The sequence below is a fragment of the Nonomuraea sp. NPDC003560 genome (genome assembly GCF_042878785.1).
Classification (GTDB): Bacteria; Actinomycetota; Actinomycetes; order Streptosporangiales; family Streptosporangiaceae; genus Nonomuraea.
In genome coordinates this window covers 569,832-1,021,267 of sequence record NZ_JBIAOF010000002.1, presented here as the reverse complement: position 1 = coordinate 1,021,267, position 451,436 = coordinate 569,832, and the positions used below count along the sequence as shown (strand labels likewise).

Below are 451,436 nucleotides of genomic sequence, written 5' to 3'. Positions count from 1 at the left end.
TGGTACAGACCGCCGCCCCCGGACGCTATTGCGTGCACGACCTGGCCCGGCTCTTCGCCCGGGAGCTCGCCGCGGAGCACGACCCGCCGGAGGAGCGGCGGCGTGCCGTCCTGCGCGCGCTGCACGACGGGCTGGCCGTCGCCAGAGACGCGAGCAGGCAGGTGATCCCCGTCGCCGTGTGGCGGACGACGCTGGGTCCGGCGACGACGCCCGGCGCGGGGCCGGGCTTCCGCGACCGGCAGGAGGTGTACGCGTGGGTCGACGCGGAGGCCGCGCAGCTTCCGGCGGTGCTGGGCAGCGCGGCGGCGCTGGGCGCCGACGACCTGGTCACCGCGCTGTCGGCGGCGCTGTTCTTCCCGCTGTACGAACGAGGGCGGTGGCGGGAGCTGTGGGAGGTCAGCGAGACGGGCGCCGCCGCGGCCGACCGCCTTGGCGAGCCCCACCACCGGGCGGTGACCCACGGCGACCTCGGATACGTGCTGGCCGACCTCGGCCGGCTGGACGACGCGCTGGTCCACCTGAAGGTGTCACTCGCACAACACCGGCAGACCGGCAACCGCCGGGGAGAGGCCGCCCAGCTCGACCGTCTGGGGGTCGTCCACAGCAGGCTGGGCCGGTTCGCGGAGGCCGTCGGCCACTTCCGCCTCTCGATCGACCTGGAGAGCGGCCAGGGCAACCGGTACGGCGAGGCGATCACCCTCACCAACCTCGGGCTCACCTACCTGCGCGGCGGCGACCCGGAGGCGGCCGTCACGGCCTTGTGCGACGCCCTGTCCGGCACCCGGGAGATCGAGGACCTGGTGGGCACGGCCATCGCGCTCGGCTACCTCGCCGAGGCACATCGGCGCATGGGCCGCCACCAGGAGTCCGAGCGTTACTTCCGGATGGCGCTGGACGCCGACCGCGCGGCCGACGACCTCGGCAGTTGCACGGAGGCGCGCCACTGGTGGGGCCTGGGCCTGGTCCATCGTGCGCTCGGGGCGGAGGATCGCGCCCGGGAGTGCCGGCGCAACGCCGTGACGATCCTGCACGACCTCCGGCTCATCAGCGCCGGCGAACGGTCCCGCATCGAGGCCGGCGACGACCCGGGCACGCCGGACGTCATCCTCAGGAACCTGTGAGCACGACGGCCGTACTCCTTCCCGTACCGAGAGCCGCATTATGCCCCCGGGCCGCCGTCGTCCCAGGTCACCGCGCCTGTGGGGTGCGGGAATCCGCGTACCGGCGATCACCACAAAATCGCAAGATCCGCCGTTCACGATGGAGTGGTCCATCGAGGAACGGCACGCCCGGGCCTCGCTGACGACCAGTTGGTGAAGGAGAGCGGAACCATGATCGCGACGATCACGAGAATCAGCGACCGCCTGCTGGAGCGGGTCGCGCCCAAGGCCGACGCGTCGGCGACCGCGGCCGGCTGCACGTGGCGGTACATGTGCTGCACCATGGGCGGCCAGGTCGTCTACGGCAAGAGGCTGTACGACCTCGTCCACGGCACGAACTGCGGCGCGTGCACGGTCATCTCCAGCTACTGCTAGCCGTTGAGCGCTTGTCCGCCCGGCCGGGGCGGGCAAGCGCGCTTTGAGCTCCGTATCGAGGAAATCTGGTGGAGTTTGTCGCTTTGGGCGGCCAGTGTCTGATCGGTGTCGTCTTCGCGATGTCGGCACTGAGCAAGATCCGCGGCCGCACGGCCTACGCCGAGTTCGTACGGGCGACCGGAGCCCTGCTCACCGCCCTGCTGGGACACGGCACGGGCCCGCGGACCGCCCGCTGGGCGGCGGCCTTGGTCGTCGTGGCCGAGTCGGCCGTCCCGGTGCTGATCGCCGCGCAGGTCCTTCATCCGCTCGCGTCCGTTGTGGGGTCGGCCGCCGCCGCCGTCCTGCTCGGCCTGTTCAGCGTGGCGATCGTCCGCGCCCTGCGTCGCGGCGTGCGCACGTCCTGCCGGTGCTTCGGGACGTCGCAGGCCCCTCTGGGACGACGCCATCCGGCCCGCAACCTCGGCCTCCTGGCGGTGGCCCTGACCTGCGGAGTCGTCCTCCCGCAGGCATGGTCACAGGCATGGTCGCAGCCGGCCGGCACGGCGGTCGCGGGCGGCGCGGGACTGGTGCTGGCCGTGCTCGTCAGCCGGTTGGACGACCTGGTCGAACTGTTCGTGTCCCCGGCGGCGAACGCCGGACCGGCGCCGAAAGGAGAACGTCATGTCGATGCTCGTCACCGGGATGATCCTGGTGGGGGCGCTGTGCCTCTTCGACCTGGTGCTGACGCTGGGAGTGGTCAGACGGCTGCGGGAGCACACCGATCAGCTGCGGAGCCTCCTGTCCCACGGTGACCGTCCGCCGGGGAGGCTCCGCGGGAGCGTCGGCGACTTCCTGGCCACCACCGTCGACGGTGAGCCGGTCTCCCGCGACCTGCTGACGGGTGAGACCCTGGTCGCCTTCTTCAGCCCCGGCTGCACGACGTGCCGGGAGACGCTGCCGGAGTTCGTCGAGTTCGCCCGCGGCCTGCCGGGCGGGCGGCGGCAGGTCCTCGCCGTCCTGGCCGGTGACCAGGAGGACAGCGACGAGATGGTCCGCACGCTCACACCGGTGGCCCGCGTGACCGTGGAGGAGTTCGACGGCGAGCTCAGCCGGGCCTTCGCGGTTGACGGGTTCCCCGCGCACTACGTCGTCGACAGCACCGGCGCGCTGCTCGCCACCGCGCCCGACGTCGCCCTGCTGCGGGTCATGAGGGCTGCGTGAGCCGGGAGCCCAGGACATCCCCTGGCGCGTTCGCGGCCACCGCGGCGCGGGTCGTGGCGCTGACGTTCCGTTCGGCGCCCCTGCACGGCCTGGCGTACCTGGTGTGCACGGCGGCGGTCGCGGTGATCCCGATCGCGGTGGCCTGGCTGACGAAGGCCGTCCTGGACCGGTTGACGTCCGCGCCGGGCTCGCCGTCCGGGCTGGTGGGGCCCGCGGCCGGGCTCGCGGCGGCGGGGATCGCGCTCGGGGTCGTGCCGCGCGTCGCCCAGTACCTGCGGGCCGAGATGGACCGCAGGGCCGCCCTCCGCGGGCACGACGAGCTGTTCGCCGCGGTCGAGCAGGTGGCGGGGATCGCCAGGTTCGAGGATCCGCACTTCCAGGACCGGCTCCGGCTGGCCCAGCAGAGCGCGTCCGCGCCGGCCAGGACCGCCGACGCGGTGTTCGAGGTGGTACGCGGGGCGCTCACCCTGGCCGGGTTCCTCGGCTCGCTGACCGTGATCAGCACGGGGTTCACGGTCGTCGTGCTGGCCGCCGCCGTCCCCACGGTGATCCTGGAGCTGCAGCTGTCCCGGCGGCGCGCCGCGATGATGTGGCGGATCGGCCCGGCGGAACGGCGGCAGATGTTGTACGGCGACCTGCTCGCCAGCGCGGCGGCGGCCAAGGAGATCCGGCTGTTCGGCCTCGGCCCCTATCTCCGCGGTCGGCTGGTCGCCGAGCGGCGCGCCGCCGACGAGGCCCGGCGGCGGACGGACCGGCGGGAGGTCGTCGTCCAGGGGGCGCTGGCGGCGCTGTCGGCGGTCATCGCCGGTGGCGGGCTGGTGTGGGTCGTCGTGGCCGCCGGGCGGGGGCAGGTGACGGTGGGCGACGTGTCGATGTTCGTGGCCGTGGTCGCCGGTCTGCAGGGGGCGCTCGGCGGGCTGATCACGTCGATGGCCGGGGCGCACCACCAAGTGCTCCTGTTCGGCCACTACGTCGCGGTGGTCGACGCCGGGCCGGACCTGCCCCCGCCGGACGACCCGGCGCCGCTGCCCGCGCTTCGCCGCGGCATCGAACTGCGCGACGTCTGGTTCCGCTACAGCGACGACCATCCGTGGGCGCTGCGCGGCGTCACCCTCTTCCTGCCCCACGGCGCCTCGACGGCGCTGGTCGGCCATAACGGCGCGGGCAAGAGCACGCTGGTCAAGCTGCTGTGCCGGTTCTACGACCCCACCCGGGGGGCGATCCTCTGGGACGGGGTGGACCTGCGCGACGTGCCCGTGGAGGAGTTGCGGTGCCGGGTCGGCGCGGTGCTCCAGGACTTCATGACCTACGACTTCAGCGCGGCCGACAACATCGCCATGGGCGACCTGACGGCGCTCGGCGACCTGGAACGCATCCGCGGCGCGGCCGTCCGGGCCGGGATCGACGGCACCCTGTCCCGCCTGCCCCACGGCTACGGGACGCTGCTGACCCGCCTGTTCTTCGCCGACGACGAGGCCGACGACCCCGGGAACGGGGTGATGTTGTCCGGCGGCCAGTGGCAGCGGGTGGCCCTCGCGCGGGCCTTCCTCCGCGAGGACCGGGACCTGATGATCCTCGACGAGCCGAACGCGGGCCTGGACCCCGAGGCCGAGCACGAGGTGCACGAGCGGCTGCGGAGGATGCGCGACGGCCGCAGCAGCCTGCTCATCTCCCACCGCCTCAACACGATCCGGGACGCCGACCTCATCGTCGTCCTGTCCGGCGGGCTGGTCGTCGAACAGGGGCGGCACGCCGACCTGCTCGCCGCCCGGGGCACGTACGCCCGGCTGTTCAGCGTTCAGGCGGCCGGTTACGCCGAGGAGCCCGTGGAGCCGGTGACGCGATGAGTGGAGGGGAACGCCGTTGAGACCCGTCCTGGCACTGCTGGCGGCGGCGGGGTGCGTCCTCGGGGCGTCGGCCGCGGTCGCCGTCCGGCTGCGCCGTCGCTACCTCGTCATCACGGTGGCGGGCGTGAGCATGGAGCCGGCGTTCCGCGACGGCGACCGGGTGCTGGTCCGGCGGGCGTCCCTGGACGCGGTCCGGCGCGGCCAGGTGGTGCTGCTCGTCGGCAGCCTCACGGAGATGTGGCCGGAGATGGCGGCCGAGGCCGCGCTCGCCACCGACCCCCGTGCGCCGTCGGGCCGACCGGTGAACGGCCGGAAGCCGGCCGGAAGGCCCGTCGCGGCGCGCGAACCCGCGGACGAGCCGTTCCGGGTGGTCAAGCGCGTGACCGCCGTGCCTGGTGACCCGGTTCCCCGCGAGATCGCCTCCTTGCCGCACGCTCCCGGCCGGGTCGTGCCCGACGGATGCCTGGTCGTGCTCGGCGACAACGCGGCGGCCTCGCGCGACTCGCGGCACTTCGGCTACGTGCCGGCGGAATGGCTGCTCGGCGTGGTGGTACGGCGCATCGCCCCGGCGCCCGAGTCCAGGCAGGAGGACGGCGGACGCGGGCCACGGGCCGGCACGCCTCGGCCGCCGGCCGGTTCCTGAGCATCCGGCCCTGCTCGAACAACGAGCGGCCGTGCTCGCGGCGGTCGCCCGGCAGGCTCCAGTCGTTCAGCGTCCGCTCGACCCGTACGCTCAGCCGGTCGCCCGCTCCTGCCGCGCTCCCCACCAGCACCACGTTCTCCTGCCACTCCATGACCGGGCCGTGCCCGCGGGTGAGGCACCGGTGGACAGCCGCCGGCGCTGAGAAGGATCTTGGGTGCAGAGAGCTGAAGCTCGTTGATGAGTTCGGTGGTGGCGGGCGCGGGCCAGATGGAGCTTGAGCAGGGTGACGTAGCCGCGGTCGTCCAGCAGGACGGTGCGCACGCTGCCGCCCTCGCCGTGGATGCGGACGTGTCCGTCGTCCATGCGCAGGTCGAGATCCTCATCGAGCAACAACGCCAAGTCGTCAAGATGGCGGGCGATCGTGTGCTCTCCCTCCCAGCACGAGCCACCGGTACCGCGCTGGTCGTAGCGGCGGACCAGGCACAGGTCGTCGATGACGCCGGCGACCGGGGCGAGACAGTCGGGGACTCCGGGCCCCGCCGTGGACCATGACCACGGGAAACCTCTGCGAAATCGCCGGCTTGCAAGCGGCGAGTTGATTCCACCACAGCCTGGGCCAGGTAGCTCGATATTCGAACGGCACATCATTCAGTCGCTCGGTGGGTGGTGACGGGCGCGGCCGGGAATCACTTGATCTCCCGGCGCCCTGGCAAGCGGACGGGAATCCCATGGATCCGGACGGCGCGCTCCCCGCTCGATCCGGACAAGGTCGCAAACTGCTTCGATCGGTTCAGAGCCGAGAGCGAGAGCGAAGGCCGGTCGGAGGCGGCCCGGCGCCTCGAACGGAGGGGAAATGCAGGGGGGGCGGGAGCCGGCCATGAGCGCGTCGGTGTGCGTCCGGAATCTGAATTGATGGTCATAGGGGTGACCGCCCGGCGCGTGCGATAAGCCGGGCCGGGGTCAATCGGGCCATGCTCAGGTGGCCCGGAAACGTCCGGCGGTGGTCCTGGTGCGGCGGTTCCGCTTGTCTGCAATCTTACGGGGCGACTTTGTCCGGGCTTTTTCGTATGCATGAAAACGGAGAGGGCCGTGGCATGAATGTCACAGAACAACGTTGGCATGTCCTGATGGCATACCGGCCGCGACTGCTGGCCTTGGCGTTACGCATGGGGGCGGGGGCGGACGCGGAGGACGTCGTCCAGGACGCGTTGCTGCGTACCGCCACCTTCGCCGGCCTGGAGGAGGAACGGGCGTGGCCCTTCCTCGCCATCGTCACGGCGCGACTCGTGGTCGACCACCACCGCCGGACGGCTCGCGAACTGGTGTTACGCCGCCACGCGGCACTCATGCCACGCCCCCACGGCTTCGAGGACGCCGTGGCCGACGGGGACGAGGCCAGGCGCGCGGCACCCTTGATCGCACGGCTCGACCCCGAGATCCGCCATGTGCTCCGCCTGCGAATGGAAGGCGCCACCTGGGGACAGATCGGTGTCGCGCGCGGCGAATCGGCCGCCGCCGTCGAGATGCGGTATCGCCGTGCGACAGCTCCCGTGCGGCGGGCCATGAACCGCCCGGCCGGAAATCGGCGATGAATTCCGTCGAGCTCGCCGGCCAGGAACGTACTACCGGTGAAGGGTTCGTTCGTTCAGGCCGATATGCGATTCTTGGGAATCGCGGAAAAGGACAGCCATGAGAAGCTCGCGAAGGCGTGTTCCGCCCGTACGGCATGCGTTTGTCGTGCTGCTGGCGGCGGCGCTCGCCTGCTTGATGTTCGCGCCCGCGGCGGGAGCGGAGAGCAGGACGTCCCAGAAGGTCTCGTCGTCTCTTACGGATCCCGACACCGAACTGGCCACCACGGAGAACGGCGAGGAACCGCTGGACTCCGTCTCCAGCGAGGATTATCTCGCGAAGCTCGCCCAGAACGACGTCATCGTCTCGGCGGAGGAACGGACCCAGATCATGGCGAGTTCCTGCTGGATGTACACCGGCTACCGGGGCGGCAAGAACCGCGTCGGCCAATGGCTCTGGAAGTATTTCCAGAGAATGGACTACTGCCGCGACGGCTCCCGGATCACCAGTGCCCACTTCTACACCAGGTGGGCCGAGGTCTACATGGTGGGCTGGTCGTTCAAGGGTCACGAGTCGCTCGTGAGCAACGGCGGCCGGGGAGCGACCCAATGGCGCAAGCGGACCCAGGGCGTCTTCTGCCTGGTCCCGTACGTCTCCTGCATACAGGAATCGCACCCCTGGGTGGACATGACCGTCTACGGTAACGGCGCGAGGTCCTTCAGCGCCGGCGGCTGACACACGAGAGCGTCGGTCCGGGAACCCCCGGGCCGGGGCTCTGTGCCGTCGGCGGCGAACGGAAGCGTCATGATCTCCTGCGGAAACGAGACGGCGAACCCCGGCCCACGCCACGAACGCCCGCCGCGAGGACTCGGCGGAGGAGAGCCCGCACCGCCGGGCGATGGCCGCGCCCGGCTCACGAGTGCCGGTGAGCAACCGGGCGGCCGCTTCGAGCCGCGTCTCGCGCACCGGCCGCGAGGGAGTCCGGCCGACGCACTCGACGAACAACCTGCTCAGATGCCGCTCGCTCACCCCGGTGAGCGCGGCCGGACGGGCGACACCGAGGGTTGGCGGCGGCGGTCTCATGCCCCTGGCCGCCCGACACGATCAGGGTGTCGATGGGGCCGCGGGCGCTGGCAGGGGCCGTCGCGGAGTACGCCGCGTACCGTGTCGAGCCGTACACCCGGGTCGAACTCCGTCAGCCACCAGGTCGCGCCGGCGGCGGCGTACGGCAGCGGGTCGACGCCGGCGGGCAGGCTGACGGCGATGTCGTACGAGCCCATGTCGCCGTGTCGCAGCTCGGTGAGGGCGCCGGCGACCTCGGCGAGCTGGTCGGGGTGCTCAAGGTTGATCGGAAAGAAGCCGTCGAGCCGGGCGGCCCGGCGGATCGGCTTGACGTTGCCGGGGAATCCGGCGGCCCATACCGGCACTCCTGGCCGCTGAACCGGCTGCGGCAGGAACGTGATGTCGTCGACGGTGTAGTGCTCGCCGCGGTGGCGCACCGGCTCTCCGGACCACGCGGCGGTCAGGATGGCCAAGGACTCGTCGAGCATCCGCCCCCGCTGCCGGTCGTCGAGCTGCTCGCCGGTCCTGGACAGCTCGCCGCCGAACCGATCGCTGCCGAGTCCGACGCCAAGGGTGAGGCGGCCGTCGCTCAGCCGGTCCAGTGTCGCGGTCTCCCGCGCCACCTTGGCCGGCCGCCGGCGGGCCAGCGTCGCCACCATCGGACCGAGCCGCAGCCGCTCGGTGGCGGTCGCGATCGCCGCCAGCGTGGTCCACGAGTCGGCGACCTGCTGGACCGGCTCCCGCCAGGACAGGTGATCCCACACGAAGCAGCCGTCCCACCCGGCCTCCTCCGCGTCGGCGGCCAGGTTCGCCACCGCCCGCGGGTCGGCGAGCTCGTCGAAGAGCGGCAGCCAGAGTGCCGATCGCAGCCGGCTCACGGGCGCTCTCCGCCGGAGACCGAAAGGATCTCTGCGATCGCGACGTCCCAGAGCTCCGGCGGTGGCATCTGGTGCCCCATGCCCTTGAGCGGGACCAGCCGAGCTCCCGGGATCTCCCGTGCCAGCGCCTCGCCGTGCCCGTACGGGAGCAGCGGGTCCGCGGTGCCGTGCAACACCAGCGTGGGCGCCGCGATCTCACCGAGGCGGCCGCGGACGGGCTCGCCGCCGTCGAGCTGCCAGTGGTTCTGCGCCGAGGCAGGGGACGGGCTGCGGTCCCAGACGCGGCCGGCGATGCTGCGCATCCGCTCCTCGTCGACGGGAATGGCGCCCGCGAAGGTGCGCTCGCCGTCGGTGTAGTACGCGATGACGGCCTCGCGGTCGGACCAGTCGGGCGTCTGGTCGCCGCCCTCGGCGAACCGCTTCGCCAGTTCGGCGCTCATCGGCGGCAGGTCATGGCGGTCGGAGCCGCCGGGGCCGCCCGGGCTGGTGGCGATGAGCGTCAGGGAGGCGACCCGGCCGGGGTGGCGCACGGCCAGGTGCTGGGCGATTCCGCCGCCCATGGAGACGCCGACGATGTGGGCGGCCGCGATGCCGAGTTCGTCGAGCAGGCCGACGGCGTCGTCGAGCAGGGCGTCGTTTCCGTACGGCGGCGCGCCGGGCGGGAAGGTCGTGGAGCGGCCGGTGTCCCGGGTGTCGTACCGGATGACGTGCCGGCCGCCGGCGGCGAGGCGCTCGCAGAACTCGTCGTCCCACCAGTCCATCGACGCCTCGGCGCCGCCGATGAGCAGCAGGGCGGGCGCGGCCGGGTCGCCGAACGTCTGGACGCAGAGCTTTATGCCGTTGACGTCGAGAAGCTGCTCGGGGTGAACTTGGTTGGCGTTCATGTCCGGCACGCTAAGCCTGGCTACCTCATCGCGAAAAGCTATGATTTTCGATCGAGTCGATCGCCTACAGCGATATACCGTGTTCCATCTGGCCGGCCAGTTCGGCGGCGGCCGCGACGGCGAGGTCGATGGCCCGGGCCGCCAGCGGCGACCGGGTGCGCCCGGCCGGCCGGCACAGGTACCACGTGCAGGTGGGCGGCGGTTCCAGCCGATGGATGCGGAGCCGGTCGTCGGACCAGACGTCCGACCCCAGGAGGGCAAGCCAGGGCAACACCGCCGAGCCCAGGCCCACCCGCACCATCGACACGACGGTTTCGTGGCCGGCCGTGCGGAACACGATCCGCGGCCGGGCGCCCGCGCCGGCGAGCTCCCGTTCCAGCCATCTCTGGTGGACGGTGGGCGGCCAGGCGACCATGGGGGTGTCGTCGAGCAGCTCGACCGGCACCGGACCGTCGGGGAACGCGCCCGCGGCGGCCACCAGGAGGTGAGGCTCGTCCAGCAGCTCGACGTGTTCGACGTCGCCGTCGATGCGGTCGTAGTGGAACAACAGGTCGAGATCTCCGATGTTCGGGTTCTCCGGTGCCACTTCCGACAGCCTGACGTCGCAGCCGGGGTGCTCGCTCAGCAACCCGCGCACCACTGCCGGCAGGATCAGCCGGGTCGCGCCCTGGAAGGTGCCGATGTCGATCCGGCCGTGCCCCGCCTTGAAGCGATCGACGGCGTCGGTCAGCGCCTCCGACCTCGCGAGCAGATCACGCCCGTGGGCCAGGACCAGCTCGCCGAGAGGAGTGGCGCGCACCGGCCTGGGACCTCCCGGCCGGTCGAAGACGGCCCCGCCGACGGCCTTCTCCAGCGCGGCGATCTGCTGGCTCACCGACGACTGGGTGTAGCCGAGGCGAACCGCCGCCCGGCCGAACGTCCCCTCCTCGGCGATGGCGGCCATCGTCCTCAGGTGGCGCAGCTCCACGTCAACCATGACATCAGAATATCGTTGAGAGCGATTGATGCAGCAGGAACCGATCGCTTTTATTGATAAGTGCGGGTTCCTGGGATCATCGGCATGACAACCCGTCCTGGCCTTCGGGGGCGCTGCTGCCTGTGCTCCTGCGCGACCGGCTGGGCCGCAGCCCTGCATGGCCCCGCCGTCGGCTACCTCCGCACCACCCGGCCCCCTGCGCGCTCAGCTCTCTGAGAACAGCATGACCAGCTCCTCCCTCATGACGTCGTCCAGGGTGGCAGCCGAAGGCCCGGGCCAGTTCGCCGACGTGGTTGCGGGCACGTGTCTCACGTTGCCGGAGCACGGCGCCGACGTCTGCGAGAGGCGGCGCGGTGACAGAAACCGCGCTTTCGGGCGGTTGCGCAGCCTGCCGCTCACGCTGGACCGGCTCGAAAGCCGGGAGCGTGCGGTCCGTGGACGTGACCCCAGAAGGCAGGTAACCACATGGTGTGGCCGCATCCGGCTGTGGCTTGACCCAGGAGTTGGCGCGATAATCCCCTCAGGGCCAGGATTCTCGGGGAAGAGGGACCACGCAAGCCGGCCACAGCTCGGCGAACACTGATCGCTCCGGAGCACGGACGCAATGGGTGCTCGCGACTGAGTCGGCGCGGGTACTGCCGCCATCGGCACAGATGTGATGGAGGACTCCATGCCGAACGCATCGTTTCCCGTTGCCGGGCTGATCGGCGAGCGCTGGCAGGAACTGCTGGCGGAGAATGGCCCTCTTGGCGCTCCCGTCAGCGTCGAAATGGATCTCAACGACGGTCAGCGCGGACGACGGCAGAGTTTCGCGCACGGCGTGATCGCATGGATGCCCGATCAGGAGATGGTGCTTACTGTCTTCCGTCTCGGCGGTGAGATGGTCTTCGACTGGTCGGTGACACGCGAGTCGCAGCTGCACTACGACTACTTCCGCATCGACGTCCTGTACAGGCGGGATGGATCGCAGCCCTTCACCGGTGCAGGTCATGCAAACCTGGAACTGAGTGGGTTCAAACTTCCGGAGCTGCCTGGCGTGCGGCGCGGAACGTACTTTGTGCGACTCCACGATTTCGGTGAATACGCGTTCAAGGTGAAGGGTGTCGATGCCCCGGGCCTGTTCGGTGGCGAGTCCAGTGTTCAGGGGTGGACCCCGCTGATTCGTTTCACGATCGATCCGGCCGCTGTTCCAGCTGAGGCTGCGGTTCCCGATGATCCGCTCATCGCTGAGCGTTGGCATGTTTTCGGCGCTGGCGATGGGGTGTTCGGGGCGCCGGTCGGATCCTCGGTCGCAGCAGACGGCGGTGGCCGCAGCCAAACCTTCGAGCGAGGCGTAATCGCCACCTTCCCGCAGTACGGGCCCAGAGCTACGCTCGCCGGCTATCGAGACGCCCGCGCGGTGCACGTCTATTGGGGTTACACCGATGTCGCCGCACCTCTTGGGACATTCGACAACACTGTTGAAGCATTCAACCTGGATGTCGGCCAAGGCGCGGAACACTCCCAGACCATCAATTCGAACGAGATCGAGTGGCTGAAATGGGCGCAGAACGGATACAGCTCCGGCTATGCTCGTTTCTATCCCGTGCGCAACGCAGGCGTTCCGTGGGACACGGAGTCATCGAGGAATTACCTGATCAAGGTCACAGATTTCGCCGGGCAGCAATTCGCTGCGAAACTGAAGTTCTGGCATCAGCCGATCAGTCCGCATCTGGACCGGCCCGCTCTCGATGGCAGCCCCGAGCACGCAGCGGCGAGCCACCGAGACCGAATCAACGCGGTCGCCGAACACTACATCCGCACCCAACCCTTCGATCTACGCAATATGCCCAGCGACGGCGAGGATGTGACGTTCCAACTGATCGCGCACCTGCACATGATGCGGCAGCAGAGTGACTATCGCAGCGAGGGGCAGCCGCGAAGCTCCGTTCAAGTGGCCGTGGCGCTACGTCAGATGAATCCCAAGTCTCCCATGGGCACCGACGGCGAATACGACATGACCATCAAAGGTTTGATGACCATCATGCTGCGTTACCGCCAACAGCTGACCGAGCCACTCATTACCTGGATGATGTCCAAATTGGTTCCACTGGAGCTGCATGGCGGTCACGACGAGGACATCGAAAGTTACACAGCCGTGCCCGTCATCGGTGTCGGGCCGGAAACTGAGAACCATGTACTCATGATCGAGTCGTCACGATTCCTTGCCAATCAGATCTACTTCGAACTCACTCAGGACGACCAGTACGACAATCTGAAAAATGGGCTCGCCGACTGGCTGATGAACATGCTGCAGGTCTGGGCCAAATACGATCTGCTAGAGTTCAATTCACGCCCCTACAACCGGCCGACGGTGCACTCGCTGCTCAACCTCTACGAGTTCTCCACCGACCCACCGCTGCGCACCGCCGCGCGCCATGTACTGGACTACCTGGCCGTCAAATTCGCAGTCTCCAGTTGCCGGCACAGACATGCCGGCCCCTTCCGTCGCCGCCGTGAACACGTCAACGCGGCCACGGGCGAACTCAATAGCCTGATGTGGAAAGACGGTCACCCGTTGACCGGTTTCTCGTTGGCGTACTTCGGGCCGATCGCCCCCGATGGCACTCCGTCGATGTGGTTCGACGACAACTGGCTGCCCGAGGCACTGTTATTCGCGGCCGGCAGCTATCGCCCGCCCGCGGCCGCATACATTCTGTCGCTCACCGAGCAAGCGGCCTATCAACACACCTTCTACCACGGCACCCGTCCCATCCCGCCGCACGGCGAGCAACCCGACGGGGGTGTCGAAATCTACTACAAATCACCATCTTTCCTGCTTACGGCCGGAGGAACGTTCCTCAACAGCGGAAGTGGCAGCGACAACGTGGTCATGTCGAGAACGGGAACCAACGGATGCGCCGTACCTCAGGCCACGACCCTCCTGCCGCGGCACGCCGATCCGTTCTTCGCCGACCTCATCCGATTCGATCCCTATACCGAACGCGGCGTCAACACCTGCGTGCACCTCGGCTTCGCGTGCGGCGGAAATCTCAGATTGCCAGGGTTTCCCGCGGGCCAGCGCGGCTGGTTCTTCATCGACCATGGCGATCTGGGCTACTACGTCGCCGCGTATCGAACCCCGCCCGGCGGGGCCCAGCTGGTGGAGCCGCTGGACAGCCTCGGCTTCATCTATGTCCTCGAACTGCGGACCCCGGGTGATCCGGATGCTCCCGCCCCGATGACATTCGCCGAATTCAAAGAGCAGACCCTGGACCGCAATCAGCTTCCTGACCCGCTCGACTACGCCACCGACTACCTGTTCAACGCGGCGGACGGTCACAGCTTCCTATTCCGGACGTGGGCCGAAGGGGAGAAGTACCGTCCGCGCATCCTCAGGATGGACGGTCAGCTCCTCCCCGAATCCTTCGGCACCACACACCTGGTGGAAGGCCCTTACCTCAACGCGCCCAACGGCCACGACGGCTATCTGGAAATCCGTCACCCGCAGTGCAACACGCCCCTCGTCCTAGATTTCCGCAACCACCTCGTACCCCACCGCGCCGACAACTCAGCCGCGTGCCCCCAATGGCACCACGCCGTCATTGACGCCACCTATCAGCGCGCAAAAGCCTTCTTCGGCGCGGGCAAATACCTCGACGCTCGCGCCGCCACCCTGCAAGGCCTCGACGAATTCCGGCGGGCACGGTTGGACAATCCCGGCCTGGGCGACGATCAGCTCCGCGACCTCGCCGGTCAATGGCACAGCACCGCCCGAAGCGCCCACCCGGACAACGTGCCCGTCCAGCTCGCGGCAGCGCACAACGCATGGGACATCTACCAGTTCCTCGCGTCCGAAGAAGAAGACGAACTCGTGATCCTCGCGTCCCAGATCGTCGATCTGATGGGCTACCTCGCTTTCGGCTCTCCCATCAGCGCCGACGCGTCTGACGCCGCAGGCCTGGCCCGCGACCTCTACGCCCGGTCTCCCGGAGACCACTCGGTGGACATCGCCGGAGTATGGACCAACGAAGCGCAAGTCCACCACCTGACCTCCTTCGTCGTCGCGGCCTGGCCCGGCGACGCAGTCGAGCAACTCCATCAGCGCGAAGCCGCCGCCGAAGCGCTCTCGATCTTGGACCCGATCGTACGGTCCCTGCCGTCCTCCGAGGTTTCGGAGGAGGACCTGGGACGCATCGCGGGCATGTTGAACATGCTGATCGGGTTCGCAAGCTTCGGCTCGGCCGACTCGGCGCCCAGCGACCACGCCGGTGAGCTGGTGCACATCGTCTATGCGAACCTGCACGACCGCGACCACCGGGTCGACCTCGCGCGGGCCTACACGGCCCTCGCCATGCGCCATCACGAGACCGGCTACTGGTTCGGCCACTGGGCCGGCAACCCGGATCTCGGCAACGCCGAACTTGCGAAGCAGCGCGAGGTAGCACAACGCGCGGCAGCGATCGCCGAGCCCATGGCCGAAGCACTTCCCGACCCAGATCTTGGGTCCGACGACCTACTCGGGCTTGCCGGACTCCTGCGGAAACTCATCGGACTCCTCACCCATGGGTCATCGAACATAGAGCCGGGAGTCAGAGCTGCCGAGCTCGCCCGCCGGGCCTACAAATACCTGGAAGGCGACCACCGGATCGATGTTGCCCAGGTTTGGACGGACCTCGCGATGCGCCATCACGAGACCTCCTTTGTCGCGGGCTGTCCCGACCCCGAAGCCGAGCGTCATCACCAGCGTGAAGCCGCCGCCGAAGCGACCCGACTCCTGCTGGCCATCGGCGATCAGCTACAGACCTACCCCCAGCTCGACCGCCGGGACGCCGCCGACATGCTGGACAAGCTGACCGGTCTGCTCGTCTTCGGCGCGCCCCCGCCCCCCGATCCCGAAACGATCTCGATGCAGAACCTCGCCGAATCAGCCGGGCAGCTTCGCGACCGCATCCGCTCCACCTTGTGATGCCAGCCGATATCTTGGGTTGCTCTCAGCAGTGCGCCAAGCACTTCAAGTAGCGTGAGCGGCTACTTGGCGCACAGTATCTGAGGGTCCGTACGGCATGTTGGAACGGGTCAGGTGCGTACTCCGTGCCGCTGGGCAAGGCCATGTCGTACGGGGTCGCCTGCGAGGTGTTCTTCCGCCTGGCCAGGCGAATCGGCCGCCTCGGTGAGCGCCGCCACGGGACGCCCGGACACCCTGCTCGTCGGTGATCGCGACGTCGGGGTTCGCCTCCCGCCCCGGGACCTCCCGGGCGCGGGCGGTGCGCGCCTTCTCCTGGGTGGAGTCAGCCAGCAGATGACTGTAGGCCGACCAGTACGGCGAGACCACCGGCGCCTGCCAGCGGCGGGCGCTGACGCGGAGCCGTCGACGCCGGCCACGATCGGTTCGCGCATCACCCTCCGCCCCCGCTGGCCCTCGACCGCCACCTTCCCGAAACCGACATCGAGCCACAAGTAGCCACAAATCACTCAGCACGATCGTGGTCGGCCCCTTGCCCAACCCTGACCCTCGCCGGGGTGTGGCGGCTAGGACCAGGGGTGCATGTAGAGGAACGTGGGTGCTCACAGCTGGTTCGACGCGTTCCGCGCCCTGGCGGACCGTCGCGGCCGTCCCGGGGTTCGGCTGCTCGACGCCCTCACCGAGGCCGCCGTGGCCGGACACGCATCCGCCGAGACCTGGGCCCCTGAAACGGCCAGGCGGTTCGGGCTGCCCGCGGCCTCGGCGTTCGGGCCGGCCACCTTCTACGCCGACCTGGCCGCCCCGCACGGCCGGCGCCACGTACGGGTCTGCACCGCGGCGGCCTGCTTCGCCGCTCGGGCGGGCCGGCACGTCCGCGAGGTCGGAGAGGTTCTGGGTGTCGGCGTCGATCAGGTCTCCGCGGATGGGGAGGTCTCCCTGCAGGGTGTCCGATGCCTCGGCTACTGCTACGCCGGCCCCGCCTGTCTCGACGGCGACACACCGTGCACGGGCCCGGCGCTCGCCGCCCAGCTCTCCGGCCGCGCGCTCCCCCACGCCCCGCCGATCCCCGCCACCGACGTCACGGGCGCTCCCGTCGTGCTGGCGGGCGTCGTCCAGGGGCAGGACGCCTGGCAGGTGTGGCCGGACGTGCTGCGGGCCGGCGCACCGGAACGGGTCCTGCGCGAGGTGGCGGCCTCCGGGCTGCGCGGGCGCGGCGGAGCGGGGTTCCCCGTCGCCGCCAAATGGGCCGCCGCCGGACGTTCGCCCGGCACGGTGGTGGTCGCCAACGGCGACGAGGGCGATCCCGGCTCCTACGCCGACCGGCTGCTGATGGAGGCGGATCCGGAGCGGGTGCTGGAGGGGCTGGCGCTGGCCTGCTTCGCCTGCGGAAGCAGCCGTGGCGTGGTGCTGGTCCGATCGGAGTACCCACACGCGCTGGCCACCATGCGGATGGCGGTCGAGCGAGCCCGTGCCGACGGACATCTGGGACGGCGCGTCCACGGCACCGACGTCGATCTCGACATCGAGGTGGCCGAGGGCTCGGGCTCCTACGTGACCGGTGAGGAGACCGCCCTCATCTCAGGGCTCGAAGGCGGCCGCGGCTGCGCCCGGCCGCGCCCGCCGTACCCGACACAGCACGGCCTCTGGGACGCCCCCACCGTCGTGAACAACGTCGAGACGCTGGCCGCGATCCCCTGGATCGTCGAGCACAGCGGGAACGCCTACGCCGCGCGCGGCACGCCGTCGGAGACCGGCACCAAGCTGGTCTGCCTGTCCGAACGGTTCGCCCGGCCCGGCTGCTACGAGGTCGAGATCGGCACACCGGTGCGCAGGATCGTCGACGAGCTCGGCGGCGGCCTGCGCGAAGGCGCGGAACTGGCCGTCGTCCAGGTCGGCGGCCCTCTCGGCGGTTTCCTCGCCGCCGACCAGCTCGACGTGCCGCTGTCGGAGACGGATCTGGCCGCGCGCGGGGCGGCGCTCGGACACGCCGGGCTGGTCGCCTTCGACCAGCGGATCGACCCCGCGGACGTGCTGCGCCACGTGTGGGAGTTCGCCGCCGCCGAGAGCTGCGGCGCCTGCTCGCCCTGCCGCGTCGGGTCCCGCCGCGGCCTGGAGATCGTCCGGGCCGAGCAGCCGGGCGAGGAATACGAGCGGCTGCTCCGCGTCATGGGTGAGGCCAGTCTGTGCGCCTTCGGGCGGCGCGTCCCGGCGGCCGTGCGCAGCCTCGTCCGCGCCTTCGGCGACCGGCTGGCGGGGTGGGACGGGTGAGGGTGCGCGTCGGCGGGACGACCGCGCACGTGGCCGAGGGCGCCTCGGTTCTCGACGCCGTGCGCGCGGCCGGGATCGGTCTCCCCACGCTGTGCCACGACGACCGCCTGACGCCGGCCGGCTCCTGCCGCGCCTGCCTGGTGAGAGCCGGCGGCAAGGTGGTCGCCGCGTGCGTGACACCGGCCGCTGAGGACGCTCCGATCGAGGTCGACGCGGATGACCTGCGCGTCCTGCGCCGCGAGGCCGTGGAGGTCATCGTCTCGGTCCTGCCGCCGCACGCCCTGGACGGCGAGCACGGCGGCAGCGAGCTGGCCAGGGTCTGCCACGACCTCGGCATCGCGCCGGACACGGCCCGGGGAACCGGCGGCCGGGGCCGCGACGACAGCCATCCGTACGTCCGCCTCGACCGGGACCTGTGCATCGCCTGCGGCCGGTGCGTGCGCATGTGCGCCGAGGTCCAGGGCACCTTCGCCCTCACCCTGGCCGGACGGGGCGCCGACACGGTGGTCGCGCCCGGCACGGGCGGACCGTGGGCGGAGTCCGACTGCGTCGCCTGCGGCGGCTGCGTCGACACCTGCCCCACCGGCGCGCTCACCGAGCCCGGCCTGCCCGGCGGCGGCCGCGCGCCGGAGCTGCCACGTACCCGCACCACCTGCGGATACTGCGGCGTCGGCTGCTCCCTGGACGTGCTCACCAGCGGCGATTCGGTGACCGCCGTGCTGCCCGCCCGCGACGGCCCCGTCAACCGGGGCCACGCCTGCGTCAAGGGCCGCTTCGCCCACGGGTTCCTCCGCTCGCCCGACCGGCTCACCCGGCCGCTGCTGCGCCGCGACGGCCGCCTGGAACCGGTGAGCTGGGAAGAAGCCCTCCAGCACGTGGCCCGAGGGCTTCGCGCGGCGGTCGCGGCGGGCGGCCCCGGCGCGGTGGCGGCGATCTCCTCGGCCAGGGCCACCAACGAGGAGAACTACCTGCTGCAGAAGTTCATGCGGACGGTGATCGGCACCAACAACGTCGACAACTGCTCACGGCTGTGCCACGCCCCGTCGGCGGCCGGCCTGACGGCGGCGTTCGGCCTGCCGGGCGGGACCGACCCCTTCGAGGACGTGGAGAGCGCCGACTGCCTGCTGCTCGTGGGCGCGAACCCCGTCGAGGCGCACCCCGTGGTCGGCGCGCGACTCCTCCAGCGTGTGCTGCGCGGGACGCGGCTCGTCGTCGCCGACCCGCGCGCGGTGGGCCTGGCCCGCCATGCCGACGTCCACCTGCGCCCCCGTCCCGGCGCCAACGTCGCCCTCTTCCACGCGATCGCCCACGTGATGCTGGCCGAGGGCCTGATCGACGACGAGTTCCTGCGCGAGCGGTCGGCCGGCCTGCCCGAGCTCACCGCGCTGCTCGCCGACTACTCCCCCGACCGTACGGCCGCCGTCACCGGCGTGCCCGCCTCCGACGTCGTCGCCGCCGCGCGGCTGTTCGGCCTGGCGGAGAGACCGGCGATCGTCTACGGGCTGGGCGTCACCGAGCACCTGCACGGCACGGACGGCGTACGCGCCCTGTCCAACCTCGCCATCCTTCGCGGAGCGGTCGGCACCGGACGCGGGTTCGGCGTGAACCCGCTGCGCGGCCAGAACAACGTCCAGGGCGCGTCCGACATGGGCGCGCTGCCGGACCTCCTGCCCGGGTACGCCAAGGTGGCCGACGCCGACGCCCGCCTCCGCGCGGAACGCGTGTGGGGCGTGCCCGTCCCGCCCCGTCCCGGCCTGCGGATCCCGGAGATGTTCGCCGCCGCCCGCTCCGGAGAACTGCGCGCCCTGTGGATCCTCGGCGAGGACGTGTGCGCCACCGATCCCGACAGCAACCAGGTAATCCAGGCCCTGGAGAGGTGCCCGCTGGTGATCTGCGACGAGTTGTTCCTGTCCGAGACCGCACGCAGGGCCGACGTCGTGTTCCCCGCCGCGTCCTGGCTGGAGAAGGACGGTACGTTCGTCAACTTCGACCGCCGCTTCCAGCGGGTGCGGGCCGCGCTCGCCCCGCCGGGAGCCGCGCGGCCCGACTTCCAGATCATCCACGCGGTCGCCGCGGCGCTCGGCGCCGACCTCGGATGCGCCACGCCCGCCCAGGCCCTGGCCGAGTGCGGCCGGCTGGCCCCCGTCTTCGCGGGTCTGTCGCACGAACGGCTCGACCGGGACGGGGCCGTCCCCTGGCCGTGCCGTCATCCCGACCGGCCCGGCGAGTCCTCGCTCCACCGGGAACGGTTCGCCACCCCGGACGGGCTGGCGCACCTCGGCGCCGTGCCGTACCTGCCGCCCGGCGAGGAGCCCGACGATCGGTTCCCGCTGGTTCTGGTCACAGGGCGGCGCTGGGCGCACTACAACTCCGGCGGCATGACCCGGCGTACGGACAACCTCCTGCTCGACCCCACCGACCGGCTCGACGTCCATCCCGCCGACGCGGCCCGCCACCGCCTGGGCGACGGCGACCGCGTCACGGTGCGCAGCCGCTACGGAGAGGCGCGCCTGACCGTCCAGGTCAGCGATGACGTGACACCCGGCCAGGTGTTCTGCGCCTTCCATTTCCCCGCCAGCGGAGTCAATGCCCTCACCTCGGATCGCGGCGACGCCGCGACGTCATGCCCCGAGTACAAGGTCACGGCGGTGCGACTGGAGCCCGTTGGCGGAAAAGCCACGACAAGCGAGACAGACCAGGAGTTTCCCGGCCGGTGAGGCTCATCCGGCAGGAGCGGCGGGAAGGCTCATCCGGCAGGACCCTTCCTCGTCCGGGCGGCGGCAGTGCACGCTGACCAGGCCGACCGGCCCATCCTGGTCGGCTACGACGACTCGCCCGAGAGCCGTGACGCGCTGCGCTGGGCGGTCGAGGAGGCACGGCTGCGGAGGGTGTCCGTGCTGGTCTGCCACGCCCTGCACTGGCCTTACGCGCCGAGGCCGGTCGCGGAGGAGGTCCTCACGCAGATCGAGCAGGTCGCCCTCGCCGTCGTCGACGAGGGCGTGCGCCGCGCCAAGGAGCCGGCCCCGGAGGTGGACGTCCAGCCGGTCCTGGGGAAGGGCACGCCCGCCGCGGTGCTGCTGGAGGTCGCGAGCGGGGCGGTGTTCACCGAGTTCGTGACCGAACGCCCCAACGCGTCCTGGTCGACTCGACGAAGGACGCCACGCTCCTCGTCCTCGGCAACCGGGGGAACGGATCTCCCGCCTGCCTGCTGCTCGGCCCGGTCCCCCAGACCGCGCTGCTCGAATCCTGGTGCCCGGTCGCGGTGACTCCCGCCGAGGTCCTGAACCCGCGGCTGCCGCCCGGATGGTCGGCAGACCGGGCTGAGACAGGTGAAGGGGCTGGGGGAGACGAAAGAGATGGTTGGACGGATCGTGGCGGGCGTGGACGGCTCCCCGCCCTCGATGGCAGCGGTCGAATGGGGCACGGCTGACGCCCGCAGACGCTCGCTGGAGCTGCGCCTGGTGCACGTGTGCGAGCAGTGGCCCGTGGCCAGATCGCGGAGGTGATGGAGATTCCCCTCATCGCAGGTGTCGACGCGTTCGCGCATGGCCGCTCCCTCGCATCGGCGGTGAACATGCGTGCGTGCAGACGCGTTACTCGCACTGGGCCGTTCGGTCACATACCTGGCCCTGGAGGAACCCGGCCGGGTCTCACGCCGAGGTGTCCATGCTCACCTTGCACCTGCTGCAGTCCTCATTGGTGTTCATCGATACCCAGCTCCTTCAGGCCGTTCTGCGAGATCCGCAGTGGGCCGGCAAACCCACCGAGGAAGATCGGCGTGCGCTCAGCCCGCTGTTCTGGGCTCACGTGAACCCCTACGGCCGGTTCCGGCTGGACATGGAAACCCGGCTCGACCTCACCGCGGTGTGAGCGGCCCTCTGGCGGATCAGCGCACTGGCGCTGGCGCCATCTTCTGCTTCCTCGGCCGCCACGCCTCCACCCGGGTGTGTGGGCCCGATTGTCGCCGAACCTCGCGCGGTGCTTGGATGGGGATCATGGCCCTCGACGAGCTGCGCGACCTCCTCATCCGCCATGCTCGACCTGATCTCGCCACTCCCATCGAGGATGTGCTGATCTTCAAGGCCGAACGCCCCCAGCCTCCGGCACCGACGACCTACGGCAAGGTGCTGGCGCTCGTCGCCCAGGGCACGAAACGGTTCGCGCTGGGCGACCGCCTGTACGAGTACCACGAGGGGCAGTACCTCGTCGCCTCGATCGACCTGCCGGTGACCGCCCATTTCGCCAGGGCCGACGCCGGACGACCCGGGCTCGGGGTCGGGCTGACCCTGCATCCGGCGGCCATCGCGGAGGTGTTGCTGCAGGCGGGCCCGGACGATCTGTCGGAGCTCGGCGACGATGCGCCGGCCGGGCTGGCGGTCAGCACCGCCTCCGCCGAGCTGCTCGACGCGGTCGTCCGGCTGCTGCGTCTGCTCGACCGGCCCGGCGACATCACCGTCCTCGCGCCGCTCGTCAAACGGGAGATCCTGTGGCGGCTGATCACGGGCGAGCAGGGCGCGATCGTGCGCCAGTTCGGGCTTCCCGACAGCAGCCTCAGCCACGTCGCCCGCGCGGTGCAGTGGATCCGCGACCACTACGCGCAGCCCTTCGGCGTCGAGGACGTGGCCAGACTGGCGGGGATGAGCGTCTCGGCCTTCCACCGCAACTTCCACGCCGCCACCGCGATGAGCCCGATCCAGTTCCAGAAGCAGATCCGCCTCCAGCAGGCACGGCTCCAGCTCGCCGCGGCGCCGGGTGACGTCGCCGCCGTCAGCCGGCGCGTCGGCTACACCAGCCCGTCCCAGTTCAGCCGCGAGTACCGTCGCCAGTTCGGCGCGCCGCCGAGCCAGGACGCCAGGCGCCTCACTCCAGCACGCGATCGAGACGGATCGGCAGGGATCTCTGCCTGACGCCGGTGGCGTGCCAGACGGCGTTCGCGATCGCGGCGGCCGTGCCGACGTTGCCGATCTCGCCGACGCCCTTGACGCCCATGGGGATGCCGGGCTCGTGGTCGGGTACGAAGTCGGCTTGGATGTCGGGCACGTCGGCGTGCGCGGCGATGTGGTAGCCGGCGAAGTCCGCGTTGACGTGCCGGCCGGAGACGGGATCGCGCAGGCCCTCTTCGTGCAACGCCATGGAGAGCCCGCCGATCATTCCGCCGACGACCTGGCTGCGGGCCATGAGCGGGTTGACCACCCGCCCTACCGCGAACATCCCGAGCAGCCGCCGCACCCGCACCTCGCCCGTCATCGGATCGACGGTCACGTCGGTGAACACGGCGCTGAAGGCGTGCCGTTCCAGGGACGGCAACCCGCCGAGCGAGCTCGTGGTGTCGGCCGTGACCGTCCCGCGGCGGCCCTGGCCGCGTAGCTTCGCCGCGGCCTCGATGATCGCCCAGCCCCAGGACGTGGTCCCCCGGGAACCGCCCGCGCCCCACGCGGGACCGAGGCCGCTGTCGGAGATCCGGAGCCGGATCCGGTCCGTGCCGACCGCCAGCGCGTCGGCGGCGATCGCGGTCAGCGCGGTGCGCGCGCCGGTGCCGAGGTCGGTGGCGCCGACGGCGACCGTGAAGGTCCCGTCCGCCTCGGCGGTGATCGTGGCCGAGGAGGGGAAGGCCCCGGCGCTGAAGGACGTCGCGGCCAGCCCCGTGCCGACCAGCAGAGGCCCCTCCCGCCGCGTCCGCGGCCGGTGATCGCGGGTGTCCCAGCCGAACCTGCGGGCGCCTTCGCGCAGGCACGCGACCAGATTGCGGCTGCTGAACGGAAGGCCGGACACGGGACCGGCCACCGGCTCGTTGCGCAGCCGCAGTTCCAGCGGATCCATGCCCAGCCGCTCGGCCAGCTCGTCCATGGCGGATTCGAGGGCGAACGACCCGGGCGCGGCGCCCGGTCCCCGCATCGAGTACGGCGGCAGGATGTCGAGCGGCACCGCGCTGAGCCGGGTTCGGATCGCGCGCACCGCGTAGAGCGTCTTGGTGAGCTCGGTGCAGCCCTCCAGGTACTCCACCAGCGGCGAGATCTCGAACGCCGCCTCGTGGTGGATCGCCCGCAGCCGGCCGTCCGCGTCGGCGCCGATCCGGATCAGCTGGTCGGTCGCGGGCCGCATCGCCGTCGCCAGGAACACCTGGGCACGGGTGAGCGTGACCCGCACCGGCCGGCCGAACAGCCGCGCGGCCATCGCGGCCAGGATCAACTGCGGGCCGCAGAGCCCCTTGGAGCCGAAGCCGCCGCCGACGTGCTCGGTGCGGACGCGTACCAGTTCCGGGCTCAAGGAGAACAGCGTGGCCAGGGTGCGGGCCACGGAGAAAGGTCCCTGGTTGGAGTCGATCGCCTCCAGGTGCTCTCCCTCCCACCACGCGGTCGCCGAGTGCGGCTCCATGGCGCTGCAGTGTTCCTCGGGGGTGCGGTAGCGCTCCTCGACCACCACCTGCGACGCGGCGAGCTCCGCCGCCACGTCGCCGACGTCCACGGGCTCGTCGAAGATCGTCACCGCAGGACGGCTCCCCGGGTGGTCGGCGGTGAAGGCCGTGTCGTGCGGCTCCTCGTCGTAGATCACCGGCAGCGCCTCGGCCGCCGCCTGGGCCTGTTCGAGTGTCTCGGCCACGACGAGCGCGACGGGCCGACCGGCGAAGGGGATCAGCTCGTCCTGCAACAGCTGCAGCTGGCCGTCCGGGCCGAAGAAGCCGCCCGCCGCCGGGTCCAGCCGAGGCGCGTTCCGGTGGTCGATCACACCCAGCACGCCGGGCATGCTCTGGACGGTGGAGACGCCGACGTCCCTGACGCGGCCCCGGGACACGGTGGCCAGGACGACCACGCCGAAGGCCAGGCCCGGCACCGGCACGTCGGCGGCATAAAGGGCGGCGCCGGTGACCTTGGCCCGGCCCTCGATCCGCGGCCGCGCCGCCCCGACCGCGTTCGTCATGGCAGGAGCTCCTCAAGGACGGTCTCGATGAGATTGCCGGCCAGCCGCACCTTGTAGCCGTTGCCGGGCAGCGGTTCGGCGGCGGCCAGTTCGGCGTCCGCGGCGGCACGGAACGCCTCGGGCGTGAGGGGAGCGTCCGACAGGAAGGCCTCGGCGGTGCGGGCGCGCCAGGGCCGCGAGGCGACCCCGCCGAGAGCGATGCGCACCGAGCCCTCGTCCGGGTCGAGCGCCGCCGCGACGGAGACGGTGGCGAAGGCGTAGGACGCGCGCTCGCGGACCTTCCGGTAGCGCGAGCGCGGGGACACCGCGCTCCCGGGCAGGGCCACCGCGGTGATCAACGCGCCCGGCGGCAGCGCCGTCTCGCGGTCCGGCGTGTCCCCGACCGGCGGGTAGAAGCCCGCCAGTGGGAGCTCCCCGGGGCCGTCGAGCGTCTCGTAACGCACGACCGCGTCGAACGCCAGCATCGCGACCGCCATGTCGGAGGGATGGGTGGCCACGCAGCTCGGCGTCCAGCCGAGGACGGCGTGGTTGTGGTGCTCCCCGGCGATCGCGGGACAGCCGGTGCCGGGGACGCGCTTGTTGCACACCTGCGCGGCGAAGTAGGCGCACCGGGTCCGCTGGAGCAGGTTGCCGCCCACCGTGGCCATGTTGCGGAGCTGGCCGGACGCGCCGGCCAGCACCGCCTGGCTCAGCGCCGGGTAGCGCCGCCGTACCTCGGGGTGGGCGGCGAGGTCGCTGTTGGTCGTCGTGGCGCCGACGACCAGCCCGCCGTCCGGCGCCTCGGCGACGCCGGCGAGCGGCAGCCGCCGTATGTCGACCAGCCTCGTGGGAGCCTCCACCCCGGCCTTCATCAGATCGACGAGATTGGTGCCGCCGCCCAGGAACCGGGCGCCGCCGCCGGCTGCGATCAACGCTTGACGGACGTCCGCCGCGCGTTCGTAGGCGAACTCCCTCATCCCGCGATCTCCTTCCGGGCAGCCGTCTCCAGCACGGCCCGGACGATGGACGGGTAGGCGCCGCAGCGGCACAGGTTGCCGCTCATTCGCTCCCGTACCTCCGCCGCGTCCAGCACCGGCGCCGGGCCGCCCGGGGACACGTCGGCGGTGACCGCGCTGGGCCAGCCCGCCGCGTGTTCGGCCAGCATCCCGGCCGCCGAGCAGAGCTGCCCGGACGTGCAGTATCCGCACTGGAAGCCGTCGAGCCCGATGAACGCCCGCTGCAGCGGCAGCAGCTCGCCGTCACCGGCCAGCCCTTCGACGGTCGTGACCTCGGCGTCCTCGGCGGCCACCGCCAGCATCAGGCAGGAGACCACCCGCCGGCCGTCGAGGAGCACGGTGCACGCGCCGCACTGGCCGTGGTCGCAGCCCTTCTTGGGGCCGGTGTGGCCGACGTCCTCGCGCAACGCGTCCAGCAGCGTCGTGCGGTTGTCGACGTCCAGCCGGTGCGGCACGCCGTTGACCTGGAGCGAGATCACGCTGCGGTGATGGTTCGTCATCGTCCTCCCTCTCTCAGGGCTACGTAATCAGTCCCGCGCCGGGCGGACGATCCCCGAAGCTCGCGCGTCCTTGCCCATTCCTGCTCACGAGGCGGGCGGCTCTCGGCGGCGATCAGCGCGGCCAGGACGGCCACCACGACGGCCGGCCCGACCAGCGGCGGCAGGACCGCGGCGACCGGCGCGGCGGCAAGGACGGCGCAGGCCGCGGCCGGCCGCCGGCGGCCGAGCGTGCGATGCGTCCGGAGCCTGAACAGCAGATGTCCCACGAGGTAGAGCGCGACACCGCCATGGAGCGCGAGCGCGGAGAACACACCCAAGGGCGCACCCTCGCCGGCGTGCGCGACCACGCCCTCGACACCCAGAGCGGTGAGCAGAATCCCGGCGATCATGGGGAAGTGCCCGTAGGTGTAGGCCTCGACGGCCAGCATGACCTGCTCCTCGCCGCGTACGCCGCGCAGCCTGCGCTCGGCCGCGCCCGCCACCACGTCGAAGTAGAGCCACCACAGGCACACCGCGACGGCGATGCCGAGGACGGCCGCCAGCAGCAGCCCCGCGCTGATGGGCCGTCCTGCGGCGCCGACGCCGACAGCGACGACCGACTCGCCGATGGCCAGGATCAGGAACAACCCGTGCCGCTCGGTCAGGTGCGCCGGGCTGCGCAGCCGCCAGTGACCGTTCCTGGCCGTGAGGTAGATGCCCGCCCAGTCCACCACCAGGGCGACCGCGAACAGCAGCACCTGCGTCCAGCTCCCCAGCGCCGTCCCGGACACCAGGAGCGCCGCGCTCGCCGTCATGGGCAGCCAGGTGATGGCGATCTGACGGCGCAGCCCGGTGTCACCGTCCGCGGCCACGGCGAAGACCACGAGATGCACCCACCGGACCACCAGATAGGCGCCCACCAGCACGAAGGCGCCCGGCCCGTCGGCCCACGCCTCCGGGATGGTGAGGCCGACCACGAACATCGCCGCCATCGCGACGACCATCCCGCCCCGCAGCAGACCGCCGTCCGCCCGGGAATGGTTGCCCAGCCAGGTGTAGCCGGACCAGGTGCCCCACAGCAGTGCCAGCATCAGCAGCCCCCGGAACACGCCGTCGGCGTCGCGCTCGCGTGCCATGGAGCCGGTGAGCTGCGTGATCGCGAAGACGTAGACGAGGTCGAAGAACAGTTCGAAGGGCGTCGCCCGGTGGTCCTCGCCGACCGGCGAAGTCTTCTGCCGCATCTAATCGAGGGCCAGGGCCCAGACACGGGGCCGGCGGCAGAAGTAGACGAACGCGGGCGGCACGTTGGCCCACACCGTCCGGCTGACCACGACCTCCTCGAACAGCCCGTCCAGGGATCGCCGTAACCGTCGCGCCGGCGGCGTCCACCGCGTGTGCGCGTACGCGAACGTGGTGAATGCGCCGTGCGGGGCGAGGGCGCCGGTGAGGGCGTCGAGCAGGTCGTGCTGGCGGTTCGCGGTGAACGCCGCCCAGGGCAGTCCGCTCACGATGACGTCCGCGCGGTGGTGGCCGCGCGCCGCGAGCACCTCTCCCAGGTCCCGGGCGTCGGCCACGGCGACGTCGATCCGCGGGTACCGGGTGGCGAGACGCCGCGCGAACCGCTCGTTGACCTCGACGGCCAGGTGACGGCCACGGCCGCCGAGCCGGCGCTGGATCGCCGCGGTGAACGCGCCCGTGCCCGGACCGACCTCGACGACCAGCGGGTCACCGTCACGTGTGACAGGCGAGGTGATCAGGTCGGCCAGCGGCTCGCCGCTCGGCGCGACCGCGCCGACGGTGAAGGGGGCGCGCGCGAACTCGTGCAGGAACGCGGCGCGGTCGTGGGCGCTCACCGGACGGCTCCGGGCGACGTGCCCAGCACCCGGGCGAGCCAGTCGTTCCTGGTACGCCGGGCCGCGACCGAGATCCGGGCCTCGGGACACAGGGCGTCGAAGCCGTGAAAGCCGCCCGCCCAGACGTGCAGCTCCGCCTGGCCGCCGGCGGCCCAGATCCGGGTGGCGAACGCGACGTCCTCGTCACGGAACACCTCGGCCGTCCCGGCGTCGACGTAGGTGGTCGGCAGGCCGGACAGGTCCTCGGCGATCGCGGGCGACAGGTAGCCGGACACCTCGCCGCCGCCGATGAGCGACCGCCAGCCGAACGCGTTCATCTCGCGGGTCCAGACCCCGGGCGCACCGGAGTACTGGCGGCTGGAGGTGGTGTCGTTGCGGTGATCGAGCATGGGACAGATGAGCACCTGCGCGGCGATCGGCGGCCCGCCCCGGTCACGGGCCATCAGGGTGAGCCCGGCGGCCAGGCCACCGCCGGCGCTGACCCCCGCCACGACGATCCGGCTCGGGTCGATGCCCAGCTCACCGGCGTGTTCGGCGACCCAGAGCAGGCCCTGGTAACAGTCCTCGACCGGGATCGTGCCGGTGGCCTCCGGCGCCAGCCGGTAGTCCACGGAGACGACGGCGGCACCGAACAGGTCGAGCCAGTCCAGGGGGATCTCGATCTGCGAGAAGCGGTCTCCCATGACCATGCCGCCGCCGTGGACCCAGTAGACGCACGGGGTCGGCGCGTGACCGGTCCTGGCCGGGGTGAAGATCGACATGGGGACGGGAGCGATGATCTCGCGGTGGCCGGCGGCGCGGCCCTGGAGGATGGCGTCGACCGGCGTGGACGGCAGTCCGCGCAGCTCGGCGAGCACCTCCGGACCGAGCTCGGCCATGGGAGGCAGGCCGGCGAGGAACGCGCGCAGTTCGGGGTCGAGGCCGGGACGGGCCATCGTGGTCTCCTCGTTCACAGGGCGGCCTTGCCGCCGACGGGAATCTCGTCGGCGTACCGCGGCTGCCCGGCCAGCAGCGGCTGGAGGGCGGCGGCGAACGTCTGGGCCTGCTCGGTCGCGAAGAACCGGGCGTGGGCCTCCGGGCTGACCCAGCCCTCGGTGACGTAAACGGTGTCCGGATCGCCGGCCGAGCGGCCGACCAGGAAGACACGGCAGTCGTCGTTCGGCAGGGACGGCGCGTCGAGCAGGGCGGCGACCAGGTCGTCGCCCCGGCCCGGCTGCGCGGTCATGGCGGCGTGGAAGCCGTGGCCGATGGTCATGGGATCACTCCTCACGGGTGGATCTGTCGCAGCCCACTGTCGGCGCCGCCCGGCCGGCGCCACATCAGTCATCCGACTCCCGCCTTGAACGCCCATGGCGGCCGATGACCTAACCGCTGATGCGGTTAGGTCATTTGACAGATGCGCGGCCCGGGCGTGTGCCCGACCATCGACACGTGACGAGTCCTTCGGAGCCGCCGGCCGTCCTGCGCATGCGGGAGGTCCGGGACCGGGCGCTGTTCGACCCGGACGACGGTGCGGTCACGCCGTCGAACCGGGCCGAGCTCAAAGCGGTCGCACACCTGCTGAACGTGCTGCTGGCCAGCCTGGTCGTGTCCTCGTTGCAGTACGAGCAGCACGCCCTGCTCGTCCGCGGGCCGTCGCATCGAGCGGTCGCGGAGTTCCTGCACGGCTGCGCCGACCGTGACCGCGCCGGCGCGCGGCTGCTCGCGACCCGCATCGCTCAGCTCGGGTTCGCCGCCGACCACGACCCACGGCACCTGCCGGCGCGGTCGCGCATCACCTTCCAGGCGTTCCAGGACGGCGATCTCACCGGCATCGTGACGCAGGACCTCGTGGGGGCGCGGATCCTCGTCCAGTCGTTGCAGGAGGCGGTGCGCTGGGTCGGGGCCGACGACCCCACCACCCGGCGCCTGCTGGAGCGGCTGCTGGAGGAGAAGGAGGCACAGGCCGACGAGCTCAGCGCGGGGCTTCGGGATCCGGTGCGAGAGCATCCCTGAGCCCGGCGCGGGAGGCGACGCCGAGCTTGGGGAAGATGCGGTACAGGTGCGCGCCCACCGTCCGGTGCGAGAGGTACAGCCGCTCGGCGATCTGTTTGTTGGTCAGGCCGCTCGCCGCCAGCTCGGCGATCTGCAACTCCTGCGCGGTCAGGGCGGCCGGGCCGCCTGCCGAGGTCTCGGCCGGTCGGTGTCCGGCGGCGTGCAGCTCGTTCCGTGCACGCTCGACCCAGGGCCCGGCGGCCATCGCGGCGAAGCCGTCGCGGGCGATGAGCAGCTGCCGGCGCGCCTGCGACGCCGACCTGTCACGACGCAGCCTCTCGCCGAGGACGAGCCGGACGCGGGAGGCGTCCCACAGCCACCGTTTCGCCACGTGGCCCGACAACAGCGACTCCAGCCGCGCCCTCGTCCCCTCGTCGTCGGACACGAGGAACTCCGCGGCCGCCTGGACCAGCGTCATCCGGGTCGACAACGCGGCCACGTCGGCGGCCCGCATCGCCTCGACGTGCGCCCTGGCCTCGACCATCCGCCCGGTCCGCACCGCCGCCTCGACGAGGTCGAGCATGACCCACGTGCAGTGAGGCACGTACGCGGCGAGCGCGCCGGGCGGGCTCATCGCGGCCGCGTGGTGGAAAGCCGCGCCGAAGTCCCCCTGTCCCAGCGCCGCCAGGGCACGCGGATGCTGGGCGAACAGCGCCGCGGCCGCCACACCGCGTGGGAGCGCCCAATGGGTGATCTCGTCGGCGAGCGCGTACGCCTCCTCGAAGCGTCCCCGTCCGGCGGCGAGGATCGCCCTGTTGTACAGGAAGTACCACGCGAAGAAGGAGAAACCGCTGGTCTCGCAGACCTGCTGACCCTCACTGGCCAGTTCCTCGGCCTCGTCCCATCGGCCGACGAGAAAGTCGTCCAGGCACAGGTGCATGAGGGCGCCGAGGTGCCGTCGGGGCGCGCCTCCGTCCCGTCCCTGCTGGACCAGCCGCCACGAGGACTCGCGGCAGTCACCCAGCCTGTCCAGATAGACCGAGGCCGTGCCGACCCGCACGATCCGCGTGGGGTCGGTCTCGTCCGCCAGAGTGTCGAGGATGCGCCGGCTGCTCGCCAGCGCCGAGGCCCCCGTGCGGACCGGGTCCGGGAAGGTCCTGCTCGCCAGCGACAACACGTCGGGCGGTCGCGGCTCCAACCGTTCCAACACCCGGTAGAACGGCTCCCAGTATTCCGGAGCGCTGCCGTACCAGGACAACAGCATCAACGTGTGCATGGCCTCGACGAGCGCGGGATCCTCCGCCCGGTAGCCGTGCCCGGCGGTCTCGATGGCGCCGAGCAGGAGCCGGTGGGCGGTGGCGACGTCGCCGTCCCCGTTGAGCATCAGGAACGCGGCCGCGTTGGCCGCGTGAAGCGAGCCGGTGGAATCCGGAGCCGCCCGCCGCGCGTCGGTCAGGAGCGTCTTCGCGTCGTCGACGGCCCCGCTCGCCTCGGCGCCGATGTACGCGGCCTCGGACAGCCGACGCCCCCGATCGGCGCTCGTCACGCTCAACTCGGCCGCCCGGACCAGCGCGGCGACCGCGGCCAACGCGTCACCGCGCAGCATGATGCGATGCGCCGAGCCCTCCAGCAGCGCCGCCACCGTCTCGTCCGGGCCGACGGCGGCCGCGGCCAGATGCCACGCACGACGTTCCTGGTCACCCGGCAGGGCGCCGGCGAGGGCGACATGCGCGGTCCGGCGCTCTTCGTGCGTGGACCCCGCCACGATCGCCGACCTGATCAGCGGGTGCCGGAACGCGATCCGCGCCGTGGCGTCGTCCACGCGTACCAGCTGCGCCCGCTCGGCGGGGGCGAGGTCGGCCAGCCCGGCCTCATCCGCCGAGGCAGCCCTGAGCACCCGGACGTCGCCGGTGCCCTCGAACGTGGCCAGCAACAGCATTCTCCGGGTCGACGCCGGCAGGTCGGCGATCCGCGCGGCGAACATCGCCTGGAGCCGGTCGCTGAGCGGGACCACCTCCGAGTGCGCCACCGCGGGACGCGTCGCGCCCAGCAACGTCGAAGGCAGTTCCGTCAAGGCCAGCGGATTGCCCTGGGCCAGGTCGAGCAGCCGATTCCTGATCCGTACCGGCATGTCCGGGAAGTGGACGTCGACCAGTTGCCCGGCCGCCGCTCGATCCAGGGGCTGGACGGCCATCTCGGTCAACCCGCGCGGCGCCGCGGAGCTCACTGCGCCCGTTCTTGCGGAGAACAGCAGCGCGGCCCCGACCCCCTGCAGCCGGCGGGCGACGAATCCCAGCACGACGGCGCTGGCCCGGTCGATCCATTGGACGTCGTCCACCAGAAGGGCGAGCGGTGTCTCAGCGGCGACCCTCTTGACGAGCAGGAGCGCGGCGTTGCAGACCAGGAGCGCGTCTGTGGGCGCGCCGATGCCGAACCCCAACGCCACCGACAATGCCTCTCGAAGCTGCGGCGGCAGGTGCTGGATGTCGGCCTCGACCGGCAGGAGCAGCTGATTGAGGCAGGAGTAACTGACGTCGGCTTCGAACTCCGACCCGGACGCTCGCAGCACGCGCATCCCCGCCGTGACCGCCAGCTCGGCCGCAGCGGCCATGAGAGCGGACTTGCCGATGCCGGGGTCACCCCACATCAGCCGCGCGTCGCCATGCCGCCGAGCCGCGTCGAGAAAGCTGGACAGCTGTTCGAGCTCGGCACGGCGGCCGAATAATGCATCACTGGCCACGGGTACCTCACTGCGTCGGTCAGTGCCTCACCACTTCCGGATACAGGCTGCTGCGAGCTTAGCCGTCACGCGATCACCCTCAGGCGCTGCTTCCGCCTCTCCTCTGAGAAGAGCGGGATTGAGCAAGAGATCGCTACTATCGAGCAAGTCCGCCGCGCCTCACCCCCATGGGCAGTCAGCGGTCCGGCAGGTCCAGCAGGTCGAGGAACGCGCTCGCCGCCGGGGTACGGTCAACGCCGCTCCAGATGAGGTACTCGACGCGCATGGGGGCGTCAGTGATCTCGATGGTGGCCAGACCGGTCAGGTGGGGGACGTAGGCCGAGGGCAGCAGCGCGACAGCCAGCCCCTTCCGCACGAGCCGGGCCATCATGAAGTCCGCGGTGGTGACCTCGAACGCGACCTCACGGCTCAGACCCGCGGCGGCGAACGCCTCGTCCGACTGCGCCCGCGCGGCCGAGCGCGGAGGCAGGTCGATGAAGGTCTCGGCAGAGAGCCGGGCGAGGTCGACGGCCGGTTCGCCCACCAGCGGGTGGTCGGGGGCGACGACGGCGACCAACCGGTCCCGGGCGAGTTCACGGGCGTTGACGCCCACCGGTCGCGCGCTGGTGGGCAACCCGAGGAAGGCGACCTCGATCCTGCCCTGTCTGACCTGCTCGGTGAGTTCTTCGCTGCCGCCGACCCGGATGTTCAGCTGGACCTGGGGATATCTGTCGCGGAACCGGCTCAGTGCGTCCGGGATGTCGACGGCGGCCACGGTGGGGATGACGCCGAGAGCGAGCCTGCCGCGCACCTCGCCGGTCACCGCGGCGACGTCGGCGGCCGCCCGCTCCGCGGCGTTGAGACTCTCGCGGGCCGCCGCCACGAACGCCTTCCCGGCCGGGGTGATGCGCACGTGGCGGCTGGTGCGCTCGAACAGCCGCGCGCCCAGTTCCCGTTCGAGACTGGCGATCTGGCGGCTCAGCGCCGACTGGACGACCAGGCACTGCTCCGCCGCCCGGGTGAAGCTGTTCGTCTCGGCGACGGCGAGGACGTAACGCATCTGCTGGAGTTCCATGGATCAATGATGGTTCGGCATCGCTGAGGTGACAACAATGCGTTGGACTCATCGCCGGCGCGCCGCAAGACTCGAGTCGTGGCAAGGCCACCATCGGGACTTCGGAGGTGTACGGATCGTCATGGCCGATGCGCGAGAGAAAGTGACCGCGATCGACGTTTGGGTCGATCCGCGCTGTCCGTGGGCGTGGATCACGTCGCGGTGGCTGCTGGAGGTCGAGCGGGTCCGGCCCGTGCGGACACGGTTCCACATCATGAGCCTCTCGGTGCTCAACGAGAACCGGGAGGTGCCGGAGAAGTACCGGCAGGCGCAGATCGAGGGCTGGGGTCCGGTGCGGGTGTGCGTCGCCGCGGCGCAACAGCACGGGGAAGCGGTGCTGCGCCCGCTGTACGAGGCGATGGGAGCGCGGATTCATCTCGAGGGCGCCGGGCTGGGCCGGGACATGATGCTCGCCGCGCTGCGTGCCGTCGCCCTGCCGGACACGCTCGTCGACGCGGCGGAGGACACCCGCTACGACACGGCGTTGCGGGCCGGCCACCACGCGGGGATGGCTCCGGTCGGCGGCGAGGTGGGCACCCCCGTCATCCACGTTCCCGGTCCCGCCGGCGACCGGATCGCCTTCTTCGGTCCCGTCATCACCCCTGCGCCGCGCGGCGAGGCCGCGGGCGCGCTCTGGGACGGGGTCGTCACCGTCGCCGCGACGGACGGGTTCTTCGAGCTGAAGCGCGGCCGCGACCGCGAACCCAGCTTCTCCTGACCTCGCACTCTTCCCCGCTCGTGCGGGGACGTTCGTAAGGACACGTATGACCATTGTCAGTACTGAATCGCGCTCACAGATGCGGGCATGGCTGGGCGTCGCGGCCATCACCGCGAGCCTGTTCGTCTTCGTCACCACCGAGCTGATGCCCGTCGGGCTGCTCACCCCGGTCAGCGCGGGACTGTCCGTCTCCGTCAGCCTCGCGGGCATGATGGTGACGCTGTACGGCATCTCCGCGGGCGTGGGGGTGCCGTTCCTGGTCGCGTGGAGCCGTACGGTGAACCGCCGCGCTCTCCTCGCCATGCTGCTGGTGATCATGGCACTCGGCAACCTCGTCACGGCCGTGTCGCCGGACTTCCCGATCGTCCTGGCCGCCCGGCTCGTCACCGGGTTCGCACACGGCGTGTTCTGGGCGATCGGCGTCGCCATGGCGATGCGGCTCGTTCCCGGCGAAAAGGCCAGCAAGGCCGCCGCGGTCGTGCTCTCCGGCATGTCGATCGCCACCGTCGTGGGCATGCCGCTGGGCACGCTCATCGAGAGCCTCACCGACTGGCGCACCACGTTCCTCATCTGGAGCGGCCTGAGCCTGGCCGTGCTCCTCGCCGTCGTGCTCACGCTTCCGTCGCTGCCGTCCCAGAGCGCCATCCCGGTGCGCGAGGTGTTCGCGCTGCCGATCCGGAACGGGCGGCTGCGGGTCGTGATGATCACCGTCGCGCTGTACGTGCTCGGGCACTTCGGGGCTTACACGTTCATCCGCCCCTTCATGGAGCAGCGTGCCGGGGCGTCGGCGGCGTGGGTGACCGGGCTGCTGATCGTCTTCGGGGTCGGCGGCGCGGTCGGCAACTTCGTCGCCGGCCACACGGTCAACAAGAACATGCGCGCGACGTTCGTCGTCGCCTGCACCGGGCTCGTCACCTCGCTGCTGCTACTCGTGGTGATCGGCGACAGCCCGGCGGGGCTGGCGGTCGCCGTGGTGATATGGGGGTTGTCCTTCGGCGCCGCCAACCTCTGCCAGGTCAACATGATGCTCGCCGCGGCCCCGGACACCTTCGAGGCCGCCATGTCCCTCAACACCATGGGCTACAACATCTCGATCGCGCTCGGCGCGCTCCTGGGCGGACTGTTCGCGGACGGCTTCGGGACCACGGGCGCGGTCTGGTTCGGCGTCGCGCTGACGGCGACCGCACTACTGACCGCCTTCAGCTCGCACCGCGACGCCGCGGACGCCTGAGAGGGGCACACGTGAACACCAGCACGCACAACGGGGCCATCCGCGTGACGGCACTGGACCACATCGTCCTGAACGTCGAGGACGTCGACCGCTCGCTGCGGTTCTACAGCGACATCCTGGGCCTCGAGGCCGAACGGGTCGACAAGTGGCGCCGCGGCCAGGTCTCCTTCCCCTCGGTCCGTGTCGACGCGGCCACGATCATCGACCTCGTCGAACGCCCGCGCGGGGAGTCCAACGTGGACCACATCTGTCTGGTCGTGGCGCCGCTCGACTGGCCGGCGGTCATCGACGCCGGAGTGCTCGACGTGGTCCAGGGCCCGGTTGTCCGCTCGGGCGCCCGCGGCGACGGCCAGTCGATCTACGTCCGCGACCCCGACGGCAACACCGTCGAACTCCGCTGGTACCCCCAGGACCTCGACCAGCCCCCGCTCGACGGCGAGCTCGTGCGTGACCCGGCGGCCCGCGAGCGGGCCGCGGCCGACTTCGGCCACGTCGTGCACACCGTCCCCGAGGCGGTGCTCCGTCCCGGCTCGGTCGCGGACGTCGCCGCCGTCGTGCGGTGGGCGGCCGGCGCCGGCAGGCAGGTCGCCGCCCAGGGCGCGCGGCACTCGGTGTACGGCCGGTCCCAGGTCGAGCGCGGCGTTGTCGTCGACATGTCCGGACACAACACGATCCACCAGGTCGGCGCGGACCGGATCGTCGTCGACGCGGGCGCGACCTGGCGCGACGTCCTCACGGCCGCGCTCCGCGACGGCCGCACCCCACCGGTCCTCCCCGAGTACCTCGACCTGACGATCGGCGGCACCGTCACCGTCGGCGGCGTCGGCGGCGCCAGCTGGCGGCACGGCGTCGTGAGCGACTCCGTGCTCGCGCTCGAGGTCGTCACCGGCGACGGACACGTCCGCACCTGCTCACCCGGTGAGCACCCGGACCTGTTCGACGCCGTGCGCGCCGGACTCGGCCAGGTGGGCGTCATCACGCGGGCGACCCTGCGGCTGACGGCGGCGCCCGAGTCCGTCCGCAGGTACCAGCTCCTCTACTCCGACCTCGACGCGATGCTCACCGATCAGCGCCTGCTCCTCGACGAGGGCAGATGGGACTACCTCCAGGGCCGCGCCGTCCCCGGCCGGGAAGGCGGCTGGACCTACCTCGCCGACGGGGCGGCGCTGTTCTCCGGCGAGGCGCCCGACGACGACGCCATGCTCGCGGGACTCGCCGACGACCGCGCGAAGGCGACCATCGGCACACACGACTACCGCACCTACACCGACCGGTTCACGCCCCTGGAGAACGCCCTGCGTGACGCCGGGCGCTGGGATTCCCCGCACCCATGGCTGTTCACCTTCATCGGGGCGTCCCGCGCGGGTGCGGTCCTGGCGGAGACGCTCGCCGGGCTCACCGTCGGCGATCTCGGCGACCACGGCGTCGTCTCGGTCCTGCCGCTGCGGACGAGCGCCGTACGCAGCCCGCTGTTCCGGCTCCCCGCGGAGCCGGTGGCGTTCGCGATGAATCTCATGCGATATCCGACACCGGGCTCCGCCGACATGGCCGCCGCCATGGTGGCCGACAACCGCGCCGTGTATGAGCGGGTCGTCGCGGCGGGCGGCACGCTCAACCCGGCCAGCGCCCTGCCCATGTCCGCCCGCGACTGGCAGGCCCACTTCGGTCCGGTATGGGACCGGCTCGCCGCCGCCAAGCGGGCGTATGACCCCGGCCGTGTCCTCACCCCCGGCTACGAGGTCTTCCCGAGGCAGGACGGGTGAGGAGTTTTGTCCAGGAAGCGGCACACCGGGTGCTGGCAGAGACCGTTCGTGCGGAAAGATCCGTGGTCACTCGTGTGGTCGCCGCCGGCGTAACCTCCAAAGGCTTCCGGCAGCCGCGGCGTAGCGTGTGGTGGCTTGAGGGGTGTAGCTGAGCATCCCGGCAACAACCGGGGCCGGGGCTTGGAGTACGAGTTGACGCAGGGCGGCTCCCCAGGCGGCGCCGCCGGGGAAGCCGAGTTGCCGGAGTTGCCCTACGGCCATTCCGACCTGGACGAGCCGGATGCCGGTGAGCTGCTGGTCCGGAGTGCCGTAGGCGGAGGTGCAAGTGCCGCCGTCCCAGCCGCACTGGCCGCCGAGCAGTGGGCGGCCGTGCCGCTACCGTCCGATGCTCCGCGGCCGTCGCGTCGTCCGACGCTGACCGCATGTCGGATCACCCTGGTCGAACCCACGATCTGGAAGTCAGCACTCGACGTCGAAATCGAGCTCGTCGTAGCGGAACTCCGCGACCTGCTCCCGGGTCCCCGAGATGAGGGTGATGCAGCCGTCCCCGAAGACCGCGCTCTCCGGGATGGAGGCGAACAGCACCTTCCCGCGCGCTTCCACCGGGTTGTGCCAGGCGCGGGAGTAGCCGCCGAGCTGGATGTCGAATCTCCATCGGAGGTCAGGAATCTCCCCTATGTCATCGATGAACTCAGCCACCAGGCGGGCCCGCTCGGCGTCCCCCTTGACGTAGTCGGCCGCTTCCGCAACGTCGGACCAGCGAAGACCGGCAGACCAGGTGATGCCAGGAACCGCGTAGAGCGGGAACGACTCGTGAGCCTTCGCCTGCGAGTGGCGTTCGACGGTCTCGGTGCCTGGCGGCAGGTGGATGACGACGCCTTCGTCGAGGTCGGTGATCTCGGCGAGGATGACCAGGTGGCCGTCGGCGGGAAAGCCGATGTCGAGGACGCCGGTGGGCAGGGCGGCGCAGTCGATGGTCACCACGTGCGGCACGTATGAGGGCAGTTCCAGGTCCTTGGGCAGATGGGGAAGCCCGACGGCACGAGCGGCCGGACGGGCGTTCTTCTTCAGCTCTTCCGGCAGTTCGTCATGGGGGCAGAGGTAGACACAGGGGCGCAGGAGGCGAATGAACGCCTCGGTCACCGGTTCGGGTAGGTCAAGGGCCCGTCCGGCGTCGAGGACGGCTTCACGCACGCTCACCTTCATGGAGGTCACAGTGCCATGCGCCACTGACACCCTGCGCACCGGCCAGGTGCGGGTCACCTGATCCGTCATGCCGGCCGGCCGCTGATGCCCTTGATCGCGATGTCCAGCAGCCGGTCGGCCTGACGGTCGTCCTCGTGATGCTCGGTGGCCAGTGAGATGGCGTTGACGAGCGCGAGCAGGTCCTCGGCGCGGATCCCTGGGCGTACGGCGCCTGCCTGTTGTGCTCGTCGCAGGAGTTCGCGCGCCGCTTCTGTGATCATCGCCTGGCAGCCCTCGTTCTGCTCCAGCAGGTCGGCATCCCGGCTGCCGTGCAGCAGCGAGGCGGCCAGACCGCGACTGGCGCTCGCGTAGGCGTTGAGGTCGCCCAGCCAGGTCAGGAGCGCGGGGCCCGGCTCGCTCTGCTCGGCGCGTTGTGCCGCCATGGCGCACAACTCCTCGACGCGGTCATGGAAGACGGCTTCGAGCAGGGCGCGACGGGAGGGGAAGAGGCGGTGCAGCGTCGCCGATCCTGTCCCGGCTTGACGGGCGATCTCGTTCAGGGCGGCGCCGGCGCCGTCACGTGCGAAGACGTCCCGGGCCGCGCTGACGATGCGGTCGTAGTTGCGCTGGGCGTCCGCACGCAGGGGCTGCCGCCGGGTGGTGTGGGGCATGGCCTCCTCCAGGTTTTGACAAGTGGGCTGGCGCTCCGGTTAGAGTAGCCGAACCATAAGTGGGCCGCCAGCCCACTTATGCTCGAAGCGACTGGGAGAGATCATGCGCGCCGTCCAATACACCCGTTTCGGCCCTCCCGAGGTGCTGCGCGTCGACGACGTGCCCACACCTCGGCCCGGGCCAGGAGAAGTGCTCGTCGAGGTCCGTGCCGCGAGCGTGGACGCCGGCGAACTCGCCTTCCGCGCAGGCCGGCTGCGCGGCATCGCCCGCGCCCGATTCCCCCGCGGCCTGGGAGGGGACTTCACCGGCCGCGTCGCGGCCCTGGGGCCCGGTGTACCCGCCTGGAGCGTGGGAGAGGAGGTGTGGGGGCTGATGCCGCACTTCGCCTTCGGCGCCATCGCCGACTACGTGGCCGTCCCCGAACAGCGGCTCGCCCGAGCCCCCGAGAACCTGAGCCTGCTCGACGCCGCCGCCCTGCCCTCGTCCGGCACCACCGCCCTCACCGCCCTGACCGACAAGGCCGGCCTCACCAGCGGTGAACGGCTTTTGGTCCGCGGCGCCACAGGCGGCGTCGGCAGCATCGCCGTACAACTGGGCAAGGCGCTCGGCGCCCACGTCACCGCGCTCGCCGGCGCCCGCAATCTCGGCTGGGTCACCGAACTCGGCGCCGACGCGGCCCTGGACTACCGCACGACCCGGCCTCAGGACCTCGGTCATTACGATGTGATCCTCGATGTCGTAGGCACCGATCTCGGCGCCTACCAGGCCCGGCTCGCCCGGCGTGGCCGCATGGTCGCGCTCGCCTTCGACCAGGACCGCATCCTGGCCTCCATGGTCACCACGGGACTGCGAGCCGCCCTCTCGCCCCGGCGCATGAAACTCTTCAGCAACAACCCCTCCCCCGCGCGGATCACCGAGCTCACCGCCTCCGCCGAGGCGGGTAGCATCCGCCCTGTGATCGACACGGCCTACCCGATCGGCGACGTCGCAGAGGCTCACCGACGACTCGAAGCCGGCGGAGTCCGCGGGAAGCTCATCATCGACATGCAACGCTGACCTGACGAGCGAGAGCGCTCTGTTGGCTTCGAGGGCCGTGATCGACTTCTGGCGGGTGCCGTTCCAGGATGCCAAGCGGGGCGGGGATGCGACGTCCCGGAGCAGGTGGATCCGGCTGCACTACGGCTGTTACTGCCCCCACCAGGAGGCCTCGGGTAAGGGATCGATTCAGACGAACGTGCGTCGTCCTTGGAGTCCACGGTGCGGAGAATGCAAGACGGAAATCGCGGTTGATGCGGAGGTTCCCTCGGTCCGGCTCTTGGTCTGAGTCCCCGATCGGACGGTATGCGGGCATGATGACCGCGACCCGGTGAGGACATGTCCAGATCCGCGTGTCATGCGATGACGACGTCCGGCACCGATGAGTCCATGGCGATCCCTCCTCGATACGGTCGTGCCGTGACTGGGCGGAAAGGCCGATGGGTGAAGGCTGACCAGGACGGCGGCATCGAGGACGCGACCCTGCTCATCTTGGAGTGGCTCGCCGAGCAGGGCATCAATGCGATGCTCAGGGTTGATGCCGAGAGGCTGGCGGCGGGTCGGCATTCCTGGACTTTCGCGGCGAGCGGCGGCCCGCTGGAGGCGGGCATGCGGGCCGACGGCGCCAGCGCCGCGCTGTGTCTGTCGACGGCAGTCGCCCGGCTGCGCGAGCTCGGCGTGGTCGTGCCGTTTTGATCACGATCACGTGTGCGTCCCTGGGTGCGGGCATGCCGAGGTGGATCGGGGCGACTCTGGCGAGTCGACGGGTCTGGTCTCGCTTCTGACGCAGGAAGGTGAGGGTGAGGTCGATGCCTTCGATCTCGCCGAGGCGGGGCAGCATCTTCGGGTTGATGTTGATCACGGGACATCGCAGGCAGGCTTCTCTGAACTAGAAGTGCCGGGTGCTGGTTCCGCTCTCGGGCAAGGCGGACGGCCATTCACGATGTTGAATATCCGGGTGGTGGACTGGACGCGGTTGGAGGACGTCTTCGGGGCGGCCAATCAGATACCCGTGCTCCTGGCTCGAGTCGAGCAGGGGTCCGACGATGTCGCCTGGCAGGAACTCGGTGATCGCCTCCTCGACGCCGCTCACAGGAACGGCCGCACCTCGATCTTCCGATCGCAGACCTTCGACGCCTCCGCGGCGAGCTTGAGCGCCACATCCAGATCGGGGGCCTCCCACACCCAGACGCCGGCGAGATACTCCTTCGACTCCACGAAAGGCCCATCGCTGACCACCGCCTGCTCGCCCCGGTTGTCGATGACCGTAGCCGCGTCGGTGTCCGCGAGCCCGCCCGAGAAGACCCAGTAGCCCTCGGCGATCAGCCGTTCGTTGAACGCGCTGATGGCGGGCTGCCTGTCCGTGCTGCCCGGATCGCTCTTGTCATCGATCACGGAAACCAGGTACCGCATTTGAAGGTCAACTCCTGTGGTGTCAAGACAGCGTGGTCCGATGGCCAGGGACTTCAGGCCGTCGCATACTGCGGGCGCCCGGCCGGCCGGTAGACCTGGATCGACACACCCTTGGAGTCGACCCGCGATTCGACCAGGTCGAGCGCAAGATCCGGGCCCGCGTCGGGGAACAACCGCGCGCCCTGGCCGACAACCACCGGGATCACGATCAGAGTCATCTCGTCGACCAGGTCGTTCTCCAGCAGCCACTGAATCAGGATGCCACTGCCGTGCACCTGCAGCTCACCCCCGGGCTTGGCCTTCAGCTCACTGACAGCCGCCGCGAGGTCACCGCGGAGAACGGTCGTGTCCTGCCAACGCGGGGTGGTGAGCATGGTCGAGGCAACGTACTTGGCGGCCTCGTTCAAGGCCACGCCGATGGGATGTGCACGCATCTGGTCGATTGCCCCCCAAGAGCCGGCGAACAGCTCATAAGTGCGCCGGCCGAACAGGAACGCCTCGGCGCGCTGAAATGCCTGCGTGATGAACGTCCTGGTCTCGTCGTCACCCTTCCCCCGGGCCCATCCGCCGCGCTCGAATCCGTTCCCGCGGTCATCCGACGCGGCGCCGTTTCCCTGCATCACTCCGTCGATGGTGACCTGAGTCATGGTCGTCAGCTTCATGTCGCGGTTCCTTCGCCGTGGCGCCGCCCCCTGCGGGCGGCCTCACCCCTGCTACGAACGCCACCGCCCCGATCCGACACACCGACGCGGACACCAGCGGCGAACGCATTGGATGCGGAGAATTTCAACGATGGCGCGGGGGGCGACGCTGGGACCGAATCAGACGCTGGAACTGCGCCATGGCGTTGACCTGGCAGGATCCGCTTCGGTAGAGCAAGCCGTCGCTGTGACGCCAGGACGCTCGAAGCGTGGAGCGGGGCGCATGCGATGGCCGGATATGGCCACGGCAATACGTTGACCTAGCGCTAGCTTCCGATCATCGTCAAGGGTGCTTCGGCGGGCGAGGAGGGGTGGTCATGGCGGCTGGGGATGCGATGGTCAAGGTCTACGGCGACCGCGCTTACAAGTACGTGGCGATGGTTCGCCATCAGGGCACCACTGTGGCGTTGGCGATGGACGCGGCGCGGCGGATCGTCTACAACGTCCTGAACCTGGCCAAGCAGGATCCGGCCAAGGGAGAGCTGGACGCGGCCTACTGGGCCGACAACCCGGCCGAACTGCCGTTCCCGCGCGAGATCACCGAGGTCGGCCACGCGATCGCGGGCGCCACGATGATGCCCACGGTCAAGCGCGGCGGCCGCATCGAGGCGGGGAAGGACGAGCAGCTCGAACCCGAGGAGATCGACTCGTTCCTCTCCACGACCGCGCGGCTGTCGGCCGCTGCACCGTTCCAGGTGCTCTCGGACGGCAGCTACGTGATCGTCCTACGCCAGTCGATCGGCGACGGCCACGGCGACTCGGTGTTCAAGCTGACCGGCGGCGGCTGCTCGGCCGACGCGGCCAGGAAGGACTACGTGCTCAGCGGCGGCAAGCAGGTGCCGCTGGTGCGTGACACGCTGCTGGTCGACCGGTTCCTGCTGGTCGACGGCAAGCTCAAGCCGGTGCTCGAAGTGCGCTACCGGCGCAGCCGCCACGCCACCAAGCCTGACTCGGCCAAGGACACCCTGGGCACCGAGGACATGGAAGGGCGGCCGTTCTACGAGCCGACCAGGGAGTTGTCCTTCATCAGGAACCTGAAGGAGGGCCGGTTCACCGCGGTGCACGTGCCGACCGCGACGAACGAGATGTGGCGCTGGCAGGTGTTCGCGCACAACGACGCCACGGGACGCGTCGACTGCTTCAACGTCGAGCGCGGCGCCGACGGCTGGTTCAACACCCAGGGCACCCGCTTCTACACCAGCCCCGACGCCAAGTACCGCGACGCGGTCTTCGAGCGCAGCCCTGGAACGTGCCCGTTCACCAACCGCGAGCTGGTGCCGGTCACGGGCGCGACAGGTCACGCCGAGACCGCGCTGCTCTTCGACGGCAAGACCGGCCGCGTCGACCTGGGCAGCCCGGCCGCCCTGGCGTTCGGCGCCGGGCCGTACACGATCGAGGCGTGGATCAAGCCGGCCGCCCACGACGGGCTCGTCCTGGGCAAGGGCGTGGCCTGCCAGTTCGGGACGCGCCAAGACGGCACGCTCTTCCTCGCGCACGACGCCGTGCCCTTCTCCGTGGCCACCACCGACACCGTCACGCTGAACGAGTACTCCCACGTGGCCGCGGTCTTCGACGGCGCCGACGCGACCGTGTACATCAACGGGCGGCCGAGCGCCACCGTTCGCCTGCCGTACCGGGCCGGGAAGGCCACGCAGGTCCTGATCGGCGCGACGGACGTCAACGGCCAGCCGAGCAAGTTCTTCAACGGCGAGATCGACGAGGTCCGCATCTGGGACCGCGCGCGCCCGGTGGCGGAGCTGAAGCGCGATCTCGACCACCGCCTCATCGGCAACGAGCCCGGCCTGGTCGCCTACTACCGCCTCGACGAGGGCCTCGGCACCGTCGTTCACGACCAGAGCGACAACGGCCTGCACGGCACGGCGCACTCCTCGGTGTGGGTGGCCTCGCAGGCGCCCGTGGGCGACCACCCGGGCGTGCGCCGCGACAGCTTCACCGTCAAGGGCAGGAACGTCGCCTCCGGGCTGGCCTCCGTCGTCTACCACCAGCAGCAGTCCACCACCACCGGGTACGGCACCGCCCCCAAGCCGGTCAAGATGCACACCCGTGTGCTCCTGGCCTTCGCCACCAAGGCGACCGGCGACAAGGAGGCCCAGGTGGCCACCCTGGACTTCGGCGTGGGCCGCGACGGACGGCTGACCCAGGTGAACGACGTCCTCGACCTGCCGGTGCTGCAGCGGCCCCCCGCCAGCCAGGACCTGGACGCGATCAGCGTGCTGGAGCAGCGGGTCGCCTCGCTGGAGGCCGAGATCCTGAGCCTGCCCAGGGACATCGACGCGCTCAGGGCGGACGCCGCGAACGTGCCCGCGTTCACGGCCGACCGCGACCGCCTCGCCCGCGACGTCGTGTCCATCCAGACGACCATCGACGGGCTGAAGGACAAGCTGACGTCCTGGCGGTATCGGCTGCGGTTCAACAGCAGCAGGGAGACCTGGCAGGAGCTCTACATCACGGTCCGGGGCGACAGCCTCGACAACGAGGCCCCGCTGAGCAAGGTGGTCGACGGCAGCTCGCGTTCCGGCCTGTGGGTGTTCGAGGAGACGGGCGAGACCCACAACGGCCGGACCGTCTACTTCATCAAGAACGTGCTGTCCGGCAAGGACATGAACGTGCAGGGCGACAGCACCACGGACGGAGCGTCCGTCATCCAGTACCAGCGGCTCTTCAAATCGAGTTGTCAGTTCTACTTGGTGCCGGATGGTGACTGGGTCAGGATCCTTGCCCGCCACACCAACTTTGCGATCAGCTCCGCACTCGGCAGGGTCAGCCAGATGCAGGGCGCCACGATCATGGAATTCGGCCAGATCAAGATGATCCGATCCGGCATGGTCGACGGCTGGGAAGAGCGGCTCAAAGACGCCCAGCACGCGCTGCAGAAGGCTCAGGCCGCCCTGGACGCGGCGCTCAGGGCGCAGACCAGGATCGACGAGCTGACCCGTCGGCTGGCGGCCAAGCAGGCCGAGCTGACCAAGGTCAGCGCCCAACTCGCCGCGATGACCGGCGCCACCAAGGGCGACCCCGACCTGACCGTGAACCTGCCGCTGCTCGACCTCGACCGCACCGGCCTGAGCTGCTCCGGCGCCCTGCTGGGCTTCGCCCGCTGCGCCGACGCGCCCACCCTGCTGGACAGCGCCAACGGCAATGTCGTGCTGTACTACCGAGGCGCCAACGACCAGTTCTTCGCCGCCTACCTGGACACCCAGGTCAAGCCGTCGGTTCAGGAACTGGTCAGCGGCGGCAGCGCGGTCCTGTTCACGGCCAAGGACGCGGCCATCGACCTCGGCTCGTTCACGATCACGGTGACCGACGGCGACGCCCCGAGCCGCTGCGACCTGACCATCACCGCCGGTAATGAGAGCGAGGTCTGGAAGTCGCTGCCGCGCGACACCGCGCGCATGGCGGCCGTCCTCGCCGGAAACGCGGCCGAGCCGGTCAAACTCGGCTTGATCACAACAACGGCCCGCGACACGATGACGCTGGCCGAGCCGCTGGCGGTCGACGTGCCGGAGCGGGCCCACCTCATGATCGGCACCGGGACCGGGTTCCGCGCGGCCTCCCCGCACGCCGTGGGCGAGAAGACTCTCACCCTGACCTCGGCCGGCGGGGCGATCAGGTTCCCCGCGCAGGTCTTCCTCATCGCCTACGACTACGACCAGGCCACCAGCTCCCGGCAGGGCGCGACGCTGTCGTCGGGCTCACGCCTGCTCACCCTCACACCCGGGAGCATCACCAGCATGCCGAACGGCAAGGCCAGGAAGCTGGTCACCGGGCACGGCAGCCGCTGGCGGGGCGAGATGCCCGGCCGCACCTACTCCTTCGACGGCCGCCAGCAGCACCTGCGCCTGCCCGCCACCCAGCTCGACCGCGTCACGACGACCGGCGACCTGACCATGGAGGCCTGGGTTCACGCCTCGCCCATGTCCGGCACAGCCAGGATCCTGAACGCCAACGCCGGCGGCTCGCAGTACATGCTGGCCCTCTCGGAAGCGCCCCGGATGACCGCGCGGGTGTTCAAGGGCGCCTCCGAGGACGCCTACGAGCTGAGCGACAACATCGACCTGGCCGGACGGGACTTCACCATCGAGATGTGGGTCCGGCGCACCACCGCCCGTGCGGTCGTCGAACCGCTGCTGGTGCACGGCGAGATGGGCGGAGCGCAGAACCGGACCCTGCACCTGCAGATCACCTCCGACAACTCCTTCGGCTTCTGCCTGTACGGCGATGACCTGCACAGCCCCGCGAGCGCCCCGGATCTGAACTGGCACCACTGGGCCGCCGTGTACGAGCACGCCACCCGCTCCCAGATCATCTACCGCGACGGCGTCGAGGTCGCCCGCCGCGTCTCCAACGCTCCGTACTCCGGCAAGGGCCCGATGCGCCTGGGCGTCAGGAACTTCAACACCGAGCACCTGAGCGGCGAGATCGACGAGGTGCGCCTCTTCGGCCGGGTCAGGACCGAGGCCGAGATCACCATCGAACGCAACCAGCGGCTGTCCGGCCGAGAGCCCGGCCTGCTGGGTTACTGGACCTTCCCCGGCCCGTCGGCCGTGCAGTCCCCGATCAAGGGCCACCAGGTGCTGGCCGGGGTCGGCAACCGGACCCTCCGCAGCCGCGACGTCTTCCCCTGCGGTGAGTGGGCGCACCTCGCGGCCGGTTTCGAGCAGTCGTGGGGCATCCGGTTCTCCGGCGGCGCGTACCTGGAGGTCGACAAGGACGAGGCGCTCGACCTGCCGGAGGACCTGACCATCGAGGCGTTCCTCAAGGTCGACCGGCTGGGGCAGCGCATGGGCCTGATCTCCAAGGGCGAGACGGAGATGGGGATCGGCGTGCCGTACCAGCTCTGTGTCCAGGGGGACGGCAAGCTGCAGTTCTCCTTCGTGGAGCCCGACGGCAAGGTTGTGCGCTTCACGTCCAACCGGGCGATCGGCGCGAACGCCTTCCATCGGGTCGCCGTGGTCCGCCAGGGACGCCAGGTCGCGGTCTCCTCCGTGACCCAGACAGCCGACGCCCAGCCCTGGACGGACATCCGCTTCTACATCGACGGCCAGGGCGCCGGCGCCGAGAGGTACACCGGCCCCGGCGCGCAGGGCAACTCCGGGGGCCTGACGATCGGGCTGGCCCGCGACGCGGGCAAGGTCTCCGCGCTGTCCGGCTCGCTGGGCGAGGTCAGGCTGTGGCGGGTGGCCCGCAAGGACGCCCAGATCGGCCAGGCCGTCACCGGCCACGACAAGGGCCTGGTGGCTCGCTGGGGATTCGAGGAGAACACCGGCAACGTCACCTTCGACGACGGCAACACCTACCCGGCTCGCCTGCGCCGCGCCGCCTGGACCGTCGACCCGGACCAGAACGCCAGCCGGCTCCGTGTGTACCGCAACGGCGAGCTCATCACCTGTGACCCGGGCACCGGTGCCGGCGACTACGGCGACCAGCAGCTCACCCTGGCCGCCCGGCTGTCCGGCGGGACGGTGAGCGAGCCGTTCGGCGGCAAGCTGGAGGAGGTGCGCATCTGGCGTACCGTGCGCACCCCCGAGCAGATCCTGGACAGCCTCTTCACCCGGCTCCATGGCGACAAGCAGGACCTCATCGCCTACTGGCCCTTCGACCGCGACTCCACCACCGACGCCTCCAAGCAGATCCGTGACGAGGGCCTGCGCGGCAACTCCCTGGACTTCCCCGCGTCCCGTCCCACGCTGATGCTGTCCAACGCGCCCATCTCCACCGACAGCTCCCAGGTGCGCTCGGCGCTGGCCGCCATCCGCACCCCGTTCCACGACACGATCACCTCGTCCCCGGCCGTGGGCGAGTACGCCGACGCGCAGCGCACGGCCAAGGGCGTGTCGTTCGGCGTGCTCAAGCGCTGCTACGGCTACCTGCGTGACGGGCGCTGGTACCTCGTCACCGGGTACAAGGTCGGCAGCCTGGTCTCGGAGTGGGTGGGCCAGGTTCAGTTCGACCCGCAGCTCATCGGCTACATCGAGAGCGCGCCCCCGGTGCCGTCGGAGAACCTGACCGGCGCCGACTCGTGGGCCGGCGCCTCCAGCGTCGAGTTCAACGAGGCCAACCAGGTCGTCTACAGCCTGTCGTCCAACCGCACCAGCAGCGTCGACTTCGCCTTCAACCTGGCCTTCAGCATCAACAACGCCGAGAACCTCCTGGCGATCACCGCACCCGGAGGCATGGGAACCGCCACCCCGCTCGCGAAGGTCACCCACACCGGGAACTTCAAATTCGGCCTGGAGTTCTCCAACGCCTGGTCGAGCGAGGCGAAGGTGTCGCAGGGCGTCAACACCACGCGCGCGGCCAAGCTGCGGCTCACCGGCCATCTGGAGGACGCCACCAAGGTGCTCAACTCCGCCATCGGCCGCCGCTACGTGCCGGCCAACGTGGGATATGCGCTGGTGCAGTCGGAGACGGCCGACGTCTTCGCGCTGCGCCTGGCCCACACGGGCGCGCTGGTCGCCTACCGGATGCTGGCCAATCCCGACATCCCCAAGGACTGGAACATCATCTCGTTCCCGGTCAACCCTCGCTACACCAAGCAGGGCACCTTGGACGGCGCGGTCGGCTTCGACGACCGCGGCAAGGTCTGCGATCCCGACTATCCGACCGCCATCGACTACGGGCAGTACAGCTTCTTCAAGCCCCGGGAGGCATACGCGCTCAAGCGCAGGATCATCCGCGAGCAGGAGCGGTTGCGCGCCTACTACGAGGGCGTCTCCACCGAGACCCACCACGCCGACCCCACGGGCAAGCAGGCCCGTAAGGTCCTGCGCGCCATGGGCATCAGCGAGCCGCCCGCCCCGCCCGCGCGGGACGCCAGCCCCAACCCCATTCCCGCGGGCTTCTCCCACCGCGACCTGGTCAACACCTACGTCTGGACCGCCCAGGGCGGCTTCTTCGCCGAGACCACCCAGGCCACGGACGCGGTCACGGAGACCCATACCGGCTCCTACTCGTTCAAGGCCACGCTGAGCGCCGCCTACGAGGTGGGCTTCGAGATCAAGGGGAAAGGCGCGTCATTCGGCTTGGAGGCGTCCTTCGCCGGCGGCACCTCGGTGACGCGGGCCAGGAGCAAGGACGCCAGCCGAGGCTTCGGCCTGACCGTCGAGTGCGCGCCCTCGGGCGACCTGCAGCGCTACGACAACGGCAAACCAGTCTTCAACGCTCAGGGCAAGCCCGTACTCGTGCCCGGAAAGGTGGACGCCTACCGCTTCCTCACCTTCTACCTCGGTGAGAGCAGCGCCAACTTCGACGACTTCTACAACAAGGTCGTCGACCCGATGTGGCTGACGAACAGCAGCGAGGCCAACGCCGCCGCGCTGCGGCAGGCTCGCCAGTCGGTCGCCAAGCCGCCCTGCTGGCGGGTCATGCACCGGGTGACCTACATCAGCCGGGTGCTCCCGCCCGTGCCGCCGCCCGGCGCGCCGCCGCTGGAGAAGGCGATCAGGGCGGAGAACATCGACAGCAACTACGAACTGATCCAGCGCCTGGATCCGTACGTCCGCACCTCCGCGACCCGCGCGTCGGACCTGGCGGTCGCGACCCGGGCGGCGCTCGCCGCGCGCCTGCCCGAACTGCTGCCGCACGCCGACGACGTCATCGCCTATCTGGCCCAGTACTACGGACTGGACCTCTGATTCCACCACCTGCCGCCCCTCCTGGTCCGGGGGGCGGCAGGTGCCACATCTCCCATGGTTTCCGGCGTACTCCGGCCGGACCCGCATCACGTGAGATGTGACCTGTGGCGGGCACGTCCGCCGAGCAGGTACACGGCCGGCAGAACCACGATCATGGCGACGTTTCGCGGCTTGGTGACGGCGGATCCGATCTTGCTCATGGCCTCCCGGGCCATGAGAGCGCCACCAAAGCGCCATCGAAGCCCATGACCTGTATCGGGCGGGCAATTGGGGGTACGGCGCGCTTCGACCGAGAAGATGACGGGGGCCGGCATGCCCGAGATCGTGGACGAGAGCTTGGCCATCCGGCTGGTCGAGTGAGGTGCGGACACCGTGTTCGGACTGCCGGGCGACGGCATCAACGGCCTGATGGAGGGCTTTCGTCAGCAGCGCGAGAAACTCCGGTTCGTCCTGGTGCACCAAAGGAGGGCAGCGGCGTTCATGGCGTATGTCTTGCCTTCTTGTGGCCAGGGAGGGTCCGCGTGATCATTTCCCTGTTTTTCGCAGCCGCCGAACAATGAGTACGGCCAGAGCGACTCCTGCGCCCGCGACGACCAGCAGATCCGGCACCGATACGGCTGCCGCCGCCTGCTGGAGGCCGGCCTCCCATGCCTCGGGGATCGGCATCGTCAGGGTCCGGGTGCCGTCGAAGGCCAGGAAGAGCACGCCGAGGACGATGAAGACAAGCCCGGAGGCCACGGTCGTGGTGTGCAGGCGCAACCCGCCGAGCCGCAGGCCACGGCCGCGCAGCCAGCGCCGGCGGCCGAGGTCGAAGCGCTGCCACACGAGGGCCAGAGCCAGCAGGGGCGCGGCCATGCCCGCCGCGTACAGAGCCAGCAGCACGGCGCCGCGCAGCGTGCTGCCGGACGCGGCGGCGATGGTGAGCACCGCACCGAGCACCGGCCCGGCGCAGAACCCGGCCAACCCCGAGACGGCGCCCAGCGCCAGCACGGCACCAGGCGAGTCCCCGCGGACATGGCCGCGCAGCCGTTCCAGCGGACCGATCGCCCAGCCCTGCCCCGTCAGCTGCAGCACACCGAGCAGGATCAGCATCACTCCCGCTGCCGTGATCAACACGTCTTGGTGGCCGTAGAAGAACCCGGTGACCAGTGCGGAGCCCATCCCCAGCGGGACCAGCACCGCGCACAGGCCCAGGTAGAACAGAAGCGTGCGGCCGACCAGGGCGGCATTCCCAGGGAAGGCATAGGCAAAGAAGGCGGGCAGCAGCAACGCACTGCACGGGCCGAGGAGGGCGAACAGCCCACCCAGGAAGGCAGCGGCGTACCCGACCTCACTCATGGCGGGCCTTCTCGATCTGCTTGACGAACTCCGACAGCGGCTGGGCTCCGAAGAAGAACGTGCCGTTGATCAGGAACCCCGGGGTGCCGGGCATGCCGAGCTGGGCGCCGAAGGCGAAATCCTGCTCCACCGCCTCGCGCAGGGCCGGATCACGGCGGTCGGCGTCGAAGGCGGCCATGTCGAGGCCGATCCTGGCCGCCAGCGAGCGCAGCTTCTCCTCGCCGAGGCCACCGGACTGGTCAGCGTAGACCGCGTCGTGGAAGGCCCAGAACTTACCTTGCCGAGCCGCCGCGCGTCCGGCGATCGCGGCCCGCATGGACTGGCGGCCCTGGGCGGGGAAGTCGCGCCAGAACAGCCGTACGACACCCGTGTCGATGTAGCGGCGGCGCAGCTCGGGCTCGATCTCGCGGGCGAATCTTCCGCAGTTCACGCACTTGAAGTCGCCGAACTCGACGATCGTGACGGGCGCCGACGCCACACCGCGGGCCAGGGAGTCATCGATCGGCGGAACCGTCGGCCCCTCCCAGGTCGGCGTCGGTTGCGCGGCCTCCTCCGACGGCTCGACGGTGTGCGTCGCGCCCGCGTCCGGCGACTCGGCGATGGTCGGTGCCGACTCAGTGACGGCTACGGGGCCGCCGACGCCGGAACCGGAGTCCGGAGGCCGATCCAGTGCGGCGACCGCCAGCACACCCAGCACCACCGCTGCCGCCGCCGTCATGGCCAGCACCCGGCCACGCGGACCGAGACGGGTCCGCTCGACAGGCTCTTCTCTCACGTGCCCCGTCCTTCCTGATGTCAGGGACAGGATCTCGCAGTCCCGGCACGGGCAAGGACACAGGTATCAGCAGCGGCACAATGCCGGCGGTTTCCTGGGACCGTCGCCCGGCAGGCAGAATGCGGACGCCAAGCAAGAACCGAAAGGGGGAAAGGTCATGAACCGCCCTGCGGCGCTACGCGACCACCGGTCTGGTGGGGGTGCCGGACGCCTGGCGCATGACGTCGGCGAGTTTGACGTCCTTGCCGGCGAGGATGGGCGTCACGTAGCCGGAGACGAAGGGCACCCGGGTGAGGCCGAGCATGATGCGCCGGACGCGTAAACCCATCGGCGAGGAGGGCAGGAACCAGCGTGCCATCGACCGGGCGTTACGTTGTTCCCCCTCGACCACGGGCCGCCGCAGGCGCTCGAAGTCGGCGGTGGCCCGCTCGATGGCCGGTACGCGCACCAGCCTGTCGGCGCGCAGGAAGGCGCCGGCGGTGCCGAGCGACGCGCCCTGTCCGGCGATCAGCGACACGGCATCGCCGGCATCTCCCAGCAGGACGACGTGGCCGGCGCTCCACTCGGGCATCTCGATCTGCGGAGAAGGCCGTCTGCCGGTCGACCGAGTCGGTGAGGCAGAACGCGCGCCTTGTGGCAGCATGCACGTCCGGCGCGTCGAGGGTGAACGCCGCCGTGTACAGGCCAGGCTCCGTAAGCCGGACGCGGCGCGATCCCCGGGCAGGTGCCGCTCAGCCGTCCGCCGCGGGCGGGCAGAGGCCTGCCTGGCGGTAGACGGCCGTGAGGTAGCGCAGCATCTCGGTGGCGTCCGGCGGGTCTGGCTGCAGCACGCGGTAGGTCACCGCGCCGGCCATCATGTCGATGAGCACGTCCAGGTCGGCGTCGGCGGCTACCATCCCGTCCTGCTGGGCGCGGCGGAGCATCGCGGCGGCCAGTTCGCGACGGGGAAGGACGTAGTGCTTCCAGTAGATCTCCATCAGCGCTGGATGGCTCACCGCTGATCCCATGATGCGGGCGACCAGCGCGCGGAAGCCGGGGCTGGCGGCCATCTCGGCCGCCGCGGGCAGAACGCGTTCGACGATGGCCTGCGGCGGCAGGGCGTAGACGTCGGCCGCGGAAGGGGTCACCTCACTGCTCACCCACTGCTCGATGGCCTGGGCGAGCAGTTCTTCCTTGCTGCTCCAGCGGCGGTAGACGGTCAGTTTCCCCACCCCGGCGCGCTTGGCGACCTGTTCGATGCTGGTGCCCTCGACGCCGCGCTCGACGAACAGCTCCAGCGCGGCGGACAAGATGGAGGCGTCGGTCTCGGGGTCACGCGGGCGGCCTCGTCCTCGGGTGGCGGTCATCCCAGCGCTCCGTCCAGCCAGCGGGCGAGGTCGGCGGGGCTGCCCTTGCAGGCCAGGTGCCCGTCCGGGCGGACGAGCAGGGTCGGCCCGCCGGCCCGGAGCCGGACGACTCGGTCGCCGAGCCGCCGCCGCGCCACCTCGAAGTGGTCCTCGGTGTTATCGCCCAGCACGGCCCACCTCCCGCGCAGCTCGGCGTGCAGGCGGGTACGGCTGCCGTCGAGGCGCTCGCACGTCAGGTCGCCGACGCGGTCGCCGGGGCGCGGCCTGCCGCCCCGCCCGCCCAGTGGGCCACGCCGATAGCTCACCCACAGCTGCGAGGTCGTGTACGTGGTCCACCGCTGCATCCACGGCCGGCTGAACACCCGCATCAGCACCTGGTCCCGCAAGAACCGGCCGAACGGGCTGCCGGCGATGTTGACCTTGGTGGCCGCGGTGCTGCCGCGCAACACCGCGGTCGCCAGCGGGCGGCGTTCGGCCTGGTAGGTGTCGAGCAGCCGCTGCCCGGCCAGACCGCGGGTGACCAGGGCGAGCTTCCAGGCGAGGTTCTCGGCGTCGCCCAGCCCGGTCAGCATGCCCTGCCCGCCGACTCCTCCTGGCTGGGCTTGCCGTCGCGGAAGGTGGCGTCGTAGGCGAGCAGCCGCCACTGATCGCCCGGCATCGGCATGGCGCCCAGCACACCGTCGGGGTGCGCCCAGCCGCTGGTGCCCGATCGGTCGAGTGGTGGATCGCCGTCGAGGCGGCCGTCGACGAGCAGGAACCGTTCGCTGATCTTGACGCCTGGGAAGCCGATGCCGGCCAGCTTGCGCACAGTGCTGCCGGTGCCGTCGCAGCCCACCAGCCAGCGCGCGCGGACGGTACGGCCGTCGCCGAGCGTCGCGGTGACTCCGTCGGCGTCCTGTTCCGCCTGGACCAGTGCCGATCCCCACTCCGGCCGGCCGCCCAGCACCGCCAGCCGCTCGCGCAGCCTCGCCTCGACGCGAGCCTGGGAGATCACCATTGGGGGTGCGGCAGTGCCCAGGCCAGGGTCGCCGAACCGGATCCTCATCATGGGGCGGTTGCCCGCGTAGGTGGTGATCGTCATGGCCCGCACTGACTCCTGTGGCAGGTCGCCCAAGGCGTCCAGGCGGTCGAGTACCTCGGAACCGCGGGCGTGTACGAAGTTCGCCCGCGAGGTGGTGGCCGGCCGGGCGGCCTTGTCGACCACTCGTACGGTCAGGCCGTGTTGCAGCAGCGCACAAGCCAGCGCCAAGCCCACGGGACCGGCTCCGACCACCAGCACATCGGTGTCCATCACCCCACCTTTTATTTACGAGTCGGTGTCGTAAAATAAATAGTGCTCTCGACGGGACGTCCTGTCCAGAGCAGCCGTTGATCGATGGAAGAGTCGGCCGTCCGCCTCGGCCAGGAGGGGCCGTCACCGTTGCTGTCACGGGCATGGCGGATGGCCCATGCGTGCAGGGCCAGCCCCGCGCCCACCACAATCATCGTCGGCCAGAGCAGCGTGGCCGAACCCCCGCAGGCCAGCCAGGCGATGACGAAGACGACGAAGACGGCTGCCCGGACAGCGATGTCGCGATACACGCTGGTCTCCTCTTCTGTTCCAGCTGGTGCGATGCCGATCCTTGGTCAGGCGACGGTGACTCTGAGCCCGGGCCTTGTGGGCGGCCTTTTTGTCGGCTGCCTCACGTGTCGCCGTGTTCGTGCGTACGAGAGCGGCCGAGTTCGTGAAGAGCCCGGCTGATGGTGGGGAGCCTGTCCAGGTCGTCGGGATCGTCGGGGAGCACGTGGGAGCCTCCCGTGATGATCAGGCGACCGCCCAAAGTGCGAGCCCGATCGGCAGCCGAACGCATGATCCCGCAGCCGGCCTGGTCACAGCACGTGAGCGCCTCGACATCCAGAACGATCTTGGGAGGGGAATGCGTGACCAGAGCACTGTTGACGTACATCCGCACGATGTCCACGGACGCGCCTGACAGGGGGCCGGCCAGCTGGATCAGCAGGACGGCGCCCTGGTTGCGGACTCTGATGGAGAAGTCCCCGGCCTCGGGACGAGCAAAGTCGGTGTTGGGCATGGGGGCTCTCTCCTGGGTGACGAGGCAGACGGACGAGACCGCGGCCCCGTCACATCAGGTAGCGCAGCCACAGATACGGCGCCACCAGGACGACGGTGACAACGGTGACGATCAGGCCGTACTTGGTGAACTGCCAGAAGCTGATCGGGGTGCCGTTGCGGGCGGCGATGCCGAGCACGACGACGTTGGCGGCGGCGCCGACGGCGGTGGCGTTGCCGCCGAGGTCGGCGCCGAAGGCCAGCGCCCACCACAGCACCTGCCCGGGCCCGTTGCCGCCTTCGGCCTGCACCAGTTGTTCCACGATCGGGCTCATCGTGGCGACGTAGGGGATGTTGTCCATGATGGCCGACACCACCGCCGAACCGCCCAGCAGCCCCATCGTGGTCAGCTCGGGACGGCCGGCGGTGGCCGCGACCGCGGCCTGCGACAGCTGTCCGATGACGCCGGTCTCGACCAGGGCGCCGACCATGACGAACAGCCCGGCGAAGAACACCAGCGTGGGCCATTCCACCTCGGCGATGGCCTGCTCGGTGCGTACCTTGGTGGCGGCCACCAGCACGCCGGCGCCCAGCAGCGCGACCACCGACGGCTCGTAGTGCAGCACCGGGTGCAGCACGAACGCGGCCATCACCAGGGCCAGCACGGCCAGCGACTGCCACAGCAGCCGCCGGTCGGCGATCGCCTCCCGCTCGTCCAGCGCCATGACCTGTCCGGCGCGCTCGGGGTCGTAGCGGAGCGACCGGCCGAACAGCAGCCAGCACAGGGCGACGAACACCACCATGAGAATGACGATCATCGGCGCCATGTGGACGAGGAAGTCGTTGAAGGTCAGGCCGCCGCGGCTGGCGATGATGATGTTGGGCGGATCGCCGACCAGCGTGGCGGCGCCGCCGATGTTGGACGCCATCGCCTCGGCGATCAGGAACGGCACCGGGCTGACCGCCAGCCGCTCGCACACCAGGAACGTCACGGGCGCGATCAGCAGCACCGTGGTGACGTTGTCCAGCAGCGCCGAGGCGACCGCGGTGATCAGCACCAGCAGCACCATCAGCCGGAACGGCCGGCCACGGGCGCGTTTGGCGGCCCAGATCGCCAGGTACTCGAAGACGCCGGTCTCCTTGAGCACTCCGACGATGACCATCATGCCGAGCAGCAGGAAGATGACGTTCCAGTCGATGCCGGTGTGCTCGGAGAAGAACGCGGCCTTCGCATTGGTGGCGTGGATCAGGAGCATGATCCCGGCGCCGCCCAGCGCCGCCGCGACCCGGTGGACCTTCTCGGTGGCGATCAGCGCGTAGGCGGCCAGGAACGCCGCCACGCTCACCCAGGCGAGCACGCTCACGCGGGCAGCACCCGGTCCAGCAGCGCCTGCAGCGTCACCGCGCCCAGCAACCGCCCGGCGTCCACCACCGCCACCAGCGGGCTGCGGGTGCGTGCCATCAAGGAGGCGAGCTCCAGGACGGTGGCGTCGGGATCCGTGACCGGCAGCTCGCGCGGACGCTCCGGCAGCGCTTCACGCACGGTGCGGCCGTCCAGTCCGCGCAGGAACGCGTCGGCATGGGCCTCGTCGACCACCCGGGCCAACGCAGGATCCTCCATGCAGTAGCCGGGCACCGCCAGGCGCAGCACCTGGGTGCCGGGGAGGATCGTGAACGGCGTGCCGTCGTCCTCGACGACGATGAGGCCGGGCAGATCCTGGTCGGCGAGCAGCCGGGCCGCGTCGATCACCGGGCTGTCGAGCTCGACCGTGGGGAAGTCGGCAAGTAGGTCTCGGGCGCGCACCAGCACATCCTTTGCGACAACGGGACAAGGACCTGCCGACCAGACTTCCCGGCGCACCTGCACACAAGGTATCAGGACCTGCCCGATCACAGCCGGCGCGCACAGGACAGGCAGCCGCCGGTCGATCAGCGGCAGCGTCTTCCAGACGCTTTGTGGCGCCGGCGCCTCCCCTCACCTGCGGTCAGGACCCCGGATCGGGAAGCCGTCGCACAGGACGGTGTCATGTCCGGTCCCGGTGGTCTGCTGCGCGATGCCGCCGTCAAGAACTCGTATGTGCGCACCGCCAATGCGCGCTGTTAAGGTAATCGCCGGTGCGCCGGGAAGTCTGGTCGGCAACGTTCTTGACGACGATCCGACCGGAGACCCTCGCAGCCATGATCCTTTCCTCCCGGCGTGCTTGATGGGCGCCCTGCTGACCGCGTTCGCGGGCCTGCTGCTGCTGGCGGTGCTGCTGTCCAGCCTGGCCCACCGCACCGTCCTGTCCACGGCGGCGCTGTTCCTGGTGGCCGGGTTCGTGCTCGGCGACGGCATGCGGGTGGGCTGGGCCGAGCTGCGCAGCGCGTGGCGGCTGCCGGGGCGGGCGCTCGGCTGGGGCCTGCCGCTCACCCTGGTCATCACCGCCGCCGGCGCGCACTACCTGCTCGGGCTGGGCTGGGTCGAGTCGCTGCTGATCGGCGCGATCCTGGCGCCCACCGACCCGGTGTTCGCCGCCGCCCTGGTCGGCAACGAGAAGGTGCCGCCGCGGCTGCGGCAGCTGCTGAACGTCGAGTCCGGCGTCAACGACGGGCTCGCGCTGCCGTTCGTCATCCTGTTCCTGGCGATCGCCGCCGGCTCAGCCGACCTGCACCTCGGCGAGCTGGGGCTGGAGCTCGGCCTGGGCGTGCTCATCGGCGTGGCGATCCCGTGGGCGGCGATCAGGCTGGAGCAGACCCGCTGGTTCGCCGCCTCCACCGCCTACGAGCCGCTCAACGCCCTGGCCATCGGCCTGCTCGTGCTGGCCGTGGGCAAGGCCACGCACGGCAACCTGTTCCTGGCCGCGTTCTCGGCCGGGATCACCGTGGCGACCTTCGGGCAGCGGCAGCGGGAGTCGTTCGAGCACTTCGGGGAGCTGATCGCGGAGATCTTCAAGCTGGCGGCGCTGCTGGTGTTCGGAGCGCTCATCACGCCGTCGTTGCTGGGCTCGGTGGGCTGGCAGGGGTGGCTGTTCGCGATCCTGGCGCTGGTGGTGGCGCGGCCGGTGGCGATCTGGCTGTCGTTCCTGCGTTCCGGGCTGACGGTGCGCGAGCAGGCGGCGGTGGCGTGGTTCGGCCCGAAGGGGTTCGCCTCGGTGGTGTACGGGCTGCTCGTGCTCGCCTCCGGGATCGCCGCCGCGCAGCAGGTGTTCCAGATCGTCGCCGTCACCATCGTGGCCTCGATCCTGCTCCACTCCTCCACCGACATCGTGGTGGCCCGCGGCTTCGACGACGAGCACGACGTCCCGGCCTGGTTCGGCCGCCTCCGCAAGCGCGACCGGACCCCGTGAGACGGTCGTACGGACTCCTGGGCCGCTTCCAGCACCCGGCCCAGGTGATCGTCACCGGGTCCGCCGCCGTGGCCCTGATCGGCACCGCCCTGCTCGCCTCGCCGGTCGCCACCGAGTCGGGCGAGTCGGCGGGCTGGCTGACGGCCCTGTTCACCGCGACGTCCGCGGTGTGCGTCACCGGTCTGGTGGTCGTGGACACCGCCACCCACTGGTCGGTGTTCGGCGAGTGGGTGATCGCCGGGCTGATCCAGGTCGGCGGGCTGGGCATCATGACCCTGGCCACGCTGTTCACCGTCCTGGTGACCGGACGCCTCGGCCTTCGCGCCAGGATGTTCGCCCAGGCCGAGACCAAGACCCTGCACATGACCGACGTCCGGCACGTGGTCCGCAAGGTGGTGCTCTTCAGCCTGGTCTGCGAGGCCGTCGCGGCGCTGGTCCTGACCGGCCGGTTCCTGCTCGGCTACGGCGAGCCGTTCGGCCGTGCCCTCTACCTGGGCGTCTTCCACGCGATCTCGGCGTTCAACAACGCCGGGTTCGCTCTGTGGCCCGACAGCCTGATGCGCTACGTCACCGACCCGTGGATCTGCCTGACCATCGCGACCGCGGTGATCGTGGGCGGGCTCGGCTTCCCGGTGGCGTTCGAGCTGCTGCGCAGCTGGCGCAGGCCCGGCCGCTGGTCGGTGCTGACCAGGATCACCGTCGGCGTCACCGTGGTCCTGCTGGCCGGCGGCACGCTGGTGTTCCTGGCCACCGAATGGCGCAACCCGAGGACGCTCGGCGCGCTCGACGACTCGGGCAAACTGCTGGCCGGGTTCTTCACCGCGGTCATGCCGCGGACAGCGGGCTTCAACAGTCTCGACCTCGCCGCGATGTACCCCACCAGCTGGCTGGCCACCGACCTGCTGATGTTCATCGGCGGCGGCAGCGCCGGCACCGCGGGCGGCATCAAGGTCACCACCTTCGGCCTGCTGGCCTTCGTCATCTGGGCGGAGATGCGCGGCGAGCGCGAGGTCCACGTCGGCCATCGCCGCCTCACGGAGGCGGCCCAGCGTCAGGCCGTCTCGATCAGCCTCGTCAGCATCGCGCTGGTCGCGGTGTCGACGTACGTGCTGCTCGCGTTGACGCCGCACAGCCTGGACCGGGTGTTGTTCGAGGTCGTCTCGGCCTTCGGCACCGCTGGCCTGTCGACCGGCATCACCGCGGACGTCACCCCGGCCGGGCAGGTGCTGCTGACGCTGCTCATGTTCATCGGCAGGACCGGACCGCTCACCCTCGGTTCCGCCCTGGCGCTGAAGGACCGCGTCCGCAACTACCAGCTGCCCGAGGAGAGGGTCATCGTTGGCTGACAAGAACCGCGATCCGGTCGTGGTGATCGGTCTGGGACGGTTCGGCAGCTCGCTGGCCCTCGAACTGACCTGGCGCGGCACCGAGGTGCTGGCCATCGACAATCACCCCAAACACGTCCAGAGCCTGGCAGGGGAAATCACCCACATCGCCACCGCGGACACGACTGACATGGCGGTCCTGCGCCAGCTCGGGGTGCCCGACTTCTACCGTGCCGTCGTCGCGATCGGCGGGGACATCGAAGCGAGCATCCTGACCGCGTCCCTGCTCGGGGAGCTGGAGATCGAGCACATCTGGGCCAAGGCGGTCAGCAGGCAGCACGGACGGATCCTGGACCGGATCGGCGTCCACCACGTGGTGTTCCCCGAGCACGACATGGGCGAGCGGGTCGCCCACCTGGTCAGCGGCCGGATGCTCGACTTCATGCAGGTGGACGAGAATTTCGCGCTGGTCAAGACGCACCCGCCGAAGGACTACGTCGGCTGTCCAGCGTTTGCGGCCCTTGCCGGTCGGGTCCAGGCCCATGATCGCCATGTAGACGCATTTGAGCGCTGCCCGCTCGTTCGGGAAGTGGCCGCGAGCCTTGACCGCCCGCCGGATGCGCGCGTTCACGGACTCGATGGCATCGGTCGAGCAGATCACCCGACGGATCTCGGTGTCGAAGTGGAGAAAGGGCACGAACTCGGCCCAGGCGTCCTCCCCCATCGACGGTGACCGCCAGCGCCACGGAGATGGGCCGGTTGGCGACCTGCCCCTCGCGACCTTGACGTGGATGGCGTCGATGAAGACCACCGGATAGACGGCATCGAGCGGCCGGTTCTGCCATTGCGTCATGCCGTGCAGCACCTTGTCGGTGATCGTGGAGATGGTCTGCTTCGACACTTCGGCCCCGTAGACCTCGGCCACCTGCCCGCGCCTGGGGCCGAAGGCGCCGACGTAGCGGCCCCCGGCGCCGGGGCGGGTGGAGCAGGCCGGACAGGTGGCGTAGTCGTAGGCGACGGTGACGGTGATGGTCTGCGCGGCGGTGGTGGCGGGAGGGTGAGAACGTGCAGGCGAAGGTGCCGGCACACTGCGGGTTCGGCCCGGACCGGCCGTCCTCGTGCTGCTGTTGGAACACGACATGGCCTCCGACTGCCTGGTTCCTGGTTGTCGTCGGCCTCGGCTGAGTCATCGTTCGGTGCCACTGGGCAGATCGGCACCATCTCCACCGTCCACGCCTATTCAAGCTGTTTTTTGAGCTTGCGCCACCCGCCGGCTCGGTTGTTGGCGATGATCTGGCGGAACATGGCAGTGAGAGCAGGAGCGTTGATGGTTTCTCCTTCACGGAATGCCACCGTGCGGGCGGTCTTGTTGTGGTGGCCGGCCGTGATGATGCCTTCGGGGTCGGGGACGATGGCGCCGTCGTACAGAAAGACGTTGACGTGGTCCTTGGCGGCGAGCAGTGCGCACACGTTGCCCTGGAGCACGAAGTAGGGCCGGACCGTTCGCTTGATGGTCTCGCCTATCTCGGGGTCCGCGGCGTGGATCAGGTCCCGAACCTGCCGGCAGATGTCCTGCTGCCATCCGGGCAGGGCGTCGATGTAGTCGTCCACACGAGGGTCTGTCTCATAGGGGCGTACGTCGTTCACAGCCAGGCACCCACGATCGCCGAGGTAACGAGAATTTTCATCAGCCAGTCGCCGGCGTGCAGCGCTGCGGTGACGGCGGGCGTCCTCTCCCACATCATGGACCCGGTGAGCAGCACTGCCGGGAATCCGACCCACAGCACCAGGCCGAGCGCCATCACCGGGCCTGCCCCGGTGATTCCGGCGTACTCGGCCAAGCCCGCGATCACGGCGGCGATCACGACGCCGCGCGCCAGCTCCAGGAGGATCTTCAGTGGTGGCGGCCGGTCGCCTCGGTCCGGGGCACGCTCACCCAGCAGGCGTTTCTCGGTCGGGGTGAGCAGGGCGTAGTAGGTCGAGCTGAGTACGAACACCGCGATTGATGCGGCAATGACGGAGATCACGTTACCCATGGACCGCCTCCAGGTAAACTACACGGTACCGTTTATGCGTGGTAAAACTAAACCGGGTAGTGTTCTCTGTCAAGGAGGAGTCCGTTGACCGCTTCGGCACGGGCCGAGGTCCGATCGGCGCGCAAGCGCCAGGAGATTCTCACGGCCGCGCGGTCGGTGTTCACCGCCCACGGCTACGTCGGTACGAGCATGGATGCGGTGGCCGCCGCGGCAGGAGCCTCGAAGCGGACGGTGTACCAGTACTTCGCCGACAAGGAGGATCTGTTCGCCGGCGTCGTCCTGGACACCGTTGATCGCGGTTATGAGCACTTCAAGCCCGCAATCCGCGCGCTCGCGGAGACGGACGACATCGAGACCGCCTTGCGGGACCATGCACGGATGACCCTGGCCGGGTTGATGAACCGGGAGGTCCTGCAGATGCGACGGTTGGTCATCGCCGAAGCGGAACGCTTCCCGACCATTGGACGCGAGTACTTCGAGCGGAGCTGGGGGCGCACGCTCAAACTTCTCGCGGAGACCTTCGCAAGGCTGACCGAACGCGGCCTGCTGAACACCCCCGACCCAGAGCGCGCCGCCTACTTGTTCACCTGGCTGACCTCCTCGATTCCCACCAACCGGGTCGCCTTCCTAGGCGACGCGGCCGCCGGATCCCCCGAGGAACTGACCGAACTCGCCGACGAGGGCACCCGCGTTTTTCTCGCCGCCTTCACTCCTCGGTAACCCGGCGAGCAGATCGCCTGTGCACGACCACCAGCAAGAACGAATGCCGGAGGCGCCCGTCGTACGCCTATGAGCGGGTGCTGCTGTGGTGGGCGCTGGCCTTCGGCGCCGATCTCGGCGGCAACGCCACCGCCGTCGGCGCCGCCGCCAACGTCGTCGTGCTCGGCATCGCCGCCCGCAACGGCACCCCGATCAGCTTCTGGCAGTTCACCAAGTACGGCCTGATCGTCACCGTTGTCACCGTCGCCCTGGTGGCGCCGTATCTGTGGCTGCGCTACCTGATGTGACGGAGCCGCTTTGATGAGGTCTCGGCCGGAGTCAGCCGCTTTGATGGTGCCAGCGTTGCAGCAGGGCGGGGAGTTCGCCGAGTAGAAATTCGTAAAAGGCGTGCATTTGCGTCAGGCGCTGCCGAGCGGGATCGCCCTCCTCGGTGGCGGCGATCCCGGCGGTCGCGGCTTTGAGCATGGCCTGGATGACGGTGTTCTGGCTGGTGAACAGGGTGGCCCAGGCGTCGTCACGGAGTCGGTAGTGCTCACGGCGGCTGCCGGGGGCGGGCAGGCGTTCGATCAGTCCGACGGCCAGCAGGGATTTGATGGCGCCGGAGACCGATCCCGCACTGGCCTCAAGTCGTTCGGCGATCTCGCCGGCGGTGACACTGTCCTGATCGGTGAACAGGAAGACCGCGAGCGTGCGAGCGGGCATGCGCTGAAGCCCGCCCTCGATCAAGGTCAGGGCCAGTCGTTCCGCCGCCTGCCACTGTTCAGACCTGTCGTTCAAGGCGCCTCCTTCTCAAGAGGCAGGCTATCGAACGCGCTAACCCTTCAGTAATTTCTGAAACTTCGATACAGTCATCACATCGGCCTCTCCGCGAGAGGACACGATGGTGTGCCGGGAAGCCTGGTCGGCGAGCAGCATTGCCGACCCCAGGAGACGACCCGATGCCTTCCCCGCCACCCCGGCCATTGTGCGCGACGCCATCGACCGGCCGACGGCACGGCCGTCATGCCGGCGTCGGCGGGCCGCTCGCGACCGGCACGAACCTGCGCGCCTCGGAGCACGCGATCTTCCACGACCATCAGCACCCGTCAGCCCTCTGGCTGCCCCTCACTTCAGGAGCATCGTGAAACTACTGGTTCTCGGCGGCACCCACCACGTGGGCCGCGCCGTCGTGGAGGCCGCGCTGGAGCGGGGCGATAAGGCGAGCACGCTCAACCGCGGACTCAGCCGCGCCCCCGCACGCGGCGTGCGGCCGCTGCTCGCCGACCGCACCGACACCGAGTCCGTACGGCAGGCACTGGGCGACACCGAGTGGGACGCGGTCATCGACACCTGGGCCTGGGCGCCCAAGGTGGTGCGCGACAGCGCCCGCCTGCTGTCCGGCCGCGCCGGACACTACGGATACGTCTCCAGCCGCGGCGTACACCGCTGGCCCTGGCCGGCGGACGCCGACGAGCAGGCGCCGCTGGTCGACGGCGACCCCGCCAGTACGGACGACGCCGACTACGCCGCGGCCAAGCGCGGCGGCGAACTCGCCGTCCTGGAATCCTTCGGCGAGCGGGCACTGCTGGCCAGGGCAGGGATGATCCTCGGCCCGTACGAGGACGTCGGCCGCATCCCGTGGTGGCTGCGCCGCCTGGAGAAGGGCGGCAGGGTCCTGGCCCCCGCTCCCGCCCAGACGCCCTTGCAGTATCTCGACGTCCGGGACCTGGCCACCTGGATGCTGCGTTCGGCCGAACGCGGCCTGAACGGGGCCTTCACCGTGACCGGCCCGCCGGGCGCGACCACCCTCGGCGACCTGCTCACCACGGCGCTGGACGTCACCGGCTTCGACACCGAACTGGTGTGGACACCGCCCGAGCTGCTCCTGCGGCACGGCCTGCCGCTCGGCATGGAGTTCGGACTACGGCTGCCCGACGGCAGCGTGCCGAGCGGCATGCACGACGCCGACGTCAGCGCCGCACTGGCCGAAGGGCTCACCACCCGCCCGCTGCGCGAAACCCTCGCCGACACCTGGGCCTGGCTCCAGGCCGAAGGCGACCCCGTACCCCGCGCCGACGCACCCTCCCCCGACACCTGGCTGGACGCCGCCGCCGAACAGCGGCTGCTCGACCAGCTCTCCCACTGAAGGAAGCACCCATCATGCGCGCCGTCATCATCGGAGCCGGCATCGCCGGCCTGGCCACCGCCCTGCGCCTGCGCCAGATCGGCTGGGACACCCTCATCGTCGAACGCGCCCCGGCCCGCCGCGGCGGCGGCTACGCGGTCACCTTCGGCGGCATCGGCTACGACGCCGCCGAACACATGGACATCGTGTCCGACCTGCGAGCCAAGGCCTTCGACACCACCGAGCTCGTCTACCACAAGAGCGACGGCTCCCGCCGCTTCGCACTCGATCGCGCCACCATCGCCGCCACCACCGGGCCACGCTCGATCACCATCCTGCGCGGCGACCTCGAAGCCGTCCTGTACGACAAGGTCCGCGACCACACCGAGATCCGCTTCGGCACCACCCTCACCCACGTCGACCAGGACGACCATGGCGTCCGCGTCACCCTGAGCGACAGCTCGGTCGAGGAGGCCGACCTGCTGATCGGCGCCGACGGCCTGCACTCGGCCACCCGCGCTCTGCTGTTCGGCCCGGAGGAGGACTTCCTGCTCGACCTGGAGCACAAGGTCGCCGTCTTCATGCTGGACCGGCTGCCCGCCACCATCGCGCCCGGCGCGACCGGCACCTTGTCCTCCAACGGTCGTACCGCGGCGGTCATCAGCGTCGGCGACGGCCGCAACGTCGCCTTCTTCGGCTACCGCACCGACCACGCCCGCCCTGGCGAGGACGTCACCACCCAGCTGGGACGCGTCTACGGCGACCTCGGCTGGGTCATCCCCGAAGCCCTCGCCGGCCTCCAGCGGGCCGACTCGGTCTACTTCGACACCATCAGCCAGGTCGTCGCCCCGTCCTGGAGCAAGGGTCGGGTGGTGCTGCTCGGCGATGCCGCCTGGTGCGTCACCCTGTTCGCCGGGTACGGCTCCTCGCTGGCCGTCGGCGGCGCCGACCGGCTCGGCACCGAACTGGCCGCCCACCCCGGCGACATCCCCGCCGCGTTGGCCGCGTGGGAGGCCGCGATCCGTCCCGAGGCCGAGCGCAAGCAGAAGCTCGGCCGCCGGGTCAAGGGCGTCTACGCCCCGGCCAACCCCCTGGTGCTGTGGCTGAGCCTGCTTCCGCTGCGGCTGGCGTCCCTGCCACCGGTGCGCCGGTACATGACCCGCCGCTTCATCAAGGGCTGAAGCCGTGTGAGATCTGGCCGGGCGGGCGGCCAGGTGTTACATTCCAGGCGTCTGTATGAACGTGCCCCAAGAAGGGGCGCGAACGTCGGTGAGCCGGGAAGCCTGGTCGGCCCGCGATCGTCCGATCGCGGAGCTAGGAGGCTTGCTCCCCATGCGCCCGACCACGACCCTGCTCGGCTGCGGAATCGCCGCCGGCGTACTCGTCCCCGTGCTGCTCCTGATCGACGGCGCCACCCGGCCCGGATACAGCCTCTGGCACAACGGCGCCAGCCAGCTCGGCACCGGCGAACGCGGCTGGCTGCAAACGGCCAACTTCGTGATCGGTGGGCTCCTGCTGCTCGCCTTCGCCGCCGGGATACGCCGTGTTCTTCCTCCCGGACGGGCCGCCGTCCGGGCGCCGTTCCTCCTGGTGGCCGGTGGTCTGGCGATGGTCGTGGCGGGGATCGTGCCCACTGATCCGGCCCTCGGCTATCCGCCGGGCCGACCCGAGGTGGTCACGACCGCGGGCCGCGTCCACGGGCTGGCCGGCCTGGTGCTGTTCGCCGCGCTGGCGGCCCTGCCGCTCGTGCCGGCACGGGGCCCGCACGCCGGGAGCCGAGGGTGGATGATCTACTCGCGATGGTCCGGGGCTCTTGTCATCGCCTTCGCCGTCGCCGCGGGAGTCGCCTTCCGCCTGGATGTTCAGGGCGTGGTCCGGCCGGCGCCCGCCGGGCTGCTCGAACACGCCGCCCTGCTGGTCGGCTTCGCCTGGATCACCGTCGCCGCCGCCCGCCTGCGCCGCCGGAACGCCGTCAGTGAGGTATGAGGTGGGGTCGTGCTGCGTCCTGCCTGCCATCACCCGGCGATGAAGGAGCACCATGCGCAACGCAGGGGTCCCGGTCATCGAGGTGGCCGGCCTGACCAAACGCTACACCGGCGTCGTGGCCGTCGACGACGTCAGCCTGAGTGTGCGCAGAGGCGAGATCTACGCGCTGCTGGGCCTCAACGGCGCAGGCAAGACGACCCTGATCCGCATGCTGCTCGGCATGATCGCGCCCACCGCCGGAACCGTGCGCGTCCTGGGCGCCGACGTGTCCGCCGGCGACCGCTCCGCGTGGGCGCGGGTGGGCTACCTGGTGGAGGCTGCCGCCGCCTACCCCGAGCTCACCGTACGCGAGAACCTGACCGTGGTACGCCGCCTCCGCCGCCTGCCCGGCAGCGCCGACGACATCATCGAACGCCTCGCGCTCACCCCCTACGCCGACCGCCGCGCCCGCACCCTCTCCCTCGGCAACCTCCAGCGCCTGGCCCTGGCCAGAGCCCTCATCCACGCCCCCGACCTGCTCATCCTCGACGAGCCCGGCAACGCCCTCGACCCCGCCGGCGTCGCCGAGATCCGCGCCCTGCTCGCCGACCTGGCCCAGCAGCACGGCACCACCGTGCTGCTGTCCAGCCACCTGCTGGCCGAGGTCGCCCGCCTGGCCACCCGCATCGGCATCCTGCACCACGGCCACCTGCTCGGCGAACACGACGCCGACCAATTGGACCGTCACCGCCGCCGCCACCTGCGCCTGGCCACCCGCGACGACCAAGCCGCCCGAGCACTGCTCCGCGCCCACGGCTACCGTCCCGAACCCGCCACGCCGACCGGTCTGCTGCTCGCCGACCCGCGCGCCCTGGCCGAACCGGAGCAAGTCGCCACCGTCCTCGTGCACGGCGGGGTACCGCCCACCGAGCTCCACCTGGAGGAAGAGGACCTCGAAGGGTTCTTCCTGCGTACGGTCGCGCCAGAGGAAGGGAGTGGACATGCGTGAGGCACTGTGGGCCGAACTGCTCAAGGTACGCCGCAGCCGCCTGCCCTGGATCACCGCGCTGGCCTTCACCATCGCCGCGCTGGTGTGCGGGATGTTCATGTTCATCCTGGCCGACCCCGCCCGCGCGCGGGCGTTCGGCCTGCTCGGCGGCAAGGCCCAACTGTCGGGCGCCACCGCCGACTGGCCCGGCCACCTCGCCCTGCTCGCCCAGGCCGTAGCGGTCGGCGGCCTGGGCATTTACGGGCTGATCGCCATCTGGCTGTTCGGCCGGGAGTTCAGCGACCGCACCGCCACCGACCTGCTCGCCCTTCCCACCTCCCGAACCGCCGTCGTGGCCGCCAAGTTCACCGTCGCCGCCATGTGGGCACTGCTGCTGGCCCTGTTACTCGCCGGGCTCGGGCTGCTGATCGGCGCGGTGCTCGCCCTGCCCGGCTGGTCGGTGCCGGTCGTGGCCGCCGGAGTCGCACACCTCGTGGCCGCGGCGGGTCTGGCCGCGCTGACCACCACGCCGCTGGCCCTGGCCGCCAGCGCCGGCCGCGGCTACCTCGCCGCCGTCGGTGTCCTGTTCGGCATCATCTTCGCCGCCCAGATCATCGCCGCACTCGGCTACGGCGCCGTCTTCCCCTGGTCGGTGCCCGGCCTGTACGCCGGCATCGCCGGCGCGGGCCAAGACCCGCCCGGCCCGGCCGGGCTGCTGCTGGTCGCGGCCACCGGGACGATCGGCGCCATCGCCACCGCCGCGTGGTGGAACCGCGCGGACCATACGCGCTGAGCTCGCAAGTGATTTCTCGCGTGAAAGACGACCCGCATTCCCGTCTGACTGGGCCCCACTTCGTGATCTTCGTCGGTCCCAGTTCGCGTGGAAAGTGGCCCCACTTAGCGATCGTGGACGCCCGCCAACCTCACGGCCTCCGCTGCCGACTCCGCCAGCTCTCGCACCGCGCGGCTGTGCAGGCCAGGCCCCAGTTCCCTCGCCATCGACAAGTCGCCGGCCAGGATGGCGGCATGCCGGAGCAGGCCTCCGTCCCGCTCTGGCCCGGCAGCCGGATGGTTCGCGCCGTCCACGCCTCACCGGTCAATGACACCTCGGTGGGCGTGATCCAACTTCTGCCTCGGCCATCGAACTGAGTGCCTGGCACTGCGGCGCTACTGAGGCTCGCCCGGTTCAGCGGCGGGGTCTCCTATGAATCGGTCCAGCGGACCGGATGACCAGATGGATGCGTGGTGAGCCAGGTGCCGTCCCCGAGAGGGCGGATGTCGTAGGGATGCTCCCCGCGCGCGTCGAGCTCGGCTTGGACTTGGCCAGAGCGCGCATCGACGCGGTAGTGGTGGATCCACTCCTGCTCGTCCTGGGTTTCGCCAGCGATGGTGACGATGACGGTGTCTGGGCTCAGGTAGCCGCCGCACCATTCCACATAGGCCTCGTCCGGGTCGTGTCCGAAGGCGTCGACCGAGAGGGTGAACGCCACCCCGCCTTCGTGGTAGGCGTGGACGGCGATGTCAGCCTGGTTGTGGTCAACGGTCATGAACTGGCGGCCATCGGGCGACAGGTCGATGAGGCATCGATCGTCCCAGGGGTAGCAGAAGAGATCGATCCCGGCCTCGGTCAGTGAGGCGCGGTAGATGACCGAACCGTCCTGTCCTTCTCCCACGTTGAGGAGGACTTGACCGCTCGTCCCGTGCAGCAGTTGCACTCCGCCGTGCCCGACGGTCTGCAGATCAGCCTGCGCGATGACCGCTCCGGACCAGGCGTCCAGGGCTACCCACTGGTCGGGTCGGTCACGGCCGGCCATGGCGTCAGGGCGGTAGACCCACACCACGCGTCCATCGAACGACAGCACACAGCCAGGCTCGTGTCGGTATCGCTGGACTGACTCTGGTTCAAGCCCAGACCGCCAGACCTCGGCTCCGTCCGGCGTCACGCACACGACCGCGTCCAGAGTTGTGTAGTAGACACGCTGAAAGTCAGCGGCAATTGCGTGGTCGATGACGTGGTCCCCGGGAGACGGTGGACAAATCATGGCGGGTGACAGCACGCCGCTGGCCTTGGCAGCCAGGTCGTAGACGCAGATGCGTCCGTCCACGAGCCGCGTGATGATCTGGCGGGGGTGCCGTGATTCAGCCATGCCCGGAGGTTAGCGCCCCCGAAGCACTTTCGAGGCAGCTGCCTCCTTGGCTGCCCCACCTGCTGCCAGGCATCCCGGAATCGACCACATCCGATCGGCCCAGTCGCCGCATCATCGCAACGTCCTCTTCCAGCGGAGAACACAGCTTCTGACCGAGATGCGCCCTCGGTTGGGAGGGGATCAGGATGCTTCTCCGTCCAGTCGGCTGAGGAGGCCGTCGAAGATCTGTTCGTGGGCGATGGAGCGGTGTCCGGCCTGGGCCTGCACCGCGCCCAGCACCGCCTCGACCTCGCCCGTGCCAAGAACGCGGGGCAGAGCGCGCGGCGTGCGCAGCGGCGGTGCCCCGCGATTACCGCTCCGCCTGCGGTTGGCCAGCCCCACCGGCACCGGATTGCGTTGAAGTTCTCCGTGCCCGCTCCGCCGGCCGGACGGAGCATCGCCTCGGCCCGGCTGGAGATGCTCTACCAGAAGACCGATCAGCAGGCTGCCGTCACCGAGGTGCGCTCGGTCGCCGACAACTCCTGGACCGAGTCCATGACCTACCCCGCGCGGCCCGCGCCCGGTCCCGTCGTCGCCACCGCGACCCTGCCCGCGCCCGGCGCCGCATCAGCTTCGACGTCTCCGCTACGGTCCGCGCGGCCGGTACGTACTCCTTCGCCATGACCAACTTCAGCGCCGAGTCGGCGACCGTCGTGCACTCGCGCGGGGCCGGCGACCTGGGCCCCCGGCTGATCGTAAGCTACGCCCAGCCGACCCTGTGCGGGGCGTCCTTCGCCGCCGAGACCGGCGAGACCCATCAGCAGGCGCTGGCTCGTGAGGACTCCCTGTTCGGCGGGCTGAAGGCGGTACGCGTCTTCTACGGCGGCCTGCCCGACCCCTGGCCCGGCAAGCTGAACGCCGGCAAGCGGCCCATGGTCATCTCGTTCAAAGCGGCCCCCACCGTGGCCGAGCTCGGCAGCCACATCGCCGCCGGCGACGACGGCACCCGTCGCGGCGCCTGGCTCGACCAGATGACCGCCTACCTCAACGGGCACGGCACCCTGTGGGCGCTCTACTTCGACCTCGACTGGTCAACCGGCGACTACCGCCTGCGCGACCCGGCGAGCCGCGCCGCTTGGACCGCCTTCTGCGCCTGATCTCCCGTACCGGCGCCACCACCGCACTCCCGCCACGGCCTGGCGGGGGCGCGGCACGTCCGATCCCGCGGAATCAGCGCTTGGGGGCCGGCGGCAGCCGGAGGAGGGCCTTGTCGGAGTCGAGCTCGGCGGTCGTCTCCGACGCGGGCGGCGCCTTGATCGAGACCTTGGCGCCCCAGCCGGAGTAGGTGGTCTCCATGGTGACCGGGCCCAGACCCGCCTTGGGACTGGAGAGCCGGGTGCTCATCGTGCGCCGCTGCAAGAGCGGGAACGATGAAGTCATTCCGGCGCCCGGCGGGCTCTGAGCTCCTGGGCACCGGCGGTGGTCCATGAAAGAACACCTGTGGGGCTGTGGCCTGGCCCTCCTGCGCGCTCGGGGAGGGCGCCGGCGGTATGAGCACATCGATGTCGGGTGAGTGCACTCGCAGACCAACGTGGCAGAGCCCGGCGATCCGCAGGAGCCAGGGATCGAACCCAGCTTTCTCGAACTGCGGTAACGCTCGTGTGGTCTGCTCGTGGAAACCCCACCGTCGCGCCTCCTTGCCGGGGCCTGGGAAGCCCACCCGCTGACGTTAAGAGATCCCCACCGCGCTCACAATGATCACAACCTGTCAGGTTGGACCGAAACAATCAGAGTGGAGCTCACATTCTCATTGAGGACCATCCATTACATCCCTGCTCCGCTCGGCAGCCAATCCGCAGCCATCGCGCGCTCTTGCCTACCTCGAACGCGAAACCGCACATCCGCGCCTAAGCGCCCCAACCACGGCCCGCCACAAGGGGCAGATTACGCAAGACCCGCCCCTTCCGTCCCGTCAGCCCCCAAGAGGGACTGCGGTAAATGTCTTCGTGCCATGGCCTCATCCGGCCACGTGCCCGACAGCTGTGACGACCTTGCGCTCCGTCGGCGGCCCAGGGCGAGCGGGGGCTGCAGTCAGGAGCGCTCGCCGGTGCCCGTTTGGCTGGCGCCGTGGTGCCACAGGCTGGAGCCGGTCCAAGCCGTCGGTGTTGAAGTTGTGGATCACGTCCCGGACCCGGTCAGCGCTGGCGAAGGACAGCTCAGCGATCTTCGCCGCAGGCCTGGTCGTGCACGGTCGGCGTTGCTGGCGCTCGGCTCGTCCACGGCCCTCCGCAAACTGATCGACAGGAAGCACAATCGCCAGTGGGACGTCCGCTGCATGCTCGCCGACGAACGGTGGCGGCGTCCCCGCCGTGCCCAGAACCCGTACTGGAGTCGCCCGCATCCGGCGTAGCCGGCCAGCATCAGTTCAGGTACAGCGGCCGGCGGGATCGTCACACTGGTGGACGCCGACTCTGCGCTCCTGAGGGCTGATCGACCGCGCGAGCAGACGTACGAACGCGACGGCCGTGAGCGCGGCCACCGTGACCGCCATGGCGGCCCCGCCCAGCACGCCGATGGCGACGATCAGCCACGCCGGCTGCCCCTCCTGCCACAAGGGTGTGGTCACCAGCGTGAACACGCCCAGCGCGGCCAGCCACGACCCAGCGGTCGCGACCACCCACCAGAACGCCGCGCGCACGTGACGGCGCAGCACCCGCCACTGCAGCAGCCCCATGGCGGCAAGCAAGGTCAGCCCCAGCAGGGCGAGAAAGGCGGGCGGCCAGCCCAGCACACGGTCATCGAGGACGGGCAGCGCGCCCACGCACCAGGCGATGGCGGCTCCTCCCATGGTCGCGCGCACCCAATCGCGGGTGGCGATCGCGGGCAGAGCTGTCCGCAGGACGTACGCCTGCGCCAGGCCGAGGACGGCGCCCTCCACGGTCCCGGCCATGACGACCGCGGCCGCGCGCAGGAGCGGCTCGATGCCCAGCGCGCTCCACGCGGGGCCGGCGACCAAGGCGCCCACGAGCGCGGGCATGGAGAAGCCGACGATCTCCCCCAAGGTGACCGTACGCATCCAGAGCCACCCCACTTGCGCGGGAACGCCGGCCGGAGCCGGAGCCGCCGTCGTCAGGCGGACCGTCACGACGACCGGTGCCGGCATCGCCGTGCCGGCGCCCGAGCCGCCCGTCACCGGACCCGCGGGAGCCCGGCCGACCTCGGCATGCCCCTCGCGGGGTACGCCGTCCAGGATGATCCGCACGGGCGCGCCGCCCCCGAGGTTGCGCCACCACAGCCGCGACGGCCTGCTCGTCACCGTGAGCGTGTCGCCATGCCGTTCGTACTGGACGGGCAGCCGGATGGCCGCCCCGCTCCTGCGGCCCGTGACCGTCAGCAGCATGACCCGCCTCGACAGCAGGTCGTGCAACGGCGTGCGGAGCAGCCATCCGACGATGGGGTTCACCAGTCGGGTCTGGAAACCGTCCAGCAGCTTCCACGCCGAGATCATGACCGGCGACGCCGTCCCCACAGGAGGTAGGCGAGAGGGCCGACCGGCTGAACGAAGATCACCGGCCACCACAGCCCCTTGCGCCCCCGTACGTCCGCCCGTGGCCGGAACCAGAGATCCACCGCCGCGGCCGTCGTGGCCGCGAACTCCGCGGACGCCAGCACCAGCAGCCAGCTCCGCTGCTTCTGCGACATCTCGTCCCATCGCATCGACGGGCTCCTCTCTCTCAGGCTTTCGGCATCAGGATGAGGGCGTACGCGCCCGGCTACCCGAGCACGAAGTCGCGATTCCGCGGGACTTTCGCCCCTGTCACCTCTGGCGATGGCGGAGTGGGCTGAAGGTGCCGGCTCCGCCGATGAGGAGGCCGTCATGGAATGGAGCCTGGCGATCAGTCGTCGTGGTCGGCGGCCACCTCGACGACGCCCTCGACGGAGCGGACCGCTTCCGCCAGCGCGAGGATCTGCGACGTCCAGCGCACTCGGCCGCTGATCCGCACCACGCCTCCGTCCGCCTCGACGGAGAACGAGCCGGCGTCCTTGAGCCCCGCCCTGACGTCCGCCTCCATTCGGCGGCGGAGCGGGTGAGACCCGCAGCACGTCATGCAGATGGACGGCGCCGACGACGCCCCCTCACCGGATCGATCACGAGCAGTCGCTCGATGCGCTTGTCGTGCATCAGCCGGGCCGCGTCACGCACGGCGGTGCCGGGAGTGACGGTGACCGCGGGTGAGGTCATCAGCTGAGCCGCCCTGACCGCGACCGCCTTGTCGTGCTCCCGCCGGTGCCGCGCCGGCGGGAGCACGACGAGGAGCCGGGCCGCCGGGCCTTCGTACAGGTCGGTCTCCACCCGCACGCCCGAGCTGGTGGAGCGGGCGCACTCGGCGCCGTGCCAGAGCACGTGGTCGGCGGCCTTGCGCAGGTGGGCCTTGGCTTCCTCCTCCGCCTCACCGTACGGCCACTGCCACGCGTGAACGAGGGGCAAGGGCAGTCCCCTCAGCTCGGCCTCGTCGAGCGCCCAGTCCAGGGCCTGCATCGAGAAGTCAGAGCCGCCGTAGCCGAGCACGATGTGATCCATGGCGGTGATCCCTCCAGGTGTCCGTAGGATCCAGCCTCGGCGTCTGGAGGGCGCTCTCCCAGAGCGCCCCTCTTTGACGGGTCCCTGGTCCTCCGCTGCCGGCTTCTTCCCCCGTGACCGGTGTCCATCGGCACGAGAACCGGGTCTTTCGCCCGCAGTCGTGCCGGCGGATCGATGGTGCGCTGAGAGGGTGAGCACATATCCCGTACGGGTGGAGGCCCGGCTCGAGGAGCCGCTGAACCGGGGCCTGTGGGTCGTCAAGTGGTTCCTGGCGATCCCCCACTACATCGCGCTCGGCTTCCTGTGGATCGCCTTCGGCGTCCTCACTGTCATCGCGTTCTTCGCGATCCTGTTCACCGGCCGCTATCCGCGCTCGCTGTTCGACTTCAACCTCGGCGTCCTGCGCTGGACCTGGCGGGTGGCGTACTACACCTACGGCGCGCTAGGCACCGACCGGTACCCGCCCTTCACGCTCGGACCGGCGCCGGACTACCCGGCCACGCTGGAGATCGACTATCCCGAACGCCTCTCGCGGGGGCTGGTGCTGGTGAAATGGTGGTTGCTGGCGATCCCGCACTACCTGATCGTGGGTCTGTTCACCAGCGGCAGCCTCATCTCCTGGGCCGGCGGCCTGCCCGACGGCGGCGGCGTGCTCTACACGCTCGACTGGGGCGGTCTCATCGGGCTGCTCGTCCTCGTCGCCGCCCTGTGCCTGCTGTTCACCGGTCGCTACCCACTCGGTCTGTACGACTTCGTGCTCGGGATGAACCGCTGGGCGCTCAGGGTGGCCGCGTACGCGACGCTCATGACCGACGCCTACCCGCCGTTCCGGCTGGAGCAGGGCGGCCACGAGCTGCCGCGCATGGAGCCGCCGCCCCTGTCGCGTCACGCGCCCGTGCGGCACGGCGCCGGGTCGGTCGTGGCGATCCTCGCGGGCGCGCTGCTCGCGTTCGGCGCCGTCGGTACGGCGGCCACCGGCTCGCTGTCGGCGGTGCTCGCCCACGCGCGTGCCTCGGACGGCTTCATCAGCACGAACAGCGAGCGGATCGCCACCCCGGCGTACGCGCTCGCCACCGAGCCGGTCGCGATCAGCGGCCAGGGCGTGGAGTACCTGCGCGCCTTCACCGGCCAGGTACGCATCGAGGCGGCAGCCAAGGGCAGCCCGCTGTTCGTCGGCGTCGGCCCCCGGGCCGACGTGGAGAGGTACCTGATCGCCACGGGTTATGACCGCGTCACCCGCCTGACCTTCGGATCTGGCCCTGACGACACGGCCTACACACGGCATCCGGGCGGGCAGCCGGCAGCGCCTCCAGCCGCGCAGCCGTTCTGGGCGGCGACGGGATCGGGCAGCCTCACCTGGACGCCCGAGGCGGGCGACTGGACCGTAGTGATCATGAACGCGGACGCGAGCCCGGTGATCTCGGCCGACCTGCGGCTGTCGGCCACGCTCCCCGGACTGAACGGGCTGACCGCCTGGCTGTTCGTCTCGACCGGGATCCTGCTGCCGATCGGCGTCGGCCTCGTCCTGCTCGGCGTCCGCCTGACCCGCAGCCCGGCTCCCCGGAGCAGGCGCGACCAACCGGCGCCCCGCACCTGAGTCCGTCAGGACTGGCGGCAACCGGGATGTCAGTGCGTCACGGACGGTCCGACGAGGGAGGCCGGCGCCCTGCCACCGACCTGTCTCATGCGGACTGCTGACACCCACAGGGGCCATGGCGATGATGAGGACATGGCCGCCGCACGCCGCGAGGGGCGGGCTCGCCGCCCGCCCCTGGAAACCCGTCCGGCGCGCCTGCGCCTCGAGCACCGGCGCACGTCGGACAGGTTCGCGGTTGCCGTCGTCAGGCGTTGCCGCGCGCCGGCCGGGGCGTTCAGTGAGCAGCGCGGCAGCCGTCGGGGCACGCCCGGCTCGGCGGCGGCGCGCCGGATGATCGGCCAGGCGTGCGGAAGGCCGGCGACCGTACGCAGCCGGGCCCGCCAGGCGTCGGGGACGATCAGGCGGAGGGAAGGGGCCGGTTCGGGGAACGTGCTCGGCGCGCCAGTAAGCGTCGATGTGCTGCGTCGTCGTCATGATGACGAAGATTTCCGGGTCTGTCCTCGCCTCCGAGGGACCTTGGTCCCGTTCCCAGGGGCCGGAGGGTCCTGCGCTCAGAGAGGGACCCGCCAGCTCAGCCGGGTGCCTCCGCCCTCCGGGCTCTCCAGCTGGCACGTGCCGCCGAGACCGGCCGCGCGTTCCTCGATGTTGCGCACGCCGCTGCGCCGGGTGGGCGCGTCCAGGCCGACGCCGTTGTCGGACACCACCAGGGTGAGCCCGCCGGAGGCCGCCTCGATGGCGACCTCGGCGCGGGTGGCGCGCGAGTGGCGGACCACGTTCGACAGCGCCTCCCGCAACACGGCGAGCAGATGCTCGGCGACAGGCTCGGACACCAGGGTGTCGATCTGCCCTTCCATCCGCAGGCCGGGCATGAAGCCCAGATGGCCGCCCGCTCCCTCCACCAGGTCGACGATCCGCCCGCGCAGGCTCGGCGCGGCCTCCTCAAGAGGGCCCTGCAGGGCGAAGATGGACGAGCGGATCTGCCGGATCGTGCCGTCCAGCTCGTCGATCGCATGTTGCAGCCGCTTGGCCGCCTCCGGGCGCTCCACCAGCCGGACCGTGCTCATCAACGTCATCGCGGTCGCGAACAGCCGCTGGATCACCACGTCGTGCAGGTCCTTGGCGATGCGGTCGCGGTCCTCCAGCAGGCCGAGCCGCTCGGCGTCACGGCGGGCCTCGGCCAGTTCCAGCGCGATCGCGGCCTGCCCCGCGAACGCCTGCAGCATCTGCTGGTCGGCCCTGCTGAACGGCAGCCGCCCGCTCCGCTTGGCCAGCACCAGCACCCCGCGCACATCCGGCGTGGTGCCCAGCGGAACCATCAGCCCGGGTCCGTAGCCCAGGCGCCGCAGCGGCGAGTCCTGGTATGGAGCGCTCTGCATGTCCGCTTCGGACATCGGCTCTCCCTGCGTGAACACCTCGCCGGCGAGCGTGGTGGAGATGCCGAAGACGGCCCCTTCGAGCTCCTCTGAGCCGTCGCCGTCCGCGGCCTCCGCGATCAGTGACTCCTTCGACGGATCAGGCAGCAGCACCTGGACGAGGCCGGCGTCGGTCATCTGGCGAGCGCGGGCGGCCACCACCTGCAGTACCTGGCGCGGGTCCGCTCCGGACAGCAGGCTCGTGGTCACCTCCGACGAGGCGTGCAGCCACGTCTCGCGCCGCCGCGACTCCTCGTACAAGCGGGCGTTCTCGACCGCTACGCCGGCCGCGGTGGCGAGCGCGATGACGATGGCCTCGTCCTCCTCGTCGAAGTCGCCGCCGCCGCGTTTCTCGGTGAGGTAGAGGTTGCCGAACACCTCCTCGCGCACGCGCACCGGGACGCCGAGGAAGGTGCCCATCGGCGGATGACCGGGCGGGAAACCGTAGGACTCGGGGTGGTCGGAGATGCGGCCGAGGCGCAGCGGACGGGCGTCCTTGATCAGCAGGCCGAGCAGCCCCAGCCCGTGCGGCCAGTGCTCGATCCGGGCGATCTCCTCCTCGCTCAACCCGACGGGGATGAACTGCAGGAGCGTCTGCTCCTCGCCGACCACGCCCAGCGCGCCATAACTGGCGTCCACCAGCCTGGTCGCGGTCTCCACGATCCGCCGCAGCACCGTCTCCAGGTCGAGGTCGCTGCCGACCGACACCACGGCCTCCAGCAGCGCGTGCACCCGATCCCGGGTGGCCAGCACCGCGCTCAGCCGCACCTGCAACTCGGCCAGCAGCTCATCAAGTCGCATCTGCGGCATCAATGGACGGTGCTCGCTCTCCATGGCGATCAGTCTCGCATCCGGGGTGGACGGTGCAAACCCTGCCTTACCAGACACCTCCCAAGGTCCACCTGGCCAGGGGCCTTCCGCCCCTACGCCTCCACCGTGGCAGGCGGTGACATGGAAGGGAGAGCTGACAGGAGGAACATGATGCGGATCACCGTGAGAGAGGTCATGACCCGGCAGGTGACGGCGGTCCAGGCCGATGCCCCCTTCAAGGACGTCGCCGAAGTGCTCGTGACGAGCGGGATCAGCGCCGTGCCCGTCTTGGGCGAGGACGATCGCGTCATCGGCGTGGTCTCCGAAGGCGACCTCATGCGCAAGGAGGAGTTCCGGGAGCAGTACTGGGGCGAGAGCTACCGCCCGCCGCTCCGCGCGCGGCTGCGCCGGCGCCTCACCGGTGCGGGCGAGGAGGGCGCGCGGAAGGCCGCCGGGCACACCGCCGCCGACCTGATGACGAGTCCCGCCGTGACCGTCCCCGCGTCCGCCTCCACGGTCAGGGCCGCCCGGATCATGGACGAGAGCGGCGTCAAACGGCTGGTCGTCACCGATGCCGAAGGCAGGCTGGAGGGCATCGTCAGCAGGCGGGACCTGCTCAGGATGTACCTGCGCGACGACGACGAGATCAGACGCCGCGTCATCGAGGGGCTCGAGCCGCGATCCAGGTGGGACGACCGCGACGGGATCATCGTCGAGGTCCATGACGGCATCGTCACGCTTTCCGGCCACCTGGACAGGCGCAGTGAGGCGGCGGCTGCCGTCCACGCCGCCGAGCGGACCGACGGGATCGTCGGGGTGCGGGAGTCTCTCGGCTGGAAGGAGGACGACATCCTGGAACTGCCCCTAACCTGGGACCGCCCGTGAACCTGGGCCCACGGCGGCGGCGAGGACCAGTTCGAACCCGCTGACGATCTCCGGCCTGATGCGGATCACCTGATCCATCTGTCCCGCCGCCCAGGGCTGGAGGGCCTCCTGGAAACGGGCCTTCTCCTCGGCGTCCTCGACCAGGCGGGCGACGCCGGTGACGACCACGCTCCAGCCGGTGCGTTCCTTGGCGTCCAGTTCGTCGGCTTCGTAGGCCACCACGGCTTCGTGTGCGGCCAGTTCCGCGCTCAGGATGGTCCCCGTGCTGGACCGGATGACGATCTGGCCGTCGGCCACCACATGGTTAACGGGCCGGATGGCCGGGAGAGCGTGCCGGGTGAACACGACGCGGCCGAGCGGCACACCGGCCAGCCGCCGAAGAGCCTCGTCAGCAGTCAGCTCCCTGAGAAGCCGATCGTCCATGGCGCCTGCCGTGTCGTACATCACCATCACAGCCTGACCGGCGGGACGGCGTCGGGACCAGGGACTGAAGCCCCTTCTCACGATGCACCTCCCGAGGCGCCTCCGAGGGGGAGCATCGCGGCCGCGGGCCTGTCCTGGCGCGGCGACGCGCAAGACCGGCTCATGATCCGCACCTGGCGCGGCGCCAGCCCGTTGACCAGGGAGGCGAGCAGTGCCCTCAGCGCCGCGTCCTCGACGAGCCGCTCGGCCGACGCCTGCCGGTCCTCCACCATCTCGCCCAGCGCCCACAGCCGCCGTCCCTCGCCTGCCGTCACGTCGAGACTGACGCACCTTCGCGGCAGCCGGCGCAGCGCGATGGCCTTGGGCGGCTCCTGTCCCGCCTACTCCGCCAGCTCCTGGTCGGCGGCCGCCGGCATCTGTGGGTGGCGTCCGCCTCCGCGCGTGCGGTCCTCGCGAGCTGGTCCTGGACGCCGATCGGCAGGCGGATCGTCTGCGCGTGCTCCAACCCTCGCTGGACTGCCTTGCGGATCCACCACGTGGGGACTGTGGAGAAACGGTTGCGCCTGGCGTGGTCGAAGCGCTCGACGGCCTCGATCAGCCCCAGGTTCCCGTCCTGGATCACGTCGGCGAGCAAGAGCCCCCTGTGCGGCACCCTGCTCGATCAGGTGAGCGACGTACGTTCCGGCCTCCGTCCGTCTGGCGAGTTCCCCTTCCTCGCCGGCGGTCAGCAGGTCGACGTCGCGGATCCGCGACAGATGGTCGCTCAGCTGGTCGTGTGGGGCCGCCTCGACGTTCACCGGACGCTCCTGACCACGGCCAGAGGGCACGATGCCCGGTGGAGCAGTTCATGGGTGACCGAGCCGAGGACCATCCCGGCGAGCGCGCGGTGTCCGTGTGAGCCGACCACCAGCAGGGCAGCACGGTCCGACGCCTGGCGCAGCACCTCGACGGGATGGCCGTGCACCGACTCCTCGACGAGAGCGACGTCCGGATACCGCTCGGCGAAGGGTCCCACCGGTCCGGACGTCTCCGCCGGGTCGAACAGACCGGCATGCGGAGCGGTCCTGGCGTGCACGACGCGCAACCGCGCTCCTCGTAGCCGCGCCTCTTTGACGGCGAACTCCAGCACCCCGTACGAAGCGGGCGAGCCGTCAACGCCGGCCACGATCTCCTCCTCCGGCGGCGGCATGCGTTGCTCGCGGACCACCACGACGTCGCAGGAAGCGTGCCCGGCCACGCCGTAGGCGACCGACCCCAGGAGCATCCCGCGGAAGCCGCCGACGCCGTGGTTGCCGACCACCAGCAGGTCGGCCGAGTCCGCGGCGGCGATGAGGGCGGTGCGGGGATCGTCGGGCAGGAACGCGGTGTCCACGGTGATCTTCGGCTGTTCCCGTCGTGCCCGTTCCTCGGCCGCCTCCAGCACGCTCCTGCCGCCCTCGCGCAGCCACGCGCCGACCTCGGCGTACGGGCCGCCCTCGCTCTCGTACGCCCACCGGGGCATGGCGTGCGCCACCAGCAGCGGCAGATCACGCAAGGCCGACTCGCGCGCGGCCCAGGTGACCGCTTCCAGCCCGGCCCGTGAGCCGTCCACTCCGACGAGAATCATGGTTCCTCCCTGTGTCTCCACCAAGGACATGCCGGGACCGGTTTCCGGCTCCACGGTCGAAGGGCCTCTGCGGACAGGGCCTTCGGCCCACTTTGGGATTCGCCGGGTCCGGCTAGCGTTGGGGACATGATTCGTGTGTTCCTGCTTGACGACCATGAGGTCGTGCGGCGCGGAGTGGCCGCCCTCCTCGACTCCGAGGACGACATCGAGGTCGTCGGCGAGGCGGGAACAGGCGAGTCCGACCCGCAGACCACCGCCGCCATGATGCGACGCCTGCGCGACCAGAACGTCAAGAAGGACCCGCTGGCCGCCCTGACCGAGCAGGAACGCCACATCCTCGACCTGATCGGCGAGGGCCTGACCAACCGGCAGATCGGCGAGCGGCACGACTGACGCCGTCCGCTACAGCAGCGGCGGGACGACGACGAGGTCGTCGTGGTCAACGGCCAGGTCGCAGGTCACGTCGATCACGCCTTCGACGGCGCGTACCGCCTCTGCCATCGCGATCGCCTGCGACCTGCGCCGCACGCGGCCGCTGAGCCTCACGACCCCCTGCTCGATCTCGACGACGACCGGTTCGGCGTCCGGAAGTACGGCTCTGATGTCGGCCTCTACCTCCGCCGTCGGCCGGGAGAAGACGCGCAGCACGTCACGCTGGTGCAGGGTCCCGATGATGCGCCCGGTCGCCGGGTCGATCACGGGCAGCTGCTTGATCCGCCTTTCGTGCATCAGCCGGGCCGCGTCACGTACGGGCATGGCCGGCGTGACGGTGATCGCCGGGGAGGTCATCAGCTGTGCCGCCCTGACCGCGGCGGCCTTGTGGTGCTCGTCGCGGCGGTGGCGGGACTCGAACATCGACGTGCTGTGCCGCACCGGGTCGATCTCCTTGAGCAGCAGGTCGTCCTCGGAGACGACGCCCACCGGGCGACGGTCGGCGTCGATCACGGTTACCGCGCCGACCGCGAACCTCTTCATCGCGTTCACGACGTCGGTGAACGACGCGGCCTCCAGCACGGCGATGGCCACACGGCCCATGACGTCCTTGACTTCGATCGACATGGCGTACCTCCTTCTCCCCCTTCACCTTGCTCCTCGGGAGGCCGGTTTCCGCAGTGTCGAACGTCCCCGGAAGCAGGGCCCAAGGCCATGTCCCGCCCTGGGCCCGGATGGTCGAAAACCCGCACGTCATGGGACCTTCGTCCCTGGCCGGTGAGCCCGGCACCGGCGAGCGTGGAAGGAGGGAACCGAAGAGGAGGCACGATGAAGGCACTCATCTATCACGGGCCGGGCCGGCGCTCATGGGGCGAGGCCCCCGATCCCCAGCCGGTCGAGCCGACGGACGCGGTCGTACGCGTGGACGCGGTCACCATCTGCGGCACCGACCTGCACATCCTGAAGGGCGACGTGCCCGCCGTCCAGCCGGGAACCATCCTCGGCCACGAGGCCGTCGGCACCGTGACGGCCACCGGCCCCTCGGTCACCGCAGTCAAGCCGGGAGACCGCGTCCTGGTCTCGTGCATCTCGGCCTGTGGCCGCTGCCGCTACTGCCGCACGGGCGCGTTCGGCCAGTGCCTGGGTGGGGGCGGCTGGATCCTCGGCCACCGCGTCAACGGCACCCAGGCCGAGTACGTCCGCGTCCCCTTCGCCGACACCTCCACGCACCTGCTGCCCGAAGGCGTCTCCGACGAGGCGGCGCTCATGCTGGCCGACATCCTGCCCACCGCGTACGAGGTGGGCGTGCTCAACGGGCGCGTGCGGCCGGGCGACACGGTCGTGGTCGTCGGCGCCGGGCCGATCGGGCTGGCCACGATCACCACCGCGCAGCTGTTCACGCCCGGCCACATCGTCGCGGTCGACCCCGCCCCGGCCCGGCTGGAGGCCGCCAAGCGGCTCGGCGCGGACGTGATCGTCGGCGCCGGCGACGACCCGGCCACCGCCGTCGGCGAGCTGACCGGCGGGCTCGGCGCCGACGTCACGATCGAGGCCGTCGGCATCCCGGAGACCTTCGAGCTGTGCACCAGGCTGGTACGTCCGGGCGGCCACGTCGCCAATGTCGGCGTGCACGGCCGGTCGGCCACTCTGCACCTGGAAGACCTGTGGATCCGCAACCTCACCATCACGACCGGTCTGGTCGACACCTACTCCACGCCGGCCCTGCTGGGCATGATCGCCGCCGGGCGGCTGGACCCCACCGGGTTCATCACCCACCGTTTCGCGTTGGACGACATGGCCGCCGCGTACGACGCCTTCGGCGACCCGAAGTCGACCGGGGCGCTCAAGGTGGTCCTGTCCAGAAGCTGACCGGAATGGTTGAGGGGAGCCGACGCGGGTGCCGGCTCCCCTCAACCATTTCCCAGGGTCAGTTCTCCGTACGGACCACCGCCACGGGGCAGCGGGCGTGGTGGAGGACGCCACGGCTGACCGAGCCGAGCAGCGCCGAGCCGAGGCCGCCGCGCCCGTGCGAACCCACCACCAGCAGGCCGGCCTGGCCGGAAGCGGTGGTGAGCGCGTCGACCGGGTGCGCGGACGGGGCCTCCTGCACCACGCTCACCTGCGGGTAGTCCGAGGCGAAGACGCGTACCCGGTCGCCGATGAGCCGGTGTTGCGCCTCGCGGATCTCGTCCAGGTCGTAGCTGATCTCGGGGGCGAACGCGTGCACCGGAAGCTGCCAGGCGTGCACCACGCGAAGCGCGGCTCCGCGCAGCCGGGCCTGCTCGAAGGCGTAGGCGAGGGCCGGCTCGCACTCGGGCGAGTCGTCCACGCCCACCACGACCTCCCCTCGCACGCGACGGTGCTCGCCGCGGACCACGACGACGGGGCAGCGGGCGTGGCCGGCCACGTTCGTGCTGACCGACCCCAGCAGCGCGCCGGCGAAGCCACCGCGGCCGCGGCAGCCGAGCACGATCTCGGTGGCTTCCTTGTCCTGATCCAGCAGGACGGCGGCGGGCAGCCCTTCGACGTCCTTCGTCGTCACCTCTCATGGGACCTCGTCTACCCTGTTCCTCCCAGAGCCGGAGGTCAGCCGGGCGAGGGCCGAAGGGCCCTGCTCGCTAGCGGAACAGCGCGTCCTCGACCCTGAAGCGGATGAACTCCCCGTCGGCCCACCTTCCGGTCCCGGGCCACCATCCGCCCCGCATCCGGGCCGGGACGGTGAACCCGTCGAAGGTGGCCTCGTGCCCGCACTCCACCCCGAACAGGTGACTGCGGAACGGGCCTTTGTCCGGGTTGCCCCACCGTTCGACGGTGACGGCGGTGAGCGCGCCGGTCGGAGCGACGGTCAGCGTCACCTCGAAGTCCTCGCCGCCGACCGGCACGACGGCGATCGCCCGATCGTCGTCGAGGGGCTTCCACCGCAGGCGCGGGTCGAGCGCCGCGGCGGGCGCCATGACGAACTCGCACGCCAGCCGTCCCGCCGCGCTCCTGGTGATGTCCGGGCCGGTGCCCGACATGACGGGGACGGTCCCCAGCAGCCGCCAGCGCATCTCCCCCACTCCCGCGCGATAGCGGTCGAAGCCGCTCACCGGCAGCGGCCCCATCCAGGCTCTGGCCGTCCAGACGAACCCTTCCATCGGCACCAGCGCCTGCGAGGCCTCGAAACGCCGCCAGTCGCCGAGCCTGATGTCGCCGCGCATACGCAGCACCACCGCCCTGAGCAGCGGCGTGCCGGGCTCGATGGCGTGCAGGACCCAGCGCCGGGCCGGCTCGGGCAGCGGCTCCGCCTCGGCGGGGTCGAACGGGCGAGGGGCGGGCGTCTCGGCCTGCAGCAGGTCCCAGTCGTGGCGGGCCTGCTCGGTCAGGTGCGGCGGCGCGAGGACGACGGTCATGACGACACGCCTCCCGTCCGTACGACGGCCACCGGGCAGCGGGCGTGGTGCAGGATGCCGTGACTCACCGAGCCGAGCACGGCGGAGGCGAACCCGCCGAGCCCGCGCGAGCCGACCACCACAAGGTCGGCGTGGCGGGAAGCACGGGCGAGCAGCGCGACCGGATGCCCGGCCACCACCTCTTCGGCCACCTCGACGTCCGGGTACTTGTTGCGCCAGGGCGCCAGTCGCTGACCGATCTCCTGGACGGAGACGCCCCAGGGAATCGGCCCGTAGCCGACCGGCTGGGGCGCCGGGGTGGGCGTCCGCACGCCGTACACCACCCGCAGCCGCGCGCCTTCCGCACGGGCCTGCTCCAGCGCGTACGCGACAGCCGCCTCGGCGTCCGCCGACCCGTCGAACCCCGCCACGATCTCGCCGAACCTCTCCGGTGCCGCCTCCCGGACGACGACGAGAGGGCAGGGGACATGGCCCGCCAACGTCAGCCCGACCGAGCCCAGCAGCAGGCCGGTGAACCCGCCGAGACCCCGGTTTCCCAGCACCAGCGCGTCGGCGTGCTGCGCTTCATGCCGCAGCCGCTCGGCCACGGCGCCCGTGCTCAGCGCGGTGATCACGTGCAGTCCTGGTCGCCGTTCCCGCGCCTGTCGCGCCGCCGCGTTCAGCAGCTCGCCGTCTCGTTCGGTCAGCGTGTGGTGATCACTGGCGGCGGTGAGCGGGTGCTCGGCCGCCCATGGTTCGCGGACGTGGACGACGCGCAGGTCCAGCCCGCGCCGTGCGGCGTCATCGGCCGCCCAGTCCACCGCGGCGTACGCGGATGCCGAGCCGTCGACCCCAACGACGATCATCTTGACCCCCTTCATGGTTTCCTGTACCGCCAGCACACTCCGCTCAAGCGGCCGGTCATAGAGGAGAAGGTCCACCCGGTACGCCTGCCTTTGGTCCCCGCCGTCCCGTGACGTTCGCCGGTGTGCGGAACGCGCGCGGACGCCCACCATGTTGTCTGTACCGGCAAGGCGAAGGAGAGGTGAGTCACCATGATCGGCGCACGGATGCTCATGGAGTCGCCGGCAATCGATGCCGAGCTGCTGGCGCTGAAGAAGCGGGTCGACGAGCTGGAGAACCAGGTGCGCACCCTGACGGCAGCCGGCCTCGCGCTCGCCCGGGGGCTGGAGAACCTTCAGCGCGCCACGACGAGACCGGCGTCCACCGGCTGAGCGACGCCGAGACCCGCCGGGGGCACTACGACCACGGCACACCAGAACCAGCGCAGGCACGACAGCAGCACCGCGCCGAGCACCAGAATCACGCTCGCGACGCCGCGCACGCTGCCGAGGACGAGGACGTCGGCCTGCTGCAGGAACACGACGTGGACGGCGGTGATCACGCCCATGACCGCCGTCGCCACCGCGTCTTTCCATGTCAACCTCATCGCCCGTTCCTCCCTTCTGCTCTCAGGCTCACGCCGGGCTTGACAGGAGCGCAGTGCCGAAAGACCTGCCAGGTGTGACTTTCGCCCCTGACCTCGTCCGGCCCGGATGCTGGACGTTGGAGGAAAGGAGGTTTCCATGAACAACGACATGCTGCCCCATATGGGAAGCGGCATCGCCTGGATGGGCGGAGGCGTGGTGCTGCTCCTCTGGATCGCCCTGCTCGCCTCGGCGTGCTGGCTCGTCATCCGGGCCGCCTCCCCCACGCGGCTGATCCCCGTCCGCGTGGACCGGGCCCGCGACCTGCTCGCCGAACGTTACGCGCGCGGCGAGATCTCGACGGAGGAGTACCTGACCCGACTGACGCACCTGACGTCCCGCTGACGACCTTTTACGGTGCTGACCTGCGCCAACAGTAGTTCTGAGAGACACGCACCGGCAGGGCGGAGTGGTCGCGCTGGTGGTCGCCTCACGTCGTCCTGAATTGGTTCACTCGTTGACTCTGATCGAGCCGTCTCCGCTGCGGACCGCGCAGGAGCATCCTGTGGTGGCGGAGCTCTGCCAGATCCGAGGCAGGCAGCCTGCCCTCCCAGCAGGTAGGCATCAACGTCGAGGTCGGCGAGGAGGAGCAGGGTGATCTCCCGGGCGGTGATCCCGTGGTCGGCCACGCTCTCCCCGTTCACCCGGAGCACGGACAAGGGCGTGTGAACGCACTTGTCCATGAGCCTGATCAGAGGCTGGTGACGCCGTGGGCCTGGAACTGGGCGTGGACTCGGTCCATGAGGGCCTGGTCGGGTGGTTCGACGTCGGCGAGAGGGCAGCGCAGGCCGAGCCGCTCGTACTTGGCCAGGCCCATGCGGTGGAAGGGCAGCACGTCGACCCGTTCGACGTTGCCGAGCCCGGCCACGAAGCGGGCCAGCCCGTCCACGTTCTCGGGTGCGTCCGTCAGTCCGGGTACGAGGACGAACCGTATCCAGGTGGGACGGCCGAGCTCGGCGAGCCGGTGGGCGAAGCGCAGCGTGGGCTCGACCGGCCCGCCCGTGACCCGGCGGTAGGCGGCCGGGTCGTAGGACTTGATGTCGAGCAGGACGAGGTCGGTGTCGGCGAGCATGGCGTCGGTGGCGCGGACCCCGAGCAGGCCGGAAGTGTCCAGGGCGGTGTGCAGGCCGCTGTCGTGGCAGCGGCGCAGCAGGTCGGCGGTGAAGCGGGGCTGCAGCAGCGGCTCGCCGCCGCTGATGGTCACCCCGCCGCCGGAGACGGCGAGGAAGCGCCGGTACTTGCCGATCTCGTCCATGATCTCGTCGGTGGTCACCTGGTGACCGTCGCGCATCCGCCAGGTCTCCGGATTGTGGCAGTACTGGCAGCGCAGCGGGCAGCCGGCGGTGAACACGACGAAGCGGGTGCCGGGCCCGTCCACCCCCGTGGACAGGTCCCAGGAGCTGACCGAACCGTTCACAACGAGCCGTGGAAGGTGCGGTTGACGACGTCGCGCTGCTGCTCGGGGGTGAGGCGGACGAAGTTGACCGCGTAGCCGGAGACCCGGATGGTGAGCTGCGGGTACCGGCCGGGGTGTTCCATCGCGTCCAGCAGGACGGCCCGGGTCAGGACGTTGACGTTCATGTGGAAGCCGCCGGCGTCGACGTAGCCGTCCAGCACGCCCACCAGGTTGTCCACCCGCTCGGCAGGGGTTCGTCCGAGGCCGTCGGGGGTGGTGGTGCTGGTCAGGGAGATGCCGTCCAGGGCCTGGTCGTACGGCAGCTTGGCGACCGACAGCGCGGAGGCGACCAGGCCGTGGCGGTCGCGGCCGTTCATCGGGTTGGCGCCCGGCGCGAACGGCTCGCCCGCACGGCGGCCGTCGGGGGTGTTGCCGGTGTGCTTGCCGTACACGACGTTGGAGGTGATCGTGAGCACCGACTGGGTGTGCTCGGCGTCCCGGTAGGTGCGATGCTTCCGGATCTTCGCCATGAAGGAGCGCACCAGGTCGACGGCGATGGCGTCGGCGCGGTCGTCGTTGTTGCCGTAGGCCGGGAACTCGCCCTCGACCTCGTAGTCGATCGCGAGCCCGGTCTCGTCGCGGACGACCTTGACCCGCGCGTGCCTGATGGCCGACAGGCTGTCGGCGGCGACCGACAGGCCGGCGATGCCGCAGGCCAGCGTGCGCTTGACGGGGTAGTCGTGCAGGGCCATCTCGATGCGCTCGTAGGCGTACTTGTCGTGCATGTAGTGGATGATGTTGAGCGCGTTGACGTACGTGCGGGCCAGCCAGTCCAGCATCCGGTCGTAGGCGGCCATGACCTGTTCGTGATCCAGGTACTCGCCGGTCAGCGGCGGGTGGGCGGGGCCGACCTGATCGCCGGTGATCTCGTCGCGGCCGCCGTTGATCGCGTACAGGAGGGTCTTGGCCAGGTTGACGCGGGCGCCGAAGAACTGCATCTGCTTTCCGACCGGCGCGGCGGAGACGCAGCAGGCGATGGCGGTGTCGTCGCCGTGCCGGGGGCGCATCAGGTCGTCGCTCTCGTACTGGATCGAGCTGGTCTCGATCGACAGGGCCGCGCAGAAGCGCTTGAACGGCATCGGCAGCCGCGGCGACCAGAAGACGGTGAGGTTCGGCTCGGGAGCCGGGCCGAGATTGCGCAGCGTCTGCAGGTAGCGGAAGCTGGTGCGGGTCACCAGCGGGCGGCCGTCCGCGCCGATGCCGCCGATCGACTCGGTGACCCAGGTGGGATCGCCGGAGAACAGCTGGTCGTACTCCGGCGTGCGCAGGAAGCGGACGATGCGCAGCTTGATGACGAAGTCGTCGACGAGCTCCTGCGCCCGCTCCTCGGTGATACGGCCTTCGGCGAGGTCGCGCTCGATGTAGACGTCGAGGAAGGTGGAGGTGCGACCGAGCGACATGGCCGCGCCGTTCTGCTCCTTGATCGCGGCGAGGTAGGCGAAGTACAGCCACTGGACGGCCTGGTGCGCGGTGGCGGCCGGGAGGGAGATGTCGTGGCCGTAGGAGGCGGCCATCGTCTTGAGCTCGTCCAGGGCGCGGAGCTGCTCGGCCAGCTCCTCCCGGTCGCGGATCACGGCGTCGGTGGCGTCGGCGTCGTCCAGGGAGCGCAGCTCGGCGTGCTTGGCCTCGATCAGCCGGTCCACTCCGTACAGGGCGACGCGGCGGTAGTCGCCGATGATGCGGCCGCGGCCGTAGGAGTCGGGCAGGCCGGTGATGACGCCGGCCTTGCGGGCGCGCCTGATCTCCGGGGTGTAGGCGTCGAACACGCCGTCGTTGTGGGTCCTGCGGTACTTGGTGAAGATCTCCTTGACGGCCGGGTCGAGCTTGTGGCCGTAGGCGGCCAGGCCGTTCTCGACCATGCGCAGCCCGCCCGCGGGCATGATCGCCCGCTTGAGCGGCGCGTCGGTCTGCAGGCCGACGATCAGTTCGAGGTCCCGGTCGATGTAGCCGGGCCGGTGCGCGGTGATCGAGGAGGGGGTCGAGGCGTCCACGTCGAGGATCCCGCGCTCGCGCTCCTCGGGGAACAGCTTCGACACCGCCGCCCACACAGCCCGCGTCCGTTCCGTGGGCCCGGCCAGGAAGCTGGCGTCACCCCCGTACGGCGTGTAGTTGGCCTGGATGAAGGCGCGCACGTCGGGCGCCGAACGCCACCCCTCTCCCTCGAACCCACGCCACGCATCCATGGTTCCCCCTTCGCGTCGATGTCCCTTCTCACTGTCTTCGGAGGGAACGACGGCCGCCGCGGTCCAAGGCCACCGATGGACGGGACCAAGGTCCCGGACGCCGTGGCTCATGCGGCGAGCAGCGGGCGGAGCAGGCGTTTGGCGCCCTCGTTGGCCGCGACGTACAGGACGGTCAGGGCGGCGAGCGCGCCGAGCACCGGCCACGTCAGCGGCACCAGCCCCAGCGGGCCGCCGACCGGCGTGTACGGCAGCGCCACCGTCAGCACGGCCACCGCCACGCTCGTCAGCAGCAACGGCCTGGACGGGCGGCTGCGGTAGAACGGCCGCGCGGTCCTGAGCACGAGCATGACCGCCAGCTCGGTCGCCGTGGACTCGATGAACCAGCCGGTGCGGAAGACGTCCGCGCCGGCGTCCAGGCCCAGCCGGAGAACCAGGAACGTGGCGATGTCGAACACCGAGCTGAGCAGCCCGAACACGATCATGAACGTGCGGATCCCACTCAGGTTCCACGACCGGGGGCGTCGAAGCTGCTCGGGATCGACCTGGTCGGTGGCGATCGTGGTGCCCGGGATGTCGGACAGGAAGTTGAGCAGCAGGATCTGGCGCGGCAGCAGCGGCAGGAACGGCAGGAACGCCGAGGCGGCGGCCATGCTGAGCATGTTGCCGAAGTTCGCGCTGATGGTGACCCGAACGTACTTGAGGGTGTTGGCGAACGTGCGCCGGCCCAGGCGCACCCCGTCGGCGATGACCTTCAGGTCCTTGTCCAGCAGCACGATCGCGGCCGACTGCTTGGCCACGTCCACGGCCGTGTCGACGGAGATGCCGACGTCGGCGGCGTGCAGGGCGGGGGCGTCGTTGATGCCGTCGCCGAGGAAGCCCACGGTGGCGCCGGAGGCGCGCAACGCGCGGACGATCCGCTCCTTGTGCAGCGGCTCGACCTCGGCGAACACCTCGACACCCGTGACGCGGGCGGCCAGCGCGTGCTCGTCCAGCCGGTCGAGGTCGGCGCCGGTCAGCACCTCGCCGCCGAGGCCGACCTCGCGGGCGACGCGTTCGGCGGCCAGCCGGTTGTCGCCGGTGATCAGGCGTACGGAGATGCCCAGGCCGGCCAGGTCGCGTACGGCTTCGGCGGTGCCCTCCTTGGCCGGGTCGTGGAAGGCGAGCACTCCCACGAGCGTCATCCCGCTCTCGTCGGCGACGGTGGCGGTGGAGCGGCCGGGGAGGGCGGCGATGGCCAGGCCGAGCGCGCGGAAGCCATCGCGGCTCAACTCGGCGAAGCGTCCCATGACCGCCTCGCGCACCGCCTCCAGCGGCACGGTGCCCTCGTCCGTACGGGCGGTCGTGCAGACGGCGAGCACTGACTCCAGGGCGCCCTTCGTGATCAGCGTCGGGACGCCGGCCTCGTCCACGAGCACGGACAGGCGCTTGCGCTGGAAGTCGTAGGGCACCTCGTCGAGCCGCGCCGCCGCGTCGAGCGGCGGCGCCCCCGCGAGGACGGCCTCGTCCAGAGGGTTGGCGAAGCCGTGCTGGAGCCCGGCGTTGAGGCGGGCCAGCCGCAGCACCTCCCCGCTCGGCTCGCCGCCGACTCCGGTCGCCTGGTCCAGCCGCACCGCGCCGGCGGTGAGCGTGCCCGTCTTGTCGGTGCACAGCACGGTCATCGCGCCGAAGTCCTCGATCGCGTCCAGCCGCTTGACGATGACGCGCTCGGCGGCCATCTTGCGGGCGCCGGCCGACAGGCTGACGGCCACGATCGCGGGCAGCAGCTGCGGGGTCAGGCCGACGGCCAGGGCGAGGGAGAACAGCAGCGCGTCCACGACGGGACGGTCCAGGACCACGTTCACCACGAAGATGGCGGTGACCAGCACGACCATCGCCCGTACCAGGAGCAGGCCGAAGCGGGTCATGCCGCGCTCGAAGCCGGTGGTGACGTCCCGTCCGGCCAGCTCGGCGGTCACCTCGGCGAACTTGGTCGCGTGACCGGTGCGCAGGACGGTCGCGGTGGCGGTACCGCTGGCGACGTGGGTGGCGGCGTACAGCTCGGCCGCGACGCCCTTCTCGGCGGGGAACGACTCGCCGGTCAGCGCCGACTCGTCCACCAGCAGGCTCTGGGCCCGTTCGACGGCGCAGTCGGCCGGGACGATGTCTCCTGCCCGCAGCACCAGCACGTCGCCGAGCACCACGTCCTCGGCGGGCACGGACACTTCGCGGCCGTCCCTGATCACCTCGGTCTCCACGCGGACACGGGCCAGCAGGGCGTCGACGGCGCTTCCGGCTGAGTGTTCCTGCCAGAACCCGAGCGCGCCGCTCGCGACGATGATCACCAGGATGATGAACCCGTCGGTCAGGTCGCCGAGCACCATCGACAGGATCGTGGCGGCGATCAGGATGAGCACGATGGGGCTGGTGAACTGAGCCAGCAGCAACCGTAACCCGCGGTGTCCGCGCGGCCCGGCCACCTGGTTCGGCCCGTGCAGCCGGAGCAGCCGCTGCGCTTCCAGGCTCGTCAGCCCGGGCTCTGCCGGTCTGTCCATGAGGACCTCCTCCTTCCAGGAGCTCCCCCAGCACAGCAGGGCCGCCCGCCCCGTTCAGGAGTCTTACGACATGGATGCGACAGACCTTCGTCCTTGTCGTGCATGTCCGCCGGGCGCACGGCAAAACGCCCACCCCCCGGGTGCTGAGGGGGTGGGCGTGTCCTGGTGCGCACTACTTCAGCCAGCCGTTGCGCCGCACGACGGGCAGGTTGCCGAGGCCGAGAGTGGTGCCGGCGCCGGCCAGGGCCAGGCCGATCAGGACGATCGCGTAGACGATGTGCTCATCCATGAAGGGGTTGTTGGCCAAGGGCAGTTCAGCCGCCCACATCAGGACCAGCATCAGCGTGCCGGTGACCGCGGCGACCCGGGTGCCGATCCCGAGGACCAGCGCCAGGCCGATGCCCAGCAGACCGGCCATGAACAGCCAGTCCACCCACGCCTGACCGGCCAGCGAGGCGAACAGCCCGCCGAGCGCGTTCTCGCCGGTGCCCTTGAGGAAGCCGGTCGTCGGGCTGCCCCCGGCGATCCACGCCTTGTTCGCCGGGGTCGCGAAGCCCCAGCCGAACGTCTTGTCCAGGAACGCCCACAGGAAGATCCAGCCGATCGCGATCCGGGCGACGGCCCAGACGTACTCGACCGGGCGGCGTCCGGCGGTGGTGGCGCCCGTGTGCGTGACGGGCCTGTCGATCGTGGTGGCCATGACGGCCCCCCTTCGATGGGGATTCGTGGTCCTCTTACGTGCTTCCATCACACCGTTTCCGGTGACCCGCCCGCAGTGCCGCACGGCCCTCGTGCGGAGGACCTTGGTCCTGCGTCCGCGCGCCTCGAATCGTGGGGCCGCGACCATGACCGGGATCGCCTCGACGGGCTGTCCTCGGGAGCAGGACGTGACCGTGCGCTGTGCCCGGGGCGGGAGTTGATCGCGGGCGTGGCTCACGCCATCCGCCGGGCCATCTCTACCAGGCGGTTGGCGTAGCCCCACTCGTTGTCGTACCAGCCGAATACCTTGACCAAATCGCCGCTCGCCTGGGTGAGCGGGGAGTCGAACACGCAGGAGGACGCGTCGCCGATGATGTCGCGGGAGACGAGCGGGGCGGTGCTGTAGCGCAGGACGCCGTGCAGCTCGTCCTCAGCCGCGGCGGCGAAGGCGTCGTTCACCTCCTGCGCGGTGACCGGCCGGGAGAGCTGCGCGGACAGGTCGGTGATCGAGCCGTCCTCGACCGGCACCCGGATGGCGACGCCGTCCAGGCGGCCGTCGAGCTCCGGCAGCACCTGGCCGACCATGCGGGCGGCGCCGGTGGTCGTGGGGACGATGTTGACGGCCGCGGAGCGCGCCCGGCGCGGGTCCTTGTGCGGGGCGTCGAGGAGCACCTGGTCGCCGGTGTAGGCGTGGATGGTGGTCATGAACCCCCGGACCAGGCCGAAGCGGTCGTTCAGCACCTTGACCATGGGGGCGACGCAGTTGGTGGTGCACGAGGCGAGCGAGACGATCTCGTGCCTGGCCGGGTCGTAGGCGGCGTCGTTGACGCCGGGCACGATGGTGGCGTCCAGCCCCTTGCCGGGCGCCGACAGCAGGACCCGGCGCGCGCCGGCCTTCAAATGGCCCTCCAGGGCGTCCCTGGTACGGAACCGGCCGGTGGCGTCGATGACCAGCTCGACGTCGTGGGCGCGCCAGTCGATCTCGGCGGGGTCGCGCCGCCCGCTGACGGCGATCGTCCTGCCGTCGACCTCCAGCGACTCCGGGGACGCGCTGACGGGCAGGCCGAGCGGGCCGTAGGTGGAGTCGTAGGCGAGCAGGTGGGCCAGCGTGGCCGCGTCGGTGATGTCGTTGACGGCGACGATGTCGAGGTCGGTGCGCAGTGCGCGGCGCAGGACGGCTCTGCCGATCCTGCCGAAGCCGTTGATTCCGATTCTCATGCCTTCATCGTCCGGCGGCATGGGGCCGGCCATCAGGGGCGACGGTCCTCACGGGGTGGGACCTTCGGCACCCGTGCGCGAAAGCGGACGGAAGGCTTCGTGGTTCCTCCCGTCCGCTCACGACCGGCTTCAGTGCTCGACGGTGATCCGCCGGCCCTCCGCCTTCTTCTCCTCGGCCAGCCCGACGCTGATTTCGAGGACCCCGTTCGCATAGGTGGCCTTGACGTCGTCGGTCTTGGCCGTGGCGGGCAGGGTCACCGTCCGCGCGAGCGCTCCGTAGGCGAACTCGGAGCGATGCGGCTCGGTGGTCCTGCGGGTCTTCTCCGCCCGGATGTGCAGGACACGGTCGTCGACGACGATCTCGACGTCCTTGTCGGGGTCGACCCCGGGCAGTTCGGCGCGCAGGACGTACCGCCCCTCGGCGATGTAGTCCTCGACCCGGAGGATCTGTCCGAACGGCCGGAACCCGAACATGGGCTGCTCCAGCCATTCCATCAGCTCCGGGAACGGGAGTCTGACGTCTCTCCGCTCTGGCAGGCTCATCGCGTCCTCCTTCTGTGAGTCCCGATCCCACCTCTCCAGCACACGCCCGGCACGTTCGCGCCAGGAGAGGCGGACGTCCTTTCGCGACATGACCTTCGGCCCTGCTTGCGGTCCCCTCCATCCGGACAAGCTGAGAGACAGGACCGCGAACGGGAGATCCGCCATGCCTGAGGGATACGACGTGCTGCTGCGCGACGGCGGCATAGCCCACGTGCGCCCGTTGCTTCCCACCGACCGCGACGCCCTGCACGAGCTGGTGGACCGCTCCTCGGAACGCTCGGCCTACCTGCGCTTCTTCACCGGGGGCCGCAACACCGCCCACGCCTACATGGACCGGGTGACGAGCGACGCCTACCAGGGCCACGCGTTGGTGGCCGCCATCCACGACCGGCTGGTCGGGGTCGCCGAGTACATCCCCATCGACGGGCACCGCGCCGACCTGGGAATCCTCATCGACGACGCCGCGCACGGGCACGGCCTGGGCACCCTGCTGCTGGAGCACGTCGCCCTGGACGCCGCCGAGCACGGCGTCCACGAGCTGATGGCCGACGTGCTGACCGAGAACCGGCCGATGCTCCGGATGCTGCACGACCTCGGGCTAGAGGTCACCCAGCGCACCGAAGGCGGCACCCTGCATCTCGGCATCGCCGCCGAGCCAACCCCTGGGCTGCGGGCCGGCATCGAGTCCCGCGACCATGAGGCCGGATGCGCCTCGCTCACGCGGGTGCTCACCCCTCGCTCGGTGGCGGTGATCGGCGCGAGCCGGAACGAGCGCGCCGTCGGCCACAAGGTGCTGCGCAACCTCATCGACGGCGGCTTTCCCGGCGCAATCCATCCGGTCAACCCCAACGCCGCCGAGGTGGCCGGACTCGCCTGCCACGACAGGGTCCCGGAGGGCGTGGATCTGGCGGTTGTGGCGGTGCCCGCCGCGCGGGTGCTGGAGGTGGCGCGCGACTGCGCGAAGGCGGGCGTCGCCGGGCTGGTGGTGCTGACGTCGGGGTTCGCCGAGGCCGGGCAGCCCGGTGCGGAGTCGGAGCTGCTGCGCATCTGCCGTTCTTCCGGGATGCGGCTCATCGGCCCGAACTGCCTGGGCATCGTCAACACTGCGGCCCACCTGAACGCCAGCTTCCTGCCGCACAATCCCGTCCAGGGCCGCGTGGCGCTCATGTCGCAGTCCGGCGCCGTCGCGGCGGCGCTGCTGGAGCGGCTGGACGTGTCCATGTTCGTCTCGGTCGGCAACAAGGCCGACGTCAGCGGCAACGACCTCCTCCAATGCTGGGCGGACGACCCGCACACCGACGTGATCGCCTTGTACCTGGAGTCGTTCGGCAACCCGCGCAGGTTCGTGCGGATCGCCCGGCGCGTGGGCGCCCGGAAGCCGGTGCTGCTGGTCAAGAGCGGGCGCGGCGAGGCCGGAGGCCGGGCCGTGCGCTCACACACCGCCGCCGCGGCCACCCCCGACGTGGCCGTGGACGCCCTGGTCCGCGCCGCCGGAGTGATCCGGCTCGACAGCGTGCCCGAACTGATCGACGCCGCCCGGCTCCTGGCCTTCCAGCCACTGCCCCGGGGGCGCCGGGTGGCCATCGTGGGCAACTCCGGCGGGCCGCAGGCGATGGCCGCCGACTCCTGCGAGCGCCAGGGCCTGGCCGTCCCCGAACTCCGGGCCGGGCTGCTGGACGCGCGGGCCGCGGCCGCGCTGGGCAACCCCGTCGACCTGACCGCCGACGCCACCGCCGCCGAGATCGGCTCCGCCGTACGGGCGGTGGCCGCCGTGCCGGACGTCGACGCCGTCCTGGTCGTCTACACCCCGCCATTCGGATCCGGCCTGGAGGAGACTCGCCGGGCCATCGCCGAGGCGGCCAAGGAGGCGGGCAAGACCGTCCTGGCCTGTGTCGTCGGCCACGACGGGCTGATCGACGGCCGCGTCCCCTGCTACGCCTTCCCGGAGCAGGCCGTCCAGGCCCTCGGCCATGCCGTGAGGTACGCCGAGTGGCGCCGGACGCCCGAGCCTGTGGCGATCCCCGTGGCGGCCGACAGGGAGGGGGCACGGCGGATCGTCCAGGCCGAGCTGGAGGCGCGGCCGGAGGGCGGGTGGCTCTCCCCCGATGCGACCGCCCGGCTGCTGGACTGCTACGGCGTCGCACGGGCCGAGTCGGTCGAGGTGCGCGACGGCGAGTCCGCCGCCCGGGCCGCCGCCCGCGTCGGGCTGCCGACGGCCCTCAAGGCCGTCGGCCCGGTGCACAAGAGCGACGTCGGCGGCGTCCGGCTCAGCCTGCGTACCGAAGACGCGGTCCGCCGCGCATATCAAGAAATGTCGGAGCGCATCGGTCCGGAGATGACGGGCGCGATCGTCCAGCCCATGCTCTCCGGCGGGATCGAGATGATCGTCGGCGGTGTCAACTACCCGGTCTTCGGGCCCCTCGTCATGGTCGGCCTGGGCGGCGTGGCGGCCGACCTGCTGGCCGACCGCGCCTTCCGCGTCCCGCCGGTCACCGACCCCGCCGGCATGCTCGCCGAGCTGCGCTGCGCACCCCTCCTGCACGGCTACCGCGGCTCGCCGGCCATGGACGTCAAGGCCCTCGAAGGCCAGCTCGTCAGGATCGGCCGGCTGCTCGACGACCTGCCCCAGATCGCCGAACTCGACCTCAACCCCGTCATCGTCACCCCCGACGGCGCGACCACCGTGGACGCCCGCATCCGCGTCGCTCCCGCCCAGGCCCCGCCCTCACCGCTGCTACGCCGCCTGCGCTGACCCACGGCCGAGCCCGCTCGGGACTTCCGCCCCTACCCGCCCGGCTTGACCCGAGTTGTGCTGAGGACAGAAACGAAGCCCCCGGAAGGAGCCGACCCCATGAAGATGACCGTCGCGGACGTGATGACCGGAAAGGTCGTGTCCGTCACCCCCGCCACCCCGTTCAAGGACATCGCCGAAGCGCTCATCACCGGCGGCATCAGCGCCGTCCCCGTCGTCGACGACGAGCAGCACGTGGTCGGCATGGTGTCCGAGGCCGACCTGCTGCGCAAGGAGGAGTTCCGCGAGCAGTTCTACCGCGAGGGCTACCGTCCCCCGCTGCGCGCCCGGCTGCGCCACCCCAAGGGACGCCAGAAGGCCGACGGCGACACCGCCGCCGAACTGATGACGAGCCCGGCGATCAGCGTCTCCCCCGAGGCGTCCGCGGTCTCGGCCGCCCGCCTCATGGACGCCCATGACGTCAAGCGCCTCGCCGTGGTCGACCGCGACGGCCGCCTCCAGGGCATCGTCAGCCGCCGCGACCTGGTCAAGCTGTTCCTGCGTCCCGACGAGGAGATCGCCGCCGAGGTGCGCGACGAGATCCTCGACCAGAAGCTGTGGGTGGACACCGCCGGCGTGCGGGTAGAGGTGCGTCAGGGAGTCGTGACGCTGTCCGGCTGGATGGACCGCCGCACCGAGGCCGGCATCGCCGTCCGCATGACCAGCCGGGTCAACGGCGTGGTCGACGTCGTCGACAAGCTGACCTGGAAGACCGACGACTCCAAGTGGGAGGCCGGATAGCGACGCTCGTCCGCGAGGTCATGAGCAGCCCGGCGGTCACCGTCCGCCCGGCCGCCACGTCCCGCTCCCCCGCCGCGTCATGGACGTCATGACCCGCGACGTCGTCACCGTCACCGAGACCACCGACGTCACCGTCGCCATCGACCTCATGGTCGGCAAGCGGGTCAAGAGCCCGCCCGTTGTGAACGGCTCGCGGATCGCCGGCATGGTCAGCCGCCGCGACCTGATGGCCATGCTCGCCCGTACGGACGAGGACCTGCGCCAGGAGGTCGAGGCGGCGCTGCGCGAGCAGTACCCGAACGGCCCGAGCCTGGACGTCGCCGTCCACGACGGCGTGCCCTCGGCGGCCCGGCACCGCGCTGTCGGCGGCGGGCTGATCGCCCCTACTGGAGCAGGACCTTGGCCTCTGCTCGCACGCCCCCGCCGCCGGAATGCTGGGAGAAGCCGAAGATGGGGAGCAGCGAGATGACAGTCACCCGCGAAGAGGTCAAGGTCCACGGCAGCGAGCTCGCCGACAAGGTCAAGACCCTGATTCACGAAGGCAACGTCCAAAGGATCATCGTCAAGGACTCGCACGGGCACACGGTGATGGAAGTCCCCCTCGCGGTCGGCGTGGTGGCGTTCATCGCCGCCCCCGTCGTCACGGCCGTGGCCGCCATGGCCGCTGCCGCCGCCGAGTGGTCCATCCAGGTCGAACGCCACCCGCAGGACGAGCAGTACGTACCACCACAGGTCTGACCGCACCTCTTCCCCGCCATCAGCCGTACGTGCCGGTGGCGGGGAAGCCATGTCGGGACCATCGGCCCCCGGTCACCGCCTTTCGCCCCTGCCCTCGGCCCACCGGACCTGGTGCCATCGAGACATGGACGCCTGCCACGCATTCCGCCGCCTGCTCCGACCGATGCTTCTCCTGCAAGCCGCCGGAGCGGCCGCCTATCTGCTGCTCGTCCGCCCCGGGCTGCTGCGCTGGGGCGCCACCGAGGGCGAAGCGGCCCGTCCGCTGCCCGGCGACGACATCGTCCCGCGACCGCACATCGGCGCCACCCGCGCCATCAGCGTCAACGCCCCTCCCGAGGCCGTGTGGCCATGGCTCGTGCAGATGGGCGGCCATCCCCGGGCGGGCTGGTACGCCTACGACCACATCACCAACGACGGCCGTCCCAGCGCGGATCGCATCGTCCCGGAGTTGCAGCGACTGGAGGTGGGCGACCTGCTGCGCACTCCTCCGTCGGGCATCGGCTACACGGTGGAACGTATCGTCCCCGGACGTGAGATCGTGCTCGCCGTCCGGGCCTTCCACGTGACCGTGAGCTGGGCGATCGTGCTGCTCGGCACGGAGGAGCACAGCCGCCTGCTGTTCCGGCTCCGCATCCGCTGCCGCCCCGGCCTCCGCGGGCTGGTCTACCTGCTGCTGTCGGAGTCGGCGGACTTCCTGGTGACGCGCAGGCAGCTGATCACCATCAAGGCCCTGGCCGAAGCGCACAAGCACTGAGGATCCCGGCGGTTCACAGCCCGTGCACCACGGCGACGGGACATGCCGCACCATGCACCACCGTCTGGCTCACCGAGCCGAGCAGCAGCCCGCGCGCCTCCCCCAGGCCGGCGAGCCCCCACCCCCGGCAGGGTCGCCCGCCGCGCCGCCCCCAGCAGGGCCGGGCGCATCGGCTCGTCGACGAACTCCACGTCTCCTTGACCCGGCGCTGCGCCGGTCTGCGTGCCAAGTCGAGCGGCCCCAGTTCACCGGTCCACTCGTGATGAGGCCGTTCCCACGCGCGACACACGGTCAGCGGCAGCCCCGGGCCGCAACCTCGGCCGCGCCCCGGATGAGGTGCCGCACCGCCGACGGCGACTTCTCGGAGCCCACCACCACTCCGAGCCCGCGATTCATGACGAACTCCGTTCCGACTGCCTGACTTCATCGTCGTCCAGACGGCGCGGGCCATCCAGAGGCGTCACTCACGGGGCTTCGTCCTGAGGCGGACCCTGCCTTGACGCCGCCGGCGCGAATGCCCGTTGTGAGACGTTCGGCGGGACTTCTGGCCCTGCCGCCTCGCGGGGGCGGAGGACAGCGTGGGTTCCAAGGAGGTGCGTCATGACCACTGCACTCACCACCGACCTCGCCGTCAGGCGGCTGCTCGTGGCGGCCGGAGAGGCGCCTTCGGTGCTCAACACCCAGCCGTGGCGCTTCACCGTACGCCATGGGGACGTCATAGACCTGCTCGCCGACTGGGACCGCTGGTTGCGGGTCAGCGACCCCCGCGGCCGCTCCCTGCACGTCAGCTGCGGCGCCGCGCTCTTCAACCTCCGTATCGCGGCCCGGGCCACCGGTCGCAGCCCAGTCGTACGCCTGCTGCCTGAACCCCAGCGCGCACCGGACCTGCTGGCCCGCGTCACGATCGGCGCGCATGCCCCGGCGACGTCGGACGAACGCCACCTGTACGGCCTCATCCCCATCCGGCGCACCAACAGAACCCCGTTCAGCGACCGGCTCATCCCGGCGCCGGTGCTGAGCGAGATGCGCGTCGCGGCGACCCTGGAGGGCGCCAGGCTGTCCTTCCTGGACGAGCGCTCCTCCGCCGACCTGCTCGACTACGCGGCCCTGGCACAGGACGAGCTGGCCCGCGACGAGGAGTACCTGGCCGAGCTGGCCGCCTGGACGGGCGGCCACGGCGTGCCCTCGTACGTGCAGGGACCGGTCGCGACCGGCGACGTGGACCCCGTCCGCGACTACGGCCGCCGGATCGGCAGCGCGCGCTTCGAGCCCCGTCCGCAGCTCGCGGTCCTCACCACCGCCGGCGACGAGCCGCTGGACTGGCTGCGCGCAGGGCAAGCACTTCAGCGGGTGCTCCTGGTGGCGACCGGGCACTGGGTCTCGGCCTCGTACCTCAACCAGCCCCTCGACCTGCGTGACATGCGGCGACGGCGAGACCCGCACCACCGGCGCGGCCACCCCCAGATGATCATGCGCCTGGGATACGGCGAGATGGTGCCCCGCGCTCCCCGCCGCCCCGTGACCGAGCTCCTGCCGGACGGCTCCTGTGAGGCGGGACCTCCCCCAACCCTTAGGGCGGACACGCGATGCTCCGCTCCCGAGCATGCCGTGGCGACGCCGGGCAAGCGAAGGACCGCCGCGTCGGCCGCTCCGCGGGCGTGCTCCTCCCAGGAGGCGAGCAGCGTCGTGGCGCCGCGCAGGTAAGGATCGGCATCGTCAGCACGGTCATCGCGCGACCTTGCCGGGCTCCCAGTGCTCGGGTACCAGGACGACCTGGAAGCCGTCGGGGTCCTGAAACGTTGTCGCGTGCGCGGCCCAGTACGGGTTCGCGGGTGTAACGGGATCGGCGGCAAGGCGGCTCGCGGCGGCCCGCACTGCCTTCTCCTCGCCCAGGTAGAGCACGAGCAGCGATTGCGGATGCGGCGAGGGAGCCCCATGACCGCCACCGGTGGTCAGCTCAAGGTGGGTGCCGGTTCCCGGTACCTCGAGCAACACCCCGTCACAGCCGTCGTGATCGCGGAAGCGGCCGATCTCGGTCAGCCCGAGACCGTCGCGGTAGAACGCGGCGAGCTCGTCCAGGCGCTCGGTGTGTCGCGTCACGCGAAGCCCCGTCGCCGCAGCCGTTCCCGCGCGGGCCGAGCCTTGCAGGTCAAGGGAGAGCCAGACCTGGTCCCGCAGTGGAATGCCGTCCACCTCCATCGCGGGATAGCCGGCCTGTGGGGTGAAGACATCCCGTTCCACGCGCAACAGCCGAAACCCGAGCCGCTGATAGAAGCCCAGCACGCGCGTATCGGCAGCCGCGGTCGCGACCAGAAGCGTCGGCCGATGCTCCTGCCGGCAGACCGCCACCGCGCGCTCCACGAGCATCCGACCGACCCCAGCGCCTTGACGATCCTCGCGAACCGCAAGGCTCTTGACCTCCGCCTCCCCAGCTCGCTCACCCGCGATGAGCTGCAGGTGGCCGATGACGGTCACGCCGTCTCGGGCCACCAGCACCCGCCCCAGCTCGCGGTACCGGCTCACCGCCGCGGGTGAGTCGTCCGCAAGCTCGAACAGGCCGGCCAGCGCCTCACGCGGACCCTCGAACCAGTCGACCGCCACCATCGCACCCACCAGACCACGCGCCTCGAAGCACCTGCTGCCAATGCCCTTCGACCATAAGGTCCGGACCCGGCTCAGCTCCACGGCATTTCGCCTCGTCCCCACGATGCCAAGCACGGGCAGCTCGCCACCGTCGCTTCAGCAGCGTCCACGCCGCGATCAGCTCTTCCGGCACCCGCTCCGAAGCGCGCGAACGTGGTTGCGTCGCTTGCCGCCGCCGCAGGATGGAGAGGTGTCGCAGGAAGGCTGAGACGCCCTCCTGCCGGACTTGGGGTACGGCCGGAGCACGCCAGAAACACACCGCGTGCTTGCGACGTCCGGGTTCGGCGCCTGCCTCGGCGTGCCGCCGGATCATGCTCGGCGGTGCGGCCGGCGAGTAGGCGGGGTAGCAGGCGGGCTGTGGCTGTGGCCCGGTGCACGTACTCGATGGCGCCGCCCTTGGAGCGCACGCGGGCGCACCGGAACTCCAGATCGAGGTCCTCGACGTCGAGCGGCAAGATCTCCTCCGCCCGGGCCGCGGTCTCATACAGCAGTCGCCACAGCACCCGCTCGCGCAGCGGATGGCGGTCATCGGTGAAGAGCTTCTCCAACCGCACGGCCGGGATGGCGCGGTCACCGCGCTGAGGTGTCTTGCGGCACAGCAGGCGGCGGGCCGGGTTGGTGGCCAGCAGGTCCTGGCGCTGGGCCCAGGTGGTGCAGGAGATCAGCGCGGACAGGTGCCGGTTCCAGGTGGCCGCCGCGGTGGTGTCCCAGGTGGCCATCACCGCGGCGTAGTCGTCGCAGTCGAGCTCGGCGACCGGATGCCGGGGCCGGCCACGGTGGCCAGCCGGGTCAGGGTGCGGGCGTAGCTGCGGCGGGTGGTGGCCGTGGGCAGGGAGTCGAGGAAGCGGTCGACGGCTCCGGCGACGGTGGCACGCTCGTCCAGGTCGCCGGCAGAGGCATCCGCGCCGTGCGCGCCGGGGAAGGCCAGGACCGGCATGACCACCTCCGCACGGCTTGATGTGACAGATGACGCTACCGAGTCGGTCTGGCTGGAGGCAGTGGCGAGCGTCCGGGTGCTGCGACCAGGGGGCGGTTCGGCGTCAGCGACATCGTCACCGCGCAGGTGCTTACGGCTGTCCGGCGGTTCCTCAACCTCGTGGTCCGCGAATTGGGCGACCGCGCGTACGGGAAGCGATTGATCAGATACGCGTCGTTATCTACGCTGTCATCATGTCACTGCCCACCGAGCCGATCGGCAGCATCCCCCGCCCGCCTGCCCTGCTGGCCATCGCAGCCTCCGAACCGGCCGAGGGAGCGTCCGCGCTGGCCGAGGCGCAGGAACAGGCCGTCCGCGACACCGTCCACCGTCTCCAAGAGCTGGGTTCGCCGGTGGTCACCGACGGCGAGCAGGCCAAGCCCAGCTTCGCCACCTACCCGATCGCCGGGCTCGACGGGCTCGTCCCGGACGGCGTGGTGATCCCCTTCGCCGACGGGCACCAGCGGCAGTTGCCCCGGCTGACGGCCGGACCGTTCCGCTACCAGGTCCACGCCGAGCGCTACCTGCGCGCCGCCCAGCGCCACGCGAGCGTGCCGGTCAAGCAGGCCGTCATCGCGCCGTCGGCGCTGAGCCTGCTCTACCCGGGCGAGGGCATCGACGGCTACCCGCGCGAGGCGTTCCTGGCCGACCTGGCCGACCAGGCCGAGGCCGACATCCGCGGCTGCCTGGAGGCCGGGGCGCACGTGGTGCAACTCGACTTCACCGAAGGCCGGCTCTCGCTCAAGCTCGACCCCAGCGGCGGAGTGCTGGACGACTTCGTCGCGTTCAACAACAGCGTGCTGGAGCGCTTCACCGACGCAGAACGCGCGCGCATCGGGGTGCACACCTGCCCCGGCGGCGACCAGGACTCCACCCACAGCCTCGACGTCGACTATGCGGCCCTGCTGCCCCAGCTGTTCCGGCTCAAGGCGGGCAACTTCTACCTCCAACTGGCCAGCGAGGCCGACCCGGACAAGGTCCTGGCGGTCGCCGCCGAACACCTGCCAGCCGACGCGCGGATCTTCGTTGGCGTGATCGACCCGGTGGACCCGCGTGTCGAGACCGCCGAGGAGGTCCGCGACCGCGTCCTGACCGCCGCCCGCCACCTGCCCGCCGACCGGCTGGGCACCTGTGACGACTGCGGGTTCGCGCCGTTCGCCGACGACACCTCCACCTCACGGGAGACGGCGTTCGCCAAGATCCGGGCCCGGCTGGAGGGCACAGAGCTGGCCTCGGCCGTGCTCGGCATCTGATCGTTCCGCCTGCCCGTCCGTGAGAACGTTGCCCAAGGACGAGCAGGTCACCCGCAAGAAGTTAGGCGGGGTGCGGCGCACGGACCGCAGGCCCACCAGGACCCTCGTGTCGCATGGCCGTGGCGCCAAATCAGGAGAGAAACCTGGGCCACCTCTTAGCCGGCACCGCCAGCGTCGGCCCGGAGATTGTGGCGGGAGCCGCAGTGCGTGGACAACCTGGCGTCCTTTGGGCTGGGTGGTGGTGTCCGCGACCAGGATCACTGAGCGGGTCACTCCGCTTGTTACCGGACGCATGTGGATCGCGCTGGACAGGCTCTCCCAGCAGCCTTCGGGCTTGGTGCCGTTCGCGGCCAGGTCAGACAGGATGAGCCGCCGTCGGCCAGGGGTGCCGATGGTCAACGCCTCGGTGAAGTCCCGGCGACCACCTGCGACAACGTATTGGAACCTCTCGCCGTGTTCGCGTACGACCTCGCTCATGGTCGCTGTCACGTTCTCGATTCCGGTCGCGCCCGAGCCAAGGACCAGGCGCACCTGGTTGATGTGATCTCCGAGCAGATCATTCACCTGCGAGATGGTGATCGGCCATCGGGCGCCGTCGATCAGCGTCCGTCGGGTCTGTCGGGCGATGACCTCAGGTGGGACCGATTCCGTCTTCGCGCGAACCAGTTCGGTTTCGACCTCCTCGCTCGTGCCGATCATGCTCAGCGCGTTGGGCGAACGCAGGCGCCATCCGACTCCGTCGGTATCGGGCCGCAGCACCCCAAGACCGACGAGCTCTGACAGGTAGGAGCGAAATGCCTCGGCGTAGAGCTTGGCGAATCCCTCCGGCCACCATGCCTGACATTCTTCGACGAGTTGAGTGTCGGACATGAGGGCGTCGAGCTCGTTCTCGTACGCGTAATGCGCGAGCACGTTGGCGATGACGTTGTAACGTGGGTCGAGGATGAGCGTCCCGCGGAATGCGCCGATGATGTCATGGCGCAGCTCTGTATCGGACTCCACAGCCTCCACAACCTCTTCGTGATCGAACAGGGCGGGCCGCCAAGGTCCTTCGTGCGCCTTTCGTGCATGGCTTCGATCAGCCGGCTGCCGAACATCTGCAGGAGGTAGGGCTGATAGGTGCAGTGGTTCAGGACGCGATGCACGAGTTCCGGCGCCTCGAACGAGAACCCTAGAGCGCCGAGCGGGCGTGTGATTAGGTCGAAGGCGTGCTTCGGGCGCAGCGGACCGACGACTATCGCCTTGCCGATGTGGCTGAAGGGCCCGTACTCGCGAGTTTGGCGAAACGCTGCACGGAATGCAGTCCGGCGAAGACCATTCTCGCCCGCCCGTCCGACTCCAGTACGAGTTCTTTGAGCCTCTTGGTCTCGCGAAAATTGGCCACGTTGGAGTAATCCGATTCAAAGAATTCGTCGCACTCGTCCAGCAGTATGAGAAGCCTGCGGCGGGAGTCCCTTCGCAGCCAATCCAGGATCCCGTCGTGAACGTCCTTCCAAGGATCCCGGTGCTGCTTCTTGGAGGCGGGCGGCCGGACTACTCCAGCGGTCTTGAGTGTCTGGCTCAACCGGTCCCAGCGCTCACACTCGCCGAGATCTCCGAACGCCAGGCGTTCAGCCGCGTCGTTTGGGACAAGGACCGCGCAGCGGTCTTCAGAGTTGCCGCCGCACACCTCGGTAATGGTTTCGACCAGGCCATGCCGCTGGGGCGGCCGTCGGCGCGGGGCAGCGGCGGGCCGCTGCAGCTCCCGGGTCGGGGGCCTACAGGTCGCGGGCTTTGCCCGTCGAGGATCTGACCACCAGGCGCGGCGCGAAAACGTGATCCACGTGTGGGGCGTGATACCCCTGCAGCGACTGCCACATCGCCGTCGCCACCGCAGCCGCCATCGCCTCCACCGGTTGCTGTACGGTCGTCAGCGCCGGGTCGCCGTGCACGGCCAGGTAGGAGTCGTCGTATCCGACGACTGACACCTCGCCCGGAACTGCCAGCCCGGCCTCGCGGACGGCCGCGACCGCACCCAGCGCCATCAGGTCGCTTCCTGCGATCAGCGCCGTCGCGCCGACTGCCAGCAGCCGCCGGGCGGCTGCGTGACCGCCGGTCAGCGAGTAGTCCGACTCGACATGCAGCATGTCGTCCACTGAGCCGAACGAGCGTCGCATTTCCCGGCGCCAGCCTGTCAGCCGGTTCTGCGAGGGCCGCAGATAGCCCTGACCGCCAGCCAGCCCGATCCGCTCATGGCCGAGTTCGCGCAGGTGTGCCACCGCCATCGCCGCGCCCGCCGCCTCGTCGGTGGTGACCGTGGAGACCGGGAGGTCGGGCACCTGGCCGCCTACCAGCACCATGGGGATGCGCTGTTGGTGGAGCTGCCAGTAGAAGCTATGGTCGGCGGCCGGGTTGGCGTGTCGTCCCGAGATGAGGACCAGGCCTTGGATGCCCCGCCGTACCAGGGCGGAGATGTAGTCGAGCTCGGTAGGGCCCTTGGCGGTGGAGCTGCCGATCAGCGCGGTGACGCCGTGGCTGCCGAGCTTGGCCTCGATGGCGCCTGCCAGCAGCGGGAAGACCGGATTGTCCAACTCGGGGACGATGATGCCGACGAACGGCTCAGCTGCGGGTGCGATCAGGCCGTGTTCCCGCATGCCCCGCAGGACCTTGGCCCGCAGTTCCTCCGAGACGCCGGGCCGGCCGTTGAGCACCCTGCTGACCGTCGCGGCGCTCACTCCCACGCGGGTGGCGATCGTCCGCACGGATGGTCGAGGCATGGGGGACCCTTCGAGAATCCGGTGAAACATGTTTCGAAGTGTTGCGGCGCTGTTTCCACGGCTCCTAAGCTCGCGACACATCTGACCTGGTGAACAGCGCATTTTGGAGCATTAACAGCATGGGGCATCGAAGAACACTCTGCAACACCCGGGCGCACCACGACGGGTCGCCGCTGTACGTCAGTGATTCGTCGCCGTCACTCGGTGATCACGTTCAGGTGTTCCTGCGTACCTCGCTCGATCTGGACGTGCGGCAAGTCCACGTGCGTACCACGCCGGACGGCGAGCCCCGGTTCGCCGAGGCGACGGCCGACCGGGTCACCGGTTCCGAGATCTGGTGGCGCGCCACGGTCAAGATGGTGAACCCGGAGTGCGGCTACCGTTTCCTGCTGCAGACCGCGACCGGCCCGCTGTGGCTGACCGCTGCTGGGCTGTCGCCGCTGGACGTGCCGGACACCACCGACTTCGTGCTGACCGCCTACCCGCCCCCGCCCGCATGGGCCGCCGACTCGGTGATCTACCAGATCTTCCCCGACCGTTTCGCCCGCTCAGGCAGAGACCATGGGCCCGACCCCGCGTGGGTACGGCGGGCTGACTGGGACGACCCGATCCCCTGGGGCAGAGACGGCGCGTTGCAGCAGGTCTACGGCGGAGACCTGTGGGGCGTGACCGACCGCCTCGACCACATCGCCGACCTGGGTGCGAACCTGCTGTATCTGACGCCGTTCTTCCCCGCCCGTTCCAACCACCGCTACGACGCGACCACCTTCGACAGAGTGGATCCACTACTCGGCGGCGACGAGGCGCTGCGCGCGCTGACCGATGCGGCCCACCTCCGCGGCATGCGCGTCATCGGCGACATCACGCTCAACCACTCGGGCGACGGCCACGAGTGGTTCGCCGAGGGCAGTCCTGTACGCGAGGACTTCTACTACGTGGACGGGCCCGACTACGCCACCTTCGCCGGCGTCAGGACGCTGCCCAAGTTCGATCATCGTTCCGCCACACTGCGCCGCCGCCTCTACGACGGCCCAGGCTCGGTGATCGCCCGTTATCTGCACGAGTTCGGCCTCGACGGCTGGCGGGTGGACGTCGCCCAGTCGGCGGGCCGCCACGGCGGGGTCGAGCTGAACGACCAGGTCGCCAGGCTGACGCGAGCCACAGTGGGCGACGCGCTGCTGCTGGCAGAGCACCAGTTCGACGCCTCCAGCGCACTGCGCGGCACCGGCTGGCACGGCACGATGTCCTACGCCGGTTTCGCCCGGCCCGTCTGGTCATGGCTGGCACGGGAACGCTCCACTGAGTTCTGGGGCGTGCCCGGTCCGATCCCGCAGTACGGCGGCGCGGACGTGGCGGAGGTGATGCGCCGCTACGCCGCGCTCGTCCCGTGGCGGGCCTATACCCACAACCTGACGCTGCTCGACTCGCACGACACGGCCAGGTTCCGGTCGATCGCCGGGCGCGAGCACCAGCATCTGGGCGCCGCGTTGCTGCTCACGCTACCGGGCCTGCCGATGATCTTCGCTGGTGACGAGGTCGGGGTCGAGGGGGTGCATCTGGAGGACGGCCGCCGTCCCTTCCCCTGGGACACCGCCCGCTGGGACCACGGAACCCACCGGCTCTACCGCGACCTGGTGGGGCTGCGCCGCTCGCACGAGGCCCTGCGCACCGGCGGCCTGCGCTGGCTGCACGCCGACGCCGACACCCTCGTCTACGAGCGGGCCACGCCGGGACAGACACTGCTCATCCAGGTCAGCAGGGCCGCGCACGAACCGTTCCGCGCCCCCGCGGCAGGAGCCTGCCTCACCGGCGGCCCCGACCTGCGCCCGGGAGCGCCCATGCCCGCCGACGGGCCCGCCTTCCACGTCTGGGAGCTCGAAGCATGATCGACATTCTGCGCGGCATCCACTCCGCCGCACTCGGGAACGCGCGTGACGTCTTCGTCTACCTGCCGCCCGGCTACGACCCCGCGGACGGCCCCTACCCGGTGGTGTACCTGCACGACGGACAGCACCTGTTCGCGGCGGCCGGGCTGGAGCCGAGCTGGCGCCTGGACGAGACGCTCGACGCCCTGATCACCACCGGGACACTGCCGCCGCTGGTCGCGGTCGGGGTGTCCAACGCGGGCGAGGCTCGCGGCGCGGAGTACTCCCACATCGCGCCCTACCCCCGCGACCCGTACGGCAGGCTCGCCGGGCAGTCCTACGAGGACTTCCTGATCGACGAGTTGATGCCGCTGATCCGCTCGCGGTACGCGGTGACCGGCGCGGCCGAGCGGACGGCGGTCATGGGCTCGTCGATGGGCGGCCTGGTCAGCTACCACCTGGCCTTCCGGCGGCCCGAGGTGTTCGGGCTGGCGGCGATCATGTCGCCGTTCCTGGTGTTCGTCGACCCGCAGACGCTGGAGGAGACGCCCGTCTACCGGCGTTTCACCGAACGGGGGCCGCGCCGGGTGTGGCTGGACATCGGCGGGATGGAGGGCCTCATCACCGTCCACCACGCCCGGGAACTGGCCGAGCAGCTCATCGGGCTCGGCTACCGCCCGGACGCCGAGCTGCGCTACCGGCACGACCCGGCGGCCCCGCACCACGAGAGCGCGTGGGCGATCCGGGCGGCCGACGCGCTGCTGCACCTGTTCGGGACGGAGGGCCCGCCGGTCGAGCTGTCCGTCCCCTCCCCCGCCCCTGACGCCGAGGTGGCCGCGGTCGGCCAGGCCGTGGACGTCGCGCCGCTCGCGCTGCGGGCCGACGGCTGCACGTACTCCGCGCTCGGCGCCGGCCTCTCCTGGGACCCCGAGCCCCTGCTCAAGCCGGCGGGCACAGCCCTGCTCACCCCCACCGCACCCGGCCTCGCGCGGGTGCGGGCCACAACGGGCGGCCTGACCGTCGAACGCGAGCTGTCCGTCGTGGACGGCGAGCCCACCGCGACGCTCGACGTCACGGTCATCACCCCCGCCGGCACCCCAGAAGCCGACACCGTCTACTTCTCCGGCCTGGTCACCACCCCGATCGCGCCCGGCGTGCACCACGGCGTCTGGCGGCTGCCCCGGGGGCTCGGGCTCAACGGCTCGGTCGGCAGGGGCTGGCGATGCGATGGGCTGAACTCCGACGGCCTGCCCGTCAGCGAACCGCTCAGGCACGACCGCGACCGCCGCTTGGTCGTCCACGTCCACGGCTGGAGCGACCCCGGCGCCCAGCACGACCCGCACCAAGGCACCGACGGCTCATGAGGAGCACCCACATGCGCACGACCATCCTGGCCGTGACCGGCCTGGCCCTGCTGGCCGCCGGTTGCGCCACCGCCACCCCAGCCACCCCCGCCCCCGCCGCGAAGGCGGCGGCCGTCCTCACCGTCTGGGCCGACGACAGCCGCGCCAAACCGCTGCAGGACCTGGCCGCGGCCTTCCAGAAGGCCAGAGGCGTCCGGGTCAAGATCGTGCAGAAGAGCATGGGCGGCCTCCGCGACGACTTCATCTCCCAGACCCCCACCGGCCAGGGCCCGGATCTGATCGCCGGGCCGCACGACTGGCTCGGCAAGCTCGTCCAGAACGGCGTCGTCGCCCCCATCGACCTCGGCGCCACCGCCGCGGCCTTCCCGAAACTCGCGCTCGACGCGATGCGCTACGAAGGGCAGACGTACGGTCTGCCGTACGCGATCGAGAGCGTGGCGCTGCTGCGGAACACCAAGCTCGCGCCGAAACGGCCGCAGACGTTCGGCGAGCTGGTCGCCGCCGGTCAGAAGCTGGTCCGCGACGGCAAGGCGGACTTCCCCGTCGGGCTGCCCGTCGACCCCAAGGCGGGCTCGCCCTACCACCTCTACCCGCTGCAGACCTCCTTCGGCTCCAGCGTGTTCGACGGCGGCGAGCTGGGGATCGACGACAAGGGCGGGCTGGCGTTCGCCGCCTACCTGCGCGGGCTGGCCGAAGCCAAGGTGATCTCCACTTCGCTGAGCGGCGAGATCGCCACCGACGCCTTCCGCGAGGGTCGCACCCCGTACCTGGTCACCGGGCCGTGGGACGCGCCCGCGCTGGCCAGGTCCGGCCTGGCCTTCTCCGTCGAACCGGTGCCCCCGGCGGGCGATCAGCCCGCCCGGCCGTTCGTCGGCGTGCAGGGCTTCTACGTCAGCGCCAAGTCGGCCAACCCGATCCTGGCCAACGACTTCCTGCTGAACTTCCTGGCCACCCCCGACGCGCAACGCGAGCTGTACGCGGCGGGTGGCCGGCCGCCGGCCCTGACCTCCCTACGCGAGGAGCTGCGCGGCGACCTGGTGCTGACCGGATTCGCCGAGGCGGCGCTGGCCGGCAGCCCCGCGCCCAACGTCCCGGCCATGGACGCGGTCTGGGGCGACTGGGGTCTGTCGCAACTGGCGATCATCACCGGGGACGGCGATCCGGCGAAGCTGACCAGGGACGCCGCCGACCGCATCCGAGCGAAGATCGCGAACTGACCGATGAACAGGTATGTGAAGCCGCTGGTGCTGGGCGTGGTGGACGCGTTCGCGGTCTACGGGCTGGTGGCGCTCGCCGGTCAGCGCTCGTGGTGGGCGTTCGCCGCGATGCTGGCGGGCACGCTCGCGATCAACGTCATCTACCTCGGCAAACGGCGCGTCCCCGCGAAGTACCTCGCGCCGGGCGTGGTCCTGCTGCTCCTCTACCAGGTGTACGTCGTCCTCTACACCGGCTATGCGGCCTTCACCAACTACGGCGACGGCCACAACGGCACCAAACAGGACGCGGTGGCCGCGATCCTGGCGGCCAGCGAGGTCAGGGTGCCGGGGTCGCCCGTCCAGCCGGTCCGGATCGTCGAGCGGGACGGCGAGCTGGGGTTCCTGGTGAGCGGCAGGGTCGGTTCCGCCACGCGGCCGCTGATCCCGGGGGCGGCCCCGGACGGGTGGCGGCCGCTGACGTACGCCGAGGTCGTGGCACGGCAGGCGGAGATCACCGCGCTGCGCGTGCCGGTGCCGGGCCAGGGCAGCCTGCGCACCTCCGACGCCGTGACAGTGGCGACCTACCGTTCGACGCTTCGCTACGACGAACGCGCGGGCACCGTCACCGACCCCGCCGGCACCGGCACTGTCTATCGTGACGACGGCCGCGGCCGGTTCGTGGCGCCCGACGGGAGGGCGCTCAGTCCCGGCTGGAAGGTGTTCGTCGGACTGGAGAACTTCCGCACAGTCCTCACCGATCCCGGTATCAGAGGCCCGTTCCTCGGCGTGCTCGGCTGGACCTTCGCCTTCGCCGGGCTGTCGGTCGGGCTGATGTTCGCCCTCGGGCTGGGCCTCGCGCTGGTGCTGGACCGGCCGGGACTGCGCGGGCACCGGGCCTACCGCTCCCTGATCGTGTTCCCCTATGCCTTCCCCGCCTTCATGGCGGCCATCCTCTGGCAGGGGCTGCTCAACCCCGACCACGGTTTCGTCAACGCCGTCCTGCTCGGCGGCGGGCACGTGCCGTGGCTCACCGACCCCTGGCTGGCCAAGCTCAGCGTGCTCGCCGTCAACGTCTGGATCGGCTTCCCCTATATGTTCCTCATCTGCACCGGCGCGCTGAAGGCCATCCCGCCGGCGCTCACCGAGGCCGCGCAGCTCGACGGCGCGAACCCCTGGCGGGTGCTGCGCCACGTCAAGCTGCCGATGCTGCTGGCCGCGACCGCGCCCGTGCTCGTGGCCACCTTCGCCTTCACCTTCAACAACTTCAACGTGATCTACATGCTCACCGGCGGCGGCCCCAGGGACGCGTCCTCACCGGTCGACATCGGCTCCACCGATCTGCTCATCTCGCTGGTCTACAAGCTCGCCTTCGGCGGGAGCGCCAGGAACTACGGCCTGGCCTGCGCGGTGTCCATCCTCATCTTCGCCGTCATCGCGGCGATCTCGCTCGCCGGGTTCCGCAGGGCGCGCCGGCTGGAGGAGAGCTGACATGGGCCGCTGGTTCCTCAGGTACGGGTGGCGCCACGCCGTCGGCGTGGCGGCGGTCGCCGTGGCGCTGTTCCCGCTGCTGTTCGTCCTCGCCGCCTCGACCAACCCGAGCGGCACACTGACCGGCTCGAACGACCTGTTCACCGAGCCGACCCCGGCGCACTACCTGGCGCTCTTCACCGACCCGCTGCACCCGTTCCCGAGCTGGTTCGCCAACTCCATGATCATCGGCTTGACGACGGCCGCTGGGTCGGTCTTCCTCGGCGCGTGCGCCGCCTACGCCTTTTCCAGGTTCACCTTCACCGGACGCAGGGCCGGGCTGCTCGTGCTGGTCTTCGTCCAGCTCTTCCCGCAGCTCCTGGCCTACGTCGCGATCTTCCTGCTGCTGTCGGCGCTCAAGGACGTCTTTCCCGCCATCGGCCTCGGCAGCAGGCTCGGCCTGGTCATGGTGTACCTGGGCGGGGCGCTGGGCGTGAACACGTACCTGATGAAGGGCTTCTTCGACACCGTCCCCAGGGAGCTGGACGAATCCGCCCAGATCGACGGCGCCTCGCACGCGCAGGTGTTCTTCCGCGTGCTGCTGCCGCTGGTCGCCCCGATCCTGGTGGTCGTCGGACTCTTCTCCTTCGTGGCGACGCTGAACGACTTCGTCATCGCCGGGCTGGTCCTGACCGACCCCGACCAGCAGACGCTCGCCGTCGGCCTCTACCAACTCGTCTCCGACAAACTCGGCCAGAACTGGGGGCTGTTCGCCGCCGGCGCACTGGTCGGAGCGCTGCCTGTGCTCGTGCTGTTCCAGTTCTTGCAGCGCTTCATTGTCGGTGGCCTGACCAGCGGCGCGGTCAAGGGCTGAGGCCCGTGCAGGCACCCATCATCAAGTCAACGTGATCGATCTGGCGAAGTCGAACGCGGCGATGCTGCGCAGCCCGTCCGATGGCACGTAGGGCTGCGATCCCTCCAAGGTGATGAGTGATAAACCTCGTGCCGCGCCGGGTCGGGCACCAGCCCCCTTCTCCTGCTTCACGCCCGCCCGCGACATCGCCAGTATGCGCAGGTTGCCCTGATAACCGATGCTGCCGGCGACCGCCCACACCGCGGCTTGCGCCCTGTCGGCCTTGGCCGGCGCGAGCAGCCGATACGACCAGCCCGCGATGAGGGCATCGCGCCCCACGTTCGCCACGGCGGGGATCCGGTTCCGGTAGACCTGTTGTGAAGGGACTGCACAGATCTAGGAGCGCCTGAGAAGGCTCGTCAGGGCTTGTTGTGCGGTCACCCCGGCCGCTGGTCAGCCTTCTGGGTGCCCGTCGTAAACTCGGATCTTGTATTCGGTCGTCTCCAGGGCGAGAGTGAGCTCGCGGATCTGCCGCACGATGCGCTCGCGCTGGTCGAGCATGATGCGCCGCCGTTCCGGGACGGTGCTCGGGCCCTGCTCGACGAGGGCGATGTAGCGCTTGAGATCCTGCATGGTCATTCCCGACAGCCGCATCCGGGTGAGGAAGATGAGGCGGCGCAGGTCGAACGCCGAGTATTCGCGGTAACCGGAGGCGTTGCGTGCCGGCCGCAGGAGTCCCTCCTGCTCGTAGTAGCGGAGGGTGTGGGGAGACAGGCCGATCAGGCGGGCGGCCTCGGCGACACTCTTGGGCGCCGCCGAGGTCTCGATCGTGGTGTCGTCAAGGAGTCTGTGCAGCGCATCGATGACCGACGAGGACGGTTCGTCGTCGGCGGCGAGGATGCGCTCGATCAGGTCTTCGGTGGCCATGTTCGACAGGGTACGGAGCTCAGAACGCGCGTAGCGCCGGCGGCATGCCGGGAAAGTCGGCCGTCTGGCTCACATGCGCCCACTTCTCGACGTCGCTGAGCGCGTTGCTGTAGCTGCGGGTGAGATTGCGCACGGCCTCGGCGCCGAGCGGAAGCCTGAGCGGCGCATCGGGCGTGTCGAGCATGTCGCGGATGGCCGAGGCGGCGCGTGCCGGGTCGCCCTCCTGGATGCCGTCGGCCTCGACCATGTTCGCGCGGACGGCGCCGAGCACCTCGTCATAGATCGGGCGCTGGTCCACGATGTTGAGTACCTCGGCAGCGTTGAAGGCGGTGCGGAAGCGGCTGGGCTCGGCGATGAGGACGCGGACGCCGAACGGCGCGACCTCGCCCGCCAGTGCCTCCGACCAGCCTTCGAGCGCGAACTTGCCGGCCGAGTAACTGCCGACGGCAGGGAAGGACATCCGCCCGCCCTGACTGCTCATCTGCACGATCGCACCGGAACGACGCGCACGCATGTGCGGCAGCACCGCGCGCACGTAGGCGGCCGGGCCATAGAGGTGCTGCTCCAGCATGTCGCGCAACTGCGCGTCCGTGACCTCCTCCGCGGCGCCCACCTGCCCGGCTCCGGCGTTGTTGACGAGTACGTCGACGTGCCCGAATGCGTCGAGCGCGCGCCGTACGACCGCCGCGGCCGCGTCCGTGTCGCGCACGTCGTGCTCGACCGGCAGGAGCCGGTCGCCGTACTGAGCCCGCAGCGCGTCGAACCGGCCGGTCCGCCGCGCCGTGCCGAGTACGTGCTCGCCCGCGGCCAGCGCCGCCTCGGCCAACGCCAGGCCGAGTCCGGAGCTCGCACCGGTGATGATCCAGGTCTTGGTCCCTTTTGTCGTAGTCATGACGGCGAAGATAGACATTCGAGCGCGCTCGAAGGCAAGCAGACCATCCGGCGGCGCAACGGTGATCGTCAGTTCCAGAGGGTCGGGCCGGAGGCGCAGAAAGGCGAAGGGGCACTCGCAGCGGTCTACGCGGCGGCCCCTGGATGGGGCGTGATGGTCGCCTGGCCCGCACCGCACGCTGTCGCGGACACGCCTGAGCCAAGGCCGGCGCAGCCGGAGGGAAACGCGGTCGAACGCGTGTGGTCGCAGGCAGTGTTCACCATGCCCGCGCGCTCCAGGCCGCTGGCGGCGATCAGCGCCACGGAGGTGCTGGTCCGGGGCGAGCGAGGAACGCTCGAGGTCTACGACACGGCCTCCAAGCGTTCACGAACCGTCGCCTCCCTCAGCCAGGCGCAGCAGCCGGCCGTCGACTGTGAGCGGGCGGTGGCTGGCCGACGGGCAGGTCCGGGCTGCTCCCTTGCGGGCCGGCGGGGAGGCGAGGAAGGTGGGGCCGATCCCTGGCGAGAACGTCGATCACATGGCGCTCGTCGGCCAGGACATCGTCTGGTCAGCACCGCTGGACGGGGTCTGGCGGATGAGTATCGCCAGCGGAGTCCCCGAACGGGTGCTCAGGCCGAAGGGACTGCAGCTCGTGGAGTGGCCGTGGGCGACAGACGAGCCTCTGGACGTGCGCACAAATCCGACTAGAGTCGTCAATCTGCAGACGGGAGACACCACTCAGGAAACGACACCGTTGTCCAGAGCAGCGACGGCAGCGACGACGACGTCCATCAATGGCTGCGCGACTCCCCCTGTCGGGATCGGTTCTTCACCGGTTCCGGTGACATCTACGACGCCCGCACACGGACGGCCGTGCCCCTCGAGGGCGCCCAACTGTCGTCGGGTGGCCGGCAGTGGTCGTCAGGTAGCGGTGTCAAGTTCTGGACGCAGGACAGCGGCGTCCGCGTGGTGAACCTGACAGCCGTTTCTCAGTCGTAGAAGGCATCGACAACAATCAGATCATTGACCACTCGCGGGCCGAGCCCGGTTCGCCGCTTCCAGTCGCGGTACCAGGACGCCCAACCGTCGCGCTTCTGCCAGGATGTGTCGTCATGCGTGGGCTCGCGTCCGGACCCGGCGGTTCAGGATCGATGCTCCCGCGCAGAGGATGCCGATCAGGAACGGATGCACAGCGCCGCGTTCAACGAGTCCGATGATGCCGACGATGGTGTCGCCGGCGGAGAAGATGGCGGCGAGATAGAGCAGCATCGCAAGCAGGCCGATCATGCCAACCGTGATCAGCGCTCTCCCGAGTACCGGCGAGAGTCCGACCCGCCTGCGCATGCTTCCGAGCACGATGGCCAGCAAGTTGCCACCGATGAAGCCCGCGAAGGCTCCCAAGCTGTGGAATTCGCCCGTGCCGTCTTCGAGTGCCTCGCCGGAGCCGGGAAACAGAGCGAGCAGGATCCCGCCGACGGCCAGCAGGGTCGCGGGCACCAGCGCGGCCCAGCGGTGTCGCCACGGCAAACCGCGCAGCAACGCGGTACCGGCGAGGATCGTGATTCCGAACAGGAAGAAGCCGGTGTTCATCACCCACGCGAGCGGTGAGTACATGTACTGCCCGAACAGTGTCGAGGGTCCGCGGACTCCCAGGTCGCTGACGAAGTGATGGGTGTAGCTGGAGGGCGGATCGGTCCAAGCCGCGGCGGCGATGACCTCCGAACCCGCACCTGCCCCGCTGTCGCGCAACAGGAGCTACGCCACGCTGTGGAGCGGGCAGTTTCTCTCCGAGCTGGGCAACGAGATCAACTTCATCGCGATCCCCCTGCTGATCCTGGCCATGTCCGGCTCCGCCCTGGAAGCCGGGCTGGCCTCCTCGGTGGTGGCGGCCGGCCACATGATCGCCAACCTTCCCGCCGGGGTGATCGCCGACCGCTGGGACCGCAGGCGCACCCTGCTGATCTGTCAGACCGGACGGGCGCCGGCCATGGCCTCCGTCGCCGCCGCCGTGTGGCTGGACGCCTGCTCCTTCCCGCACATCCTGCTGGTGGCACTGCTCGACGGCCTGCTCGGGGCCGCGTTCGAGCCCGCCGAGCAGGCCGCGCTGCCGCAGGTGGTGCCCACCTCGCAGCTCTCGCGGGCGGTGGCGGTCAACACCGCGCGGCCGTTCATCGCGACCTTGGTGGGACCGGCGCTGGCCGGCTTCCTGTTCGCCCTGCAGCGGGCGATCCCGTTCGTGGTGGACGCCGTCATGCTCGCGTTCTCCTCCGTAGCGCTGCTCTTCCTGCGGCTGCCCGCGCGTCCGGATCCCACCGGGGAGGATCGGGGGCCGGGCGGTGACCTCGTGGCCGGGGTGCGATGGGTGCTGGGCCGACGGGTCATCAGGACGACGTTGCTGTGGATGCTGCTGTCCAACCTGGTCTTCACCGCTCTGATCATCATCGTGCTGGCGACGTCCCACGAGGACCAGGTGGGCGCCGGAGTGATCGGACTGAGCATGGCCTGCATGGGGGCGGGCGGGCTGCTCGGCGCCGCGCTGGCCGACCGGCTGCACGCCGCGCTGCCCGCGCCGGTCGTGATCGTGGGCTTCTCCTGGGTCACTGCCGCGCTGACGGCGCTGATGGCGGTCGTGCCGAGCGGCCTGCCGCTCGGGCTGCTGCTCGGCTGCGCCGCCTTCTTCGTCCCCCTTGCCAACACCACGATCCTGACCTACCAGATCACCGTCACCCCGGACGAGCTGCGCGGCCAGCTGACGGGCATCACGGGGCTATGCGGCGGCGGCGCGGCGGCGCTCGGGCCGCTGCTCGGCGGAGCGCTGGTCACGGCGGGGACCGGCGGCATCCTGGCCTGCGCCGCCGCGCTCGCCCTCGTGGCGACCGCGACCACGCTCAGCCCGACCCTCCGCCGCTTCCCCACCGCCCGCCACTAATGGCACCACCGGGTCGGCCTCGCTGGCAGAGTCGGTGCCTGGTAGCCGCTGGTGAGTGAGCACTCTCCACCACTGGACTTCGAGTCCTAGGGTCAGATCGTGCCCTCACCAGTGGTCAGGGGCCTTTGATCGCTGATGGGATCCTTGCGCGGCCGCCGCGAGCAAATCGCGGCCAAGACCTTGGCGACGTCGGCGGCCGCGGCCGGGCGGGGCAGGGCCTTCGGGACCCGAAGCGTGGACGGTCCCGCAGGCCCGCAACCTGCTCATGGACCTCGGCGACCGCATCGGTTTCTTCCGCTTCATCATCCGCGACCGAGGTACCAAGTTCACCAAGGTGTTCGACGCGGTTTTCGCTGGCGCGGGCGTGACAGTTGTGAAGATCCCGCCGCGCACGCCGCGGGCGAACTGCCATGCCGAGCGGTGGGTGCGCACTGTACGGGCCGAGTGTACCGACCGCATGCTGATCTACGGCGAACGGCACGTGCAGTCGGTTCTGACGGAGTATGCCGCTCACTACAACGGCCATCGGCCGCACCAGCTCCGCTCGCAGCGACCGCCCGATCACGAGGAGCGGACGACCGTACCCCTGAAGGCCGGATCGAACGCCGGAAGGTGCTCGACGGGCTGATCAACGAGTACCACCGAGCCGCATAGCCGCTTGATCCTGCCGCGCGCATCACGCGCCCACGCGTTCGCCGAGCGATGGGTCCGCACCGCACGCACGGAGTGCGCCAACAGGCTGCTGATCTTGGGTGAACGGCACCTCCGCACCATGCTGGACGAATATGCCGATCATTACAATCGGGACAGGCCCACCCATTATCTCGGCCTTCGAGCTCCCACCGATGATGACTCCGACGGGGTCGAGCAGGAGCTCCATCCCGGCGCGGACCACTGTCTTGCCATTCGAACTCGATCCGGTAGCCGTGGGGCTAGGGAGTGCTCGGCTCCGGCTGGCTCAGGTGCGTGGTGGCATGGTCGATGCCCGCTCAAACCACGGTCAGGGCGACGCCGCGACGACGCCGGGTCGAAGCCAGCCGGTACGCGGCCAGGAGCGACGCCCATGCCATGATGAGCGCGATGGCGAGGGCGAAGGCGACGTTGGCCACCCTGAAGCCCTGCGCCGCGAAGATCGAGATCCAGGCCGCCACGAAGATCGCGCCGGTCATCCTGCTGAAGGCGGCCCAGCGGCGACGGCCGGCCGCCGCGAACCGCCGTCCGAACGCGAAACACGCGGCGATCAGCGCGAGAAAGGCGATCCCGGAGACGAGGAGGTGCAGCATCGCCTGCGTGCTCATGCTTGTGGGCGGGCCGACGGGCGTCCCGGGCGGAAAGCCGTCGGCAGGGTCGGCGGAGAAGCAGGCAGCGGCGATCATCCCGGCGCCGAAGACGCCGACCAGTCGCGGCCCCCAAGTGCCGCCCCAGCCCGCCGGGCCACGAGCCTGGTGGAGGCCGACCGCTTCGGCCACGAACAGCAGGCCGCTGACCGCGAAGTTGGCGATCTGCATCCATCCTTGGTCGCCGTTGCTCAGCATGCTGGCCGGGTACCGGCTGATGTCGAATCCGTCCCTGGTGAGCATCTGCAGCAGGACCACGATGATGTAGAGCGGGCCGGCGACGGTGCCGCACGTCAGCAGCGTCCTCGTCGTCCTGCTGACCGCTGTGAAAGCGGGGTTGTCGGTCATCCGGCCTGCTCCTCTCTTGAGAACGGAACGACTCACCGCGCGGCGGGTCACCTGTCGCCGTCCCTGCCGGCCTCGGGGGCGAAGTGCTGCGCGGCGAAGGCGACGGCCGCGGCGAGGTCGTCGTCGCCGGTGCCCCAAGCGGCCTGGACCGCGGGTCCCCAGACGTGGCAACTGGCGTTGACGAACTCCTTCGCCTCGGCCGTGCGGCCCCATGTCGCGGGGTCGAACGTGACGCCGCGCAGGAACAGGTCGAGACCGAGCAGCTCGAGCTCCCAGCCGACTCCCATGCCGATCGTGGTACCGGGCCCGTACGTACGTGCCATCTCATCGACGATCTCGGCGGGCGCGGCGTGCTCCAACTCCAGGACGGTCCCACCGCCGTCACCGCTGGGCGCGAGGCGCACTTCGACCTCAGTGGGCACGCCCTCCCCCAATACCCAGGCCACTTTGATCAGATGGGGCTTCTCACAGCGCAGGATCTCCCCGCCGGCGTTGTCCTTGAGCTGGAACGTACCGCCGAGCCGCAGGTCGCCGTCGATCGGGGTGAGCCATCGGCTGATCCGGTCGGGGTCGGTGCAGGCGCTCCACACGGCCTCGATCGTGGCGTCGTACGTGCGCCGCAGCAGCAGTGAGCGTCCCGCGCCGACGGCGACCGGCTGGTTGCCGATCTCCCGTTGGGTGGCGCTTGTCTGGTTGACGATGTCGATCATTCGTCCTTCTTCTCGTCGTTCGAGTTTGGTCGTCCCTCATCGGACGGAGTCTCCTCAAGCGGGTGGCGGCGCTCGCGCCGGGCGCGCGCGACTTCCGCGGCCAGCGCGTCCAGGTGCCGGCTCCAGAACCTGCGAAAGCGCTCCAACTGGATGCCGACTTCCCCGACTGGTTGGAGTCGACGCCGCACGGGCACCGAAGGTGCCGACAGCGCCGCCGAGCACGTCGAGTGCGTGCAGGAGTCATAATTTCAGCCGCTACTTATATAAGTCAAACCTGATACAAGTGAGATCGGTCAGGGATGCCTGCCGGACATCTCATCCATGCAGTTCAAGCGGCATGCGGCTCTTTGTAGAGGACACCGTCGAGCCCGTCTGTCGGCGTATGTTCAGGCTGGTGGTTCGCTTTGGGTCAGGACGGTGGCCGCGGTGCTGGTTGCAGAAGTGTTCGTGCTCGCGTAGGCGTTCCTTGCCGACATGCCGTCCCCGCACGTCATCCAGATCGCCCTGCTGATCACGACGTGCGCCGGCCTGGCTCAACGAAGATCAGTTAGCAACCGCAACGCCATGAACAGCGATCACGCCCGCCAGGACGGAAACGCCGAACCGCAGGTCAACCTCAACGGCCGAGCTTCGGACACCCCCAGGGTGGAGTCCCCTTCAAGCCTGCGTCCGGTGAACGTTCTTCGATCCCTGAGACTTCGGCGCACGACAGGTCGACGGCGAGACCGGACGTGGCGATGCCGATCTCACCGTCGTATTCGGCCCCTGCGGCGGCTCGCGCGGCCGAGGTGTCCGTGCCTGGCTGGAGGTGCGTCAGCAGCAGGTGCCGGACATGGGCTTCCAGCGCCTGCCGGCCTGCCTGACGGGCGCTGGTCAGGTGACCTCGGGAACCCTCCGGGACGTGGTTCACATAGGTGGCCTCGGCCAGTAGCAGGTCAGCGCCACGCGCCAGTTCCACCCTGTCGGGGCTCGGGCCGCTGTCGCCGGTGTACGCGAGCACCCGTCCGCCCGCTGTCAGCCGTATGCCGGCATTGGGTACCGAGTGCGGCAGCAGGCGAGTCTGTGCGCGAAACGGGCCGATGTCGAATCTGCTGCCGTCGGTGAACTCGCGCAGGACGTAGGCGTCGGTCAGCACTCCCGGGCGGTCAAGCGCGAGCACCGCGTCCAGGGCGCCGGGCAGCGAGTACACCGGCAATGGCGCCGACGGGTCATCACGCATAGTGCGCGCCCGTAGCAGCGGGTTCAGGTCGGCGCAGTGGTCGGGATGTCCGTGGCTGATGAACACCGCATCGATCTGATCGGCGTCGACCCGTTCCAGCAGCCGCGGCACCGTCCCAGATCCGAGGTCGACGAGCAGCCTGAACCCGTCGTGCTCCACGAGGTAACCACTGCAGGCCTGGCCCGCCGCCGGCCACGCACCGCATCCGCCAAGGATCGTCAGCAGCATCGGTGAACCTTAACGGATGTCGCTCGTCCTGAGCGGCCGGCGAGCCACCTCTTCCCAAGAGCTGTTGGGAAAACGTAATATCCCAAGGTGCCTTTGGAAAATCCGGATGACCTTGTTCCTCTCCGCGCCCTGGCCAACCCGCTGCGTATCCGCATCGTGTCGCTGCTCACCGGCGCGTCGATGTCGGCCACCGAGGTCGCCGACGAACTCGGCATCGCGCACGCCTCGGCCAGCTACCACCTGCGCCAGCTGGCCAAAGCGGGCTTCCTCCAGCAGACGGACGAGCGTCCGCGGGCAGGCAAGGGCCGCCCGCAGCTGCGCTACCGGTACGACCCGTCCAGCGGCGAGCGCCTCGACCGGTCCGAGGGGCTGCAACTCCTCCATCAGGCGATGAGCACCGACCTGGCCAGGCGCCTGGCTGAGACCGATCGCCGGCGCACGTCCATGGACGCCGAGGTGTGGCTGGCCAGGCCCGTCTGGGAGGAGATCGTCGGCCTGATCGACCAGGCCGTGGCGCTCCTGCACGACAAGGCCGGACCGCCGCACGACGGCGTCAAGGTCAGCATGACCGCGCTTCTGCTCGAATTACGTGACGAACGGTGATCGGCCGCCTGCTCGGCTGCGCGACCGGCGCATTCCTGTCGATCGGACTGCTCGTCCCGGCGGTTCCGCGATACCTCACCGGCCCACTGGGCCAGCAGGCGGGCATGGTGGGCGTCTCGCTGGCCGTCACCGCCGCGGCCGGCGTGCTCGCCCGCCCGCTGGCCGGATGGCTGGCCGACAGGGCCGGACGCCGCACGGCCCTGTGTGCGGGCGCGCTGCTGCTGTCCGGCACGTCCCTCGCGCTGCTCGCCGTCGGACAGTTACCGCTCTTCTTCGTCCTGCGCGGCGTCGCCGGCGTCGGTGAGGCGCTCGCCTACGTCGGCCTCGCCACTCTGGCCAGCGACCACCGGCGGCCCGGCGCGGCGATCAACCACTTCTCCGCCGTCGTCAACACCGGCCTGCTCGCGGGGCCTGTCATCGCCGAGACGCTGTACGCCGCGTCCGGGTTCGCCGCCGTCTGGATCACGGCCGCGGCCGTGGCGCTGGGGTCGGCTGTGCTCGGCCGCACCCTGCCGAAGACCATGAGCCCCGACACGGAGAGGACCAGGCCGGATCCGGGAACCGGGCGGGCCCGGCTGTACCACACGTCCGCTCTACGACCCGGCTTCGGCTACCTGGCCTCCGTGTGGGGCTACACCGCCATCAGCGCCTTCCTGCCGCTGCACCTCGCCGCGCTCGGCGGCGGCTCCGGCGGCCTCCATTTCCTGGTCTACGGCGGTGTCCTCGTCGCCGTCCGGCTGGCCGGACATCGCCTGCTCGCCATGGCGGCCCCGGCGCGCCTGGCCGTCGCCTCCCTCCTGCTGACCGGGACGGGATCGATCCTGCTTGCCGCCTGGCCCTCGCCGGTCGGGACATGGTGCGCGATCGCGCTGATCGGCGCCGGGCAGGGCCTCGGGCTGCCCGCCTTCCTGCGGATGGCGGTGCACGGCCTGCCCGCCGGCGAGCGCGGATCCGCCGTCGCCACCACGACGGCCTTCTTCGACGTCGGATTCCTCAGCGCTGCCCTGTCCCTTGGCGTCCTCGCCGACCGGTTCGGCCTGGCCGGCGGCTTCGCCCTCGTGGGCGCCGTGTCCGCCGCCGGAGCGCTGCTGTTCCTGCCGATACGCCACAACGAACACGAAGGAGCCCCCCTTGACCATTCCCCCCGCTGACCTGTCGGACTATGCCGACGTCGTGTTCGACGTGGCCGTGCCCCTGCTGGCGGACGACCGGGTGCTGATCAACGCCGAGATCGAGCACGCCCCGCTCGCCCGCGCCCTGGCCGAGGCCGCCTACGCCCGAGGCGCCCGCTACGCCGACATCTGGTACTTCGACCCGCACGCCAAACGCTCCCGACTCCGGCACGCCGACACCGCGAGCCTGGCCGAGGTGCCCTCGTGGCTCGACGCCCGCAACGACGAGCTGGGACGCAACGGCGGCATCATCGTCAACGTCCGCGGCGCCGCCGCCCCCGACCTCCTGGCCGGGCTGGATCCGATCCGCGTCGGGCTGGACCGCATGCCGTCGCTGACCTCACGGCAGCGGCTCCAGCTCGACAACCTGGTCCGCTGGACGATCGTCCCCTACGCGACCCCCGAGTGGGCCCGTGCCGTCTTCGGCGAACCCGACCAGGCCAGGCTGTGGCGGCACCTGCGCCGCATCCTCCGTCTCGACGAACCCGACCCGCGCGAGGCGTGGCGGCAGCGCATCGCCGAACTGCTCGATCGCGCTCGACGGCTCACCGACATGCGCCTGGACGCCGTGCGGTTCGAGGGCCCCGGCACAGACCTGACCATCGGCCTGCTCCCGGACGCCCACTGGACCGCCGCCCGCCTGGAGGACGTCAACGGCCGCCCGTTCCAGGCCAACCTGCCGACCGAGGAGGTGTTCACCACCCCTGACTACCGCCGCGTCGCCGGTACGGTCCGCGCCACCCGGCCGCTGTCCCTCGACGGCACCCTCATCCGCGACCTGGAGCTGACCTTCGCCGATGGCGTCGTGACCGATGTCAGGGCGAGCGCCGGAGCCGAGGTCGTTCGCGCGCACCAGGCCACCGACGCGGGCGCCGCCCGGCTGGGCGAGCTCGCTCTGGTCGACCGTTCCTCGCGGGTGGGCGAAAGCGGCATCACCTACCTGGAAACCCTTCTGGACGAGAACGCCGCCTGCCACCTGGCCTGGGGCGCAGGGCTGCCTCCGGGCGTGCCCGCCCACCTGCGTACGGACGACCCCGCACGGCTGGACGCGGCGGGCGTGAACACCTCGCGCGTGCACGTCGACTTCATGGTCGGCGGCCCGGACGTCACGGTCACCGGGCTGGGGCCCGGCGGGAAGGTGGTGCTCCTGCGCGACGACACCTGGGAGTTCTGACGCCCTGCCACAGTCAGAAGGGTCAACTCAAGGGCTGTTGGGTGGCCGGAGGAGGTCTCCCCCGGCTCCCGCAGACCCGGACGTGAACCTCTCGGCTTGTCCGGCTCCTGTCATCCGGCGCGCCGTCCTCGCTGCTGGACTTCCCATCTCCAGTCAGCCAGTGGCCCCAGTTGCGATCTCTGATCTTGGCTAGGGTCCGGTGGGACCGGGCGAGCGCCCGGCGCAGATGCTTGTTGTCCCGCCCCGAACACGGGATGACCGCCAGTGCCTTTGAGCGCGGAGGACCGGGACTCGATCTGCCGCGGTCTCGAGGCTGGAGTCTCACTACGTTCGATCGCCGTGGCGATCGGCCGCCCGGTATCCACAGTGAGCCGGGAGGCCGCTCGCAACGACGGCCGACTGAAGTGCCGTGCGGTCCCCGAGCAACGTGCTCAATGACAGGGAGTCAACACATCCTCAACGAATTCGCCACATGATCCGCCCGACTGTTGCACCGCAACGTCAGGCAAGGTGCTCATCCATTTCGTGAGAGGAAGCGATCGTCACGCAGATTCGTATGATCACGGTAGCGCTCACCGCAGCTGTGGCGGTCTCGTTGGCGCCGGGCGTGGCGGGCATCTCGGCGGCCTCCGCTCAGGCAAGCCCTGCCGGGCCTGCCAGCACATGAGCCGACCGCCCGGCAAGGTGGCAGGCCGAGCAGGGCATCAGCGGGAGGACGCTCGCCACGGGCTCGGGCGTCGTGCAGCTGCTCCAGGTGGGTGGCGAGGTCCACGGTCTGGCGCGGCTCAAGAACGCCGACCTCACCGCCCCCAGATGACCAGCATGGGTGTCAGCGACATCGTCTCCGCCGCACGGTTCGGCCTGCCAATATGGATCTTGTCATCCGGTACATGGGCGTCCTGACCGATCAGAACCCGGCGCGTTGATCGACGACAGGACCTCGATGTCAGCGGGCCCTTCGGACGCGGGCGCTCCGGCATGGGGTGCGCCACCTGTGGGCGCCGAGAAGTGCCTCACCTGCTCTGACCTGGCATGTGTCCCTCGGACAGCGGCGGCGGTCGTCACCGCGTCGAGCCCCGCGCTGACGAGCACGGCGTCGCGCGTCGCCAGTTGTCCTGTCCGGTGAGGTCGGGTACGCGGCCGGCGGGTGGCAGGCCGTTCAGGGTGGGGCCGTGGGGGCTCAGGCAGACGGGCGGAGCAGGTCGAGGAGGTGTTCGCGGAGCTCGCGCGGCCCGAGATCGGTCAGGACGAGCACGCCGTCCTCGCCGTCCGCCTCAGGTTCGGCCAGCACCACGCGGCCCCGTGGCGCGTAGATCGTCCAGCGTGTCTCCTCGACTTCGTCGGCCGGCCCGAGGCGGTGGTGGCTGATCTGGGTGATCGCCAGGGCCTCGGCGAAGATGTCCTGGCCCACGCCGCGCGCGATGTCGGTGAGCGCGACCCGCCGCAGCCCGTTCCCCTGCCGCTGCCCGGCTCCCGCGTGCGGGTCGCAGAACTCGGCGAACCGTTCGGCCAGCCGCTCGATCGGCCCGATGGCCAGGCCGTGCAGGCCGCTCTCGTTGACGTTCTCCTCCACGGCCACGGGCCCGGGGCCGACGTAGAACACGCGGGCCTGCCTGCTGTCGGCGAGGATCCGCTCGGCCATCACGACGTGCCGGGGCGTACGGCGGGCGGCGAGCAGGTCCTGCAGGTCGTCGGAGAGCAGCAGCGCGACGTCGTCGTCGCCCTCGCCGGTCGGCTCCGGGCGGGCGATGCCGCGCGCGATCAGGCTGCGCAGGGCCACCATGCAAGCGGTGTCCCTGGCTGCCGGGTCCTGGGAGTCGTACCAGGGGCGGGGGGCGAGCTGGTCGGCGTCGGGGCCGTCGAGCACGGTGAGCTCTTCGTCGGTGAGAGCGATGACGGGCACGTACGCTGTCCGTGCGCGTTCGAGCAGGGATTCCATGTCACCTCGCAGGATGGGTCAGGGACCAGGTGAGCTTCCGCCAGCCGTCGACGGCCTTGTCGGTCGTGTGCTTCTTCAGCCAGTTGCCGACGCCCCTGGCCTGCTTGTTCTCCTTGCCCTTCTCGACCCCCCACTTGCCGAACGTCCAGCCCGCCGAGATGGTCCCGAGGGCGAGGCCGGTGATGACGATCGCCTCCGTCGCGCCGGTGAACGAGCCGATGAAGCCGCCGAACAGGACCAGCAGGCCGCCCGCGAGTCCCGAGCCGCCGGCGACGTAGGTGCCGGTCCGGACCCAGCCCGAGTCCTGGTTGTTGATGAGGTCGTCGACCCCGGCGATGATGCCCAGGACTGCGGAGCCCTTGGCCAGCCCCTTGGCCACCTTGGCGTACCTGCCCGCGGCCAGGCCCTCGCCCAGGTCGGCCGCGAGCTGGGGCCGCGCCTCGGCCATGATGCGCTCGGCCGTCTCCACCCGCTGGTTCGCGGCCGCGATCTTTCCGGCCAGCTCGCGGGCCCTGGCCCCCAGCTCGCCGCGCGGTGTGCCGCCCTCCCTCCAGAGCTGGTTGATCAGCGCCTTCTCGAGCTCGGCCCTGGAGAGCTTGCGCTTGGCCATCTTGCCGAGCACGCCCTGCTTCAGGTAATGGAACACGGTGGCGGCCTTGGTGCCCCCGTCCAAGAGCCCGAGGAAGGCGAGCACGGGGTCCGTGGCGCCCTTGAAAGCCGCGTAACCCTTGTACTGCGCCGAGTGCAGGAAACGGTCCAGCAGGCCCTTCGGGTCGGGGTCCGCCTTCTTCTCCAGTTTCAGCTGGGCCAGCGCATAGAGGGGTGCGGTGGCCTTGTCGCCGTCCCGCAGAAGGTCGCCCTTGTTCCCTTCTGCCATTTGCGGCCAAAAGGTAAATAACCGGCCTCTCAGGTACGATTGCCGCTCTGCCGATAAGCCGGGCTTGGCGAGCTCCCTCTCGTCGTCCTCGTATCCCCGGATGATCCAGTCGCGCATTTCCTTCTGCGCCTTCTCCAGGGCCGCGGCGTACCTCTTCACCCCCTGGCTGACCGCTTTGAGGGCGTTTCCTTCGACTTCCAGCGCGGTGAAGGTGCCCCCGGCGGTGACGGCGAACATGGCGGCATGGATGCCGGTCCAGCCGTTGAGCGCGGTGACCGCGTGGGCCTCGACCTGTTTGGAGGCCCGGATCAGGTCCTCGCCGGCGCGGCCGAGCCGGGCGGCCTCGCGGCGGAGCGCGCCCGGGTCGCCTTTCGGCACCTTGAAAGGGGCGGTCACCTCATTCGCCTCCCGTCGTTCTGCGCAGATTCGCCGACATGGCCCGCAGCGCCTGGCCGAGGTAATTCACGTCCGCCGTCAGGTGCCCGGCCGTGCGCCGGAAACCGGCGGTGGCGTCATTGGCGGCCGGGGGGACGCTGTTCTCCGAAGCTGCCGCGACTCCGCGCAAAGCACTTGTCACCTCGGTCATCATTCCCGTGAGGCAGGAGTGAACGCTGGCCATCCCTTGGGCACCCGCGTCCATGTTGTCCGGTTTTCCGCCTAGAAAACCCATGCGCAGCGACCTTTCCGAATGATCATTCTCACCCCGGAGCGTCATGATAGCTGAATGATCATGACAAATCCTGAGAAAGGTGGTCGCTATGCTGCCTGCGTGGCGAAAGCGAACAATGGGCGGTGTTCCTGATGCGCCTCTCCCTCAGCGTGCTGACCGGCCGGGGGCTGCGTGACGTCGTGATCAGCGGCGACGAGAGCGCCACCGTGGGCCACCTCGTCCACGCCTTCCAGAAGCACCTCCAGGTTCCGGCGCAGGGCCTCTGGGCGGACGGCGTGCCGCTGCACCCGGACGCGCCCGTGGCCGCGGCGCTGCGGGACGGCGACGTCGTGGCCTTCAGCGCCACGGCGGCCACCGCCACCAGGAAGGGCGATCAGCCCGCCGGTGTGGCCGAGGTGCGGGTCAGCGGCGGCCCGTCCGCGGGCGGCGTGCACCGCCTGGGCTACGGGACGGCCACCGTCGGATCAGGCCGGTGGTGCACGATCACGGTCGACGACCCCGCCGCACCCGACTGCGTCGCCGACCTACGGGTGGAGGCGGGCGGCGTCATGGTGGCGCCCATGGCCGACGGCGTCACACTGGACGGCGAGCGGCTCTACGAGCCGGTCCCGTGGCCGGCCGGCGGGGTGCTCAAGGCCGGCACGACCCTCCTCACGCTGGCCGTGCCCACTCCCCCGGACGCGCACGTGAGCGTCATGCCGGAGGGCAATCTGGCCTACAACCGCCCGCCGCGCCTCAACAAGCCGGCCGTCGTGCACACCGTCGAGGTGCCCGGCCATCCGGCACGCCAGGACTACCACCGCCTCCAACTGCTGGCGAGCGTGATCTTCGGGGTGGGCGGCGTCGTCATGGCCGTCGCCCTGTCCACCCCCTGGTTCCTGCTCATGGCGCTTCTGACGCCGATCACCATGGTCGCGCAGTGGTGGAGCGACCGGCGGTACGGGCGCAGACAGTACCGCCAGGCCATGAAGGAGTACCAGGCCCGCATGACGGCCTTCGAGCAACGCCTGGAGGAGCTGCGCAGGGCCGACCAGCGGGATCGCCGGGCCGAGTTCCCCGACCCCGCCGAGGTGTTCCTGAACGCCGTCGGCCCACGGCAGCGCCTCTGGGAGCGCCGCCTGCACGACCCGGACACCCTGCATCTGCGGGTCGGGCTGGCCGACCTGCCGTCCAAGATCGAGCTTGTCCCGGAGCAGGGCGTCATGTCCGCGATGAAGGAGCAGCCGCCGGTTCCGGTGTCGCACGCGGTGCCCGTGGTGCTGCCGCTCCCCCAGGCCGGGGTCATCGGCCTCACCGGGTGGCCGGCCGCCTCCCGATCGCTGGCCCGCTGGCTGGTCGCGCAGGCGGCGGCCCTGCACAGCCCGCGCGACCTGGCGGTCGTCGTGCTCAGCGCCGACCCGCAGGGCGCGGCGAACTGGGACTGGGTCCGGTGGCTGCCGCACTGCGTGCCCCGGGAGGGCGAGGAGTGCGTGGCCCTGGTCGGCAACGACCCCGACTCGGCCGCACGGCGCATCGGCGAGCTGATCGGTAAGATCAACGCGCGCAGGGAACTCCACCGGTCGCCCGACGCCGGTGCGCTCTTCTCCTTCGGGCAAGGACCGTCCGGCGGGTACGCCAGCGCGCAGCCGTACAACGTGCTGGTGGTGCTGGACGGCGCCCGCGCGCTGCGCGGGCTGCCCGGAGTTCCGCAGATCCTGCAGCTCGGGCCGACGGTGGGGATCTACGCCCTCTGCGTGGACGACGACCAGCGGCTGCTGCCCGAGGAGTGCACGGTCGTGGCCGTCTGCGAACACGAGCGCCCCGGCCTGGTACGGCTGCGCGGCGGCGCCCAGCACGACGTGCCGCCCGAGGCCGTCGGCGACCAGGTCAGCGTGGAGTGGTGCGACCGGCTGGCCCGGGCGATCGCACCCCTGCGGGACATCGGCCGCGAGGACGCCGACTCGGTCATCCCGTCCTCGGCCCGGCTGCTGGACCTGCTCGGCCTGCCCAACCCCCGCCCCGAGCAGATCCACACCCTGTGGGAAAGGGGCCGGACGACGCGGGTGCCGATCGGCGTGGGCGCGGAGGGGGTCCACAGCGTGGACCTGCGCCTCGACGGCCCCCACGGGCTGATCGCCGGAACGACGGGCGCCGGCAAGTCGGAGCTGCTGCAGTCGCTGATCGCCTCGCTCGCGGTGCACAACCGGCCCGACGAGATGAACTTCGTGCTCATCGACTACAAGGGCGGCAGCGCGTTCAAGGACTGCGCCAAGCTGCCGCACACCGTCGGCATGGTCTCCGACCTGGACGGCCACCTCACCGAGCGGGCGCTGGAGTCTCTGGCCGCCGAGCTCAGGCGGCGCGAGCACCTGCTGCTCAGGGGGGACGCCAAGGACATCGAGGACTACAACGACTATCGCGACGCGGGCCGGCCGCTGGAGCCGATGCCCCGGCTCCTCCTGGTCATCGACGAGTTCGCGGCGATGGTGACCGAGCTGCCGGACTTCATCCTCGGCCTGGTGGACATCGCCCGCCGTGGCCGGTCGCTCGGCGTCCATCTGATCCTGGCCACGCAGCGCCCCGGCGGCGTGGTCACGCCCGACATCGCGGCCAACACCAACCTGCGGATCGCGCTGCGCGTGACGAGCAACGAGGAGTCCATGGACGTCATCGACTCCCGCAACGCCGCCGCGATCTCGAAGACCACTCCGGGACGGTGTTTCATCAGGTCAGGAGCCTCCTCGCTGCACGCGGTGCAGTCGGCCCGGATCGGCGGGAGGCGTCCGGGCCAGGGGCGGGCGGCGGCGCGGGAGGTGCGCGTCCATCCGGTCGCCTGGCAGGACCTCGGCGTCACGCTGCCCGCGGCCCCGGCGGGCGGCGACGAGGACGACGCCACCATGCTGACCGACCTCTCCGTGCTGGTGGAGGCGGTGGGCGCGGCGGCCGCGCAGCTCGGGCTCGAACGTACGCGCAGCCCGTGGCTGCCTCCGCTGCCCGAGCTCGTCACCATGTCCGAGCTGCCGCCCTCCGACGGGCGGGCGCTGCGGCTGCCGTTCGCCCTGGCCGACCTGCCGTCCCAGCAGTCGCGGCGGACCGAGTACTACGACCTCGCCGCGGCCGGGCACCTGCTCGTGGTGGGCGGCGGGCGTACCGGGCGCTCGACCGTGCTGCGCGCGATCGCCGCGTCGGCCGGCCTCCTGTGCGGCCCGGCCGACGTGCACCTGTACGGCGTGGACTGCGGCAACAACGCCCTGCTGCCCCTGGCCGGGATGCCGCACTGCGGCGCGGTCGTCGGCCGGGACTCACCCGACCGGCTGGGACGGCTGACCAAACGCCTCATGGAGACGATCGTCGAGCGCCAGCAGGCGCTGTCCGCGCAGGGCTTCGCCGACGTCACCGAACAGCGGGCCGCGGTGCGGCCGGAGGAGCGGCTGCCCTACGTCCTCGTGCTCTTCGACCGCTGGGAGGGCTTCCACGCGGCCTTCGAGTCCGTCGACCACGGCGTGCTGATCGACCAGTGGATGCAGATCTTCCAGGAGGGACCGGGCGCCGGGGTGAAGGTGGTGCTGACAGGGGACCGCAGCACACTCGTCGGGCGGATCGCCACGCTCTTCGACGACCGGCTGGTGCTCAGGCTCACCGATCCCACCGACTACACCTACGTCGGGATGAAGACCAGGGACGTTCCCGAGCACATGCCCGCCGGTCGCGCCTTCCGCGCGACGTCCGAGCTGCGGGAGGTGCAGGTCGCGCTCCTCGACCGCGATCCGGCCGGCACGGCGCAGGTCGCGGCCCTGCACCAGGTGGCGCGTACTGCGAAGGGCCGGCACGGGAGCCTGCCGCCGGGGCGGCGGCCGTTCCGCGTGGACGCGCTGCCGTCCGGCATCACGCTGGCCGAGACGCTCGCGCTGGCCGGTCAGGAGCCGCCGCCGGACGCGGTCGTGGTCGGGGTGGGCGGCGACACGCTGGGCGCGCGGTTCCTCCGTACCGGCGAGGACGGCCCGGCACTGGTGGTGGCCGGGACGCCGAAGTCGGGCCGGAGCACGGCTCTATGCACGATGTTGACGTGCCTGCTGGACAGGGGCTGGCAGGCGGTGCTCGTCACCCCGCGGCTCAGCCCCCTGCGCGAGTTGGGCGGCCGTCCGGGCGTCCGGGCCTGCTTCGGCGGTGACGCCGACGCCGAGCGCGTACGTGAGGCCGTCTCCGGACCGGGCCGCTGCGCGCTGCTGATCGACGACCTGGAGCTGCTGGGGAACTCCGGCCCGCTCGCGGACTGGATCACCGATCACGTCGGCGAGTCGCGGGACAGCGGGAACCTCGTGATCGGCGCCGGGAATGTCGACGACCTGGACAGCATGTACTCGGGCCCCGTCGTGGCCATGAAGCGGACCCGGTCGGGACTCCTGCTGCGGCCCAACCAGCCAGGCCAGGGCGACCTGTTCGGCGTCCAGCTCCCGCGCAGCGTCGCCACCGGGATCGGGCCGCCCGGCCGGGCCCTGCTGTTCAGGGGCGGCACGTGGGAACGCGTGCAGGTGGCCGTGCCCTGAGGAGCGAGGAGCGAGGAGCGGCGGGACGGCCGCCGCTCCTTCGTCCGGCGGACGTGCCGGTCAGCCGCCCCCGCCCATGGTGGCGATGAGCGCCGCCTTCTGCTTCTGGATGCCCTGCTGCGCTTCCTGCAGGTCGCGCTGGAGATTGTCGAACGTCTTCTTGTACGTCTCCCACGCCGCCTTGAACTTCTCCGCGTTGCCGCCGGACCAGACGTCGGGGATCTGCTGGACCTGGGCGTCGAGCGCCGCCTTCATCGACTGCGCCGCCTCGCCCTGCTGAACGAATGTCTTGCCCATCGTCTCAAGTGCCTCGGGGGTCGCGCCAAGCCTGGGGGGCATTTCTTGTCCCTTCCGAACCATTCGTGGTGATCGCAGCGCATAACAATAGAGGCACCCGGATCGCATTTGACGGAGATTGTCAACATTAGCCACGTCCGCCTCATTTGTTGCTAGCTTTGGGCCTCCGGAGGTTTGGCGATGATCCAGGCACTACGCGGCAACGACCCTGTCGCGATCGGCGGGTACCGGCTCGAAGGACGGCTGGGCGAGCGCGTCTTCTGCGGGCGGCGGGCGGATGGCCTCGCCGTGGCGATCCACGCGTTCCTGCCGCCCGGCGGGTACGACCTGCTGGCCCAGTTGCCGCCCTTCTGTACCGCCCGCGTGATCGAGGTGGGCAGCGTGGGCGAATGGGCGTACGTGGCCGGCGAGTTCGTGCCCGGGCCGTCCCTCGCCGAGCTGGTGTCGGTCGAAGGACCGCGTGGCGGCCACGAGCTCGACCAGGTCGCGATCAGGACGCTCACCGCGCTCGGCGCGCTGCACGGCGCCGGGATCGTCCACGGTGACCTGCACCCCGGCAACGTGATCCAGGGCCCGGAAGGCGCCACCGTGACCGGGTTCGGCCTCTCGCGCGGCGGCGCCCCGGCCTACACGGCCCCTGAGCAGGTCGCCGCGGACGAGTTCACCCCGGCGGGCGACATGTTCGCCTGGGCCTGCACCATCGTCCACGTCGCGACGGGACGCCCGCCGTTCGGCGACGGCGAGCCCGCCGCCGTCTTCGATCGGATCCTACGCGGCCAGCCGGACCTGGGGACGATGTCGGGGGCGTTACGCGATGTCGTTGCCGCCTGCCTGGCCAAGGACCCGGCTGCCCGCCCGCCCGCGCAGTACGCGCAGCAGCTGCTGATCAGCGGCACCCCGTCCGCTCCCGCTCTGGCCGCCCGTAAGCAACCACAGGTGCGGCCGCCCGCGCCCAGGAAGAAGCGCGACCTGCGGGTGCCCGTCATCTCCGGGATCGCGGTGGTGACGGTGATCGGCGTGGTCGCCGGATGGCTGCTGCTGGGCGGCCGGGACGAGCCGCCCAAGACCACGCTGCTCGCGAACAACGCGCGCCCGGCCGCCACGCCGACCCCCACACCGACCCCCACGCCCACGCCCGCTCCGGCGAGGAAGAAGCGCAAGCGGCCCACCCCGAACCCCACGGTGACGGTACAGGTCCCGGTCTATCCACAGCCGGTCCCGACCCCGACAAGGAAGAAGCGCAGGCCCGCGCCGACGCCCACGGTGACCAAGACCGTCACTCCCACCCCTACGCGTCCCGCGGAATCGCCAAAGCCCCAGGAACCGACCGTACGGCCCACCCCCGCTCCCACTCCCACGCTTGCCCAACGCGCCTCGACCGTAAGGAACCAGGCGACCGGGTTGTGCCTGGCCGTCCCCCACGGCGAAGCCGTCGCGGGCAAGGCGGTGATCCAGTGGACCTGCACGGGCGGCCCCGAGCAGCAGTGGATCCGCAAGGGCGGTCAGCTCGTCAACAATGCGTCCGGGATGTGCCTGGGCAAGGGCGAGGGCAAGCCGGGCAAGCCTGCCGTCCAGAACCCGTGCAACGGCGGCTCCGTCCAGTACTGGAGCCATCAGGGCGGCCGGCTGGTCAACGCCGCGACAGGTTTGTGCCTGGTCATCTCGCACAGCGAGGCGACACCCGGCAAGAGGGCGACCCTGTGGGGCTGCAACAGCAGCTACCGTGACCAGCAGTGGCTCATCCAATAGAAGCCGTTCGTCACGGCGGCTGATCCGTTCTCGCTCTTCCTGCTCGACGGCCCGAGATCCACTGGCCGCCATCCGTGACGCTCTTGCGCGGTGGGGCTCGGCCTGCCGGGCGGGGACGATGAGTCCGCGTTCCGGCACGACTACGGCAGTCGATCGTCTGCTCGAACCACTTCCCGAGGTCTTCCCCGACCATCCTCAGCTTTATCAGCATTGACTTATATAAGTGGAGGATGAAACTATCGGGCTGCGCACGCGTTCGACGTGCTCGGCGGCGTCGTAGGCGCCTCAGGGAGGTCGGCATCTGGCTGTGCGGGTCGACATGCCCGAGGCCGGACGCCTGACGGTGCCGTCCGCTCGCGAATCGACGGGATGGTTTGGCCGATCTGCAGGTGTGCCACTCAGGTGATCCATGGCCTGGCGGGCTGACTTGTCAGACATAGAAGATTGTGTCGGTATGCACCTTTTGCGAGCGACCGTTCTTGTGCTCACAGCGACGCTGACCTGCGCATGCGGGCCGAAGGATCAGCCGGTGCGCGACATCCCGCCGGCCGCGGCCTCCAGCACCAGCCCCTCGGTGCCGCCCTCCGCCCCGGCTACGGCGGAGGCGGGCTACGTGAGCGAGGGCATGGCCGGTTTCTACATCGCCACCCCCTTCAAGATCGAGGTGCGGGCCATCGAGCGGCACGCCAAGCTGACCGTGCTACGCATGGACATCATGACCACGGCGACCACCGACACCGCCGGCGACTTCGGCTACGGCACCATGCCGACCTCCTTCGCCAGGTTCAGGTTGTTCGACCCGATCGGCAGGAAGGTCTACTTCACCCTGCGGGAGAACGACCACAACGGCGACGCCTTCGGCACCAGGCACCGCATCGCCACTGCCGACTATCCCGACGACTTCGTGCCAGGCGTGCGCTACCCGGTGGAGGTCTACTTCCCGCCGCTTGCCGCCGCCGCCAGGACGATGTCGATCGTGCCCGACATGCCGATGGGCCCGATGACCGGCATCCCGGTCACCGACGGCGGCGCCGAGCCGACCGCCCGCGAGCGCAGTTCCTCCGAACTGCCGAAGACCGGCGACACGTTCCAGTGGCCCGTCGTCGTACCGGACGGCGAGATCTGGTCAGCCGTCTCCGACGTGAACGAACTCGTGGAGACACCGGTGAAGACCACTACCCAGGCGGGCGACACGGAGACGATCGGCCTGCGCACCGACGTCCTGTTCGCCTTCGACAAGGCACGGCTGAGCACGAAAGCGGCGGCCGTACTCGACGACGTAGTCGAAGAGACCAGGCGACGGGCCGACCCCGCCAAACCGCCCATCACGATCACCGGCCACACCGACGACAAGGGCTCCGACGACTACAACCAGAACCTGTCGGTCGAACGAGCCGAGGCGGTGCAGAAGTATCTCGCCGCCAGGCTCGGCAACGACTACCAGTACCGACCGGAAGGCAAGGGCGAGAGCGAGCCGATCGCCAAGAACCAGAAGCAGGACGGCAGCGACAATCCGGCAGGACGGGCCAGGAACCGCCGCGTAGAGATCTCCTACTCCATCAGGCAACAGGGCCCGGACGTGGCCACCACCACAAGCCCCTCCCCCGACCGAGTACGCGGCTCCACGGGAGCGGCGGCCCCCTTCCGCGCCGACCCAGGAGCGCGGGTGGCCGGTTTCACCTGGTCGTTCCGCAGCCAAGCGGACAAACTCAACGTGGACGTGCTGCCGCTCTATCGTGACGGCGCCTACGTGGTGGCCTCCTTCGACATCACCAAGACCACCGATGGCATGTTCATCCCGTTACCCGCTCCTTTCTCCGGGTGGGATCACGAGTTCTCCGCCGGCTCCGATTTCGGCGCCTTCATCCTCGTCGATCCCGTCACCAAGGCGCGTTACCACCCGCTCAAGATGTCCACGGAGTTCGTCGAGAACTACGTGCCCGTCCTGGACGCAGGCGAGACCAGCAGGGCCTACGTCTACTATCCCGCCCCGCCGGACGATCGCACGAGCATCACGCTGGAGGTGGCCAACGGAGGCGTCTACCCGGCGGTCCCCATCGGACGCTGACCGGCCGGGAGGCCGGGACAGGACCGCGAGCGGGACTCCGACCAGCCGTCGCGCTCCCGGTCAGGGCGGCGCGCCGGTCGTGGATGGACGCCCATGACCTGCTCGCCCCGCTGTCACCGATCAACGCGCCAACCTCGATCGTGTACGGCGACCAGCATCCGGTCCATCCGCTCGGCCACGGCGAAGCCCTGGCTGCCGCGATTCCCCGAGCGATACTGCACGCTGCATCGACGGCGTCCCATCGCACGCCGTCAAAGGAACGCCGTTCGAAGCGGCCGACCAGCATGCGGCCGACCTGGACCCAGCCATCTGCGTCAACGCGATCGGTACGCAGCACGGCCGTTCCTGGCACCTGTTCCCGCGCTTCGGCATGGCGCATGCCGTCCTGCCCACGGTCGAGCCCGGCGCGGAACCGGCCCAGTTGTCGTTCCACCCGTGCCGCGTCCCGGCCGACCTGCTCACCCGCACCCCACAGGTGCTGCCGCGCCTGGTCAGCGTCGGGGAGTTCCGGCCTCCCGGCAAAGGGGTGCTGCTCCTGGGCGAAGTGGCGGTCGACGTGCGGAACGGCCGCCTCTACCTGGCCGAGGTAGGCCCTGAGGCGGTCGAGCTCAGCCATCTGAGCCGGCTGGTCAGACGGCGATGGAATGCGAGCCGTATGGCACATCCGAACTCCAGACCAATGGCCCCAACCTCCCATCGCTTTCTTGGTTGGTGCACCGGCGCCGGACCGAGCTGGCGGACCGGGCGGGCCGCCAGCTCACCGCCCCTGGCCCTCCTGCAGGACGAGACCTTGTTCGGCGATCTCCGCCCACCAGCCCGCCTTCACCGAACCCTACGGCCGGGCACTCGACAGCCTGCACAGATTCGGGGCCCGTGCCACCGTCGCGCAGCGGGCAGCGGGCAGCGGGCAGCGGGCAGCGGGCAGCGGGCAGCCAAGCTGTAACACCGCACACTCACGCCATCCAGGACAACACACCACAACACGCCGATCCGCCTCCGGACCCCTGAGCATCTCCCCCACGCTGAGCACATGCGTGAACACCGCCGTCACCCCCGCCTCTCCGCTCGAACCACCAGGCGACTCGCCACGCGCCGCCGGACTGGTCGGCCTCTGCGTCGCAGACTCACCTCCATCCAGCTCTGGATGGGCGTCGCGGGGATCATCGGGAGTCTCATGTCGGTGCCCGCGTTCATCGTCTCCATGAACGCGCTGCGCGTCAGCGAGCAGCAGCGATCGGAGGTTCAGCAGGCGAGACTGGCTTCTGAGCGGGCTGGCCGGCGCGATTTCGCCCTGCGCGTCACCGTGGAACCGGGCGAAGTAGACATCGCCACCCCGCTCATGACCGGCGGCACGATCACGGTCAAGAACGGGAACGCCCTGCCGACCACGATCCAGGTCCATATCGTGCTGTCCCACGACGAGAAGGCGCAACATCCGGTGCAGTACGCCACCTTCGACGCTCCCGCGTGCAGCCAGGTCGACTACCACATGCAGCGCGACGAGGAGCGCGTACGGGCCTTCACCAGGGCCGACGGCTGGACCACGCTCGTCGTCATCGTCAACCCGCTCGACCCGGACTCCCGCTTCTGGTCGGCCGGGCTCGGGGCGGAACCGGTCACGACGGATGAGGTGACGAGGTTGAGCGCGGCGGACTCCCTCTCCATCAGCGACTTCATCCCCACGAGCCGCTACCTCCCCACCTGCGTATGAACCCCACCGGACATGACGGCTGAGCGCATGGGCGACGTCCGGCCTGTCATCCAGCCGCTCACGCCCTGGATGCCGGAACCGCCGCTGGGCTGCGGCAGAAGCGGTTCGATCACCGCCCACAACTCGTCGCTGACCTCCCACGGCTTCAGCTCGGCCACCCGCGCCCCTCTCTCGGCTACAGCGAGAGAGCAAAGCACAACAGAGATCATTCTGTTAGGCGTTCTAAGGACCACTTCGAGGTTGGGATCGCGGGGCGGGGTGGTGTCAGTCAAAGGATGTAGTCCGATTTCCTCAACTGGCAGGAAGCCGCGCGAAGAGGGCCTGAATAGGCTGTTTCGAAGACACCGCCCGCCCAACCCTCTCGAAAGGATCGTTTATGGCCTCCGTCCGTAAAACGCTACTCACTGGCTCGATCACCTTCGTGGTGGGACTGGCGCTTTGGCTGTTCGGACCGGATGGGGAGATCTTCATCTTCACACCGTCCAAGGTCGGCTTGGTCCTCATGGTCATCGGAGGCCTGGAGACCCTGTATGGCGTCTACAAGAGCGTGCGTGGCAAGTACGTGGAGCGCACCTGGTACTAATCCGCAGGCACCGAGTTCGAGCCCCTGCTTCCTGCCACTAATTCCGCCCGACCTGCGGCTTATCTGAGCGGTGAGAATGGCCGGGGCCATGCTCGTCACACGATCTTCCGCTATCGGAAGCAGATCCGGCCGTACTCCTACAAGGAGCTGCGGCGATGGATGAGATCTTCGCCCGGTAGTCACTCAGTTAGTCACTCACCAATGCGTAAGGGTGCCACCCATTCGAGTGACACCCTTACCGACCAGCTAAAACCTGGTCGGGACGACAGGATTTGAACCTGCGACCCCTTGACCCCCAGTCAAGTGCGCTACCAAGCTGCGCTACGTCCCGGTTGTGTCGGCCGCCCCCTGCGGGGCGGGACGTCATAACCTTAGCGCACATCGGAGGTAGGCGCGTACACGGAAAGCGGGAGCGGAGGGCGTGGTGGGGCGGAGGCCTAGCGTTGATCGGGCGGAGCTGGCGCGGCTGGTGGCCGGCGGGATGAGCGTGCAGGAGCTGGCCGCTCATTTCGGGGTGTCCGAGTCGGGGGTGCTCCAGGCCAAGCGGGCCGCCGGGCTGGCCAAGCCGATGCTCGACCACAGTGCCGCCGTACCGTGGAAGCTGGCGCGCGTGCACGCGCAGTCCGGGCCGGCCACCAATCTGCGGAACCTGTCGGCGGCGGCGCAGGGGAAGCCGCCGGCGGCGGAGCGGTTGAACACGGCGCTGCGGTGGGCGCAGCGGCTCGTGGACGCGGAGCTGGACGTCCGGTACGACGCGGCTGAGGGGTTCAGTGAGGTTCCGGCGTCACCTGCGGGCTCGCACGTCGCGACGGTGCTGGAGGCCGCCAGGAGAGGGCTTGCAGCTCACTGAGCACGCGAGTTTCGACGGCCTTGATCGTGGGCAGTCGCAGGTCTCATTACAGAGACCGGAGGCGAACATCAATGACCACCTTGATCTGGGTGGCCGTCGTCGTGGTCGCGGTGGTGGCGCTCGCCGCAGTGGGCTATGTCGTGCTACAGCAGCAACGCCGCAGCCGTCTCCGCGAACGTTTCGGCCCTGAGTACGAGCGTACGGTGGCCGAGAGTGACAACCGGCGTGAGGCCGAGCGGGAGCTCATCGCCCGCGAGCAGCGCCATTCCGAGCTCGACATCCGGCCGCTGCCGGAGGAGACGCGCGACGCGTACGCCAACCGGTGGACCGAGGTCCAGGAGCGTTTCGTCGACGCCCCCGGGTTCGCGGTGACCGAGGCGGATCAGCTCGTCACCTCGGTGATGGCGGACCGCGGCTACCCCACGGACGACTTCGAGCAGCGGCTGTCCGATCTGTCGGTCGGGCACGCGGCCACTCTCGACCACTACAGGACGGCCCACGAGATCAGCGGGCGGGCGGCCAGGAAGGAAGCCTCGACCGAGGAGCTCCGGCAGGCCATGGTTCATTACCGCGCGTTGTTCGAGGAACTGCTGCACGAGACCACGCGAGGGCGGTGAACGTAGATGAGCAGCAGCAGGAGAAGTGAGGACGAGCTCAAGGTCCCGTCGCAGCGGTCGGACGAGGCCGGCAGGGACGGCGAGCACCGGGACCTCACCGACGGGTCCGGCGACCGTTACGACGACACCACCGGGCGGCACGACGGCGGCTACCCGAACGACGCCGGTCACACTTCGGCGAGCCACGGGTACGCCCCCGCGGTCCCCGACCGGGATCATGACGACGAGCCGTCCTACAAGGACCCCTACGCGAGCACCGGCGACGCCGGCGACCTGCCGACCGAGCCGCACCGCGAGACCCCTCTGGGACACGGTGCCGATCACCGCTCCCCCGACCCCGACCCCGCTCACGCCGGCGTCCCCGCCGACGAGACGCCCGGGCACGAGACCTCCCGGGACGTGCTGTCCGGCCCCGGGGCACGCCACGACGACCGGTCCGACGACGTGCTCGTGCACAGCGACCGGTCCGATGATGTGCTGGTCCAAAGTGACCGGTCCGATGATGTGCTGGTGCACGGCGACCCGTCCGAGGACAGGTCGGTGCGCGGCGACCGGCCCCACGACGAACTGGCCCATGACGGGCGAGCCCAGGACGACGACGTCCTGGTGCACGGCGAGCGGGACGACGACGATCTGGCGCGTGACAACCTGACCCCAGCTGGGGCGGCCCGCGACGGGCTGGCGGCCCACAGCGGTCTCACCGACCACCGTCGCACCGACGGTGAGTTCGGCGAGGGCGGGCGGCCGGTCGAGGGGGCTCCCCTAGAAGGGGCGCCCGTCCAGGGAGCGCCCGTCGAGGGCGCTCCGGTCGATGACGTCCCCTCGCACGCGGCTCCTCTGGAGGTCGCCCTGTTCGACCAGGACCCCGCCGAGGTGCAGGCCCGCTGGCGGGACGTCCAGGCGTCCTTCGTGGACGACCCCGCCGAGGCGATCCAGCGCGCGGACGGCCTGGTCGGCGAGGTGGTGGAGTCGCTGACCAACTCCCTCACCAGCCGCACCGGCGCTCTGCGCGAACGCTGGAAGGACGTCGACTCCCCCGACACCGAGGACCTGCGTCAGGCGTTCCGCGACTACCGCAACGTCCTGGAGCGGCTGCTCGCGCTGTCCACGCACAATCTGTCCGCTGAAACGAGGAGGTGATCGGCATGCTCGCAGTCGTCGCAGCGATCATCTTCGGGTTGGGCTTCCTGCTCGACCTCGTGGGTGTGAAGATCGGCGGGATCTCCGGCATGACGTTCGTCCTGCTGGGGCTGACCTTGCTGGCCCTGCATCAGGCAGGCGTCGGCACGGCGAGCATCCGCGGCGGGACCGGCCACTGGCGCGGCCGCAGCCGCCGCTGAGCAGGCTACCGACCAGCCGCCGACCCAGGCGCTGAGCAGCCGCTGAGCAGCCGCTGAACGCCGGTCAGGGTGGGAGGCCGACTGGCCTCCCACCCGAACCACCTCAAACACCACAAAGAACTAAATAGCGCTAAATATCCAGACAAATCGCTATACACCCGGGCCAGCACGACGTGAAGAAGAGTCGACCTCAAGATCGGCGAAGATCGACGAAGACAGGCCCAGCGCATCCGGGCCAGGCGCCGAAGCCGGCTTCCCCGAGGATCACCCCTTACCGGGAAACCTCATGATCACGGTGCTCCCCCCGCTCCCCACCCGCAACGTGAAATCAGAGGACAGCAGCCGCGCCACCCACAACCCCATCCCCCCCACCGCCCCCGGCAGCGGCCCCGGCTTCCAGAAGCCCTCGTCGTGCACCTCGACCACCAGGTCCCCGCTGATCACCCAGGTCCGCATGGCCGCCCGGTCGGCCCCGTGCGTGACCGCGTTGGTCGCCACCTCGTTGACCGCGATGACGAAGTCGCCGACCGCCTCCTCGGGCATCCCCACGGCACGGGCCTCGTCCTCGGCGAACTGCCGGACCTCCGGCAGATCCGGCAGGCGGAAGCGCAGCTCCTTCACGGGCACGCCGGGTGGCGGGCTCGTGTAGCCCGACTGAGGCTCGACGTCCTCGTTCACCCGGCGACTCGCCTTTCTCTCACCAGCCGGCCAGCGGCTAACCGACCAGCAGCTCACTGCGGAGCTGGTCGAGTACCTTACGGAGAATCCGTGAGACGTGCATCTGCGAGATGCCGAACTCGGCGGCGATCTCGGCCTGCGTCATGTTGCCGAAGAAGCGCAGCAGCAGGATGTGCTTCTCGCGGCTGGGCAGCGCGTCGATGAGCGGCTTGACGGCCTCGCGGTCGACCATGGTGCTCAGCGTGTCGTCGTCCTCGGGGATGACGTCGCCGAGCGAGGCCGCGTCGTCGTCGGTGCCGAGCGGCGCGTCGAGCGACAGCGTGCTGTACGCGGCCGAGGCGTCGAGGGTGAGCAGGACGTCCTCCTCCGAGATGTTCATCTTCGCGGCCAGCTCGGCCACGGTCGGGGACCTGCCGAGGTCCTGGCTGAGGTCGGCGACGAGCCGGTTGAGCTCGGACCGTCGCTCCTGGTAGAGACGCGGGACCCGGATGGCCCAGGTGCGGTCGCGGAAGTGCCGCTTGACCTCACCGGTCATCGTGACGACCGCGTAGCCCCTGAAGGCGTGGCCGAGGGTCGGGTCGAAGCCGTTGACGGCCTTCATCAGGCCGACGTACGCGGCCTGGAGGAGGTCCTCCAGAGGTTCGCCCCGGTATCGGTAACGCCTGGCGATCTCCATGGCCAGCGGCCGGTGCATCTCCACGATGCGCTCGCGCAGCCGCTCCCTGTGGCTGTCGGGTGTGTCTTCCCTGACCATCTCAGCCAGGAGTTCTTCCGCGGTCATCTCCTCGAGGACGTACTCCTGCACAGCCATCGCTGCTCCTCATATGGGTCGCAGGGCGGCCTCCGCCAGCAGAAAAGCCCAGGCAGAGGCACGCCTCGCTCTACTCTCGAGACGGAAGCCCTCTGCTGGACTTCGGTCCCAGTCTCCCCCCTGCCGCGGGAAGTATTCCTCGGTCGCGTGGTGACAGTAGGGTTGCTTCGTGACAATGCCCGAAAACGGCGAGGGGCCCGTGGCCGCCCTGAGCCTGACGTCATCGCCCGTCGGCGAGATCACCGTCGTCAAGGTCGACGGTGTGCTCGACGCCACGACGCGTGAGCAGTTCGCCGACTACCTGTCGCTGGCCGGAGCCGACCTGATACTCGATCTGGCCGGGGTGACGTTCATGGATTCGCGGGCACTCGGGCTGATCGTCCATCACTGGCAGACGAGTCTGGCCTCACGTGCGAAGTTCGCGCTGGTCGGCGTGGAGTACTCCAAGTCGAAGGTGATGTGGATCACCGGGCTGGCCCAGCGTCTGCCGCTGTACGACACGCTCGACGACGCCCTGGCCGCCATCGGCTGAGGCCCTATGAGCGACGCGTCGACTTGCGCTGGTGCTCCTCCACCAGCAGCCTGGCCAGATCGGCCACCTTGACCTGATGGTGCTGCGAGATCCTGCGCAGCTCCTCGAAGGCGGCCTCGGCCGTGCATCCGCTGGTCTGCATGATGATGCCCTTGGCCTGGTCGATGACCGACCGGCCGGCCAGGGCCTCCTGGAGCTGGGCGGCGTCGGTGCGCACCTCCTCGAACTCCCACATGTTCGCCATGGCCACCCCGACCTGCTCGGTCAGCATGTCGGCCAGCGAGTGGGCGGCCTGCGGGGAGAAGGCACCCGGCCGCACGGAGTAGAGTCCGACGATGAGCTGCGCCGGCGCCACCTCGATGGGCACGATCAGTACCGAACGCACCCCCCAGCGGGTCGCCAGTGCGTTGTAGCGGGGCCAGCGGCTGTCGCTCAGCACGTCGCTCACGCTCGCGCGGGCGCCGCTCTGGCGGGCCTCCAGAGAGGGTCCCTCACCGAGTTCGCGTTCGCCCTCGACCAGCATGATCAGCTCGCTGTGCGAGCCGGAGACCAGCACCCGCTGGTCGCGCCAGTGTTCGGCCGAGCCGCCCGAGCACCCGGGCACACCGGCCGCCAGCGCCGTGGTCAGGCCGCGCAACACGCTCTCCGTGGAGGTGTCCTCACCCAGTCGCCCCAGCGCCGCCAGGTCTCGGGCGAGCCCGGGAGTGATCATCGCGGTCGATTCCATAGCAAGAAGCCCCTACCCCTTATGGCTACCGTTATCCCCGGTGGCGTAGCGTCAAAGGATGACCATGCCGGACCTCGAACACGCTCTGGACGCGCTGGCGGGACGCGTGTCGTCCTTGCGTGAGGCGAGGACCGCCTACCCTACCGACCTCGCGCCCACGCTCGACGCGGCCCTGGCCGAACTGGACACCGCCGCCGAGTTGCTCGCCGAGGCGCGCGAGGCGCTGCGCAAGGCGCCCAAGCGCGCCGCGAGCAAGAAGGACGGCACCCAGCGGGAGCTGAAGCTGCTGCGCCAGGTGTTCCGGGCCTTCCCGGTGCCGGTGATCGTGCTCGACGGCGGCGGGGTGGTCCGGCGGATCAACCCGGAGACCTCGCGGGTGCTCGGCAGCCCCGACGGCTACCTGGTGGGGCGGTCGTTCCCGCTGCTGGTGGACGTCTCCAGGCGGGCGGCGTTCCGCTCGCACCTGAACTCGGTGCTGCAGACCGGGCAGCCGTCGGCGTTCGAGACGCGGCTGGCGCACCAGGGGCGGACGCACACCGTGCAGCTCGCGCTGACGCGGGTGACGATGCCGGGCGAGCCGCAGCAGATGGTGGCGGCCGTGGCGCTGCCCACCGAGGTGCAGCTCCCCGAGCCCGGGGGGCGGCGGCCCGAGCAGTCCGACGGGGCGCTGCTGCTGGCCGCGTCCAAACGGCAGGACCTGCTGGCCAGGGTCGGCGGGCTGCTGCTGGACGAGGAGGCGCTGCTGCGCCCGGTGGCGCTGCCGCGCACGACGCGCCTGCTGGCGGCCGAGTGGGCCGACTGGGTGATCGCCGACCTGGTGCGCGACGGGCTGCCGCGGCGTTCGGTGGTGGTGGCGCCGAAGAACCATCCGCTGGGCGACCTGGTGCGGCTGGTGGAGTCGGCCGACCCGGCCGGCAGCCAGGTGGTGATGCAGGTGCTGGAGCGCGGCTCGGGCGTGGTGCACGAGATGGTCGACGACGAGTCGCTGCTCGGCTTCACCGCCGACGGGCCGCTGCTGACCGCGATGGGCGCCGGCTCGCTGCTGTCGGTGCCGATCGGGCAGTCCGACGGCGTGCTGACGCTGGTGCGCACGCACGACCGGCCGCCGTTCTCGCTGGCCGACCTGGGCGTGCTGCAGGACGTCGGGATGCAGCTCGGCCTGGCCGTGCGCGCCCAGTCGAGCTTCCAGAGCCGTTCGCGGGCCGCCGACGCGCTGTCGGCCAGCGTGGCCCCGCGCAACCTGCCCGACGTGCCCGGCTACGAGGCGTCGGCGGTCTACCATCCGGGTGCGTCGGTGGGCGCGGAGTTCTACGACGTGTTCCCGGTCGCGGGCGGCTGGGGGTTCGCCCTGGGCGGCGCGGCGGGCAAGGGCGAGGAGGCGGCCTCGGTCAGCGCCATGGTGCGCGGCGGGCTGCGGGTGCTCAGCACCTGGGAGTCCCATCCCGACCTGGTGATGCGCAAGGTCAACGAGGCTCTGGTGGCGCAGGGCACGGGCATGTTCGTCATGGCCGTGGTGGGCTTCGTCAAGGGCCGGACGATCCAGCTCTCCTCGGCCGGTCACCATCCGGCGGCGCTGCTGCAGCCCGACGGCAACGTGCGCTTCGCGGCGGGCGGCGGCGTGCCGATGGGCATCTCCCCCGAGGCCGAGACGGGCGTGCAGGAGCTGACCGTCTCCGTCGGGGAGACGCTGGTGCTCTACTCCGAGGGCCTGATCTCCTCCAGGAACGACGCCGGCGAGCCGTACGGCGAGGAGCGGCTGGCCGACGTGCTGGGCCGTTGCGCGGGCCAGTCACCGGCCACCGTGGTCAAGGCCGTGGAGGCCGACCGGCACGCCTTCTCGGGCGGCCAGGTGTGGGACGAGATCGTCGTCCTGGCCCTCAAGGGTGTCTGATCTGCGGGGGTTTGCTATCCGGCTAAACATGGGTATTGTCTTTCCGTAGAACAACGTGCCTAAGACGCAGGCACACCTTGAAGGCTTTTCCACGCTGAGGTGTGCCATGAATATTGCGATCGTCGCGTCCGCCAAGGGAAACCAGCGCCACCGTATCCTCTCCGTAGCGCGCGAGCTGGGCCGCGAACACCACGTCACCATCTACTCCCGCCGTGACGACGCCGAGGGCAAGCCCAAGACGCGGGTGGCCCCGGGGGTCACTCTGGAGCAGATCGACGTGGGCCCGGCCAAGGACCTCACGCCCGAGGACGTCGTGCCGTACCTGAACGACGTGGGCGAGCACCTCATGAAGCGCTGGAACCAGGAGCGCCCGGACGTGATCCACGCCCACTCGTGGACCGGGGGGCTCGCCGCCGTGGCGGGCGCCAAGGGGTTGGACGTCCCGGTCATGCAGACCTTCCACACCGTGGACGCCGCGCACCAGAAGCTGGAGCGGGCGCTCGGACGCCGGGCCAAGGCGGTCATCGCCGGCTCGGGCGACGAGGAGTCGGCGTTGATCAGGCTGGGCGTGCCGCGCGGGAACATCGCGATCGTGCCGCACGGCGTGGACACCGAGCGTTTCCAGCGGCGCGGGGCGATCGCCACCAAGGGCGCCCGCAAGCGGCTGCTGCACGTCGGCCCGCTGTCCCCCGAGCGCGGGGCGTACACGGCGGTGCGGGCGTTGCAGGGGCTGACGGACGTCGAGCTGGTCATCGCCGGCGGCCCCGAGCCCGAGGAACTGGACGACGACAGGGACGCGCGCCGGCTGCGCGCCCTGGCCGAGCAGCTCGGCGTCGCCGACCGGGTGACGCTGCTGGGGCAGGTCAAGCGGGCCTCGGTGCCGAAGCTCATGCGCAGCGCGGACGCCGTGGTGTCGGTGCCGCGCGAGGCCGCGACGGGCGTCGTCGCGCTGGAGGCCATGGCCTGCGGCGTGCCGGTGATCGCCTCGGCCGTGGGCGCCCACCTCGACTCCGTGATCGACGGCGTGACCGGCCTGCTGGTCCCGCCGGACCGGCCGGCGCGCACCGCGCGGCTGGCCCGCGAGATCCTGTGCGACCCGACGCTGCGCACCGCGCTCGGGTACGCCGGCGCCGACCGGGCGCGCTCGCGCTACTCCTGGGAGCGCGTGAGCCAGGAACTGGTCCGCGTCTACGAGTCGGCCTGCGCCTGACGGAGACCGTGACGGAGACCACGCGGGAGGCGGGCGGCGGAAGCCGTCCGCCTTCCGCCGTTCCCAGGCGTGACCGCCGGCGCCCAACCTGTCCGGAAGGGGCCCTTGTTACCAGAGTGAGATCTTTGCTTCGATGGTCCGCATGGCTACTCGCGGTTCGAAGCGGGCGGCGGTGGCGGCGCTGATCACGGCCCTCGCCCTGCCCCAGAGCGCACAGGCGGAGACGTCGAGGTGGGGCGCGCCCGTCCTCGTCGAGAACTTCGACGGCTCCTCGGTCGACACGGGCAAATGGATGGTCTACCACTCGCCGGACGCGGCCCGTAATCCCCGTACGGGCCGGGCCGCCACGGTCGCAGGCGGGATGCTGCGCCTCAAGGGCGGCCGGTACGGCGGCAAGGACCTGTCCGGCGGCGTGGCCACCCGGCTCACCCAGCGCTACGGCAGGTGGGAGGTGCGGTTCAGGGCCGAGGCGGGCAACGGCTACACGCCGGTCGCGCTGCTGTGGCCCACCGCCCAGAGCGAGGGCGACGGTTACGCCGAGGTCGACTTCGCCGAGATCGTGGACCCGCGCCGGCAGGGCGGCGGCATCTTCGTGCACGGCGGGCGCGGACGGGCGCAACGGCAGCTGCGCGCCGACTTCACCCGCTGGCACACCGCCGCCGTGGACTGGCTGCCCGGCCGGCTGACGTTCTGGCTGGACGGCAGGAAGGTGTGGGACTACCGCGGCCCGTACGTGCCCGACGGCGACCGCATGGGCCTGGCGCTGCAGAACGACGTGGTGTGCGAGCCGCGCTGCCGCGACTCCTCCACCCCCGCGACGGTGTCGATGTACGTGGACTGGGTGAAGGTCTACCGGCCGTCCTGAGGCAGCAGCCTGGCCGCCTTCAGCCCGAGGTGCACGGTCAGCCGGTCGTCGCCGTCGGACAGGTCCCGGTGCAGGAGGCGTTCGGCCTTGCCCAGGCGGTAGTAGAGGGTCTGGCGGTGGACGCCCAGCTCGGCGGCCGTCTTCTGGGCGTGGCCGCCGAGATCGAGGTAGACCTCCAGCGTCTGGGCCAGCTCGGCGTCGAGGGCGGCGGTCTCGGCGGCCAGCTCGCGCAGGTCGGCGCGGCCGAGGCGGGCCAGCAGGCGGTGCACGCCCAGGTCCTGCCAGCGGGCGATGGGGGCGTGCCGGGGGAAGTGCTCGGCGATGCGCAGCGCCTGGCGGGCCTCGCGCCAGCTCTGCCACGCCTCGGCCGGGTCGTTCCTGGGGGCGCCGATGCCGGCGGCGGTGCCGTACGCGCTCTGCAGGGTCTGGGCGACCTCTCCGGCCAGGTGGGCGGGGGCCAGCAGGGCGACGGGCGAGCCGGTGCGGGCCAGCACGCCGCGCGGGAGCGTCCAGAGGGCGGCCACGCGCTCGCTGGACTCGCGCACGGCGACCGCGGTGACCGGGCCGGGGACCTCGATGGAGGCCGCGGCGCGTTCCTCGGGGTCGGCGGAGAGCAGGGCGAGCAGGCCGCGGCCGAGGTCCTGGCGGCTCCTGGCCTCCTGGGCGAGCGCCGCGGCGGCCCTGGCGACCAGCGGCGCGACGCGGCGCAGCGCCTCGTCGGCGAGGCTGCCGGAGTCCAGCAGCCACAGGTAGCCGTAGGTGACCTCGCCGTGGCGCAGCGGCCAGCAGACCCGGGCCAGCACCTTGAGCTCGGCGTCGGCCGGGATCCGGACCGGGCCGCCGGCCCTGGCGATGCCGTAGCGTTCGAAGTAGTCGCGCACCTCGCCGGTGGCGCGCCGGCGCAGGATCGACTCCTGGCGGACCGTGTCGATGTCGCCGTGCTGGGCGCCGTACGCGAGCAGCCGGAACGAGCGGTCCTCCAGCGTCACGGACGCCCCGAGCGTGGCGGCGATCTCGTCGACGATTTCCTGAAGGTCGGACGTGTTGTGCATTTGTATGACAGCCTGCCACATCGATCGTTACGCGCGTTCATGGCCCCCTCTGACCTGGGCTTTCTAGACTTGAGGCATGTTGGGTCAACTGCTCCTTGCCGCCTCCGGGAGCGGCGTCGTGCGCCGTTCCGTGTCAGGCTTTCCGCTCACCCGCAAGGTGGTGGACCGGTTCGTCGCGGGCGAGAGCGTCCAGGAGGCCCGGAACGCCATCGAACGGCTGCGTGACGCCAACCTGGCCGTGACCGTCGACCACCTCGGCGAGGAGACGCGCGACGCGCGCGCCGCCGAGACCGTGGCGCAGGCGTACGTGACGCTGCTGGAGGCGCTGAAGCCGCTCCAGCTCGGCGCCCGGGGCGAGGTGTCGGTCAAGTTGTCGGCGGTCGGGCAGCGGCTCGACGACGGCATGGCCCTGGAGCACGCCCGCGAGATCTGCGCCGCCGCCGCGGCTAACGGCTCGACGGTGACGCTCGACATGGAGGACCACACCACCGTCGACTCGACGCTGGGCATCCTGCGCAAGCTGCGCGAGGACTACCCGTCCACCGGCGTGGCGATCCAGGCCTACCTGTTCCGCAGCGAGGACGACTGCCGCGACCTGGCCCACGAGGGCTCGCGCGTCCGGCTGGTCAAGGGCGCCTACCGCGAGCCCGCCTCGGTCGCGCACCAGGACAAGCAGGCCGTGGACAAGGCGTACGTGCGATGCCTGCGCATCCTCATGGCGGGGAAGGGTTACCCCATGGTGGCCACGCACGACGACCGGCTGATCTCCATCACCGAGCTGCTCGCCGACCGCTTCGGCCGCACGCTCGGCGACCACGAGTTCCAGATGCTCTACGGGATCCGGACCGACCGGCAGGAGGCCCTGGCCGGGGCCGGCCACACGGTCCGCGTGTACGTCCCCTACGGCGACGACTGGTACGGCTACTTCATGCGCCGGCTGGCCGAGCGCCCCGCCAACGTCGCCTTCTTCCTTCGTGCCCTTGGGGGTAAGTAAATGGATGCCATCAGCAACGTCCCCGTCCCCGTGAACGAGCCCGTGCTCGGCTACGCGCCGGGCAGCGCCGAGCGTTCGGCACTGGAGGACCGCATCAAGGAGCTGGCCGGCTCCCCCGTCGACCTGACCATGACCATCGACGGCGAGCAGCGGCTCGGCGGCGGCGCGCCCATCGACGTGGTGCAGCCGCACAACCATGCCTCCGTCCTGGGCCGTACCAACGACGCTACGGCTCAGGACGTGCAGGACGCCATCGACAGCGCCCTGCGGGCGGCGCCCGCCTGGCGGGCGCTGTCCTTCGACGAGCGGGCCGCGGTCTTCCTCAAGGCCGCCGACCTGCTTGCCGGTCCGTGGCGCCAGACGCTGAACGCGGCCACCGTGCTGGGCCAGTCGAAGTCGGCGCAGCAGGCGGAGATCGACGCGGCCTGCGAGCTGATCGACTTCCTGCGCTTCAACGTGACCTACGCCCGTCAGCTCTACTCCGACCAGCCGATCTCGTCGCCCGGCGTGTGGAACCGGATGGAGTACCGGCCCCTTGAGGGGTTCGTGCTGGCGATCACGCCGTTCAACTTCACCGCCATCGCCGGAAATTTGCCGACTTCTGCCGCTTTGATGGGGAATGTCGTCGTCTGGAAGCCGTCGCCGACGCAGCAGCTCGCCGCGCACCACACGATGCGCCTGCTGGAGGCGGCCGGGCTGCCGCCGGGCGTGATCAACATGGTCACCGGCAACGGGCAGGCCGTCTCCGAGGTCGCGATGACGCACCCGGCCCTGGCCGGCGTGCACTTCACCGGCTCGACCCCCACCTTCCAGCACCTGTGGGGCACGATCGGCGCCAACATCGCCTCCTACCACGGCTACCCGCGCCTGGTGGGCGAGACCGGCGGCAAGGACTTCGTGCTGGCCCACCCGTCGGCCGACCCGGCGGTGCTCTCGACCGCGCTGGTCAGGGGCGCCTTCGAGTACCAGGGCCAGAAGTGCTCGGCGGCCTCGCGGGCGTACGTGCCGCGTTCGGTGTGGAACCGCATGCGTGACGACTTCGTGGGCGTGGCCGAGTCGCTGACCGTGGGCGACGTGGCGGCCGACCTGTCGACGTTCATGGGCGCGGTCATCGACGAGCGGGCCTTCGCCAAGCACAAGGACGCCATCGACCGGGCGCGGGCCGCCTCGAACATCGACGTGCTCACCGGCTCCTACGACTCCGGCGTCGGCTACTTCGTCAAGCCGACCATCCTGGAGTGCGCCGACCCGACGGACGAGATCTTCGTCAAGGAGTACTTCGGGCCGATCCTCGGCGTGCACGTCTACGAGGACCGCGACTTCGACACGGTGCTCGACCAGATGGAGGGCATCGCCCCGTACGCGCTGACCGGCTCGATCATCGCCCAGGACCGGTACGCCATCGCCGCGGCCTCGGAGCGGCTGCGCTTCGCGGCGGGCAACTTCTACGTCAACGACAAGCCGACGGGCGCGGTCGTGGGCCAGCAGCCGTTCGGCGGCGCGCGCGCCTCGGGCACCAACGACAAGGCCGGCTCGATCTTCAACCTGATCCGCTGGGTGAACGCCCGCACGATCAAGGAGACCTTCGTCCCGCCGACCGACCACCGCTACCCCCACATGGGCTGACGCCCCCAAGAGCCACGGCCGGCACCCCTGCAGGGGTGCCGGCCGTCTCCAATTCCGTCAGAAACCGCCCTCTACGATCGTCAGGAGACTTCCCGCGCCACTGGCGAAGCCCGGAACGCCTGCCCTGCCCAGCGCGGCGAGGACGTCATGGATGGTCATGGGCGGACGGCGTTTCCCTGCCGCCATCCGGGCCAGCACGTCCAGCACCTCACGCGAACTGCGGCTGAGCAGCGAGCACAGGTACGCATCGGGAGTGCTGACGCGCACCCCGTGGCGGCCGAGGAACGACGCCGGGAAGTCCGTGACGTTCCAGGTGACCAGAGTCCGGGCGTGACCCGCTATCGCGGCAGCCATGTGATGGCGGTCGTCGAGGTCGGGGCCCTCCATCTGATCGATCAGATGCTTGTAGTCGTCCTCGGAGACCCGGCTGTCGGCGAAGAACTCACGGATCACCTCCCCGATGCGCGCCGCCGCATGGGCGGAGCGGTGCTGCTCGCGCACGATGACACGTTTCCATTCCGAGAGCAGGTGATCGCTCCAGACCCACGTGTGCACGGCGTCCTCGGTCAGCGCGAGCATGAGGTCCATCAGCGAGAACGGGAACAGCACGCTGGTGTCGACGAAGACCCGCGCCATCAGCCAATATCCCTCGGGAGATCAGTAGGGTAGTTCCGCCTCCTCGGCGACCTCCATGATCCTGCGACGGGCTTCGGCGCGACGCTCCCGGCGATCCTGGAACTCCAGGACATCTTCCAGGCGAACGACACGATGACGGCTGCCTGGAAGAGGTTGCGCGGGGATCTCGCCTTCGTCCAGCAGTCGCACGACGAAGGGACGCGACAGCCCGAGCAGCTCCGCGACCTCGCTGGGACTCAACAGGGCTTCGGCGGGCAGGGCCCAGACGGCGTGTCCCTTGCCGAGGTCGTGCGCCGCGGCGACCAGGAGCCTGACCAACGAGCGCGGCAGCACGAGGTCGGTGCCGTCCGGCCCGCGCAGCACCAGCGACGCGTTCCCTGCGGCAGCCGTCGCCTCCAGATGTTCGAGCAGCTTGCGGTCACCGCTGTCGGCTTCGACGCGCGTCGCGCCGGCCAGGACGCCGCTGCGGGGCATGACCACCTCCGACCCTCGATATCTGCAATAAGTGTAACCCGCCTGCGCCAGGAGGCGGGAGCCGGTGGCGTAATGTGCAAGGTTTGTGTCATTGACGCCAATGCAGGGCCGCGACCAGCATGAAGGCATGCAGCGACGGATCGTGATCGTCGTCTTCCCGGGCTTCCAGTTGCTGGACATGGCCGGGCCGGCGGACGTGTTCGCGACCGCCGACCTGATCGCCCGGGGGCGGGGTTACCGGGTCGAGGTGGCCGGCGTGGCGGGGGGCGCGGTGAGCGCGTCGAACGGGGTCACCGTCATGGCGGGGGCGCTCGGCGAGGTGTCGGGGCCGATCGACACGCTCATGGTGGCCGGCGGGCTGTCGGTGCCCCGGCAGCTGGAGGACCGCGCGCTGGTCGGGGCGGTCGCCGCCCTGGCCGCGCGGGCGGGACGGGTGGCCTCGGTCTGCAACGGGGCCTTCCTGCTGGCCGAGGCCGGGCTGCTCGGCCGCCGCCGGGCCACCACCCACTGGCTGTCCGCCGACGACCTGCGCCACCGCTACGCCGACGTCGAGGTGGACCCCGATCCGCTCTACATCGAGGACGGCAACGTGTGGACCTCGGCGGGCGTGCTGTCCGGCGTGGACCTCGCGCTCGCGCTGGTGGCCAGGGACCACGGCCACGAGCTGGCCCGCGACGTCGCCCGCGGGCTCGTCGTCTACCTGCACCGGCCGGGCGGGCAGAGCCAGTTCAGCGCGCCGATGCGGGCCATGACGCCGCGCAGCCTCCCCCTGCGGGAGCTGCAGGGCTACATCGACGCCAACCCGGCCGCCGACCTGAGCGTGCCCGCGCTCGCCCGGCGCGTCGGGATGAGCGAACGGCACTTCTCCCGCGTCTTCACCGAGCAGACCGGCCTGCCACCCGGCCGGTACGTCGAACGCAGCCGCGCCGACGCCGCCAGGCGCCTCCTGGAGGTCACCGGGCACCCCCTGGAGACCGTGGCCAGGGAGGCGGGCCTGGGCACGCCGGAGACCCTCTACCGCGTCTTCCGCCGCCACTGGCGGGTGTCGCCGGGCGAGCACCGCCGCAGATTCCAGTCGAAGGAGAAATGACACCATGCACGTGGCAATCCCGCTTTATCCCCGTTTCACCGCTCTCGACGCGGTCGGCCCCTACACGGTGCTGGCGTTCGCGCCCGGCGTCACGGTGACGTTCGTCGCCGGGGAGGTGGGGCCGGTGACCGACGACCAGGGCACCCTGTCGATCGCCGCCACCGCCTCCTACGCCGACCTGCCGCGTCCCGACGTGGTGCTCGTGCCCGGCGGGCCCGGCACGATGGAGGCGATGTCGGACGAGGCGCTGCTCGGCTGGCTGCGCGAGGCCCACGAGCACACGCGGTGGACGACGTCGGTGTGCAGCGGCTCGTACGTGCTGGGCGCGGCGGGACTGCTCATGGGCGTGCGCGCGACCACCCACTGGGCGGTGCTGGACGGCCTGACGGGCGTCGGCGCCGAGCCGGTGGGCGAGCGCGTCGTCACCGAGGGCAAGATCGTGACGGCCGCCGGGGTGTCGGCCGGGATCGACATGGCCCTGACCCTGCTGGCCCAGGCCGACGGCGTCGAGACGGCCCAGGCGGTGCAGCTCGCGATCGAGTACGACCCGCGGCCGCCATTCGACGCGGGCTCGCCCGCCAAGGCGCCCGAGGGCACCGTCGAGCGGGCCATGGCCCTGATCTCCTGATCGTCCGGCCACGGCGCCCCCGTCCCTCCCGGGACGGGGGCGCCGTGCGTCGCAGGGGTCAGGACCGGTCCTGCGCGGGCGGGTCGCCCGTGGCCCCGAGCGGCAGGACGTCGAAGTGCACGACGACGTGGGCGCCGCCGGCGGGGGCGTCTCTGCCGTCCGACAGGCGGCGGAAGCGGTCCAGCACCTCCAGCACCCGGTCGCGCAGGTCGGCCGTCTCCTCCGGGGTGAGCCGCAGCGAGCGGCGGGCGAACACACTGGCCTGCATCCATTCCTCGGGAGCCTGCGCCGAGCCCTCGCGCCAGCGGGTCAGCTCCGCGCCGCGCTGCCGGACCATGTCGTCCAGCAGGAACTCCAGGGCGTCGGCCTCCTCCGGGTGGTCCCGGGCCGGTCCGAAGCTGAAGCCCCCGGGCGTGATCCGCCAGTACTTCTCCTTGCCCCGGCCCAGCTCGGGCGCGATCTCGATCATGCCGTGGCGGGCCAGCTCGCGCAGGTGGTAGCTGGTGGCCCCGGTGTTCTGCCCGAGCAGGCCGGCCAGGCCGGTGGCGGTGGCCGGGCCGTGCTCGTCGAGCAGCTCGTAGATGCGCAGCCGCAGCGGATGCGCGAACGACTTCAGCGCCTTCGCGTCGAGGGTGCGGGCGGAAAAGCCCTTGCCGTCTGTCACTGTGCAAGCCTATCTTTGCAAAGGAATCTATGCACACTTTTCTTTACACACTATCGGAGTGACTCGTGAACCGTCTCGGGCGGGCCTTCTGGTTCCTGTGGTCGTCCACCGCGCTGTCGAACCTGGCCGACGGTGTCCTGCGGGTGGGCGCGCCGCTGCTGGCCGTGTCCATGACCCGCTCCCCCACGCTGGTGTCGCTGGCCGGGGCCGCCGCGACCGCGCCCTGGCTGCTGCTGGCGCTGCACGCGGGGGCGGTGGCCGACCGGGTCGACCGCCGCCGGATCATGACGCTGGCCAACGCCGCGCGTACGGCGGTGCTGGCGGTGGCGGCGCTGCTGGCGACGGCGGGCCTGCTGAACCTGTGGACGCTGCTCGCGGTGATCTTCGCGGCCGGGGTCAGCGAGGTCTTCGCCGACACCTCGGCACAGTCCGTCCTGCCCATGACCGTCGCCAAGGACGACCTCACCAGGGCCAACGCCCGGATCGTCGGCGTCCAGACCGTCGGCAACGACTTCGTCGGCGCGCCGGTGGCCGGGCTGCTCGCCGGCCTGCTGCCCGCCGCCCTCTTCGGCGCCCCCGCCCTCCTCTACGCCGCCGCCGCCCTGCTGCTGACCGGCATGGCCGGCTCCTTCCGGGCCGCTCCGGCCGCGTCCGGGCCGCGCCGCCCGCTGCGTGCCGACATCGCCGAGGCGCTGCGCTACCTGTGGACCCACCGGCTGCTGCGCAGGCTGGCGATCTCCGCGGGCATGCTGAACCTGGCCAACGCCGGATACTTCGCCGTCTTCGTCCTGTGGGCCGTCGGCGACGGGTCGCGCATCGGCCTCGACCCGAGCGGCTACGGCCTCATGATGACCGCGTTCGCGGCCGGCGCGGTGCTCGGCTCGCCGCTGACCGGGCCGGTCACACGGCTGATCGGCGAGGCCGGCACGCTGGTCGGGGCGTGGCTGATCAGCAGTCTGCTGCTGCTCGTCCCCATGCTCGTGCCGTCGCCGTGGGCGCTGTACCCGGTCGCGGTGGTGTGGGGCGTGACGGGGGCGGCGGCCAACGTGCTGGTCGTCTCGATCCGCCAGCGGCTGATCCCCGGCGAGATGCTGGGACGGGTGAACTCCGCCTACCGGCTGGTCGGCATGGGCGGCATGCCGGTGGGCGCGGCGCTCGGCGGCTTGGCGGGCGATCTGTTCGGGCTGTCCGCCGTCCTGGCCGGGGCCGCGGGGCTGTGCCTGGTGGCGGTGGGGCTCGTGTGGCGCGCCCTGCCTGGGCGAATTTCTGCGGCGCTGACCAGCGAACCTACACTTCCCGACATATCCAGATCACGTTAGGCACCCTATGCCGTGTGCGGAGATGACATGATTATCCCCGAGCTTGAGGGGATGGTATGCGGGAGATCGGCGGACGGTACCTCCTGAACGAGGAGGCCGGTCGTGGGGGTATGGGAGTCGTCTGGCGGGCGTTCGATCGGCTCCTCCACCGAGAGGTGGCGTTGAAGGAGCTGACTCTGGCCGGTGAGGCCGAGATGGTTCGCCGCCGGGTGCTGCGTGAGGCCCGGATGGCGGCCGGCCTGACGCACCCCAACATCGTCACGGTCCACGACCTGATGGAAGTGGGCGGCAAGCTCTGGATCGTGATGGAGTACCTGCACGGGCTCTCACTCCACCAGTTGCTCTCCCAGGTGGGCACGTTGCCCGCGCAGTCGGTGGTGGCGATCGGCCAGCACCTGCTCGCCGCGCTGCGCACCGCCCACAAGGCCGGCGTGCTCCATCGCGACGTCAAGCCCGCGAACGTGATGCTGACCGGCGACCGCGTGGTGCTGACCGACTTCGGCATCGCCACGGCCGAGGGCGACATCCGCATGACGACCTCGCGGCGGCTGCGCGGCACGCCCGCGTTCATGGCCCCGGAGCGGCTGCACGGCGGGCCGGCCAGCAAGGAGGCCGACATGTGGTCCTTCGGCGCGACGCTCTACAGCGCCGTCGAGGGCCAGCCGCCCTACCCCGGGCAGGACGCGGCCACGGTGCTCGGCATGGCGCGCAGCGGCCCGTACCCGCCGCCGCGGCGGGCCGGGGTGATGCGCCCGCTCATCGAGGGGCTGCTCCACCACGACCCGGTGCGCCGCTACACGCCGGAGCAGACGGCGGGCCTGCTGGCGGGCATGCGCGCCAGCGCCTACCAGGCCGCCATCTGACCGGTTCAGGCGGGCTCAGGCGGGCTCAGTCCCGCTGGGCGCGGGCCTCGGCCTCGGCGGCGTCCATGGCGGCCGCCTCCTCGGGGGTGGGCGCGGTGCCGCCCAGGTGCGCGGGCTGCCACCACACGCCCGGCGGCACCTCGGGATAGGTGCGCTGCGCCCGGTCGACCAGCTCCGACAGGCGCGTGTGCAGGTCGACGGTGTGCTGGTTGACGTCCTCCCCGCGCTTGGGGTGGAACGGCTCGCCCACCAGGATGGTGATCGGCACGTGCCGCTGGGTGAGCTGCTTGGGACGGCCCTTCGTCCACAACCGCTGGCTGCCCCACAGGGCGACCGGGATGACCGGCACGTTGGTGGCCTGGGCCATGCGGATCGCGCCGTTCTTGATCTCCTTGACGGTGAAGGAGCGGCTGATCGTGGCCTCGGCGAAGACGCCCACCACCTCGCCGGCCTTGAGCTTGCGCAGCGCGGTGGCGTACGAGCCCGCCCCGGCCCCGCGGTCGACCGGGATGTGGTGCATGCCGCGCATCAGCGGCCCGGAGACGCGGTGGTCGAAGACGTCCTGCTTGGCCATGAAGCGCACCAGCCGCTTGGACGGCACCGCGGCGAACCCCGCGAAGATGAAGTCGAGATAGCTGATGTGATTGCTCACCAGCACCGCTCCCCCGGTCCGCGGCACGTGCTCCGTGCCCTCCATGTGGAAGCGGTAGTCGAGCACGCGAAAGAGGGTCCGCGCGGCGGCGATCACCGGCGGGTACACAATCTCAGCCATGAGCAGAAGGTAGCCTACTCACGCCGGTCGGCAGGCCACCCGGGAGACCTGGTCCCGCCCGGAAAAGATCGGCTCGGGTCACGAGATCGTAGGACATCCCCCCTGTTCACGCGGCGGCGCTTGCCCTCCCGTGCGAACGGGCAGATGTTTTGACCATGAAGAAGCTCATCAACACCGCCGACTCCGTGGTGGAGGACGCGCTGAACGGCATGGCCGCGGCCCATCCCGAGCTGAGGGTCCGGGACCGCGTGGTCTACCGGGCCGCGGGGCCGCGCCCCGGCAAGGTGGGGCTGGTGTCGGGCGGCGGCTCGGGCCACGAGCCCCTGCACGCCGGGTTCGTCGGCCACGGCATGCTGGACGCCGCCTGCCCCGGCGAGATCTTCACCTCGCCCGTGCCCGACCAGATCATCGAGGCCACCAAGGCCGTCGACGGCGGCGCCGGGGTGCTGCACATCGTCAAGAACTACACCGGCGACGTGCTCAACTTCGAGATGGCCGCCGAACTGGCCGAGGACAACGACGTGGCCTCCGTGCTGGTCGACGACGACGTGGCCGTCCAGAACTCGCTCTACACGGCCGGGCGGCGCGGCACGGGCGCGACGCTGTTCGTGGAGAAGATCGCGGGCGCGCTGGCCGAGGAGGGCGCGCCGCTGACCGAGGTGGCCAGGGTGGCCACCGAGGTGAACGAGCGCAGCCGGTCCTTCGGCATCGCGCTGACCTCGTGCACGACGCCGTCGGCGGGCAAGCCGACGTTCGACCTGCCCGAGACGGACGTGGAGCTGGGCATCGGCATCCACGGCGAGCCCGGCCGCACGCGGGTGCCGATGGCCTCGGCCCGCGAGCTGGCCGCCGTCGCCATGGAGGCCCTGCACAGCGACCTGCCGCTCCGCGGCGACCTGCTGGTCATGGTCAACGGCATGGGCGGCACCCCGCTCATGGAGTTGTACGTGCTGTTCGCCGAGGTCGCGGCGTTCGTGAAGGGCAAGGACGCGCGGGTGGCCCGCTCGCTCGTCGGCAACTACGTGACGAGCCTGGACATGCAGGGCTTCTCGGTCACCGTGTGCCGGGTCGACGACCCGCTCATCCGGCTCTGGGACGCGCCCGTCGAGACGCCGGCGCTGCGCTGGGGGCGTTGATGGACACCCGCTTCTTCGCGGACTGGCTCGACGAGGCGGCCCGCCTGGTCCGCCGCGACCGCGAACGGCTGACGGACCTCGACGCGGCCATCGGCGACGCCGACCACGGCGCGAACCTCGACCGCGGCTTCACCGAGGTCGCCAAGGCGCTGGCCGACCGGCCGCCGGGCTCCCCCGGGCAGGTGCTGGCCGACGCCGGCACGGCCCTCATCCGCCGCGTCGGCGGCGCCTCCGGCCCGCTGTACGGGTCGATGTTCCGGCAGATGGGCCGGACGCTGGAGTCCCCGGTGACGCTGGCCCGCTTCGAGGCGGCGTTCGAGGAGGGGGTGGTCGCGCTGGAACGGCTGGGCAAGGCGGCCGTGGGCGACAAGACCATGGTGGACGCGCTGGTCCCGGCCTCCCGGTCGCTGGCCCTGGCCGTACGGGACGGCATCGGGGCGCTGGAGGCGTTCGAACGGGCGGCGGACGCGGCGGCCGAGGGCGCGCGGGAGACGATCCCCCTCCAGGCCCGCAAGGGCCGGGCCAGCTACCTGGGCGAACGCAGCGTGGGCCACGAGGACCCGGGAGCCGCCTCGGCGGCCCTGATCATGCGCGCCCTGGCCACAGTGGCCCGGAACCGCGCAGAGGGCCAGGACCAGGCAGCGGACCAGGACCAGGCCGAGAGCCGGCCCCCCGGAGAGGGCCGGAGCCCGGCAGAGGGCCAGGGGCGGGCGGAGGGCTGATGGTCGGGGTGGTGCTGGTCTCGCACAGTGCCGGGCTGGCGGCCGAGACGGCGGCGCTGGCCCTGGGGATCGCCGCGGAGCCCGTGCCGGTGGCGGCGGCCGGCGGCACCGCGGACGGCGGCCTCGGCACCAGCTTCGACCTCGTCGAGCAGGCGGTGCGCAGCGTGGACCGGGGCGACGGCGTGCTGATCATCCCCGACCTCGGCAGCTCGGTGCTGACCGCCCGGCTGCTGGAGGAGGACGGGCGGGTGGTGATCGCGGACGTGCCGTTCGTGGAAGGGGCGGTGGCGGCGTGCGTGGCGGCGTGCACGGGCGGGTCGCTCGCGGAGGTGCTGGCCGCCGCCGAAGAGGCCCGCACCTATCGCAAACTCTGACCGCCCCGAACCCCGGCCCCGGACCCGGCCCATGGCCCCGCTCAGTGGCCTTTGAAGGCCTCCTCCAGCCACCAGGAGCCGTGTTCGCCGGTGATCCTGGCGTGCACCAGCAGCGGGCGGTCCCTGGGCCCCTTGAGCCATTCGGCCACGCCCGCCAGCCCGGCGGCGTCCGTGACGGTCACCGCCGCGAACCCGTGGCCCCGGGCGATCGCGGCCAGGTCGGCGGGCGGGAAGCGGACCGTGCCGAGCGGATGCCCGTGCGGCCCGAAGTGGTGCACCTCCGCCCCGTACGCCTCGTCGTCGTAGACCACGACCACCATGGGCAGCCCCAGCCGGACGACGGTCTCCAGCTCGGCGATGCCCATGAACGCGCCGCCGTCGCCCAGGGCGGCCACCGGGAGCCGGTCCGGACGGGCCAGGGCGGCCCCGATCGCGGTCGCCAGGCCGAGCCCGACCGACTGGAACGCCTGGGTGAAGCAGAACCCGCCCGCGTCCGGCACGTCCAGGAACATCGAGGGATATCCCATGAAGTTGCCCGAGTCGACGGACACGACGCGCTCGCTCGGGAGCAGGTCGTCCAGGGCGATGGTGAGCGTTCTCGGGTCGATGCGGCCCGCGCCGCTCTCGTCCCGGTACGGCACCGCGCGCCAGCGCCCCTCGTCCCTGATCCGCCGGGCCAGCTCGGCCGACCGGTAGCCCGGCGCGGCGCCGCCCGGCCCGGTGAGGGCCGCCGCCACGGCGCGGACGTCCCCGACCACGCCGAGGTCGGCCCGGACGTGCGCGCCGACGGCCGCCGGGTCGAGGTCGACCTGGGCCACCTTCGCCTCCGGCGGGATCAGCGTGCCGTGGCGGGTCGTCCACATGTTCAGGGCGCAGCCCCAGCCGACGATCAGGTCCGCGCCGCGGATCAGCTCGGCGGCCAGCGGGGTGGCGAAGCCGCCGCTCACGTCGAGGTCCCAGGGGCTGCCGCGGAACAGGCCCTTGGCGACGGCGGAGGTGACCAGCAGGGCGCCGGTGCGGTCGGCCAGCGCCTCCAGCTCGCGGCGGGCGTGCCGGGCGCCGCGACCCGCGACGAACACCGGCCGCCGCGCCCCGGCCAGCAGCCGCCCCAGCTCGGCGGTCGCGTCGTCCGCGGCCTCCCGGTCGAGCCCGGCCGTGCCGGTCAGGGCAGGTGCGGGCGCGCGGGAGCGGGAGGGGGTGGACTGCACGTCGAGCGGCAGGTTCAGCAGGACCGTGCGGCGTTCCCGCGAGGCCACGCGGAAGGCTTCGAGCGCCTGCTCCTCGGCCCGCGCGGCGTCCGTGAGACGCATGGGGACCGCGCCCACCGCCGCGGCCAGGGCGTCCTGGTCGATGTGGAAGTTGGAGCGGGCGTCCGTCGCCTCACCGGCCAGGACGATCATCGGCGTACGGCTCTTGGCCGCCTCGGCGATCCCCGTCATCGCGTTGGTCAGCCCCGGCCCCTGGTGGACCGTGACGACGCCGACCTCGCCGCTCATCCGGGCGTAGGCGTCGGCCATGGTCGCCGCCCCGCCCTCGTGCCGCGCGGCGACGAACCGCACGCCGTGCTCGACCAGCGCGTTCGTGACGTGGAAGTTGCCGCTGCCGACCACCCCGAACGCCGTGCGGACGCCGCCGGCGGCCAGCGCCCGGCCGACCGCCGCGGCCGCCGTCTCCGGGACGGTCAACGTTCCACCAGGGCCAGGACGCGGACGGGGCTGCCGGAGCCGCCCACGATGGGCAGCGGCGGGGCGACCACGGCGGCCCCCGTCACCGGCAGGCGGTCGAGGTTGCGGAGCTGGGTCAGGCCGTACTTGCCCGCGCCGAGCAGGAAGGAGTGGCAGGGGAAGGGCGGGGCGAAGGAGTGGGCGGCCCCGGCGTCGGTGCCGACGGTCTCCACGCCGAGCCCGAGGATCGGGGTCTCGGCGGCCAGCCAGGACGCGCACTCGACCGAGATGCCCGGCGAGTGCGGGCCGGTCTCGTCGGCGTTGAGGAAGGCGGCCTGGTCGGCGGAGCGGGCGTCCCAGCCGGTGCGGTAGAGCAGCCAGCCGCCGTCGGGCAGCGGGCCGTTGGCGCGTTCCCATTCCTTGACGTGGTCGATCTGCAGCAGGAAGTCGGGGTCCTTGGCCGCCTCGGCGGCGAAGTCGAGCACGACCGCGGGCGCGATCAGACTGCGTACGGGCACCTGGGAGACGTCCTGGCCGTCGCGGGCGGTGACCCAGTGGACGGGGGCGTCGAAGTGGGTGCCGGAGTGCTCGCCGGTGTGGATGTCGTTCCAGTACCAGGCGGGGCCGCGGTCGTCGTAACGGCTGATCTCCTCCAGCCGGAACGGGATGGTGTTGCCGAACGGCTCGGGCAACTGGAGGATCGGCGTCTCGGAGGACAGGGGCGCGGTGAGGTCGATCACCTCGATCGCACCGCCGCGCACGCTGTCCAGGAAGCTCTGCAACACCGACATGTCATCCTCCTTGTTGGGCTGAGCGCATCCTCCTCCAGCGGGACTCACCCGCGCAACGACACGGCAGGGCGGTCTTCACAGGTCGTCCCAGGCGGGTTGGGCGGCGGTGCCGCCGGCCGCGCGGGTGGACAACGATCCGCAGGCCACGGCCACGTCGAGGCACTCGCGCGGGCTCATCCCGCGCAGCCTGGCGGCGAGGTAGCCCGCGTCGAAGCTGTCGCCCGCGCCGACGGTGTCCACGGGCTCGACGGGCCTGGCCGGGGCCCGCGTCACCAGGCCGGACTCCCAGGCCAGCGCGCCGTCCGCGCCGTCCTTGACGACGACGGCCGGTCCGAGGGCGCCCAGCCGCGCCGCGACGGCCTCCAGCGGCCCGTCACGGACGCCGGACAGGCGGGCCGCGATCGCCCTGGCCTCGCCGGCGTTGGGCAGGAACACGTCGGTGGCGGCGAGCACGTCCGCCAGGCCGTCCCAGCGGCCGGCCGGGTCGTCGTTGGTGTCCAGCGAGGTCGTGGCGCCCGCCGCGCGCAGCTCCGCCAGCAGCGCGGGCAGCCCGTCCGCCAGTCCCGGCTGCAGGAAGTACGACGACACGTGCACGTGCCGGGCCAGGCCGCGCGGCACGTCCGCGGCGGTCAGGTGCGGCAGGCAGCCCGGCGAGGTGAGGATGGCCCGGTCCGTCCCGTCGGCGAGCACGACGGTCATGGCCGTGGGCCGGGGGTCGGTGACGCAGTGGGAGACGTCCACCCCGCGCTCGGCCAGCGCGCCGAGCACGAAACGCCCCGCCGCGTCGTCGCCCACGCGGCCGGCGAAGGCGGTGCGCAGGCCGAGCCTGGCGGCCCCGCACGCGGTTATCGCGCCGGACCCGCCGAGGACCAGGTCGCCGCCCGCGACGAGCTGTTCGCGCTGGCCGTACGCCAGGTCGCGTGGCGCGCCGGTCAGCACGATGTCGGGGTTGGCGTCGCCGACGACCAGGAGGTCGAACCCACCGGCGGCCGTCACGCCTTGGTCCACTGTGCGCATCCGGCGGTCTGGAACGCCTTGTCGCCCGGCTCGATGGTGACGCTCGCCGGGCCGGTCGGCGCGCCCGCGTTGATCACCGAGCCGAGGTCGGGGGACGTGCTGTTCAGCCGGGCCCAGAAGCAGTTCGTGGAACCGGCGACGGGACCGGTCGTGCGATAGGTCCCGGGCTGCATGTCCACGCCCACGACGAACGTGCGCATCCCGGCCATCGGCCCGGTCTGCGCGGGTCCGGTCTGCGCCGGTCCGGGTTGCGTGGGACCGGTCTGCGCCGGTCCGGGCTGCGTGGGACCGGTTTGAGCGGGACCGGTCTGGGCGGGACCGGTCTGGGCGGGACCGGTCTGGGCGGGACCGGTCTGGGCGGGACCGGTCTGGGCGGGACCGGTCTGGGCGGGACCGGTCTGGAGGGGGTCCGTCTGGAGGGGGCCGGTCCGCGGGGCGTCCGTCGGGGCGGGCTGGGTGGCGGGGACGGAGGCCGAGGGCGGCCCGGTGCCCTCGACCGTCACCGTGACCCTGGGGGCCGGCGAGGCCGACGAGCCCTCCGCGCCGTACCCCACGAAGATGCCCAGGATGAAGGCCACCACGGCGGCCAGCCCGGACACGAGCAGGATGATCGGCGGACTGCTCGTCGCCCGAGGGGGCTCAGGGGGGCCGTACGTCACGGACCCAAGGGTGCCATCTCCATCGACGCCCCTGTCAACGCCCCGGTCAGCGGTGGAGGTAGTCGACGAGCGACGCCTTCTCCGTCTCCAGCTCCTCGATCGCGCTCTTGACCACGTCGCCGATGCTGACGATGCCCACCAGGCGGCCGTTCTCGACCACGGGCATGTGACGGAACCGGTGGGTGGTCATCGTGCGGCGCAGCTCGTCGACGTTGTCGCCGGGCCCGGCCGTGCGGACCTCGGTCGTCATGATCGAGGAGACCGGCGCGTCGAGGATCTCGGGGCCCCGGTCGTGCAGCCGCCGCACCACGTCGCGCTCGGAGACGATCCCCTGGATCGTCGTGCCGTCGGTGGAGACGACGACCGCGCCGATGTTGTGGTCGGCGAGCTTGCCGAGCAGTTCCCGTACCGTCGCCGCCGGCGCCACCGTGGTGACAGCGCTTCCCTTGTTGCGCAGGATCGTCCCGATGAGCATGTGCACCACCTCTGCTCCCGTTGTCCCCGGCCGAGGGCCGGCTTATGCCCGGTCCTCACAGGCAAACAACCGAGTGGGGACCCCGTCAAGCGGTCACGTAGGCTGACTTGCCGCATCTCCGACGACGTGGAAGGCATCGATGACCGAGCAGCTCAACACCGGAAGCCACGACCTGCCCATCACCCCGGAGCTGGCCGCGTTCATGCGCACCGGCTGGGCCGACACCCGGCGCACCGGCGTGACCGCGCTGCCGATCGCTCCCTGGGCGGCCCGGCGCAGGGCGGCGCTGGCCGCGCGTTTCCCCGGTGAGCGGCTGGTCGTCCCGTCGGGCACGCTCAAGGTGCGCAGCAACGACAGCGACTACCGGTTCCGTCCGCACAGCGCGTACTCCTACCTGACGGGCGCGGGCGAGCCCGGCGATGTGCTGGTCATCGAGCCGTCCGGGCAGGCCGTGCTGTACGTGCGGCCGCGCTCGCCGCGCGAGGAGGGCGAGGAGTTCTACCGCGACCGGCGCTACGGCGAGTTCTGGGTGGGCCGCAGGCCCGACCTGGCCGAGGCGTCGGAGCTGTACCAGATCGAGTGCGCGCACATCCGCGACCTGCGCTCCGAGGGCCCGGCCCGTGTGCTGCGCGGCGTCGACGCCTCCGTCGACGTGCTGGTGCCGGCGGGCGGCCGCGACGCCGAGCTGGAGGTGTTCCTGTCGGAGATGCGGCTGGTCAAGGACGAGTGGGAGGTCGGCGAGCTGCAGTCGGCCGTGGACGCCACCGTGCGCGGCTTCGAGGACGTCGTGCGCGCCCTGCCCGCGGCCCTCGGCCACCCGCGCGGCGAGCGTTACCTGGAGGGCGTCTTCGGGCTGCGCTCGCGCCTGGAGGGGAACGCGGTCGGCTACGACAGCATCGTGGCCTCCGGCGCCCACGCCTGCGTGCTCCACTGGATCCGCAACGACGGCGCGCTGGCCGAGGGCGACCTGCTCCTGCTGGACGCCGGCGTCGAGACCGACACCCTCTACACCGCCGACGTCACCCGGACGTTCCCGCTGTCGGGCCGGTTCACCGCGGCGCAGCGGCAGGCGTACGAGCTGGTGCTGGCCGCCCAGGACGCCGGCATCGCGGCGCTGAAGCCCGGCGCGAGCTTCCGCGACTTCCACCTGGCGGCCATGCGCGTCATCTGCGAGGGCCTGCACGACTGGGGCCTGCTGAAGGACTCCCCCGACGCCCTCATGGAGTCGGGCCTGTACCGCCGGTACACGCTGTGCAGCAGCGGCCACATGCTCGGCCTCGACGTGCACGACTGCGCCAGGTCGCGGGCCGAGGTCTACCTCGACGGCGTGCTGGAGGAGGGCAACGTCCTGACGGTCGAGCCGGGCCTGTACTTCCAGCCCGACGACCTGACGCTGCCCGCCGAGCTGCGCGGCATGGGCATCCGCATCGAGGACGACCTGGTGGTCACCGCCGAGGGCGCCACCCTGATGTCGAAGGCCCTCCCCCGCCACCCCGACGAGATCGAGTCCTGGATGAACGTCGTCCGCTCGTGACGGCCCGGTCACTTTTCGTGGCCGACTGACAAGGTTCGCCTGGGCTGGCATCGTGGGCTGGAGTGCGGCGGGACGGCGGCGGGGGCGGCGGTGGGCGGGTGGTTCACACGGGGGCGGGTGCTCGGCGCGCTGGCGGCGATGCTGGCGGCGGCCGTCGCGGCCACGGCCGTGCCGCAGTGGATCGACGCCTCCCGGGCCCGGGACGCGTTGGCCCGCCTGGAGCGCGAACGTGCCCTGCGCCTGGAGGTCTCCGGCGCCGCGAGCGCCTTCGGCCAGGCCCTGCTCAGCTACGACTACAAGGACCTCCAGAGCGCCCGGTCGACCCTGTCCGCCCAGGCCACGGGCGACTTCCAGGCCACCTACGACGCGGCGTTCGGCGGCGCGATGTCCCAGGTGATCGTCAAGCTCAGGGCCGTCTCCCGGGCCAAGGTCCGCGAGGTCTACCTGGCCGACGCCGGCGAGGCCAGCGCGCACGCCATCGTCGTCGTGGACCAGCAGGTGAACACCGCGCAGGCGATTCGCTCGGTGCAGGATTCGCACCTTAAGATCACGCTTGTGAAGCAGAAGGGCGCCTGGAAGGTCCAGGACGTGACCGTGCTCGGCGCGGCCTCGGAGGACCAGCACAAGCTCGACGACCCCGCGGCGAAGAAGAAGGACTGACGATCGTCCCCCTGGCGATGGGCGGCCGCCCCGAAGAGGTGCGCGCCCCCGAGACGTGGCTGACCGAGGCCGAGCGCGAACGCGCCGACCGGTTCGTCTTCCCCGCCGACCGCGCCTGTTTCGTCGCGGCCCACCTGCTCGTCCGCCTGTGCGCCGCGGCCGTGCTGGATCTGCCGCCGGACGGGCTGACCCTGCTGCAGCACTGCGAGGTGCACGGTCCCGGCCACGGCAGGCCGTACCTGCGCGAGGCCCCCGATCTGGGCGTGAGCTTCAGCCACACCCGCGGCTACGTGTGCGCCGCGGCCGGCCCCGGCCGGGTCGGCGTGGACGCCGAGCACGTGCCGGCGGGCCCGCTGAACGAGGGCCTGGCCGACCACGCGCTCACCCCCGCCGAACGCGCCCTGGTGACCGGCAACGACGACCTGATCCGCCACTGGACCCGCAAGGAGGCCCTGGTCAAACGCGGCGAGCTCACCCTGGACGAGCTGCGCACGACCGGCGTCGACCCGCTGCCGGTCGGCCACCTGCTGGAATGGCGGGCCGCGCCGGACATCAGGGTCGCCGTCGTCACCGACACGCCGGCCGAGCGGATTCCCGTCCCGTCGCTCTGAGGGCCCGGTCAGCGGCGGCGGGTCGGGGTGGGGTCGAGGAAGACCAGGGTGACGCCGGAGAAGCGGTCGCGCAGCCGCCGGTCGATCTCGTCGCAGGCGATCTCCACGCCCGCCGCGCTCGCCTCGTCCCGGAAGTCGATCTTGGCGGCGATCATGATGGAGCCCGGCCCGATCATCATCGTCAGCAGCTCGACCACGTCGTCCACCTCGGGCTGGGCCAGCAGCACCGCGCGGATGCCGACCTCGATCTGCCTGGGGGCGGCCTGGCCGATCAGCAGCGACAGGTTCGACTGGATCAGGATGAGCGCGACCACCAGCAGGAGCAGGCCGATGGCGACCGAGGCCGCGCCGTCCCACAGGGCCGAGCCGGACAACTGCGAGCCGAGCAGCCCGAGCGCCGCGATCACCAGGCCCACCAGCGCGGCGGCGTCCTCGAACAGCACGGCCTTGAGCGCGGTGTCGGACGTGATCCGCACCAGCCGCGCCGGATGCACCTTGTACCGCCCGGCCTCGGCGCGCAACTGCGAGTACGCCTTCGTGAACGAGATGCCCTCGATCACGAACGAGACGGCCAGCACGACGTAGGACGGCGTGAGGTTGCCCAGCTGCTCGCCGTGGCTGATCTCGTGCAGCCCGTGGGTGACGGAGAACCCCGCACCGCCGACCAGCGTCGCGACCGCCGCCATCATCGCCCAGAAGAACCCCGCCTTGCCGTAGCCGAACGGGTGGCGCTCGTCGGGCGGCTTGCCCGCCCGACGTACGGAGACCAGCAGCAGCAGCTCGGTCATCGTGTCGGCGGCCGAGTGGGCCGCCTCGGACAACATCGCGGCCGAGCCGCCGATCAGCCCCGCGACAAGCTTGGCCAGGGCGATGGTCAGGTTCGCGGCGCCCGCGACCAGCACGGTCGCCAGGCTCTCCCCCGACTTCTCCTCCATCAGATCACTGTACGGCGGCCCTGCGCGGCGGCCCCCCGCAGGTAGCCGCGTCGTCGCGGGCGTGCGATAGATTGGGGATCATGAGCGCGCCCCGCTGGCTTTCCCCCGCCGAACAGCGTGCCTGGCGTACGCATCTCGCGCTGCACAAGCTGCTCATGCACCGCCTCGACCGCGAGCTGCAGGAGCACCAGCTCTCGCTGAACGACTACGAGATCCTGGTCAACCTCTCCGAGAGCCCCGAGCGGCGCATGCGGATGAGCGACCTGGCCGACGCCACGATCCAGTCGCGCAGCAGGCTGTCGCACCAGATCTCCCGCATGGAGGCCAAAGGACTGGTCACCAGGGAAGACTGCCGCGACGACCGGCGCGGCACGTTCGCCGTCCTGACCGACGAGGGCTGGGCGACGATCCAGCGGGTGGCGCCCGACCACGTCGCGAGCGTGCGCGAGCATTTCGTCGACCGGCTCACCGACGACCAGCTGGAGGCGCTGGAGCAGGCGTTCGGCCCCATCGTCGACCACCTGAAGAAGCTGCGCTGAGGCCCAACCGATATCGGTGACGGCTCACCGGCGTTCCCGGGCGCTCGCTACGATCCGCTCATGCTCCGAAAGCTGCTGATCGTTGTCGTGCTCGCGCTGATGCCCGCCTGCTCCGCGGGGGGCGGGGGTGACGAGCTCCCCGCCGGGCCCGAGGTGATGAAGAAGTCCGCGGAGGCCATGAAGGCCGTCAGGTCGGCCGGTTTCTCGATCGCCACGGAGGGCAAGCCCAACGTGCCGCTCAAGAAGGCCGACGGCAGGCTCACCTCGGCGGGCGACGCCGACGGCACGATCACGCTGGACGTGCTGGGCACCCTGCAGGAGATCACCTTCGCCCTGATCGGCGACACCGTGCACTTCAAGGGGCCGACCGGCGGCTTCCAGACGATGACCAGGCAGCAGCTCGCCCAGTTCTACGACCCGTCGGTGATCCTCGACCCGGGCAAGGGCATCGCGCAGCTGCTCGCCTCGGCGACCGACCCCAAGGTGGAGGCGGTCGAGGACGGCTCGTACCGGGTGGCCACGACGTTCTCCGGGCAGGTCGTCGGGCAGATCGTCCCGGGCGTCACGCAGGGCGTCAACGGCAAGGTCTGGATCGACAAGGCCAGCAGCAGGCTCACCAAGGCGAGCCTGCCGCTGCAGAACGGCACGGTGACGGTGACGTTCAGCGACTACGACGCGCCGGTCACGATCACGCCGCCCCCGTCCGGATGAGCCGGATGAGCCGGAACGTCCCGGCCGACCGCGCCCGGCGGGTCGCGCTCGGCGCGGGCGGCGCGGTGGTGCTGCTGGCCGCGCTCGACGCCTACGTGGTCGTGACGGTCCTGATGGACATCGCCCACGATGTCGGCGTGCCGCAGAACCATCTGGAGCGGGTCACACCGGTCGTCACCGGGTTCCTGCTCGGCTACGTCGCCGCGATGCCGCTGCTCGGCCAGCTCTCCGACCGTTACGGCCGGCGGCCGCTGATCCACGCCTGCCTGGCGGCGTTCGCGCTCGGCTCGGTGCTGACCGCGCTGGCGGCCGGTGAGGCGATGGTGGTGTCGGGCCGTACGGTGCAGGGCGTGGCGGGCGGGGCGCTGCTGCCGATCACGATGGCGCTGATCGGCGACCTGTGGGAGGAGCGCGACCGGCCGCTCGCGCTGGGCGCGGTGGGCGCGGCGCAGGAGCTGGGCAGCGCCCTCGGCCCCCTGTACGGCGGCGTGCTGGCGCTGGTCCCGCCGGTCGCCGTGGCGGGCGTGGAGCTGGGCGGCTGGCACGCCATCTTCTGGGTCAACGTGCCCCTCGCCGCCTTGGCCGCCGTGGCCGTGCAGCGTACGGTCCCGGCCCGGCCGCCCTCCGGCACGGCCCGCGTCGACGTCGTCGGCGGCGCCCTGCTGGCGCTGGCGCTGGCCCTCCTGGTCGTCGGCCTGTACAACCCCGACCCGGCCACGACCGTGCTGCCGCCGTGGGGTCCGCCGGTGATCGCGGCCGGGGCGGTGGCGGGCGGCGTCTTCGTCTGGTGGGAGATCCGCTCCCCCGTCCGGCTGCTCGACCTGTCGGCCGCCCGCAAGTCGCCGCTGCTGGCGACGCTGGGCGTGAGCTTCCTGGCGGGCGCGGCCCTGCTGGTGACGATGGTGTTCGTGCAGTTCGCCGCCCAGACGCTGCTGGACAAGGACGCCCTGGGCGCGGCGCTGGTCCTGGCCCGGTTCCTCGGCGCGCTGGCCGTGGGCGCGCTGCTCGGCGGCGTGCTGGCCCGGCGGGCCGGCGAACGCGCGGTGGCGGTGCCCGGCCTGCTGATCGCCGCGGCCGGATACTGGCTGATGAGCCGCTGGCCGCTCGACCTGGCCGGCGCGGGCCTGGCCGTGGACGCCGACCTGGTCGTGGCGGGGCTCGGCCTCGGCCTGGTGATCGCGCCGGTCTCGTCGGCGGTCCTGCGGGTGAGCCCGGCCGTCCAGCACGGCGTCGCCTCGGCGGCGGTCGTGGTGGCCAGGATGATGGGCATGCTCGTCGGTGTGGCGGGCGTGTCGGCGTGGGGGTTCCACCGGTTCCAGTCGCTGACCGCCCACCTGGACACGCCGCTGCCGTTCGGCGTGGACGCGCAGACCTACCAGCGGCGGCTGGCCGACTACCTGGCCCAGGTCGATGCCGCCCTGCACGTCGAGTACACCGAGATGTTCCTGCTCACGGCGTTCGTCTGCCTGCTGGGGGCGGCGGTGGCGCTGCTCATGCCGCGCCGCGCCCTGCCGGAGGCGGCGCCCGCCCTCGCGGACGCCGCCCCCGACCCCGAAGACTGACCGCGGATCAGGGGGCGCCGCCGGTCAGGGCGACAGGCGGTGCAGGTCGCGGGGGAAGGCGGTGGTCTGGCGGATGTTGGCGGCGCCGGTCAGCCGGGCCGTCCAGCGTTCCAGGCCGAGGGCGAACCCGCCGTGCGGCGGCATCCCGTACCGGAACGCCTGGAGGTAGCCCTCGTACGGCTCCACGTCCCCGTCCAGGGCCTGGACGTAGTCGTCGAACCGGTGCAGGCGCTGGCCGCCGGTCACCAGCTCCAGGCCCCTGAACAGCAGGTCGAAGCCGTTGGAGTAGCCCGGTCTGGCCGGGTCGGGATGGGTGTAGAACGGCCGCTTGGACATCGGGTAGCCGGTGACGAACAGGAACTCCGACCCGTGCTCGCGCAGCGCCCAGTCCGACAACCAGCGTTCCTGGGCCGGTGACAGGTCGGGCTCGTCCTCGCCGGTCAGTCGCTGGGCCTCGGTGAAGTGCACGGCCGGGATCTCGGCGGGCACGGCGGGCAGCACGGCCCCGGCCGCCTCGACGGCGGACCCGGCCCGGCGGCGCACCGACTCCACCATGCCGGCGACGACCTCCCGCAGCACGGCCATCACGTCCCGATGGTCGGCCACGAAGCCCAGCTCGGCGTCGAGGCTGGTGTACTGGGCCAGGTGGCGGACGGTGTCGTGCGGCTCGGCGCGGAAGACCGGCCCGACCTCGTAGACCCGCTCGAACACCCCGACCATCGTCTGCTTGTAGAACTGCGGCGACTGCGCGAGGTAGGCGCGGCGGCCGAAGTAGTCGATGCCGAAGACGTTCGCGCCGGACTCGGTGGCCGAGGCCACGATCTTGGGCGTGTGGATCTCGGTGAAGCCGAGGCCGTCCAGCGTCTCGCGGAACCCGGCCACGCTCGCCGCCGAGATCTCCAGCGGCGCCCGCAGCAGCGGATGCCGCAGCGCGACGGGCGCGTGGTCGAGGACCGTCGGCAGCGTCGCGGCCACGACCGGCCGGTAGAGGTCGAACGGCGGCGCCTGGGCGGGCTCGGCCAGGACCTCGATCTCCGGGCCGGTCAGCTCGACCCCGCCCGGCGCCTGCCCGGCCGGGGTCACGGTGCCGGTGACCCGGACGACGCTCTCCTCCGGCGGCAGCTCCCCGTCCGCGCTGACCACCTGGGCCAGCCCGGCACGGTCGCGTACGACCAGGAAGGAGACGGATTTCAGGTGCCGGCGGCGATGGACCCAGCCGGCGATCGTCACTCGTCGGCCGGCGTGCTCAGCGAGCGACGCCGACAGGACACGAGAGATCATTACAGCTCCTCTGCAGGAAATGCATGACCCCTTGGGAGTGCGGGGGAGAAGGGAGCTCCCGGTGCCACCGCACTTTCGCCGCCCGCGAGGGGCGGCCTCCACGACCCGATGACGGGGGTCAGGCCGGCGGGGCATTTCCTCCCCGCACTCGGGAGTGTCTTCACCAGCGGACACGGGACCGCCTTCACAGCTGCCGGCGGCTCTCTGGGCCCGTGCGGCCCGCTGGCTACTCGTCTCCGTCCACGTGTTGCCGTAGATGATACGGCAACGCCGTTACTTGTCCTTCTTGGGGCGCTTCTCGCGGATCTTCATCGTGACGTCGATCGGCGACCCGGCGAACCCGAACTCCTCGCGGATGCGCCGCTCGATGAAGCGCCGGTAGGTGTCCTCCAGCCAGCCGGAGGTGAACAGCACGAACTTGGGCGGCTCGACGGACGCCTGCGTGGCGAACAGGATCTTCGGCTGCTTGCCACCCCGGACGGGCGGCGGCGTCGCGTGCACCAGCTCGGTGAGGAACGCGTTGAGCCGCGCCGTCGGCACCCGGGTGGACCAGGAGTCGAGCGCCTTCTCCAGCGCCGGCACCAGCCGGTCCATGTGGCGGCCGGTCTTGGCGGAGATGTTCACCCGCAGCGCCCACGGGGTGCGCACGAGCTGCCGGTCGATCTCCTTCTCCAGGTAGTAGCGGCGGTCTTCGTCGACGAGGTCCCACTTGTTGAAGGCCACCACCATGGCCCGCCCCGACTCGATCACCAGGCCGATGATCCGCAGGTCCTGCTCGGTGAGCGGCTCGCTGGCGTCGATCAGCACGATCGCCACCTCCGAGCGCTCCAGGGCGGCGCGGGTGCGCATGGCCGCGTAGAAGTCGGCGCCCTGCAGCTCGCGGTCGCGCCGCCGGATGCCGGCGGTGTCGACGAAGCGCCAGGTGCGCCCGCCCAGCTCGATCAGCTCGTCGACCGGGTCGCGGGTGGTGCCCGCCATCGGGTCGACCAGCACCCGCTCCTCGCCCGCCAGCTTGTTGAGCAGCGAGGACTTGCCCACGTTGGGCTTGCCGAGCAGCGCCACGCGGGCCGGGCCGCGCTCGCCGCCGAAGGTCAGCTGCGGCGTCTCGGGCAGCGCGTCGAGCACCACGTCGAGCAGGTCGCCGCTGGAGCGGCCGTGCAGCGCGGAGACCGGGTAGGGCTCGCCCAGGCCGAGCGCCCACAGCGCGGCGGCCTCCAGCTCCAGCTGCTGGTTGTCGACCTTGTTGGCGGCCAGGAGCACCGGCTTGCCCGACTGGCGCAGCACCGCGCCCACGATCTCGTCGGCGTCGGTGGCGCCCACGGTGGCGTCGACCACGAACACGATTACGTCGGCCAGCTCGACGGCGACCTGGGCCTGCTCGGCGATGCGCAGGTTCATGCCGGTGGCGTCAGGGTCCCAGCCGCCGGTGTCGACGACGGTGAAGCGGCGGCCGCGCCAGTTGGCGTCGTAGGTGACGCGGTCGCGGGTGACGCCCGGCACGTCCTCCACGACCGCCTCGCGGCGGCCGATGATGCGGTTGACCAGCGTGGACTTGCCCACGTTGGGGCGGCCCACGATGGCCACGACCGGCAGCGGCGTGGTGTCGCCGTGCTCGGTGACTTCCAGCTCGTCGAGGTCAGCCTCGACCCAGTCCCCCGTTGACATGCTTGTTCATCCTTAGGTGAGTACCGCACCTGGAGGTCAGGTGCGCTCCTTGACCAGCCTCAGCACCTCCGCGATGACCTCTTCGAGGTTCAGCGCGGTGGTGTCGAGCTCGACGGCGCCATCCGCCATCGAGAGTGGGTCCGTCTTACGTGTCGAGTCCAGGGTGTCACGCCGCTCCATGGCGGCCTGCTGCGCCTCCACCGTGGAGCCGGCCACTTCGGCGCTCCTGCGGCGGGCGCGGGCCTCGGCGCTGGCCGTCAGGTAGACCTTGACGGGCGCGTCGGGGCAGACGACCTTGCCGATGTCGCGGCCCTCGACCACGATGTCACCGGCGGCGGCGATCTCCCGCTGCAGCGCGACCAGCCGCCTGCGCACCTCGGGGACGGCGGCCACGGCGGAGACCGAGCCGGTCACCTCGGCCTCCCGGATGGGCCCGCCCACGTCGACGCCGTCGACCAGGATCGTCGGCCCCTCGGGGTCGGTGCCGGAGACGATGGACGGCTCGCCGCAACGGGCCGCGACCGCCTCGGGATCGGCCAGGTCGACGCCCTGCCGGAGCATCCACCACGTCATCGCCCGGTACATGGCCCCGGTGTCGAGGTAACGCAGGCCCAGCGCACGGGCGACCCCGCGCGACACGCTCGACTTGCCCGACCCCGAAGGACCGTCCATGGCGACGACCAGACCGGACACGGCCTCTCCCTCTTCACGTGTGTTTCCCCAACCTGAAGAGGCTACCGCCTCCGGTCAGTCCGCGATCCAGCTCCCGTGGAAGCCGAGCGGGACCCTGGCGGGCAGGTGCACGACCGCGACCGGCTCGCCGGTGAAGTCCTGGGCCGAGAGGATCACCAGGTCGGCCGCTCCCCTGGCCGGGTCGTTGACGTAGGTGAGCAGGTAGCCGTCGTCCTCGGCGGCGCCGGAGGGCACGAAGACCGGCTCCCCCACGTACGCGCCGCGGCCGAACCGCCGCGCCTCCTGCGTGCCGCGTTCCAGGTCGTGCTTGATGAGCGTGTTGTCGAACGCCTCGTCCGGCAGGTCCTCCAGCTCGGCGGCCGGGTAGATCACGTCGTGCAGGTCGGCGGCGGCCGAGGTGTAGCCGTAGCGGTACGGGCTGCCGGTGCGGCGCTCGTCGATGCGGGGGAACTCCTGGGGGCGGTCGTCCAGGCGGGTGGTGGTGACCCGGCCCGCGCCGGGGTCGATGCGCCACCGGTCGAGCGTGGGCGCGCCGCCCAGGTCGAGCCGGGCGTCCACGAACCGCTTGGGGTAGCGGACGACGTCCACCACGACCTGGTCGCCGTCGTCGTAGGCGTTCAGGGTGTGGAAGACCCAGCAGGGGTCGATCTCCACCCACTGCACGTCGCCGGTCTCGCGGGAGAGCAGGCCGAGCCGGGCGGGCCGGGCGTCGTCCCACGCGTACGGGAGCGGCGCGCCGCGCTCGGCGTGGGCCATGCTGAGCGTGACCGGCAGGTCGTAGATCACGACGTACCGGCGGGTCAGCGCGAAGTCGTGCAGCATCGGGCGGTCGGCGACCGGGATGTCCCTGACCTGGGCCACCACGCCCTTGGGGTCGATCACGATGTGCTGGTGGTGATCCCAGCCGGCGAAGTAGGCCATCGCGTGCAGCTCGCCGGTCACCGGGTCGAGGTGGGTGTGGGCGGCGTACCCGCCGGGCAGGCCGCCGACGAAGTCGCACGCGCCGACCGTGTCGAGCTCGTAGCTCAGCTCGTACGGCAGCCCGCCCGCCTCGACGGTCGCGAACGTGCGCCCGGCGATGCCGATGACGTGCGTGTTGGCCGCGAAGTCCATGCCCGCGTGCACCGGGCCCGGCGCCGGCGGCTCGCCCAGCCGGCGGGCCACCTCGGCGTTGCGCACCCACCGGTTGCGGTACCACTCGGCCCGCCCGCCGCGCAGCCGCACGCCGTGGACCATGCCCTGCCCCATGAACAGGTGGGTGGCGGCCGGGTCGTCGAGGCTGAGCGGGTTGGGGCCGTTGCGCAGGTAGCGGCCGTCGAGCTCGGCGGGGATGCGGCCGGTGACCTCCAGGTCGAAGGCCGTGATCTCCTCCGTCGCGGGTGCGAAGCCGTTGCGGAAGGGTGTGCTGGTCATCGTGCGCTTCCTCTCAGGTCAGGAACGGCGTGAGCACGGAGGTGTAGAGCAGCCGGTAGCGCCGCTCCGCCTCGGCGCTGTCGAAGAATCCGGAGATCTCCAGGCTCACCGCGCCGTGGATCGCCATCCACAGCACGTCGGCTATCTCGCCGGCGGCGGCCCCGCGCAGCCGTCCGGCCTCCAGGCAGGCGGCCACGGCCTCGACCAGGATGTCGAAGGTCCGCCGGCCGGCCGCGACCGCGTCGGGGGCGGGCTGGAAGCCGTGCATCGCGTTCTGGAACATGACCCGGTAGTAGTCGGGCTCGTCCAGCGCGTACTCGCGGTAGGCCGCCAGGCCCGCGTGCAACGCCGGGAGCGGGTCCTCCTCGGCGGGGACGGCCAGCAGGCGCGCCTCCAGCCGGGCGAAGCCCTCCAGCCACAGCGCCTCGCTGAGGCCGTCCTTGCCGCCGAAGAGGGTGTAGATCACCTTCGTGGAGCAGCCGACCTCGCCGGAGATGCGCCGGACGGTGAGCGCCGCCGGGCCCTCGGCGACGAGCAGGTGCTTGGCGGCGTCGAGGATGGCCGTCCTGACCACGCTCTGGCCTTCCTGCTGGGCTTGCCGGTACGCGGTGACCGCCATGTGAGTAACACCGTTTCTTCTCGGTAACGCTGTTACCGACCTTTGTACGCCTCCCGCGTCCCGCCGTCAATGCCGCCGACGAGGAGTAAGGGCGTCCGCCCAGGTAAGGAGGTCCGGCGTGACGGAGACGAACCGAGCGCGGGTCACGGTCGTGGTGGCCACCAGGGACCGGGTCAGAACGCTGGCCCGGACGATCCCCCGCCACCCGAGGCCGGTGATCCTCGTCGACAACGGCTCCTCCGACGGGACCGCCGGCTTCGTCCGCAAGCACTTCCCCGACGTCCAGGTGGTCGAGGCGGGGGCCAACCTGGGCGCGCCGGGCCGCAACGTCGGCGTGCGCCTGGCCGAGACGCCCTACGTCGCCTTCGCCGACGACGACTCCTGGTGGGCGCCCGGCGCCCTGGAGCTGGCCGCCGACGTGCTGGACGCCCACCCTCGCCTGGCCGTGCTGGGCGCGCGCGTGCTGGTCGGGCCGCAGGAGCGGCTGGACGCGGTGTCGGAGGCGATGCGCGACTCCCCGCTCGGCGTCGAGGACGACCTGCCGGGGCCGAGCGTGCTGGGCTTCCTGGCCTGCGGGGCCGTCGTGCGCAGGGAGGCGTTCCTGGAGGCGGGCGGCTTCGACGACGTGATCTTCTTCTTCGGCGAGGAGGAACGGCTGGCCGTGGACCTGGCCGCGCGCGGCTGGGGGCTGGCCTACGTGGACGACGTCGTCGCCCACCACCACCCCTCCCCCGCCCGCGACCCGCGCGGCAGGCAGGCGCTGGCGGCGCGCAACGCCGTGCTGACCGCCGTGCTGCGCCGTCCCTGGCCGGTGGTGGCGCGCCGGTCCCTGGAGGCGCTGCTGGGCGGGCCGGCGGGCCGGGAGGGGCTGCGCACCGCCGTACGGCGGCTGCCCAGGGCCCTGGCCGCCCGGCGCGGCCTGCCGGTCGCCGTGGAGCGCGCCCGCCGAAGACTGGAACGCACGGCCGGCTGACGCCGTGGGCGGGGCTCGGCGCCCGCCCGTCGCGTCGTGCTCAGTGTCCCCGGTCAGGGGACGTCAGGGGACCTGCCAGCCGCGTTCGCGCAGGGCGTCGGCGAGCGGGGAGGCCGCGTCCGGCTGGACCCACAGCTCGGCGATGCCCAGGGGCAGTCCGGGCGCGTGCTCCAGCCGCACGTCCTCGACGTTGACGCCGACCTCGTCGCACACCTGGAACAGCCGCGCCAGCTGGCCGGGACGGTCACCGATGACCACCTGGACGACCACGTACGCGGGAGCCGGGCCGCCGTGCTTACCCGGGATGCGCCCGTGCCCGGCGACGCCGCGCTTGAGGAGCTGGGTGAGGTCGCCGCTCGCGGTGCCGTCGCCCTCGGCCAGGGAGCGCAGCGCGGTCGCGGCCTCGGCCAGGTCGCGGGAGACCGCCTCCAGCACCTCGGCGACCGGGGTCGCGTTGCCCGACAGGATGCCGAGCCAGAGCCCGGGGTCGCCGCCCGCGATCCTGGTCACGTCGCGCACCCCCTGCCCGGCCAGGCCGAGCGCGACCTCGGTGGCGTCGGCCAGGCGGGCCGCCACGGCCGAGGCGGCGACGTGCGGGGCGTGCGAGACGACGGCCACCGCGCGGTCGTGCTCCTCCGCGCCCACCTCGACGGGGTTGGCGCCGCACAGCTCGACCAGCTTGAGCACCGCCGCCCTGGCGTCGTCGGCGGCCTCGCCGGTCGGGCAGAGCGCCCACGGCCGGCCGAGGAACAGGTCGGCCCTGGCCGCGCCCGGACCGGACTTCTCCCGCCCGGCCAGCGGGTGGGAGGCGACGTAGGTCGTCAGGTCGCAGCCGAGCCGCGCGGCCATGCGGATGGGCTCGGCCTTGACGCTGGCGACGTCGGTGTAGAACCGGGCCACGCCGCGGCTCTGCAGCTTCAGCAGCTCGTCGGCCACGTGCGCCGGGGGCACCGCGATGACCGCCAGGTCGACCTGCCCGGCGGGCAGCCGCTCCGGCTCCCACTCCTCGCCCGCGCCCAGTTCCCTGGCCAGCCGCACGGCGGCCGCGTCACGGTCGGCGAGCAGCACGCGCACGTCGTGCTTGCGCAGCGCCAGGGCCGCCGAGGTGCCGATGAGACCGGTGCCGACGACGAGCACGGTACGGAGTTCCGAGGCCATATCGATGTCCTGATTTATCGGGCTAGTGAGAGTGTTGCCTGCCGTGTCCGTCAGGCACGTGCCGCACGACGATCCGGCTCACGCCGGTCGCCTACTGGGCGATGTCCTGCCGCAGCGCCACCGCGCCCCGCAGATACACATGCTGCATCTCTGCCCGCGGACGGTCGGTCTCCACATGCGCCATCAGGCGCACCACGCGCGGCAGCGCCCCCGGCACGCCGATCTCGGTGCAGCAGATCAGCGGCACGTCGTGGAAACCCAGCTTGCGCGCCGCGAGGGCGGGGAACTCGGAGGTCAGGTCGGGAGTGGCGGTGAACAGCACGCTGATCACGTCGTCGGTGGTCAGGCTGTTGCGCTCCATGATCGCCTGGACCAGCTCGGTCGTCCCCTGGATGATCGAGTCGCGGTCGTCGGCATCCACCTGGATCGCCCCGCGGATCGCCCGCACCATGCGCCCTGTTCCCCTTCCATAGCGGGAGAGCCCGTGCGGAGAATGCGCACGGGCCCCTGCGTTCCGGCCAGATTACAGCTTCACGGCCGCGTAAAGCTCGCCGACCTCCTTCAGGCTCAGCGCGCGGACCGTGCCGGCCTTGGTGCGGCCCAGCTTCACCGGACCGAACTCGATCCGGGCCAGGTCGATCACCCGGTGACCGGCCTCCTCCAGCATGCGCCGCACGACGTGCTTGCGGCCCTCGTGCAGCACCACCTCGACCAGCGCCTGCTGGCCGTGCTCCTGGACGATGGCGAAGCTGTCGGCCTTGGCGATGCCGTCCTCCAGCTCGATGCCCTGCTTGAGCCTGCGGCCCAGGTCGCGCGGGATCGGCCCCGGCACCTTGGCCCAGTACTTCTTCTGCACCCCGTAGCTCGGGTGCGTCAGCCGGTTGGCCAGCTCGCCGTCGTTGGTGAGCAGCAGCAGGCCCTCGGTCTCGGTGTCGAGCCGGCCGACGTGGAACAGGCGGGGAGCCAGCTCCTCGACGTAGTCGGCCAGGCACGGGCGGCCCTGCGGGTCGTCCATGGTGGACACGACGCCGATCGGCTTGTTGAGTGCGTAGTAGACGAGGTCGGGGGCGGTCGGGATGCGCTTGCCGTCGACGTGGATGACCTGGGCGGCGGGGTCGACCTTGGCGCCGAAGCGGCGCACGACCTGGCCGTTGACCGTGACGCGGCCGTCGCCGATCATCTCCTCGCAGGCGCGCCTGCTGGCCACGCCCGCCTGGGCGAGCACCTTCTGCAGGCGAACGCCGTTGGGCACCTCGGTGGTGTCGCGCTCGTCGGTGTAGTCGTCGTCGTAGAAGGCACGGTCGCGCAGCGGCTGGCGGGCGGCCTTGACGCGCCTGGCCTGGGGGCTCTCAGCGCCGGCCGTACGACGTCCGCCGCCGAGCGTCTGCACGTCGTCGCGCCTCGGGGTGCGCGGCTGCTGCCCGCGGGGGTTGTCCTCGCGCCTGCCGAAACGGGCGCGGGTGTTGCCGGCGGAGGCGGACCTGGGAGCGTCGTCCCTGCGCCCGCCGCGGTCGGCACGGAAGCCGCCGCGCTCCTGACGCTCGCCGTCGCCGCCACGTACGGGACGCCCGTCGCCACGGGAGCCGGCGTAACCGCCACGCTCCCCGCGCCGCTCGCCCGCGTAACCGCCGCGGCCCGCGGAGGATCCGCCACGACCGCCGGAGAACCCGCCGCGACCGCCGGAGAACCCGCCACCGTCGCCCGAGAAGCCACCGCGCTCGCCGGAGCCGCCACGGTCGCCGGAGTATCCGCCGCGGTCGCTCGAATACCCGCCACGCTCGCCACCGGCGTAGCCGCCGCGCTCACCGCGCCGGTCGCCGCCGTAGCCGCCGCGCCGGTCGTCGCCGAACCTGCCCCGGTCGCCGGACCGGGAAGCCCCGCCGAAGCCCTCACCACGCGGCCGGTCCCCGCCCTCACGACGCGGACGCTCGAAGCCGCCCTCACGGCGCGGACGCTCGAAACGGTCGCCGCCGCGCGGGCCGCGGTCACCGCGGTCGTCACGGGGACGGTCGTCGCGGAAGCGGTCGCCGCGGTCACCACCGGCGGGCCGGTCGGCGCGCTGGTAGCGGTCGCCGCGGTCGTCACGCGCCGGACGGTCGGCGCGGTCGCCGCGCGAGTAGCCGTCACGGTCGCCACCGGAACGCCCGAAGCGGTCACCGCCTGAAGCGGGACGACCGGCACGGTCACCGCCGAAGCCGGGACGACCCGAACGGTCACCACTGAAACCGGAGCGGTCGCCGCCGGAGGTGGGACGGCCGGAGCGGTCGCCGCCGCGGAAGCCGGAGTCCTGGCGGGGTCGGTCGTCGCGGTCGCCGAAGCGGGCGCGGGCGCCGCCGCGGTCGGCGCGAAGGGAGTCGCGGCGGGGGTCGTCCCCGCCGAAGCCGCCGCCGGAGCCGTCGCGGCGGTTGTCGTCGGAGCGGAAGGCGGGACGCCCGCCGCGGCCGGAGCCGCCGGTACGTCCACGACCGCGTCCATCACCGGACGGGGTGCTGCGCCTGTTGATCACTTTGTTGTCTCCTCGAGGTTCTCCACGTCGTCGGGGAGGAAGGGGGCGAGCTCGGGAAGCTCGCTCAGGTCCCGCAGTCCCAGACGTTCTAGGAAGTATGAGCTTGTCCGGTAGAGCACTGCCTGGCTCTCCGGGTCGGTGCCGGCCTCCTCGACCAGCCCCCTGGCGACGAGCGTCCGCATGACGCCGTCGCTGTTGACGCCGCGTACGGCGGCGACACGGGCGCGGCTCACCGGTTGCCGGTAGGCCACGACCGCGAGGGTCTCCAGCGCGGCCTGGGTCAGCCGCGTCTGCTGGCCGTCGCGGACGAACCGCTCGACCAGCGCCGCGCAGTCGGCCCGCGTGTAGAAACGCCAGCCACCCGCGACTTCCCGCAGATCAAAACCCCGCCCGGCGGCCGTATATTCCGCCGCCAGCCCCCTGAGTGCCGCCGCGACCTCGTGAGTGGGGCGCTCCAGCACCTGGGCCAGCGTGATCTCGGCGACGGGCTCGTCGACGACCATCAGGATGGCCTCCAGAGCCGCCTCAAGAGCGGGCCCTTCCGCCTGAACCTCCCCCTCCGGGGTGTCCTGCTGGTCTTCCTCCCGGTCGGCGGCGGTGTCCGCGGGCCGCTCGGGGCCCGCGGAAGGCGACTCGGTGAAGGACGACTGGGGCGACGGCGACTCAGGGGCCGGCGACTCAGAGGACGGCGACTCGGGCGACGGCGAGGGCTTCGGCGGCGCGACCGGCAATTCGGGGCCGGCGGGCAGGGCGGACGCCTCCTCCGGGGAGGACGGCTGGACGAGAGAGCCCGGGAGCGTCATCCAGGCGGGCAGCGGCGACCCCGAGTCGGGGGCCTTGCGGGGGCCCGGCAGGGGGTTGGGGTTGTCAGTCATTCGATGGTTTCTCCGCGGGTTCCTCGTAGTCGTCCCCCACCGCGACGTCGCCGTCGTCGGCGCCCGTCCAGGTCACGTGGAGCTCTCCCAGCGCCTCGACCTGCTCGAACGTCACCGCGGACTCCCGGAACAACTCCAGCACGGCCAGGAAGCGGGCGATGACCTGGAAGGTGCCCTCGCAGTCGGCCGTCAGCGCGCGGAAGGTGGCCCGGCGCAGCCTGCGCAGGTGCATGACCAGGATGGCCGCCTGCTCCTTGACGCTGGCCAGCGGCTGGTAGATGTGGCCGACGCTGACGGTGGGCGGCAGTTTCGGGGTGAACGCCTTGGCCGCGATGCGGGCGAGCTGCTCGGGCCCGATGCCGAGGATGAGCTCGGGCAGCAGGTTGGCGAACTGCGGCTCCAGCGACACCGTGCGGGGGAAACGCAGGCTCTCCTCGGCCATCCGCCCCGCGAAGACCTTCGCGACCTCCTTGTACGCCTTGTACTGCAGCAGCCGGGCGAACAGCAGGTCTCTGGCCTCCAGGAGGGCGAGGTCCTCTTCGTCCTCCACCTCGCCGGACGGCAGCAGCCGGGCCGCCTTCAGGTCGAGCAGCGTGGCCGCGACCAGCAGGAAGTGGCTGGTCTGGTCGAGGTCCCACTCCGGGCCCTTGGACCGGATGTAGGCGATGAACTCGTCGGTGACCTTGGAGAGCGAGACCTCGGTGATGTCGAGCTTGTGCTTGGCGATCAGGCCGAGGAGCAGGTCGAAGGGGCCTTCGAAGACGTCCAGGTGTACCTGGAAGCCTTGGGGGGCCTCGGTCTGCTCTGCGGTCACCTGGCCATTGTCGCAGGAGCCGGCCAGCGCGAGAGCACCTCGCGGGCCAGTTCGCGGTAGGCGTTGGCGCCGAGGGACGACGGGTCGAAGGTGGTGATCGGCTCGCCGGCGACGGTGGCGTCGGGGAAGCGGACCGTACGGTTGATCACCGTGTGGAACACCTTGTCGCCGAACGCCTCCACCACGCGGGCCAGCACCTCGCGGCCGTGCAGGGTACGGGCGTCGTACATGGTGGCGAGCAGGCCCTCGATCTCGAGGTCTTCGTTGAGCCGCTCCTGGACCTTGGAGATGGTGTCCATGAGCAGCGCCACGCCGCGCAGGGCGAAGAACTCGCACTCCAGCGGCACCATGACGCCGTGGGCGCAGGTCAGCGCGTTGATGGTGAGCAGGCCGAGCGACGGCTGGCAGTCGATGAGGCAGACGTCGTAGTGCGGCAGCAGCGGCTTGATGACCCGGCCGAGCACCTGCTCGCGGGCGACCTCGGTGACGAGCTGCACTTCGGCGGCCGACAGGTCGATGTTGCTGGGCAGCAGGTCGAGGCCCTCGACGCCGGTCTCCAGCAGGACGTCCTCGGCGGTGACGCCGCGGTCCATCAGCAGGTTGTAGACGGTCAGGTCGAGCTGGAGCGGGTTGATGCCCAGGCCGACCGAGAGCGCGCCCTGCGGGTCGAAGTCGACCAGCAGCACCTTCAGCCCGCACTCGACCAGCGCCGCGCCCAGGTTGATGGTGGTGGTCGTCTTGCCGACGCCGCCCTTCTGGTTGACCATCGCGACCACTCGCGCCGGACCGTGCACTTGCGGCGGGACCGGTTCAGGGAACACCGGTCGCGGGCGCTGGGTGGGGCCCAGGTTGACGCCGTTGGAAGGCGCGTTGGTCTTGGTGTCACCCCAGGGGTTGTCGGGGGTCCCCGGGGTCGAACCCTTGGTCGTCACAGTCACCAGCTCGAACCTCCCTGACGATCCCGAACCGGACCGTCCGGACGGACACTATGGCGTCACCACTAAACGCGGCAAGGCGGCACGCCGGGGCACCGCGCACGCGCAAAAGACTATAGATCACTGCCGGGCGCGCGGGTGCGCCGCGGCGTAGACCTCGCGGAGTTTGTCGACCGTCACCAGGGTGTAGACCTGCGTGGTGGTGACGGAGGCGTGACCGAGCAGCTCCTGGACCACCCGGACGTCCGCGCCGCCGTCGAGCAGGTGGGTGGCGAAGGAGTGGCGCAGGACGTGCGGGCTGATGCCGGCCAGGCCGGCGCGTTCGGCCGCGGCCTGGAGCACTTCCCAGGCTCCCTGCCTGGTCAGCCGGCCGCCGCGGGCGTTGAGGAAGACCCCGGGGGTGCCGCGGCCGTGGGCCAGCAGGCCGGGCCTGGCCCGGACGAGGTAGGCGTCGAGCGCCGAGCGGGCGTAGCGGCCGAGCGGGACGACGCGGGTGCGGCCGCCCTTGCCGCGCAGTCGCACCTGGTCGGGTTCGAGGTCGTCCACGGCCAGGCCGACGGCCTCGGAGATGCGGGCGCCGGTGCCGTACAGGACCTCCAGCAGGGCGCGGTTGCGCAGGGTGAGCGGGGCGCCGTCGGGGCCGGAGGCGGCGATGAGGCGTTCGACCTCGTCGACGGCGATCGCCTTGGGCAGCCTGCGGAGCTGGCGCGGCGGGCGTACCTCGTGGGCGGGGTCGTGGGCCGTGACGCCTTCGCGCAGAGCGAACCGGTGAAGCCCCCGTACGGCCGAGACGGCCCGCGCGGCCGAGCTGGCCACGAGGGCGGGATGTTCCCGGTCGCCCTCGCGCAACGCGGCGAGGAAGGCCTGGACGTCGGCCTCCCCCACCTCGTCGAGCTTCAGCCGCCCGCGCGCCTGCAGATGTTCGAAGTATCGCCGCAGGTCACGGCGGTAGGACGCGAGCGTGTTGGCAGCCAGGCCCCGCTCCACCGCCAGATGGGCGAGGTAGCTGGAGAGCACCGCCTCCACGACATGGTCCTTCCGTCACGCCTCCGGGGCGTCGGCGGGGCGCAACAGGGCGAATCCCTCAACCGAAGCCGCATATGCGGCGAGGATACCGGCCACGGCCGGGGAATTGTGGATCATTCCCATGAGCGCCTTCTCGACCGCGTCGGACAGCGGCACCCATTCGACCGGCATGCCGATCTCCTCGTGCCGGTGGACGAAGGTGTTCTCCTCGTCGGGGATCCTGCTCAGGCCGCGGGCGAGGAAGACCCTGATCCGCTCGTCGGTCATGCCGGGAGAGGAGCGCAGGTCGACCAGGGTGTGCCAGGTGTCGGCGCGGTAACCGGACTCCTCGGCGAGCTCGCGGGCCGCGGTGTCGGCGAGCGGTTCGCCCGCCACGTCGCGGATGCCGGCCGGCAGCTCCCACATGAGCTGCCGGGTGGGGTGGCGGTACTGCCTGATCATCAGGACGCGGTCGTGGTCGTCGAGCGCGAGCACGGCGACCGAGCCGGGGTGGACGACGTAGTCGCGGTCGGCGACCTCGTCCTGGGGCATCCTGACCGTGTCGGTGACGACCTTGATCACGTACCCCTGGAAGTGCTCCTTGGACGCGACGACGTCCCACGCCTCGGGCGTGTCCTGAACCTTCACTTGCCGACCTTGGTGGTCACGCGGCTGTCGGCGTAGGTCAGGGCGGCGCCGATGAGGCCCTTGAACATCGGGTTGGCCCGGGTGGGACGGGAGCGGAACTCGGGGTGCGCCTGCGTGCCGATGAAGAACGGGTGCACGTCGACGGGCAGCTCGGTGTACTCCACCAGGCGGCCGTCGGGCGACAGGCCGGAGAAGACCAGGCCGACGTTCTCCAGGCGCTCGCGGTAGGCGTTGTTGACCTCGTACCTGTGACGGTGGCGCTCGTCGGCCTTGGCCTTGCCGCCGTAGAGCTGCCTGGCCAGGGTGCCCTCGCCCAGCTTGGCGGTGTAGCTGCCGAGCCGCATGGTGCCGCCCATGTCCCGCTCGCCGGCGACGACGTCCTCCTGGTCGGCCATGGTGGAGATGACCGCGTGCTTGGTGTCGGGGTCGAACTCGGCGGAGTTGGCGTCCTCGATGCCGGCCATGTTGCGGGCCGCCTCGATGACCATGCCCTGCATGCCGAGGCAGATGCCGAGCAGCGGGATGCGTCCCTCGCGGGCGTGCCGGATGGCGCCGATCTTGCCCTCGATGCCGCGCACGCCGAACCCGCCGGGGATCAGCACGCCGTCGACGCCGTCGAGCTCGCGCTCGGCGCCCTCGGGGGTCTCGCAGTCGTCGCTCTTGACCCAGCGGATGTTGACCCGCGCGTCGTTGGCGAAACCGCCGGCGCGCAGCGCCTCGGTGACCGACAGGTACGCGTCGGGCAGGTCGATGTACTTGCCGACCAGCGCGATCGTGACCTCCTTGGCCGGGCGGTGCACGCGGCGCAGGAGCTGCTCCCACTCCTTCCAGTCGACGTCGCGGAAGGGCAGGCCGAGGCGGCGCACGACGTAGGCGTCGAGGCCCTCGGCGTGCAGCACCTTGGGGATGTCGTAGATGGAGGCGGCGTCGACGGCCGAGACGACGGCGTCCTCGTCGACGTCGCACATGAGGCTGATCTTGCGCTTGATCGCCGTCTGGACCGGACGGTCGGAGCGCAGCACGATCGCGTCGGGCTGGATGCCGATGCTGCGCAGCGCGGCCACGCTGTGCTGGGTCGGCTTGGTCTTCAGCTCGCCGGACGGGCCGATGTAGGGCAGCAGCGACACGTGCAGGAAGAAGACGTTGTCGCGGCCGACCTCGTGCCTGATCTGGCGGACGGCCTCCAGGAACGGCAGCGACTCGATGTCGCCGACCGTGCCGCCGACCTCGGTGATCACGACGTCGACGTCGGGGCCGGCCATGCCCCGGATGCGGTCCTTGATCTCGTTGGTGATGTGCGGGATGACCTGGACGGTGTCGCCCAGGTATTCGCCGCGCCGCTCCTTGGCGATGACGTTGGAGTAGACCTGGCCGGTGGTGACGTTGGCCGAGCCGTGCAGGTCGGTGTCGAGGAACCGCTCGTAGTGGCCGACGTCGAGGTCGGTCTCGGAGCCGTCGTCGGTGACGAAGACCTCGCCGTGCTGGAACGGGTTCATCGTGCCGGGGTCGACGTTGAGGTAAGGGTCGAGCTTCTGCATGGTGACCCGGAGACCGCGCCCCTTGAGCAGCCGGCCGAGGCTGGAGGCCGTGAGCCCCTTGCCGAGACTGGAGGCGACACCGCCGGTGACGAACAGATGCTTGGTTTGCGATGCGCTGCGCAAAGGGGCTCCCGTGGCTCGAATGGTGGCCGAAGTGTCCACGGGCTCTCAGGATATCAAACAACGCCCCTCACATGCCCGAACGGCATGACCTAGCGGTAACTTTGGGCCCTATGTCACTAGTACGCCGGGCCATGGGCGCACTGATTCACCGTGCGTACGCGGCGATCCGCCACGCCGGGGCGATCTCCCCGGACTCCACGGCGGGTTACCGTTTCCGCCGGATCGGCGAGGGAGTCAGCATCGCCTTCCCGCCGGGGGCGATCTTCGGCGAGCGGTGGATCGAGATCGGCGAGCACACGCTGATCGGCGAGCGCGTGTCGATCTCCTGCGGCATGTGGCCGGGCGTCGAGCTCGGCCCGGACTCGATCCTGCGGATCGGCGGCTCGTGCTCGATCGGCAGGGGCTCGCACATCGTGGCCCACCAGTCGATCGACATCGGCGACCACGTCTTCACCGGCCCGTACGTCTACATCACCGACCAGAACCACGTCTACGACGACCCCGAGACGCCGATCGGGCGGCAGTGGCCGCGCAACAGCCCGGTCTCGATCGGCGCCGGGTCCTGGCTCGGCACGGGCGCGATCATCCTGCCGGGCACGGTCCTCGGGCGGCAGTGCGTGGTGGCGGGGGGCGCGGTGGTGCGCGGCGAGTTTCCCGACCACAGCGTGGTCGCCGGGGTGCCCGCCAAGCGCGTCCGCGGGTACACGCCGGAGCTCGGCTGGCACGCCCCCGGCGCCGCCGAGGCGGCCGCCGCGATCGCCCTGGCGCTCGACGGGCAGGCCGGGCCGTCCTGAGGTCCGGGACGCGCGGACCCGGGAAACGGGGATGGACCGAACAAGCTTCTGGAGGTTAGCGTCGGTGCATGCGGACCGCCATCTGTGAGCGCCTGGGCGTCGAGTTCCCGCTGTTCGCCTTCAGCCACTGCCGCGACGTGGTGGCCGCGGTCACGAACGCGGGCGGGTTCGGGGTGCTGGGGGCCGTCGCGTACTCGCCGGAGCGGCTGGACGCCGAGCTGACCTGGATCGACGAGCGGGTGGGCGGGCGGCCGTACGGGGTGGACGTGCTCGTCCCCGGCCGGATCGACGCCTCGGCGCTCGACCTGCGGGCCCACCTGCTGGACTTCGTGCCCGACCGCCACCGCGACTTCGTCGCCCACCTGCTGGCCAAGTACGGCGTGAACGCGCCGCCGCAGCCCCTGAGCGCGGTGGCCGACGAGTTCGGCCGGCGGGTGACGGCGCCGGGGGCGACCGCGCTGGTCGACGTGGCGCTCAAGCACCCGATCGGGCTCATCGCCAGCGCGCTCGGACCGCCGCCGCCGGAGATGGTGGTGGGCGCCAGGAAGGCGGGCGTGCCGGTGGCCGCGCTGGTCGGAACGGTGGAGCACGCCCGCAGGCAGGTGGCGGCCGGGGCGGACATCGTCGTGGCCCAGGGCACCGAGGCGGGCGGCCACACCGGCGAGATCTCCACGATGGTGCTCGTGCCGCAGGTCGTGGACGCGGTCGCGCCGGTCCCGGTGCTGGCCGCGGGCGGCATCGCCTCGGGACGCCAGATGGCCGCGGCCATGGCGCTCGGGGCCGAGGGCGTCTGGTGCGGCTCGGTGTGGCTGACCACCGAGGAGGCGGAGACGTCGCCCGCGCTGCGGCGCAAGCTGCTGGCCGCCTCGTCGCTGGACACCGTCCGGTCCCGGTCGCGCACGGGCAAGCCGGCGCGGCAGCTCAGGTCGGCCTGGACCGAGGAGTGGGACTCCGGGCAGGAGAGCCCGGGGCCGCTGGGCATGCCCCTGCAACTGCTGCTGGCCGAGGGGGCGATGGCCCGCATCGGCGCGGCGGCCGACCGCGGCGACCCCGGGGCCGTGGAGCTCGTCACCTACTACGTGGGCCAGGTGGTGGGCCAGCTCGATCGCGTGCGTCCGGCCCGTGACGTGGTGTACGACATGATCAGCGAGTTCACCGACGCCGTGACCCGCCTCTCGTCGTCCTGAGTGGTTCCTCCCGTATGGCCCGATAGCATGCGCGTGTGGTCGGGACACCGCCTGAGCTGGAGCGTGGCACCGGGGTTCCCGCGCACACGCAGATCGAGCAGTGGCTGCTGGCGGCGATCTCCTCCAGCGAGATGGCCCCGGGCGACCGGCTGCCCGGCGAGCGGGAGCTGGCCGCCCGCCTCGGCGTGAGCAGGATGACCCTGCGCCAGGCCCTGGCCACCCTCGAACGCGACGGCGTGCTGATCAGGCTCCCCGGCAGGTCGGGCGGCGCGTTCGTGGCCGAGCCGCGCATCGAGTGCGACCTGACGGGCCTGGCCGGGTTCACCGAGCAGATGCGCCGCGCCCACCTGCGGGCCGAGGCGCGGATCCTGACGGCCGCCACCGTGCCCGCACCCGCGGCCGTGGCCGCCGCGCTCGGCGTCGGGCCGGGCGAGCCGGTGCACGAGGTGGCCCGGGTGCGGTCGGCGGGCCGGTCGCCGGTGGCGCTCGAACGGTCCTTCTTCCCCGCGCTGCCCGGCTTCCTGGACGAGGACCTCGGCGGCTCGCTCTACGCCCTGCTGGCCGGCCGCTACGGGCTGGAGCCGCGGACCGCGGTCGAGCATCTGGACCCGGTGATCGCCGGTCCTGAGGAGGCGGCCGAGCTGGGCATCGCGGCGGGCGCGCCGCTCATGCTGATCGAGCGCACGGCCTACGCCGCCGACGGCGCCCCCGTCGAGTACGCCCGCGACCTGTTCCGCCCCGACCGGGTGCGCCTGTCGGTGCGCAGCGGCGTCACCGCGCCCGCGACCCCGCCGGATCGTACAGCGGCTCCCTGACCACGACGCCCGGCACCCACTCCCCCTCGACCTCGACCTGGACCTCGGCCCCCGGCCCGACCGGCAGGTACGCGTAGGCGATCGACCGCTCGACCGTGTACCCGTAGCCGCCGGAGGTGACCCGGGCCACGACCTGGCCGTCCACCCGGACGGGCTCGTTGCCCAGGGCGACCGCCCGCGGGTCGGCCAGGGTGAGGCAGCGCAGGCGGCGGGCCGGGTGGGGGTCGAGGGCGTCGCGGCCGAGGAAGTCCTTGCCGGGCTTGACGCAGAACCCGAGCCCGGCCTCGTACGGCGTCGTCTCGGGCCCGATGTCGGCGCCCCACACCCGGTAACCCTTCTCCAGCCGCAGGCTGTCGATGGCCCGGTAGCCGCCCGCGACCAGCCCGTACGGCTCGCCCGCCCGCCACAGCGTCTCCCACAGCGCGAGCCCGTACTCGCTGGAGCAGTACAGCTCCCAGCCGTGCTCCCCCACGAACGTCACCCGCAGCGCCAGCGCGGGCACGTCGCCCACGGTGAGCTCCCGGGCCGACATGAACGGCAGGTCCGGCGGGTCCGGGGTCAGCCCGGCCAGGATGTCGCGGGCCTTGGGGCCCCACAGGGCGAAACAGGCGTACTGGCCGGTGACGTCGGCGATCCTGGCCGTCGAGCCGGTGAGCGCGGCCTGCCGGCGCAGCCAGGCGAGGTCGCGGGAGCCCGACGCGGTGCCGGTGACGATGAGGAACTCCTGCTCGCCGCGCCGGGTGACGGTGAAGTCGCACTCGATGCCGCCGCGCCGGTTCAGCGCCTGCGTGTAGGTGACGGCGCCCACCTGGCGGGCCACGTGGTTGTCGCACACCCATTCCAGCAGGGCGGCGGCGTCCGGACCGGTGACCTCGATCTTGGCGAAGGAGCTCTCGTCGAACAGCCCGGCCGTGGTGCGGGTGGCGCGGTGCTCGGCACCGACGGCGGGCGACCACAGGCGTCCGGCCCAGCCGCGGGGGCGTTCGTCCGTGCCGTCGGGGGCGGCGGAGTAGTGGTTGACCCGCTCCCAGCCCGCCTTCTCGCCGAAGACGGCCCCGTGGGCGGCGTGCCAGGAGTAGGCGGGCGAGACCCGCAGCGGGCGTCCGGCCGCGCGCTCGTGGCCCGGGTAGCGGATGTCGTAGTACGTCTCGTAGTTCTCGACCGAGCGTTTGACGGTGTACGACGGCGACCGGTACTGGCGGCCGAAGCGGCGCACGTCCATGTGGTGGACGTCCATGCCTGGCTCGCCGTCGACGATCCAGTCGGCCATGATCCTGCCGATGCCGCCCGCGCCGGCAATGCCGTGGGCGCAGAACCCGGCCGCCACGAAGAACCCGCCCACCTCGGTCTCCCCCAGGCAGAACTCGTTGTCCGGGGTGAACGCCTCCGGCCCGTTGATCAGCTTGCGGATGCCGACGTCGGCCATCGCGGGCACCCGGATCCGGGAGTTGGCGGAGATCTCCTCCAGGCGCGGCCAGTCCTCGGGCAGCAGCCTGCCGTTGAAGTCGGCCGGCACGGCGTCGTAGGAGGTCGCGGAGGCCGTCCAGGGGGCGCAGGTGCGCTCGTAGCCGCCCATGACCATGCCGCGCACCTCCTGCCGGTAGTAGACGAGCAGGTCGGGGTCGCGCAGCGTGGGCAGGACGGGGTGGTCGTGGCAGGCGTCGGTGACGACGTACTGGTGGGACATCGGCACGATCGGGATGCGCACCCCGGCCATGCGGCCGATCTCGGCGGCGAACATGCCGCCGCAGTTGACCACGATCTCGCAGGCGATGTCGCCCTGGTCGGTGCGGACGCCGGTGACGCGCCCGCGCTCGACGTCGATGCCCAGCACCCGCGTACGGGTGCGCAGGCGGGCGCCGCCCTCGCGGGCGCGGGCGGCGAGGGCGTAGCACAGCATCGAGGGGTCGATCTGGCCGTCGGTCGGCAGGTACGCCGCTCCCACCACCCCCGACGGGTCCATCAGCGGGAACAGCTCGACCGCCGCGGCGACCGAGATCTCCTCCAGCGGCAGCCCGAACGTCCTGGCCCAGCCGATCTGGCGGCGGATCTCGGCCATCCGCTCGGGGGTGGAGGCCAGCTTGAGTCCGCCGCACTCGGTCCAGCCGGCGTCGAGGGTGCGGTAGAGCTCGACGGAGTACTGGTTCATCCGGGTCAGGGTGGGGTCGGAGCGCAGCTGGCCGACCAGGCCGGCCGAGTGGAAGGTGGAGCCGCTGGTGAGCTCGTCCCGCTCCAGCAGGACGACGTCGCGTTCGCCGCGCCGGGTGAGGTGGTAGGCGACGGACGCGCCGCCCACCCCGCCGCCGATGATCACGATGCGGGCCGAGTCGCTCATGGTCGCGAGGCTAACCCGCGTACCCTAAAAGGTCTAGACCGTTTAGGACGGCGGAGCTAGCATCGATCATGGCGATCGCCCGGGTCCTCGACCGCATCCCGCTGCTGTCCGGCCTGCCGCGCTCCGTCGAGGAGCTGCCCGGCGGGATGACCAACCGCAACTACAAGGTCACCACCCCGGACGGGGTCTACGTCGTGCGCGTGGCCGCCAGCGACGGCTCCCTGCTGGGCATCGACAAGGACGCCGAGCACGCCGACTCGCTCGCCGCCGCGCGGACCGGGGTCGGGGCGCCCGTGCACGGCTACCTGCCGGAGGCGGGCGTGCTGGTGATCGGGTTCCTGCCGGGCCGGACGTTCACCGAGGCCGACCTGTGGGAGCCGGCAAATCTGGCGCGGGTGGCGGAGGTGTGCCGGCGGCTGCACGCGGGGCCGCGCTTCGTGCGCGATTTCGACATGTTCGAGGTGCAGCGGGAGTATCTGCGGATCGTCCAGAAGCGAGGGTTCCGACTTCCTGCGAAATATCTGGATTTCATGCCCGTCGCCGCAGAAATCAGGAAATGTCTGGCGGTACGCGCCGAACCCACCGTTCCCTGCCACAACGATCTCCTCCCCGGCAACATCGTCGAGTGCGGCGACCGCCTCCATCTCATCGACTACGAGTACGCCGGCAACAACGACCCCTGCTTCGAGCTCGGCAACCTCTGGAGCGAGGCGGACCTGCCGCCCGGCCACCTGGAGGAGCTCGTCACCGCCTACTACGGCCGCCGCCTGCGCCACAGGATCGCCCGCGCCCGGCTGCTCGGCCTGATGTCCAAGTACGGCTGGACCCTGTGGGCCTCGATCCAGGACGGCGCCAACGACACGATCGACTTCGACTTCTGGTCCTGGGGCATGGAGAAGTACGAGCGTGCGGCGGCCGAGTTCACCCGGCCGGGCCTGGCCCGCGTGATGGAGGCCGCGGCGGGGGCAGACTAGGGGGATGTTCGCCGCGCTGACCGGTCTCGGCCTCTCCACCGCCGCCGGCCTTAACGCCTACATCCCGCTCCTGGTCGTGGGCGTGCTGGCCAACCTCACCGACAAGGTGAAGCTGCCCGACGGCTACGCCTGGCTGTCGAACTGGGGCGTGCTCGCGATCATCGCGGTGCTGCTGCTCGCCGAGATGGTACTCGACAAGGTGCCGGCCGTCGACACCGTCAACGACGCCATCCAGACCGTGGTGCGCCCGGCCGCGGGCGGCGTGGTCTTCTCCGCCACCAACGCCGCCGCCGAGCTCGACCACTCCACCTGGATGACCGAGAACCCGTGGGCCGGCTGGCTGCTGGGCATCGTGATGGCGCTGGCCGTCCACACGCTGAAGGCGACGGCCCGTCCGGTGATCAACGCGGGCACGGCCGGGGTGGGCGCGCCCGTGGTGAGCACCGCCGAGGACGCCGGCTCGCTCGGCATGAGCCTGATCGCGGTGTTCCTGCCGGTGCTGGTGATCGTCGCGCTGCTGCTGTTCGTCGTGCTCGCGTGGTGGACCTTCCGGCGGGTACGCCGGCTGCGCGCCCGGCGCAGGATCAGGAGGAATCCACCCACAGGCTGAGTACGCCTCACCCTGCGGGCTGATTCGCCGCCCCGTCCGGCGCTTCTACGGTGTTCCCTCATGAAGCGAGTCATCATCACGGGGGGAGTCGCTGCTCTCGGCCTGGCCGCGTCGGTCGCGCCCGTCCCGGCGTCGGCGTCGGCGAGCGTCACGGTCGTCGCCGCCAAGCTCGACGGCCCGCGCGGCCTGACCTTCGGCCCCGACGGCGCCCTGTACGTCGCCGAGTCCGGTTCCGGCGGGAAGATCAAGTGCGCGACCGTGCCCGCCGAGCCGGGCGGCGAGGCGAGCAAGGTGTGCCTCGGCCTCACCGGGAAGATCTCCAAGCTGGCCGACGGCACGCTGACCACCGTGGTCAAGGACCTGCCCTCGGCCGGCTCCGACGGCCTCGGCACCGGCCCGCACGACGTCGCCTTCGCCGCGGACGGCTCCATGCTGGTGCCCGTCGGCCTGGGCGGCAACGGCAAGCTGCGGGCCGACCTCGGCCCCAAGGGCCGCACCCTCGGCACGCTGCTGAAGATCAAGGACGGGAAGCCGTCCGTCATGGGCGACCTGCTGGCGTTCGAGGTCAAGCACAACCCCGACAAGAAGGACAAGGGCAGCGCGATCGACTCGTACCCGTTCGCGGTCGTGCCGACCCCGCAGGGCGGCGCGCTGGTCACGGACGTGGGCGGCAACGACGTGCTCCAGGTCAGCGCGTCGGGCAAGGTGACGCTGCGGGCGGTGTTCCACGCGCGCAAGGTCGCGGCCCCGGCCATGCTCAAGCTGCCCAAGGGCAGCAAGGTGCCGATGCAGTCGGTGCCGATGGGCATCGCGGCCGCCCCCGACGGCTCCTACTACGTGGCGGAGCACGCCGGGTTCCCGCAGCCCGAGGGCGTGGCCAGGGTGTTCAGGCTGGCCGGGAAGAAGGCCGAGACCGCCGTCAAGGGCTTCACCACCGCGGTCGACGTCGCCTTCGACGCCTCGGGCCGGCTGCTCGTGCTGGGCTCGGTCGGCCCGGTGCCCGCCGACCACCAGCCCCGTACGTCGCTCTACCGCATCGAGGCCGACGGCACGCGCACCGAGCTGCTCAAGCCGGGCACGCTGACCGTGCCGCTGGGCATGGCGGTCGCCGGCGACGGTTCGGTCTACGTGTCGAACAAGGGCTTCACCCCCGGCAAGGGCGAGATCGTCCGGGTGGAGCCGCCCGCATAGACGTGTGAGCGCCATGGCCCCCAACCCCCGTGGCGCGCTCACACGGAGGGCCCGGCAGCAGCGTCCGCGCTGCCGGGCCCTTCACCATGCCGGTCAACGCCGGTCAACGCCGGTCAACGCCGGTCAACGCGCCCTGAGCCAGCCCTCCAGCACGCGGACGAACTCCGCCGGGCGCTCCTCGTGCAGCCGGTGGCCCGAGCCCTCCCAGCACACGACCTTCGAGCCCGGATGCTTGAGCAGGCCGGACTCCCAGGCCGCGCGCCCGGGGTCGGCCCAGATCGACAACACCGGGCAGCGCCGGCGGGCCAGGTACTCGTCGCTGACCGGCCGCACGCCGATGGCCCCCGGGGCGGTGAACATGGCCTCGAACGCCTCGGCCAGCACGTGCGGGGGCATGCCGTACAGGCGGCGTTTGTGCCAGCGCCGGATGACGGCGGGCGTCGCGGAGGTGGTGCACCACCGGTCGATCTCCTCGGCGGCGGCGTGCGGGTGCGCGCCGCGCAGGCCCGCGATCATGCCGGGGAAGCCCGCGGCGAGGTCCTGGCCCATGCCGTAGCCGGGGTCGAGGGTGACCAGCGCCCGTACGCGGCCCGGATGCTCGACCGCGAGGATCGAGACGACCTGGCCGCCCATGGAGTGGCCGACCGCGACCACCTCGGGGACGTCCAGGCGGTCGAGCAGCGTGTTCAGGTCCTCGGCCATCGCCTGGGGGGTGTTGCCGGTCTCCGGGACCGAGGAGTAGCCGTGGCCGCGCAGGTCCACGGCGATGACGCGGTGGCGGGCGGCCAGGGCGTCGATGTGCCAGGACCACTGGTGGGAGTCGGCGCCCCAGCCGTGCACGAGCAGCAGCGGCGGGTCGCCGGCGCCGTCGTCGGTGTAGAAGAGGCTGATGGTTGCCGAAATTTCGGCGTACGGCATGAAAAATCCCCTTATTTGACGGCGCGGATGGCGGCGCACACCCGGTCCGTGGCGTCGGCGGCGGCGGGCAGGATCGCGCCCGTGCCGAAGAAGCCGTGGAACAGGCCCTCGTACCGGACGCACTCCGCCTCGACCCCGGAGTGGCGCAGGTGGCGGGCGTACGCCTCGCCCTCGTCGCGCAGCGGGTCGTGCCCGGCCGTGATCACCAAGGCCGGCGGCAGGCCGCTCACGTCCGCGCCCAGGGGCGAGCTGTACGGCTCCCCGCGCCGCTCCCGGTCGGGCTGGTAGCAGTCCCAGAACCACCGCATGTGCGCCGTCGTCAGGAAATATCCCTCGCCGTTCTGGTCGTACGAGGGCCAGTGACGGACGCCGTCCGTCGCGGGATAGACCAGCACCTGCAGCACGATCGGCGGCCCGCCCTCCTCGCGCGCCCGCAGGCAGGTGACGGTGGCGAGGTTGCCACCGGCGCTGTCGCCCGCCACCACCAGCGCCCCTGGGTCTGCGCCGAGCCCGGCCGCGTGCTCGTGGGCCCACCGGGTGACGGCGAAGGCGTCCTCGACGGCGGCCGGATAGGGGTGCTCGGGCGCGAGCCGGTAGTCGGCGGCGACCACCACCGCCCCGGACCCGGCGCAGATCTGCCGGCAGACGCCGTCATGGCTGTCCAGCGACCCCAGGGTGAAGCCGCCGCCGTGGAAGTACACGACGAGCGGCCGCCTTTCGGCGCCCTCCGGTGGCCAGTGGATCCGCACGGGGACGCCCGCCGCGTCGCGGTCCTCCACCCGGCCCACGGGCATCGGCTCCGGGCTCGGGACCGAGGCCAGCACGCGGCGCGCCGCCACCGGGTCCCAGGGGCCCTCGCCCTTGGGGAAGAACTCGCTCATCAGGTCGATGACCGCGCGGGTCGGCTCGTCAACGGCCATCTCCGGCCCCCTCCTCCGCGGCGGGAGCGGCCTCGCGCGGGACGGAGCCGAGCAGGGCCGTCTCCCCCGCCGTCCAGCCGCCGTCGATCGCCAGCTCCGCGCCCGTGACGTACGAGGCAGCGTCGGACAGCAGGAACGCGATGGCCTCGGCGACCTCCTCCGGCTCACCCCATCGCCCGGCGGCGGCCAGCGGGAACGTGCCCTCGCCCGAGACCGCGCCCAGCGAGACCGTCATCGGGGTGACGATCATCCCGGGATGCACCGAGTTCACCCTGATGCGGTCCCGCCCGAACTCCAGCGCCGCGATCTTGGTCAGCCCGCGTACGCCCCACTTCGACGCGCCGTACCCGCCCGTGCCGGGCAGCGCGGTCAGCCCCGCGACCGACGAGAGGTTCACCACGGCCCCGCCGCCGGACGCCCGCATGGCCCCGGCCACGGCCTTCAGCCCGAGGAACACGCCGACCAGGTTCACCTGGAGCACCCGCTCGAACTCCGCCAGGGTCTGCTGCTCGATGGTCCGCACGGTGACGATCCCGGCGTTGTTCACCAGCCCGTCGAGCCGCCCGTGCGCCTCGACGGTCGAGGCCACCACGGCCGCCCACTGCTCCGGGTCCGTCACGTCGTGCGGGACGAACGTGCCTCCGACGTCCTTGGCGGTGGCCATCCCCTCCTCGGTGAGCACGTCGGTGAGCACGACCCGCGCCCCGGCCGCCGCGCACCGGCGCGCCGTGGCCGCACCCATGCCCCGGGCGGCGCCCGTGATGATCACTACCTTGCCGTCGAGCACGCGCACCCCTCATCCGAGACGACCGAACATGTGCACTGAAACACGCGCCCGCGTCCCCGATCAAGAGCTTGCTCGGCACGGTCGGCGGAACCCGGGATCCCCGTCGCGCGTTGAACCCCTTGGGGGTCGAACTATCCTTCTAGGCAACAACCCCACGGGAGGTGGCGGAGATCAGCGAGTTCCTTGTCATCGTGCTGGCCATCCTGGCGTTTCTCCTGCTGCTGACCGGCGTGGGCGTCTATCTGCTGGTCAAGGTGGGCAAGAAGGCGGCCAAGAAGGCCCGGCAGGCCACCACCCGGCTGACCACGCACGTCAACGCCATGGGCACCGGCGACGCGGCCGAGGTCGAACGCCTCCGCCTCGACCTGCGCCGCGAGGTGACCCTCACCCGCCAGGCCGTCGAGCAGGCCCAGCAGCGCGGCTGGGGCCTCGGCGACCTGCCCCGGCTGCTGGCCGACCTGTCGGCCCAGGCCGACGTGCACGACGGCCAGCTCGCCACCTACGCCCAGCAGCGCCGCGTCTCGCCGTACGTCGACCACGCCGCCCTCGACCGGCTGCGCGAGCACCAGGCCAAGCTGACCGCCATGTGCGCCCGCATCCGCGCCGACCTCCTGGGCGACCAGATGCACCACGCGTCCTCCGGCATCGACGAGCTGTACTCGCGCACGGAGCTGGAGATCGAGGCCCGCCGCCGTCCCCCGGACCCGCTGGACCAGATCGACGAGCTCTACCGCCGCTCGATGGAGCAGCGCAAAGACCACTCCTGAGGTCCGCCTGACGTGGCTCCATGATGGAGCAGCGCAAAGGCTACTCCTGAGGTCCGCCTGACGTGGCACCATGAGCGCGCCGAGCGCTCGTCCGGAAGGTGCCCGCCCGATGTCCCCAGCCCTGCCCGCCTGGTCGCGCCCCTTCACCGCGGCCGGCCCGCTCGACGCGCTCCCGCCAGGCGCTCCCCGGCGCGCCGAGCTGATCGACGGCGTGCTCGTGACGCGGCCGCCGCAGAGCGCCTTCCGCATGTTCGCGACCCGGCTGTTCGAGCGGTCGCTCAGGCCGCCCGCGCACCTGGCGGTGATCCGCTCGATGACCGTGGCCCTCGGGCCGCGTCTGCTGCTCGCGCCGGACGTCCTGGTGGCCCGCAGGCCGGCGATCGGCCCGGCCACCACGTCGTTCCGTCCTGATCAGGTGCACCTCGTCTGCGAGGTGGTCCCGGCGGCGTCCCGCGAGCGGGATCGCCGTACCAGGCCGATCAGGTACGCCGGGGCGGGCATCGAGCACTACTGGCGGGTGGAGTGCGAAGACGACCAGCCGGTGGTGCACGCCTTCCACCTCGACCGCGACGCCGGGGTCTACGTGTCCGCCGGCGTCCATCGCGGGCGGCTGCGCCTCGACGTCGGGTTCGACGTGGACATCGACCTCGGCCTGGAATGGCCGCCCGCCTAGCTCCGGGCGTGGCCATGAGGGGGCCCAGGCGGTCCTGCGGCCCTTCGGCGGCGCGGACCGGCAGCGGCCGGGGTCAGCGGTGCCGGCGGTACTGCAGCTCCATGATCCCGCCCTCGGAGGCGAAGCTGGAGACCAGGTCGAGCCGGTAGGACTTGGGGAAGCCGTCGAACAGCCGGGTGCCCTCGCCCGCGACGTAGGGGAACACGCTGAGCCGGAACTCGTCGATCAGGTCGAGCCGCATGAGCGACCGCCAGAGGCCGACACCGCCCCAGACCAGGATGTGGCCGTCGCCGTCCAGCCGGAGTTTGTCGATCTCCTCCGCCGGGTCGCCGTCGGCGACGGTGGTGTTGGCCCAGTCGGCCGTCTTCATGGTCCGGGAGAAGACGACCTTGCGCCCGGCGGTCAGGATGTCGGCGAACGGGTGGTCGGTGGCGGTCGTCATGCCCTTGGCGATGCCCTCGTAGGCGTTGCGGCCCATGACGTGCGCGTGCGCGCTCCGCAGGAAGTCGAGGTAGGCCGGGGAGTCGGGCCGATTGTTCTCGGGCAGGTCGAAGCAGAACTTCCAGAAGTCGGTGCCCTCGTCGGCGAGCAGGCCGTCGAGGGAGTAGTTGAAGACCGTCGCTATGAGCTTCCGCATGATCGCATCTCCGTGGTCGCGGGTCGTCCGGTGACACGTACGACACCGGAGCCGCCCGGAAATCATCGGTGTCCGGCCGGTCGCTCAGTACTTGTCGACGCAGATGGTCAGCGCGGGGACGGGCCACGTCCAGGAATGTCGGGTCACGCCATCGCAGGCGGTGGCGTCCTTGTCGGCGTTCCCTCGCAGAACGCGCCGCACGGTGAACGTCTTCGGCGCTCGGCATTTCCGGGCGAAGTCCACGAACTCATCGTTCTTCGACCACTTGTAGCAGTAGTTCCGCCCGAACTGGTAGGCCAGGCAGTACAGCACGTCGTCGTGGATGAGATAGCGGTGGTTGGTCGTGCCGTCGCAGAGCCCGGAGGGAGTGGTGATGGCGGCCACCCGATAGGGCGCGCCCTGCTTGCAACTGTCGACCACAGGCGCGTCCGGCAGTCCGGACAGGCAGTCGCCGACCTCGAAGGCGGCCACCGGCTCGCTCGGCTCCACGGTCGGGGCCGAGGTGGGTGCCGAGGTGGGCGGCGCCTGGCTGGGGAAGTCGGCGGGCGTGGGGAACGACGACGTCTCGGCGGGCTCGGTCGTGGCCTCCGAAGAGCCGGTCAGGGCCTCGCGTACGTTGTTCTTGACCACGTTCTTCGCGACCACCGCGAGCACCACCAGCACGACGGCCACCACCGCGGCCCCGATGCCGACCATTTTCGACCGTCCGGCACCGGAAACCGCCTCGGCCTGCCGGGCAGGCGGCGAGACCGGCTCCGGCCGCGCGGCCTCGCGTAATCGCGCGGCCCACTGCGCGGGCATGGGACGGCTGAACGGGGGCTGGTCGAGCGCGGTCGTGGCGAACTCCGCCAGGCCGGGATGGACGGCGGCCAACGCGGACACGTCGGTGGTGGACGGGTCACGGGCGAAGACACGGACGGCCAGCAGCGCGAACTGGTAGGCGTCACCCTGCGGCGTCCCCGGCTGCTCCCCGGCGGGGATCCGCCGGTCGGGCGGCGTCTCCACGGGCGGCAGCGCCCGCGCTCCGCCCAGCCCCATCGCGTCGCAGCCGATGAGGAAGCATCCCGGCGGCGGCTCTGTCGTGAACAGCACGTTCCCGGGGGACAGATCGCCGACGACGACGCCCGCCGCGTGCAGGCGGGCGAGCGTGTCGGCGAGATCGGCCAGGATCAGCAGGCGGTCGCGGTCGGTGACGTCCTCCTGGCCGAACAGGCGGTCGAGGGTCGCGAGCCGGCGTACGGCGCCGGACGGGCCGGGCGTCTCGCGGAAGAACCGCTGTGGCACGGTCCGCATCAGGAAGCCGACGACGGCGCCGTTCTCCTCCACCAGTTCGGCGGGCCAGGCCGCGCGCTCCTCCAACCAGGCGACGTCCGAGGGGGAGAGACGGCCGGCCAGCTGCGTCATCGCGGTGAGGACGGCGACGTCGAGGCCCGGTCGGACGTCGTAGTCGATCTCCTTGTACGCGACCCCCGGCCGGCCGTTGATCCTGCCGCTGAGCTCCTCGTACACCATTCCCTGGCCCTCACGGCCGAGCGGCCGCCCGAGGGCGAGCTTTGCGCGGCCGATCACGGTTTGTCACCTCTGGCCTTGACCATGCAGCGACCCTAGTTCCGCGGGCACCGGAGATCAAAGAGACATGTCTCACCTCCGGCACCGAGCCCGTTCGGCCGCCGACGACTTTCCCGAGAGGAAAACAGATGCTACTTTCCTTACAGGAAAGCAGTAGCCGACCCCGGAGAAGGCCCATGAACCAGCACGACGCCCAGACTTCGCTCGACGACATCCACCGCCTCCAGGCCAGGACCCGGCAGCAGATCGTCCGCCAGAGCTTCGCGCTCCCCCGCGTGCTCGTCTCCGCGCTCGGCCTCTTCGTCATGCTCGCGGCCTTGGACCTGCCGAGCCCGTGGTTCTACCTCGGCGCGGCGCTCGGGGTGGTCGTGTACGCGGGCGTGGGGATCGTCTACGAGCACCGGGCCTCGGTCCGGCGGAAGGCCACCGGCCGGGAGGCCCTGTTCCACGGCGTGCTGCTGGCCTGCGTCATGGTGGGCTTCGGCATCGGCCGGATCGCCTCCTTCGCGCTGTTCGACCTGCCGCCGCACGGGCTGCTGTCGCAGGCGGTCGCGGGCGCGGTCGTGGCGGCCCTGGTGTACGTCGCGGCCACGCCCGTCAACCGCCTGGTCATGAGGTCGATCGTGCGGCAGGACGGCGGGGTCGCCTGATGGATCCGCTCTTCGACGAGTTCCTGCACGTCCCGGCGCGTCTGTCCATCGTGGCGCTGCTGGCGCCGGCCGAATGGGTGGACTTCGGCTTCCTCAGGGACTCGGTCGGCACCAGCGACTCGGCGCTGTCCAAGCAGGTCTCCGCGCTGGCCGCCGCCGGGTATGTGGTCGTCCGCAAGGACCAGGACAAACGGGCGCGGCGGACGTACGTGCAGCTCACCCCGCAGGGGCGGTCGGCCTTCCAACGGCATGCGGCGGCCCTGGAGCGGATCGTCGCCCTCGCCCGCGACTCCGCCGCCCGCCCCGCCGCCGACCAGAAGTGACGGGCCGCCGGGGCCTTCCGCAGGGCGCGTGTCGCGCTCAGCTGTTCCAGTCCGCGTAGATCACGGCGGCCAGCTCCTGTTCCGTGGCGCCCTTGCGGGCCAGGGCCTTGGTGGCCTGGGCCTGGGCCGTCGTGGGCAGGCGGCCCTCGATCAGCACGGGCAGCGAGAGCCGGCGCACCAGCACCTCCGTGGCCGCGATCCCGTACGGGCGGCGCGTCACGGCCACGTTGACCCGCAGCGCGTGCTCGTTGCCGGGCGGCACGCCGGGGCGGTCGATCTCGACGGCCGAGTAGCGGAACCCGTTCGCGAGATCGCAGGAGGCGCATCCGGCCGGGCCGCGGCTCAGCCGGCCGCCGCACTCGGGGCACGTCAGGCGGTCGTAGGCGGCGTCCACGACCCGCCACGGGTGCTTGTCGGGCTCGTCGACCACCATGCGGGCGATGAGCTGCTCGTCCGGCGGGGCCACGGTGCCGAACTCCGCCAGCAGGAAGGCACGCCAGCCCTCCTCGACCAGTTCGTCCACCAGCCCGGCGCAGCGGTCGCAGTCCGGCGCGCCGGCGGGTTCCTGATGTCCGCACACCTCACATCGCCGCATGGCCGAACCGTACAAGCCGGGCTGGTCACGGCGCACCCGGTTATCGGGCCGCCGTTTATTCGATTGCGAGTGCCGTGCCGGACCCGGCATACTCGTCCGCGTCGATCGCAGCGAGACGAAGGGAGGCTGAGACCGTGACGACCGTTGCCCGCGTGCCGTTTTCCGCGACCTCAGACCTTCCCACCAGGTGTCCGCTGACCTGATCCGTCCGGCGAGCCGGTGGGGCCTCGAAACTGGAGACATCTCACCGTGCCCAAGCACTCGCAACACCGCCGCCGTGGCAAGTTCGCGCTCGACGCCGACGACATCGAATGGCTCGAAAGCGCCCCCGAGACCGATGACGGCCCGCCCGAGGGCGACCGCTGGTCCACCTGGGACCAGAGCACGCCCACCGAGAAGGGGCCGAAGCCGCACCCCGGCTGGCTGGTCACCGAGCTGGCCGCCGTCGACACCGAGCTCGGCCTGCTCAAGACCGGCAAGGAGGCCGACGTCCACCTGATCTCGCGGGGCGTGCCGGGCACCGACCGGGTCTGCCTGCTGGCGGCCAAACGTTACCGCTCCTCCGAGCACCGCCTGTTCCACCGGGACTCCGGCTACCTGGAGGGCCGCAGGGCCCGCGAGAGCCGGATGAACCGGGCCATGGCCAACCGCACCGCCTTCGGCAAGCAGGTGATCGCCGCGCAGTGGGCGGTGGCCGAGTTCACGGCGCTCTGCCGGCTGTGGGAGCTGGGGGTGCCGGTGCCGTACCCGGTGCAGATCGTGGGGACGGAGATCCTGGAGGAGTTCGTCGGCACCCCCGACGGGTACGCCGCCCCGCGCCTGGCCCAGGTCTCCGACGGGCTCGACGACCTGTGGGAGCAGCTCGTGGCGGCCATGGTGACGCTGGCCGCGGAAGGGCTGGCGCACGGGGACCTGTCGCCGTACAACCTGCTGGTGCACCAGGGGCGGCTGGTGATCATCGACCTGCCGCAGATCGTCGACGTGATCGCCCATCCCACGGGCCCGTCGTACCTGGAACGGGACGCCCGCAACGTGGCCACCTGGTTCGCCGCCAAGGGCGTGGCCGCCGCGGACCCCGACGCCCTCGCCGACCTGCTCCGCAAGGAGTCCGGCCGGACGTGACCGGCGGAACGCGCGCGGCCCGCCCGCCGGAGCGCCGGGCCCGTCCGCGCGGATCGGCTACGTACGAGCGGGGACGGGCAGGGGCCGTTCCTCCCCTGCCGCCGTCGGTAGCCGGGTGTCGAGGAGGACGCGTACCGCGCCCACCCACACCATCGCCGAGCCCAGCAGGTGGGCGAGGACGACGACCTCGGGCAGGTCCGTCACGATCTGCGTCAGGCCGACGAGCCCCTGGCCGAGCAGCACGGCGAGGAACAACGTGGTGCGCCGGTGGGCCGCCGAGCCCGGCTCGCGCCGGGTCCTGAGCCACAGGGCTACGGCCAGGCCGAGGCTGAGCGCGGCGGCGACCCCGTGCAGCCAGACCATCCCCGTCCAGTTGAACGGCATGCGCGGCACGTCGGAGGAGTCACCCGCGTGCGGCCCGGTGCCGGTGACGATCGTGCCGGCCGCGACCAGCAGCGCCACGGACGCCACCAGCGCCGCCGGAAGGCGGCCCACCGGCACGGAGAGCGGCCGCGCGGGCCGGTCGAGCAGGCGGGCCTTGTGCCAGACGACCGTGGTGGCGGTCAGGAACAGCACGGCGGCCAGGAAGTGCGCGGCGACGAGGTACGGGCTCAGCCGCGCCCACACGGTGAGGCCGCCGACGACCGCGTTCAGCACGACGATCCAGAACTGCACCCACCCCCACCGGGTCAGCTCGGGCACCGGACGGCGCTGCAGCCGGGCCACGACGATGAGCCAGCCGACGGCGACGCACACGACCCCGGACAACACCCGGTTGGTGAACTCGATCGCGCCGTGGACGCCGAGCTCGGGCGTGGCCGCGAAACCGGCCTCCGAGCAGCGCGGCCACCCGTCACAGCCCAGCCCTGACCCGGTCAGCCGGACGACTCCGCCGGTCACGATGATCATCAGGCTGGTGGCCAGCGCCGCGCCCGCGGCCCGGCGCAGGGCGGCTCGTTCGAAGGCGATCCGGGCGGCGAGCCACTGGAAGGGAGTGGTCATGGGGGAAGAGGTCTCTCTGCTGCTCGGCGAACCGCCGCGGGGCGGCCGGAAACACGATCAGGACCTTACTCTACAGCCCGTAGAGCACCCCTCCCGGCTCCACCTCCTCGGCAGGCGTCCAGAGCCGTGCGGCACCCCCTTGCGGCCCGGGACGGCCACCTCCGCCGATGGCCGGAGGTGGCCTGCTTCCCCCGCGGGTCAGCTGGTTTCGTTCTTCTTGGTGACCTCACCGGTGGCGGCGTCGACCATCACCTCGTGCTGGGTCCCGTCCGGGGTCATCACGTCCGACTTCCAGACGGTCTTGCCGTTCTCGGTGTCGAGCTTCAGCTTGGTGACGCTTCCCTCCGGTACGGCCGCGGCGACCTTGTCGGCGGCCTGGGCGTAGTCGAGCTTGGCCTCGGTGATGCGGGTGTGCATCTTGGCCTTCTCCTGCTCGTCCATCTGCTCGGCGGTCGGCCCCTTGACGACCTTGCCGGACTTCACGTCGACCTGGTGTTCCGTGCCGTCGGAGCCGACGACCTTGACCTCCCAGACCATGCCGTTCTCCTCGCTCTCGACGGAGACGACCTTGGATCCGGGCACCGCGGCCATCGCGACCTTGGCGGCGTCCTTGAGCTCTCCGGCTCCTGGCTTCATGGACGTGGCGCCCGGCGAGGGGGACATGGTCCCCGTTTCGGGCGGGCTTTCCATCGACGGAGACGGGCTTCCCATGGTGGGGCCCGGCGTGGGCTCGACGGCGAACTGGCCGACTTCCCGTACGGCGCCGCAGCCGGCTGCGAGCAGCGCCGCACCGACCAGAGCCCCGATGATCGACTTGTTCATACCTGGACCGCTGCCCCAGGAATCCGCCTTCATTCCCGCAGGTCAGAACCCTGAGCCACGGCCGGGGCCGGCGAGGGCGCGCCACGCGGGGACCCGCCGCCGGCCCGCCGGCCCCTACTGGACGCCCGCTTCGCGCATGCTGTCGGCCACTACTGGACGACCGCGTCGCGCATGTCGCCGGCCCCTACTTGACGCCTGCTTCGCGCATGTCGCGCAGCTCGCGCTTGAGCTCCTTGATCTCGTCGCGCAGCCGGGCGGCCACCTCGAACTGAAGGTCGGCGGCCGACTGGTGCATCTGCTCGGTCAGCGACTCGATCAGCGACTCCATCTGCGCCCGCGGCATCTCGCCCGCGATGGCCTTGGCGTGCTGGCCCGCCTGGCGGGCGGCGAAGCCGGGCACCGGGGCCTTGCCGCGCGACTGCTGACGGCCGCCGCCGAGCAGCTTGTCGGTGTCGGCGTCCTCGCGCTGGAGGGAGTCGAGGATGTCGGCGATCTTCTTGCGCAGCGGCTGCGGGTCGATGCCGTTGGCCTCGTTGTAGGCCATCTGCTTGGCCCGGCGCCGGTTGGTCTCGTCGATGGCCCGCTCCATCGACGGCGTGATCTTGTCGGCGTACATGTGGACCTGGCCGGACACGTTACGGGCGGCGCGGCCGATGGTCTGGATCAGGGAGGTCTCCGAGCGCAGGAAGCCCTCCTTGTCGGCGTCGAGGATGGCCACCAGCGACACCTCGGGCAGGTCGAGGCCCTCGCGCAGCAGGTTGATGCCGACCAGCACGTCGAACTCGCCGATGCGCAGCTCGCGCAGCAGCTCGATGCGGCGCAGCGTGTCGACCTCGCTGTGCAGGTAGCGCACCCGGATGCCGAGCTCCAGGAGATAGTCGGTCAAGTCTTCGGACATCTTCTTGGTCAGCGTGGTGACCAGGACGCGCTCGTCGCGCTCGGCGCGCTCGCGGATCTCGTGGACCAGGTCGTCGATCTGCCCCTTGGTGGGCTTGACGACGATCTCGGGGTCGACCAGGCCGGTGGGCCGGATGACCTGCTCGACGACGTCGCCCTTGACCCGCCCCAGCTCGTACGGCCCGGGCGTGGCCGACAGGTAGACCGACTGCCCGATGCGCTCCAGGAACTCCTCCCACTTCAGCGGCCGGTTGTCCAGCGCGGACGGCAGCCGGAACCCGTGGTCGACCAGCGTGCGCTTGCGCGAGGCGTCGCCCTCGTACATCGCGCCGATCTGCGGCACGGTCTGGTGGGACTCGTCGAGGACCAGCAGGAAGTCTTCGGGGAAGTAGTCGAGCAGCGTGTTGGGCGCGGTGCCGGCGGCGCGGCCGTCGAGGTGGCGGGAGTAGTTCTCGATGCCGGAGCAGGTGCCGATCTGGCGCATCATCTCGATGTCGTAGGTGGTGCGCATGCGCAGCCGCTGGGCCTCCAGCAGCTTGCCCTGCCGCTCCAGCTCCGACAGGCGCGCGGCCAGCTCGGCCTCGATGCCGGCCACGGCCGCCGCCATGCGCTCCTCGCCGGCGATGTAGTGGGAGGCGGGGAAGATGTAGAGCTCTTCGTCCTCAGTGATGACCTCGCCGGTCAGCGGATGCATGGTGGCGAGCTTCTCGATCTCGTCGCCGAACATCTCGATGCGCACGGCCAGCTCTTCGTACTTCGGGATGATCTCGATCGTGTCGCCGCGCACCCGGAACGTGCCCCGGGTGAAGGCCAGGTCGTTGCGCGTGTACTGCATGTCGACCAGGCGGCGCAGGAGTTGGTCGCGGTCGACCTCCATGCCGACGCGGAGCCTGGCCATGCGGTCGACGTACTCCTGCGGGGTGCCCAGGCCGTAGATGCACGAGACGGAGGCGACCACGATGGTGTCGCGGCGGGTGAGCAGCGAGTTGGTGGCCGAGTGGCGCAGCCGCTCGACCTCGTCGTTGATCGAGGAGTCCTTCTCGATGTACGTGTCGCTCTGCGGCACGTACGCCTCGGGCTGGTAGTAGTCGTAATAGGAGACGAAATACTCGACCGCGTTGTTGGGCAGCATCTCGCGCAGCTCGTTGGCGAACTGGGCGGCGAGCGTCTTGTTGGGCTGCATGACCAGCGCGGGCCGCTGCAGCCGCTCGATCAGCCAGGCGATCGTGGCCGTCTTGCCGGTGCCCGTGGCGCCGAGCAGGACGCTGTCCTTCTCCCCGGCCCGGACGCGGCGCTCCAGCTCGGCGATGGCCGTCGGCTGGTCGCCGGATGGAGTCATCTCGGTGACGACCTCGAAAGGCGCCACCTTCCGCTGCAAATCTGTGACCGGACGCATGCTGCCACTGTAGGCGGCGCCACCGACAGAAACCGTCAGGCCGTGGGCTGCCCGATCCGGGGGAACGGCGTGGTGGAGAACACCACCTCGACCGGCACCTCGAAGTATCCGGCAATGCGCAACGCCAGGTGAAGACTCGGGCTGTATTCGCCCCTCTCCAGGTATCCCACGGTCTGGTAGTGCACCCCCAGCGCCTGCGCGAGCTGCCTGCGGCTCACCCCCCGCTCGGCGCGCAGCAGCGCGATGCGGTTGTGGACGGTCTCGCTCATCAACCCTCCAGGTAGCAGACCTGCTCCATCCATAACACCCCTGCTATGGGACGTAACAGTCATATGACGACACATTGCAAGCGAACAGCAAGTCATACCCGATACGGTCGGATTCGCCTGTAGCGGAAAAGGAAGGTTCGATGTCACGACCCCGAGAGGCACTGATCCAGGCAGGTCAGGGCATAGCCCAAGCGGTCGCTCAAGGAGGTGACGTACGGCAGGCGATGAGCCAGGCGATCGGCCAGGTCGCCGACCAGGCCGGCCAGCTCACCGGCCAGGCCCCCGGCTTCGCGCTCAACCCGCACGACTTCGCCGCCGCCCGCGACGGCGGCGCCTCCGTCGGCACGCTGATCGAGGCCAGGTCCGCCTCGCTGAACGAGGCCGGCGAGATCGTCAACCGCAGCTTCGCCGAGAACGGCATGCACGTCATCTCGCCGGTGGTGATCCCCAAGGGCAGCACGGCCAAGGTGGTCATCCCGCTGACGGTGCTGGTGGTCCTGGGCCTGATCGGCGCGCTCGGCGGCATCGTGCCGGGGTCGGACATCTTCTTCGGCCCGCACTACTGGGTGGTGCTGGTCCTGGCCGCCGCGTTCCTGTGGTGGCGCAGGAGCGTGGTGATGGTCCCCGAGGGCTGCAAGGCGCTGATCACCAAGTTCGGCAAGCTGGTGCACATCGCCGACCCGGGCCGGGTGACGCTGTTCAACCCGTGGAAGCGGGTCAGCTACATCGTCAACACCACCCGCGAGTACCCGTTCAACGCCCCCATCAGGGAGGCGCCGACCCAGCAGGGCGTCAAGGCCAGCGTCGACCTGTTCCTGCAGTTCAGGATCGAGAACCCGGCCGAGTTCATCTTCGTGCTCGGCTCGGTCAGCGGCTTCCAGTCCAAGCTGCAGAACGCCATCAGCGAGGTCACCCGCTCGCTGATCTACGCCCAGCGGGCCGAGGACATCTACGACCTGGTGGGCGAGAGCACCCTCGGCATGCTGGAGAACCTGAACCAGCAGTTCCTGCCCGCCGTACGGCTCACCGACGTGAACATCACCCACGCCGAGCCGTCCAGCCAGGAGTACCGCATGGACCTGGCCGCCCCCGAGATGGTCCGGGTGGCCAAGGAGGCCTACACCTACGAGTACGAGCTCCAGCTCCGCAAGGAGCAGAACGAGGGTGACCTGGTCAAGGAGCTGGCGGGGCTCCAGGAGACGCTCAGCGCCATCCAGGCCGAGATCGCCGGTTACCAGGCCCGCATGGACACCGCGCTCGAACGCGCCAGCCACCAGGCCACCGCGCAGGCCAGGCAGCGCCTGGTCGAGGCCGAGTCCACGGCCAACGCCAACGCCGCGCTCCTGGAGGCCCAGGCCCTGGACATCCGGGCGCTGTCGGCCGCCGAGGCCCCCGAGATCCTCGACTACCGCTTCCAGCAGGACCTGCTGACCAAGCTGGAGTCGGTGGCCACCCGGCTGCCGCAGGTGGTGCAGGTGGGCGAGCAGACCGACATCGACTTCCTGGCCCTGGCCCAGCAGCTCGTGGGCGGCAAGGGCGCGGCGCTGTTCTCCGCCGAGGACATGGCCGCCATCCGCGGCCGGCTCGGCGAGATCGCCGCCCGCGTCAGCAGCCGCGAGGACGAGATCGCGGCCCTGCTGAAGAAGGCCGCCGCCGACGTGAGCGAGCCGCAGGCCACGCCTGAGCCCGACCACGACCTGGAAAGCACGGTCGAGCGCCTGCTGCCCGGCCGCCTGAGCGAGGGTGAGGTCCGATGACCCGCGAGTTCTCGAAGATCAAGGAGTCGCTGGCCTCCTGGTCCGACATCCGCCAGCTGCTGCGCGGCGGCGAGCAGGGCCAGCTCGTGCCGGTGGTGATCCCCAAGGACCGGCGCGGCTTCGCCTGGGTGGCGCTCGTCCTGCTGGCCCTGTACTTCGCCGGGATGGCCGCGCTCACCGACCTCACCCTGCCCGCCGCGCTGGCCTCGCTGTTCTTCCTGGTCGTGGCGCTGGTCACGATCTGGCGCCAGGCGATCATCGAGATCGAGGAGGGCACCACCGGCGTGCGCAGCCGCTGGGGCGCGATCACCGGCACGCTCCCGCCGGGCCGCCACTACCTGTGGCTGCCGTGGGACCGGGTGGACGCGGTCGTGGACACCTCCACCGAGATCCCGTACTCGGCGCCGATCGTGGCCTGCCCGACGGCCGAGAACGTGCCGCTGAAGTCGATCGAGTTCTTCCTGAAGTTCCGCATCGTGGACCCGGTGGCGTTCGTCCGGACGATCGGCGCGGGCAACTTCGACCTCGTGCTCTCCAGCGCCGTGCAGGACGCGATCAGGCAGCGCAGCCGGCGGGTCAACACCGAGCGCGCCTACGACCTGCGCGGCTCCGACGTCGGGGACATGCAGGAGGCGCTCAACCGCCAGCTCGGCCGGTACGGCGTGCGCGTCACCGGCGCCAACATCCCCGACGTCCAGCTCCCCGACCAGTACCAGCAGCACCTGGCCACCCGGGAGAAGGTCGCCAAGGAGCTGTCGGCCTACGAGCGCGAGTGGGAGCTGACCCGCAAGCGCCGCATCGACACGCTGCTCATGGAGATCGAGCGCTCCAAGAAGACCCGCGACGCCCGCGTGGTCGAGGTCAAGGCCGCCCACAACACCGCGCGCAAGAACGTGGCGCGCATGCTGGAGGAGCAGGAGACCGAGGCCCAGCGCGTGACATGGGAGATCGAGGCGCGCGGCAGGGCCGACCTGACCGCCGCCGAGAACGAGGCCAAGGCCCTGCGCAGGCTGGCCGAGTCCTACCGCGACAACCGGGCCGTGCTGCAGTACGAGCTGGCCCGCCGGCGCCTGGACGTGGGCGCCAAGCTCGCCGAGAACGCCCCCCAGCCGCTGGTCGTACGGACCCAGCAGGGCCAGGCCGACTCGGCGCTGTCCACCCTCGTCCTGGCCCAGCTGCTCCCCCGCATCTCGGGCACGGGACACCTCGCCGCCAACGGCCAGACCCCCACCGCATAGGAGAGACCCCATGGTGTTCCGCAAGTTGATGGCCGCCTTCGGCGCGGGCGTCGAGGTCGACACGGTGCTGACCGACGCGACCGTGCGTCCCGGAGAGCCGCTGCGCGGCGTCGTGCACTTCCGCGGCGGCGGCTCCGACTACAAGGTCGAGGGCATCTACCTCGACCTGACCGCCGTGGTGGAGGTCGAGAGCGGCGACAACGAGTACAAGACGACCTACAGCTTCCTGCGCCAGCAGGTGGCCGGGACGTTCCAGCTCGCCTCGGGCGCCCAGCACCAGCAGCCGTTCGAGATCATGGTGCCGTGGGAGACGCCGATCAGCGCGATCGGCGGCCACCCGCTGCACGGCATGCGGCTCGGCGTCCAGACGGAGCTGGCGCTGGCGGGCGCGATCGACAAGGGCGACCTCGACCCGCTGTTCGTCAGCCCGCTGCCGGCCCAGGAGCACGTCATCGCCGCCCTCGACCGGCTGGGCTTCGGCTTCAAGAAGGCCGACCTGGAGCGCGGCACGCTGTACGGCTCGACGATGCCGTTCTTCCAGGAGATCGAGTACTACGCGGGCGGCCAGTGGCGGCGGCACTTCAACGAGCTGGAGCTGACGTTCATCGCCGGGCCGCGGCAGATGGACGTCATCCTGGAGGCCGACAAGCGCGGCGGCTTCCTGACCTCCAGCCACGACACCTACAACCGCTTCACCGTGCGCTACGACGACCACCCCGGCGCGGCCGACCAGGCGTTGCAGCACGGCCTGGAGCAGATGGCCCGCCGCCGCGGCTGGTTCTAGCCGGGCGCTCCCCTGAGCCGGGCGGCGTCCCGGCTCAGGGGACCCGGTACATGCGCTCGGTCCAGGCCCGGTAGCGCCAGGTGTGCCCGACGCGGTAGTCGTGGCCCAGGTAGACGCCGAAGACCTGGCGCTTGAGCTCGCGCAGCGCCCCTGCGACGTTGGGGGCCCAGCCGGTCATCGGGTAGCCGCGGTAGGAGACCGCCCGCAGCCCCAGCCCGCTCGCCGCGGCCAGCGCGAAGCGGGCCGAGGCGACGTGGTCGGGGTGGTCGCACAACCCCCGGCCGGTGGGCGGCTCGGGGTCGAGCGTGCGCAGCACCGTCGGCCGGAAGCGGGCGTAGAGCGCGCGCAGCACGCCGACCACGTCCCGCCGGCCGACGCAGCGCCTCTCGGGGCCGGCGCCGAACCGGCGCACGCAGGAGCGGTCCTGCCACAGCCTGGTCAGCGCGTCGCGGCCGCCGTCGGCGCGCGGGTCGCCGCCGTCCGGCAGCCCGACGAAGGCGAGCCTGACCGCCGGCCTGTCGGCCAGCTCCTCCAGGCGGACGGGGAAGCCGCCCGCCGTGATCGTGGTGACCCGCCAGACGTCGGGCGCGCCGGCCAGGAAGGCGTACGCGGCCCGCAGGCCCCGCGCGCGGTCACGGGTGTAGGCGACGGGGTCGCGGTCGTCGTCCCAGCCGGCCTGGCCCTCGCCCGCGGTCAGGTAGACGGTCACCGTCGGGCGGTGCCACTGGACGGCGCCGTACAGGTCGGGGCTCATGAACAGCAGGTCGTCGTCCGGATGGGCCACGACCTGCATGAACCGCTCCGACGACGACGGCCGGTGGACCTCCGCCCACGCCGCCGCGGGCGGGGCCGGGCACGCCAGCACGGCCACCAGCACCAGCGCCAGCGCGGCCGCCGAGAACATCCTGATCCCCTTCATCCCCACCCCCGTGCGCTTCCAGTATCGAACCTGGTCAGGCCCCGGTCCTGAGCTGCCAGGGGGAGATGTCATGTCATTCCCGGGTAGGAGATACCTCCTTCCCGTGCGCTGGAAGTCGCATGCCGGCGGTCGTTACGATGACCTAGGGGATTGACTGATCGTCGGACGGGCGGGCGAACGATGGCACGGTTCACGGCGGCGCTGAAGCGGGTCGCCCCATGGGCGGCCCAGAACGCCGACGGCGCCATCGCGCTGTTACTGGCGGTCGTGATCGGCGTGCTCGGCATCATGCCCGACGAGGTGGTGCCGACCGATGTGCAGACGCAACTCGTCAACGCCGCGACGCTGGTGATCATGGCGCTGGTGGCCACCGCCCTGCTGCGCGACCGCGCCCGTCAGGCCCCGGTCGAGGAGACCATCACCTCCGGCGCGCTGGCCCAGCTCCCCGTCCGGCTGTCACGGCTGGAGGAGATCGAGACGCTCGTCCACGGCACCCGCAAGGCCCTCGACGCGCTGCAACTGGTCAGGGTGCTGGGCAGCAAGCAGGAGATCGCCCAGATGCACGCCGAGGCGCGCAAGGACACCACCCGGTGGAGCTTCAAGGGCGGCACCGGCACCTACCTGCGCGCGGTCACCCTGCCCGAGTGCGTGGCCGCCGCCCGCCGGGACAAACGGCACCTGGTGGTGCGGGTCGAGGTGATCGACCCGTCCAACGTCGAGGTGTGCGAGACGTACGCCCACTACCGGCGCTCCCTGTCGGACTCCCCCGACGCGACCGGCGAGACGTGGACGACCGACCGGGTCAGGAAGGAGTCGTACGCGACGATCCTGGCCGCCTTCTGGTACCGCCAGCGTTACGGCCTGCTCGACATCGAGGTCGGTCTGTCGTCGTCGATGACGACGTTCCGCTGGGACCTGTCGGCCACCCGGCTGATCATGACGGTGGAGGACCCCAACCGCGCCATGACCGCGCTGGCCGGCACGTTCTACTACGAGAACTGCGACACCGAGCTGCGGCTCAGCTTCGAGCAGGCGCGGCGGGTGCCGATGGACATGTACAAGAAGGCGCCGCTCGGCGACGAGCCCACGATCGAGGAGGTCCAGGACCTGTTCGGTCGCATCGGGGTGCCTCTCCCCAAGGCCTACGACGGCCGCGACGTCGTGGACATCGCGCGCAAGGCCCTGCGCGCCGTCGATCCCTACGGCGAGGCGCGTCCTGCGGCCCTCCGACGAGACGGAACGTGAGTGCAACTCATGAGCTACCGGTCGGTCTTCCAGCGGGTCCGCGACGGACAGGCCAGGTCGTGGGCGCTCGGCGTGCTGCGGGAAACCGCGCGCCCCAGGGCCGTACGCCATCCGCTCGGCTTCGTCTGCCTGCCGCTGGAGCGTGAGGGCGGCGAGGGGGTATGCCTCCACCTGTGGTCCGACTCGCTCCAGCACGCCGAGAGCACCACCTCGCAGATCCACTGCCACAGCTGGGACCTGGTCAGCCACGTGCTCTACGGCCAGGTGCGCAACGTGCACGCGGTGGTCACCGACGCGGGGCCCGACGCCACGCACCGGGTGTTCGAGGTGGTCAGCGGCGCCGACGGCGACCGCATCTCGCCCACCCGCCGCACCGTGCGGCACGCGACCGGGCTGGTGGAGCTGTTCGGCCCCGGCGACACCTACACCCTGCCGGCCGACCGCTTCCACAGCAGCGTGGTGCCGGAGGGCGGCGAGGCGGCCACGATCGCGCTCGGGCGCGGCCGGCCCGGCAGCCGCGACCTGTCGCTCGGCCCGCTCGGGGCGGGCGGCCACCACGTTCCCCGGGAACCGCTGAACGCCGAGGAGACGGCGCTGGCCGTCCGGCTGATCACCGCCCACCTGACCTGAGGGGTGCCCGATGGACCTGGATCACGCTCGCTCTGTGGCCGTCGAGGCCGCCCAGGCCGCCGGGGCGCTGCTCGCGGCGGGCACGCGTGGGGCCGTCGGCATCCGGGCCAAGGGCGAGGCCGGCGACGTCGTCACCGATCTCGACCTGGCCTCGGAGAAGCTGCTGGTCGAGCGCATCCTGACGGCCTTCCCGTCGCACACGATCGTGGCCGAGGAGTCCGGGCTGATCGGCGCGGCGGGCGGCGAGTGGACGTGGCTGGTCGACCCGCTCGACGGCACCAACAACGTGGCCATCGGGCTGCCCACGTACGTCGTGGGGGTGGCGTTGTGCCGGGGAGGGCGGCCGGTGCTGGGCGTGGTGCACGACCCGGTGACGGCCCAGACCTGGTCGGCGATCCGCGGGCGCGGGGCCGTGGCGTCCACGGGGGCGCGGCTGGCGCCGCCGTACACGGCCAGCCCGCACGGCCCGCTGCTGGCCTGGACCCAGGGGTACGGCGTGAGCAGGGGCGACGCCACCGTGCTGGAGTTGAAGGCGGCGCTGGAGGTGGGCGCCCGGCGGGTGCTGCAACTGTGGGCGCCGCTGCTGTCGTGGGCGATGCTGGCCCGCGGCGACATCGACGGCATCGTCGGCTACCGCGCCGAGGCGGTCGACCTGCCGGCCGGCGCGCTGCTGGCCCAGGAGGCCGGGATCGAGATCAGGGCGCTCGACGGCGGCCCGTTCGAGGAGAGCATCGACGGCACGGCCGAGGACCGCAGCTTCGTGGCCGCCCACCCGCGCGCGCTGCCCGGGCTGATGTCGCTGCTGCCCGGCTGACGCCCCCGGCGCTCAGCCGAACGTGACCAGGGCCCAGACCGTGGCCAGCAGCCCGGTGACGGCCAGGCCGGCGCCGGTGAGCAGGAAGCGGCGCAGCGGCACCGCGACGCCGTGGCGGCGGCACGACTCGAACCACAGGAGCGTGGCCAGCGAGGCCCACGGGGTGATCACCGTGCCCACGTTCGTGCCGACGAGCAGGGCCAGCAGGCGGTCCTGGTCGGCGGCCGGGATGACCGCCTCGACAGCCTTGTAAGCGGGCAGGTTGTTGATCGCGTTGGACAGGCCCGCGCCCACCGCGGCCGTCCGGTACGGGTCGCCCTCCGTGCCGATCATCCACGTCATCAGCGCGTCGAGCCCGTGGGCGCTGAGCGTGGGCACCACCAGGAACAGCCCGGTCACGAAGATGACGAGCTGCCAGGGCAGCAGGCTCCAGGTCAGCTTGGGCCGGTCGCGCACCAGGAAGGCGGCCACCACCAGCACGGCCGCGGCGGTGGCGGCGACGGCGACGTGCGCCTTGAGCAGCAACAGGGCGATGAACAGCAGGCAGCCGGCCGAGGCCGCGCCGAACAGCACGCGGTCGGCCACCGGCTCCAGCACCGGCGGCGTGTAGCGCAGGTCGCGGCGCTCGCCCCGGCGCCAGAAGAACACCCACAGGAACACCATCGTCACCGCGATCGAGGCGATCTGCGGGGCCCACATGCGGGCGGCGAAGCCCTGGGCGTCGAGGCCGAGCTTGTCCACGCTGAGCAGATTGGTCAGGTTGGAGACGGGCAGCAGCAGGCTCGCGGTGTTGGCCAGCCAGATGGTGGTCATCGCCAGCGGCAGGGCGGCGATCCGGGCCCGCGGCGCCAGGGCGAGCATGACGGGGGTGAGCAGGACGGCGGTGGTGTCAAGGTTCAGAAAAATCGTGACAAATGACGCGAAAGCCGTACAAAGAAAGAAAAGTGCGGCGTAGTTACCGCGGCCGAGCACCGCCATCCTGGCCGCGATGGCATCGAAGACCTGCGCTTCCTTGGTCAGCTCGGCCAGCACGATGATGGCGACCAGGAAGATCAGCAGCGGCCCGATCGTCTCCAGGCTCTCGACGGCGTCGCGCCACGGCAGCAGACCGGTCGCCACGAAGACCAGACCGAGAGCAAGCAGCCCGATCCGGATCAGATCGAGCACAGCCAGACGCCGCCACACCCGACGATGATCGCACACTGACTCCAAATCACCGATTCCTCGGTGGATACTGAGCAGATGGCACGTGACGGCAGGCCGACCGAGATCTTCGTCAGCTACTCCCCGGCCGACACCGCCTGGGCGACCTGGATCGCCTGGGAGCTGGAGGCGGCCGGCTACCGGACCATGATCCAAGCCTGGGACTTCGTGCCCGGCACCAACTTCATCGACTTCATGGACCGCGGGGTCAGCGAGGCGCAGCTCGTCGTGGCCGTGCTCTCGCGCAACTACCTCACCTCGCGCTACGGGCGCATGGAGTGGCAGGCGGCCATGCGCGCCGACCCCGACAACCCCTCCAACAAGCTCGTCACGATCCGGCTGGAGGACGTGCAGCTGGAGGGCCTGCTGTCCACGATCACCTGGGTCGACCTGCTCGGCGTCACCGACTCCGGGCAGGCCAGGGCGCTGCTGCTGGGCCGGGTCGGCGAGGCGCTGGCCGGGCGGGCCAAGCCGGCGGCGGCCCCCGCCTTCCCCTCCGGCCGGGTCGTGCCGCCTCCGGCCGTCCCGACGCTGCCCCCGACGACCGACCTGGCCAGGGCCCGCCGCACCCCGGTGACGGCCCCCAAGTTCCCCCCCTCGGGCGGCGACGACCGCGGGCGCGAGTCGGTCAACGTCCTGCACATCGGCGGGCCGAGGTTCGGGCGGGCGCTGCCCGATCCCGGCGAGCCGTTCACGCCGGAGGACATGCAGGCCCGCATCTGGGCCGACCTGACGGCCATGTACGACCGGGGCATGCCGCGTCCCGACCTCATGGTGGTCAGCGGCGACCTGACCGAGTCCGGCAGCCTCGGGCAGTTCGCGCAGGCCACGCAGTTCGTCACCGACCTGCGGCTGCTGATCGGGCTGGAGCCCCACCGGCTGGTGCTGCTGCCCGGGCCGCGCGACGTCACCAAGGCCGCGGCCAGCGCGTACTTCATGACCTGCGAGGCCGACGACGTGAGCCCGCAGCCCCCCTACTGGCCCAAGTGGCGGCATTTCGCCGGCCTGTTCCGCGAGGTGTACCAGGGGCTCGACGACCGGGTGTTCGACGGCGGCCAGCCCTGGACGTTGTTCGAGGTGCCCGACCTGAGGGTGGTCGTGGCGGGGCTCAACTCGACGATGGCGATGAGCCATCTGGAGCGCGACGCGTACGCGCTGCTGGGCGAGGCGCAGGCCGCGTGGTTCGCCGAGCGGCTGCGCCCCTACGAGGAGAGCGCCTGGCTGCGGCTGGGCGCGATCGGCCATCCGCCCGCCGCGTTGCGGGACGCGCCCACGTTCGACCGGCTGCTCACCCACCGGCTCAACCTGCTCTTCCACGGGTCCGGCGCGGGCGTCCCGGCCGCCGAGCCGCGGCCGGGCTTCGCCGCGGTCGCGGCCCCGCGCTCCGGCCGCCACCAGGTGATCGAGATCTCCCCCGACGGCATGCGCACCTGGACGCCCGACACCGGCAAGCCCGCGCGCGCCCGGCACGGCTGGCGGGCGGTGCGGGCCACGTTCACCGGCGAGACCCCCGGCACCCCGCCGCCCGCCCCCCAGCCCGAGGAGCGCGAGCCGAGCCCTGTGGAGCTGCTGCTCGACCGCATCACCGAGGTCTGCGAGGCCCGGCACGAGCGGGCCAAGATCCGGCGCTTCCCCGACCACCTGGTGGTCACCCATCCCGAGGACGGGTTCGTCCGGCAGCTCATGATCGGCGCGCACGTCGGCGAGCTGACCGAGGCCGCCGCGACCGGGTTCGCCCGCCGCGCCCACGCCGCCGACCTGGCCGCCGAGCTGATCTACCAGGGCCCGCCGGCCTCCCGCGCGCTCCGCGACGACCTCATGCGCAAGGGCGTGCGGGTGCGCAGCTTCCTGGAGTTCCAGGGCCTGCTCGACCTGTCGGGATATGTCGCCGAGCAGACCGCCCGGCTCACCGGCGACCGCCGCTACCCGCCCGGCCTGTACGTCCCCCAGCGCTACCGCGAGCTCGACCGGCCGGGCAGCCAGATCAGGCAGGGGCTCACCGACGAGCTGATGCGGCTGCTGGCCGCCGACCACGGCCGGTTCCTGCTGCTGCTCGGCGACTTCGGCCACGGCAAGACGTTCGCGCTGCGCGAGCTGGCCAGGCGCATCCCGGCCGAGCTGCCGCACCTGACGCCGATCTTCATCGAGCTGCGCGCCCTGGACAAGGCCCACTCGGTCGACGCCCTGGTCGCCGCCCACCTGGCCGGGCACGGCGAGGAGTTCATCGATCTCAAGGCGTTCCGCTACCTGCTCCGGCAGGGGCGCATCGTGCTGCTGTTCGACGGGTTCGACGAGCTGGTCACCCGGCTGACCTACGACCGGGCGGCCGACCACCTGGCCACCCTGCTGGCCGCGGCCGAGGACAAGGCCAAGATCGTGGTGGCCAGCCGTACGCAGCACTTCAAGTCGCACAGCCAGGTGCTGACCTCGCTCGGCGAGATGGTGGGCGTGCTGCCGCAGCGGCGGGTGCTCAGCGTGGAGGACTTCACGCACGACCAGATCCGCTCCTACCTGGCCAACCGGTTCGACGACGGCGACGAGGCCGGCGCCCGCATGTCGCTCATGGGCGAGATCAAAGACCTGCTGGCGCTGGCCCAGAACCCGCGCATGCTCAGCTTCATCGCCGATCTCGACGCCGACCGCCTGCGCACGGTCGCCGGCGCCCAGCACACCCTCAGCCCGGCCCTGCTGTACGAGGAGATCCTGAGCACCTGGCTGGCCTTCGAGGAGCGGCGGGCCCGCGTCCCTGGCTCGCCCGGCGCGTTGTCGATCGGCGAGCTGTGGCGGGTGGTGACCGCGCTGGCGCTGCGCCTGTGGGACAGCGGCGAGACGCTGCTCGGCGTCGACGAGCTGACCGAGATCGGCGAGACGCTGAGCGACCTGGCCTCGGGCCAGCTCTCGCCCGCGCACGCCGCGCACGCGATGGGCTCGGGCAGCCTGCTCGTGCGCACCGAGGAGGGCATGTTCGGGTTCATCCACGCCTCAGTGATGGAATGGCTCATCGCCCGCCACATCGCCGCGAACCTCGACAATCCCCTCCCGCTGACCCGCAGGCCGCTGTCGGCGCTGACCGTCGAGTTCCTGTGCGACCTGGCCGACGTACGGGCGTTGCGCGCCTGGGTGGCCGACCCGCCCGCCGACGACGTGGCCATGGCGAACGCGGTCAAGATCGCGGCCAGGCTGCGCACCCCGGCCAAGGCCGACCTGCGCGGCGCGAACCTCAAGGGCGAAGACCTGTCGGCGCGCGACCTGCAGGAGGTCGACCTGACCGGCGCCGACCTGTCGGAGGCCACCCTCGCCGGCACGAACCTGTCCAGGGCCGTCCTGCGCGACGCGAGCCTGGCCGGCGCCCGGCTCGACGGCGCCCGGCTGACCGGCGCCGACCTGACCGGGGCCGACCTGTCGGGCGCGCGGCTGGCGCAGGTCGACCTGAGCGACGTCACGGTCGAGGGCGCCCGCTGGCACCGGGCGTCCCTGATCAACGTCACCGGCACGCTGCCGCACCTGCCGGGCGCGGCGGTGGTGCCGGGCCAGCCGGTGGAGGTGGAGTTCGCGCCGGCCGGCATCGGCGTCCCGTACGGCTACCACTTCCAGACCTCCCGCCTGCCCGAGCCCATCGCCTACAGCCCCGACGGCTCGACCATCGCCATCGGCAACGAGGACGGCGGCGTGCTGCTGTGCGCGGGCGGCTCCCCGGTCCGCACCCTCCAGGGCCACCGCGGCCGCGTCTACGCCGTCACCTTCGCCGGCGACCTGCTGGCCACCGGCGCGAGCGACGGCACGGTCCAGCTCTGGGACACCCTCACCGGCCGGCGCCTGCACACCCTGACCGGCCATCCCGACGGCGTGTGGCCGGTACGCCTCAGCGCCTCGGGCGAGCTGGTGGCGGCCGGCGGCGGCGACGGCGTGGTCCGGGTGTGGGAGACCGCGACCGGCCGGCTGGTCCACGAGCTGCCGGGCCACCGGGCGCCGGTCTACACCGCCTCCTTCGGCCGCTCGCAGCTGGTGACCGGCGACTCCGCGGGCGTCGTCCGGGTCTGGGACCTGGCCACCGGGGAGACGGCCGTGACCCTCGACGGCCACCGCGGCAGCGTCTACCGGGCCGTGCACAGCCCCGACGGCACCCTGCTGGCCACCGGCGACGAGGCGGGCACGATCCGGCTCTGGGACACCGCCACCTGGTCCCCCCGGCACGAGCTGACCGGCCACACCGGCAGCGTCTACTGCCTGACGTTCTCCCCCGACGGCTCGATGCTGGCCAGCGGCGACACGTCCGGCAACGTGCGCCTGTGGGAGCCGTCGGGCGAGCCGCTCGGCGTGCACACCACCCACACGGCGGCCGTCTACCAGGTGACCTTCAGCCCCGACGGCCGCACGCTGGCCAGCGGCGACTCCGGCGGCACGGTCCGGCTGCAGCCCGTGGGCGGCGGCAAGCGCGTCGAGCTGACCGGGCATCGCAGCTCGGTCTGGCCGTTCGCGTTCCGTCCCGACGGCCAGCAGCTGGCCACCAGCAGCAACGACGGCACCGTGCGGCTGTGGGACCCGATCTCCGGGCAGTGCCAGCGGGTGCTGCGCGGCCACGGCCGGCGGATCTCGTCGGTGCGCTTCAGCGCCGACGGCTCGATGCTGGCCACCAGCGGCAACGACGGCGTCGTCCGGGTGTGGGAGCCGCGCACCGGGCGGCGGCTGCGGGAGTTCACCGGCACCGCCGACCGGCTGATCTCCGCGCTGTTCTCGCCCGCCGGCCCGGTGCTGGCCACCTCCAGCAACGACGGCGGCGTGCACTTCTGGAACGCCACCACCGGCGACTACGAGCGCGAGCTGCACGCCGAGACCGACCACGTGTGGGCCGAGGCGTTCAGCCCCGACGGCAACATGCTGGCCACCGCCAACGACGACGACAGCGTCAAGATCTGGTACCGGCCGACCGGCCGCATGGCCGTCGACCTGGTCGACCACCGGGGGCGGGTGCGCTCGATCGCCTTCAGCCCTCTCGGCGACTACGTGGCCACCGGCTGCGACGACAAGCTCGTCCGCCTGTGGCACGTCTCCTCCGGCGGCCGGGTGGCGACGCTGGAGGGCCACACCGACCGGGTGTACTCCGTGGCCTTCTCCCCCGACGGCCGCTACCTGGCCAGCGCCGGCAACGACGGCCGCGCGCTGGTGTGGGAGCTGCGGCCCGGCCAGCCCTGGCAGCCGCGCCTGGCGCACACGCTCACCCAGCACGAAGGCCGGCTGTGGAGCCTGGCCTTCGACGCCACGGGCCGCCACCTGGCGACCGGCGGCGACGACATGACCGTGCGGGTGTGGGAGACCGCGACCGGGCAGCTGCTGCACACCCTCACCGGGCACGCGCGCCGGGTGTGGTCGGTGGCCTACAGCCCCACGTCCGACCTGCTGGCCAGCGCCGGCGACGACGGCGTGGTGATCCTCTGGGAGGGCGGCGAGCGGCGGGCGACGCTGCTGGGGCTGCCCGAGGGCTGGGCCGCCCTGGCGCCGGACGGGCGGTACAAGGTGCACGGCGAGCCGGGCGGGCAGTTCTGGCACGTCATCGGGATGTCACGGTTCGAGCTGGGGGAGCTGGATCCGTACCTGCCGGAGGTGAGCCAGGTGCCGCTCGACTCGCCCTTCTGACCGCAGGTGGGTGACTGCTATCCGCGGGCGGCGCGGCGTACGAGCTCGTGCCAGACCTCGTCGACCCGGGCCTCCAGGTCGTCGAGCGAGCCCTCGTTGGGGATCACCAGGTCGGCGGCGGCCAGGCGGTCCTCCCGGCTCGCCTGGGCGGCGATGCGGGCCTTGGCGTCGGCCTCCGGCATGCCGCGGTGGTCGGCCAGGCGCCGGATTCGCACCTCGTCGGCCGCGTCGACCACGATCACCACGTCGTACATGGGGGCCAGCTTGTTCTCCACGAGCAGCGGCACGTCGTAGACCAGGATCGCGTCGTCGGCCGCCTGGCCCTGCAGCTCGGCCACCCGCTCCCCCACCAGCGGATGCACGATCGCGTTGAGCGCGGCCAGCCGGTCGGGGTCGGCGAAGACCACCGCGCCCAGCCGCTCCCGGTTCAGCGAGCCGTCGGGGCGCAGCACCCCTTCCCCGAACGCGGCCACCACCCGGGACAGCCCCACCGTGCCGGGCTCGACCACCTCTCGCGCGATCTTGTCGGCGTCGATGACGACGGCGCCCCTGGCCGACAGCCGCCTGGACACCTCGCTCTTGCCGGAGCCGATGCCGCCGGTCAGCCCAATCTTCAGCACCGGAAAAGACTACCCATCCCGGCGTACCCGGTCATCCCGCCGGCTCGCTCAGTACCCGCCGCGGCGCGGCGCGGCGGTCGGACGGCGGGAGGGGTTGGCCCGGCCCGTGGGCTTGAGGTCGCGCGCCGGCTGGTCGTGCCGGTGCGGAGAGCGGGCCTGCTGGTCGGACCTGGCCTGGGTGATCGTGGCGGGAAGTTTGATCTGCATACTTTTTCCTCCTTGGGGGGTGGGGGTCAGGCGCGGGTGAGCCAGGTGACCTGGGCGCCGTTGTCGAAGGACTCGCGCCTGGTCGGGGTGAACAGGGTGGGGCTGAACCGGCCGGAGAACATGGAGATGCCCGCCCCGGCCACCACGGGGTAGCGCTTGAGGATGATCTCGTCGATCTCCGGGAGCAGGGAGCCGGCGAGCTTGCCGCCGCCGCAGAGGTAGATGTCCATGCCGGTGTCCTCGGCCTTCAGCCGCCGGACGAGCTCGATCGGGTCACCCTTCTCCACGTGCACCGTGGGGTCGTCGATCGTCAGCGTGCTGGAGACGACGTACTGGCGCAGGTGGGAGTACGGGCTGGTGGTGGGCACCTCCAGGGCCGGCTCGAAGGTGCCGCGGCCCATCACCAGGGTGTCGAACACCTTGTTGGGCACGCCCTCAAGGCCGACGAGCCTGCGGACGTGGGTGGGCAGCGTCTCGGGATAGCGGGTGTTGATCCAGTCGGCCATCTCGGCGGACACGGGGTAGAAGTCGAACTCGGCGCCGGGCCCGGCGATGTAGCCGTCGAGGGAGACGCCGATGTAGTAGACAAGCTTTCGCATTCGGAGCAACTCCTACTGTAGTACTATGACTGAAGTGGTTTGAACATAGTACTACGTCTGGAGTGGTGTCAAGTGCGGAAGAATCCCGAGCGGAGGCAGGCGCTGATCGACGCGGCCATCGAGGTGCTGGCCAGGGAGGGAGCGCGCGGGCTGACGTTCCGGGCCGTCGACGCCGAGGCGGCGGTGCCCCCCGGCACGGCCTCCAACTACTTCGCCAACCGCGACGACCTGTTCACCCAGGTCGGCGGACGCATCTACGAACGTTTGCTGCCCGACGAGGCCACGCTCGCCCGCGGCCAGGAGGGCGTGCAGGACGAGACCCGCTACGCCGAGCTCATGCACGAGCTGGTGGACCGGGTCACCGCCTTCAACTCCGGCTACCTGGCCCTGCTCGAACTGCGGCTGGAGTCCACCCGGCGTCCTGAGCTGCGCGCCGTGCTCACCAAGCGCATCCGCGAGGACATCGACGCCAACATCGGCTACCACGCGACGTCGGGCCTGCCCGGTGACTCGACCTCGGTGGTCCTGCTCTACCTCGCCCTGAACTGGCTCATCGTCGAACGGCTGACTTTGCCGGACATCTTCAGCGAGCAGGAGGTCCGCCAGCTCGTGGACGCCGCCGTGCGGAGATCACTGCACGGCTGACAACGCGTTCACCGGGCCAGGAGCTTGCCGAAGGCGGTGTCGGGCGAGGCTGGGCCGAACTGGTCCGCGTGGCAGACCTGGGTGCCGGTGGCGAGGACGCAGCCGGACGAGCCGCGCAGGACGGCGGGCCTGCCCGCGCGGCAGCTCTGGGCAGGGGCGCCTGCGACGACCTCGGCCTTGCCGTCGCCGGTGACGTCCAGGACCTTGACCGAAGCGGCCACCCGCCTGCGACGGCTCACCGATCGGGTCGGTGGCGCTCCCGTCGGGGGCCGTCATGGCGTCCTGGGTGATGAGACGGGCCGCGAGGCGAGCTCTTCCTCCCTGGAATCACCACAACCCCGCCCGCCCGGACGCCGTGGCGCCGGGCACCGGACAGGCCCCCGAAGAAACGATCAGTCTGCGCTGCGGCGCAGGTGGATCAGGGTGAGGTGGTCGTCCATCCGCTCCCGCCGGGTCTCGCGGTAGCCCAGCCGCCGGTACAGCCGCAGGTTCCCCTCCGACAGATGCCCCGTGAACAGGTCGAACGCCCCCGCCTCCGGCACCTGCTCGTGCAACGCCGCGAGCAGGGCCGTGCCGAGCCCCTGCCCCTGCCGGTCGGGCGCGACCACCAGCCGTCCGACCAGGCAGGTGGTACCGGCCACCTGCCCGCGCACTGCGGCGACGATCCGGCCGGCGTCCACGGCCTTGAGCACGACGCCCGTCTCGACGGCCTTGCGCACCTGCTCCAGCGACTCCACGAGCGGCGGGATGTAGGGGTCGCCGTAGAGCTGGGCCTCGCTCACGTACGCCGCCCGCTGCAGGGTGAGGATCTCGCCCGCGTCCGCCGCCACCGCCCGTTCGATCTTCACGCCAGCACCCTATCTGCTGCCTTCCCACCGCCACCGCCGACTTCCCGCCCTCTGACCGCCCGCCGCCCGGCCTTGGACGGTCCTCCCGCGCTGCCGGCTAGGGAGCGTTGCCCGCTGTGAGCTCCCCGGGGCAGAAGGTGCTCTGCTTCGGCAGGACGCCGTTGACCAGGTAGTCGTGCACCTTCGTACGCAGGCAGGCGGCGCGCAGCCTGCTCACGCCCTGCGCCAGGTACGCGCCCTGCCCGTCCCCGTGCCACAGGACCCTCGCCCCGGGGATCTGCCCGGCCGCCCTTGCCGCCCCGGAGGACGGCGTCTCGTTGTCCAGCCGTCCCACGCCGACCAGCACCGGGGGCACCTTGAGCCCGGCCGGCAACGGGTGCGGTGCCCAGCCCGGCGAACGTGCCGCCCCCAGGCATCTGGCGACCTCCGCCCGCCCGCTCAGCCACCCCACCCGTGGGGCCGCCTTCCGCAGCCGCGCCTCCATCTGGAGAAAACGGCGATAACCGGGCGCCGCCAACCCGAAGTCGTGACACCACCTGACCCCCTCCGCACTCGCCGGCCCCACCTCCCCCACCTCGGACGCCACTCCCCCCACCACACCGGGAGCCGCCTCCCCAGGCCGCGACACCGCCCCCGCCGTCCCTGAAGCCGCCCGCGCATCGGACGCGACGCCTCCCCCCGCCACTCCTGAGGCCGCCCCAGGGGCCGCGGCACCAGGGGCCGCCTCTCCAGGAACTGCCGTGTCCGGGACCGCCGTGTCCGGGACCGCCGCTCCAGGAACTGCCGCTCCGCGCCGAGAGGTCGCCCCAGCCGGTCCCTGAGGCGTCGCCCCCGACCTCCCCGGCAGCGCCTCAGAGGGCCGGGTGCCGACCGGTGCGGGAGGCGTCTGCCCTGCGCCGAGGGGCGTTCCCGCCGTACCTGCGGGGGCCGCCTGGCCTGTGCCGGGGATCGCTCCCGCCGTGCCGGGAGGTGTCTGTCCTGCACCGAGGCGGGCTCCGGCCGTACCTGCGGATGCCTTCGGGGCGGGAGGGGTGGGTTGTGGGGGCTCGGCGGGGAGCAGGGCGGCCAGGCCCGTGGCGTCGCCTGTTCGGGCTCTGGAGAGGGCCTGCGCGAGCGCCGGCCACCGTGCGGGCGTGAGGCCCGCCCATACGGCGGCGGCGATCTCGTGCCCGCTCACCGTACGCTCGCCGCCACCGAGCCGCAGAGGCGCACGCCTGACCAGACCGTCGAACACCCGGACGGCGTCCGCGCGGCCGAGCGGGCAGCCGGGACGGTTCCGGCACCAGTCGCGGAAGTACCCGAGCTGCCGCTCCTGGGCGCGGGCATGGGCTAGCAGCCGCCGTTCGAGCCCGGTCTCGGTGTGGTCGGGCAGCCCCTCCAGGTACATCCGCCCGGCCCGGCCGGGGAACAGCTCCAGGTACGCCTGCCCGTACACGCTCCCGTAGCCGTTGCCCAGGTAGCGCAGCCGCGACTCCCCCAGCGCGGCGCGTACGGCATCGAGGTCGTGGGCGACCTGCCAGGACGTCAGCCCGGCGTAGGCGGGCCCGAGCGCGGCGCGGCAGGCCCGGTCGTGGACGGCGTTGTCCCGGGCGAACGCGCGCCAAACCGTCCGCCCCTCGGCCACCTGCAGCCGGGCCGGGTCCGGCCGGGGTCGGGGGCACGCCCCCGCGTGCCCCCCATCCCCGGCCCCGCGCGCCTCGACCAGCACGACGTCGAACCATCTGGCCAGTTCGCCGACGGTGTCCGGCCGCGCCACGACCTCTCGGACGACCGACGCGGCCCCCGTGTTGACCACCAGCGCGCCGAGCCGCCGCAGCGGGTCCTGGGCGGGCATCATGGCGAGCCGGACGGCCACGCGGGCCTCGCGCGGCTTGGCCCAGTCGGCGGGGACGGGCAACGTGGCGCACCGCAGCCCGCCGCCGCACTCGGACCAGACGAGCCTCTCCCGCCCAGGCGCCGGCCGCACCGCCCCGGCAACGCCCCGCTCCTCCAGCCCCGCCGCCCCGAGCTCCGACGCTCCGAGCCCCTGCCCTGCCGACCCGGCCGCCCCAAGATCAGACGCCGCCGATCCGGCCGTCCCGAGCTCCGACGCCGCCGATCCGGCCGCTCCGAACTCCGAGCCTGCCGATCTGGTCGCCCCCACGTCCACCCCAGCCGATCCGGCCGTGTCCTGCCTGGGCTTCTCCGGCCAGGCCGCCTCGGGTCGCGGCTCCGCGAGCTCGGTCACGTCGCGTTCCGGCCATGGGGTCGGCGAGGCGACCAGGCGCATCGCCTGCCCGACTCCCCCGCCTGCCGCCGGAACCAGGACGGTGACCGCCGCCACCACCGGGATCACGCGCCGAACCATACGCACCGCATCGCCCCCGAACGCTCGTACCTCCAGCCGCATGTCAGTTTTCCAGCGGCCGTCTTCGCAGGTAGAGAAGTCGTAAAAGGTCGATGGGTAAAATCTCGCGCCCGCTCGGCGATTCTCCGTGCCACCGAACCCCCGCCCCCTCACAGAACCCCGCTCGGGCCAGAGGAGGGAGAAGACAGTAATCAGACTCTCAAGGACTGCCCAGCCCCACCCTGCGGCTCAGCCTCCCCTCCTTGAGGGAGGCGACGCGCCACATGCCAGGGTGGCACCAGCGCCTCCGTCGTTGCCGTCCGTACCTGGTCGGGAAACGGCGAGAAGGCAGACCCGGGCAGCGGGCGCTACGCCGCGAAAGCCGGCGACCGAGCGGGCAGCGTGTTCTTGAGCGCGGCCGTCATCCTTGGACGGGTTGCGTGATGCGCTCAAGCCATCGCCGCAGAAGGGCGGTCTCGGCCGGTTCCAGGGCCTCGGTCCCGGTGAGGTCGAGTTGTGCGTGCAGGCGCAGCGCGGCGGCGTACAGCGGGTCGGCGTCGTTCTGGGCGGCCGGCCCGGTCAGGACGTGCGAGAACACGGCGTCACGCATGCGGTGGGACAGCGCGGGGTCGTCGAACAGAGCCGGTCTGGCGATGTGGTCGAGGGCGGTGCCGACGTTCGCCGACAGGATCAGCCGAGCGGCGGTCTGCGGCTCGGCCTTCAACGCCCCCGCCGCCGCGCACCGCGTGAGCGCCGCCACCAGCAGGTCCATCACGCGATCTCGCGCTGTCGAGTGTGACCACGGCCGCGGAGTGAACATCAACTGGTAGAGGGCCGGCTTCGCCCGGGCGAAGGCCATGTGGCCGTCCCAGCCGGCGTGCAGGTCGGCGACCGGGTCGCCGGTCTGCTCCTGGGCGGCCTTGAGCGCGGCATATTGCTCGTAGCCGTGGTCGGCGACGGCGTCCAGCAACCCGCGCTTGTCACCGAACAACCGGTAAAGCACGGGCTGGCTCACGCCGACGGCCTCGCAGACCGCACGCGTGGCCACCTCATGGTCCAAGGACGACGCCAGCTGCCGCTCCGCGGCCTCGATCATCGCCGCGCGAAGCGCGTCCGTCTCTGCCATGCGATCGATGATAGCGCCAATCAATAGCGGCGATACGAAGTGTGCTACCGTCGATTCGCGTAACGCCGATACGGAGAATCCGTATCGCTGCTAGAAATCAGGGAGTTTTCCATGAGTGACCAGCGTGTGGCCGTCGTCAGCGGCGGCTCCCGGGGGATCGGCAAGGCGATCGCGGTGGCGCTGGCGGCACGGGGCTGTGCGGTCGCAGTGGGGTTCCAAGGGTCGGCCTCCGCCGCGGCGCAGGTGGTCGAGGAGATCGCGGCATCCGGCGGCCGGGCGATCCCCGTCCAGGCCGACGTGGCCGACGAGAACGCCGTCGCGGAGATGTTCGAGGCGACGGAGAAGTCCTTCGGCGGGGTCGATGTGGTCGTCAACTCGGCGGGGCGGCTGTCGTTGTCCCCGATCGCCGACCTCGACCTCGACGAGCTGGACGCTCTGCACCGCACCAACATCCGCGGCGCGTTCGTGATGGCCCGGGAGGCCGCGCGCCGTATGCGCGACGGTGGCGCGATCGTCAACCTGTCCACCTCCGTGGTCGGCCTGCAGTTCCCGGGCTACGGGGCGTACGCCGCCAGCAAGGGAGCCGTCGAGGCGATGACACTGGTGCTCGCCCGGGAACTGCGCGGGCGGAACATCACGGTCAACGCGGTCGCGCCGGGCCCGACCGCCACCGACCTGTTCCTCGACGGCAAGACCGAGGCGACGATCCAGCAGCTCGCCAAGCAGCCGCCGCTGGAACGGCTCGGCATCCCCGAGGACATCGCCGAGGTCGTCGCCTTCCTGGCGAGCCCGGCCGGGCACTGGATCAACGGCCAGGTCGTGCGCGCCAATGGCGGGATCATCTGATGGCCGCCGCGCGACAGGCCATCCTCGTCACCGGGGCCTCCAGCGGGTTCGGCCGGCGAGCCGTTCCGGAGTGGCGGCGGGCGCGTCGCGGTCCGCGATTCGCCTTATGCCGACGCCGACGGTGTGCCCGGCTCGTGCCAGGGCCGGAGCCGTCAGGACGGTAGCGAGGTCGTCTCGATCGTCGCCGACCGTATCCGACCGTATCCGCGCCGGGTTCTACCGCCGCGCCGGCGGCGCAGACCTCCGGCCATCCGCGGCCTCACTCTGAATCTCCACACGAAAGACATCCCAGGAGCTTAGATGTCAAGCCGCGATCGATTCCGCGTGATGCGACCAGGCGGTCGCCTCGTCGTAGACCGTGCCGGTTTTGAGGCATCCATGCAGGATGCCGACGAGCCGGTTGGCGAGCTGGCGCAGCGCGGCGTTGTGGCCGGAGCCGCGAACTCGTTGCCGGTCATAGTAGGCGCGTGCACCAGGCGAGAGTCTCAGGGCACTAAAGGCCTGGGTGAGCAGGGCGTCGACGAGCCGGTCGTTGTGGACGAACCGGGCCAGAGCGACCTTCTTCTTGCCGGACGCCCGGGTGATCGGGGAGGTCCCGGCGTAGTTCTTGCGGGCCTTGGCGCTGGCGTATCGCTTGGGGTCGTCGCCAAACTCTGCGAGCACCCGGGCACCCAGGACCATCCCCAGCCCGGGCTGGGAGAGGATGATCTTAGCGGCCGGGTGCGCGCCAAAATGGGCCTCGACCTGCCCTTGCAGCGTCTTGACCTGGGCGTTCAACACGCTCAGGACCGCGAGCAACGCCTGGACGGAGGCGGCGTAGGCGTCGATCACCACCTCCGGCTGACCAAGGTGCTCAGCGCGCAACGCCGCCTGGATCACCACGGCCTTGTCGGCCACGTTCTTGCGGCGGGCGTGCTGCAAAGCGGCACTGATCTGCCCGATCGTCAGCCTGGCGGCCTGCGCCGGGGTAGGGGCCTTGGCCAGCAGCTCCAGGCTGTCGACGGCGTCCAGGTCCTCGAAGGCGACCAGCGCAGCCGGGAAGTAGTCACGCAGCGCGTGCCGCAGCCGCTGGGTGTGCCGGGTCCGTTCCCAGATCAGGGTCTTGTGCGTGCGGGCCACGACCTTGATCGCCTCGGCCTCGGCCGAGTCCCCCGCCACAGCGCGCAGCTCGTGGGCGTGGGTGCGGACCATGTCGGCCAGCACGTGCGCGTCCCCGGCATCGCTCTTGGCTCCCGAGACCCCGAGCCGGTCCCGGAACCGGGAGGCCTGCAACGGGTTGACCGCCAGCACCGTATACCCGGCAGCGACCAGCGCGGCCACCCACGGTCCCCGGTCGGTCTCGATGCCCACCAGCACCTCGACCTCATCGGCGTCGTCTCCGGCCAGCTCGCCAACGATGGCGTGCAGCCGGGCCATCCCGGCCACGCCCTCGGGCAGACGGGCCTTGGCCAGCCTCCGGCCGGAGCCGTCCATCACCTCCACATCGTGATGTTCCTCGGCCCAGTCATCTCCCATGAACAGTCGCAACGGTCCTCCCGTTCTCGATGCCGATCACCCTGAGCAGCCAGCGGGAGAACCTCAGCGACCTAATCAAGCAGTGCTCACGCCACCAGGGCAGGCACGACATCCCATCAGCGATCAACTCTCCCAGCCAACGGCAGGGGCACGGTCTTTCGTCAGGACTCACCGTCCAGGAAACCGGAGTGCTCACCTGCCGGCGGCTACCACCAAGGAGTCTGCCGGATGGCCTACTCCCAGAACTGATTAGGAAACCGACATGCCGTTCGCCAACCTCAAGGTTCCCGCCGACACCCTGACCCCCGAGTCCAAGAAGAAGCTCATCGACGCAGTCACCGACGCCTATGCCACCGTCTACGGAGAACAAGCTCGGGCCACCACCCTGGTCCTCCTGGAGGAGGTTCCGGACGGCGGCTGGGGTCTGGGTGGCAACATCCTCACCGCGGACATACTCGGCCGCAGCTGACCCGTCCGGGACACCGGGCCGCCCCCGGCCCGGTCCCACCGCCGAGCCTCACCCCGGCCCCCAGCGCAGAGACCGTGTGACCTGTCCCGAATCGCCCAACCAAGTCGCGGATGTACCCGCGCCATCCCGGACAGCAGGGCCAGCCGCGGTGAGTGACCACACCTGGGGTCGGGTGGGCCGGAGGCCGCAGCTCAAGCGCGGAGGGCGCAGCTCAAGCGCGGAGGGCGTCGATCAGGGCGTCCACGGCGGCGAGCGCGACGGAGGTGTCGAGTCCTGCGCGGGAGACCAGGGACAGGCCCTGGACGGTGAACAGCAGGAGCTGCGCCTGGGCCTCGGGGGTGGCGGCCCGGACGACCTCGCCGTCGGCCTGCGCGCGGCGCAGGGCGTCGGCGACGATCCGGGTGAAGCGGTCGTGCGAGCGGGCGACGATCTCGCGGGCCTCGGCATCCTGCGGAACCAGTTCGGCGGTGGTGTTGCCGATCATGCACCCTTGCGGAACGCCGGCCTCGGAGGCGTACTCCTGTGTCCGGGCCGGGTTGGCGAGCACCTCGCGCAGCGCCGGCAGCACCGGCCCGGACGCCAGCGCCGCGATCAGCTCACGCTCATAGGTGTCCCAGTACAGCTGGACCGCCGTCAGGTAGAACTGCCGCTTGTCGCCGAAGGCGCCGTACAGGCTGCCCCGCTCCAGATCCAGCGCTTCGACGAGGTCCTGGATGGAGGTCTCTCCGTAGCCCCGCGACCAGAACAGCAGCAGCGCGCGCTGCAGCGCCTGGTCCTTGTCGAATGCGCGAGGGCGTCCTGTCCGTGCCATGTGCCCAGGTTACGACTTTTTGACCGCTTGCACAAAAGTCTGTACGTTGAAGGCCGAGCGACTTATTGAACGGTTGCATAGAAGTCGCCGGCGCTCGCACCCGGCGGAGAGGCGGAACCCCATGGACTTTCACAGCAAGACGGCGCTGATCACCGGATCGGGCGCCATCGGCGGGCTCGGGCACGCCACGGCGAAGGTTCTCGCCGCCGGCGGGGCGAACGTGATCATCACCGGCACCGACCCGGGCCGCGGCGCCCAGGTCGTGGACGACGTGCGGACCAGCGCGACCGGCTCCGTACGCTTCATCGGCGCCGACCTGGCCGACCCGCAGGCGGTGCGGCGGCTGGCCGAGGAGGCCGGGGCGGTGGACATCCTCGTCAACAACGCCGGTGTCGTCCCGTTCAGCGCAACCGCCGACCAGGACCTCGCCGCCTACGACGCGGCCTTCGCGGTCAACGTGCGCGCGCCGTTCATCCTGGTCGCCCAGCTCGCACCGAAGATGGCCGCCGGCGGGGGCGGCAGCATCGTCAACGTCACCTCCACCGCCGCCGGTCTGGGCATGCCGCCGATGGCGGTCTACGGCGCCACCAAGGCAGCGCTGGAGTCCCTGACCCGCACCTGGGCCGCCGAGTTCGCCGCCTCCGGCGTACGCGTCAACGCCGTGGCGCCCGGCCCGATGACCACCTCCAAGGTGGTGGCGGTCATGGGACCGGACGTCGGCGGCATGGGCCTGACGACCGCGCTCAAGCGCGCCGCCGCCCCGGCCGAGGTCGCTCGCGTCATCGCCTTCATCGCCGGAGACCAGGCCAGTTATGTGACCGGCGCCGTCGTGGCCGCCGACGGCGGACGCACCGCCATCTGACCCCGAACGCACCGGCCAGAGCCACGTCCGCAGTACGGGGCCGGCCTCTGGCGGGTGCCTCGCGATGGCGGGACGGCCCGTCATCATCACCACCACCATGCGTTATGCGCCAGTCAGGAGGATGACTTCATGGGGCGTCTTGCAGGAAAGCACGCACTGATCACCGGCGGGACGAGCGGCATCGGGCTGGAGACAGCTCGTCAGTTCCTCGCCGAGGGAGCGATTGTCGCGATCACCGGCCGCTCACCGGAACGGCTGGCCGAGACCGCCCGGCAGCTGGACGGCCCGCTGCTGCCCATCGTCAGCGACGCCGGCGACGTCCCCGGCCAGGCGGCGCTCGCGGCGCGGTTGCAGCAGGAATGGCCGAAGCTCGACATCGTGATGAGCAACGCCGCCGACGTCACCCATCTCCCGATCGAGCAATGGAGCGAGGAGGCGTTCGACACGCTCGTCGCCACCAATCTCAAGGGGCCGTTCTTCCTGGTCAGAGCTTTGCTTCCGCTCTTGTCACAGCAGGCCTCGGTCATTCTCGTCGGCTCGGTCTCCGCCTACGTCGGACACGAGAACGCGGCGGTCTACGGTGCCGCCAAGGCGGGCCTGCTGTCCCTTTCCCGCGGGCTGACCTATGAGCTGAAGGACCGGGGCATCCGGGTCAACGGGCTGAGCCCGGGGCCGACCCTCACGGACGCGTTCAAGTCGCTGGGCCCCGAGCGACAGGCCGCCATCTACGACGAACTCCGGCGGACCGTGCCCCTGCATCGCATCGGCACCACCACCGAGGTGGCGAAGGCGGCCGTCTACCTGGCCTCCGACGAGTCCGCCTACACCGCCGGCACCGTCCTGCGCGTCGATGGCGGCATCGGGGAGCTCGCCTACTGACCTCCATGTCAGCGGCCTGCCGACGGTCTTGGCTGCGCGGATCAGCGAGCGTGTCGTCGTATCGCTGATCTTGCCTGAGGCGGCCACGACCTCCGCTCGGGCGCGGCCACACCCCTGCTCGCAGACCGGCGGCCGGTGGGAGTGGCCTCGGAGGACGACCACCTACTCACGGCACGGCACGGTGTGTCGATGTCGGAGTCGCGCCGGCGGCGGCGCGAGCACCACCAGGCCGTCGCCGTCACGGCGGCCCAGCTCATGACCACCCCGGCGATCCCCCTACGGCAAGCCCCCCGCGAGGCCCGTCCCGGAGAAGGGCATGAAAAAGCCCCGCACGGAAACCCGTGCGGGGCTTTTCAAGGCTGAGCCTTAGCTCTGGCCGCCCGCGAGCTTCTCGCGGAGGGCTGCGAGCGCCTCGTCAGAGGCGAGCGCGCCGCTGGCCGGAGCCGACGACGAGCTGCCCGACGGAGGAGCGGTCTCGCCGCTGTAGGACGAGGGAGCGGCCTCGCCGGCCTCCGCCTCGGCCTTGCGGGCCTCCTCGATCTGCTTGCGGTGAGCCTCGAAGCGAGTCTGGGCCTCGGCGTACTGCCGCTCCCACTCCTCACGCTGCTTGTCGAAGCCCTCGAGCCACTCCCCGGTCTCCGGGTCGAAGCCCTCGGGGTAGATGTAGTTGCCCTGGTCGTCGTACGTGGCCGCCATGCCGTAGAGGGTCGGGTCGAACTCGACCTCGGTGCCGACACCCTCGTTGGCCTGCTTCAGCGAGAGGCTGATGCGACGACGGTCGAGGTCGATGTCGATGATCTTCACGAAGATCTCGTCGCCGACCTGGACGACCTGCTCCGGGATCTCCACGTGGCGCTCGGCCAGCTCGGAGATGTGGACCAGGCCCTCGATGCCCTCCTCGACCCGGACGAACGCACCGAACGGCACCAGCTTGGTGACGCGGCCCGGCACGACCTGGCCGATCTGGTGGGTACGGGCGAACTGCTGCCACGGGTCTTCCTGCGTGGCCTTGAGCGACAGGGAGACGCGCTCGCGCTCCATGTCGACGTCGAGGACCTCGACCGTGACCTCCTGGCCCACCTCGACGACCTCGGACGGGTGGTCGATGTGCTTCCAGGACAGCTCGGACACGTGGACCAGACCGTCGACCCCGCCGAGATCGACGAAGGCGCCGAAGTTGACGATCGAAGAGACGACGCCCTTGCGGACCTGGCCCTTCTGCAGGGTGTTGAGGAACGTCTGGCGAACCTCGGACTGCGTCTGCTCCAGCCAGGCGCGGCGGGAGAGAACCACGTTGTTGCGGTTCTTGTCGAGTTCGATGATCTTCGCCTCGAGCTCGCGGCCGACGTACGGCTGCAGGTCGCGGACCCGTCGCATCTCGACCAGGGAGGCGGGGAGGAAGCCGCGCAGGCCGATGTCGAGGATGAGACCACCCTTGACGACCTCGATGACGGTACCGGTGACGATGCCGTCCTCGTCCTTGATCTTCTCGATCGTGCCCCAGGCGCGCTCGTACTGGGCGCGCTTCTTGGACAGGATCAGGCGGCCCTCTTTGTCCTCCTTCTGGAGAACCAGGGCTTCGACGTGCTCCCCGACCTCCACGACGTCAGCAGGGTCGACATCGTGCTTGATCGAAAGCTCGCGCGAGGGGATGACACCCTCGGTCTTGTAGCCGATATCGAGAAGGACCTCGTCTCGATCGACCTTGACGACGGTGCCCTCGACGATGTCGCCGTCGTTGAAGTATTTGATGGTCTCGTCGATCGCTGCGAGGAAGGCTTCCTCGGACCCGATGTCGTTGACCGCTACCTGCGGGGTGCTCGAGGTGGCCTCAGTGCTGGACGTCATGTGTGGAATTGCTCCGAACGCGGACAGGATGTCGATGTGGCGGATGCGCGGCAGGCCCTCTTCCGCATCAAGCCGAGGAATTACGACATCGACGTGACCGAGCGCGAGCCCGCTCCGTCTGAGGCGCGCGCGAGCCCACAGCGCAGCGATCAGCATATGAGACCTTGGCCACGGGGTCAATCCGGAGGCACATCAGTACCCGATGATCTGGGACTCCCGCTTGGGGTTGATATTACCCCGTAGTCTGCGCGGGACGGAGATCCGCGTGGGATCGCCGTCCGAGACGTAGCGCTCGCCAGGGTGCTTGTTCAGCCACTCCAGCCAGTACTGCGAGCACCACTTGCGGCACTCTCCCCGCTTGCCGTTGCTCTGGATCCGCTGGATCGCCCCACGGTCGAAGTTTTTCGCGAAGGGCGAAAGCGACGGCTGGGCCCCGGCGAGGAACACGCCCGCGAAATCATAGCGGGTCCCGTCCCAGGAGCCGGTACGGGCGAGCTTCTTGGGCCGCGGCAGCGACCCGTACGGCAGGGCCAGGGTCTTGTCCGGCGGCGCCCCCAGCTTCTTCAGCAGGCGCTCCAGCCGGACGATCTGCTCGCGCACCTTCTTCTTGCCCAGCCGCCGCAGGTCCGGGTGGGACCAGGTGTGGTTGGCGACCTCGAAGCCGTGATCGACCAGCCACCGCACCGCGGCCGCCTGCCGCTCCCGGTCGCGCAGCCCGAACGGCTCACGGGTGATCCAGAACGTCGCGGCCGGCCGGAACGAGGGGTAACGGGCGGCCACGTCGAGGATCACGCCGACGGCGGTGTCGGGCTCGGGGTTGCCCGCGTCGTCGAGCGCGAAGTGGCTCGGGTGACCGTCGTCGAACGTCAGCACGACCGGGAACCGCCCGGCCGGCACCCGGATGTCGCCGGTGGCGAACTCCCTGGCCGTGATGGGCACGTAGCCCTGCCTGGCCAGTTTCTCCAGCTCCTGCCTGAGCTGGGCGGGGGTGCGGTCGATGGAGGCCACGCGCTTGCGCAGGATCCGGTGGTACATGATGACCGGCACCAGGCCCGCCTCGTTGGCGCGCACCTGCCGGGCGAACTCGGGGGTGGCGACCACGCCGGGCGGCTGGGAGGTGTCCTGCGGCTGCCCCTGCGGGGGTGAGACGGGGGCGATCACGCCGACCCGGGCCGACGCCTGGGTAGTAGGAGTCTCACCGTCAGGTAAGAGGCTCAGCCCGACGACGGCCACGGTCACCACGGCCACGTTCGCGATTGCGATGATCCGCGTGAAGGACGCTGGTACCCGCACAAATCTCCCGACATCTCGGCCAAACTGTCATCAGCGTAGACGAGAAGCCCCGGAGACGGCGGGGCCACGCCGTTCGCGATATGTCGGACTGCCCCGCCGTGTCGGGATAAACATCGTCAGTGGCCGGCGTCCTGCCACGTGCGCCCGACGCCCACCGAGACCTCCAGCGGAACGCGCAGGTGGTAGGCGGCGTTCATCTGGTCGCACACGAGCTGCCGCAGCGTCTCCAGCTCGCCGGGCGCGACCTCGAACACCAGCTCGTCGTGGACCTGCAGCAACATCCGCGAGGCCAGCCCCTCCTCGGCGATGGCCTGGTGGACGTGGAGCATGGCGACCTTGATGATGTCGGCCGCCGAGCCCTGGATGGGGGCGTTGAGCGCCATGCGCTCGGCCATCTCCCTGCGCTGGCGGTTGTCGCTGGTCAGGTCGGGCAGGTAGCGGCGGCGGCCCATGATCGTCTCGGTGTAGCCGTCGGTGCGCGCCTGGGCCACGATGGCCTGCAGGAAGTCGCGCACGCCGCCGAACTCGGTGAAGTACTCCTCCTTCAGCGCCCGCGCCTCCGAGACCGGGATGTTGAGCTGCCCGGACAGGCCGAAGTCGGACAGGCCGTAGGCCAGGCCGTAGTTCATCGCCTTGATGCGCGCCCGCAGCTCGCTGTCGATCTGCTCGGGCGGCAGGTCGAACACCCGGGCCGCGGTGGCCTGGTGGAAGTCGTGGCCGGACTCGAAGGCCTCGATCAGCGACTCGTCGCCCGACAGGTGGGCCATGATGCGCAGTTCGATCTGGCTGTAGTCGGCCGTCAGCAGCCGCTCGTAGCCCTCGCCGACCACGAAGCCCTGCCGGATGCGGCGGCCCTCGGCGGTGCGGATCGGGATGTTCTGCAGGTTGGGCTTCTCCGACGACAGGCGGCCGGTGGCGGCGATGATCTGGTTGAACGTGGTGTGGATGCGCCCGTCGTCGCCGACCTCCTTGATCAGGCCCTCGACCGTGGTGCGCAGCTTCTGCTGGTCGCGGTGGCGCAGCATGATCGTCGGCAGCTCGTGCTCGGTCTGGGTGGCGAGCCAGGCGAGCTGGTCGGCGTCGGTGCTGTAACCGGTCTTGATCTTCTTGGTCTTCGGCAGGTTGAGCCGGGTGAACAGGATCTCCTGGAGCTGCTTCGGCGAGCCCAGGTTGAACTGCTCGCCGACGGAGCGGTGGGCCTCCTCCACGGCGTGCTTGACCGCGGCGCCGAACTCGGCCTCCAGGCCCGCGAAGTACTGGCTGTCGACGGCGATGCCGGCCCGCTCCATCTCGGCCAGCACCGACAGCAGCGGCAGCTCGACGTCGGCCAGGAGCTGGGTGCCGCCGCGGCCGGCCAGGAAGCCCTCAAGGGAGTCGGCCAGCTCGCGCACGGCGTGGGCGCGCAGCGCGAGGTCTTTGGCCGGCGCGTCCTCGTCGTCGCCGAACAGGGCGGCCTGGCCGCCGGACTCCTCCTCGGCCCGCAGGTCGCGGTGGAGGTAGCGCCTGGCCAGGTCCTCCAGCGCGAACGTGCGCTGGCCCGGCATGGCGAGGTAGGCGGCCAGCGCGGTGTCGCAGCTCAGGCCGCGCAGCTCCATGCCCTGGGCCCACAGGGCCAGGATCGGGCCCTTGGCGTCGTGGACGGCCTTGGGCCTGCTCTCGTCGCCCAGCCACGCCCGCAGCGCCGCCTCGTCGGCCTCGGTGAGCTTGACGGGGTCGATGTGGGCGGCGGTGCCGTCGGGCGAGGCGACGGCGATGCCGTCGATGCGGCCCGAGCCGCTGCCGTAGGAGCCCTTGAAGGCCAGCCCGGCGCGGCCCTGCGGGAGCGCCGCCAGCCAGCCGGCCACCCGGTCGGGGCCGAGGATGACGGTCTCGACCTCGAAGCCCTGCTCGGGCTCCGCCTCGCCGGTGCCGAGCACCTTGAAGACGCGCTCGCGCAGCTCGCCGCGGATCTGCAGGGTGTCGAACAGCTTGTTGATCTCCTCGCGCTCCCACGCGCCCTGGGTGAGGTCGCCGAGCTCGACGTCGAGCGGCACGTCGCGCAGCAGCTCGGTCAGGCGGCGGTTCATCAGCACCTGGGCGACGTGCTCGCGCAGCTTGTCGCCGACCTTGCCCTTGACCTCGTCGACGCGGTCGACCAGCGCGGTGAGGGAGCCGAACTCGCGCACCCACTTGGCCGCGGTCTTCTCGCCGACGCTGGGGATGGACAGCAGGTTGTCGCTGGGGTCGCCGCGCAGGGCGGCGAAGTCGGGGTACTGGGCCGGGGTCAGGCCGTACTTCTCCTCGACCGCCTCGGGGGTGAACCGGGTCATGTCGCTGATGCCGCGGCGCGTCATCAGCACGGTGACGTGCTCGTCGACGAGCTGCAGGGCGTCGCGGTCGCCGGTGACGATCAGGACGTTCATCCCGTCGCCGGCCGCGCGGGTGGCCAGGGTGGCGATGAGGTCGTCGGCCTCGAAGCCCGCCTTGGACAGATGCGGGATGCGCAGCGTGTCGAGCAGCTCGTAGATGAGCTGCATCTGGCCGCGGAAGTCTTCGGGCGTCTCGCTCCGGTTGGCCTTGTAGTCGGAGTACTCCTCGTGGCGGAACGTCGGCTCCGACCGGTCGAAGGCCACCGCCACGTGGGTCGGCTGCTCGTCGCGCAAAATGTTCGTCAGCATCGAGGTGAACCCGTAGACCGCCTCGGTGTGCTGACCGTCGGTGGTCATGAGGTTGGCGTCTTTGAGCGCGTAGAAGGCGCGGTAGGCCAGGGAATGCCCGTCAAGCAACAACAGGCACGGGCGGCTGGGGGTCACTTCACTCTTCGGCACGTACGCAGCCTAGTCTGCGTCAACGACAGAAAACCCGAGCTCGGAAGAGTGGAGACATCCCCTTGACGCAGACCGATCCGCTGGACTTCTCCGCGTACGGCGCGGTGCACGAGGGCACGCTGGCCCACCGCATGGGCATCGAGTTCGTCGAGGCCGGGCCCGAGCGCGTCGTCGGCAGGATGCCGGTCGAGGGCAACACCCAGCCCTACGGCCTGCTGCACGGCGGCGCCTCGGCGGTGCTGGCCGAGACGCTGGGCTCGGTGGCCGCGGCGATCCACGCCGGCCCCGGCCGCATCGCCGTCGGCATCGAGATCAACGCCACCCACCACCGCTCGGCGACCTCCGGGTACGTGACCGGGGTCGCGACGCGGTTGCACGGCGGACGCACTTTGGCGACGTACGACATCGAGATCACCGACGAGGAGGGACGGCGGGTGTGCACCTCCAGACTGACGTGCATGCTGCGCGACCAGCGCCCCTGACGTCACTTTGACCGAACCTTTGCGCAGCGGCCCCATCGATCGCTACGGTTGTCCGAACAGAGCCCGCGGGGAGGCCCGGTAGATAACGTGTGCGGCCGGGGAAGCCCTACATGGCCCCAAAGGCCGCTCCGCGGGCTCGTCCACGTTTTCTCCCCATCGTTACCGTTTCGTTTTCGGCGTGGGCCAGGCGTCTTCCCTCATTTAGCCCCTGACCTGCCGCGTTGTTTGCTCACATGTGTGGCACACGCATGTCACTAATTGGTGACGAACCATACTGAAACGGGCGTCTGCGGAATAAGCTCCCGCCATTGCATCCCAGTTGTGCCTGCGATGCGCGCGTGTCGAGATGGAGGGGTACAACCCCGCCTTGACCTATTTGAGGGAGCACCATTGCGCAGAGCCGTGATCGCGTTCACGGCCTTCCTGGGTGGACTCATCTTCCTGCTGGCCAGTCCCGCGCAGGCGGGGCCGGCCGGATGCCAGGGTTTGAAGGGGACGCTCAAACTCCAAGGCCAGCCAGTGAACGGCGTCAAAATCGCCGTGACCACCGAGGGCGGACAACCCGTCAAGGAGGTCACAACAAACGCACAGGGCACGTGGGAAGTTCCTACCGACAAGGGCAAGTTCAAGGTCACCCTTGACCCGAACTCCCTTCCGAAGAACGCCGAGGTGCGCGGCGGCAGCAACGTGCGCACGCCGACCGTCTTCGAGGGCAACTGCTCGACCGTGCTGTTCGCGTTGCAGGCCAAGGGTGTCGCCGGGCAGCCGCAGGGAGACGACAGCGGGGAGAGCAGCGTCTGGGACACCGCGGCGCAGCTCGCCTTCGAGGGGCTCAACCTCGGGCTGATCATCGCCCTGGCCGCGCTCGGCCTGTCGCTGATCTACGGCACGACCGGCCTGACCAACTTCGCCCACGGCGAGCTGGTCACGCTCGGCGCGGTGCTGGCCTACATGTTCAACGTGGGCTTCGGCCTCCATCTCATACCCGCCGCGGTGCTCGCCGTGGCGCTGGGCGGCGCGTTCGGCTACGCCCAGGACCGCCTCTTCTGGGGCCAGCTGCGCAGGCGCGGCACCGGCATCGTCGCCATGATGATCGTCTCCATCGGCGTCGCGCTGGTCATGCGCTACGTCATGCTGATCTTCTTCGGCGGCCAGAACGAGGCCTACGCCCAGTACACGGCCCAGCCGGGCATCGAGGTCGGGCCGATCTCCGCGGCGCCCAAGAACTTCGTGGCGATGGGCATCGAGCTGGCCGTGCTGCTCCTGGTCGGCTTCGCGCTGCTGCGCACCCGGACCGGCAAGGCGGCCAGGGCCGTGTCGGACAACCCCGCGCTCGCGGCCTCGTCCGGCATCAACGTCGACCGGGTCATCCGGATCATCTGGACCCTGGGCGGCGCCATCGCGGCGCTGGCCGGCATCATGCTCGGGCTCTCCCAGAACCTGAAGTACACGATGGGCCAGGACATCCTGCTGCTCATCTTCGCCGGCGTCACGCTCGGCGGGCTCGGCACCGCCTTCGGCGCGCTGGTCGGCTCGCTGGTGGTCGGCCTGTTCATCCAGGTCTCCACCCTGTGGGTGCCGCCGGAGCTCAAGAGCGTCGGCGCGCTGGTCGTGCTCATCATCGTGCTCCTCGTCCGGCCCCAGGGCATCCTGGGCCGCCGCGAGCGAATCGGCTGATCGGGGGAGGATCAGAATGGACTGGATCACGATCATCAGCACGACGCTGAAGTCCGCGGTCGGCGTCGAGACCGTGCTGTACGCGCTCGCCGCGATCGGCATCAACATCCAATTCGGCTACACCGGCCTGCTCAACTTCGGCCAGGCGGCGTTCATGGGCGTGGCCGGCTACGGCCTGGCCGTCACCGTCACCGTCATGGGCCTGCCGTTCTGGGTCGGCATCATCGTCGGCCTGCTCGCCGCGGTGCTCCTGGCGATCCTGCTCGGCATCCCGACCCTCCAGCTGCGCGCCGACTACCTGGCCATCGTGACCATCGCGGCGGCCGAGATCGTCCGGCTGGTGTTCCGCTCGGTGGCCTTCAAGAGCGTCTTCGGCGGCTCGGACGGCCAGCGCGGCTTCTCCGACGGCTTCTACGCGCTCAACCCCTACCCCGAGGGCCAGTACGGCTTCAACCTCGGCTCCATCCCCCTGTTCTTCAACCACCGGGTGCTGTGGGTGCTGACCGTCGGCTGGGTGCTCATCGCCCTGTGCTGCGGGCTGGTCTACCTGCTGATGAAGAGCCCCTGGGGCCGCGTGCTCAAGGCCATCCGCGAGGACGAGGACGCCGTGCGCAGCCTCGGCAAGAACGTCTTCTCCTACAAGATGCAGTCGCTCATCCTGGGCGGCGTCGTGGGCTGCCTGGGCGGCTTCATCTACGGCCTGGCCTACGCCTCCGTCCAGCCCGACATCTTCGGCACCGAGACGACGTTCTACGCGTACACGATGGTCATCCTCGGCGGCGCCGCCCGCGTGCTCGGTCCCGTCGTGGGCGCGTCGATCTTCTGGGTGCTGCTCGTCCTGATCTACGGCGTGCTGTCCGAGGCCGTCGGCGCCGGGATCATCACCTTCATGGACACGAACCAGGTGGGCGCCGTCCGCTGGATCCTGGTCGGCCTGGGTCTCGTCCTGTTGCTCATCTTCCGGCCACAGGGCATCTTCGGCGACAAGAGGGAGATAGCAATCAATGCACGCTGAAACCACGGCCACCGAGCGCAAGGCCGCGGCGCTGGCCGCCTTCAAGGACCTGGCCCGCGACCCGGGCGTGCCGAAGCCGGACCCGATCCTCACCGTCGACAACGTCGTGCGCCGCTTCGGCGGCCTGACCGCGGTCGAGGTCGCCCACGTCGAGATCCAGCGGGGTTCCATCACCGCGCTGATCGGCCCCAACGGCGCCGGCAAGACGACCTTCTTCAACCAGCTCACCGGCTTCGACACCGCCGACTCCGGCTCGTGGACGTTCAACGGGCGCAGCATGAGCGGGGTGCCGGCCCACAAGGTCGCCCGCGCCGGCATGGTGCGCACCTTCCAGCTCACCAAGGCGCTGTCCCGCCTGACCGTCATGGAGAACATGCGCCTGGGCGCCCAGCGGCAGAAGGGCGAGACGTTCTGGCGGGCGCTCATCCCGTCGATGTGGCGCGGCCAGGAGGACGAGATCACCGTCCGCGCCGAGGAGCTCCTCGAACGCTTCAAGCTGGGCGCCAAGCGGGACGACTTCGCCGGCTCGTTGTCCGGCGGCCAGCGCAAGCTGCTGGAGATGGCCCGCGCCCTCATGGTCCAGCCGGAGCTGGTCATGCTGGACGAGCCCATGGCGGGCGTGAACCCGGCCCTGACCCAGTCGCTGCTCGGCCACGTCAAGGACCTGCGCGAGCAGGGCATGACGGTGCTGTTCGTCGAGCACGACATGGACATGGTCCGCGACATCAGCGACTGGGTGATCGTCATGGCGCAGGGCGCCGTGATCGCCGAGGGCCCGCCCGACACGATCATGTCGGACGAGCGCGTGATCGACGCCTACCTCGGCGCCCACCACGACGCCCCGCTCTCGGACACCGAGCTGGAGTCGCAGCTCCACGAGGCCGAGGCGGCCCTGGAGGCCGAGATCGAAGAGGAGACGCAGAAGTGAGCGACGCCCCCGAGGCCGCCCCCGAGTCGCAGGCGGCCGTCACCGACCGCACCGCGCACCTGGAAGGCGCCGAAGACGCCGTGCTGCGGTGCGACGAGCTGATCGCCGGCTACCTGCCGGGCGTCAACATCCTCAACGGCTCCGACCTCTACGTCAAAGAGGGCGAGCTGATCGGCATCATCGGCCCCAACGGCGCCGGCAAGTCGACGCTGCTGAAGGCCATGTTCGGGCTGGTCAACATCCGCAGCGGCACGGTGCTGCTCAAGGGTGAGAACATCACGAACATGAAGGCGCACTCGCTGGTCTCCCGCGGCGTCGGCTACGTGCCGCAGACCAACAACGTCTTCCCCAGCCTCACCATCGAGGAGAACCTGGAGATGGGCGCCTTCCAGGTGCCCGGCAAGTTCAAGGAGCGCTTCGAGTTCGTCGCCGAGCTCTTCCCGGCGCTCAAGGAGCGCCGCAAGCAGCGCGCGGGCTCCCTGTCCGGCGGTGAGCGGCAGATGGTGGCCATGGCCAGGGCGCTCATGACCGAGCCGTCGGTACTGCTGCTGGACGAGCCGTCGGCGGGCCTGTCGCCCAAGCTCCAGGACCTGGTCTTCATCCAGGCCCAGCAGATCAACAAGGCGGGCGTGACGGTGATCATGGTGGAGCAGAACGCCCGCCGCTGCCTGCAGATCTGCCACCGCGGCTACGTGCTCGACCAGGGCCGCAACGCCTACACCGGCACCGGCAGGCAGCTCGCCAACGACCCCAAGGTCATCGAGCTGTACCTGGGCACGCTGGCCAAGGCGTAACCGGATCGAACGGAGAAGGGGCTCCCCCGGGGCCCCTTCTCCGTTTTTTAATGAACGCTGTGAAACGAATGCTGACAGTGGCGCTCGTCCTGCCCGTCCTGCTCGTCGGCTGCCAGGAGGACGCCTCCTCGGCGCAGCGGTACAGCACCGGCGGCGACCCGACCGACAGCCCGTGCGCGCGCGTGGTCTCGGCCATCGGCTACGCCGACCTGATGCTGAGGCCGAAGGGCCAGGAGGAGCAGCAGTACTTCGAGGACGCCGTCATCGGCCGGCTGGCCGAGCTGCGCGGCATCACGCTCCAGTTCGGCGACCGGCTGCCGGCCTCGCTGCACGCCGCCGTCCAGAGCGTCGAGACGGCCACCGCGGGCCTGTCCAGGAACGACGTGCCGCACGCGCGGCAGGTCGCGCTGCTGCGGCAGTACCGGGCCGCCGCCGAGCAGATCGTGGCCGGCTGCGCATGACGGAAGGGCCCGGTCCGCGCGGACCGGGCCCTTTCTAGGGGTGCTGCGGGAGGCTGATCAGCCGGCGATGTTGCCGGTGCGGTACTCCAGCGCCTTGGTGGCGTACTTGTTGTCCTTGCCGTACTGGTAGATGCCGATGGTGGCCACGGCGGGGTCACCGGCGTCGTTGAACTCGACCGGGCCGCTCACGCCGTCGTAGTCGATGTCCTTGCCGGCCTTCAGCAGGTCGACGCAGCTCTTGAAGTCCTTGCACTTCTCGCCGCCCTTGCTGACCTCGGCCAGCTTGGCGGCGATGTCGGTGCCCGCGTCGCTCTTGGCGGCCTCGGCGGCCAGGGCGAGCAGGTTCATCGCGTCGTAGGACTCGGGGGCGTAGCTGTAGTCCTCCAGCTTGGGGTTGATGCCGAGGAGCTTCTTCTGGAACTCCTCCGGAGCGGCCGCGCCCGGGATGGTGCCCTTGACGCCCTCAAGCGTGCCCTTGGGCATCTTGACGTAGTTGGTGTTGGAGGTGTTGCCGTCGACCATGTACCACTTGTGCTTGTCGGCCGGCAGGCCCTGCTTGACCAGCTCCTGGATGACCTTGGCGGTCTCCTCGAACCCGATCAGGACGATGCCCTTGGGGTTCTTGGCCTTGATCTTCGCCACGTCGGCGGAGAAGTCGGCGGCCTTGGGGTCGTAGTCGACGCGCTCGACGACCTCGCCGCCGCCGTCGGTGACCGTCTTCTGCACCTGGTCGGCCAGGCCGGTGCCGTAGGAGTCCTGCATCGCCAGGATGCCGACGGTGTCGTTGCCGTCGGACACCACCAGGTCGCCGAGCACGCGGCCCTGCAGCTTGTCGGGCGGCGAGGTGCGGAAGTACAGGCCCTTGTCCTCGATCGTGGTGAACTTGTCGGAGGTGTTGGCGGGCGAGAAGTGGATGACCCCCGCGCCCGTGATCTTGTCGATCACCGACTCCGACACCGAGGAGGACGCCGCGCCGATGATGGCGTCGGCCTTCTGGGCCAGCAGCTTGTCCACCGACTGCGAGGCGATGTTCGTGGTGGTGTCGCCCGAGTCGGTGTCGTACTTGGTGACGGGCTTGCCAAGCACGCCCCCGGCCTCGTTGATCTCCTTGATGGCCAGGTCGACGCCGGCGAACTCGGGCGGGCCGAGGAAGGCGAGCGAACCGGTCTGGGGCAGCAGCGTACCGATCGTGAGGGTGCCGTCGCCCTTCGCCGCGGGAGCCGACGAGGATGGCGCGGCCGGCTGCGAGGACTGCGTGGCGGTGTTGCTGCCGCCACCGCCGCAGGCCGTCAGGGCCAAGCTGGTGGCGGCCGCGACGGCCAGCGCCCGTCCCACGGGAGCAATGCGGATCATGAAGTGTCTCCTTCATTTCCAGGCCGGGATCGTCAGCACCGCCGAGCGCTCCCGATCGAATGACGGAAACGTACAAAATCGCCGTGTACTCGAACCAGATGGCGGGGTGAACTGTCGGCACTTGGATGCGGAGTCGTAATCAGTCCTCAACTTACGGACCTGCGCTAGCAGGCTTAATGTGCGACGGGTGAAGCGTTTTACGCCTGTCCTAGTCACGGCGGTCCTTCTTGCCGGGTGCGCCTCGTCGCCGCCGCCCCCGCCGCCTTCCTCGGATCCTCCCGCCGGCGTATCGGTCACGCTGGAGCAATGGCGTTCCGACGAGCCCGTGCACGCGCTGGAGGTGGCGGTCCGTAATACCAGCGGCATACCCGTGTATTTCGCCGACGTCCAGCTCGTGACGCCGTCGTTCAAAACCCTGCCGCCGGAAAAGACGGACGCCACGATCAAGCGGACCGAGCGCACCGACCTGCGCATCACCTACGGCGCGGCCAACTGCCTGCCCGCGGGCCTGCCGCAGCTCCAGCCCGCCACCGTGGTGGCCAACATCCGCGCCGGCGCCGAGCAGCCGCGCCGGGTGGTCTTCAAGGTGCCGCACCCCAGCCCGCTGCTGACCCGCCTGCTTCGGGACGAATGCTCGGAATTCCTCATCAAGGAGGCCGCCGGCATCGAGTTCGGGCCCGACTGGAAGCAGGTGGGCAAGGAGATGCGGGGCAAGCTGGTGGTCACCCGGCGCGGCGCCGGCAAGGTGACGCTGACCGAGCTCGACGGCACCACGCACTACATCATCACGCCGGACGCCGGCGGGCGGCCCGTGGCGGTGCTGGAGGCCGGGCGGCAGCGGACGGAGGTGCCGGTGACGCTCACCCCCGGCCGCTGCGACCCGCACGCCTTCGCCGAGGCCAAGAAGGCGTTCCTGTTCCCGGTGCGGGCCACCGTGGACGGCGGGCCCGAGCGGGTGGTGATCGTGGTGCCGCCCAAGCCGCTGCAGGACCGGTTGATCCAGTACTCGTTGCGCGTGTGCGGCCTGGGCGGCGGGTGAGGGTCAGCCCTCGATGTTGCCCGTGCGGTACTCCAGGGCCTTGGGCGCGTACTTGTTGTCCTCGCCGTACTGGTAGACGCCGATCGTGGCCACGGCGGGGTCACCGGCGTCGTTGAACTCGATCGGGCCGCTGATGCCGTCGTAGTCGATGTCCTTGCCGGCCTTCAGCAGGTCGGCGCACTCCTTGAAGGTCTTGCACTTCTCGCCGCCCTTGCTGACCTCGGGCAGCTTGGCGGCGATGGACTTGCCGCTGTCGTCCTTGGCGGCCTCGGCCGCCAGGGCGATGAGGATCGCGGCGTCGTAGGACTCGGCGGCGTAGGTGTAGTCCTCAAGCTTGGGGTCGATCTCCAGGAGCTTCTTGCGGAAGTCCTCCGGAGCCTCGGCGCCGGGGATCGTGCCCTTGACGCCCTTGAGCGTGCCCTTGGGCATCTTGAGGTAGTTGGTGTTCGACATGTTGCCGTCCACCATGTACCACTTGACCTTGTCGACCGTCAGGCCCTGCTTGACCAGCTCCTGGATGACCTTGGCGCCCTCCTCGAAGCCGATCAGCACGATCGCCTTCGGGTTCTTGGCCTTGATCTTGGCGACGTCCGCGGAGAACTCGGCCGCCTTGGGGTCGTAGTCCACGCGCTCCACGACGCTGGCGCCGGCCGCCTCGGCGGTCTTGGTCACCTGGTCGGCCAGGCCGGAGCCGTAGGAGTCCTGCATGGCCAGGATGCCGATGGTGTCGTTGCCGTCGGCGGCGATCAGGTCGCCGAGCACGCGGCCCTGCAGCTTGTCCGGGGGCGCGGTACGGAAGTACAGGCCCTGGTCACTGATGGTGGTGAACTTGTCAGAGGTGTTGGCGGGCGAGAACTGCACCACGCCGGCACCGGTGACCTTGTCGATGATCGACTCCGACACCGACGAGGACGCCGCGCCGATGATCGCGTCGGCCTTCTGCGCGATCAGCTTGTCCGCCGACTGCGAGGCCACGTTCGTGGTGGTGTCACCCGAGTCCGTGTGGATCTTGGTGACCGGCTTGCCGAGCACGCCGCCCGCGTCGTTGATCTCCTTGACGGCCTGGTCGACGCCGGCGAACTCGGGCGGGCCGAGGAACGCCAGCGAGCCGGTCTGGGGCAGCACGGTGCCGATCGTGAGCGTGCCGTCGCCCTTGGCCGCCTCCGTCTGGGTGGCCGGGGCCGACGAGGACGGCGCCGCGGACGTGGTCTGCTGCGCGGCCGTGTCGCCACCGCCGCCACAGGCCGTCAGGGCCAGGCTCGCCGCTGCCGCGACGGCCAGGAAGCGCCCTGCTGGAGCAATGCGGATCATAAAAGAGACTCCCCTTATTCCCAGCGGGGGAACGATCTCCCTCGCTGCGTTTTCCGAGCTCAGCATGCCTCTTTGACGGGGAGATGTGGGGATTTCGGGTACTTTTATGCTAATTTGTAATGTCGCAATCACCCTCTGTAATTGCATGTTTCATCAGCGTTACGGCCATGACTCCATATCAACCACCCCAGCCCGAAATTTCGGGACTGGGGTGGTTGTATGGCGGGTTGTCCGGCTTGGGGTGCCGCCAGCGCCTAGCCGGCGATGTTGCCCTTGCGATATTCGAGCGCCTTGGCCGCGTCGTACTTGTTGTCCTTGTCGTACTGGTAGACGCCGATCGTCGCGACCGACGGGTCACCGGCGTCGTTGAAGTCCACCGGGCCGCTCACGCCGTCGTAGTCGATGTCCTTGCCCGCCTTGAGCAGGTCGGCGCACGACTTGAAGTCCTGGCACTTCTCGCCGCCCTTGCTGACCTCGATCAGCTTGGGGGCCAGCGCGGTGCCCGAGTCGTCCTTGGCCGCCTCGGCCGCCAGCGCGATCAGGGTCGTCGCGTCGTACGACTCCGCCGCGTAGGTGTAGTTCGTCAGCTTCGGGTTCACCGTCAGCAGCCGCTTCTGGAACGCCTCCGGGGCCGCGGCGCCCGGGATCGTGCCCTTCACGCCCTTCAGCGTGCCCTTGGGCATCTTGAGGTAGTTGGAGTTCGACATGTTGCCGTCCACCATGTACCACTTGACCTTGTCGGCCGTCAGGCCCTGCTTGACCAGCTCCTGCACGACCTTCGCCGTCTCCTCGAAGCCGATCAGCACGATCGCCTTCGGGTTCTTGGCCTTGACCTTGGCCACGTCCGCGGAGAACTCGGCCGCCTTGGGGTCGTAGTCGACCCGCTCGACCACGCTCGCGCCGGCCTCCTCGGCCGTCTTGGTCACCTGGTCGGCCAGGCCGGAGCCGTAGGAGTCCTGCATCGCCAGGACGGCGACCGTGTCGTTGCCGTCGGCGGCCACCAGGTCGCCCAGCACGCGGCCCTGCAGCTTGTCCGGCGGCGCCGTGCGGAAGTACAGGCCCTGGTCGTTGATCGTGGTGAACTTGTCGGAGGTGTTGGCCGGCGAGAACTGCACCACTCCCGCCCGCGTGATCTTGTCCACGATCGACTCCGACACCGACGAGGACGCCGCGCCGATGATCGCGTCGGCCTTCTGGCCGAGCAGTTTGTCCACCGACTGCGAGGCGATGTTGGTCGTGGTGTCGCCCGAGTCGGTGTCGATCTTCGCCACCGGCTTGCCGAGCACTCCCCCGGCGTCGTTGATCTCCTTGAGCGCCAGGTCGACCCCGGCGAACTCGGGTGGTCCCAGATACGCGAGATTGCCCGTCTGGGGCAGCACGGTGCCGATCGTCAGCGTGCCGTCCCCCTTGACCGCGGCGGCCGAGGAGGGTTTCACGGACGCGGCGCCGGTGGCGCCCGTCCCGGCGGTCGTGCCGCCGGTCGAACACGCCGCCAGTGCCAGGCTCGCCGCTGTGGCGACGGCCAGGGCGCGGGAAATGCGGATCATCGAAAGCGTCTCCGTTCGAGATGAGCGGACCTTCCGTCCGCCCATCAGCATGCGCCGGGACGCCTGCGCAGAAAGAAGCCGAAGCCGGTTGGATGCCCAGTCGTGACCGGGCCACAACCCGCGGGGCTAAATCACCTGATATAGGCGCTTTTCATGCCCGCTCGGCCGCGTCGTCTATAACGATCTGAGCAACCTCCCGCATGCTCAGCCGCCGGTCCATCGACGCCTTCTGGATCCACCGGAACGCCTGCGGCTCGGTCCAGCCGTGCTGGGCCATCAACTGGCCCTTGGCCCGCTCGACCAGCTTGCGGGTCTCCAGCCGCTCGGAAAGGCTGGACACCTCCGCGCTGAGCGCCACCATCTCCTCGTGCCTGCTGACCGCCATCTCGATCGCCGGCACCAGATCGGCCTTGGTGAACGGCTTGACCAGGTAGGCCATCGCCCCCGCGTCGCGGGCCCGCTCCACCAGGTCACGCTGGGAGAAGGCGGTGAGGATGAGGCACGGCGCGATCCGGTCGGCCACGATGCGCTCGGCCGCCGAGATGCCGTCGAGCACGGGCATCTTCACGTCGAGGATGACGAGGTCGGGCCGCAGGTCGGCGGCGAGCTGGATCGCCTGCTCCCCGTCACCGGCCTCGCCCACGACGACGTAACCGTCCTCCTGGAGCATCTCCTTGAGGTCGAGGCGGATCAGGGCCTCGTCTTCCGCGATCACTACTCGCCGCTGCGTACTCACGAGCAGAAGAGTACAGACGTCCGGTAGATTAGATCCACGCCGGTGCGGCCTCGGGCATTACGCTGCGAGATCACAAACCGGACGAAGTCGCCCCGGTAGACCAACGGCAGAGTCGATGGCCTCAAAATCCATACAGTGTGGGTTCGAATCCCACCCGGGGCACCGGCCTGACCGCCCGGCTCCCTCATAGGCCGGGCGGTTTTTCCGTTCTCCACCCGCTGACTGCCGGATCGACGGGCAGGCCCGAAAAGGTTGACCGGGTCAGGGCGTCCAGGAGGGCGAGCGGCCGAGGAGGGCGACCACGCGGTCGAGGGCCGTGGCGGCGCCGCCGGGCTCGACGCCGGGCAGGAACGCCTTCCCCGAACCGCGCGACTCCGGCGTGTCGGGCACCTGCGCGGCCAGCGGGAGAGCGGCCGCGGCGAGGTCGTCGTCGATGCCGGGCGGCACGCCGAGCGCCCTGGCGAAGTCCCAGGCGTGCACGACGCAGTCGATGAAGTGGAAGCCGATCGCCATGGCCGCCGGGAACGGGCCGCCGTCGCGGATCTCGGGCAGGAAGAAGCCCCGGTCGAGCACGCCGTCCACGGCGAAGGCGGCGACGACGGCCTGCGCGGAGGCGGCGTACTCGGCCACGTGGTCCTCGCCCGGGGGGCGCGGCTGCCAGCTCGCCAGCTCCGACCGTGCGCCCGAGGCCGCCAGGGCGAAGCCGTGGTTCTGCACGATCTGGTGTGCCAGCAGGTCGCGGACGGCCCATCCGGCGCAGGGCGTCGGCCGGTCGAGGTCGGCGGGCTTGATCGTGTTCACCAGGTCGACGGTGGCCCGCACCGACCGCCGGTTGAGCTCGATGATGTCTGCCAAGGCGATGTCCCGTCATCGTCGAAGAACCCACCCGGCCGGCCCCACAGGCCGCGGGTGGCCAACCTGTCGATGATGGCGGCACCCTCGCGGCGGTGCGAGTGGTTTTCACCCGTGCGGGCGCCGGAGCGATCAAGGAGCCGGAGCGTCGGCCGGGCGGGATTTCGCGGGCGGTTCGCCGGGAACAGTCCTCTGTGACGAGTTGCGACGGACGAGACGGGGGTGGCGGGGGATGCCGTTGAGCGTGACCGAGCGGGAGACGTTCCTGGCCGAGCCGCACATCGCCAGCCTGGCGGTGGAGACGGGCGCGGGGCGGTCGCCACTGGCCGTGCCCGTCTGGTACGACTACAGCCCCGGCGGCGAGATCAGGTTCCTGACCGACAGCGAGTCGCGCAAGGCGCGGCTGGTGGCGAAGGCGGGCCGGTTCACGATGCTGGTCCAGCGGGTCAGCCCGACCTACCGGTACGTGTCGGTCGAGGGCCCGGTGGTGCGCTCCGACCCCACGACGATCGAGGAGCTGACCCGCATCGCCGCCCGCTACCTGCCGCAGGAGGCGGTGTCGGGCTACGTGCACGGCTCGGACCTGCACGTCCTGGTGACGTTCCGGATGCGGCCCGAGCGGTGGCTGTCGGCGGACCTGGGCTCCTTGGGCTGAGCGGGCGCCCGGTATTTTTGGCTCGTGACTGCAATCGATCCCACCTCGACCGGCGCGTTCGGCGTCGGCCTCGCCACCATCGCCGACGACGGCACCGTTCTCGACACCTGGTTCCCGGCTCCCGAGCTGGGCGAGCCGCCCGCGACGGGCACCGAGCGGATCTCCGCCGAGGAGGCCGGCGAGCTGGCCGCGCTGACCGGCCGCGACGCGGCCCGGGGCGTCGAGGTGGTGGCGGTGCGCACGGGCGTCGCCAAGCTCTCCGAGCCCCCGGTCGACGCGCACGACGTCTACCTGCGCCTCCACCTGCTCTCCCACCGGCTGGTCCGGCCGCACGGCGTGAACCTGGACGGCCAGTTCGGCCTGCTGGCCAACGTGGTGTGGACCAACTTCGGGCCGTGCCCGGTGCCCGGCTTCGAGCGCACCCGGCTGCGCCTGCGGGCCAAGGGCGTGGTGACGGTGTACGGGGTGGACAAGTTCCCGCGGATGGTCGACTACGTGCTGCCGGAGGGCGTGCGGATCGCCGACGCCGACCGGGTGCGGCTGGGCGCCCACCTGGCGTCGGGCACGGTCGTCATGCACGAGGGCTTCGTGAACTTCAACGCCGGCACGGTGGGCACCTCGATGGTCGAGGGGCGCATCTCGGCGGGCGTGGTGGTCGGCGACGGCTCCGACGTCGGCGGCGGCGCCTCGATCATGGGGACGCTGTCGGGCGGCGGCAAGCAGGTCATCTCGATCGGCGAGCGCTGCCTGCTGGGCGCCAACGCGGGCATCGGCATCTCGCTGGGCGACGACTGCGTGGTGGAGGCGGGCCTGTATGTGACCGCGGGCACGCGGGTGACGCTGCCCGACGGCACGGTGGTCAAGGCGGCGGAGCTGTCGGGCTCCAACGGGATCCTGCTGCGCCGCAACTCGCAGTCGGGCGCGGTGGAGGCCCTGCCCCGCACGGGTTCGGGCATCACCCTGAACGCCGCCCTGCACGCCCACTGACCGTCAGGGCCCTCTCCGCCGGCCGTCGCCACGGAGGGGGCCCCACAGGACTTCCCGGCGCAGGCTCACCCGTCCGGGCGAGCCTGCGCGGAGTGTCAGCGGGTCAGTTCGCGTGCGAGACCGCGGAGCCGATGGTGTGCACCCGCAGCGCGTTGGTGCTGCCCGGCGTGCCGGGAGGCGAGCCGGCCACGATGACCACCTTGTCGCCCTTCTCCAGCCGCCCGAGCGACAGCAGCGACGCCTCCACCTGCCGCACCATGTCGTCGGTGTGGTGCACGAACGGCACGTGGAACGTCTCCACGCCCCACGTCAGCGACAGCTGACCGCGCACGTGCGGGGCCGAGGTGAAGGCCAGCAGCGGGATCGGCGAGCGGTAGCGGGCCAGGCGGCGGGCGGTCTCGCCGGACATGGTGAACGCGATCAGGGCCTTGGCGCCGACGATCGCGCCGACCTCGGCCGCGGCCCTGGCGATGGCCCCGCCGGTGGTCTCCGGCAGGCGCTCCAGGCTGTGGGTGGCGTGCAGGGACGACTTCTCGGCGGCGCAGGCGATGCGGTCCATCGTCGCGACCGACTCGATCGGGTAGCTGCCGACCGACGTCTCGCCCGACAGCATGACGGCGTCGGCGCCGTCCATGACGGCGTAGGCGACGTCGCTGGCCTCGGCGCGGGTGGGGCGCGGGGCGCTCATCATGGAGTCGAGCATCTGGGTGGCGACGATGACCGGGCGGGCCTTCTCGCGGCACAGCCCGATGATGCGCCGCTGCACGATCGGCACCTGCTCCAGCGGCAGCTCCACGCCGAGGTCGCCGCGGGCGACCATGATGCCGTCGAAGGCCTCGACGATCTCCGGCAGGCGGTCGACGGCCTGCGGCTTCTCGATCTTGGCGAGCAGCGGCAGGCGGACGGCCTCCTGCTCCATGATGTTGCGCACGACGTCGGCGTCGGAGGGACGGCGGACGAAGGACAGCGCGATCATGTCGAAGCCGGTGCGCAGCGCCCAGCGCAGGTCGGCCTCGTCCTTGTCGGTGAGCGCGGGCGCGCTGACGTTGACGCCCGGCAGGTTGAGGCCCTTGTTGTTGGAGATCATGCCGCCGATGACGACGCGGGTGATGACGCGGTCGCCGTCGACGCGGGTGGCCTCCAGGACCAGGCGACCGTCGTCGACCAGGATCTTGTCACCGGGACGCACGTCGCCGGGCAGGCCTTTGTAGGTGGTCGAGACCTGCTCGCGGTCTCCGGGCACGTCTTCGGTGGTGATGGTGAAGACGTCGCCGAAGCCGAGGCGCACCGGCCCTTCCTCGAAGGTGCCGACGCGGATCTTGGGGCCCTGCAGGTCGGCGAGCACGCCTACGCCGCGGCCGAGGTCGGCCGCCACCTCCCGGACCCGGTCGTAGACCTCTCTGTGCATGTCATGGTTGCCATGGCTGAGGTTGAACCGTGCCACGTCCATGCCCGCGGAGATCAGCTCGTGGAGGCGTTCTTTGGACGAAGTGGCTGGGCCTAGGGTGCAGACGATTTTCGCGCGACGAGTCACGAGTCCTACCTTAATTGGTACAGACCACTTGGCAGTCACTGACGACGGAGAACGTACCCGGCGTAGGAGAACAACACGAGAACGGCGAGTCCGAGCCGTACCAAGTTCGCGTACTGTTCAGGGTAGACGACACCTTCGAGGTAATGGTCGACGAAGCCGCTCGGCGGCAGGCCCGGCAGCCCTCCCCTGCGCCGCGCCCAGTCCTCGGCGACGGTCAGCGGGCAGTCCACGTGAGTGACGAGAGTCACCACGGCCCAGCCGACGGCCGCGAGGTGAAGGTAGATCGTCCGCCGCCACCGCCAGGCCAGGAACCCGCCCATGGCCACGTAGGCGAGGAAGGCGAAGTGCGTCACCATCACCGCGTCCGCGAGCAGGCGGTACATCATGGCTCTATGGTGGCCGCCTTCCAGGCGTTCACCACGCCGTGCCCGTAGAAGCCGTTCCTGGCCTGCTCGCCCTCGCACTGGTGGGTCTCGTTCTCGCCGTACACCTTGTAGACGTAGGCGCGCGGGGTCGGGCAGGCCACGGGCGTCGCGGTCCGGTAGAGCAGGTCCTCGACGGTGGCGGGGTCCATGGACAGGCCGCCGGGGCCGGGCTTGCCGAACCGGCTGATCAGGATGGCCGCGACGCCGGTGGCGTGCGGGGCGGCCATGGAGGTGCCGTCGAGGTACTGGTAGTAGGAGCAGGAGCCCTTGTGGCAGTCGCGCACGACGTCGGCGCCCTTGGGCTTGCCGGAGGCGTCGATCCGGCCGCCGGCCTTGAGCACGTGCTCGGGGGCGGCGGCCAGGATCGACCGGCTGGCCTGCGCGCCCTTGCCGTCCAGCGCGTCGCCGCCGGGGGCGGCCAGGTCGGTCTGCTCCAGGCCGTAGTCGCTGTAGACGGCCTTGCGTCCGGACGGCCCGACGGCGGAGATCGAGATCACGCCCTTGGACTCGGCCGGCACGTTGACGCACGAGTTGTCTATCTTGCGGGTCTTCTCGTCGCCGCGCGGGTAGCCGGGGCTCTGCTTGTCGGCCGCGGGGTGCCCGAGGTCGGTGGAGCCGTTGCCGAGGGCCGAGACGAGCGTGACGCCCCTGCCGCGGGCGTAGTCGAGGGCGCGCTGCATGCCGACGACGACGGCCCGCTGTTCGAGCTGCTCCTTCTTGGTGTCGGCCGGGTTGGCGGCGCAGTTGAACAGCCAGGGGTCGACGTAGTAGCTCATGTTGACGACGTCCACGCCGATGTCGGCGGCGTAGGTGAGGGCGTCCAGGCTGGGCTTGAGGAAGAAGAAGCCGGAGTCCTGGCCGGCCCTGATGCTGACGATCCGCACGTCCGGGGCGACGCCGGCGATGCCGATGCCGTTGATCGGGGAGGCGATGGTGCTGGCGACGTGGGTGCCGTGGCCGTCGTCGTCCTCGTCCACGGGGTCCTTGCAGGAGGGGACCTCGCAGGGGCCGTCCAGGGTCTCGCCGCGCTCGTCCTTGGGCTTGTCGGTGACGAAGTTGCGGCTCAGCTCGCGGTCGAAGTTGGGCGCGATGTCGGGGTGCCTGCCGTCGACGCCGGTGTCGATGACGCCGACCAGCACCTTCTTGTCGCCGGGGGCCTTGGCGTTGGCCCGGTCGGCGCCGATCATCTTCATGTCCCACTGCAGGTGGGCCAGGGGCTCCTGGGCCAGGCCCTTCCCGGCCATGGATCCGGCGTCGGGGAAGCCCCTGCCCGCGGGGCGGGCGGCGCGGGAGGAGGTGGCGCCGATGACGCGGCGGTCGGGCGAGACGCCGACGACGGCCGGGTCGGCGCCGACGCTCTCGGCGAAGCCGTCGCCGCCGCCCTGGGTGAGCACGTAGCCGAGCTTGCCGTCCTCCTCGACGACCGTGCCGCCGGCGCGCTTGACGGCCGCCAGGGCCTGGCCCTGCTTGCCGTCGGCGTAGAAGACCAGGTTCTGGTTCTGGCCGGTGCGGGACGTCGCGCCGGGCTTCGTGGGCTGAGCGGAGCTGGTGGGGCCGTCCTGCGCGGGCTCCTCGGGGGTGGCCCGGTCGCCCGCGGCGGCCGAGCACGCGGTCAGCGCGGCGGCGACGGCCAGCGCCGTCAGGCCAGAGGCGACTCGCCGCATTGCTCCCCCATCCACCGACTGTCGCAGAATCTGCATCTTCCCGACACTCAACGGCTGATGCAACTTAGGTGTGAAATTTCGGCAGATGGGGGGTGACGCGGGCTCTGGGGTGGTTTCGTGTGGAGCCCGCGTCTTACGGGGTCAGGCGTCGCGGTGCAGGCGCACGTTCGGCAGGCAGGCCAGCAGCACGACGCCGACCAGCATGACCGGCGTGATCCACGCGAAGACCCCGGCGACCGCCTCGGCGAACGCCGGCCGTACGGACTCGGGCACCGCACCCGCGACCCCCGAGGCCAGGGCCGCCTGCCCCAGCCTGCCGCTGAAGACGCCCCCGAGCACGGCCACCCCCACGGCGCCGCCCACGTTCCTGGCGAAGGACACCACCGACGTGGCCGCGCCCCGGTCGGCGGCGGGCGCGCTGACCTGGACGGCCAGCATCAGGTTCTGCAGCACCATGCCGAGCCCGACCCCGAACAGCACCATGTACAGCCCGGACGTGACCGCCCCGGTCCCCAGCCCCATGGTCGAGAACAGGAACGCGGCCACCGTCGCCAGCGCCGCCCCGGTCACCACGACCCACTTGTACGTCCCCAGCCGGGTCACCAGCCGCCCCGCGACGGCCGAGGCGGCGATCATGCCCGCCATCAGGGGAAGCAGCAGCAGCCCCGAGTTCGACGCGCTGGCCCCGGCGGCCAGTTGCAGGTAGAGCGGCAGGAAGGTGGCCGCCCCCACCATCCCGGTGGCCATCAGCACGATGGTCGCCGTGGCGATCGTGAGCGTGCGGTCGCGGAACAGCCCGAGCGGCAGCACCGGCTCCTTCGCCCTCCGCTCCACCAGCACGAACAGCCCCGCCAGCACGACCGCCCCCACGCCCAGCCCGACGACGACCGGCGAGGTCCACGCGTACGTCGTCCCGCCCCACGAGGCGAACAGCGTCAGGCAGGTCAGCACCCCGGAGATCAGCGCGGCCCCCGGCCAGTCGATCCGGTGCGGCGAGGTTCGCCGCGGCAGCCGGAGCACGGCGAACGCGACCGCCAGCGCGACCGCCCCGAGCGGCAGGTTGATGTAGAAGATCCAGCGCCAGGAGACGTGCTCGGTGAGGTAGCCGCCGATGACCGGCCCGAGGACGGCGGCCACGCCGATCACCGCCCCGAACAGGCCCTGGAACTTGGCGCGCTCGCGCGGGGTGGCGATGTCGGCCGAGATCGCCAGGGTCAGCACCATCAGGCCGCCGGCGCCGATGCCCTGGAAGGCGCGGAAGGCGATGAGCTGGGCCATCGTCTGGGCGAGCCCGCACAGGGCCGAGCCGGCGAGGAACAGGGCGATGGCCGACAGGTACAGGCGGCGGCGGCCGTACATGTCGCTGAGCTTGCCGTAGAGGGGCGCGACGATGCCGGAGGTCAGGGAGAAGGCCGTGACCAGCCACGACACGTTCTCCAGGCCGTTCAGCTCACCCACGATGGTGGGGGTGGCCGTGGCCACCACCGTCTGGTCGACGGCGGCCAGGAACAGGCACAGCAGGAGCGAGCCCATGCTGAGCAGGAGGCCGCGCCGCGGTGGGGCCTCCTGGGCGATTGTCGATACCATTCAGTTGTCTCCTTGCTTCTTTCGCGAGGGCAGGAGGAATCCGCGGCGGTCGGGGGTGCCACCCCGATCGCCGCTTTCTTTCCGGAGGTGTCAGAGTCCGCGTTCGAGCAGCGCGAACGCCTCGTCGAGCAGTTCTTCGACCGGCTCGTCCGTGGCCGCCGACTCCTGGATGGCCGAGATCATCGCGCCGAACGTCGTGATGAGCAGCATCCGGGCGTGGATGCCGCCGGTCACTCCGGGCCTGGCCCGCACGGCGCCGAGGACCGTCTCCATGATCTGGGTCTGGTCGGCGGCGCGCGCCCTGGCGGCCAGTTCGGGGTAACGGTTGTTGAGCTCCATGAACGGCTGCATGGTGTCCCAGACCGGGCGCACGCGCACGGCGAGCTCCCGGGCCACCGTCTTGAGCGACAGGAAGGCGGGCTCGTCGGCCGGCCGGTCGGCGAGCAGGGCGACGATGTCGTCCGGCCGCCAGATCGGCTCCATGACGAGCGCCTCCTCCTTGGAGGCGAAGTAGTTGAAGAACGTGCGGGGCGAGATGTCGGCCGCCGCGCTGACGGCCTCGACGGTCACGGCGTCGAGACCCTCGTCGAGCGCCAGCCGCACCGCGGCCAGCCGGATGGCCTGCCGCTTCTCGGCCCTGCGGCGCTCACGGCGCTGTTCCGGACTCTCCATGCGTTGCACTCTACGCAGAACTTGCACATCCTGCAAGACTTGCAGATCGTGCAAATGACGAAGGGCCCCGGAGCCGTCCGGCTCCGGGGCCCTTCGCGCAGGTCAGACCAGCGGACGCGCCGTCGGCAGGATCGGGTACGGCAGCGCCGTCTCCCCGCTCAGGTACCGGTCGACGCCCGAGGCGGCCGAACGGCCCTCGGCGATGGCCCACACGATGAGCGACTGCCCGCGGCCCATGTCACCGGCCACGAACACGCCGTCCACCTTCGACATGTACGTCTTGTCCCGGGCGACGTTGCCGCGGGCGTCGTAGAAGCCTTCACCCGCGACCTCGGCCAGGTCCTCCAGCAGGGCGCCCTTCTCCGGCCCGAGGAAGCCCATGGACAGGGTGATCAGCTCGGCCGGGATCTCCCGCTCGGTGCCGGGGATCGGCTTGAAGCCGTTCTGCGGCCCCTCGACCTCGACCAGGCGCAGCGCCCTGACGTTGCCCTCCTCGTCGCCGACGAACTCGGTGGTGGAGACCGCGTAGACGCGCTCCCCGCCGCCGTCGGCCAGCTCCTCGTGCGCGCTCTCCATCTTGAACAGGATGGGGAACGTCGGCCACGGCTGGCTGCCGGGCCGGGACGCGGGCGGCTGCGGCATGATCTCCAGCTGGGTCACCGACGCGGCGCCCTGCCGGATCGCGGTGCCGATGCAGTCGGCCCCGGTGTCGCCGCCGCCGATCACCACGACGTGCTTGCCCTCGGCCGAGACCGGCGGGACCGCGTAGTCGCCCTCCTGGACCTTGTTGGCCAGCGGCAGGTACTCCATCGCCTGGTAGACGCCCTTGAGCTCGCGCCCGGCGACCGGCAGGTCACGCCACTGGGTGGCGCCGCCCGACAGCACCACCGCGTCGAACTGCTCGCGCAGCTCGGCCGCGGTGACGTCGACGCCGACGTCGACGCCGGTGCGGAACCTGGTGCCCTCGGCCCGCATCTGCTCCAGGCGCCGCTCGATGTGGCGCTTCTCCATCTTGAACTCGGGGATGCCGTACCGCAGCAGGCCGCCGAGGCGGTCGGCGCGTTCGAACACCACCACGTCGTGCCCGGCCCTGGTGAGCTGCTGGGCGGCGGCCAGGCCCGCGGGGCCCGAGCCGACGACGGCCACCTTCTTGCCGGTGCGCACCCGCGGCGGCTGCGGGGTCACCCAGCCCTCGGCGAACGCGCGGTCGATGATCTCGACCTCGACCCGCTTGATCGCCACCGGGTCGGAGTTGATGCCGAGCACGCACGCCGCCTCGCACGGAGCCGGGCAGAGCCTGCCGGTGAACTCCGGGAAGTTGTTCGTGGCGTGCAGCCGCTCGATCGCCTCGCGCCAGTCGGTGCGGTACACGAGGTCGTTCCACTCGGGGATGAGGTTCCCGAGCGGGCAGCCGTTGTGGCAGAACGGGATGCCGCAGTCCATGCAGCGGGCCGCCTGCCTGGTCAGCTTCTCCTGCGGGAAGTCCTGGTAGACCTCCCGCCAGTCGCTGATGCGGACGTCGACCGGGCGGCGCGCCGGCAGCTCCCGCTCGTGCGTGAGAAAACCCTTGGGGTCAGCCATCGAGTACGCCTCCCTAGCCTTGAACCGCAGCCGCCATGACGGCCTCGTCGATGTCCCTGCCTTCGGCGCGGGCGGCCTCGGCGGCCGCCAGCACCCTCTTGTAGTCGGTCGGCATGATCTTGCCGAACCGGGCGAGCGCGGCGTCCCAGTCGGCCAGCAGCTGCTTGGCCACCGGGGACGCGGTCTCGGCGAAGTGCTTCTCGACCGTCTCCTTCAGGAACTCCGCGTCCTGCTCGGTCAGCGTCTCGATGGCGACCATCTCCCGGTTGACCCGCTCGGGCCGCAGGTCGAGCAGGTACGCCACGCCGCCGGACATGCCGGCCGCGAAGTTGCGCCCGGTCGCCCCGAGCACGACCACCCGGCCGCCGGTCATGTACTCGCACCCGTGGTCGCCCACGCCCTCGACGACCGCCGTGGCCCCGGAGTTGCGGACGCAGAACCGCTCGCCGACCACCCCGCGGACGAACACCTCGCCGGACGTGGCGCCGTACAGGGCGACGTTGCCGGCGATGATGTGCCCGTCGAGCGGCGCCTCCTCGTGCGGCCGGACGGTGATCCGCCCGCCCGACAGGCCCTTGCCGAGGTAGTCGTTGGCGTCGCCGGTCAGCCGCAGCGTGATCCCGCGGGGCACGAACGCGCCGAAGGAGTTGCCCGCCGAGCCGGTGAAGGCGATGTCGATGGTGTTCTCGGGCAGGCCCTGGCCGCCGTACCGCTTGGTCACCTGGTAGCCGAGCATGGTGCCGACCGTGCGGTTGACGTTGCGGATGGGCAGTTCCATCGTGACCGGGGTGCCGTCGTCGAGCGCGCCCTCGGCGAGCTGGATCAGGGTGTTGTCCAGGGCGTGCTCCAGGCCGTGGTCCTGCTCGACGGTGCGCCGCTTGGGCGTGCCGGCGGGCAGGTCGGGCTGGTGCAGGATCGGCGACAGGTCGAGCCCGCCGGCCTTCCAGTGGTTCTCGGCGGCCGTGGTGTCGAGCATCTCGACGTGCCCGATCGCCTCGTCGAGCGAGCGGAAGCCCAGCTCGGCCAGGTACTCGCGGATCTCCTCGGCGATGAACTCGAAGAAGTTGACCACGAACTCGGGCTTGCCGCTGAAGCGCTTGCGCAGCTCGGGGTTCTGCGTGGCCACGCCCACCGGGCAGGTGTCGAGGTGGCAGACCCGCATCATCACGCAGCCGGAGACGACCAGCGGGGCGGTGGCGAAGCCGTACTCCTCGGCGCCCAGCAGGGCGGCGATGACGACGTCGCGGCCGGTCTTGAGCTGGCCGTCCACCTGCACGACGATGCGGTCGCGCAGGTCGTTCAGCAGCAGCGTCTGCTGGGTCTCGGCCAGGCCGAGCTCCCAGGGCGCGCCCGCGTGCTTGAGCGAGGTCAGCGGCGAGGCGCCGGTGCCGCCGTCGTGGCCGGAGATGAGCACCACGTCGGCGTGCGCCTTGGACACCCCCGCCGCGACCGTGCCGACGCCGACCTCGGCGACCAGCTTCACGTGGACCCTGGCCTCCGGGTTGGAGTTCTTCAGGTCGTGGATGAGCTGGGCCAGGTCCTCGATCGAGTAGATGTCGTGGTGCGGCGGCGGCGAGATGAGGCCGACGCCGGGCGTGGAGTGGCGGGTCTTGGCGATCCACGGGTAGACCTTGTGGCCGGGCAGCTGGCCGCCCTCGCCGGGCTTGGCCCCCTGGGCCATCTTGATCTGCAGGTCGGCCGCGTTGACCAGGTATTCGCTGGTGACGCCGAACCGGCCGGAGGCGACCTGCTTGATCGCCGACCTGCGGGTGGCGTCGTACAGGCGCTCGGGGTCCTCGCCGCCCTCGCCGGTGTTGGACTTGCCGCCGAGCCGGTTCATCGCGATGGCGAGCGTCTCGTGCGCCTCCATCGAGATCGAGCCGTACGACATCGCGCCCGTCGAGAAGCGCTTGACGATGCTCTCGACCGGCTCGACCTCGTCGATCGGGATCGACTGTCCCTTGCGCAGCTTGAACAGGCCGCGCAGGGTCATCAGCCGCTCGGCCTGGGAGTCCACGAGGCTCGTGTACTCCTTGAAGATCTCGTAGCGGCGGGTGCGGGTGGCGTGCTGCAGCTTGAAGACGGTCTCGGGGTTGAACAGGTGCGGCTCGCCCTCGCGCCGCCACTGGTACTCGCCGCCGACCTGGAGCCTGCGGTGGGCGTTCTCCGCCCGCGGGTAGGCGTGGCGGTGGCGCTGGGCGGTCTCCTCGGCCAGCACGTCGAAGCCGACGCCGCCCAGGCGGGACGTCGTGCCGGTGAAGCAGGCGTCGATGACCTCCTGGCTCAGGCCGAGCGCCTCGAAGATCTGCGCGCCGGTGTAGGAGGCCACCGTGGACACGCCCATCTTGGACATGACCTTGATGACGCCCTTGCCGTACGCCTTGATCAGGTTGCGCACCGCCTTGTGCTTGCCGATCTGCAGCACACCGGTGTCGACCAGGTCCTCGACGGTCTCGATCGCCAGGTACGGGTTGACCGCGCCGGCGCCGTAGCCGATGAGCAGCGCCATGTGGTGGCACTCGCGGGCCTCGCCGGTCTCGATGACGAGACCGATCTTGGTCCGGGTCTTCTCCTGGATCAGGTGGTGGTGCACCGCGCCGGTGAGCAGCAACGACGGGATCGGGGCGAGCGTGTCGGAGGAGCCGCGGTCGGACAGCACGATGATGCGCGCGCCGTTGGCGATGGCCCTGGACGCCTCGGCCCTGATCTCCTCAAGGCGGCCGAGCAGCGCCTGGCCGCCGCCGGCGACCTCGTACAGGCCGCTGATGACGTGCGGGTGGAAGCCCGGCAGGTCGTGCTCGTCGTTGATGTGGATGATCTTGGCGAGCTCGTCGTTGTCGATCACCGGGTACGGCAGCACGAGCTGGCGGCAGGAGGTGGGGCCCGGGTCGAGCAGGTTGCCCTCGGGGCCGAGCACGCTGGCCAGCGAGGTGACCAGCTCCTCGCGGATGGCGTCCAGGGGCGGGTTGGTGACCTGGGCGAACAGCTGCGTGAAGTAGTCGAACAGCAGCCGCGGCTTCTCGCTCAGCACCGCGACCGGCGTGTCGGTGCCCATCGAGCCGATCGGCTCGGCACCGGACCTGGCCATCGGCGACAGGATGATCCGCAGCTCTTCCTCGGTGTAGCCGAAGGTCTGCTGCCGCTTGACCAGCGCCTCGTGCGTGGGGATCTCCCGCTGCCGCGCGGGCAGCTCCTCGAACCTGACCAGCCCGGCGTGCAGCCACTCCTCGTACGGGTGCGCGGCGGCCAGCTCGGCCTTGATCTCGTCGTCCTCGATGATCTTGCCGCGGGCGGTGTCGATGAGGAACATGCGGCCCGGCTGCAGGCGGCCCTTGCGGACGACGTCCTCGGGCTTGAAGTCCAGCACGCCGGCCTCCGAGGCCAGCACGACCAGCCCGTCGGCGGTCACCCAGAACCGCCCGGGACGCAGCCCGTTGCGGTCCAGCACGGCCCCGGCCAGGGTGCCGTCGGTGAACGTGATCGAGGCCGGCCCGTCCCACGCCTCCATCAGGGAGGAGTGGAACTCGTAGAAGGCGCGGCGCGCCGGATCCATCTCGGTGTGGTTCTCCCACGCCTCGGGGATCATCATCAGCACCGCGTGCGGCAGGCTCCGGCCGCCGATGTGCAGCAGCTCCAGGGCCTCGTCGAAGCTGGCGGTGTCGCTGCCGTCGGGGTCGCAGATCGGGAAGAGCCGCGAGATGTCGCCCGGGATGTGGGCCGATGCCAGCATCGCCTCGCGGGCCCGCATCCAGTTGCGGTTGCCCTTGACCGTGTTGATCTCGCCGTTGTGCGCCACGTACCGGTAGGGGTGGGCCAGCGGCCAGCTCGGGAAGGTGTTGGTGGAGAAGCGCGAGTGCACCAGCGCGATCGCGCTCTCGTAACGCTCGTCGCTCAGGTCGGGGAAGAACGGCTCCACCTGGTCGGGCGTGAGCATCCCCTTGTAGACCACCGTGCGGGCCGACAGCGAGGGGAAGTAGACGTCCGCCTCGTGCTCGGACCGCTTGCGCAGGCAGAAGGCCAGCCGGTCGAGGTCGAGGCCCTGCTCGCCGCCGGGGCTCGACACGAAGAGCTGGGCGAAGTGCGGCATGACGGCGCGGGCGCTCGGGCCCGGCAGGGCGCGGTCGACGGGGACGTCCCGCCAGCCCAGCACCGTGAGGCCCTCCTCGGCCGCGATCTCCTCGATCAGTCCGACGGCGACGGCCCTGGCCTGCTCGTCGGCCGGCAGGAAGGCGATGCCGGTCGCGTACGCGCCGGCCTCGGGCAGCGCGAACGGCACGCTCGCGCGGTAGAACCCATCGGGGATCTGCGTCAGGATCCCGGCTCCGTCGCCGGTGTCCGGCTCGCTACCCTTGGCTCCCCTGTGGTCGAGATTGCACAGCGCCGTCAACGCCTTGACCACGATCGAGTGCCCACGGCGTCCGGCGACGTCGGCGACCATGGCGACACCGCAGGCATCATGCTCGTTGGCGGGGTGGTAGAGGCCCTGAGGCTCGGGGAATCCGAGGTGGGCAGCAGGCATTGAATCCCTCCCGTCGTCTTCGTCTGTCAAGAACTGCTCTACAGGCGGGGACGACGTTGGCCCTGCTGCATATCGTGGGTAGAGATTACCGCACGATGCCGGAATGGTGCCCGCCACGTCCGCATTGCGAACATTGCGCACGGTTCCAGCATCCGAACTCCCCATCCCAAACCCCGGACCCGGCCATCAGAATTCCCAGGTCATGCCCCTGTTGTCCCATGGCCCTCAGCAGCCCCGGAAGCTCCTTGCGGAGAGCCCGGCCCTCCCGGCGGGCGGCCGGAGCCGGGCCCGCCCCTCGATAGGGTTGGCGCATGGATCGTGACGGCGTGGAGCGCCTGCTCGCCGAGGCGGGCGTCGACGGCAGGCGGCTGCGGCACGCCCTCACCCTCCTGTGCGACGGCAAGTGGTGGTCCCTGGCCGGCCTGGTGAGGGAGACCGCCACCTCCAGGCGGACCGTCGAGGCCCTGCTGCGCGAGGTGCGCCTGGAGCGCTCGGGCGAGACGTTCCGGGTGCCGCCCGGCGACACGCCCGCCTACCAGGACCTGCTGGCCATGGCGCCGCCGCCCGAAGACCCGGTGGCCCACCTGCTCCCCCACTACCCCGGCGTGCTCGAACGCCTGACCGCGCTGGTCGCGGGCGCGCCGCGGGCCCGTCATGTGCTCGACCACGTCTCGGCGACCCCCGAGACGGCCCTGCGGCGCGCGCTGCTGCTCGGGGCGCGGTTCTGGCTGCCCGGGGCGCGGCTGCTGTGCGTCGGCGACCACGACCTGACCTCGCTGGCCGTCAAGCTGGTCCATCCCGAGACCGACGTCACGGTGGTCGACGTCGACGAGCGCATCCTGGCCTACATCGACGAGCAGGGGCTCGGGGTCCGCACGCGCTGGGCCGACCTGCGGCTCGGGCTGCCGGCCTCGGCGCGGGAGCACGACCTGGCGTTCACCGACCCGCCGTACACGCCGGAGGGGATCGGGCTGTTCGCGGCGCGCGCCGTGGAGGGGCTGAAGGACGACGGGCGGGTGCTGGTGGCGTACGGGGCCAGCGAGCGTACGCCGATGCTGGCCTTCAAGGTCCAGCAGGCGTTGTCGGAGCTCAACCTCGCCTACGAGGCGATCTATCCGGATTTCAATCGCTATTTCGGGGCGGAGGCGATCGGCTCGGCGGCCGACCTCTACCTGCTGCGTCCCACGACCAAGACCCGCCCGGCGGTCAACGCCCGGCTGGGCCGTCAGGCCACGGCCATCTACACCCAGGGCCCCCAGTCGGTCGAGTCGGCCCCGGCGGCGGCCCCGGCGTCCGATCTGGCCGGGTTCGAGGCTGACCTGCTGGTGGGCGAGTGGCCCAAGGAGCTGCCCCAGCCCCGGGTGCGGCTGGCGACCTGGCTGGCCAAGCCGTACGCGGCGGCCGTCGAGCGGGTGGCCGTCGCGCTGCCGCCGGGGCTGGAGGCGGCGCTTCCCCGCGTGCTGCTCGCCACCCGCGCCGGGCACGTGCGCGTGTGGGGGGCCGACCTGCCGCCGCTGCCCGAGGCGCTGTCCGGCGTCTACGAGTTCCGCCGGACGGGCGGGGCGCTCGACGCCGTACGCCGCCCGCAACCCGCCGGATCGGCCGACGCGGTGCTGCGCAGGATCCTCGACAACGGCCACGCCAAACTCGCCAACACCTGGCGGGAGGCCCTCATCGCGGTGGCCCGCGACCAGGGCACGGCGCTCACCAAGAACGAGGCCCGCACCCTCATCCGCCAGACGGCTCCCTGGTCCGACGACCTGACCCCGCTGGAAGCCCCCCTCCACCGCCTGGCCGATCTCCCCGCCGCCGTCGCCACCACCGTCACCGCCCTCACCACCACAACCCCCTGACCCCGCAGCGGCAGGCGGCCGGATGGGTGGTCAGGTGGCGGCGAGGATGCGGTTCTGGACCACGCGGCCGAGGCCGTCGAGGGCGACCAGGGCCGTGACCAGGCCGTCGGCGGAGACCGTGCCGCCCGCCCAGCTGACCGTCACGTAGTGGCCCATGGCCCGCGCCTGCGCACGGCTGCGGGCGGCGTCGAACGCGGCGTCCTGCCGGACGAAGCCGTCCTTGCCCAGGGCCGCCACCAGGGCGTCGGCCGCGCGCCCGTCGGGCAGGTTGAAGATGGCGAACTGGCCGGCCAGCCCGTCGCCCTCGTACGCCGCCGCCAGCACCTGCGTGCACCCGGACGCCGACGCTCCCCACAACACCTCGTCGCAGTCGTCGTGCTCCTGCGTGGAGACCCGCCGCAGCGCGCCGAGCGTCTGCGTCTCAGCGGTGAAGACCTCCTGCGCGGTCAGCGGCGCGGCGTCGGCCTGACGGGAGTCGACGGCCGCGTAGAAGGCCGAGGTGGGCTCGCCCCGGAAGGCGGCCGGCCGCGGCTCCCCCGGACGCAGCCACAACCACCCGGCCACGGCGACCGCCAGCACCCCCACGGCCACCCCCGCCACCACGACCACACGACGGGACATCACGCGCCCGCCTCCGCGAACCCCATCCCGACGTGGGACAGCACGACCGCACCCCCGACGCGGGACAGCACGACCGCACCTCCGACGTGGGTCATCAGGGCCGCTCCCATCGCGGCCGCCCGAGGCGACGTCACGAGGCCGGGCCTGTGATCGCGACGACGCGGCGGTAGACGGACTTCTCAGCGCCGCGCAGGGCCAGGGTGACGGAGACGAAGTCGTCCCGGGCGGTCGGGTCGAGGCCGTCGGTCTTGCCGAGCCAGACGAGGCCGACGTAGTGGCCGAGCGCGTAGCCGCCGCCCTCGGAGTAGCCGCCCGCCGGGAAGGCCGCCTTCGACGAGGTCAACGGCCGTGCCCAGCCGCCCCGGTAGAGCGTCTTGAGGGATTCGACCAGGTCGCCGGCCGACTGGCCGTCCTTGAGGTTGAGCAACGTGTACTGGCCGACGTAGCGGCCGTCGGAGCTGACGTACAGGCCGCGGGCCGCCTGGAGGCAGTCGGCGTCGGCCACCTTCTCCAGCAGGGCCGTGCCCCACAGGGCGGCCGAGCAGTCGGCGTCGATGCGCTTGGCGGCGAGCTTGAGCGTGAGCTTCTTGGAGACCGCGAGCTCGCTCTGCCCGAACACCTCCTTGTCGGTGAGCTCCCGGCTGTCCTTGGCCCGGTCGGCCAGGGCCGCGAACAGCTTGGGCGAGCTCCAGCCCTGGTAGGACATGGGCATGGCGGCGTCCGGGCCGAGGACGGCGGCGCTGGCCTCCCGCTCGGGGGCGTAGTCGCCGAGCGAGCCGACGACCGCCACCAGCCCCGTCGCGCCCGCGACGACGCCGATGACCGTGGCGATGATGACGATCAGCCGCTGCTGCTCCGGACGCAGGCCCCACTCGGTGAGCACCGGGAACTGCCAGTCGGAGCGCGGTGTGCGGCGCCGTTTGCGTGACCCGGAGCCGGTCGGGAACTCGGCGGACTCCCCGGTCCTTCCGGACTCCGCGGACGATCCCGACGCCCCGAACGCGGCGAAGCCCTCGGCTGCGTCGTCGGGCCCGCCACCGTCCGCGGGGGCGCTCCGGCGTCCCGGACGGGACTGCTCGCCGCCGTCGGTGGCCGTGCTGCGACGGCCCGTACGGGCGGCCTCCGCCAGGTCGTCCATGCTCGCGGCCCAGACGGAGTCGTCGTTGTCCGGCGCCCGCCTCCTCCCGCGAGTGGTCTCCCCACCGTCGTGGGCGCGTCTCCCCCGGGACGCCTCTCCGCCCTCCTGGGCACGCCTGCCCCGGCCGGACTCCGCGGCTGCCTGGGACCGTCTGCCCCGCTGGGAACGTCTGCCGCGCGGTGCGTCGGCGTCGTCGGCGGGCGTGGACGCCTCCGGCGCGGCGGGCTGCGCGGCCCATCCGGCATCGGAGCCCGGGGACGCGGGCCGATGACCGTCACTCCGCTCACCACGAGCCGCCCACTGAGCGTCGGACCCCTGCACATCACCACGAGCCGCCCACTGAGCGTCCGACCCCTGCGCGCCGGAGCCGGCGGGCCACTGCGCGTTCGAGCCCGGTGACCCTGAACGAGCCGCCCACTGTGCGTCGGAGCCCTGAGGGGCGGGTTGAGAGGGCCAGGAAGCGTCGGACCCCTGAGGAGCGGGTGGGCGGGCGGCCCAGCCCGCGTCGGCGGGCTGTTGGGGGCGGGCGGCGCGGCGGGCCGCCCAGAGGTCCTGGCCGCCGTCGCCACCGGTCGCGGGCTGCTCGGGGGCCGCGGCCTCAGCGGCGCGAGCAGCGGAACGGCGACGAGCCCTCCCGGACCCCGCGCCACGCCCGCCACGCGAACCACCGGCTCGCCCGCCGCCCCCGGCCCCCCCAGCAGCACCGGGCGCGCCAGGAGCACCACCGGAACGGCCGGAAGCGTCATAGGTGCCAGGAGCACCGCCATACCCGCTGGAAGCGCCGCCGGTGCCCGAAGTGTTGGGGCCGGTGCCGGAGGAGTCGGCGGAGTCGCCGGAGCGTCGTCCCGATCTCACAGTCCTGACGCCCCGATCAGGTTGCCCAGCCCGTACGTGATCCCCGCGGCCACCGCGCCCACCACGAGCTGACGCAACCCCGAGTACCACCAGCTGCGCGCCGTCACGGCGGACACCAGCGCGCCCGCCCCGAACAACGCCGCGCACGACACCACGGCCGACAAGGTAAGCCCCTCGACTCCGAACAGGTACGGCAGGAGCGGCAGCACCGCCCCCACACTGAACGACAGGAACGACGACACCGCCGCCACCTTCGGCGAGGGCAGCGCGCCGGGTACGACACCCAGCTCGTTCTGGGTGTGGATCTCAAGGGCCCGCTCGGGATTGCGGGAGATCTGCCCGGCCACCGCCGCGGCGAGGTCGGGCTCCACCCCCTTGTCCACGAACGACTGAGCCAGCTCGGCCAGCTCGGCCTCCGGGTTGCCGGCGAGCTCCCGCTGCTCGACGGCGATCTCGGCCTGGGCCAGTTCGCGCTGGCTGGCCACGGAGACGTACTCGCCGCCCGCCATGGACAGGGCCCCGGCGGCCAGCCCGGCCACGCCGCTGAGGGCGACGACCTTGGTGGTGGCGGTGCCGCCCGCGACGCCGGCGATGAGCGCGAAGTTCGACACCAGGCCGTCCATCGCGCCGAACACCGAGGGCCGCAACCAGCCCCCGCTGACGTCGCGATGGCGATGGTGGATCTCCGCGCCGCCGGTCATCGCGGGTTCTTCTCCTTCGTCGCGGCATCGTCGTCCGCGTCGGTGTCGGAGGGTTCGGCGGGCTCAGCCGGTTCGCCGGGCTCGACGGGCTCGGCCGCCACGGCGGCCGGCGCGTCGGACGAGCCGGGATCGGCCTGGCCGCTCTCGTGCGCCGGATCGACCGCCAGGTCGAGCGGCACGACCCGCTCCTCGGTGTCCTTGTTCCTGGTCAGCCAGAGGTAGACCAGCGCGCCGACGAACAGCACGATGGACGTCCACTGGTTGAGCCGCAGGCTGAGGAAGGTCACCGCGTGGTCGACCCCGCCGACCGGGTCGATGCGCAGGCCCTCGATCCAGAAGCGGCCCAGCGTGTACCCGGCGACATAGAGGGCGAACAGCCGCCCGTGCCGCAGCGCGAACCGCTTGCCCGCCAGGATAAGCAGGAAGCCGAGCGCGACGTCCCACAGCGACTCGTACAGGAAGGTCGGGTGGTACAGCACGCCCGGCTCGCCGCCGTGGTCGACGTCGATCTCCAGGCCCCACGGCAGCGTGGTCGGGCCGCCGTAGAGCTCCTGGTTGAACCAGTTGCCCCAGCGGCCGATGGCCTGCGCGAAGGCGATGCCCGGCGCGACCGTGTCGGCGACGGCGCTCATGGAGATGCCGCGCTTGCGCACGGCCCACCACACGCCGACGCCGCCGAGCGCGATCGCGCCCCAGATGCCGAGCCCGCCCTCCCAGATGAACAGGGCCTGGTACGGCTCCTTGATCGCACGGCTGCCGAAGTAGGTCTGCCAGTCGGTGATGACGTGGTAGAGCCGGCCGCCGATCAGACCGAAGATCACCGCGGGGACGGCGATGTCGATGATCGTCCCCTTCTGGCCGCCGCGGGCGACCCAGCGCCGCTCGCTCAGCCAGACGGCGACGACGACGCCGAGCACGATGCACAGGGCATAGGCCCGGATCGGGATGATTCCGAGATACCAGACCCCCTGGGAAGGGCTGGGAATCGAGGCTAGGGGCATGTCAGGTGAGGGTAGCGCAGCCTGCGGCTACTTGGCGGCCTTCGTGACCGCATCGCGAAGTTGCTGCGGCGAGAACGCCGCCTCGCCGATGCTGGTGCCGTTGAGCTTCACGGTGGGCGTGCCCTCGATCGACTGCGCCGACATGATCTTCGAACTGTCGGTCAGCACGGCCGGAGCGTGCTTCTGGGACGTGACGCAACTCTCGAAATCTGGCGAGGTGACCCCGGCCTCCTTGCCCCACTCGACGAGCTGGTCGGTCTTGAACCCCTCGACGGTCTCGGCCGGCTGGTTCTTGTAGATCAGGTCGTGGAAGGCCATCCACTGCTTGCCGTCGGCGACGCAGCGGGCGGCCGCCGCCGCGCGCACGGAGTTGCCCTTCGTCGGCTCCCTGGAGAAGATCGTGATCGGGTGGAAGACGACCTTGGCCTTGCCCTCGGCGGCCAGGTTCTTGAAGGTCGAACCGCTGACCCGCTCCAGCTCCTTGCAGACCGGGCACTGGAAGTCCTCGTAGATGTCGACCACCGGCTGCGTCACGCCCGCCTTGGCCATCACGGCGCTGCCGTCGGGCTGCAGGGTGATCGGCGCGAGGTCGGCCCCGGCCTGCTCCGACTTGGAGGAGCTGATCGACCACCACGCGCCGAGGCCGACCGCGGCCACCGCGACCACGGCCGCCGTGGTGTAGGTCACCAGCTTCTTGCGCTTCTCCTGGGCGCGGGCCGCCGCCTGCTGCTCCCTGATCTTCTCGCGCGCCGACATGTTCCCGTCAGACTTGGTGCGCTGCGCTTTGCTCATCCTCGATCTCCTCTTCGTCACCTGTGTCCTCCACGGCACCCGCCAGTCCGAGCGCCCCGTCGAGGGCGAACCGTCCCGGCGGGAAGCGGGCCGTCCATGCGCCGAGCAGTACCAGGCCGAAGTCGCGCAGGATGTCGAGCAGGTAGGCCGGCTCCTGTCCCGTCTCCAGCTGGCCGCCGCCGCCGAAGCAGCCGCAGTCGATCCGCAGGCCGTGCGCCCAGGCCCAGGCGATGCCGAACACGAAGGCGAACATGAGCAGCGCGGCGATCACCGCTGCCACCCTGGTCAGCAGACCGACGACCAGCAGCACGCCGACGACGATCTCCAGGATCGGCAGGACATAGCCCACCATCTCGGCGATCGACTCGGGCAGCAGCTGGTACGCCTTGACCGCGACCACGGAGTCGGACGGATTGCCGATCTTCAGCGCCCCCGCCGCGATCAGCACGCCCCCCAGGATCAGCCGGGCGACGGTCGTCACCCAGGGTATCGCCGATCTGCCGTTGTGTGACGGTTGTGACGCGGCCACGGGTGATCTCCTCTTTCTCTGCGCCGGGAATGCGCACAGTACCGGGACATCATCTGATCACGCTCGGGATAAGCGTCGGCTAAGGCAGAGTCCCGTTCATGAAATGGTAGGAAGTCCACGATACTGCTGCGCCCGGAATTCGCTCGGCGGCAGACCGGCGCGGCGGGTGAACAACCTGGTGAAATAGGCCGGGTCGTCGTAGCCGACGCGCCGGGCCACGGCGGCGACCGGCAGGTCGGTGGTGGCCAGCAGGTCCTTGGCCCGGTTGAGCCTGATGGACAGCACGTAGTCCTTGGGGCTGCACCCGGCCAGCCGGCGCACGGCGCGGCGCAGCTCGGTCAGCGGCATGCCGAGGCGCCTGGCGTGCTCGGCGACCGGCACCGGCAGGCACGCGTCCCTGGCCAGCCCGGCCAGCACCGGGTCGCCGTAGGGGTCCTCGTCGGCGCGGCTGCGCCTGAGGGCGACCAGGACCTCGTGCACGATGGCCGAGGTCTCCACCTCCAGGTACGGGCCGCCCCTGCGGCACGCCTGGGCGATGCGGCCGATGGCGTGGGCGGCCGGTTCCGCCGTGGTGAGCGGGGTGACCGGGTTGCCCGCGTCCACGAAGCCGAGGTCCTGGTAGGCGGTGGCGGCGGGGCCGGTGAAGTCGACGAACCACTCGTCCCAGCCGGCCTCGTCGGGCGCGTAGTGGTGGCGTACGCCGGGCAGGAGCCAGATGACGGCGGGCGCGACGACGTCGACGACGGGCCCCTCCCCCTGGGAGAACCAGCCGCGGCCCGCGGTCACCAGGACGGCCACGTGGTGCTGCAGGGTGCGCGGCCCGACCGTGGGCAGCCGCCCCTCCTGCCGCCCGACGCCGAGGCACACCAGGCCGAGCCCGCGATGGGCGGGCCCGGGGGTCAGGTACTGCATCCACTTGTCGTAGGGCGGGGTCATCCTGTCTCCGCGGGTGAGTCCAACAGGTTGTCTGGGTTTGTCCATGGCCGTTGACCTGCGGTCTTGGCAGGGTTGCGGGGCGCGAAATCCTATCGGAGGAACAGTTATGGGTGTTTTCTCAGTCGAGAACGGAGTGTTCCGGCTCGACGGTGCGGAGTTCAGGGTGTTGTCGGGCGCCATGCACTACTTCCGGGTGCATCCCGGGCAGTGGCGGCACCGGCTGGCGATGCTGCGGGCGATGGGGCTGAACACCGTCGAGACGTACGTGCCGTGGAACCTGCACGAACCGCGCATGGGCGAGTTCCGCCGGATGGAGGAACTGGGCGCGTTCCTGGACGCGGCGGCCGAGGAGGGGCTGCTGGCGATCGTCCGGCCGGGCCCCTACATCTGCGCCGAATGGGACAACGGCGGCCTGCCCGCCTGGCTCACCGGCCGGATCAGGACCTGCGACCCCGAGTACCTGGGCCACGTGGACCGCTACTTCGACCGGCTGCTCCCGCAGGTCGTCGAGCGGCAGGTGACCCGCGGCGGCAACGTGATCATGGTCCAGGTGGAGAACGAGTACGGCTCCTACGGCAGCGACCTGGCCTACCTGCGCCACCTGGCCGACGGCCTGACGGCCAGGGGCGTCGAGGTGCCGCTGTTCACCTCCGACGGCCCGGCCGACTGGTACCTGACCGGCGGCACCCTGCCGGGCGTGCTGGCCACGGTGAACTTCGGCTCCGACCCCGACCGGGCGTTCGCCGCGCTGCGCGAGCACCGGCCGGACGACCCGCCGTTCTGCATGGAGTTCTGGTGCGGCTGGTTCGACCACTGGGGCCACAAGCACATGACCAGGGACGCCGGTGACGCGGCCGCCGTCCTGGAGCGCATCCTCGAACTCGGCGCGTCGGTGAACCTGTACATGGCGCACGGCGGCACCAACTTCGGCACCTGGGCGGGCGCCAACCAGGCCGGCGAGCGGGCGATGGGCGACTGGCGGCCGACCGTCACCTCCTACGACTACGACGCGCCGATCGACGAACGCGGGGCGCCCACCGAGAAGTTCTGGCGCTTCCGCGAGGTGTTGTCGCGGTACGCGGGCGAGCCGCCTGCGGTGCCGCCGGTCCCGGCCGTGCTGCCGCCGGCGACGTTGCGGCCGGTCCAGTCGGTGTCGCTGGGCGACGCGCTGGAGGCGGTGGCGGGGCCGGGGACGAGCGCGCCGGTGCCGCCGTCGTTCGAGGAGCTGGGGCTGGAGCACGGGCTGGTGCTGTACCGGACGGAGGTGCCGGGGCCGCGCGGCGCGTACCGGCTGCGGCTGTCCGGGCTGCGCGACCGGGCGCACGTGTTCGTGGACGGCCGGCTCGCCGGGGTGTTCGAGCGCGACGCCGAGGAGCCGGAGGTGACGGTGTCCGGCCCCGCCACGGTGGAGCTGCTGGTGGAGTCGATGGGACGGACGAACTACGGGCCGCTGACCGGCGAGAGCAAGGGCCTGACCGGCGGCGTCCTGCACCACCAGCAGTACCTGAACGGGTGGAGCGCGCGGCCGATCCCGCTGCAGGACGTCTCCGCGGTGCCGTTCGCCGACGGCTCGCAGGCCGGGCCCAGGTCGTTCTTCCGGTTCGTCCTGGAGGTGGACGAGCCCGCCGACACGTTCCTCGCGCTGCCCGGCTGGGGCAAGGGGTACGTCTGGGTGAACGGCTTCTGCCTGGGCCGCTACTGGGACCGCGGCCCGCAGCGCACCCTCTACGTCCCGGCCCCGCTGCTGCGCGCCGGGACGAACGAGATCGTCGTCCTGGAGCTGGACCAGGTGGGCCCGGCCCTGGAACTGTGCGCGGAACCCGACCTGGGCTGACCCCCGCGGCACGACATGACGAAAGGCGCGCCCCCGCTCAGGGGACGCGCCTTCGTGATGATCGGGACAGCCCGCAGAGGGCTCAGCGGCGCACGCCGCGGGCCATGTCGCCGGCCAGCGCCATGATCGACTCGCGCCCGGCGGCCTCGTCGGGCGCGTCGAGGATGCGGCGGATGAACGCCGACCCCACGATCACGCCGTCGGCGTAGCGGGCCACCTCGGCCGCCTGCGCGCCCGTGCCGACGCCCAGGCCCACGCAGACGGGCAGGTCGGTGTGCGCGCGGGTGCGCTTGACCAGGCCCTCGGCCGCCGAGTTCACGCTCTCCCTGGCGCCTGTGACGCCCATCAGCGAGGCGGCGTAGACGAAGCCGGTGCAGCAGTCGACCACGGCCTTGATGCGCTCCTCCGTGGAGCTGGGCGCCACCAGGAACACCGTGTCGATGCCCGCCTCGGCCGAGGCGGTGCGCCACGGCTCGGACTCCTCCGGCGTCAGGTCGGGCGTGATCGTGCCCACGCCGCCCGCGTTGGCCAGGTCACGGGCGAACCGGTCGGCGCCGTAGCGGTCGATCGGGTTCCAGTACGTCATGACGAGCGTGGCGGCCCCCGTGGCGGCGACCCCCTCGACGGTGCGCATCACGTCGGCGATGCGGGTGCCGTTGAGCAGCGAGCGGTGCACCGCGTCCTGGATCGTCGGCCCGTCCATGAGCGGGTCGGAGTAGGGCAGGCCGATCTCGATGACGTCGCAGCCCGCCTCGACCAGGGCCGCGGCGGCGGCGATCGCGCCGTCCTTGGACGGGAAGCCGGCAGGCAGGTAGCCGACGAGCGCGGCCCGGTTGTCCGCCTTCGCCTTGGCGAAAACCGTCTGAAGAGTCGTCATGTCTGTCCGTTTCGAAGGTCGAGTCCCACCATGATGCCCTGCCGCAGGCCGTCGTCCGGTCACCCGCGCCGCGCTGCCGGGGGCGTCAGAGGTTGAAGTACTTCATGGCGGTGCCCATGTCCTTGTCGCCGCGCCCGGACAGGTTGACCAGGATCGTCGAGTCGGGGCCGAGCTCGCGGCCCAGCTTCAGCGCGCCCGCCAGCGCGTGGGAGGACTCGATGGCCGGGATGATGCCCTCGGTCCTGGCCAGCAGCGAGAACGCCGCCATGGCCTCGTCGTCGGTGACGCCGTGGTAGGTGGCGCGGCCGGAGTCCTTCAGCCAGGCGTGCTCGGGGCCGACGCCCGGATAGTCGAGGCCGGCCGAGATCGAGTGGGACTCGATCGTCTGGCCCTCGTCGTCCTGGAGCACGTACGTGCGCGAGCCGTGGAGCACGCCCACCGAGCCGGCGGTGAGGGTGAGCGCGTGCTCGCCGCTCTCCAGGCCGTGGCCGGCCGCCTCGTAGCCGTGCAGGGCCACGCCCTCGTCGCCGATGAAGGCGTGGAAGATGCCGATGGCGTTGCTGCCGCCGCCGACCGCCGCGCACACCGCGTCGGGCAGCCCGCCGGTCAGCTCCAGCATCTGGCGACGGGCCTCGACGCCGATGATGCGGGCGAAGTCGCGCACGATCTCGGGGAACGGGTGGGGCCCGGCGACGGTGCCGAACAGGTAGTGGGTGGTGTCGACGTTGGTCACCCAGTCGCGGAACGCCTCGTTGATGGCGTCCTTCAGCGTCTTGGAGCCGTTGTGGACGGGCACCACGGTGGCGCCGAGCAGCTTCATCCGGGCCACGTTGAGCGCCTGGCGCTCGCAGTCGACCGCGCCCATGTAGATGACGCACTCCAGGCCGAGCAGGGCGGCCGCGGTGGCCGTGGCCACGCCGTGCTGGCCTGCGCCGGTCTCGGCGATCACCCGCTTCTTGCCCAGGCGCCTGGTCAGCAGCGCCTGGCCGAGCACGTTGTTGATCTTGTGGGCGCCGGTGTGGGTGAGGTCTTCCCGCTTGAGCACGATGCGCGCGCCGCCGGCCTCCTGGCTGAAGCGCGCGACGTCGGTCAGCGTGGTCGGCCGGCCGGCGTAGGTGCGCAGCAGGTGGTCGAACTCGCGCAGGAACTCGGGGTCGGTCTTGGCCTTGTCGTAGACGGCGGCCACCTCGTCGAGCGCGGGGATCAGCGCCTCGGGCACGTAGCGGCCGCCGAAGATGCCGAACTTGCCGTGCAGGTCGGGGTCGTTGCCGTACGCCGCGCCGCCGGCCAGGTCGGCGGCGCTGAGGATGGAGCCTTCGTTAGCCACTGCTATCCCTCTGCTGAGTGGTCGGGGCGCGTCGACGGGTGAGCGCCGGCGGTCACCAGCGCCTCCACGGCCTTGCGCGGATCCTTGCCGGTGACCAGGCTCTCCCCCACCAGGACGGCGTCGGCGCCACCCCTGGCGTAGGCGAGCAGGTCGTGCGGGCCGCGCACGCCCGACTCGGCGATCTTGATCACATTATCCGGGATCTTCGGCGCCAGCTTCGCGAAGACGTCGCGGTCGACCTCAAGAGTCTTCAAATTACGCGCGTTGACCCCGATGACCCGCGCCCCGGCGGCGACCGCCCGCTCCAGCTCCTCCTCGGTGTGCACCTCGACCAGCGGGGTGAGCCCGATGGACTCGGCCCGCTCGATCAGCGACACCAGCGCCTCCTGCTCCAGGCAGACGACCATCAGCAGCGCCAGGTCGGCGCCGTGGGCCCGGGCCTCCCAGAGCTGGTAGGAGGTGAGGATGAAATCTTTACGCAGGATGGGGATGTCGACGCGGGCGCGGACGGCCGCCAGGTCCTCCAGGCTGCCGCCGAACTTGCGCCGCTCGGTCAGCACGCTGATCACGTGGGCGCCACCGGCCTCGTAGTCGGCCGCGAGCGCGGCGGGGTCGGCGATGGCGGCGAGCGCGCCCTTGGACGGGCTCGACCGCTTGACCTCGGCGATCACCGAGATCCTGTCACCCCCGAGGGCGGCCATCGCGTCTCTGGGCCCCTGGGCCCGCTCGGCTCGCCGCTTGAGCTCGTCGATCGACACGGCCTGCTGACGTGCGGCGAGATCGGCGCGCACCCCTTCGAGGATGTCGTCGAGGACACTCGGTCCTTCCGTCCGCTCACTCACGCGCTTGGGGTCCCTCCGGTTGACAGTGGGGGTGGCAGAGAGTTCGCCTCGCGTCCGCTCTCGGCCTTGTCCTGCGATGGTATCGGCCCCACCGGGGTCACCTCGCCACAGGGCCCGTACTACGGCGCGAGGAACGCCCCGAAGGGGAGGTTTCGGACGACCCAGTAGACCATCACGACCCCGAGGAAGGCCCACAGCCACGCCGGATGGGCCAAAGTGGTGCGCCGCGGCCTGCCCTGCCACGCCCGTACGACCCACCGGCCCCACCAGAACAGCAGGAACGGGATCATGGCGACGGCCAGCGGATTGAGCCCCAGGGCGGCCAGCGGGTCGAGGTGGGCCAGCGCGTGGATCGTGCGCAGCGTGCCGCAGCCCGGGCAGTAGAGGCCGGTGACCCACAGGAACGGGCAGGTCGGGTAGTGGCCGGGCTGGTTGGGGTCGACCACGCCGACCACGCCGAACACGGCCCCCGCCGCGGCCGCAACACCGAGCGGCGCGAGCAGGCCCTTCAGCCGCCCCGTCCCCCGCCGCCCGGTTGTTGCGATGTCCATGCCGTCAGTATCCCAGTCCGTCAGTACGAGCCGTAGCTGCTCGTCGAGGCGGCGAGCAGCACGAACACCACCACGTAGAAGATGATGAGCAGGACGATGGCGATGGCGCCGAAGATCAGGCTGCGCTTCCACCAGGTCTTGGCCTCCTCGGCCGCCTGCATGGCGCCCTGGATGTCGCCGACCTGCCACTTGGAGTTGACCTGCGACGACTTCACGATCGCCACGATGCCGAGGGGCAGGCAGCAGAACAGGGTGGTGAGGATCGCCGGGACCAGCTGGTTGTCCGGCGGGGTACCGCCGCCGCCGGGACCGTAACCGCCACCGGGGTAGCCACCGGGCGGCTGCCCGTAACCGCCGCCAGGGGGCTGGCCGTAGCCGCCACCGCTCGGGGGCTGCTGGCCGTAGCCGCCACCGGGGGGCTGCTCACCATAGCCGCCGCCACTCGGGGGCTGCTGGCCGTAGCCGCCGCCGTAACCGCCGCCGCTGGGCGGCTGCTGGCCGTAGCCGCCACCACCGCTCGGCGGCTGCTGCCCGTAACCGCCGCCGGGCGGCTGGGCGCCGTAACCGCCGTCGCCCTGGTTTCCGTAACTCATGCTCGTGACTCCTCATGTCGTCAGCGTGAAGCGAGTTGCGCGCGGCAGCCTAGCGATAAAGCATTCCCTACGTGGACTAATGCCCACGTTGCGGACAATTCGTAATCACACCGCAAGCGGGGCGTCACGCTGCGCCCCGCCCGTTCACGAGTAGTCGCTGACGGAGGCCGCCGAGCCGATGCCGATCAGGGTCAGCCAGAACCCGCCGAAGAAGATCCAGAACAGCACGAACAGCACGACCATGATGTAGGAGGTCACCAGGCCGCCCATCGCCATGCCCTGCCCCTCCTCCCCCGTGCGCTTGATGCGGTTGAGCGCGATGTGGCCGAGGACGACGCCGATGATGCTGGTCGCGCCGCAGGTGACCAGGCCGACGATGCCCAGGATGAGCGAGGCCACCGCCATGCCGTTGGTGGAGCGGGGCTGCTGCGGGGCGCCGTACTGGCCGTAGCCGGGCTGGCCGTAGCCCTGCTGCCCGTAGTTCTGCTGGCCGTAGCCCGGCTGGGCGTAGCCCGGCTGGGCGTAGCCGCCGCTCGGGGGCTGCGGCTGCTGGCCGTACCCCAAAGGCTCCTGGGGATGGCTCGGCGGCTGCTGGTTGTAGCCGTAACCGCCGCCGCTGGGCGGCTGCTGGTTGTAGCCGCCACCGCTCTGCGGCTGCTGGCCGTAACCCCCGCCGTGCTGGGGCTGCTGGCCATAGCCGCCGCTCTGGGGCTGCTGGCCGTAGGCCGGGCCCTGGCCGTAGCCGCCGCCGGTGGGCGGCTGCTGGCCGTAACCTCCGCCGGGGGGCTGCGCGCCGTGACCCCCGCTGCCGCCCTGGTCCCCGTAGCTCATGAGCTGGCTCCTCTTGTCTTTTGGCGAGTTGCAACGGCAGCTTATTGAGAAAACGTTTGCCAAGCAGACAGAGGTTCAGAACCGTGGAGATTTCGTAACTACCGACCTCAGCGGGGTTCCGGGGACTCCGTGGGGTCGTCGCCGCGGTCGAGGGCGTCCCACAACTCACGGTCCTCATGACCCCTGCGGGCCGTGGCCGCGACCGCGCCCGGCCTGTCGCCCGCCCGCCCGTCCGTCGCGTCAGCGGCCCTGTCGTAGCGCGACGACATGCCCGCCCACCCGCCGCCGCGCACCGCGGCCAGCACGCCGCCGGCCAGGAGCAGCAACGCGCCGAGCCCGGCCACGACCGGCCAGCCCGGCACCGGCTCCCAGGGCAGGCCGGCCACCGCGCGGACCGCGTTGTGCTCGCGCAGCCAGCCGGTCACGGTGGCCGAGGCCAGCGCCGCCCACGTGCCCGCCGCCGCGCCCGCGCCGCAGAGCGCGACCAGCGCGCCGACGACCCGGCGCCCGGCGCCCTTGGTGGCCGGCACGGCCACCACGCCCGCCAGCCCCGCCAGCGCCAGCGGCGAGAGCACGGGGCTCAGGTCGCCGCCGGTCGGCGCGGCCGCGTCGGCGGCCTGCGCGCCGAGCACCCGCACCCAGACCTGACCGGCCGCCAGCAGCACCAGGCAGCTCCCCAGGACGGTCAGCGCCAGCCACGCCCACAACTCGCGCCGCCCGTTCCCGGAGCCCTTGCCGGAAACCTCACCAGACGTCATGCCGGGAGCCGCTAACCGAGCAGACCGGCGTCGAAGCAGGTGCGGTCGCCGGTGTGGCACGCGGCGCCGACCTGGTCGACCTTGAGCAGGATGGTGTCGCCGTCGCAGTCGAGGGCCACGCTCTTGACATGCTGGACGTGCCCGGAGGTGTCGCCCTTGACCCACAGCCGGTCGCGGCTGCGCGACCAGTAGGTGGCCCGGCCGGTGGTGAGCGTGAGGTGCAGCGCCTCGTCGTTCATCCAGGCCATCATGAGCACTTCGCCGGTGTCGTGCTGCTGGGCGATGGCGGGCACGAGGCCGTCCGCGTTGCGCTTCAGCCGTGCGGCGATCTCGGGGTCGAGGGACATGGTGCCATTCAACCAGCCCTCCCCCGTGCTCCCGCCTCCGGCTGGGCCAGCGCCTGCGACAAGGTGTCATGGATGGGGAACAGGGAAGCCAGGTTCGTCCTGCGCAGCCGCCGCAGCACCTGGCCGTCGGAGGCCACCAGCGCCATGGTGCCGTCCCTGTCGCGCAACGCGGCGAGCTGGCGCACCAGGACCCCGAGCCCGGTGGTGTCGATGAAGGTCAGCCCGGTCAGGTCGACCACCAGCCGCGTGCCGTCGGCCGCCATCGCCTCGTCGAGGCACCTCCTGACCCGGGCGACGTTGTCCACGTCGACCTCGCCCGCGAGGGCGACCACCACGATGTCCCCGTGCCTGCTGTGCGTCGTCTCCAGTACGTCCACGCCCATGCCTTTCATGACCCTTCCTGGGCGGCCCCGCCGAAAACGTACACCGGCGGGAACGGGTGACGGTGTGTTTTGCCGAGAACGCGCTACGTGATCGCGGGCATCACGGTAATTTCTAGGCGACGCGTGCTAGGGAGGACACATCGTGGTGCACGTCGCGGGCTCGGTCCTCGACCCGGATCTGGGGGACCACGTCTGCCTGCCGTTCGAGGGCGAGCGGGAGCGCATGACGACGACCAGGCAGTTCACACTCAACGGGCTGCGCCGCCGGACCAAGGTGGTGATCATCACCCATGCGGAGACCCCTGAGCGCACCCGGGGCTGGCTGGCGCCGCTCGTCCCGGGGTTCGACGACGCCGAGGCGGCCGGGCAGGTGGAGATCCTCTCCTGCGCCGACACGCACTTCACCGACGGCCGCCTCGACCCCGACCGCCTGCTGCACGCCCTGGCCGACGCCCACCACCGGGCGCGCAGGCACGGCCAGCACGGCGTCTACGCGCTGATCGACGCCTCCTGGGGAGCGCGCGACGCGCAGGCCCAGGCGGCGTTCGAGGCCACCGCCAACGAGCTGTTCGGCGAGCGCTGGCTGGCCGCGGTGTGCCAGTACGACCGCGAGCTGTTCCCCCTCGACGCCATCGAGCGGGCCACCGCGGTGCACCCCATCGCGCCCGAGCAGGCCCTGCTGCGCTTCGCCAGCACCTCCTCGCCGCCGGGGCTGCGGGTGTGGGGCGACGTCGACCTGACCAACAGGCCGGCGTTCGGCTCGGTGTTGTCGCCGCTGCAGAAGGAGCCGGGGCAGGTCGTGATCGACGCCTCCCATCTCGACTTCATCGACGCCGGATCGGCCCGGCTGCTGACCGTCACGGCCGCGGCCAGGCCGTACGGCTCGACCGTGGTCGTCTGCGCCGAGCGGGTGGCCCGGGTGCTCCGGCTGGTCCGGGCCGACACGCACGTCGTCGTCCGCCGGGTGGGCGATGGGTAGGCAGGTGCTGCGCGCGACCTTCGCGCGCGGGCGCATCACGTTCCTGCGCAGGGCCGTGGCCGAGCAGGCCGCCTACGAGGGGCTGAGCGGCCGGCGGCTGGAGGACTTCGTGCTGGCGGTCAACGAGATCACCACCAACGCGGTCCTGCACGGCGGCGGCCAGGGGCGGCTGCGGTTGTGGTCGGGCGAGGGACGGCTGTGGTGCGAGGTCACCGACCACGGCCCGGGGCTGCCGCCCGGCTGGATGGGCGAGGCGCGCCCGCCCGCGGGGCTGGAGTTCCGCGGGCGGGGGCTGTGGCTGACCCGGATGTTGTGCGACCACATCACGATCGTGTCCGGGCCCGCGGGCACGAGCGTGACGTTCGCCGCCGCCCTCGACTAGGAACGCGCGCTCAGGAGTGCGCCGCCGAGACCCAGGAGGCGTGCAGATCGGCATAGACGCCGGGCTGGGTGACCAGCTCGGCGTGCGGGCCGCGCTGCACCAGGCGGCCGGCGTCGAACACCAGCACCTCGTCGGCGTTCTCCGCCGTCGAGAGCCGGTGGGCGATCGAGACGGCCGTGCGGCCCCTGGTGACGCCCTCCAGCGCGCGGGCCAGACGCACCTCGGTGGCCGGGTCGACGGCCGAGGTGGCCTCGTCCAGCAGCAGCAGGTCGGGGTCGGCGAGGTAGGCGCGGGCCAGGGCGACGAGCTGGCGCTCGCCCGCCGACAGCGACTCCCCGCGCTGGCCGACGGGCGTGTCCAGGCCCGCCGGCAGGCCCTCGACCCAGTCGGCCAGGCCCAGCTCGGTCATCGCGAGCTGGATCTCCTCGCGGGTGGCCGGCGGCCTGCCGTACCGGACGTTGTCCTCCAGGGTGCCGTCGAACAGGAAGCCGTCCTGGGGGACCATGACGATGCGTTCGCGCAGGGAGGAGAAACGCACGTCGCGCAGGTCGTGGCCGTCCACCGTGACGCGGCCGCCGACCGGGTCCATGAGCCGGGTCAGCAGCTTGGCGAACGTGGTCTTGCCCGACCCGGTCTCGCCGACGACGGCGACGCGCGAGCGCGGCGGGATCTCCAGCGAGACCTCGCGCAGCACGGGCGGGCCGCCCGGGTAGGAGAAGTGCACGTTCTCGAAGGCCACCGAGATCGGGCCCCTGGGCAGCCGCACGCCCTTCTCGCCGGGGTCGGCGACGTCCGGCGGGGTGTCCAGGACGCCCAGGATGCGGCGGTAGCCGGCCACCGCGTTCTGGGCCTCGTTCAGCACCTCGGTGGCGGTCTGCAGCGGCGAGACGAACAGCGTGACCAGGAAGAGGAAGGCCACCAGCTTGCCCGCGGTGATGTCGCCGGACACGCCGAGCCGGACGCCGAGCAGCACGATCCCGGCGATGGCCAGCGCGGCGACGATCTCGGTCAGCGGGAAGACGAAGCCGACGATGGTCTGCGCCTTGATCTGCGCGGCCCTGTTGGCGTCCACGGCCTTGTCGATGCGGTCCGCGGTACGCCGCTCGGAGGCGTAGGCCCTGATGACGGCGGCGCCGACGACGGACTCGCTGACCGCGGCGAGCATGTCGCCGGTCCGCTCGCGCACGGTCGTGTACGCCCGCGACAACAGCCGCTGGAACCGCGGCAGCGCGATCATCAGCGGCACGAAGCACACCCACACCAGCAGCGTGAGCTGCCAGGAGTAGACCAGCATGAGCACGCTGGCCACGAAGAGCTGGCCGAACGCCACGATGATCATCAGCCCGCCCCACTGCATGAACGTGCTGATCTGGTCGATGTCGTTGGTGACCCGCGAGACCAGCGCGCCGCGCCGCTCGCTGTTCTGGGTGAGCACCGACAGGTCGTGCACGTGCCGGAACCCGCGCACGCGCAGGCTGGCCAGCGAGGACTCGGTGGCCTTGTACAGGCGCACGTTCATGATGTAGCCGGCCAGCGCGGTCAGCAGCACGGCCGCGGCGCACACCAGGACGGCCCGGGTGATGTACGGCAGGTCCGGCGTGCCGCTCTTGATGCCGGTGTCGATCGTCTGCTGCACCGCGATCGGTACGATGATCTTGCCGATGGTCGCCACGACGGCCAGCCCGAGCGTGCCGGCCAGCCCCTTGCGGAACTCGGGGGTGAGCGACAGGCCGTGCCAGATGGTGGCCAGCGCCGACCGCTCGACGTTGCCCTGGAGCGCCTCGCTCATGCGCTGACCTCTTCCTCTTCCTCTTCGGCGTCCGGGGCCGGCGACAGGTCGATGGCGGCCCGTTCGGCCTCCTCGCGCTCGTAGGCGGTCACCAGGTTGCGGTATCCGGGACAGCGCACGAGCAGCTCCTCGTGGGTCCCGCGGTCCTCGACCCGGCCGTGGTCGAGGTAGACCACCTCGTCGGCCAGGGCGATGGTGGCCATCCGGTAGGCGACGACCACGACGGTCGTGGCCTGCGCGGTGTCCCGCAGCCCGTGCAGGATCTTGGCCTCGACCTGGGGGTCCACGCTGGAGGTGGCGTCGTCGAGGATGAGCAGGCGCGGGCGGCGGACCACCGCGCGGGCCAGCGCGATGCGCTGGCGCTGGCCGCCGGACAGCGACGCGCCGCGCTCGCCGACGCGGGTGTCGAGCCCGTCGCCCAGGCGGCCGACGAAGCCGTCGGCCTGGGCCAGGCGCAGCGCCGCCCACACGTCCTCGTCGCCGGCGTCCAGGCCGAGCGCGACGTTGCCGCGCACGGTGTCGTCGAACAGGAACGTCTGCTGCGGCACCAGCGCGGCCGAGCCGGCGATGGCGCCGTAGGGCAGGTCGCGCACGTCGACGCCGTCGAGCAGCACCTGCCCGGAGCCGGGGTCGACGAGCCGGACCAGGAGCTGGACCAGGGTCGACTTGCCCGACCCGGTCGGCCCCACCAGGGCCACGGTACGGCCGGGCGGCACGTCGAAGGTGACGTCGTGCAGCACCTCGGCCTGGTCGTAGGCGTAGGACACGCCGGCCACCTTCAGCTCGGCGGGCCCGGACGAGGCCACGGGCGTGTCGCCGTAGTCCATGGAGCCCTCGGCGTCGAGCACGGCCTGCACCCGCTGCCAGCCGACGACGCTGCGCGGCAGCTCGGCCAGCACCCAGCCCAGCGCCCTGATCGGGAAGGCCAGCAGCGTGAACAGGTAGGCGACCTGCACCAGGTCGCCGGAGTCGATCGAGCCGGTGGACAGACGCAGCGCGCCGACCCCCAGCACGGCGAGCACGCCGATCGTGGGCAGCGCCTCCAGCATGGGGTCGAACAGCCCGCGCACCCGCCCGACGGCGATGTTGGCGTCGCGCAGCTCGTGGGCGCGGCGGCGGAACCGGTCGGTCTCCAGCTCCTCGCGGCCGAGGGTCTTGATGACCAGCGCGCCGTCGAAGCTCTCGTGCGCGATCTCGCTCACCTCGGCGCGCAGCTGCTGGGCGCGGGTGGCCAGGGGGCTGAGCCGGCGCTGGTAGACCAGGTTCAGCACGGCGATGGCCGGGAAGATCAGGAAGCCCACCAGCGCGAGCACGAGGTCGGTGAACAGCATGGCGACGGCCGCGGTGAACAGCATGACCAGCACGCCGACGGCCATCGGCAGCGGCGCGAGCGGCGCCCAGGCGGCCTCGGCGTCGGCGCTGGCGTTGGACAGCAGTTGCCCGGTCGGGTGCCGGTGGTGCCAGGACAGCGGCAGCCGCAGGTACTGCTTGGTCACGTCCCTGCGTGACCTGGCCTGCATGCGGTACTGCACGACGCCGGCCAGGATGCGCCGCCCCGCCACGCCGATCGCCTTGAGCAGCGCGGTGCCGACGATCAGCAGCGCGCCGGTCCACATGGCGCCGGCGGAGGTCCGGCCCTGGTCGAAGGCGGGCAGCACCACGTTCTGCGTCGCCCAGCCCAGCGCCCAGGCCGAGGCGACGGTCATGCCGCCGTAGACCGCGCTGGCCAGCGCGGCCATCGCGAACACGGCTCTCTCCGTGCGAATGGCCACCCCAAGGACCCGCAGTCCTTGACGCATGACGGCCGAGGTGACCTTGCTCGCCACTCGGTATTTTTCCCTTCAAACGTCGATATTTCTATCTATGTCCCTATCACGGCCGGTCGTCTCCTTATTCCCACAGGTAGGCTTGATCAGGTGACTCACGCTCGTGGCGAACGCACCGCGCTCTGCGACCTGTTCGACCGGCTCGGCCCCGACGCGCCCACGTTGTGCGAGGGGTGGACCACCTACGACCTGGCCGCCCACCTCGTGCTGCGCGAGCGCCGGCCGGACGCCATGGGCGGCATCGGGATCAGCGCGCTGGCGGGCTACACCGCCTCGGTCCAGAACGGCCTGAAGGCCAGACACCCCTACCCCGAGCTGGTGGGCATCGCGCGCCGGCCGGGCGGCGTCTACGGGCTGCTGCCCTTCCTGGACAAGGCGGTCAACACGCTGGAGTTCTTCGTCCACCACGAGGACGTGCGCCGCGCGCAGCCCGGATGGGAGCCGCGCGAGCTGCCGGCCGACCTCGACGAGCTCATCTGGAAGCGGGTGTCGGCGGGCGCCCGGATCATGCTGCGCCGCTCGCCGGTGCGCCTGGTGCTGCGCCGCACGGGAGACGGTGCGAGAGGCGGGGCGGTCGGCGGGGTGGCGCTCGGCGGGGCTCGGGAGGGCGCCAAGGTTCAGGTCACCGGCACGGCCCAGGAGCTGCTGCTGTTCTGCTTCGGCCGGCAGGAGCACGCCCGGGTGGAGCTGACCGGCGACGACGCGGCGGTGAGCCGGGCAACCGAAGCCCGGCTCGGATTCTGACCGAAACCCTCGGCCCAGAAACCCCTCGTCTTAAACCTCCAGCCCGTACGATGGCACAGGAAAGAAGCCCCCCGGTTAGGATCTTGGACATCTTCACAGAAGATGACCGTGATCGCCCAGATCCGGGTATATACGGCTGGGAATGGACTGCAGGAGGCCCCCCATGCAGGTCAAGAAGGTGGCTACGTACGTTCTGGTGGCGTTCGTGGTCTTCTACCTGTTCACCCGGCCGGCCCAGGCGGCGGCCGCGGTCAACGGCGTGTTTGACGGAATTGTCCAAGGAGCCAACCAATTGGCGGTCTTCTTTACGAACGTTCTGACCTGACGTTCGCGTTCTGTCCGCGCTAGGTGCTTCCACGCGCTGACAGATCGTGTTACGCAGGCAGGATGAGAGATCGCCCCAGCGGCAACAAGATCAATCAGCTCGATCCGCAGGCCCGGCGCGTCCTCGAACGGGCAGAGCTTGAGGGCATCGAGCTGATCCGTTTCCTGTACGCCGACCACGGTGGCGTGGTCCGTGGCAAGGCGGCGTCCCGGTCCCGGTTGGCCGAACGGCTCAACTCGGGCATCGGGCACACGGTGGCCATGATGGCGATGAACATGCTCGACCAGCTTCAGGAGGTCGAGCACCTGGGTCCGGTGGGCGAGGTTCGCATTGTCCCCGACCCGGCCACGTTCGTCCCGTTGCCCCATGCACCGGGCGCCGCCGCGATGCTGTCGGACCTGCGGCGGCCCGACGGCTCACCGTGGGAAGCCTGCGCCCGCACGTTCCTCAAGGACGCCGTGGCGGAGCTGACCGGCGACGGCTACCGGATCGAGGCGGCCTTCGAGCCCGAGTTCACGCTCGGCCGCCGCCTGCCCGACCCCAATGGGGGCCCCGACCGGCTGGTGCCGCTCGACGACTCTCTCTGCTACGCCGGCACGGGCTTCGACACCGCGCACGACTACACGATCAGGCTCATGCGCGCGCTGGAGACCCAGGGCCTGCGCGTCGAGCACTACCACCCCGAGCTCGGCCCCGGCCAGCAGGAGCTGTCGGTGCACCACGCTCCCCCGCTGCGCGCCGCCGACAACCACGTGCTCTACCGGGAGACCGTGCGCGGCGTGGCGATGCGCATGTCGATGTGGGCCTCGCTGGCCCCCAAGCCCCTGGCGGACCAGGCCGGCAACGGCGCCCACCTGCACCTGTCGCTGTGGCGCGACACCCGGAACCTGTTCGCCGAGGACGGCCCGGAACGCGCGCACTTCATCGGCGGCCTGATCGCCCACCTGCCCGGCCTGACCGCCCTGACCTGCGGCAGCGTCAACAGCTTCCGCCGGCTCTCACCCCGCATGTGGTCCAGCGCGTACGCGGTCTACGGCCCCGACAACCGGGAGGCGGCCGTGCGCGTGTGCTCGCCGCTGGGCGAGAGCGGCGAGCCGAACCTGGAGCTGAAGCCGTCGGACTCCTCGGCCAACCCGTACCTGTCGCTCGGCGCGGTCATCCACGCGGGGCTCGACGGCATCCGCCGCAAGCTCGACCCGGGCGAGGCCGTGGACATCGATCCCGACACCGTGCCCGGCCGCTATCCCCGCCTGCCCGGCTCCCTGGAGGAGGCGCTCGACGCGCTGGAGGCCGACGAGGTGCTCATGGAGGCGCTCGGGCCGTTGCGGCGCAGCGCGTACCTGGCGGTCAAACGTTCGGAGGCGGCCGCGTTCGCCGCCAAGGACGCCTCCTACGAGCTCTTCCACCACCTGCGGGTGTTCTGACCGCCCTTCTGGCCGCCCGCCGGCCCCGCGCGGGCAGGGCCGGCAGGCGGCCTCAACGGACGGGCGGCCTCGACGGACCAGTTGGACTCAGCGGACCACGTGCCTCAGCGGACCGGGTGGCCCGCCATGCGCAGTGTCTCCTTGACGTCGCCGATCTTCAGCGTGCCGAAGTGGAACACGCTGGCGGCCAGCACGGCGTCGGCCCCGGCCTCGATCGCCGGCGGGAAGTCCTCCAGCCGGCCGGCCCCGCCGCTGGCGATCACCGGCACCCGCACCGCCGCGCGCACCGCGTGCAGCAGCTCCAGGTCGTAGCCGTCGAGGGTGCCGTCGCCGTCCATGGAGTTGAGCAGGATCTCGCCGACGCCCAGTTCCTCGCCGCGCGCCGACCACTCCACCGCGTCGATGCCGGTGCCGCGCCGGCCGCCGTGGGTGGTCACCTCGAACCCGCTGGGCATGCCCGGCGCCCGGCGGGCGTCGACCGACAGCACCACGCACTGCGCGCCGAACCGCCGCGACGCCTCGGTCAGCAGCTCGGGCCTGGCGATGGCCGCGGTGTTCAGGGACACCTTGTCGGCCCCGGCCCGCAGCAGCCGGTTGACGTCGTCGACCGCGCGCACGCCGCCGCCCACGGTGAGCGGGATGAACACCTGCTCGGCGGTCCTGCGCACCACGTCGAGCATGGTCTCCCGCTCGCCGGACGAGGCGGTGATGTCGAGGAAGGTCAGCTCGTCGGCGCCCTCCTCGTCGTAGCGCCTGGCCAGCTCGACCGGATCTCCCGCGTCGCGCATGTTCTCGAAGTTGACGCCCTTGACGACCCGCCCGGCGTCGACGTCGAGACAGGGGATCACTCTTACCGCTACGGTCATGCTCGCAGTGCCTCGATTTCGATCTCGACCAGCATTCGAGGGTCGACCAGCCCGGCGACCCTCACTCCTGTGCAGGCGGGCCGCACGTGCCCGAAGACTTCGTAGATGGCCCGGCCAACGAGGTCGAAGTGGCGCTGCTCCACCACGTAGTAGCGGACCATGACGACGTCCTCGCGGGTCAGGCCGCCGACCTCGACGGCGTCCAGCGCGATGTCGATGGCGGTCAGGCTCTGCCGGTAGGCGTCGCCGACGTGGCGTACCTCGCCGTCGATCGTGGCCGTGCACCCGGAGACGATCACGCGCTCGCCCACGACCACGGCGCGGGCGTACCCGTACTTCTCCTCCCAGATGCCGCCCGAGAACACCCTCGGACCGGTGCTTTCCATGCTGACGCTCATTCCGCCCCCTCCCGGCGAAGCTAAACGCGTACCGCGGCCAGCGCGTCCTCAAGAGTGAACGCGTGAGCGTACAGGGCCCTGCCCACGATGGCTCCCTCCACTCCGTCCGGGACGAGAGAAGCCAGTGCCACCAGGTCGTCAAGACTGGACACGCCGCCACTGGCGATCACGGGCTTGTCGGTGTGTGCGCAGATCCGCCGGTAGAGGTCGAGGTTGGGCCCCTGCAGCATGCCGTCCTTGGTCACGTCGGTGACGACGTAGCGGGGGCAGCCGTCGGCCTCCAGGCGGTCGAGCACCTCCCACAGGTCGCCGCCCTCCTTCGTCCAGCCGCGGGCCGCCAGCGTGGTGCCGCGCACGTCGAGGCCCACCGCGATCCGGTCGCCGTGCTCGGCGATGATCTTCCGGCACCAGTCGGGGTTCTCCAGGGCGGCGGTGCCGATGTTGACCCGGCGGCAGCCGGTGGCCAGGGCGGCGGCCAGCGACTCGTCGTCGCGGATGCCGCCGGACAGCTCCACCTTGACGTCGAGCTTGCCGATCACCTCGCTGATCAGCTCCTTGTTGGAGCCCCTGCCGAACGCGGCGTCGAGGTCGACCAGATGGATCCACTCGGCGCCCGCCTCCTGCCAGGCCAGCGCCGCGGCGAGCGGCTCGCCGAAGCCGGTCTCGGTCCCGGCCTCACCCTGGACGAGGCGTACGGCCTGGCCATCGGCGACGTCCACGGCGGGAAGCAATACGAGCGACATTCAGGTCCTCCGGTCGAAAGCGAGGGTCACGACAACAGGTGCGAGCAGCAGGGAGAAGACGAACACGGCGAGGCTCACCGCGGGCGAGCCCCAGACCAGCCACACGATCGCCTGCACGATCAGGAAGCCGAGCGCCACCGCGACGTTCTGGGCGCGATGGCGGCGGGCGATCAGGCCGCCCTGCCGGGCGAACCTGACCGGGCGCGGGATCAGGCGGGCGATCAGGACGCGGCGCCGGGCGCGGCGTGCCTGCCGCTCCTCGTTGAGCCGGATCGCGCGCGCCCGCTCGGCCTCCCGCTCGGCCCGCCGGCGCGCCCGCTCCTTGCTCATACCGTCTCTAGCCAGTTCCTCAGCAGGGCGGCTCCGGCGTCGCCGGACTTCTCCGGGTGGAACTGGGTGGCCATGAGCGGGCCGTTCTCGGCGGCGGCCACGAACGGCACGCCGTGCTCGGCCCACGTCACCACGGGCGCGGCGAAACCGGGGTCGGCCGGCTGCAGCTCCCACTCGCGCACGCCGTAGGAGTGCACGAAGTAGAAACGCGTGTCGGCGTCGAGCCCGGCGAACAGCACGCTCTCAGCGGGCGCCTTGACCGTGTTCCACCCCATGTGCGGCAGCACGGGCGCCTCCAGCCGCTCGACCGTGCCGGGCCACTCTCCGCAGCCCTCGGTCTCGACGCCGTGCTCGACGCCCCGCGCGAACAGGATCTGCATGCCGACGCAGATGCCCAGCACCGGACGCCCGCCGGCCAGGCGGCGGCCGATGACCCGGTCGCCGTGCACGCCCTTGAGCCCGGCCATGCAGGCCGCGAACGCGCCGACGCCCGGCACGACCAGCCCGTCGGCGTTGAGCGCCGCGTCGAAGTCGGCGGTCACGGTGACGTCCGCGCCCACCCTGGCCAGGGCCCGCTCGGCCGAGCGCAGGTTGCCCGAGCCGTAGTCGAGCACCACGATGTTCTTGCTCACCACCACAACACCCCCGCCGTGATCGCCATCGCCGCGCCGAGCGCGCAGACCGCGGCGCCCACCTTGAGACCCTGCTTGGCCAGCGAGAACACGCCGCCGCCGAGGAACAGCCCGAGGAACACCATGACGCCCGCGATGAGGTTGTCGGTCACAGCACACCCTTGGTGCTCGGCACGCCCGAGGCGCGCGGGTCGAGCTCGGACGCCTCGCGCATCGCCCTGGCCAGCGCCTTGAACTGGGCCTCGACGATGTGATGGGCGTTGCGCCCGTACGGCACGTGCACGTGCAGGCAGATGGCCGCCTGGGCCACCAGCGACTCCAGGATGTGCCGGGTCATCGTCGTGTCGTAGTCGGGGCCGATCATCGGGGCCATGCCCGCGGGCTCGGTGTGCACGAGGTACGGCCGCCCGGACAGGTCGACGGTGACCTGGGCCAGCGACTCGTCCAGCGGGCACGACGCGCTGCCGAACCGCCGGATGCCGGACTTGTCGCCCAGCGCCTGGCGGAAGGCCGCGCCCAGCGCCAGCGCGGTGTCCTCGATCGTGTGGTGGGAGTCGATGTGCAGGTCGCCCTCGGTCTTGACGGTCAGGTCGAACAGACCGTGCTTGCCGAGCTGGGCCAGCATGTGGTCGAAGAAGCCCACCCCGGTCGAGACGTCGACCAGGCCGGTGCCGTCGAGGCCCACCTCGACCAGGACCGAGGTCTCCTTCGTTGCCCGCTCCACGCGCCCTACGCGACTCACAGAACCTCCTCCATCGCGGCGCGGAAGGCCGCCATCTCCTCGCCGGTGCCGATCGACACACGCAGCCATTCTGGCGGGCCCACCTCGCGGATGAGCACACCGCGTGCCAGCAGCCCCTCCCACACCTTGCGCCGGTCGGGGAACCGCCCGAACAGCACGAAGTTGGCGTCGGAGTCGGCCACCGACAGCCCCTTGCCGCGCAGCCAGGCGACCGTGGCGTCGCGCTCGGCGCGCAGCGCGTCGACCGTGCCGAGCAGCTCGGCGCGGTGGCGCAGCGCGACCCGCGCGGCCGTCTGGGTGAGCGTGGACAGGTGGTACGGCAGCCGCACCAGCAGCAGCGCCTGCACCACGGCCGGGTGCGCGGCCAGGTAGCCGAGGCGGGTGCCGGCCATGGCGAACGCCTTGGACATCGTGCGGGTGACGATCAGCCTCGGGTGCCGCGGCAGCAGCGTGAGCGCCGACGGAGTGCCCTGGCGGGCGAACTCGGCGTAGGCCTCGTCGATCACCACCACGCCCGGCGCGGCGGCCAGCACGGCCTCGATCGTCGACAGCGGCTGCGCGGTGCCGGTCGGGTTGTTGGGCGAGGCCAGGAAGACGATGTCGGGCCGGTGCTCCTCGATCGCCGCGACGGCCTTGCCGGGGTCGAGGGAGAAGTCGTCCTCGCGGACGGCGCTGATCCACTCGGTGCTGGTGCCGGTGGTGAGGATCGGGTGCATCGAGTACGACGGCTCGAACCCGATGGCGGTGCGCCCGTGGCCGCCGAAGGCCTGCAGGATCTGCTGGAGCACCTCGTTGGAGCCGTTGGCCGCCCACACCTGCTCGGGGCTCAGCCCGTGGCCCAGGTAGGCGGCCAGGTCGGCGCGCAGCCCGGTGGCGTCGCGGTCGGGGTAGCGGTTGAGCTCGCCCGCGTTCGCCGCGACGGCCTGCGCCAGGTCGGCGACCAGCGCGGGCGAGGGCGGATAGGGGTTCTCGTTGGTGTTGAGCCGGACCGGCACGTCGATCTGCGGCGCGCCGTAGGGCGAGCGGCCCTTCAGGTCGTCGCGGATCGGCAGGTCGTCGAGGGTCACATCGGCGGGGTTCACTCTGACTCCGTGGGGACTCGCCAGTCGAAGCGGGCGCGGATCGCGGCGCCGTGCGCCGGCAGGTCTTCGGCGTCGGCCAGCACCGACACGTGGGCCGCCGCGCCGGCCAGCGCGTCGCGGGTGTAGTCGACGACGTGGATGCCGCGCAGGAACGACTGCACCGACAGGCCGCTGGAGTGGCAGGCGCAGCCGCCGGTGGGCAGCACGTGGTTGGACCCGGCGAGGTAGTCGCCGAGCGAGACCGGCGCGTAGGGGCCGACGAAGATCGCCCCGGCGTTGCGGATCCGGGCCGCGACCTCGGCCGCGCCGGCGGTGTGGATCTCCAGGTGCTCGGCCGCGTACGCGTCGACGACCTTGATGCCGTCGTCGATCGAGGAGACCAGCACGATGCCCGACTGCCGGCCGCCCAGCGCCTCGGTGATGCGCTCGGAGTGGCGGGTGGCCGAGACCTGGCCCGGCAGCTCCTTCTCGACCGCCTCGGCCAGCTCAAGGCTGGTGGTGACCAGGACGGCGGCGGCGATCGTGTCGTGCTCGGCCTGGCTGATCAGGTCGGCGGCGATGTGCACCGGGTCGGCGGTCTCGTCGGCCAGGATGGCGATCTCGGTGGGGCCGGCCTCGGAGTCGATGCCGATGCGGCCCTTGAGCAGGCGCTTGGCGGCGGCGACCCAGATGTTGCCGGGGCCGGTCACCATGGTCGCGGGCGGGCACTCCTCGGTGCCGTAGGCGAACATCGCCACGGCCTGCGCCCCGCCCACGGAGTAGACCTCGTCGACGCCGAGCAGCGCGCATGCGGCCAGGATGGTGGGGTGGGGCAGCCCGCCGAACTCCTTCTGGGCCGGGCTGGTGACGGCCAGCGAGGCGACGCCCGCCTCCTGGGCCGGGACGACGTTCATGACCACGCTGGAGGGATAGACGGCACGGCCGCCGGGCACGTAGAGGCCCACGCGGTCGACCGGCACCCAGCGCTCGGTCACCGTGCCGCCGGGCACGACCTGCGTGGTGACGTCGGAGCGGCGCTGGTCGCGGTGGACCAGCCGGGCCCGCCTGATCGACTCCTCCAGCGCGGCCCTGACCCGGGGGTCGAGCTCGTCGAGCGCCCGCCGGACGACGTCGGCGGGGACGCGGGCGGAGGCGATCTCGACACCGTCGAACCTGGCGGTCAGCTCCCGTACGGCTGCCGCCCCGCGATGGCGCACGTCGTCGCAGATGGGCCGCACCTTCTCCAGGGCGGCCTCGACGTCGAGCTCGGCGCGGGGCAGCACGTCGCGCAGGTCCGCAGGAAGGGAACCGCGCATGTCAATACGGGAAATCACCCTGACAGTCTACGGAGTCCGGACCCCGGATCCGCTTCTGTCCAGAATGCGGGACGCAGGCTGGACACGTTACGGGGGCCGCGAGCGCGGCGTTCGCCGACACCGCGCTCGCGGCCGCCGGAGCCCCGGACCGGGCCAAGCCGGGGCCGAGTGGCCGTGGCCGCCACGGGGGCGCGGTCACGGCCGGGGGAATGGCCTGGCCCCCTTCTGCCCGGCCCGGCAGGCGTCTAACACCCTGCGGCAAAGAAAACTCTCGGTGAGTTAAAAATAACCTTGCGGCTGTTTGCCCCGCTCGGCGCGGCGTAGGTGGTTCGTAACGCCTTTCGCATTACATGTCCATTATGTCCACTCGCCTACCCTGGGCGGCATGGGACAGTGGCGAGCCCCCGGCGGCATCCTGGTGGAGGCGATCATCCTCGATGATCGTCCACTGCTGCGCGTCTCCCACCGCGTCAACGGCCGGACGTACCTGCGCGGCTACTGCAAGACGGTGTCCGAACTGGACGAACACGGTGTAGACCTCGGCGAACTGGTGGAAGACACCTCGCTTGACCATTTGTAGACCCCGGCCCGCCACTGTCGATCAACCCCCCGGGGTACGGCATGATCCATGGTGGGGCTGCCGGCCTACGCGCCGATGATGGCCCAGCTGGGCACCCTGACCTCCGTCCAGGGCGAGGGCTGGGCCGTGGAGATGAAATGGGACGGCGTGCGCGCCCTCGCCTACGTCGAGGGCGGCTCGGTCCGCCTGATGTCCCGTAACAACAAGGACATCACCCCCGCCTACCCCGAGCTCCAGCTCATGGCCGGCTCCACCGGCCGGCACGCGGCCGTGATCGACGGCGAGATCGTCGCCTTCGACGAGACCGGACGCCCCAGCTTCGCCGCCCTCCAGCCCCGCATGCACCAGCGCAACCCCGCCACCGTCGCCGAGCTCACCCGGGCGGTGCCGGTGACGTTCATGGCCTTCGACATCCTGCACCTCGACGCCGACAGCGTGATCGGCCGCCCCTACCGCGAGCGCCGCGAGCTGCTGGAGGACACCCTGCGGCCCGGCTTCCGCTGGGAGGTGCCCGTGTGGTTCGCCGACCACGCCGACCGCGCCTTCGACTCCTCCCGCCAGCTCGGGCTCGAAGGGATCGTCTGCAAGCGGCTCGGCTCCCCCTACCGGCCCGGCCGGCGCAGCGGCGAATGGACCAAGGTCAAGAACGTCAGCGCCGCCGAGGTCGTCATCGGCGGCTGGCACCCCGGCGGCGGACGGCGGTCCGGCATGATCGGCTCGCTGCTGCTCGGCGCCTACGACCCGCGCGGCCGCCTGCTCTACGTCGGGCACGTCGGCACCGGCTTCACCCAGCAGATGCTGCGCGACCTCCAGGACCTCCTCACGCCCCTGGAACGCCCCGGGCCGCCCTTCGACGAGCCCGTCCCGCGCGAGCACGCCCGCCACGCGCACTGGGTCGAGCCCCGCGTCGTCGGCGAGGTCCAGTACGCCGAGGTCACCGGCGACGGCCGGCTGCGCCACCCCTCCTGGCGCGGCCTGCGCCCCGACCGCGAACCCGGCGAGGCGAGCACCGCCGAGTTCCTCGCCCCTGGGGACGCCGCGGCGGGCTGACCGGGCGCGACACGTCCCGCTTGGGCACGGTAAGTGATGAAGTCATGACTTACAGTGATCGGAATCGCTTCGGACCGCCCAGGGGGACATCGTGTCGAAGACTCTGGTCACCACGCTGGCCGCGCTCGCCGGCGTCTCACTCGCCACCGCACTCACCACCGCGCTCACCACCGCGCCCGCCATGGCCCTCGTCACCCCGCCCGCCACCGCCGAACCGCCCCCGCTCAAGGCCCCCACCGCGCAGCACCCTGCCCAGCGCCCTGTGCAGCGCCCTGCCCAGCGCCCTGTGCAGCGCCCTGCCCAGCGCCCTGTGCAGCGCCCTGTGCAGAGCCGGGACCGCAGTCCGGGCGCCGCGTCGTCGCCGCTCATGCGCCCGGGACGCGCCGCCCGCTACTGGACGCCCGGCAAACAGGCCAAGGCCAAGGCCGTCGCCCTCCCGCCCAGCACGACCGGCCACGACACGGCCGCCCACGACACGGCCGCCAAGGGCACCGCCACCCAGAGCACCGCCGACCACAGCGCCGTCCAGAACAGTGCCGTCCAGAACAGTGCCGCCCAGAACAGTGCCGTCCAGAACAGTGCCGCCCAGAACAGTGCGGCCGAGCGGCGCAGTGTGCCCGGCGCCAAACGGCTCACCCCCGGCGGCGACGCCAACGGCTACGCCCCCGTGCGCCGGCCGTACACCGCCGACGGCAACAGCCGCGCCACCGGACGCCTGTTCTTCGTCAACGCCACCGGCCGCGACGACTCCTGCAGCGCCTCCGTCGTCCGGTCGGCCAGCAGACTGCTGGTCATCACCGCCGCCCACTGCGTCTACAGCAGCCCCGACGGCTCCGCGTCCGGCACCTGGCACACCAACTTCGCCTTCGTCCCCGCCTACGACGGCCGCGCCGCCACCGCCGCGCAGCGCGAGCCGTACGGCAGATGGGGCGGACGGCGCGCCTGGAAGCCCGACGCCTACACCGGGCGCACCGGCGGCGACTGGAACTCCGTCTACGACGTCGCGCTCGTCGAGGTCGGCGGCCGGAACCGCACCCTGCAGGACACCGTCGGCGCCTTCACCCCCCTGCGCAACGAGGGCGGCCGCTTCACCATCGCCACCTCCGGCTACCCCGGCGTGCTCGGCCGCCGGCCCTACGACGGACGCGACCAGCTGTGGTGCCTCGGCCGCACCCAGCAGGCCCGCGGCGAGAACACCACCGGCGACATGCTCGCCGCCCGGCTGGCCGGCGCCGGCGACCCGGCCGGACGGATGGAGACCTACAACTGCCATCTGGCCAAGGGCCACAGCGGCGGGCCATGGGTCGTCCGCGGCAGCGACGACCTGGTCGGCGTGCTGTCGGCGGGCAAGGAGGACGGCGAGCCCGACGGCAACTCCGTCGCCACCGCGCTCAACGCGGAGGGCTACGGCGCGATCGTCCGCCAGGCCGACCCCAAGGGCGTCTACGACTCCCTCTCCCTCGACGCCGCCGGCCCCGGCGCGCCCGTCCGCCGCGGCGGCACCGCCACCGTCACCGCGACCGTCACCATGCGCGGGCTCATGGCCGCCGCCCAGGTGCCCGTCACCCTCACGCTCCCGACCGGCGCCACCCTGACCTCCGTCGACGGCGCCACCTGCCGCCACGGCGACCACCGGGCCGAATGCGTGATCGACGTCATCCACCCCGGCCGGCCGGTCCGCATCTCCGCCAAGGTCGCCGTCGGCCGCGACGCGGACGCCGCCCTGCCGGTCACCATGCACGTCACCTCCACCCGCCTCGACCCCGCCCAGCGCGACAACTCCGCCGTCCTGCGCCTGCGCACCGCCACCGGCTAGGCAGCGGCCGGCGCCGGCTCCCGCAGCGTCCGCGCCAGCAGCCAGGCCAGCACCGGGAAGACGACCAGGCAGGCCAGCGCCGTCCTGAGCGAGGCGGCCTCCGCGACCGCGCCCACCAGCGGGCTGGTCAGGCCGCCCACGCTCACCGCCAGCCCCAGCGTGACGCCGCTCGCCGTGCCCACCCGGTTCGGCAGCAGATCCTGCCCCAGGGTCACGTGCAGGGAGAACGGGACGTACAGGGCGACCGACGACGCCGCGACGAAGACGTAGACCAGCGGGCCCGGCGCCAGCACCACCCCGGCCACCGCAGGCACCGCCGCCGCGTACGCCGCCCGCATCGCCGGCACCCTCCCCCACCGGGCCGCCAGCCGGCCGCCCAGCACCGTGCCCGCCGCCCCGCCCGCGAACAGCACGAACAACGCCACCGCGCCCGCCGCGCCGCCGCCCACGTACAGGGCCACGAACGCGCTCAGACCGACGTACACCACCGACCGGAAGACGATCACCGACGTCAGCCGGGCGAACCCCGGCCAGTCGTCACGGCCCACCGCCCCCACCGCCGGACGCGCCCCGCCCCGGCCGCCCGCCAAGGCCCGCACCGCAGGGAGCGTCAGCACCGCCCCCAGCACCGCAGGCACGGCCAGCAGCGGCGAGGCCCCCAACCCCCACGCCGACAACAGCGGCGTCACCAGCACCGGCGCCGAGGCGAACCCCAGCGTCCCGCCCAAGGAGAACCAGCTCATCCGCACATGGCCGCCCTCGCTGGCGATCCTGGCCAGCCGCGCCGACTCCGGATGGTAGGCCGCCACCCCCAGCCCCGACACCGCCGCCGCCAGCCACGTCACCGCGTACGACCCCGTCACCCCGGCGCACGCCACGCCCGCCCCCGCCACCACCATGGCCGACGGGATCAGCCACGGCATCCGCCACCGGTCCGTCAGCAGCCCGAAGACCGGCTGCACGACCGACGACGACAACGTGGCCGCCAGCACGATCCCCGACACCGCCACATAGCCGTACCCCCGCCCGGACACCAGGAACGGCACCAACGCGGGCACCGCGCCCTGGTAGAAGTCCACGCACGCGTGCCCCGCCGCCAGCGACCGGATCCTGTTCACGCCACCGATGATGTCCCCGGCCCGACCTGGCCTGCTTCCGATAAAATGCCAACCTATGCCGAATATCCGCCACACCCCCGTGGCGCCCACCGGCCGCCGCCCCCTGGCCCCCGGCACGGGCATCGACGCCCACCGGCACGACACCCACCAGATCGCCTACGCCTGCGCCGGCATGCTCTCCGTCACCACCGACGCCGGCACCTGGGTCGCCCCCGCCAACCGCGCCATCTGGGTGCCCGCCGGCACCGTGCACGAACACCGCGCCCACGGCAGCACCGACCTGCGCCTGGTCGGGCTCACCGACAATCCGCTCGGCCTCGACCGGCCCGCCGTGCTCGCCGTCGGCCCGCTGCTGCGCGAGCTCGTCATGGCCTACACCGACGACGACGCCCCCGTGGGCGAGGAGCGCGAACGGCTGCTCGCCGTCCTGCTCGACCGGCTCAGACGCGCCCCCGAGCAGCCCTTCCACGTGCCCGCCGCGCGCGACCCGCGTCTGGCCGCCGTCTGCGCCGCCCTGCACGACGACCCCGCCGACGGGCGCACCCTGGCCACCCTCGCCGCCCTGGCCGGCACCAGCGAGCGCACGCTCGCCCGGCTGTGCCGCCGCGAGCTCGGCATGAGCTTCCCCCAGTGGCGCACCCAGCTCCGCCTGCACCAGGCGCTGCTGCTGCTGGCCGACGGCCTGCCGGTCACCGTGGTCGCCCATCGCTGCGGCTGGGCCTCGGCCAGCGCGTTCATCGACGTCTTCCGGCGGGCGCTCGGGTACACGCCGGGCCGCGCCTTTACAATGTAGATTCGCTACACTTGTCAGACGTGAGCAAAACGAAAGGCAAGGGCGGCGGCACCCCGGCCACCATGGCGCTGACCAAGGCCAAGGCCGACTTCACGCTCCACCCCTACGACCACGACCCGAGCGCCCAGGCCTACGGCGAGGAGGCCGCCGACGCGCTCGGCGTGCCCTACGACCGCATCTTCAAGACGCTCGTCGCCGAGACCGAGAGCGGCCTCGCGGTGGCGGTCGTGCCGGTGTCGGGCAAGCTCGACCTCAAGGCCCTGGCCTCGGCGCTGGGCGGCAAGCGGGCCGCCATGGCCGAGGCGGCCAAGGTCGAGCGGGTGACCGGCTACGTGGTGGGCGGCATCAGCCCGCTCGGCCAGCGCAAGCAGCTTCCCACCGTGGTCGACTCCTCGGCGCTCGACCACGAGACGATCTACTTCTCGGCCGGCCGGCGCGGGCTCCAGATCGAGACCGCCCCCGACAACCTGATCATCCTCACCCGCGCGGTCACCGCCCCCATCGGCAAGGCCGGCTGAGCGTCCCGACGGAAGGCTACCGGGAGCGGTGGCGCCGGCGGCGGAACGACGGGTCGGGCGGCTACCGGGAGCGGTGGCGCGGGCGGCGGAACGACGGGTCGGGCGGGCCCTGCCCGAGCAGCCACTCGAACAGCCGCCGGTGATGCCGGAAGAACGCGCGCTCGCCCTGCCGCCGGTTCTTCTTCTTGTCCTCCTCCTGCGCCTCGGCCTCCTTCAGGCCGGGCGTGAACCCGCCGCCGAACCGGCCCATGTCCGGCCCGGGGAAGCCCCTCGGCTCGGTGTGGTCCAGGGCTTGCTGCATCGACTCGACCCAGATCGGGCCGGGCAGCGACGCCCCCTGCACGGCGCCGTAGTACTGGTCGCCGATCTGCACGCCCTGCAGCGGATAGCGGTAGGAGCCCCGGATGTCGCCGAGGCTCACCGCCGCCGCCAGGTCCGGCGTGTACCCGGCGAACCAGGCCGAGGTGTAGCCGTTGTTGGTGCCGGTCTTGCCGGCGGCCGGGCGGCCGACGCTCTGCCCCTGCATGGTGCCCTTGTCGAACACCCCGGACAGCACGTGGTTGACGGCGTCGGCGACCGGCCGTTCCATGACCTGCTCACAGGACGGCGGCACGTGCGCGCGCCGGCCGCTCCGGTCGGTGATCTCCACGATCGCCAGCGGCCGGCAGTGCAGGCCGCGCGCCGCGAACGTGGCGAAGGCCCCCGCGACCGTCACCGGGTCCATCTCGTTGACGCCCAGCGTGAACGTCGGCACCTCGCGCAGCGGCCGGCCGTCGGCCCGCACCGCCCCGAGCGCCCTGGCCGTCTTGACCACGTTGCAGAGCCCGACCTTGCGCTCCAGCATCATGTAGAAGATGTTCACCGACTTCCAGGTGCCGGTCTCGATGCTGTGCGGGCCGCCCGAGCCCTCGCCGCTGGCGTTGAGTATGCGCGTGCCGGGGTCGTTGACCGGCCGGCCGGCGCAGTTGCGGTAGCCCTGCGCGGGCACCAGCTCCCCCGGCGTCTGGAAGCCGTCGCCGAACCGCCAGCCCTGCTGCAACGCCGTGGCCAGGGTGAAGACCTTGAACGTCGAGCCCGCCTGGAAGCCCTGGCCGCCGCCGTGCGCCACGTCGGCGGGCAGGTTGAAGGTGGTCCGCGGGCCGTTCTTCTTGTTGCCGCGGTTGCGGCCGAACTCCTTGCTGGCCGCCATCGCCCTGATCCGGCCGGTGCCGGGCTCGACCATGGCCTCCGCGGCGACCTCGGTGTCCTCCGGCGAGACGTGCCGCCGGATCGCGCGCTCGGCCGCGCGCTGCGCGACCGGGTCGAGGCCGGTCCTGACCACCAGGCCGCCCCTCGCCATCCTGGCCCGCCGCTCGGCCGGGGTGTTGCCGAACGCCGGGTTCGACAACATCTCGTTCTGGACGTACAGGCAGTAGTAGGGGTACGCGCTCTGCCCGCAGCCGCCCGGCTCGGGCTTCAGCCGCAGGGACAGCGGCGTGCTCTTGGCGGCGCTCGCCTGGGCCTGCGTGATCAGCTTGAGCCCGGCCATCCGGTCCAGCACGAGGTCGCGCCGTTCCTTCAGCCGCGCCTGGTGCGAGCGGCCGAGCGAGGGGTCGGTCGAGTACGGCATCCGCACCGCCCCCGCCAGCGTCGCCGCCTGGGTCAGCGTCAGCTTGGCGGCGGTGGTGGAGAAGAAGCGCCGGGCCGCCGCCTCCACGCCGTGGGCGCCGGCGCCGAAGTAGGCGATGTTGAGGTAGCGCTCAAGGATCTCGTCCTTGCGGTACTTGTGTTCCAGGGCCATCGCGTACCGCAGTTCGGTGATCTTGCGGGCCAGGTTGGGGGCGCGTGCCTTGTCCCGTTCCGCATCGGTGCGAGCGCTCTCGACCAGGATGTTCTTGACGAGCTGCTGCGTCAGCGACGAGCCGCCCTGCCGGATGCCGCCCGCCTGCGTGTTGGTGAGCAGCGCCCGCAACGTGCCCCGGACGTCGAGGCCGCCGTGCTCGTAGAAGCGGGCGTCCTCGATGGCCACGATGGCCTTGCGCATCAGCGGCGCCACGGCCCCGAGCGGCACGGCCGTCCTGTTGGCCTCGTAGAACTGGGCGAACTGCCTGCCGTCCTTGTCCAGCAGCCTGGTCACCTGCGCCAGGGGCTCCTCGCGGGGCGCGGGCGGCAGGTCGACGAAGGTGTCGGCGACGTTCTTGGCGGCCAGGCCGCCGCCGCTCACCACGGGAACGGCCAGTGCCGCCGCCAGCACCCCGCCGAGCGCCCCCGCCATGGCGAGGCCACCGATGGATCTGAGTACGGTCACGCAGATGATCTGCAACCAGCAGATCATCGGCAAACGCCCACTTCCCCGGTCTTTACCGTTCTCTTCGGATGTTCAGACCAAGCGAGGCGAACTGCTCGTACGGCCGGTGGTAGCCCCGCTCGATGTGGTGCACGCCGCGCAGCGTGGACGTCCCGTCGGCCACCGCCGCGGCCAGTACGGCCGAGAACCCGGCCCTGATGTCGGGCAGCGTCACGTCGGCGCCCCTGAGCTTGGAGACGCCGCGCACCACGGCCGAGTGCCGGGCGTTGGTGTCGTGGTAGCGGCAGGCCGGCCCGCCCAGGCACTGGTCGAACACCTCGATCTCGCAGCCCATCCGCTGCAGCGCGGGCACGTAGACCAGGCGGTTCTCGAAGACCGTCTCGTGCAGCACCGACATGCCCTGGCTCTGCGTGAACAGCACCATGAGCGGCGTCTGCCAGTCGGTCATGAAGCCGGGGTGGGTGTCGGTCTGCACGGCCGCCGAGCGCAGCCCCTCGGGCGGGGCGATGGCGCACAGGTACTCGTCGTTGATGTCGAACCGGGCGCCCATCCTGGCCAGCGTGGTGATCGCGGTGACCAGGCGGTCCTGGGGGCAGCCGTGCACGCGCACCTCTCCCCCGGTGATCAGCCCGGCCGCCAGGTAGGAGAACGCCTCGATGCGGTCGCCGGTCAGCCAGGTGGAGGCGCCGCGCAGGTGCTCGACGCCCTCGATGACGATCCGGCGGTCGGGCGACAGCTCGATCCGGGCGCCCATGCGCTGCAGGAACAGCGCCAGCTCCACCACCTCGGGCTCCATGGCGGCGTTCTTCAGCACGGTCTTGCCCTCGGCCAGCACCGCCGACATGAGGATCGTCTCCGTCGCCCCCACGCTGGGGTACGGCAGTTCGAGCCGGGCCCCGTTGAGCCGCTTGGCCTTGGCCGAGATGCCGGTGTCGCCCACCTCCACCTCGGCCCCCATCGAGCGCAACGCCTCCACGTGGAAGTTCACCGGCCGCCGCCCGATCGGGTCGCCGCCGACCAGCGGCACGAACGCCTCCCCCGCCAGGTGCAGCAACGGCCCGAGCATGAGGATGGGGATGCGATTGAGCCCGGTGAACGCGTCGGGCACCCGCGGCCTGATCTCCGCCCCGCGCTCGATGCGGATCTCGGGACCGGCGATCTCGACGTGGATGCCGAGCGCCTCCAGCATCGCCGCGGTGATGCCCACCTCGCCCACGTCGGGGGCGTTGTGGATGCTGCTCTCGCCGTTGCCCAGCATGGCGGCGACCATGTGCTTGGACACACCGTTCTTGGAGCCCCGTACGACGACGTCCCCCCGGAGGGGGCCGGAGGGCTCGATCAGCCAGACCTCTTCTGCAATCACGAAGCGAGCCTAACCGGGAGATACCATCGAGCTGGTTCGGATGCAGTTGTGAGGGGGAATGGCGTGACGAGGGAAGTACGCGCTTTCGCGGTAACTGTCCTCATACTCGCCACTCTCGGGGTCGCCGCCGGGCTCAGCTGGTCCGCGATCTCGCCGCGGGCTCCCTACCAGGTGACCGAGCACGGCCTGGTGCTGGCCGACCTCACCACGCAGGCGCTGATCGCGGCCGACGGCTGGTTCGCGGTGATCACGGGCGCGCTGGGGCTGCTCTGCGGCGGTCTGGCGTGGTTCGCCGGGCGGCGCTGGATGCTGGCGGTGCTGCTCGGGCTGTGCGCGGGCGGGGTGGCGGGCAGCTTCCTCACCTTGTGGGCCGGGTCCACGTTCACGGTCGGCACGGTGGTGGTGGAGGCCGCGGCCGAGCCCGGGGTGCGGATCGTGCCCGGGGCGCTGAAGCTGACCGCCGAGGGGGTGCTGGTGGCCTGGCCGCTGCTCGCGGTCGGCCTGTTCGGGCTGCTGGAGGGCATGCACGGCTACCGCGAGTCGCCGTTGCGGCACCCGTACGGCATCGAGCCCTAGACCGGCGGGCGGCGCAGGCCGTGGCCGGTGGCCTGCTCGAACGCGCGGGCCACGCGCAGCACCCTGGCGTCGGCGAACGGCCGCCCGACGATCTGCACCCCGACCGGCAGCCCTTCCGGCGTGAACCCGGCCGGCACCGAGGCCGCCGGCGCGTGCAGCACGCTGATCCAGTACGCCGAACGCATCCAGGCCAGGTAGTCGGGCAGCCGCTCGCCGTTGATCTCGCTCACGTGCGGCTGCTCCACCGGGAACGGCGGCACCTGGCTGACCGGCGCGAGCAGCACGTCGTAGGTGTCGAAGAAGCCGGCCATGCGCTGGTAGAGGCCGCTGCGCAGGCGTTCGGCGCGGGCCAGGTCGGCGCCGGTGACCGTGCGTCCCCGCTCGACGTTCCAGCTCGTGTTGGGGCCGAGGCCGGTCAGGTCGCCGAAGGACAGGGCGTAGTACCAGGCGCGGTAGATCCGGAAGGCGTCCTCGGCGTCGGACAGGTCGAGCGCGACCTGCTCGACGTGCGCCCCCAGTTCCTCGAACACGGCCGGCGCCGTCGCGGTCACCGCGGCCGTGCGCGGGTCGACCGGCAGCCCGCCCAGGTCGGGGCTCCACGCCACCCGCAGCCCGCGCACCCCCTGCTCGGGCTCGGGCGCGAACTCCTCCTTGATCGCGAACGGCGACCGGGCGTCGAACCCGGCGACGGCCCCGAGCATCAGCGTGAGGTCGTCGACCGTGCGCGCCATCGGCCCCGGCACCGCCAGCGTGTACCAGGCGGCCGTGTCGGAGGGGTCGGGGACGCGGCCCGGCGTGGGGCGCAGGCCCACGACGTTGCAGAACGAGGCGGGGTTGCGCAGCGAGCCGCCCATGTCGGAGCCGTCGGCCAGCGGGACCATGCCGGTGGCCAGGGCCGCCGCGGCCCCGCCGCTGCTGCCGCCGGCCGACCTGGCCAGGTCGTAGGGGTTCCTGGTGGCGCCGAACACCTCGTTGACGGTGTGCGAGCCGGTGCCGAACTCGGGCGTGTTCGTCTTGCCGATCGTGATCGCCCCGGCGGCGCGCAGCCGGCGCACGATCAGGTCGTCCTTGTCGGGGACGTTCCGCGCGAACAGCGGCGAACCGTATGTGGTGCGGATGCCCGCGGTGTCCACCAGGTCCTTGTGGGCCACCGGGACGCCGTGCAGCGGCCCCTCGGGCTCGGCCGCGTCGGCCGCCCTGGCCGCCTCCAGCGCCCGCTCGGCCACCAGCGTCACGATGGCGTTGACCTGGGGGTTGACCTGCTCGATGCGGTCGAGGTGGGCCTGGAGCAGCTCCACGGCGCTCACCTGCCCGGCCCTGATCAGGCGGGCCATCTCGGTCGCGGTCAGGTAGTGCAGTTCGCTCACCCTGCGATCCTGCCCCACCCGCGCGCCGGGACACGACGGCGACCTTTGCCCACCTCCCCCGCCCGCCTTGGCACCCGCCCACAAGCCGGTCCGGCGAGCCCCGGCGCGGTCACGCGCCGAGGCGGGCCGCGCCGAGGAGGCTCCGGAGGGTCAGGCGCCCAGGCAGGCGGGGCCGAGGAGGCTCCGGAGGGTCAGGCGCCCAAACAGGCGGGGCCGAGGAGTTGCTTGAGGTCGCCCATCAGCGCCGGTGACGGCGACACCCGCAGGCGGTCGTCGACCCGCATGACGGTCGTCTTCGGCCCGTTGTGCACCTGGAGATGCACCTCCGAGGTGCCCGGATGCGTGGTGAGGATCTCCTTCAGCCGCCCGACCACCGGCGGCGTGCACCGGGTCAGCGGCAGGCTCACCAGCAGCGGCCCGCCCGCCTCCTGGGTGAGGTCGGGCGCGGTCACCTCCATGGCGATGACCTTCGCGACGTCCTCCCGCTTGTCGATGCGCCCCTTGACGAAGACGATCGCGTCCTCGGCCAGGATCGTCGAGCACAGCTGGTACGCCGACGGGAAGATCATCACCTCGATCGCGCCTTCGAGGTCCTCAAGCTGGGTGAGCACCCACGTGTCACCCTTCTTGGTGACCTTGCGCTGCACCCCGCTCAGGATGCCGCCCAGCGTCACGACGTGCCCGTCGGCCCGGCTCTCGTCCTGGACGGCGGCGATCGAGCAGTCGGCCCCCGCGGCCAGGATGTGCTCCACGCCGAACAGCGGGTGGTCGGAGACGTAGAGGCCGAGCATCTCCCGCTCGAACTGCAGCAGCGTGTTCTTGTCCCACTCCCCGGGCGGGATCTGCACGTCGAAGGTCTGGTCCTCGCCGCCGTCGATCGCGCCGAACAGGGAGTCCTGGCCGATGGCCTCGTTCTTCTTGATGTCGATGATCGCGTCGACGGCCTGCTCGTGCACCATGACCAGGCCCTTGCGCACGTGGCCGAGCGAGTCGAAGGCCCCGGCCTTGACCAGCGACTCGATCACGCGCTTGTTGCACACGATCGCGGGCACCTTGCGCAGGAAGTCCTTGAAGTCGGCGAAGCGGCCCTTGGACTTGCGCGCCGAGATGATGCCGTCGACGACGTTGCCGCCGACGTTGCGCACCGCCGAAAGTCCGAAGCGGATGTCGGTGCCGCGCGGGGTGAAGTCGAAGTCGGAGTCGTTGACGTCGGGCGGGAACACCTTGATGCCCATGCGGCGGCACTCGTTGAGGTAGAGGGCCGACTTGTCCTTGTCGTCCTTGACGCTCGACAGCAGCGCCGCCATGTACGCGGCCGGGTGGTTGGCCTTGAGGTAGGCCGTCCAGTAGGAGACCAGGCCGTAGGCCGCCGAGTGGGCCTTGTTGAAGGCGTAGTCGGAGAAGGGCAGCAGGATGTCCCAGAGCGTCTTGACGGCGTCGGCCGAGTAGCCGTTGTCCTTCATGCCGCTCTCGAAGGACTCGAACTGCTTGTCCAGCTCGGCCTTCTTCTTCTTGCCCATCGCCCGGCGCAGCAGGTCGGCTTTGCCGAGCGAGAACCCGGCGACCTTCTGCGCGATGGCCATGACCTGCTCCTGATAGACGATCAGGCCGTAGGTCGTGTCGAGGATCTCGGCCAGCGACTCCTTGAACTCGGGATGGATCGGGGTGATCTCCTGCTGGCCGTTCTTGCGCAGGGCGTAGTTGGTGTGGGAGTTGGCGCCCATCGGGCCGGGACGGTAGAGGGCGCCGACGGCCGAGATGTCCTCGAAGTTGTCGGGCTTCATCAGCCGCAGCAGCGAGCGCATGCCGCCGCCGTCGAGCTGGAACACGCCCAGCGTGTCGCCCCTGCCCAGCAGCTCGTACGTCTTCCGGTCGTCGAGCGGCAGCTTCAGCAGGTCGATCTGCTCGCCGGTGGTGGACTCGATCATCTTCAGGCAGTCGTCGATGATCGTGAGGTTGCGCAGGCCCAGGAAGTCCATCTTCAGCAGGCCGAGCGTCTCGCAGGTCGGGTAGTCGAACTGCGTGATGATCGCGCCGTCGGAGTCGCGGCGCATGATCGGGATGTGGTCGGTGATCACCTCGCGGGACATGATCACGCCGGCGGCGTGCACGCCCGTCTGCCTGATCAGGCCCTCCAGGCCCTTGCCGAGGTCCATCGTCGCCTTGACGTCGACGTCTTCCTCGTAGAGCCGGCGCAGCTCGCCGGCCTCGTTGTAGCGCGGGTGGTCCTTGTCGAAGATGCCCGACAGCGGGATGTCCTTGCCCATCACGGCCGGCGGGAACGCCTTGGACACCTTGTCGCCCAGCGCGTAGGGATAGCCCAGGACGCGACCGGCGTCCTTGATGGCGGCCTTCGCCTTGATGGTGCCGAACGTGGCGATCATGGCGACCTTGTCGGCGCCCCACTTCTCGGTCACGTAGCGGATCACGTCGCCGCGCCTGCGCTCGTCGAAGTCGATGTCGACGTCGGGCATGGAGACGCGGTCGGGATTGAGGAAGCGCTCGAAGATCAGGCCGTGCGGGAGCGGGTCGAGGTCGGTGATGCCCATCGCGTACGCCACCAGCGAGCCGGCCGCCGAGCCACGGCCCGGGCCGACCGGGATGCCGTTCTGCTTGGCCCACATGATGAAGTCGGCGACCACGAGGAAGTAGCTCGGGAAGCCCATCTGCTCGATGATGCCGATCTCGTACTCGGCCTGCCGCTTGTGCTCGTCGTCGTAGCCCTCCGGCCAGCGGCGGTCCATGCCCTCCCAGACGGTCTTGCGGAAGAACTCGCTCTCCGTCATGCCGTCGGGGATGGGGTAGGTGGGCATGAGGTTCTTGAACTCGAAGAACCCGGTCGGATCGACCTTCTCGGCCACCAGGAGCGTGTTGCGGCAGCCCTCGGCCCACAGGTCGGAGGAGTCGACGGCGCGCATCTCGTCGGCGGTCTTGATGTAGTAGCCGGAGCCGTCGAAGCGGAAGCGGTCGGGGTCGGACAGCTGCTTGCCGGTCTGGATGCACAGGAGGGCGTCGTGGGAGGCGGCGTCGGACTCGTAGGTGTAGTGGGAGTCGTTGGTCACCAGCGGCGGGATGGCGAGCTCTTTGCTGATGCGGGTCAGGCCGTCGCGGACCCGGCGCTCGATGTCGAGGCCGTGGTCCATGATCTCCAGGAAGAAGTTGTCCTTGCCGAAGATTTCCTGATATTTCGCGGCGGCCTTGAGCGCCTCGTCGTACTGGCCGAGCCGCAGCCTCGTCTGCACCTCGCCCGACGGGCAGCCGGTGGTGGCCATCAGGCCGTCGGCGTGCTCGGCCAGGATCTCGGCGTCCATGCGGGCCCACTTGCGCACGAAGCCCTCGGTGTAGGCGCGCGAGCTGAGCTTCATCAGGTTGTGCAGGCCGGTCTTGTTGCGCGCCCAGATCGTCATGTGGGTGTAGTAGCCACCCGCCGAGACGTCGTCCTTCTTCTGGTGCGGCTCGCCCCACAGCACGGGCTTCTTGTTGTGCCGCAGCTCCGGCGCGACGTAGGCCTCGATGCCGATGATCGGCTTGATGCCGGCGCCCGTGGCCTGCTTGTAGAAGTCGTACGCGCCGTGCATGTTGCCGTGGTCGGTGATCGCGATGGCGGGCATGCCCAGGTCGCCGACCTGTTTGAACATCTGCTTGAGCCGGGCGGCCCCGTCGAGCATGGAGTATTCGGTGTGCACATGCAGATGGACGAACGAGTCGCTGGACGACATGGAGCGGCGCCTCCCCGGGTCTGGATGCGATGGTGCGCTCCGACTCTAGTGGGCCGGACCGACATCCCGGAGCCGCCTCGCGCGCCCCGCGGGACCGGCGCGCCGGAAGCGTCGCGGCCACCGGCCTCGATATCGTCTCCCTCACGCAAAGTAATGAAGGAGACACCGGGTGCGCACGCAGTCCGACGAGGGGTACAGCCACGCGCTGGGAAACCGCCAGATCCAGATGATCGCGATCGGCGGCGCGATCGGGGTCGGCCTCTTCCTCGGCGCGGGCGGCCGCCTGGCCGCCACCGGGCCCGCGCTCGTGCTCTCCTACGCCACCGCCGGGCTGGCCGCCTTCTTCGTCATGCGGGCGCTCGGCGAGCTGGTGCTCTACCGCCCGGCCTCGGGCTCCTTCGTCGAGTACGCGGGCGAGTTCATCGGCCCGTGGGCGGCCTTCGCCAGCGGCTGGATGTACTGGGTCAACTGGGCCTTCACCGGCATCGCCGAACTGACCGCCATCGCCGCGTACGTCCACTACTGGGCCGGCGGCTTCCCCCAGTGGCTGACCGCGCTGCTCGCGCTGGGGTTCGTGCTGGCGGTCAACCTGCTGTCGGTCCGCCTGTTCGGCGAGCTGGAGTTCTGGTTCGCGATGCTGAAGGTGCTGGCCATCGTGATCTTCCTGGTGGTCGCGCTGGTGCTGGTGGTCTTCGCCGTCGGCGACGCCGGGCCGCGCAACCTGGTCGCGCACGGCGGCTTCTTCCCCACCGGCTTCCCGCTGGTGCTGATGAGCCTGCAGTCGGTGGTGTTCGCCTACGCCTCGATCGAGCTGGTCGGCATCACCGCCGGCGAGACCGCCCGGCCGCACGAGGTCATGCCGCGGGCGATCAACGGCGTGATCTGGCGCATCGCGATCTTCTACGTGGGCTCGGTGCTGCTGCTGGCGATGGTCCTGCCCTGGACGGCCTACAGCGCCGGCACCTCGCCGTTCGTCACGTTCTTCGCCGGGCTCGGGGTGCCCTGGGCGGCCGACGCCATGAACCTCGTGGTGATCACCGCCGCGCTCTCGTCCTGCAACTCGGGCCTGTACGCCACCGGCCGCATCCTGCGGTCGATGGCCACCAAGCGGGAGGCCCCAGCCTTCGCCGCCGCGCTCAGCTCCCGGCACGTGCCGATCGGCGGGATCGTGTTCACCGCGGCCATGTTCCTCGGCGGCGTGGCGCTGTTCTACTACCTGCCCGAGCGCGCCTTCAACATCGCCACGGCGGTCGCCTCGCTGGGGGTGATCACCACGTGGGGGGTGCTCGTCTACTGCCAGACCCGGCTGCGCGCCACCGGGCACCGCTCGGCGTTCCCGATGCCGGGCTCGCCGTACACCAACTGGCTGACGCTCGGGTTCCTGGCGCTGGTGATCCTGCTGATGCCGTTCGCCGACCGCGATCAGCGGGTGGCCTTCTTCCTCATCCCGGCCCTGGTCGCGGGCATCGCGCTCGGCTGGCTGGTGGTACGCCGCCGCCGCCGGACGCGGAAGGCCGCGCAGGAGGCGGGTTAGTCTCGTCCGGGCAGGAGTCGCCGCTCGGGGGAGGCCACACTGGACAAGCTGGACGACACACTCGATCCCGCGCTCGGCCGGGCGGCGACCGCCGTCCCCGCAACCGAGCCACCGGACACCACCGGGCCCGAGCCCGCCACCGTGTCCGCCCCCGGGCCCCTCACCATGTCCGCTCAGGGGCCCACCACCGTGTCTGTTCCCGGGCCCAGCCCCGTGTCTGCCACCGAGCCCATCGCCGGGCCCGCCACTGAGCCCGCCACCGGGCCGTCCGGCGTGCCCGCCGTCGAGCCGTTGGCGCCGCTCGGGGGCGGGGTCGGGGCGGAGCGGCGGGGGCGGGGGCGGCAGGTGTGGCGGGTCGCGGCGGCGGCAGCGGCGGTGGGTGCCGCGCTCGCGCTGATCGGCGTGCCGCTGGGCGTCTACCCGAAGCTCGCCTGCGCCGTGCTCTCCCCCGGCTGCGGGCCGCTCCAGGAGCCGCGCGGCGACCTGCCGCGGCTGACCCGGCTGACGCCCGTCCAGGCCGCGCTGAGCGGCACGTACGTCGCGCTCGGCGACTCCTACTCCTCCGGCGAGGGCGTCTACGAGCAGGACGCCGGCCCGGTCAACGACGGCGCCGACCGCTGCCACCGCGCCCGCGGCTCCTACGTCCCGCTGGTGGCGAAGGCGCACCCGTTCACCGGCGGCAGCGCCTTCTACGCCTGCAGCGGCGCCACCACCCGCCAGCTCCTGTCCGGCCAGTACGGCCAGCAGCCCCAGATCACCCGGGTCGGCCCGTCGGCCAGCCTGGTGACCCTGAGCATCGGCGGCAACGACGCGGGGTTCACCGACGTCCTGACCGGGTGCATCGTCAAGCTGCCCTGGTCGTCGGCCTGCGTCGACCAGGACGCCACGGTCGCCCGGCGCATCGCCGAGCTGCGGCCCAGCCTGACCAGGGTGCTCGGCGAGCTGCGCGCCCGCGCGCCGGGGGCCCGGGTCATCGTCCTCGGCTACCCCAGGCCGTTCCCCGCCTCGCCCGTCCGCACGGTCGACAACCTGAGCGTGGCCGACCAGCGGTGGCTCAACACCGTCACGCGCAAGCTCAACGACACGGTGGGCGCCGTCACGGCCGAGCACGACCGCGGCCTGGCCGGCCTCGGCGCCCCCGGCAGCGTCGAGTACGTCGACGCCTACGAGGCGTTCACGGGCCACGAGGCCGGCACGCCGCAGCCGTACCTCAACAGCCTGGCCGTGGACATGGACCCGCTGACCGTCAACGCCCGCAGCTTCCACCCCACCGGCGACGGCTACCGCCGCTTCGCCGAGCTGATCAACCAGCAGATCGCCACCGGCCCCGGCCGCCCGTTGCACAACTACCACCTCACCACCCCCTGAGCCGCCAGCGTCCCGCCCCCCCGGCTCAGGGATGGCTCAGCGGCGGGCGCGTTCCTCGGCCAGGTGGAGGCCCGCCTCGATGACGGCGTTCATCACCGCCGCCAGCCGCTCCTCCCCCAGCTGGGGCGCCCGCGTCGCCATCCGCGCCACCAGCGCCCGCTCCCGCGCCAGGTCGCGCCCCGCGAACCCGCCCACCGGCTTGAGCCGCTGGACGACGCCCGCCAGGGCGGCGCGCCGCTCCAGGAGGGTGGCCAGCGCCGCGTCGACCCGGTCGATCGCCTCCCGGCACTCGGCCAGCGTCGCCGGTGACTCGGGCCGCAACAACGCGCCGACCAGCGTCACGGCCTCCTCGGCCGCCCGCACGTCCGCAGCCTCGTCCGCCCGCCCGGACGCGCCCGAGCCACCGGAGCCACCGGAGCCGCCTGAGCCGCCGGTGCCGCCGGGACCGGCGACCACGAGGCCGTCGGCGCCCGCCGCCACGGCCGCCGCCGCCAGCCCCGGGTCGCGCGAGACGTCGGCCAGGACCGGACGCCCCGACGCGGCCCGCGCCGCCCGCAGCACCCCGAGGTCGAGCCGGCCCCCCTCGCACAGGACCACCTGGTCGTTCCCCTCGGCCGCGCAGTAGCCGGCCAGGCCCACCCATTCCTCCACCGACGCCGACGGCCGCCGCTCGACCACCACCGGCAGCCCGAGCCCGGCCGCGGCCCGCACCAGCGGGATGTCGCGCGTCCACGTGGCCCCCACCACCACGGCGTCGGCCAGCGCCGCGATCGCCGGCAGGTCGGCCGCCGAGTACGGCTCCACCAGCGTGGCCCGCTCCCCCAGCGCCTCACGCGCGTCGACCTGGCCCCGATGCGGGCGCAGGCTCACCCGCCCGCCGATCACCACGGCCGGGCCGTGACCCACGCGCAGCCCGCCGATCGTCACCATGTGCCGCTCCAAGGTCGATGTCATCTCGACTCCCCACTCGGGCCGGCCCAGCGAAGCCGGCAGGAAAACCAAAAAGGCAGAGACGGGGCGTCTCTGCCTTGTGCCGACTCCAGGTGGTCGCTAGCTGACGACCGGCCCTCCCGGAGCCGGCTCGGTAAAGGTGTAGCGACAAGTCATGTCTGAAACCTTACACCCGCCTCCACCTGCTGGACGTTCCTTCTCATATGGCGGACTGACCTTCCGGCGAGTCGCCGATGATCCCTCGCTATGGGAGTATTTCTTGGCCGAGAGGGAGGGTTTGAGGCCGTTGATGTCGGATCGCAAGCAGGACGGACGCCGCATCGCCGGCCGGTACGAGCTGCTGGAGCCCATCGGCAAGGGCGGCATGGGCATCGTCTGGCGCGCCCACGACGAGCTCCTCGACCGCACCGTCGCCATCAAGGAAGTCCGCTACGCCGCTGCCCTGGGCGACGAGGTGCAGCTGCTCAACCGGCGCACGATGCGCGAGGCGCGGGCCGCGGCCAGGTTCGAGCACCCCAACGTGATCGTCGTCCACGACGTGATCGAGGAGGACGGCCGGCCCTGGATCGTCATGCAGCTGGTCCAGTCGCGCTCCCTGGGGGCGGTGATCAAGCAGGAGGGGCCGCTGCCGCCCGAGCGGGTGGCCGAGATCGGCGTCGCCGTGCTCGACGCGCTGCACCGGGCGCACGAGGCCGGGGTGCTCCACCGCGACGTCAAGCCCGAGAACGTGCTGCTGGCCGACGACGGCAGGGTCGTGCTGACCGACTTCGGCATCGCCACGCTGGAGACCGAGACGCAGCTCACCGTGACGGGCCTGGCGGGCACCCCCGCGTTCATCGCGCCCGAGCGGCTCAAGGGGCTGCCCGCGCGCCGTGAGTCCGACCTGTGGTCGCTGGGCGCGACGCTCTACACGGCCGTCGAGGGCCGCTCGCCGCACGAGCGCGGCATGGCGCTGGCCACGATGCACGCCGTCCTGACCGACGAGCCCGACCCCGCCCCGCACGCCGGGCCGCTGGCCGGGGTGATCAGCGGGCTGCTGGTCAAGGAGCCGGTGCAGCGCCTGACGTACGAGGAGGCCGCGCGGATGCTGCGCGAGGCCGCCACCGCGTCGAGCCCGGCCGAGACCAGGCGGTTCCCCAGCCGGAAGCTGCGCGCCGCCGTCCCCGCCCCGGACCCCGTCGAGGACGAGGACGACACCCCGACCGACCCCGACCTGCCCGTCCCCCCGCCCAGGCCCGCGCCCCGGACCACGCCGAGGCCCGCGCCCACGCCGAGGAGCAGGGCCGCCGGCACGCCGCCGCCCGTCGGGACCGGCGGGCGGATCCCGCCCTCGACCAGGGACTCCGCGCTCCCCGACGCGCCCACCGGCGAGCCCACGGTGAGCAGCCGCCGGCAGGGCCGCAAGTTCGGGCCGATCGCGCTGGCCGCCGCGGCGGTCGTGCTGGTCGCCGGGGTCGGCGGCTATCTCGGCCTGAGGTCGGCCCCCGAGGACCACTCGTCCAGGCCGCCGCAGGCCAGGCAGTCGGCCAAGGCCCACACCTCGTCCTCCGCGCCCACCGCGTCCACCTCGGGCACCGAGTCGAAGCCGCCGGCCACGAGCACGCCCTCGTCCTCGCCGTCCTCCTCGCCCTCGGCCACGCCGGACAAGACCGAGGACGCCGACCCGCTGCCCAGCGGCTGGAAGATGTACAAGGACAAGGAGCTCGGCTTCTCCATCGGGCTGCCCAAGGGCTGGGACGTCTGGGACCGCGGCGGCCGGCAGGTCAAGTTCAAGGGCCCCGGCGCGGCCCCGAACGCCTACCTGATGATCGAGGAGGCGGCCAAGCCCGGCAAGGACCCGTACAAGGACTGGAAGAAGCAGGAGCCGTCGCTCAAGCACAACTTCGGCGGCTACAAGAAGATCGGCATCAAGAAGGTCGACTACATGAAGGCCGCCGCCGACTGGGACTTCACCTGGAACACCAACACGGGCAAGACCCGGGTGCGCGACCGCGGCTTCATCACCGAGAACGGGAAGGCGTACGCCATCTACTGGCACACCCTCAACAGCCACTGGAAGAAGGACTACCACCTTTTCGAGGGCTTCAGCGCGACCTTCAAACCCGCCAAGTAGGCTTCCCTGCGTGGAAAGGCAGGTCAGCAACCGGTATCGCCTCATCGAGCCCCTCGGGGAGGGCGGCATGGGGGTGGTCTGGCGTGCCTACGACGAGCTGCTCGACCGTACGGTGGCGATCAAGGAGGTCCGCTACACGGGCGTGGGCGACGCCAAGCGGGCCGACCTCAACCGCAGGACCATCAGGGAGGCCAGGGCGGCCGGCCGCCTCGACCACCCGTCGGTGATCGTCATCCACGACGTCGTCGAGGAGGACGGCCGGCCGTGGATCGTCATGCAGCTCGTCCGGTCCCGGTCGCTGGCCGAGGTGATCGGCGAGCGCGGGCCGCTGCCGGCGGCGCTGGTGGCGATGGTCGGCGGCCGGGTGCTCGACGCGCTGCGGGCCGCCCACGCCACCGGGGTGCTCCATCGTGACGTGAAGCCCGAGAACGTGCTGCTGGCCGACGACGGCAGGGTCGTGCTGACCGACTTCGGCATCGCCGCGCTGGAGGCCGAGTCGGGGCTGACGGCGACCGGCGGGCTGGTGGGCACCCCGGCGTACATGCCGCCGGAGCGGCTCAACGGCGAGGCCGCCCGTCCGGAGTCCGACCTGTGGTCGCTGGGGGCCACCCTGTACGCGGCGGTGGAGGGGCGGCCGCCGTTCAAGCGCGACTCGTGGGCCGCCACGGTGGCGGCCGTGCTGCGCGACGAGCCGGAGCCGCCCGTGCGGGCGGGGGCGTTGCAGCCGGTCATCATGGGGCTGCTGCGGCGCGACCCGGCGGCCAGGATGCCGGCCGGCGAGGCCGCGCGCCTGCTCCACCAGGTGGCGACCGGGCAACCGCTGCTGGCCGACCAGACCCCCATGTGGTCGGCCCCCTTCCCGGCCCCTGGGCCCGCCGCCCCCGGCCCGTCCCCCCAAGGCCCGTACCCCCAGAACCCGGCCCCGCACGGCCCCCTCCCCACGCCCAGCGGCCCGCACCACAGCCCGAGCGGCCCCCATGCCACCCCCAGCGGCCCTTACCCCGCGCCGCAGGGATCGCCGCCCGTCACCGGCGACGCGCGGCCGCCGCACCGGACGGTCCCGGGAGACCCGCGGCGGCGCGGCCGGACGATGTGGATCGCGGTGCCCGCCACGGTGGCCGCCCTGGCGCTCCTGGGCGGCGGCGGCGTGCTGCTCTACGACCAGCTGTCAGGCTCCGCCACGCCCACCCCGACGGCCGGCGCCCAGCCGCCCGCCACCGGCGACCCCACCCCCGACCCCTCGACGCCGCCATCGAAGTCCCCGACGCCCGAGCCGAGCCCCCAGCCGACCAAGAAACCCACCGGCGAGCCGACCCCCACGGCCCCGGCGGTGCCCGCCGGCTGGCGCCCCCTCACCAGCGCCGCCGGCCACTTCTCCATGGCCGTCCCGAAGACCTGGACGGCCGCCAAGAACCCGACCAGGGACAGCATCCGCCTGTCCGGCCCCGGCACTCCCGGCGCGATGATCGTGGAGTGGACCGTCCCCGACATCCCGTGGAAGGACCCGCAACAGCACTGGCTCGGCCTGGAGAAGGAGATCAAGGCCAAGGGCGAGTTCGACCACTACACCCGGATCGGCATCACCCCCACCGAATACCTCGGCCTGCGCGCCTCCGACTGGGAGTTCACCCAGATGCGCAAGGGCCAGCTCATCCACGTGATCAACCGCGGCTTCCACACCGCGGCCGGCCGCCCGTACGCCCTGTACTGGGAGACCCTCGACTCCCGCTGGGCCGCCGACCGGCACTGGTTCGACACCTTCGTCAAGACCTTCCGCCCGGAATGACGCCGGAGCACGACGGCGCGCGCGAACGGGCCCGGTTCTGGCGGCATCCGGCCGTCCCTGAGACCGACCTGCTCAAGGCCCGCTACGTCACCCACCGCTTCTCCCGGCACGTCCACGACGGGTACGCCATCGGGCTGATCGTGGCGGGCGTGGAGGAGTTCGACTACCGCGGCACCCTGCACCGGGCGGGCGCGGGCGAGCTGGTGCTGGTCAACCCGGACTCGGTGCACACCGGTCAGGCGGGCACGCCGGGCGGGTGGGCGTACCGGATGCTGTATCCGTCGGTCGAGGCGCTGGCCGGGATCGCGGCCGAGCTCGACGCGCCCCTGGCCACCCCGTACTTCCCCCACCAGGTGGTGCGCGACCCGGAGGTGGCGGCGCTGCTCGGGCGGGCGCACCAGGCGGCCGAGCGCGGCGACGCGCTGGCCGCCTCCACGCTGTCGCGCACGCTGTTCGCCAAGCTGCTGAGCAGGCACGCCGCGCCCAGGCCGGACGCGAGCCCGCCGGGCGCGGGCCGGCAGGCGGTGCGCGAGGCGATGGCGCTGCTGCACGAGAGCCTGCTCGACCCGCCGACGCTGGAGGCGCTGGCGGCGGCGGTGGGGGTGCGGCCGTTCCCGCTGCTGCGCGCGTTCAAGGCCGTGACGGGCCTGCCGCCGCACGCCTACCTCACCTCGCTGCGCGTGCGGCAGGCCCGCCGGCTGCTCCTTGAGGGGGTACGCCCGGCGCAGGTCGCGGCGGACGTGGGCTTCACCGACCAGGCCCACCTGAACCGGCACTTCAAGCGTGTCGTGGGCGTCCCACCCGCCGCCTACCAAAAGGCCGCAGGAACGTACAAGACCGGCTATTTGCCCAGTTCATAAGCTGTTTCCCATGGAAACGACAACTCGCCGTTCCGCCGCGGTGCGTGACGGCCTCGGTGTGGGTCTGGCCGTGGGGTTGTCCGGTCTCGCGTTCGGCGCGGCGGCGATCACCGCCGGGCTCAGCGTCCCCCAGGCGTGCGTGCTGAGCCTGCTGGCCTTCACCGGCGCCTCGCAGTTCGCGCTGGCCGGAGCGATCGGCGCGGGCGGCGACCTGACGGCCGCGGCCGCGGGCGCGCTGCTGCTCGGCGGCCGCAACACCCTCTACGGCCTGCGCCTGGCCGACCTGCTGAACGTCCGCGGCCCGCGCCGGCTGCTGGCCGCCCACGGCGTGATCGACGAGACCACGGCCGTCACGCTGGCCCAGCCGGACGAGCCGTCGGCGCGCACCGGCTTCCTCACCACCTTCGCCAGCCTGTACGTCGCCTGGAACCTCACCACCCTGGCCGGCGCGGTCGGCACGTCCTTCCTGGGCGACCCGCGGGTGCTCGGGCTCGACGCCGTGGGCCCGGCCACGTTCCTGGCCATCCTGTGGCCGCGGCTGGCCGCCAGCGGGCGGCTGCGGGTGCTGGCGGTGGCCGGGGCGGCGGTCGCGCTGGCGGCCAGCCCGTTCTTCCCGCCGGGCGTGCCGGTGCTGCTGTCGGCGGTCGCGGTGCTGGTGGTGATGGTGCGATGACGGTCTGGTGGGCGATCGTCGCGGTCTGCCTCGGCTGCTACGCGCTCAAGCTGGCCGGGCTGGCCGCGCCGCGCCGGGTGCTGGACCATCCGGCGGTGCGCAGGTTCGCCGAACTGGTGCCCGTGGCGTTGCTGTCGGCGCTGATCGCGGTGCAGATGTTCACCGAGCAGGGCCGGCCCGCGTTCGACCCGGCGCGCACGGCGGGGCTGGTGGCGGCCGTGGTCGCCCTGGTGCTGCGGGCGCCGTTCCTGGTGATCCTGGCGGCGGCGGCCGTCGTCACCGCGCTTGCCCGGATGTTTCTTGGGTAGTCGCCGTGCATGTCCGATTCTGCGGGGATGGTCGGTGGCCGCTACCGGCTGCTCAGGACGATCGGCCAGGGCGGTATGGGAACCGTGTGGCAGGCGCACGACGAGGTGCTCGGCCGTGACGTGGCCGTCAAGGAGGTGCTGCCACCACCGGATCTGAGCGGCCCTGAGCGCGAGGTGTTCGCCGTGCGCACGTTCCGCGAGGCGCGGGCGGCCGGCCGGGTGGCGCATCCGGGGGTGGCGGCCGTCTACGACGTGCTGGAGGAGGGCGGGCATCCGTGGATCGTCATGCAGCTCGTGCACTCCCGCACCTTGGGCGAGACCATCCGCGCCGACGGCCCGCTGCCGCCGGCCAAGGTCGCCGCCATCGGGCTGCAACTGCTGGAGGCGCTGCGCGCCGCGCACGCGGCGGGCGTGCTCCATCGTGACGTCAAGCCCGACAACGTGCTGCTGACCGAGGACGGACGGGCGGTGCTGACCGACTTCGGCATCGCCACCACCGAGGACGAGGCCCCCGTCACCAGGACCGGCATCCTCATCGGCACCCCCGCCTTCATGGCCCCCGAACGGGCGGCCGGCGGCCAGGCCAGGCCCGCCTCCGACCTGTGGTCGCTGGGCGTGACGCTGTACATGGCGGTCGAGGGCCACTCCCCCTTCCACCGGGACAACGCCCTGGCCACGCTCGGCGCGGTCATGCACGCCGAGCCGGAACCGCTGGCCCGCGCGGGCGTGCTCGCCCCCGTGCTGCTCGGGCTGCTGCGCAAGAACCCCGCGCAGCGCATGTCGCTGGAGGAGGCCGAGCAGCGGCTGAGACTGGTCCTGACCGGGGGGCCGCTGGAGCAGACCGGCCCGGTGCCGGTGCCCCCGATGGCCGTACGCCGCCCGCGCAGGATGCCGATCCTGGCCATCGCGGCGGGCGCGCTGCTGGTGGGCCTGGTCACCGGCGGCGCGGCCTGGTGGACGAAGCAGTCGGACCAGCCGGTGCAGGGCCGCGCCCCGACGATCCCGGCGGTCGTCACCCCGCCCGGCAGCGACGCCCCGACGGACGCGCCGAAGACCACCGTCACCGACTCCGAGCCGCCCCCGGCGACCTCGCATCCCTCGCAGTCCGCCGCGCCCCGGCGCAGCGCCCCCTCGCCCACCAGCGGCGAACGGACCAGCACCCCCGCGAAGTCCCCGGCGAAGAAGCCGACGCCGACCAAGTCGGCGGCCCAGCGGGACGAGCAGGACAAGAAGAAGGACGACGCCCCCTCCAGGACCCCCGGCCAGATCGACCCGTCGCAGGACGGCGAGGAGTAGCGGCCGCCGGCTCAGGTGTCGGCGGCGACGGCGTCGAGCGCCTTCTGCAGGTCCTCGGGGTAGTCGGTGCTGAAGGACATCCACTCGCCGGTGGCCGGGTGCTCGAAGCCGAGCGAGACCGCGTGCAGCCACTGCCGGGTGACGCCCAGCCGGGCCGCGAGCGTGGGGTCGGCGCCGTAGAGCATGTCGCCGACGCAGGGGTGGCGCAGGGCCGACATGTGCACGCGGATCTGGTGCGTACGGCCGGTCTCCAGCTTGATGTCCAGCAGCGAGGCCGCGCGGAACGCCTCGATCGTGTCGTAGTGGGTGACCGACGGCTTGCCGCCCGCGACCACGGCGAACTTGCCCTCGCCCGAGGGGTGGCGGTCGATGGGCGCGTCGACGGTGCCCCTGAACGGGTCGGGGTGGCCCTGCACCAGCGCGTGGTAGCGCTTGTCGACCGTGCGCTCCTTGAAGGCCCGCTTCAGCATCGAGTACGCGTGCTCGCTCTTGGCCACGACCATCGCGCCCGTGGTGTTGGCGTCGAGGCGGTGGACGATGCCCTGCCGCTCGGCCGCGCCGCTGGTGGCGATCGTGTGCCCGGCGCCGAGCAGGCCGCCGATCACTGTGGGGCCGGTCCAGCCGACGGTGGGATGGGCGGCCACCCCGATCGGCTTGTTGACCACGATGATGTCGTCGTCCTCGTAGACGATCGTCATGCCGGGCACCGGCTCGGCCACCGGCATCGGCGTGCTGACCGGGGGCGGCAGCGTCACCTCCAGCCAGGCGCCGGCGTGCACGCGGTCGGACTTGGCCGGCTGCCCGCCGTCGACCTGCACCTCGCCGGCGGCGATCAGCTCGGCCGCGCGGGTGCGCGAGAAGCCGAACAGCCGCGAGATCGCCGCGTCGACCCGCTCGCCCTCCAGCCCGTCGGGGACGGGCAGGCTCCGCCGCTCAGCCATCCTTGGGCTCCTTCCCGGTCTCCGCGGTGGTCCCCGCGGCGGTCTCCTCGGTGTGCTCGGTCTCCCTGGTGCCGTCGATCTGCACGTTGCGCCAGGCCAGCAGCACCGCCAGGATGCCGCCGCAGACGATCGCCGAGTCGGCGACGTTGAACACCGGGAAGTAGTCGATCACCGGGAAGTGCCCGGGCAGGACCTCGATGAAGTCCACGACGTGCCCCTGGAGCTGCGTGGACCGGCCGAACCCCGACGGTTGGCGCAGCAGCCTGTCGGTCAGGTTGCCGAGCGCCCCGCCGAGGAGCAGCCCGAGGGTGATCGCCCACGGCAGGCTGTGGAGCTTGCGCGCGGTGCGCACGATCGCCACCACCACGCCCGCCGCGATGAACGTGAACACGAACGTCATCCCCGTGCCGATGCTGAACGCCGCCCCCGAGTTGAAGATCACCCGGAACTGCAGGACGTCCTGGAGGACGACGAGCGGCGCCTTGCCTTCGAGCGTTCGCAGCACGATCGTCTTGCTGATCAGGTCAGCCGCGTAGACGACGACCGCCAGCGAGGTGAGGATCGCGAGGAGACGTCCGCGTGGCCTGCCTAGCGGCGTTCCTCCTTCTGCTTGCAGGCCACGCACAGCGTCGCCCTCGGGAACGCCTGAAGACGTTCCTTGCCGATCGGCTTGTGGCACGATTCGCACACTCCATAGGTCCCTGCGTCGATCCTGGCGATCGCACGTTCGTTCTGCGCGACCAGATCGCGCGCATTCAGGGTAAGGGCGATCTCGCGTTCGCGCTCGTACGTCTTGGCGCCGGCGTCCGCCTGGTCGTCGCCCGCGCCCTGGGTGACGTCACCAGAGGCTATCTCCGACTCGTGGCGGAGGATGTCGGCCTCGAGCTCGTCGATCTCGGTCCGCAGCCTGCCGCGTACCTCGGCCAGCTCCTCTTCCGACCACATCGACGGTGTAGCGGTCTGCGTGACTGCCGCCATGGCTGCCTCCATGCTGATCAAGGCCGTGAATGGTGCGGGCAGCTTAGGATCCTCATAACGGAACGGCAAACGACCCGCCGGATGGTTTACCTCACCCGTACTATCCCGCCTCGCCCGTTCAACTCCTCCCCAGGGACGTCCATTCCCACAAATTTCCTCCTTGCGTACCAACGCCTCCGGCTGCGGGAGGAAACCTGGAAGTCTTCGGCTCCACTCTGCGTTATGGTTTGAGACTGCAAGGCGTTGATGGGGCCCCGCTGTGAGGGATATCACCCCGGAGCCGCCGGAAGAACGGCTCGGCAGAGCTCACTAGACCCGGCAGCAAGCGAATGAAGAGGGCCTCCCCGGAGGCCAAGAAGGGTGGTACCGCGGAGCCGCGAGGCTTCGTCCCTTCGCGCACGCCACAACCGGCCGACGACGCGTGGAGGTCCCGCCCGACATGTCTTCCCCATCATTCCGCTCTCTTCCCGCGCAGGTCGACCTGCCCGCGCTCGAGCGCGAGGTCCTCGACCGCTGGCGGGACGGGAAGATCTTCGAGCGGTCCGTCGAGCAGAACGCCGGCAACCCCGCCTGGGTGTTCTACGAGGGCCCGCCCACCGCCAACGGTCTGCCCGGCGTGCACCACGTCGAGGCCCGGGTGTTCAAGGACCTGTTCCCGCGCTACAAGTCGATGCGCGGCTTCAGCGTCCCGCGCAAGGCCGGCTGGGACTGCCACGGCCTGCCCGTCGAGGTCGGCATCGAGCGTGAGCTGGGCCTGACCGGCAAGAAGGACATCGAGGACTACGGCATCGCCGAGTTCAACGCCAAGTGCCGCGAGTCGGTGCTGCGGCACGTCGACGCGTTCGAGCAGATGACCGAGCGCATGGGCTACTGGATCGACCTGTCCCAGGCGTACCGGACGATGGACCCGTCCTACATCGAGTCGGTCTGGTGGTCGCTGAAGGTCGTCTTCGACAAGGGGCTGCTGTTCCGCGACTTCCGCATCACGCCGTACTGCCCGCGCTGCGGCACCGGGCTGTCCGACCACGAGCTGGGCCAGCCGGGCGGCTACGAGAACGTCTCCAGCCCCTCGGTCTACGTGCGCATGCCCGTGACGTCCGGGCCGCTGGCCGAGCTGGGCGCGGCGCTGCTGATCTGGACCACCACCCCCTGGACGCTGGTGTCCAACACGGCCGTCGCCGTGCACCCCGACGTCACCTACGTCGCGGCCAGGACCGCCGACGGCGAGGTGCTGGTGGTGGCCGAGCCGCTGCTGTCGGTCCTCGGCGAGGACGTCACCGAGGTCGCCCGCTACACGGGCCGCGAGCTGGAGCGCACCCGCTACAGCCGCCCCTTCGACCTGGTCGACATCCCCGGCGCCCACTACGTCGTGCTCGGCGACTACGTCACCGTCGAGGACGGCACCGGCCTGGTCCACCAGGCCCCCGCCTTCGGCGCCGACGACATGGCCGTCATCAAGCGGTACGACATGCCGATCGTCAACCCGATCGGCCCCGACGGCCGGTTCCTCGACGACGTGCCCATGGTCGGCGGCCGCTTCTTCAAGGACGCCGACGAGGAGCTCACCGAGGACCTGCGCCGGCGCGGCCTGCTGTACCGGGGCACCCACTTCGAGCACGCCTACCCCCACTGCTGGCGCTGCCACACCGCGCTGCTGTACTACGCGCTCCCGTCCTGGTACATCCGCACCACCGCGGTCAAGGACCAGATGTTGTCGGAGAACGCCAACACCAACTGGTTCCCCGAGACCATCAAGTGGGGCCGGTTCGGCGAGTGGCTGCGCAACAACGTCGACTGGTCGCTGTCGCGCTCGCGCTACTGGGGCACGCCGCTGCCGCTGTGGGTGTGCTCGGCGGACGAGAGCCACGTCACCTGCGTCGGCTCGCTGGCCGAGCTGAGCACGCTGGCCGGCCAGGACGTCTCCGCGCTCGACCCGCACCGCCCGTACGTCGACGACGTGACCTTCGACTGCCCCTCCTGCGGCGAGCTCGCCACCCGCGTGCCCGACGTGATCGACGCCTGGTACGACTCGGGCTCGATGCCGTTCGCGCAGTGGGGCGAGCACGGCAAGCCGGAGGGCGTCTACCCCGCGCAGTTCATCTGCGAGGCCACCGACCAGACCCGCGGCTGGTTCTACTCGCTGATGGCGGTCGGCACGCTGGTCTTCGGCCAGTCCTCCTACGAGAACGTGCTCTGCCTCGGCCTCATCCTGGCCGAGGACGGCCGCAAGATGAGCAAGCACCTGGGCAACATCCTGGAGCCGATCCCGCTGATGGACCAGCACGGCGCCGACGCGCTGCGCTGGTTCATGGCCTGCTCGGGATCGCCGTGGGCGGCCCGCCGGGTGGGGCACAACGCCCTGGAGGAGATCGTCCGCAAGGTCCTGCTGACCCTGTGGAACACCTCCTCCTTCTTCACCCTGTACGCCAACGCCGAGTCCTGGAGCCCGTCCGAGCCCGCTCCGCCGGCCGCCGAGCGTCCGCTGCTGGACCGCTGGGTGCTGGCCGAGCTGCACCGGACGGTCGCCGAGGTCACCGCGTCCCTCGACGAGTACGACACCCAGCGCGCCGGCCGCCGCCTGGCCGACTTCCTCGACGACCTGTCCAACTGGTACGTCCGCCGCTCGCGCCGCCGCTTCTGGCAGGGTTCGCGCGAGGCGTTCGCCACCCTGTACGAGTGCCTGGAGACGGTCACCCGGCTGATGGCGCCGATCACGCCGTTCGTCACCGACTACCTCTGGGACGTGCTGCGCGCGCCCGGCGCGCCCTCCTCGGTCCACCTGACCAGCTGGCCGCAGGTGCGCGAGGACCTGCTCGATCCGGCGCTGTCGGACCAGATGGCCCTGGTCCGCCGGCTGGTCGAGCTGGGCCGCTCGGCCCGCGCCTCCTCCGGCGTGAAGACGCGGCAGCCGCTGCGCCGGGCGCTGGTGGGCGCGCACGGCTGGCCGTCGCTGCCCGCCGAGCTGCGGGGGCTGGTGGCGGACGAGCTCAACGTCCAGGCCCTTGAGGACATGTCCGGATTCGACGCTGATCTCGTGTCGTACACGGTGAAGCCGAACTTCCGGGCGCTCGGGAAGCGGTTCGGGTCGCGTACCAAGCTGGTGGCCGCCGCGGTGACCGCCGCCGACGCCACCCGCGTGGCCCGTACGCTGCGTGGCGGCACCCCCGTCATGATCGAGGCGGACGAGCTGGGCGAGATCATGCTCGGCCCCGACGAGGTGATCGTCACCGAGCAGCCGCGCGCGGGCTGGGCCGTGGAGACCGGCGCCATCGGCACCGGCACCGGCGAGACCGTCGCCCTCGACCTGGAGCTGTCCGACGAGCTGCGCCGCGCCGGCCTGCTGCGCGAGGTGATCCGGCTGGTCCAGGAGGCCCGCAAGTCCTCCGGCCTGTCGATCACCGACCGCATCGACCTGTGGTGGACGGCCTCCTCGCCCGACCTGGCCGCCGCGCTGCGCTCCGGCGGCGGCACGGTCGCCGACGAGGTCCTGGCCGCGTCCCTCACCGAGGGCGCCCAGGACGACCTCCCGGCCCACCACGACGAGGACCTGGGCCTGACGTTCCACCTCCGCCGCGCCTGACCCAGGCCGCGATCCGTGCACGCGGGGGCGCCACCGATCACCTCGGTGGCGCCCCCGCGCGCGTTCGCCTCCTCTCGCATACCGAAAGGATCCCGTTCTGTGCCGAATCCGATCCGCCGCGCTTGCGCTCGGGTGTTCGTGGACGCGTCCGCCGTCGACCTGACCGGCGAGGACCTCGTGACGGAGTTCGCGTGGGACATGACCGCGACGGGCCTGGTCCAGGCCGATCCCGACGGCGACGGCGCGCGCATCGTGTGCGGCCAGGAGGTCGGCGACATCGTCGTCACCGCCGAACTGTGGGACGCCGCCCCGCCGTTGGCCACCGACGGATGGCAGGACGTCGCCGAGGTGTCCGTCGCCTGGCGATCGGCGTTCATGGACTTCGCGACGACGGGCGACGGCGAGAACCCCGCCGCACAGCTGGAACTGCCCCGCCCCGGCGACTACCGGCTGCGCGTCCACGGGCGCAACCGCGACGACGGCGACCCCCGGGACGACGACGCCCCCGTCGAGGAGTACCTGATCCAGGTGTGGCCCGCCCCGCGGGCCGGTCCCGTCACGGCCAAGTCCACCAGCCGGACGGCGGCCACGTGGAGAGCCCGGTGAGCTCTGCCCGGTCGCGGGGGCGTTCGGGGTTGCCCGGCGGTACCTCGTCCGGAGAAGGGCGGACATGCCGCGAATCGACACGCCGTGGGGCCCCTGGGAGGCCGCGCCCCTGGAGGAGGTCGTCGCGCCGCCGCGCCGCGACCGGCTCGCCGTCCGGCGGCTCCCGACCGGCTGGGACGTGCACGCCGCGATCAGCCCCGGCGCACCCTGGCGCTTCCAGCTCATGCTCGACGAGTCCGCCGAGGACGAGTGGATCTACCGCCGCGACCCGCTGATCCGCCGTCCCCTGACAGCCCTGACAATCATGCGGGACGACTTCCGGCACCTCGTCCCGGAGATGCGGCTCCCCTACAAGTCCACGGCTCCCCGCCCCACCCCTGGCTCCTTCGCCTGCGCCACAGCCCCCACCCCTGACGCCCGCCTTGGCGGACGCCGGACGAGCGCGGAAGGCCCGCTGGTGTGAACGGCCCTTGAGCCGGCCCCATGAAGATGGGCGTCCTTGAGCCCCGAAGGCCCGCGGGTCAAGGCGCGGCGGGCCTGGGGCGGGTGGGGGTTACTTGGCCGTCTCGCGGTCGTGCTGGCAAACCGGGCAGCTGGTCAGACCGGCGTCCTCGGCCTCGGGGATCGTCATGGTCTCCACGCCCGTCTCCCCCGCGCCCCTGATCAGCGGGCAGGTGGCGCTGTGGTAGCGACGGGTGCCGGTGATGACCTTGACCGTCCTCGGACGCCCGGCCGCCGGACCGGACGTGCCGCCGGCCTCGCCCTTCGAGCCCTCACCCGTCTTGCCGGGCTCGGCGCCGGGCGTCTCGCCCTTCGCCGGGCTCTCCTTGCCGGTCGTGCCGGGCTCGGTGTCCTTGCTCCCGGTCTTCGGCGCCGGGGCGGCCGCTCCCGCCGGACGGGCGGAAGGGGCCGGCGCAGCCCCAGAAGGCCGCTCGGACGCCTTGGAACCCCCACCGGAGGGTTCCGGCTGGACCGGCAGCCCGGAGGCGGTCACACGAGGCTGCGGCGCCGTGTCCGGGTCGGACGCGTCGTCACCGTCATCGGCGGGCTGTTCGACGGGACGTGCGGGCCGGTCGGTGGGCCCGTCGGCGGGACGTGCGGGCCGTGCGGCGGGCCGGTCGGTGGGCGACGGCCGGGCGGTCGAGGACGGCTTGCCCGGCGTGCTCTCGACCGGCTTGCCGGAACCAGCCGCGTCATCGCCCGTCTGGCCCGAAGCCGCCGCACCCGCACCCGCCTTGGCCGCAGCCGCGCCCTTGGACGGCCTGGCCGGAGCCGCACCCTCAGCCGACGGGCTCTTGGACGAACCTTCGGCCGAACTCTTGGACGCCCCCGAAGCCGGCGCCCCCTTGGAGGCGGCAGCAGGGCGCGAAGGGGCGGCCGACGGGCCCTTGGCGTCGTCCGGCGAAGAGGGACGCGCGGGCCGCTCACGCTCAGACGGCGGCCGGAAGTAGGAAGTCTCGATCTCCCCCTGCTCCTCGTCCGGACCGGCCCCGGAATCGGGCGCGGAATCGGCCCCGGAATCGGGCGCGGAATCGGACGTGGCGGCGGAGGGGGACGTGGCCGGGTCGCTCGCCTGCGCGGCGGCGGCCGGACGGCCGAACCACCCGGTGGCGCCCTCCTCGCGGGGGGCGGCGGGCTCCGGGGTGGGGGTGGAAGCCTTCGTGTCGGGCTTCGGCGGTACGACCGGCGGGCGCAGGTCCCGGGTCTCCGCGGAGGTCTCGGCCCGGCTCTCCGCCACGGCGGAGGGGGTGGCACCGGGACCGGGGGCGACGACGGGCTCGGGGTCGGCGGCAGGCGGCAACTGCCGTCCGCCGAGCGCGGCGTCCGGAAGGCACGTGGTGCAGGGCGTGAAGCCCTCCTCGCGTGCCTCCTCGTGGGTGAGCTCCTCGTGATCCCGTCCGGCCAGCTGGCGGCAGCCCGGCACGTGGTATCTCTTGCGGCCCGGGATCACCAGCACGATCGCGTCCGGCGAGATGCCGCTCGCCGCGGGGCGGCGAGGCGCGGAGGCCGGAACGGCGGTCCGCTGAAGCGTCTGCGGGTGCGGATGCGGGTGGGGTTGTGGCCGCGGGTGCGGCTGGGGCCCGGCAGGACCGGTCTGGTTGTACGGCAGGCCGGGCGGCGGGAGCGGGGCCGGAGGGGTGGCCGGCGCAGCGGCCCGCCCACCACCGGGAAACAGCTCGTGACGCCGCAGCAACGCCCCGATCACCAGGAACAGCGCGGACAGCACGCTGACCACGATGGACCACATGATCAGGAACGGCTTAGCCAGTACGAAGCCCGCGATCAGCAACACGACCGCCGCGAGCACCAAACCAGCACTGATAAGGATCACAGGGGGCTCTTTCGAGTGACAGGTCCTAGTGACCCGTTACTTTACCGGCGGTCGTTGTGCGGACCGTCGCCGCCGGGGAAGGCGCCCTGCGGAGCCTCGCCGCCGAACGGGTTGGGGCCACCGGGAAGAGGCTGCTGGCCACCCTGGGGAACCGCGTGCGACATGGCGGGGGCCTGACCCTGCGGACCGGACATGACCGGGAACCCGCCGCTGCCCTCCGCGGAGACGTTGAGCTCGGCGAGCTGGTTCTCCAGGTAGAGCTTGAGGCGGCTGCGGTACTCGCGCTCGAAGCTGCGCAGCTCCTCGACCTTGCGCTCCAGCTCGTCGCGGGTCTGCACCAGCGAGCCCATCGCCTGGCGGTGGCGCTCCTGAGCGTCGCGCTCAAGCGTCTCGGCGCGGGCGCGGGCGTCGCCGATGACCTGCTCGGCCTGGCGGCGGGCCTTGGTGAGGATCTCGTCGGCCTCGCGGCGGGCGCGGGTCACCGTCTCGTCCGCCTCCCGGCGGGCGTCGGCGATCGCCTGGTCGGCGGTCTGCTGGGCGAGGGCCAGCACGCGGGCCGCGGTGTCCATGTTGTCCTCGGCGGGAGGCATGCTCATGGCCACGGGCTGCGGCTCGGGGGCTCGCATCGGCTGCGGCTCGGGGGCCCGCATGGGCTCCGGCTGCGGCGGCGCCATCATCTCCGGCTTCGGCTGCTCCTGGACGGGCGCGGAGGCCATGGGCATGCCCATGCCGCCCGGCACCTTCCCACGCAGGCACTCGGCCAGTTTGGCGCGTAGCTCCTCGTTCTCTTGGATCAGGCGGTCGAGCTCAGCCTCCACCTCGTCGAGGAAGGCATCGACCTCCTCCTCGTCGTAGCCCGGCCGCAGCCGGGTGGTACTGAACTGCTTGTTCCGCACATCAGCGGGCGTCAGCGGCATTTTTTGGTCTCCTTGGCGCGCTTGGAGTCTGTCCGGAGGGACGGTGAACCCGAATCACTTCAGCGCGGACACGAGTTGGATCACGACCGGCCACCCCACCAGCCCGCCTCACCGGCCGCCCAGTGACCCAGCGATCTGGATCAAGATCAGAACGACGATGAACAGGACAGTGAAGCTTAGGTCAAAGGCCACCGTACCCAACCGGAGCGGGGGAATGAAACGGCGGAGGAACTTGAGAGGTGGGTCTGTCGCGGTGTACGTGGCCTCCGCCAGCACCAGCACGACCCCGGAAGGCCGCCACTGCCGGGCGAACGCCTGCACCGTCTCAAAGATCATCCTGCCGATGAGCAGTACCAAATACAGAGACAGGACTACGACCAAGATCCCACTCACGATCTCCACGGCCCGGCCGCGCCTCCACTTCTGGTGTGCCCTCCCGGCCGCGCGTGGACCCGGTTGGGTGCGATGGACATACAGAGACTCTAACTCTGGTTGAAGAACCCGCGTTCCGCGATTCGGGCCTTGTCCTCGGCGGTCACCTCGACATTGGCAGGGGACAACAGGAACACCTTGTTGGTAACACGTTCAATGCTTCCATGTAGGCCGAAGACCAGACCTGCCGCGAAATCCACGAGCCGCTTCGCGTCGCTGTCAACCATTTCGGTCAGATTCATGATGACCGGGGTGCCGTCGCGGAAGTGCTCTCCGATGGTTCGGGCCTCGTTGTAGGTCCGGGGATGGAGGGTCGTGATGCGCGCCAGGTCGGTCGTGCGGCGCTCCAGGATCGTCGTGGCGGGCCTGGGCGCGGGGACCGCGGAGTCGGCCTCCTCGTCGCGGTCCTGGACCGCCACGGGCCGTTCCTCGCCGGTCCGCTGGACATCGTCGTCGTAGGCGTACTCGTCGGTGTAGGTCTCGTACCTCTCGTAGCGGTCGTCCTCCACGAGACCGAGGTAGACCGCCATCTTGCGCATCGCGCCGGCCATCGCTACGTCGTCCTCCTGCTCATGGTCGCACTGGCTCGGACCCGTCGCCGGGGCCGAGGCGGCAGCCGTACCCCCTTGGAGCTCACCGCGGATCGACCTCTACTTGATCATGGGCCTGAAGACCCACTTGAGGGGACATTACCTGACGAAGGGCCTGCGACGACCGAGCAACGCCGTACCGATCCGCACGTGTGTCGCACCGTACGCGACCGCCTCGTCGAGGTCCTGGCTCATGCCCGCGGAGACCATCGTGGCCCGCGGATGCTGCTCCTGGACGCGGGTCGCGACATCGCGCAGCACGGCGAAGGCGCGGGCGGGCTCCACCCCCAGCGGGGCGACCGCCATGACGCCGCCCAGCCACACTCCGTCGGCCAGCGCCACCTCGTCGGCCAGCGCGAGCACGTCGGCGGGCCGGGCGCCGCCCCTGGAGGGGTCGTCGTCGAGCGCCACCTGGATCAGGCAGCCGACCTTGCGGCCCTGCCGCACGGCCTCCTTGCTGATCGCCTCCAGCAGCCGGAGGCGGTCGAGCGAGTGGATCACGTCGGCGTACCCGACGACGGACCGCACCTTGTTGGTCTGCAGCTGGCCGACGAAGTGCCAGGTCAGCGGCAGGTCGGCCAGCTCGTGCGCCTTGGGCGCGGCCTCCTGGTCGCGGTTCTCGCCGACGTCGCGCACACCCAGCTCGCACAGGATGCGCACGTCGTCGGCCGGTCTGGTCTTGGTGACCGCGATCAGGGTGACCTCGCCGCGGTCGCGGCCCACCGCGTGGCAGGCCGCGCCGATGCGGTCCTCGATCTCGGTGAGACCGGCCGCGATCTCGTCCCTCCGCACGTCTGTCTCCCTCTCCCTGCCTCCATCGCCCCGCAGTTCGGCCTGTACGCCGTACGCCACGATGGCCCCCTTTCCGTGCCGCGGGTCGGATCCCGGCACACACGACGGCGCCGCTCCCGTACGCCTGCGGGGAGCGGCGGTGGGTGGTGAGCTACTTGAGGAAGTCGGGGACGTCGAGCTCCTCCTCCTGCTCCTCGAAGATCACCCGAGGACGTTTGGGAGGCTCCGACATGCGGGAGGTGATGGGCGTGGGCGGGTTGGCCGGTTCGGGCGTGGGCCTCGGGATGGAGACCGGGGCCTGCGGCTCGTCGTCGCCGAGGGCGGCGACGGGCTCGGCGGCCTGGACCGGCTCCACCGGCCGCACCGGCTCGGGACGCGGCTCCGGCCGGGGCTCAGGACGCGGCTCCGGCCTGAACTCGCGCGACTCCGGGCGAGGCTCGGGGCGCGACTCGGGCCTGAACTCCTGCCTGGGCTCGGGCCTGAACTCCTGGCGCGGCTCCGGCCTGAACTCCTGGCGGGGCTCCGACCGCAGCTCGGCACGCGGCTCAGGACGCGGCTCGGGCCTCGGCTCAGGGCGCGGCGCGGGCGGCTCGGACTTCACGCTGGGCGAAGCCGGCACACCGGGCCGCAGGGCCGAGGACGACACCGGCGCAGCGGGCTGCGCGGCGGGCCTGGCGGCCGGCCTGGGCAGCGGCTTCTCGGCCGGCGGCGGCACGTCGTCGAAGCCCGCCGCGATCACGGTGACCCGCACCTCGTCGCCGAGGGCGTCGTCGATGACCGTGCCGAAGATGATGTTGGCGTCGGGCGCGGCGGCCATCGAGACGAGCTGGGCCGCCTCGTTGATCTCGAACAGGCCGAGGTCGGAGCCGCCCGCGATCGACAGCAGCACGCCGTGGGCGCCGTCGATGCTCGCCTCCAGCAGCGGGCTGGAGACCGCCATCTCGGCGGCGGCGACCGACCGGTCGTCGCCGCGCGCGTGGCCGATGCCCATGAGCGCCGAGCCCGCGCCCGACATGACCGACTTGACGTCGGCGAAGTCGAGGTTGATCAGGCCGGGCGTGGTGATCAGGTCGGTGATGCCCTGGACACCGGACAGCAGCACCTGGTCGGCCGCCTTGAACGCGTCGAGCACGCTCACCTGGCGGTCGGAGATCGACAGCAGCCGGTCGTTGGGGATCACGATGAGGGTGTCGACCTCGTCGCGCAGTGTCTCTATGCCGGCCTCGGCCTGCGAGGCGCGACGCCGCCCCTCGAAGCTGAAGGGCCGGGTCACCACGCCGATCGTCAGCGCGCCGAGCGACCGGGCGATGTTGGCCACGACCGGCGCGCCGCCGGTGCCCGTGCCACCGCCCTCACCAGCCGTGACGAAGACCATGTCGGCCCCCTTGAGGACCTCCTCGATCTCCTCACGGTGGTCTTCGGCCGCCTTGCGCCCCACGTCGGGGTTGGCTCCGGCGCCCAGTCCGCGCGTGAGCTCGCGGCCCACGTCGAGTTTCACATCGGCGTCACTCATCAGCAGCGCCTGGGCGTCGGTGTTTATGGCGATGAACTCGACGCCCTTGAGTCCCTCCTCGATCATCCGGTTGACGGCGTTCACTCCGCCGCCGCCAATGCCGACGACCTTGATGACCGCGAGGTAGTTCTGCGGTGCTGCCACGACGAGGGGCCTTTCCGCTCGTTGACTTGCCATTTCGGTGCGGATCGTCTCCGCTTTTTCTCAGTTTTCGTAACTCTCAACCTCAGGTTGAGATTTAGATTTATGTCAACCTGAGGATTGATACGGACAGTAGGAGGCCCCTACCAGGCGGGTCAACTAACCGCGCCGCAAGCACGTCCGGCGTGTCGCGGGCTGTCCGATTCGCTCCGGAGTCGCGCCTGGTCGGGGCCTTCCTCTGCCGAAGCTCCGATCTACAGGCTCTCACGCCGCGACCCCCACCTCGCACAGGCACGCGATGCCCTTGCCACGGAGTTGCCAGACCCTGACACTCGTGATCACTTCAAGGTGACGACGTCGGGAGAGCTGACGTCGTACAGGGTGGCCTTGCGGCTCAGGAGCGAGACCAGGATGCGGCCTTTCTCCTGCGGCCTGTCGGCCCCGCCCCACAGGACGGTACGGCCGTCGGACAGCTCCAGCGTCACGCCCTCGGCCGAGGCGGCGCGCACCTGCCGGACCTTGCCCGCCACCACCGGCGGCAACGCCTGGACGACCTGGAGCGCCGCCATGGTGGCCGGGTCGCCCGCGGCCGGCCGGTCAACCTTGAGCAACGGCAGCATGAACGGCGACGTGTCCTTGACCTCGATCACCACGCCCTGCTTGTCGACCACCGCGAACCGGCCGCCCGCGGGGATCACCGCGACCGGCTCGCGCTCGACCACCTCGATCCTGAGCGTGCCCGGCCACACCCGGTCGACCTTCGCCGTCGCGAGCTGCCGGATGCCGAGCACGCGCGCCTGGACGTCGGCCAGGTCGACCGTGGCCAGCGGATGCAGGTCGGGGACGGCGGCCTGCTGCTTGATGTGCTCGCTGGTCACTGTGAGATTTCCCACGATCTCGACCGACCGCACGCCCAGCACCGGCGAGAGGAACACCAGCCAGGCGGCCGAGCCGACCACCCCCGCCGTCAACAGCACCAGGAACGCGTTACGCGCCTTCATCGCCCTCCTCGCACGCCGGCTTCGAACGTACGCCGCCGGGCCGTCCGGCGCCCGCCCGCCACGCCCGTACGGCTCAGGACAGGCGCGCCACGAGCTGCGGCCCGAGCTCCGTCACGTCGCCCGCCCCCATCGTGAGCACGATGTCACCCGGCCGCGCCCGCCCGGCCACCAGGTCCGGCACCGCCGCCCGGTCGGGGGCGTAGGCCACCCGCTCGGCGGGCAGCGGCACGCGCCCGGCCACCATCGCGCCGGACACGCCCGGCTCGGGATCCTCCCGCGCGCCGTAGACGTCGAGGACGATGACCTCGTCGGCCAGCCCGAGGGCGGCGCCGAACTCGTCGGCGAAGAACCGGGTGCGCGAGTACAGGTGGGGCTGGAAGATCGCGATGACCCGGCCGGTGCCCGAGTAGGAGGCCACGACGTCGCGCGCGGCCCGCAGGTCGGCGGCCAGCTCGGTCGGGTGGTGGGCGTAGCTGTCGAACACCGCGACGCCGCCCGCCTCGCCCTTGGCCTCGAAGCGCCGCTTGGCCCCCGTGAAGGCCGCCAGGCCGTCTCTGATGTCCTCGAACGCCAGCCCCAGCTCGTCGGCCACGGCGATGGCGGCGGTGGCGTTGAGGGCGTTGTGCGCCCCGGGGACGGCCAGCCGCACGTCTCCCCTGCCCTCGATGGAGAACACCGTGCCGAAGCCGTCGGGACGCACCCCGGTCACCCGGTAGTCCTCACCCCGCTCGCCGTAGGTCCTGACCCGCAGCCCGCGCTCGCGCGCCCGCCCGACCAGCTCGGCGGCGCCCGGGTCGTCGGCGCAGACGATGAGCAGCGAGCCCACCCGGTCGGCGAAACGGGCGAAGCTGTCGTGCACCGCGCGCGGGTCGCCGTAGTTGTCGAGGTGGTCGGCCTCGACGTTGGTCACCACGGCGATGTCGGGGGCCAGCATGAGGAAGGAGCCGTCGCTCTCGTCGGCCTCGGCCACGAACACCCGGCCCGCGCCCTCGTCGGCGCCCAGCCCGGTGGTGACGAGCTGGCCGCCCACGCAGTAGGACGGCTCGGCGCCGCACTTCTGCAGCGCCACGGTGAGCATGGAGGTGGTGGTGGTCTTGCCGTGGGTGCCGGCGATGGCCACGCCGGTGCGGCCGGCCATCACCGAGGCCAGCGCGGCGGCCCGCGGGATGATCCGCAGGCCCTGCTTGAGCGCCTCGCCCAGCTCGGGGTTGGAGTCGCGGATGGCGGTGGAGACGACCACCGTGTCGACGTCCCTGATGTGCGAGGCGGCGTGCCCGATGTGCACGGTCGCGCCCAGCTCGCGCAGCTCGGTCACCAGCTCGGAGCTGCGCGCGTCGCTGCCGGTGACGCGGACGCCGCGCTTGAGCAGGATGCGGGCGATGCCCGACATGCCCGCGCCGCCGATGCCGATGAAGTGCACGCGGCCGAGGTCTTCGACGGCTACGGGATCGACCAGCTTGACGAGACTCATCGGGCTATCTCCAACACTTTCCTGGCAAGCATGATATCGGCGTCCTTGCGCCCCAGCCGGGAGGCGGCCTCCGACATGACGGCGACCCGTTCGGGGTCGTGGAGCATGGGCAGCACGTTCTGGATGATCCAATCGGGTGACAGGTCGGAGTCGTCGACCATCAGGCCGCCGCCGCCGCGCACGACGCGCTCGGCGTTGACGGTCTGCTCGCCGTTGCCGTGCGGCAGCGGCACGTACGCGGCCGGCAGCCCCACGGCCGTCAGCTCGGCGCAGGTCAGGGCCCCGCTGCGGCACAGCGCGACGTCGGCGGCGGCGTAGGCGAGGTCCATGCGGTCGACGTAGGGCAGCAGCACGTACTGGGGGTCGCCGGGCGGCGGCTCGTGCTCGACGGTGTTGTTCAGGCCGAGCACGTGGAGCACCTGGATGCCGGCCCGGCGCAGCACCGGCGCGGCGGCCAGCGCGGCCTGGTTGAGCGACCTGGCGCCCTGCGAGCCGCCGAACACCAGCAGCGTGGGCCGGTCGTTCTCCAGCCCGAACCAGGAGCGCGCCTTGTCGCCGGTGGACAGCCGGTCGAGCGTGACGATCTCGCGGCGCAGCGGGGTGCCGATGAACTCGGCCTTGGGCAGCGCGGCGTCGGGGAAGCCGGTGAAGACGTGGTCGGTCAGCCGGGCGCCCAGCCGGTTGGCCAGGCCGGGACGGGGATTGGCCTCGTGGACGACGATCGGCAGGCCCTTGCGCTTGGCCGCCAGGTAGGCGGGCGTGGCGACGTAGCCGCCGAACCCGACCAGGATGTCGGCGCCGACCCGGTCGAGGACGCCCGACACGGCGTTGATCGCCCCGGCCAGCCGGCCCGGCACGGTCAGCAGGCTCGGGGTGATCGCCCTGGGCAGCGGCACGGCCGGCACCAGTTCGAGATCGTAGCCCCTGGCGGGCACGAGCCGCGTCTCCAGGCCGCGCTCGGTGCCCACGCAGGTGATGCCGACGCTCCGGTCAAGATGGCGCAGCGCGTCCGCAAGGGCGAGCGCGGGCTCGATGTGCCCGGCCGTCCCCCCACCGGCGAGGACCACCCTCATCTCGGTCACTCCCTAACGTCTCACTCGGCCTCTGGACGTACCCCCCAGGCCAAGCCAGCTTAGGCCCCGTGCGGCGGGTCCGGGGCCACGCGCGGCCAAGGCTTCGCGCGCGCCGGGCTCGCGTTTGGCGAACGACAGCAGGATGCCCAGCGCGGCGAGCGTGGGGAGCAGGGACGACCCGCCGTAGGAGACCAGCGGCAGCGGGATGCCGGTGATGGGCAGGACGCCGAGCACGGCGCCCATGTTGACGGCCGCCTGCCCGACGATCCAGGCCACCATGGCGGCCGCCGCCAGGCGGACGAAGCCGTCGTTGACCCGGACCGCGACCCGCAGCCCCGCGTAGCCGAGCAGGCCGAACAGCGCCACCACCATCAGCGTGCCCATCAGCCCGAGCTCCTCGCCGAGGATGGCGAAGATGAAGTCGCTCTCGCCGTGGGGCAGCCAGCTCCACTTCTGGCGGCTGCTGCCCAGGCCGAGCCCGAACCAGCCGCCAGAGCCCATCGCGATCTGCCCCTGCACGGCCTGGTAACCGGCGCCCTGGGCGTCGGCCCACGGGTCGAGGAAGGCCCCGATGCGCTTCATCCGGTACGGCTCCACCTTGATCATGATGACCGCGGCCAGCACCGCCAGCGCCAGGATGCCGCCGAACAGCTTGATCGGCGCCCCCACCACCCACAGCAGCGCCAGGAAGATCATGAAGAGCACGAGGGTGGTGCCGAGGTCGCGGCCGAGCAGGACCATGACGACCAGGATCGCGGTGCCGGGCATGAGCGGGATCAGCATCTGCCGCCACTCGATCCGGCCCTGCCTGGCCCGTCTGGCCAGCAGGTCGGCCCCCCACAGCACGAGCGCCAGCTTGGCCGGCTCCGACGGCTGGAGGGTGAACGGGCCGAGGTAGATCCACCGCTGCGCGCCCAGCTCGGACTCGCCGATGAACAGCACCATGACCAGCGCCAGCACCGCCAGCGCCATGAGCGGGTAGCCCGCCCAGCGGAAGAACTTCGGCGGCAGGCGCGAGCAGGCGTACATCACGGGCACGCCGACGCCGGCCGACAACGACTGCTTGATGAACCACGAGAACGGGTTGCCGGTCTTCTGCTGGGCCTCGATCGCGGAGGCCGACAGCACCATCATGAGCCCGAGCGCGAGCAGCAGCGCGCTGCACATGATGATCAGGTAGTAGGTCGTCAGCGGCTTGTCGAGCAGTTCCTTCAGCACGGCGCGCTGCTCGCGGACCCAGCTCGCCGGGCCCTCCTGGGCCTTGGACCGGGCGGACTCGCCGGCGGCCGGGCGGGCGCCGGCGGTGCCGGTGCTACTGCTCACGCCGCCGCCTCAGCTCGTGGACGGCACGGGCGAAGGCCTCCCCTCGTGCCGGATAGCCGGGGAACATGTCGAGCGAGGCGCCCGCTGGGGAGAGCAGCACGGTGTCCCCGGGGGAGGCCAGCCGCGCGGCTTCGGTGACGACGGTGTCCATCACACCAGTGTCTTGGCCCGGGATGTCCACGACGGGGACATTCGGCGCGTGTCGCGCGAGTGCTTCGGCGATCGCCGCGCGGTCGGCGCCCAGCAGCACCGCGCCGCGCAGCCGGGGCGCGGCCCGCCGGACCAGGTCGTCGACGTCGGCGCCCTTGAGCTGACCGCCCGCCACCCACACGATCGACGGGTAGGCGCTCAGCGCGGCCGCGGCGGCGTGCGGGTTGGTGGCCTTGGAGTCGTCGACGTAGTCGACGTCGCCGACCCGGTCGACGTGGGACAGGCGGTGGGGGTCGGGCTTGAAGGCGCGCAGGCCCAGCCGTACGGCCTCGGACGGCACGCCGAGCGAGCGGGCCAGGGCGGCGGCGGCCAGGGCGTTGGCCACGTTGTGGGGGGCCAGGGGCCGGATGTCGGCGAACGTGGCCAGCTCTTCCGCCGCCTCGACCGGGTCCGCCACGAACGCCCGGTCGACCAGCAGGTCTTCGACGACGCCGATCTGGCCGCTGCGCGGCGCCCGCAGCGTGAAGCCGACGGCGCCCTGGTAGGGCTCGGCCAGGCGGGCGCACTCGGGGTCGTCGGCGTTGTAGATCACGGTGCCGGCGCGTTCGTAGATGCGGCCCTTGGCGGCGGCGTACTCGGCCATGGAGCCGTGCCAGTCGAGGTGGTCGGGGGCGATGTTCAGGATCGCCGCGGCGTGCGGGGCCAGGGTGCTGGACCAGTGGAGCTGGAAGCTGGACAGCTCGACGGCCAGGGCGTCGTACGGCTCGGCGACGGCGCGGACGACCGGGACGCCCACGTTCCCCACGGCCAGGGCGTCGAGCCCGGCGGCCTGGAGGATCGAGGTGAGCATGCGCACGGCCGTGGTCTTGCCGTTGGTGCCGGTCAGCGCGAGCCAGGGGGCGGCGTGCGGCGGGCGCAGCCGCCAGGCCAGCTCCACCTCGCCGACGACCTCGACGCCGGCCGCCAGCGCGGCGGCGACCAGCGGGTGGTGCGGGGCCCAGCCGGTGGTGACGAGCCTGGTCGTGCCCTCGGGCAGCACCATCTCGCCGAACCTGGTCTCGACCCCGGCGCGGGCCAGCTCGGCCGCGGCGGCCAGCTGCCGCTCACCCTCCACGGCCTCCACGACCACGACCCGCTCGCCGCGTCCGGCCAGCGCCCCGGCCACCGCGGTGCCGGAGACGCCGAGCCCGGCCACGCACGTCAACGTCATGGCTTGGGCATCCACTCGACGTAGAACAGCCCGAGCCCGAGCGCCGCGCAGAGCCCGGCGATCAGCCAGAACCGCACCACGATCGTGGTCTCGGCCCAGCCCTTCAGCTCGAAGTGGTGCTGCAGCGGCGCCATCCTGAACACCCGTTTCCCGGTCATCTTGAAGAACCCGACCTGGATGATGACGGACGCCGTGATGATCACGCACAGCCCGGCCAGGATGATCAGCAGGAGCTGCGTGCGGGTGGCGATGGCCAGGCCGGCCAGCACGCCGCCCAGGGCCAGCGAGCCGGTGTCGCCCATGAAGATCTTCGCCGGCGGGGCGTTCCACCACAGGAACCCGACCAGCGCCCCCAGCACGGCCGCGGCCACCACCGACAGGTCCAGCGGGTCGCGCACCCAGTAGCAGTTGGGCCCGAGCTGGTCGATGCAGTTGTTGCGGAGCTGCCAGTTGCCGATCAGCACGTACGCGCCGAGCACGACGCCGGTCGCGCCGCTGGCCAGGCCGTCGAGGCCGTCGGTGAGGTTCACGGCGTTGGAGAAGCCGACGATCATGAACAGCACCCAGATGGTGAAGCCGACGATGCCGATCGAGGGGCCGATGTCGCGCAGGAACGACAGCCGGGTCTCGGCGGGGGTGATGCCGTAGACGTTGGGCTGGCGGGTGATCAGCACGGCGAACACGGCGCCGACGACGAGCTGGCCGAGGGCCTTGGCGCCGCTGCGCAGGCCCAGGCTGCGCTGCTTGTAGATCTTGATGAAGTCGTCGAGGAAGCCGACCGCGCCGAGGCCGGTCATCAGGAACAGCACGAGCATGCCCGACACCGTCGGCGGCGACAGCGTGGCCAGGTGGGAGCCGCCGTAGGCCAGCAGCGCGGCCAGCACGAACACGATGCCGCCCATGGTGGGGGTGCCGCGCTTGCCCAGGTGGGCCTGCACTCCCTCCTCGCGGATCTCCTGGCCGTAGCCGCGCCGCGAGAACAGCCTGATCGCCAAGGGGGTCCCCAGCATCGACAGGACGAGGCCCACCGCGCCGGCGATGACGATGTTGATCACTGAGCGGCACCTCCGAGGAGGAGCTCCGCCGTGCGTTCCAGGCCCATCGCGCGGGGGCCCTTGACGAGCACCGCGTCGCCGGGGCGCAGCAGGCCGGCCAGTGCGGCCGCCGCTGCCTCGGCATCAGGGACATGTACGATCCGGGTCATCTGGGGAGCATATGGCCCTCCGCCACCTGGCGGTCCCGCGGCGGCCGAGGCCGCCTCGTTGGCGCCCTCCAGCACCGGGCCGGCGTCGGGACCGACGACGACCAGGCCCGTCAGGCCCGAACCGCCCGCCAGCCGCCCCAGTTCGGCGTTGAGCGCCGCGCTCTCCTCGCCCAGCTCGCGCAGCGCCGCGATGACCGCGAACCGCCGCCGCTCCTGGCCCATCACGCCGAACATGTCGAACGCGGCCCGCATCGAGTCGGGGTTGGCGTTGTAGGCGTCGTTGACCACCGTGACGCCGTCGGGCCGGTCGGTGACCTCCATGCGCCAGCGGCTGCGCGGCGTGGCCTCCGACAGCTCCTCGGCGATCGTGGCGACCGGCAGGCCGAGCTCGTAGGCCGCGGCGGCGGCGGCCAGGGCGTTCTCCACGGCGTGGGCGCCGTAGAGCTGGAGCGTGACCGGCGCGGCCCCGGACGGCGTGCGCAACGTGAACGAGGCCCGCCCGCGCCCGTCGACCGTCTCCTGCTCGGCCCTGATGGCCGCGCCCTCGCCGCGCCCGAAGTACGTGACGCGCGCGTCGGTGCGCGAGGCCATCTGCGACACCAGCGGGTCGTCGGCGTTGAGCACCGCAACCCCGGTGCGCGGCAGCGCCTCCACCAGCTCGCCCTTGGCCTTGGCGATGGCCTCCTTGCCGCCGAACACGCCGAGGTGCGCGGTGCCGACGTTGAGCACCACGCCGATCGTCGGCGGCGCGATGCGGGTGAGGTCCGCGATGTGGCCGATGTTGCGGGCGGCCAGTTCGAGCACCATGAACCGGGTGTCGACGTCGGCGCGCAGCACGGTCAGCGGGTGGCCGAGCTCGTTGTTGAAGCTGCCGACGGGCGCGATGGTCGGGCCCATCCGGCCGGCCAGCCTGGCCAGCAGGTCTTTGGTGCTGGTCTTGCCCGCCGAGCCGGTCACGCCGATCACGGTGGCCTGCGGCAGCGCGGCGGCCTGCGCGGCGGCCAGCGCGGCCAGCGCGACCGCGGCGTCGGGGACGATCACCGCCGGCGCGTCGACCGGCCTGGAGGCCAGGACGGCGACCGCTCCGGCCCGGATCGCCTGCGCGGCGTAGTCGTGGCCGTCGACCCGCTCGCCGGCGAGGGCGACGAACAGCGATCCCGGCTCCACCGCGCGTGAGTCGATCACTACGGGCCCGCGCACCACGGCGCGGGGGTCTGCCATGCCCGACAGGGCGCCCGAGGTTATCTCGGCGATCCTGGCCAGCGGCAACGGGATCATCGGTGCTTCCTGCTTTCGTTGCGTGCGTCGATCGCTTCGGCGACCACTTCGCGGTCGTCGAACGGGATCACTTCGCCGGAGACGTACTGGCCCTGCTCGTGACCCTTGCCCGCGACGACGATCACGTCGCCGCGGCCGGCCCGGCCGACGGCCAGGTCGATCGCGGCCGCGCGGTCGGGCTCAATGATCACATGGGCGCGGTCGCGGGGCGGAACGCCGAGCGCTCCCTCCATCATCGCGGCCAGGATGGCGAGCGGATCCTCCGAGCGCGGGTTGTCGTTGGTGAAAATCGCCACATCGGCCAGCCGGGCGGCGATCTCGCCCATGATCGGGCGTTTGCCGGTGTCGCGGTCGCCGCCGCAGCCCAGCACGATCGTCAGCGTGCCCGCGGTCACCTCACGCAGCGAGCGCAGCACCGACTCCACGGCGCCCGGCTTGTGGGAGTAGTCCACGAGCGCCTGGAACTCCTCCTCGGCGGAGGTGATGCGCTGCATGCGCCCGGGCACCCCGGTGAGGCTGCCCACGCCGTGCACGGCGGTCTGGAGCGGCACCCCCGACTCCACCAGGCAGACGATCGCGCCGAGCGCGTTGGCGACGTTGAAGGGGCCGGGCAGCGAGATCTGCGCGTCGGCCTCGACCCCGCCGGGACCGGCCACCCGGAACGCGCTGCCGTCGGCGCCGAGCCGGACCTCCAGCGCCCGCCACTCCGCCTCCGGGTCGCCGAGCGCCGAGAACGTGGTCATCGGCACCTTGGCCCGGTGCAGCAGCTCCCGGCCGTGCGGGTCGTCGATGTTGGTCACGCCGACGCGGCTCAGCTCGGGCTGGAACAGCCTGGCCTTGGTGGCGAAGTAGTCCTCGAAGTCCTTGTGGAAGTCGAGGTGGTCCTGGGAGAGGTTGGTGAACAGGGCGACGTCGTAGAAGATGCCGTCGACCCGGCCGAGCGCCAGCGCGTGGCTGGAGACCTCCATGGTGGCCGCGGTGACCCCCTGCTCGCGCATCAGCGCGAACAGGGCGTGCAGCTGCGGGGCCTCCGGCGTGGTCAGCGTGGGCTCGAAGCGGAGGTCTCCGGCGGCGATCTCGACGCCGCCGACCAGGCCCGTCGTGTGGCCGGCCGCCCGCAGGCCGGCCTCCACCATGAAGGTGGTGGTGGACTTGCCGCTCGTGCCGGTCACCCCGATGACCTGGACGTCGTGGGCCGGCTGGCCGTAGACCCAGGAGGAGACCTGCCCGAGCAGCGCGCGCGGATCGGGCACGATCAGCACCGGCAGGCCGGTGGCCACGGCGGCCTCCCGCCCGGCCGGGTCGGTGAGGACGGCCACGGCTCCGCGCGCCATCGCCTCGGCGGCGAAGGTCGCGCCGTGCACGCGGTTGCCCGGCAGGGCCACGTAGAGATCGCCGCGCTGCACGGCGCGGGAATCGATGGTGACGCCGGTCAGGGCGGCATGGGGCGACCTCGACGTGCCGGAATCGGCGTCGAGCATGGTCGCGAGCCCGGTCAGCGGACGGGGCGGGCTGGTCTTGGGACGCATAGACGACGGGGGACGCACGGCGAGAGCGTACCTTCCCTGCTCACTGTCCCGCGCGCGTACGCACCGGCGGCGCGTCCGAGCCTGTGGGAGGAATCTTCCTGCTCTTGATGGCGAACGTCATCACATCCTTGAAGACGGGGGCCGCGAGCTGGCCGCCGAAATGGCCGTTCTTGGGGTTCTGGAGCACCGAGAGCACCACCAGCCGGGGCGCGTCCGCGGGCGCGAACCCGGCGAAGGAGGCCGTGTAGCCGTCGTAGCGGCCCAGCTCGGCGTCGTAGCGGTCGGCGGTGCCGGTCTTGCCCGCCACCCGGTAGCCGGGGATGGCGGCCAGCGCGCCGGTGCCCTCGGCGCTCACCGCGGTCTCCAGCATCGTCGTGATCTCCTTGGCCGTCGTCTCGCTCACCACTCTGGTCTGCCTGCCCGCGGGAGCCGGGACGAACCTGCCGGACGCGTCGGTGGTGCCCGCCACGATCTGCGGATCGACGCGGACGCCGCCGTTGGCGATGGTCTGGTAGACGCTGGCGGTCTGCAGGGCGGTCACCGACACGCCCTGGCCGTAGGCGACCGTGCAGCTCTGGCTGCCCGACCAGTTCTTGTAGTTGGGCAGCAGGCCCGCCTCGGCGTTGGGCACGCCGCCCGCCGGGGTGCTGCCGAACCCGAACGCCCTGAGCATCGCGTACAGGCGCTCGCTGCCGACCTTGCGGGCGGCCATGATCGTGGCGACGTTGCTGGACTGGGCCATGGCCTGCCGGAAGGTCATCGCCTCGGGCTTGTGGGCGTGGGCGTCGCGCAGCACCCGGTCGGCGCACCTGATGTTGTCGGGCACCTGGAACACCGTGTCGGGGGTGACCTCCTTGGCCTCCAGCGCGGCGGCGGCGGTGATCACCTTGTTGGTGCTGCCGGGCTCGAACACGTCCGCGGCGGCCTTGTTGACGTAGGAGGACGCGGGGGCCCTGCGCCAGTTGCCCAGGTCGAGCTCGGGCGCGTTGGCCATGGCGATGATCTGGGCGGTCCGCACGTCCATGACGATGACCGCGCCGCTGCTCGCGCCCGACTCGCGCACCTGCTCGGCGACCGCCTTCTGGGCGGCCCACTGGATGTCGCGGTCGATGGTGAGCCGCACGTCCTGGCCGTTGACGGGCGCGGTGCGCTCGCTGCTGGTCATGGGGATGCGCAGGCCGTCGCGGCCGGTCTCGACGCGCTGCTTGCCGTCGCGGCCGGCCAGGATTGTGTTCTTGGCCTGTTCCATGCCGCCCAGGCCGTTGCCCTCGTCGCCGACGAAGCCGATGAGGCTGCCGGCCAGGTCGCCGGCCGGGTAGTCGCGGCGGTAGGTCTTCTTCGTGCTGAGGGCGGGCACGCGGGCCTGGAGCAGGCGGGTGGCCACGACCGGGTCGACGTCCCGGGCCAGGAGCTGGTAGCGGCTGCCGGTCCTGGACAGCTTGGCGGTCATCTCCTCCACGGTCTTGCCCAGTTGCCTGGCCAGGATCGCGGCGACGTTGGCGCGGACGTCCGCGGGGACCTTGGAGGGGTCGATGGACACCTCGCGGGCCTCCGACGTACGGGCCAGCGCGTTGCCGTTGACGTCGGTGATCGTGCCGCGCTTGGCGGGGATCTCCTCGACGTGCTGGCGCTGGCCGACGGCGGCGGCCTCGTAGACCTTGGAGTCGAGGCCCTGCATCTGGATCAGCCGGCCGGCGAAGATCGACAGGATGAACGTCATGCCGATCAGGCCGATGTTGATGCGCCGGCGCGGGCTGCCCAGGCGCAGCACCAGCGGGGGCCGCGGCGGGCGCGGCGGGGTGGGCGGGCGGCGCGGGCCCCTGGGCGGCGGCACGTCCGCGCCGCGGCGCAGCATGCCGCGCTCACGGCCGCGCGCCTGGTCCAGCCCGGAGGCGCGCCCCTGGCCGGACGCCGGACCGCGCGCCTGACCGGCCCCGGGACCGCGGGTCTGACCTGGCCTGCCGCCGCGCCCCTGCTCGGGCCGGGAGCTCCGGCTCTGGCCCGGCCCCGAACCGGGCCGCGCAGGCTCGGACCGCGAGCCACGTCCTTGGTCGGATCGCGAGCCGCGCGCAGGGTCGGACCGCGAGCCACGTCCTTGGTCGGATCGCGAGCCGCGCGCCGGGTCGGGCCGGGAGCCGCGCCCCTGGTCGGATCTTGAGCCGCGGGCCTGGTCGGGGCCGGGGCCGTCGCCGCGACGGCGCGACCCCTCCTGCGGCGCCCTGTCCCTGGCGCCGTCGTCGCGCCCCTGGGACGCGCGCCCGCGCGCCCGGTCGCTCTCGTCCCGCCCCTGGGCACGGCCCCGCGGACGGTCGCCCTCGTCGCGTCCCTGGGCGGCACGGCCACGCGGACGGTCGTCGCCGTCGCGGCTCTGCGGGGCGCGCCCGCGCGGACGGTCGTCGTCGTCGCGTCCCTGGGAGGCGGCGCGGTTGCGGGGATCGTCGCGGGAGTCGTCGCGCGGACGGCGGCGCGGGCCGTCGCCCGGGTCGCGGCGCGAGCGGGTGCCCTCGTCGTCGTCGCGGGGCCGGGCGCGGTCGCCGTCGTCGCGGCGCTGCCGGCCGCGGGAACCGCCCGCGGAGTCGCGGCGGGCGCTGCCGCGCGCGTCGTCGTCGGGGTCGTGGGGCCGGCGGCCCCTCAGGTCGTCGTCGAACGGCAGGTCGAACGGGTCGGGGGGACGCTTGCGCGGCGAGTCGTCCGGCGCCCCCGGGCGGCCCGCCCCGTCGGAACGGGCAGAGCCCCCTCGCCCTGCCCGCCCCGGACCGCCCGGCGTACGACGAGCGGCGCCGGGCCCTCCAGGAGAGCCGGCGCCGCCAGCGCCGCGGCCGGGACCCTGTCCCCTGCCGCCTGAATCCCTCACCGCTCCGGGACCGCCGGGACAGTCGGCTCGCCCTTGTCCCAGGGCCGCAGGTTCTTGTCCAGGTGGTAGCCCTGCGCCTCGGCGCGGTCGGCGATGTTCTGGGGCTGCATCTTGCGCTCGTACTCCAGCCGGAGCGCTTCCTTCTCCTGCTGGGCCACCGCGATCTCCTCGCGCAGCTTGGCGTCGGTGATGGCGTCGCGGTTGAGCATGATGTTGAGCAGCAGCAGGCTCACCAGCCCGCCGCACATCAACCCGACGACGAGCAGCACGAACGGCGCCCGCTGCCGCTTGGTCGAGGGCCGCCGCGCGGCGGGACGGCGCGCGGGCGCGGCGCTCTCGCCGGGACGCGCGGCCGCCGGCCGCCGGCCGCCGGTGTCAGGACGGGGCCGCGGCTTGGTCTGGTGCGAAGCGCCCGGCCTGCGCGTGCCCGGCTTGGGCATGGCGCGGCGGACGGGCGCGACCCGGCCGGTCTCCTGCTCAATCGTCAACGCGGATCCTCTCTGCCGCCCGTAGCCGGGCCGAGGCCGCCCGCGGGTTGCGGGCGAGCTCTTCATCGCTGGGGAGCTCGGCTCCCCTCGTCAGCAGGCGGAACCTCGGCTGGTGTGCCGGTAGCGGGACGGGCAGCCCTGGCGGGCTGGTGTCCTTGGTTCGCGCCGTGAGGGCCTGCTTGGTGAGCCGGTCCTCAAGGGAGTGGTAGGAGAGCACGACGACCCGCCCACCCAGCGCCAGCGCGTCAAGCGCCGCGGGCAGCGCCGCCTCCAGGGCGGACAGCTCCGCGTTGACCTCGATGCGCAGCGCCTGGAAAGTCCTCTTGGCGGGGTTGCCGCCGGTGCGCCTGGTCGCCGCGGGGATCGCGTCGCGCACGATGTCGGCGAGTCTCTTGGTGGAGGTGATGGGCTCCTTGGCGCGTTCCTTGACGATAAGCCCCGCGACCCTCGGCGCGAAACGTTCCTCGCCGTAGTCGCGCAGGATTCGTGCCAGGTCGGCGGCCGGATAGGTGTTGACCACCCGCTCGGCCGTCAGCTCCTGCTCGGTGTCCATGCGCATGTCGAGCGGGGCGTCGTAGGAGTAGGCGAAGCCGCGTTCGGCCTCGTCGAGCTGCGGCGAGGAGACGCCGAGGTCGAACAGCACGCCGTGGACCGTGGGATGCCCGGCCTCGGCGACGATCTGGGCCAGGTCGCCCGAGGAGGCGTGGACCAGGGTGGTGCGGCCGGCGTAGGGGGCGAGCCTGCGGGTGGAGAAGTCGATCGCGAACGGGTCGCGGTCGATCCCGATCAGGTGCAGGGACGGGAAGGCGGCGAGCAGGGCCTCGGAGTGGCCGCCGAGCCCGAGATTGGCGTCGACGACGACCGGCTCCGGCCCCGACAGCGCCGGGCCCAGCAGCTCCAGTACGCGGTCGAGCATCACCGGAACGTGACCGCCCGTGCCTGCGTTGTCGTCCATCTCCAACCCCCCCTCTCGCGTCCTGCTCGCGGATGACGCGTATCGGTCAATCGTCAGTCATTCCTGGGTCCCCACCCGGCGCCGTCCGGCCAGGTCCCCATCCGCACCCTCTTCGTGGACGCCCGCCCTCTGACACCGGGGAAGGTGCATCAGTTGGCAGGCAGTGGTTGCGGGTGGAGACCTCGCCGAACGACATCACCGACGGATCGACCGTGGTCACTACAAGATCCCTGGCAGCACCTCCTCCGACAGATCGGCGAACGCCTGCTCCTGCGCGTTGAGATAGGTGTCCCAAGCCTGCGAGTCCCAGATCTCCAACCGGGTGTTGGCCCCGATGACGACGCAGTCACGCTCCAGGCCGGCGTATTGACGCAGGCTCTGCGGGATCGTGACGCGTCCCTGCTTGTCTGGTTTCTCGTCGGACGCGCTTGCGAAGAAGACGCGGCTGTAGTCACGCACCGCCTTGGCGGTGACCGGGGCGGTGCTGAGAGCCTCGGTTATGCGCTGGAACTCCTCTACTGGAAAGACGTAGAGGCATCGCTCCTGGCCTTTGGTGATCACAAGACCCTCCGCCAGCTCCTCACGGTACTTAGCCGGCAGGAACAGCCGTCCCTTGTCGTCAAGACGCGGTTGATGGGTGCCGAGGAACATCGGCGCCACCTCCCGTGCCTCAGCGAAGCGCTCAGCGCTGGTGCACCGGGCCCTCCACTGCGCACCACCATACTCCACTTCTCCCCACCGTCAACTGATTCGAACCGTCTTCATCATCAGTTTCCGTTGCGTTACCGCAGGTCAGAGCGGTGGAGCGGGGGTGGGGGGCGCCGGGGGCGGGCCAACCCTCATGGGCGTGTCGAGGGTTGGAAAGACCGGCGGTATAGGGGCTTCCGGCGGGCGCCAAGGCGGCGGTGGAGGAAAGTGGGGCCGCCGAGGGGGTCAGTGTCACGGGATTCGCACTGCTATGCGACAAGAACAGGAACATCAGCGGGGTTCCCTGGAATATCCACAAATGTCGCTCAAGAACCCGCAGCGTCGTAGGGTCGTACAGACAATGGAAAAGGAATGGCATGGCTCCCGTAATGGCACCGTGCGGGACAGCCGTCGCACTATGGAGGCCTGGTGGCACTAACCCATGACGTCCCTCCCCAGCTTGACGAGCTGGTCTCCACCGCCCACCGAATTCGGCAGGCCATCGAGTCGGTGATCGAGGGAAAGAGCGACGCCGTCCGTCTCACGCTGACCGTCCTGCTCGCCGAGGGCCACCTTTTGATCGAGGACGTGCCGGGGGTCGGCAAGACGATGCTCGCCAAGGCTCTGGCGCGGTCCATCGACTGCCCGGTGCGCCGCGTGCAGTTCACGCCCGACCTGTTGCCCAGTGACATCACCGGGGTCAGCGCCTACAACCAGCAGACGCGTGAGTTCGAGTTCAAGCCCGGGCCGGTGTTCGCCAACATCGTCGTGGGCGACGAGATCAACCGCGCCTCCCCCAAGACGCAGTCGGCGTTGCTGGAGTGCATGGAGGAGCACCAGGTCACCGTGGACGGCGTGACGTACCCCCTGGACGCCCCCTTCATGGTGATCGCCACCCAGAACCCCATCGAGATGGAGGGCACCTATCCCCTCCCCGAGGCCCAGCGCGACCGGTTCACCGCCCGGGTCGCCATGGGCTACCCGGAGCCGACCGCCGAGCTGGAGATGCTCGACGTGCACGGCAGCACCTCGCCGCTGGACAAGCTGGAGCCGGTCGCCACGACCGCCGAGGTGCGCGCCCTGATCGAGGCCGTGCGCGGCGTGTACGTCTCGCAGCCGGTCAAGAAGTACGCCATCGACCTCGTCGTGGCCACCCGCCACTCCCCCGACCTGCGGCTGGGCGCCTCCCCCCGGTCCACGCTGCAGCTCGTCCGCGCGGCCAGGGCGCACGCGGCGCTGGCCGGACGCGACTACGTCATCCCCGACGACCTGCAGGACCTGGCCGTGCCCGTGCTGGCGCACCGGCTGCTGCCCAGCGTCGAGGCCCAGGGCCAGCGCCGTCTGCCCGAGCAGGTGGTGACCGACCTCGTCAGGCGTGTGCCGGTGCCGGAGACGCGAGCGTCGTGAGGGCCGGACTGCGGGCGCTGACCTCCCGCGGCAGGTCGTTCCTGGCCTCGGGGATCGCGGCGCTGCTGATGGCGCTGATCCTGGGCGAGAACGACCTGTTCAGGATCGGCGTGCTGGTCACGGCGCTGCCGCTGCTGGCCGCGCTGGTGGTGGCACGTACCAGGTACCGGCTGAGCTGCGCGCGGAGGCTGGACCCGCCCAGGGCGGAGGTGGGCGGGGAGGCCACGGTGACGCTGCGCCTGGAGAACGTGACCAGGCTGCCGACCGGGCTGCTGCTGATCGAGGACACCGTGCCGTACGCGCTGGGCGTGCGGCCGCGGTTCGTGCTCGACCGGGTCGAGTCCAAGGGCGTGCGGGAGATCGACTACCGGGTCCGGTCCGACCTGCGCGGCAGGTACACGATCGGGCCGCTGTCGGTGCGCATCGCCGACCCGTTCGGGCTGGTGGAGCTGACGCGGGCGTTCACGATCAGCGACACGCTCGTGGTGACGCCGCAGGTGGTGGCGTTGCCGCACGTACGGCTGTCGGGCGAGTGGACGGGCGGCGGCGACAGCCGCACCAGGAGCGTGGCCGCGGCCGGCGACGACGACGTGGCGCCGCGCGAGTACCGGCAGGGCGACGACCTGCGCCGGGTGCACTGGCGCTCGACCGCCCGGCACGGCGAGCTGATGGTGCGCCGCGAGGAGCAGCAGTGGCAGAGCCGCGGCGCGCTCCTGCTGGACACCCGCAGGCACGCCCACCGCGGCGAGGGCCCGCGCTCCTCCTTCGAGGTGGCGGTCTCGGCCGCGGCCTCGATCGGCGTGCATCTCGCCCACGAGGGCCTGGGCCTGCGGCTGGTGACCGACCAGGGCGCCGAGCACCTGACCGACCAGGGTCTCAGCTACTCGCTGCTGGACACGCTCGCCGTGGTGCGGCACAGCTCGGCCCGCTCGCTGGAGATGGGCGTCTCGGCCCTGCGCCAGGGCGGCGGCGACGGCCTGATCGTGGCCGTGCTCGGCGCGCTCGACCCCGAGGAGGCCAGGGAGCTGGCCAGGCTGCGGCACAGCGGCGTCACCGGTGTCGCGGTCCTGCTCGACGCCGGCACCTGGGAGGGCGCCGGCCGGGGCTCGCACGAGAACTTCGACGCCGTTCAGGGCGTCCTGGCCGGTTACGGCTGGCGGATCGTCCGCCTGCCCGCCGGCACCTCCATCGCCTCGGTCTGGCCGGACGCCGCCAACCGCGGCAGGTACGCGCTCAACCCCACGGGAGGTGCGGCATGAGGCTGACGGCCGCCTCGGGTGTGGCCGCGTTCGCCGCGGCGATCCTGCTCTATCCGCTCTTCCAGGGCGGCGCCTGGTTCTGGACGTCGCTCGGCGCGGTGCTGGCCGTGATGGCCGCCGGGCTGATCGGCTCCCGCCTGTCGCTGCCCGCCTGGGCCGCGCCGCCGGCCGGGCTGGCCGCGTTATGGATCTTCCTGACCGTGGTCTTCGCCTCCGGCAAGGCGTGGGCGCTGGTGATCCCGACCAAGGAGTCGGTGTGGGAGCTGGGCCGGCTGCTCGGGGTCGGCTGGGCCGACATCCAGCGCTACGCCGCGCCCGTGCCCTCCACGGACGGCATCACGCTGCTGACCGCGGGCGGCGTGGGCGTCATCGCGATCGCCGTGGACCTGCTCGCCGCGCGGCTGCGGCGGGCGGCGCTGGCCGGGCTGCCGCTGCTGGCGCTGGCCACGGTCCCGGCGACGATCCTGGCCGAGCCGATCAGCTGGCCCGCCTTCATCATCGCCGCGCTCGGCTTCGTCAGCCTGCTGATCGCCGACGGGCGCGAGCGGGTGGGCCACTGGGGACGGGCGGTGCTCGTCCGCCGGACCAGGGCGGCGACCGGGCCGCGTCCGGACACCGGCGGGGCCAGGGCCGACACCAGCGGACTGCGGCTGTCGGGCAAGCGCATCGGGTTCGCCGCCATCGCGCTGGCCGTGCTGCTGCCCGCCGCGCTGCCGGTGATGGAGCCGGTCTCCTTCTTCCAGTTCGGCGTGGGCGGCCGGGGCGGCGGCAAGGGCAACTCGATCAGCATCGCGAGCCCGATCGCGAGCCTGCGGGGGCAGCTCGAACTGCCCGAGCGGCGCGTGGTGCTCACCTACAACAACAACGACGACAAGCCCAGGTACCTGCGGATCTACGCGCTGGACACCTTCGACGGCCAGCAGTTCGGCATGACCGAGCCGAAGGGCTCGCCGGACAACAGGACGGAGAACGGCCCGCTGCCGCCGCCTCCGGGGCTGAGCGCGAGCACGAAGGTCAGCAACGTCGTCACCAGGATCCGGATGAGCGACGAGATCGAGCGGCTGCAGTTCCTGCCGCTGCCGTACCCGCCGCGGCAGATCCGGGTGGACGGCGACTGGCGCGCCGACGTGGGCACGCTGATGGTCTTCTCCATCCCCGACGAGGCGGCCGGCCTGGAGTACGAGGTCGCCACCAGCGAGCCGGCCGCCACGCCGGAGCTGCTGGAGTCGCTGGAGGGCGTGCAGCCGAGCGTGGACCGGCGTTACCTGAAGCTGCCGGACAACCTGCCGCCGGAGATCGTCCGGCTGGCGCGTTCGCTGACAGCGCAGACCAACTCCAACTACGAGGCGGCGGTGAAGCTCCAGCAGTTCTTCACCAAGGACGGCGACTTCCGCTACGACCTGCGGACGCAGGGCCATGGCAACTCAGCGCTGCGGGACTTCCTGCTGCGCGACCGCACGGGCTACTGCGAGCAGTTCGCGGCCTCGATGGCGGTGCTGGCCAGGATCGTCGGCATCCCGTCGCGGGTGGCGATCGGCTACACCGGCGGCACGAAGGCCGGCGACAACTGGACGGTCACGACCGGCGACTCGCACTCCTGGCCCGAGCTGTACTTCGAGGGCGTGGGCTGGCTGCCGTTCGAGCCGACGCCGTCCGGGTCGCTGGGGCAGGGCAGCGCGCGGGTGCCGGACTACACGGTCCCGCCGGCGCCTTCGACGACGCCGTCCACCTCGCCGAGCAGCGGCGCGACCGAGTCCGGCGCCGACGACCCGATCAACCCCTCCACCCGGCGCAACCCGCGCGAGCTCGACCGTGAGGGCCTGATCGCCACGGGCGGCCTGCCGCCGGACGACTCGATGCCGCTGATCGGCAAGATCGGCATCGGCGCGGGCGCGTTGCTGCTGCTCCTGCTGGTCCCGGCGGCGCTGCGGCTGCTCACCAGGAACCGGCGGGTGCGCGCGCTGGGCTGGAAGGTCTCGCAACCGGCCGACGACCTGACGGCCAGGATCGCGACCGCCCACCACCCGTCGATCGCGGCCGTCTGGGCCGAGCTGGACGACGTGCTGTGCGACTACGGCATGACCCGCGGCACCAGCGAGACCCCGAGGGCGCTGGCCCGGCGGCTGAGCCGGCAGTACGAGTTCGACGCCGAGTCGGCGGCCGCCATGACGGCCATCGCGACGACGGTCGAGCGGGTGCTGTTCGCCAGGGACCCGGGCACGATCGGGCCCATGAGAAAGGACCTGCGCAAGGTGCGGCAGGCCCTGGCGGCGACGGTGTCGCGGGGACGGCGGATGCGGGCGGTGCTGCTGCCGCCCTCGACGCTGCGGCGGCTGCGGGCGCTGGGCGAGCGCCTGCTGGACGGCTTCGACCTGCTGGAGAACATCAGGCTGCGGCGGACGGCGGCCCACAAGGGCGCCTGAGCCGCCTGCCCAGGACCGAGCGTGCGGTCGCTCCCCGGAAGGGGAACGGCCGCACGTTCGCGTAGGGCGGAAGGTTCGGGACCCGCGAGGAGGGGCGAGGAGGTCAGCGCTCGTCGTGACGACGGCGCCAGCGCTCCTCCATGCGCTCCATGAAGGTGCCCCGGTTGGCGCGCCGGGGCTGCCTGCCCGTGGCGCCGGCGCCCGGGGCCGGCGGCGAGTCACCGAACCCGTTCATGCGCTTCCAGCTGGACAGACCCCACAGACACGCGGCGAGCATGACCACGAAACCGCCGACGCCGAGCGGGATCTGACTCATGACCACGCCGACCATCATGATCACGACGCCGAGCGCAAAGCCGATGGAGGCTTTGATCAGGCGACGCTTGTAATGGCTGCGCGGGTCACTGATCCTCACGGTGTTGGCCCACTTCGGGTCCTCGGCGTAGAGGGCCTGCTCGATCTGGTCGAGCAAGCGCTGCTCGTGCTCAGAGAGCGGCACGGCGCCTCCCAAGGACAGCCCCAGGACGGGGAAGACGGCAACGGACGACACGGGGTGTCCGAACCTCGCGGTCGGTTATCCCCAGAATACGAGGCTGTAGACGTAGGCGAAAGCAAACGTCCAACGCAGACCAAACCGGAGGTGACGTCATGGCTCCATTGTGGACCATCTCGCACCCCTTCCCCCAAAATCGCGACATCCTTCTCCTACCCGACTGACCGATCGAGTAGGACATGGGCGTCATGTCTCTATTTCATCAAGCTTGCCACGTACCAGCGACGCTGGGAGCACCGCATCGGGGCCAAATCTCCGGATCGCCTTGTCCATCGCCTGTTCGGCCTCGCGCCAGCCGGTCTCGCGCTCGCCCAGACCGAGCTGATGGGTGGCCTCGCCGGCCGGGCGCAGGTTCTCCATCCGCACCCCGACCAGGCGCAGGCGCACCCGCTGAAGACCGGCGGCCTCGAACAGCTCGCAGGCGGTGGCGTAGATCACCTGGGCCACGTCGGTCGGCTCCCGCAGGGTGCGCGACCGGGTGATCGTGGTGAAATCGGCCCGGCGCAGCTTCACACTTACAGTTCTGCCCACGTGTCCGCCCTTACGCATCCGGGCCGCCACGCGCTCGGCCAGGCGCAGCAGCTCGCGCCGGATCACCTCGGGATCGTCGACGTCAGCCGCGAAGGTCTCCTCGTTGCCGATGCTCTTGTCGGGCACGTGCGCGGTCACCGGACGCTCGTCGCGCCCCCAGGCCAGCGTCGCCAGGTGGCCGCCGACGGCCTGCCCGAGCTCGCGCTGGAGCGTGCCCAGCGGCACCCTGGCCAGGTCGCCGACGGTGCGGATGCCGAGCCGGACGAGGGACTGCTCGGTGCGCTCCCCCACCCCCCACAACGCCGCGACCGGCAGCGGGTGGAGGAAGTCGACCACCTGCCCTTCGGGCACCACCAGCAGGCCATCGGGCTTGCACTGCTTGGAGGCCAGCTTTGCCACGAATTTGCTGGAGGCCACCCCCACCGAGCAGGTGATGCCGTAGCGGTCGAGGACCTGCTCCCTGATCATGGCGGCGATCGCCGCGGGCGGGCCGAGCCGCCGCCGGGCGCCGCCGACGTCGAGGAACGCCTCGTCGGAGGCGATCGGCTCGACCAGCGGGGTGATCGAGTGGAAGATCTCCATGACGCCCCGGGAGACCTCGGAGTACTTGCCGTGGCTGGGCGGGATGATCGTGGCCTGCGGGCACAACCGGCGCGCCCTGCTCATCGGCATCGCCGAGTGCACGCCGGACGCCCTGGCCTCGTAGGTGGCGCTGAGCACGACACCGCGCCCGGCCGGCGAGCCGACGATCACCGGGCGGCCCCGCAGCTCCGGCCGTTCCAGCAGCTCGACGCTGGCGAAGAAGGCGTCCATGTCGACGTGGAGAATCGGGCAGCCGCTGTCATCGACCCCGGTCCGCGGCGCGGGGCCGATGCCTGTGATCTGCTTGCGGGACACGCCTGCGAGTCTATCCGAACAGACGTTCCAGACTAGGGGCGGTGGCCGAGGACGTGCACCTGGGTGGCGACGTCCCGCAGCACGGGGTGGACGGCGGCGGCCTGCTCCAGCGCCACGAGCGCGTCGGCCGCGCCGGGCTCGCCGTCGACGAGCCGGCTGGGCACCAGGTCGGCGAAGACCCGCACGCCGTGGACCGCGCCGACGGTGAAGCCGGTGGCGGTCAGCAGCTGCGCCAGGGTCTCGGCGGTGAAACGCCGCGGCGTGGGGTCGCGGTCGCCCCACGTGCCGCGCGGGTCGGCCAGCACGGCCCTGGCCTCGTCGAACTGCCCGGCCAGCGCCCGGTGGATCGCGCTGGCCACGGGGTTGGCGGCCAGCACGCTGACGGCGCCACCTGGGCGCAGCAGCCCGGCGACGGCGGCCAGCGCGCCGGTGGGGTCGTCGACGTACTCCAGGACGCTGTGGCACAGGACCAGGTCGGCGCTGTCGCGGTCGAGCAGGTCGCCGAGGTCGGCGGTGTCGCCCTGCAGGCCGCGCACGCCCACGCCCTTCTCCTTGGCCCGGCGCTCCAGCGCGGCCAGCGAGTCGGGGCTGGGATCGACGACGGTGACGGTGTGGCCGAGCTCGGCCAGCGGCACGGCGAACCCGCCGGTGCCCCCGCCGGCGTCGACGATGTCGAGCGTGGCCCGGCCGACGGCCTCGGCACGCTCGGCCAGCACCGACCGCAACGCGCCCCACACGACGGCGGTGCGCACCGCCGGGGTCTTCGTGGTGACGCCTTCTGCTCGCAACGTCGGCTCGCCTCTCTCTCCTCCGCGGGCGGCCCTCGCCCTGTGCGGACGGGCCCAGCCTACGCCGTACGCGCCGTCGCCCGCAGGCCGGACCCTAACCGTCGAAGGCCGCCGCGATCCTCTTCGGCGCGCGCAGCCGCCAGGCGTCGGTCAGCAGCTCGGCCAGCTCGCCGGCCGCCACGGCCGCCAGGCGCACCAGCACCACGGCGTGCCCGTCGTAGTGGGGTGTGGAGAAGAACGTGCCGGGGACGGCGGGAAAGGGCGCGTCGCGGCTGGTGACGCGCCACTTCCCCGGACCGGCTCACGGCCCCGCGGCCAGGCCGGGGACCGCACCGGAAGGCCGCGCGCCGGCGCGCCTCCCGCCGCCTCTTCCCGAGCCGTACGGACCGTCTGAGTGGAACGTACTCCGAAACGGCCTTCGCGGCCTTTGTCTAAAGGGTGAGGCTTGGCTTGAGTTGCTTGAACCGGGCCAGCAGGCCGTTGATGAACTGCGGCGACTCGTCGGTCGACAGCTCGCCCGCCAGGTGCACCCACTCGCTGATGACCACGCCCTCCGGCACGCCGGGCATCCACAGCAGCTCGTACGTGCCGCCGCGCAGCAGGTTGCGGTCGACCGCGGGCATGCGGTCGAGTGTCCAGCCCTCGGAGTAGGTGGTGATCAGCTCGTCGATGCGGGCATGGTGGCGGGCGACGCCCTCGACGATGGCCGAGGTGTACTCGTTGACCGGCGGCTCCTGCCGCTCGACGCGCTCGGCGAGGATCTTCAGCGGATCCTCCGAGCGCAGCTCGGCCTCGAAGAGGATGTCAAGGGCGCGCCTGCGTGCTTTGCCGCGTGCAGACACCTCAGGCCCGGCCGAGGTATTCGCCGCTGCGGGTGTCGACCTTGACCTTCTCGCCGGTGGTGATGAACAGCGGCACCTTGATCTCGGCGCCGGTCTCCAGCGTGGCCGGCTTGGTGCCGCCGGTGGAGCGGTCGCCCTGCAGGCCGGGCTCGGTGTTGGAGATCAGCAGCTCGACGGCGGCGGGCAGGTCGACGTAGAGCGCCGAGCCCTCGTTGAACGCGATCGTGGCGAGGGTGTTCTCCAGCATGTAGTTGGCGGCGGTGCCGACGGTGCGGGCGGGCACGTTGACCATGTCGTAGGTCTCGGTGTCCATGAAGACGAAGTCGTCGCCGTCCTTGTAGGAGTACTGCATCTCGCGCTTGTCGACGTTGGCCACGTCGACCTTCACGCCGGCGTTGAAGGTCTTGTCGACGACCTTGCCGGAGAGGACGTTCTTGAGCTTGGTGCGCACGAACGCGCCGCCCTTGCCCGGCTTGACGTGCTGGAACTCGACAACGCTCCAGAGCTCACCGCCCTCGAGCTTCAGCACCATGCCGTTCTTGAGGTCGTTGGTCGTCGCCACTCGTTCTCTCCCGCGTGTGGCCGCTCTAAAGGACGAGCAGCTCCTTGGTGGTCTTGGTGAAAAGTTCCGGCCCGCCCTCACGGGTCACGAGGGTGTCCTCGATGCGAACCCCGCCCCGCTCGGGGAGGTAGATCCCAGGCTCGACGGTGATCGGAACTCGATCCTCTAGTCTACCGGTCCTGGAGGGGCCCAGGAACGGGTCCTCGTGGATCTCCAGGCCGACGCCGTGGCCCAGGCCGTGCCGGAAGTGCTCGCCGTGGCCCGCCGCCTCGATCAGACCGCGGGCGGCGGCGTCGACGTCCTTGGCCCGGGCTCCCGGGGTCAGGGCGTGCCGGCCGGCCCGCTGGGCGCGCCTGACCAGGTCGTACAGGTCGCGCTGCCAGGCGGCGGGCGCGCCCAGGCAGACCGTCCTGGTCATGTCGGCGTGGTAGCCGTGGTAGCGGGCGCCGAAGTCCATCGTGACCAGGTCGCCGGCGCGCAGCTCGCGGTCGGTGGGGGCGTGGTGCGGGATCGCGCCGTTCTCGCCGGCGGCGACGATCGTGTCGAACGCCGGCTTGTCGGCGCCCAGCTCGGTCATGCGGTTGTCGAGGAGACGGGCCAGGGCGCGCTCGGTGAGGCCCGGCGCGATCAGCGGGAGCACGTCGGCGAAGGCCTGGTCGGTCAGGGCGCAGGCGGTGCGGATGAGCTCCAGCTCCGCCTCGTCCTTGACCGCGCGCAGCTCCTCGACCAGCGGGCCGAGCGGCACCAGGCCCTGGCTCTCGCTGTCGCCTCCGCTCTCTGCCAGGCCCGCCTCCAGGCGGCGGAAGGTCGCCACGGTCATGGCGGCGGCCTCGATGCCCACGCCCGGCGCGGCCAGCCGGCCGGCCACGTCGGGCGCCTCGACCGCGGGCACGTCCAGGGCGCGGGTCTTGTCGATGTAGCGGTTGTCGGTCGCCAGCAGCGCCGAGCCGTCCGCCCTGACCAGGACGGCCGCGTTCGAGCTGACCAGCCCGGTGAGGTAGCGGACGTTGACGGGGGAGGTGACGAGGAGCGCGTGGACCTCGTGGGCGGGCAGCGCGGCGGCCAGGCGTGCCCGGCGCGCCGCGTGGTCGATGGTCATCCCGCCAATGTACGCGCGCCCAGACCCCTCCCCCACCCGGTCAGGAGAGGGGGAAACCACGGGCCTCCCGCCCCCCATCACGGTCAGGAGACGGCGAAGTCGTCCAGGAAGGAGGCGAGCGGGCCCGACAGGGGGACCTCGCCCTTCACCTGGGCGTTGCGCAGGTCCCGGTAGACGTCGGCGATCTGGCCGCGGGCGGGCTCGAAACGGCCGTCCTGGAGCTTCTTGGCGGCCTTCCTGAGCTTGTCGTGGACCTTCTCGGCGACATGGGGGTCGATGTCGCCGATGTCCTCCTGGGCCGTCACCGCCTCGTCGAACTTCACCAGCCAGTGGTCCCAGCCGCCCGCCGGGGTCTGCCCGGAGCCCAGGGTCGCCTTGGGGCCGACGGTCTGGACCAGGCTGGTGGCGGTGTCGCCCGGGGTGAGGTCGGTGGGGCTGGCTCGGGGCGGCTCGGAGGTCGGGCGGGTGGGCGGCGCGGCCTCCGGCGTCAGGACGGGCGTGGGGGGCGTGCTCGCGCTCGGCTCGGCCACCGGGGTCTCCTCGCGCGAGCCCGCCCACATCACCATGGCGACGGCCACCACGGCGATGACCGCGACGGCGATCCCCATCTGGATCAGCAGCTTGTTCCCGGTACGCGGCGGCGCCGGGTCCAGCTCGGCGGACTCGTAGACGGCGGTGTCACCGGCCCGCGGGACGCCGTTGAAGTCGTAGACCTGGGTGTCGCCCGGCCGGCCCGCCGGGGCACCGGCGGGACTCGGGGCGGTGTTCGGGGCGGTGTTCGGGGCCGCGCCGGGCCGGGCGATGGCGGCCAGGGCCCGGCGGACGGGCTCGCCCCCCGAAGGCCGCCTGGCGGGGTCGGGCGCGAGCATCGCGAGGACGAGCCGGTCCAGCTCGGCCGGGATCTCGGGCCGGATCGCACTGGGCGGGACGACCCCCTGCCCAACACCCCCGGGGGCCTCGGTTCCCGGGGCCGAAGCTCCGGGGGCCTCGGTGCCGGGGGCCTCGGTGCCGGGGGCGGAGGGCGGGGACGGCGGGGTGGCGCGCATGCCGGTCACCGGCAGGTCGGGGGCGGCGGCGGGCGGGCGGCCGCAGAGGAGCTCGTAGCAGACGGCGCCGAGGGCGTACAGGTCGGCGGCGGCCGTGGCGGGACGGCCGGAGGCCCGCTCAGGGGCCAGGTAGCGGCGCTCGGCCTGGGACGGCTCCTCGTCCGGCAGCCCGAACCCGACGACCTTCAGCACGCCGCTGGCCGCCCGCCGGAAGCTGCCGGAGTCGATCTGCCCGTGGAACACCCCGGCGCGGTGCGCGGTGTCCAGCCCGGCGGCCGCCTGGCCGACCAGGTCGCACACCTCGACGATCGGCATGGGCCCCTCGGCCGCCAGGTCCTCCCCCACGCTGGTCCCGGTGAGGAACTCGGTCACCAGGAAGGGGGCGCCCTCCTGGTCGCCCACGTCGAGGACCATGGCCACATTGGGGTGGATCACCCTGGCCACCGCCTGCGCGTGCTGCTTCAGCGCCTCCCTGGCGGCCTCACCGGCCTCACCGGCCTCGCCCGCGCCCAGGATCTTCACGGCCACGACCCAGTCGGCGCGGGTGTCGTAGGCCCGCCACACCTCACCCATCGGACCGCTGCCGATGAGCTCGTCAAGCCGGTACCGGTCGGCGACCATCGAAGGCGTAGCGTCGGACATATCCCCGCCAAAAACTCGAAAAGTGGGCTATTTCCGACCCACCATAGGGCCCTCCAGCCCCTCCCCGCCCCATGATCCACGGTTCACGCCCCCCGTCACGCCGCGCCGGCCGCCCCTCGACATAACGACTTTCGTTATTTACGATTATCGTTATGCCCATGAAGTGGATCAACCGGCTTGAGGTCCTGTTGAGCATCGGCCTCGTCCTCGGCTGCCTCGGCGCGCTCACCGCCCTGGGGGCCACCGTCCTCATCGCCGCGTTCGGCACGGCCAACGGCATCGGCGTCCCGCTGCACGTCTCCGGCGTGACGCCGCCCGTGACCCCCGTCCCGGGGGTGGAGATCGTCAGCGCCGCGGCCGACGTGACCCTCCGCCCCGTGGGGCCCTCGCCCGCGGCGGCGCTGCTCTATCTCCTGCTGTGGGCGCCGCCCATGGCGACCGGGCTGCTCGCGCTCTACACCGTGGTCCGCGCGTTGCGCAGGGCGCGGTCGGGCGACCGGGCGCTGTTCTCCGCGGTGACGGCCGGGCACCTGCGGCGGCTGGGCTGGATCCTGATCGCCGGTTCGCTCGTGTCGGCCGGGCTCGGCACGGCGGCGCAGGCCATACTGTCCGGCATGCTGCTGACGACCGGTCCGGCGTTCGTCCCTGCGCCGGGCGTGCCGCTCGCGGGCCTCGTGGCCGGCCTGTGCGCGCTCGGGGTCTCGGAGATCGTCCGCCGGGGCGTGGCCCTGCTCGACGAGGTCGAGGCCACGATCTGATGCCCGAAGGCACCATCCGGGTACGCCTGGACGAACTGCTCGCCCAGCGCGGCATGACGCTCACCGAGCTGTCGCACAAGGTCGAGATCACCGTCGTGAACCTGTCGATACTCAAGAACGGCCACGCCAAGGCCATCCGCTTCTCCACACTGACCCGGCTGTGCGAGGCCCTGGGCTGCCAGCCCGGCGATCTGCTCACCTACGACTGAGGGCGGGCGGCCGCACGGCCACCCGCCCTCAGTCGAATTCCGGTCAGGCCGTCGCGGGCTCCGGCGCGCGCGGCGTGCGGGCGGCCGACGCCGGGGCGTCGTCGAGCGGCTGCGGCGGCGCGTTGAAGACCGCCTCGTCCAGACGGCCCTCGGAGCGGGCCACCAGGACCGGGACGACCATCTGGCCGGCCACGTTGGTCGCGGTGCGGATCATGTCGAGGATCGGGTCGATCGCCAGCAGCAGGCCGACGCCTTCGAGCGGCAGGCCCAGCGTGCTCAGCGTGAGCGTCAGCATGACGATCGCGCCGGTCAGACCGGCGGTGGCGGCCGAGCCGACGACGGAGACGAACGCGATCAGCAGGTAGTCCCCCACCCCGAGGTGCACGCCGAACACCTGGGCCACGAAGATCGCGGCGAGCGCCGGGTAGACCGAGGCGCAGCCGTCCATCTTGGTGGTGGCGCCGAAGGGCACCGCGAAGGAGGCGTAGTCACGGTCCACGCCGTTGCGCTCGACGGTGACGCGCTGGGTCAGGGGCAGCGTGCCGACCGAGGAACGGGAGACGAAGGCCAGCTCGATGGCGGGCCAGGCGTTGCGGAAGAACGTGATCGGGTTGACCTTGCCCCAGACCGCGAGCAGCGTCGGGTAGACGGCCAGCAGGACGATGAAGCAGCCGACGTACACGCCGACGCTGAACTTGGCCAGCGGGGCCAGCAGGTCCCAGCCGTACGTGGAGACGGCCTTGCCGATGAGGCCGGCGGTGCCGATCGGGGCCAGGCGGATGACCCACCACAGGGCCTTCTGCACCAGTTCGAGCACCGAACGGCTGAGGTTGAGGAACGGCTCGGCCTTCTCGCCCACCGCCAGGGCCGCCGCGCCGAGGACGACACCCAGGAAGACGATCTGGAGGACGTTCACCTCGGTGAAGGCCGTGACGATGTTGGTGGGCAGGATGCCGGTGACGAAGTCGAGCCAGGTGCCGGCGCCCTCGGTGTCGATGGCCTTGGCCGCGCCGGTGTCCAGGGTGACGCCCTGGCCGGGGTTGATGATCAGGCCGAGCGCGATCGCGAAGGCCACCGAGACGAACGCGGTGATCAGGAACCACAGCAGGGTCTTGGAGGCCAGACGGGCGGCGCCGTTGACGTTGCGCAGGTTGGCCACGCTGACCAGCACGGCGGTGAACACCAGCGGCGGCACGGCCAGCTTGAGGAGCTGGACGAAGATCTTGCCGACCTGGGTCAGGGTCTCGGCCAGCCAGGCCACGTCCCAGATCTTGGCGACGAACCCCAGGGCGACGCCGACGGCCAGGCCGAGCAGCAGCTGAAGGGAGAAGGTGAATCTCTTCACGGGAGGAAGGCTCCGGAAGTCAGGCATGCCGCGGCGAAGGGGGGCATGCGGGTGAGGAAGGGGGGAGTCTGGGGGACGCGCAGATCAGCGACAGAGGGATCCGTGCAGACGGCACAGATCCACGTGCAGACGCTCGACGAGCCGCACGATGACCACAGAGAACCTCACGAGGACGTACAACACCATGCGAAACGGGGCATATTCCCGCTCGGCATTGTGACGTGCGTCACACCCCTTCCGGGGCCCGGCCGATCAGGCGGCCAGCTCCTTGACCTTCTCCAGCAGGCGGACGCGCTCCTCGTGGGTACGGCCGAGCGGCGCGACGTTGAGCGTCGTCACCCCCGACTCCTTCAGCGCCGCGATCCGGTCGCGGACGAAGCCCTCGCTGCCGATCAGCGACATGTTCTCCAGCAGCTCGGCGGGCACCAGCGCGGCGGCCTCGTCCTTCTTGCCCTCCAGGTAGAGGTCCTGGATCTGCTCGGCCTCCTTCTCGTAGCCGTAGCGCCGGGCCAGGTCGTTGTAGAAGTTCTTGCCCTTGGCGCCCATGCCGCCGATGTAGAGGGCGGCCATCGCCCGGCCGAAGTCGCGCAGCCCGGCCACGTCGTCGCCGATGGCCAGCGCCGCCTGCGCGATCACGTCGAGCTCGCCCAGCTCGGGGTCGCGCTTCGCCCGGCCAGCGGCCAGCGAGGGGCCCCACACGTCGGCGGCCTTCTCCGGGTAGTAGAAGATCGGCTCCCAGCCCTCGGCCAGCTCGGCGGTCATCTCCACGTTCTTGGGGCCGATGGCGGCGACCACGATCGGGATGCGCGGGCGCACCGGGTGGTTGATGATCTTCAGCGGCTTGCCCAGGCCGGTGCCCTCCCCGGCGGGCAGCGGCACCTGGTAGTTGCGGCCGGCGTGCTCCAGCCGCTCGCGCCGCCACACCTTGCGGCAGATCTCGATGACCTCCCGGGTGCGCCCGATCGGCGCGGTGTACGGCACCCCGTGGAAGCCCTCGATGACCTGCGGTCCCGACGTGCCGATGCCCAGCGTGAAGCGCCCGTCGGAGACGAAGTCCATGCCCGCGGCGGTCATGGCCAGCAACGTCGGCGTGCGGGAGTAGATCGGCAGGATGCCCGAGGCGATCTGCACCCGCTCGGTCTTGGCCGCGATGTACCCCATCTGGCTGACGGCGTCGAAGCTGTACGCCTCGGCCACGAAGACGATGTCGAGGCCCGCCTTCTCGTAGTCGGCCAGCTCGGCGACCGTCTCCTTGAAACCGCCCGAGTAGTTGAGTGCCATACCGATGCGCATGCCGGGCTCCCGATGAACCGAATGTTGTTCCGTTGCGACGTCAACAGGTTAGCGTGTCGGCGTGTCGCGCGGCGAAGCACTAGCCTGGTTCGGGTGCTGAGCCGGGTCGTCGTCGTCGCCTCCGCAGTGGTCGCCCTGGCCCTGGCGGGTCATTCGCTGATCCCGTCGCTCGGCGGCTTCACGCCGGTCCTGGAGAGCCTGCTCCCCTGGATGGGGGTGGCGGTGCCGCTGCTGCTGCTCCTCGCCCTGCTGGCGCGGTCCAGGGCGGCCGCGCTCGCGGCGCTGGCGCCCGGCCTGGTGTGGGCGGCGATGTTCGGCTCCACGCTGCTGGCCGCGCCGCCCGGCGGCCCCAGCGACCTGGCCGTCGGCACGGTCAACGTCGGCGTGCGCAACAGCGCCTCCGGCGAGGCGGTTAAGGCCATCGCCGAGGGGCTCGACCTGCTGGCCGCCCAGGAGCTGACCCCCGGCGGGCCCGCGGCCAAGCAGCTCAACAAGATGTTCCGCTACCGCTACCCGGTCAGCACGGTCGGCCTGTGGAGCCGCTACCCGATCAGCGAGACCAGCCCGCTCGACGTCGGCATGGGCTGGCCGCGGGCGCTGCGCGCGGTGGTGACCACGCCCAAGGGCAAGGTCACCGTCTACGTCATGCACCTGGCCTCGGCCAGGCCCGGCCACACCGCCTCCCGCGACGCCTCCCTGGCGCACGCCCGCCGGCTCGTCGACGGCGATCCCAGCAAGCGTGTCCTGCTGCTCGGCGACCTCAACACCGCCACCACCGACCGCGGCATGCGCGGCCTGACCCCGCCGCTGACCGACGCCCAGAGCGTGGCCGGCGACGGGTTCGGGTTCACCTGGCCGGCCGAGTTCCCGATCACCCGGCCCGACCACATCCTGTTCAGGGGCATGACGGCGACCAAGGCGGGGGTCGCCCCGGCGACCGGCAGCGACCACCGCGCGGCGATCGCCTCGCTGCGCTTCTAGCGGCCCTCCAGCAGGTCCAGAACGCGTTTCCAGCGGCCTTCCAGCAGCTCCAGGTCCTGCGGCGTGTCGATGTCGGCCGGGTCGCCGTGCTCGTCGCAGGCGACCTCGGTGACCAGCCCGGGATGCGCCTTCATGAACGCCCGCGCCCCCACGTCGCCCACCGCCAGCTCCGCCACCCCGGCGAAGTGCTCGCGCGCGATCAGCACCGGGTTCGCCCGCCGTCCGCCGTAGGTGGCCACCGCCAGCCCGGCCCCCGACGCGGCCAGCGCCCGCACCGCGCCCGCCCGGACGAGGGGCTGGTCCACCAGCGCGACGACCACGGCCGTCGCCTCCGGCGGCAGCGCGGCCAGCCCGGCCCGCAGTGAGGAGCCCATGCCGGTGCGCCAGTCCGGGTTGCGCACGCTGACCGCCCCGCGCACCTGCACGGTCGCCGCGCCCAGCACGACCACCACCGGACGGCAGCCGCCCTCCGCCAGCAGCCGCACCCCGCGGTCGACCAGCCGTTCGCCGCCGAACTCCACGAGCGCCTTGGGCGTGCCCAGCCGGGCGCCCTCCCCCGCGGCGAGCAGCAGCCCGGCGATCACGCCGGCTCCCCGTGGATGCGCCCGCCCGTCTGCGACAGCGGCCGGCCCGAGCCGCCCCACCGGAGCTGGATCAGCTCGGCGGCGATCGACACGGCCGTCTCCTCCGGCGTGCGGGCGCCCAGGTCGAGTCCGATGGGCGATCTCAGCCGGGCCAGCTCGGCCTCGGTGAGCCCCGACTCGCGCAGGCGGGCCAGCCGGTCCTCGTGCGTGCGGCGCGAGCCCATGGCCCCGATGTAGCCCGCCTCGGTCCGCAGCGCCACCTCCAGCAGCGGCACGTCGAACTTGGGGTCGTGGGTCAGCACGCAGATCACCGTGCGCTCGTCCACCCGCACCGAGGCCAGGTAGTCGTGCGGCCACTTGACCACCACCTCGTCGGCCTCGGGGAAGCGCTTGGCGGTGGCGAAGACCGGCCGGGCGTCGCAGACGGTGACGTGGTAGCCGAGGAACTTGCCCACCTTGGCGACGGCCGCGGCGAAGTCGATCGCGCCGAAGACCAGCATGCGCGGCGGCGGCGCGAACGACTGGACGAACACCGACAGGTCGTCCAGCCGCCGCTCGCCGTGCCCGCCGTAGTGCCGGATGCCGGTCAGGCCCTGGGCGAGCATGCCGCGGGCGTCGTCGTCCACGGCCTCGTCGAGGCGGTCGAGGCCCAGGGTGCCCGACGAGCGGCCGGGCCAGACGATCCGGCGGGCGCCGATCGGGCCGGGGCCGGCGACGATGGTGGCGACCGCGACCGGCTGGTGCGCCTCGACCGAGGCGAAGATCTCGCCCAGCTCCGGGAAGGTCTCGATGGAGACCGGCTCGACCAGGATGTCGATGATGCCGCCGCAGGTCAGCCCGACGGCGAAGGCGTCGTCGTCGCTGACGCCGTACCGCTGCAGGACGGGCGCGTCGGCCTCGGAGGCCAGCTCGAAGACCGCCCCCTCGACGCACCCGCCCGAGACGCTGCCCACCACCTCGTCGCCGCGCACCGCCATCGCCGCGCCCGGCGGGCGTGGCGCGCTGCTGAACGTGCTCACCACGGTCGCCAGCCCGAACCTGAGCCCCGACCTCCACCACCGCATGATCTCCGGGAGCACGTCACGCATGGGCGAGCCTTTCGCTGAGTTCCTCGTAGGCGGCCAGGCTGTGCCCGGCCACCAGATCGTCCAGATGCGGCAGGGCGGCCCGCATGCCCCCGGTCAGCGGCTGGTAATCCTCATATCCCTTGTGCGGATTGACCCAGATGAGCCGGTACGCCTGCCGGGCCAGCCTGGCGAGCTGGGCGCCCAGGAGCGCGGGGTCGCCGCGTTCCCAGCCGTCGGAGGCGATGACCACGATCGCCCCCCGGGCGCTGTGCCGGGTCAGGTACTCCTTGAACTCCTCTCCGAGCCGGGTCCCGCCGCTCCAGTCGGGGATGGCCGCCGAGGCCGCGTTCAGCGCCGTGCCGGGGTCGCGGTGGCGCAGCTCGGCGGTGACCTCGGTGAGCCGGGTGCCGACGGAGTAGACCCTCGTGGCCCGCGGCTCGCTCCTGACCAGCGCGTGGGCGAAGCGCAGCAGGGTCTCGGCGTAGGGGGCCATCGACCCGCTGACGTCCACGAACAGCACCACCTGCCGGGGCCTGGTCGTGTGCCGGCGGCGGCGGAGCCGGGCCACCTCGCCGTTGCGCAGCGCCTCGCGCACGGTGCGGCGCTGGTCCAGCCCGCCCCGGTGGGCCCGCTCGAAACGGCGGGAGCGGCGCGCGGCCCGGCCGCGGCCGAGCAGGGCCAGCATGCGGTGCACCTCGGCGCGTTCGGCCTCGGTGAGCCGGGCGACGTCCCGGTGCCGCAGCACCTCGGCGCGGCTGGCCGTGGCCGGGGCGGCGGCGTCCTCGCCCGCGCCCGCCTCCTCGCCGTCGCCGGCCGCCAGGTGCCGGGTGACGCTGGTCGTCGCGGTACGGGCCGCCGCCGCCCGCCGTCCGCCGAACCAGGCGGCGAAGCAGCGGTCGTAGCGGGGCAGGTCGTCGGGCGTGGCGCACAGGGTGAGCCGGCCGGCCCAGTAGAACGCCTCCCGGTCCCCGGCGTCGAGGTGGCCGAGGGCCTGCAGCAGGCTCCGCGTCCGCTCGTGGTCGGCGTCCACGCCCGCCGCGCGCAACGTCCTGACGAAGCCCGTCACGGTCCGGACCAGCTCATCCACCGGACAGCAGCCCGTCGCCCAGGACGGCGGCGACGTCCTCGCGGTACTTCAGCGCGGCGCCCAGGGTGGCCGCGGCCAGGTCGGGGTCGAGTTCCCTGGCCCCGAGCGTCAGCAGCGCCTCGGTCCAGTCGAGGGTCTCGGCCACGCCCGGCGGCTTGACCAAATCGGCCCGGCGCAGCCGCTCGGCCGCCCGCGCCACCTGCAGGGCCAGCTCCTCGGTGCAGCCGGGCAGGCGGCGCAGCAGGATCGCGACCTCGCGGTCGAAGCTCGGGTGCTCCAGCCAGTGGTAGAGGCAGCGCCGCTTGAGCGCGTCGTGCACCTCGCGGGTGCGGTTGGAGGTCACCACGACGACCGGCGGCGTCGCGGCCCTGATCGTGCCCAGCTCGGGGATGGAGACGGTGAAGTCGGAGAGCACTTCGAGCAGGAACGCCTCGAACTCGTCGTCGGCCCGGTCGATCTCGTCCACCAGCAGCACGCTCGGCTGGGTCTCCACGGCCTTCAGCAGGGGGCGGGCGATCAGGAAGCGCCGGTCGTAGATCTCCCCCTCCAGCCGGGCGGCGTCGGTGATCCCGGCGGCCTCGGCGGCCTTGAGGTGGAGGAGCTGGCGGGCGAAGTCCCAGTCGTACAGGGCCTGGGACGCGTCGAGGCCCTCGTAGCACTGCAGCCGGATCAGCGGGGCCTTGAGCAGCCTCGCGAGGGTCTTGGCCAGCTCGGTCTTGCCGACGCCCGCCTCCCCCTCCAGGAACAGCGGCCGCCCCATCCGCAGCGCCAGGAAGGCGGCCGTGGCCAGCCCCCGGTCGGCCAGGTAGTCGTGCCGGTCGAGCAGCTCGATGAGCTTGTCCGGCGACTCGATGTCCATTGCCCTGATTGTCCGCCGCAGCACGCCTTCAGGCTACGTCGCGACCCCCGCCCTGCGATATCGGCTCGCCCTCATCATCGCGTTTCAGTCGCCGGACTCGGACGCCTCGCCGCGCTCGCGGATCAGCGCGGCCAGCTCGGCCGTGGCCCGGCGGGCGCGGGCCTTCTCCGAGCCCTGGATGCCCATGGCGCCGATCGTCCGGCCGTCGGAGAAGTCGATCTTCGGCCACGGGTCGCCCACCAGGAGGGTCACGTCGATGACCTCGGGCCAGGTGTAGCGGTGGATGCGCAGGGCGTTGACGACGGTCAGGCCCTGCTCGTCGGCCTCCACCCGGACCCGGCCCAGCAGGTGGAGCACGTACGCCACCGCCAGGCCGAAGCCCACGATCGCCACCCGGTCGGGCAGCTTGAACGGGTCGGCGATGAAGATCGCCATGAGGACCGCCCCCGCCACCACCACCAGGGCGAAGGCGTAGGGCACGATCCGGCCCCGGCGGGGACGCCAGGTCACGGGCAGGGGCGGCGGGGTCACGGGCTCGGGCACGAGGGAAACCTACCGCAGGTCAGTGGAGGTCCCTCAGGAGGAGGGCGGTCTCCAGGGCGGCCAGGGCCGACTCATACCCCTTGTCCTCCTTGCTGCCGGGCAGCCCGGAGCGGTCGAGCGCCTGGTCCATCGTCTCGCAGGTGAGCACGCCGTTGCCGACGGGCGTCTCCTCGTCGAGCGAGACGCGGGTCAGACCGCTGGTGACCGAGTCGCAGACGTAGTCGAAATGGGCGGTCTCGCCCTTGATGACCGCGCCGAGGGCGACCACCGCGTCACAACGCCGGGCCAGGGCCTGGGCCACGACGGGGATCTCCAGCGAGCCGGGCACGCGGACCACGGTCGCGGTGGCGCCGCTGTCGTCGCACGCCTGCACGGCCCGCGCCACGAGCTGGTCGGTGATCTTGGCGTGCCAGCTCGCCGCCACCACGCCCACGACCAGGCCCGCCGCGTCCACCACGGCCACTCCGGGACGGCCTTCGCCACTCATGACGCCTCCGAGATCTCGTGCGGGACGCTGGAGGAGATGTCGTGGCCGAGCCGGTCGCGCTTGGCCTCCAGGTACCGCTCGTTGTGCGGGTTCAGGGCCACGGGCATGGGCTCGCGGCCGAGCACCTTGATGCCGTAGCCGTCCATGCCCTTGAGCTTGGCCGGGTTGTTGGTGAGCAGCCGCACCGAGCGCACGCCGAGGTCGGCCAGGATCTGCCCGGCGTTGGAGAACTCGCGGCCGTCCACCGGCAGCCCCAGCTCGACGTTGGCGTCGACGGTGTCGCTGCCGTTGTCCTGGAGGCTGTAGGCCTTGAGCTTGGCCAGCAGGCCGATGCCCCGGCCCTCGTGGCCGCGCAGGTAGACGACGACGCCGCGGCCCTCCTGCGCGATGGCGCCCATGGCGTGGTCGAGCTGCACGCCGCAGTCGCAGCGCAGCGAGCCGAACACGTCGCCGGTCAGGCACTCGGAATGGGCCCTGACCAGGATGTTCTCGCCGCCGCCCAGGTCTCCGTAGACGAGCGCGACGTGCTCGCCGCCGTCGAGGGCGCTGGAGTAGCCGTAGGCCCGCCACATGCCGTACGCGTTGGGCAGCCGGGTCTCGGCGACCCTGGTGACCATGCTCTCGGCGCGGCGGCGGTGGTCGACGAGCTGCTCGATGGAGACCAGCGCCAGGTCGTGCTCGTCGGCGAAGCGGCGCAGCTGGGGCAGCCGGGCCATGGTGCCGTCGTCGTTGACCACCTCGGCCAGCGCCCCGGCGGCCGACAGCCCGGCGAGCCTGGCCAGGTCGACGGCCGCCTCGGTGTGGCCGCGCCGGACCAGCACGCCGCCCTCGCGGTAGCGCAGCGGGAAGATGTGGCCGGGCCGGACCAGCTCGTCGGGCTCGGTGGCGGAGTCGGCGAGGGTGCGGATGGTCCTGGCGCGGTCGGCGGCGGAGATGCCGGTGGTGACGCCGTCACGGGCGTCGACGGTGATCGTGTACGCCGTGCGCATGCGCTCGCGGTTCTGGGACACCATGAGCGGCAGCCCGAGCCGGTCGAGCTCCTTGCCGTCCATGGCCACGCAGATCATGCCGCTGGTGTGCCGGATCAGGAACGTGCACAGCTCCGGCGTGGCCTTCTGGGCGGCGAAGATCAGGTCGCCCTCGTTCTCGCGGTTCTCGTCGTCCACGACCACGACGGGACGGCCGTTGCGGATGTCCTCGATGGCCCGCTCGATCGGGTCGAGCTTGAACTCGCTCATGCCGCTGCCACCACTTCCGGACGGGCGGCGGCGCGGTACTCGCGCAGCCACTTGGCGAAGCCCGTGAGGACCATGACGAAGAACACGCCGTAGACGGCGCCGGAGACGTAGAGGCCGGAGTTGAACGCGACCGGCACGCCCACCAGGTCGACCAGCACCCAGATGATCCAGAAGTCGACCAGCGCCCGGCCCTGCGCCCAGGTGGCGACCGCGCCGCCGACGAAGATGTAGGCGTCGGAGGCCACGACGGACACCGGCGCGCCCGGGTACCACGACAGGTCGAACGTCTTGAACAGGACGGTCACCACCGCGGTGCCCACCGCCAGCGCCGCCAGCATCCGCCACCGCTCGCCGCCCGTGGCGGGCCGGACGGACAGGGCGTGCTCCTGGGTGCCCTGCCGCCACTTCCACCATCCGTAGACGGCCAGCACGGCGAACAGGGCCTGCTTGAGCGCGTTGCCGGTGACGTGCGCGCTGATCGAGGCGAGGAACAGCAGCACCGAGCCGGTGAACTGGACCGGCCAGGTCCACATGGACTTGCGCATCGCGAACGCCACGGTGGCGAGGGCGAACACGTTGCCCACCAGGTCGGTCCACTTCACCGGCAGACCGAAGATGTCAATCGATGCGTCCACCCAGCTCATCGGGTGCCCACCAGCCTCTCCACATACTTGGCGATCACGTCGACCTCGAGGTTCACCACGTCGCCCACCTGGCGGTCGCCCATGGTGGTCAGCTTCAGCGTGGTCGGGATGAGGCTCACGCCGAAGCTGTCGTCGTCAACCGTCGTGACGGTCAGGCTGATTCCGTCGATGGCGATCGAGCCCTTCTCGGCCACGTACCGGCTGAGCGGGCCGGGCAGGGAGAAGCGCAGGTCGTCCCAGTTCTCGCCGGGGGCGCGGGACAGCAGGCGGGCGGTGCCGTCGACGTGGCCCTGGACGATGTGGCCGCCGAGGCGCTGGTCGGCGCGTACGGACCGTTCGAGGTTGACCGCCGAGCCCGCGGTGAGGCCGCCGAGCGAGCTGCGGTCCAGCGACTCCCTGATGACGTCGACGGTGAACACGTCGTCCTTGACCTCGACGACCGTCAGGCAGACGCCGTTGACGGCGATCGAGTCCCCGTGGGCGGCGTCGGAGGTGACGAGCGGGCCGCGTACGGACAGCAGGGCGCCACCGCCGACCTGCCCGCCCGCCGGCTCGATGGCGACGACTTCGCCCTTCTCCTCGATGATTCCGGTGAACATCACTTCTCCCTGCCTTGATGCGGAGCGGGCCGCGCGGTCAGCCGCAGATCCGGCCCGATGGGGGAAAACTCGTCGAAGGTGAGGCGGTGGGCGCCGCTGATCGTGGCGACGCCCGCCGGGCCGAGCGCGGCCCTGCCCTCTCCGAGGAGGGCGGGGGCGAGGTAGGCGTACACGCGGTCGATGAGGCCCTGCCGCAGGAACGCGCCGGCGAGCGTGGGGCCGCCTTCCAGGAACACGGCGACCACCTCGCGGGCGGCCAGCTCACGCAGGAGGGCGTGCAGGTCGAGGCCGCTGTCGGCGTGCCGGGGCAGGCGCAGCAGGCCGGCCTTGAGCCCCGTCACGGCGTCGTCGGCGACGGCGACCAGCGTGGGGGCCTCGTCGTCGAGGACGCGGGCCGCGGGCGGCGTCCTGCCCTCGGTGTCCACGACGACCCGCAGCGGCGGGCGGGCGCCCAGCGGCCGGCCGGCCAGCGGCGGGCTGCCGGCCAGCAGCGCCCCCGCGTCGCCCTCCCCCGCCTGCGCCCCGGCGTTCTCCGGGAGGCGGACGGTGAGGTGGGGGTCGTCGGCCAGCACGGTGCCGATCCCGGCCACGATCGCGTCGGAGGCGGCGCGCAGCCGGTGCACGTCGGCCCGCGCCTGCGGCGAGGTGATCCACTGGCTGGTGCCGTCGGCGGCGGCCGACCTGCCGTCGAGGGTCGCGGCGAACTTCCAGGTCACGTGCGGCCTGCCGAGCCGGGCGTAGGTGAGCCATTCCTCGTTGACCCGCTCGGCCGCCTCGGCCAGCACCCCCTGCGTCACGCTCACCCCGGCCGCGCGCAGCCGCGCCGCGCCGCCGGCGGCCTTCGGGTTGGGGTCGGCGACGGCGACGACCACGCGGGCCACGCCCGCGGCCAGCAGCGCCCGGCTGCACGGCCCGGTGCGGCCGGTGTGGTCGCAGGGCTCCAGCGTCACGTACGCCGTGCCGCCCCGCGCCTGCTCGCCCGCCTGCGCCAGCGCCACGACCTCGGCGTGCGGCCCGCCCGCGTAGGCGTGGAAGCCCTCGCCGACGACCTGCCCGGCGGCCGACAGCACGACGCAGCCGACGACGGGGTTGGGGCTGGTGCCGCCGTGTCCGCGCGCGGCCAGCTCGACGGCGCGCGCCATGTGCGCGGCGTCGGCGGCTGAGATGTCCACCCGGGTCTCCTACTCGCCAGTAGCTTCAAGCCACGGCGGGCCCCGGGGGGTTTTCGGGTGCCGGCACGGCACCACGTCAGGCGCCCGGCTGGGACGCCGGACACCTCGCGCGCTTCCTCCCATCCGGACTTTAACCGTCGGTCCTGGAATTTCACCAGGTCAACCGGCCGATGGCATCGGCCGGGTCGCGGACTGTAACCGCCGGTTCGGACTTTCACCGACCCCGGAGCACGCTAGCTCTCTTCTTGTACCAGTTTGCCATGCCGATTACGGAAAGCGCGACCGCCCCCGTGCTATTTGAACAAGCGCTCGCTCAGGCGGCCATCAACTTGCGCGCCCGGCGGGCCGAGGGCGCGTAGCGGACCTGCTCGGGGACGAGGCCGATGCCGGTGTGCAGGGCGCGCAGCGTGGCCGAGGCCCACAGGTCGCCGACCGGCGTGGCGGGCAGGCCGTACAGGCGGCGGGCCCAGCGCGGCAGCGTGGCCAGGGCCAGCACGGTCAGCGCGGGCACGGCCGGCCGCAGCGCGGACAGCGCGCCGGGCAGCGGCGTGTGCAGCGACAGCCGCAGCGGATGGGCCGCCTCGGGCACCAGCCGCAGCCCCGGACGCCGGCCGTCGATGTAGGCGCGCAGCTCGGCCACCGAGCCCGGCACGTCGTCCCCGTCCAGGCCCACGACCTCGGCGGCGCGCCGCCACTCGGCGACGAACCGGTCGGCGTCGGCGTCGGACAGCCGCACGCCGGCGCGGCGGGCCACCGTCAGGTAGGAGTCGACCTCGCCGACGTGCACCCAGCGCAGCGCCTCGGGGTCGTCGAGGTGGTAGGTCTCGCCGGTGTCGGGGTCGCGGGCGGTCAGCGTGGCGTGGATCTTGCGCACCCGGCGGCCGGCCCGCTCCACCTCCGCGCGCGTGCCGTACGTGCGCACCCGGACGAACTCGCTGGTCCGCAGGAAGCGCGACCACGCCTCGGCCGGGTCGAGCAGCGCCGAGTTCTGCAGCACGCCGCGCATCGCCCTGGGGTGCAGCCCCTGCATCAGCAGCGCGCGGAAGCCGCCGACGAGCTGGATCGGCTCCCCCATCACCCGCCAGGTCACCGACTCGGGGCCGAAGATCCCATAGTCGTCGTCCATAAGTGAAGAGTTACCCAGCGAGGCGACAAACCATGCCAAAAGCCCCCGGCCGGGAACCGGCCGGGGGCTTTCGTCGAGGCTACGGAGATCAGCCGGTGAAGCCGATCGCCGTGTAGTCGGCGGCCTGGTAGCCGAAGGCGCCGTAGTTGGCCAGCGTCTTCTTGGTGGCCTGGATGTCAGGACGCTGGTACAGCGGGATGGTGTGCACCTGGTCCCAGATCAGCTTGTCGGCCGCGTTGGCCAGCTCGTAGGCCTTGGTCGGGTCCATCTCGCTGACCGCGGCGTCGATCGCGGCGTCCAGCGCCGGGTCGCTGCCCTTGGGGAAGTTCGACTCGGAGCCGGTCTTGTAGATCTGCGGCAGGCCGCCGAGGGGCAGCGGCGTGCCGATCCAGGAGAACGGCACCAGGTCGAAGTCGCCCTTGATGATGTAGTCGGTGAAGAACTTGTCATCGGGGACCGGGCGGATCGTCAGCTTGATCCCGGCCTCCTTGAGCATGGCCTGGGTGAGCTCGCCCTCGGTCTTGGCGTACGGCAGGCCCGCCGGGACGACGAAGTTCAGCGAGAACTCCTTGCCGTCCTTCTTGCGGACGTCGCCCTCCTGCTTCCAGCCGGCCGCGTCGAGCAGCTCCTTGGCCTTGGGCAGGTTGTACTTGCCCAGTTCGCCGGAGTTGTCGACGTACGCCTTGTGGTTGTTCATGAAGACGTGGTTGCCCAGCGTCTGCAGCGGCCAGTCCATGTCCTTGAGGTCGGACTGCGTGATCACGTCACGGTTGATCGCGTACGCGACGGCCTGGCGGACCGACTTGTCCTTCAGGAACTCGCTCTGGTTGTTGACGGTGATGTGCCGCCAGTTCGGGCTGAGCGCCTTGCGGACGTCGACGTTCGGGACCTCCTTGGCGCGCTTGAGGTCGGCCGGGCTGCCCGGCGGGATCTCCACAGCGTCGAGCTCACCGTTGGCGAAGGCGTTGACCTGCGCGGCGGGCGTCTCGATGGTACGGAAGATGACCTTGTCGAGCTTGGCCTTGCGGCCCCACCACTTGTCGTCGCGCACCACGGTCAGGGTCTTGGTGCCCTCGTTGATGCTCTCGACCTTGAAGGGCCCGGCGGTGACCGGGATCTTCTGCAGGTAGTCCTTCTCGTACTTCTCCGGGGTCTCCATGTGGGAAGCCGGGTACAGGTGCGGCGAGCGGGAGAACTGCCCCATCCACTCGGGGTAGTTCTTGCCGTACGTCACGATGGCGACCTTGTCGCTGTCACCCTTGGTGACCGACTCGATGCGGTCCCAGCCGTCGGTGGAGGCCGGCTTGAACTTCTTGTCCTTGCCGCTGTTGGCCTTCCACGCCGCCTCGAGGTCCTTCCAGGTGATCGGCGTGCCGTCCGACCACTGGGCCTTCTCGTTCAGCGTGTAGGTGACGACCTGCTTGCCCGACGACAGGTCCATCTTGACGTCGGTGAGGTAGTCGGGGTTCGCCTTGAAGTTGGCCTCGGAGTCGGCGACCATCAGCTGCGGCATCAGCGAGTCCAGCATGTCCGCCGTGTCGCGCTGGTTGCCGTCGACGTGGTTGCCGTTCCACTGGCTCGGCCACTGGCCGACCGAGAGGGTGAGCGTGCCGCCGTCCTTGACCTGCTCGTACGGGACGGGGTTGATCGCGATGCCAGGGGTCTGCGACATCTGCTGCTGAGCCTGCTGCGACTGCTCGGCGCTCGGCTTCTTGGCCTCGCCGCCACCACCGCCACAAGCCGCCGCGGCCATGGCGAGGACGGCGATTCCCGCCGCCGCCCGGTAACGAACCTTCACTTTTCCTCCTGATCGTCCGAGGCCGTGATGACCTCGACTTCCTCCGCGTAGTGGCAGGCGGCGCCGTGGTCCACGGCGGTCGCGAGCCGGGCAACCGAGGGCTCTTCGTCCACGCAGCGCCGGCGTTCGGCCTCGGTGAGGAGGGCGAACTTGGGGCAGCGCGTGCGGAACCGGCAACCCGATGGCGGGTCGGCCGGGCTGGGCAGGTCGCCTTCGAGCAGGATCCGCTTGCGCGTGCGCTCCATCTCGGGGTCGGGCAGCGGGATCGCTGACAGCAGCGCCTGCGTGTAGGGGTGCGCGGGGCGGTCGTAGACCTCCTCGACCGTGCCGATCTCGGCGATCCTGCCGAGGTACATGACCGCGACGCGGTCGGCCAGATGCCGGACCACGGCCAGGTCGTGCGCCACGAACAGGTACGACAGCCCCAGGGTGTTCTTCAGCTCGTCCAGCAGGTTGATCACGCCGGCCTGGATGGACACGTCCAGTGCCGAGACCGGCTCGTCCAGGACGAGCAGCTTGGGCTCCAGGGCCAGGGCGCGGGCGATGCCGATGCGCTGGCGCTGGCCGCCGGAGAAGCTCTGCGGGTAGCGCTCGGCGTACTCGGGCGCCAGCCCCACCAGTTCGAGCAGCTCGGCGACCCGCTGCTTGACGTTCTTGCGCCCGTGGGCGCGCAGCGGCTCGGCGATGATGTCGCCGACCGGCATGCGCGGGTCGAGCGCCGCCATCGGGTCCTGGAAGACGATCTGCAGGTCGCCCCTGAGCGCCTTGCGCCCGGACGGGCCGAGCTTGGCGCTGTCCTGGCCGAGCACGACGATCCGGCCGCTCTGCGGCGGGGCGAGCTGCATGATCTGCTGCAGGGTCGTGGTCTTGCCGCAGCCCGACTCGCCGACCAGGGCCAGCGTCTCGCCCTCGGCGATGTCGAAGCTGATGCCGTCCACGGCGTGCACGGTGCCGACGCGGCGCTTGAACACCGCGCCCTTCATCAGCGGGTAGTGCCGGATGAGGTTGTCCAGCTCCAGCACGGTCGCGCGCTGCTCGCGCGGCACGCGGACCACCTCGCTGACCGGGATGACCGGGACCGGGAACACGTCCGTGCCGGTCAGGCCCTTGTACTCGATCTCGCGGGAGCGGATGCAGGCGACGTGCCTGCCGCCGCCGACGTCGGTGAGCGGGGGCTCCTCGTCGTCGCACGAGTCGATCTTCATCGGGCAGCGCGGCGCGAACGGGCAGCCCGGCGGCAGCGCCGCCGGGGAGGGCGGGTTGCCCTCGATCGGCACCAGCGGCCCCTCCTCGCCGTCGATCCTGGGGATCGAGGCGAGCAGTCCCATCGTGTACGGCATCCGCGGCCGGTAGTAGATGTCGTCGACGTTGCCCTGCTCGACCGGCTTGCCGGCGTACATGACCAGCACCCGGTCGGCCATGCCCGCGACGACGCCCAGGTCGTGCGTGATCATGACGATGCCGGCGCCCGTCTCGCGCTGGGCGGTCTTGAGCACCTCCAGCACCTGGGCCTGGATGGTCACGTCGAGCGCGGTGGTCGGCTCGTCGCAGATCAGCAGGTCGGGGTCGTTGGCGATGGCCATCGCGATCATCGCGCGCTGGCGCATGCCGCCGGAGAACTCGTGCGGGAACGCCTTGGCCCGCACGTCCGGGTGCGGGATGCCGACCAGGTCGAGCAGTTCGACGGCGCGCTTGGCGGCCTTGTCCTTGCCCAGCTTCTGGTGGACGCGCAGCGCCTCGGAGATCTGGTCGCCGATCGTGTAGACGGGCGTGAAGGCCGACAGCGGATCCTGGAAGATCATGCTCATCGACTTGCCGCGGACCTTGACCAGGTCGTCTTCCTTCATCCCGATCAGCTCCTGGCCGTGGAGCTTGACCGAGCCGCTGATCTGGGCGGCGCGCGGCAGCAGGCCCATGATCGCCAGGGACGTGACGGACTTGCCCGAACCGGACTCGCCCACGATGCCCAGGACCTCGCCGCGGGCGACCTCGTAGCTGACGCCGCGCACGGCCTCTATGCCGCCGGGGAACGTCACGGTGAGGTCTTGAACCTCCAGGATGCTCATGAGTTGCTCCCCGGGTCGAGTGCGTCGCGCAGGCCGTCTCCGATGAGGTTGATGCTCAGGACCAGCAGCACCAGGAGCCCGGCGGGGAAGGCGAACAGCCAGGGGTAGCCGGTGGCGTTGCGGGAGCCCTCGGCGATCAGCGTGCCGAGCGAGACGTCGGGCGGCTGGATGCCGAAGCCGAAGAAGGACAGCGCGGCCTCGCCGATGACCGCGCCACTCACGTTGAGGGTGGCGTCGATGATCAGCAAGGAGGACAGGTTCGGCACGATGTGCCGGAAAATGATCTTCCAGCGGGGGATGCCCATGTAGACGGCCGCCTGCACGTACTCGCGCTCACGGAGCGAGAGCGTCATGCTGCGCACCACCCTGGAGGTGATCATCCAGGCGAACGCCGCCAGCAGGACCACGAACCAGAGCCAGGAGGCGCCGCGCAGGCGCGGCGAGGCGATCGCGATGATCAGGAAGCTGGGCAGGACGAGGAGCAGGTCCACGCCCCACATGAGGACGCGGTCCACCCAGCCGCCGAAGTACCCGGCGAAGGCGCCGACAATGGCGGCCAGGCCGGTCGAGATGAGCGCCACGAGCAGGCCGATGATGATCGACTTCTGCATGCCGCGCAGGGTGACGGCGTACATGTCCTGGCCGATCGTGGTGGTTCCCCACCAGTGGTCGGACGACGGGGCCGACAGGAAGGCGAGGAAGTCCTTGTCCGTCCAGTCGTAGGCGCCGAACAGGGGGCCGATGTAGGCCAGCGCCACCAGCAGCACGAGGGCGATGAAGCCGTAGCGGGCCTGCCGGTTGCGCAGCATCCGCCCGAGAACAACCTTGGAACGCACTTAGCTCACCCGCACTCGAGGGTCGAGGGCCGCCACCAGCAGGTCCGACAGGAAGCCGGCGAACAGGACGCAGACGGAGGCGAACATGCTGACCGCGGCCACCGAGTTCACGTCGTTCTGGTTGATCGAGTCGACCAGCCAGGCGCCCATGCCGTTCCAGGCGAAGATCTTCTCGGTGAAGGTGGCACCGGTGAGCATCGTGCCGAAGGCGAAGGCGAAGTACGTGGCCGCGGGGATCAGCGCGGTGCGCAGCGCGTGCTTGATCAGGGCCGTCCTGCGCCGCAGGCCCTTGGCCATCGCGGTGCGGACGAAGTCCTGGCCGAGCACGTCCAGCATCATGTTGCGCTGGATGCGGCTGTAGAAGGCGATCGAGCCCAGGCTGAGCGAGATGGTCGGCAGGATCAGGTGGTTCAGCCGGTTGGTGAACTGGTCCCAGCCGGACAGCTTGGGGTTGTACTCGCCGGTGAACTCGATCAACGTGAAGCCGAGGCCGCGGTTGAGGTTGTAGGCGCTGATCGCCAGCAGCGTGGCCAACACGAACACCGGAATCGCCATGATCACGAACGAGCCGACGCCGATCACCCGGTCGGTCACCCGGTATTGCTTGATCGCCGACAGGGCGCCGAGCGCCACTCCGAAGACGAACCCGAGGATCGTGCCCACCAGCAGCAGCCGGAGGCTGACGAAGATCCGCCGGCCCATCTCGTCGTTGACCGAGCCGCCGTTCCAGGTCTTGCCGAAGTCACCCGTGACGACGCCCTTGGCCCAGGTCGCGTAGCGCTCCAGGACGGGCGTCTTGTCGTTGAGGTTGTAGCTGTCGAGGGTGGCGTCGATGACTTCCTCGGCGACGGGAGGCTGGCGGCCTTCATACGCGCCGCGGGGGTTCATGGTCGTCGCGGCGAGCATGTAAGCCAAGCTGGCCGCGATCGCGACCAAGATCAGATTGATCGCCAACCTGCGGAGCAGGTACTTGCCCATTACCCTCCGTTCGCACTGAACGAGGGCCCGGAAACCCCGGTAGGAGAAGACCCCCGCAATGGAAAAAGACCGTCTTACGCCGCGAAAAGTCATGACGCGGAACGGCGATCAAAACGCAGGATATCTAGCCAAACATCACAGTCAGCAATAGTTCGACATAACGGTAGGGTCACTAAGCACGGTGGCAGCTCCTCGTCGATCACCGCTCTACAGAGGGGTTGACCTGGGGAAACGTGCCCTACCAAGATCGGTAACGCGCGCTATCGGATCGGCGTATGTCACAGAATCCTGACAAAAAATAACCCAATCCCGAAGTGACGCACGTCATACTGATCAATAGGCTGGGGATTGATATTTCGCGATGTCGCGGCTTTTGATCTCAGGCGGGTGGCCGAGGTGGGTCGGTCCGAGGGCACGCTGCCGCCCGCCCCGAAGGCGTCCCCGGGACGATCCCCCCACGCTCACGCTCCGCTCACCACCCCGGCTTCCGGCCCCTCCGCCCCTCCGCACAAGACCGGCCCCGCCCCCAGCGGCTCCCGCACCTCCAGCAGGCCCACACCCCTCAGCGAGCCCCGCACCTCGGATGGGCTCGCCCCGAGCAAACCTCCACCCCCAACCGGGCCTGCACTCCCCTGGCCCCGCCCCCCTGAGCGGACCCACACCCCGAACGAGCCTTCACCCCCGAGCGGACCTGCACCCCGAACGGGCCTGCACTCCTGGTGGGCCTGCACCCCACTGGGCATGCACCTCCTCTGGCCCGCAGCTTCAGTGAGCGCGTGCCCCGGTGGGCGCGCACCCAGCGGGCCCGCGCCCCAGTGGACCGAGGCGCGGTGGCAGGACTGTGGTGCGCGCCTCGCGGAGAGGCCGCGGGAGTGCCTGGCGGGCGTCGCGGGGTTCCGCCCAATGCGGCGCACGCCTCGTGGTGAGGCGAAGGAGCCACACACCCCTGCCGCCGACCACACCTCACTGAGGGGCGGAGGGGCCACGGGAGCGCGCGGGGCACGCCCGTGGCGGGAAGGGGCAGCGGTGAACGAGGAACGGTCAGCAGGTGGCGGGAACGGTCGGCAAGTGCCCGGGAACGCCAGGCGAGTGCCGAGGGAGGGTCAGCGGGTGGCGGCGGCGCGGAGGGCGTCGATGGCGGCCACCGGGTCGGCGGCCCCGTAGACCGCGCTGCCGGCCACGAACACGTCGGCGCCCGCCTCCGCGCAGCGCTCGATCGTCTCGGCCGTCACACCCCCGTCGACCTGCAGCCAGACCGACCCGCCGTGCCGCTCGATCATCGCCCGCGCCGCCCGCACCTTCGGCAGCACCATGTCGAGGAACTTCTGCCCCCCGAACCCGGGCTCGACCGTCATCAGCAGCAGCATGTCGATCTCACCGAACAGCCCCTCGAACGGCTCCACCGCCGTGGCCGGGTTGAGCGCGAGCCCCGCCCTGGCGCCGAGCGACCGGATCTCGCGCAACGTCCGCACCGGCGCCTTGGACGCCTCCGCGTGGATGGTCACGCTGCCCGCCCCGGCCTCGGCGTACTGGGGGGCCCAGCGGTCGGGGTCGGCGATCATGAGGTGGCAGTCGAGGGGCGTCTGGGTGGCTTTGCGCAGGGACTCCACCACGGGCAGCCCGAGGGTGAGATTGGGCACGAAGTGGTAGTCCATGACATCCACGTGCAGCCAGTCGGCGTTCGGCACGGCGGCGGCCTCGTCGGCCAGCCGCGCGAAGTCGGCGGCGAGGATGCTGGGCGAGATCTGTACGGCCATGATGCGCCAGTCTATTGAACCGCCCGCTCCCCCTCGACGCCCCCTCCCACCACGCCACCCCCGCCACCACACAGGCAAGGGACGGGAGAGGAGCGGACGGGAGAGGAGCGGACGGGCGCCCAACGCGTGGGCGCCCGGCACGCGGGAGTCCAGCACGCAGACGTCCAGCACACGGGCGAGGGGCGGCCGGGCGCCCAGCGACGCGCCCCGCACGCAGTCGCCCAGCTCGCGGGCGAGGGGTGGGCGGGGTCAGGGGCGTTTGCGGAGGAGGGCGAGGAACATGGCGTCGGTGCCATGGCGGTGGGGCCAGAACTGCGCGTACGGCCCGTCGCCGAGCCCGTCGACCTCCGGCAGGTAGTCGCGCGCGTCGAGCTGCTCCACGTCACCCCTGCGGCCCATGACGTCGCCGACCACGACGCGCGTCTCGGCCAGGTGCGGCGAGCAGGTCACGTACGCCACCACCCCACCCGGGCGCACGGCGTCGAGGGCCGTGCCGAGCAGCCGCCGCTGCAACGTGCCCAGCTCGGCGATGCTGGCCGGGTCGCGCCGCCACCGGGCCTCCGGACGCCGCCGCAGCGCGCCCAGCCCCGTGCAGGGGGCGTCGAGCATGACCCGGTCGAACACCCCGGGCCGCCAGGCGGGTTCGGTGCCGTCGGCGGTGACGACCGAGGCGGTCCTGGTGGTCTGCCAGACCAGCCGCGCCCGGTGGTACTGCACGTCGGCGGCCAGCACCCGCGCCCCACCGGGGAACGCCACAGGGCCGCCGCTCGCCGCACCGCCGTTACTCGCCGCGTCGCCGATACTCGCCGCGTCGCCGTCGCCCGGACGGCGCTCGCCGTCGAGGCCCGCGAGGTCGCCGTACGTGGCGATGGCGTCGAGCAGGCCCGCCTTGCCGCCCGGCCCGGCGCACATGTCGAGCCAGACCTCGTCCTCGCCGTCGAGCGGCACGCGGGTCAGGGCGAGCGCCACGAGCTGGCTGGCCTCGTCCTGGACGGCCGCGCGGGTCTCGGCCACGGCCTCGATCTGCCCGGGGTCGCCCTCACGCAGGTAGGCCGCGTACGGCGAGTAACGGCCGGGCGCGGCCCCGGACTCGGCCAGCTCGGCCACGGAGCTGCGCCCCGGCCGGGCGACCAGCGTCACCAGCGGCCGGACGTTGTCGGCGTCGAGCAGGTCGGCCAGCTCCCCGCCGCCGCCCAGCGCGTCGCGGAAGGCCGAGACGATCCACCGGGGATGCCCGTAGGCGACGGCCAGATGGCCGACCGGGTCCTGGTCGGAGTCGGGCGCGACGATGGGGATCCAGTCCTCCAGCTCGCGCGAGCCGATCTTGCGCAGCACCGCGTTGACGAACTTGGCCGCGCCCTGGCCGATGCGCAGGCGTACGAGATCGACGGTGGTGCCGACGGCGGCGTGCGGCGGGACGCGCATGCGCAGGAGCTGGTGGGCCCCCAGCCGCAGGGCGTCGCGCACGGCCGGGTCGGGCGCCCGGTCGCTGCACATCTCGATGATCGCGTCGTAGGTGCCGAGGCCGCGCAGCGTGCCGTAGGCCAGCTCGGTGGCCAGCGCCGCGTCACGCCCGCGGATGTCGCGCTCGCGCAGCAGGCGCGGCAGGAGCAGGTTGGCGTAGGCGTCGCGCTCGTCGACGGCCCGCAGGAGGTCGAAGGCGGCGTTGCGAGCGTGGTCGCGGGCGGGGCGGCGCGGACGGTTCGCTCCGCGGGGCCTGGTGCCCGTGGAGCCGGCCGGCGACCGGCGGGGTTCACGCGAAGGCATCGTCACTCGCAAGCCGGACGCCGCGCGCCCACTCGACCGCGCCCATCGCCCGCTTGCCCTGCGGCTGCACCTCGCCCAGCTCGACCGGGTCGGTGGCGGTGCCGACGAGCACGTGGCTCTTCGTGGCCAGGATCCGGCCGGGCGCGAGCCGGTCGGCCTGGACGGCGACCTTCGCCGGGCCGAGCTTCACCCGCTGGCCCCTGAACTCGCTCCACGCCCCCGGGCCGGGGGTGCAGGCGCGGATCAGGCGGTCGACCCGCATGGCGGGCTTGGACCAGTCGACCCGCGCGTCGGCGACGTTGATCTTGGGTGCGATCGTCACGCCGTCGAGCGGCTGGGGACGGGCCTCCAGCGCGCCGTCCTCGACGCCGTCGAGCGTGGCGGCCAGCAGGCCGGCGCCGGAGATCGACAGGCGTTCGAGAAGGGAGCCGCTGGTGTCGTGGGTCAGGATCTCCTCGGTGACGACGCCGTAGACCGGGCCCGCGTCGAGCTCCTTGACGATCTGGAACGTCGTGGCGCCGGTGATCTCGTCGCCGTGCAGCACCGCGTGCTGGACGGGCGCCGCGCCGCGCCAGGCGGGCAGGACCGAGAAGTGCAGGTTGATCCAGCCATGGCGGGGCACGTCGAGGGCCGACTGCGGCAACAGCGCGCCGTAGGCCACCACCGGGCAGCAGTCGGGCTCCAGCGCGCGCAGCGTGTCGAGGAAGGCGGGGTCGCCGACCTTGGCCGGGCGCAGCACCTCGATGCCGGCCTCCTCCGCGAGCTCGGCCACCGGCGAGGGGTGGACCTTGCGCCCCCGCCCTGACTGGGCGTCGGGACGGGTGATGACGGCCACGACCTCGTGCCGCGGCGAGTCGATCAGCATGCGCAGCGACGGCAGCGCCGTCTCGGGTGTGCCCGCGAAGACCAGCCGCATCGTCAGAGCGCCCTTCCGCCGGTGGCGTGCGGCGACATCTTGATCACGGGGGCGGACAGGCCGCTCCACTCGGCCTCGCGGATCGCCTTCATGGCCAGCTTGCGCTGCTTGGGGTCCATGCGGTCGATGAACAGGATGCCGTCGAGGTGGTCGGTCTCGTGCTGGAAGCAGCGGGCCATCAGGTCGGTGCCCTCCAGCGTGACCGGCTCGCCGTGCATGTCGAAGCCCTTGGCCACGGCGCGGACGGCGCGCGGCGTCGGGTAGGACAGGCCGGGGAAGGACAGGCAGCCCTCCTCGCCCTCCTCGTCGAGGTCGGCCGACAGGTCGAGGTCGGGGTTGATGAGGTGGCCGAGCTGGTCGTCGACGTAGTAGGTGAACACCCGCAGGCCGACGCCGATCTGCGGGGCCGCCAGGCCCGCGCCCGGGGCGTCCATCATCGTGTCGGTGAGGTCCTTGACCAGCTTGCGGAGCTCCTTGTCGAAGTCGACGACCGGGGCCGCCGGGGTGCGCAGCACCGGATCTCCGAACAGCCGGATCGACTGGATCGCCAAGGGGCTCACTCCTGTTCTCGAACGTGGATCAGCCCAGTTTACCGGCGGTGGGCCGGCGGCCGGTCGTGGCGCAGGGAGCGGGCCTTCATCGCGGCCTTGCGCGCCGCCTTGGCCACCGCCCGGTCGTCGTGGGAGCCGGCGAGCATGTCGAGCACGGCCAGCGTGTCGGGGTGGCCGACCGCGGGCATCTCGCCGACGAGCTTGATCAGGTCTTCGCCCGGCTCGGGCATGTCGAGGCGGCCCGCGGCCGGACCGGACAGGTGCATGAGCGCGGCGAGGTTGTCGACCGCGATCCAGGTGTGGTCCTCGGGGCTGAGCGGCGGGGCCTCCAGGTCACGGATGTGCAGCCAGGAGGCGGCGTAGCGGCGCATGAGCGGATGGTCGAGCGCCTGCCGCACGGGCTGCTCGGCCTCGGGGCCCAGCTCCTCCAGGATCGCGCCGACCGCGCCGCGCTGCCCGGCGGTGCCGGAGGCGGCGATCTCGATCAGCTCGCGGGCGGCCGCCTCGGGGGGCCGCCGCTCCAGCCAGCCCGCCACGGCGCTCTGCGTGGCGGTGCCCTTCACCAGCGCCTCGACCAGCTCGGCGGCCGACAGGTCGGCGAAGACCTGCACCTCGGCGGCGGTGGGCGCGTCGTGGCCCTCGCGCAGCAGGTCGCGCCGGACGGCCCAGACCCCGAGCGGCGTGAGCGCCGTGCGCCCGGCCTCGGTCTGCTCCACCAGCCCGCAGTACGCCAGCAGCGAGACCGCCTCCAGCAGCTCTGCCGGCAGCGCGGCGGCCAGCCTGCGCATCTCGACCGGGCCGGGCGCGCAGGCGACCTCGTGCGACTGCAGGATGCCCCTGGCCAGGTTGCCCACGGCGACGCCGGAACGCACCGAGTAGATCGTGGCCAGCATCTCGGCCAGGTGGTCGTCGACCACGGAGGAGCCGGTCAGGCCCTCGTCGGCGCGGTCGAGGACGTCCATCACCACGCCGTCCCAGAACTCCAGCGTGGCCTCGACCGTGAGCTGCATCGACAGCGGGCCGCGGGAGGCCCGGCCGCCGAGGATGCGCAGCAGGCCGGTGTTGACCGCGACGATCCAGATGAGCCGCAGCCGCGACTCCTGGAGCCCCAGCTCTTCCGCGGCGGCCCTGGCGTCGGACTCGCTCAGCATGCCGTCGGCGCCCACCTCGCGGCTGCCCGTCCAGGCGGTCAGGCGGATGGCGTCGGCGACGAGCGGGACCGCGGGCACCGCGCGGGCCAGCTCGGCGTCGCTCGCCAGCAGGACGGGCGGGAAGGTCAGCGCCTCGTGCTCCACGGAGGTCTCCTCAGGTGGCCGTGGAGGCACGGCGGCCTGCTCATCGATCAGCTTGCGCAGCTCGGCGAGGTCGAAGACATTGTTTGCCACCCAGGAAACTTACTGCACAGCAGTCACAAGGACGTACTCAACGGATGGCCCGGGAGCGCGCCTTGAACGCCGCCTTGCGCGCCGCCTTGGCCACCGTGTCGTCGGGGATGGAGCGTCCGAGCAGCTCCAGAACCTCGACGACGTCGGGGTGGTCGACCCGCCACATCTCCTCGATCAGATGGGCCGGCGGACCGGACGCCGCCATGTTCTCGGCGAAGATCTCCGGATCCTCCCGCGCGGCGGGCATCGCCAGGGCGAGCATGTCGACGCTGACCCAGAGCAGTTCGTCCTGGGTGAGCGGCGGCGCGCCGAGACCACGTGCGGCCAGCCAGTGTATGACGTGCGGGCGCAACTCCTGGTCGTCGAGGTGGTCGCGCACCTGCGGCTCGGCCTCGGCGCCCAGCCGGTCGACGATGGTGATCGCGATGCCGCGGGCCACGGCGGGCGCGCCGGAGGCGGCGGTCAGCAGCTCGGCCGCGGCCTCGCCCGGCGCGCGGCCGGACAGCCAGCGGGAGATGTCCTGCTCGGCCAGCTCGGCGGGCAGCCCTTCGAGCAGCCCCTCGATGAGGCCGCGCGCGTCGGCCTCGCCCAGGTCGGGGGCGACCGGGGCGTCGAGGCCGAGCGAGAGGTAGTGCTCGCGCAGCCCCCAGACCGCCAGCGGCGTCAGCTCGGCCGCCTCGCCGTCGAGGCGGACCATGCCCCACCCGGCCAGCCGGTCGAGCGCCCCGGCCACGTCGATGCCGCCCTCGCCCGAGACCTCCTCCAGGTAGTCGGCGACGACCTGGAGCGGCACCGGCGTCTGGAGTCGGTAGAGCATGTCGAACAGGTCGTAGAGGCCCTCGTCGAGCTCGGCGTGGCCGGTGATCTCGCCGCCGGTGTCGTCCTCCAGCAGCCGGGCCACGGTCTCGGCCCAGGCGTCCAGCGGCTCGCCGTCGCCCGGTGGGGGGCCGCCGGCCAGCTTCGGAACGGTCCGCAGCGCCTCGGTCAGCTCCTCCTCCGAGGCCAGCCGGACGGCGGGCAGCGGGGTGCAGCCCGGACAGTCGCACGGCGCCTCACCCAGGTCGGGCAGCTCCCCGGACGGGATCGGCACCGCCTGTTCGAGCGATTCGGGCCCGATCGAGCTGAACAGGCTCTTGGCCATGCCGAAGTTGGCCGGGTCGGCCAGCGCCTCGGGCATGCGGGGGCCGATGTCGTCGAGCCGGGCCCGCATGCCGGCCACGGTGGCCGGGCTGGCGTGACCGGCCTCGCCGAGGTAGTCCACCAGCGTGCGGGCGGCCGCCACGGTCTCGGGCGCGCTCTCGGGCGGCGCGATGACCTTGCGCGGGTAGATGGACAGCAGCAGCTCGTCGAAGGTCTCCGGCGTGAAGTCGCGCAGTTCGTTGACGTTGAGATAGTCGCTGGCGTAGTCGCAGAGCAGGCGGACCTCGTCCGCGTCCACTTCGACTTCCCGCGCGCGCCCCCATGCGCGCAGGTCGTCGATGGCCTGGTTCACCCATTCGATCGACACAGGGGCACGCTAACGGCTGACCAACAGATGAGCGAATCGGGGAAACGGTCTAAATCAGGTCGAGTGGGTCGACACTCACCCTCACGACATCTGGTGTCTTACGCGCCGCACGCACCCCACTGGCCCCCTTGAGCGCGGCCGACAACGCCGCCCCGCCGCCGCGGCGTACCCGGATCATGGCCCGTTCCAGGCCCGACTCGTCGACCGGGACCGGGCCCAGCACCTGGGCGTCCGGTGGGAGGCGCACCTCGTCCAGCATCTGCCGGACGGCGCTCGCCGAACCCGTCAGCGTCGCCATCCGAACGGCGGGCGGGAACCCGAGCTCGGCCCGGTCGCCCAGTTCGCGCTCGGCGTGCGTGATCGGGTCCCACCGCAGCAGCGCCTGCACGGACGGCAGCCCAGCGTCCCCGAGGACCACCAGCTCGGCGGAGGGCCGCAGCAGCGCGGCGGCGTTCATCCACCGGCGCAGCGTCTCCTCCCCCGCCCGCAGGTCGGCCCGGCCGAGCAGCGCCCATCCGTCGAGCAGCACGGCCGCCGCGTAGCCGCCCTCGGCCACCGGCTCGGCGCCGGGCGTGGCGACCACGAGGGCGCGCGTGGCGGGCACGCCGGCCAGCACGCCGTCGCGGCCCGAGGTGCGCACCTGCACCGACGGGAAGGCCCGCCCCAGCTCTTCGGCGGTGCGCCGGGCCCCGGTGACGACCGCCCGCAGCCGGGGGCTGCCGCAGGACGGGCACCGCCAGTCGGCGTCCACCCGGCCGCACCAGCGGCAGTAGGGGGCGGCGTGCCCGGCTCTGAGCGCGAGCGGCCCGTGGCACAGCGACTCGCCGCTCCCGTGACCTTCCGGCGTCCCGCCCGTCGCTTCCGTGGCGGTGCTCAGAGCTCCGGCGTCCGGCTCCGCCTCGCCGAGAGCCGCCGTCTGCCGGCCGCCGGGGACCGGCGCGGCCAGGTGCGGGGCGATCCTGGTGGGCGGCAGGACGCAGCGCGCCGGGGCGCGGCAGTGGCGGCAGGCCAGCGCCGGCAGGTAGCCGCGCCTGGGCACCTGGACCAGCACCGGCCCGCTCTCCAGCCCCTGGCGCAGCGCCCGCCAGGCCAGGCTGGGCAGCCTCGCCTGCCGGGCCGCCTGGTCCTTGGCCAGCTCGGCGTCCTCACCGGCGGGACGCACCCGCGGGGCCAGGCTCCTGATCGTCGTGCGGGCGGCCACGATCGGCCTCGCCCAGCGCGCGGCGATGAGCTGGGTGGCCTCGGCCGTACGCGCGTAGCCGCCGATCAGCATGGCCGCGCCCGTCCGGTGGGCGCGCAGGCCGAGGACCTCCCTGGCGTGGGGGTAGGGGGCCAGGCGTTCGGCGTGCAGGTCGTCGCCGTCGTCCCAGATGGCCACCAGACCGAGCTGCGCGACGGGGGCGAACATGGCGGCCCGGGTGCCCACGACGGCGCGCACCTGGCCTCTGAGGACCTTCAGCCATCGCCTGTAACGCTCGGCGGGTCCGAGGTCGGCCGTGAGCGCCACATGCCTGCCGGGGCCGAGCAGCCGCTCGAACTCGGCGTCCGCCAGCGCGACGTCCTTGCCGTCGGGCACCACGAGGACCGCTCCGCGCCCGCCGTCGAGGGTGGCGAGCACCGCCTCCGCCATGGCTCCGGCCCATCCCGTGGCGCCGGGCAGCGCGGACCATACGGCGCGGGGGGCACGGCCGTGGCGGAGGGCGTCCAGGAAGGAGGGGCCGGTCGGGTAGGCGTCCCAGGCGCTCTTGCGGCCCTCTGCCGCCCGTTCGGGGGTGTCCGTCCTGTTCATGTGCTCCGGACGGGACGCCGTCCGTCCGCGCGCGGGGGCCTCCGCCGGTCGGGTCGCGACCCGGCGCGGGGTTCCGTCCTGCTCGGCCCGCCCGTTCATCGGGGCCGGCGGCTCCAGCCCCCGTCCCGAGAAGGACGAGCCCCCCACGTCTCGCGCTCCGCCGATCGCGGCAGGCGCACCCGAGGCCACCTGTGCGACCGCGACGGCGGCAGATTCGCTTCCGGTGGCCCGGACGATGTCGGGAACCCCGCTCCCGGCAGCTCGGGCCGCGGCCGGAGCCCCAGGCTCAGCCGCCTGGGCCGCGACGGGAGACGCGCTCGCGGCGGCTCGGGCCACGGCAGGGGAAGCGCTCTGCGCCGCCTCGCCGGAGGGAGCGGCCTCCGGGGCCAGATCGGCGGCGGGCGATTCGGCGGGGGGCGGGTCTGCGGGAGGCGGGTCTGCGGGGGGCGGGACCTCGGCCTCGGCCTTGGCGTGGCGCGGTGGAATGGCCAGGCGCAGGACGTCGGTGAGGGTGCCCGCGTAACGGTCGGCCACCGCGCGGGCCAGACCGGCGATCTCCGGCGTCAGCACCTGCTCGGGCGAGACCACCCGTTCGAGCGGCGTCAGCTTGCCCTCATGGTCGCTCTCGTCCACCCGCTCCAGCAGGAACGCGTCGATCAGCTTGCCCGCGAACCGCACCCGCACCCGCACCCCCGGCCGGGCCGCCTCGTGCATGGCGGCGGGCACCAGGTAGTCGAAGGGCCGGTCGAGGTGCGGCAGCGGGCTGTCCACGACCACCCGCGCGACGGGCCGCTCGGGCGCCGCGACCACCGCCCCCTTGGTGTCCTTGGACGACGCAGGAGGCCGCACGGCGTCGAGCGGCAGGAGGGCGTCGTCGGAGTGGGTCACGCACTAACGTCTACCAGACCCCGCGCCCCGCCATCCCCACACCACCGGCGCACACCCCCGCACCGCCCCCGCCGGCCACCCACTCCCCCACCAGCCCGAACAGCGCAAGCGAGCACACAGGACGCGACAAACACGCAGACCCGCGCCCACCGCCAGACCCGCCCGGAAACGGCCTCACGAAGACGGACAAGCCCGCCGCTCCCCAAGAGTTCAGCAGCCACCCGCGAGCTGCGGCCTTCAAGAGACCAGGCGAACGCCCGCACCGAACCACCCCAGCCGACGACAAGTGCCGCACCCAACCCCCAAAAGGGCCGAATGCGGCACCTGCACGAAACCAGAAACCGAGTAGGTCAGAGACCGAATAGGTCAGAGACCCGCAGCCGTCCGAAGGGCCTCGGCGCGGTCGGTGGACTCCCAGGAGAAGCCCTCACGGCCGAAGTGCCCGTAGGCGGCGGTCTCGGAGTAGATCGGGCGCAGCAGGTCGAGGTCGCGGATGATCGCGGCCGGACGCAGGTCGAAGACGCGCAGCACGGCCGCCTGGATCTGCTCCACCGGCAGCTTCTCGGTGCCGAAGCACTCCACGAACAGACCCACCGGCTGCGCCTTGCCGATCGCGTACGCGACCTGCACCTCGCACCGGTCGGCCAGCCCGGCCGCGACGACGTTCTTGGCCACCCAGCGCATCGCGTAGGCCGCCGAGCGGTCGACCTTGGACGGGTCCTTGCCCGAGAACGCGCCACCGCCGTGGCGGGCCATGCCGCCGTAGGTGTCGATGATGATCTTGCGGCCGGTCAGGCCGGCGTCGCCCATCGGGCCGCCGATCTCGAAACGGCCGGTCGGGTTGACCAGCAGCCGGTAGCCCTCGGTCTCGATCTCCAGACCGTCGAGCACGGGGTCGACCACGTGCTCCTTGATGTCGGGAGCGAGCATCTCCTTGAGGTCGATCTCGGCCGCGTGCTGGGTGGAGACGACCACGGTGTCGAGGCGGACGGGCCTGTCGCCGTCGTACTCGATGGTGACCTGGGTCTTGCCGTCGGGGCGCAGGTAGGGAACCTTGCCGGTCTTGCGGACCTCGGACAGGCGCTGGGCGAGCCGGTGCGCGAGCGTGATCGGCAGCGGCATCAGCTCCGGCGTCTCGCGGCAGGCGTAGCCGAACATCAGGCCCTGGTCGCCGGCGCCCTGGCGGTCGAGCTCGTCGGCGTCGCCGCCCACACGGTGCTCGTAGGCGTCGTCGACACCCTGGGCGATGTCGGGCGACTGCGCGCCGATGGACACCGACACGCCGCAGGAGGCGCCGTCGAAGCCCTTGTGGGAAGCGTCGTAGCCGATCTCCAGGATCTTCTCCCGGATGACGCCGGGGATGTCGACGTAGGTCTCGGTCGTGACCTCGCCTGCGACATGGACCTGGCCGGTAGTGATCAGCGTCTCGACGGCGACCCGGCTCTTGGGGTCGTCCTTGAGCATGGCGTCGAGAATCGCGTCACTGATCTGGTCGGCGATCTTGTCCGGGTGGCCTTCGGTGACCGACTCGGAGGTGAACAGGCGACGTGACAACTCAGTGGCTCCTCATGCAGCGGCTGCTGACGGATGTTGGGCCCGGGACGGAAGAACACGCCAGGGCCTCGCCGAAGTCTAGCCCCACCCGGCGTCCGGTCGCGAAACCGTCCCGTGTCCGTGTCCGGTCACGTGTCCCGCATGTGTCCGGTCACAGGTCGGGAAGGGGATCCGGCGGCAGCGTCTCGGGCGCGAAGACCTCGGCGTCGGCGGCGGACACCACCGCCGCGTACTCCTCGTCGAACTCGAACACGGTGGTGCCGAGCTCGATGAACGGGCCGGGCAGGATCGGGCCGAGCCTGGTGTGCCGCGGGTACGTGGCGAACACCGCGACCGGCCGGTCGCTCCTGAGGGTCCTGGTGGTGAGCACCGAGACGGACGAATCGGTGACGACGATGAGGAAGTGGCCCGTTCCCGTCGGCCCCACGGACAACGCGGGGAAGACGTAACGGATCCCTCCCTGGTCCTCCAGCAATCTCCTGCAACGTTCCCTGACAGCGGAACCCACCGGCATTCCGTCCCCCTTTGCCCCCAAGTATCGGTAGGCGTCCGGGGTGCCGCAACTGGCGATCAGGTAATCGTTCTTGCGCGAAAACGCGCGTCAGGACAGACGGGGCGCGACCAGGTCCCAGACGGCGTCGGCGACGTCGTCCTTGGGGCCGCGCGGCACCTCGACCGGCTCGCCGCCGGCGACGAGGACGGTGGCGGCGTTGTCGGGCGTGCCGAACGCCAGCCCCTCCCCCACCTGGTTGACGACCAGCAGGTCGCAGCCCTTCCTGGCCAGCTTGGCCTGCCCGTTGGCGAGCACGTCGTCGGTCTCGGCCGCGAACCCGACGATCACCCGCGGACCGGCGCCGCCCTCGCGCCGCAGCCGGCCCAGCTCGGCCAGGATGTCGGGGTTCTTCGTCAGGTGGATGGGATCGGGCTCGCCGTCGGTCTTCTTGATCTTCGTCTCGTGCCGGGACGCCGGGCGGAAGTCGGCCACCGCGGCCGCCATGACGACGGCGTCGGCCTTCTCGGTGGCGGCCAGCACCGCCTCGCGCAGCTCGGCCGTGGACCCCACCCGCACCACGGCGGCCCCCGCGGGATCGGGGAGGGCGACGTTGGCCGCCACGAGGGTCACCTCCGCGCCGCGCGCGACCGCCGTGCGGGCCAGGGCGTACCCCTGCAGGCCGGACGAGCGGTTGCCGATGTAGCGGACCGGGTCGATCGCCTCGCGGGTGCCCCCGGCGGAGATCACCACCTTGCGCCCGGCCAGGTCGCGCGGCCTGCCGCGCAGCACGCGCAGGCAGACCTGGAAGATCTCGGCGGGGTCGGGCAGGCGGCCGGGGCCGGTGTCGGCGCCGGTGAGGCGCCCCACGGCCGGGTCGATGACGACGGCCCCGCGCTCGCGCAGGGTCGCGACGTTGGCGCGAGTGGCCGGATGTTGCCACATCTCGGTGTGCATGGCCGGGGCGAACACGACCGGGCAGCGCGCCGTCAGCAGCGTGTTGGTCAGCAGGTCGTCGGCGAGCCCGTGGGCCGCCTTGGCCAGGGTGTTGGCGGTCGCCGGCGCCACCACGACGAGATCGGCGCGCTGGCCGATGCGGACGTGGGGCACCTCGTGAACGTCGTCCCAGACGTCGGCGGTCACGGGGTTGCCCGACAGGGCGGCCCACGTGGGCTCACCCACGAAACGCAGGACCTCGCGGGTCGGGACGACCCGCACCTCGTGACCTGACTCGGTGAACAGCCGCAGCAGCTCACATGCCTTGTACGCGGCGATGCCGCCGCTGACGCCGAGGACGACCTTCATCGAAGGGGTCAGACCGCGCCTTCGATGGGCTCGGCGTTGAGCAGGCCCTCGGAGACCTCGCGCAGCGCGATGGACAGCGGCTTCTCCTGAGCATGCGTCTCGACCAGCGGCCCGACGTATTCCAGCAGGCCCTCGCCGAGCTGGGAGTAGTAGGCGTTGATCTGGCGGGCGCGCTTGGCACCCATGATCACCAGGGAGTACTTGCTGTCGACGATGTCGAGCAGCGCGTCGATCGGCGGGTTGGTGATGCCCTCCGCGGCCGGGGTGGTGCCTGCCACGATTGTCAGACCTCTCGGTTGATGGTGGTGGTGACCCCCTGAGGGTCAGTCATCAAGGCTATCAGCCGGTGGCACACTTCTTGGACACTCGTGTTCACCAGCGTGAGGTCGAACTCCGACTCGGCCGCCATCTCGACCCGCCCGGCCTTGAGCCGGCGCTCGATGACGTCCTCCGGCTCGGTGCCGCGGCCGCGCAGCCGCTTCTCCAGCTCCTCCCACGTCGGGGGGGCCAGGAAGACCAGCAGGGCGTCGGGCATGGTGGTGCGCACCTGCCTGGCGCCTTCCAGGTCGATCTCCAGGACGGTCGGCACGCCCTGGGCGAGCTTGTCCAGCACCGGCTCGCGCGGGGTGCCGTAGCGGTTGCCCGCGAACTCGGCCCACTCCAGCAGCTCGCCGGCCTCGACGAGCCGGTCGAACTCCTCGCCGTCGACGAAGAAGTAGTGGACCCCGTTGACCTCACCGGGACGGGGCCTCCTGGTGGTCACCGAGACCGACAGCCACACCTCGGGGTGTGCCCGCCGGAGCTCGGCGACGACCGTGGACTTGCCGACGCCCGACGGCCCTGACAGGACCGTCAGACGCCTCCTGCTCAGGGGGAGGAAGCCGACCTTCGCTCCCGATCCGACTGCCTCGTGGGCCCTTGCTTCGCCGGACCAGGACCTGTCGGTCACTTCCTACCCCCCGTTGAACCTGCGCTTTCTTGTGGAACAGAGATTAGCTCTCGTTGCCACCGAACTCGCGCTCGAGGGAAGCCCTCTGGTTCGCGCCGAGACCCCGCACGCGGCGGGACTCGGCGATGGCAAGCCGCTCCATGAGCTGCTTGGCGCGGACCTTGCCCACGCCGGGGAGCGATTCCAACAGGGCCGACACCTTCATCTTGCCGATGACGTCGTCGGTCTGCCCATCCTTGAGCACCTCAGCCAGAGAAACCGCGCCATGCTTGAGCCGGTTCTTGACCTCGGCACGCTCTTTACGGGCCTTGGCAGCCTTCTCAAGGGCTGCGGCGCGCTGCTCAGGGGTCAGGGGAGGAAGAGCCACGCCGGGTCACCTCGAATTTCTGTCGATGTACTCGGACGGGAAGGGAAACTAGCTGGTCATCGCCCCCTAAGCAACGTCAAGAGCGGTTTCTCTCCTCACAAAATCCACTTCATCACTGTCCGTGAGCGTAAAATTACACACTGCTGATCAAATCGCCCTCACTTCCCGCTTCACGCGTCCGCTCCGGACAGCGTCCCGGAACAGGGCGAAGATCGCCCGCGCGGCACCGGACGATGTCCGAAACCAGGGCCGGACCTGGACCGAAACCAGAATCGGGAAGGGTGCGCGAACGCCCTGCGGATGCATTACGATCTTGTGAAGCGAGGGCTGCGCGAACGGTCCGGCGACACCTGCCGCCATGCCCCGCGCCCGCACGGAGAACACCCCCTCCGCGCACGCGACGATCGTGCCCCCGCCTCCGCGGACAAGCACACCTCGCGGCACGCCAGAAGCGCGCCTCCGCCCCGCGGAGAACCGCGCCCACCGGAAGCCCACGCGGACAAGCACGCAGGAGCGCGTCCCCGCCTGCGCGCAGAGGCTCACCTCCGCGCGCGCCGGAAGCGCGCAGAAAGGCGCGTCTCCACGCGCCGCGAAAAGCCCTGCCCTCGCGCGGCCACGCCCGAGCCGGGAGCCGGCGCGGCGGGTGGCCGGGGCCGGGGCCCCGGCCGGGGTTCAGGAGGCGGTCGTGCGGCGCAGTGAGGCGGCGATGGCGGCGGCCGCCGCTCCCGGGTCCGCCGCGCCCGTGATCGGACGCCCGATGACCAGCAGGTCGGCGCCGTCGGCCAGCGCCTGCTCGGGTGTCGCCACGCGCACCTGGTCCTGGACGTCGGCCCCCTGAGGGCGCACGCCCGGCGTGATGAGGGTGATGGCGGGCCCCACCTCGGCCCGCACCGCCGCGACCTCGTTGGGCGAGCACACCAGCGCCGTGGCCCCGGCCTCGACCGACAGGGCGGCCAGGCGGCGCACGGCCTCGTCGGCCGGTCCGGTGAGGCCCATGCGGTCGAGGTCGGACTCGTCCAGCGAGGTGAGGATCGTCACAGCGGCGATCTTGGTCTGCGGGGCGGCCTCGACCGCGGCCCGGATCATGGCGGCCCCGCCGGCCGCGTGCACGGTCAGGATGGCCGGACGCAGGCGGGCGACGGCCTTGGCGGCGCCCGCGACGGTGTTGGGGATGTCGTGCAGCTTGAGGTCGAGGAAGATCTGGACGCCGCTGGCGCCGCGCACGGAGGCGATCACGTCGGGGCCGTAGCGCAGGTACAGCTCCAGGCCCACCTTGATGGTGCTGACGTGCGGCGTCACCAGGCTCGCCCACCTGGCGGCGGTCTCCAGGTCGGGGGCGTCGAGGGCGACGGCGATGGGTGCGGGCGTCAAGGGGAGCTCTCCTCGGAGTCGACTAGAAGGTGCCGGGGAGCGCTCCCCGGCGGCCGGTGGGCCAGGCCGACGGCGTCGGCGAGGCGTTGGAAGCCGCGTGCCCGCAGCAGGTCCTCCAGCTCGCGCTCGATGCGCAGGCACGCGTAGGGGTCGTGGAACAGCGCGGTGCCCACCCCGACCAGGCAGGCGCCCGCCAGGACGAGCTGGAAGGCGTCCCTGCCGGTCATCACGCCGCCCATGCCGATCAGCGGCACCCCGGGCAGGGCCGCGTGCACCTGCCACACGCACCGGACGGCCAGGGGCAGGATGGCGGGCCCCGACAGCCCTCCGGTGACGGCGGCCAGCGACGGGCGCAGCGCCTCGGTGTCGATGGCCATGCCGAGCGGGTTGTTGATCATGGACAGGGCGTCCGCCCCGGCGTCCACGCAGGCGCGCGCGACCGAGACGATGTCGGCCACGTCGGGCGCGAGCTTGGCCACCACGGGGACGTCGTAGCGCATGATGGAGCGCACCGAGGCGATCACCTCGGCCGCGGCGCTGCCCTCGCGCGCGAAGACACGCCCTCTGTCCTCCATGTTCGGGCAAGAAAGGTTGACCTCCAGCGCGGTCACCCCGGGCGCGTCGGCGAGCCTGCGGGCCAGCTCGGAGTACTCGGCGACGGTGCCGCCGCCGATCGAGACGATGGTCTTGATGCCGCGCTGGGCCAGCCAGGGCAGCTCGCGCTCCAGGAACGCCTCGATGCCCGGCCCCTGGAGCCCGACGGCGTTGAGCATGCCGGAGGGCGTCTCGGCCATGCGCGGGGTCGGCCGGCCCGCCCGGGGGGCCATGGTGATGGACCGGGTGGTCAGCGCGCCGAGCCGGTGGAGGTCGAAGAACTGGGCGAGCTCGCGTCCGGAGCCCGCGCAGCCGGCGGCCGTGGTGACGGGGTTCGCCAGCTCGACGTGCGCCAGAAACGTACGCATATCAACTGACATGTCGTGCACCGCCTCCGGGGGCGCCGAGCGCGTCGAACGGGATCGTTCCCACGTCCTCGAAGCGCACCCGCTCCCCCCGGAACACCGGTCCCTCTGCGCACGCGCGGACCATCCTGGTCGCGCCGTCGTCGCCGATGACGGGGATGACGCACGTCATGCACACCCCGATGCCGCAGGCCATCTGCTCCTCGACGGCCACCTGCACGGGGATGTCGAACTCCATCGCCACCGCCGTGACCGCCCGCAGCGCCGGCATGGGCGCGCAGGCGTAGACGGCGTCGGCCCGGGTGTCGGCGATCACCGAGGGCAGCGCGTCGGTGACCTTGCCGCGCAGGCCGAGCGAGCCGTCCTCGGTGGTCAGGGTCGTCGTCTCGGCGATGCGGCGGGCCCGCATGGCGCCGAAGACGCGGTCGGCCCCGGCACCGCCGAGCACGAAGTCGACCCGGCAGCCGCGCGCCAGCAGCGCGTCGGCCAGCGGGAACAGCACGGCCGAGCCGTACTCGGCGCCGACCAGCACGCAGTTGACCGGGTCGCGCGGCAGCGGGAAGGGCCGGCCGAGCGGCCCCACCAGGTCGAGCGTGTCGCGGGCGCGCCGCTCGGCCAGCCAGGACGTGCCCGGCCCGGCGACGGTGAAGACGAGCTCGACCGTGCCGCCGTAGTCGGACTTGACGTCATGGATGGACAGCGCGCGGCGCGTCACCATCGACGTGTGGGCCCCGCCGACCGCCACGGAGACGAAGTGGCCGGGGCGGTAACGCTCGGCGATGCCGGGCGCCACCACCGTCAGCGCATGGTAGGCGTCGACCCGGCGCGTCGTCAGCACCGTGCCCGTCACCTGCACAGGTGTGCCGGCCAGTCGTCTTCACCTCCCGCGCGGGTCAGCCGCGTAGTGCCTGTGCGTGCTCCTGGAGTGACCGCACGCCGACGTCGCCGCGGACGATCGCCTGGATCCCGGCCGCCGCCGCGGCCAGCCCCGCGACGGTGGTGATGCACGGGATGCCGCGCAGCACCGCCGCGGTGCGGATCTCGTAGCCGTCCAGGCGCGGCCCGGACTGACCGGGGCTGCCGAACGGCGTGTTGACGATCAGGTCCACCTCGCCGTCGAGAATCGCCTGCACGCTCGTAGGCTCACCTCCGGGCCCGGTCCCCTCGCTGTGCTTTCGCACGATCTTGGCATGGACACCGTTGCGGCGCAGCACCTCGGCCGTGCCCTCGGTGGCGAGGATCTCGAAGCCGAGGTCGGCCAGTGCCTTCACAGGGAAGATCATCGCACGCTTGTCCCTGTTGGCCACGGACACGAACGCGCGTCCCTTGGTCGGAAGTTCGCCGTAGGCCCCGGCCTGGGACTTGGCGAACGCCACGCCGAAGAACGCGTCGATGCCCATGACCTCGCCCGTGGAGCGCATCTCGGGCCCGAGCACGGTGTCGACGCCCCGGAAGCGGTTGAAGGGCAGCACGGCCTCCTTGACCGCGATGGACGCCTCCAGCGGCAGGGTGCCGCCGTCGCCGGTGGCCGGCAGCATGCCCTCCGCGCGCAGCGAGGCGATCGAGGAGCCGAGCATCACCCGGGCCGCCGCCTTGGCCAGCGGCGTGGCCGTCGCCTTGGACACGAACGGCACGGTACGGCTGGCCCGCGGGTTGGCCTCCAGGACGTACAGGACGCCGGCCGACATGGCGTACTGGACGTTCAGGAGCCCGCGCACGCCCACCCCGGCGGCGATGGCCTCGGTGGCGGCGCGGATGCGCTTGACGTCGTGGCTGCCGAGCGTGAGCGGCGGCAGGGCGCAGGCCGAGTCGCCGGAGTGGATGCCGGCCTCCTCGATGTGCTCCATGACGCCGCCGAGGAACAGCTCCTGGCCGTCGTAGAGCGCGTCGACGTCGATCTCGATGGCCTCGTCGAGGAACTTGTCCACCAGGACCGGGTGGCCGCCCTCCTGGGCCGCCATGTACGTCGTCAGCGTCTCGTCGTCGTAGACGATGGCCATGCCGGCCCCGCCGAGCACGTACGAGGGCCGCACGAGCACCGGGTAGCCGATCTCCCCGGCGATCTCCAGCGCCTCGGGCACCGTCAGCGCGGTGCCGTGCTTGGGCGCGGGCAACCCGGCCTCGGCCAGCACCCGCCCGAACGCGCCGCGCTCCTCGGCCAGGTGGATCGACTCGGGCGAGGTGCCGACCACGGGCACGCCCGCGTCCTTGAGCGCCTGCGCAAGGCCGAGCGGCGTCTGGCCGCCGAGCTGCACGATCACGCCCACGACCGGGCCGGTCTGCTGCTCGGCGTGCACGACCTCCAGGACGTCCTCCAGCGTGAGCGGCTCGAAGTAGAGCCGGTCGGAGGTGTCGTAGTCGGTCGAGACGGTCTCGGGGTTGCAGTTGACCATGACGGTCTCGAACCCGGCCCGCGACAGCTCGAAGGAGGCGTGCACGCACGCGTAGTCGAACTCGATGCCCTGCCCGATGCGGTTGGGCCCGGAGCCGAGGATGATGACCTTCTCCCGCTCGCCGGAGGGTACCTCGGTCTCCTCGTCGTAGGTGGAGTACAGGTACGGCGTCCTGGCGGCGAACTCGGCGGCGCAGGTGTCGACGGTGTTGTAGACCGGCCGCACGCCGAGCGCGTGGCGCAGGCCGCGCACGTGGGCCTCCTCCACGCCGCGGATCTCGGCGATCTGCGCGTCGGAGAAGCCGTGGTGCTTGGCGCGGGTCAGCGCGGCGGCGGTCAGCTCGGGCGCGGCGGCGATCTCCTGGGCCTCCTCCTCCAGCAGGAGGAGCTGGTCGAGGAACCAGGGGTCGACGCTGGTGGCCTCGAACAGCTCGGCCGCGGTCGCGCCCGCGCGCACGGCCTGCTGCATCGTGCGCAGCCGCCCGTCGTGCGGGGTGCGGCAGGCCGCCAGCAGCTCGTCCTTGTCCTGGACGGGGCCCGCCCAGGTGAAGGCGGAGTCCTTCTTCTCCAGCGAGCGCAGCGCCTTCTGCAGCGCCTCGGTGAAGGAGCGGCCGATGGCCATGGCCTCGCCGACGGACTTCATGTGCGTGGTCAGCGTGCGGTCGGCCCCGCGGAACTTCTCGAAGGCGAAGCGCGGCACCTTGACCACGATGTAGTCGAGCGTCGGCTCGAAGGAGGCCGGGGTCTCCTTGGTGATGTCGTTGGGGATCTCGTCGAGGGTGTAGCCGATGGCCAGCTTGGCGGCGATCTTGGCGATCGGGAAGCCGGTGGCCTTGGAGGCCAGGGCGCTGGAGCGGGAGACGCGCGGGTTCATCTCGATGACGATCATGCGCCCGGTGCGCGGGTCGACGGCGAACTGGATGTTGCAGCCGCCGGTGTCCACGCCGACCTCGCGGATGACCGCGATGGCCACGTCGCGCATGTTCTGGTACTCGCGGTCGGTCAGGGTCAGCGCGGGCGCGACGGTGACGCTGTCGCCGGTGTGCACGCCCATCGGGTCGATGTTCTCGATGGAGCACACGATGACGACGTTGTCCGCCTTGTCGCGCATGACCTCCAGCTCGTACTCCTTCCAGCCGAGGATGGACTCCTCCAGGAGCACCTCGGTGGTCGGCGAGGCGTCGAGGCCGGCGCCGGCGATGCGGCGCAGGTCGTCCTCGCCGTAGGCGAAGCCGGAGCCGACGCCGCCCATGGTGAAGCTGGGCCGTACGACCAGCGGGTAGCCCAGCTCGCCGGCGGCGGCCAGGCAGTCCTCCATGGTGTGGCAGATGACCGACTTGGCCGACTCGGCGTTCAGCCCGTGCTCGCGGGCGACCTTGGCGACGATCTCCTTGAACTTCTCGCGGTTCTCGCCCGCCTGGATCGCGTCGAAGTCGGCGCCGATCAGCTCGACCTCGTACTTCTCCAGCACGCCCGACTCGTGCAGGGCGACCGCGGTGTTCAGCGCGGTCTGGCCGCCCAGGGTGGGCAGCAGCGCGTCGGGGCGCTCCTTGGCGATGATCTTCTCGACGTACTCGGGGGTGATCGGCTCGACGTACGTGGCGTCGGCGAACTCGGGGTCCGTCATGATCGTGGCCGGGTTGCTGTTGACCAGGATGACGCGGAAGCCCTCGGCCCGCAGCACGCGGCAGGCCTGCGTGCCCGAGTAGTCGAACTCGCACGCCTGGCCGATCACGATCGGGCCGGAGCCGATCACCAGGACCGACCGGATGTCCTCACGCTTGGGCACGGCTCATGACCTCACAGAACTCGTCGAAGAGATAAGCGGCGTCGTGCGGCCCCGCGGCGGCCTCGGGGTGGTACTGGACGCTGAAGGCGCGCCCGTCGAGCAGGCGCAGGCCCTCCACGCACCGGTCGTTGAGGTTGACGTGGCTGACCTCGGCCGGGCCGTAGGGCGTCTCGAACGGCTCGCCGATCGGCGCCTCGACGGCGAACCCGTGGTTGTGGGCCGAGATCTCGACCTTGCCGGTGCGCACGTCCTGGACCGGCTGGTTGACGCCGCGGTGGCCGTAGCGCAGCTTGTACGTGGACAGCCCGAGCGCCCGGCCGAACAGCTGGTTGCCGAAGCAGATGCCGAAGAACGGCACCCTGGCCTCAAGGACGCTGCGCAGCGCCGACACGTCGGCGGTGGCGGGGTCGCCGGGGCCGTTGGAGAAGAACACGCCGTCGGGCTCGACCGCCATGATCTGCTCGTACGTGGCCGTGGCGGGCAGCACGTGCACCTCGCAGCCGCGCTCGGCCATGCGGTGCGGGGTCATGCCCTTGATGCCGAGGTCGACGGCGGCGACCGTGAAGCGCCGCTCCCCCACGGCGGGCACGACGTAGGGCTCGGCCGTGGCCACCTCGGCGGCCAGGTCGGCGCCCTCCATGGCGGGCGCGCGCCGCACCCGCTCGACGAGCTCCTCGACCGTCGCGGAGGGGGCCGAGAAGATGCCGGCCCGCATCGCGCCGCGCTCGCGCAGGTGGCGGGTCAGGGCGCGGGTGCCGGTGATGGCGATGCCGACGACGCCCTGCTGCTTGAGGTAGTCGTCGAGCGAGCGGTCGGCCCGCCAGTTGGAGACGATCCTGGACGGCTCGCGCACGACGTACCCGGCGACCCAGACGCGGCCCGACTCGGGGTCTTCGTCGTTGACGCCGGTGTTGCCGATGTGCGGGGCCGTCATGGCGACGATCTGCCGGTGGTAGGAGGGGTCGGTGAGGGTCTCCTGGTAGCCGGTCATGCCGGTGTTGAAGACCATCTCGCCGAACGTCTCGCCTTCGGCGCCGTAAGGAGTTCCGTGGAAGACGCGGCCGTCTTCCAGGACGAGCACCGCGGTGTTCAAACCAGCTTCCCTTCGAGAACGGTCGGCGTGCCGCGCAGGAACGTGGCGACCACCCGGCCGGGCAACGTCATCCCCTCGTACGGGGTGTTCCTGCTCTTGGAGGCGTAGGCGGAGGGGTCCACCTCGGTGCGGGCCGACGGGTCGTACAGCGTGATGTTGGCCGGCGCGCCCGGCTCCAGCGGACGGCCGTGGCCGGACAGGCGGCCGATGCGGGCCGGGGTGATCGACATGCGCTCGGCGACCCCGGCCCAGTCGAGCAGCCCGGTCTCGACCATGGCCTCCTGGACGACGCTCAGCGCGGTCTCCAGGCCGATCATGCCCATGGCCGCGGCCGGCCACTCGGTCTCCTTGTCCTCGACCGGGTGCGGGGCGTGGTCGGTGGCGACGACGTCGATCGTGCCGTCGGCCAGCGCGGCGCGCAGCGCCTGGACGTCGGCGTGCGTGCGCAGCGGCGGGTTGACCTTGTAGATCGGGTTGTAGGCGCCGACCGGGGACTCCTCGACGAGGTCGTCGGTGAGGAGCAGGTGGTGAGGGGTGACCTCGGCGGTGATGTTCCAGCCCTTGGACTTGGCCCAGCGGATGATCTCGACCGAGCCGGCGGTGGAGACGTGGCAGACGTGCAGGCGGGAGCCGACGTGCGCGGCCAGCAGGCAGTCGCGGGCGATGATCGCCTCCTCGGCCACCGCCGGCCAGCCGGTCAGGCCGAGCCTGCCGGAGACGACGCCCTCGTTCATCTGGGCGCCCTCGGTGAGCCTGGGCTCCTGGGCGTGCTGGGCGACGACGCCGTCGAACGCCTTGACGTACTCCAGGGCGCGGCGCATCAGCACGGCGTCGCTGACGCATTTGCCGTCGTCGGAGAAGACCCGGACCCGGGCCGCCGAGTCGGCCATCGCGCCGAGCTCGGCGAGCTGCCTGCCCTCCAGGCCGACGGTCACCGCGCCGACCGGCTGCACGTCGCAGTGGCCGAACTCGCGGCCGAGCCGCCACACCTGCTCGACCACGCCGGCGGTGTCGGCGACGGGCGAGGTGTTGGCCATGGCGTGCACGGCGGTGTAGCCGCCGCGGGCCGCGGACTGGGTGCCGGTCTGGACGGTCTCGGCGTCCTCGCGGCCGGGCTCGCGCAGGTGGGTGTGCAGGTCGACCAGGCCGGGCAGCGCGATCGCGCCGCCGCCGTCGACGGTCTCGCCGCCGGGACCGGCGTCGAGGCCGGCGCCGATCTCGGCGATGCGCCCGTCGGCGATCCGGAGGTCCACCGGCTCCCCGCCGAGGATCCTGACATTCTGGATGATCACTGGATCTCTCCCCCGAGCAGCAGGTACAGGACGGCCATGCGGATGGTCACGCCGTTGGCGACCTGCTCCACGATGGTGGAGCGCGGCGAGTCGGCCACCTCGGCGGCGATCTCCATGCCCCGGTTCATCGGCCCGGGGTGCATGACGATGGCCTCGTCCGGCATCTTGGCGAAGCGGTCGCGGTCGAGGCCGTAGCGGCGGGAGTACTCGCGCTCGCTGGGGAAGTAGGCGGCGTTCATCCGCTCCTTCTGCACCCGCAGCATCATGACCGCGTCGGACTTGGGCAGCACGGCGTCGAAGTCGTAGGACACCTCGCACGGCCAGGTGCCGACCGAGACGGGCAGCAGCGTGGGCGGCGCGACGAGGGTGACCTCGGCCCCGAGCGTGTTGAGCAGCAGCACGTTGGAGCGGGCGACCCGGCTGTGCAGCACGTCGCCGACGATGGTGACCCGGCGGCCGTCGAGCCCGCCGAGGCGGCGGCGCATCGAGAAGGCGTCGAGCAGCGCCTGCGTGGGGTGCTCGTGGGTGCCGTCGCCGGCGTTGACGACGCTGCCGCGCACCCAGCCGGCCAGCCGGTGCGGCGCGCCGGAGGAGCCGTGGCGGATGACGACGGCGTCGGCGCCCATGGCCTCCAGGGTGAGCGCGGTGTCCTTGAGCGACTCGCCCTTGGAGACGCTCGACCCCTTGGCCGAGAAGTTGATGACGTCGGCCGAGAGCCGCTTGGCCGCCGCCTCGAAGGAGATGCGGGTGCGGGTGGAGTCCTCGAAGAACAGGTTGACCACCGTGCGGCCGCGCAGCGTGGGCAGCTTCTTGATGGATCGTTCCGAGACCCTGGCCAGCTCCTCGGCGGTGTCGAGGATGAGCAGCGCGTCGTCCTTGGTCAGGTCGCCCGCCGAGATGAGGTGCCGGTTCACCTGTCGTCCTCCTTCATGAGCAGGACGGCGTCGCGGCCGTCGATCTCGGAGAGGTAGACCTTGACCTTCTCGCTCTTGGCGGTGGGCAGGTTCTTGCCCACGTAGTCGGCCCGGATGGGCAGCTCGCGATGGCCGCGGTCGACCAGCGTGGCGAGCTGCACGGCGGTCGGGCGGCCGAGGTCGTTGAGCGCGTCGAGCGCGGCGCGGACGGTGCGGCCGGAGTAGAGCACGTCGTCGACGAGGACGACCACCTTGCCGTCGATGCCGTCGGGCGGCAGCTCGGTGCGCCCGAGCGGGCGGACGGGGCCGCGGCGCAGGTCGTCGCGGTACATGGTGATGTCGATCGAGCCGACGGGGATCTTGAGCCCTTCGAACTGCTCGACGCGGTCGCCGAGCCGGCGGGCGAGCGTGGCGCCGCGGGTGGGGATGCCGAGGAGGACTACGTCACCGGCGCCCTTGGTGCGTTCGAGGATCTCGTGCGCGATTCGGGTCAGCGCCCGGTGGATGTCCGGGCCTTCGAGCACGGCCCTGGAATCGGACATGGAGGGATCTCACCACCTTTCCCGCCTCACGGGACGGGTCTTAAAAGGGTGTTGGTCGGGACACACAGTACCAGGGGCTACCTGGTACAACGTGAGCGCCCCGCCCTGCCGTCCGGGTGTGGCGGGCGTCCTGGCCGGCCGTTCGGCCCGGCCGGCCCAGCGAATTTGGCAATTACCGACATACAGGTATAAAACCTGCTCTAAGTCTTCTCGGGGGAGGTTTCACATGGCGCTGTCGGCACGCGAGCAGTCGGTGCTCAAGGCCATCGCCCGGCAGGTCAGGGACGAGGACCCCGAGCTGTTCGCGGCCATGTCCCGGCACGGCGCTCCGGCGTCGCTGGCCTGGCCGCTGGCGCTGATGGCGCTGTGCCTGGCGGTGTTCGCCGTCGTGCTGCTGGTGACGGGTTCACCCGACCCCCTGCCGCACGCCGTGATCAGGTAAAACCCCCGCAACTCCCCGTGTCGGCGTCCTTCGCGTAGGGCACGTCCCCGAGGGCCGTACGCGCTCGGCGGCGGCTCTTCCTGGGGACTCGCGCGGGGGGCACGCATGGGGGAACCACGTCCGCCCTCCGACGGCGTGACCACGGCGGCCCGCGGGAGGCGCCCGGCGGTAGCCGGCGGCCTCGGCCTCGGCGCGGCCGTCGCGCTGGTCATGGGGAACGTCGTGGGCACCGGCATCTTCCTGCTGCCCGCCTCGCTGGCCGCGTTCGGCACGGTGAGCCTGGTCTCCATGGTCCTGGTCACCGCGGGCGCCATCGCCATGGCGATCGTCTTCGGCCGCCTGGGCGGGCGCACCCCGGCGGCGGGCGGCCCCTACGCCTACGCGCGCGAGGCGTTCGGGGAGTTCGCCGGGTTCTGGATCGCCTGGTCGTTCTGGCTGACCGCGTGGATCGGCAACGCGGCCATCGCCGTGGCCTGGGTGGGCTACGTCCAGTACCTGGCCCACGGGCTGTTCGGGCTCAACTGGGGCAGCACGTTCAGCGCGATCCTCATCGGCCTGACCGGGCTGTGGATCCCGGCCGTGGTGAACCTGGCCGGCGTGCGCAACGCGGCCGCCTTCCAGGTGGTCACCACGGTTCTGAAGTTCACCCCGCTGCTGTTCGTGGCGATCGTGGGCCTGTTCTTCGTGCACCAGGACAACTACCCGGCGTTCAACGCCAGCGGCGGCGGCTGGGTCTCGGCCGTCTCCCTGGCGGGAGCGGTCACGCTGTTCATCTACTCGGGCGTGGAGAGCGCCGCCATCGCGGCCGACCGGGTCAAGGACCCGGTCCGCACCATCGGCCGGGCCAGCGTCATCGGCGTGCTGGCCTGCGCCGTCATGTACATCCTGAGCACGGTCGCCGTGATGGGCACCGTGCCGCAGGAGGAGCTCGTCGGGTCCACCGCGCCCTTCGCCGCGGCGCTGGACCACATGTTCGGCGGCACCGGCGGCGGGCTGCTCATGGCGGCCTGCGCCGTCGTCTCCGGCATCGGCGCGCTCAACGGGTGGACCCTGCTGGTCGCCGAGATGCCGCTGGCCGCCGCCAAGGACGGCCTGTTCCCGCCCGCCTTCTCCGTGGTCTCCCGGCGCGGCGCGCCCCTGACGGGCATCCTGGCCGGGACCGTCCTGACCTCGCTCATGCTGCTGGTGGGCTACGCCTCCGCCAACGCCTTCGACACGATCGTGCTGCTGGCCTCCTTCACCACGGTCATCCCCTACTTCTTCTCGGCCGCCGCGCAACTGTTCTGGCTGGTCACCCGGGAGCGGCGGATCGAGCGCGGGCGGCTGGCCCGCGACCTGGCCGTCGCGGTGCTCGCGCTGCTGTTCTCGTTCTGGATGGCGTACGGCTCGGGGCCCCCCGCCGTGCTCGGCGGGACGCTGATGTTGTTGGTCGGCGTGCCCGTCTACATCTGGCTGAAGGCCAGGCACGGCGAGTACGGCCCGCGTGATGTCCGGCGCGCTGAGGGGATATCTGAAAAATGACCTTTCATGTCGATTCAGAGGTCGGCCGACTGCGCCAGGTCCTGCTGCACAAGCCGGAGCTGGCCCTCAAGCGGCTGACCCCCAGCAACAAGGACGCCTTCCTGTTCGACGACGTGCTGTGGGTGCAGCGCGCGGTGGAGGAGCACGAGGAGTTCGAGCGGGTGCTGCGCGGGCGCGGCATCGTCGTCCACATGCTGGCCGACCTCCTGCGCGACGTGGTCGACATCCCCGAGGCCCGCAAGCACATCCTGGACGCGGTCATCGACGAACGCTGGCTCGGCCCGACCGCCATCGACGACATCCGCAACACCCTCGACGGCATGGACGCCGGCACCCTCCAGATGCACCTGACCGGCGGCATCACCAAGCGCGAGCTGGTCGCGATGGGCTGCGACCCCAAGTCGGTGGCCTTCCACACCACCGCCGAGGACGACTTCGTCCTGCCGCCGCTGCCCAACCACCTGTTCACCCGCGACACCTCCTGCTGGATCTACGACGGCGTGTCGATCAACGCGATGCGCAAGAAGGCCCGCATGCGCGAGACGGTCAACCTGGAGGCCGTCTACCGGTTCCACCCGATGTTCGCCGCCGGCTTCGACCGGCCCTACGAGGGCGGCTTCCACTGCTGGCTGCCCGGTCACGCGATGGCCCCGGCGACCCTGGAGGGCGGCGACGTGCTGGTCATCGGGCGCGGCGCGGTGCTGGTCGGGATGAGCGAGCGCACCCAGCCGCAGGCGGTCGAGATGCTGGCCCAGCGGCTGTTCGCGGCCGGGTCCGCGACCCGGATCGTGGCGCTGGACATGCCGAAGGCGCGCGCGTTCATGCATCTCGACACGGTCATGACCATGCTGGACGTCGGGGTGTTCACCAAGTACGCCGGGCTCGGGATGTTGCCGGCGTACACCATCGAGCCGGGCGAGACCTCCAAGGAGCTGAGGGTCACCGACCACCCGCCCCAGGACATGCACAAGGCCATCGCCCGCGCCCTCGACATGGACGACATCACCGTCCTGACCCCCCATCAGGACGTGTACGCCGCCGAACGCGAGCAGTGGGACGACGGCTGCAACGGCCTGGCCGTCGAGCCCGGCGTCGTCATCGCCTACGAGCGCAACACCACCACGAACAACCACCTGCGCGACAACGGCATCGAGGTCATCACCATCCGGGGCAGCGAGCTCGGCAGAGGGCGCGGCGGCCCGCGGTGCATGAGCTGCCCGCTGGAGCGCGACGGCATCTAGCGGACGTCCGGCCGGCACCCGGACGCCACAGGGAAGGGGCGACATGGCGTTCAACCTGCGCAACCGCAGTTTCCTCAAGGAACTGGACTTCACGCCGGAGGAGTTCGGCTTCCTGCTGCACCTGTCGGCGGAGCTGAAGGCCGCCAAGTACGCCGGGATCGAACGGCAGCGGCTCAAGGGCAAGAACATCGCGCTCATCTTCGAGAAGACCTCCACCCGCACCCGCTGCGCGTTCGAGGTGGCCGCCCACGACCAGGGGGCGCACGTCACCTACCTCGACCCGGCCGGCTCGCACATCGGGCACAAGGAGTCGGTCAGGGACACCGCGCGGGTGCTGGGCCGCATGTTCGACGGCATCGAGTACCGGGGCAGCAAGCAGTCCTACGTCGAGGACCTGGCGGCGCTGTCCGGCGTGCCGGTGTGGAACGGCCTGACCGACGAGTGGCATCCCACGCAGATGCTGGCCGACATGCTCACCGTCCAGGAGCACAGCGACAAGCCGCTGCGCGAGGTGTCCCTGGCCTACCTGGGGGACGCGCGCAACAACACCGGCCACTCGCTGCTGGTCACCGGCGCGCTGCTCGGCCTGGACATCCGCCTGGTCACCCCGGCCGCGCTGCGGCCCGACCGGGACCTCGCGGTGCGGCCCGCCGAGGAGCTGGCCAGGTCCACCGGCGCCCGGATCACCATCACCGAGGACGTGGCCGAGGGCGTCAGGGGCGCCGACTTCCTCTACACCGACGTGTGGGTCTCGATGGGCGAGCCGAAGGAGGTGTGGGACGAGCGCATCGAGCTGCTGCTGCCGTACCAGGTGAACGACGACGTCGTCCGGGCCACCGGCAATCCGGACGTCAAGTTCATGCACTGCCTGCCCGCCTTCCACAATCGGGAGACCGGCGTCGGCGCCGACATCCACGCCAGGACCGGCCTGGCGGCCCTGGAGGTGACCGACGAGGTCTTCGAGTCGCCGCGCTCCATCGTCTTCGACGAGGCCGAGAACCGGCTGCACACCATCAAAGCGATCATGGTCGCAACCCTGGGGGACTGAATGCGGGTCATCGTCGCACTCGGCGGCAACGCGGTGCTCAAGCGCGGCCAGAAGCCGGACGCCGACGTGCAGAGGGACAACATCGCCACCGCCGTCAGGACGCTGGCACAGCTGGCCGGCGAGCACGAGCTGGTCATCACCCACGGGAACGGCCCCCAGGTCGGCATGCTGGCGCTGGAGAGCGCCGCGGACCCGAACCTGAGCCGGCCCTACCCCTTCGACACGCTCGGCGCGCAGACGCAGGGCATGCTCGGCTACTGGATGCAGCAGGCGCTGCAGAACGCCCTGCCCGGCCGGCAGGTGCTCGCCATGGTCACCCAGACCCTGGTCAGCGCCGTCGACCCGGCCTTCGACGACCCCACCAAGTTCGTCGGCCAGATCTACGAGGAGGACGAGGCCCGCAAGCTGGCCGCCGAGTACGGCTGGACGGTCAAGCCCGACGGCGACCACTGGCGGCGCGTCGTCCCCTCCCCCACGCCGCAGCGCATCGTGGAGACCCGGCTGATCCGCAAGATGGTCCGCGAGGGCGTCGTGGTGGTCTGCGCGGGCGGCGGCGGCATCCCGGTCGTGCGGGACGCGCGCGGCCGGCTGGCGGGCGTCGAGGCCGTCATCGACAAGGACCTGACCGCCTCGATGCTGGCCGAGGCGCTGGAGTGCGACGCCTTCCTCATCCTGACCGACGTCCCGCGGGTGTACCGCGACTTCGGCGCCCCCGGCCAGAGCGAGATCGCCTGCACCACCCCGCACGAGCTGCGCGGCCTGCGCTTCCCGGCCGGGTCGATGGGACCCAAGGTCGAGGCGGTGTGCCGGTTCGTCGAGACGACCGGCGACATGGCCGCCATCGGCAGGCTGGACGAGGCGAAGGACATACTCGCCGGTTCCGCGGGCACGATTGTCACGCCCAACGGGATGTGGCCGTTGACCAGCACCCTCTAGGAGACCGACCCGCTAGGAGACCGACGTGACACTGGCCGCACGGCTGCTGCGCACCAAGCCGACCGAGCGCATCGTGGCCGAGGGCGGGCAGGGCGAGGGCGGCGAGCTGCGGCGCACGATGACGTTGTGGCAGCTGACGCTGTTCAGCGTGGGCGCCACGCTCGGCACCGGCATCTTCGTCATCCTCGGCCAGGCGGTGCCCAAGGCGGGGCCGGCGGTGGTGCTGGCGTTCGTGCTGGCGGCCGTCACGGCGTTGTTCTCGGCCCTGTCGTACGCCGAGCTGGCCGGGACGATCCCGGTGTCCGGGTCGTCCTACTCCTACGCGTACGCGACGCTGGGCGAGCTGGTGGCCTGGGTGTGCGGCTGGTGCCTCATGCTGGAGTACGCGGTGTCCGTCGCGGCCGTGGCCGTGGGCTGGGGCGAGTACCTCAACGCGTTCCTGCGCAGCCTGTTCGGCTGGACGCTGCCCGAGGCGATCACCCGCTCCCCCGGCCAGGACGGCGGCGTGGTCAACGTCACCGCGATCCTCATCGTGCTCCTGGCCACCTGGCTGCTGCTCTACGGGGCCTCGGAGTCGGCCAAGGCCAACGCGGTGTTCGTGCTGATCAAGATCGCGGTGCTGGTGTTCTTCTGCGCGGTGGCGTTCACGGCGTTCCAGTCCGGGAACTTCACCCCGTTCGCGCCGCTCGGGGTGGCCGGGATCACGGCGGCCGCCTCGCAGGTGTTCTTCTCCTACATCGGCTTCGACGCCGCCTCCACGGCCGGCGAGGAGGCCAGGAACCCCAAGCGCGACCTGCCCCTGGCCATCCTGCTGTCCCTGCTCATCGTCACCGCCGTGTACGTCCTGGTCGCCGTGGCCGCCATCGGGGCCAAGCCGTGGACCGAGTTCGACCCGGAGAGCACCGAGGCGAGCCTGTCGCAGATCGTCGACCAGGCCACCGGCGCCACCTGGCCGGGCGTGATCGTCTCCTTCGGCGCGGTGATCGCCATCGCCAGCGTCGTGCTCACGGTCATCTACGGCCAGACCCGCATCCTGTTCGCGATGTCCCGCGACGGGCTCATCCCCCGGATCTTCCAGCGGGTGAACCCGCGCCACCAGGTGCCGGTCGCCAACACGCTGATCGTGGCCCTGTTCATCTCGGTCCTGGCCGGGCTGGTGCCGCTCGGCCAGCTCGCCGAGGCCACCAGCATCGGCACGCTGTTCGCCTTCCTCATCGTCAACGTCGGCGTGCTGGTCCTGCGCTATCGCAGCCCGGAGCTGCCGCGCAGCTTCCGCACGCCGCTCTTCCCCCTCACCCCGGCGCTCGGCGCGATCTTCTGCGTCATCGTGATGGCCGGGCTGGCCGGCGTCACCTGGGCCGCCTTCGGCCTGTGGATGCTGGTCGGCCTGATCTGCTATTTCCTGTACGGCTACGGGCATTCACGGCTGAATGCCGAGGTGCGGTGACATGAAGTTCGACAAGGTGCTGGCCGGGTACATCGCCGAGCCGCGCGGCGGGGACGGGCTCGCGCTGGCCGTCGTGCTGACCCGGCAGACCGGGGGCAGCCTGACGGTCGCGACCGTCCAGCCGCCCGTGACGACCACGCCGGGCCCCGCCCGTGCCGACGAGGGCGCCTGGCGCTCCTACCTGCGCGAGCAGGCCGAGACCGCGCTGGCGCGGGCCCGCGAGCTGGCCGGCGACCAGGCCGAGTACGTGCGCCACACCAACAAGGGCAGCGGGCGCGGCCTGGTGGAGGTGGCCCGCAGGCGCGGCGCCGACGTCGTGGTCATCGGCTCGGCGCCCGGCGGCACCCGGTCCCGCATCACCGTCGGCAGCACCGCCGACCAGCTCCTGCACTCCTCGCCGGTGCCCGTGCTGCTGGCCCCGCGCGGCTACGGCGACGACCCGCCGGCCGCGTTCGAGCGCATCACCGTCGCCTACCGCCGCGGGCCCGGCGCCGACGCCGCCGTCCGGGGCGCGGCCAAGGCCGCGGTCACCCTGGACATCCCGCTGCGGCTGGTCACCCTGGTGGTCAGGACCGGCCGCCGCGTCCAGGTCGAGGAGGACATGCTCGTACGGCTGCGCGACCAGGCCGCCGCGGACCTGCGCGCGGCGGCGCGGGGGCAGCGGCGCAGGCTTCAGGTCGAGGTGGAGCTCCTGGAGGGCCGGAACGTGGCACAGGCGCTCGGCACGACCACGTGGCTGCCGGGAGAGCTGCTCGTGTGCGCCTCCAGCGACGCCGGGCCGCTGCGCCGGGTCTTCCTGGGCGACACGTCCATCAAGATCGTCCAGGCCGCGACCTGCCCGGTCATGATCCTGACCCGCGAGACCTGACGCTCGATTTCACTCGTCAAACTATGACGAAGTAGTGTTGCCACCGGTACAAGAGGGGCGTTTGTTGCGTTCCCTCCCGGACCGGATTCGGCATCTTTTTTCCAATCAGCTTGACCTTAGGCTCCCACCCCTTTACCGTCACTGTGCGTAACCACACCGCGCGGCGTTCTGGGGTAAACCCAGGGCCACGGCTACCGATGGTGCCGAGCCTGGCACCGTACCCCCCGGTGGCTGGGGCATATGCCGCAAGGGAGCACAATCTACTAAGAGCGATACATACGAGAGCCGGGGGGCCACACGATGCCGTCTGAGTACGCAAAGTCGCTGGGTGCACGACTCCGCGCCATCCGCACCCAGCAGGGGCTGTCCCTGCATGGAGTCGAAGAGAAGTCGCGCGGCAGGTGGAAAGCCGTGGTCGTGGGCTCTTACGAGCGTGGCGACCGAGCTGTCACCGTGCAGAAGCTTGCCGAGCTTGCCGACTTCTACGGGGTGCCCGTCTCCGAGCTGCTGCCCGGAGGCGCCGCGCCGAGCCCGCTCGGGCCCACTCCCAAGCTTGTGATCGACCTGGAGCGCCTGGCGACACTGCCGAAGGAGAAGGCCGGAGCGCTTGCCCGTTACGCCGCCACCATTCAGAGCCAGCGTGGCGACTACAACGGCAAGGTCCTGTCGATCCGCCAGGAGGACCTGCGTTCGTTGGCTGTGATCTATGACAAGTCGCCGAGCGAGTTGACCGAGGAGCTCATCAGCTGGGGCGTGCTCGACGCCGAGGCGCGCCGGGCCGTCGAGTCCTTCTAGAACCCACCGCTTCACCCCCGAAGGGCCCGCCAATTCCCCTGGCGGGCCCTCCGTCGTACCGCCCCGAAAATGAACTTTCAATTATTCGGCGAACGCGACAAAGGGCCCGAATCCCCAAAAACGGATTCCTGCGGCCTGCACGCGCCCCCGAGAGGCCAGGCGCGAAGCTAGGCCCATCAGAGAGACAAGCGGGACCACCAGGCCGACGTAGCGAAGACCCGGCCGTCCTGGCGAAAAGCCGGCGAAGCCGCGCCCCTCGAAACAGGCCCCACAGGCGTCGCGGTCCCTCCCCCGGCCCCTTTGGGCACACGTGTCAGCAACAGCCGCCTTGCTCACGTTCATCGGCTTTGTTGGACCCCGCCACCCGCGCTCTTCCGCGCGGCGGCGTCGCCTGGAGAGCCGGGCGGCGGGGTCAGCCCGCCAGCGGCACGTCCACCGGGAGCTGGGGCTGGGCGGGGACGCCGAGCAGGTCTTCCACCGTCGAGACGAACGTCTCGGCCTCGGCCAGGATCTCATTGGCGTCGGCCGCGCTGATGCCGCGGACCACGCCCGCCTCCGCGGCCGCGCGCTTGGCGGCGCTCACGGAGAAGTAGGCGGCCCACTCGGCGAGGTGCGGCTCGGCCTCGGGCAGCAGCTCCCACGCGCTGCGCAGACGGCGCCTGCGGCCCTCCATGGGACGGGGACGGGCGGCCAGGATCGCCGCAGCCGCACGAAGAGCCGCCAGGTGGGCGGCCACATATCGGGATGCCGGGGTGCGAGCGGCGGTCGCCTCCGCCAGGCAGGAACGTGAATCGGTCAAGTGTGCCCGAACCGCAGGCGACAGCCGGGGCCCGGGCGTTTCTCTAGGCCGTGGTGCCATCTTGCGCGCCTCCTTGGAGTCGTGGGCGGCGGCCGGCGTCTCCGCCGGTGAGGCCAACACTCTCAGACGCCACCGACATTTCCGCCGGGCCGGCCGGACGAGGAGCTTCCCCTCTCCCCGTCCGGCCAGGACACGCCCACTCGTCTCCGCCGACGACGAGGACGCGCCCTTCGCCCGTGGAGCCTGGCCACGGGAATCGCTTGGGGAAGCGAACGACCGCGGCCAGGCCCTTGAGTGACGTTGAGCCGCGAGCCTCACCGCCACTAGGTCGAACATAATTTCGATCACGCTCGGTGTCAACCTGTTCCACGAACACAGGTTCGATGACCATGCCGCGAAATGATCGATCCGTCCCGCGACGTCCCTCCGTTCGGGCACGGGGATCGCCGCCCGCGAGGGCGCCAGAAGCGCACGAAGCCGCCGCCACCGGGGGCGGTGGCGGCGGCGGGACGGTCAGACCGGACGAGGCGGCGGCTCAGGACACGGAGATGGCCCCCGACGGGCACAGGGACACCGCGCGCCGCACGGCCTCCTCCTGCCCTTCCTCGGGCACCTCGCGCAGCAGCACCACCGTGCCCTCGTCCTCACTCTGGTCGAACACCTCCGGCACCGTCAGGGCGCACATGCCCGCCCCGATGCACACCGTCGTATCCGCTGTGATCTTCATCGTGACCTACCAAGTGACAGGGAGGCGGTGCACTCCGTAGATGCTCATGTCCGAACGCATCGGCACCTCCTCAGGCGTTACGGCCAAGCGTAGGCCAGGCAGCCGCCGCAGCAGCGCCGGGTACGCGATGCGCATCTCGGCCCGGGCGAGCTGCTGCCCGAGGCACTGGTGGATGCCGTGGCCGAAGGTCAGGTGCCCGCCGACCGGCCGGTGGACGTCGAGGCGGTCGGCGTCCTGGAAGCGGGAGGGGTCGCGGTTCACGGTGGGCAGGTGGAAGGCGACCGACTGGCCCGCCCTGACCAGGTGGCCCTCGATCTCGACGTCCTCCAGGGCGCTGCGCACCGGACCGAGGTGGATGATCGTGAGGTAGCGCAGCAGCTCCTCCACGCCGTTGTCCACCACCGAGGGGTCGTCGCGCATGGCGGCGAGCTGGTCGGGGTTGGTGAGCAGCGCGTACGTGCCCAGCCCCAGCATGTTGGCGGTCGTCTCGTGCCCGGCCAGCAGGAGCAGGAACGCGACCCCGGTCAGCTCCTCGTGGTTCAGCTCCCCGACGAGCCCGCTGAGCAGGTCGTCGGCCGGCTCGGCCCGCTTGCGGCCGATCAGCTCCGACAGGTACGCCCCGATCCTGGCGAACGCGGCCAGGGCGTCGTCGGCCTTGGTCTCCAGGTTGACCAGGATCTTGGTCTCCTCCTGGAACACCGCGCGGTCCTCGTACGGCACCCCGAGCAGCTCGCAGATCACCAGCGACGGGATCGGCAGCGCGAAGGACTGCACCAGGTCGGCGGGCGGCCCGGCGGCCTGCATGGCGTCGAGGCAGGAGTGGGTGATCTCCTCGATCCTGGGTTCCAGCGCCTTCATCCGCCGGACGGTGAACTGTCCCATGAGCAGCTTGCGGTAGCGCGTGTGCTCGGGCGCGTCCATGCGCAGGAAGAACCCGGGCGGCAGCTGCTGCTGGAGCTGCACCCGGGTGGGCACGACGGGGTGCAGCCGCTCCGGACGGTTGCTGAAGCGGGGGTCGGCCAGGATCGCGCGGGCGGCCGAGTAGCCGGTGACCAGCCAGCCGAGGTGGCCGTCGGCGAAGGTCAGGCGGTGCATGGCGCCCTGTTGTCGCAGGGCCGTGGCTTCCTCGGGCGGATCGAACGGCCCCCGGCGGGTGATGGGAAAGGTCAGGTCGGACATGCTGGCTCCTTTCCGAGCTCACTCCCTAGAAAACCTCAATCGATGCAAAACTTCAATGCATGAAATTCGTATATCGGTGTAGAGTTCCGTCATGGTAGGACTGCGGGAGCGCAAGAAGCAGCGCACGCGCCGGGCGCTGATCGAGGGCGCGCTCCGGCTGTTCGGCGAGAAGGGCTACGAGGAGACCACGCTGGCGGAGATCGCCGCCGCCGCCGAGGTCTCCACGCGCACCTTCTTCAGCTACTTCGCCAGCAAGGAGGACGTGCTCTTCTACGACTCCGAGCACCAGATCGAGCGCGCGCTGGCGTTCCTGTCCGCGCCCGCCCCCGGCCAGACGCCCGCCGACCTGCTGCGCGCCTTCATCGAGGACGCGCTCTCGACGTCGGACGACGGCCACGCCACCTGGTCGGAGCAGACGGCGCTGCGCCTGGAGCTCATCATGCGCGAGCCGCCCCTCCAGGCGCGGGCGCTGCACCTGCTGTTCGACAGCCAGCTCCGGCTGGCGGACGCGCTGTCGGCGGCCTATCCCGGCCGGCTCGACCGCGTCGAGGCGGCGGCCGCCGTGGGCTCGCTGATCGGCGCGGTGAAGCTGGCCGTGATGACCACGCTCAACGACGGCCTCCCGGTGGAGCAGGCCCGCGACGCCGCCCGCCGGGCCGCCGACATCGCCCTCCACGGCCTCCCCCGCTGACCACCCTGCCCGCGCGGCCGCGGGTGGCGGGTGACGGCACGCGTCTGACAGGCTGTCCGCGCGGGCGGCGGACAGCGGACGGACCGGCCGGACGGGCACGGCCGTGTGAGGGGGATCGGTGCGAGGACGGACGGGCACTCTCATCCTGCTGCTGTCGGGGCCGGTCCTGGCGGCGGCGTACGCGGCCGTCAACTACGCGGCCCTGCGCACGGCGTCGGAGGCGCGGGGCCCCGACCCGGCGGACCCGATGACCTCCGGCGGCCTGACGTCGCTGGGCTCGGACCTGTGGTGGATCGTCAGGGGCATCGCGCTGGTGGCGGGCGTCGCGGCCGCGGGGATCGCCGTGGTGGGCCTGCTGCTGCGTCGCGCGGCCCGGGGTCGCGGCGCGCTGCTGGTGTTGTCGGGCGTGCTCATCCTGCCGTACACGCTCGGGCTCGCGGCGGCCGTCTACAACCCCGTGCCGCGGCTGGCCGGATTCTACGACCATCAAACCTTCGCCGACGCGCTCCCGCCGTACCAGTGGTTCTCGGCCCTGCTCCTGCTGGCGGCGGCCCTGGCCCAGGCCGTCGGCATGGTCCGCGCGTACACCGCGGCCCGGACGGCGTCACCGCGCTGACCCGCCGGGGCAGCGGTCGCTGACCCAGGTGGTCCAGCCCTGGCGGGTGCCGCCCGCGCCGGTCGCGGCCCACCCCGCGGGCGCCGGCCCCGAGCCGGGCGGGACGACGGCGGTGCAGACGCCGGTCGGCGGCGTGCCGTCGTAGAGCTCGGCCTCGGTCCAGGAGACGCGGTAGGCCAGGACGGCCCGGATGTTCCACACCACCCTCCGGTCCACGGCCACCCGTCCCGGACCCGTGAGCACGGGCAGCCAGTCGGGCCCGGCGGCGGGCGCGGACTTCGGCGCCAGGTCGGCGGCGAAGACCAGGTTGACCGCCGCCAGCACGGCCAGGACCGCCGGCCACCCCCGGCGGGCGGTCAGCAGCGCCGCTGCCACCAGGCCCGCCAGCAGGACGAGCGCCGCGAGGGAGGTGGCGACCAGGTCGAAGGAGTCCCGCACCTGGCTGAGGAAGATCACCTCGGGGAAGTCGAAGGCGATGAACGCGTACCGCTGGAGCCGGTCCCCGGCGTACCGGACCACCACGCCGCCGGTCGCCGCGAGCAGCCCGGCCGCCGCGAGCGCGTGCCGCACGACGGTCCCGCGGCCGGCCCTGGCCAGCACGAGCAGCCCGGCCAGGGTCCAGGCGAGCGCCACGCAGGCCAGGTAACGGCCGTAGGCGTAGTTGCCGATCCGGTGCTCGTCGGGGAGCGCGGCCGAGGAGGCGTAGGCGATGCCCAGGGTCGTGGCCAGCAGGACGGCCGCGAGCACGCGCCGCGGACCCGGCGCCGACCGCCTGGCCACGACGGCGACGGCGCCCGCGAGCCCGACCCCGGCCAGCCCCCAGGTCCCGGCGATCAGGTACCAGAGCTGCCCGGCCGCCCCCGCCAGCGCCCACGCCTGCCCTTCGAGCCCGCTCACCCGCTCGGCCAGGAGGCCGGACAGGTCACGCGCCCCGCCCGGGTACAGCGCCGCGGCCAACACCCGGTTGAGCGCCGTCGCCGCTCCCGCCGTCACCACGGCGGCCACCAGCCCGGCCGCCGCGCCCCTGCGGCGCGCGATGGACACCCCCGCCGTCGCCGTCCCGGCCGCCACGCTGCGGCGGCCCGCGAAGAACCTCCCTCCCGGGCCCCGGCGGCCCGCGATGAGCGTCCCCGCCATCGCCAGCAGGGTCACCGCCAGGACGACGGTGCCGCGCAGGTGCACCGCCATGGCGTACCCCGCCAGGCCGCCCGCCAGCACCCCCGCCCTGACCGACCCCCTGGCCACGAGGTCGTGCAGCGCGACCAGCCAGGCCAGGACGAGGGTGGGCAGGACCGCGTCGGCCAGCGCCAGCCCCGAGAACAGCAGCAGCGACGGCGACAACCCGCCCGCGAACGCCGCCGCCATCGCCGCCCGCGGCCCCGTCCCCAGCCGCCGCAGCAGCAGGTACGCCAGCGGAAACGCCCCCGCCGCCACCATCGACCCCACCGCCACGACCAGCCGGTAGGCCACCACCGGATCCTGCGTGAACCAGAACACCGGCGTCAGCAGCAGCGGGTAGCCGCCCTGGTAGAAGGTGAAGCCGGTCAGATCCGCCCCGGGCCCGCCGGCCAGCCACCGGGCGGCGATCAGGTATCCGGTCTCGTCCGGGTTGGCCACGGGCCCGGCGTGCTGCCGGAACAACCACAGCCGCAGCGCGACCTGCGCCACCCACCCGATCGCCAGCAACCACCACGAACGCGACCGGCTCCCGCGCCGCACGTACGGGGCAGGAGCCGGAACACGAGCTGCGAACGACGTCGTCATGGAATTCCCCCTCAAATCGGGGGAAGTCCAGCAAGAGGCGGATAACCCGGCCGTCACCGGATCCGGTTATGCGGACGTTATGCGCGCCTGAACGCGCCTCTCACATGCACCGGCACGCCCTTGCCGAGCAGGCGGGGCAGCACCTCGGCGACGTTCATCGGCATGCGCACGCAGCCGTGCGAGGCCGGGGAGAGCGGCACCGACAGCGCGCCGTGGAAGGCGATGCCGCCGTTGAAGAAGATCGGGTTGTAGAGCTGCCCCAGGTAGGACTTGTGCCAGCCGCTCGCCCGCCACGTCGTGCGGAAGTCGCCGGTCGGCGTGCGGGCCGAGCCGCAGAAGCGCTGCTCCTTGCCCTGCCAGGTGGTCGTCTCGCAGTACGGGACGCCGCTGCCGGAGGAGACGTGGGTGATGAGCCGCACCTGGCCGTCGACGTACAGGACCATGATCTGCTTGGTCAGGTTGACCTCGGCGCGGGTCGGCTTGCCGTTGCCCACCAGCACCTTCGGGGTCTTCGGCTGCTCCAGCGCCTCCCACGTCCTGCGGGCGATCGTGCTGGTCGGCGTGATGCCGTTGACCTTCTGGAAGGCCCAGACGGCGGCGAGCGTGGTGCCGCCGTAACGGCCGTCGGCCTTGCCGGGCAGGTAGCCCAGAGCCGCCAGGCGCCGCTGCAGCCAGGTGACGGACGTGCCCTTCGCGCCCAGCTTCAGCGTCTTGCGCGGCGCCGTGACGGGCGCGGTGACGGTCGCGGTGACGGACGCCTTCGCCGGGCCTGCCTTGGCCCCCGCCGCGCCTGGCGTGCCGGACACGCCGGTGACGGTCGTCGCGGCTGATGTGCCCGCCTGCGCGCCGCAGCCCGTGAGTACGACGGCCCCAGCCGTCAGCAGAGCAGCCACTCCGGGCAGCCGTCGAGCCCCCACCGGTACCACCTCTCATATCACGAACTATCCGGATCGATGGACCCTACACCACCCACCATGAACAGGTAAGAAGCCGGTCAACCTGTTTAGAGTGTCCTCATGTCCGAGAAGTTGCCGGCGAACGCCGTCGTCGTGGAGGCCGCCCTGCGCGCGGCGGGCGCCACCGGAGAGATCGTCGTCCTGCCCGAGAAGGCCCCGACCGCGGCGACCGCGGCCGCCCAACTCGGCTGCGAGGTAGGAGCGATCGCCAACAGCCTGATCTTCGACGCCGACGGCGCGCCGCTGCTGGTCCTGACCAGCGGAGCCCACCGGGTGGACGTCGAGCTCATCGCCCGTACGGCCGGCGTCGCCGAGGTGCGGCGGGCCACGCCGGAGTTCGTCAGGGCGGCGACCGGTCAGCCGATCGGCGGGGTGGCCCCGGTCGGCCATCCGGCCCCGGTCCGCACCCTGGTGGACAACTGGCTGAGCAAGCACGAGGTGGTGTGGGCGGCCGGCGGCCACCCGCTGACGGTCTTCCCGACGACGTTCGAGGAGTTGGTGGCGATCACCGGAGGCACTCCGGTCGACGTCGAGTAATGTGCGACGAGTGATCGAGTTTCGCGGGGCGGGCCCGGCCGAGTTCACCGAACGCCTGGACACGGTGATCGACATCTACACGGCGGCGATGAACCCGCCCCCCGAGCAGATCGCCGGCCGCAAGACCATCATGCGCAACCACGGCACATATCCCCATTTCCAGTGCTATTTCGCAGAGTTGCGCGACCCGACCGGTGTGGCGCGCCCCCGGATCGTCGGCTTCGCGTACGGCTTCCGCGGCGCGACCGGCCAGTGGTGGCACGACGTGGTGAGCAGGGCGCTGGCCGACGAGGCGGGCGAGGAGGCCGCGCACGCCTGGATGGGCCACGCGTTCGAGCTGGCCGAGATCCACGTGCACCCCGACCACCAGGGCAAGGGCATCGGCCGGGCCATGATCCGGACTCTGTGCGCAGGCCGCGCCGAGCGCTCGGCCGTGTTGTCCACGCACGACCGCCCCACGGCCGCCCGCCACCTCTACGCCAGCATGGGCTTCGCCGACCTGCTGACCCGCTTCGTCTTCCCCGGCGGCCACGAGGAGTACGCGATCGTCGGCCGCCCACTCCCCCTCGACTGAGGACGTCGCACATCACCGCAGGTAAAGCCCGCACTCGGAGGGTTTGCCAGGTCATGCCCGAGGGCATCTTCATGACAGAAAGTGACGGACACATTACCGACTGGATACCACCCCCTGCCCGTCACCCGCCCGGTCCCCCTGCGGGCGGGTGACGGGCATCCGCTCTGGGTGGGCCGGGACGGCGGGTCAGGCGGTGGCGGCGACCGGCGTCAGGCGCTGGAACACCTCGCGCGAGGCGCTGGACCGGTTGAACGTGATGAAGTGGATGCCGGGCGCGCCCTCGTCGAGCAGCCGCTGGCACAGCTCCGCGCCGTGCTCGATGCCGAGCGCCCGCACCGCGGCCGGGTCGTCGGCGACCGCCTCGAAGCGGGCCGCCACCTCGGCCGGGAACGGCGCCCCCGAAAGCTGCTCCGACCGCGCGATGGTGCTCATCTGCGTGACCGGCATGATGCACGGGATGATCGGCGTGTCACAGCCCTGGGCCGCCACCCGGTCGCGCAGCCGCAGGTAGTCGTCGGCCTGGAAGAACATCTGGGTGATCGCGTAGTCGGCCCCCGCGCGGCACTTGCGCACGAAGTACTCGGTGTCGGACTCGATCGACGGCGAGCGCGGATGCTTGTACGGGAACGCCGCCACCCCCACGCAGAACTCGCCCGCCTGCCGGATGAGCCGCACCAGCTCCTCGGCGTAGAGCACGCCCTCGGGATGCCGCACCCACTCGGCGGTCGGGTCGCCGGGCGGGTCGCCGCGCACGGCCAGGATGTTGCGCACCCCCGCGTCGGCGAAGCGGCCGACCAGGTGGCGCAGCTCGCGCAGCGAGTGGTTGACCGCCGTGAAGTGCGCCACAGGGGTGAGCGTGGTGTCGTGGGCCAGGCGCTCGACGATGTCGACCGTGCGGTCGCGGGTCGAGCCGCCGGCCCCGTAGGTCACCGACACGAACGTGGGGCGCAGGGACTCCAGCTCCCTGATCGCCTTCCACAGCTGCCGCTCGCCCTCGTCGGTCTTCGGCGGGAAGAACTCGAAGGAGAACGACCGGCCACCGGTGGCGAGCAGCTCGCGGACGGTGGGGACACGATCGGGCAGGATGGAGGGTCGACCAAGCGCCATGTCCCAAGCGTACAGGCCGGTGTCCGGGTCGGCCGCCCCTAGACCGGGGACCCGACCCCGAGTCCGCGCCCACTAGTCTCAAGGCATGACCACTGACGCCGCGAGCATGGACGCCCTGCGCACCCAGGTGGAGCGCGCCCTCGGGGAGTTCGTCGAACGGCAGCTGCCCGCCTCGGGCGACGCCGAGCTCGAACCGCTGCGCGCCGCCGCGGGCGACCTGCTGGCCGGCGGCAAGCGCCTGCGTCCCGCGTTCTGCTACTGGGGCTGGCGCGGCGCGGGCGGCACCGACGTGCCCGAGATCTTCACCGCCGCCGCGTCGCTGGAGCTGTTGCAGGCCAGCGCGCTCGTGCACGACGACGTGATGGACAAGAGCGACCTGCGCAGGGGCATGCCGGCCGCCCACCGCCGTTTCCAGTCCCTGCACGAGAAGGAGGGCTGGCACGGCTCGGCCGAGCAGTTCGGCGAGGGGGCCGCCATCCTGCTGGGCAACCTGCTGCTGGTGTGGTCGGGCGAGATGTGGCGCACCAGCGGCCTGCCGCCGGCGTCGCTGGCCGCCGCCCAGCCCGTCCACGACCACATGCGCACCGAGCTGATGTGCGGCCAGTACCTCGACCTGCTGGAGCAGGCCCACGGCGAGAACACCTTCGAGTCGGCGCTGCGGGTGGCGCTGTTCAAGAGCGGCAAGTACTCGGTGGAGCAGCCGCTCAGGCTCGGCCTGGTGCTCGCGGCCGGCGCGCTGGAGCCGTGGATGGACGAGCTGTGCACCGGCTACGGCCGCCGCGTCGGCATCGCCTTCCAGCTCAGGGACGACATCCTCGGCGTCTTCGGCGACCCGGCCCAGACCGGCAAGCCGGCCGGCGACGACCTGCGGGAGGGCAAGCGCACGATGCTGGTGGCCCGCACGCTGGCCGGGGCGGCCCCGGAGGCGGCCGCGACGGTGCGCAGGCTGCTCGGCGACCCCGCGCTCGACGAGGACGGGGTGAGCACGCTGCGCGAGATCATCACGGACAGCGGCGCGCTGCGGGAGTGCGAGGACCTGATCGCCGGCTATCTCGCGGACGCGCTGGCCGCGCTCGACGAGGCGCCGGTCACCGCCGGGTCGCGCACGGCGCTGACCGAGCTGGCCATCGCCGCGACGTCCCGCAGGACCTGACCCCGGGCCCCCGGTACCGGCGGCCGGCCTGAGCGGCCCGCTTCGGCAGGCGGCCTCGCCGCGGAGTGCGGGCGCCCGTTGTGGACGGGCGCCCGGTCGTGTCAGGGGGCAGTGTCAGGGTCAAAGGGGCAAGGGGTCAGGGGGTCAGGCGTTTGGCGAACTCGGCCGCCGCCGCCCCCGGGTCCTCCGCGTCGGTGATCGCGCGTACGACCACCACGCGGCTCACGCCGTACGACATGACCTCGTCGAGGTTGGTGAGGTCGATGCCGCCGATCCCGAACCACGGCCGCGGCGCGGCCGCCCCCGGGGCCGGTCCCAGTGAGGCCGCGTGCCGCAGCAGCGCCGGGCCGGGCGCGTGCCGGCCCGGCTTGGTCGGCGTGGGCCAGATCGGGCCGCAGCAGAAGTAGTCGACGCCCTCCTCCACGGCCGCGGCGGACGCCTCGGCGACGGAGTGGGTGGACCGGCCGATGACGATGTCGTCGCCGAGCATCTCTCGGGCGACCGTCACGGGAAGGTCGTCCTGCCCCAGGTGGAGCACGTCGGGCCGGGCGGCGAAGGCGATGTCCGCCCGGTCGTTGACGGCCAGCAGCTTGCCGTGCCGGTCGCAGGCGTCGCGGAAGACTTCCAGGAGCGCGAGTTCTTCGCGTGCCTCCAGGCCCTTCTCCCGCAGCTGGATGATGTCCACGCCGCCGGCCAGCACCGAGTCGAGGAACTCTGCCAGGTCGCCGCGGTCGCGGCGGCCGTCGGTGCAGAGATAGAGGCGGGCCTCAGAAAGCGAGGGCCTGGGCACGCCGCTTGACCTCCGTGTGACGGCCGGCCTTGATCGCCTCGATGGGCGACCCCGGCAGGGACTCGTCTGGGGTGAAGAGCCAGCGCAGCGACTCGATGTCGTCGTAGCCGGCGTCCTGCAACACGGTCAGTGTGCCGGGCAGGCCCTTCATCACGTCCTTCCCGTCGAGGAACACCGCGGGAACCTGTGGCCCGCCGCCGCCACGGCGCACGCCGAGCAGCTTGTGGTCCTTGAGGAGTTGCTTGGCCCGCCCGATCGAGAGGTCGAGGCGTGAGGCCACTTCGGGGAGAGTGAGCCACTCGTCGACGAGCTGGTCGGTCTCCCGGTCGATCTGTGCAACAGAAAGCGTCACGAAACCACAACTACCACATGCCGTCCTTGCTCAAACAACACAATCCCGTAGGGGGACCTCTGGATCTACCAGGCGTTCTGTGTCGAGGCGATGCCCGCCTTCGATGATCCTACGGCCCTGCACGTAGTCCCGGGGCCGGTCGACGGCGAGCACGGCGGCGAGGGTGTCGCCGGACGTCAGCCAGACGGCCGACCACTTGCCCTCGGGCTCGCCCCGGTAGAGCAGGCGGTCGCCGGAGGGGTGGTGGCCGATGTACTGGACCATGTGGCCGAACTGCTCGGACCAGAAGTAGGGGGCCGGGTCGTAGACGGCCTCCTCCCCCAGCAGGGTCGCGGCGGCGACCTCGGGCGAGCCGAGCGCGGTGTCCCAGTGCTCGACGCGCAGCCGGACGCCGTAGCGGCGCGACCACCAGGCCGCGCAGTCGCCGGCGGCGACCACGTTCGGCATGGACGTGCGCAGGTGCTCGTCGGTGACGACGCCGTTGTGCAGGTCGATGTCGGAGCCGGCCAGCCACTCGACGGCCGGGCGCACGCCGATGCCCGTGACGACCACGTGCGCCTGGACGAACTCGCCGCCCACCAGCCGCACGCCGCCCTCGTCCACCTCGTCGACCATGGTGTTCAGGCGCAGGTCGATGCCGTCGTACCAGTGTCGCGTGCGGGCGCCGATCTCCGGGCCCACGGCGTTGGACAGCGGGGCGGGGCCGGCCTCGATCACGGTCACCGAGCAACCGGCCTTGCGGGCGGCGGTGGCGACCTCGGCGCCGATCCAGCCGGCGCCGATGATCGCCACATGGGCTCCGGCCACGAGCCCGGCGCGCAGCTCGTGGGCGTCGTCGAGGGTGCGCAGGACGTGCTGGGGGCCGTCGCCGGGCACGGTGATCGGCTCGGTGCCGGTGGCGATCACGAGGCCGTCGTAGCCGAGCTCGCCCTCGGTCGTCTCCACGACGCCCTCGCGCAGGGCCTTGGCGGTGACGCCTGGCCAGAAGTCGACCTCCAGCGCGTCGAGGTCGGCCTCCAGGAAGCTGGAGTCGGCCGCGCCGGACAGCACGGCCTTGGACAACGGCGGACGGTCGTAGGGCCGATGGCGCTCCTGGCCGATCAGCGTGATCCGTCCGGTGAAGCCGCGCCCGCGCAGCGCCTCCGCGCTGCGCAGCCCGGCCAGGCCCGCTCCCACCACTACGACATGGTTCACGTTCATGACCATAACGGGGGCGGTGCCGGCACGTCGCGCCGAGGCCGTAGGCTGGAGGCGCAAGACGCGCGGGAGTCCGGCCGTCACCGGGCTGAGAGGAAGGCTTGAGCGGGCCTTCGACCGCAAGACACCTGATCCGGATCATGCCGGCGAAGGGAGCGCGGATGAATGTGATCGTGGGCGGCGGGGTCGTCGGGTTGTCGATCGCCTGGCGGCTGGCCCGCGAGGGGCTGCCCGTCACGGTGGTCGATCCGGCCCCGGGGCGCGGGGCGTCCTACGCGGCGGCCGGGATGCTGGCGCCCGTCAGCGAGGTCGCCTACACCGAGGAGCCTTTGCTGCGGCTGGGGGCCGCCTCGCTGAGCCGATGGCCGTCCTTCGCCGCCGAACTGGCCGCCGACGCGGGCCTCGGCCCGGACCTCGGTGCGGGCTTCGGGGCAGGTCTCGGCACGGGGCTGAGCGGCGGTTCCGGTGGCGGGGCCGGGGCGAGGGCCGAGGCGAGGGCCGGGGAGGCGTTCGGGGGCGCGTTCGGGGTGATCGGGCCGGAGGGGGCCGCTGGCCGTGCGCTCGACCTGCGCGCCGACGGCACGCTCGACGTCGCCTTCGGGGCCGACGACCTCGCGGCGCTCGACGACCTGGCGGCGTTCATGGACAAGCTGGGGCTGCGGGTCGAGCGGCTGACCGGGCGCGAGTGCCGGCGTCTGGAGCCCATGCTGGCCCCTTCGGTGCGCGGCGGGCTGCTGGCCCCCGGTGACGCCTGGGTCGATCCGCGCCGGGTCACGGCGGCGCTGCTGGCCGCGCTCGACCGGCTGGGCGTGCCCGTGGTGCGGGCGCGGGTGACCGGCCTGCTGCGCGACGGCGACGCCGCTCCAGGCGCCGCGACCGGCGCTGGGACCGGCTCTGGCACCGGCGCTCTGACCGGTGCTGGGATCGGCTCCGGGACCGGCGGTGGGATCAGCTCTGGGACCGGCGCTGGGATCGGTGCTGGGGCAGGCGGTGCGGCAGGACCTGTGGCGGGAGCCGTGACAGGTGCTGCGACTGGTGCTGTGAGGGGGGTGCGGCTTGAGGCCGTGCCCGGTCAGCCTGAGCCGGCGGTGCTGGAGATCGCGGCCGAGCGGGTGGTGCTGGCCGCCGGGGCGTGGAGCGGGGAGCTGGCCGACGTGCCCGTCCGGCCGGTCAAGGGGCAGATCATGCGGTTGCGCTCGCCGCAGCCGCTGCTCGGCCGGTGCGTACGCGGGATGGTGCACGGCGCGCCCGTCTACCTCGTCCCCAGGGGCGACGGCGAGCTGGTGCTCGGGGCGACCCAGGAGGAGCTGGGGTTCGACACCCGGGTGACCGCGGGCGGGCTCTACGAGCTGCTGCGCGACGCCAGGGAGCTGGTGCCGGGCGTCACCGAGCTGGAGGTCGCCGACGTGGTCGCCGGGCTGCGTCCGGGCACCCCCGACAACCTGCCGATCATCGGGGCGGGCGAGGTCCCGGGGCTGGTGCTGGCGACCGGCCACCATCGGGGCGGGGTGCTGCTGGCTCCCCTGACGGCGGCCCTGGTCGCGTCGGCGGTGCTGACACCGTCCACGACGACGGCGTCCCCGGCGGCGGCCCCGGCAACGGCCCAGACAGGCACACAGGCCGGGGCCCCGGCGGCGGTGCAGACAGGCACGCAGCCGGCGGCCCAAGCGGCGGCCCAAGCGGCGGCTCAGGCAGCGGCTCGGGTGGCGGGGGTTTCGACGGGCGCGGGGATTCTGACGGGTGAGGAGGGCGAGCTGGCCGCGCTGTGCTCGCCCGCGAGATTTCGGGATATTTCATGATTGTGACGATCAACGGCGCCGCGCACGAGGTGGCCGACGGCACCACCGTGGCCCAGGCCGTACGGACGCTGACCACCGCCACCACCGGCGTGGCCGTGGCCGTGAACGACGAGGTGGTGACGCGGAGCTCGTGGGAGACGACGGCGCTCGGCGACCGCGACCGCGTCGAGGTGCTGACGGCGGTGCAGGGTGGATGAGCTGATCATCGCCGGGGAGAAGTTCGCCTCCCGGCTCATCATGGGCACCGGCGGCGCGCCCTCCCTGGAGGTGCTCGACCAGGCCCTGGTCGCCTCGGGCACCGAGCTGACCACGGTGGCCATGCGGCGGCTCGACCCCGGTGCCCGCGGCTCGGTCCTCGACGTGCTGCGCCGCCGCGACATCAAGGTGCTGCCGAACACCGCGGGCTGCTTCACCGCGGGCGAGGCCGTGCTGACGGCCCGGCTGGCCCGCGAGGCCCTGGGGACGAACTGGGTCAAGCTTGAGGTCATCGCCGACGAGCGCACGCTGCTGCCCGACCCGATCGAGACGTTCGACGCCGCCGAGCGGCTGGTGGCCGACGGGTTCGTGGTGCTGCCGTACATCGGCGACGACCCGGCGCTGGCGCGGCGGCTGGAGCAGGCCGGCTGCGCGGCGGTGATGCCCTTGGGCGCGCCGATCGGCTCGGGGCTCGGGATCAGGAACCCGCACAACATCGAGCTCATCGTGGAGTCCGCCGGGGTGCCGGTGATCCTCGACGCCGGCATCGGCACGGCCAGCGACGCCGCCCTGGCCATGGAGCTGGGCTGCGACGCGGTGCTGCTGGCCACGGCGGTCACCCGGGCGCAGCGGCCCGAGCTCATGGCCTCGGCGATGAGGGCGGCCGTGACGGCCGGACGCCAGGCGCGGCAGGCGGGCCGGATCCCGCGCCGGCGTTACGCCGAGGCGTCCTCGCCGACGACCCCCTAGAGGCGCCCCAGAGACGGCCCGCAGACGGCCCGGAGACGGCCCGGAGACGGCCCGGAGACGACCTGGTGATCCCCCTCCGAGATCACCGGAGGGACCGGCTCGCGCCGGCCCTTCCGCCGGTCGGGGCCGCTCTCGCGGGAACGTCTCCGCATCGGTTTCGGGCGCGTGGGCCCTGCCGGTGGCAAAACGCCCGTAAACTCAGGGGGGTGGTGGATAAGACGACTGCGGACCCCCTGGTCGGGCGGCTCCTCGATGGGCGTTACCGCATCGAGAGCCGGATCGCCCGGGGCGGTATGGCGACCGTCTACCTGGCGCTCGACGTCCGGCTGGATCGCACTGTCGCGTTGAAGGTCATGCACCGCTCGCTCGCCGAGGACCCGGCCTTCGTCCGCAGGTTCATCGGCGAGGCCAAGTCGGTGGCCAGCCTGTCCCACCCCAACGTGGTACACGTCTTCGACCAGGGGACCGACACCGACGTCGTCTACCTGTCGATGGAGTACGTGCCGGGCCGCACGCTGCGCGACATCCTGCGCGAGCGCGGCAGGCTGCCCGCCCGCGAGGCGCTGGAGATCATGATCCCGGTGCTGGCCGCCCTGGGCGCGGCCCACCAGGCCGGGATGGTCCACCGCGACGTGAAGCCCGAGAACGTGCTGATGACCGACGACGGCCGGGTCAAGGTCGTCGACTTCGGGCTGGCCAGGGCGATCGAGGCGACCAACCAGACCCGTACCGGCGTGATGATCGGCACGATCGGCTACATGTCGCCCGAGCAGGTCACCACCGGCGGCGCCGACGTGCGCAGCGACGTCTACGCCGCCGGCATCATGCTGTTCGAGCTGGTGACCGGGCAGCAGCCCTACGACGGCGAGACGCCGATGTCGGTGGCCTACCGGCACGTGCACGACACGGTGCCGCCGCCGTCGTCGCTGGTGCCCGAGGTGCCGCCGCTGATCGACACGCTGGTCGGGCACGCCACGGCCCGCGAGCCCCACGACCGCCCGGCCGACGCCACGGCGATGCTGGTCGAAGCGGTCGACGCCCACCGGATGCTGCCCAGGCTGAGCACCCCGCCGGCCATGACGGCCGTGTTCAACCAGTCGATGCCGCCGCGGCCGAGCGGCGCGGGCGCCCCGTCGATGCCGCTGGCCGCGCCGGCGCACACGCTGATCCAGCCGCGCGCCGAGGTGACGCCGCCGGTGTCGCCGCCGCCGTCCAGGCGTTCGTTCAGGCCCAACTGGTTCCTGGTCCTGCTCGCCGCGGTCATGGTCGTCGCGGTGGCGGTGACCGGCTGGTACTTCTCCCAGACCCAATACGTGCAGGTGCCCGACCTCGTCGGCCAGAACGTGGTGGTCGCCGAGCGCGCCGCCACGAGCAAGGGCTTCAAGGTCAAGAAGGTCGCCGGCGAGTACAACGAGGACACCGCCGAGGGGCTGGTGCTGCGTACCGACCCCGAGGGCAAGACCGAGGTGGAGAGCGGCAGCACGATCACGCTGGTGCCCTCGCTCGGCCCCAAGCGGGTGATCGTCCCCAGCGTCAGGGGCCTGACGAGCGACGAGGCCCGCGTCAAGATCGCCGAGGCCGGGCTCACCGTGGGCAGCGTCAAGCGCCTGCCCAACGGCGAGGTCGAGCGGAACAAGGTGATCCGCAGCTCCCCCGAGGCCGGCGAGAAGGTCAAGGAGGGCGCGAAGGTCGGCATCTTCGTGAGCGCCGGCATGGTGATGCCCGACGTGACCGGCATGCCGAAGGACGAGGCCGCCGCCTACCTCGGCGGCCAGGGCTTCGCGGTGCAGGTCAACGAGGTCGACGACGACGCCGAGCCGTGCACGGTCATCGCCCAGGCGCCGAAGGCCAAGTCCGAGGTCGACAAGGGCACCCCCGCGATGATCACGGTGGCGCGCTGCCAGACCGACTTCTGGGACTGGTTCAAGGGCGACAACGAGGCCCGCGACGACCAGGAGTTCCGCCTGGTGCCCGCGGTCATCGGCAAGAACGTCAAGGACGCCAAGTCGGAGCTGGAGTCGCTGGGCTTCCACGTACGGGTCCAGCGGCTGGCCAACGGCGGCGTCGTGCAGTACCAGCGGCCGTTACCGAACAGTGAGCGGCCGCCCGGCGCGACCGTCTTCCTCTGGCAGTAGTGCGCCGGGTCAGGCCAGGTGCCCGTGCAGGCGCACCCTGGCCAGCCCGCCGTCGGGGTAGATGTCGACCCGTACGTGGGTGACCGGTTCCGGGTGGCCGAGCCGGAAGCGGTGGGGGGTGTCGGGCTGCAGCCGGGTCTTCGGCAGCAGCGTGACCTCGCGCCCGCCGGACAGCCCGGTGAGCGCGACGTGGCCGGGGGCGTTGAAGATCAGGTTCGTGGTGTCGATCTCGGCCAGGCGCACCAGCCCCGGCCCGGCCAGGCGGATGAGCAGCCAGTCGTTGCCCGGCCCGCGGCGGCGCGCGGTCTCCCAGCCCTCCGCCTGGTGGCGGGCCAGGCCGGGGGCGATGACGTTGTTCGGTGCGGAGTAGAACTCGTCGGAGCAGGCGGTGACCAGGCCGCCGTTCTGGAGGGCGGCCAGGTCGAGGCTCAGCCCCTCGTAGACGGACAGGTCGGGGCGTACCTCGCCGTGCACGCGCAGGCGGGCGATGCCGCCGTCGGGGTAGATGTTCAGGCGTACGTGGGTGTAGCGGGTGTCGTCGCCGGTGACCTCGACGTGGTGCTCGGCGTCGCCCTTGAGCGCCGTCCTCGGGACGATCTCCGTCCAGTCGGCGGCGGCCAGCTCGCCGGGCGAGGGATGGCCGGGCACGGCGGCGGCCTCGACCGAGGCGTACGGCGGGTAGTTGCCCTTGAACCAGGCCGTGTCGATCACCACGCCGCGGATCGCGCCCGGCAGGCCCAGCCGCACCAGCGCCCAGTCGTGGCCGGGGGTGCGGCGGCGGCGGGTCTCCCAGCCGTCGTAGACCTGGCCCTTGTTGCCGAACGTCTCGGCGCGGAAGCCGGGGCGGCCCGGCCTGATCAGGCTCTCCTTCTCGGCGAAGGACTCGTCGCTGGCCGCCACGACCGCGCCGCCGAGGGTGCGCAGGGCCAGGTCGGGCAGGGCGGTGAAGCCGGGCATCTACTGCTCCCCGAGGATGAGGCGGCCGTGCGGCTCGCCGTCCACGGGACGGCCGCGCAGCCAGGTGGTCAGCACCGCGCCCTTGAGCACGCGGCCGTGGTAGGGGGTGACGGGGTTGCGGTGGTGCAGGCGGGCGGCGTCCACCGGGTTGTCGGCGTCGGGGTCGAAGGCGACCAGGTCGGCGTCGCCGCCGGGGCGGATCGCGCCCTTGCCGGGGAGCCGGGCCGTCTCGGCGGGCGCGGCCGACATCCAGCGGACGACGTCGGCGAGGGTGTGGCCGCGCCGGGCGGCCTCCGTCCAGACCGCGGACAGGCCGAGCTGGAGGGAGGCGACACCGCCCCAGGCGGCGGCGAAGTCGGGCACCTTCAGGTCGGCGGGCGAGGGCGAGTGGTCGGAGACGACGCTGCTCAGCACGCCGCTGGCCAGGCCGTCCCACAGCAGCTCGCGGTTGGCCCGCGAGCGGATGGGCGGGCAGCACTTGTACGCCGTGCGCCCCTCGGGCACCTGCTCGGCCTCCAGCGTCAGGTAGTGGGGGCAGGTCTCGGCCGTGACCGCCACCCCGTCGGCCTGGGCCCGCGCCAGCACGTCGAGGCATTCGGCGCTGGAGACGTGCAGGATGTGCACGCGCGCGCCGGTCTCGGCGGCCAGCGCGACGACCCGCGCGACCGCGCTGCGCTCGGCGGCTCCCGGCCGCGACTCCAGGAACTCCCGGTACGTCGGCCCGCCCGGCTCGGCCAGCAGCTCGGGGTCCTCGGCGTGCACCACGACGAGCCCGCCGAACCCGGCGACCTCGGTCAGCACCGCCCGCAGCTCGGCCGTGGCGAGCGGCGGGAACTCCTCGACGCCCGACGGGGACATGAAGCACTTGAAGCCCCGGACGCCGCGCTCGTGCAGCGGCCGCAGCTCCTTGAGGTTGCCGGGGACCGCGCCGCCCCAGAACGCCACGTCCACGTGGCACTGCCCGCGGGCGGCCCGCAGCTTGGCCTCCAGGGCCTCCACGCTGACGGTCGGCGGCAGGGAGTTGAGCGGCATGTCCACGATCGTGGTCACGCCGCCCGCGGCGGCCGCCCTGGTGGCCGAGGCGAAGCCCTCCCAATGGGTCCGGCCCGGCTCGTTGACGTGCACGTGCGTGTCCACCAGGCCGGGGAGCAGGGGCAGGTCGCGCAGGTCGATGTCCTCGGCGGCGTCGAGGGGCTCGGCGTAGTCGTACAGGGCCTGGACGCGTTCGCCCCGTACGGCCACGGCCGCGGCCCGCTCCCCCTCGGGCGTGACCACCCTGCGGGAGCGGACGACGAGGTCGTGAACGGTCATCTGCCCTCCAGATGCTCGGCGGCCACCCGGGCGGCCAGGCGTTCCAGGAGCGGGCCGGCCTCGGCCATGCACCGGGCCGGGTCGGGCTCCAGGTCGGTCAGGGCGTAGGCGGCCTCGATGCCGGCGTCCTTGAGCTCGGTGTCGCCGAGGGTGCGCCGTCCGCAGACCGCGACCACCGGCACGCCCGCCCTGGCCGCGGCCTGGGCCACGCCGATCGGCGCCTTGCCGCGCAGGGACTGCTCGTCGAGCGAGCCCTCGCCGGTGATCACCAGCCGCGCGTCCTGGACGAGCGCGCCGAAGCCGAGCAGGTCGAGCAGGTACTCGATGCCGGGCCGCAGCTCGGCGTGGAGGAAGGCCAGCGCCGCGAACCCGACGCCGCCCGCCGCGCCCGCCCCGGGGGCTCCGGCCACGCCCATGGCGCGCGGGGTGTCGTCGTGCTCGACGGCGCCGACCAGGCCGTGGGTCTGGGTCGCGACGGCGGCCAGCCGGGACAGGCCCGCCTCCAGCACCTTGACGTCCTCGGGGCCGGCGCCCTTCTGCGGCCCGTAGACGGCGGCGGCCCCGTGCGGGCCGAGCAGGGGGTTGTCCACGTCGCTCGCCACCACGAACTCCACCCCGGAGACGTCGGCGAACCCGGACAGGTCGATGCGGGCCAGCCCGCGCAGCGCGGCGCCGCCGTCGGGCAGCTCGGCGCCGTCGCCGTCCAGCAGGCGGGCGCCCAGCGCCCGGACCATGCCCGCTCCCCCGTCGGTGGACGCGCTGCCGCCGAGCCCGAGCACGATCCGCCGGGCGCCTCTGCGCAGGGCGTCGGCGATCAGCTCTCCGGTGCCGTAGGAGGTGGCGGTCAAGGGGGCCGGCCCGGCGGACAGCCGCCGCAGCCCTGACGCCTCGGCCAGCTCGACCACGGCCGTCGGCGTGCCGCCGGCCGCCCGCCAGGCGTACGCCGCGCTCACGCGTTCGCCGGTGGGCCCGGCGACCTCCACGGTGACGCGGTCGAACCCGCAGGCCACGGCCGCCTCGACGGTGCCGTCGCCGCCGTCGGCGACCGGCAGCTCGACCGTGGGCACCCCGAGCCCCGCCGACACCCGGGCCGCGACCTCGGCGGCGGTGAGGGAGCCCTTGAACTTGTCGGGTGCCACCAGAACCTGCTTTACCACTACGAACTCCCACAAGATGCTGAACAATGGCCGGACACGCCTTCCTGCCCGGTGCGAGCGGGCAGGAAGGCGTGACTCATCATCACATCAGCCCCCCGGCCGGCGGCGGCCGAGGGTAGGCGCCCTCAGTGAAAGGTGCCCTCAGTGAAGGGTGCCCTCAGTGAAGGGTGCCCTCAGTGAAGGGTGCGCTCAGTGAAGGGTGCGCTCAAGGAAGGTGCCCTCAGTGAAGCAGGCGCCCGCGCCCGCCGCCCATGGGCCGCGAGCACGAACCTGAACCGTTCTGGCGGGTTCTGAGGTGTGTGATCCTCCAATTAGGCTCACATCCCGTAAGGAGGAGGCGTTTGATGCGCATATCTGAGCGGGAGAGGCGGCGCCGGCTGGGCGTGCGCCACAGCCTGGCGGCCAAGGCGGCGACCCCGGAGGAGGCGACGGCGTCCGTGGTGGCGCTGCACGCCACCGACCCGGCGACGGTGTTCCTGTCGGCGGGCGCCCGGCTGACCGCGCCCGGGACCGCGCCGGTCGAGCGGGCCCTGTACGAGGACCGCACGCTGGTGCGCATGCACGGGATGCGCCGCACCGTGTTCGTGGTCCCGGCCGCGCTGGTGCCCGTCGTGCACCACTCCTCCACGCTCGCGGTCGCCACGAGGGTGCGCAAGGCGCTGGTCAAGGAGCTCGCCGCGGCCGGCGGCTGGGACGAGGTGTGGCTGGCCGACGTGGAGTCGTCGGTGCTGCGCGTCCTGGCGGCGGAGGGCACGGCGACGGCGGCCCGGCTGGGGGTGCTGGAGCCACGGCTGCGCGAGCAGTTCCGGGTGGCCGTGGGCAAGCCGTACGAGGCCGTGCACAGCGTCGGGCAGCGGCTGATCACGCTGATGGGCATGGAGGGCCGGCTCGTCCGCCAGGGCCGCCCGTCCGGCTCGTGGACGAGCACGCAGCACCTGTGGGCCGTCGCCCCGCCCATGGACGCGACCACGGTCCCGCAGGCCCAGGCCGAGCTGGTGCGCCGCTGGCTGGCCGCGTTCGGCCCCGGCACGGAGGCCGACGTCAAGTGGTGGACCGGCTGGACGCTGCGCGAGGTGCGCGCCGCGCTGGCCGCCGTCGGCGCGCTCGAGGTCGAACTGGACGAGGGCACGGGATACGTCCTGCCCGGCGATCTGGACGAGACGCCCGAGCCGGAGCCGTGGGCGGCGCTGCTGCCCGCCCTGGACCCGACGCCGATGGGCTGGCAGGGCCGCGACTGGTACCTGCCGAAGGAGCACCGGGCCGAGCTGTTCGACCGCAGCGGCAACGTCGGCCCGACCGTGTGGTGGGACGGGCGGGTCGTCGGCGGCTGGGGGCAGCGGCCCGGCGGCGAGATCGTGTGGCGGGCGCTCACCGACCTGGGCTCCGACGCCGTGGCCGCCGTGGAGGCCGAGATCGCCGGTCTGGCCTCCTGGCTCGGCGGCGTGCGGATCACGCCCCGCTTCCGCACGCCCCTGGAGCGCGCGCTGGCGGAGTAGGACGTCAGGAGACGACGCGGATGAACTCCTCCAGCGAGTAGCGCCCGTCCTGGTCGGAGTCGGCCTCCTGGCTCAGCGCGCCGAGGGCCTCGGCGGGCAGGTCGGGGAAGTGCCGCTTCAGCTCGGCCTCGCTGACGAAGCCGTCGCCGTCGGTGTCGATCTCGGCGAAGGTGCTCTTGAGCTGCGCCAGCCGCTCACCGGGGAGTTCTGCCGACACGGGACCGCCTTTCGGTACTGAATGCCACGTTCCGGACATTCACCACCCTAGTGCTGGACCTCCCTGCCCGCCGAGTGCCCGCGCTCGGCCGCCAGCCGCATCAGCCTGCGGTGGGCCTCGGCGCCCGCCCGTCCGGCCGCGTCGTGGGACGTCGTCCGCAGCTCGCCGTCCTCGACCACGGTCCGGCCGCCGACCAGGACGCGGGCCACCGGCGGCGGGGGCCCGAACACCAGCGCGCACACCGGGTCGACCACGGCGGCGGTGAAGGGCCCGCCGGTCCGCCACAGGACGACGTCGGCCAGCTTGCCCGGCTCCAGCGAGCCGAGCTCGGCCTCGCGGCCCAGGTTGCGCGCCCCGCCCAGGGTGGCCAGCTCCAGCGCCTGGCGGGCCGACAGCGCGCGGGGGCCGTACCTGGCCCGCTGGAACAGCAGGGCCTGCCGCATCTCCCCGGCCAGTGAGGTCAGCTCGGCTGAGGCGCTGCCGTCCACGCCGAGCCCGACGTTCACGCCCCGGCGCAGCATCTCCGACACGCGGGCGATCCCGGAGCCGAGGCGGCCGTTGGAGGAGGGGCAGTGGGCCGCGCCCGTGCCGGTGCGGGCGAGCTTGGCGATGTCGGCGTCGCTGAGGTGCACGGCGTGCGCGAGCCACACGTCGGGCCCCAGCCAGCCGAGCTTGTCCATGTAGTCGACCGGACGCAGGCCGAACCGCTCGACGCAGTGCTCGTCCTCGTCGAGCGTCTCGGCCAGATGGGTGTGCAGGCGGACGCCCTTGGCCCTGGCCAGGGCCGCCGACTGGGTCATCAGCTCGGCGCCGGCCGAGAACGGCGAGCACGGCGCGACCGCGACCCGCACCATCGAGGACGGCGACGGGTCGTGGTGGGCGTCCACCGCCTCGGCCGTCGCGGCCAGCACGTCGTCGAGCTGCTCGACCACCTCGTCCGGCGGCAGCCCGCCCTGCGAGCGGCCCAGGTCCATCGAGCCGCGCGCCGGGTGGAAGCGCAGGCCGATCTCCCGCGCCGCCTCGACCTCGGCCGCGAGCAGGTCGCCACGGCCCTTGGGGAAGACGTAGTGGTGGTCGCTGGAGGTGGTGCAGCCGGACAGCGCCAGCCAGCCGAGCCCGGCCGTGGCCGCGCCCCTGACGACCTCGGCGTCCATGGCGGCCCACACGTCGTAGAGCGCCACCAGCCACTCGAACAGGGTGGCGTCCTGGGCCAGCCCCTGGGAGGCCCACTGGTAGAGGTGGTGGTGGGTGTTGACCAGGCCGGGGGTGGCCAGGCAGCCGGAGCCGTCCACGCGCCGGGCGCCGGGGGTGGCGGGCGCGGGGCCGGGGCCGAGCGCGGCGATCCGGTCGCCCTCGACGACGAGGTGGCCGGACGGGATCTCGGGGCCGACGACGGGCGCGATGTGCACGTTCTCGATCAGCAGGGTCATCGGGACGCCTTCCGCGCGGCGGCCAGCCGGACCGCGTCGAGGATCTTCTCGTAGCCGGTGCAGCGGCACAGGTTGCCCGCCAGCGCCTCACGGATCTCCGCGTCGGACGGCCGGGGCACGCGTTCGAGCAGGTCATGGGCCTGTACGACGAGCCCCGGGGTGCAGAACCCGCACTGCACGGCCCCGCACTCGGCGAACGCCTCCTGCACCGGGTCGAGCCGGTCGCCCGCGGTCAGCCCCTCGACCGTGCGCACCCGCCGCCCCTCGGCCTGCCCGGCGGCGACCAGGCACGAGCAGACCGGCAGCCCGTCGAGGTAGACCGTGCACGAGCCGCACTCGCCCTGCTCGCAGGCGTTCTTGGAGCCGGGGAGCCCGATCCGCTCGCGCAGCACGTACAGCAGGCTCTCCCCCTCCCAGACGTCGTCCACGCTGTGGGCGCGGCCGTTGACGGTGACGTTCAGGCGCATCAGGCGGCCCTTCTCGCGAGGTGGTCGTTCCAGGCCCAGGTGAGCGTGCGCCGGGCCATCACGCCGACCGCGTGCACCCGGTAGGCGGCGGTGCCGCGCACGTCGTCGATCGGCGCGGCGGCCCGCGCGCACAGCTCGCCGAAGCGGGCCAGCAGCGCGGGGTCGAGCGGGGCGTGCCAGTCCAGCTCCCGGGCCAGCAGGTCCTCCGCCTCCAGGGCGCGGCGCGGCGTGGGCGCGGCCGAGCCGATCCCGGTGCCGACCCGCCGCTCGCCGGGGTGCAGCGCGACCGCGAACGAGCACACCGCGATCACCATGGCGTTGCGCGTGCCGACCTTGGAGAAGTACTGGGGTCCCTGGGCGGGTTCGACGCGCACGGCCCTGATCAGCTCGTCCGGCTCCAGGGCGTTGCGCTTGACCCCGAGGTAGAACTCGGCCGCGGGGATCAGCCGGGTGCCGCGCTCGCGCGACTCGACCTCGACGACCGCGCCCGCCGCCAGCAGCGGCGGATGGCTGTCGCCCGCGGGCGAGGCCGCGCCGAGGTTGCCGGCGACCGTGCCGCGGTTGCGGATCTGCGGCGAGCCGACCGTGCGCGCGGCCTGCGCGAGCCCCGGCAGCACGCCGCCCAGCTCGTCGACGACCGTGGCGTACGTGACCCCGGCCCCGATCCGGCAGACCCCCTCGGTCATGCCCCATTCGCGCAGCTCGGCCACCTGGTTGAGGTCGAGCAGCGCGTCCGGCCTGCGCACGTCGAAGTTGATCTCGACCATCACGTCGGTGCCGCCCTGGACGGGCAGCGCTCCGGGCCGGTCCGCCTTAGCGGCCAGCGCCTGCGCCCACGTGGTGGGCCGCAAGAAGTCCATCGTCCTCACTCCCAGGCGAATCCCGCGTCGGGTGCGTCCTCACGCAGCACACTGCCCTCGATCAGCCCGTAGGGACGGTCGGCGGCGTAGAAGACCTCATTCTCGTTGTCCAGGCCGAACGGCGACAGGTCGACCAGGAAGTGGTGCTTGTTCGGCAGCGTCAGCCGGACCTCGCAGACCTGCGGGCAGGTCGTCAGCACCCGCTCGCCCATCGCGTAGAGGGTCTGCTGCAACGACAGGCTGTGCGTCTGCGCGAAGGCGTCCAGCAGGCAGGCGCGCACCTGCGCGTACGGCGGCCGCTCGCCCGTCCCGGCGTGCCGCCAGCGGGCGGTGACCGCGGTGGCCAGGACGCGGTCGGTCGTCGGCTGGAGGGTGGTGTACTCGTCCACGAGGTAGCCGTGGAACTCCGAGCCGGTCGAGTTCAGCACGACCAGGTCCGTCAGGCCGGACACGACGGTGGTGCGGCCGTCCCTGTCGTGGTGGACGACGCAGGTGCGCACCTCGCCGCCGTCGCGCACGAAGGAGTGCCGCGACTCGCCGGGGATGCGGTTCCAGGCGTACTCCTCGATCTCCACCCGCGCGTGATGGATGGACGGGTGCGCGGAGACGTAGTGGCGGGCCAGTAAGAGGGCGAAGTCCTCGATCTCGCCGACGCCGTGCTTCCTGGCGAAGGCGTAGGCGGTGTTCTTCTGCGTGTCGGTGGGCAGGACGGCGGCGTTGCTGCCGTTCCTGTGCACCTCCTCCATGTCGCCCGACAGCGCGGTGCTGACGTTGATGTCCTTGAGGTGGTGGACGGCCCCCTCCCTGACCACGTGGACCAGCCTGGTCTCCGCCTTGCCGTAACGGTTGGGGCCCAGCTTGACGGTCATCTAGCTCCCTCGGTAGGTGGAGTAGGCGTACGGGCTGAGCAGCAGCGGCACGTGGTGGTGCGCGGCGGCGTCGGTGACGGTGAAGGCGATGACGACCTCGGGGTAGAAGGTGTCGGCCAGGTAGGCGCCGGTGTCGAAGACGACGCGGTGCACGCCCTCCTCGGTGTCCCAGCCCTTGATCCGGCCGTCGTCGTCGGTGCTGCCCCGGGCCAGCACGCGGCCCTCGTGCTCCAGCCGGACCCCCACCCCGGCGGCCGGGCGGCCCGAGACCGCGTCCAGGACGTGCGTCGAGAAGCTCATCTCCCCTCCCCTTCCATGAGCTTCCCCAGCCGAAGCCGGGTGATCTTCACCAGTTCCTCGCGGACGACCCCGCGCTCGGTCTCCTCGTCGTTGTCCAGCCGGGCGCGCAGCCGGGCCAGCAGCTCGGCCCCGCTCAGGCCGGTGGCGCAGACCAGGTAGACGTACCCGAACCGCTCCTCGTACGCGCGGTTGCCCGCGGCCAGCGCGGCCCGCAGCTCCTCGGCCCCCGGCGCGTCCGGGTGCGCGCCCGCCTGCTCCTGGCGTGACCAGCGCGACTCCCGGCCGTCCCCGGACGGGCGTTCCCCGATGCGCGGGTGGGCCGCCAGCGCCTCCAGCACGTCGGGCCACGTCAGCTCGCGCACCGCCGTCTCGGCGGCCTCGGCGAGCCGTTCGCGGGCGGCGTAGGGCCTGCGGGCGGCCACCGCCGCGGCGAACGCGCGGGAGGCGCAGCAGGCCAGCAGCTCCGCCTCCGCCTCCGCGCGCGGCCGCCGGTTGAACCCGGCCAGGGAGTTGGACATGTCAGCAGTACACACACGGGCCTGGTTCCCGGTCCATCCGTGAGAACTCCCAAGTACGCAACGGGATGGCCAGGACTTTTCGTGTCATGCTCCAACCCGGCCCCGGCCGGGACGCCCCTGAGCTGCGCCTACACTGGAGCCATCATGACCTTGACATCCCTGATCGGCGGGCACGTGTCCGTCACCGGCGGCCTGGCGACCGGCGGCCTGAAGTACATGGCCGAGATCGGCGCCGAGATGGTCCAGGTGTTCGTCACCAACCCGCGCGGCTGGGCGCTCAACGACGGCAAGCCCGCCGAGGACGCCAAGCTGGCCGAGTCCGGCGTCACCGCGTTCATCCACGTGCCGTACCTGGTGAACTTCGGCTCGCCCAACCCCGAGACGCTGGCCAACTCCATCGCCGTCGTCCGCCACGGGCTGCGGCGCGGGGTCGAGACCGGCGCCAAGGGCGTCGTGGTCCACACCGGCTCGGCCGTCACCCAGTCCCGCGACGACGCGCTGCGGCAGATCCGCGAGACCCTGCTGCCGCTGCTCGACGAGATCCCCGAGGGCGGCCCCGACCTGCTGCTGGAGCCCATGGCGGGCCAGGGCGCGATGCTCTGCGCGACCGTCCAGGACCTGGAGCCCTATCTCGCCGCGCTCGACTGGCACCCGCGGGCCTGCGTCTGCCTCGACACCTGCCACGCCTTCGCCGCCGGCCACGACCTGGCCGCCGAGGGCGGGGTGCGGGAGACGTTCGACGCCCTGCACGCCATCGCGCCCGGCCGGCTCAAGCTCATCCACGCCAACGACAGCAAAGACGTGTGCGGGGCCAAGAAGGACCGGCACGAGAACATCGGCGCGGGCCACATCGGCGCGCAGCCGTTCGCCGAGATCATGCGGCATCCGGCGGTGGCGGGCGTGCCGATCTGCATCGAGACGCCCGGCAAGGCCGACAAGCACCGCGAGGACATCGAGCTGCTGAAGAAGCTCCGCGACGAGGGCTGACCCGGCGCGATCCCCGGTGACGGGGATGAGAGCCCGTCCAGGTCGGCAATCGTGATAGGGGCGCCTGCTCGCACGATCCGGCCGCCCCCGAAGGCCGGATCGCGGGGCCGGGGTCCGTGGCCTCCGCAGGCGCCCCCTCACCTGATCGGCAGGCGGGCCCTACCCCCCGGTCAAAGGCCCGACAGCCGTGGTGACCTGGTGGGTCACCGGTGAAGCCGACGCATCAGGCCCTTGCTTGGGCCTTGCGGCCCGTCCCCCCCGATGCGCCGGGTGGCTTCCGATGCCGAAACACTACGGTCGCGATCTTGTGGGCGAAACCCTGTTCACGGCCAGCTCGCTGAACGGTCTGTAGTCATCGACATACGGAGGGTGGCGGGGCGGCGAGCGGTCACCGGCGAGCGACGAACGGCTGGTTCATGGGTCCTCCCAGCGATCGGCAGCCCCCTGGAGGGCATCGCAGGAACCGGCGCCAAGGGCCCGCCCCCGACGTGACCTGGGAAATCTTTTACCATCGCGGCGGCAGACCGCCCGGCGGCCGGGGCCCGGCGCCCGCCCGGCGCCCGAAGGACACGCCCAGCTTCACGCCCACCCATCAGCACCAGCCCCCGCGGGCCGGCGGTCAGGAGAAGACGCCGCGATGCTGGCGGACGAGCTGTTCGCGCACCTGACGGCTGTGCCGCCGGCTGACCTGCAACGTCTCCGTGCCGACGGTGAGCGTGACCCGGCCGCCCTCGAAGCGCAGCTCGCTGACGTGCCGTGCCGAGACCAGGGTGCTGCGGTGGACGCGGATGAACCCCGCCTCCGACCAGCGGCGTTCGAGCGCGGCCAGCGACATGCGGACGAGGTAGCTGCCGTCGCCGGTGTGCAGCCGCACGTAGTCGCCCTTGGCCTCGGCGAACCAGATGGCCTGCTGCGGCACGAACCTGGTGCGCCCGCCCAGCTCGACCGGGATCACGTCGTCCTGGCTCGGCTCGGCGAGCGGCGCGGAGGCCGCCTCCAGCCGCCTGACCGCCTCCGCCAGGCGCTCGGCCCGGACCGGTTTGAGCAGGTAGTCGACGGCCTCCAGCTCGAACGCCTGCACCGCGCACTCCTCGTGCGCCGTGACGAACACCAGCTTGGGCGGGCTGGGGAAGCCGCCGACCAGCCGAGCGAGGTCGAGCCCGTCGAGGCCCGGCATCCGGATGTCGAGGAAGATCGCATCGAGCCGCTCGCCGCCGCCGATCATCTGCACCATGTCCTGCAGCGCGGTGACGCCGTCGGCCGCGGTCGCGACGTGTTCGATTCTCGTGTCCTGGCGCAGCAGGTAGGCGAGCTCCTCAAGAGCGGGCAGCTCGTCGTCGACCGCCAGGACCCTCAGCATGGGCTCCACGCTGCCGTATGAAAGCAGAGGTCACAAGCGACACGCCAGCTCAGCGTAAGGGATTGACTACAATGAGGTAAATTGCGTCTTCGGGACGCGCAGCCGCACCCGGGTGCCGGCGCCGAGCGCGGTCTCCACGACGAGGCCGTAGCCGTCGCCGTAGATCTGGCGCATGCGCAGGTCGACGTTGGCCAGGCCGATGCCGCCGCCCTCGCGGGCCGGTTCGCCGTCGAGCATGCGCCTGGCGCACTCGGGGTCCATGCCGGTGCCGTCGTCCTCGACGGTGATGTGGGCCTCGGGGCCGGCGTCGCGGACCACGACCCGCACCTCGCCGCCGCCGCGCCGGCCGCGCATGCCGTGCTTGATGGCGTTCTCCACCAGCGGTTGCAGGCACAGGAACGGCACCGGGACCGGCAGCACCTCGGGCGCGACCTGAAGGCTGAAGCGCAGCTTGTCGCCGAAGCGGGCGCGCTCCAGCAGCAGGTACCGGTCGACGCAGGTCAGCTCGTCGGCCAGGGTGGTGAAGTCGTGGGCCCGGCGCAGGGCGTAGCGGGAGAAGTCGGCGAAGTCGAGCAGCAGCTCGCGGGCGCGCTTGGGGTTCGTCCGGACGAACGAGGCGATCGTGGTCAGCGCGTTGTAGACGAAGTGCGGCGAGATCTGGGCACGAAGGGCGCGCATCTCGGCCTCCAGGGCCCGCCTGCGGGAGGCGTCGAGGTCGGCCAGCTCCAGTTGCCCCGACACCCAGCGGCCCAGCTCGGTCACGGCGCGCACGAGCGCCGCGCTGACCTCCTCGTCGAAGGCCGCCAGCGTGCCCACGACCGTGTCGTCCACGGTCAGCGGCACGACCACGGCCCCGTACGGCCGCCCGGCGAACACCTGCGCCCGCCCGGCGGCCAGGGTGGTGCGGGCGTAGGTGAGCACGTCGTCGGTGCACGGGCCGTTCCAGGCCAGCGCGGCGTCGGTGGAGGTGATCGCGACGGCGCGGGTGCCGAGCAGCGCGTGCAGGTGGCGTACGGCCTTGCGCGCCGAGTCGCGGTCGAGCCCGCCGCGCAGGGCGGGCGCGGCCAGCCCCGCGACGTGCAACGCGGTGAAGGTGGCCTCGTGCTTGCCGCCGCCTTCCGGAAGCGCCGGGCGGCGCGTCCTGGCGCAGGCGTAGCCGAGGAGGAAGAGCAGGAGGGAGAGCGCCACGCATGCGGTGGTCTGCATGCGCCAAACCGTAGCCAATAACCGGTCGCGTTCGGGTGGAAACCCGCAGTGAAGTCTACGGGGGGCCCTCGCCGGGTTCCTCCTGGTAGGAGTAGCGCTGTTCGCGCCAGGGATCTGCCAGGTTGTGGTATCCGCGTTCCTCCCAGAAGCCGCGCCGGTCCTCCAGGAGGTATTCGACGGCGCGCACCCACTTGACGCTCTTCCACGCGTACAGGTGGGGAACCACGATGCGCACGGGGAAACCGCGGTCGGGGCTGAGCGGCTTCTCGTCCAGCTCGGTGGCGAACAGGGTGTCGGGGGCGGCGAAGTCGGACATGCGGAGGTTGGCGCTGTAGCCGTACTCGGCCCAGATCATGACGTGGCGCACGCCGGGATCGGGCGGCGCCAGCTTCATGATCGTGGCCGGGGTGACGCCCCGCCACTCGTTGGCCATGAGGGAGAACTTGGTGACGCAGTGGAAGTCGGCGATGCGCGTGTCCCGGGGCAGCAGCTCGAAGTCCGCCCACGTCAGGCAGTGCTCCTCGCCGGAGGCCGTGGCGCCGAAGACGCGGAAGTCCCAGCTGTCCGGCTTGAACGCGGGCACCCTGCCGTAGTGGATCACGGGGCGGCCGCGCGGGACGTACTGGCCTGGAGGCAGGCGCGACTCCTCCACGATCACTCCCCTCACCGATCTCGCGTCTTGGGCCATCCTGCCATCGGCCCGCCCGCGCCCCGCGGGCGGGGCTGCGGCCGGGCCTTTCGTACTCATTAGTAACTTGAGTACGAAACCCCATGCGACGGCCTGGCCTGCGAGATCACCATGAACTCATGAGCAAGCCCATCCGTCCCACGCAGACCGCCGCGTTCTACGTCCAGGCGGTCCTGTCGTTCGCCGTCTCCGTGTCGTCCGTGGTGATCGCCCTGATCTACCTGCCGGCCTCCGGCTGGATCAGGGCGTTCCTCGCGCTCGGCCTGCTGTACGTGGTCACCTCCACGGTCAACCTGTGCAAGGTCGTCCGCGACCGGCAGGAGCTGGCGGAGGTGACCAACCGCGTGGACCAGGCCAGGCTGGACAAGCTGCTGGCCGAGCACGACCCGTTCAAGGTCGACGCGGCCTGAGCTACAGCGTGTACTCCTGGATCGAGTCGGCGAGCTGCACGCACAGCTCCTCGGCGTCGAGCCGCTTCTCGATCTGCTTGAGGTCGTCGATCTTGGCCCGCGTCTCGGCGCGCTTGGGAGCCAGCAGGGAGCAGCAGTCCTCGTCGGGCAGCTCCGAGATCTCCAGCGTGCCGATGCGCCGGGCCTCGGCCATGATCTCGGTCTTGTCCCAGCCCACGAGCGGGCGCAGGATCGGCAGCTCGACCGCGTTGTCCTGGGCGGTGATGTTGGCCAGCGTCTGGGAGGAGACCTGGCCGAGCGCGTCGCCGGTGATCAGCGCGCCGGCGCGGATCCGGTGGGCGACCTCCTCGGCCGTCTTCAGCATGAGCCGCCGCTGGGCGATCACGGCCAGGCGGTCCTGGCCCGAGTTGCGGATCGACTGCTGCGCCTTGCCGAACGGCACCACCCACAGCCGCGACCTGCCCTGGAACCTGTCGAGCTTCCTGACCAGCGCGTACGCCTTGTAGATCGACTCGGAGGTGGTGAACGGGATGCCGGAGAAGTGCAGGAAGTCGACGTGCAGGCCGCGCTTCATCATCCGGTAGGCCGCCACCGGCGAGTCGATGCCGCCCGACATGAGCACCAGCGCCCGGCCGCTGCTGCCGACCGGCAGGCCGCCCTGGCCCGGG

The 451,436-nt window shown here is 71.6% G+C and carries 429 protein-coding genes, 2 tRNA genes, 6 pseudogenes and 2 riboswitches (2 of these 439 cut by a window edge); of the genes and pseudogenes, 174 read left to right on the top strand and 263 right to left on the bottom strand.

Annotation, left to right across the window (positions count from 1 at the left end; genetic code table 11):
* The 6 genes and pseudogenes from ACFYUV_RS10180 to ACFYUV_RS10155 all read left to right on the top strand — a co-directional run.
* Positions 1–1,121, top strand: the 3' portion of a protein-coding gene (locus tag ACFYUV_RS10180) for an ATP-binding protein (protein WP_387667491.1). 1,453 nt of this gene lie to the left of the window's left edge; only the last 1,121 of its 2,574 coding nucleotides appear in the window; its start codon lies off the left edge, out of view; its stop codon occupies positions 1,119–1,121.
* 210 nt (positions 1,122–1,331) lie between these two features.
* The gene (locus tag ACFYUV_RS10175) at positions 1,332–1,535 is read left to right on the top strand and encodes a hypothetical protein (protein WP_352366027.1); all 204 of its coding nucleotides are present in this window, start codon (positions 1,332–1,334) and stop codon (positions 1,533–1,535) included.
* A 68-nt stretch (positions 1,536–1,603) separates the two neighbouring features.
* Positions 1,604–2,011, top strand: a pseudogene (locus ACFYUV_RS10170) (MauE/DoxX family redox-associated membrane protein); the annotation flags it as partial.
* Between the two features lie 184 nt (positions 2,012–2,195).
* Positions 2,196–2,735, top strand: coding sequence for a TlpA disulfide reductase family protein (locus ACFYUV_RS10165; RefSeq protein ID WP_387667123.1), 540 nt, complete (start codon positions 2,196–2,198; stop codon positions 2,733–2,735).
* Positions 2,732–4,582, top strand: coding sequence for an ABC transporter ATP-binding protein (locus tag ACFYUV_RS10160; RefSeq protein WP_387667121.1), 1,851 nt, complete (start codon positions 2,732–2,734; stop codon positions 4,580–4,582). The genes ACFYUV_RS10165 and ACFYUV_RS10160 overlap by 4 nt, the downstream gene beginning before the upstream one ends.
* A 16-nt stretch (positions 4,583–4,598) precedes the next feature.
* Positions 4,599–5,225: a S26 family signal peptidase gene (locus tag ACFYUV_RS10155; RefSeq protein ID WP_387667118.1), complete on the top strand. Its 627-nt coding sequence runs from the start codon at positions 4,599–4,601 to the stop codon at positions 5,223–5,225.
* Positions 5,226–5,315: 90 nt separating this feature from the next.
* On the opposite strand, the gene ACFYUV_RS10150 is transcribed toward ACFYUV_RS10155, so the two are convergent.
* Positions 5,316–5,624, bottom strand: coding sequence for a hypothetical protein (locus ACFYUV_RS10150; protein ID WP_387667116.1), 309 nt, complete (start codon positions 5,622–5,624; stop codon positions 5,316–5,318).
* A 695-nt stretch (positions 5,625–6,319) separates the two neighbouring features.
* Here ACFYUV_RS10150 and ACFYUV_RS10145 point away from each other — a divergent pair.
* Positions 6,320–6,817 (top strand): RNA polymerase sigma factor, encoded by a 498-nt coding sequence (locus ACFYUV_RS10145; protein WP_387667113.1) that lies wholly within the window; start codon positions 6,320–6,322, stop codon positions 6,815–6,817.
* A 145-nt stretch (positions 6,818–6,962) separates the two neighbouring features.
* Positions 6,963–7,529 carry a hypothetical protein gene (locus tag ACFYUV_RS10140; protein ID WP_387667111.1) on the top strand — a complete coding sequence of 189 codons (567 nt, stop codon included), beginning with the start codon at positions 6,963–6,965 and terminating at the stop codon, positions 7,527–7,529.
* 108 nt (positions 7,530–7,637) lie between these two features.
* On the opposite strand, the pseudogene ACFYUV_RS10135 reads toward ACFYUV_RS10140, so the two are convergent.
* From ACFYUV_RS10135 to ACFYUV_RS10120, 4 genes and pseudogenes are all read right to left on the bottom strand, one after another.
* Positions 7,638–7,877, bottom strand: a pseudogene (locus ACFYUV_RS10135) (helix-turn-helix domain-containing protein); the annotation flags it as partial.
* Complete coding sequence (locus ACFYUV_RS10130) at positions 7,874–8,734, bottom strand: LLM class flavin-dependent oxidoreductase (protein ID WP_387667108.1); 861 nt, start codon at positions 8,732–8,734, stop codon at positions 7,874–7,876. The gene ACFYUV_RS10130 and the pseudogene ACFYUV_RS10135, both read right to left, overlap by 4 nt.
* Positions 8,731–9,618, bottom strand: coding sequence for an alpha/beta fold hydrolase (locus ACFYUV_RS10125; RefSeq protein WP_387667105.1), 888 nt, complete (start codon positions 9,616–9,618; stop codon positions 8,731–8,733). Before ACFYUV_RS10125 ends, ACFYUV_RS10130 begins: the two co-directional genes overlap by 4 nt.
* A 64-nt stretch (positions 9,619–9,682) precedes the next feature.
* Complete coding sequence (locus ACFYUV_RS10120) at positions 9,683–10,594, bottom strand: LysR family transcriptional regulator (protein ID WP_387667102.1); 912 nt, start codon at positions 10,592–10,594, stop codon at positions 9,683–9,685.
* A 670-nt stretch (positions 10,595–11,264) separates the two neighbouring features.
* Between ACFYUV_RS10120 and ACFYUV_RS10115 the strand changes: the two genes are divergently transcribed.
* From ACFYUV_RS10115 to ACFYUV_RS10080, 8 genes are all read left to right on the top strand, one after another.
* Complete coding sequence (locus ACFYUV_RS10115) at positions 11,265–15,542, top strand: hypothetical protein (protein ID WP_387667099.1); 4,278 nt, start codon at positions 11,265–11,267, stop codon at positions 15,540–15,542.
* A gap of 591 nt (positions 15,543–16,133) precedes the next feature.
* Complete coding sequence (locus ACFYUV_RS10110; RefSeq protein WP_387667096.1) at positions 16,134–17,807, top strand: NAD(P)H-dependent oxidoreductase subunit E; 1,674 nt, start codon at positions 16,134–16,136, stop codon at positions 17,805–17,807.
* Positions 17,804–20,524, top strand: coding sequence for a formate dehydrogenase subunit alpha (gene fdhF, locus ACFYUV_RS10105; protein WP_387667093.1), 2,721 nt, complete (start codon positions 17,804–17,806; stop codon positions 20,522–20,524). The genes ACFYUV_RS10110 and fdhF overlap by 4 nt, the downstream gene beginning before the upstream one ends.
* A gap of 66 nt (positions 20,525–20,590) precedes the next feature.
* The gene (locus ACFYUV_RS10100; protein WP_387667090.1) at positions 20,591–21,073 is read left to right on the top strand and encodes a universal stress protein; all 483 of its coding nucleotides are present in this window, start codon (positions 20,591–20,593) and stop codon (positions 21,071–21,073) included.
* Positions 21,013–21,237 carry a hypothetical protein gene (locus ACFYUV_RS10095; protein WP_387667488.1) on the top strand — a complete coding sequence of 75 codons (225 nt, stop codon included), beginning with the start codon at positions 21,013–21,015 and terminating at the stop codon, positions 21,235–21,237. The genes ACFYUV_RS10100 and ACFYUV_RS10095 overlap by 61 nt, the downstream gene beginning before the upstream one ends.
* Positions 21,176–21,313 carry a universal stress protein gene (locus ACFYUV_RS10090; protein ID WP_387667486.1) on the top strand — a complete coding sequence of 46 codons (138 nt, stop codon included), beginning with the start codon at positions 21,176–21,178 and terminating at the stop codon, positions 21,311–21,313. Before ACFYUV_RS10095 ends, ACFYUV_RS10090 begins: the two co-directional genes overlap by 62 nt.
* Before the next feature lie 160 nt (positions 21,314–21,473).
* Positions 21,474–21,677, top strand: coding sequence for a Tn3 family transposase (locus ACFYUV_RS10085; protein WP_387667087.1), 204 nt, complete (start codon positions 21,474–21,476; stop codon positions 21,675–21,677).
* A 116-nt stretch (positions 21,678–21,793) separates the two neighbouring features.
* Complete coding sequence (locus ACFYUV_RS10080) at positions 21,794–22,714, top strand: AraC family transcriptional regulator N-terminal domain-containing protein (RefSeq protein WP_387667084.1); 921 nt, start codon at positions 21,794–21,796, stop codon at positions 22,712–22,714.
* Here the strand turns inward: ACFYUV_RS10080 and ACFYUV_RS10075 are convergent.
* Genes ACFYUV_RS10075 through ACFYUV_RS10045 form a run of 7 tightly spaced genes read right to left on the bottom strand, consistent with a single transcriptional unit; the run spans position 22,668 to position 29,307 of the window.
* On the bottom strand, positions 22,668–24,725 hold the full coding sequence (locus ACFYUV_RS10075) for a xanthine dehydrogenase family protein molybdopterin-binding subunit (protein ID WP_387667081.1): 2,058 nt from the start codon (positions 24,723–24,725) through the stop codon (positions 22,668–22,670). The two genes, ACFYUV_RS10080 and ACFYUV_RS10075, sit on opposite strands and share 47 nt — an antisense overlap.
* Positions 24,722–25,681, bottom strand: coding sequence for an FAD binding domain-containing protein (locus tag ACFYUV_RS10070; RefSeq protein WP_387667078.1), 960 nt, complete (start codon positions 25,679–25,681; stop codon positions 24,722–24,724). The genes ACFYUV_RS10075 and ACFYUV_RS10070 overlap by 4 nt, the downstream gene beginning before the upstream one ends.
* Complete coding sequence (locus ACFYUV_RS10065) at positions 25,678–26,220, bottom strand: (2Fe-2S)-binding protein (RefSeq protein WP_387667075.1); 543 nt, start codon at positions 26,218–26,220, stop codon at positions 25,678–25,680. The genes ACFYUV_RS10070 and ACFYUV_RS10065 overlap by 4 nt, the downstream gene beginning before the upstream one ends.
* Positions 26,217–27,440, bottom strand: a complete 1,224-nt coding sequence (locus ACFYUV_RS10060; RefSeq protein ID WP_387667072.1) for a low temperature requirement protein A — start codon at positions 27,438–27,440, stop codon at positions 26,217–26,219. The genes ACFYUV_RS10065 and ACFYUV_RS10060 overlap by 4 nt, the downstream gene beginning before the upstream one ends.
* The gene (locus tag ACFYUV_RS10055) at positions 27,441–28,052 is read right to left on the bottom strand and encodes a class I SAM-dependent methyltransferase (protein WP_387667069.1); all 612 of its coding nucleotides are present in this window, start codon (positions 28,050–28,052) and stop codon (positions 27,441–27,443) included.
* The gene (locus ACFYUV_RS10050) at positions 28,049–29,005 is read right to left on the bottom strand and encodes an alpha/beta hydrolase (RefSeq protein WP_387667066.1); all 957 of its coding nucleotides are present in this window, start codon (positions 29,003–29,005) and stop codon (positions 28,049–28,051) included. Before ACFYUV_RS10050 ends, ACFYUV_RS10055 begins: the two co-directional genes overlap by 4 nt.
* A complete protein-coding gene (locus tag ACFYUV_RS10045) occupies positions 29,002–29,307 on the bottom strand; it encodes a putative quinol monooxygenase (RefSeq protein ID WP_387667064.1) in 306 nt (101 codons plus the stop codon). Before ACFYUV_RS10045 ends, ACFYUV_RS10050 begins: the two co-directional genes overlap by 4 nt.
* 176 nt (positions 29,308–29,483) lie before the next feature.
* On the opposite strand from ACFYUV_RS10045, the gene ACFYUV_RS10040 reads away from it, so the two are divergent.
* Entirely contained in the window at positions 29,484–30,047 is a 564-nt protein-coding gene (locus ACFYUV_RS10040) for a ferritin-like domain-containing protein (protein ID WP_387667062.1), read from the top strand.
* On the opposite strand, the gene ACFYUV_RS10035 is transcribed toward ACFYUV_RS10040, so the two are convergent.
* Positions 30,007–32,766, bottom strand: a complete 2,760-nt coding sequence (locus ACFYUV_RS10035; protein WP_387667059.1) for an AAA family ATPase — start codon at positions 32,764–32,766, stop codon at positions 30,007–30,009. The two genes, ACFYUV_RS10040 and ACFYUV_RS10035, sit on opposite strands and share 41 nt — an antisense overlap.
* A gap of 175 nt (positions 32,767–32,941) precedes the next feature.
* Positions 32,942–33,820 carry a LysR family transcriptional regulator gene (locus ACFYUV_RS10030; protein WP_387667057.1) on the bottom strand — a complete coding sequence of 293 codons (879 nt, stop codon included), beginning with the start codon at positions 33,818–33,820 and terminating at the stop codon, positions 32,942–32,944.
* Between the two features lie 121 nt (positions 33,821–33,941).
* On the opposite strand from ACFYUV_RS10030, the gene ACFYUV_RS10025 reads away from it, so the two are divergent.
* From ACFYUV_RS10025 to ACFYUV_RS10015, 3 genes are read left to right on the top strand one after another with little or no spacing between them, the layout of a single operon-like run.
* Positions 33,942–34,577, top strand: coding sequence for a disulfide bond formation protein DsbA (locus ACFYUV_RS10025; RefSeq protein ID WP_387667054.1), 636 nt, complete (start codon positions 33,942–33,944; stop codon positions 34,575–34,577).
* Positions 34,578–34,623: 46 nt separating this feature from the next.
* Positions 34,624–35,808, top strand: a complete 1,185-nt coding sequence (locus ACFYUV_RS10020) for an MFS transporter (protein ID WP_387667052.1) — start codon at positions 34,624–34,626, stop codon at positions 35,806–35,808.
* Positions 35,809–35,819: 11 nt separating this feature from the next.
* The gene (locus tag ACFYUV_RS10015; protein ID WP_387667050.1) at positions 35,820–37,571 is read left to right on the top strand and encodes an FAD-binding protein; all 1,752 of its coding nucleotides are present in this window, start codon (positions 35,820–35,822) and stop codon (positions 37,569–37,571) included.
* A gap of 459 nt (positions 37,572–38,030) precedes the next feature.
* Here the strand turns inward: ACFYUV_RS10015 and ACFYUV_RS10010 are convergent, their stop codons facing one another.
* Entirely contained in the window at positions 38,031–38,834 is an 804-nt protein-coding gene (locus ACFYUV_RS10010) for a hypothetical protein (protein WP_387667047.1), read from the bottom strand.
* Positions 38,835–38,842: 8 nt separating this feature from the next.
* The gene (locus ACFYUV_RS10005) at positions 38,843–39,427 is read right to left on the bottom strand and encodes a TetR/AcrR family transcriptional regulator (protein WP_387667045.1); all 585 of its coding nucleotides are present in this window, start codon (positions 39,425–39,427) and stop codon (positions 38,843–38,845) included.
* A 103-nt stretch (positions 39,428–39,530) separates the two neighbouring features.
* Here ACFYUV_RS10005 and ACFYUV_RS10000 point away from each other — a divergent pair, with 103 nt between their 5' ends.
* Complete coding sequence (locus tag ACFYUV_RS10000) at positions 39,531–40,484, top strand: NAD(P)-dependent alcohol dehydrogenase (RefSeq protein ID WP_387667042.1); 954 nt, start codon at positions 39,531–39,533, stop codon at positions 40,482–40,484.
* Positions 40,485–40,907: 423 nt separating this feature from the next.
* Complete coding sequence (locus ACFYUV_RS09995) at positions 40,908–41,159, top strand: hypothetical protein (protein ID WP_387667039.1); 252 nt, start codon at positions 40,908–40,910, stop codon at positions 41,157–41,159.
* Positions 41,160–41,352: 193 nt separating this feature from the next.
* Here ACFYUV_RS09995 and ACFYUV_RS09990 read toward each other — a convergent pair whose 3' ends face one another.
* The 3 genes from ACFYUV_RS09990 to ACFYUV_RS09980 are packed head-to-tail and all read right to left on the bottom strand — an operon-like array spanning position 41,353 to position 42,538.
* Positions 41,353–41,556: a hypothetical protein gene (locus tag ACFYUV_RS09990; RefSeq protein ID WP_387667036.1), complete on the bottom strand. Its 204-nt coding sequence runs from the start codon at positions 41,554–41,556 to the stop codon at positions 41,353–41,355.
* Positions 41,553–41,876: a YciI family protein gene (locus ACFYUV_RS09985; RefSeq protein ID WP_387667033.1), complete on the bottom strand. Its 324-nt coding sequence runs from the start codon at positions 41,874–41,876 to the stop codon at positions 41,553–41,555. The genes ACFYUV_RS09990 and ACFYUV_RS09985 overlap by 4 nt, the downstream gene beginning before the upstream one ends.
* 53 nt (positions 41,877–41,929) lie before the next feature.
* The gene (locus ACFYUV_RS09980) at positions 41,930–42,538 is read right to left on the bottom strand and encodes a dihydrofolate reductase family protein (protein ID WP_387667031.1); all 609 of its coding nucleotides are present in this window, start codon (positions 42,536–42,538) and stop codon (positions 41,930–41,932) included.
* Between the two features lie 356 nt (positions 42,539–42,894).
* On the opposite strand from ACFYUV_RS09980, the gene ACFYUV_RS09975 reads away from it, so the two are divergent.
* Positions 42,895–50,232: a LamG-like jellyroll fold domain-containing protein gene (locus ACFYUV_RS09975; protein ID WP_387667028.1), complete on the top strand. Its 7,338-nt coding sequence runs from the start codon at positions 42,895–42,897 to the stop codon at positions 50,230–50,232.
* 86 nt (positions 50,233–50,318) lie between these two features.
* Here ACFYUV_RS09975 and ACFYUV_RS09970 read toward each other — a convergent pair whose 3' ends face one another.
* A complete protein-coding gene (locus tag ACFYUV_RS09970; protein WP_387667025.1) occupies positions 50,319–50,546 on the bottom strand; it encodes a hypothetical protein in 228 nt (75 codons plus the stop codon).
* A 58-nt stretch (positions 50,547–50,604) separates the two neighbouring features.
* On the opposite strand from ACFYUV_RS09970, the gene ACFYUV_RS09965 reads away from it, so the two are divergent.
* Positions 50,605–50,757, top strand: a complete 153-nt coding sequence (locus ACFYUV_RS09965; protein WP_387667023.1) for a hypothetical protein — start codon at positions 50,605–50,607, stop codon at positions 50,755–50,757.
* Here ACFYUV_RS09965 and ACFYUV_RS09960 read toward each other — a convergent pair whose 3' ends face one another.
* From ACFYUV_RS09960 to ACFYUV_RS09915, 10 genes are all read right to left on the bottom strand, one after another.
* Positions 50,758–51,570, bottom strand: a complete 813-nt coding sequence (locus tag ACFYUV_RS09960) for a cytochrome c biogenesis CcdA family protein (protein ID WP_387667020.1) — start codon at positions 51,568–51,570, stop codon at positions 50,758–50,760. It lies immediately after the preceding gene.
* On the bottom strand, positions 51,563–52,345 hold the full coding sequence (locus tag ACFYUV_RS09955; protein WP_387667018.1) for a DsbA family protein: 783 nt from the start codon (positions 52,343–52,345) through the stop codon (positions 51,563–51,565). The genes ACFYUV_RS09960 and ACFYUV_RS09955 overlap by 8 nt, the downstream gene beginning before the upstream one ends.
* A 175-nt stretch (positions 52,346–52,520) precedes the next feature.
* Positions 52,521–52,916: a hypothetical protein gene (locus tag ACFYUV_RS09950; protein ID WP_387667016.1), complete on the bottom strand. Its 396-nt coding sequence runs from the start codon at positions 52,914–52,916 to the stop codon at positions 52,521–52,523.
* Positions 52,917–53,076: 160 nt separating this feature from the next.
* Entirely contained in the window at positions 53,077–53,691 is a 615-nt protein-coding gene (locus tag ACFYUV_RS09945) for a TetR/AcrR family transcriptional regulator (protein ID WP_387667014.1), read from the bottom strand.
* Positions 53,688–54,263 (bottom strand): FAD-dependent monooxygenase, encoded by a 576-nt coding sequence (locus ACFYUV_RS09940; protein ID WP_387667012.1) that lies wholly within the window; start codon positions 54,261–54,263, stop codon positions 53,688–53,690. The genes ACFYUV_RS09945 and ACFYUV_RS09940 overlap by 4 nt, the downstream gene beginning before the upstream one ends.
* The gene (locus ACFYUV_RS09935) at positions 54,257–54,982 is read right to left on the bottom strand and encodes an FAD-dependent oxidoreductase (RefSeq protein WP_387667009.1); all 726 of its coding nucleotides are present in this window, start codon (positions 54,980–54,982) and stop codon (positions 54,257–54,259) included. Before ACFYUV_RS09935 ends, ACFYUV_RS09940 begins: the two co-directional genes overlap by 7 nt.
* Before the next feature lie 11 nt (positions 54,983–54,993).
* Positions 54,994–55,272 (bottom strand): hypothetical protein, encoded by a 279-nt coding sequence (locus ACFYUV_RS09930; RefSeq protein ID WP_387667006.1) that lies wholly within the window; start codon positions 55,270–55,272, stop codon positions 54,994–54,996.
* Between the two features lie 101 nt (positions 55,273–55,373).
* Positions 55,374–55,763, bottom strand: coding sequence for an STAS domain-containing protein (locus tag ACFYUV_RS09925; protein WP_387667004.1), 390 nt, complete (start codon positions 55,761–55,763; stop codon positions 55,374–55,376).
* 49 nt (positions 55,764–55,812) lie between these two features.
* Positions 55,813–57,105 carry an ArsB/NhaD family transporter gene (locus ACFYUV_RS09920; RefSeq protein ID WP_387667001.1) on the bottom strand — a complete coding sequence of 431 codons (1,293 nt, stop codon included), beginning with the start codon at positions 57,103–57,105 and terminating at the stop codon, positions 55,813–55,815.
* The gene (locus tag ACFYUV_RS09915; RefSeq protein ID WP_387666998.1) at positions 57,102–57,545 is read right to left on the bottom strand and encodes a CBS domain-containing protein; all 444 of its coding nucleotides are present in this window, start codon (positions 57,543–57,545) and stop codon (positions 57,102–57,104) included. Before ACFYUV_RS09915 ends, ACFYUV_RS09920 begins: the two co-directional genes overlap by 4 nt.
* A gap of 400 nt (positions 57,546–57,945) precedes the next feature.
* On the opposite strand from ACFYUV_RS09915, the gene ACFYUV_RS09910 reads away from it, so the two are divergent.
* From ACFYUV_RS09910 to ACFYUV_RS09900, 3 genes and pseudogenes are all read left to right on the top strand, one after another.
* Positions 57,946–59,067 carry a cation:proton antiporter gene (locus ACFYUV_RS09910; protein ID WP_387666995.1) on the top strand — a complete coding sequence of 374 codons (1,122 nt, stop codon included), beginning with the start codon at positions 57,946–57,948 and terminating at the stop codon, positions 59,065–59,067.
* The gene (locus ACFYUV_RS09905; protein WP_387666992.1) at positions 59,064–60,413 is read left to right on the top strand and encodes a TrkH family potassium uptake protein; all 1,350 of its coding nucleotides are present in this window, start codon (positions 59,064–59,066) and stop codon (positions 60,411–60,413) included. The genes ACFYUV_RS09910 and ACFYUV_RS09905 overlap by 4 nt, the downstream gene beginning before the upstream one ends.
* Positions 60,406–60,894, top strand: a pseudogene (locus tag ACFYUV_RS09900) (potassium channel family protein); the annotation flags it as partial. The gene ACFYUV_RS09905 and the pseudogene ACFYUV_RS09900, both read left to right, overlap by 8 nt.
* A 3-nt stretch (positions 60,895–60,897) precedes the next feature.
* Here ACFYUV_RS09900 and ACFYUV_RS09895 read toward each other — a convergent pair.
* From ACFYUV_RS09895 to ACFYUV_RS09885, 3 genes and pseudogenes are all read right to left on the bottom strand, one after another.
* Positions 60,898–61,314: pseudogene (locus ACFYUV_RS09895) on the bottom strand (transposase); the annotation flags it as partial.
* A 314-nt stretch (positions 61,315–61,628) separates the two neighbouring features.
* On the bottom strand, positions 61,629–62,003 hold the full coding sequence (locus ACFYUV_RS09890) for a DUF1801 domain-containing protein (protein ID WP_387666989.1): 375 nt from the start codon (positions 62,001–62,003) through the stop codon (positions 61,629–61,631).
* A gap of 32 nt (positions 62,004–62,035) precedes the next feature.
* The gene (locus tag ACFYUV_RS09885; RefSeq protein ID WP_387666986.1) at positions 62,036–62,428 is read right to left on the bottom strand and encodes a DUF1761 domain-containing protein; all 393 of its coding nucleotides are present in this window, start codon (positions 62,426–62,428) and stop codon (positions 62,036–62,038) included.
* A gap of 84 nt (positions 62,429–62,512) precedes the next feature.
* Here ACFYUV_RS09885 and ACFYUV_RS09880 point away from each other — a divergent pair, with 84 nt between their 5' ends.
* Both ACFYUV_RS09880 and ACFYUV_RS09875 read left to right on the top strand, forming a co-directional pair.
* Positions 62,513–63,148 carry a TetR/AcrR family transcriptional regulator gene (locus tag ACFYUV_RS09880; RefSeq protein WP_387666983.1) on the top strand — a complete coding sequence of 212 codons (636 nt, stop codon included), beginning with the start codon at positions 62,513–62,515 and terminating at the stop codon, positions 63,146–63,148.
* Between the two features lie 77 nt (positions 63,149–63,225).
* The gene (locus tag ACFYUV_RS09875) at positions 63,226–63,435 is read left to right on the top strand and encodes an ArsB/NhaD family transporter (protein ID WP_387666980.1); all 210 of its coding nucleotides are present in this window, start codon (positions 63,226–63,228) and stop codon (positions 63,433–63,435) included.
* 31 nt (positions 63,436–63,466) lie between these two features.
* On the opposite strand, the gene ACFYUV_RS09870 is transcribed toward ACFYUV_RS09875, so the two are convergent.
* Positions 63,467–63,925, bottom strand: a complete 459-nt coding sequence (locus tag ACFYUV_RS09870; protein ID WP_387666977.1) for a GbsR/MarR family transcriptional regulator — start codon at positions 63,923–63,925, stop codon at positions 63,467–63,469.
* Positions 63,926–64,268: 343 nt separating this feature from the next.
* Between ACFYUV_RS09870 and ACFYUV_RS09865 the strand changes: the two genes are divergently transcribed.
* The 5 genes from ACFYUV_RS09865 (at position 64,269) to ACFYUV_RS09845 (ending at position 68,998) form a co-directional block, all read left to right on the top strand.
* The gene (locus ACFYUV_RS09865; RefSeq protein ID WP_387666975.1) at positions 64,269–65,273 is read left to right on the top strand and encodes a reductase; all 1,005 of its coding nucleotides are present in this window, start codon (positions 64,269–64,271) and stop codon (positions 65,271–65,273) included.
* A 14-nt stretch (positions 65,274–65,287) separates the two neighbouring features.
* Positions 65,288–66,433 (top strand): FAD-dependent oxidoreductase, encoded by a 1,146-nt coding sequence (locus ACFYUV_RS09860; protein ID WP_387666972.1) that lies wholly within the window; start codon positions 65,288–65,290, stop codon positions 66,431–66,433.
* Between the two features lie 151 nt (positions 66,434–66,584).
* The gene (locus ACFYUV_RS09855) at positions 66,585–67,238 is read left to right on the top strand and encodes a DUF998 domain-containing protein (protein WP_387666970.1); all 654 of its coding nucleotides are present in this window, start codon (positions 66,585–66,587) and stop codon (positions 67,236–67,238) included.
* A gap of 52 nt (positions 67,239–67,290) precedes the next feature.
* Positions 67,291–68,226 carry an ABC transporter ATP-binding protein gene (locus ACFYUV_RS09850; protein ID WP_387666968.1) on the top strand — a complete coding sequence of 312 codons (936 nt, stop codon included), beginning with the start codon at positions 67,291–67,293 and terminating at the stop codon, positions 68,224–68,226.
* Positions 68,219–68,998: an ABC transporter permease gene (locus ACFYUV_RS09845; RefSeq protein WP_387666965.1), complete on the top strand. Its 780-nt coding sequence runs from the start codon at positions 68,219–68,221 to the stop codon at positions 68,996–68,998. The genes ACFYUV_RS09850 and ACFYUV_RS09845 overlap by 8 nt, the downstream gene beginning before the upstream one ends.
* 409 nt (positions 68,999–69,407) lie before the next feature.
* Here the strand turns inward: ACFYUV_RS09845 and ACFYUV_RS09840 are convergent, their stop codons facing one another.
* Both ACFYUV_RS09840 and ACFYUV_RS09835 read right to left on the bottom strand, forming a co-directional pair.
* Positions 69,408–70,352 (bottom strand): hypothetical protein, encoded by a 945-nt coding sequence (locus tag ACFYUV_RS09840; protein ID WP_387666962.1) that lies wholly within the window; start codon positions 70,350–70,352, stop codon positions 69,408–69,410.
* 180 nt (positions 70,353–70,532) lie between these two features.
* Positions 70,533–70,733, bottom strand: a complete 201-nt coding sequence (locus ACFYUV_RS09835; RefSeq protein ID WP_387666959.1) for a hypothetical protein — start codon at positions 70,731–70,733, stop codon at positions 70,533–70,535.
* Positions 70,734–70,760: 27 nt separating this feature from the next.
* Between ACFYUV_RS09835 and ACFYUV_RS09830 the strand changes: the two genes are divergently transcribed.
* Together ACFYUV_RS09830 and ACFYUV_RS09825 are read left to right on the top strand one after the other, a co-directional pair.
* Positions 70,761–71,015: a hypothetical protein gene (locus ACFYUV_RS09830; protein WP_387666956.1), complete on the top strand. Its 255-nt coding sequence runs from the start codon at positions 70,761–70,763 to the stop codon at positions 71,013–71,015.
* The gene (locus ACFYUV_RS09825; RefSeq protein WP_387666953.1) at positions 71,012–71,488 is read left to right on the top strand and encodes a hypothetical protein; all 477 of its coding nucleotides are present in this window, start codon (positions 71,012–71,014) and stop codon (positions 71,486–71,488) included. Before ACFYUV_RS09830 ends, ACFYUV_RS09825 begins: the two co-directional genes overlap by 4 nt.
* Before the next feature lie 73 nt (positions 71,489–71,561).
* Here ACFYUV_RS09825 and ACFYUV_RS09820 read toward each other — a convergent pair whose 3' ends face one another.
* The 5 genes from ACFYUV_RS09820 to ACFYUV_RS09800 form a co-directional block, all read right to left on the bottom strand.
* Entirely contained in the window at positions 71,562–71,735 is a 174-nt protein-coding gene (locus tag ACFYUV_RS09820) for a hypothetical protein (RefSeq protein WP_387666950.1), read from the bottom strand.
* A 1,021-nt stretch (positions 71,736–72,756) separates the two neighbouring features.
* Positions 72,757–73,839 (bottom strand): nitroreductase/quinone reductase family protein, encoded by a 1,083-nt coding sequence (locus ACFYUV_RS09815; protein ID WP_387666947.1) that lies wholly within the window; start codon positions 73,837–73,839, stop codon positions 72,757–72,759.
* Positions 73,836–74,048 carry a PLDc N-terminal domain-containing protein gene (locus ACFYUV_RS09810; RefSeq protein ID WP_387666944.1) on the bottom strand — a complete coding sequence of 71 codons (213 nt, stop codon included), beginning with the start codon at positions 74,046–74,048 and terminating at the stop codon, positions 73,836–73,838. The genes ACFYUV_RS09815 and ACFYUV_RS09810 overlap by 4 nt, the downstream gene beginning before the upstream one ends.
* A gap of 179 nt (positions 74,049–74,227) precedes the next feature.
* The gene (locus tag ACFYUV_RS09805; RefSeq protein WP_387666941.1) at positions 74,228–74,404 is read right to left on the bottom strand and encodes a BON domain-containing protein; all 177 of its coding nucleotides are present in this window, start codon (positions 74,402–74,404) and stop codon (positions 74,228–74,230) included.
* Positions 74,405–74,436: 32 nt separating this feature from the next.
* The gene (locus tag ACFYUV_RS09800; protein ID WP_387666938.1) at positions 74,437–74,913 is read right to left on the bottom strand and encodes a universal stress protein; all 477 of its coding nucleotides are present in this window, start codon (positions 74,911–74,913) and stop codon (positions 74,437–74,439) included.
* A gap of 190 nt (positions 74,914–75,103) precedes the next feature.
* Here ACFYUV_RS09800 and ACFYUV_RS09795 point away from each other — a divergent pair, with 190 nt between their 5' ends.
* On the top strand, positions 75,104–76,510 hold the full coding sequence (locus ACFYUV_RS09795; protein ID WP_387666935.1) for a DUF4389 domain-containing protein: 1,407 nt from the start codon (positions 75,104–75,106) through the stop codon (positions 76,508–76,510).
* 551 nt (positions 76,511–77,061) lie between these two features.
* On the opposite strand, the gene ACFYUV_RS09790 is transcribed toward ACFYUV_RS09795, so the two are convergent.
* Entirely contained in the window at positions 77,062–78,723 is a 1,662-nt protein-coding gene (locus ACFYUV_RS09790; RefSeq protein WP_387666933.1) for a GAF domain-containing protein, read from the bottom strand.
* 192 nt (positions 78,724–78,915) lie between these two features.
* On the opposite strand from ACFYUV_RS09790, the gene ACFYUV_RS09785 reads away from it, so the two are divergent.
* Positions 78,916–79,617, top strand: coding sequence for a CBS domain-containing protein (locus ACFYUV_RS09785; RefSeq protein WP_387666930.1), 702 nt, complete (start codon positions 78,916–78,918; stop codon positions 79,615–79,617).
* On the opposite strand, the gene ACFYUV_RS09780 is transcribed toward ACFYUV_RS09785, so the two are convergent.
* The 5 genes and pseudogenes from ACFYUV_RS09780 to ACFYUV_RS09760 all read right to left on the bottom strand — a co-directional run bounded on the left by ACFYUV_RS09780 (position 79,597) and on the right by ACFYUV_RS09760 (position 81,646).
* The gene (locus ACFYUV_RS09780) at positions 79,597–80,067 is read right to left on the bottom strand and encodes a pyridoxamine 5'-phosphate oxidase family protein (protein WP_387666928.1); all 471 of its coding nucleotides are present in this window, start codon (positions 80,065–80,067) and stop codon (positions 79,597–79,599) included. The two genes, ACFYUV_RS09785 and ACFYUV_RS09780, sit on opposite strands and share 21 nt — an antisense overlap.
* 50 nt (positions 80,068–80,117) lie before the next feature.
* Positions 80,118–80,354: a hypothetical protein gene (locus tag ACFYUV_RS09775; protein ID WP_387666925.1), complete on the bottom strand. Its 237-nt coding sequence runs from the start codon at positions 80,352–80,354 to the stop codon at positions 80,118–80,120.
* Positions 80,351–80,692 carry a sigma factor gene (locus ACFYUV_RS09770; protein ID WP_387666922.1) on the bottom strand — a complete coding sequence of 114 codons (342 nt, stop codon included), beginning with the start codon at positions 80,690–80,692 and terminating at the stop codon, positions 80,351–80,353. Before ACFYUV_RS09770 ends, ACFYUV_RS09775 begins: the two co-directional genes overlap by 4 nt.
* Before the next feature lie 40 nt (positions 80,693–80,732).
* A pseudogene (locus ACFYUV_RS09765) lies at positions 80,733–80,837 on the bottom strand (sigma-70 factor domain-containing protein); the annotation flags it as partial.
* Positions 80,834–81,646 (bottom strand): universal stress protein, encoded by an 813-nt coding sequence (locus ACFYUV_RS09760; protein ID WP_387666919.1) that lies wholly within the window; start codon positions 81,644–81,646, stop codon positions 80,834–80,836. The gene ACFYUV_RS09760 and the pseudogene ACFYUV_RS09765, both read right to left, overlap by 4 nt.
* Positions 81,647–81,772: 126 nt before the next feature.
* On the opposite strand from ACFYUV_RS09760, the pseudogene ACFYUV_RS09755 reads away from it, so the two are divergent.
* Positions 81,773–82,030: pseudogene (locus tag ACFYUV_RS09755) on the top strand (response regulator transcription factor); the annotation flags it as partial.
* Between the two features lie 18 nt (positions 82,031–82,048).
* Here the strand turns inward: ACFYUV_RS09755 and ACFYUV_RS09750 are convergent.
* Entirely contained in the window at positions 82,049–82,705 is a 657-nt protein-coding gene (locus tag ACFYUV_RS09750; RefSeq protein WP_387666916.1) for a CBS domain-containing protein, read from the bottom strand.
* 201 nt (positions 82,706–82,906) lie between these two features.
* Between ACFYUV_RS09750 and ACFYUV_RS09745 the strand changes: the two genes are divergently transcribed.
* Positions 82,907–83,947 carry a zinc-dependent alcohol dehydrogenase family protein gene (locus tag ACFYUV_RS09745; RefSeq protein ID WP_387666914.1) on the top strand — a complete coding sequence of 347 codons (1,041 nt, stop codon included), beginning with the start codon at positions 82,907–82,909 and terminating at the stop codon, positions 83,945–83,947.
* A gap of 58 nt (positions 83,948–84,005) precedes the next feature.
* Here the strand turns inward: ACFYUV_RS09745 and ACFYUV_RS09740 are convergent, their stop codons facing one another.
* From ACFYUV_RS09740 to ACFYUV_RS09730, 3 genes are all read right to left on the bottom strand, one after another.
* Positions 84,006–84,620: a universal stress protein gene (locus tag ACFYUV_RS09740; protein ID WP_387666912.1), complete on the bottom strand. Its 615-nt coding sequence runs from the start codon at positions 84,618–84,620 to the stop codon at positions 84,006–84,008.
* A gap of 76 nt (positions 84,621–84,696) precedes the next feature.
* Complete coding sequence (locus tag ACFYUV_RS09735) at positions 84,697–85,470, bottom strand: DUF6544 family protein (RefSeq protein WP_387666910.1); 774 nt, start codon at positions 85,468–85,470, stop codon at positions 84,697–84,699.
* On the bottom strand, positions 85,467–86,315 hold the full coding sequence (locus tag ACFYUV_RS09730) for a universal stress protein (protein WP_387666908.1): 849 nt from the start codon (positions 86,313–86,315) through the stop codon (positions 85,467–85,469). Before ACFYUV_RS09730 ends, ACFYUV_RS09735 begins: the two co-directional genes overlap by 4 nt.
* Before the next feature lie 189 nt (positions 86,316–86,504).
* On the opposite strand from ACFYUV_RS09730, the gene ACFYUV_RS09725 reads away from it, so the two are divergent.
* Positions 86,505–86,684, top strand: coding sequence for a hypothetical protein (locus tag ACFYUV_RS09725; RefSeq protein ID WP_387666906.1), 180 nt, complete (start codon positions 86,505–86,507; stop codon positions 86,682–86,684).
* On the opposite strand, the gene ACFYUV_RS09720 is transcribed toward ACFYUV_RS09725, so the two are convergent.
* Positions 86,648–86,899: a hypothetical protein gene (locus ACFYUV_RS09720; protein ID WP_387666903.1), complete on the bottom strand. Its 252-nt coding sequence runs from the start codon at positions 86,897–86,899 to the stop codon at positions 86,648–86,650. The genes ACFYUV_RS09725 and ACFYUV_RS09720 overlap by 37 nt on opposite strands.
* A 136-nt stretch (positions 86,900–87,035) precedes the next feature.
* Between ACFYUV_RS09720 and ACFYUV_RS09715 the strand changes: the two genes are divergently transcribed.
* The gene (locus ACFYUV_RS09715) at positions 87,036–87,281 is read left to right on the top strand and encodes an SHOCT domain-containing protein (protein WP_387666901.1); all 246 of its coding nucleotides are present in this window, start codon (positions 87,036–87,038) and stop codon (positions 87,279–87,281) included.
* Between the two features lie 346 nt (positions 87,282–87,627).
* Here ACFYUV_RS09715 and pflA read toward each other — a convergent pair whose 3' ends face one another.
* From pflA to ACFYUV_RS09685, 6 genes are all read right to left on the bottom strand, one after another.
* Positions 87,628–88,353, bottom strand: coding sequence for a pyruvate formate-lyase-activating protein (gene pflA, locus ACFYUV_RS09710; protein WP_387666898.1), 726 nt, complete (start codon positions 88,351–88,353; stop codon positions 87,628–87,630).
* A complete protein-coding gene (gene pflB, locus ACFYUV_RS09705; protein ID WP_387666895.1) occupies positions 88,350–90,575 on the bottom strand; it encodes a formate C-acetyltransferase in 2,226 nt (741 codons plus the stop codon). The genes pflA and pflB overlap by 4 nt, the downstream gene beginning before the upstream one ends.
* 107 nt (positions 90,576–90,682) lie before the next feature.
* Positions 90,683–93,106, bottom strand: coding sequence for a magnesium-translocating P-type ATPase (gene mgtA / locus ACFYUV_RS09700; protein WP_387666892.1), 2,424 nt, complete (start codon positions 93,104–93,106; stop codon positions 90,683–90,685).
* Positions 93,107–93,278: 172 nt separating this feature from the next.
* Complete coding sequence (locus ACFYUV_RS09695; RefSeq protein ID WP_387666889.1) at positions 93,279–93,806, bottom strand: hypothetical protein; 528 nt, start codon at positions 93,804–93,806, stop codon at positions 93,279–93,281.
* A 233-nt stretch (positions 93,807–94,039) separates the two neighbouring features.
* Complete coding sequence (gap, locus tag ACFYUV_RS09690) at positions 94,040–95,023, bottom strand: type I glyceraldehyde-3-phosphate dehydrogenase (RefSeq protein ID WP_387666887.1); 984 nt, start codon at positions 95,021–95,023, stop codon at positions 94,040–94,042.
* A gap of 129 nt (positions 95,024–95,152) precedes the next feature.
* Positions 95,153–95,566 carry an Hsp20/alpha crystallin family protein gene (locus ACFYUV_RS09685; RefSeq protein ID WP_387666884.1) on the bottom strand — a complete coding sequence of 138 codons (414 nt, stop codon included), beginning with the start codon at positions 95,564–95,566 and terminating at the stop codon, positions 95,153–95,155.
* 163 nt (positions 95,567–95,729) lie between these two features.
* Here ACFYUV_RS09685 and ACFYUV_RS09680 point away from each other — a divergent pair, with 163 nt between their 5' ends.
* The 5 genes from ACFYUV_RS09680 to ACFYUV_RS09660 all read left to right on the top strand — a co-directional run bounded on the left by ACFYUV_RS09680 (position 95,730) and on the right by ACFYUV_RS09660 (position 100,590).
* A complete protein-coding gene (locus tag ACFYUV_RS09680) occupies positions 95,730–98,318 on the top strand; it encodes a GNAT family N-acetyltransferase (RefSeq protein WP_387666881.1) in 2,589 nt (862 codons plus the stop codon).
* Between the two features lie 99 nt (positions 98,319–98,417).
* Positions 98,418–99,098, top strand: coding sequence for a CBS domain-containing protein (locus tag ACFYUV_RS09675; RefSeq protein ID WP_387666878.1), 681 nt, complete (start codon positions 98,418–98,420; stop codon positions 99,096–99,098).
* Between the two features lie 88 nt (positions 99,099–99,186).
* Entirely contained in the window at positions 99,187–99,567 is a 381-nt protein-coding gene (locus tag ACFYUV_RS09670; RefSeq protein WP_387666875.1) for a CBS domain-containing protein, read from the top strand.
* Positions 99,564–99,836 carry a DUF4342 domain-containing protein gene (locus ACFYUV_RS09665; protein ID WP_387666872.1) on the top strand — a complete coding sequence of 91 codons (273 nt, stop codon included), beginning with the start codon at positions 99,564–99,566 and terminating at the stop codon, positions 99,834–99,836. Before ACFYUV_RS09670 ends, ACFYUV_RS09665 begins: the two co-directional genes overlap by 4 nt.
* Before the next feature lie 163 nt (positions 99,837–99,999).
* Entirely contained in the window at positions 100,000–100,590 is a 591-nt protein-coding gene (locus ACFYUV_RS09660) for a hypothetical protein (RefSeq protein WP_387666870.1), read from the top strand.
* 13 nt (positions 100,591–100,603) lie between these two features.
* Here ACFYUV_RS09660 and ACFYUV_RS09655 read toward each other — a convergent pair whose 3' ends face one another.
* The gene (locus tag ACFYUV_RS09655; protein WP_387667483.1) at positions 100,604–100,663 is read right to left on the bottom strand and encodes a hypothetical protein; all 60 of its coding nucleotides are present in this window, start codon (positions 100,661–100,663) and stop codon (positions 100,604–100,606) included.
* A 527-nt stretch (positions 100,664–101,190) separates the two neighbouring features.
* On the opposite strand from ACFYUV_RS09655, the gene ACFYUV_RS09650 reads away from it, so the two are divergent.
* On the top strand, positions 101,191–102,294 hold the full coding sequence (locus ACFYUV_RS09650) for an Acg family FMN-binding oxidoreductase (protein ID WP_387666867.1): 1,104 nt from the start codon (positions 101,191–101,193) through the stop codon (positions 102,292–102,294).
* Positions 102,295–102,315: 21 nt separating this feature from the next.
* Here ACFYUV_RS09650 and ACFYUV_RS09645 read toward each other — a convergent pair whose 3' ends face one another.
* From ACFYUV_RS09645 to ACFYUV_RS09635, 3 genes are all read right to left on the bottom strand, one after another.
* Entirely contained in the window at positions 102,316–103,194 is an 879-nt protein-coding gene (locus ACFYUV_RS09645; protein ID WP_387666864.1) for a GNAT family N-acetyltransferase, read from the bottom strand.
* Positions 103,195–103,265: 71 nt separating this feature from the next.
* A complete protein-coding gene (locus ACFYUV_RS09640; RefSeq protein WP_387666862.1) occupies positions 103,266–103,952 on the bottom strand; it encodes a tyrosine-type recombinase/integrase in 687 nt (228 codons plus the stop codon).
* Positions 103,952–104,170 (bottom strand): hypothetical protein, encoded by a 219-nt coding sequence (locus ACFYUV_RS09635; protein WP_387666859.1) that lies wholly within the window; start codon positions 104,168–104,170, stop codon positions 103,952–103,954. The genes ACFYUV_RS09640 and ACFYUV_RS09635 overlap by 1 nt, the downstream gene beginning before the upstream one ends.
* 233 nt (positions 104,171–104,403) lie before the next feature.
* On the opposite strand from ACFYUV_RS09635, the gene ACFYUV_RS09630 reads away from it, so the two are divergent.
* Positions 104,404–105,462, top strand: a complete 1,059-nt coding sequence (locus ACFYUV_RS09630) for a cobalamin-independent methionine synthase II family protein (RefSeq protein ID WP_387666856.1) — start codon at positions 104,404–104,406, stop codon at positions 105,460–105,462.
* Here ACFYUV_RS09630 and ACFYUV_RS09625 read toward each other — a convergent pair.
* Together ACFYUV_RS09625 and ACFYUV_RS09620 are read right to left on the bottom strand one after the other, a co-directional pair.
* A complete protein-coding gene (locus ACFYUV_RS09625) occupies positions 105,385–106,473 on the bottom strand; it encodes a hypothetical protein (protein ID WP_387666854.1) in 1,089 nt (362 codons plus the stop codon). The genes ACFYUV_RS09630 and ACFYUV_RS09625 overlap by 78 nt on opposite strands.
* Before the next feature lie 746 nt (positions 106,474–107,219).
* Entirely contained in the window at positions 107,220–108,218 is a 999-nt protein-coding gene (locus ACFYUV_RS09620) for a LacI family DNA-binding transcriptional regulator (RefSeq protein ID WP_387666851.1), read from the bottom strand.
* Positions 108,219–108,436: 218 nt separating this feature from the next.
* Between ACFYUV_RS09620 and ACFYUV_RS09615 the strand changes: the two genes are divergently transcribed.
* Genes ACFYUV_RS09615 through ACFYUV_RS09595 form a run of 5 tightly spaced genes read left to right on the top strand, consistent with a single transcriptional unit; the run spans position 108,437 to position 114,984 of the window.
* Entirely contained in the window at positions 108,437–110,104 is a 1,668-nt protein-coding gene (locus ACFYUV_RS09615; RefSeq protein ID WP_387666849.1) for a glycoside hydrolase family 13 protein, read from the top strand.
* Entirely contained in the window at positions 110,101–111,447 is a 1,347-nt protein-coding gene (locus tag ACFYUV_RS09610) for an alpha/beta hydrolase (RefSeq protein WP_387666846.1), read from the top strand. The genes ACFYUV_RS09615 and ACFYUV_RS09610 overlap by 4 nt, the downstream gene beginning before the upstream one ends.
* A gap of 11 nt (positions 111,448–111,458) precedes the next feature.
* Positions 111,459–112,664: an extracellular solute-binding protein gene (locus tag ACFYUV_RS09605; RefSeq protein ID WP_387666843.1), complete on the top strand. Its 1,206-nt coding sequence runs from the start codon at positions 111,459–111,461 to the stop codon at positions 112,662–112,664.
* A 3-nt stretch (positions 112,665–112,667) separates the two neighbouring features.
* On the top strand, positions 112,668–114,131 hold the full coding sequence (locus tag ACFYUV_RS09600) for an ABC transporter permease subunit (RefSeq protein ID WP_387666840.1): 1,464 nt from the start codon (positions 112,668–112,670) through the stop codon (positions 114,129–114,131).
* Position 114,132: 1 nt separating this feature from the next.
* Positions 114,133–114,984: a sugar ABC transporter permease gene (locus ACFYUV_RS09595; protein WP_387666838.1), complete on the top strand. Its 852-nt coding sequence runs from the start codon at positions 114,133–114,135 to the stop codon at positions 114,982–114,984.
* Between the two features lie 21 nt (positions 114,985–115,005).
* Here ACFYUV_RS09595 and ACFYUV_RS09590 read toward each other — a convergent pair whose 3' ends face one another.
* The 4 genes from ACFYUV_RS09590 to ACFYUV_RS09575 all read right to left on the bottom strand — a co-directional run bounded on the left by ACFYUV_RS09590 (position 115,006) and on the right by ACFYUV_RS09575 (position 118,510).
* Positions 115,006–115,311: a hypothetical protein gene (locus ACFYUV_RS09590; protein WP_387666836.1), complete on the bottom strand. Its 306-nt coding sequence runs from the start codon at positions 115,309–115,311 to the stop codon at positions 115,006–115,008.
* Between the two features lie 105 nt (positions 115,312–115,416).
* Positions 115,417–115,890 (bottom strand): MerR family transcriptional regulator, encoded by a 474-nt coding sequence (locus ACFYUV_RS09585; RefSeq protein ID WP_387666833.1) that lies wholly within the window; start codon positions 115,888–115,890, stop codon positions 115,417–115,419.
* Positions 115,891–115,909: 19 nt separating this feature from the next.
* The gene (locus tag ACFYUV_RS09580) at positions 115,910–116,782 is read right to left on the bottom strand and encodes an SDR family NAD(P)-dependent oxidoreductase (RefSeq protein ID WP_387666830.1); all 873 of its coding nucleotides are present in this window, start codon (positions 116,780–116,782) and stop codon (positions 115,910–115,912) included.
* Between the two features lie 1,089 nt (positions 116,783–117,871).
* Complete coding sequence (locus tag ACFYUV_RS09575) at positions 117,872–118,510, bottom strand: DUF998 domain-containing protein (protein ID WP_387666827.1); 639 nt, start codon at positions 118,508–118,510, stop codon at positions 117,872–117,874.
* Here ACFYUV_RS09575 and ACFYUV_RS09570 point away from each other — a divergent pair.
* The 3 genes from ACFYUV_RS09570 to ACFYUV_RS09560 all read left to right on the top strand — a co-directional run bounded on the left by ACFYUV_RS09570 (position 118,473) and on the right by ACFYUV_RS09560 (position 120,762).
* Positions 118,473–119,690 (top strand): MFS transporter, encoded by a 1,218-nt coding sequence (locus tag ACFYUV_RS09570; protein ID WP_387666824.1) that lies wholly within the window; start codon positions 118,473–118,475, stop codon positions 119,688–119,690. The two genes, ACFYUV_RS09575 and ACFYUV_RS09570, sit on opposite strands and share 38 nt — an antisense overlap.
* 265 nt (positions 119,691–119,955) lie before the next feature.
* Positions 119,956–120,318, top strand: coding sequence for an integrase core domain-containing protein (locus tag ACFYUV_RS09565; protein ID WP_387666821.1), 363 nt, complete (start codon positions 119,956–119,958; stop codon positions 120,316–120,318).
* A gap of 30 nt (positions 120,319–120,348) precedes the next feature.
* Positions 120,349–120,762, top strand: coding sequence for an integrase core domain-containing protein (locus tag ACFYUV_RS09560; RefSeq protein ID WP_387666818.1), 414 nt, complete (start codon positions 120,349–120,351; stop codon positions 120,760–120,762).
* On the opposite strand, the gene ACFYUV_RS09555 is transcribed toward ACFYUV_RS09560, so the two are convergent.
* From ACFYUV_RS09555 to ACFYUV_RS09545, 3 genes are all read right to left on the bottom strand, one after another.
* Entirely contained in the window at positions 120,680–121,375 is a 696-nt protein-coding gene (locus ACFYUV_RS09555; protein ID WP_387666816.1) for a DUF998 domain-containing protein, read from the bottom strand. The two genes, ACFYUV_RS09560 and ACFYUV_RS09555, sit on opposite strands and share 83 nt — an antisense overlap.
* A gap of 47 nt (positions 121,376–121,422) precedes the next feature.
* Positions 121,423–122,085, bottom strand: a complete 663-nt coding sequence (locus ACFYUV_RS09550; RefSeq protein WP_387666814.1) for an SRPBCC domain-containing protein — start codon at positions 122,083–122,085, stop codon at positions 121,423–121,425.
* Positions 122,086–122,701: 616 nt separating this feature from the next.
* Positions 122,702–123,532: an MBL fold metallo-hydrolase gene (locus ACFYUV_RS09545; protein WP_387666811.1), complete on the bottom strand. Its 831-nt coding sequence runs from the start codon at positions 123,530–123,532 to the stop codon at positions 122,702–122,704.
* A gap of 87 nt (positions 123,533–123,619) precedes the next feature.
* Between ACFYUV_RS09545 and ACFYUV_RS09540 the strand changes: the two genes are divergently transcribed.
* The 4 genes from ACFYUV_RS09540 (at position 123,620) to ACFYUV_RS09525 (ending at position 126,919) form a co-directional block, all read left to right on the top strand.
* Entirely contained in the window at positions 123,620–124,135 is a 516-nt protein-coding gene (locus tag ACFYUV_RS09540; RefSeq protein ID WP_387666808.1) for an ArsR/SmtB family transcription factor, read from the top strand.
* Positions 124,132–125,286, top strand: a complete 1,155-nt coding sequence (locus ACFYUV_RS09535; protein ID WP_387666805.1) for an MFS transporter — start codon at positions 124,132–124,134, stop codon at positions 125,284–125,286. The genes ACFYUV_RS09540 and ACFYUV_RS09535 overlap by 4 nt, the downstream gene beginning before the upstream one ends.
* Positions 125,267–126,481 (top strand): aminopeptidase, encoded by a 1,215-nt coding sequence (locus ACFYUV_RS09530; protein WP_387666803.1) that lies wholly within the window; start codon positions 125,267–125,269, stop codon positions 126,479–126,481. Before ACFYUV_RS09535 ends, ACFYUV_RS09530 begins: the two co-directional genes overlap by 20 nt.
* Positions 126,482–126,745: 264 nt before the next feature.
* On the top strand, positions 126,746–126,919 hold the full coding sequence (locus ACFYUV_RS09525; protein ID WP_387666800.1) for a helix-turn-helix domain-containing protein: 174 nt from the start codon (positions 126,746–126,748) through the stop codon (positions 126,917–126,919).
* A 742-nt stretch (positions 126,920–127,661) separates the two neighbouring features.
* Here the strand turns inward: ACFYUV_RS09525 and ACFYUV_RS09520 are convergent.
* The 3 genes from ACFYUV_RS09520 to ACFYUV_RS09510 are packed head-to-tail and all read right to left on the bottom strand — an operon-like array spanning position 127,662 to position 130,012.
* The gene (locus tag ACFYUV_RS09520) at positions 127,662–128,420 is read right to left on the bottom strand and encodes a hypothetical protein (protein ID WP_387666797.1); all 759 of its coding nucleotides are present in this window, start codon (positions 128,418–128,420) and stop codon (positions 127,662–127,664) included.
* Position 128,421: 1 nt separating this feature from the next.
* On the bottom strand, positions 128,422–129,693 hold the full coding sequence (locus ACFYUV_RS09515) for a hypothetical protein (RefSeq protein ID WP_387666794.1): 1,272 nt from the start codon (positions 129,691–129,693) through the stop codon (positions 128,422–128,424).
* Between the two features lies 1 nt (position 129,694).
* Positions 129,695–130,012, bottom strand: coding sequence for a hypothetical protein (locus ACFYUV_RS09510; RefSeq protein WP_387666792.1), 318 nt, complete (start codon positions 130,010–130,012; stop codon positions 129,695–129,697).
* Positions 130,013–130,098: 86 nt separating this feature from the next.
* Between ACFYUV_RS09510 and ACFYUV_RS09505 the strand changes: the two genes are divergently transcribed.
* Positions 130,099–134,493 (top strand): FtsK/SpoIIIE domain-containing protein, encoded by a 4,395-nt coding sequence (locus tag ACFYUV_RS09505; RefSeq protein WP_387666789.1) that lies wholly within the window; start codon positions 130,099–130,101, stop codon positions 134,491–134,493.
* 60 nt (positions 134,494–134,553) lie between these two features.
* On the opposite strand, the gene ACFYUV_RS09500 is transcribed toward ACFYUV_RS09505, so the two are convergent.
* Positions 134,554–134,832 carry a WXG100 family type VII secretion target gene (locus ACFYUV_RS09500; protein WP_387666786.1) on the bottom strand — a complete coding sequence of 93 codons (279 nt, stop codon included), beginning with the start codon at positions 134,830–134,832 and terminating at the stop codon, positions 134,554–134,556.
* 138 nt (positions 134,833–134,970) lie between these two features.
* Here ACFYUV_RS09500 and ACFYUV_RS09495 point away from each other — a divergent pair, with 138 nt between their 5' ends.
* The 5 genes from ACFYUV_RS09495 to ACFYUV_RS09475 all read left to right on the top strand — a co-directional run bounded on the left by ACFYUV_RS09495 (position 134,971) and on the right by ACFYUV_RS09475 (position 140,901).
* Positions 134,971–136,539 (top strand): ricin-type beta-trefoil lectin domain protein, encoded by a 1,569-nt coding sequence (locus ACFYUV_RS09495; protein WP_387666783.1) that lies wholly within the window; start codon positions 134,971–134,973, stop codon positions 136,537–136,539.
* Positions 136,540–137,068: 529 nt separating this feature from the next.
* On the top strand, positions 137,069–138,607 hold the full coding sequence (locus ACFYUV_RS09490; protein ID WP_387666780.1) for an OmpA family protein: 1,539 nt from the start codon (positions 137,069–137,071) through the stop codon (positions 138,605–138,607).
* A gap of 226 nt (positions 138,608–138,833) precedes the next feature.
* Positions 138,834–139,550, top strand: coding sequence for a lantibiotic dehydratase (locus tag ACFYUV_RS09485; RefSeq protein ID WP_387667481.1), 717 nt, complete (start codon positions 138,834–138,836; stop codon positions 139,548–139,550).
* Positions 139,551–139,781: 231 nt separating this feature from the next.
* The gene (locus ACFYUV_RS09480; RefSeq protein ID WP_387666777.1) at positions 139,782–140,318 is read left to right on the top strand and encodes a hypothetical protein; all 537 of its coding nucleotides are present in this window, start codon (positions 139,782–139,784) and stop codon (positions 140,316–140,318) included.
* 376 nt (positions 140,319–140,694) lie between these two features.
* The gene (locus tag ACFYUV_RS09475; protein WP_387666774.1) at positions 140,695–140,901 is read left to right on the top strand and encodes a DUF5708 family protein; all 207 of its coding nucleotides are present in this window, start codon (positions 140,695–140,697) and stop codon (positions 140,899–140,901) included.
* A 254-nt stretch (positions 140,902–141,155) separates the two neighbouring features.
* On the opposite strand, the gene ACFYUV_RS09470 is transcribed toward ACFYUV_RS09475, so the two are convergent.
* Positions 141,156–141,232: transfer RNA gene (locus ACFYUV_RS09470), tRNA-Pro, on the bottom strand.
* A gap of 93 nt (positions 141,233–141,325) precedes the next feature.
* On the opposite strand from ACFYUV_RS09470, the gene ACFYUV_RS09465 reads away from it, so the two are divergent.
* The 4 genes from ACFYUV_RS09465 to ACFYUV_RS09450 all read left to right on the top strand — a co-directional run bounded on the left by ACFYUV_RS09465 (position 141,326) and on the right by ACFYUV_RS09450 (position 143,708).
* Positions 141,326–141,751 (top strand): hypothetical protein, encoded by a 426-nt coding sequence (locus ACFYUV_RS09465; protein ID WP_387666771.1) that lies wholly within the window; start codon positions 141,326–141,328, stop codon positions 141,749–141,751.
* Between the two features lie 71 nt (positions 141,752–141,822).
* On the top strand, positions 141,823–142,368 hold the full coding sequence (locus ACFYUV_RS09460) for a hypothetical protein (RefSeq protein ID WP_358293686.1): 546 nt from the start codon (positions 141,823–141,825) through the stop codon (positions 142,366–142,368).
* Between the two features lie 6 nt (positions 142,369–142,374).
* On the top strand, positions 142,375–143,508 hold the full coding sequence (locus ACFYUV_RS09455; RefSeq protein WP_387666768.1) for a hypothetical protein: 1,134 nt from the start codon (positions 142,375–142,377) through the stop codon (positions 143,506–143,508).
* Positions 143,509–143,513: 5 nt separating this feature from the next.
* Positions 143,514–143,708: a hypothetical protein gene (locus tag ACFYUV_RS09450; RefSeq protein WP_358293688.1), complete on the top strand. Its 195-nt coding sequence runs from the start codon at positions 143,514–143,516 to the stop codon at positions 143,706–143,708.
* 264 nt (positions 143,709–143,972) lie between these two features.
* On the opposite strand, the gene ACFYUV_RS09445 is transcribed toward ACFYUV_RS09450, so the two are convergent.
* Entirely contained in the window at positions 143,973–144,386 is a 414-nt protein-coding gene (locus tag ACFYUV_RS09445; protein WP_352330973.1) for an ATP-binding protein, read from the bottom strand.
* Between the two features lie 37 nt (positions 144,387–144,423).
* The gene (locus ACFYUV_RS09440; RefSeq protein WP_352330971.1) at positions 144,424–145,197 is read right to left on the bottom strand and encodes a SigB/SigF/SigG family RNA polymerase sigma factor; all 774 of its coding nucleotides are present in this window, start codon (positions 145,195–145,197) and stop codon (positions 144,424–144,426) included.
* A 175-nt stretch (positions 145,198–145,372) separates the two neighbouring features.
* Here ACFYUV_RS09440 and ACFYUV_RS09435 point away from each other — a divergent pair, with 175 nt between their 5' ends.
* A complete protein-coding gene (locus tag ACFYUV_RS09435; protein WP_358294288.1) occupies positions 145,373–145,729 on the top strand; it encodes an STAS domain-containing protein in 357 nt (118 codons plus the stop codon).
* A 4-nt stretch (positions 145,730–145,733) separates the two neighbouring features.
* Here the strand turns inward: ACFYUV_RS09435 and ACFYUV_RS09430 are convergent, their stop codons facing one another.
* Entirely contained in the window at positions 145,734–146,456 is a 723-nt protein-coding gene (locus tag ACFYUV_RS09430; protein ID WP_352358114.1) for a GAF and ANTAR domain-containing protein, read from the bottom strand.
* A 58-nt stretch (positions 146,457–146,514) separates the two neighbouring features.
* Between ACFYUV_RS09430 and ACFYUV_RS09425 the strand changes: the two genes are divergently transcribed.
* The 3 genes from ACFYUV_RS09425 (at position 146,515) to ACFYUV_RS09415 (ending at position 150,422) form a co-directional block, all read left to right on the top strand.
* On the top strand, positions 146,515–148,347 hold the full coding sequence (locus tag ACFYUV_RS09425; protein ID WP_358293691.1) for a SpoIIE family protein phosphatase: 1,833 nt from the start codon (positions 146,515–146,517) through the stop codon (positions 148,345–148,347).
* A gap of 106 nt (positions 148,348–148,453) precedes the next feature.
* Positions 148,454–149,557 (top strand): glycosyltransferase, encoded by a 1,104-nt coding sequence (locus tag ACFYUV_RS09420; RefSeq protein WP_352358118.1) that lies wholly within the window; start codon positions 148,454–148,456, stop codon positions 149,555–149,557.
* Positions 149,558–149,699: 142 nt separating this feature from the next.
* Positions 149,700–150,422, top strand: coding sequence for a glycoside hydrolase family 16 protein (locus ACFYUV_RS09415; protein ID WP_387666763.1), 723 nt, complete (start codon positions 149,700–149,702; stop codon positions 150,420–150,422).
* Here ACFYUV_RS09415 and ACFYUV_RS09410 read toward each other — a convergent pair.
* Positions 150,407–151,474, bottom strand: coding sequence for a helix-turn-helix domain-containing protein (locus ACFYUV_RS09410; protein ID WP_358293696.1), 1,068 nt, complete (start codon positions 151,472–151,474; stop codon positions 150,407–150,409). The genes ACFYUV_RS09415 and ACFYUV_RS09410 overlap by 16 nt on opposite strands.
* A gap of 76 nt (positions 151,475–151,550) precedes the next feature.
* Between ACFYUV_RS09410 and ACFYUV_RS09405 the strand changes: the two genes are divergently transcribed.
* Positions 151,551–152,468 carry a proline dehydrogenase family protein gene (locus ACFYUV_RS09405; protein WP_352329158.1) on the top strand — a complete coding sequence of 306 codons (918 nt, stop codon included), beginning with the start codon at positions 151,551–151,553 and terminating at the stop codon, positions 152,466–152,468.
* A complete protein-coding gene (gene pruA, locus ACFYUV_RS09400; RefSeq protein WP_358293699.1) occupies positions 152,469–154,094 on the top strand; it encodes an L-glutamate gamma-semialdehyde dehydrogenase in 1,626 nt (541 codons plus the stop codon).
* Between the two features lie 57 nt (positions 154,095–154,151).
* Here the strand turns inward: pruA and ACFYUV_RS09395 are convergent, their stop codons facing one another.
* Both ACFYUV_RS09395 and ACFYUV_RS09390 read right to left on the bottom strand, forming a co-directional pair.
* Positions 154,152–154,730: a putative toxin-antitoxin system toxin component, PIN family gene (locus ACFYUV_RS09395; protein ID WP_387666758.1), complete on the bottom strand. Its 579-nt coding sequence runs from the start codon at positions 154,728–154,730 to the stop codon at positions 154,152–154,154.
* A gap of 21 nt (positions 154,731–154,751) precedes the next feature.
* Positions 154,752–155,204, bottom strand: a complete 453-nt coding sequence (locus tag ACFYUV_RS09390) for a helix-turn-helix domain-containing protein (protein ID WP_387666755.1) — start codon at positions 155,202–155,204, stop codon at positions 154,752–154,754.
* Between the two features lie 127 nt (positions 155,205–155,331).
* Between ACFYUV_RS09390 and ACFYUV_RS09385 the strand changes: the two genes are divergently transcribed.
* Both ACFYUV_RS09385 and ACFYUV_RS09380 read left to right on the top strand, forming a co-directional pair.
* Positions 155,332–156,294: a GlxA family transcriptional regulator gene (locus tag ACFYUV_RS09385; RefSeq protein WP_387666752.1), complete on the top strand. Its 963-nt coding sequence runs from the start codon at positions 155,332–155,334 to the stop codon at positions 156,292–156,294.
* Positions 156,295–156,298: 4 nt separating this feature from the next.
* Entirely contained in the window at positions 156,299–156,922 is a 624-nt protein-coding gene (locus tag ACFYUV_RS09380; RefSeq protein ID WP_387666749.1) for a DJ-1/PfpI family protein, read from the top strand.
* A gap of 58 nt (positions 156,923–156,980) precedes the next feature.
* On the opposite strand, the gene ACFYUV_RS09375 is transcribed toward ACFYUV_RS09380, so the two are convergent.
* The gene (locus tag ACFYUV_RS09375) at positions 156,981–157,586 is read right to left on the bottom strand and encodes an ArsR/SmtB family transcription factor (protein WP_387666746.1); all 606 of its coding nucleotides are present in this window, start codon (positions 157,584–157,586) and stop codon (positions 156,981–156,983) included.
* A 65-nt stretch (positions 157,587–157,651) separates the two neighbouring features.
* Between ACFYUV_RS09375 and ACFYUV_RS09370 the strand changes: the two genes are divergently transcribed.
* Both ACFYUV_RS09370 and ACFYUV_RS09365 read left to right on the top strand, forming a co-directional pair.
* Positions 157,652–158,905, top strand: coding sequence for an MFS transporter (locus ACFYUV_RS09370; protein WP_387666743.1), 1,254 nt, complete (start codon positions 157,652–157,654; stop codon positions 158,903–158,905).
* 56 nt (positions 158,906–158,961) lie between these two features.
* Entirely contained in the window at positions 158,962–159,768 is an 807-nt protein-coding gene (locus ACFYUV_RS09365) for a serine/threonine-protein kinase (RefSeq protein WP_352358144.1), read from the top strand.
* Positions 159,769–159,793: 25 nt separating this feature from the next.
* Here ACFYUV_RS09365 and ACFYUV_RS09360 read toward each other — a convergent pair whose 3' ends face one another.
* Positions 159,794–160,540 (bottom strand): lysophospholipid acyltransferase family protein, encoded by a 747-nt coding sequence (locus ACFYUV_RS09360; RefSeq protein ID WP_352358146.1) that lies wholly within the window; start codon positions 160,538–160,540, stop codon positions 159,794–159,796.
* Positions 160,541–160,695: 155 nt separating this feature from the next.
* On the opposite strand from ACFYUV_RS09360, the gene dhaK reads away from it, so the two are divergent.
* Genes dhaK through dhaM form a run of 3 tightly spaced genes read left to right on the top strand, consistent with a single transcriptional unit; the run spans position 160,696 to position 162,772 of the window.
* Entirely contained in the window at positions 160,696–161,676 is a 981-nt protein-coding gene (gene dhaK, locus ACFYUV_RS09355) for a dihydroxyacetone kinase subunit DhaK (RefSeq protein ID WP_387666739.1), read from the top strand.
* The gene (gene dhaL, locus ACFYUV_RS09350) at positions 161,676–162,398 is read left to right on the top strand and encodes a dihydroxyacetone kinase subunit DhaL (protein WP_387666736.1); all 723 of its coding nucleotides are present in this window, start codon (positions 161,676–161,678) and stop codon (positions 162,396–162,398) included. The genes dhaK and dhaL overlap by 1 nt, the downstream gene beginning before the upstream one ends.
* On the top strand, positions 162,398–162,772 hold the full coding sequence (dhaM, locus tag ACFYUV_RS09345) for a dihydroxyacetone kinase phosphoryl donor subunit DhaM (protein WP_352358152.1): 375 nt from the start codon (positions 162,398–162,400) through the stop codon (positions 162,770–162,772). The genes dhaL and dhaM overlap by 1 nt, the downstream gene beginning before the upstream one ends.
* A 41-nt stretch (positions 162,773–162,813) precedes the next feature.
* Here the strand turns inward: dhaM and ACFYUV_RS09340 are convergent, their stop codons facing one another.
* The 5 genes from ACFYUV_RS09340 to ACFYUV_RS09320 all read right to left on the bottom strand — a co-directional run bounded on the left by ACFYUV_RS09340 (position 162,814) and on the right by ACFYUV_RS09320 (position 167,378).
* The gene (locus tag ACFYUV_RS09340; protein WP_387666732.1) at positions 162,814–164,457 is read right to left on the bottom strand and encodes a thiamine pyrophosphate-binding protein; all 1,644 of its coding nucleotides are present in this window, start codon (positions 164,455–164,457) and stop codon (positions 162,814–162,816) included.
* The gene (locus ACFYUV_RS09335; protein ID WP_387666730.1) at positions 164,454–165,227 is read right to left on the bottom strand and encodes a cyclase family protein; all 774 of its coding nucleotides are present in this window, start codon (positions 165,225–165,227) and stop codon (positions 164,454–164,456) included. The genes ACFYUV_RS09340 and ACFYUV_RS09335 overlap by 4 nt, the downstream gene beginning before the upstream one ends.
* A gap of 75 nt (positions 165,228–165,302) precedes the next feature.
* Positions 165,303–166,223, bottom strand: a complete 921-nt coding sequence (locus tag ACFYUV_RS09330) for a carbohydrate kinase family protein (RefSeq protein ID WP_387666727.1) — start codon at positions 166,221–166,223, stop codon at positions 165,303–165,305.
* Positions 166,220–166,903: a hypothetical protein gene (locus ACFYUV_RS09325; protein WP_387666725.1), complete on the bottom strand. Its 684-nt coding sequence runs from the start codon at positions 166,901–166,903 to the stop codon at positions 166,220–166,222. The genes ACFYUV_RS09330 and ACFYUV_RS09325 overlap by 4 nt, the downstream gene beginning before the upstream one ends.
* 46 nt (positions 166,904–166,949) lie before the next feature.
* On the bottom strand, positions 166,950–167,378 hold the full coding sequence (locus ACFYUV_RS09320; protein WP_364331049.1) for a CBS domain-containing protein: 429 nt from the start codon (positions 167,376–167,378) through the stop codon (positions 166,950–166,952).
* 139 nt (positions 167,379–167,517) lie between these two features.
* Between ACFYUV_RS09320 and ACFYUV_RS09315 the strand changes: the two genes are divergently transcribed.
* From ACFYUV_RS09315 to ACFYUV_RS09305, 3 genes are all read left to right on the top strand, one after another.
* Positions 167,518–168,912: an aminopeptidase P family protein gene (locus tag ACFYUV_RS09315; RefSeq protein WP_387666722.1), complete on the top strand. Its 1,395-nt coding sequence runs from the start codon at positions 167,518–167,520 to the stop codon at positions 168,910–168,912.
* 90 nt (positions 168,913–169,002) lie between these two features.
* Positions 169,003–169,572 (top strand): hypothetical protein, encoded by a 570-nt coding sequence (locus ACFYUV_RS09310; protein WP_387666720.1) that lies wholly within the window; start codon positions 169,003–169,005, stop codon positions 169,570–169,572.
* A gap of 17 nt (positions 169,573–169,589) precedes the next feature.
* Positions 169,590–170,183 carry a 4'-phosphopantetheinyl transferase family protein gene (locus ACFYUV_RS09305; protein WP_387666717.1) on the top strand — a complete coding sequence of 198 codons (594 nt, stop codon included), beginning with the start codon at positions 169,590–169,592 and terminating at the stop codon, positions 170,181–170,183.
* Positions 170,184–170,191: 8 nt separating this feature from the next.
* Here ACFYUV_RS09305 and ACFYUV_RS09300 read toward each other — a convergent pair whose 3' ends face one another.
* On the bottom strand, positions 170,192–171,118 hold the full coding sequence (locus ACFYUV_RS09300; protein WP_387666714.1) for a cation diffusion facilitator family transporter: 927 nt from the start codon (positions 171,116–171,118) through the stop codon (positions 170,192–170,194).
* A gap of 80 nt (positions 171,119–171,198) precedes the next feature.
* On the opposite strand from ACFYUV_RS09300, the gene ACFYUV_RS09295 reads away from it, so the two are divergent.
* Genes ACFYUV_RS09295 through ACFYUV_RS09285 form a run of 3 tightly spaced genes read left to right on the top strand, consistent with a single transcriptional unit; the run spans position 171,199 to position 173,930 of the window.
* Positions 171,199–171,657, top strand: coding sequence for a MarR family transcriptional regulator (locus tag ACFYUV_RS09295; protein ID WP_352321897.1), 459 nt, complete (start codon positions 171,199–171,201; stop codon positions 171,655–171,657).
* 60 nt (positions 171,658–171,717) lie between these two features.
* Complete coding sequence (locus ACFYUV_RS09290) at positions 171,718–172,368, top strand: LppX_LprAFG lipoprotein (protein ID WP_387666712.1); 651 nt, start codon at positions 171,718–171,720, stop codon at positions 172,366–172,368.
* Between the two features lie 5 nt (positions 172,369–172,373).
* Positions 172,374–173,930: an MFS transporter gene (locus ACFYUV_RS09285; protein ID WP_387666709.1), complete on the top strand. Its 1,557-nt coding sequence runs from the start codon at positions 172,374–172,376 to the stop codon at positions 173,928–173,930.
* 24 nt (positions 173,931–173,954) lie between these two features.
* Here ACFYUV_RS09285 and aspS read toward each other — a convergent pair whose 3' ends face one another.
* The 5 genes from aspS to ACFYUV_RS09260 form a co-directional block, all read right to left on the bottom strand.
* A complete protein-coding gene (gene aspS / locus ACFYUV_RS09280) occupies positions 173,955–175,211 on the bottom strand; it encodes an aspartate--tRNA(Asn) ligase (RefSeq protein ID WP_387666706.1) in 1,257 nt (418 codons plus the stop codon).
* A 273-nt stretch (positions 175,212–175,484) separates the two neighbouring features.
* Positions 175,485–176,876 (bottom strand): ribosome biogenesis GTPase Der, encoded by a 1,392-nt coding sequence (gene der / locus ACFYUV_RS09275; RefSeq protein WP_364331074.1) that lies wholly within the window; start codon positions 176,874–176,876, stop codon positions 175,485–175,487.
* A 36-nt stretch (positions 176,877–176,912) separates the two neighbouring features.
* A complete protein-coding gene (cmk, locus tag ACFYUV_RS09270) occupies positions 176,913–177,569 on the bottom strand; it encodes a (d)CMP kinase (protein ID WP_387666703.1) in 657 nt (218 codons plus the stop codon).
* A gap of 54 nt (positions 177,570–177,623) precedes the next feature.
* Positions 177,624–178,982 (bottom strand): carotenoid oxygenase family protein, encoded by a 1,359-nt coding sequence (locus ACFYUV_RS09265; RefSeq protein WP_387666701.1) that lies wholly within the window; start codon positions 178,980–178,982, stop codon positions 177,624–177,626.
* Positions 178,983–178,995: 13 nt separating this feature from the next.
* A complete protein-coding gene (locus ACFYUV_RS09260) occupies positions 178,996–179,601 on the bottom strand; it encodes a TetR/AcrR family transcriptional regulator (protein ID WP_358293737.1) in 606 nt (201 codons plus the stop codon).
* Between the two features lie 118 nt (positions 179,602–179,719).
* Here ACFYUV_RS09260 and ACFYUV_RS09255 point away from each other — a divergent pair, with 118 nt between their 5' ends.
* Entirely contained in the window at positions 179,720–180,574 is an 855-nt protein-coding gene (locus tag ACFYUV_RS09255) for a glycosyltransferase (protein WP_364331084.1), read from the top strand.
* Between the two features lie 63 nt (positions 180,575–180,637).
* Here the strand turns inward: ACFYUV_RS09255 and ACFYUV_RS09250 are convergent, their stop codons facing one another.
* From ACFYUV_RS09250 to ACFYUV_RS09210, 9 genes are all read right to left on the bottom strand, one after another.
* A complete protein-coding gene (locus ACFYUV_RS09250) occupies positions 180,638–181,732 on the bottom strand; it encodes a prephenate dehydrogenase (RefSeq protein WP_358293739.1) in 1,095 nt (364 codons plus the stop codon).
* 91 nt (positions 181,733–181,823) lie between these two features.
* Complete coding sequence (aroH, locus tag ACFYUV_RS09245) at positions 181,824–182,183, bottom strand: chorismate mutase (RefSeq protein ID WP_357968329.1); 360 nt, start codon at positions 182,181–182,183, stop codon at positions 181,824–181,826.
* A 72-nt stretch (positions 182,184–182,255) separates the two neighbouring features.
* Positions 182,256–184,238 carry a pseudouridine synthase gene (locus ACFYUV_RS09240; RefSeq protein WP_387666697.1) on the bottom strand — a complete coding sequence of 661 codons (1,983 nt, stop codon included), beginning with the start codon at positions 184,236–184,238 and terminating at the stop codon, positions 182,256–182,258.
* On the bottom strand, positions 184,235–184,756 hold the full coding sequence (gene scpB / locus ACFYUV_RS09235; protein ID WP_387667477.1) for an SMC-Scp complex subunit ScpB: 522 nt from the start codon (positions 184,754–184,756) through the stop codon (positions 184,235–184,237). The genes ACFYUV_RS09240 and scpB overlap by 4 nt, the downstream gene beginning before the upstream one ends.
* Positions 184,757–185,105: 349 nt before the next feature.
* On the bottom strand, positions 185,106–185,927 hold the full coding sequence (locus ACFYUV_RS09230; protein WP_387666694.1) for a segregation and condensation protein A: 822 nt from the start codon (positions 185,925–185,927) through the stop codon (positions 185,106–185,108).
* A complete protein-coding gene (locus ACFYUV_RS09225) occupies positions 185,924–186,859 on the bottom strand; it encodes a ParA family protein (RefSeq protein WP_387645452.1) in 936 nt (311 codons plus the stop codon). The genes ACFYUV_RS09230 and ACFYUV_RS09225 overlap by 4 nt, the downstream gene beginning before the upstream one ends.
* A gap of 123 nt (positions 186,860–186,982) precedes the next feature.
* Positions 186,983–187,888 (bottom strand): site-specific tyrosine recombinase XerD, encoded by a 906-nt coding sequence (locus ACFYUV_RS09220; RefSeq protein WP_352358212.1) that lies wholly within the window; start codon positions 187,886–187,888, stop codon positions 186,983–186,985.
* A 15-nt stretch (positions 187,889–187,903) separates the two neighbouring features.
* Positions 187,904–188,515: an NUDIX domain-containing protein gene (locus ACFYUV_RS09215; protein WP_387666691.1), complete on the bottom strand. Its 612-nt coding sequence runs from the start codon at positions 188,513–188,515 to the stop codon at positions 187,904–187,906.
* Complete coding sequence (locus ACFYUV_RS09210; protein ID WP_358293745.1) at positions 188,512–190,176, bottom strand: CTP synthase; 1,665 nt, start codon at positions 190,174–190,176, stop codon at positions 188,512–188,514. The genes ACFYUV_RS09215 and ACFYUV_RS09210 overlap by 4 nt, the downstream gene beginning before the upstream one ends.
* A gap of 131 nt (positions 190,177–190,307) precedes the next feature.
* Here ACFYUV_RS09210 and ACFYUV_RS09205 point away from each other — a divergent pair, with 131 nt between their 5' ends.
* The 3 genes from ACFYUV_RS09205 to ACFYUV_RS09195 all read left to right on the top strand — a co-directional run bounded on the left by ACFYUV_RS09205 (position 190,308) and on the right by ACFYUV_RS09195 (position 192,972).
* Positions 190,308–190,970, top strand: coding sequence for a DapH/DapD/GlmU-related protein (locus ACFYUV_RS09205; protein ID WP_387666688.1), 663 nt, complete (start codon positions 190,308–190,310; stop codon positions 190,968–190,970).
* Positions 190,971–191,038: 68 nt separating this feature from the next.
* Positions 191,039–192,157: an NAD(P)H-dependent flavin oxidoreductase gene (locus ACFYUV_RS09200; protein ID WP_387666686.1), complete on the top strand. Its 1,119-nt coding sequence runs from the start codon at positions 191,039–191,041 to the stop codon at positions 192,155–192,157.
* Between the two features lie 35 nt (positions 192,158–192,192).
* Positions 192,193–192,972, top strand: coding sequence for a GntR family transcriptional regulator (locus tag ACFYUV_RS09195; protein WP_387666684.1), 780 nt, complete (start codon positions 192,193–192,195; stop codon positions 192,970–192,972).
* Here the strand turns inward: ACFYUV_RS09195 and ACFYUV_RS09190 are convergent.
* Positions 192,929–195,307 carry an FAD-dependent oxidoreductase gene (locus ACFYUV_RS09190; RefSeq protein ID WP_387666682.1) on the bottom strand — a complete coding sequence of 793 codons (2,379 nt, stop codon included), beginning with the start codon at positions 195,305–195,307 and terminating at the stop codon, positions 192,929–192,931. The genes ACFYUV_RS09195 and ACFYUV_RS09190 overlap by 44 nt on opposite strands.
* Before the next feature lie 68 nt (positions 195,308–195,375).
* Here ACFYUV_RS09190 and ACFYUV_RS09185 point away from each other — a divergent pair, with 68 nt between their 5' ends.
* From ACFYUV_RS09185 to ACFYUV_RS09175, 3 genes are read left to right on the top strand one after another with little or no spacing between them, the layout of a single operon-like run.
* Positions 195,376–196,281 (top strand): phosphotransferase, encoded by a 906-nt coding sequence (locus ACFYUV_RS09185; RefSeq protein WP_387666680.1) that lies wholly within the window; start codon positions 195,376–195,378, stop codon positions 196,279–196,281.
* A 4-nt stretch (positions 196,282–196,285) separates the two neighbouring features.
* Complete coding sequence (locus ACFYUV_RS09180) at positions 196,286–196,891, top strand: DUF4126 domain-containing protein (RefSeq protein WP_387666678.1); 606 nt, start codon at positions 196,286–196,288, stop codon at positions 196,889–196,891.
* Between the two features lie 60 nt (positions 196,892–196,951).
* On the top strand, positions 196,952–198,082 hold the full coding sequence (locus tag ACFYUV_RS09175) for a ScyD/ScyE family protein (protein ID WP_387666676.1): 1,131 nt from the start codon (positions 196,952–196,954) through the stop codon (positions 198,080–198,082).
* 123 nt (positions 198,083–198,205) lie between these two features.
* On the opposite strand, the gene ACFYUV_RS09170 is transcribed toward ACFYUV_RS09175, so the two are convergent.
* Genes ACFYUV_RS09170 through ACFYUV_RS09160 form a run of 3 tightly spaced genes read right to left on the bottom strand, consistent with a single transcriptional unit; the run spans position 198,206 to position 200,707 of the window.
* Positions 198,206–199,000, bottom strand: coding sequence for an alpha/beta fold hydrolase (locus tag ACFYUV_RS09170; RefSeq protein WP_387666674.1), 795 nt, complete (start codon positions 198,998–199,000; stop codon positions 198,206–198,208).
* An 11-nt stretch (positions 199,001–199,011) separates the two neighbouring features.
* Positions 199,012–199,920 (bottom strand): alpha/beta hydrolase, encoded by a 909-nt coding sequence (locus ACFYUV_RS09165; protein ID WP_387666671.1) that lies wholly within the window; start codon positions 199,918–199,920, stop codon positions 199,012–199,014.
* Positions 199,910–200,707, bottom strand: a complete 798-nt coding sequence (locus tag ACFYUV_RS09160; RefSeq protein WP_387666668.1) for a glucose 1-dehydrogenase — start codon at positions 200,705–200,707, stop codon at positions 199,910–199,912. The genes ACFYUV_RS09165 and ACFYUV_RS09160 overlap by 11 nt, the downstream gene beginning before the upstream one ends.
* A gap of 161 nt (positions 200,708–200,868) precedes the next feature.
* Here ACFYUV_RS09160 and ACFYUV_RS09155 point away from each other — a divergent pair, with 161 nt between their 5' ends.
* Together ACFYUV_RS09155 and ACFYUV_RS09150 are read left to right on the top strand one after the other, a co-directional pair.
* The gene (locus ACFYUV_RS09155; protein WP_387666666.1) at positions 200,869–201,474 is read left to right on the top strand and encodes a hypothetical protein; all 606 of its coding nucleotides are present in this window, start codon (positions 200,869–200,871) and stop codon (positions 201,472–201,474) included.
* 109 nt (positions 201,475–201,583) lie between these two features.
* The gene (locus ACFYUV_RS09150; protein ID WP_387666664.1) at positions 201,584–202,147 is read left to right on the top strand and encodes a Uma2 family endonuclease; all 564 of its coding nucleotides are present in this window, start codon (positions 201,584–201,586) and stop codon (positions 202,145–202,147) included.
* Positions 202,148–202,220: 73 nt separating this feature from the next.
* Here the strand turns inward: ACFYUV_RS09150 and ACFYUV_RS09145 are convergent, their stop codons facing one another.
* Complete coding sequence (locus ACFYUV_RS09145) at positions 202,221–202,784, bottom strand: dihydrofolate reductase family protein (RefSeq protein ID WP_387666662.1); 564 nt, start codon at positions 202,782–202,784, stop codon at positions 202,221–202,223.
* A gap of 84 nt (positions 202,785–202,868) precedes the next feature.
* Entirely contained in the window at positions 202,869–204,353 is a 1,485-nt protein-coding gene (locus tag ACFYUV_RS09140; protein ID WP_387666659.1) for a hypothetical protein, read from the bottom strand.
* 176 nt (positions 204,354–204,529) lie between these two features.
* On the opposite strand from ACFYUV_RS09140, the gene ACFYUV_RS09135 reads away from it, so the two are divergent.
* Positions 204,530–205,003 carry a hypothetical protein gene (locus ACFYUV_RS09135; RefSeq protein WP_387666657.1) on the top strand — a complete coding sequence of 158 codons (474 nt, stop codon included), beginning with the start codon at positions 204,530–204,532 and terminating at the stop codon, positions 205,001–205,003.
* Positions 205,003–205,326 (top strand): transcriptional regulator, encoded by a 324-nt coding sequence (locus tag ACFYUV_RS09130; protein ID WP_358293772.1) that lies wholly within the window; start codon positions 205,003–205,005, stop codon positions 205,324–205,326. Before ACFYUV_RS09135 ends, ACFYUV_RS09130 begins: the two co-directional genes overlap by 1 nt.
* Before the next feature lie 37 nt (positions 205,327–205,363).
* Here the strand turns inward: ACFYUV_RS09130 and ACFYUV_RS09125 are convergent, their stop codons facing one another.
* Complete coding sequence (locus tag ACFYUV_RS09125; RefSeq protein ID WP_387666654.1) at positions 205,364–205,921, bottom strand: hypothetical protein; 558 nt, start codon at positions 205,919–205,921, stop codon at positions 205,364–205,366.
* A gap of 249 nt (positions 205,922–206,170) precedes the next feature.
* On the opposite strand from ACFYUV_RS09125, the gene ACFYUV_RS09120 reads away from it, so the two are divergent.
* Positions 206,171–207,043, top strand: coding sequence for a serine protein kinase RIO (locus ACFYUV_RS09120; RefSeq protein ID WP_387666651.1), 873 nt, complete (start codon positions 206,171–206,173; stop codon positions 207,041–207,043).
* A gap of 57 nt (positions 207,044–207,100) precedes the next feature.
* On the opposite strand, the gene ACFYUV_RS09115 is transcribed toward ACFYUV_RS09120, so the two are convergent.
* The 4 genes from ACFYUV_RS09115 to ACFYUV_RS09100 all read right to left on the bottom strand — a co-directional run bounded on the left by ACFYUV_RS09115 (position 207,101) and on the right by ACFYUV_RS09100 (position 211,429).
* Positions 207,101–208,045: a heme A synthase gene (locus ACFYUV_RS09115; RefSeq protein ID WP_387666648.1), complete on the bottom strand. Its 945-nt coding sequence runs from the start codon at positions 208,043–208,045 to the stop codon at positions 207,101–207,103.
* A gap of 198 nt (positions 208,046–208,243) precedes the next feature.
* Positions 208,244–208,867 carry a PepSY domain-containing protein gene (locus ACFYUV_RS09110; protein ID WP_387666646.1) on the bottom strand — a complete coding sequence of 208 codons (624 nt, stop codon included), beginning with the start codon at positions 208,865–208,867 and terminating at the stop codon, positions 208,244–208,246.
* Between the two features lie 184 nt (positions 208,868–209,051).
* Positions 209,052–211,160, bottom strand: a complete 2,109-nt coding sequence (gene uvrB / locus ACFYUV_RS09105; RefSeq protein ID WP_352358255.1) for an excinuclease ABC subunit UvrB — start codon at positions 211,158–211,160, stop codon at positions 209,052–209,054.
* Between the two features lie 35 nt (positions 211,161–211,195).
* Positions 211,196–211,429: a helix-turn-helix transcriptional regulator gene (locus ACFYUV_RS09100; protein ID WP_387666643.1), complete on the bottom strand. Its 234-nt coding sequence runs from the start codon at positions 211,427–211,429 to the stop codon at positions 211,196–211,198.
* Positions 211,430–211,569: 140 nt separating this feature from the next.
* Here ACFYUV_RS09100 and ACFYUV_RS09095 point away from each other — a divergent pair, with 140 nt between their 5' ends.
* Genes ACFYUV_RS09095 through ACFYUV_RS09085 form a run of 3 tightly spaced genes read left to right on the top strand, consistent with a single transcriptional unit; the run spans position 211,570 to position 215,208 of the window.
* On the top strand, positions 211,570–213,186 hold the full coding sequence (locus tag ACFYUV_RS09095) for an SPFH domain-containing protein (RefSeq protein ID WP_358293784.1): 1,617 nt from the start codon (positions 211,570–211,572) through the stop codon (positions 213,184–213,186).
* The gene (locus tag ACFYUV_RS09090; protein ID WP_387666640.1) at positions 213,183–214,424 is read left to right on the top strand and encodes an SPFH domain-containing protein; all 1,242 of its coding nucleotides are present in this window, start codon (positions 213,183–213,185) and stop codon (positions 214,422–214,424) included. The genes ACFYUV_RS09095 and ACFYUV_RS09090 overlap by 4 nt, the downstream gene beginning before the upstream one ends.
* A gap of 10 nt (positions 214,425–214,434) precedes the next feature.
* On the top strand, positions 214,435–215,208 hold the full coding sequence (locus tag ACFYUV_RS09085; protein ID WP_387666638.1) for a sporulation protein: 774 nt from the start codon (positions 214,435–214,437) through the stop codon (positions 215,206–215,208).
* A 34-nt stretch (positions 215,209–215,242) separates the two neighbouring features.
* On the opposite strand, the gene ACFYUV_RS09080 is transcribed toward ACFYUV_RS09085, so the two are convergent.
* Positions 215,243–216,127, bottom strand: a complete 885-nt coding sequence (locus ACFYUV_RS09080) for a PIG-L family deacetylase (RefSeq protein WP_387666635.1) — start codon at positions 216,125–216,127, stop codon at positions 215,243–215,245.
* Between the two features lie 180 nt (positions 216,128–216,307).
* Between ACFYUV_RS09080 and ACFYUV_RS09075 the strand changes: the two genes are divergently transcribed.
* Genes ACFYUV_RS09075 through ACFYUV_RS09065 form a run of 3 tightly spaced genes read left to right on the top strand, consistent with a single transcriptional unit; the run spans position 216,308 to position 218,816 of the window.
* Positions 216,308–217,372, top strand: a complete 1,065-nt coding sequence (locus tag ACFYUV_RS09075; RefSeq protein ID WP_387666632.1) for a hypothetical protein — start codon at positions 216,308–216,310, stop codon at positions 217,370–217,372.
* A gap of 9 nt (positions 217,373–217,381) precedes the next feature.
* Entirely contained in the window at positions 217,382–218,002 is a 621-nt protein-coding gene (locus ACFYUV_RS09070; RefSeq protein WP_358293794.1) for a hypothetical protein, read from the top strand.
* Between the two features lie 10 nt (positions 218,003–218,012).
* The gene (locus tag ACFYUV_RS09065) at positions 218,013–218,816 is read left to right on the top strand and encodes an inositol monophosphatase family protein (RefSeq protein WP_387666629.1); all 804 of its coding nucleotides are present in this window, start codon (positions 218,013–218,015) and stop codon (positions 218,814–218,816) included.
* 12 nt (positions 218,817–218,828) lie between these two features.
* Here the strand turns inward: ACFYUV_RS09065 and ACFYUV_RS09060 are convergent, their stop codons facing one another.
* The gene (locus tag ACFYUV_RS09060) at positions 218,829–219,983 is read right to left on the bottom strand and encodes an SLC13 family permease (RefSeq protein WP_387666626.1); all 1,155 of its coding nucleotides are present in this window, start codon (positions 219,981–219,983) and stop codon (positions 218,829–218,831) included.
* A 75-nt stretch (positions 219,984–220,058) separates the two neighbouring features.
* Here ACFYUV_RS09060 and ACFYUV_RS09055 point away from each other — a divergent pair, with 75 nt between their 5' ends.
* Entirely contained in the window at positions 220,059–225,653 is a 5,595-nt protein-coding gene (locus tag ACFYUV_RS09055; RefSeq protein WP_387666623.1) for a TIR domain-containing protein, read from the top strand.
* Positions 225,654–225,670: 17 nt separating this feature from the next.
* Here the strand turns inward: ACFYUV_RS09055 and coaE are convergent, their stop codons facing one another.
* Genes coaE through ACFYUV_RS09040 form a run of 3 tightly spaced genes read right to left on the bottom strand, consistent with a single transcriptional unit; the run spans position 225,671 to position 227,079 of the window.
* Positions 225,671–226,273, bottom strand: coding sequence for a dephospho-CoA kinase (coaE, locus tag ACFYUV_RS09050; RefSeq protein ID WP_387666621.1), 603 nt, complete (start codon positions 226,271–226,273; stop codon positions 225,671–225,673).
* A gap of 48 nt (positions 226,274–226,321) precedes the next feature.
* The gene (locus ACFYUV_RS09045; RefSeq protein WP_387666619.1) at positions 226,322–226,480 is read right to left on the bottom strand and encodes a hypothetical protein; all 159 of its coding nucleotides are present in this window, start codon (positions 226,478–226,480) and stop codon (positions 226,322–226,324) included.
* Positions 226,481–226,506: 26 nt separating this feature from the next.
* Positions 226,507–227,079, bottom strand: coding sequence for a dihydrofolate reductase family protein (locus tag ACFYUV_RS09040; protein ID WP_387666616.1), 573 nt, complete (start codon positions 227,077–227,079; stop codon positions 226,507–226,509).
* Positions 227,080–227,151: 72 nt separating this feature from the next.
* Here ACFYUV_RS09040 and ACFYUV_RS09035 point away from each other — a divergent pair, with 72 nt between their 5' ends.
* The gene (locus tag ACFYUV_RS09035; protein WP_387666613.1) at positions 227,152–227,724 is read left to right on the top strand and encodes a TetR/AcrR family transcriptional regulator; all 573 of its coding nucleotides are present in this window, start codon (positions 227,152–227,154) and stop codon (positions 227,722–227,724) included.
* An 8-nt stretch (positions 227,725–227,732) separates the two neighbouring features.
* On the opposite strand, the gene ACFYUV_RS09030 is transcribed toward ACFYUV_RS09035, so the two are convergent.
* The 4 genes from ACFYUV_RS09030 to ACFYUV_RS09015 all read right to left on the bottom strand — a co-directional run bounded on the left by ACFYUV_RS09030 (position 227,733) and on the right by ACFYUV_RS09015 (position 232,024).
* Complete coding sequence (locus tag ACFYUV_RS09030; RefSeq protein ID WP_387666611.1) at positions 227,733–227,963, bottom strand: FG-GAP repeat protein; 231 nt, start codon at positions 227,961–227,963, stop codon at positions 227,733–227,735.
* Positions 227,964–228,116: 153 nt separating this feature from the next.
* The gene (locus ACFYUV_RS09025; RefSeq protein ID WP_364331199.1) at positions 228,117–228,572 is read right to left on the bottom strand and encodes a GNAT family N-acetyltransferase; all 456 of its coding nucleotides are present in this window, start codon (positions 228,570–228,572) and stop codon (positions 228,117–228,119) included.
* Between the two features lie 97 nt (positions 228,573–228,669).
* Positions 228,670–230,907: an alpha/beta hydrolase gene (locus tag ACFYUV_RS09020; RefSeq protein WP_387666608.1), complete on the bottom strand. Its 2,238-nt coding sequence runs from the start codon at positions 230,905–230,907 to the stop codon at positions 228,670–228,672.
* Between the two features lie 412 nt (positions 230,908–231,319).
* The gene (locus ACFYUV_RS09015; protein WP_387666605.1) at positions 231,320–232,024 is read right to left on the bottom strand and encodes a TetR/AcrR family transcriptional regulator; all 705 of its coding nucleotides are present in this window, start codon (positions 232,022–232,024) and stop codon (positions 231,320–231,322) included.
* Positions 232,025–232,135: 111 nt separating this feature from the next.
* Between ACFYUV_RS09015 and ACFYUV_RS09010 the strand changes: the two genes are divergently transcribed.
* Positions 232,136–232,870, top strand: a complete 735-nt coding sequence (locus ACFYUV_RS09010) for an SDR family oxidoreductase (RefSeq protein ID WP_387666603.1) — start codon at positions 232,136–232,138, stop codon at positions 232,868–232,870.
* A gap of 303 nt (positions 232,871–233,173) precedes the next feature.
* Here the strand turns inward: ACFYUV_RS09010 and ACFYUV_RS09005 are convergent, their stop codons facing one another.
* A complete protein-coding gene (locus tag ACFYUV_RS09005; protein WP_387667475.1) occupies positions 233,174–234,385 on the bottom strand; it encodes an IS110 family transposase in 1,212 nt (403 codons plus the stop codon).
* 262 nt (positions 234,386–234,647) lie between these two features.
* Between ACFYUV_RS09005 and ACFYUV_RS09000 the strand changes: the two genes are divergently transcribed.
* Positions 234,648–234,854 (top strand): 4-oxalocrotonate tautomerase family protein, encoded by a 207-nt coding sequence (locus tag ACFYUV_RS09000; RefSeq protein ID WP_387666600.1) that lies wholly within the window; start codon positions 234,648–234,650, stop codon positions 234,852–234,854.
* A 211-nt stretch (positions 234,855–235,065) separates the two neighbouring features.
* On the opposite strand, the gene ACFYUV_RS08995 is transcribed toward ACFYUV_RS09000, so the two are convergent.
* Complete coding sequence (locus ACFYUV_RS08995) at positions 235,066–235,665, bottom strand: TetR/AcrR family transcriptional regulator (protein WP_387666598.1); 600 nt, start codon at positions 235,663–235,665, stop codon at positions 235,066–235,068.
* Between the two features lie 121 nt (positions 235,666–235,786).
* Between ACFYUV_RS08995 and ACFYUV_RS08990 the strand changes: the two genes are divergently transcribed.
* A complete protein-coding gene (locus ACFYUV_RS08990) occupies positions 235,787–236,527 on the top strand; it encodes an SDR family NAD(P)-dependent oxidoreductase (RefSeq protein ID WP_387666596.1) in 741 nt (246 codons plus the stop codon).
* Positions 236,528–236,581: 54 nt separating this feature from the next.
* On the top strand, positions 236,582–237,406 hold the full coding sequence (locus ACFYUV_RS08985; protein WP_387666593.1) for an SDR family oxidoreductase: 825 nt from the start codon (positions 236,582–236,584) through the stop codon (positions 237,404–237,406).
* Between the two features lie 366 nt (positions 237,407–237,772).
* Here the strand turns inward: ACFYUV_RS08985 and rpsA are convergent, their stop codons facing one another.
* The 3 genes from rpsA to polA all read right to left on the bottom strand — a co-directional run bounded on the left by rpsA (position 237,773) and on the right by polA (position 243,354).
* The gene (gene rpsA, locus ACFYUV_RS08980) at positions 237,773–239,254 is read right to left on the bottom strand and encodes a 30S ribosomal protein S1 (protein ID WP_352358288.1); all 1,482 of its coding nucleotides are present in this window, start codon (positions 239,252–239,254) and stop codon (positions 237,773–237,775) included.
* Positions 239,255–239,446: 192 nt separating this feature from the next.
* On the bottom strand, positions 239,447–240,502 hold the full coding sequence (locus ACFYUV_RS08975) for a polysaccharide deacetylase family protein (protein WP_387666590.1): 1,056 nt from the start codon (positions 240,500–240,502) through the stop codon (positions 239,447–239,449).
* Positions 240,503–240,663: 161 nt separating this feature from the next.
* Entirely contained in the window at positions 240,664–243,354 is a 2,691-nt protein-coding gene (gene polA, locus ACFYUV_RS08970; protein WP_387666587.1) for a DNA polymerase I, read from the bottom strand.
* Between the two features lie 131 nt (positions 243,355–243,485).
* On the opposite strand from polA, the gene ACFYUV_RS08965 reads away from it, so the two are divergent.
* From ACFYUV_RS08965 to ACFYUV_RS08940, 6 genes are all read left to right on the top strand, one after another.
* The gene (locus ACFYUV_RS08965) at positions 243,486–243,836 is read left to right on the top strand and encodes a PaaI family thioesterase (RefSeq protein ID WP_387645449.1); all 351 of its coding nucleotides are present in this window, start codon (positions 243,486–243,488) and stop codon (positions 243,834–243,836) included.
* Positions 243,837–244,355: 519 nt separating this feature from the next.
* Complete coding sequence (locus tag ACFYUV_RS08960; RefSeq protein WP_387666584.1) at positions 244,356–245,513, top strand: branched-chain amino acid ABC transporter permease; 1,158 nt, start codon at positions 244,356–244,358, stop codon at positions 245,511–245,513.
* Positions 245,514–245,529: 16 nt separating this feature from the next.
* Positions 245,530–246,528, top strand: coding sequence for a branched-chain amino acid ABC transporter permease (locus ACFYUV_RS08955; RefSeq protein WP_364390627.1), 999 nt, complete (start codon positions 245,530–245,532; stop codon positions 246,526–246,528).
* Positions 246,518–247,456, top strand: a complete 939-nt coding sequence (locus ACFYUV_RS08950) for an ABC transporter ATP-binding protein (RefSeq protein ID WP_358293827.1) — start codon at positions 246,518–246,520, stop codon at positions 247,454–247,456. Before ACFYUV_RS08955 ends, ACFYUV_RS08950 begins: the two co-directional genes overlap by 11 nt.
* Positions 247,453–248,250 (top strand): ABC transporter ATP-binding protein, encoded by a 798-nt coding sequence (locus ACFYUV_RS08945; RefSeq protein WP_352331023.1) that lies wholly within the window; start codon positions 247,453–247,455, stop codon positions 248,248–248,250. The genes ACFYUV_RS08950 and ACFYUV_RS08945 overlap by 4 nt, the downstream gene beginning before the upstream one ends.
* A gap of 59 nt (positions 248,251–248,309) precedes the next feature.
* Entirely contained in the window at positions 248,310–248,711 is a 402-nt protein-coding gene (locus ACFYUV_RS08940; protein ID WP_352358300.1) for a hypothetical protein, read from the top strand.
* Between the two features lie 57 nt (positions 248,712–248,768).
* Here ACFYUV_RS08940 and ACFYUV_RS08935 read toward each other — a convergent pair whose 3' ends face one another.
* Complete coding sequence (locus ACFYUV_RS08935) at positions 248,769–250,064, bottom strand: ABC transporter substrate-binding protein (RefSeq protein ID WP_387666581.1); 1,296 nt, start codon at positions 250,062–250,064, stop codon at positions 248,769–248,771.
* Positions 250,065–250,434: 370 nt separating this feature from the next.
* Here ACFYUV_RS08935 and ACFYUV_RS08930 point away from each other — a divergent pair, with 370 nt between their 5' ends.
* Positions 250,435–251,103: a hypothetical protein gene (locus ACFYUV_RS08930; protein WP_387666578.1), complete on the top strand. Its 669-nt coding sequence runs from the start codon at positions 250,435–250,437 to the stop codon at positions 251,101–251,103.
* A 3-nt stretch (positions 251,104–251,106) separates the two neighbouring features.
* On the opposite strand, the gene ACFYUV_RS08925 is transcribed toward ACFYUV_RS08930, so the two are convergent.
* The 3 genes from ACFYUV_RS08925 to ACFYUV_RS08915 all read right to left on the bottom strand — a co-directional run bounded on the left by ACFYUV_RS08925 (position 251,107) and on the right by ACFYUV_RS08915 (position 254,697).
* Positions 251,107–252,414: an ABC transporter substrate-binding protein gene (locus ACFYUV_RS08925; RefSeq protein ID WP_387666576.1), complete on the bottom strand. Its 1,308-nt coding sequence runs from the start codon at positions 252,412–252,414 to the stop codon at positions 251,107–251,109.
* A gap of 254 nt (positions 252,415–252,668) precedes the next feature.
* Complete coding sequence (locus tag ACFYUV_RS08920) at positions 252,669–253,961, bottom strand: ABC transporter substrate-binding protein (RefSeq protein WP_358293837.1); 1,293 nt, start codon at positions 253,959–253,961, stop codon at positions 252,669–252,671.
* Between the two features lie 151 nt (positions 253,962–254,112).
* A complete protein-coding gene (locus ACFYUV_RS08915; protein ID WP_352327599.1) occupies positions 254,113–254,697 on the bottom strand; it encodes a response regulator in 585 nt (194 codons plus the stop codon).
* A gap of 89 nt (positions 254,698–254,786) precedes the next feature.
* On the opposite strand from ACFYUV_RS08915, the gene ACFYUV_RS08910 reads away from it, so the two are divergent.
* A tRNA-Leu gene (locus ACFYUV_RS08910) sits at positions 254,787–254,859 on the top strand.
* 99 nt (positions 254,860–254,958) lie between these two features.
* Here ACFYUV_RS08910 and ACFYUV_RS08905 read toward each other — a convergent pair.
* Positions 254,959–255,552, bottom strand: coding sequence for a TIGR03086 family metal-binding protein (locus tag ACFYUV_RS08905; RefSeq protein ID WP_387666573.1), 594 nt, complete (start codon positions 255,550–255,552; stop codon positions 254,959–254,961).
* 229 nt (positions 255,553–255,781) lie between these two features.
* Between ACFYUV_RS08905 and ACFYUV_RS08900 the strand changes: the two genes are divergently transcribed.
* Both ACFYUV_RS08900 and dapD read left to right on the top strand, forming a co-directional pair.
* Positions 255,782–256,204: a pyridoxamine 5'-phosphate oxidase family protein gene (locus ACFYUV_RS08900; RefSeq protein ID WP_357968201.1), complete on the top strand. Its 423-nt coding sequence runs from the start codon at positions 255,782–255,784 to the stop codon at positions 256,202–256,204.
* A gap of 24 nt (positions 256,205–256,228) precedes the next feature.
* Positions 256,229–257,191, top strand: a complete 963-nt coding sequence (gene dapD / locus ACFYUV_RS08895; protein WP_358293842.1) for a 2,3,4,5-tetrahydropyridine-2,6-dicarboxylate N-succinyltransferase — start codon at positions 256,229–256,231, stop codon at positions 257,189–257,191.
* Between the two features lie 103 nt (positions 257,192–257,294).
* Here dapD and pyk read toward each other — a convergent pair whose 3' ends face one another.
* The 7 genes from pyk to gltB form a co-directional block, all read right to left on the bottom strand.
* Positions 257,295–258,725 carry a pyruvate kinase gene (gene pyk, locus ACFYUV_RS08890; RefSeq protein WP_352327603.1) on the bottom strand — a complete coding sequence of 477 codons (1,431 nt, stop codon included), beginning with the start codon at positions 258,723–258,725 and terminating at the stop codon, positions 257,295–257,297.
* Between the two features lie 35 nt (positions 258,726–258,760).
* A complete protein-coding gene (locus ACFYUV_RS08885; RefSeq protein WP_387666570.1) occupies positions 258,761–259,111 on the bottom strand; it encodes a DUF2784 domain-containing protein in 351 nt (116 codons plus the stop codon).
* Positions 259,108–260,814, bottom strand: a complete 1,707-nt coding sequence (locus ACFYUV_RS08880; protein ID WP_387666568.1) for a S8 family serine peptidase — start codon at positions 260,812–260,814, stop codon at positions 259,108–259,110. Before ACFYUV_RS08880 ends, ACFYUV_RS08885 begins: the two co-directional genes overlap by 4 nt.
* A gap of 141 nt (positions 260,815–260,955) precedes the next feature.
* The gene (locus ACFYUV_RS08875) at positions 260,956–262,401 is read right to left on the bottom strand and encodes an MDR family MFS transporter (protein WP_387666566.1); all 1,446 of its coding nucleotides are present in this window, start codon (positions 262,399–262,401) and stop codon (positions 260,956–260,958) included.
* 90 nt (positions 262,402–262,491) lie between these two features.
* Positions 262,492–263,073, bottom strand: coding sequence for a TetR/AcrR family transcriptional regulator (locus ACFYUV_RS08870; RefSeq protein WP_387666563.1), 582 nt, complete (start codon positions 263,071–263,073; stop codon positions 262,492–262,494).
* Between the two features lie 102 nt (positions 263,074–263,175).
* Complete coding sequence (locus ACFYUV_RS08865) at positions 263,176–264,654, bottom strand: glutamate synthase subunit beta (protein WP_387666560.1); 1,479 nt, start codon at positions 264,652–264,654, stop codon at positions 263,176–263,178.
* Positions 264,655–264,667: 13 nt separating this feature from the next.
* Positions 264,668–269,173: a glutamate synthase large subunit gene (gene gltB / locus ACFYUV_RS08860; RefSeq protein WP_387666558.1), complete on the bottom strand. Its 4,506-nt coding sequence runs from the start codon at positions 269,171–269,173 to the stop codon at positions 264,668–264,670.
* A gap of 311 nt (positions 269,174–269,484) precedes the next feature.
* Between gltB and ACFYUV_RS08855 the strand changes: the two genes are divergently transcribed.
* Positions 269,485–271,026 carry a bis-aminopropyl spermidine synthase family protein gene (locus ACFYUV_RS08855; RefSeq protein WP_387666555.1) on the top strand — a complete coding sequence of 514 codons (1,542 nt, stop codon included), beginning with the start codon at positions 269,485–269,487 and terminating at the stop codon, positions 271,024–271,026.
* Positions 271,027–271,056: 30 nt separating this feature from the next.
* Here the strand turns inward: ACFYUV_RS08855 and ACFYUV_RS08850 are convergent, their stop codons facing one another.
* From ACFYUV_RS08850 to ACFYUV_RS08820, 7 genes are all read right to left on the bottom strand, one after another.
* Positions 271,057–271,647 carry a hypothetical protein gene (locus ACFYUV_RS08850; RefSeq protein ID WP_364331275.1) on the bottom strand — a complete coding sequence of 197 codons (591 nt, stop codon included), beginning with the start codon at positions 271,645–271,647 and terminating at the stop codon, positions 271,057–271,059.
* A gap of 130 nt (positions 271,648–271,777) precedes the next feature.
* The gene (locus tag ACFYUV_RS08845; RefSeq protein WP_387666552.1) at positions 271,778–272,785 is read right to left on the bottom strand and encodes a hypothetical protein; all 1,008 of its coding nucleotides are present in this window, start codon (positions 272,783–272,785) and stop codon (positions 271,778–271,780) included.
* Between the two features lie 851 nt (positions 272,786–273,636).
* The gene (locus ACFYUV_RS08840; RefSeq protein ID WP_387666550.1) at positions 273,637–274,341 is read right to left on the bottom strand and encodes a VIT1/CCC1 transporter family protein; all 705 of its coding nucleotides are present in this window, start codon (positions 274,339–274,341) and stop codon (positions 273,637–273,639) included.
* Positions 274,338–275,258: a prolipoprotein diacylglyceryl transferase gene (lgt, locus tag ACFYUV_RS08835; RefSeq protein ID WP_387666548.1), complete on the bottom strand. Its 921-nt coding sequence runs from the start codon at positions 275,256–275,258 to the stop codon at positions 274,338–274,340. The genes ACFYUV_RS08840 and lgt overlap by 4 nt, the downstream gene beginning before the upstream one ends.
* Positions 275,259–275,369: 111 nt before the next feature.
* The gene (locus ACFYUV_RS08830) at positions 275,370–276,134 is read right to left on the bottom strand and encodes a DsbA family protein (RefSeq protein ID WP_387666545.1); all 765 of its coding nucleotides are present in this window, start codon (positions 276,132–276,134) and stop codon (positions 275,370–275,372) included.
* A complete protein-coding gene (locus ACFYUV_RS08825; protein ID WP_358293865.1) occupies positions 276,106–276,615 on the bottom strand; it encodes a MauE/DoxX family redox-associated membrane protein in 510 nt (169 codons plus the stop codon). The genes ACFYUV_RS08830 and ACFYUV_RS08825 overlap by 29 nt, the downstream gene beginning before the upstream one ends.
* Before the next feature lie 144 nt (positions 276,616–276,759).
* Positions 276,760–277,599, bottom strand: a complete 840-nt coding sequence (locus ACFYUV_RS08820) for a helix-turn-helix transcriptional regulator (protein ID WP_387666542.1) — start codon at positions 277,597–277,599, stop codon at positions 276,760–276,762.
* A gap of 106 nt (positions 277,600–277,705) precedes the next feature.
* On the opposite strand from ACFYUV_RS08820, the gene ACFYUV_RS08815 reads away from it, so the two are divergent.
* A complete protein-coding gene (locus ACFYUV_RS08815) occupies positions 277,706–279,433 on the top strand; it encodes a beta-galactosidase family protein (RefSeq protein WP_387666539.1) in 1,728 nt (575 codons plus the stop codon).
* Positions 279,434–279,515: 82 nt separating this feature from the next.
* Here ACFYUV_RS08815 and trpA read toward each other — a convergent pair whose 3' ends face one another.
* The 9 genes from trpA to ACFYUV_RS08770 form a co-directional block, all read right to left on the bottom strand.
* A complete protein-coding gene (gene trpA, locus ACFYUV_RS08810; RefSeq protein ID WP_358293870.1) occupies positions 279,516–280,310 on the bottom strand; it encodes a tryptophan synthase subunit alpha in 795 nt (264 codons plus the stop codon).
* 85 nt (positions 280,311–280,395) lie between these two features.
* A complete protein-coding gene (trpB, locus tag ACFYUV_RS08805; protein ID WP_387667473.1) occupies positions 280,396–281,619 on the bottom strand; it encodes a tryptophan synthase subunit beta in 1,224 nt (407 codons plus the stop codon).
* Positions 281,620–281,639: 20 nt separating this feature from the next.
* Positions 281,640–282,479 carry an indole-3-glycerol phosphate synthase TrpC gene (gene trpC / locus ACFYUV_RS08800; RefSeq protein WP_125630391.1) on the bottom strand — a complete coding sequence of 280 codons (840 nt, stop codon included), beginning with the start codon at positions 282,477–282,479 and terminating at the stop codon, positions 281,640–281,642.
* 119 nt (positions 282,480–282,598) lie between these two features.
* Positions 282,599–283,030: a DUF2752 domain-containing protein gene (locus ACFYUV_RS08795; protein WP_387666536.1), complete on the bottom strand. Its 432-nt coding sequence runs from the start codon at positions 283,028–283,030 to the stop codon at positions 282,599–282,601.
* A 20-nt stretch (positions 283,031–283,050) separates the two neighbouring features.
* A complete protein-coding gene (locus ACFYUV_RS08790; RefSeq protein ID WP_357968152.1) occupies positions 283,051–283,623 on the bottom strand; it encodes a CD225/dispanin family protein in 573 nt (190 codons plus the stop codon).
* A 144-nt stretch (positions 283,624–283,767) separates the two neighbouring features.
* Complete coding sequence (locus ACFYUV_RS08785; RefSeq protein ID WP_387666532.1) at positions 283,768–284,454, bottom strand: DUF4190 domain-containing protein; 687 nt, start codon at positions 284,452–284,454, stop codon at positions 283,768–283,770.
* A gap of 107 nt (positions 284,455–284,561) precedes the next feature.
* Positions 284,562–285,212 carry a Trp biosynthesis-associated membrane protein gene (locus ACFYUV_RS08780; RefSeq protein WP_387666529.1) on the bottom strand — a complete coding sequence of 217 codons (651 nt, stop codon included), beginning with the start codon at positions 285,210–285,212 and terminating at the stop codon, positions 284,562–284,564.
* 11 nt (positions 285,213–285,223) lie between these two features.
* Positions 285,224–285,559, bottom strand: a complete 336-nt coding sequence (gene hisI, locus ACFYUV_RS08775) for a phosphoribosyl-AMP cyclohydrolase (RefSeq protein ID WP_358293877.1) — start codon at positions 285,557–285,559, stop codon at positions 285,224–285,226.
* Positions 285,560–285,567: 8 nt separating this feature from the next.
* Positions 285,568–285,951 (bottom strand): STAS domain-containing protein, encoded by a 384-nt coding sequence (locus tag ACFYUV_RS08770; protein ID WP_387666526.1) that lies wholly within the window; start codon positions 285,949–285,951, stop codon positions 285,568–285,570.
* A 133-nt stretch (positions 285,952–286,084) separates the two neighbouring features.
* On the opposite strand from ACFYUV_RS08770, the gene ACFYUV_RS08765 reads away from it, so the two are divergent.
* Both ACFYUV_RS08765 and ACFYUV_RS08760 read left to right on the top strand, forming a co-directional pair.
* Positions 286,085–286,921, top strand: a complete 837-nt coding sequence (locus tag ACFYUV_RS08765) for an MEDS domain-containing protein (protein ID WP_387666523.1) — start codon at positions 286,085–286,087, stop codon at positions 286,919–286,921.
* Positions 286,914–287,303 carry an ATP-binding protein gene (locus tag ACFYUV_RS08760; RefSeq protein ID WP_387666521.1) on the top strand — a complete coding sequence of 130 codons (390 nt, stop codon included), beginning with the start codon at positions 286,914–286,916 and terminating at the stop codon, positions 287,301–287,303. The genes ACFYUV_RS08765 and ACFYUV_RS08760 overlap by 8 nt, the downstream gene beginning before the upstream one ends.
* 10 nt (positions 287,304–287,313) lie before the next feature.
* On the opposite strand, the gene ACFYUV_RS08755 is transcribed toward ACFYUV_RS08760, so the two are convergent.
* Positions 287,314–289,092: an ABC transporter ATP-binding protein gene (locus tag ACFYUV_RS08755; RefSeq protein WP_387666518.1), complete on the bottom strand. Its 1,779-nt coding sequence runs from the start codon at positions 289,090–289,092 to the stop codon at positions 287,314–287,316.
* The gene (locus ACFYUV_RS08750; RefSeq protein WP_387667471.1) at positions 289,089–290,891 is read right to left on the bottom strand and encodes an ABC transporter ATP-binding protein; all 1,803 of its coding nucleotides are present in this window, start codon (positions 290,889–290,891) and stop codon (positions 289,089–289,091) included. The genes ACFYUV_RS08755 and ACFYUV_RS08750 overlap by 4 nt, the downstream gene beginning before the upstream one ends.
* Positions 290,892–291,008: 117 nt before the next feature.
* On the opposite strand from ACFYUV_RS08750, the gene ACFYUV_RS08745 reads away from it, so the two are divergent.
* The 3 genes from ACFYUV_RS08745 to ACFYUV_RS08735 all read left to right on the top strand — a co-directional run bounded on the left by ACFYUV_RS08745 (position 291,009) and on the right by ACFYUV_RS08735 (position 293,411).
* On the top strand, positions 291,009–291,662 hold the full coding sequence (locus ACFYUV_RS08745) for a TIGR03085 family metal-binding protein (protein WP_387666515.1): 654 nt from the start codon (positions 291,009–291,011) through the stop codon (positions 291,660–291,662).
* 163 nt (positions 291,663–291,825) lie between these two features.
* Positions 291,826–291,987 (top strand): hypothetical protein, encoded by a 162-nt coding sequence (locus tag ACFYUV_RS08740; RefSeq protein WP_185844438.1) that lies wholly within the window; start codon positions 291,826–291,828, stop codon positions 291,985–291,987.
* Positions 291,988–292,049: 62 nt separating this feature from the next.
* Positions 292,050–293,411, top strand: a complete 1,362-nt coding sequence (locus tag ACFYUV_RS08735) for a glutamine synthetase family protein (RefSeq protein WP_387666512.1) — start codon at positions 292,050–292,052, stop codon at positions 293,409–293,411.
* A 104-nt stretch (positions 293,412–293,515) separates the two neighbouring features.
* Here the strand turns inward: ACFYUV_RS08735 and hisF are convergent, their stop codons facing one another.
* Genes hisF through hisD form a run of 9 tightly spaced genes read right to left on the bottom strand, consistent with a single transcriptional unit; the run spans position 293,516 to position 299,517 of the window.
* Positions 293,516–294,277 carry an imidazole glycerol phosphate synthase subunit HisF gene (gene hisF / locus ACFYUV_RS08730; RefSeq protein WP_352358369.1) on the bottom strand — a complete coding sequence of 254 codons (762 nt, stop codon included), beginning with the start codon at positions 294,275–294,277 and terminating at the stop codon, positions 293,516–293,518.
* On the bottom strand, positions 294,274–294,663 hold the full coding sequence (locus ACFYUV_RS08725) for a Rid family hydrolase (RefSeq protein ID WP_352326354.1): 390 nt from the start codon (positions 294,661–294,663) through the stop codon (positions 294,274–294,276). The genes hisF and ACFYUV_RS08725 overlap by 4 nt, the downstream gene beginning before the upstream one ends.
* A gap of 32 nt (positions 294,664–294,695) precedes the next feature.
* On the bottom strand, positions 294,696–295,418 hold the full coding sequence (priA, locus tag ACFYUV_RS08720; protein WP_352326353.1) for a bifunctional 1-(5-phosphoribosyl)-5-((5-phosphoribosylamino)methylideneamino)imidazole-4-carboxamide isomerase/phosphoribosylanthranilate isomerase PriA: 723 nt from the start codon (positions 295,416–295,418) through the stop codon (positions 294,696–294,698).
* Positions 295,419–295,748, bottom strand: coding sequence for a hypothetical protein (locus ACFYUV_RS08715; RefSeq protein WP_387666508.1), 330 nt, complete (start codon positions 295,746–295,748; stop codon positions 295,419–295,421).
* Complete coding sequence (gene hisH, locus ACFYUV_RS08710; RefSeq protein ID WP_387666505.1) at positions 295,745–296,380, bottom strand: imidazole glycerol phosphate synthase subunit HisH; 636 nt, start codon at positions 296,378–296,380, stop codon at positions 295,745–295,747. Before hisH ends, ACFYUV_RS08715 begins: the two co-directional genes overlap by 4 nt.
* Positions 296,377–296,532, bottom strand: a complete 156-nt coding sequence (locus ACFYUV_RS08705; protein ID WP_358293892.1) for a hypothetical protein — start codon at positions 296,530–296,532, stop codon at positions 296,377–296,379. The genes hisH and ACFYUV_RS08705 overlap by 4 nt, the downstream gene beginning before the upstream one ends.
* Positions 296,529–297,122 (bottom strand): imidazoleglycerol-phosphate dehydratase HisB, encoded by a 594-nt coding sequence (gene hisB, locus ACFYUV_RS08700; protein WP_352326348.1) that lies wholly within the window; start codon positions 297,120–297,122, stop codon positions 296,529–296,531. Before hisB ends, ACFYUV_RS08705 begins: the two co-directional genes overlap by 4 nt.
* Positions 297,119–298,204, bottom strand: a complete 1,086-nt coding sequence (locus tag ACFYUV_RS08695; protein ID WP_387666501.1) for a histidinol-phosphate transaminase — start codon at positions 298,202–298,204, stop codon at positions 297,119–297,121. Before ACFYUV_RS08695 ends, hisB begins: the two co-directional genes overlap by 4 nt.
* A complete protein-coding gene (gene hisD, locus ACFYUV_RS08690) occupies positions 298,201–299,517 on the bottom strand; it encodes a histidinol dehydrogenase (protein WP_387666498.1) in 1,317 nt (438 codons plus the stop codon). The genes ACFYUV_RS08695 and hisD overlap by 4 nt, the downstream gene beginning before the upstream one ends.
* A gap of 367 nt (positions 299,518–299,884) precedes the next feature.
* Between hisD and ACFYUV_RS08685 the strand changes: the two genes are divergently transcribed.
* The 3 genes from ACFYUV_RS08685 (at position 299,885) to ACFYUV_RS08675 (ending at position 302,945) form a co-directional block, all read left to right on the top strand.
* Positions 299,885–300,079, top strand: coding sequence for a hypothetical protein (locus ACFYUV_RS08685; protein WP_387666495.1), 195 nt, complete (start codon positions 299,885–299,887; stop codon positions 300,077–300,079).
* A 48-nt stretch (positions 300,080–300,127) separates the two neighbouring features.
* Positions 300,128–301,129: a non-homologous end-joining DNA ligase gene (gene ligD, locus ACFYUV_RS08680; RefSeq protein WP_352358387.1), complete on the top strand. Its 1,002-nt coding sequence runs from the start codon at positions 300,128–300,130 to the stop codon at positions 301,127–301,129.
* A gap of 91 nt (positions 301,130–301,220) precedes the next feature.
* Complete coding sequence (locus tag ACFYUV_RS08675) at positions 301,221–302,945, top strand: trypsin-like serine peptidase (RefSeq protein WP_387666491.1); 1,725 nt, start codon at positions 301,221–301,223, stop codon at positions 302,943–302,945.
* Here the strand turns inward: ACFYUV_RS08675 and ACFYUV_RS08670 are convergent.
* Entirely contained in the window at positions 302,942–304,063 is a 1,122-nt protein-coding gene (locus tag ACFYUV_RS08670) for an MFS transporter (protein WP_387666488.1), read from the bottom strand. The genes ACFYUV_RS08675 and ACFYUV_RS08670 overlap by 4 nt on opposite strands.
* 55 nt (positions 304,064–304,118) lie before the next feature.
* On the opposite strand from ACFYUV_RS08670, the gene ACFYUV_RS08665 reads away from it, so the two are divergent.
* Together ACFYUV_RS08665 and ybaK are read left to right on the top strand one after the other, a co-directional pair.
* Positions 304,119–304,856 (top strand): helix-turn-helix domain-containing protein, encoded by a 738-nt coding sequence (locus ACFYUV_RS08665; RefSeq protein WP_387666485.1) that lies wholly within the window; start codon positions 304,119–304,121, stop codon positions 304,854–304,856.
* Between the two features lie 62 nt (positions 304,857–304,918).
* Positions 304,919–305,374, top strand: a complete 456-nt coding sequence (gene ybaK / locus ACFYUV_RS08660; RefSeq protein ID WP_387667468.1) for a Cys-tRNA(Pro) deacylase — start codon at positions 304,919–304,921, stop codon at positions 305,372–305,374.
* Positions 305,375–305,435: 61 nt separating this feature from the next.
* Here the strand turns inward: ybaK and ACFYUV_RS08655 are convergent, their stop codons facing one another.
* Together ACFYUV_RS08655 and murA are read right to left on the bottom strand one after the other, a co-directional pair.
* The gene (locus ACFYUV_RS08655; protein ID WP_387666482.1) at positions 305,436–307,661 is read right to left on the bottom strand and encodes a transglycosylase domain-containing protein; all 2,226 of its coding nucleotides are present in this window, start codon (positions 307,659–307,661) and stop codon (positions 305,436–305,438) included.
* A gap of 52 nt (positions 307,662–307,713) precedes the next feature.
* Positions 307,714–309,024, bottom strand: coding sequence for a UDP-N-acetylglucosamine 1-carboxyvinyltransferase (gene murA, locus ACFYUV_RS08650; protein ID WP_387666479.1), 1,311 nt, complete (start codon positions 309,022–309,024; stop codon positions 307,714–307,716).
* A 63-nt stretch (positions 309,025–309,087) separates the two neighbouring features.
* Between murA and ACFYUV_RS08645 the strand changes: the two genes are divergently transcribed.
* Positions 309,088–309,600, top strand: coding sequence for a hypothetical protein (locus ACFYUV_RS08645; protein ID WP_387666476.1), 513 nt, complete (start codon positions 309,088–309,090; stop codon positions 309,598–309,600).
* On the opposite strand, the gene ACFYUV_RS08640 is transcribed toward ACFYUV_RS08645, so the two are convergent.
* Both ACFYUV_RS08640 and dnaE read right to left on the bottom strand, forming a co-directional pair.
* Positions 309,597–310,967 carry an amidase gene (locus tag ACFYUV_RS08640; RefSeq protein ID WP_387666473.1) on the bottom strand — a complete coding sequence of 457 codons (1,371 nt, stop codon included), beginning with the start codon at positions 310,965–310,967 and terminating at the stop codon, positions 309,597–309,599. The two genes, ACFYUV_RS08645 and ACFYUV_RS08640, sit on opposite strands and share 4 nt — an antisense overlap.
* A gap of 191 nt (positions 310,968–311,158) precedes the next feature.
* Positions 311,159–314,686, bottom strand: coding sequence for a DNA polymerase III subunit alpha (gene dnaE / locus ACFYUV_RS08635; RefSeq protein WP_387666470.1), 3,528 nt, complete (start codon positions 314,684–314,686; stop codon positions 311,159–311,161).
* 169 nt (positions 314,687–314,855) lie between these two features.
* On the opposite strand from dnaE, the gene ACFYUV_RS08630 reads away from it, so the two are divergent.
* Complete coding sequence (locus tag ACFYUV_RS08630) at positions 314,856–316,220, top strand: amino acid permease (protein WP_387666467.1); 1,365 nt, start codon at positions 314,856–314,858, stop codon at positions 316,218–316,220.
* 213 nt (positions 316,221–316,433) lie between these two features.
* The gene (locus ACFYUV_RS08625) at positions 316,434–317,588 is read left to right on the top strand and encodes an SGNH/GDSL hydrolase family protein (protein ID WP_387666464.1); all 1,155 of its coding nucleotides are present in this window, start codon (positions 316,434–316,436) and stop codon (positions 317,586–317,588) included.
* A 36-nt stretch (positions 317,589–317,624) separates the two neighbouring features.
* On the opposite strand, the gene ACFYUV_RS08620 is transcribed toward ACFYUV_RS08625, so the two are convergent.
* On the bottom strand, positions 317,625–318,542 hold the full coding sequence (locus ACFYUV_RS08620) for a chorismate mutase (protein ID WP_387666461.1): 918 nt from the start codon (positions 318,540–318,542) through the stop codon (positions 317,625–317,627).
* A 286-nt stretch (positions 318,543–318,828) separates the two neighbouring features.
* Between ACFYUV_RS08620 and ACFYUV_RS08615 the strand changes: the two genes are divergently transcribed.
* Genes ACFYUV_RS08615 through ACFYUV_RS08590 form a run of 6 tightly spaced genes read left to right on the top strand, consistent with a single transcriptional unit; the run spans position 318,829 to position 325,575 of the window.
* Complete coding sequence (locus ACFYUV_RS08615) at positions 318,829–320,652, top strand: serine/threonine-protein kinase (protein WP_387666458.1); 1,824 nt, start codon at positions 318,829–318,831, stop codon at positions 320,650–320,652.
* 10 nt (positions 320,653–320,662) lie between these two features.
* On the top strand, positions 320,663–322,438 hold the full coding sequence (locus ACFYUV_RS08610; protein ID WP_387666455.1) for a protein kinase: 1,776 nt from the start codon (positions 320,663–320,665) through the stop codon (positions 322,436–322,438).
* Positions 322,435–323,298: an AraC family ligand binding domain-containing protein gene (locus ACFYUV_RS08605; RefSeq protein ID WP_387666452.1), complete on the top strand. Its 864-nt coding sequence runs from the start codon at positions 322,435–322,437 to the stop codon at positions 323,296–323,298. The genes ACFYUV_RS08610 and ACFYUV_RS08605 overlap by 4 nt, the downstream gene beginning before the upstream one ends.
* A gap of 10 nt (positions 323,299–323,308) precedes the next feature.
* Positions 323,309–323,971, top strand: a complete 663-nt coding sequence (locus ACFYUV_RS08600; RefSeq protein WP_387666449.1) for an AzlC family ABC transporter permease — start codon at positions 323,309–323,311, stop codon at positions 323,969–323,971.
* Positions 323,968–324,279, top strand: coding sequence for an AzlD domain-containing protein (locus tag ACFYUV_RS08595; RefSeq protein WP_358293921.1), 312 nt, complete (start codon positions 323,968–323,970; stop codon positions 324,277–324,279). The genes ACFYUV_RS08600 and ACFYUV_RS08595 overlap by 4 nt, the downstream gene beginning before the upstream one ends.
* Positions 324,280–324,288: 9 nt before the next feature.
* Positions 324,289–325,575 carry a protein kinase gene (locus tag ACFYUV_RS08590; protein ID WP_387666444.1) on the top strand — a complete coding sequence of 429 codons (1,287 nt, stop codon included), beginning with the start codon at positions 324,289–324,291 and terminating at the stop codon, positions 325,573–325,575.
* A gap of 11 nt (positions 325,576–325,586) precedes the next feature.
* Here ACFYUV_RS08590 and ACFYUV_RS08585 read toward each other — a convergent pair whose 3' ends face one another.
* Genes ACFYUV_RS08585 through ACFYUV_RS08575 form a run of 3 tightly spaced genes read right to left on the bottom strand, consistent with a single transcriptional unit; the run spans position 325,587 to position 327,494 of the window.
* Positions 325,587–326,516, bottom strand: coding sequence for an RluA family pseudouridine synthase (locus tag ACFYUV_RS08585; RefSeq protein WP_358293923.1), 930 nt, complete (start codon positions 326,514–326,516; stop codon positions 325,587–325,589).
* The gene (gene lspA / locus ACFYUV_RS08580) at positions 326,509–327,141 is read right to left on the bottom strand and encodes a signal peptidase II (protein WP_387666439.1); all 633 of its coding nucleotides are present in this window, start codon (positions 327,139–327,141) and stop codon (positions 326,509–326,511) included. The genes ACFYUV_RS08585 and lspA overlap by 8 nt, the downstream gene beginning before the upstream one ends.
* Positions 327,105–327,494, bottom strand: a complete 390-nt coding sequence (locus ACFYUV_RS08575) for a TraR/DksA C4-type zinc finger protein (RefSeq protein WP_357705396.1) — start codon at positions 327,492–327,494, stop codon at positions 327,105–327,107. Before ACFYUV_RS08575 ends, lspA begins: the two co-directional genes overlap by 37 nt.
* A 439-nt stretch (positions 327,495–327,933) precedes the next feature.
* Between ACFYUV_RS08575 and ileS the strand changes: the two genes are divergently transcribed.
* The 3 genes from ileS (at position 327,934) to ACFYUV_RS08560 (ending at position 332,143) form a co-directional block, all read left to right on the top strand.
* Positions 327,934–331,074: an isoleucine--tRNA ligase gene (ileS, locus tag ACFYUV_RS08570; RefSeq protein WP_387666436.1), complete on the top strand. Its 3,141-nt coding sequence runs from the start codon at positions 327,934–327,936 to the stop codon at positions 331,072–331,074.
* Between the two features lie 138 nt (positions 331,075–331,212).
* Positions 331,213–331,680, top strand: coding sequence for a hypothetical protein (locus tag ACFYUV_RS08565; RefSeq protein WP_387666433.1), 468 nt, complete (start codon positions 331,213–331,215; stop codon positions 331,678–331,680).
* 64 nt (positions 331,681–331,744) lie between these two features.
* The gene (locus ACFYUV_RS08560; RefSeq protein WP_387666430.1) at positions 331,745–332,143 is read left to right on the top strand and encodes a hypothetical protein; all 399 of its coding nucleotides are present in this window, start codon (positions 331,745–331,747) and stop codon (positions 332,141–332,143) included.
* 90 nt (positions 332,144–332,233) lie between these two features.
* Here the strand turns inward: ACFYUV_RS08560 and ACFYUV_RS08555 are convergent, their stop codons facing one another.
* The 18 genes from ACFYUV_RS08555 to mraZ all read right to left on the bottom strand — a co-directional run bounded on the left by ACFYUV_RS08555 (position 332,234) and on the right by mraZ (position 353,584).
* A complete protein-coding gene (locus ACFYUV_RS08555; protein WP_387666427.1) occupies positions 332,234–333,991 on the bottom strand; it encodes a hypothetical protein in 1,758 nt (585 codons plus the stop codon).
* 62 nt (positions 333,992–334,053) lie between these two features.
* Positions 334,054–334,929 (bottom strand): DivIVA domain-containing protein, encoded by an 876-nt coding sequence (locus ACFYUV_RS08550; RefSeq protein ID WP_352325076.1) that lies wholly within the window; start codon positions 334,927–334,929, stop codon positions 334,054–334,056.
* 108 nt (positions 334,930–335,037) lie between these two features.
* Complete coding sequence (locus ACFYUV_RS08545; protein ID WP_125630468.1) at positions 335,038–335,331, bottom strand: YggT family protein; 294 nt, start codon at positions 335,329–335,331, stop codon at positions 335,038–335,040.
* An 80-nt stretch (positions 335,332–335,411) separates the two neighbouring features.
* Complete coding sequence (locus tag ACFYUV_RS08540) at positions 335,412–335,912, bottom strand: cell division protein SepF (protein ID WP_357968056.1); 501 nt, start codon at positions 335,910–335,912, stop codon at positions 335,412–335,414.
* 138 nt (positions 335,913–336,050) lie between these two features.
* Complete coding sequence (locus ACFYUV_RS08535) at positions 336,051–336,743, bottom strand: YggS family pyridoxal phosphate-dependent enzyme (RefSeq protein ID WP_387666423.1); 693 nt, start codon at positions 336,741–336,743, stop codon at positions 336,051–336,053.
* 151 nt (positions 336,744–336,894) lie between these two features.
* Positions 336,895–338,400, bottom strand: a complete 1,506-nt coding sequence (gene ftsZ / locus ACFYUV_RS08530) for a cell division protein FtsZ (RefSeq protein ID WP_387666420.1) — start codon at positions 338,398–338,400, stop codon at positions 336,895–336,897.
* A 335-nt stretch (positions 338,401–338,735) separates the two neighbouring features.
* The gene (locus tag ACFYUV_RS08525; RefSeq protein ID WP_387666417.1) at positions 338,736–339,398 is read right to left on the bottom strand and encodes a cell division protein FtsQ/DivIB; all 663 of its coding nucleotides are present in this window, start codon (positions 339,396–339,398) and stop codon (positions 338,736–338,738) included.
* A gap of 73 nt (positions 339,399–339,471) precedes the next feature.
* Positions 339,472–340,869: a UDP-N-acetylmuramate--L-alanine ligase gene (gene murC / locus ACFYUV_RS08520; RefSeq protein WP_358293937.1), complete on the bottom strand. Its 1,398-nt coding sequence runs from the start codon at positions 340,867–340,869 to the stop codon at positions 339,472–339,474.
* Positions 340,866–341,942: an undecaprenyldiphospho-muramoylpentapeptide beta-N-acetylglucosaminyltransferase gene (murG, locus tag ACFYUV_RS08515; protein ID WP_352358438.1), complete on the bottom strand. Its 1,077-nt coding sequence runs from the start codon at positions 341,940–341,942 to the stop codon at positions 340,866–340,868. The genes murC and murG overlap by 4 nt, the downstream gene beginning before the upstream one ends.
* Positions 341,943–341,954: 12 nt before the next feature.
* Complete coding sequence (gene ftsW, locus ACFYUV_RS08510) at positions 341,955–343,265, bottom strand: putative lipid II flippase FtsW (RefSeq protein ID WP_387666413.1); 1,311 nt, start codon at positions 343,263–343,265, stop codon at positions 341,955–341,957.
* A complete protein-coding gene (gene murD / locus ACFYUV_RS08505) occupies positions 343,255–344,625 on the bottom strand; it encodes a UDP-N-acetylmuramoyl-L-alanine--D-glutamate ligase (RefSeq protein ID WP_387666409.1) in 1,371 nt (456 codons plus the stop codon). Before murD ends, ftsW begins: the two co-directional genes overlap by 11 nt.
* Entirely contained in the window at positions 344,622–345,680 is a 1,059-nt protein-coding gene (mraY, locus tag ACFYUV_RS08500) for a phospho-N-acetylmuramoyl-pentapeptide-transferase (RefSeq protein WP_352325068.1), read from the bottom strand. The genes murD and mraY overlap by 4 nt, the downstream gene beginning before the upstream one ends.
* Positions 345,677–347,107: a UDP-N-acetylmuramoyl-tripeptide--D-alanyl-D-alanine ligase gene (gene murF / locus ACFYUV_RS08495; protein ID WP_387666406.1), complete on the bottom strand. Its 1,431-nt coding sequence runs from the start codon at positions 347,105–347,107 to the stop codon at positions 345,677–345,679. Before murF ends, mraY begins: the two co-directional genes overlap by 4 nt.
* Positions 347,104–348,636, bottom strand: coding sequence for a UDP-N-acetylmuramoyl-L-alanyl-D-glutamate--2,6-diaminopimelate ligase (locus tag ACFYUV_RS08490; protein WP_387667465.1), 1,533 nt, complete (start codon positions 348,634–348,636; stop codon positions 347,104–347,106). Before ACFYUV_RS08490 ends, murF begins: the two co-directional genes overlap by 4 nt.
* Before the next feature lie 40 nt (positions 348,637–348,676).
* Positions 348,677–351,490, bottom strand: a complete 2,814-nt coding sequence (locus ACFYUV_RS08485; protein WP_387666403.1) for a penicillin-binding transpeptidase domain-containing protein — start codon at positions 351,488–351,490, stop codon at positions 348,677–348,679.
* Positions 351,487–351,978, bottom strand: a complete 492-nt coding sequence (locus ACFYUV_RS08480) for a hypothetical protein (protein ID WP_387666400.1) — start codon at positions 351,976–351,978, stop codon at positions 351,487–351,489. The genes ACFYUV_RS08485 and ACFYUV_RS08480 overlap by 4 nt, the downstream gene beginning before the upstream one ends.
* Entirely contained in the window at positions 351,968–352,933 is a 966-nt protein-coding gene (rsmH, locus tag ACFYUV_RS08475) for a 16S rRNA (cytosine(1402)-N(4))-methyltransferase RsmH (RefSeq protein ID WP_387666398.1), read from the bottom strand. Before rsmH ends, ACFYUV_RS08480 begins: the two co-directional genes overlap by 11 nt.
* Positions 352,934–353,152: 219 nt before the next feature.
* Positions 353,153–353,584 (bottom strand): division/cell wall cluster transcriptional repressor MraZ, encoded by a 432-nt coding sequence (mraZ, locus tag ACFYUV_RS08470; RefSeq protein WP_352326976.1) that lies wholly within the window; start codon positions 353,582–353,584, stop codon positions 353,153–353,155.
* A 465-nt stretch (positions 353,585–354,049) separates the two neighbouring features.
* Between mraZ and ACFYUV_RS08465 the strand changes: the two genes are divergently transcribed.
* The 3 genes from ACFYUV_RS08465 to ACFYUV_RS08455 are packed head-to-tail and all read left to right on the top strand — an operon-like array spanning position 354,050 to position 358,709.
* Positions 354,050–355,027, top strand: coding sequence for a MoxR family ATPase (locus tag ACFYUV_RS08465; RefSeq protein WP_352326975.1), 978 nt, complete (start codon positions 354,050–354,052; stop codon positions 355,025–355,027).
* Positions 355,024–356,286 carry a DUF58 domain-containing protein gene (locus ACFYUV_RS08460; RefSeq protein WP_358293949.1) on the top strand — a complete coding sequence of 421 codons (1,263 nt, stop codon included), beginning with the start codon at positions 355,024–355,026 and terminating at the stop codon, positions 356,284–356,286. Before ACFYUV_RS08465 ends, ACFYUV_RS08460 begins: the two co-directional genes overlap by 4 nt.
* Positions 356,283–358,709 carry a transglutaminaseTgpA domain-containing protein gene (locus ACFYUV_RS08455; RefSeq protein WP_387666394.1) on the top strand — a complete coding sequence of 809 codons (2,427 nt, stop codon included), beginning with the start codon at positions 356,283–356,285 and terminating at the stop codon, positions 358,707–358,709. Before ACFYUV_RS08460 ends, ACFYUV_RS08455 begins: the two co-directional genes overlap by 4 nt.
* Before the next feature lie 103 nt (positions 358,710–358,812).
* On the opposite strand, the gene ACFYUV_RS08450 is transcribed toward ACFYUV_RS08455, so the two are convergent.
* The 7 genes from ACFYUV_RS08450 to ACFYUV_RS08420 all read right to left on the bottom strand — a co-directional run bounded on the left by ACFYUV_RS08450 (position 358,813) and on the right by ACFYUV_RS08420 (position 365,669).
* Positions 358,813–359,208, bottom strand: a complete 396-nt coding sequence (locus ACFYUV_RS08450; protein ID WP_364331446.1) for a DUF3040 domain-containing protein — start codon at positions 359,206–359,208, stop codon at positions 358,813–358,815.
* Between the two features lie 240 nt (positions 359,209–359,448).
* Positions 359,449–360,690, bottom strand: coding sequence for a DNA polymerase IV (dinB, locus tag ACFYUV_RS08445; RefSeq protein WP_358293953.1), 1,242 nt, complete (start codon positions 360,688–360,690; stop codon positions 359,449–359,451).
* Positions 360,691–360,722: 32 nt separating this feature from the next.
* The gene (locus tag ACFYUV_RS08440) at positions 360,723–361,478 is read right to left on the bottom strand and encodes a methyltransferase domain-containing protein (RefSeq protein ID WP_364331452.1); all 756 of its coding nucleotides are present in this window, start codon (positions 361,476–361,478) and stop codon (positions 360,723–360,725) included.
* A gap of 431 nt (positions 361,479–361,909) precedes the next feature.
* Entirely contained in the window at positions 361,910–362,320 is a 411-nt protein-coding gene (gene nusB / locus ACFYUV_RS08435) for a transcription antitermination factor NusB (RefSeq protein WP_387666389.1), read from the bottom strand.
* Position 362,321: 1 nt separating this feature from the next.
* Positions 362,322–362,882, bottom strand: a complete 561-nt coding sequence (gene efp, locus ACFYUV_RS08430; RefSeq protein WP_352326968.1) for an elongation factor P — start codon at positions 362,880–362,882, stop codon at positions 362,322–362,324.
* A 25-nt stretch (positions 362,883–362,907) separates the two neighbouring features.
* Positions 362,908–363,981 (bottom strand): M24 family metallopeptidase, encoded by a 1,074-nt coding sequence (locus ACFYUV_RS08425; RefSeq protein ID WP_387666386.1) that lies wholly within the window; start codon positions 363,979–363,981, stop codon positions 362,908–362,910.
* Between the two features lie 83 nt (positions 363,982–364,064).
* Positions 364,065–365,669, bottom strand: a complete 1,605-nt coding sequence (locus ACFYUV_RS08420) for a protein kinase (RefSeq protein WP_387666383.1) — start codon at positions 365,667–365,669, stop codon at positions 364,065–364,067.
* Between the two features lie 158 nt (positions 365,670–365,827).
* Between ACFYUV_RS08420 and ACFYUV_RS08415 the strand changes: the two genes are divergently transcribed.
* A complete protein-coding gene (locus ACFYUV_RS08415; protein ID WP_387666380.1) occupies positions 365,828–366,427 on the top strand; it encodes a DUF2975 domain-containing protein in 600 nt (199 codons plus the stop codon).
* On the top strand, positions 366,427–366,636 hold the full coding sequence (locus tag ACFYUV_RS08410) for a helix-turn-helix transcriptional regulator (RefSeq protein WP_357993401.1): 210 nt from the start codon (positions 366,427–366,429) through the stop codon (positions 366,634–366,636). Before ACFYUV_RS08415 ends, ACFYUV_RS08410 begins: the two co-directional genes overlap by 1 nt.
* A gap of 43 nt (positions 366,637–366,679) precedes the next feature.
* On the opposite strand, the gene ACFYUV_RS08405 is transcribed toward ACFYUV_RS08410, so the two are convergent.
* Together ACFYUV_RS08405 and ACFYUV_RS08400 are read right to left on the bottom strand one after the other, a co-directional pair.
* A complete protein-coding gene (locus ACFYUV_RS08405) occupies positions 366,680–367,981 on the bottom strand; it encodes a dicarboxylate/amino acid:cation symporter (RefSeq protein ID WP_352353158.1) in 1,302 nt (433 codons plus the stop codon).
* Positions 367,982–368,233: 252 nt separating this feature from the next.
* Entirely contained in the window at positions 368,234–369,274 is a 1,041-nt protein-coding gene (locus ACFYUV_RS08400; protein WP_387666376.1) for an LLM class F420-dependent oxidoreductase, read from the bottom strand.
* A 93-nt stretch (positions 369,275–369,367) separates the two neighbouring features.
* Between ACFYUV_RS08400 and ACFYUV_RS08395 the strand changes: the two genes are divergently transcribed.
* Positions 369,368–370,255: an endonuclease/exonuclease/phosphatase family protein gene (locus ACFYUV_RS08395; protein ID WP_387666373.1), complete on the top strand. Its 888-nt coding sequence runs from the start codon at positions 369,368–369,370 to the stop codon at positions 370,253–370,255.
* Here ACFYUV_RS08395 and ACFYUV_RS08390 read toward each other — a convergent pair.
* From ACFYUV_RS08390 to pyrR, 36 genes are all read right to left on the bottom strand, one after another.
* Positions 370,252–370,839 (bottom strand): NTP transferase domain-containing protein, encoded by a 588-nt coding sequence (locus ACFYUV_RS08390; protein WP_387666370.1) that lies wholly within the window; start codon positions 370,837–370,839, stop codon positions 370,252–370,254. The genes ACFYUV_RS08395 and ACFYUV_RS08390 overlap by 4 nt on opposite strands.
* Complete coding sequence (locus ACFYUV_RS08385; protein WP_358293969.1) at positions 370,836–371,927, bottom strand: XdhC/CoxI family protein; 1,092 nt, start codon at positions 371,925–371,927, stop codon at positions 370,836–370,838. The genes ACFYUV_RS08390 and ACFYUV_RS08385 overlap by 4 nt, the downstream gene beginning before the upstream one ends.
* The gene (locus ACFYUV_RS08380; RefSeq protein WP_387666367.1) at positions 371,920–372,993 is read right to left on the bottom strand and encodes a VWA domain-containing protein; all 1,074 of its coding nucleotides are present in this window, start codon (positions 372,991–372,993) and stop codon (positions 371,920–371,922) included. The genes ACFYUV_RS08385 and ACFYUV_RS08380 overlap by 8 nt, the downstream gene beginning before the upstream one ends.
* On the bottom strand, positions 372,986–373,852 hold the full coding sequence (locus ACFYUV_RS08375; protein ID WP_387666364.1) for an AAA family ATPase: 867 nt from the start codon (positions 373,850–373,852) through the stop codon (positions 372,986–372,988). The genes ACFYUV_RS08380 and ACFYUV_RS08375 overlap by 8 nt, the downstream gene beginning before the upstream one ends.
* 84 nt (positions 373,853–373,936) lie before the next feature.
* A complete protein-coding gene (locus ACFYUV_RS08370) occupies positions 373,937–374,395 on the bottom strand; it encodes a PH domain-containing protein (protein WP_358293975.1) in 459 nt (152 codons plus the stop codon).
* A gap of 19 nt (positions 374,396–374,414) precedes the next feature.
* A complete protein-coding gene (gene ribH / locus ACFYUV_RS08365; RefSeq protein WP_352327123.1) occupies positions 374,415–374,882 on the bottom strand; it encodes a 6,7-dimethyl-8-ribityllumazine synthase in 468 nt (155 codons plus the stop codon).
* Complete coding sequence (locus ACFYUV_RS08360; RefSeq protein WP_387666360.1) at positions 374,879–376,120, bottom strand: bifunctional 3,4-dihydroxy-2-butanone-4-phosphate synthase/GTP cyclohydrolase II; 1,242 nt, start codon at positions 376,118–376,120, stop codon at positions 374,879–374,881. The genes ribH and ACFYUV_RS08360 overlap by 4 nt, the downstream gene beginning before the upstream one ends.
* Complete coding sequence (locus ACFYUV_RS08355; RefSeq protein ID WP_358293978.1) at positions 376,117–376,764, bottom strand: nicotinamide mononucleotide transporter family protein; 648 nt, start codon at positions 376,762–376,764, stop codon at positions 376,117–376,119. Before ACFYUV_RS08355 ends, ACFYUV_RS08360 begins: the two co-directional genes overlap by 4 nt.
* Complete coding sequence (locus ACFYUV_RS08350; RefSeq protein ID WP_387666357.1) at positions 376,761–377,363, bottom strand: riboflavin synthase; 603 nt, start codon at positions 377,361–377,363, stop codon at positions 376,761–376,763. Before ACFYUV_RS08350 ends, ACFYUV_RS08355 begins: the two co-directional genes overlap by 4 nt.
* Positions 377,363–378,535: a bifunctional diaminohydroxyphosphoribosylaminopyrimidine deaminase/5-amino-6-(5-phosphoribosylamino)uracil reductase RibD gene (gene ribD, locus ACFYUV_RS08345; RefSeq protein ID WP_387666354.1), complete on the bottom strand. Its 1,173-nt coding sequence runs from the start codon at positions 378,533–378,535 to the stop codon at positions 377,363–377,365. The genes ACFYUV_RS08350 and ribD overlap by 1 nt, the downstream gene beginning before the upstream one ends.
* A 105-nt stretch (positions 378,536–378,640) precedes the next feature.
* Positions 378,641–378,771: riboswitch (FMN riboswitch) on the bottom strand.
* 77 nt (positions 378,772–378,848) lie between these two features.
* Positions 378,849–379,661 (bottom strand): oxygenase MpaB family protein, encoded by an 813-nt coding sequence (locus tag ACFYUV_RS08340; RefSeq protein WP_358293983.1) that lies wholly within the window; start codon positions 379,659–379,661, stop codon positions 378,849–378,851.
* Positions 379,662–379,749: 88 nt separating this feature from the next.
* Positions 379,750–381,459, bottom strand: a complete 1,710-nt coding sequence (locus ACFYUV_RS08335) for an ABC transporter family substrate-binding protein (RefSeq protein ID WP_387666351.1) — start codon at positions 381,457–381,459, stop codon at positions 379,750–379,752.
* Positions 381,456–383,525 (bottom strand): ABC transporter ATP-binding protein, encoded by a 2,070-nt coding sequence (locus ACFYUV_RS08330; RefSeq protein ID WP_358293985.1) that lies wholly within the window; start codon positions 383,523–383,525, stop codon positions 381,456–381,458. Before ACFYUV_RS08330 ends, ACFYUV_RS08335 begins: the two co-directional genes overlap by 4 nt.
* Positions 383,522–384,361 carry an ABC transporter permease gene (locus tag ACFYUV_RS08325; protein ID WP_358293987.1) on the bottom strand — a complete coding sequence of 280 codons (840 nt, stop codon included), beginning with the start codon at positions 384,359–384,361 and terminating at the stop codon, positions 383,522–383,524. Before ACFYUV_RS08325 ends, ACFYUV_RS08330 begins: the two co-directional genes overlap by 4 nt.
* Positions 384,362–385,339 carry an ABC transporter permease gene (locus tag ACFYUV_RS08320; RefSeq protein WP_358293989.1) on the bottom strand — a complete coding sequence of 326 codons (978 nt, stop codon included), beginning with the start codon at positions 385,337–385,339 and terminating at the stop codon, positions 384,362–384,364. It lies immediately after the preceding gene.
* A 1,103-nt stretch (positions 385,340–386,442) separates the two neighbouring features.
* Positions 386,443–387,096 (bottom strand): ribulose-phosphate 3-epimerase, encoded by a 654-nt coding sequence (gene rpe / locus ACFYUV_RS08315; protein ID WP_352353174.1) that lies wholly within the window; start codon positions 387,094–387,096, stop codon positions 386,443–386,445.
* 249 nt (positions 387,097–387,345) lie between these two features.
* Complete coding sequence (locus ACFYUV_RS08310) at positions 387,346–388,863, bottom strand: RsmB/NOP family class I SAM-dependent RNA methyltransferase (protein ID WP_387666345.1); 1,518 nt, start codon at positions 388,861–388,863, stop codon at positions 387,346–387,348.
* Complete coding sequence (gene fmt, locus ACFYUV_RS08305; protein ID WP_387666342.1) at positions 388,850–389,779, bottom strand: methionyl-tRNA formyltransferase; 930 nt, start codon at positions 389,777–389,779, stop codon at positions 388,850–388,852. Before fmt ends, ACFYUV_RS08310 begins: the two co-directional genes overlap by 14 nt.
* A 2-nt stretch (positions 389,780–389,781) precedes the next feature.
* The gene (gene def, locus ACFYUV_RS08300) at positions 389,782–390,330 is read right to left on the bottom strand and encodes a peptide deformylase (protein ID WP_358293995.1); all 549 of its coding nucleotides are present in this window, start codon (positions 390,328–390,330) and stop codon (positions 389,782–389,784) included.
* A 38-nt stretch (positions 390,331–390,368) separates the two neighbouring features.
* Positions 390,369–391,715: a hypothetical protein gene (locus tag ACFYUV_RS08295; RefSeq protein WP_387666338.1), complete on the bottom strand. Its 1,347-nt coding sequence runs from the start codon at positions 391,713–391,715 to the stop codon at positions 390,369–390,371.
* A 37-nt stretch (positions 391,716–391,752) separates the two neighbouring features.
* On the bottom strand, positions 391,753–393,222 hold the full coding sequence (locus ACFYUV_RS08290; protein ID WP_387666335.1) for a hypothetical protein: 1,470 nt from the start codon (positions 393,220–393,222) through the stop codon (positions 391,753–391,755).
* Positions 393,223–393,271: 49 nt separating this feature from the next.
* The gene (locus tag ACFYUV_RS08285) at positions 393,272–395,899 is read right to left on the bottom strand and encodes a primosomal protein N' (protein ID WP_387666332.1); all 2,628 of its coding nucleotides are present in this window, start codon (positions 395,897–395,899) and stop codon (positions 393,272–393,274) included.
* Between the two features lie 366 nt (positions 395,900–396,265).
* Positions 396,266–397,453, bottom strand: coding sequence for a methionine adenosyltransferase (gene metK / locus ACFYUV_RS08280; protein ID WP_387666329.1), 1,188 nt, complete (start codon positions 397,451–397,453; stop codon positions 396,266–396,268).
* A 151-nt stretch (positions 397,454–397,604) separates the two neighbouring features.
* Positions 397,605–397,928, bottom strand: a complete 324-nt coding sequence (locus tag ACFYUV_RS08275) for a hypothetical protein (RefSeq protein ID WP_358294002.1) — start codon at positions 397,926–397,928, stop codon at positions 397,605–397,607.
* A gap of 126 nt (positions 397,929–398,054) precedes the next feature.
* A complete protein-coding gene (coaBC, locus tag ACFYUV_RS08270; RefSeq protein ID WP_352353182.1) occupies positions 398,055–399,248 on the bottom strand; it encodes a bifunctional phosphopantothenoylcysteine decarboxylase/phosphopantothenate--cysteine ligase CoaBC in 1,194 nt (397 codons plus the stop codon).
* A gap of 8 nt (positions 399,249–399,256) precedes the next feature.
* A complete protein-coding gene (gene rpoZ / locus ACFYUV_RS08265) occupies positions 399,257–399,526 on the bottom strand; it encodes a DNA-directed RNA polymerase subunit omega (protein WP_043638590.1) in 270 nt (89 codons plus the stop codon).
* Positions 399,527–399,531: 5 nt separating this feature from the next.
* Positions 399,532–400,119, bottom strand: coding sequence for a guanylate kinase (gmk, locus tag ACFYUV_RS08260; protein WP_358294299.1), 588 nt, complete (start codon positions 400,117–400,119; stop codon positions 399,532–399,534).
* A gap of 121 nt (positions 400,120–400,240) precedes the next feature.
* Positions 400,241–400,564 carry an integration host factor, actinobacterial type gene (mihF, locus tag ACFYUV_RS08255; RefSeq protein WP_020541698.1) on the bottom strand — a complete coding sequence of 108 codons (324 nt, stop codon included), beginning with the start codon at positions 400,562–400,564 and terminating at the stop codon, positions 400,241–400,243.
* 672 nt (positions 400,565–401,236) lie between these two features.
* Positions 401,237–401,935 carry an orotidine-5'-phosphate decarboxylase gene (pyrF, locus tag ACFYUV_RS08250; RefSeq protein WP_387666325.1) on the bottom strand — a complete coding sequence of 233 codons (699 nt, stop codon included), beginning with the start codon at positions 401,933–401,935 and terminating at the stop codon, positions 401,237–401,239.
* Positions 401,932–402,909, bottom strand: a complete 978-nt coding sequence (locus tag ACFYUV_RS08245) for a dihydroorotate dehydrogenase (protein WP_387666323.1) — start codon at positions 402,907–402,909, stop codon at positions 401,932–401,934. The genes pyrF and ACFYUV_RS08245 overlap by 4 nt, the downstream gene beginning before the upstream one ends.
* Positions 402,899–403,765 (bottom strand): dihydroorotate dehydrogenase electron transfer subunit, encoded by an 867-nt coding sequence (locus tag ACFYUV_RS08240; RefSeq protein WP_387667464.1) that lies wholly within the window; start codon positions 403,763–403,765, stop codon positions 402,899–402,901. The genes ACFYUV_RS08245 and ACFYUV_RS08240 overlap by 11 nt, the downstream gene beginning before the upstream one ends.
* A gap of 22 nt (positions 403,766–403,787) precedes the next feature.
* Positions 403,788–407,075, bottom strand: a complete 3,288-nt coding sequence (gene carB / locus ACFYUV_RS08235; protein ID WP_352322597.1) for a carbamoyl-phosphate synthase large subunit — start codon at positions 407,073–407,075, stop codon at positions 403,788–403,790.
* Positions 407,062–408,168 (bottom strand): glutamine-hydrolyzing carbamoyl-phosphate synthase small subunit, encoded by a 1,107-nt coding sequence (gene carA / locus ACFYUV_RS08230; RefSeq protein ID WP_387666320.1) that lies wholly within the window; start codon positions 408,166–408,168, stop codon positions 407,062–407,064. Before carA ends, carB begins: the two co-directional genes overlap by 14 nt.
* Positions 408,165–409,460 carry a dihydroorotase gene (locus ACFYUV_RS08225; protein ID WP_387666318.1) on the bottom strand — a complete coding sequence of 432 codons (1,296 nt, stop codon included), beginning with the start codon at positions 409,458–409,460 and terminating at the stop codon, positions 408,165–408,167. The genes carA and ACFYUV_RS08225 overlap by 4 nt, the downstream gene beginning before the upstream one ends.
* Positions 409,457–410,374: an aspartate carbamoyltransferase catalytic subunit gene (locus ACFYUV_RS08220; protein ID WP_352353188.1), complete on the bottom strand. Its 918-nt coding sequence runs from the start codon at positions 410,372–410,374 to the stop codon at positions 409,457–409,459. Before ACFYUV_RS08220 ends, ACFYUV_RS08225 begins: the two co-directional genes overlap by 4 nt.
* Entirely contained in the window at positions 410,371–410,916 is a 546-nt protein-coding gene (pyrR, locus tag ACFYUV_RS08215) for a bifunctional pyr operon transcriptional regulator/uracil phosphoribosyltransferase PyrR (RefSeq protein WP_352322601.1), read from the bottom strand. The genes ACFYUV_RS08220 and pyrR overlap by 4 nt, the downstream gene beginning before the upstream one ends.
* A 226-nt stretch (positions 410,917–411,142) precedes the next feature.
* Here pyrR and ACFYUV_RS08210 point away from each other — a divergent pair, with 226 nt between their 5' ends.
* From ACFYUV_RS08210 to ACFYUV_RS08175, 8 genes are all read left to right on the top strand, one after another.
* Complete coding sequence (locus ACFYUV_RS08210; RefSeq protein WP_387666315.1) at positions 411,143–411,358, top strand: DUF3040 domain-containing protein; 216 nt, start codon at positions 411,143–411,145, stop codon at positions 411,356–411,358.
* A gap of 105 nt (positions 411,359–411,463) precedes the next feature.
* Positions 411,464–412,879, top strand: coding sequence for an amino acid permease (locus ACFYUV_RS08205; protein ID WP_387666313.1), 1,416 nt, complete (start codon positions 411,464–411,466; stop codon positions 412,877–412,879).
* Positions 412,876–414,120 (top strand): arginine deiminase, encoded by a 1,245-nt coding sequence (locus ACFYUV_RS08200; protein ID WP_358294015.1) that lies wholly within the window; start codon positions 412,876–412,878, stop codon positions 414,118–414,120. Before ACFYUV_RS08205 ends, ACFYUV_RS08200 begins: the two co-directional genes overlap by 4 nt.
* Positions 414,121–414,163: 43 nt before the next feature.
* Positions 414,164–415,168, top strand: coding sequence for an ornithine carbamoyltransferase (gene argF / locus ACFYUV_RS08195; RefSeq protein ID WP_387666310.1), 1,005 nt, complete (start codon positions 414,164–414,166; stop codon positions 415,166–415,168).
* Positions 415,169–416,104 carry a carbamate kinase gene (gene arcC / locus ACFYUV_RS08190; protein ID WP_352353193.1) on the top strand — a complete coding sequence of 312 codons (936 nt, stop codon included), beginning with the start codon at positions 415,169–415,171 and terminating at the stop codon, positions 416,102–416,104.
* 25 nt (positions 416,105–416,129) lie between these two features.
* Positions 416,130–417,551 (top strand): amino acid permease, encoded by a 1,422-nt coding sequence (locus ACFYUV_RS08185; RefSeq protein WP_387666306.1) that lies wholly within the window; start codon positions 416,130–416,132, stop codon positions 417,549–417,551.
* 1 nt (position 417,552) lies between these two features.
* Positions 417,553–418,419, top strand: a complete 867-nt coding sequence (locus tag ACFYUV_RS08180; RefSeq protein ID WP_358294021.1) for a universal stress protein — start codon at positions 417,553–417,555, stop codon at positions 418,417–418,419.
* A 300-nt stretch (positions 418,420–418,719) separates the two neighbouring features.
* Positions 418,720–419,214 (top strand): transcriptional regulator, encoded by a 495-nt coding sequence (locus ACFYUV_RS08175; RefSeq protein ID WP_026214021.1) that lies wholly within the window; start codon positions 418,720–418,722, stop codon positions 419,212–419,214.
* A gap of 412 nt (positions 419,215–419,626) precedes the next feature.
* Here the strand turns inward: ACFYUV_RS08175 and ACFYUV_RS08170 are convergent, their stop codons facing one another.
* The 3 genes from ACFYUV_RS08170 to ACFYUV_RS08160 form a co-directional block, all read right to left on the bottom strand.
* The gene (locus ACFYUV_RS08170; RefSeq protein WP_387666304.1) at positions 419,627–420,013 is read right to left on the bottom strand and encodes an SAV_6107 family HEPN domain-containing protein; all 387 of its coding nucleotides are present in this window, start codon (positions 420,011–420,013) and stop codon (positions 419,627–419,629) included.
* A 535-nt stretch (positions 420,014–420,548) separates the two neighbouring features.
* The gene (locus ACFYUV_RS08165; RefSeq protein WP_357705325.1) at positions 420,549–420,740 is read right to left on the bottom strand and encodes a (4Fe-4S)-binding protein; all 192 of its coding nucleotides are present in this window, start codon (positions 420,738–420,740) and stop codon (positions 420,549–420,551) included.
* 6 nt (positions 420,741–420,746) lie between these two features.
* A complete protein-coding gene (locus ACFYUV_RS08160) occupies positions 420,747–421,919 on the bottom strand; it encodes a cytochrome P450 (RefSeq protein ID WP_387666301.1) in 1,173 nt (390 codons plus the stop codon).
* A 91-nt stretch (positions 421,920–422,010) separates the two neighbouring features.
* On the opposite strand from ACFYUV_RS08160, the gene ACFYUV_RS08155 reads away from it, so the two are divergent.
* Together ACFYUV_RS08155 and ACFYUV_RS08150 are read left to right on the top strand one after the other, a co-directional pair.
* Positions 422,011–422,610, top strand: coding sequence for a TetR/AcrR family transcriptional regulator (locus ACFYUV_RS08155; RefSeq protein WP_387666299.1), 600 nt, complete (start codon positions 422,011–422,013; stop codon positions 422,608–422,610).
* Between the two features lie 118 nt (positions 422,611–422,728).
* Entirely contained in the window at positions 422,729–423,226 is a 498-nt protein-coding gene (locus ACFYUV_RS08150; protein ID WP_387666296.1) for a hypothetical protein, read from the top strand.
* Here ACFYUV_RS08150 and ACFYUV_RS08145 read toward each other — a convergent pair.
* Positions 423,215–424,990: a hypothetical protein gene (locus ACFYUV_RS08145; protein WP_387666293.1), complete on the bottom strand. Its 1,776-nt coding sequence runs from the start codon at positions 424,988–424,990 to the stop codon at positions 423,215–423,217. The genes ACFYUV_RS08150 and ACFYUV_RS08145 overlap by 12 nt on opposite strands.
* 77 nt (positions 424,991–425,067) lie before the next feature.
* The gene (locus ACFYUV_RS08140) at positions 425,068–425,796 is read right to left on the bottom strand and encodes a L,D-transpeptidase family protein (protein ID WP_387666290.1); all 729 of its coding nucleotides are present in this window, start codon (positions 425,794–425,796) and stop codon (positions 425,068–425,070) included.
* Between the two features lie 210 nt (positions 425,797–426,006).
* Between ACFYUV_RS08140 and ACFYUV_RS08135 the strand changes: the two genes are divergently transcribed.
* Both ACFYUV_RS08135 and ACFYUV_RS08130 read left to right on the top strand, forming a co-directional pair.
* Positions 426,007–426,483, top strand: a complete 477-nt coding sequence (locus ACFYUV_RS08135; RefSeq protein WP_387666287.1) for a YbaK/EbsC family protein — start codon at positions 426,007–426,009, stop codon at positions 426,481–426,483.
* A gap of 10 nt (positions 426,484–426,493) precedes the next feature.
* Complete coding sequence (locus tag ACFYUV_RS08130) at positions 426,494–427,057, top strand: GNAT family N-acetyltransferase (RefSeq protein WP_364331584.1); 564 nt, start codon at positions 426,494–426,496, stop codon at positions 427,055–427,057.
* A gap of 186 nt (positions 427,058–427,243) precedes the next feature.
* Here the strand turns inward: ACFYUV_RS08130 and metF are convergent, their stop codons facing one another.
* The gene (gene metF / locus ACFYUV_RS08125; RefSeq protein WP_357967900.1) at positions 427,244–428,164 is read right to left on the bottom strand and encodes a methylenetetrahydrofolate reductase [NAD(P)H]; all 921 of its coding nucleotides are present in this window, start codon (positions 428,162–428,164) and stop codon (positions 427,244–427,246) included.
* Positions 428,165–428,249: 85 nt separating this feature from the next.
* Here metF and ACFYUV_RS08120 point away from each other — a divergent pair, with 85 nt between their 5' ends.
* A complete protein-coding gene (locus tag ACFYUV_RS08120; RefSeq protein ID WP_387666283.1) occupies positions 428,250–429,317 on the top strand; it encodes a polyprenyl synthetase family protein in 1,068 nt (355 codons plus the stop codon).
* Between the two features lie 136 nt (positions 429,318–429,453).
* Here ACFYUV_RS08120 and thiE read toward each other — a convergent pair whose 3' ends face one another.
* Genes thiE through ACFYUV_RS08105 form a run of 3 tightly spaced genes read right to left on the bottom strand, consistent with a single transcriptional unit; the run spans position 429,454 to position 431,659 of the window.
* On the bottom strand, positions 429,454–430,107 hold the full coding sequence (gene thiE / locus ACFYUV_RS08115) for a thiamine phosphate synthase (RefSeq protein WP_358294039.1): 654 nt from the start codon (positions 430,105–430,107) through the stop codon (positions 429,454–429,456).
* Positions 430,085–430,459, bottom strand: coding sequence for an Rv2175c family DNA-binding protein (locus ACFYUV_RS08110; RefSeq protein WP_358294041.1), 375 nt, complete (start codon positions 430,457–430,459; stop codon positions 430,085–430,087). Before ACFYUV_RS08110 ends, thiE begins: the two co-directional genes overlap by 23 nt.
* Positions 430,460–430,489: 30 nt before the next feature.
* Positions 430,490–431,659, bottom strand: coding sequence for an NAD(P)/FAD-dependent oxidoreductase (locus tag ACFYUV_RS08105; RefSeq protein ID WP_387666279.1), 1,170 nt, complete (start codon positions 431,657–431,659; stop codon positions 430,490–430,492).
* Positions 431,660–431,711: 52 nt separating this feature from the next.
* A riboswitch (TPP riboswitch) is annotated at positions 431,712–431,828 on the top strand.
* On the opposite strand from ACFYUV_RS08105, the gene ACFYUV_RS08100 reads away from it, so the two are divergent.
* The 4 genes from ACFYUV_RS08100 (at position 431,818) to pknB (ending at position 436,535) form a co-directional block, all read left to right on the top strand.
* Entirely contained in the window at positions 431,818–433,455 is a 1,638-nt protein-coding gene (locus tag ACFYUV_RS08100) for an FAD-dependent oxidoreductase (RefSeq protein WP_387666276.1), read from the top strand. Its footprint overlaps the riboswitch before it by 11 nt.
* The gene (gene thiS, locus ACFYUV_RS08095; RefSeq protein WP_352331034.1) at positions 433,452–433,652 is read left to right on the top strand and encodes a sulfur carrier protein ThiS; all 201 of its coding nucleotides are present in this window, start codon (positions 433,452–433,454) and stop codon (positions 433,650–433,652) included. Before ACFYUV_RS08100 ends, thiS begins: the two co-directional genes overlap by 4 nt.
* Positions 433,645–434,400, top strand: a complete 756-nt coding sequence (locus ACFYUV_RS08090) for a thiazole synthase (protein WP_358294047.1) — start codon at positions 433,645–433,647, stop codon at positions 434,398–434,400. The genes thiS and ACFYUV_RS08090 overlap by 8 nt, the downstream gene beginning before the upstream one ends.
* Positions 434,401–434,609: 209 nt before the next feature.
* A complete protein-coding gene (pknB, locus tag ACFYUV_RS08085) occupies positions 434,610–436,535 on the top strand; it encodes a Stk1 family PASTA domain-containing Ser/Thr kinase (RefSeq protein ID WP_387666273.1) in 1,926 nt (641 codons plus the stop codon).
* Positions 436,536–436,544: 9 nt separating this feature from the next.
* On the opposite strand, the gene alc is transcribed toward pknB, so the two are convergent.
* Genes alc through ACFYUV_RS08070 form a run of 3 tightly spaced genes read right to left on the bottom strand, consistent with a single transcriptional unit; the run spans position 436,545 to position 439,942 of the window.
* Positions 436,545–437,492, bottom strand: a complete 948-nt coding sequence (gene alc / locus ACFYUV_RS08080; RefSeq protein ID WP_387666270.1) for an allantoicase — start codon at positions 437,490–437,492, stop codon at positions 436,545–436,547.
* Positions 437,493–438,803, bottom strand: coding sequence for an allantoinase AllB (allB, locus tag ACFYUV_RS08075; protein ID WP_387666267.1), 1,311 nt, complete (start codon positions 438,801–438,803; stop codon positions 437,493–437,495).
* A complete protein-coding gene (locus tag ACFYUV_RS08070; protein WP_387666265.1) occupies positions 438,800–439,942 on the bottom strand; it encodes a glycerate kinase in 1,143 nt (380 codons plus the stop codon). The genes allB and ACFYUV_RS08070 overlap by 4 nt, the downstream gene beginning before the upstream one ends.
* A 362-nt stretch (positions 439,943–440,304) precedes the next feature.
* On the opposite strand from ACFYUV_RS08070, the gene ACFYUV_RS08065 reads away from it, so the two are divergent.
* Positions 440,305–441,456 (top strand): winged helix DNA-binding domain-containing protein, encoded by a 1,152-nt coding sequence (locus ACFYUV_RS08065; protein ID WP_387666262.1) that lies wholly within the window; start codon positions 440,305–440,307, stop codon positions 441,454–441,456.
* 4 nt (positions 441,457–441,460) lie between these two features.
* On the opposite strand, the gene ACFYUV_RS08060 is transcribed toward ACFYUV_RS08065, so the two are convergent.
* The 7 genes from ACFYUV_RS08060 to uraD are packed head-to-tail and all read right to left on the bottom strand — an operon-like array spanning position 441,461 to position 446,117.
* A complete protein-coding gene (locus tag ACFYUV_RS08060; RefSeq protein ID WP_357967865.1) occupies positions 441,461–441,673 on the bottom strand; it encodes an EF-hand domain-containing protein in 213 nt (70 codons plus the stop codon).
* A gap of 47 nt (positions 441,674–441,720) precedes the next feature.
* A complete protein-coding gene (locus ACFYUV_RS08055) occupies positions 441,721–443,103 on the bottom strand; it encodes an 8-oxoguanine deaminase (RefSeq protein ID WP_387666259.1) in 1,383 nt (460 codons plus the stop codon).
* On the bottom strand, positions 443,100–443,570 hold the full coding sequence (locus ACFYUV_RS08050; protein ID WP_387666256.1) for a (2Fe-2S)-binding protein: 471 nt from the start codon (positions 443,568–443,570) through the stop codon (positions 443,100–443,102). The genes ACFYUV_RS08055 and ACFYUV_RS08050 overlap by 4 nt, the downstream gene beginning before the upstream one ends.
* Positions 443,570–444,430, bottom strand: a complete 861-nt coding sequence (locus ACFYUV_RS08045) for an FAD binding domain-containing protein (RefSeq protein WP_387666254.1) — start codon at positions 444,428–444,430, stop codon at positions 443,570–443,572. The genes ACFYUV_RS08050 and ACFYUV_RS08045 overlap by 1 nt, the downstream gene beginning before the upstream one ends.
* Positions 444,431–444,435: 5 nt before the next feature.
* Positions 444,436–445,299, bottom strand: coding sequence for a factor-independent urate hydroxylase (gene pucL / locus ACFYUV_RS08040; RefSeq protein WP_387666252.1), 864 nt, complete (start codon positions 445,297–445,299; stop codon positions 444,436–444,438).
* Positions 445,300–445,599, bottom strand: coding sequence for a hydroxyisourate hydrolase (uraH, locus tag ACFYUV_RS08035; RefSeq protein ID WP_364331632.1), 300 nt, complete (start codon positions 445,597–445,599; stop codon positions 445,300–445,302). It lies immediately after the preceding gene.
* Complete coding sequence (gene uraD, locus ACFYUV_RS08030; RefSeq protein WP_387666248.1) at positions 445,596–446,117, bottom strand: 2-oxo-4-hydroxy-4-carboxy-5-ureidoimidazoline decarboxylase; 522 nt, start codon at positions 446,115–446,117, stop codon at positions 445,596–445,598. The genes uraH and uraD overlap by 4 nt, the downstream gene beginning before the upstream one ends.
* A gap of 144 nt (positions 446,118–446,261) precedes the next feature.
* On the opposite strand from uraD, the gene ACFYUV_RS08025 reads away from it, so the two are divergent.
* Entirely contained in the window at positions 446,262–447,104 is an 843-nt protein-coding gene (locus tag ACFYUV_RS08025; protein WP_352326779.1) for a deoxyribonuclease IV, read from the top strand.
* Positions 447,105–447,723: 619 nt separating this feature from the next.
* Here ACFYUV_RS08025 and ACFYUV_RS08020 read toward each other — a convergent pair.
* The 3 genes from ACFYUV_RS08020 to ACFYUV_RS08010 form a co-directional block, all read right to left on the bottom strand.
* Positions 447,724–448,464 carry a LytR/AlgR family response regulator transcription factor gene (locus ACFYUV_RS08020; RefSeq protein ID WP_387647544.1) on the bottom strand — a complete coding sequence of 247 codons (741 nt, stop codon included), beginning with the start codon at positions 448,462–448,464 and terminating at the stop codon, positions 447,724–447,726.
* Between the two features lie 66 nt (positions 448,465–448,530).
* Positions 448,531–449,670 (bottom strand): histidine kinase, encoded by a 1,140-nt coding sequence (locus tag ACFYUV_RS08015; protein WP_358294069.1) that lies wholly within the window; start codon positions 449,668–449,670, stop codon positions 448,531–448,533.
* Between the two features lie 55 nt (positions 449,671–449,725).
* Entirely contained in the window at positions 449,726–450,322 is a 597-nt protein-coding gene (locus ACFYUV_RS08010; RefSeq protein WP_387666245.1) for a molybdopterin-dependent oxidoreductase, read from the bottom strand.
* Positions 450,323–450,477: 155 nt separating this feature from the next.
* Between ACFYUV_RS08010 and ACFYUV_RS08005 the strand changes: the two genes are divergently transcribed.
* Complete coding sequence (locus tag ACFYUV_RS08005) at positions 450,478–450,768, top strand: YiaA/YiaB family inner membrane protein (protein ID WP_352330712.1); 291 nt, start codon at positions 450,478–450,480, stop codon at positions 450,766–450,768.
* 1 nt (position 450,769) lies between these two features.
* Here the strand turns inward: ACFYUV_RS08005 and thiI are convergent, their stop codons facing one another.
* On the bottom strand, positions 450,770–451,436 hold the 3' portion of the coding sequence (gene thiI, locus ACFYUV_RS08000; RefSeq protein ID WP_358294072.1) for a tRNA uracil 4-sulfurtransferase ThiI. It continues 530 nt past the right edge of the window; 667 of the gene's 1,197 nt are visible here — the last part of the coding sequence; its start codon lies off the right edge, out of view — the gene reads right to left on this strand; the stop codon is at positions 450,770–450,772.

Excerpts from the sequence above, each read along its gene's own strand:
- ACFYUV_RS10175 (WP_352366027.1), top strand. The coding sequence starts at position 1,332 with ATGATCGCGACGATCACGAGAATCAGCGACCGCCTGCTGGAGCGGGTC.
- ACFYUV_RS10165 (WP_387667123.1), top strand. The coding sequence starts at position 2,196 with ATGTCGATGCTCGTCACCGGGATGATCCTGGTGGGGGCGCTGTGCCTC.
- ACFYUV_RS10145 (WP_387667113.1), top strand. The coding sequence starts at position 6,320 with ATGAATGTCACAGAACAACGTTGGCATGTCCTGATGGCATACCGGCCG.
- ACFYUV_RS10125 (WP_387667105.1), bottom strand. The coding sequence starts at position 9,618 with ATGAACGCCAACCAAGTTCACCCCGAGCAGCTTCTCGACGTCAACGGC.
- ACFYUV_RS10120 (WP_387667102.1), bottom strand. The coding sequence starts at position 10,594 with ATGGTTGACGTGGAGCTGCGCCACCTGAGGACGATGGCCGCCATCGCC.
- ACFYUV_RS10115 (WP_387667099.1), top strand. The coding sequence starts at position 11,265 with ATGCCGAACGCATCGTTTCCCGTTGCCGGGCTGATCGGCGAGCGCTGG.
- ACFYUV_RS10085 (WP_387667087.1), top strand. The coding sequence starts at position 21,474 with ATGCTCACCTTGCACCTGCTGCAGTCCTCATTGGTGTTCATCGATACC.
- ACFYUV_RS10080 (WP_387667084.1), top strand. The coding sequence starts at position 21,794 with ATGGGGATCATGGCCCTCGACGAGCTGCGCGACCTCCTCATCCGCCAT.
- ACFYUV_RS10075 (WP_387667081.1), bottom strand. The coding sequence starts at position 24,725 with ATGACGAACGCGGTCGGGGCGGCGCGGCCGCGGATCGAGGGCCGGGCC.
- ACFYUV_RS10070 (WP_387667078.1), bottom strand. The coding sequence starts at position 25,681 with ATGAGGGAGTTCGCCTACGAACGCGCGGCGGACGTCCGTCAAGCGTTG.
- ACFYUV_RS10065 (WP_387667075.1), bottom strand. The coding sequence starts at position 26,220 with ATGACGAACCATCACCGCAGCGTGATCTCGCTCCAGGTCAACGGCGTG.
- ACFYUV_RS10060 (WP_387667072.1), bottom strand. The coding sequence starts at position 27,440 with ATGCGGCAGAAGACTTCGCCGGTCGGCGAGGACCACCGGGCGACGCCC.
- ACFYUV_RS10045 (WP_387667064.1), bottom strand. The coding sequence starts at position 29,307 with ATGACCATCGGCCACGGCTTCCACGCCGCCATGACCGCGCAGCCGGGC.
- ACFYUV_RS10030 (WP_387667057.1), bottom strand. The coding sequence starts at position 33,820 with ATGGAACTCCAGCAGATGCGTTACGTCCTCGCCGTCGCCGAGACGAAC.
- ACFYUV_RS10025 (WP_387667054.1), top strand. The coding sequence starts at position 33,942 with ATGGCCGATGCGCGAGAGAAAGTGACCGCGATCGACGTTTGGGTCGAT.
- ACFYUV_RS10020 (WP_387667052.1), top strand. The coding sequence starts at position 34,624 with ATGACCATTGTCAGTACTGAATCGCGCTCACAGATGCGGGCATGGCTG.
- ACFYUV_RS10005 (WP_387667045.1), bottom strand. The coding sequence starts at position 39,427 with ATGCCCCACACCACCCGGCGGCAGCCCCTGCGTGCGGACGCCCAGCGC.
- ACFYUV_RS10000 (WP_387667042.1), top strand. The coding sequence starts at position 39,531 with ATGCGCGCCGTCCAATACACCCGTTTCGGCCCTCCCGAGGTGCTGCGC.
- ACFYUV_RS09985 (WP_387667033.1), bottom strand. The coding sequence starts at position 41,876 with ATGCGGTACCTGGTTTCCGTGATCGATGACAAGAGCGATCCGGGCAGC.
- ACFYUV_RS09980 (WP_387667031.1), bottom strand. The coding sequence starts at position 42,538 with ATGAAGCTGACGACCATGACTCAGGTCACCATCGACGGAGTGATGCAG.
- ACFYUV_RS09975 (WP_387667028.1), top strand. The coding sequence starts at position 42,895 with ATGGCGGCTGGGGATGCGATGGTCAAGGTCTACGGCGACCGCGCTTAC.
- ACFYUV_RS09970 (WP_387667025.1), bottom strand. The coding sequence starts at position 50,546 with ATGCCGGCCCCCGTCATCTTCTCGGTCGAAGCGCGCCGTACCCCCAAT.
- ACFYUV_RS09960 (WP_387667020.1), bottom strand. The coding sequence starts at position 51,570 with ATGAGTGAGGTCGGGTACGCCGCTGCCTTCCTGGGTGGGCTGTTCGCC.
- ACFYUV_RS09950 (WP_387667016.1), bottom strand. The coding sequence starts at position 52,916 with ATGCCCGAGTGGAGCGCCGGCCACGTCGTCCTGCTGGGAGATGCCGGC.
- ACFYUV_RS09945 (WP_387667014.1), bottom strand. The coding sequence starts at position 53,691 with ATGACCGCCACCCGAGGACGAGGCCGCCCGCGTGACCCCGAGACCGAC.
- ACFYUV_RS09940 (WP_387667012.1), bottom strand. The coding sequence starts at position 54,263 with ATGCTGACCGGGCTGGGCGACGCCGAGAACCTCGCCTGGAAGCTCGCC.
- ACFYUV_RS09935 (WP_387667009.1), bottom strand. The coding sequence starts at position 54,982 with ATGGACACCGATGTGCTGGTGGTCGGAGCCGGTCCCGTGGGCTTGGCG.
- ACFYUV_RS09925 (WP_387667004.1), bottom strand. The coding sequence starts at position 55,763 with ATGCCCAACACCGACTTTGCTCGTCCCGAGGCCGGGGACTTCTCCATC.
- ACFYUV_RS09910 (WP_387666995.1), top strand. The coding sequence starts at position 57,946 with ATGGGCGCCCTGCTGACCGCGTTCGCGGGCCTGCTGCTGCTGGCGGTG.
- ACFYUV_RS09885 (WP_387666986.1), bottom strand. The coding sequence starts at position 62,428 with ATGGGTAACGTGATCTCCGTCATTGCCGCATCAATCGCGGTGTTCGTA.
- ACFYUV_RS09860 (WP_387666972.1), top strand. The coding sequence starts at position 65,288 with ATGCGCGCCGTCATCATCGGAGCCGGCATCGCCGGCCTGGCCACCGCC.
- ACFYUV_RS09855 (WP_387666970.1), top strand. The coding sequence starts at position 66,585 with ATGCGCCCGACCACGACCCTGCTCGGCTGCGGAATCGCCGCCGGCGTA.
- ACFYUV_RS09850 (WP_387666968.1), top strand. The coding sequence starts at position 67,291 with ATGCGCAACGCAGGGGTCCCGGTCATCGAGGTGGCCGGCCTGACCAAA.
- ACFYUV_RS09845 (WP_387666965.1), top strand. The coding sequence starts at position 68,219 with ATGCGTGAGGCACTGTGGGCCGAACTGCTCAAGGTACGCCGCAGCCGC.
- ACFYUV_RS09840 (WP_387666962.1), bottom strand. The coding sequence starts at position 70,352 with ATGGCTGAATCACGGCACCCCCGCCAGATCATCACGCGGCTCGTGGAC.
- ACFYUV_RS09825 (WP_387666953.1), top strand. The coding sequence starts at position 71,012 with ATGACCAACTTCAGCGCCGAGTCGGCGACCGTCGTGCACTCGCGCGGG.
- ACFYUV_RS09820 (WP_387666950.1), bottom strand. The coding sequence starts at position 71,735 with ATGAGCACCCGGCTCTCCAGTCCCAAGGCGGGTCTGGGCCCGGTCACC.
- ACFYUV_RS09815 (WP_387666947.1), bottom strand. The coding sequence starts at position 73,839 with ATGATCTCGGCGTGGAAGCTGCTGGACGGTTTCCAGACCCGACTGGTG.
- ACFYUV_RS09810 (WP_387666944.1), bottom strand. The coding sequence starts at position 74,048 with ATGCGATGGGACGAGATGTCGCAGAAGCAGCGGAGCTGGCTGCTGGTG.
- ACFYUV_RS09805 (WP_387666941.1), bottom strand. The coding sequence starts at position 74,404 with ATGGAGGCGGACGTCAGGGCGGGGCTCAAGGACGCCGGCTCGTTCTCC.
- ACFYUV_RS09800 (WP_387666938.1), bottom strand. The coding sequence starts at position 74,913 with ATGGATCACATCGTGCTCGGCTACGGCGGCTCTGACTTCTCGATGCAG.
- ACFYUV_RS09790 (WP_387666933.1), bottom strand. The coding sequence starts at position 78,723 with ATGCGACTTGATGAGCTGCTGGCCGAGTTGCAGGTGCGGCTGAGCGCG.
- ACFYUV_RS09780 (WP_387666928.1), bottom strand. The coding sequence starts at position 80,067 with ATGGTGATGTACGACACGGCAGGCGCCATGGACGATCGGCTTCTCAGG.
- ACFYUV_RS09760 (WP_387666919.1), bottom strand. The coding sequence starts at position 81,646 with ATGATTCTCGTCGGAGTGGACGGCTCACGGGCCGGGCTGGAAGCGGTC.
- ACFYUV_RS09750 (WP_387666916.1), bottom strand. The coding sequence starts at position 82,705 with ATGTCGATCGAAGTCAAGGACGTCATGGGCCGTGTGGCCATCGCCGTG.
- ACFYUV_RS09745 (WP_387666914.1), top strand. The coding sequence starts at position 82,907 with ATGAAGGCACTCATCTATCACGGGCCGGGCCGGCGCTCATGGGGCGAG.
- ACFYUV_RS09735 (WP_387666910.1), bottom strand. The coding sequence starts at position 85,470 with ATGACCGTCGTCCTCGCGCCGCCGCACCTGACCGAGCAGGCCCGCCAC.
- ACFYUV_RS09730 (WP_387666908.1), bottom strand. The coding sequence starts at position 86,315 with ATGATCGTCGTTGGGGTCGACGGCTCGGCATCCGCGTACGCCGCGGTG.
- ACFYUV_RS09725 (WP_387666906.1), top strand. The coding sequence starts at position 86,505 with ATGATCGGCGCACGGATGCTCATGGAGTCGCCGGCAATCGATGCCGAG.
- ACFYUV_RS09720 (WP_387666903.1), bottom strand. The coding sequence starts at position 86,899 with ATGAGGTTGACATGGAAAGACGCGGTGGCGACGGCGGTCATGGGCGTG.
- ACFYUV_RS09715 (WP_387666901.1), top strand. The coding sequence starts at position 87,036 with ATGAACAACGACATGCTGCCCCATATGGGAAGCGGCATCGCCTGGATG.
- pflB (WP_387666895.1), bottom strand. The coding sequence starts at position 90,575 with ATGGATGCGTGGCGTGGGTTCGAGGGAGAGGGGTGGCGTTCGGCGCCC.
- mgtA (WP_387666892.1), bottom strand. The coding sequence starts at position 93,106 with ATGGACAGACCGGCAGAGCCCGGGCTGACGAGCCTGGAAGCGCAGCGG.
- ACFYUV_RS09695 (WP_387666889.1), bottom strand. The coding sequence starts at position 93,806 with ATGGCCACCACGATCGACAGGCCCGTCACGCACACGGGCGCCACCACC.
- gap (WP_387666887.1), bottom strand. The coding sequence starts at position 95,023 with ATGAGAATCGGAATCAACGGCTTCGGCAGGATCGGCAGAGCCGTCCTG.
- ACFYUV_RS09685 (WP_387666884.1), bottom strand. The coding sequence starts at position 95,566 with ATGAGCCTGCCAGAGCGGAGAGACGTCAGACTCCCGTTCCCGGAGCTG.
- ACFYUV_RS09680 (WP_387666881.1), top strand. The coding sequence starts at position 95,730 with ATGCCTGAGGGATACGACGTGCTGCTGCGCGACGGCGGCATAGCCCAC.
- ACFYUV_RS09675 (WP_387666878.1), top strand. The coding sequence starts at position 98,418 with ATGAAGATGACCGTCGCGGACGTGATGACCGGAAAGGTCGTGTCCGTC.
- ACFYUV_RS09670 (WP_387666875.1), top strand. The coding sequence starts at position 99,187 with ATGACCCGCGACGTCGTCACCGTCACCGAGACCACCGACGTCACCGTC.
- ACFYUV_RS09665 (WP_387666872.1), top strand. The coding sequence starts at position 99,564 with ATGACAGTCACCCGCGAAGAGGTCAAGGTCCACGGCAGCGAGCTCGCC.
- ACFYUV_RS09660 (WP_387666870.1), top strand. The coding sequence starts at position 100,000 with ATGCTTCTCCTGCAAGCCGCCGGAGCGGCCGCCTATCTGCTGCTCGTC.
- ACFYUV_RS09650 (WP_387666867.1), top strand. The coding sequence starts at position 101,191 with ATGACCACTGCACTCACCACCGACCTCGCCGTCAGGCGGCTGCTCGTG.
- ACFYUV_RS09645 (WP_387666864.1), bottom strand. The coding sequence starts at position 103,194 with ATGGTGGCGGTCGACTGGTTCGAGGGTCCGCGTGAGGCGCTGGCCGGC.
- ACFYUV_RS09640 (WP_387666862.1), bottom strand. The coding sequence starts at position 103,952 with ATGGCCACCTGGGACACCACCGCGGCGGCCACCTGGAACCGGCACCTG.
- ACFYUV_RS09635 (WP_387666859.1), bottom strand. The coding sequence starts at position 104,170 with ATGCCGGTCCTGGCCTTCCCCGGCGCGCACGGCGCGGATGCCTCTGCC.
- ACFYUV_RS09630 (WP_387666856.1), top strand. The coding sequence starts at position 104,404 with ATGTCACTGCCCACCGAGCCGATCGGCAGCATCCCCCGCCCGCCTGCC.
- ACFYUV_RS09620 (WP_387666851.1), bottom strand. The coding sequence starts at position 108,218 with ATGCCTCGACCATCCGTGCGGACGATCGCCACCCGCGTGGGAGTGAGC.
- ACFYUV_RS09610 (WP_387666846.1), top strand. The coding sequence starts at position 110,101 with ATGATCGACATTCTGCGCGGCATCCACTCCGCCGCACTCGGGAACGCG.
- ACFYUV_RS09605 (WP_387666843.1), top strand. The coding sequence starts at position 111,459 with ATGCGCACGACCATCCTGGCCGTGACCGGCCTGGCCCTGCTGGCCGCC.
- ACFYUV_RS09600 (WP_387666840.1), top strand. The coding sequence starts at position 112,668 with ATGAACAGGTATGTGAAGCCGCTGGTGCTGGGCGTGGTGGACGCGTTC.
- ACFYUV_RS09595 (WP_387666838.1), top strand. The coding sequence starts at position 114,133 with ATGGGCCGCTGGTTCCTCAGGTACGGGTGGCGCCACGCCGTCGGCGTG.
- ACFYUV_RS09585 (WP_387666833.1), bottom strand. The coding sequence starts at position 115,890 with ATGGCCACCGAAGACCTGATCGAGCGCATCCTCGCCGCCGACGACGAA.
- ACFYUV_RS09580 (WP_387666830.1), bottom strand. The coding sequence starts at position 116,782 with ATGACTACGACAAAAGGGACCAAGACCTGGATCATCACCGGTGCGAGC.
- ACFYUV_RS09570 (WP_387666824.1), top strand. The coding sequence starts at position 118,473 with ATGACCTCCGAACCCGCACCTGCCCCGCTGTCGCGCAACAGGAGCTAC.
- ACFYUV_RS09565 (WP_387666821.1), top strand. The coding sequence starts at position 119,956 with ATGGACCTCGGCGACCGCATCGGTTTCTTCCGCTTCATCATCCGCGAC.
- ACFYUV_RS09555 (WP_387666816.1), bottom strand. The coding sequence starts at position 121,375 with ATGACCGACAACCCCGCTTTCACAGCGGTCAGCAGGACGACGAGGACG.
- ACFYUV_RS09550 (WP_387666814.1), bottom strand. The coding sequence starts at position 122,085 with ATGATCGACATCGTCAACCAGACAAGCGCCACCCAACGGGAGATCGGC.
- ACFYUV_RS09545 (WP_387666811.1), bottom strand. The coding sequence starts at position 123,532 with ATGCTGCTGACGATCCTTGGCGGATGCGGTGCGTGGCCGGCGGCGGGC.
- ACFYUV_RS09520 (WP_387666797.1), bottom strand. The coding sequence starts at position 128,420 with ATGGAATCCCTGCTCGAACGCGCACGGACAGCGTACGTGCCCGTCATC.
- ACFYUV_RS09510 (WP_387666792.1), bottom strand. The coding sequence starts at position 130,012 with ATGACGCTCCGGGGTGAGAATGATCATTCGGAAAGGTCGCTGCGCATG.
- ACFYUV_RS09505 (WP_387666789.1), top strand. The coding sequence starts at position 130,099 with ATGCGCCTCTCCCTCAGCGTGCTGACCGGCCGGGGGCTGCGTGACGTC.
- ACFYUV_RS09500 (WP_387666786.1), bottom strand. The coding sequence starts at position 134,832 with ATGCCCCCCAGGCTTGGCGCGACCCCCGAGGCACTTGAGACGATGGGC.
- ACFYUV_RS09495 (WP_387666783.1), top strand. The coding sequence starts at position 134,971 with ATGATCCAGGCACTACGCGGCAACGACCCTGTCGCGATCGGCGGGTAC.
- ACFYUV_RS09480 (WP_387666777.1), top strand. The coding sequence starts at position 139,782 with ATGTCGGTGCCCGCGTTCATCGTCTCCATGAACGCGCTGCGCGTCAGC.
- ACFYUV_RS09475 (WP_387666774.1), top strand. The coding sequence starts at position 140,695 with ATGGCCTCCGTCCGTAAAACGCTACTCACTGGCTCGATCACCTTCGTG.
- ACFYUV_RS09460 (WP_358293686.1), top strand. The coding sequence starts at position 141,823 with ATGACCACCTTGATCTGGGTGGCCGTCGTCGTGGTCGCGGTGGTGGCG.
- ACFYUV_RS09455 (WP_387666768.1), top strand. The coding sequence starts at position 142,375 with ATGAGCAGCAGCAGGAGAAGTGAGGACGAGCTCAAGGTCCCGTCGCAG.
- ACFYUV_RS09450 (WP_358293688.1), top strand. The coding sequence starts at position 143,514 with ATGCTCGCAGTCGTCGCAGCGATCATCTTCGGGTTGGGCTTCCTGCTC.
- ACFYUV_RS09440 (WP_352330971.1), bottom strand. The coding sequence starts at position 145,197 with ATGGCTGTGCAGGAGTACGTCCTCGAGGAGATGACCGCGGAAGAACTC.
- ACFYUV_RS09435 (WP_358294288.1), top strand. The coding sequence starts at position 145,373 with ATGCCCGAAAACGGCGAGGGGCCCGTGGCCGCCCTGAGCCTGACGTCA.
- ACFYUV_RS09430 (WP_352358114.1), bottom strand. The coding sequence starts at position 146,456 with ATGGAATCGACCGCGATGATCACTCCCGGGCTCGCCCGAGACCTGGCG.
- ACFYUV_RS09425 (WP_358293691.1), top strand. The coding sequence starts at position 146,515 with ATGACCATGCCGGACCTCGAACACGCTCTGGACGCGCTGGCGGGACGC.
- ACFYUV_RS09420 (WP_352358118.1), top strand. The coding sequence starts at position 148,454 with ATGAATATTGCGATCGTCGCGTCCGCCAAGGGAAACCAGCGCCACCGT.
- ACFYUV_RS09415 (WP_387666763.1), top strand. The coding sequence starts at position 149,700 with ATGGCTACTCGCGGTTCGAAGCGGGCGGCGGTGGCGGCGCTGATCACG.
- ACFYUV_RS09410 (WP_358293696.1), bottom strand. The coding sequence starts at position 151,474 with ATGCACAACACGTCCGACCTTCAGGAAATCGTCGACGAGATCGCCGCC.
- ACFYUV_RS09405 (WP_352329158.1), top strand. The coding sequence starts at position 151,551 with ATGTTGGGTCAACTGCTCCTTGCCGCCTCCGGGAGCGGCGTCGTGCGC.
- pruA (WP_358293699.1), top strand. The coding sequence starts at position 152,469 with ATGGATGCCATCAGCAACGTCCCCGTCCCCGTGAACGAGCCCGTGCTC.
- ACFYUV_RS09395 (WP_387666758.1), bottom strand. The coding sequence starts at position 154,730 with ATGGCGCGGGTCTTCGTCGACACCAGCGTGCTGTTCCCGTTCTCGCTG.
- ACFYUV_RS09390 (WP_387666755.1), bottom strand. The coding sequence starts at position 155,204 with ATGCCCCGCAGCGGCGTCCTGGCCGGCGCGACGCGCGTCGAAGCCGAC.
- ACFYUV_RS09385 (WP_387666752.1), top strand. The coding sequence starts at position 155,332 with ATGCAGCGACGGATCGTGATCGTCGTCTTCCCGGGCTTCCAGTTGCTG.
- ACFYUV_RS09380 (WP_387666749.1), top strand. The coding sequence starts at position 156,299 with ATGCACGTGGCAATCCCGCTTTATCCCCGTTTCACCGCTCTCGACGCG.
- ACFYUV_RS09365 (WP_352358144.1), top strand. The coding sequence starts at position 158,962 with ATGCGGGAGATCGGCGGACGGTACCTCCTGAACGAGGAGGCCGGTCGT.
- ACFYUV_RS09360 (WP_352358146.1), bottom strand. The coding sequence starts at position 160,540 with ATGGCTGAGATTGTGTACCCGCCGGTGATCGCCGCCGCGCGGACCCTC.
- dhaK (WP_387666739.1), top strand. The coding sequence starts at position 160,696 with ATGAAGAAGCTCATCAACACCGCCGACTCCGTGGTGGAGGACGCGCTG.
- dhaL (WP_387666736.1), top strand. The coding sequence starts at position 161,676 with ATGGACACCCGCTTCTTCGCGGACTGGCTCGACGAGGCGGCCCGCCTG.
- dhaM (WP_352358152.1), top strand. The coding sequence starts at position 162,398 with ATGGTCGGGGTGGTGCTGGTCTCGCACAGTGCCGGGCTGGCGGCCGAG.
- ACFYUV_RS09335 (WP_387666730.1), bottom strand. The coding sequence starts at position 165,227 with ATGTCGGTGTTGCAGAGCTTCCTGGACAGCGTGCGCGGCGGTGCGATC.
- ACFYUV_RS09320 (WP_364331049.1), bottom strand. The coding sequence starts at position 167,378 with ATGCTCATCGGGACGATCCTGCGCAACAAGGGAAGCGCTGTCACCACG.
- ACFYUV_RS09315 (WP_387666722.1), top strand. The coding sequence starts at position 167,518 with ATGACCGAGCAGCTCAACACCGGAAGCCACGACCTGCCCATCACCCCG.
- ACFYUV_RS09305 (WP_387666717.1), top strand. The coding sequence starts at position 169,590 with ATGGGCGGCCGCCCCGAAGAGGTGCGCGCCCCCGAGACGTGGCTGACC.
- ACFYUV_RS09300 (WP_387666714.1), bottom strand. The coding sequence starts at position 171,118 with ATGGAGGAGAAGTCGGGGGAGAGCCTGGCGACCGTGCTGGTCGCGGGC.
- ACFYUV_RS09295 (WP_352321897.1), top strand. The coding sequence starts at position 171,199 with ATGAGCGCGCCCCGCTGGCTTTCCCCCGCCGAACAGCGTGCCTGGCGT.
- ACFYUV_RS09290 (WP_387666712.1), top strand. The coding sequence starts at position 171,718 with ATGCTCCGAAAGCTGCTGATCGTTGTCGTGCTCGCGCTGATGCCCGCC.
- ACFYUV_RS09285 (WP_387666709.1), top strand. The coding sequence starts at position 172,374 with ATGAGCCGGAACGTCCCGGCCGACCGCGCCCGGCGGGTCGCGCTCGGC.
- aspS (WP_387666706.1), bottom strand. The coding sequence starts at position 175,211 with ATGATCTCTCGTGTCCTGTCGGCGTCGCTCGCTGAGCACGCCGGCCGA.
- der (WP_364331074.1), bottom strand. The coding sequence starts at position 176,876 with ATGTCAACGGGGGACTGGGTCGAGGCTGACCTCGACGAGCTGGAAGTC.
- ACFYUV_RS09265 (WP_387666701.1), bottom strand. The coding sequence starts at position 178,982 with ATGACCAGCACACCCTTCCGCAACGGCTTCGCACCCGCGACGGAGGAG.
- ACFYUV_RS09260 (WP_358293737.1), bottom strand. The coding sequence starts at position 179,601 with ATGGCGGTCACCGCGTACCGGCAAGCCCAGCAGGAAGGCCAGAGCGTG.
- ACFYUV_RS09250 (WP_358293739.1), bottom strand. The coding sequence starts at position 181,732 with ATGGCCTCGGAACTCCGTACCGTGCTCGTCGTCGGCACCGGTCTCATC.
- aroH (WP_357968329.1), bottom strand. The coding sequence starts at position 182,183 with ATGGTGCGGGCGATCCGCGGGGCGATCCAGGTGGATGCCGACGACCGC.
- ACFYUV_RS09205 (WP_387666688.1), top strand. The coding sequence starts at position 190,308 with ATGGGCGCACTGATTCACCGTGCGTACGCGGCGATCCGCCACGCCGGG.
- ACFYUV_RS09200 (WP_387666686.1), top strand. The coding sequence starts at position 191,039 with ATGCGGACCGCCATCTGTGAGCGCCTGGGCGTCGAGTTCCCGCTGTTC.
- ACFYUV_RS09190 (WP_387666682.1), bottom strand. The coding sequence starts at position 195,307 with ATGAGCGACTCGGCCCGCATCGTGATCATCGGCGGCGGGGTGGGCGGC.
- ACFYUV_RS09185 (WP_387666680.1), top strand. The coding sequence starts at position 195,376 with ATGGCGATCGCCCGGGTCCTCGACCGCATCCCGCTGCTGTCCGGCCTG.
- ACFYUV_RS09180 (WP_387666678.1), top strand. The coding sequence starts at position 196,286 with ATGTTCGCCGCGCTGACCGGTCTCGGCCTCTCCACCGCCGCCGGCCTT.
- ACFYUV_RS09175 (WP_387666676.1), top strand. The coding sequence starts at position 196,952 with ATGAAGCGAGTCATCATCACGGGGGGAGTCGCTGCTCTCGGCCTGGCC.
- ACFYUV_RS09170 (WP_387666674.1), bottom strand. The coding sequence starts at position 199,000 with ATGCCGTACGCCGAAATTTCGGCAACCATCAGCCTCTTCTACACCGAC.
- ACFYUV_RS09165 (WP_387666671.1), bottom strand. The coding sequence starts at position 199,920 with ATGGCCGTTGACGAGCCGACCCGCGCGGTCATCGACCTGATGAGCGAG.
- ACFYUV_RS09150 (WP_387666664.1), top strand. The coding sequence starts at position 201,584 with ATGTCCCCAGCCCTGCCCGCCTGGTCGCGCCCCTTCACCGCGGCCGGC.
- ACFYUV_RS09145 (WP_387666662.1), bottom strand. The coding sequence starts at position 202,784 with ATGCGGAAGCTCATAGCGACGGTCTTCAACTACTCCCTCGACGGCCTG.
- ACFYUV_RS09135 (WP_387666657.1), top strand. The coding sequence starts at position 204,530 with ATGAACCAGCACGACGCCCAGACTTCGCTCGACGACATCCACCGCCTC.
- ACFYUV_RS09130 (WP_358293772.1), top strand. The coding sequence starts at position 205,003 with ATGGATCCGCTCTTCGACGAGTTCCTGCACGTCCCGGCGCGTCTGTCC.
- ACFYUV_RS09125 (WP_387666654.1), bottom strand. The coding sequence starts at position 205,921 with ATGCGGCGATGTGAGGTGTGCGGACATCAGGAACCCGCCGGCGCGCCG.
- ACFYUV_RS09115 (WP_387666648.1), bottom strand. The coding sequence starts at position 208,045 with ATGACCACTCCCTTCCAGTGGCTCGCCGCCCGGATCGCCTTCGAACGA.
- ACFYUV_RS09110 (WP_387666646.1), bottom strand. The coding sequence starts at position 208,867 with ATGAACAAGTCGATCATCGGGGCTCTGGTCGGTGCGGCGCTGCTCGCA.
- uvrB (WP_352358255.1), bottom strand. The coding sequence starts at position 211,160 with ATGCGTCCGGTCACAGATTTGCAGCGGAAGGTGGCGCCTTTCGAGGTC.
- ACFYUV_RS09100 (WP_387666643.1), bottom strand. The coding sequence starts at position 211,429 with ATGAGCGAGACCGTCCACAACCGCATCGCGCTGCTGCGCGCCGAGCGG.
- ACFYUV_RS09095 (WP_358293784.1), top strand. The coding sequence starts at position 211,570 with ATGTCACGACCCCGAGAGGCACTGATCCAGGCAGGTCAGGGCATAGCC.
- ACFYUV_RS09090 (WP_387666640.1), top strand. The coding sequence starts at position 213,183 with ATGACCCGCGAGTTCTCGAAGATCAAGGAGTCGCTGGCCTCCTGGTCC.
- ACFYUV_RS09085 (WP_387666638.1), top strand. The coding sequence starts at position 214,435 with ATGGTGTTCCGCAAGTTGATGGCCGCCTTCGGCGCGGGCGTCGAGGTC.
- ACFYUV_RS09080 (WP_387666635.1), bottom strand. The coding sequence starts at position 216,127 with ATGAAGGGGATCAGGATGTTCTCGGCGGCCGCGCTGGCGCTGGTGCTG.
- ACFYUV_RS09075 (WP_387666632.1), top strand. The coding sequence starts at position 216,308 with ATGGCACGGTTCACGGCGGCGCTGAAGCGGGTCGCCCCATGGGCGGCC.
- ACFYUV_RS09070 (WP_358293794.1), top strand. The coding sequence starts at position 217,382 with ATGAGCTACCGGTCGGTCTTCCAGCGGGTCCGCGACGGACAGGCCAGG.
- ACFYUV_RS09065 (WP_387666629.1), top strand. The coding sequence starts at position 218,013 with ATGGACCTGGATCACGCTCGCTCTGTGGCCGTCGAGGCCGCCCAGGCC.
- ACFYUV_RS09055 (WP_387666623.1), top strand. The coding sequence starts at position 220,059 with ATGGCACGTGACGGCAGGCCGACCGAGATCTTCGTCAGCTACTCCCCG.
- ACFYUV_RS09045 (WP_387666619.1), bottom strand. The coding sequence starts at position 226,480 with ATGCAGATCAAACTTCCCGCCACGATCACCCAGGCCAGGTCCGACCAG.
- ACFYUV_RS09040 (WP_387666616.1), bottom strand. The coding sequence starts at position 227,079 with ATGCGAAAGCTTGTCTACTACATCGGCGTCTCCCTCGACGGCTACATC.
- ACFYUV_RS09015 (WP_387666605.1), bottom strand. The coding sequence starts at position 232,024 with ATGGCAGAGACGGACGCGCTTCGCGCGGCGATGATCGAGGCCGCGGAG.
- ACFYUV_RS09010 (WP_387666603.1), top strand. The coding sequence starts at position 232,136 with ATGAGTGACCAGCGTGTGGCCGTCGTCAGCGGCGGCTCCCGGGGGATC.
- ACFYUV_RS09005 (WP_387667475.1), bottom strand. The coding sequence starts at position 234,385 with ATGGGAGATGACTGGGCCGAGGAACATCACGATGTGGAGGTGATGGAC.
- ACFYUV_RS09000 (WP_387666600.1), top strand. The coding sequence starts at position 234,648 with ATGCCGTTCGCCAACCTCAAGGTTCCCGCCGACACCCTGACCCCCGAG.
- ACFYUV_RS08995 (WP_387666598.1), bottom strand. The coding sequence starts at position 235,665 with ATGGCACGGACAGGACGCCCTCGCGCATTCGACAAGGACCAGGCGCTG.
- ACFYUV_RS08990 (WP_387666596.1), top strand. The coding sequence starts at position 235,787 with ATGGACTTTCACAGCAAGACGGCGCTGATCACCGGATCGGGCGCCATC.
- rpsA (WP_352358288.1), bottom strand. The coding sequence starts at position 239,254 with ATGACGTCCAGCACTGAGGCCACCTCGAGCACCCCGCAGGTAGCGGTC.
- ACFYUV_RS08965 (WP_387645449.1), top strand. The coding sequence starts at position 243,486 with ATGGGCATCGAGTTCGTCGAGGCCGGGCCCGAGCGCGTCGTCGGCAGG.
- ACFYUV_RS08955 (WP_364390627.1), top strand. The coding sequence starts at position 245,530 with ATGGACTGGATCACGATCATCAGCACGACGCTGAAGTCCGCGGTCGGC.
- ACFYUV_RS08950 (WP_358293827.1), top strand. The coding sequence starts at position 246,518 with ATGCACGCTGAAACCACGGCCACCGAGCGCAAGGCCGCGGCGCTGGCC.
- ACFYUV_RS08935 (WP_387666581.1), bottom strand. The coding sequence starts at position 250,064 with ATGATCCGCATTGCTCCCGTGGGACGGGCGCTGGCCGTCGCGGCCGCC.
- ACFYUV_RS08925 (WP_387666576.1), bottom strand. The coding sequence starts at position 252,414 with ATGATCCGCATTGCTCCAGCAGGGCGCTTCCTGGCCGTCGCGGCAGCG.
- ACFYUV_RS08920 (WP_358293837.1), bottom strand. The coding sequence starts at position 253,961 with ATGATCCGCATTTCCCGCGCCCTGGCCGTCGCCACAGCGGCGAGCCTG.
- ACFYUV_RS08900 (WP_357968201.1), top strand. The coding sequence starts at position 255,782 with ATGCCGTTGAGCGTGACCGAGCGGGAGACGTTCCTGGCCGAGCCGCAC.
- ACFYUV_RS08885 (WP_387666570.1), bottom strand. The coding sequence starts at position 259,111 with ATGATGTACCGCCTGCTCGCGGACGCGGTGATGGTGACGCACTTCGCC.
- ACFYUV_RS08880 (WP_387666568.1), bottom strand. The coding sequence starts at position 260,814 with ATGCGGCGAGTCGCCTCTGGCCTGACGGCGCTGGCCGTCGCCGCCGCG.
- ACFYUV_RS08875 (WP_387666566.1), bottom strand. The coding sequence starts at position 262,401 with ATGGTATCGACAATCGCCCAGGAGGCCCCACCGCGGCGCGGCCTCCTG.
- ACFYUV_RS08870 (WP_387666563.1), bottom strand. The coding sequence starts at position 263,073 with ATGGAGAGTCCGGAACAGCGCCGTGAGCGCCGCAGGGCCGAGAAGCGG.
- ACFYUV_RS08865 (WP_387666560.1), bottom strand. The coding sequence starts at position 264,654 with ATGGCTGACCCCAAGGGTTTTCTCACGCACGAGCGGGAGCTGCCGGCG.
- gltB (WP_387666558.1), bottom strand. The coding sequence starts at position 269,173 with ATGCCTGCTGCCCACCTCGGATTCCCCGAGCCTCAGGGCCTCTACCAC.
- ACFYUV_RS08855 (WP_387666555.1), top strand. The coding sequence starts at position 269,485 with ATGGATCGTGACGGCGTGGAGCGCCTGCTCGCCGAGGCGGGCGTCGAC.
- ACFYUV_RS08850 (WP_364331275.1), bottom strand. The coding sequence starts at position 271,647 with ATGTCCCGTCGTGTGGTCGTGGTGGCGGGGGTGGCCGTGGGGGTGCTG.
- ACFYUV_RS08845 (WP_387666552.1), bottom strand. The coding sequence starts at position 272,785 with ATGGACGACCTGGCGGAGGCCGCCCGTACGGGCCGTCGCAGCACGGCC.
- ACFYUV_RS08840 (WP_387666550.1), bottom strand. The coding sequence starts at position 274,341 with ATGACCGGCGGCGCGGAGATCCACCATCGCCATCGCGACGTCAGCGGG.
- ACFYUV_RS08830 (WP_387666545.1), bottom strand. The coding sequence starts at position 276,134 with ATGAGCAAAGCGCAGCGCACCAAGTCTGACGGGAACATGTCGGCGCGC.
- ACFYUV_RS08820 (WP_387666542.1), bottom strand. The coding sequence starts at position 277,599 with ATGACCCCGCCCTACGACAAGTGGATGCAGTACCTGACCCCCGGGCCC.
- ACFYUV_RS08815 (WP_387666539.1), top strand. The coding sequence starts at position 277,706 with ATGGGTGTTTTCTCAGTCGAGAACGGAGTGTTCCGGCTCGACGGTGCG.
- trpA (WP_358293870.1), bottom strand. The coding sequence starts at position 280,310 with ATGACGACTCTTCAGACGGTTTTCGCCAAGGCGAAGGCGGACAACCGG.
- ACFYUV_RS08795 (WP_387666536.1), bottom strand. The coding sequence starts at position 283,030 with ATGGACATCGCAACAACCGGGCGGCGGGGGACGGGGCGGCTGAAGGGC.
- ACFYUV_RS08790 (WP_357968152.1), bottom strand. The coding sequence starts at position 283,623 with ATGAGTTACGGAAACCAGGGCGACGGCGGTTACGGCGCCCAGCCGCCC.
- ACFYUV_RS08785 (WP_387666532.1), bottom strand. The coding sequence starts at position 284,454 with ATGAGCTACGGGGACCAGGGCGGCAGCGGGGGTCACGGCGCGCAGCCC.
- ACFYUV_RS08780 (WP_387666529.1), bottom strand. The coding sequence starts at position 285,212 with ATGACGTCTGGTGAGGTTTCCGGCAAGGGCTCCGGGAACGGGCGGCGC.
- hisI (WP_358293877.1), bottom strand. The coding sequence starts at position 285,559 with ATGTCCCTCGACCCCGAGATCGCCGCACGGCTGAAGCGCAACGCGGAC.
- ACFYUV_RS08770 (WP_387666526.1), bottom strand. The coding sequence starts at position 285,951 with ATGAAAGGCATGGGCGTGGACGTACTGGAGACGACGCACAGCAGGCAC.
- ACFYUV_RS08760 (WP_387666521.1), top strand. The coding sequence starts at position 286,914 with ATGGGTAGGCAGGTGCTGCGCGCGACCTTCGCGCGCGGGCGCATCACG.
- ACFYUV_RS08755 (WP_387666518.1), bottom strand. The coding sequence starts at position 289,092 with ATGAGCGAGGCGCTCCAGGGCAACGTCGAGCGGTCGGCGCTGGCCACC.
- ACFYUV_RS08750 (WP_387667471.1), bottom strand. The coding sequence starts at position 290,891 with ATGCGTCAAGGACTGCGGGTCCTTGGGGTGGCCATTCGCACGGAGAGA.
- ACFYUV_RS08740 (WP_185844438.1), top strand. The coding sequence starts at position 291,826 with ATGCAGGTCAAGAAGGTGGCTACGTACGTTCTGGTGGCGTTCGTGGTC.
- ACFYUV_RS08735 (WP_387666512.1), top strand. The coding sequence starts at position 292,050 with ATGAGAGATCGCCCCAGCGGCAACAAGATCAATCAGCTCGATCCGCAG.
- hisF (WP_352358369.1), bottom strand. The coding sequence starts at position 294,277 with ATGACCGTAGCGGTAAGAGTGATCCCCTGTCTCGACGTCGACGCCGGG.
- ACFYUV_RS08725 (WP_352326354.1), bottom strand. The coding sequence starts at position 294,663 with ATGGAAAGCACCGGTCCGAGGGTGTTCTCGGGCGGCATCTGGGAGGAG.
- priA (WP_352326353.1), bottom strand. The coding sequence starts at position 295,418 with ATGTCGCTCGTATTGCTTCCCGCCGTGGACGTCGCCGATGGCCAGGCC.
- ACFYUV_RS08715 (WP_387666508.1), bottom strand. The coding sequence starts at position 295,748 with ATGAGCAAGGAGCGGGCGCGCCGGCGGGCCGAGCGGGAGGCCGAGCGG.
- ACFYUV_RS08685 (WP_387666495.1), top strand. The coding sequence starts at position 299,885 with ATGGGACAGTGGCGAGCCCCCGGCGGCATCCTGGTGGAGGCGATCATC.
- ligD (WP_352358387.1), top strand. The coding sequence starts at position 300,128 with ATGGTGGGGCTGCCGGCCTACGCGCCGATGATGGCCCAGCTGGGCACC.
- ACFYUV_RS08665 (WP_387666485.1), top strand. The coding sequence starts at position 304,119 with ATGCCGAATATCCGCCACACCCCCGTGGCGCCCACCGGCCGCCGCCCC.
- ybaK (WP_387667468.1), top strand. The coding sequence starts at position 304,919 with ATGGCGCTGACCAAGGCCAAGGCCGACTTCACGCTCCACCCCTACGAC.
- dnaE (WP_387666470.1), bottom strand. The coding sequence starts at position 314,686 with ATGTCGTCCAGCGACTCGTTCGTCCATCTGCATGTGCACACCGAATAC.
- ACFYUV_RS08620 (WP_387666461.1), bottom strand. The coding sequence starts at position 318,542 with ATGACATCGACCTTGGAGCGGCACATGGTGACGATCGGCGGGCTGCGC.
- ACFYUV_RS08615 (WP_387666458.1), top strand. The coding sequence starts at position 318,829 with ATGTCGGATCGCAAGCAGGACGGACGCCGCATCGCCGGCCGGTACGAG.
- ACFYUV_RS08605 (WP_387666452.1), top strand. The coding sequence starts at position 322,435 with ATGACGCCGGAGCACGACGGCGCGCGCGAACGGGCCCGGTTCTGGCGG.
- ACFYUV_RS08600 (WP_387666449.1), top strand. The coding sequence starts at position 323,309 with ATGGAAACGACAACTCGCCGTTCCGCCGCGGTGCGTGACGGCCTCGGT.
- ACFYUV_RS08595 (WP_358293921.1), top strand. The coding sequence starts at position 323,968 with ATGACGGTCTGGTGGGCGATCGTCGCGGTCTGCCTCGGCTGCTACGCG.
- ACFYUV_RS08590 (WP_387666444.1), top strand. The coding sequence starts at position 324,289 with ATGTCCGATTCTGCGGGGATGGTCGGTGGCCGCTACCGGCTGCTCAGG.
- ACFYUV_RS08585 (WP_358293923.1), bottom strand. The coding sequence starts at position 326,516 with ATGGCTGAGCGGCGGAGCCTGCCCGTCCCCGACGGGCTGGAGGGCGAG.
- ACFYUV_RS08575 (WP_357705396.1), bottom strand. The coding sequence starts at position 327,494 with ATGGCGGCAGTCACGCAGACCGCTACACCGTCGATGTGGTCGGAAGAG.
- ileS (WP_387666436.1), top strand. The coding sequence starts at position 327,934 with ATGTCTTCCCCATCATTCCGCTCTCTTCCCGCGCAGGTCGACCTGCCC.
- ACFYUV_RS08560 (WP_387666430.1), top strand. The coding sequence starts at position 331,745 with ATGCCGCGAATCGACACGCCGTGGGGCCCCTGGGAGGCCGCGCCCCTG.
- ACFYUV_RS08550 (WP_352325076.1), bottom strand. The coding sequence starts at position 334,929 with ATGCCGCTGACGCCCGCTGATGTGCGGAACAAGCAGTTCAGTACCACC.
- ACFYUV_RS08540 (WP_357968056.1), bottom strand. The coding sequence starts at position 335,912 with ATGGCCGGCGCGATGCGCAAGATGGCGGTCTACCTCGGTCTCGTGGAG.
- ACFYUV_RS08525 (WP_387666417.1), bottom strand. The coding sequence starts at position 339,398 with ATGAAGGCGCGTAACGCGTTCCTGGTGCTGTTGACGGCGGGGGTGGTC.
- murC (WP_358293937.1), bottom strand. The coding sequence starts at position 340,869 with ATGAGTCTCGTCAAGCTGGTCGATCCCGTAGCCGTCGAAGACCTCGGC.
- murG (WP_352358438.1), bottom strand. The coding sequence starts at position 341,942 with ATGAGGGTGGTCCTCGCCGGTGGGGGGACGGCCGGGCACATCGAGCCC.
- murD (WP_387666409.1), bottom strand. The coding sequence starts at position 344,625 with ATGACGTTGACGTGCGTGGCCGGGCTCGGCGTCTCCGGCACCGCGGTG.
- murF (WP_387666406.1), bottom strand. The coding sequence starts at position 347,107 with ATGATCCCGTTGCCGCTGGCCAGGATCGCCGAGATAACCTCGGGCGCC.
- ACFYUV_RS08490 (WP_387667465.1), bottom strand. The coding sequence starts at position 348,636 with ATGCGTCCCAAGACCAGCCCGCCCCGTCCGCTGACCGGGCTCGCGACC.
- rsmH (WP_387666398.1), bottom strand. The coding sequence starts at position 352,933 with ATGGACGACAACGCAGGCACGGGCGGTCACGTTCCGGTGATGCTCGAC.
- mraZ (WP_352326976.1), bottom strand. The coding sequence starts at position 353,584 with ATGTTCCTCGGCACCCATCAACCGCGTCTTGACGACAAGGGACGGCTG.
- ACFYUV_RS08455 (WP_387666394.1), top strand. The coding sequence starts at position 356,283 with ATGAGGCTGACGGCCGCCTCGGGTGTGGCCGCGTTCGCCGCGGCGATC.
- ACFYUV_RS08425 (WP_387666386.1), bottom strand. The coding sequence starts at position 363,981 with ATGACCATCGACCACGCGGCGCGCCGGGCACGCCTGGCCGCCGCGCTG.
- ACFYUV_RS08420 (WP_387666383.1), bottom strand. The coding sequence starts at position 365,669 with ATGTCCGACGCTACGCCTTCGATGGTCGCCGACCGGTACCGGCTTGAC.
- ACFYUV_RS08415 (WP_387666380.1), top strand. The coding sequence starts at position 365,828 with ATGAAGTGGATCAACCGGCTTGAGGTCCTGTTGAGCATCGGCCTCGTC.
- ACFYUV_RS08410 (WP_357993401.1), top strand. The coding sequence starts at position 366,427 with ATGCCCGAAGGCACCATCCGGGTACGCCTGGACGAACTGCTCGCCCAG.
- ACFYUV_RS08400 (WP_387666376.1), bottom strand. The coding sequence starts at position 369,274 with ATGCGCATCGGTATGGCACTCAACTACTCGGGCGGTTTCAAGGAGACG.
- ACFYUV_RS08385 (WP_358293969.1), bottom strand. The coding sequence starts at position 371,927 with ATGCGTGACGTGCTCCCGGAGATCATGCGGTGGTGGAGGTCGGGGCTC.
- ACFYUV_RS08375 (WP_387666364.1), bottom strand. The coding sequence starts at position 373,852 with ATGGACATCGAGTCGCCGGACAAGCTCATCGAGCTGCTCGACCGGCAC.
- ribH (WP_352327123.1), bottom strand. The coding sequence starts at position 374,882 with ATGAGTGGCGAAGGCCGTCCCGGAGTGGCCGTGGTGGACGCGGCGGGC.
- ACFYUV_RS08360 (WP_387666360.1), bottom strand. The coding sequence starts at position 376,120 with ATGAGCGAGTTCAAGCTCGACCCGATCGAGCGGGCCATCGAGGACATC.
- ACFYUV_RS08355 (WP_358293978.1), bottom strand. The coding sequence starts at position 376,764 with ATGAGCTGGGTGGACGCATCGATTGACATCTTCGGTCTGCCGGTGAAG.
- ACFYUV_RS08350 (WP_387666357.1), bottom strand. The coding sequence starts at position 377,363 with ATGTTCACCGGAATCATCGAGGAGAAGGGCGAAGTCGTCGCCATCGAG.
- ACFYUV_RS08340 (WP_358293983.1), bottom strand. The coding sequence starts at position 379,661 with ATGGACGACGACTATGGGATCTTCGGCCCCGAGTCGGTGACCTGGCGG.
- ACFYUV_RS08330 (WP_358293985.1), bottom strand. The coding sequence starts at position 383,525 with ATGAGCATCCTGGAGGTTCAAGACCTCACCGTGACGTTCCCCGGCGGC.
- ACFYUV_RS08320 (WP_358293989.1), bottom strand. The coding sequence starts at position 385,339 with ATGGGCAAGTACCTGCTCCGCAGGTTGGCGATCAATCTGATCTTGGTC.
- rpe (WP_352353174.1), bottom strand. The coding sequence starts at position 387,096 with ATGGCCGTACAGATCTCGCCCAGCATCCTCGCCGCCGACTTCGCGCGG.
- ACFYUV_RS08310 (WP_387666345.1), bottom strand. The coding sequence starts at position 388,863 with ATGCCTTCGCGTGAACCCCGCCGGTCGCCGGCCGGCTCCACGGGCACC.
- fmt (WP_387666342.1), bottom strand. The coding sequence starts at position 389,779 with ATGCGGCTGGTCTTCGCGGGCACACCCGAGACGGCGCTGCCGTCGCTG.
- coaBC (WP_352353182.1), bottom strand. The coding sequence starts at position 399,248 with ATGAAGGTCGTCCTCGGCGTCAGCGGCGGCATCGCCGCGTACAAGGCA.
- ACFYUV_RS08245 (WP_387666323.1), bottom strand. The coding sequence starts at position 402,909 with ATGTCAGTTGATATGCGTACGTTTCTGGCGCACGTCGAGCTGGCGAAC.
- pyrR (WP_352322601.1), bottom strand. The coding sequence starts at position 410,916 with ATGTCCGATTCCAGGGCCGTGCTCGAAGGCCCGGACATCCACCGGGCG.
- ACFYUV_RS08210 (WP_387666315.1), top strand. The coding sequence starts at position 411,143 with ATGGCGCTGTCGGCACGCGAGCAGTCGGTGCTCAAGGCCATCGCCCGG.
- ACFYUV_RS08205 (WP_387666313.1), top strand. The coding sequence starts at position 411,464 with ATGGGGGAACCACGTCCGCCCTCCGACGGCGTGACCACGGCGGCCCGC.
- ACFYUV_RS08200 (WP_358294015.1), top strand. The coding sequence starts at position 412,876 with ATGACCTTTCATGTCGATTCAGAGGTCGGCCGACTGCGCCAGGTCCTG.
- argF (WP_387666310.1), top strand. The coding sequence starts at position 414,164 with ATGGCGTTCAACCTGCGCAACCGCAGTTTCCTCAAGGAACTGGACTTC.
- arcC (WP_352353193.1), top strand. The coding sequence starts at position 415,169 with ATGCGGGTCATCGTCGCACTCGGCGGCAACGCGGTGCTCAAGCGCGGC.
- ACFYUV_RS08180 (WP_358294021.1), top strand. The coding sequence starts at position 417,553 with ATGAAGTTCGACAAGGTGCTGGCCGGGTACATCGCCGAGCCGCGCGGC.
- ACFYUV_RS08175 (WP_026214021.1), top strand. The coding sequence starts at position 418,720 with ATGCCGTCTGAGTACGCAAAGTCGCTGGGTGCACGACTCCGCGCCATC.
- ACFYUV_RS08165 (WP_357705325.1), bottom strand. The coding sequence starts at position 420,740 with ATGAAGATCACAGCGGATACGACGGTGTGCATCGGGGCGGGCATGTGC.
- ACFYUV_RS08160 (WP_387666301.1), bottom strand. The coding sequence starts at position 421,919 with ATGTCCGACCTGACCTTTCCCATCACCCGCCGGGGGCCGTTCGATCCG.
- ACFYUV_RS08155 (WP_387666299.1), top strand. The coding sequence starts at position 422,011 with ATGGTAGGACTGCGGGAGCGCAAGAAGCAGCGCACGCGCCGGGCGCTG.
- ACFYUV_RS08145 (WP_387666293.1), bottom strand. The coding sequence starts at position 424,990 with ATGACGACGTCGTTCGCAGCTCGTGTTCCGGCTCCTGCCCCGTACGTG.
- ACFYUV_RS08135 (WP_387666287.1), top strand. The coding sequence starts at position 426,007 with ATGTCCGAGAAGTTGCCGGCGAACGCCGTCGTCGTGGAGGCCGCCCTG.
- metF (WP_357967900.1), bottom strand. The coding sequence starts at position 428,164 with ATGGCGCTTGGTCGACCCTCCATCCTGCCCGATCGTGTCCCCACCGTC.
- ACFYUV_RS08120 (WP_387666283.1), top strand. The coding sequence starts at position 428,250 with ATGACCACTGACGCCGCGAGCATGGACGCCCTGCGCACCCAGGTGGAG.
- ACFYUV_RS08105 (WP_387666279.1), bottom strand. The coding sequence starts at position 431,659 with ATGAACGTGAACCATGTCGTAGTGGTGGGAGCGGGCCTGGCCGGGCTG.
- ACFYUV_RS08100 (WP_387666276.1), top strand. The coding sequence starts at position 431,818 with ATGAATGTGATCGTGGGCGGCGGGGTCGTCGGGTTGTCGATCGCCTGG.
- thiS (WP_352331034.1), top strand. The coding sequence starts at position 433,452 with ATGATTGTGACGATCAACGGCGCCGCGCACGAGGTGGCCGACGGCACC.
- alc (WP_387666270.1), bottom strand. The coding sequence starts at position 437,492 with ATGCCCGGCTTCACCGCCCTGCCCGACCTGGCCCTGCGCACCCTCGGC.
- allB (WP_387666267.1), bottom strand. The coding sequence starts at position 438,803 with ATGACCGTTCACGACCTCGTCGTCCGCTCCCGCAGGGTGGTCACGCCC.
- ACFYUV_RS08065 (WP_387666262.1), top strand. The coding sequence starts at position 440,305 with ATGCGCATATCTGAGCGGGAGAGGCGGCGCCGGCTGGGCGTGCGCCAC.
- ACFYUV_RS08055 (WP_387666259.1), bottom strand. The coding sequence starts at position 443,103 with ATGACCCTGCTGATCGAGAACGTGCACATCGCGCCCGTCGTCGGCCCC.
- ACFYUV_RS08050 (WP_387666256.1), bottom strand. The coding sequence starts at position 443,570 with ATGCGCCTGAACGTCACCGTCAACGGCCGCGCCCACAGCGTGGACGAC.
- ACFYUV_RS08045 (WP_387666254.1), bottom strand. The coding sequence starts at position 444,430 with ATGGACTTCTTGCGGCCCACCACGTGGGCGCAGGCGCTGGCCGCTAAG.
- pucL (WP_387666252.1), bottom strand. The coding sequence starts at position 445,299 with ATGACCGTCAAGCTGGGCCCCAACCGTTACGGCAAGGCGGAGACCAGG.
- uraH (WP_364331632.1), bottom strand. The coding sequence starts at position 445,599 with ATGAGCTTCTCGACGCACGTCCTGGACGCGGTCTCGGGCCGCCCGGCC.
- uraD (WP_387666248.1), bottom strand. The coding sequence starts at position 446,117 with ATGTCCAACTCCCTGGCCGGGTTCAACCGGCGGCCGCGCGCGGAGGCG.
- ACFYUV_RS08025 (WP_352326779.1), top strand. The coding sequence starts at position 446,262 with ATGACCTTGACATCCCTGATCGGCGGGCACGTGTCCGTCACCGGCGGC.
- ACFYUV_RS08020 (WP_387647544.1), bottom strand. The coding sequence starts at position 448,464 with ATGCTGAGGGTCCTGGCGGTCGACGACGAGCTGCCCGCTCTTGAGGAG.
- ACFYUV_RS08015 (WP_358294069.1), bottom strand. The coding sequence starts at position 449,670 with ATGCAGACCACCGCATGCGTGGCGCTCTCCCTCCTGCTCTTCCTCCTC.
- ACFYUV_RS08005 (WP_352330712.1), top strand. The coding sequence starts at position 450,478 with ATGAGCAAGCCCATCCGTCCCACGCAGACCGCCGCGTTCTACGTCCAG.